General features: G+C 67.6%; 430 protein-coding genes, 10 tRNA genes, 5 pseudogenes and 1 riboswitch (1 of these 446 only partly in view). Of the genes and pseudogenes, 187 read left to right on the top strand and 258 right to left on the bottom strand.

Going from position 1 to position 447,143, the window contains the following annotated elements; all coding sequences use genetic code 11:
- The first annotated feature begins 108 nt into the window (after positions 1–108).
- On the top strand, positions 109–1,089 hold the full coding sequence (gene lipA, locus ACZ5PO_RS29115; protein ID WP_464185717.1) for a lipoyl synthase: 981 nt from the start codon (positions 109–111) through the stop codon (positions 1,087–1,089).
- A 37-nt stretch (positions 1,090–1,126) separates the two neighbouring features.
- The gene (locus tag ACZ5PO_RS29110; RefSeq protein WP_464185716.1) at positions 1,127–1,600 is read left to right on the top strand and encodes a type II toxin-antitoxin system RatA family toxin; all 474 of its coding nucleotides are present in this window, start codon (positions 1,127–1,129) and stop codon (positions 1,598–1,600) included.
- Between the two features lie 25 nt (positions 1,601–1,625).
- Here ACZ5PO_RS29110 and ACZ5PO_RS29105 read toward each other — a convergent pair whose 3' ends face one another.
- Together ACZ5PO_RS29105 and ACZ5PO_RS29100 are read right to left on the bottom strand one after the other, a co-directional pair.
- Positions 1,626–2,138, bottom strand: coding sequence for a CinA family protein (locus ACZ5PO_RS29105; RefSeq protein WP_464185714.1), 513 nt, complete (start codon positions 2,136–2,138; stop codon positions 1,626–1,628).
- 1 nt (position 2,139) lies between these two features.
- Positions 2,140–3,342, bottom strand: a complete 1,203-nt coding sequence (locus tag ACZ5PO_RS29100; RefSeq protein ID WP_464185712.1) for a bifunctional 2-C-methyl-D-erythritol 4-phosphate cytidylyltransferase/2-C-methyl-D-erythritol 2,4-cyclodiphosphate synthase — start codon at positions 3,340–3,342, stop codon at positions 2,140–2,142.
- Between the two features lie 225 nt (positions 3,343–3,567).
- On the opposite strand from ACZ5PO_RS29100, the gene dusB reads away from it, so the two are divergent.
- From dusB to hflX, 8 genes are all read left to right on the top strand, one after another.
- A complete protein-coding gene (dusB, locus tag ACZ5PO_RS29095) occupies positions 3,568–4,566 on the top strand; it encodes a tRNA dihydrouridine synthase DusB (RefSeq protein ID WP_464185709.1) in 999 nt (332 codons plus the stop codon).
- Entirely contained in the window at positions 4,563–5,714 is a 1,152-nt protein-coding gene (locus ACZ5PO_RS29090; protein ID WP_464185708.1) for a two-component system sensor histidine kinase NtrB, read from the top strand. Before dusB ends, ACZ5PO_RS29090 begins: the two co-directional genes overlap by 4 nt.
- A 4-nt stretch (positions 5,715–5,718) precedes the next feature.
- Complete coding sequence (ntrC, locus tag ACZ5PO_RS29085; RefSeq protein WP_464185707.1) at positions 5,719–7,161, top strand: nitrogen regulation protein NR(I); 1,443 nt, start codon at positions 5,719–5,721, stop codon at positions 7,159–7,161.
- Positions 7,162–7,507: 346 nt separating this feature from the next.
- A complete protein-coding gene (locus tag ACZ5PO_RS29080; RefSeq protein ID WP_464185705.1) occupies positions 7,508–9,754 on the top strand; it encodes a sensor histidine kinase NtrY-like in 2,247 nt (748 codons plus the stop codon).
- On the top strand, positions 9,751–11,121 hold the full coding sequence (gene ntrX, locus ACZ5PO_RS29075) for a nitrogen assimilation response regulator NtrX (protein ID WP_464185704.1): 1,371 nt from the start codon (positions 9,751–9,753) through the stop codon (positions 11,119–11,121). The genes ACZ5PO_RS29080 and ntrX overlap by 4 nt, the downstream gene beginning before the upstream one ends.
- Positions 11,118–11,999 carry a D-amino-acid transaminase gene (locus ACZ5PO_RS29070; RefSeq protein ID WP_464185703.1) on the top strand — a complete coding sequence of 294 codons (882 nt, stop codon included), beginning with the start codon at positions 11,118–11,120 and terminating at the stop codon, positions 11,997–11,999. The genes ntrX and ACZ5PO_RS29070 overlap by 4 nt, the downstream gene beginning before the upstream one ends.
- Before the next feature lie 155 nt (positions 12,000–12,154).
- A complete protein-coding gene (gene hfq, locus ACZ5PO_RS29065) occupies positions 12,155–12,406 on the top strand; it encodes an RNA chaperone Hfq (RefSeq protein WP_188608358.1) in 252 nt (83 codons plus the stop codon).
- Between the two features lie 474 nt (positions 12,407–12,880).
- On the top strand, positions 12,881–14,248 hold the full coding sequence (gene hflX / locus ACZ5PO_RS29060) for a GTPase HflX (RefSeq protein ID WP_464197096.1): 1,368 nt from the start codon (positions 12,881–12,883) through the stop codon (positions 14,246–14,248).
- Between the two features lie 82 nt (positions 14,249–14,330).
- On the opposite strand, the gene mazG is transcribed toward hflX, so the two are convergent.
- Positions 14,331–15,161, bottom strand: coding sequence for a nucleoside triphosphate pyrophosphohydrolase (mazG, locus tag ACZ5PO_RS29055; RefSeq protein ID WP_464197094.1), 831 nt, complete (start codon positions 15,159–15,161; stop codon positions 14,331–14,333).
- Between the two features lie 2 nt (positions 15,162–15,163).
- Positions 15,164–18,103, bottom strand: a complete 2,940-nt coding sequence (uvrA, locus tag ACZ5PO_RS29050) for an excinuclease ABC subunit UvrA (protein ID WP_464185702.1) — start codon at positions 18,101–18,103, stop codon at positions 15,164–15,166.
- Between the two features lie 393 nt (positions 18,104–18,496).
- Between uvrA and ssb the strand changes: the two genes are divergently transcribed.
- The 9 genes from ssb (at position 18,497) to ACZ5PO_RS29005 (ending at position 27,845) form a co-directional block, all read left to right on the top strand.
- Positions 18,497–18,994 (top strand): single-stranded DNA-binding protein, encoded by a 498-nt coding sequence (ssb, locus tag ACZ5PO_RS29045; protein WP_464185701.1) that lies wholly within the window; start codon positions 18,497–18,499, stop codon positions 18,992–18,994.
- An 82-nt stretch (positions 18,995–19,076) separates the two neighbouring features.
- A complete protein-coding gene (locus ACZ5PO_RS29040; RefSeq protein WP_464185700.1) occupies positions 19,077–20,213 on the top strand; it encodes an E22 family MetX-like putative esterase in 1,137 nt (378 codons plus the stop codon).
- Positions 20,176–20,397 carry a hypothetical protein gene (locus ACZ5PO_RS29035; RefSeq protein ID WP_464185698.1) on the top strand — a complete coding sequence of 74 codons (222 nt, stop codon included), beginning with the start codon at positions 20,176–20,178 and terminating at the stop codon, positions 20,395–20,397. The genes ACZ5PO_RS29040 and ACZ5PO_RS29035 overlap by 38 nt, the downstream gene beginning before the upstream one ends.
- 137 nt (positions 20,398–20,534) lie before the next feature.
- On the top strand, positions 20,535–23,312 hold the full coding sequence (gyrA, locus tag ACZ5PO_RS29030) for a DNA gyrase subunit A (protein WP_464185696.1): 2,778 nt from the start codon (positions 20,535–20,537) through the stop codon (positions 23,310–23,312).
- A 165-nt stretch (positions 23,313–23,477) separates the two neighbouring features.
- Positions 23,478–23,810: a preprotein translocase subunit YajC gene (gene yajC, locus ACZ5PO_RS29025; RefSeq protein ID WP_464185694.1), complete on the top strand. Its 333-nt coding sequence runs from the start codon at positions 23,478–23,480 to the stop codon at positions 23,808–23,810.
- A 116-nt stretch (positions 23,811–23,926) separates the two neighbouring features.
- The gene (gene secD, locus ACZ5PO_RS29020) at positions 23,927–25,540 is read left to right on the top strand and encodes a protein translocase subunit SecD (protein WP_464185691.1); all 1,614 of its coding nucleotides are present in this window, start codon (positions 23,927–23,929) and stop codon (positions 25,538–25,540) included.
- 74 nt (positions 25,541–25,614) lie between these two features.
- Positions 25,615–26,589, top strand: a complete 975-nt coding sequence (secF, locus tag ACZ5PO_RS29015; RefSeq protein ID WP_464185689.1) for a protein translocase subunit SecF — start codon at positions 25,615–25,617, stop codon at positions 26,587–26,589.
- Entirely contained in the window at positions 26,586–26,975 is a 390-nt protein-coding gene (locus tag ACZ5PO_RS29010; protein ID WP_464185687.1) for an Mth938-like domain-containing protein, read from the top strand. Before secF ends, ACZ5PO_RS29010 begins: the two co-directional genes overlap by 4 nt.
- 9 nt (positions 26,976–26,984) lie before the next feature.
- Entirely contained in the window at positions 26,985–27,845 is an 861-nt protein-coding gene (locus ACZ5PO_RS29005; protein WP_464185684.1) for a phytoene/squalene synthase family protein, read from the top strand.
- A gap of 141 nt (positions 27,846–27,986) precedes the next feature.
- On the opposite strand, the gene trmFO is transcribed toward ACZ5PO_RS29005, so the two are convergent.
- Both trmFO and ACZ5PO_RS28995 read right to left on the bottom strand, forming a co-directional pair.
- Positions 27,987–29,447: a methylenetetrahydrofolate--tRNA-(uracil(54)-C(5))-methyltransferase (FADH(2)-oxidizing) TrmFO gene (gene trmFO, locus ACZ5PO_RS29000; RefSeq protein ID WP_464185683.1), complete on the bottom strand. Its 1,461-nt coding sequence runs from the start codon at positions 29,445–29,447 to the stop codon at positions 27,987–27,989.
- A gap of 369 nt (positions 29,448–29,816) precedes the next feature.
- The gene (locus tag ACZ5PO_RS28995) at positions 29,817–29,972 is read right to left on the bottom strand and encodes a DUF1127 domain-containing protein (RefSeq protein WP_188608370.1); all 156 of its coding nucleotides are present in this window, start codon (positions 29,970–29,972) and stop codon (positions 29,817–29,819) included.
- A gap of 319 nt (positions 29,973–30,291) precedes the next feature.
- Here ACZ5PO_RS28995 and ACZ5PO_RS28990 point away from each other — a divergent pair, with 319 nt between their 5' ends.
- The 3 genes from ACZ5PO_RS28990 to ACZ5PO_RS28980 all read left to right on the top strand — a co-directional run bounded on the left by ACZ5PO_RS28990 (position 30,292) and on the right by ACZ5PO_RS28980 (position 31,928).
- Positions 30,292–30,672 carry a HesB/IscA family protein gene (locus ACZ5PO_RS28990; protein ID WP_464185681.1) on the top strand — a complete coding sequence of 127 codons (381 nt, stop codon included), beginning with the start codon at positions 30,292–30,294 and terminating at the stop codon, positions 30,670–30,672.
- Between the two features lie 3 nt (positions 30,673–30,675).
- On the top strand, positions 30,676–31,077 hold the full coding sequence (locus ACZ5PO_RS28985) for a TfoX/Sxy family protein (protein ID WP_464185679.1): 402 nt from the start codon (positions 30,676–30,678) through the stop codon (positions 31,075–31,077).
- A 65-nt stretch (positions 31,078–31,142) separates the two neighbouring features.
- The gene (locus ACZ5PO_RS28980) at positions 31,143–31,928 is read left to right on the top strand and encodes an NUDIX hydrolase (protein WP_464185677.1); all 786 of its coding nucleotides are present in this window, start codon (positions 31,143–31,145) and stop codon (positions 31,926–31,928) included.
- Positions 31,929–31,954: 26 nt separating this feature from the next.
- Here the strand turns inward: ACZ5PO_RS28980 and ACZ5PO_RS28975 are convergent, their stop codons facing one another.
- Positions 31,955–33,106, bottom strand: a complete 1,152-nt coding sequence (locus tag ACZ5PO_RS28975; RefSeq protein WP_464185676.1) for a zinc-dependent alcohol dehydrogenase family protein — start codon at positions 33,104–33,106, stop codon at positions 31,955–31,957.
- On the opposite strand from ACZ5PO_RS28975, the gene ACZ5PO_RS28970 reads away from it, so the two are divergent.
- Positions 33,089–34,021, top strand: a complete 933-nt coding sequence (locus tag ACZ5PO_RS28970; protein ID WP_464185675.1) for a LysR family transcriptional regulator — start codon at positions 33,089–33,091, stop codon at positions 34,019–34,021. The genes ACZ5PO_RS28975 and ACZ5PO_RS28970 overlap by 18 nt on opposite strands.
- Positions 34,022–34,026: 5 nt before the next feature.
- On the opposite strand, the gene ACZ5PO_RS28965 is transcribed toward ACZ5PO_RS28970, so the two are convergent.
- The 4 genes from ACZ5PO_RS28965 to ACZ5PO_RS28950 form a co-directional block, all read right to left on the bottom strand.
- Entirely contained in the window at positions 34,027–35,532 is a 1,506-nt protein-coding gene (locus tag ACZ5PO_RS28965) for a DEAD/DEAH box helicase (RefSeq protein WP_464185673.1), read from the bottom strand.
- A gap of 198 nt (positions 35,533–35,730) precedes the next feature.
- Positions 35,731–35,997 (bottom strand): hypothetical protein, encoded by a 267-nt coding sequence (locus tag ACZ5PO_RS28960; protein ID WP_464185672.1) that lies wholly within the window; start codon positions 35,995–35,997, stop codon positions 35,731–35,733.
- Positions 35,998–36,076: 79 nt separating this feature from the next.
- Entirely contained in the window at positions 36,077–38,131 is a 2,055-nt protein-coding gene (parE, locus tag ACZ5PO_RS28955; RefSeq protein WP_464185671.1) for a DNA topoisomerase IV subunit B, read from the bottom strand.
- A gap of 161 nt (positions 38,132–38,292) precedes the next feature.
- Complete coding sequence (locus ACZ5PO_RS28950) at positions 38,293–38,766, bottom strand: MgtC/SapB family protein (protein WP_464185669.1); 474 nt, start codon at positions 38,764–38,766, stop codon at positions 38,293–38,295.
- A 109-nt stretch (positions 38,767–38,875) separates the two neighbouring features.
- Between ACZ5PO_RS28950 and ACZ5PO_RS28945 the strand changes: the two genes are divergently transcribed.
- Positions 38,876–39,274 carry a DUF2306 domain-containing protein gene (locus ACZ5PO_RS28945; protein ID WP_464185667.1) on the top strand — a complete coding sequence of 133 codons (399 nt, stop codon included), beginning with the start codon at positions 38,876–38,878 and terminating at the stop codon, positions 39,272–39,274.
- A 68-nt stretch (positions 39,275–39,342) separates the two neighbouring features.
- Here the strand turns inward: ACZ5PO_RS28945 and glnA are convergent, their stop codons facing one another.
- Positions 39,343–40,755: a type I glutamate--ammonia ligase gene (gene glnA, locus ACZ5PO_RS28940; protein WP_464185665.1), complete on the bottom strand. Its 1,413-nt coding sequence runs from the start codon at positions 40,753–40,755 to the stop codon at positions 39,343–39,345.
- Between the two features lie 59 nt (positions 40,756–40,814).
- Positions 40,815–41,153 (bottom strand): P-II family nitrogen regulator, encoded by a 339-nt coding sequence (locus tag ACZ5PO_RS28935; protein ID WP_464185664.1) that lies wholly within the window; start codon positions 41,151–41,153, stop codon positions 40,815–40,817.
- Between the two features lie 220 nt (positions 41,154–41,373).
- Here ACZ5PO_RS28935 and ACZ5PO_RS28930 point away from each other — a divergent pair, with 220 nt between their 5' ends.
- Both ACZ5PO_RS28930 and ACZ5PO_RS28925 read left to right on the top strand, forming a co-directional pair.
- Positions 41,374–42,873, top strand: a complete 1,500-nt coding sequence (locus ACZ5PO_RS28930) for an NAD(P)H-hydrate dehydratase (protein WP_464185661.1) — start codon at positions 41,374–41,376, stop codon at positions 42,871–42,873.
- Positions 42,874–43,062: 189 nt separating this feature from the next.
- The gene (locus ACZ5PO_RS28925) at positions 43,063–43,416 is read left to right on the top strand and encodes a hypothetical protein (RefSeq protein ID WP_464185659.1); all 354 of its coding nucleotides are present in this window, start codon (positions 43,063–43,065) and stop codon (positions 43,414–43,416) included.
- Positions 43,417–43,467: 51 nt separating this feature from the next.
- Here ACZ5PO_RS28925 and ACZ5PO_RS28920 read toward each other — a convergent pair whose 3' ends face one another.
- Positions 43,468–44,967, bottom strand: coding sequence for a multicopper oxidase family protein (locus ACZ5PO_RS28920; RefSeq protein WP_464185657.1), 1,500 nt, complete (start codon positions 44,965–44,967; stop codon positions 43,468–43,470).
- Between the two features lie 241 nt (positions 44,968–45,208).
- Between ACZ5PO_RS28920 and ACZ5PO_RS28915 the strand changes: the two genes are divergently transcribed.
- The 7 genes from ACZ5PO_RS28915 (at position 45,209) to ACZ5PO_RS28885 (ending at position 52,944) form a co-directional block, all read left to right on the top strand.
- Positions 45,209–45,293: transfer RNA gene (locus ACZ5PO_RS28915), tRNA-Leu, on the top strand.
- A gap of 69 nt (positions 45,294–45,362) precedes the next feature.
- A complete protein-coding gene (gene tig, locus ACZ5PO_RS28910; RefSeq protein ID WP_464185654.1) occupies positions 45,363–46,718 on the top strand; it encodes a trigger factor in 1,356 nt (451 codons plus the stop codon).
- A gap of 345 nt (positions 46,719–47,063) precedes the next feature.
- Positions 47,064–47,687, top strand: coding sequence for an ATP-dependent Clp protease proteolytic subunit (locus ACZ5PO_RS28905; protein WP_464197092.1), 624 nt, complete (start codon positions 47,064–47,066; stop codon positions 47,685–47,687).
- Between the two features lie 304 nt (positions 47,688–47,991).
- Positions 47,992–49,254, top strand: coding sequence for an ATP-dependent Clp protease ATP-binding subunit ClpX (gene clpX, locus ACZ5PO_RS28900; RefSeq protein WP_188608383.1), 1,263 nt, complete (start codon positions 47,992–47,994; stop codon positions 49,252–49,254).
- A gap of 296 nt (positions 49,255–49,550) precedes the next feature.
- Positions 49,551–51,977: an endopeptidase La gene (gene lon / locus ACZ5PO_RS28895; protein WP_464185652.1), complete on the top strand. Its 2,427-nt coding sequence runs from the start codon at positions 49,551–49,553 to the stop codon at positions 51,975–51,977.
- Between the two features lie 287 nt (positions 51,978–52,264).
- Positions 52,265–52,540 (top strand): HU family DNA-binding protein, encoded by a 276-nt coding sequence (locus tag ACZ5PO_RS28890; RefSeq protein ID WP_464185651.1) that lies wholly within the window; start codon positions 52,265–52,267, stop codon positions 52,538–52,540.
- 328 nt (positions 52,541–52,868) lie between these two features.
- Positions 52,869–52,944 (top strand) — tRNA-Val (locus tag ACZ5PO_RS28885).
- A 36-nt stretch (positions 52,945–52,980) separates the two neighbouring features.
- Here the strand turns inward: ACZ5PO_RS28885 and ACZ5PO_RS28880 are convergent.
- Together ACZ5PO_RS28880 and ACZ5PO_RS28875 are read right to left on the bottom strand one after the other, a co-directional pair.
- Positions 52,981–54,174: a GGDEF domain-containing protein gene (locus ACZ5PO_RS28880; protein WP_464185649.1), complete on the bottom strand. Its 1,194-nt coding sequence runs from the start codon at positions 54,172–54,174 to the stop codon at positions 52,981–52,983.
- Between the two features lie 229 nt (positions 54,175–54,403).
- Positions 54,404–54,480: transfer RNA gene (locus tag ACZ5PO_RS28875), tRNA-Asp, on the bottom strand.
- A 518-nt stretch (positions 54,481–54,998) separates the two neighbouring features.
- Here ACZ5PO_RS28875 and ACZ5PO_RS28870 point away from each other — a divergent pair.
- The 29 genes and pseudogenes from ACZ5PO_RS28870 (at position 54,999) to tgt (ending at position 87,322) form a co-directional block, all read left to right on the top strand.
- Positions 54,999–55,364: an NADH-quinone oxidoreductase subunit A gene (locus ACZ5PO_RS28870; protein WP_464185647.1), complete on the top strand. Its 366-nt coding sequence runs from the start codon at positions 54,999–55,001 to the stop codon at positions 55,362–55,364.
- Positions 55,355–55,936 (top strand): NuoB/complex I 20 kDa subunit family protein, encoded by a 582-nt coding sequence (locus ACZ5PO_RS28865; protein WP_464185646.1) that lies wholly within the window; start codon positions 55,355–55,357, stop codon positions 55,934–55,936. Before ACZ5PO_RS28870 ends, ACZ5PO_RS28865 begins: the two co-directional genes overlap by 10 nt.
- A 156-nt stretch (positions 55,937–56,092) precedes the next feature.
- Positions 56,093–56,710 (top strand): NADH-quinone oxidoreductase subunit C, encoded by a 618-nt coding sequence (locus tag ACZ5PO_RS28860; protein ID WP_464185644.1) that lies wholly within the window; start codon positions 56,093–56,095, stop codon positions 56,708–56,710.
- 78 nt (positions 56,711–56,788) lie between these two features.
- Positions 56,789–57,979 (top strand): NADH-quinone oxidoreductase subunit D, encoded by a 1,191-nt coding sequence (locus tag ACZ5PO_RS28855; RefSeq protein ID WP_464185643.1) that lies wholly within the window; start codon positions 56,789–56,791, stop codon positions 57,977–57,979.
- 38 nt (positions 57,980–58,017) lie between these two features.
- Positions 58,018–58,893: pseudogene (nuoE, locus tag ACZ5PO_RS28850) on the top strand (NADH-quinone oxidoreductase subunit NuoE); the annotation flags it as partial.
- A gap of 1,334 nt (positions 58,894–60,227) precedes the next feature.
- Positions 60,228–61,529, top strand: a complete 1,302-nt coding sequence (nuoF, locus tag ACZ5PO_RS28845; protein WP_464197090.1) for an NADH-quinone oxidoreductase subunit NuoF — start codon at positions 60,228–60,230, stop codon at positions 61,527–61,529.
- A gap of 3 nt (positions 61,530–61,532) precedes the next feature.
- Complete coding sequence (locus ACZ5PO_RS28840) at positions 61,533–61,901, top strand: bleomycin resistance protein (protein ID WP_464185640.1); 369 nt, start codon at positions 61,533–61,535, stop codon at positions 61,899–61,901.
- A gap of 11 nt (positions 61,902–61,912) precedes the next feature.
- Positions 61,913–64,015, top strand: a complete 2,103-nt coding sequence (gene nuoG / locus ACZ5PO_RS28835; protein WP_464185639.1) for an NADH-quinone oxidoreductase subunit NuoG — start codon at positions 61,913–61,915, stop codon at positions 64,013–64,015.
- An 11-nt stretch (positions 64,016–64,026) separates the two neighbouring features.
- On the top strand, positions 64,027–65,079 hold the full coding sequence (nuoH, locus tag ACZ5PO_RS28830) for an NADH-quinone oxidoreductase subunit NuoH (protein ID WP_464185637.1): 1,053 nt from the start codon (positions 64,027–64,029) through the stop codon (positions 65,077–65,079).
- A complete protein-coding gene (locus ACZ5PO_RS28825; protein ID WP_464185635.1) occupies positions 65,080–65,334 on the top strand; it encodes a hypothetical protein in 255 nt (84 codons plus the stop codon).
- A gap of 13 nt (positions 65,335–65,347) precedes the next feature.
- Positions 65,348–65,836: an NADH-quinone oxidoreductase subunit NuoI gene (gene nuoI, locus ACZ5PO_RS28820; protein WP_464185634.1), complete on the top strand. Its 489-nt coding sequence runs from the start codon at positions 65,348–65,350 to the stop codon at positions 65,834–65,836.
- Between the two features lie 194 nt (positions 65,837–66,030).
- Complete coding sequence (locus ACZ5PO_RS28815; protein WP_464185633.1) at positions 66,031–66,645, top strand: NADH-quinone oxidoreductase subunit J; 615 nt, start codon at positions 66,031–66,033, stop codon at positions 66,643–66,645.
- Between the two features lie 13 nt (positions 66,646–66,658).
- Positions 66,659–66,967: an NADH-quinone oxidoreductase subunit NuoK gene (nuoK, locus tag ACZ5PO_RS28810; RefSeq protein WP_464185631.1), complete on the top strand. Its 309-nt coding sequence runs from the start codon at positions 66,659–66,661 to the stop codon at positions 66,965–66,967.
- Positions 66,968–67,133: 166 nt separating this feature from the next.
- Positions 67,134–69,254, top strand: coding sequence for an NADH-quinone oxidoreductase subunit L (nuoL, locus tag ACZ5PO_RS28805; RefSeq protein WP_464185630.1), 2,121 nt, complete (start codon positions 67,134–67,136; stop codon positions 69,252–69,254).
- Positions 69,254–70,765 (top strand): NADH-quinone oxidoreductase subunit M, encoded by a 1,512-nt coding sequence (locus tag ACZ5PO_RS28800; RefSeq protein ID WP_464185629.1) that lies wholly within the window; start codon positions 69,254–69,256, stop codon positions 70,763–70,765. Before nuoL ends, ACZ5PO_RS28800 begins: the two co-directional genes overlap by 1 nt.
- A gap of 7 nt (positions 70,766–70,772) precedes the next feature.
- Positions 70,773–72,218: an NADH-quinone oxidoreductase subunit NuoN gene (gene nuoN / locus ACZ5PO_RS28795; RefSeq protein WP_464185627.1), complete on the top strand. Its 1,446-nt coding sequence runs from the start codon at positions 70,773–70,775 to the stop codon at positions 72,216–72,218.
- A 92-nt stretch (positions 72,219–72,310) separates the two neighbouring features.
- Positions 72,311–73,111 (top strand): biotin--[acetyl-CoA-carboxylase] ligase, encoded by an 801-nt coding sequence (locus ACZ5PO_RS28790; RefSeq protein ID WP_464185626.1) that lies wholly within the window; start codon positions 72,311–72,313, stop codon positions 73,109–73,111.
- The gene (locus ACZ5PO_RS28785) at positions 73,112–74,785 is read left to right on the top strand and encodes a ribonuclease J (RefSeq protein WP_464185624.1); all 1,674 of its coding nucleotides are present in this window, start codon (positions 73,112–73,114) and stop codon (positions 74,783–74,785) included.
- Positions 74,786–74,975: 190 nt separating this feature from the next.
- The gene (gene mce, locus ACZ5PO_RS28780) at positions 74,976–75,380 is read left to right on the top strand and encodes a methylmalonyl-CoA epimerase (protein WP_188608404.1); all 405 of its coding nucleotides are present in this window, start codon (positions 74,976–74,978) and stop codon (positions 75,378–75,380) included.
- 16 nt (positions 75,381–75,396) lie between these two features.
- On the top strand, positions 75,397–75,627 hold the full coding sequence (locus ACZ5PO_RS28775; protein ID WP_464185623.1) for a DUF1467 family protein: 231 nt from the start codon (positions 75,397–75,399) through the stop codon (positions 75,625–75,627).
- Positions 75,628–75,821: 194 nt separating this feature from the next.
- On the top strand, positions 75,822–77,144 hold the full coding sequence (gene proS / locus ACZ5PO_RS28770; RefSeq protein ID WP_464185622.1) for a proline--tRNA ligase: 1,323 nt from the start codon (positions 75,822–75,824) through the stop codon (positions 77,142–77,144).
- Positions 77,145–77,307: 163 nt separating this feature from the next.
- Positions 77,308–78,588 (top strand): lipoprotein-releasing ABC transporter permease subunit, encoded by a 1,281-nt coding sequence (locus tag ACZ5PO_RS28765; protein ID WP_464185621.1) that lies wholly within the window; start codon positions 77,308–77,310, stop codon positions 78,586–78,588.
- Between the two features lie 4 nt (positions 78,589–78,592).
- Entirely contained in the window at positions 78,593–79,285 is a 693-nt protein-coding gene (locus tag ACZ5PO_RS28760) for an ABC transporter ATP-binding protein (RefSeq protein ID WP_464185620.1), read from the top strand.
- Between the two features lie 440 nt (positions 79,286–79,725).
- Positions 79,726–83,184 (top strand): DNA polymerase III subunit alpha, encoded by a 3,459-nt coding sequence (gene dnaE, locus ACZ5PO_RS28755; protein ID WP_464185618.1) that lies wholly within the window; start codon positions 79,726–79,728, stop codon positions 83,182–83,184.
- Positions 83,185–83,301: 117 nt separating this feature from the next.
- Positions 83,302–83,802, top strand: a complete 501-nt coding sequence (gene coaD, locus ACZ5PO_RS28750; protein WP_464185617.1) for a pantetheine-phosphate adenylyltransferase — start codon at positions 83,302–83,304, stop codon at positions 83,800–83,802.
- 182 nt (positions 83,803–83,984) lie between these two features.
- Positions 83,985–84,536, top strand: coding sequence for a peptidylprolyl isomerase (locus ACZ5PO_RS28745; protein WP_464185615.1), 552 nt, complete (start codon positions 83,985–83,987; stop codon positions 84,534–84,536).
- Positions 84,537–84,630: 94 nt separating this feature from the next.
- Positions 84,631–85,098, top strand: a complete 468-nt coding sequence (locus ACZ5PO_RS28740; protein ID WP_464185614.1) for a peptidylprolyl isomerase — start codon at positions 84,631–84,633, stop codon at positions 85,096–85,098.
- Positions 85,099–85,109: 11 nt separating this feature from the next.
- The gene (queA, locus tag ACZ5PO_RS28735; RefSeq protein WP_464185613.1) at positions 85,110–86,201 is read left to right on the top strand and encodes a tRNA preQ1(34) S-adenosylmethionine ribosyltransferase-isomerase QueA; all 1,092 of its coding nucleotides are present in this window, start codon (positions 85,110–85,112) and stop codon (positions 86,199–86,201) included.
- Complete coding sequence (tgt, locus tag ACZ5PO_RS28730; protein WP_464185612.1) at positions 86,198–87,322, top strand: tRNA guanosine(34) transglycosylase Tgt; 1,125 nt, start codon at positions 86,198–86,200, stop codon at positions 87,320–87,322. Before queA ends, tgt begins: the two co-directional genes overlap by 4 nt.
- A 3-nt stretch (positions 87,323–87,325) precedes the next feature.
- On the opposite strand, the gene ACZ5PO_RS28725 is transcribed toward tgt, so the two are convergent.
- The 10 genes from ACZ5PO_RS28725 to ACZ5PO_RS28680 all read right to left on the bottom strand — a co-directional run bounded on the left by ACZ5PO_RS28725 (position 87,326) and on the right by ACZ5PO_RS28680 (position 97,734).
- Complete coding sequence (locus ACZ5PO_RS28725) at positions 87,326–87,877, bottom strand: DUF4864 domain-containing protein (RefSeq protein ID WP_464185611.1); 552 nt, start codon at positions 87,875–87,877, stop codon at positions 87,326–87,328.
- 133 nt (positions 87,878–88,010) lie between these two features.
- Positions 88,011–89,093, bottom strand: coding sequence for a hypothetical protein (locus ACZ5PO_RS28720; protein WP_464185610.1), 1,083 nt, complete (start codon positions 89,091–89,093; stop codon positions 88,011–88,013).
- Between the two features lie 70 nt (positions 89,094–89,163).
- Complete coding sequence (locus tag ACZ5PO_RS28715) at positions 89,164–89,541, bottom strand: hypothetical protein (RefSeq protein WP_464185608.1); 378 nt, start codon at positions 89,539–89,541, stop codon at positions 89,164–89,166.
- Between the two features lie 131 nt (positions 89,542–89,672).
- Positions 89,673–90,887 carry an MFS transporter gene (locus ACZ5PO_RS28710; RefSeq protein WP_464185606.1) on the bottom strand — a complete coding sequence of 405 codons (1,215 nt, stop codon included), beginning with the start codon at positions 90,885–90,887 and terminating at the stop codon, positions 89,673–89,675.
- A 240-nt stretch (positions 90,888–91,127) separates the two neighbouring features.
- Positions 91,128–91,910 carry a thioesterase family protein gene (locus ACZ5PO_RS28705; RefSeq protein ID WP_464185605.1) on the bottom strand — a complete coding sequence of 261 codons (783 nt, stop codon included), beginning with the start codon at positions 91,908–91,910 and terminating at the stop codon, positions 91,128–91,130.
- A 164-nt stretch (positions 91,911–92,074) separates the two neighbouring features.
- Entirely contained in the window at positions 92,075–93,478 is a 1,404-nt protein-coding gene (locus tag ACZ5PO_RS28700) for a serine hydrolase domain-containing protein (protein ID WP_464185603.1), read from the bottom strand.
- 124 nt (positions 93,479–93,602) lie between these two features.
- Entirely contained in the window at positions 93,603–94,643 is a 1,041-nt protein-coding gene (locus ACZ5PO_RS28695; RefSeq protein ID WP_464197088.1) for a helix-turn-helix domain-containing protein, read from the bottom strand.
- A gap of 172 nt (positions 94,644–94,815) precedes the next feature.
- The gene (locus tag ACZ5PO_RS28690; RefSeq protein WP_464185602.1) at positions 94,816–95,556 is read right to left on the bottom strand and encodes an SDR family NAD(P)-dependent oxidoreductase; all 741 of its coding nucleotides are present in this window, start codon (positions 95,554–95,556) and stop codon (positions 94,816–94,818) included.
- Between the two features lie 185 nt (positions 95,557–95,741).
- Positions 95,742–97,391 (bottom strand): hypothetical protein, encoded by a 1,650-nt coding sequence (locus ACZ5PO_RS28685; RefSeq protein ID WP_464185601.1) that lies wholly within the window; start codon positions 97,389–97,391, stop codon positions 95,742–95,744.
- 268 nt (positions 97,392–97,659) lie between these two features.
- Positions 97,660–97,734, bottom strand: a tRNA-Glu gene (locus ACZ5PO_RS28680).
- A 200-nt stretch (positions 97,735–97,934) separates the two neighbouring features.
- On the opposite strand from ACZ5PO_RS28680, the gene ACZ5PO_RS28675 reads away from it, so the two are divergent.
- The 3 genes from ACZ5PO_RS28675 (at position 97,935) to ACZ5PO_RS28665 (ending at position 99,911) form a co-directional block, all read left to right on the top strand.
- A complete protein-coding gene (locus ACZ5PO_RS28675; RefSeq protein ID WP_464197086.1) occupies positions 97,935–98,654 on the top strand; it encodes an SIR2 family NAD-dependent protein deacylase in 720 nt (239 codons plus the stop codon).
- Between the two features lie 135 nt (positions 98,655–98,789).
- On the top strand, positions 98,790–99,404 hold the full coding sequence (locus tag ACZ5PO_RS28670) for a cold-shock protein (protein WP_464185600.1): 615 nt from the start codon (positions 98,790–98,792) through the stop codon (positions 99,402–99,404).
- Positions 99,405–99,449: 45 nt separating this feature from the next.
- Positions 99,450–99,911 carry a DUF192 domain-containing protein gene (locus ACZ5PO_RS28665; RefSeq protein ID WP_464185597.1) on the top strand — a complete coding sequence of 154 codons (462 nt, stop codon included), beginning with the start codon at positions 99,450–99,452 and terminating at the stop codon, positions 99,909–99,911.
- Here ACZ5PO_RS28665 and ACZ5PO_RS28660 read toward each other — a convergent pair.
- Entirely contained in the window at positions 99,890–100,870 is a 981-nt protein-coding gene (locus tag ACZ5PO_RS28660; RefSeq protein WP_464185596.1) for a sensor histidine kinase, read from the bottom strand. The two genes, ACZ5PO_RS28665 and ACZ5PO_RS28660, sit on opposite strands and share 22 nt — an antisense overlap.
- Positions 100,871–101,166: 296 nt before the next feature.
- On the opposite strand from ACZ5PO_RS28660, the gene ACZ5PO_RS28655 reads away from it, so the two are divergent.
- Positions 101,167–102,711: an acetolactate synthase large subunit gene (locus ACZ5PO_RS28655; RefSeq protein WP_464185595.1), complete on the top strand. Its 1,545-nt coding sequence runs from the start codon at positions 101,167–101,169 to the stop codon at positions 102,709–102,711.
- A 35-nt stretch (positions 102,712–102,746) separates the two neighbouring features.
- On the opposite strand, the gene ACZ5PO_RS28650 is transcribed toward ACZ5PO_RS28655, so the two are convergent.
- Together ACZ5PO_RS28650 and ACZ5PO_RS28645 are read right to left on the bottom strand one after the other, a co-directional pair.
- Positions 102,747–104,807, bottom strand: a complete 2,061-nt coding sequence (locus ACZ5PO_RS28650) for a M3 family metallopeptidase (RefSeq protein WP_464185594.1) — start codon at positions 104,805–104,807, stop codon at positions 102,747–102,749.
- Between the two features lie 43 nt (positions 104,808–104,850).
- The gene (locus tag ACZ5PO_RS28645; protein WP_464185592.1) at positions 104,851–105,216 is read right to left on the bottom strand and encodes a hypothetical protein; all 366 of its coding nucleotides are present in this window, start codon (positions 105,214–105,216) and stop codon (positions 104,851–104,853) included.
- A 661-nt stretch (positions 105,217–105,877) separates the two neighbouring features.
- Between ACZ5PO_RS28645 and ACZ5PO_RS28640 the strand changes: the two genes are divergently transcribed.
- Positions 105,878–106,192 carry a hypothetical protein gene (locus tag ACZ5PO_RS28640; protein WP_464185591.1) on the top strand — a complete coding sequence of 105 codons (315 nt, stop codon included), beginning with the start codon at positions 105,878–105,880 and terminating at the stop codon, positions 106,190–106,192.
- Positions 106,193–106,224: 32 nt separating this feature from the next.
- Here ACZ5PO_RS28640 and ACZ5PO_RS28635 read toward each other — a convergent pair whose 3' ends face one another.
- On the bottom strand, positions 106,225–108,117 hold the full coding sequence (locus ACZ5PO_RS28635) for a COG3904 family protein (RefSeq protein WP_464185590.1): 1,893 nt from the start codon (positions 108,115–108,117) through the stop codon (positions 106,225–106,227).
- 255 nt (positions 108,118–108,372) lie between these two features.
- On the opposite strand from ACZ5PO_RS28635, the gene ACZ5PO_RS28630 reads away from it, so the two are divergent.
- Positions 108,373–108,648 (top strand): hypothetical protein, encoded by a 276-nt coding sequence (locus ACZ5PO_RS28630; RefSeq protein ID WP_464185589.1) that lies wholly within the window; start codon positions 108,373–108,375, stop codon positions 108,646–108,648.
- A gap of 23 nt (positions 108,649–108,671) precedes the next feature.
- On the opposite strand, the gene ACZ5PO_RS28625 is transcribed toward ACZ5PO_RS28630, so the two are convergent.
- Together ACZ5PO_RS28625 and ACZ5PO_RS28620 are read right to left on the bottom strand one after the other, a co-directional pair.
- Complete coding sequence (locus ACZ5PO_RS28625; protein ID WP_464185586.1) at positions 108,672–109,274, bottom strand: hypothetical protein; 603 nt, start codon at positions 109,272–109,274, stop codon at positions 108,672–108,674.
- A 338-nt stretch (positions 109,275–109,612) separates the two neighbouring features.
- The gene (locus ACZ5PO_RS28620; RefSeq protein ID WP_464185585.1) at positions 109,613–110,965 is read right to left on the bottom strand and encodes an MFS transporter; all 1,353 of its coding nucleotides are present in this window, start codon (positions 110,963–110,965) and stop codon (positions 109,613–109,615) included.
- A 334-nt stretch (positions 110,966–111,299) separates the two neighbouring features.
- On the opposite strand from ACZ5PO_RS28620, the gene ppk2 reads away from it, so the two are divergent.
- Both ppk2 and ACZ5PO_RS28610 read left to right on the top strand, forming a co-directional pair.
- Positions 111,300–112,217: a polyphosphate kinase 2 gene (gene ppk2, locus ACZ5PO_RS28615; RefSeq protein WP_464185582.1), complete on the top strand. Its 918-nt coding sequence runs from the start codon at positions 111,300–111,302 to the stop codon at positions 112,215–112,217.
- Positions 112,218–112,540: 323 nt separating this feature from the next.
- Positions 112,541–112,831, top strand: coding sequence for an antibiotic biosynthesis monooxygenase family protein (locus tag ACZ5PO_RS28610; protein WP_464185581.1), 291 nt, complete (start codon positions 112,541–112,543; stop codon positions 112,829–112,831).
- Between the two features lie 161 nt (positions 112,832–112,992).
- Here the strand turns inward: ACZ5PO_RS28610 and ACZ5PO_RS28605 are convergent, their stop codons facing one another.
- The gene (locus ACZ5PO_RS28605) at positions 112,993–113,838 is read right to left on the bottom strand and encodes a helix-turn-helix transcriptional regulator (RefSeq protein ID WP_464185580.1); all 846 of its coding nucleotides are present in this window, start codon (positions 113,836–113,838) and stop codon (positions 112,993–112,995) included.
- A 95-nt stretch (positions 113,839–113,933) separates the two neighbouring features.
- Between ACZ5PO_RS28605 and ACZ5PO_RS28600 the strand changes: the two genes are divergently transcribed.
- The gene (locus tag ACZ5PO_RS28600) at positions 113,934–114,830 is read left to right on the top strand and encodes an SDR family oxidoreductase (protein ID WP_464185579.1); all 897 of its coding nucleotides are present in this window, start codon (positions 113,934–113,936) and stop codon (positions 114,828–114,830) included.
- Positions 114,831–114,941: 111 nt separating this feature from the next.
- Here ACZ5PO_RS28600 and pdxR read toward each other — a convergent pair whose 3' ends face one another.
- The gene (gene pdxR / locus ACZ5PO_RS28595; RefSeq protein ID WP_464185578.1) at positions 114,942–116,447 is read right to left on the bottom strand and encodes a MocR-like pyridoxine biosynthesis transcription factor PdxR; all 1,506 of its coding nucleotides are present in this window, start codon (positions 116,445–116,447) and stop codon (positions 114,942–114,944) included.
- Here pdxR and ACZ5PO_RS28590 point away from each other — a divergent pair.
- The 5 genes from ACZ5PO_RS28590 to ACZ5PO_RS28570 are packed head-to-tail and all read left to right on the top strand — an operon-like array spanning position 116,446 to position 119,560.
- Positions 116,446–116,601 carry a hypothetical protein gene (locus ACZ5PO_RS28590; protein ID WP_464185577.1) on the top strand — a complete coding sequence of 52 codons (156 nt, stop codon included), beginning with the start codon at positions 116,446–116,448 and terminating at the stop codon, positions 116,599–116,601. The genes pdxR and ACZ5PO_RS28590 overlap by 2 nt on opposite strands.
- Entirely contained in the window at positions 116,601–117,134 is a 534-nt protein-coding gene (locus ACZ5PO_RS28585) for a TlpA disulfide reductase family protein (RefSeq protein ID WP_464185576.1), read from the top strand. The genes ACZ5PO_RS28590 and ACZ5PO_RS28585 overlap by 1 nt, the downstream gene beginning before the upstream one ends.
- A gap of 13 nt (positions 117,135–117,147) precedes the next feature.
- Complete coding sequence (locus ACZ5PO_RS28580) at positions 117,148–117,948, top strand: YggS family pyridoxal phosphate-dependent enzyme (RefSeq protein WP_464185575.1); 801 nt, start codon at positions 117,148–117,150, stop codon at positions 117,946–117,948.
- Positions 117,945–118,847, top strand: coding sequence for a dihydrodipicolinate synthase family protein (locus ACZ5PO_RS28575; protein WP_464185574.1), 903 nt, complete (start codon positions 117,945–117,947; stop codon positions 118,845–118,847). Before ACZ5PO_RS28580 ends, ACZ5PO_RS28575 begins: the two co-directional genes overlap by 4 nt.
- Positions 118,844–119,560 carry a glutamine amidotransferase gene (locus ACZ5PO_RS28570; protein WP_464185573.1) on the top strand — a complete coding sequence of 239 codons (717 nt, stop codon included), beginning with the start codon at positions 118,844–118,846 and terminating at the stop codon, positions 119,558–119,560. The genes ACZ5PO_RS28575 and ACZ5PO_RS28570 overlap by 4 nt, the downstream gene beginning before the upstream one ends.
- Positions 119,561–119,784: 224 nt before the next feature.
- On the opposite strand, the gene ACZ5PO_RS28565 is transcribed toward ACZ5PO_RS28570, so the two are convergent.
- The 7 genes from ACZ5PO_RS28565 to ACZ5PO_RS28535 all read right to left on the bottom strand — a co-directional run bounded on the left by ACZ5PO_RS28565 (position 119,785) and on the right by ACZ5PO_RS28535 (position 126,841).
- Positions 119,785–120,714, bottom strand: a complete 930-nt coding sequence (locus tag ACZ5PO_RS28565) for an alpha/beta fold hydrolase (RefSeq protein ID WP_464185572.1) — start codon at positions 120,712–120,714, stop codon at positions 119,785–119,787.
- 240 nt (positions 120,715–120,954) lie between these two features.
- Positions 120,955–121,218, bottom strand: coding sequence for a ribbon-helix-helix domain-containing protein (locus tag ACZ5PO_RS28560; protein WP_464185571.1), 264 nt, complete (start codon positions 121,216–121,218; stop codon positions 120,955–120,957).
- 294 nt (positions 121,219–121,512) lie between these two features.
- Positions 121,513–122,832 (bottom strand): tricarballylate/proton symporter TcuC, encoded by a 1,320-nt coding sequence (tcuC, locus tag ACZ5PO_RS28555; RefSeq protein WP_464185570.1) that lies wholly within the window; start codon positions 122,830–122,832, stop codon positions 121,513–121,515.
- 132 nt (positions 122,833–122,964) lie between these two features.
- The gene (locus ACZ5PO_RS28550; protein ID WP_464185568.1) at positions 122,965–124,200 is read right to left on the bottom strand and encodes an ABC transporter permease; all 1,236 of its coding nucleotides are present in this window, start codon (positions 124,198–124,200) and stop codon (positions 122,965–122,967) included.
- Positions 124,197–124,925: an ABC transporter ATP-binding protein gene (locus ACZ5PO_RS28545; RefSeq protein ID WP_464185567.1), complete on the bottom strand. Its 729-nt coding sequence runs from the start codon at positions 124,923–124,925 to the stop codon at positions 124,197–124,199. Before ACZ5PO_RS28545 ends, ACZ5PO_RS28550 begins: the two co-directional genes overlap by 4 nt.
- Positions 124,926–124,940: 15 nt before the next feature.
- Entirely contained in the window at positions 124,941–126,290 is a 1,350-nt protein-coding gene (locus ACZ5PO_RS28540; protein WP_464185566.1) for an efflux RND transporter periplasmic adaptor subunit, read from the bottom strand.
- Between the two features lie 197 nt (positions 126,291–126,487).
- The gene (locus ACZ5PO_RS28535) at positions 126,488–126,841 is read right to left on the bottom strand and encodes a hypothetical protein (RefSeq protein WP_464185564.1); all 354 of its coding nucleotides are present in this window, start codon (positions 126,839–126,841) and stop codon (positions 126,488–126,490) included.
- Between the two features lie 307 nt (positions 126,842–127,148).
- On the opposite strand from ACZ5PO_RS28535, the gene ACZ5PO_RS28530 reads away from it, so the two are divergent.
- Positions 127,149–127,237: transfer RNA gene (locus ACZ5PO_RS28530), tRNA-Ser, on the top strand.
- Here the strand turns inward: ACZ5PO_RS28530 and ACZ5PO_RS28525 are convergent.
- The gene (locus ACZ5PO_RS28525; protein ID WP_464185562.1) at positions 127,238–127,516 is read right to left on the bottom strand and encodes a hypothetical protein; all 279 of its coding nucleotides are present in this window, start codon (positions 127,514–127,516) and stop codon (positions 127,238–127,240) included.
- Positions 127,517–128,118: 602 nt separating this feature from the next.
- Here ACZ5PO_RS28525 and ACZ5PO_RS28520 point away from each other — a divergent pair.
- Both ACZ5PO_RS28520 and ACZ5PO_RS28515 read left to right on the top strand, forming a co-directional pair.
- The gene (locus ACZ5PO_RS28520; RefSeq protein WP_464185561.1) at positions 128,119–129,135 is read left to right on the top strand and encodes a helix-turn-helix domain-containing protein; all 1,017 of its coding nucleotides are present in this window, start codon (positions 128,119–128,121) and stop codon (positions 129,133–129,135) included.
- Positions 129,136–129,425: 290 nt separating this feature from the next.
- Positions 129,426–130,631: an alpha/beta fold hydrolase gene (locus ACZ5PO_RS28515; protein ID WP_464185560.1), complete on the top strand. Its 1,206-nt coding sequence runs from the start codon at positions 129,426–129,428 to the stop codon at positions 130,629–130,631.
- A 243-nt stretch (positions 130,632–130,874) separates the two neighbouring features.
- Here ACZ5PO_RS28515 and ACZ5PO_RS28510 read toward each other — a convergent pair whose 3' ends face one another.
- Positions 130,875–132,494, bottom strand: a complete 1,620-nt coding sequence (locus ACZ5PO_RS28510) for a DUF1254 domain-containing protein (RefSeq protein WP_464185558.1) — start codon at positions 132,492–132,494, stop codon at positions 130,875–130,877.
- 114 nt (positions 132,495–132,608) lie between these two features.
- Here ACZ5PO_RS28510 and ACZ5PO_RS28505 point away from each other — a divergent pair, with 114 nt between their 5' ends.
- Positions 132,609–133,709 (top strand): AraC family transcriptional regulator, encoded by a 1,101-nt coding sequence (locus ACZ5PO_RS28505; RefSeq protein ID WP_464185556.1) that lies wholly within the window; start codon positions 132,609–132,611, stop codon positions 133,707–133,709.
- 429 nt (positions 133,710–134,138) lie between these two features.
- On the opposite strand, the gene ACZ5PO_RS28500 is transcribed toward ACZ5PO_RS28505, so the two are convergent.
- The 8 genes from ACZ5PO_RS28500 to ACZ5PO_RS28465 form a co-directional block, all read right to left on the bottom strand.
- Entirely contained in the window at positions 134,139–135,050 is a 912-nt protein-coding gene (locus tag ACZ5PO_RS28500; RefSeq protein WP_464197084.1) for a GGDEF domain-containing protein, read from the bottom strand.
- 722 nt (positions 135,051–135,772) lie between these two features.
- Positions 135,773–136,303: a dihydrofolate reductase family protein gene (locus ACZ5PO_RS28495; RefSeq protein ID WP_464185555.1), complete on the bottom strand. Its 531-nt coding sequence runs from the start codon at positions 136,301–136,303 to the stop codon at positions 135,773–135,775.
- A gap of 274 nt (positions 136,304–136,577) precedes the next feature.
- Positions 136,578–137,180 carry a hypothetical protein gene (locus tag ACZ5PO_RS28490; RefSeq protein WP_464185554.1) on the bottom strand — a complete coding sequence of 201 codons (603 nt, stop codon included), beginning with the start codon at positions 137,178–137,180 and terminating at the stop codon, positions 136,578–136,580.
- Between the two features lie 365 nt (positions 137,181–137,545).
- Complete coding sequence (gene recQ, locus ACZ5PO_RS28485) at positions 137,546–139,384, bottom strand: DNA helicase RecQ (protein ID WP_464185553.1); 1,839 nt, start codon at positions 139,382–139,384, stop codon at positions 137,546–137,548.
- A gap of 2 nt (positions 139,385–139,386) precedes the next feature.
- A complete protein-coding gene (locus ACZ5PO_RS28480) occupies positions 139,387–140,346 on the bottom strand; it encodes a GDP-mannose 4,6-dehydratase (RefSeq protein ID WP_464185552.1) in 960 nt (319 codons plus the stop codon).
- Positions 140,347–140,350: 4 nt separating this feature from the next.
- Positions 140,351–141,331 carry a GDP-mannose 4,6-dehydratase gene (locus ACZ5PO_RS28475; protein WP_464185549.1) on the bottom strand — a complete coding sequence of 327 codons (981 nt, stop codon included), beginning with the start codon at positions 141,329–141,331 and terminating at the stop codon, positions 140,351–140,353.
- A 143-nt stretch (positions 141,332–141,474) separates the two neighbouring features.
- Positions 141,475–142,698, bottom strand: a complete 1,224-nt coding sequence (locus tag ACZ5PO_RS28470) for a glycosyltransferase family 2 protein (RefSeq protein WP_464185547.1) — start codon at positions 142,696–142,698, stop codon at positions 141,475–141,477.
- Positions 142,695–143,015, bottom strand: coding sequence for a hypothetical protein (locus ACZ5PO_RS28465; RefSeq protein WP_464185545.1), 321 nt, complete (start codon positions 143,013–143,015; stop codon positions 142,695–142,697). Before ACZ5PO_RS28465 ends, ACZ5PO_RS28470 begins: the two co-directional genes overlap by 4 nt.
- Before the next feature lie 316 nt (positions 143,016–143,331).
- Here ACZ5PO_RS28465 and ACZ5PO_RS28460 point away from each other — a divergent pair, with 316 nt between their 5' ends.
- From ACZ5PO_RS28460 to ACZ5PO_RS28400, 13 genes are all read left to right on the top strand, one after another.
- The gene (locus ACZ5PO_RS28460; RefSeq protein WP_464185543.1) at positions 143,332–144,420 is read left to right on the top strand and encodes a septal ring lytic transglycosylase RlpA family protein; all 1,089 of its coding nucleotides are present in this window, start codon (positions 143,332–143,334) and stop codon (positions 144,418–144,420) included.
- Positions 144,421–144,565: 145 nt separating this feature from the next.
- On the top strand, positions 144,566–145,735 hold the full coding sequence (locus tag ACZ5PO_RS28455) for a D-alanyl-D-alanine carboxypeptidase family protein (RefSeq protein WP_464185542.1): 1,170 nt from the start codon (positions 144,566–144,568) through the stop codon (positions 145,733–145,735).
- Entirely contained in the window at positions 145,732–146,424 is a 693-nt protein-coding gene (gene tmk / locus ACZ5PO_RS28450) for a dTMP kinase (protein ID WP_464185541.1), read from the top strand. The genes ACZ5PO_RS28455 and tmk overlap by 4 nt, the downstream gene beginning before the upstream one ends.
- Positions 146,417–147,478 (top strand): DNA polymerase III subunit delta', encoded by a 1,062-nt coding sequence (locus ACZ5PO_RS28445; RefSeq protein ID WP_464185540.1) that lies wholly within the window; start codon positions 146,417–146,419, stop codon positions 147,476–147,478. The genes tmk and ACZ5PO_RS28445 overlap by 8 nt, the downstream gene beginning before the upstream one ends.
- A 169-nt stretch (positions 147,479–147,647) precedes the next feature.
- Positions 147,648–149,207: a methionine--tRNA ligase gene (gene metG / locus ACZ5PO_RS28440; protein WP_464185539.1), complete on the top strand. Its 1,560-nt coding sequence runs from the start codon at positions 147,648–147,650 to the stop codon at positions 149,205–149,207.
- Positions 149,207–150,013 (top strand): TatD family hydrolase, encoded by an 807-nt coding sequence (locus ACZ5PO_RS28435; protein ID WP_464197082.1) that lies wholly within the window; start codon positions 149,207–149,209, stop codon positions 150,011–150,013. Before metG ends, ACZ5PO_RS28435 begins: the two co-directional genes overlap by 1 nt.
- Positions 150,010–150,813, top strand: a complete 804-nt coding sequence (locus ACZ5PO_RS28430) for an MBL fold metallo-hydrolase (RefSeq protein WP_464185537.1) — start codon at positions 150,010–150,012, stop codon at positions 150,811–150,813. The genes ACZ5PO_RS28435 and ACZ5PO_RS28430 overlap by 4 nt, the downstream gene beginning before the upstream one ends.
- A 51-nt stretch (positions 150,814–150,864) precedes the next feature.
- A complete protein-coding gene (locus tag ACZ5PO_RS28425) occupies positions 150,865–151,818 on the top strand; it encodes a hypothetical protein (protein ID WP_464185536.1) in 954 nt (317 codons plus the stop codon).
- Between the two features lie 153 nt (positions 151,819–151,971).
- Positions 151,972–152,106 carry a hypothetical protein gene (locus ACZ5PO_RS28420; RefSeq protein ID WP_464185535.1) on the top strand — a complete coding sequence of 45 codons (135 nt, stop codon included), beginning with the start codon at positions 151,972–151,974 and terminating at the stop codon, positions 152,104–152,106.
- A gap of 39 nt (positions 152,107–152,145) precedes the next feature.
- On the top strand, positions 152,146–153,372 hold the full coding sequence (locus tag ACZ5PO_RS28415) for an ABC transporter substrate-binding protein (RefSeq protein ID WP_464185534.1): 1,227 nt from the start codon (positions 152,146–152,148) through the stop codon (positions 153,370–153,372).
- Between the two features lie 158 nt (positions 153,373–153,530).
- Entirely contained in the window at positions 153,531–155,417 is a 1,887-nt protein-coding gene (locus ACZ5PO_RS28410) for an ABC transporter permease (protein ID WP_464185533.1), read from the top strand.
- Positions 155,414–156,232, top strand: coding sequence for an ABC transporter ATP-binding protein (locus ACZ5PO_RS28405; RefSeq protein WP_464185532.1), 819 nt, complete (start codon positions 155,414–155,416; stop codon positions 156,230–156,232). The genes ACZ5PO_RS28410 and ACZ5PO_RS28405 overlap by 4 nt, the downstream gene beginning before the upstream one ends.
- 69 nt (positions 156,233–156,301) lie before the next feature.
- The gene (locus ACZ5PO_RS28400; protein WP_464185530.1) at positions 156,302–157,030 is read left to right on the top strand and encodes an ABC transporter ATP-binding protein; all 729 of its coding nucleotides are present in this window, start codon (positions 156,302–156,304) and stop codon (positions 157,028–157,030) included.
- Between the two features lie 107 nt (positions 157,031–157,137).
- On the opposite strand, the gene ACZ5PO_RS28395 is transcribed toward ACZ5PO_RS28400, so the two are convergent.
- The 10 genes from ACZ5PO_RS28395 to ACZ5PO_RS28350 form a co-directional block, all read right to left on the bottom strand.
- On the bottom strand, positions 157,138–158,229 hold the full coding sequence (locus ACZ5PO_RS28395; RefSeq protein WP_464185528.1) for a Zn-dependent alcohol dehydrogenase: 1,092 nt from the start codon (positions 158,227–158,229) through the stop codon (positions 157,138–157,140).
- A 186-nt stretch (positions 158,230–158,415) separates the two neighbouring features.
- Positions 158,416–159,165: a potassium channel family protein gene (locus ACZ5PO_RS28390; RefSeq protein WP_464185527.1), complete on the bottom strand. Its 750-nt coding sequence runs from the start codon at positions 159,163–159,165 to the stop codon at positions 158,416–158,418.
- A 140-nt stretch (positions 159,166–159,305) separates the two neighbouring features.
- Positions 159,306–159,602, bottom strand: a complete 297-nt coding sequence (locus tag ACZ5PO_RS28385; protein ID WP_464185525.1) for a hypothetical protein — start codon at positions 159,600–159,602, stop codon at positions 159,306–159,308.
- Between the two features lie 87 nt (positions 159,603–159,689).
- A complete protein-coding gene (locus tag ACZ5PO_RS28380; protein ID WP_464185523.1) occupies positions 159,690–160,121 on the bottom strand; it encodes a VOC family protein in 432 nt (143 codons plus the stop codon).
- Positions 160,118–160,471 carry an SUF system Fe-S cluster assembly protein gene (locus ACZ5PO_RS28375; RefSeq protein ID WP_464197080.1) on the bottom strand — a complete coding sequence of 118 codons (354 nt, stop codon included), beginning with the start codon at positions 160,469–160,471 and terminating at the stop codon, positions 160,118–160,120. Before ACZ5PO_RS28375 ends, ACZ5PO_RS28380 begins: the two co-directional genes overlap by 4 nt.
- Positions 160,472–160,535: 64 nt before the next feature.
- A complete protein-coding gene (locus tag ACZ5PO_RS28370) occupies positions 160,536–161,780 on the bottom strand; it encodes a cysteine desulfurase (protein WP_464185521.1) in 1,245 nt (414 codons plus the stop codon).
- A gap of 41 nt (positions 161,781–161,821) precedes the next feature.
- Positions 161,822–163,138, bottom strand: coding sequence for a Fe-S cluster assembly protein SufD (sufD, locus tag ACZ5PO_RS28365; RefSeq protein WP_464185519.1), 1,317 nt, complete (start codon positions 163,136–163,138; stop codon positions 161,822–161,824).
- Entirely contained in the window at positions 163,135–163,884 is a 750-nt protein-coding gene (gene sufC / locus ACZ5PO_RS28360) for a Fe-S cluster assembly ATPase SufC (protein ID WP_464185518.1), read from the bottom strand. Before sufC ends, sufD begins: the two co-directional genes overlap by 4 nt.
- A gap of 109 nt (positions 163,885–163,993) precedes the next feature.
- Complete coding sequence (sufB, locus tag ACZ5PO_RS28355) at positions 163,994–165,463, bottom strand: Fe-S cluster assembly protein SufB (RefSeq protein WP_464185517.1); 1,470 nt, start codon at positions 165,461–165,463, stop codon at positions 163,994–163,996.
- Positions 165,464–165,547: 84 nt separating this feature from the next.
- On the bottom strand, positions 165,548–166,705 hold the full coding sequence (locus ACZ5PO_RS28350; RefSeq protein WP_464185515.1) for a cysteine desulfurase family protein: 1,158 nt from the start codon (positions 166,703–166,705) through the stop codon (positions 165,548–165,550).
- Positions 166,706–166,920: 215 nt separating this feature from the next.
- Here ACZ5PO_RS28350 and ACZ5PO_RS28345 point away from each other — a divergent pair, with 215 nt between their 5' ends.
- Complete coding sequence (locus ACZ5PO_RS28345; protein WP_464185513.1) at positions 166,921–167,583, top strand: alpha/beta hydrolase; 663 nt, start codon at positions 166,921–166,923, stop codon at positions 167,581–167,583.
- 185 nt (positions 167,584–167,768) lie between these two features.
- On the opposite strand, the gene ACZ5PO_RS28340 is transcribed toward ACZ5PO_RS28345, so the two are convergent.
- Entirely contained in the window at positions 167,769–168,872 is a 1,104-nt protein-coding gene (locus tag ACZ5PO_RS28340; protein ID WP_464185512.1) for an anhydro-N-acetylmuramic acid kinase, read from the bottom strand.
- A 74-nt stretch (positions 168,873–168,946) separates the two neighbouring features.
- Between ACZ5PO_RS28340 and tyrS the strand changes: the two genes are divergently transcribed.
- Entirely contained in the window at positions 168,947–170,200 is a 1,254-nt protein-coding gene (gene tyrS, locus ACZ5PO_RS28335; RefSeq protein ID WP_464185511.1) for a tyrosine--tRNA ligase, read from the top strand.
- Between the two features lie 71 nt (positions 170,201–170,271).
- Here tyrS and ACZ5PO_RS28330 read toward each other — a convergent pair whose 3' ends face one another.
- The gene (locus tag ACZ5PO_RS28330) at positions 170,272–173,856 is read right to left on the bottom strand and encodes a hypothetical protein (protein ID WP_464185509.1); all 3,585 of its coding nucleotides are present in this window, start codon (positions 173,854–173,856) and stop codon (positions 170,272–170,274) included.
- A 183-nt stretch (positions 173,857–174,039) separates the two neighbouring features.
- Between ACZ5PO_RS28330 and ACZ5PO_RS28325 the strand changes: the two genes are divergently transcribed.
- The gene (locus ACZ5PO_RS28325) at positions 174,040–174,504 is read left to right on the top strand and encodes a peroxiredoxin (protein ID WP_464197078.1); all 465 of its coding nucleotides are present in this window, start codon (positions 174,040–174,042) and stop codon (positions 174,502–174,504) included.
- A gap of 128 nt (positions 174,505–174,632) precedes the next feature.
- On the opposite strand, the gene prfB is transcribed toward ACZ5PO_RS28325, so the two are convergent.
- The 3 genes from prfB to ACZ5PO_RS28310 all read right to left on the bottom strand — a co-directional run bounded on the left by prfB (position 174,633) and on the right by ACZ5PO_RS28310 (position 179,772).
- Positions 174,633–175,761 (bottom strand): peptide chain release factor 2 gene (gene prfB, locus ACZ5PO_RS28320; protein WP_464185507.1). Its coding sequence is split into 2 segments (ribosomal slippage): positions 174,633–175,691 and positions 175,693–175,761, totalling 1,128 coding nucleotides; the frame shifts between segments, so codons are not numbered across the junction.
- A 167-nt stretch (positions 175,762–175,928) separates the two neighbouring features.
- Complete coding sequence (locus ACZ5PO_RS28315; protein ID WP_464185505.1) at positions 175,929–178,355, bottom strand: penicillin-binding protein 1A; 2,427 nt, start codon at positions 178,353–178,355, stop codon at positions 175,929–175,931.
- A gap of 157 nt (positions 178,356–178,512) precedes the next feature.
- Complete coding sequence (locus ACZ5PO_RS28310; RefSeq protein WP_464185503.1) at positions 178,513–179,772, bottom strand: N-acetylmuramoyl-L-alanine amidase; 1,260 nt, start codon at positions 179,770–179,772, stop codon at positions 178,513–178,515.
- Between the two features lie 622 nt (positions 179,773–180,394).
- On the opposite strand from ACZ5PO_RS28310, the gene ACZ5PO_RS28305 reads away from it, so the two are divergent.
- Complete coding sequence (locus tag ACZ5PO_RS28305) at positions 180,395–183,439, top strand: Rne/Rng family ribonuclease (protein ID WP_464185502.1); 3,045 nt, start codon at positions 180,395–180,397, stop codon at positions 183,437–183,439.
- A 151-nt stretch (positions 183,440–183,590) separates the two neighbouring features.
- Here ACZ5PO_RS28305 and ACZ5PO_RS28300 read toward each other — a convergent pair whose 3' ends face one another.
- On the bottom strand, positions 183,591–185,096 hold the full coding sequence (locus ACZ5PO_RS28300) for an MDR family MFS transporter (RefSeq protein WP_464185500.1): 1,506 nt from the start codon (positions 185,094–185,096) through the stop codon (positions 183,591–183,593).
- Positions 185,097–185,272: 176 nt separating this feature from the next.
- Positions 185,273–186,379: a pyridoxal phosphate-dependent aminotransferase gene (locus ACZ5PO_RS28295; RefSeq protein ID WP_464197076.1), complete on the bottom strand. Its 1,107-nt coding sequence runs from the start codon at positions 186,377–186,379 to the stop codon at positions 185,273–185,275.
- Between the two features lie 280 nt (positions 186,380–186,659).
- Between ACZ5PO_RS28295 and ACZ5PO_RS28290 the strand changes: the two genes are divergently transcribed.
- The 5 genes and pseudogenes from ACZ5PO_RS28290 (at position 186,660) to aat (ending at position 190,953) form a co-directional block, all read left to right on the top strand.
- On the top strand, positions 186,660–187,457 hold the full coding sequence (locus tag ACZ5PO_RS28290; RefSeq protein ID WP_464185498.1) for a DsbA family protein: 798 nt from the start codon (positions 186,660–186,662) through the stop codon (positions 187,455–187,457).
- Between the two features lie 260 nt (positions 187,458–187,717).
- Positions 187,718–188,182 carry a type II 3-dehydroquinate dehydratase gene (aroQ, locus tag ACZ5PO_RS28285; RefSeq protein ID WP_464185496.1) on the top strand — a complete coding sequence of 155 codons (465 nt, stop codon included), beginning with the start codon at positions 187,718–187,720 and terminating at the stop codon, positions 188,180–188,182.
- On the top strand, positions 188,179–188,673 hold the full coding sequence (gene accB / locus ACZ5PO_RS28280) for an acetyl-CoA carboxylase biotin carboxyl carrier protein (RefSeq protein WP_464185495.1): 495 nt from the start codon (positions 188,179–188,181) through the stop codon (positions 188,671–188,673). Before aroQ ends, accB begins: the two co-directional genes overlap by 4 nt.
- Positions 188,627–190,038, top strand: a pseudogene (accC, locus tag ACZ5PO_RS28275) (acetyl-CoA carboxylase biotin carboxylase subunit). Before accB ends, accC begins: the two are co-directional and overlap by 47 nt.
- A 225-nt stretch (positions 190,039–190,263) precedes the next feature.
- Complete coding sequence (gene aat, locus ACZ5PO_RS28270; RefSeq protein ID WP_464185494.1) at positions 190,264–190,953, top strand: leucyl/phenylalanyl-tRNA--protein transferase; 690 nt, start codon at positions 190,264–190,266, stop codon at positions 190,951–190,953.
- Between the two features lie 87 nt (positions 190,954–191,040).
- On the opposite strand, the gene ACZ5PO_RS28265 is transcribed toward aat, so the two are convergent.
- The gene (locus tag ACZ5PO_RS28265) at positions 191,041–191,637 is read right to left on the bottom strand and encodes a DUF2155 domain-containing protein (RefSeq protein WP_464197074.1); all 597 of its coding nucleotides are present in this window, start codon (positions 191,635–191,637) and stop codon (positions 191,041–191,043) included.
- 372 nt (positions 191,638–192,009) lie between these two features.
- Between ACZ5PO_RS28265 and ACZ5PO_RS28260 the strand changes: the two genes are divergently transcribed.
- The gene (locus ACZ5PO_RS28260) at positions 192,010–192,405 is read left to right on the top strand and encodes a PaaI family thioesterase (RefSeq protein WP_464185493.1); all 396 of its coding nucleotides are present in this window, start codon (positions 192,010–192,012) and stop codon (positions 192,403–192,405) included.
- Positions 192,406–192,514: 109 nt separating this feature from the next.
- On the opposite strand, the gene ACZ5PO_RS28255 is transcribed toward ACZ5PO_RS28260, so the two are convergent.
- From ACZ5PO_RS28255 to ACZ5PO_RS28240, 4 genes are all read right to left on the bottom strand, one after another.
- Positions 192,515–192,916, bottom strand: coding sequence for an NADH:ubiquinone oxidoreductase subunit NDUFA12 (locus tag ACZ5PO_RS28255; protein ID WP_464185492.1), 402 nt, complete (start codon positions 192,914–192,916; stop codon positions 192,515–192,517).
- Positions 192,917–193,048: 132 nt separating this feature from the next.
- A complete protein-coding gene (locus ACZ5PO_RS28250; RefSeq protein WP_464185490.1) occupies positions 193,049–194,629 on the bottom strand; it encodes a CYTH and CHAD domain-containing protein in 1,581 nt (526 codons plus the stop codon).
- A 103-nt stretch (positions 194,630–194,732) separates the two neighbouring features.
- A complete protein-coding gene (locus ACZ5PO_RS28245; protein ID WP_464185489.1) occupies positions 194,733–195,074 on the bottom strand; it encodes a GNAT family N-acetyltransferase in 342 nt (113 codons plus the stop codon).
- Between the two features lie 36 nt (positions 195,075–195,110).
- Positions 195,111–195,722 (bottom strand): NUDIX hydrolase, encoded by a 612-nt coding sequence (locus ACZ5PO_RS28240; RefSeq protein ID WP_464185487.1) that lies wholly within the window; start codon positions 195,720–195,722, stop codon positions 195,111–195,113.
- Between the two features lie 264 nt (positions 195,723–195,986).
- On the opposite strand from ACZ5PO_RS28240, the gene ACZ5PO_RS28235 reads away from it, so the two are divergent.
- Positions 195,987–196,178, top strand: a complete 192-nt coding sequence (locus tag ACZ5PO_RS28235; protein WP_464185486.1) for a hypothetical protein — start codon at positions 195,987–195,989, stop codon at positions 196,176–196,178.
- Positions 196,179–196,188: 10 nt separating this feature from the next.
- On the opposite strand, the gene ACZ5PO_RS28230 is transcribed toward ACZ5PO_RS28235, so the two are convergent.
- Positions 196,189–196,599 carry a hypothetical protein gene (locus ACZ5PO_RS28230; RefSeq protein WP_464185484.1) on the bottom strand — a complete coding sequence of 137 codons (411 nt, stop codon included), beginning with the start codon at positions 196,597–196,599 and terminating at the stop codon, positions 196,189–196,191.
- A gap of 440 nt (positions 196,600–197,039) precedes the next feature.
- Between ACZ5PO_RS28230 and ACZ5PO_RS28225 the strand changes: the two genes are divergently transcribed.
- Positions 197,040–197,738, top strand: coding sequence for a fumarylacetoacetate hydrolase family protein (locus tag ACZ5PO_RS28225; protein WP_464185483.1), 699 nt, complete (start codon positions 197,040–197,042; stop codon positions 197,736–197,738).
- 202 nt (positions 197,739–197,940) lie between these two features.
- Positions 197,941–199,488 carry an acyl-CoA synthetase gene (locus ACZ5PO_RS28220; RefSeq protein ID WP_464185482.1) on the top strand — a complete coding sequence of 516 codons (1,548 nt, stop codon included), beginning with the start codon at positions 197,941–197,943 and terminating at the stop codon, positions 199,486–199,488.
- 144 nt (positions 199,489–199,632) lie between these two features.
- Here the strand turns inward: ACZ5PO_RS28220 and ACZ5PO_RS28215 are convergent, their stop codons facing one another.
- Genes ACZ5PO_RS28215 through ACZ5PO_RS28200 form a run of 4 tightly spaced genes read right to left on the bottom strand, consistent with a single transcriptional unit; the run spans position 199,633 to position 203,502 of the window.
- On the bottom strand, positions 199,633–200,745 hold the full coding sequence (locus ACZ5PO_RS28215) for a CaiB/BaiF CoA transferase family protein (protein WP_464185481.1): 1,113 nt from the start codon (positions 200,743–200,745) through the stop codon (positions 199,633–199,635).
- A 43-nt stretch (positions 200,746–200,788) separates the two neighbouring features.
- Positions 200,789–201,139, bottom strand: a complete 351-nt coding sequence (locus ACZ5PO_RS28210; protein WP_464185480.1) for a DUF6285 domain-containing protein — start codon at positions 201,137–201,139, stop codon at positions 200,789–200,791.
- A gap of 2 nt (positions 201,140–201,141) precedes the next feature.
- Positions 201,142–202,173, bottom strand: coding sequence for a phosphotransferase family protein (locus tag ACZ5PO_RS28205; RefSeq protein ID WP_464185479.1), 1,032 nt, complete (start codon positions 202,171–202,173; stop codon positions 201,142–201,144).
- Positions 202,174–203,502, bottom strand: a complete 1,329-nt coding sequence (locus ACZ5PO_RS28200) for an acyl-CoA dehydrogenase family protein (RefSeq protein ID WP_464185477.1) — start codon at positions 203,500–203,502, stop codon at positions 202,174–202,176.
- A gap of 404 nt (positions 203,503–203,906) precedes the next feature.
- On the opposite strand from ACZ5PO_RS28200, the gene ACZ5PO_RS28195 reads away from it, so the two are divergent.
- The 4 genes from ACZ5PO_RS28195 (at position 203,907) to ACZ5PO_RS28180 (ending at position 207,772) form a co-directional block, all read left to right on the top strand.
- On the top strand, positions 203,907–205,079 hold the full coding sequence (locus ACZ5PO_RS28195) for an acetyl-CoA C-acetyltransferase (protein ID WP_464185476.1): 1,173 nt from the start codon (positions 203,907–203,909) through the stop codon (positions 205,077–205,079).
- A 127-nt stretch (positions 205,080–205,206) separates the two neighbouring features.
- Entirely contained in the window at positions 205,207–206,202 is a 996-nt protein-coding gene (locus ACZ5PO_RS28190; protein ID WP_464185474.1) for an NADP-dependent oxidoreductase, read from the top strand.
- A gap of 685 nt (positions 206,203–206,887) precedes the next feature.
- The gene (locus ACZ5PO_RS28185) at positions 206,888–207,250 is read left to right on the top strand and encodes an SPW repeat protein (protein ID WP_464185473.1); all 363 of its coding nucleotides are present in this window, start codon (positions 206,888–206,890) and stop codon (positions 207,248–207,250) included.
- Positions 207,251–207,319: 69 nt separating this feature from the next.
- Positions 207,320–207,772, top strand: coding sequence for a hypothetical protein (locus ACZ5PO_RS28180; RefSeq protein WP_464185472.1), 453 nt, complete (start codon positions 207,320–207,322; stop codon positions 207,770–207,772).
- A 124-nt stretch (positions 207,773–207,896) separates the two neighbouring features.
- On the opposite strand, the gene ACZ5PO_RS28175 is transcribed toward ACZ5PO_RS28180, so the two are convergent.
- Both ACZ5PO_RS28175 and ACZ5PO_RS28170 read right to left on the bottom strand, forming a co-directional pair.
- The gene (locus tag ACZ5PO_RS28175; RefSeq protein WP_464185470.1) at positions 207,897–208,553 is read right to left on the bottom strand and encodes a CoA transferase subunit B; all 657 of its coding nucleotides are present in this window, start codon (positions 208,551–208,553) and stop codon (positions 207,897–207,899) included.
- A 14-nt stretch (positions 208,554–208,567) separates the two neighbouring features.
- On the bottom strand, positions 208,568–209,269 hold the full coding sequence (locus ACZ5PO_RS28170; protein WP_464185469.1) for a CoA transferase subunit A: 702 nt from the start codon (positions 209,267–209,269) through the stop codon (positions 208,568–208,570).
- A 245-nt stretch (positions 209,270–209,514) separates the two neighbouring features.
- On the opposite strand from ACZ5PO_RS28170, the gene ACZ5PO_RS28165 reads away from it, so the two are divergent.
- Positions 209,515–211,335 carry an AsmA family protein gene (locus ACZ5PO_RS28165; RefSeq protein ID WP_464185468.1) on the top strand — a complete coding sequence of 607 codons (1,821 nt, stop codon included), beginning with the start codon at positions 209,515–209,517 and terminating at the stop codon, positions 211,333–211,335.
- Positions 211,336–212,261: 926 nt separating this feature from the next.
- Here the strand turns inward: ACZ5PO_RS28165 and ACZ5PO_RS28160 are convergent.
- The 6 genes from ACZ5PO_RS28160 to ACZ5PO_RS28135 all read right to left on the bottom strand — a co-directional run bounded on the left by ACZ5PO_RS28160 (position 212,262) and on the right by ACZ5PO_RS28135 (position 220,292).
- The gene (locus tag ACZ5PO_RS28160) at positions 212,262–213,812 is read right to left on the bottom strand and encodes a hypothetical protein (protein WP_464185467.1); all 1,551 of its coding nucleotides are present in this window, start codon (positions 213,810–213,812) and stop codon (positions 212,262–212,264) included.
- A gap of 345 nt (positions 213,813–214,157) precedes the next feature.
- A complete protein-coding gene (locus ACZ5PO_RS28155) occupies positions 214,158–215,012 on the bottom strand; it encodes an ABC transporter permease (protein WP_464185465.1) in 855 nt (284 codons plus the stop codon).
- Positions 215,012–215,950 carry an ABC transporter permease subunit gene (locus ACZ5PO_RS28150; RefSeq protein ID WP_464185463.1) on the bottom strand — a complete coding sequence of 313 codons (939 nt, stop codon included), beginning with the start codon at positions 215,948–215,950 and terminating at the stop codon, positions 215,012–215,014. Before ACZ5PO_RS28150 ends, ACZ5PO_RS28155 begins: the two co-directional genes overlap by 1 nt.
- A 7-nt stretch (positions 215,951–215,957) precedes the next feature.
- Positions 215,958–217,121 (bottom strand): ABC transporter ATP-binding protein, encoded by a 1,164-nt coding sequence (locus ACZ5PO_RS28145; RefSeq protein ID WP_464185462.1) that lies wholly within the window; start codon positions 217,119–217,121, stop codon positions 215,958–215,960.
- A gap of 92 nt (positions 217,122–217,213) precedes the next feature.
- Positions 217,214–218,803, bottom strand: coding sequence for a DHA2 family efflux MFS transporter permease subunit (locus ACZ5PO_RS28140; protein WP_464197072.1), 1,590 nt, complete (start codon positions 218,801–218,803; stop codon positions 217,214–217,216).
- A 52-nt stretch (positions 218,804–218,855) separates the two neighbouring features.
- Positions 218,856–220,292, bottom strand: coding sequence for an HlyD family secretion protein (locus ACZ5PO_RS28135; protein ID WP_464185460.1), 1,437 nt, complete (start codon positions 220,290–220,292; stop codon positions 218,856–218,858).
- 134 nt (positions 220,293–220,426) lie between these two features.
- Between ACZ5PO_RS28135 and ACZ5PO_RS28130 the strand changes: the two genes are divergently transcribed.
- Complete coding sequence (locus ACZ5PO_RS28130) at positions 220,427–221,116, top strand: TetR/AcrR family transcriptional regulator (RefSeq protein ID WP_464185459.1); 690 nt, start codon at positions 220,427–220,429, stop codon at positions 221,114–221,116.
- Between the two features lie 45 nt (positions 221,117–221,161).
- On the opposite strand, the gene ACZ5PO_RS28125 is transcribed toward ACZ5PO_RS28130, so the two are convergent.
- The 7 genes from ACZ5PO_RS28125 to ACZ5PO_RS28095 form a co-directional block, all read right to left on the bottom strand.
- Entirely contained in the window at positions 221,162–221,869 is a 708-nt protein-coding gene (locus ACZ5PO_RS28125; RefSeq protein WP_464185458.1) for a glutathione S-transferase N-terminal domain-containing protein, read from the bottom strand.
- 498 nt (positions 221,870–222,367) lie between these two features.
- Entirely contained in the window at positions 222,368–223,855 is a 1,488-nt protein-coding gene (gene gatB / locus ACZ5PO_RS28120; RefSeq protein ID WP_464185457.1) for an Asp-tRNA(Asn)/Glu-tRNA(Gln) amidotransferase subunit GatB, read from the bottom strand.
- Between the two features lie 57 nt (positions 223,856–223,912).
- The gene (locus tag ACZ5PO_RS28115; protein ID WP_464185456.1) at positions 223,913–224,281 is read right to left on the bottom strand and encodes a 6-pyruvoyl trahydropterin synthase family protein; all 369 of its coding nucleotides are present in this window, start codon (positions 224,279–224,281) and stop codon (positions 223,913–223,915) included.
- Entirely contained in the window at positions 224,281–224,913 is a 633-nt protein-coding gene (gene queE / locus ACZ5PO_RS28110; RefSeq protein WP_464185454.1) for a 7-carboxy-7-deazaguanine synthase, read from the bottom strand. Before queE ends, ACZ5PO_RS28115 begins: the two co-directional genes overlap by 1 nt.
- A gap of 19 nt (positions 224,914–224,932) precedes the next feature.
- Positions 224,933–226,414 carry an Asp-tRNA(Asn)/Glu-tRNA(Gln) amidotransferase subunit GatA gene (gatA, locus tag ACZ5PO_RS28105; protein WP_464185452.1) on the bottom strand — a complete coding sequence of 494 codons (1,482 nt, stop codon included), beginning with the start codon at positions 226,412–226,414 and terminating at the stop codon, positions 224,933–224,935.
- A 66-nt stretch (positions 226,415–226,480) separates the two neighbouring features.
- Positions 226,481–226,768 (bottom strand): Asp-tRNA(Asn)/Glu-tRNA(Gln) amidotransferase subunit GatC, encoded by a 288-nt coding sequence (gene gatC, locus ACZ5PO_RS28100; RefSeq protein ID WP_464185449.1) that lies wholly within the window; start codon positions 226,766–226,768, stop codon positions 226,481–226,483.
- A gap of 222 nt (positions 226,769–226,990) precedes the next feature.
- A complete protein-coding gene (locus ACZ5PO_RS28095) occupies positions 226,991–227,689 on the bottom strand; it encodes a metal-dependent hydrolase (RefSeq protein ID WP_464185447.1) in 699 nt (232 codons plus the stop codon).
- Positions 227,690–227,986: 297 nt separating this feature from the next.
- Here ACZ5PO_RS28095 and ruvX point away from each other — a divergent pair, with 297 nt between their 5' ends.
- Together ruvX and ACZ5PO_RS28085 are read left to right on the top strand one after the other, a co-directional pair.
- Entirely contained in the window at positions 227,987–228,499 is a 513-nt protein-coding gene (ruvX, locus tag ACZ5PO_RS28090) for a Holliday junction resolvase RuvX (RefSeq protein WP_464185445.1), read from the top strand.
- 198 nt (positions 228,500–228,697) lie between these two features.
- Complete coding sequence (locus tag ACZ5PO_RS28085; RefSeq protein ID WP_464185444.1) at positions 228,698–228,901, top strand: hypothetical protein; 204 nt, start codon at positions 228,698–228,700, stop codon at positions 228,899–228,901.
- Between the two features lie 34 nt (positions 228,902–228,935).
- On the opposite strand, the gene dprA is transcribed toward ACZ5PO_RS28085, so the two are convergent.
- The 5 genes from dprA to ACZ5PO_RS28060 form a co-directional block, all read right to left on the bottom strand.
- A complete protein-coding gene (gene dprA, locus ACZ5PO_RS28080) occupies positions 228,936–230,123 on the bottom strand; it encodes a DNA-processing protein DprA (protein ID WP_464197070.1) in 1,188 nt (395 codons plus the stop codon).
- A gap of 42 nt (positions 230,124–230,165) precedes the next feature.
- Positions 230,166–230,765, bottom strand: coding sequence for a glycerol-3-phosphate 1-O-acyltransferase PlsY (plsY, locus tag ACZ5PO_RS28075; RefSeq protein WP_464185443.1), 600 nt, complete (start codon positions 230,763–230,765; stop codon positions 230,166–230,168).
- Between the two features lie 70 nt (positions 230,766–230,835).
- A complete protein-coding gene (locus ACZ5PO_RS28070) occupies positions 230,836–232,131 on the bottom strand; it encodes a dihydroorotase (RefSeq protein WP_464185442.1) in 1,296 nt (431 codons plus the stop codon).
- Between the two features lie 8 nt (positions 232,132–232,139).
- Complete coding sequence (locus ACZ5PO_RS28065; RefSeq protein ID WP_464185441.1) at positions 232,140–233,090, bottom strand: aspartate carbamoyltransferase catalytic subunit; 951 nt, start codon at positions 233,088–233,090, stop codon at positions 232,140–232,142.
- 122 nt (positions 233,091–233,212) lie between these two features.
- Positions 233,213–234,103 (bottom strand): SDR family NAD(P)-dependent oxidoreductase, encoded by an 891-nt coding sequence (locus ACZ5PO_RS28060; protein ID WP_464185440.1) that lies wholly within the window; start codon positions 234,101–234,103, stop codon positions 233,213–233,215.
- A 253-nt stretch (positions 234,104–234,356) separates the two neighbouring features.
- Between ACZ5PO_RS28060 and ACZ5PO_RS28055 the strand changes: the two genes are divergently transcribed.
- The 9 genes from ACZ5PO_RS28055 (at position 234,357) to ACZ5PO_RS28015 (ending at position 246,091) form a co-directional block, all read left to right on the top strand.
- A complete protein-coding gene (locus ACZ5PO_RS28055; RefSeq protein WP_464185439.1) occupies positions 234,357–236,030 on the top strand; it encodes an isovaleryl-CoA dehydrogenase in 1,674 nt (557 codons plus the stop codon).
- A gap of 237 nt (positions 236,031–236,267) precedes the next feature.
- On the top strand, positions 236,268–239,024 hold the full coding sequence (topA, locus tag ACZ5PO_RS28050) for a type I DNA topoisomerase (protein WP_464185438.1): 2,757 nt from the start codon (positions 236,268–236,270) through the stop codon (positions 239,022–239,024).
- 345 nt (positions 239,025–239,369) lie between these two features.
- Positions 239,370–240,338, top strand: coding sequence for an ABC transporter substrate-binding protein (locus ACZ5PO_RS28045; RefSeq protein WP_464185436.1), 969 nt, complete (start codon positions 239,370–239,372; stop codon positions 240,336–240,338).
- A gap of 143 nt (positions 240,339–240,481) precedes the next feature.
- Positions 240,482–242,941: a ribonuclease R gene (rnr, locus tag ACZ5PO_RS28040; protein WP_464185434.1), complete on the top strand. Its 2,460-nt coding sequence runs from the start codon at positions 240,482–240,484 to the stop codon at positions 242,939–242,941.
- Entirely contained in the window at positions 242,938–243,372 is a 435-nt protein-coding gene (locus ACZ5PO_RS28035; RefSeq protein ID WP_464185432.1) for a DUF983 domain-containing protein, read from the top strand. Before rnr ends, ACZ5PO_RS28035 begins: the two co-directional genes overlap by 4 nt.
- Positions 243,373–243,456: 84 nt before the next feature.
- Positions 243,457–244,197, top strand: a complete 741-nt coding sequence (locus ACZ5PO_RS28030; protein ID WP_464185431.1) for an NUDIX hydrolase — start codon at positions 243,457–243,459, stop codon at positions 244,195–244,197.
- Between the two features lie 50 nt (positions 244,198–244,247).
- Complete coding sequence (locus ACZ5PO_RS28025; protein ID WP_464185430.1) at positions 244,248–245,417, top strand: MFS transporter; 1,170 nt, start codon at positions 244,248–244,250, stop codon at positions 245,415–245,417.
- Positions 245,418–245,563: 146 nt separating this feature from the next.
- Complete coding sequence (rpmG, locus tag ACZ5PO_RS28020) at positions 245,564–245,731, top strand: 50S ribosomal protein L33 (protein ID WP_188608529.1); 168 nt, start codon at positions 245,564–245,566, stop codon at positions 245,729–245,731.
- Between the two features lie 72 nt (positions 245,732–245,803).
- Complete coding sequence (locus ACZ5PO_RS28015) at positions 245,804–246,091, top strand: YARHG domain-containing protein (RefSeq protein WP_464185429.1); 288 nt, start codon at positions 245,804–245,806, stop codon at positions 246,089–246,091.
- A gap of 147 nt (positions 246,092–246,238) precedes the next feature.
- Here ACZ5PO_RS28015 and ACZ5PO_RS28010 read toward each other — a convergent pair whose 3' ends face one another.
- Together ACZ5PO_RS28010 and ACZ5PO_RS28005 are read right to left on the bottom strand one after the other, a co-directional pair.
- Positions 246,239–246,439: a hypothetical protein gene (locus tag ACZ5PO_RS28010; protein WP_464185426.1), complete on the bottom strand. Its 201-nt coding sequence runs from the start codon at positions 246,437–246,439 to the stop codon at positions 246,239–246,241.
- A 393-nt stretch (positions 246,440–246,832) separates the two neighbouring features.
- The gene (locus ACZ5PO_RS28005) at positions 246,833–247,204 is read right to left on the bottom strand and encodes a response regulator (RefSeq protein ID WP_464185425.1); all 372 of its coding nucleotides are present in this window, start codon (positions 247,202–247,204) and stop codon (positions 246,833–246,835) included.
- Positions 247,205–247,418: 214 nt separating this feature from the next.
- On the opposite strand from ACZ5PO_RS28005, the gene ACZ5PO_RS28000 reads away from it, so the two are divergent.
- Positions 247,419–247,724: a DUF3572 domain-containing protein gene (locus ACZ5PO_RS28000; protein WP_464185423.1), complete on the top strand. Its 306-nt coding sequence runs from the start codon at positions 247,419–247,421 to the stop codon at positions 247,722–247,724.
- Complete coding sequence (locus ACZ5PO_RS27995) at positions 247,721–249,019, top strand: DNA polymerase IV (RefSeq protein WP_464185422.1); 1,299 nt, start codon at positions 247,721–247,723, stop codon at positions 249,017–249,019. Before ACZ5PO_RS28000 ends, ACZ5PO_RS27995 begins: the two co-directional genes overlap by 4 nt.
- 12 nt (positions 249,020–249,031) lie before the next feature.
- On the opposite strand, the gene ACZ5PO_RS27990 is transcribed toward ACZ5PO_RS27995, so the two are convergent.
- Positions 249,032–249,943, bottom strand: coding sequence for a cell envelope integrity EipB family protein (locus ACZ5PO_RS27990; protein ID WP_464185421.1), 912 nt, complete (start codon positions 249,941–249,943; stop codon positions 249,032–249,034).
- 96 nt (positions 249,944–250,039) lie between these two features.
- Here ACZ5PO_RS27990 and ACZ5PO_RS27985 point away from each other — a divergent pair, with 96 nt between their 5' ends.
- From ACZ5PO_RS27985 to ACZ5PO_RS27970, 4 genes are all read left to right on the top strand, one after another.
- A complete protein-coding gene (locus tag ACZ5PO_RS27985) occupies positions 250,040–250,510 on the top strand; it encodes a RidA family protein (RefSeq protein WP_464185420.1) in 471 nt (156 codons plus the stop codon).
- 3 nt (positions 250,511–250,513) lie between these two features.
- The gene (locus ACZ5PO_RS27980; RefSeq protein WP_464185418.1) at positions 250,514–251,263 is read left to right on the top strand and encodes a glycerophosphodiester phosphodiesterase family protein; all 750 of its coding nucleotides are present in this window, start codon (positions 250,514–250,516) and stop codon (positions 251,261–251,263) included.
- A 99-nt stretch (positions 251,264–251,362) separates the two neighbouring features.
- Positions 251,363–252,607, top strand: coding sequence for a GNAT family N-acetyltransferase (locus ACZ5PO_RS27975; RefSeq protein WP_464197068.1), 1,245 nt, complete (start codon positions 251,363–251,365; stop codon positions 252,605–252,607).
- A gap of 83 nt (positions 252,608–252,690) precedes the next feature.
- Positions 252,691–253,116, top strand: a complete 426-nt coding sequence (locus tag ACZ5PO_RS27970) for an HIT family protein (RefSeq protein ID WP_464185416.1) — start codon at positions 252,691–252,693, stop codon at positions 253,114–253,116.
- A gap of 255 nt (positions 253,117–253,371) precedes the next feature.
- On the opposite strand, the gene ACZ5PO_RS27965 is transcribed toward ACZ5PO_RS27970, so the two are convergent.
- The 5 genes and pseudogenes from ACZ5PO_RS27965 to ACZ5PO_RS27945 form a co-directional block, all read right to left on the bottom strand.
- The gene (locus ACZ5PO_RS27965; protein ID WP_464185415.1) at positions 253,372–254,358 is read right to left on the bottom strand and encodes an NAD-dependent epimerase/dehydratase family protein; all 987 of its coding nucleotides are present in this window, start codon (positions 254,356–254,358) and stop codon (positions 253,372–253,374) included.
- Positions 254,359–254,412: 54 nt separating this feature from the next.
- Positions 254,413–254,622: a hypothetical protein gene (locus ACZ5PO_RS27960; protein WP_464185414.1), complete on the bottom strand. Its 210-nt coding sequence runs from the start codon at positions 254,620–254,622 to the stop codon at positions 254,413–254,415.
- A gap of 14 nt (positions 254,623–254,636) precedes the next feature.
- Positions 254,637–257,119, bottom strand: a pseudogene (clpA, locus tag ACZ5PO_RS27955) (ATP-dependent Clp protease ATP-binding subunit ClpA).
- Between the two features lie 20 nt (positions 257,120–257,139).
- Positions 257,140–257,469 carry an ATP-dependent Clp protease adapter ClpS gene (gene clpS / locus ACZ5PO_RS27950; protein WP_464197066.1) on the bottom strand — a complete coding sequence of 110 codons (330 nt, stop codon included), beginning with the start codon at positions 257,467–257,469 and terminating at the stop codon, positions 257,140–257,142.
- 376 nt (positions 257,470–257,845) lie between these two features.
- Positions 257,846–258,232 carry a phasin family protein gene (locus ACZ5PO_RS27945; protein WP_464197064.1) on the bottom strand — a complete coding sequence of 129 codons (387 nt, stop codon included), beginning with the start codon at positions 258,230–258,232 and terminating at the stop codon, positions 257,846–257,848.
- A 349-nt stretch (positions 258,233–258,581) separates the two neighbouring features.
- On the opposite strand from ACZ5PO_RS27945, the gene ACZ5PO_RS27940 reads away from it, so the two are divergent.
- Positions 258,582–260,105: an SPOR domain-containing protein gene (locus tag ACZ5PO_RS27940; protein ID WP_464185413.1), complete on the top strand. Its 1,524-nt coding sequence runs from the start codon at positions 258,582–258,584 to the stop codon at positions 260,103–260,105.
- 76 nt (positions 260,106–260,181) lie between these two features.
- Here the strand turns inward: ACZ5PO_RS27940 and ACZ5PO_RS27935 are convergent, their stop codons facing one another.
- Positions 260,182–260,880, bottom strand: coding sequence for a DnaJ domain-containing protein (locus ACZ5PO_RS27935; RefSeq protein WP_464185411.1), 699 nt, complete (start codon positions 260,878–260,880; stop codon positions 260,182–260,184).
- 267 nt (positions 260,881–261,147) lie between these two features.
- On the opposite strand from ACZ5PO_RS27935, the gene panC reads away from it, so the two are divergent.
- The gene (gene panC / locus ACZ5PO_RS27930) at positions 261,148–261,996 is read left to right on the top strand and encodes a pantoate--beta-alanine ligase (protein ID WP_464185410.1); all 849 of its coding nucleotides are present in this window, start codon (positions 261,148–261,150) and stop codon (positions 261,994–261,996) included.
- On the opposite strand, the gene ACZ5PO_RS27925 is transcribed toward panC, so the two are convergent.
- From ACZ5PO_RS27925 to ACZ5PO_RS27910, 4 genes are all read right to left on the bottom strand, one after another.
- Complete coding sequence (locus ACZ5PO_RS27925; protein ID WP_464185409.1) at positions 261,997–262,272, bottom strand: hypothetical protein; 276 nt, start codon at positions 262,270–262,272, stop codon at positions 261,997–261,999.
- Between the two features lie 74 nt (positions 262,273–262,346).
- Complete coding sequence (locus ACZ5PO_RS27920) at positions 262,347–262,781, bottom strand: DUF1489 family protein (RefSeq protein WP_464185408.1); 435 nt, start codon at positions 262,779–262,781, stop codon at positions 262,347–262,349.
- Positions 262,782–262,865: 84 nt separating this feature from the next.
- Positions 262,866–264,869: an acetyl/propionyl/methylcrotonyl-CoA carboxylase subunit alpha gene (locus tag ACZ5PO_RS27915; protein WP_464185405.1), complete on the bottom strand. Its 2,004-nt coding sequence runs from the start codon at positions 264,867–264,869 to the stop codon at positions 262,866–262,868.
- Positions 264,870–264,963: 94 nt separating this feature from the next.
- Positions 264,964–265,719: an SDR family oxidoreductase gene (locus ACZ5PO_RS27910; RefSeq protein WP_464185404.1), complete on the bottom strand. Its 756-nt coding sequence runs from the start codon at positions 265,717–265,719 to the stop codon at positions 264,964–264,966.
- Between the two features lie 230 nt (positions 265,720–265,949).
- On the opposite strand from ACZ5PO_RS27910, the gene ACZ5PO_RS27905 reads away from it, so the two are divergent.
- The gene (locus ACZ5PO_RS27905) at positions 265,950–266,216 is read left to right on the top strand and encodes an usg protein (protein ID WP_464185402.1); all 267 of its coding nucleotides are present in this window, start codon (positions 265,950–265,952) and stop codon (positions 266,214–266,216) included.
- Between the two features lie 114 nt (positions 266,217–266,330).
- On the top strand, positions 266,331–266,933 hold the full coding sequence (locus ACZ5PO_RS27900) for an exopolysaccharide biosynthesis protein (RefSeq protein WP_464185400.1): 603 nt from the start codon (positions 266,331–266,333) through the stop codon (positions 266,931–266,933).
- Between the two features lie 2 nt (positions 266,934–266,935).
- Here the strand turns inward: ACZ5PO_RS27900 and ACZ5PO_RS27895 are convergent, their stop codons facing one another.
- On the bottom strand, positions 266,936–267,424 hold the full coding sequence (locus ACZ5PO_RS27895; RefSeq protein ID WP_464185399.1) for a hypothetical protein: 489 nt from the start codon (positions 267,422–267,424) through the stop codon (positions 266,936–266,938).
- A gap of 332 nt (positions 267,425–267,756) precedes the next feature.
- Here ACZ5PO_RS27895 and ACZ5PO_RS27890 point away from each other — a divergent pair, with 332 nt between their 5' ends.
- The 4 genes from ACZ5PO_RS27890 (at position 267,757) to ACZ5PO_RS27875 (ending at position 271,711) form a co-directional block, all read left to right on the top strand.
- Entirely contained in the window at positions 267,757–268,092 is a 336-nt protein-coding gene (locus tag ACZ5PO_RS27890; protein WP_464185398.1) for a hypothetical protein, read from the top strand.
- Complete coding sequence (locus ACZ5PO_RS27885; RefSeq protein WP_464185396.1) at positions 268,089–269,069, top strand: radical SAM protein; 981 nt, start codon at positions 268,089–268,091, stop codon at positions 269,067–269,069. Before ACZ5PO_RS27890 ends, ACZ5PO_RS27885 begins: the two co-directional genes overlap by 4 nt.
- Positions 269,070–269,237: 168 nt before the next feature.
- A complete protein-coding gene (locus ACZ5PO_RS27880) occupies positions 269,238–270,503 on the top strand; it encodes a CoA transferase (RefSeq protein WP_464185395.1) in 1,266 nt (421 codons plus the stop codon).
- Positions 270,500–271,711 carry a CaiB/BaiF CoA transferase family protein gene (locus ACZ5PO_RS27875; protein ID WP_464185394.1) on the top strand — a complete coding sequence of 404 codons (1,212 nt, stop codon included), beginning with the start codon at positions 270,500–270,502 and terminating at the stop codon, positions 271,709–271,711. The genes ACZ5PO_RS27880 and ACZ5PO_RS27875 overlap by 4 nt, the downstream gene beginning before the upstream one ends.
- Before the next feature lie 37 nt (positions 271,712–271,748).
- Here ACZ5PO_RS27875 and ACZ5PO_RS27870 read toward each other — a convergent pair whose 3' ends face one another.
- The gene (locus tag ACZ5PO_RS27870) at positions 271,749–273,902 is read right to left on the bottom strand and encodes a carbamoyltransferase C-terminal domain-containing protein (RefSeq protein ID WP_464185393.1); all 2,154 of its coding nucleotides are present in this window, start codon (positions 273,900–273,902) and stop codon (positions 271,749–271,751) included.
- Between the two features lie 12 nt (positions 273,903–273,914).
- Positions 273,915–276,143 (bottom strand): family 1 glycosylhydrolase, encoded by a 2,229-nt coding sequence (locus ACZ5PO_RS27865; RefSeq protein WP_464185392.1) that lies wholly within the window; start codon positions 276,141–276,143, stop codon positions 273,915–273,917.
- 512 nt (positions 276,144–276,655) lie between these two features.
- On the opposite strand from ACZ5PO_RS27865, the pseudogene ACZ5PO_RS27860 reads away from it, so the two are divergent.
- The 6 genes and pseudogenes from ACZ5PO_RS27860 to ACZ5PO_RS27835 all read left to right on the top strand — a co-directional run.
- Positions 276,656–277,111, top strand: a pseudogene (locus ACZ5PO_RS27860) (beta-ketoacyl synthase N-terminal-like domain-containing protein); the annotation flags it as partial.
- A gap of 134 nt (positions 277,112–277,245) precedes the next feature.
- A complete protein-coding gene (locus tag ACZ5PO_RS27855; RefSeq protein WP_464185391.1) occupies positions 277,246–281,106 on the top strand; it encodes a beta-ketoacyl synthase N-terminal-like domain-containing protein in 3,861 nt (1,286 codons plus the stop codon).
- Positions 281,094–284,591, top strand: a complete 3,498-nt coding sequence (locus ACZ5PO_RS27850) for a C45 family autoproteolytic acyltransferase/hydolase (RefSeq protein ID WP_464197062.1) — start codon at positions 281,094–281,096, stop codon at positions 284,589–284,591. Before ACZ5PO_RS27855 ends, ACZ5PO_RS27850 begins: the two co-directional genes overlap by 13 nt.
- Before the next feature lie 9 nt (positions 284,592–284,600).
- On the top strand, positions 284,601–285,197 hold the full coding sequence (locus tag ACZ5PO_RS27845; RefSeq protein ID WP_464185390.1) for a 4'-phosphopantetheinyl transferase family protein: 597 nt from the start codon (positions 284,601–284,603) through the stop codon (positions 285,195–285,197).
- Positions 285,198–285,223: 26 nt separating this feature from the next.
- Positions 285,224–285,988: an SDR family oxidoreductase gene (locus ACZ5PO_RS27840; RefSeq protein ID WP_464185389.1), complete on the top strand. Its 765-nt coding sequence runs from the start codon at positions 285,224–285,226 to the stop codon at positions 285,986–285,988.
- Between the two features lie 26 nt (positions 285,989–286,014).
- On the top strand, positions 286,015–286,332 hold the full coding sequence (locus tag ACZ5PO_RS27835) for a polyhydroxyalkanoic acid system family protein (RefSeq protein ID WP_464185388.1): 318 nt from the start codon (positions 286,015–286,017) through the stop codon (positions 286,330–286,332).
- Positions 286,333–286,347: 15 nt separating this feature from the next.
- Here the strand turns inward: ACZ5PO_RS27835 and ACZ5PO_RS27830 are convergent, their stop codons facing one another.
- The 4 genes from ACZ5PO_RS27830 to ACZ5PO_RS27815 form a co-directional block, all read right to left on the bottom strand.
- Positions 286,348–287,235, bottom strand: coding sequence for an SDR family NAD(P)-dependent oxidoreductase (locus ACZ5PO_RS27830; protein WP_464185386.1), 888 nt, complete (start codon positions 287,233–287,235; stop codon positions 286,348–286,350).
- Positions 287,232–288,515 (bottom strand): glycosyltransferase, encoded by a 1,284-nt coding sequence (locus ACZ5PO_RS27825; protein WP_464185385.1) that lies wholly within the window; start codon positions 288,513–288,515, stop codon positions 287,232–287,234. The genes ACZ5PO_RS27830 and ACZ5PO_RS27825 overlap by 4 nt, the downstream gene beginning before the upstream one ends.
- Positions 288,516–288,524: 9 nt before the next feature.
- A complete protein-coding gene (locus ACZ5PO_RS27820) occupies positions 288,525–290,573 on the bottom strand; it encodes a 3-oxoacyl-[acyl-carrier-protein] synthase III C-terminal domain-containing protein (protein WP_464185383.1) in 2,049 nt (682 codons plus the stop codon).
- Between the two features lie 131 nt (positions 290,574–290,704).
- Positions 290,705–290,884 (bottom strand): hypothetical protein, encoded by a 180-nt coding sequence (locus ACZ5PO_RS27815; RefSeq protein ID WP_464185381.1) that lies wholly within the window; start codon positions 290,882–290,884, stop codon positions 290,705–290,707.
- A 106-nt stretch (positions 290,885–290,990) separates the two neighbouring features.
- Here ACZ5PO_RS27815 and ACZ5PO_RS27810 point away from each other — a divergent pair, with 106 nt between their 5' ends.
- The 3 genes from ACZ5PO_RS27810 (at position 290,991) to ACZ5PO_RS27800 (ending at position 293,465) form a co-directional block, all read left to right on the top strand.
- On the top strand, positions 290,991–291,260 hold the full coding sequence (locus ACZ5PO_RS27810; RefSeq protein ID WP_464185378.1) for a hypothetical protein: 270 nt from the start codon (positions 290,991–290,993) through the stop codon (positions 291,258–291,260).
- Positions 291,261–291,421: 161 nt separating this feature from the next.
- Positions 291,422–292,111 carry a winged helix-turn-helix domain-containing protein gene (locus tag ACZ5PO_RS27805; protein WP_464197060.1) on the top strand — a complete coding sequence of 230 codons (690 nt, stop codon included), beginning with the start codon at positions 291,422–291,424 and terminating at the stop codon, positions 292,109–292,111.
- Positions 292,112–292,142: 31 nt separating this feature from the next.
- On the top strand, positions 292,143–293,465 hold the full coding sequence (locus tag ACZ5PO_RS27800; protein ID WP_464185375.1) for a sensor histidine kinase: 1,323 nt from the start codon (positions 292,143–292,145) through the stop codon (positions 293,463–293,465).
- 72 nt (positions 293,466–293,537) lie between these two features.
- Here ACZ5PO_RS27800 and radC read toward each other — a convergent pair whose 3' ends face one another.
- Positions 293,538–294,242: a RadC family protein gene (gene radC / locus ACZ5PO_RS27795; protein ID WP_464185374.1), complete on the bottom strand. Its 705-nt coding sequence runs from the start codon at positions 294,240–294,242 to the stop codon at positions 293,538–293,540.
- Positions 294,239–295,069, bottom strand: a complete 831-nt coding sequence (gene map / locus ACZ5PO_RS27790; RefSeq protein WP_464185373.1) for a type I methionyl aminopeptidase — start codon at positions 295,067–295,069, stop codon at positions 294,239–294,241. Before map ends, radC begins: the two co-directional genes overlap by 4 nt.
- A gap of 264 nt (positions 295,070–295,333) precedes the next feature.
- On the opposite strand from map, the gene ACZ5PO_RS27785 reads away from it, so the two are divergent.
- A complete protein-coding gene (locus ACZ5PO_RS27785; RefSeq protein ID WP_464185371.1) occupies positions 295,334–296,194 on the top strand; it encodes an FkbM family methyltransferase in 861 nt (286 codons plus the stop codon).
- Here the strand turns inward: ACZ5PO_RS27785 and ACZ5PO_RS27780 are convergent.
- From ACZ5PO_RS27780 to ACZ5PO_RS27770, 3 genes are all read right to left on the bottom strand, one after another.
- Positions 296,184–297,791: a carboxyl transferase domain-containing protein gene (locus ACZ5PO_RS27780; RefSeq protein WP_464185370.1), complete on the bottom strand. Its 1,608-nt coding sequence runs from the start codon at positions 297,789–297,791 to the stop codon at positions 296,184–296,186. The genes ACZ5PO_RS27785 and ACZ5PO_RS27780 overlap by 11 nt on opposite strands.
- Before the next feature lie 199 nt (positions 297,792–297,990).
- On the bottom strand, positions 297,991–299,178 hold the full coding sequence (locus tag ACZ5PO_RS27775; RefSeq protein WP_464185369.1) for a serine hydrolase domain-containing protein: 1,188 nt from the start codon (positions 299,176–299,178) through the stop codon (positions 297,991–297,993).
- Positions 299,179–299,303: 125 nt separating this feature from the next.
- Positions 299,304–300,269 carry an arsenic resistance protein gene (locus tag ACZ5PO_RS27770; protein WP_464185368.1) on the bottom strand — a complete coding sequence of 322 codons (966 nt, stop codon included), beginning with the start codon at positions 300,267–300,269 and terminating at the stop codon, positions 299,304–299,306.
- A 32-nt stretch (positions 300,270–300,301) separates the two neighbouring features.
- Positions 300,302–300,362, top strand: a riboswitch (Fluoride riboswitch).
- A 256-nt stretch (positions 300,363–300,618) separates the two neighbouring features.
- Between ACZ5PO_RS27770 and crcB (ACZ5PO_RS27765) the strand changes: the two genes are divergently transcribed.
- The 3 genes from crcB (ACZ5PO_RS27765) to ACZ5PO_RS27755 are packed head-to-tail and all read left to right on the top strand — an operon-like array spanning position 300,619 to position 301,792.
- Positions 300,619–301,017: a fluoride efflux transporter CrcB gene (gene crcB, locus ACZ5PO_RS27765; protein WP_464185367.1), complete on the top strand. Its 399-nt coding sequence runs from the start codon at positions 300,619–300,621 to the stop codon at positions 301,015–301,017.
- Complete coding sequence (gene crcB / locus ACZ5PO_RS27760; RefSeq protein WP_464185365.1) at positions 301,017–301,430, top strand: fluoride efflux transporter CrcB; 414 nt, start codon at positions 301,017–301,019, stop codon at positions 301,428–301,430. The genes crcB (ACZ5PO_RS27765) and crcB (ACZ5PO_RS27760) overlap by 1 nt, the downstream gene beginning before the upstream one ends.
- Before the next feature lie 14 nt (positions 301,431–301,444).
- On the top strand, positions 301,445–301,792 hold the full coding sequence (locus ACZ5PO_RS27755) for a DUF190 domain-containing protein (protein WP_464185364.1): 348 nt from the start codon (positions 301,445–301,447) through the stop codon (positions 301,790–301,792).
- Here the strand turns inward: ACZ5PO_RS27755 and lipB are convergent.
- Positions 301,789–302,556, bottom strand: coding sequence for a lipoyl(octanoyl) transferase LipB (lipB, locus tag ACZ5PO_RS27750; RefSeq protein WP_464185363.1), 768 nt, complete (start codon positions 302,554–302,556; stop codon positions 301,789–301,791). The two genes, ACZ5PO_RS27755 and lipB, sit on opposite strands and share 4 nt — an antisense overlap.
- A gap of 163 nt (positions 302,557–302,719) precedes the next feature.
- Here lipB and ACZ5PO_RS27745 point away from each other — a divergent pair.
- Positions 302,720–302,803: transfer RNA gene (locus tag ACZ5PO_RS27745), tRNA-Leu, on the top strand.
- A gap of 213 nt (positions 302,804–303,016) precedes the next feature.
- Complete coding sequence (locus ACZ5PO_RS27740; protein WP_464185362.1) at positions 303,017–303,325, top strand: putative quinol monooxygenase; 309 nt, start codon at positions 303,017–303,019, stop codon at positions 303,323–303,325.
- Between the two features lie 84 nt (positions 303,326–303,409).
- Here ACZ5PO_RS27740 and ACZ5PO_RS27735 read toward each other — a convergent pair whose 3' ends face one another.
- Complete coding sequence (locus ACZ5PO_RS27735) at positions 303,410–304,360, bottom strand: dihydrodipicolinate synthase family protein (RefSeq protein ID WP_464185360.1); 951 nt, start codon at positions 304,358–304,360, stop codon at positions 303,410–303,412.
- Between the two features lie 361 nt (positions 304,361–304,721).
- Here ACZ5PO_RS27735 and ACZ5PO_RS27730 point away from each other — a divergent pair, with 361 nt between their 5' ends.
- On the top strand, positions 304,722–306,650 hold the full coding sequence (locus tag ACZ5PO_RS27730; protein WP_464185358.1) for an SDR family NAD(P)-dependent oxidoreductase: 1,929 nt from the start codon (positions 304,722–304,724) through the stop codon (positions 306,648–306,650).
- 368 nt (positions 306,651–307,018) lie between these two features.
- Here the strand turns inward: ACZ5PO_RS27730 and ACZ5PO_RS27725 are convergent, their stop codons facing one another.
- The 9 genes from ACZ5PO_RS27725 to ACZ5PO_RS27685 form a co-directional block, all read right to left on the bottom strand.
- On the bottom strand, positions 307,019–311,314 hold the full coding sequence (locus ACZ5PO_RS27725; protein ID WP_464185356.1) for a translocation/assembly module TamB domain-containing protein: 4,296 nt from the start codon (positions 311,312–311,314) through the stop codon (positions 307,019–307,021).
- Between the two features lie 17 nt (positions 311,315–311,331).
- The gene (locus ACZ5PO_RS27720; RefSeq protein WP_464185354.1) at positions 311,332–313,320 is read right to left on the bottom strand and encodes an autotransporter assembly complex protein TamA; all 1,989 of its coding nucleotides are present in this window, start codon (positions 313,318–313,320) and stop codon (positions 311,332–311,334) included.
- A gap of 375 nt (positions 313,321–313,695) precedes the next feature.
- Positions 313,696–314,523 carry an MBL fold metallo-hydrolase gene (locus ACZ5PO_RS27715; RefSeq protein WP_464185353.1) on the bottom strand — a complete coding sequence of 276 codons (828 nt, stop codon included), beginning with the start codon at positions 314,521–314,523 and terminating at the stop codon, positions 313,696–313,698.
- Between the two features lie 42 nt (positions 314,524–314,565).
- Positions 314,566–315,321 carry an SDR family NAD(P)-dependent oxidoreductase gene (locus tag ACZ5PO_RS27710; protein ID WP_464185351.1) on the bottom strand — a complete coding sequence of 252 codons (756 nt, stop codon included), beginning with the start codon at positions 315,319–315,321 and terminating at the stop codon, positions 314,566–314,568.
- 82 nt (positions 315,322–315,403) lie between these two features.
- Positions 315,404–316,555 carry an iron-containing alcohol dehydrogenase gene (locus tag ACZ5PO_RS27705; RefSeq protein ID WP_464197058.1) on the bottom strand — a complete coding sequence of 384 codons (1,152 nt, stop codon included), beginning with the start codon at positions 316,553–316,555 and terminating at the stop codon, positions 315,404–315,406.
- A gap of 5 nt (positions 316,556–316,560) precedes the next feature.
- Positions 316,561–317,355 (bottom strand): enoyl-CoA hydratase-related protein, encoded by a 795-nt coding sequence (locus ACZ5PO_RS27700; protein ID WP_464185349.1) that lies wholly within the window; start codon positions 317,353–317,355, stop codon positions 316,561–316,563.
- Between the two features lie 90 nt (positions 317,356–317,445).
- A complete protein-coding gene (locus tag ACZ5PO_RS27695; RefSeq protein WP_464185346.1) occupies positions 317,446–318,990 on the bottom strand; it encodes an acyl-CoA synthetase in 1,545 nt (514 codons plus the stop codon).
- A 178-nt stretch (positions 318,991–319,168) separates the two neighbouring features.
- On the bottom strand, positions 319,169–320,374 hold the full coding sequence (locus ACZ5PO_RS27690; protein WP_464185344.1) for an ABC transporter substrate-binding protein: 1,206 nt from the start codon (positions 320,372–320,374) through the stop codon (positions 319,169–319,171).
- 87 nt (positions 320,375–320,461) lie between these two features.
- Positions 320,462–321,667, bottom strand: coding sequence for an ABC transporter substrate-binding protein (locus tag ACZ5PO_RS27685; RefSeq protein WP_464185342.1), 1,206 nt, complete (start codon positions 321,665–321,667; stop codon positions 320,462–320,464).
- 237 nt (positions 321,668–321,904) lie between these two features.
- Here ACZ5PO_RS27685 and ACZ5PO_RS27680 point away from each other — a divergent pair, with 237 nt between their 5' ends.
- A complete protein-coding gene (locus ACZ5PO_RS27680; protein WP_464185340.1) occupies positions 321,905–322,642 on the top strand; it encodes an SDR family NAD(P)-dependent oxidoreductase in 738 nt (245 codons plus the stop codon).
- Positions 322,643–322,806: 164 nt separating this feature from the next.
- Here ACZ5PO_RS27680 and ACZ5PO_RS27675 read toward each other — a convergent pair whose 3' ends face one another.
- On the bottom strand, positions 322,807–323,532 hold the full coding sequence (locus tag ACZ5PO_RS27675) for a TetR/AcrR family transcriptional regulator (RefSeq protein ID WP_464185338.1): 726 nt from the start codon (positions 323,530–323,532) through the stop codon (positions 322,807–322,809).
- Positions 323,533–323,942: 410 nt separating this feature from the next.
- On the opposite strand from ACZ5PO_RS27675, the gene mgtE reads away from it, so the two are divergent.
- From mgtE to ACZ5PO_RS27630, 9 genes are all read left to right on the top strand, one after another.
- On the top strand, positions 323,943–325,352 hold the full coding sequence (gene mgtE / locus ACZ5PO_RS27670) for a magnesium transporter (protein ID WP_464185336.1): 1,410 nt from the start codon (positions 323,943–323,945) through the stop codon (positions 325,350–325,352).
- Positions 325,353–325,387: 35 nt separating this feature from the next.
- Positions 325,388–326,164, top strand: a complete 777-nt coding sequence (locus ACZ5PO_RS27665; RefSeq protein WP_464185335.1) for a glycoside hydrolase family 25 protein — start codon at positions 325,388–325,390, stop codon at positions 326,162–326,164.
- 109 nt (positions 326,165–326,273) lie between these two features.
- Entirely contained in the window at positions 326,274–327,443 is a 1,170-nt protein-coding gene (locus tag ACZ5PO_RS27660; RefSeq protein WP_464185333.1) for an isovaleryl-CoA dehydrogenase, read from the top strand.
- Between the two features lie 86 nt (positions 327,444–327,529).
- A complete protein-coding gene (locus tag ACZ5PO_RS27655; protein WP_464185332.1) occupies positions 327,530–327,883 on the top strand; it encodes a hypothetical protein in 354 nt (117 codons plus the stop codon).
- Positions 327,884–327,948: 65 nt separating this feature from the next.
- Complete coding sequence (locus tag ACZ5PO_RS27650) at positions 327,949–328,470, top strand: lysozyme inhibitor LprI family protein (protein ID WP_464185331.1); 522 nt, start codon at positions 327,949–327,951, stop codon at positions 328,468–328,470.
- 107 nt (positions 328,471–328,577) lie between these two features.
- Positions 328,578–329,408: an ornithine lipid ester-linked acyl 2-hydroxylase OlsC gene (gene olsC, locus ACZ5PO_RS27645; RefSeq protein ID WP_464185330.1), complete on the top strand. Its 831-nt coding sequence runs from the start codon at positions 328,578–328,580 to the stop codon at positions 329,406–329,408.
- Between the two features lie 18 nt (positions 329,409–329,426).
- Complete coding sequence (locus tag ACZ5PO_RS27640) at positions 329,427–330,278, top strand: aldo/keto reductase (protein ID WP_464185328.1); 852 nt, start codon at positions 329,427–329,429, stop codon at positions 330,276–330,278.
- Positions 330,279–330,320: 42 nt separating this feature from the next.
- A complete protein-coding gene (locus tag ACZ5PO_RS27635) occupies positions 330,321–331,169 on the top strand; it encodes a YdcF family protein (protein ID WP_464185327.1) in 849 nt (282 codons plus the stop codon).
- Between the two features lie 41 nt (positions 331,170–331,210).
- Positions 331,211–331,804 (top strand): GrpB family protein, encoded by a 594-nt coding sequence (locus ACZ5PO_RS27630; RefSeq protein ID WP_464185326.1) that lies wholly within the window; start codon positions 331,211–331,213, stop codon positions 331,802–331,804.
- Positions 331,805–331,870: 66 nt separating this feature from the next.
- On the opposite strand, the gene ACZ5PO_RS27625 is transcribed toward ACZ5PO_RS27630, so the two are convergent.
- Both ACZ5PO_RS27625 and ACZ5PO_RS27620 read right to left on the bottom strand, forming a co-directional pair.
- A complete protein-coding gene (locus ACZ5PO_RS27625; RefSeq protein WP_464185325.1) occupies positions 331,871–332,242 on the bottom strand; it encodes a DUF3253 domain-containing protein in 372 nt (123 codons plus the stop codon).
- Positions 332,239–332,961 (bottom strand): DUF599 domain-containing protein, encoded by a 723-nt coding sequence (locus ACZ5PO_RS27620; protein WP_464185324.1) that lies wholly within the window; start codon positions 332,959–332,961, stop codon positions 332,239–332,241. The genes ACZ5PO_RS27625 and ACZ5PO_RS27620 overlap by 4 nt, the downstream gene beginning before the upstream one ends.
- A 164-nt stretch (positions 332,962–333,125) precedes the next feature.
- On the opposite strand from ACZ5PO_RS27620, the gene ACZ5PO_RS27615 reads away from it, so the two are divergent.
- Complete coding sequence (locus tag ACZ5PO_RS27615; RefSeq protein WP_464185323.1) at positions 333,126–333,536, top strand: rhodanese-like domain-containing protein; 411 nt, start codon at positions 333,126–333,128, stop codon at positions 333,534–333,536.
- A 5-nt stretch (positions 333,537–333,541) separates the two neighbouring features.
- Here the strand turns inward: ACZ5PO_RS27615 and ACZ5PO_RS27610 are convergent, their stop codons facing one another.
- The 13 genes and pseudogenes from ACZ5PO_RS27610 to ACZ5PO_RS27550 form a co-directional block, all read right to left on the bottom strand.
- Positions 333,542–333,937, bottom strand: coding sequence for a type II toxin-antitoxin system death-on-curing family toxin (locus ACZ5PO_RS27610; protein ID WP_464185322.1), 396 nt, complete (start codon positions 333,935–333,937; stop codon positions 333,542–333,544).
- Position 333,938: 1 nt separating this feature from the next.
- Positions 333,939–334,241 carry a hypothetical protein gene (locus tag ACZ5PO_RS27605; RefSeq protein WP_464185321.1) on the bottom strand — a complete coding sequence of 101 codons (303 nt, stop codon included), beginning with the start codon at positions 334,239–334,241 and terminating at the stop codon, positions 333,939–333,941.
- Positions 334,242–334,299: 58 nt separating this feature from the next.
- Complete coding sequence (locus ACZ5PO_RS27600) at positions 334,300–335,043, bottom strand: acetoacetate decarboxylase (RefSeq protein ID WP_464185320.1); 744 nt, start codon at positions 335,041–335,043, stop codon at positions 334,300–334,302.
- A gap of 134 nt (positions 335,044–335,177) precedes the next feature.
- Positions 335,178–336,329 carry a patatin-like phospholipase family protein gene (locus ACZ5PO_RS27595; RefSeq protein ID WP_464185318.1) on the bottom strand — a complete coding sequence of 384 codons (1,152 nt, stop codon included), beginning with the start codon at positions 336,327–336,329 and terminating at the stop codon, positions 335,178–335,180.
- A 285-nt stretch (positions 336,330–336,614) separates the two neighbouring features.
- Positions 336,615–337,004 (bottom strand): annotated as a pseudogene (locus ACZ5PO_RS27590) (gamma-glutamylcyclotransferase family protein); the annotation flags it as partial.
- Between the two features lie 40 nt (positions 337,005–337,044).
- The gene (locus ACZ5PO_RS27585; RefSeq protein WP_464185317.1) at positions 337,045–339,054 is read right to left on the bottom strand and encodes an acetyl-CoA carboxylase biotin carboxylase subunit; all 2,010 of its coding nucleotides are present in this window, start codon (positions 339,052–339,054) and stop codon (positions 337,045–337,047) included.
- Positions 339,055–339,175: 121 nt separating this feature from the next.
- Positions 339,176–340,159 (bottom strand): malate dehydrogenase, encoded by a 984-nt coding sequence (locus ACZ5PO_RS27580; protein ID WP_464185314.1) that lies wholly within the window; start codon positions 340,157–340,159, stop codon positions 339,176–339,178.
- An 81-nt stretch (positions 340,160–340,240) separates the two neighbouring features.
- Positions 340,241–341,776: an acyl-CoA carboxylase subunit beta gene (locus ACZ5PO_RS27575; RefSeq protein WP_464185312.1), complete on the bottom strand. Its 1,536-nt coding sequence runs from the start codon at positions 341,774–341,776 to the stop codon at positions 340,241–340,243.
- A 228-nt stretch (positions 341,777–342,004) separates the two neighbouring features.
- A complete protein-coding gene (locus ACZ5PO_RS27570; protein WP_464185310.1) occupies positions 342,005–342,766 on the bottom strand; it encodes an ATP12 family chaperone protein in 762 nt (253 codons plus the stop codon).
- 74 nt (positions 342,767–342,840) lie between these two features.
- The gene (locus ACZ5PO_RS27565; protein WP_464185308.1) at positions 342,841–343,188 is read right to left on the bottom strand and encodes a type II toxin-antitoxin system RelE/ParE family toxin; all 348 of its coding nucleotides are present in this window, start codon (positions 343,186–343,188) and stop codon (positions 342,841–342,843) included.
- 4 nt (positions 343,189–343,192) lie between these two features.
- Positions 343,193–343,480, bottom strand: a complete 288-nt coding sequence (locus tag ACZ5PO_RS27560; RefSeq protein ID WP_464185306.1) for a type II toxin-antitoxin system ParD family antitoxin — start codon at positions 343,478–343,480, stop codon at positions 343,193–343,195.
- Between the two features lie 145 nt (positions 343,481–343,625).
- Complete coding sequence (locus ACZ5PO_RS27555; protein ID WP_464185305.1) at positions 343,626–344,957, bottom strand: RluA family pseudouridine synthase; 1,332 nt, start codon at positions 344,955–344,957, stop codon at positions 343,626–343,628.
- Between the two features lie 88 nt (positions 344,958–345,045).
- On the bottom strand, positions 345,046–347,052 hold the full coding sequence (locus ACZ5PO_RS27550; RefSeq protein ID WP_464185303.1) for an acetoacetate--CoA ligase: 2,007 nt from the start codon (positions 347,050–347,052) through the stop codon (positions 345,046–345,048).
- A gap of 182 nt (positions 347,053–347,234) precedes the next feature.
- Between ACZ5PO_RS27550 and ACZ5PO_RS27545 the strand changes: the two genes are divergently transcribed.
- On the top strand, positions 347,235–347,843 hold the full coding sequence (locus tag ACZ5PO_RS27545; RefSeq protein ID WP_464185302.1) for an inner membrane-spanning protein YciB: 609 nt from the start codon (positions 347,235–347,237) through the stop codon (positions 347,841–347,843).
- A 63-nt stretch (positions 347,844–347,906) separates the two neighbouring features.
- Here ACZ5PO_RS27545 and ACZ5PO_RS27540 read toward each other — a convergent pair whose 3' ends face one another.
- Entirely contained in the window at positions 347,907–349,217 is a 1,311-nt protein-coding gene (locus ACZ5PO_RS27540; protein ID WP_464185301.1) for a replication-associated recombination protein A, read from the bottom strand.
- A gap of 203 nt (positions 349,218–349,420) precedes the next feature.
- Here ACZ5PO_RS27540 and ACZ5PO_RS27535 point away from each other — a divergent pair, with 203 nt between their 5' ends.
- Both ACZ5PO_RS27535 and ACZ5PO_RS27530 read left to right on the top strand, forming a co-directional pair.
- On the top strand, positions 349,421–351,673 hold the full coding sequence (locus tag ACZ5PO_RS27535) for a protein-disulfide reductase DsbD family protein (protein ID WP_464185300.1): 2,253 nt from the start codon (positions 349,421–349,423) through the stop codon (positions 351,671–351,673).
- A 56-nt stretch (positions 351,674–351,729) separates the two neighbouring features.
- Positions 351,730–352,380 carry a redoxin domain-containing protein gene (locus ACZ5PO_RS27530; RefSeq protein ID WP_464185299.1) on the top strand — a complete coding sequence of 217 codons (651 nt, stop codon included), beginning with the start codon at positions 351,730–351,732 and terminating at the stop codon, positions 352,378–352,380.
- A gap of 13 nt (positions 352,381–352,393) precedes the next feature.
- Here ACZ5PO_RS27530 and ACZ5PO_RS27525 read toward each other — a convergent pair whose 3' ends face one another.
- The 32 genes from ACZ5PO_RS27525 to rpsL all read right to left on the bottom strand — a co-directional run bounded on the left by ACZ5PO_RS27525 (position 352,394) and on the right by rpsL (position 373,385).
- On the bottom strand, positions 352,394–353,869 hold the full coding sequence (locus ACZ5PO_RS27525) for a Do family serine endopeptidase (protein ID WP_464185297.1): 1,476 nt from the start codon (positions 353,867–353,869) through the stop codon (positions 352,394–352,396).
- Between the two features lie 212 nt (positions 353,870–354,081).
- Positions 354,082–354,486, bottom strand: a complete 405-nt coding sequence (gene rplQ / locus ACZ5PO_RS27520; protein ID WP_464185296.1) for a 50S ribosomal protein L17 — start codon at positions 354,484–354,486, stop codon at positions 354,082–354,084.
- 138 nt (positions 354,487–354,624) lie between these two features.
- Positions 354,625–355,650, bottom strand: coding sequence for a DNA-directed RNA polymerase subunit alpha (locus tag ACZ5PO_RS27515; RefSeq protein ID WP_464185295.1), 1,026 nt, complete (start codon positions 355,648–355,650; stop codon positions 354,625–354,627).
- 81 nt (positions 355,651–355,731) lie between these two features.
- The gene (rpsK, locus tag ACZ5PO_RS27510; protein ID WP_188608606.1) at positions 355,732–356,121 is read right to left on the bottom strand and encodes a 30S ribosomal protein S11; all 390 of its coding nucleotides are present in this window, start codon (positions 356,119–356,121) and stop codon (positions 355,732–355,734) included.
- A 159-nt stretch (positions 356,122–356,280) separates the two neighbouring features.
- The gene (gene rpsM, locus ACZ5PO_RS27505; protein ID WP_464185293.1) at positions 356,281–356,649 is read right to left on the bottom strand and encodes a 30S ribosomal protein S13; all 369 of its coding nucleotides are present in this window, start codon (positions 356,647–356,649) and stop codon (positions 356,281–356,283) included.
- A 195-nt stretch (positions 356,650–356,844) separates the two neighbouring features.
- On the bottom strand, positions 356,845–357,435 hold the full coding sequence (locus tag ACZ5PO_RS27500; RefSeq protein WP_464185292.1) for an adenylate kinase: 591 nt from the start codon (positions 357,433–357,435) through the stop codon (positions 356,845–356,847).
- Positions 357,432–358,769, bottom strand: coding sequence for a preprotein translocase subunit SecY (gene secY, locus ACZ5PO_RS27495; protein WP_464185291.1), 1,338 nt, complete (start codon positions 358,767–358,769; stop codon positions 357,432–357,434). Before secY ends, ACZ5PO_RS27500 begins: the two co-directional genes overlap by 4 nt.
- Before the next feature lie 367 nt (positions 358,770–359,136).
- A complete protein-coding gene (rplO, locus tag ACZ5PO_RS27490) occupies positions 359,137–359,625 on the bottom strand; it encodes a 50S ribosomal protein L15 (RefSeq protein WP_464185290.1) in 489 nt (162 codons plus the stop codon).
- Positions 359,626–359,630: 5 nt separating this feature from the next.
- A complete protein-coding gene (gene rpmD, locus ACZ5PO_RS27485) occupies positions 359,631–359,825 on the bottom strand; it encodes a 50S ribosomal protein L30 (RefSeq protein WP_464185289.1) in 195 nt (64 codons plus the stop codon).
- Between the two features lie 11 nt (positions 359,826–359,836).
- Positions 359,837–360,400: a 30S ribosomal protein S5 gene (gene rpsE / locus ACZ5PO_RS27480; RefSeq protein ID WP_464185288.1), complete on the bottom strand. Its 564-nt coding sequence runs from the start codon at positions 360,398–360,400 to the stop codon at positions 359,837–359,839.
- 172 nt (positions 360,401–360,572) lie between these two features.
- Positions 360,573–360,935: a 50S ribosomal protein L18 gene (rplR, locus tag ACZ5PO_RS27475; RefSeq protein WP_464185287.1), complete on the bottom strand. Its 363-nt coding sequence runs from the start codon at positions 360,933–360,935 to the stop codon at positions 360,573–360,575.
- A gap of 9 nt (positions 360,936–360,944) precedes the next feature.
- Positions 360,945–361,478, bottom strand: a complete 534-nt coding sequence (gene rplF / locus ACZ5PO_RS27470; RefSeq protein WP_464185285.1) for a 50S ribosomal protein L6 — start codon at positions 361,476–361,478, stop codon at positions 360,945–360,947.
- Between the two features lie 35 nt (positions 361,479–361,513).
- Positions 361,514–361,912, bottom strand: coding sequence for a 30S ribosomal protein S8 (gene rpsH / locus ACZ5PO_RS27465; protein WP_464185284.1), 399 nt, complete (start codon positions 361,910–361,912; stop codon positions 361,514–361,516).
- Positions 361,913–361,925: 13 nt separating this feature from the next.
- On the bottom strand, positions 361,926–362,231 hold the full coding sequence (gene rpsN, locus ACZ5PO_RS27460; protein ID WP_464185282.1) for a 30S ribosomal protein S14: 306 nt from the start codon (positions 362,229–362,231) through the stop codon (positions 361,926–361,928).
- Positions 362,232–362,274: 43 nt separating this feature from the next.
- Entirely contained in the window at positions 362,275–362,925 is a 651-nt protein-coding gene (gene rplE / locus ACZ5PO_RS27455; protein WP_464185280.1) for a 50S ribosomal protein L5, read from the bottom strand.
- The gene (gene rplX, locus ACZ5PO_RS27450; RefSeq protein WP_464185279.1) at positions 362,918–363,235 is read right to left on the bottom strand and encodes a 50S ribosomal protein L24; all 318 of its coding nucleotides are present in this window, start codon (positions 363,233–363,235) and stop codon (positions 362,918–362,920) included. Before rplX ends, rplE begins: the two co-directional genes overlap by 8 nt.
- A complete protein-coding gene (gene rplN, locus ACZ5PO_RS27445) occupies positions 363,235–363,603 on the bottom strand; it encodes a 50S ribosomal protein L14 (protein WP_188608619.1) in 369 nt (122 codons plus the stop codon). Before rplN ends, rplX begins: the two co-directional genes overlap by 1 nt.
- 101 nt (positions 363,604–363,704) lie before the next feature.
- Positions 363,705–363,947 carry a 30S ribosomal protein S17 gene (gene rpsQ, locus ACZ5PO_RS27440; protein ID WP_464185278.1) on the bottom strand — a complete coding sequence of 81 codons (243 nt, stop codon included), beginning with the start codon at positions 363,945–363,947 and terminating at the stop codon, positions 363,705–363,707.
- A 10-nt stretch (positions 363,948–363,957) separates the two neighbouring features.
- Positions 363,958–364,167, bottom strand: a complete 210-nt coding sequence (rpmC, locus tag ACZ5PO_RS27435) for a 50S ribosomal protein L29 (protein ID WP_464185277.1) — start codon at positions 364,165–364,167, stop codon at positions 363,958–363,960.
- 11 nt (positions 364,168–364,178) lie between these two features.
- Complete coding sequence (gene rplP / locus ACZ5PO_RS27430; protein ID WP_188608622.1) at positions 364,179–364,592, bottom strand: 50S ribosomal protein L16; 414 nt, start codon at positions 364,590–364,592, stop codon at positions 364,179–364,181.
- 26 nt (positions 364,593–364,618) lie between these two features.
- Complete coding sequence (gene rpsC, locus ACZ5PO_RS27425; protein WP_464185276.1) at positions 364,619–365,329, bottom strand: 30S ribosomal protein S3; 711 nt, start codon at positions 365,327–365,329, stop codon at positions 364,619–364,621.
- A gap of 10 nt (positions 365,330–365,339) precedes the next feature.
- Positions 365,340–365,720: a 50S ribosomal protein L22 gene (gene rplV, locus ACZ5PO_RS27420; RefSeq protein WP_464185275.1), complete on the bottom strand. Its 381-nt coding sequence runs from the start codon at positions 365,718–365,720 to the stop codon at positions 365,340–365,342.
- A gap of 2 nt (positions 365,721–365,722) precedes the next feature.
- Positions 365,723–366,001: a 30S ribosomal protein S19 gene (rpsS, locus tag ACZ5PO_RS27415; RefSeq protein WP_188608625.1), complete on the bottom strand. Its 279-nt coding sequence runs from the start codon at positions 365,999–366,001 to the stop codon at positions 365,723–365,725.
- Between the two features lie 11 nt (positions 366,002–366,012).
- Positions 366,013–366,849 (bottom strand): 50S ribosomal protein L2, encoded by an 837-nt coding sequence (gene rplB / locus ACZ5PO_RS27410; RefSeq protein WP_464185273.1) that lies wholly within the window; start codon positions 366,847–366,849, stop codon positions 366,013–366,015.
- A gap of 22 nt (positions 366,850–366,871) precedes the next feature.
- On the bottom strand, positions 366,872–367,183 hold the full coding sequence (locus ACZ5PO_RS27405) for a 50S ribosomal protein L23 (RefSeq protein ID WP_464185271.1): 312 nt from the start codon (positions 367,181–367,183) through the stop codon (positions 366,872–366,874).
- A complete protein-coding gene (gene rplD / locus ACZ5PO_RS27400; RefSeq protein WP_464185270.1) occupies positions 367,180–367,800 on the bottom strand; it encodes a 50S ribosomal protein L4 in 621 nt (206 codons plus the stop codon). Before rplD ends, ACZ5PO_RS27405 begins: the two co-directional genes overlap by 4 nt.
- Entirely contained in the window at positions 367,800–368,549 is a 750-nt protein-coding gene (gene rplC, locus ACZ5PO_RS27395) for a 50S ribosomal protein L3 (protein WP_464185268.1), read from the bottom strand. Before rplC ends, rplD begins: the two co-directional genes overlap by 1 nt.
- A 49-nt stretch (positions 368,550–368,598) precedes the next feature.
- On the bottom strand, positions 368,599–368,907 hold the full coding sequence (gene rpsJ / locus ACZ5PO_RS27390; RefSeq protein ID WP_188608688.1) for a 30S ribosomal protein S10: 309 nt from the start codon (positions 368,905–368,907) through the stop codon (positions 368,599–368,601).
- A 150-nt stretch (positions 368,908–369,057) separates the two neighbouring features.
- Complete coding sequence (gene tuf, locus ACZ5PO_RS27385; RefSeq protein WP_464185253.1) at positions 369,058–370,248, bottom strand: elongation factor Tu; 1,191 nt, start codon at positions 370,246–370,248, stop codon at positions 369,058–369,060.
- A 49-nt stretch (positions 370,249–370,297) separates the two neighbouring features.
- Positions 370,298–372,373: an elongation factor G gene (gene fusA, locus ACZ5PO_RS27380; protein WP_464185267.1), complete on the bottom strand. Its 2,076-nt coding sequence runs from the start codon at positions 372,371–372,373 to the stop codon at positions 370,298–370,300.
- A gap of 28 nt (positions 372,374–372,401) precedes the next feature.
- A complete protein-coding gene (gene rpsG / locus ACZ5PO_RS27375; RefSeq protein WP_188612894.1) occupies positions 372,402–372,872 on the bottom strand; it encodes a 30S ribosomal protein S7 in 471 nt (156 codons plus the stop codon).
- Between the two features lie 141 nt (positions 372,873–373,013).
- Positions 373,014–373,385, bottom strand: coding sequence for a 30S ribosomal protein S12 (gene rpsL / locus ACZ5PO_RS27370; protein WP_188612893.1), 372 nt, complete (start codon positions 373,383–373,385; stop codon positions 373,014–373,016).
- Between the two features lie 406 nt (positions 373,386–373,791).
- Between rpsL and ACZ5PO_RS27365 the strand changes: the two genes are divergently transcribed.
- Complete coding sequence (locus ACZ5PO_RS27365; protein ID WP_464185266.1) at positions 373,792–374,121, top strand: cupin domain-containing protein; 330 nt, start codon at positions 373,792–373,794, stop codon at positions 374,119–374,121.
- Between the two features lie 155 nt (positions 374,122–374,276).
- Here ACZ5PO_RS27365 and rpoC read toward each other — a convergent pair whose 3' ends face one another.
- The 14 genes from rpoC to ACZ5PO_RS27295 form a co-directional block, all read right to left on the bottom strand.
- Complete coding sequence (rpoC, locus tag ACZ5PO_RS27360) at positions 374,277–378,503, bottom strand: DNA-directed RNA polymerase subunit beta' (protein ID WP_464185265.1); 4,227 nt, start codon at positions 378,501–378,503, stop codon at positions 374,277–374,279.
- Between the two features lie 209 nt (positions 378,504–378,712).
- Positions 378,713–382,834, bottom strand: coding sequence for a DNA-directed RNA polymerase subunit beta (gene rpoB / locus ACZ5PO_RS27355; RefSeq protein WP_464185263.1), 4,122 nt, complete (start codon positions 382,832–382,834; stop codon positions 378,713–378,715).
- A gap of 249 nt (positions 382,835–383,083) precedes the next feature.
- Positions 383,084–383,464 (bottom strand): 50S ribosomal protein L7/L12, encoded by a 381-nt coding sequence (gene rplL / locus ACZ5PO_RS27350; RefSeq protein WP_464185261.1) that lies wholly within the window; start codon positions 383,462–383,464, stop codon positions 383,084–383,086.
- Between the two features lie 48 nt (positions 383,465–383,512).
- Positions 383,513–384,031: a 50S ribosomal protein L10 gene (gene rplJ, locus ACZ5PO_RS27345; protein WP_464185260.1), complete on the bottom strand. Its 519-nt coding sequence runs from the start codon at positions 384,029–384,031 to the stop codon at positions 383,513–383,515.
- Positions 384,032–384,592: 561 nt separating this feature from the next.
- Positions 384,593–385,291, bottom strand: coding sequence for a 50S ribosomal protein L1 (gene rplA / locus ACZ5PO_RS27340; RefSeq protein WP_464185258.1), 699 nt, complete (start codon positions 385,289–385,291; stop codon positions 384,593–384,595).
- 11 nt (positions 385,292–385,302) lie between these two features.
- On the bottom strand, positions 385,303–385,752 hold the full coding sequence (rplK, locus tag ACZ5PO_RS27335) for a 50S ribosomal protein L11 (RefSeq protein WP_464185257.1): 450 nt from the start codon (positions 385,750–385,752) through the stop codon (positions 385,303–385,305).
- Positions 385,753–385,918: 166 nt separating this feature from the next.
- Entirely contained in the window at positions 385,919–386,449 is a 531-nt protein-coding gene (gene nusG, locus ACZ5PO_RS27330) for a transcription termination/antitermination protein NusG (RefSeq protein WP_464185255.1), read from the bottom strand.
- Between the two features lie 10 nt (positions 386,450–386,459).
- On the bottom strand, positions 386,460–386,657 hold the full coding sequence (secE, locus tag ACZ5PO_RS27325; protein WP_464185254.1) for a preprotein translocase subunit SecE: 198 nt from the start codon (positions 386,655–386,657) through the stop codon (positions 386,460–386,462).
- A gap of 174 nt (positions 386,658–386,831) precedes the next feature.
- Positions 386,832–386,908, bottom strand: a tRNA-Trp gene (locus tag ACZ5PO_RS27320).
- 170 nt (positions 386,909–387,078) lie between these two features.
- Complete coding sequence (gene tuf, locus ACZ5PO_RS27315) at positions 387,079–388,269, bottom strand: elongation factor Tu (protein ID WP_464185253.1); 1,191 nt, start codon at positions 388,267–388,269, stop codon at positions 387,079–387,081.
- A gap of 106 nt (positions 388,270–388,375) precedes the next feature.
- Positions 388,376–388,969: a DUF6778 family protein gene (locus ACZ5PO_RS27310; RefSeq protein WP_464185252.1), complete on the bottom strand. Its 594-nt coding sequence runs from the start codon at positions 388,967–388,969 to the stop codon at positions 388,376–388,378.
- Between the two features lie 533 nt (positions 388,970–389,502).
- Positions 389,503–389,576: transfer RNA gene (locus tag ACZ5PO_RS27305), tRNA-Gly, on the bottom strand.
- A 43-nt stretch (positions 389,577–389,619) separates the two neighbouring features.
- Positions 389,620–389,704: transfer RNA gene (locus ACZ5PO_RS27300), tRNA-Tyr, on the bottom strand.
- Positions 389,705–389,858: 154 nt separating this feature from the next.
- The gene (locus tag ACZ5PO_RS27295) at positions 389,859–390,407 is read right to left on the bottom strand and encodes a putative glycolipid-binding domain-containing protein (protein ID WP_464185251.1); all 549 of its coding nucleotides are present in this window, start codon (positions 390,405–390,407) and stop codon (positions 389,859–389,861) included.
- A 135-nt stretch (positions 390,408–390,542) separates the two neighbouring features.
- On the opposite strand from ACZ5PO_RS27295, the gene ACZ5PO_RS27290 reads away from it, so the two are divergent.
- Both ACZ5PO_RS27290 and ACZ5PO_RS27285 read left to right on the top strand, forming a co-directional pair.
- Entirely contained in the window at positions 390,543–391,337 is a 795-nt protein-coding gene (locus tag ACZ5PO_RS27290) for a TrmH family RNA methyltransferase (protein WP_464185250.1), read from the top strand.
- A 344-nt stretch (positions 391,338–391,681) separates the two neighbouring features.
- On the top strand, positions 391,682–393,361 hold the full coding sequence (locus ACZ5PO_RS27285; RefSeq protein WP_464185248.1) for an MFS transporter: 1,680 nt from the start codon (positions 391,682–391,684) through the stop codon (positions 393,359–393,361).
- Positions 393,362–393,475: 114 nt separating this feature from the next.
- Here the strand turns inward: ACZ5PO_RS27285 and ACZ5PO_RS27280 are convergent, their stop codons facing one another.
- Together ACZ5PO_RS27280 and ACZ5PO_RS27275 are read right to left on the bottom strand one after the other, a co-directional pair.
- Positions 393,476–393,997, bottom strand: a complete 522-nt coding sequence (locus ACZ5PO_RS27280) for a hypothetical protein (RefSeq protein WP_464185247.1) — start codon at positions 393,995–393,997, stop codon at positions 393,476–393,478.
- 266 nt (positions 393,998–394,263) lie between these two features.
- The gene (locus tag ACZ5PO_RS27275) at positions 394,264–394,617 is read right to left on the bottom strand and encodes a hypothetical protein (protein ID WP_464185246.1); all 354 of its coding nucleotides are present in this window, start codon (positions 394,615–394,617) and stop codon (positions 394,264–394,266) included.
- A gap of 216 nt (positions 394,618–394,833) precedes the next feature.
- Here ACZ5PO_RS27275 and ACZ5PO_RS27270 point away from each other — a divergent pair.
- From ACZ5PO_RS27270 to ligD, 3 genes are all read left to right on the top strand, one after another.
- Positions 394,834–394,909: transfer RNA gene (locus tag ACZ5PO_RS27270), tRNA-Thr, on the top strand.
- A 177-nt stretch (positions 394,910–395,086) separates the two neighbouring features.
- Complete coding sequence (locus ACZ5PO_RS27265) at positions 395,087–395,449, top strand: hypothetical protein (protein WP_464185245.1); 363 nt, start codon at positions 395,087–395,089, stop codon at positions 395,447–395,449.
- Between the two features lie 36 nt (positions 395,450–395,485).
- The gene (gene ligD / locus ACZ5PO_RS27260) at positions 395,486–396,508 is read left to right on the top strand and encodes a non-homologous end-joining DNA ligase (protein ID WP_464185244.1); all 1,023 of its coding nucleotides are present in this window, start codon (positions 395,486–395,488) and stop codon (positions 396,506–396,508) included.
- Positions 396,509–396,516: 8 nt separating this feature from the next.
- Here ligD and ACZ5PO_RS27255 read toward each other — a convergent pair whose 3' ends face one another.
- From ACZ5PO_RS27255 to ACZ5PO_RS27245, 3 genes are read right to left on the bottom strand one after another with little or no spacing between them, the layout of a single operon-like run.
- A complete protein-coding gene (locus tag ACZ5PO_RS27255) occupies positions 396,517–396,819 on the bottom strand; it encodes a hypothetical protein (protein ID WP_464185243.1) in 303 nt (100 codons plus the stop codon).
- A complete protein-coding gene (locus tag ACZ5PO_RS27250) occupies positions 396,816–397,577 on the bottom strand; it encodes an SOS response-associated peptidase (RefSeq protein ID WP_464185242.1) in 762 nt (253 codons plus the stop codon). Before ACZ5PO_RS27250 ends, ACZ5PO_RS27255 begins: the two co-directional genes overlap by 4 nt.
- A 45-nt stretch (positions 397,578–397,622) precedes the next feature.
- Positions 397,623–398,012 carry a hypothetical protein gene (locus ACZ5PO_RS27245; RefSeq protein WP_464185241.1) on the bottom strand — a complete coding sequence of 130 codons (390 nt, stop codon included), beginning with the start codon at positions 398,010–398,012 and terminating at the stop codon, positions 397,623–397,625.
- A 171-nt stretch (positions 398,013–398,183) separates the two neighbouring features.
- On the opposite strand from ACZ5PO_RS27245, the gene ACZ5PO_RS27240 reads away from it, so the two are divergent.
- Genes ACZ5PO_RS27240 through ACZ5PO_RS27215 form a run of 6 tightly spaced genes read left to right on the top strand, consistent with a single transcriptional unit; the run spans position 398,184 to position 399,802 of the window.
- A complete protein-coding gene (locus ACZ5PO_RS27240) occupies positions 398,184–398,435 on the top strand; it encodes a hypothetical protein (RefSeq protein WP_464185240.1) in 252 nt (83 codons plus the stop codon).
- The gene (locus ACZ5PO_RS27235) at positions 398,432–398,755 is read left to right on the top strand and encodes a hypothetical protein (RefSeq protein WP_464185239.1); all 324 of its coding nucleotides are present in this window, start codon (positions 398,432–398,434) and stop codon (positions 398,753–398,755) included. The genes ACZ5PO_RS27240 and ACZ5PO_RS27235 overlap by 4 nt, the downstream gene beginning before the upstream one ends.
- 42 nt (positions 398,756–398,797) lie before the next feature.
- The gene (locus ACZ5PO_RS27230) at positions 398,798–399,094 is read left to right on the top strand and encodes a hypothetical protein (protein WP_464185238.1); all 297 of its coding nucleotides are present in this window, start codon (positions 398,798–398,800) and stop codon (positions 399,092–399,094) included.
- Between the two features lie 16 nt (positions 399,095–399,110).
- Positions 399,111–399,365: a hypothetical protein gene (locus tag ACZ5PO_RS27225; protein ID WP_464185237.1), complete on the top strand. Its 255-nt coding sequence runs from the start codon at positions 399,111–399,113 to the stop codon at positions 399,363–399,365.
- A gap of 9 nt (positions 399,366–399,374) precedes the next feature.
- Positions 399,375–399,572: a hypothetical protein gene (locus ACZ5PO_RS27220; protein ID WP_464185236.1), complete on the top strand. Its 198-nt coding sequence runs from the start codon at positions 399,375–399,377 to the stop codon at positions 399,570–399,572.
- Entirely contained in the window at positions 399,569–399,802 is a 234-nt protein-coding gene (locus ACZ5PO_RS27215; protein ID WP_464185235.1) for a hypothetical protein, read from the top strand. Before ACZ5PO_RS27220 ends, ACZ5PO_RS27215 begins: the two co-directional genes overlap by 4 nt.
- Positions 399,803–400,171: 369 nt before the next feature.
- Here the strand turns inward: ACZ5PO_RS27215 and dcd are convergent, their stop codons facing one another.
- The 7 genes from dcd to ACZ5PO_RS27180 form a co-directional block, all read right to left on the bottom strand.
- On the bottom strand, positions 400,172–400,783 hold the full coding sequence (gene dcd / locus ACZ5PO_RS27210) for a dCTP deaminase (protein WP_464185234.1): 612 nt from the start codon (positions 400,781–400,783) through the stop codon (positions 400,172–400,174).
- Complete coding sequence (locus tag ACZ5PO_RS27205) at positions 400,783–402,009, bottom strand: hypothetical protein (protein ID WP_464185233.1); 1,227 nt, start codon at positions 402,007–402,009, stop codon at positions 400,783–400,785. The genes dcd and ACZ5PO_RS27205 overlap by 1 nt, the downstream gene beginning before the upstream one ends.
- Positions 402,009–402,434 (bottom strand): hypothetical protein, encoded by a 426-nt coding sequence (locus ACZ5PO_RS27200; protein ID WP_464185232.1) that lies wholly within the window; start codon positions 402,432–402,434, stop codon positions 402,009–402,011. Before ACZ5PO_RS27200 ends, ACZ5PO_RS27205 begins: the two co-directional genes overlap by 1 nt.
- A 606-nt stretch (positions 402,435–403,040) precedes the next feature.
- Positions 403,041–403,499, bottom strand: a complete 459-nt coding sequence (locus ACZ5PO_RS27195; RefSeq protein WP_464185231.1) for a hypothetical protein — start codon at positions 403,497–403,499, stop codon at positions 403,041–403,043.
- A complete protein-coding gene (locus ACZ5PO_RS27190) occupies positions 403,483–403,923 on the bottom strand; it encodes a hypothetical protein (RefSeq protein WP_464185230.1) in 441 nt (146 codons plus the stop codon). The genes ACZ5PO_RS27195 and ACZ5PO_RS27190 overlap by 17 nt, the downstream gene beginning before the upstream one ends.
- A gap of 3 nt (positions 403,924–403,926) precedes the next feature.
- Positions 403,927–404,193, bottom strand: coding sequence for a Pam3-gp28 family putative phage holin (locus tag ACZ5PO_RS27185; protein WP_464185229.1), 267 nt, complete (start codon positions 404,191–404,193; stop codon positions 403,927–403,929).
- A gap of 25 nt (positions 404,194–404,218) precedes the next feature.
- Complete coding sequence (locus ACZ5PO_RS27180; RefSeq protein ID WP_464185228.1) at positions 404,219–404,530, bottom strand: hypothetical protein; 312 nt, start codon at positions 404,528–404,530, stop codon at positions 404,219–404,221.
- A gap of 100 nt (positions 404,531–404,630) precedes the next feature.
- Here ACZ5PO_RS27180 and ACZ5PO_RS27175 point away from each other — a divergent pair, with 100 nt between their 5' ends.
- A complete protein-coding gene (locus tag ACZ5PO_RS27175) occupies positions 404,631–404,882 on the top strand; it encodes a hypothetical protein (RefSeq protein ID WP_464185227.1) in 252 nt (83 codons plus the stop codon).
- Here ACZ5PO_RS27175 and ACZ5PO_RS27170 read toward each other — a convergent pair whose 3' ends face one another.
- The 12 genes from ACZ5PO_RS27170 to ACZ5PO_RS27115 all read right to left on the bottom strand — a co-directional run bounded on the left by ACZ5PO_RS27170 (position 404,883) and on the right by ACZ5PO_RS27115 (position 415,675).
- Complete coding sequence (locus ACZ5PO_RS27170; RefSeq protein ID WP_464185226.1) at positions 404,883–405,752, bottom strand: N-acetylmuramidase domain-containing protein; 870 nt, start codon at positions 405,750–405,752, stop codon at positions 404,883–404,885.
- A 131-nt stretch (positions 405,753–405,883) separates the two neighbouring features.
- Complete coding sequence (locus ACZ5PO_RS27165) at positions 405,884–406,774, bottom strand: hypothetical protein (RefSeq protein ID WP_464185225.1); 891 nt, start codon at positions 406,772–406,774, stop codon at positions 405,884–405,886.
- The gene (locus ACZ5PO_RS27160; protein WP_464185224.1) at positions 406,767–407,063 is read right to left on the bottom strand and encodes a hypothetical protein; all 297 of its coding nucleotides are present in this window, start codon (positions 407,061–407,063) and stop codon (positions 406,767–406,769) included. Before ACZ5PO_RS27160 ends, ACZ5PO_RS27165 begins: the two co-directional genes overlap by 8 nt.
- Before the next feature lie 11 nt (positions 407,064–407,074).
- Complete coding sequence (locus ACZ5PO_RS27155) at positions 407,075–409,162, bottom strand: hypothetical protein (protein WP_464185223.1); 2,088 nt, start codon at positions 409,160–409,162, stop codon at positions 407,075–407,077.
- A 62-nt stretch (positions 409,163–409,224) separates the two neighbouring features.
- Positions 409,225–410,514, bottom strand: a complete 1,290-nt coding sequence (locus tag ACZ5PO_RS27150; protein ID WP_464185222.1) for a hypothetical protein — start codon at positions 410,512–410,514, stop codon at positions 409,225–409,227.
- Positions 410,515–410,530: 16 nt separating this feature from the next.
- Positions 410,531–411,208 (bottom strand): YmfQ family protein, encoded by a 678-nt coding sequence (locus ACZ5PO_RS27145; RefSeq protein ID WP_464185220.1) that lies wholly within the window; start codon positions 411,206–411,208, stop codon positions 410,531–410,533.
- A 10-nt stretch (positions 411,209–411,218) separates the two neighbouring features.
- Positions 411,219–412,310: a baseplate J/gp47 family protein gene (locus tag ACZ5PO_RS27140; protein WP_464185219.1), complete on the bottom strand. Its 1,092-nt coding sequence runs from the start codon at positions 412,308–412,310 to the stop codon at positions 411,219–411,221.
- Positions 412,311–412,313: 3 nt separating this feature from the next.
- Positions 412,314–412,808, bottom strand: coding sequence for a phage GP46 family protein (locus ACZ5PO_RS27135; protein ID WP_464185217.1), 495 nt, complete (start codon positions 412,806–412,808; stop codon positions 412,314–412,316).
- Positions 412,805–413,344 carry a phage baseplate assembly protein domain-containing protein gene (locus ACZ5PO_RS27130; RefSeq protein WP_464185216.1) on the bottom strand — a complete coding sequence of 180 codons (540 nt, stop codon included), beginning with the start codon at positions 413,342–413,344 and terminating at the stop codon, positions 412,805–412,807. Before ACZ5PO_RS27130 ends, ACZ5PO_RS27135 begins: the two co-directional genes overlap by 4 nt.
- Entirely contained in the window at positions 413,344–414,522 is a 1,179-nt protein-coding gene (locus ACZ5PO_RS27125; RefSeq protein ID WP_464185215.1) for a hypothetical protein, read from the bottom strand. The genes ACZ5PO_RS27130 and ACZ5PO_RS27125 overlap by 1 nt, the downstream gene beginning before the upstream one ends.
- A 2-nt stretch (positions 414,523–414,524) precedes the next feature.
- Positions 414,525–415,196 carry a hypothetical protein gene (locus tag ACZ5PO_RS27120; protein ID WP_464185214.1) on the bottom strand — a complete coding sequence of 224 codons (672 nt, stop codon included), beginning with the start codon at positions 415,194–415,196 and terminating at the stop codon, positions 414,525–414,527.
- Positions 415,193–415,675 carry a DNA circularization N-terminal domain-containing protein gene (locus ACZ5PO_RS27115; protein WP_464185213.1) on the bottom strand — a complete coding sequence of 161 codons (483 nt, stop codon included), beginning with the start codon at positions 415,673–415,675 and terminating at the stop codon, positions 415,193–415,195. The genes ACZ5PO_RS27120 and ACZ5PO_RS27115 overlap by 4 nt, the downstream gene beginning before the upstream one ends.
- A gap of 62 nt (positions 415,676–415,737) precedes the next feature.
- Between ACZ5PO_RS27115 and ACZ5PO_RS27110 the strand changes: the two genes are divergently transcribed.
- The 4 genes from ACZ5PO_RS27110 (at position 415,738) to ACZ5PO_RS27095 (ending at position 417,042) form a co-directional block, all read left to right on the top strand.
- Complete coding sequence (locus ACZ5PO_RS27110) at positions 415,738–416,028, top strand: type II toxin-antitoxin system RelE/ParE family toxin (RefSeq protein WP_464185211.1); 291 nt, start codon at positions 415,738–415,740, stop codon at positions 416,026–416,028.
- A gap of 3 nt (positions 416,029–416,031) precedes the next feature.
- Complete coding sequence (locus ACZ5PO_RS27105; protein WP_464185210.1) at positions 416,032–416,310, top strand: addiction module antidote protein; 279 nt, start codon at positions 416,032–416,034, stop codon at positions 416,308–416,310.
- Between the two features lie 67 nt (positions 416,311–416,377).
- Positions 416,378–416,701, top strand: a complete 324-nt coding sequence (locus tag ACZ5PO_RS27100; protein ID WP_464185208.1) for a hypothetical protein — start codon at positions 416,378–416,380, stop codon at positions 416,699–416,701.
- Entirely contained in the window at positions 416,698–417,042 is a 345-nt protein-coding gene (locus tag ACZ5PO_RS27095) for a hypothetical protein (RefSeq protein ID WP_464185207.1), read from the top strand. The genes ACZ5PO_RS27100 and ACZ5PO_RS27095 overlap by 4 nt, the downstream gene beginning before the upstream one ends.
- Here ACZ5PO_RS27095 and ACZ5PO_RS27090 read toward each other — a convergent pair.
- The 34 genes from ACZ5PO_RS27090 to ACZ5PO_RS26925 all read right to left on the bottom strand — a co-directional run bounded on the left by ACZ5PO_RS27090 (position 417,039) and on the right by ACZ5PO_RS26925 (position 443,609).
- The gene (locus ACZ5PO_RS27090; protein ID WP_464185206.1) at positions 417,039–419,360 is read right to left on the bottom strand and encodes a hypothetical protein; all 2,322 of its coding nucleotides are present in this window, start codon (positions 419,358–419,360) and stop codon (positions 417,039–417,041) included. The genes ACZ5PO_RS27095 and ACZ5PO_RS27090 overlap by 4 nt on opposite strands.
- Positions 419,361–419,427: 67 nt before the next feature.
- Complete coding sequence (locus ACZ5PO_RS27085; protein ID WP_464185205.1) at positions 419,428–419,568, bottom strand: hypothetical protein; 141 nt, start codon at positions 419,566–419,568, stop codon at positions 419,428–419,430.
- Between the two features lie 20 nt (positions 419,569–419,588).
- Positions 419,589–419,882 carry a phage tail assembly protein gene (locus ACZ5PO_RS27080; RefSeq protein WP_464185204.1) on the bottom strand — a complete coding sequence of 98 codons (294 nt, stop codon included), beginning with the start codon at positions 419,880–419,882 and terminating at the stop codon, positions 419,589–419,591.
- Positions 419,872–420,228 carry a phage tail tube protein gene (locus ACZ5PO_RS27075; protein WP_464185203.1) on the bottom strand — a complete coding sequence of 119 codons (357 nt, stop codon included), beginning with the start codon at positions 420,226–420,228 and terminating at the stop codon, positions 419,872–419,874. The genes ACZ5PO_RS27080 and ACZ5PO_RS27075 overlap by 11 nt, the downstream gene beginning before the upstream one ends.
- Positions 420,229–420,252: 24 nt before the next feature.
- Positions 420,253–421,590, bottom strand: a complete 1,338-nt coding sequence (locus tag ACZ5PO_RS27070) for a phage tail sheath C-terminal domain-containing protein (RefSeq protein ID WP_464185202.1) — start codon at positions 421,588–421,590, stop codon at positions 420,253–420,255.
- A gap of 191 nt (positions 421,591–421,781) precedes the next feature.
- Positions 421,782–422,000 carry a DUF2635 domain-containing protein gene (locus tag ACZ5PO_RS27065; protein ID WP_464185201.1) on the bottom strand — a complete coding sequence of 73 codons (219 nt, stop codon included), beginning with the start codon at positions 421,998–422,000 and terminating at the stop codon, positions 421,782–421,784.
- Positions 422,001–422,010: 10 nt separating this feature from the next.
- Complete coding sequence (locus ACZ5PO_RS27060) at positions 422,011–422,562, bottom strand: hypothetical protein (protein WP_464185200.1); 552 nt, start codon at positions 422,560–422,562, stop codon at positions 422,011–422,013.
- On the bottom strand, positions 422,552–422,932 hold the full coding sequence (locus tag ACZ5PO_RS27055) for a hypothetical protein (RefSeq protein ID WP_464185199.1): 381 nt from the start codon (positions 422,930–422,932) through the stop codon (positions 422,552–422,554). Before ACZ5PO_RS27055 ends, ACZ5PO_RS27060 begins: the two co-directional genes overlap by 11 nt.
- A 16-nt stretch (positions 422,933–422,948) precedes the next feature.
- A complete protein-coding gene (locus tag ACZ5PO_RS27050; RefSeq protein WP_464185198.1) occupies positions 422,949–423,275 on the bottom strand; it encodes a DUF2190 family protein in 327 nt (108 codons plus the stop codon).
- Positions 423,276–423,363: 88 nt separating this feature from the next.
- A complete protein-coding gene (locus tag ACZ5PO_RS27045; protein ID WP_464185197.1) occupies positions 423,364–425,499 on the bottom strand; it encodes a ClpP-like prohead protease/major capsid protein fusion protein in 2,136 nt (711 codons plus the stop codon).
- 9 nt (positions 425,500–425,508) lie between these two features.
- Positions 425,509–427,050: a phage portal protein gene (locus ACZ5PO_RS27040; RefSeq protein WP_464185196.1), complete on the bottom strand. Its 1,542-nt coding sequence runs from the start codon at positions 427,048–427,050 to the stop codon at positions 425,509–425,511.
- The gene (locus tag ACZ5PO_RS27035) at positions 427,050–427,256 is read right to left on the bottom strand and encodes a phage head-tail joining protein (protein WP_464185195.1); all 207 of its coding nucleotides are present in this window, start codon (positions 427,254–427,256) and stop codon (positions 427,050–427,052) included. Before ACZ5PO_RS27035 ends, ACZ5PO_RS27040 begins: the two co-directional genes overlap by 1 nt.
- Entirely contained in the window at positions 427,256–427,717 is a 462-nt protein-coding gene (locus tag ACZ5PO_RS27030; protein ID WP_464185194.1) for a hypothetical protein, read from the bottom strand. The genes ACZ5PO_RS27035 and ACZ5PO_RS27030 overlap by 1 nt, the downstream gene beginning before the upstream one ends.
- 9 nt (positions 427,718–427,726) lie before the next feature.
- The gene (locus tag ACZ5PO_RS27025; RefSeq protein ID WP_464197055.1) at positions 427,727–429,796 is read right to left on the bottom strand and encodes a phage terminase large subunit family protein; all 2,070 of its coding nucleotides are present in this window, start codon (positions 429,794–429,796) and stop codon (positions 427,727–427,729) included.
- On the bottom strand, positions 429,714–430,376 hold the full coding sequence (locus tag ACZ5PO_RS27020) for a hypothetical protein (RefSeq protein ID WP_464185193.1): 663 nt from the start codon (positions 430,374–430,376) through the stop codon (positions 429,714–429,716). The genes ACZ5PO_RS27025 and ACZ5PO_RS27020 overlap by 83 nt, the downstream gene beginning before the upstream one ends.
- A gap of 199 nt (positions 430,377–430,575) precedes the next feature.
- The gene (locus ACZ5PO_RS27015) at positions 430,576–431,313 is read right to left on the bottom strand and encodes a hypothetical protein (RefSeq protein WP_464185192.1); all 738 of its coding nucleotides are present in this window, start codon (positions 431,311–431,313) and stop codon (positions 430,576–430,578) included.
- Between the two features lie 14 nt (positions 431,314–431,327).
- On the bottom strand, positions 431,328–431,897 hold the full coding sequence (locus ACZ5PO_RS27010; RefSeq protein ID WP_464185191.1) for a hypothetical protein: 570 nt from the start codon (positions 431,895–431,897) through the stop codon (positions 431,328–431,330).
- A gap of 2 nt (positions 431,898–431,899) precedes the next feature.
- Positions 431,900–432,034, bottom strand: a complete 135-nt coding sequence (locus ACZ5PO_RS27005; protein ID WP_464185190.1) for a hypothetical protein — start codon at positions 432,032–432,034, stop codon at positions 431,900–431,902.
- A 104-nt stretch (positions 432,035–432,138) separates the two neighbouring features.
- Positions 432,139–432,267: a hypothetical protein gene (locus tag ACZ5PO_RS27000; RefSeq protein ID WP_464185189.1), complete on the bottom strand. Its 129-nt coding sequence runs from the start codon at positions 432,265–432,267 to the stop codon at positions 432,139–432,141.
- Positions 432,268–432,344: 77 nt separating this feature from the next.
- A complete protein-coding gene (locus ACZ5PO_RS26995) occupies positions 432,345–433,058 on the bottom strand; it encodes a phage antirepressor KilAC domain-containing protein (RefSeq protein WP_464185188.1) in 714 nt (237 codons plus the stop codon).
- 317 nt (positions 433,059–433,375) lie between these two features.
- Complete coding sequence (nusG, locus tag ACZ5PO_RS26990; protein ID WP_464185187.1) at positions 433,376–434,029, bottom strand: transcription termination/antitermination protein NusG; 654 nt, start codon at positions 434,027–434,029, stop codon at positions 433,376–433,378.
- A complete protein-coding gene (locus tag ACZ5PO_RS26985) occupies positions 434,026–435,813 on the bottom strand; it encodes a replicative DNA helicase (RefSeq protein ID WP_464185186.1) in 1,788 nt (595 codons plus the stop codon). The genes nusG (ACZ5PO_RS26990) and ACZ5PO_RS26985 overlap by 4 nt, the downstream gene beginning before the upstream one ends.
- On the bottom strand, positions 435,810–436,172 hold the full coding sequence (locus ACZ5PO_RS26980) for a hypothetical protein (protein WP_464185185.1): 363 nt from the start codon (positions 436,170–436,172) through the stop codon (positions 435,810–435,812). Before ACZ5PO_RS26980 ends, ACZ5PO_RS26985 begins: the two co-directional genes overlap by 4 nt.
- Positions 436,172–436,813: a DNA methyltransferase gene (locus ACZ5PO_RS26975; RefSeq protein WP_464185184.1), complete on the bottom strand. Its 642-nt coding sequence runs from the start codon at positions 436,811–436,813 to the stop codon at positions 436,172–436,174. The genes ACZ5PO_RS26980 and ACZ5PO_RS26975 overlap by 1 nt, the downstream gene beginning before the upstream one ends.
- Positions 436,810–437,607, bottom strand: a complete 798-nt coding sequence (locus ACZ5PO_RS26970; RefSeq protein ID WP_464185183.1) for a methyltransferase — start codon at positions 437,605–437,607, stop codon at positions 436,810–436,812. The genes ACZ5PO_RS26975 and ACZ5PO_RS26970 overlap by 4 nt, the downstream gene beginning before the upstream one ends.
- A gap of 88 nt (positions 437,608–437,695) precedes the next feature.
- Positions 437,696–438,310 carry a TRM11 family methyltransferase gene (locus tag ACZ5PO_RS26965; RefSeq protein WP_464185182.1) on the bottom strand — a complete coding sequence of 205 codons (615 nt, stop codon included), beginning with the start codon at positions 438,308–438,310 and terminating at the stop codon, positions 437,696–437,698.
- Positions 438,307–439,248, bottom strand: a complete 942-nt coding sequence (locus tag ACZ5PO_RS26960) for a 5'-3' exonuclease (protein WP_464185181.1) — start codon at positions 439,246–439,248, stop codon at positions 438,307–438,309. Before ACZ5PO_RS26960 ends, ACZ5PO_RS26965 begins: the two co-directional genes overlap by 4 nt.
- A complete protein-coding gene (locus ACZ5PO_RS26955; protein ID WP_464185178.1) occupies positions 439,245–439,460 on the bottom strand; it encodes a hypothetical protein in 216 nt (71 codons plus the stop codon). The genes ACZ5PO_RS26960 and ACZ5PO_RS26955 overlap by 4 nt, the downstream gene beginning before the upstream one ends.
- The gene (locus ACZ5PO_RS26950; protein WP_464185177.1) at positions 439,460–440,023 is read right to left on the bottom strand and encodes a hypothetical protein; all 564 of its coding nucleotides are present in this window, start codon (positions 440,021–440,023) and stop codon (positions 439,460–439,462) included. The genes ACZ5PO_RS26955 and ACZ5PO_RS26950 overlap by 1 nt, the downstream gene beginning before the upstream one ends.
- Position 440,024: 1 nt before the next feature.
- Positions 440,025–440,669, bottom strand: a complete 645-nt coding sequence (locus ACZ5PO_RS26945; protein WP_464185176.1) for a hypothetical protein — start codon at positions 440,667–440,669, stop codon at positions 440,025–440,027.
- Positions 440,645–441,193: a helix-turn-helix domain-containing protein gene (locus ACZ5PO_RS26940; protein WP_464185174.1), complete on the bottom strand. Its 549-nt coding sequence runs from the start codon at positions 441,191–441,193 to the stop codon at positions 440,645–440,647. The genes ACZ5PO_RS26945 and ACZ5PO_RS26940 overlap by 25 nt, the downstream gene beginning before the upstream one ends.
- A complete protein-coding gene (locus ACZ5PO_RS26935; RefSeq protein ID WP_464185173.1) occupies positions 441,193–441,711 on the bottom strand; it encodes a GcrA family cell cycle regulator in 519 nt (172 codons plus the stop codon). The genes ACZ5PO_RS26940 and ACZ5PO_RS26935 overlap by 1 nt, the downstream gene beginning before the upstream one ends.
- Positions 441,708–442,955 (bottom strand): antA/AntB antirepressor family protein, encoded by a 1,248-nt coding sequence (locus tag ACZ5PO_RS26930; protein ID WP_464185171.1) that lies wholly within the window; start codon positions 442,953–442,955, stop codon positions 441,708–441,710. Before ACZ5PO_RS26930 ends, ACZ5PO_RS26935 begins: the two co-directional genes overlap by 4 nt.
- A 153-nt stretch (positions 442,956–443,108) precedes the next feature.
- The gene (locus ACZ5PO_RS26925; RefSeq protein ID WP_464185169.1) at positions 443,109–443,609 is read right to left on the bottom strand and encodes a hypothetical protein; all 501 of its coding nucleotides are present in this window, start codon (positions 443,607–443,609) and stop codon (positions 443,109–443,111) included.
- Positions 443,610–443,636: 27 nt separating this feature from the next.
- On the opposite strand from ACZ5PO_RS26925, the gene ACZ5PO_RS26920 reads away from it, so the two are divergent.
- Positions 443,637–443,936, top strand: a complete 300-nt coding sequence (locus tag ACZ5PO_RS26920; protein ID WP_464185167.1) for a hypothetical protein — start codon at positions 443,637–443,639, stop codon at positions 443,934–443,936.
- 207 nt (positions 443,937–444,143) lie between these two features.
- Here ACZ5PO_RS26920 and ACZ5PO_RS26915 read toward each other — a convergent pair whose 3' ends face one another.
- Positions 444,144–444,797 (bottom strand): helix-turn-helix domain-containing protein, encoded by a 654-nt coding sequence (locus ACZ5PO_RS26915; protein ID WP_464185165.1) that lies wholly within the window; start codon positions 444,795–444,797, stop codon positions 444,144–444,146.
- Entirely contained in the window at positions 444,797–445,072 is a 276-nt protein-coding gene (locus tag ACZ5PO_RS26910) for a helix-turn-helix domain-containing protein (protein WP_464185164.1), read from the bottom strand. The genes ACZ5PO_RS26915 and ACZ5PO_RS26910 overlap by 1 nt, the downstream gene beginning before the upstream one ends.
- A 55-nt stretch (positions 445,073–445,127) precedes the next feature.
- Between ACZ5PO_RS26910 and ACZ5PO_RS26905 the strand changes: the two genes are divergently transcribed.
- Positions 445,128–445,850, top strand: coding sequence for a LexA family protein (locus tag ACZ5PO_RS26905; protein WP_464185162.1), 723 nt, complete (start codon positions 445,128–445,130; stop codon positions 445,848–445,850).
- Here the strand turns inward: ACZ5PO_RS26905 and ACZ5PO_RS26900 are convergent.
- Positions 445,847–446,224, bottom strand: a complete 378-nt coding sequence (locus tag ACZ5PO_RS26900; protein WP_464185161.1) for a DUF3572 family protein — start codon at positions 446,222–446,224, stop codon at positions 445,847–445,849. The genes ACZ5PO_RS26905 and ACZ5PO_RS26900 overlap by 4 nt on opposite strands.
- A 667-nt stretch (positions 446,225–446,891) precedes the next feature.
- On the opposite strand from ACZ5PO_RS26900, the gene ACZ5PO_RS26895 reads away from it, so the two are divergent.
- Positions 446,892–447,143, top strand: the beginning of a protein-coding gene (locus ACZ5PO_RS26895; protein ID WP_464185160.1) for a hypothetical protein. It continues 312 nt past the right edge of the window; 252 of the gene's 564 nt are visible here — the first part of the coding sequence; the start codon lies at positions 446,892–446,894; its stop codon lies beyond the right edge, outside the window.

Here is a 447,143-nt window from a genome sequence, read left to right as displayed (position 1 = left end):
TTTGCGCCCCCGCGGCAAAGCACATAGATAGGAGCGGGCGCGGCCTTCGGTTTCCTCCGCGCCCCGTGAAACGAGGCGCGGCGCCGCCGCCGCGCCGGAGCCCTGTCCATGGCTGTCGTTCTCGACCTCCTGAATCGCGATCCGCGCCCGGCCGCGGCACCCGCTGCCGCGCGTCATCCGGAGAAGGCGCACAAGCCCGACCAGCCGGTGCAGCGCAAGCCGGATTGGATCCGGGTCAAGGCGCCGGGCTCGCCGGCATGGTCGGCGACCCAGAAGATCGTTCGCGACAACAAGCTCGTCACCGTCTGTGAAGAGGCCGGCTGCCCGAACATCGGCGAATGCTGGGAGAAGAAGCACGCGACGTTCATGATCATGGGCGACACGTGCACGCGCGCCTGTGCCTTCTGCAACGTCAAGACCGGCCTGCCGGCGCCGCTCGTGGCCGATGAGCCGGAGAAGGTGGCGGACGCGGTGGCCAAGCTCGGCCTGAGCCACGTGGTCATCACCTCAGTGGACCGCGACGATCTGCCGGACGGCGGGGCGAGGCACTTCGCCGCCGTCATCGCCGCCATCCGCCAGCGCTCCCCGGGCACGACCATCGAGATCCTGACCCCGGACTTCCTGCGCAAGGACGGCGCGCTGGAGGTGGTCGTGGCGGCCAAGCCCGACGTGTTCAACCACAATCTGGAAACCGTGCCGTCGAAATACCTCACCGTCCGGCCCGGGGCCCGCTATTTCCACTCCATCCGGCTGCTGCAGCACGTCAAGGAGCTCGATCCCACCATCTTCACCAAGTCCGGCATCATGGTCGGCCTGGGCGAAGAGCGGAACGAGGTCTTGCAGCTGATGGACGATCTGCGCTCGGCGTCGATCGACTTCCTGACCATCGGCCAATACCTGCAGCCGACCAGGAAGCATCACCCGGTGATCCGCTTCGTCACGCCGGACGAGTTCAAGGCCTACGAGACCACGGCCTACGCCAAGGGCTTCCTGATGGTCTCGGCGACGCCGCTGACGCGCTCGTCCCACCACGCCGGGGAGGACTTCGCCCGGCTGAAGGCGGCGCGCGAGGCGCAGCGGAGTCGCTGACCTTCGTTGGAATTCTCAGTCAATCGGACCCCGATCGATGCCGTCGTTCCAGACCACGCGTGATGTGGCGCATACGCCTGCCCAGATGTTCGATCTCGTGGCCGACGTCGAGCACTATCCGGAGTTCCTGCCGCTGTGCACCGGGCTGACGGTCCTCCGGCGGGAGACGAACGAGGACGGCACGGAGACGTTGGTGGCCCGCATGAGCGTCGGCTACAAGTCGATCAGCGAGAGCTTCACCAGCCGCGTGATGCTCGACCGGGCGCGTCTGAAGATCGTCGTCGAGTATATCGACGGCCCCTTTCGCCAGCTCACCAACCGCTGGACCTTCACGGACTCGCCCAAGGGCTGCCTGGTGACGTTCTTCATCACCTACGAGTTCAGGAGCCGCATGCTCAGCATGCTGATGGGCTCGATGTTCGACAAGGCCTTCCGCCGCTTCGCCGAAGCGTTCGAGCGACGGGCGATGACGGTCTATGGCCCGGCCGTTGCGTCGAGCGGGGCCGCCTGAGCGCCTTCGCCACCGGCTGGCTCGATCAATCGGGCTCGACCGCCTGGCTCAGCAACTCCAGCGCCTGCGCCACGGCGGCCAGGCGGATCGCGGTGCGGCCGAGGTCGTCGAAGCGGCGTTCGACGTGCAGGGTCGGATGTCCCGTCCGCGCGGCCGCGAAGTGCACCAGCCCGACAGGCTTCGCCAGGCTGCCGCCGCCAGGGCCGGCGACGCCGGTGATGGCGACGGTGGCGCCGGCGCGAGAATGGGCGAGCGCCCCCTCCGCCATGGCGCGGGCGACGGGCTCGCTCACGGCGCCGTGCCGGTCGATCAGATCCATTGGGACGCCGAGCATCTCGTGCTTGGCCTCGTTGGAGTAGGTGACGAAGCCGCGGTCGACCACGTCCGATGAGCCGGCGATCTCGGTCAGGGCACCGACGACCAGCCCTCCGGTGCACGATTCCGCCGTGGCGACCATGAGCTGGCGGGCGCGGCATAGGGTGAGCAGCGCAGCCGCCCGCGCGGCGATATCGGTTGGGATTGCACCGGCGACCGCCATTTCAGCTCTCCTCGTCCTGTTCCGGCGGCAGTCGCACGCTGGCCACGGCCTGGGCGGCGATGCCCTCACGCCGGCCGGTGAAGCCCAGGCCCTCGGAGGTCGTCGCCTTGATCGACACGGCGCCCGGCCGCAGTCCGGCGATGGCTGCGATCCGCTCGCGCATCGCGTCGCGATGCGGGCCGATCCGGGGGCGCTCACACACCACCGTGATGTCCACGTGGTCGATGATGCCGCCGCGAGCGCGGACCCGCTCGGCCGCGTAGGCCAGGAAACGGTCGGAGGAGGCGCCACGCCATTGCGGATCGCTCGGCGGAAAATGCGTCCCGATGTCGCCGTCCGCGATGGCGCCGAGCAACGCGTCGGTCAATGCATGCAGGACGACGTCGCCGTCGGAATGGGCGACGACCCCGCGGTCATGGGCGATGCGCACGCCGCCGATGACGAGGTGATCGCCGTCGCCGAACGCGTGCACGTCGTAGCCGAGGCCGACGCGGCCGATCAGGAGCGGGGCTGGATAGCCGTGGCGTGCGAAGTCCGCCGGCGTCGTCAGCTTCACGTTGCGTGCGTCGCCCGCGAACGTGAACACGGACAGCCCGGCCCATTCGGCGATGGCGGCATCGTCGGTGAAGGTGTCCGCGAAGCTGGCGGCGCGCCGGTGCGCGTCGGTGATCGCCGCAAAGCGGAAGGCCTGGGGCGTCTGCACGGCGCGCAGCGCCGACCGGTCGTAGGTCTCCTGAACCCGGCCGTCCGCGCCGACGCGCTTGATGGTGTCGGTCACCGCCATGGCCGGCACCGCGGCCCCATGCGCCGCGGCGGCGTCGACGGCACGGTCGATGAGGTCGGCCGACACGAAGGGCCGGGCGGCGTCATGAATGAGGACGACGTCGACACCGGGCGCCGGCAGGGCGGCGAGGGCCTCGAGGCCGGCCCGCACCGACGCCTGGCGGCTGTCGCCGCCGGCGACTGCCGGCCGGAGCTTGGCCGCATCGGCCGATTCGAGCAGCGCCAGGGTGCCGTCGTAGGTGGGCCGATCATCAGGATGGATGACGACGACCACGTGCGCCACGCGCGGCGCCGCGAGCAGGGTGCTCAGGGCGTGCCACAGCACAGGTCGGCCGCGCAGATCGCGGTACTGCTTGGGCTCGCCCGGGCCGGCGCGGGTGCCGCGCCCCGCCGCGACGAGAATGGCTGCGACGACGGTCATGGCGCCTCCACAAAGCATTTCCGTTCGCGGAAATGCGCCGACTTTTCGAATCCAGAGCGCATCTCTCCGCTCGGAGAGACCCGCTCTGGTGCATCGGACGGACGTCTAACCGGACCGGCGCGCAAAGGCCAACTTTGCGTGCGAGCGCGTTTTTTGGGGAGCTTCGTGTTGCATTGCGAAGCCGCGCTGGCTAACCGCGTCCGGATTGGCTAAATGATAAGCATTATGTGCGATGATCATCATCTAGGCAGGCAGGCCCTGGCTGCCCTCCGGACAGGGGGCGGCGTCCTGGCACCCATGTCGGGCGTGACCGACGTGTGCTTTCGGCGCCTGGCGGAGCGGTTCGGGGCCTCCCTCGTGGTGTCGGAAATGGTCGCTTCGCGCGCCTTCGCGCACGGCGCGGCCGAGGCCTCCATGCGGGCGGAAGGCGCCGGCATCGCCGTCCATGCGGTGCAACTGGCCGGTTGCGAGGCGCGCTGGCTGGGAGAGGCGGCACGGGTCGGCGCGGCTCATGGCGCCGCCATCATCGACATCAACATGGGCTGCCCCGCCAAGAGCGTGACCGGCGGCCTCGCCGGGTCGGCGCTGATGCGCGACCTCGATCATGCGCTGCGCCTGGTCGACGCCGTCGTCGCCGCCGTCGCCGTGCCGGTGACGCTGAAGATGCGGCTGGGCTGGGACGACCAGAGCCGCAACGCCCCCGAACTGGCCCGGCGCGCCGAGGCGGCCGGGGTCGAGCTGGTGACCGTTCACGGCCGCACCCGCCAGCAATTCTACAAGGGCGCAGCGGACTGGGGCGCCGTGGCAGCCGTTCGCGCGACGACGACCCTGCCGCTGGTGGTCAATGGCGACGTCGTGGACGTGCAGACCGCCGCCACGGCCCGCGCGGCCGCCGACGCCGACGCCGTCATGATCGGGCGCGCCGCCTTGGGGCGTCCCTGGCTCGTGGGCGAGATCGCCGCGGCGCAAGCCGGACGGCCGTGGCAGCCGCCGACGCCGGCGCAGAAGACCCAGGCCGTCTGCGAGCACTACGAGGCGATCCTCGATCTCTACGGCAGGGAGACGGGCGTGCGTCATGCGCGCAAGCACCTGTCGGCCTACGCCGCCCACGCGGGGGCGCCCGAGCCGCTGCGGCAGGCTCTCGTGTCGTCGACCGATCCAGCCGAGGTGCTGCGCCTGGCGCAGCAGCTCTTCGACCGAACCGAATTGGAGTTGGCCGCATGAGCACAGGCCGCGCCTCCGCGCGATCACCCCTCAGCCGTGTCTTGGACGCCGCGGCCGTCGACAGCGCGCAGATCCTCAACGTTCTGCCCGTGCCGATCCTGACCATCGGTCCGGGCAACGTGATCGTCCACGCCAACAGCAGTGCCGAGGATTTCTTCGAGCAGAGCCTGGCCATGTTGCGGCGGCTGCGCCTGTCGGACCTGCTGTCGTTCGGCTCGCCCGTGCTCAGCATGCTCGACGACGTGCGCGAGCGCGGTTCCAGCGTCAGCGGCTATCGGGTCGCCGTCGGGCGGCCGCGTCTGGGTGGCGACTGCATCGCCGACGTCTTCGCAGCTCCTTTGCGCGAAGATGCCGAAAACGTAGTCTTGATGCTGCAAGAACGAACAATTGCTGAAAAAATGGACAGGCAGCTCACCACCCGGGGCGCGGCGCGGTCGGTGACCGCGCTGGGCTCCATGCTCGCCCACGAGATCAAGAATCCATTGTCGGGCATCCGTGGTGCGGCGCAGCTCCTGGAGCAGTCCGCCAACGACGACGACCGGCAGCTGACGCAGCTCATCTGCGACGAGGCCGACCGCATCGTGAAGCTCGTCGAGCGCATGGAGTTCTTCGGCGACGAGCGCCCGGTGGAGCGCGAGGCGGTCAACATCCACGGCGTGCTCGATCACGTGAAGCGTCTCGCCCAGTCCGGCTTCGCCCGCCACATCCGCTTCGAGGAGATCTACGATCCCTCACTGCCGCCGGTGCTCGGCAATCGCGACCAGCTGATCCAGGTGTTCCTGAACCTCGTGAAGAACGCGGCCGAGGCGATCGGCCAGGACGCCATGGACGGGCAGATCACGTTGGCGACGGCGTTCCGTCCGGGCATGCGCATGCAGGTGCCGGGCTCGCGGGCCAAGGTGAGCCTGCCGCTGGAGTTCCGCGTCACCGACAATGGTCCCGGCGTGCCCTCCGACATCCTGCCCGATCTGTTCGACCCGTTCGTCACCACCAAGGCGCAGGGAAGTGGTCTTGGTCTTGCTTTGGTCGCCAAGGTGATCGGCGACCATGGCGGTGTGGTCGAGTGCGAATCGGGAGCGCATCGAACGACGTTTCGCGTTCTGATGCCGATGTTTACAGCCCGGGACGGGCGTGGAGCAGGGACTTGACCACATGGCGCACGGACACATCTTGGTCGCAGACGATGACGCCGCGATCAGAACCGTCCTGAACCAAGCCTTGTCGCGTGCGGGTTACGATGTGCGGTCGACAGGACAAGCGGCCACGCTGTGGCGCTGGGTGTCGCAGGGCGACGGCGACCTGGTCATCACCGACGTGGTGATGCCCGACGAGAACGCCTTCGATCTCCTGCCGCGGATCAAGAAGCTTCGGCCCGACCTGCCGATCATCGTCATGAGCGCGCAGAACACGTTCATGACCGCCATCCGCGCCTCGGAGCGCGGCGCCTATGAGTACCTCCCTAAGCCATTCGACCTGAAGGAGCTGGTGTCGATCGTCGGCCGCGCGCTGTCGCGTCCGCGCGGCCAGACCACGGCCTCGGGCGGCGGCGAGCCCGAGGACATCCCGCTCGTCGGCCGCTCGCCGGCGATGCAGGAGATCTACCGCGCGCTGGCGCGGCTGATGGCGACCGATCTCACGGTGATGATCAGCGGCGAGTCGGGGACCGGCAAGGAGCTCGTGGCGCGCGCGCTGCACGACTACGGCAAGCGCAAGGGCGGGCCGTTCGTGGCGGTCAACATGGCGGCGATCCCGCGCGACCTGATCGAGTCCGAGCTGTTCGGCCACGAAAAGGGGGCCTTCACCGGCGCCACGGCACGCAACGCAGGCCGCTTCGAGCAGGCGGAAGGCGGCACGCTGTTCCTGGACGAGATCGGCGACATGCCGATGGAGGCGCAGACGCGGCTTCTCCGCGTGCTCCAGCAGGGCGAGTACACCACCGTCGGCGGACGAACGCCGATCAAGACCAACGTCCGCATCATCGCCGCCACGAACAAGGATCTGCGCATCTCGATCCAGCAGGGGCTCTTCCGCGAGGACCTGTTCTTTCGCCTCAACGTCGTGCCGCTGCGCCTGCCGCCGTTGCGGGAGCGGGCGGAGGACGTGCCCGACCTTGTCCGCCACTTCTTTGGCATCGTCGAAAAGGAGGGGCTGCCGCGCAAGCAGATCGACACCGAGGCGATGGACCGCCTCAAGCGCTACCGCTGGCCCGGCAACGTGCGCGAGCTGGAGAACCTGGTCAGGCGGCTGGCCGCGCTCTATCCGCAGGACACCATCACCGGCCCGATCATCGACGCCGAGCTCGATCCGACGCCGCCGACCTCTCTGACCGCTTCCGCCGCGCCCGGCCCCGACACGTTGTCGTCGGCTGTGGAGCGGCACCTCGCCACCTATTTCGGCGGCTTCAAGGACAACCTGCCGCCGCCCGGCCTCTACCACCGGATCCTGCGCGAGCTGGAGGGGCCGCTGCTCGGCGCGGCACTGGCGGCGACCCGCGGCAACCAGATCAAGGCGGCCGAGCTCCTGGGCCTCAACCGCAACACGCTGCGCAAGAAGATCCGCGACCTCGACCTGCAGGTGATCCGCACCAGCCGCTGAGCCGCCGCTCCTCCGCAGGCTCGATGCTCGAGCCGGGCGGCCGGATGGCCGGCGCGCCCGCGGCGCCCGTGCGTGCCCTATCTGCCCGGTGAATCATCACGGATGTGGCGCTGTGGCCCCGCCGGCCGTCCGGCGGCGCGCCCGCTCGTCCTCTGCCGCCACGACCCCCTCGCGACGCGTTCCGTCTTGATCCGACTGGAGGAATTCCGTCGGGCCGGCCGATTTCGTTCGGCGCCGGGTCTGGAATCGTCCGGCTTGCCGCGGGATTGTCTTATTTGGACAACACTGTTGTCTTCCCGCATCACCGCGATCGAATCGCCCCGCCGCCCCCGTCACGAGGTTCTGTTTGGCCGTCGCCGCCCAGGTAGCTCCGGATGCACGCGCCGAAACGACATCCCATCGGGTGTCGGGCGTCGTCGGGGTCGTTCTCGTCATCGCTGCGCTGACGTCGGCCCTGCTCACCTTCATGGTGCTGGCGGGCATGACGCCGATCCTGCCGACGCATTTCGTCGTCGTCTGGATGCTGTTCGTCAACGCGCTGCTGGTGCTCGCCCTGCTTTCGGTGGTGCTGTGGGAGGCCGTGAGCCTGTACCGCGCCCGCCGACGCGGGGCTGCCGGCGCCGGCTTACACGTCCGCATCGTCGGTCTGTTCTGCCTGGTCGCGGCCTTCCCGGCCATTCTCGTCGCCTTCGTCGCCTCGGTGTCGCTGGAGCGCGGGCTCGATCCCTGGTTCATCAGCTCCATCAAGGCGCTGATGGGCAATACGGTCGAGATCGCCAAGGCCTACCGCGAGACCCAGTGCCGCACGGTGGTGCGCGAGGCCGGGCTGATGGCCGCCGATCTCAACCGCGCCAAGGGGCTGTTCGACGCCGATCGCAAGCTGTTCCGCGACTTCCTCGTGTCGCGATCGGACTTCCTGGGCTTTCCCATCACCATCCTGATGCGCGTCGACGGCGACGTCGTCGAGCGGGTGGACAGCGGCAAGATCGAGAACGTGCCGCTCCCCACCGGCGAGGATCTGAAGGATGTCGGCGACAGCAGCGCCGTCTGCCTCATCCCGGAACACCGCAACATCTTCGGCGCGGTGCAGCGGCTGCCGGCGCTCGACGGCATGGTGCTGTTCGTGGCGCGTCCGGTCGACCCCAAGGCCATCGAGTTCCTGCCGGTGGCCGAGGCGGGGGTCGCCTATTACCAGGCGCTGGAGGAGAAGAAGCTCGGCATTCAGATCGCCTTCGCGTCCATGTTCTCGCTGGTGGCTCTGATCGTGCTGCTGTCGGCGGTCTGGTTCGGCCTCGGCTTCGCCAACCGGATCGTGTCGCCGGTGCGTCGCCTGATTCACGCAACGGACCAGGTCGCCACGGGCAATTTCTACGTCCAGGTGCCGATCAACCGCTCCGAGGGCGACTTCGGCCATCTGAGCGAGACCTTCAACAAGATGACGGGCCAACTTCGGCGCCAGCACGACGGGCTGGTGTCGGCCACCGACGTCATGGACCGGCGCCGGCGCTTCACCGAGGCGGTGCTGTCGGGGGTCTCCGCCGGCGTCGTCGGCGTCGATGCCCGGGGCCGGGTCACCATCGTCAACCCGTCCGCCGAAGCGCTGCTCCAGACGCGGCGCGATCTGCTCGTCGGCCGGCCCATCGACGACGTTCTGCCGGAGATCACCGAGCTCAAGCAGGAGGCTCAGGAGACCCGCCGGCTGGTGCAGCGGCAGATCGCCATCGAGCGCGACGGCCGGGAGCGGACGCTGAACGTGCGGGTCACCAGCGAGCAGTCGGACCTGGCGGACGAGGGGGTCGTCGTGACCCTCGACGACATCACCGATCTGGTCCACGCCCAGCGCACCGCGGCCTGGGCCGACGTGGCGCGCCGCATCGCCCACGAGATCAAGAACCCGCTCACCCCGATTCAGCTGTCGGCGGAGCGCATCCGGCGCAAGTACGGCAAGGTCATCACCACCGACCGCGACGTCTTCGACCAGTGCACGGCGACCATCATTCGCCAGGTCGACGACATCAAGTCCATGGTCGACGAGTTCTCCTCCTTCGCCCGCATGCCTGCGCCGGTGCTGGACACGGACGACATCGGCGACACCGTCCGCCAGGTGATCTTCCTGCTGCAGGTGGCCCATCCGGACATCGACTTCGTCGGGCAGTTGCCGAAACAGCCTCTCCTCGTGCGTTTCGACCGGCGCCTCGTCTCACAGGCGGTACAGAACATCATCAAGAATGCGACGGAAGGGATACAGGCCCTGCCGGCGGCCGAGCGCGGCAAGGGCATGGTGACCGTGTCCGTCGCGGAAGAGCCCGGCGACGTCATCGCCATCGAGGTGAGCGACAACGGCAAGGGCTTTCCCAAGGAGCACCGGCAGCGTCTGCTCGAGCCCTACATGACCTCGCGCGAGGGCGGCACCGGCCTGGGGCTGCCGATCGTGCTCAAGATCTTCGAGGAGCACGGCGGCAGCATCGAGTTGCTCGATGCGCCGGCCGTCGCCGAGGGCGGCCGGGGGGCCCGGGTCAGGATGTGGTTTCTCAAGAGCGGGGGTGCGGACGCGAACCCGCCGGGCGAGAAGACAGGGGGCTTCACTGGATGAGTGCTGACATTCTTATCGTCGACGACGAGAGTGATATTCGCGATCTCGTGGCCGGCCTGCTCGAGGACGAGGGCTATCGGCCCCGCACGGCAGCCAACTCCGATGAAGCTCTGGCCTCCCTGGAGGCGCGGCGGCCCGGTCTGGTGTTCCTCGATATCTGGTTGCAGGGCAGCCGGCTCGACGGGCTGCAGCTGCTCGACATCATCAAGGACCAGCACCCCGACCTGCCGGTGGTGATGATCTCGGGCCACGGCAACATCGAGACCGCCGTCTCGGCGATCAAGCGCGGCGCGTACGACTTCATCGAGAAGCCGTTCAAGGCCGACCGCCTGATCCTGGTCGCCGACCGCGCCCTGGAGGCGTCGCGGCTGAAGCGCGAGGTCAAGGATCTGCGCACGCGCTCGGTCCAGGCCAGCCGCATCGTCGGTCGCTCGCCCGCCACCAACCAATTACGCCAGGTCATCGAGCGGGTGGCGCCGACCAACGCGCGCGTCCTCATCACCGGCGCGCCGGGGGTCGGCAAGGAGCTGACGGCGCGAACGATCCATGCGCTGTCGTCGCGCTCGTCGGGCCCGTTCGTCGTGATCAACGCCGCGACGATCACGCCGGACACCATGGAGAGCGAGCTCTTCGGCGTCGAGAGCAGCGACGGCAAGGGGCGCCGCGTCGGCGCCCTGGAGGAGGCGCACGGCGGTACGCTCTACATCGACGAGGTCGCCGACATGCCGCAGGAGACGCAGAACCGCATTCTGCGCGTTCTGGTCGATCAGAACTTCCAGCGCGTGGGCGGCGCCACCCGCGTGCACGTCGACGTGCGCATCGTGTCGTCCTCCAGCCGCGACCTGCCCAGCGCCATTGCCGCGGGCAAGTTCAGGGAGGACCTGTTTCACCGGCTGGGTGTCGTCCCGATCCGCGTTCCGGCGCTGGCGGAGCGCCGGGAGGACGTGCCGGAATTGATCGAGTTCTTCATGGACCAGATCTGCGGCACCACGGGCCTGCCCAAACGGACCATTGCCGACGACGCCCTGGCGGTGCTGCAATCGCACGACTGGCCGGGCAACGTGCGGCAGCTGCGCAACAACGTCGAGCGGCTGATGATCCTGGCCGGCGGCGATTTCGACGCGGAGATCACCGCCTCCATGCTGCCGACCGAGATCGGCACTCTGGTTCCCACCACGCCGACGGGGGCGGGGGGCGAGAAGCTGATGGGGCTCGCCCTGCGCGAGGCACGCGAGATCTTCGAGCGCGAGTACCTGACGGCCCAGATCAATCGCTTCTCCGGCAATATCTCCCGTACCGCCGAGTTCATCGGCATGGAACGCTCCGCCCTGCACCGCAAGCTCAAGTCGCTCGGGATCGGATCGTGAGCAGAATAGCCTATGTGAACGGCCGCTACTTGCCGCATGCGGCAGCCGGCCTCTCCATCGACGATCGGGCCGTGCTGTTCGCCGACAGCGTCTACGAGGTCTGTGAGGTCAAGGCTGGCCGCGTCGTCGACGTGCGGCTGCACCTCGACCGGCTATCGCGATCCCTGGCGCAAATCGGCATGGGCTGGCCGGTCGGACGGCCCGCGCTGGAGCGGATCCTGGTCGAGGTGGCAGCCAGGAACCGGGTGCGCGACGGGCTGGTCTACCTCCAGATCAGCCGCGGCGCCGCCCGGCGCGATTTCTACTTCCCGGCGCCTGACGTCGTGCCGAGCCTCGTCGTCACGGCCCGCTCCGTCGATCGCATTGCGGCGGATAGCGCGGCTGCGAACGGCATTGGCGTCTTCACCACGCCCGACAATCGCTGGGGCCGGGTCGATATCAAGACGACCGGACTGCTGCCGAACGTGCTGGCCAAGGAATCGGCCCGGGCGCGCGGCGGACGCGAGGTCTGGTTCGTCGATGCCGACGGCATGGTCACCGAGGGCGGCTCGAGCAACGCCTGGATCGTGACCCAGGTCGGCCAGGTCGTGACCCGCCCGGCCGAGCACGGCATCCTCCGCGGCGTCACCCGCACGACGCTGCTGAAGCTGATCGAAGAGGAAGGGCTGGCGCTCGAAGAACGGCCGTTCAGTGTCGATGAGGCCTACGCAGCAAAGGAGGCCTTCAACACGGCGGCGACTGCGCTGGTGATGCCGGTTGTACGAATCAACGACCGGCCTATCGGGGCGGGCAGCCCCGGTCCACTGGCCACCAGGCTGAGGCGTGACATTCACCATGTGGCAGAATTCACGGACATTCACGCCAGAGTGAGGGCCTAGATCAGCTTTTGCTTGCAGGCACTCTTGCATAATACGAAAAGTGGCAGTGTAATGGCCGATGACCGGTCATTCGTCCCTCGCACTTTGAACAGCGAGGCAAAAATAGAACCGAAGTCCGCCGGCGGCCGGTGCCGGCGCACTCGTGAGGCAAAAAAATGGCGGGCGAACGCGCGCAAAACCTTCAGGACACGTTTTTAAATCATGTCCGCAAGAATAAAATTCCATTGACGATCTTCTTGGTCAACGGGGTCAAGCTTCAGGGCGTCGTCACCTGGTTCGATAACTTCTGTGTGTTATTGCGCCGCGACGGTCATTCTCAACTCGTCTACAAACACGCCATTTCGACCATCATGCCAGGGCATCCGATCCAACTGTTCGAGCCCGCGGAAGAGGCCGAAAAGGCGTAGAGACGCACGCGTCCGCGCGAGCACATCCGGCGATTTAACGGTCCACGATTCCGATCTCCGGCGCGCGTCAATGCGCGCTGGGGTGGGTGGTCGTCGCCGGATTCGCCCGTGGATGGTGCGGTACGCCGTCGCACGCTCCTCCCCGGGGCGCGCGACGGAGCCGGCTAGGGCGCGTCCTGATCGGCTGAAACCACCCCGATCAGAGAGAAGTGTTTCTAATCCAAAGACTTGGAGCATTTCTCTTCGATCCGACGCCACCGTCTGATCGAAGCGAAATGGTCTCGGGCCGGACACCGCGTCGGCCTGAGCCCGCTTGCCCGGTTCGTGGCCGATCGCAGTTATGAGTTTGGACCGATCGGGTCCAAGATCGCCGGGCGGGATCATTGTGATCGCCGACATGCCGCCAGCAGAGGTGCAGTGAGCGAAACGAAGGGACGCAGGGAGACCGAGGGCTCGGCCGTCGGCCGCTCGCCGGTGATCGAGGCCGAGAAGGCGATCGCGGCGCGGACGCGGACGATGGTGGTCGGGCCCTATCTCACCGAACGGGCCCGCCGGTCCGGCCAGGCGGGTGCCGCGCCGCCGTTGCGCGACGCGGCGGCGCGCCTGGACGAGGCGACCGGCCTTGCCGGCGCGATCGATCTGGATGTGGTCGCGAGCCTCGCCGTTCCCTTGGCCGATGTCCGGCCAGCAACTTATCTCGGTAAAGGCAAGGTCGAGGAGCTGGCCGTCAGAGTGCGGGCGGAGGAGATCGGGCTCGTGGTCATGGACTGCGCCCTGTCGCCGGTGCAGCAGCGCAACCTGGAAAAGGAGTTCGGCGCCAAGGTCATCGACCGGACCGGGCTGATCCTGGAAATCTTCGGCCGACGGGCGCGGACCAAGGAAGGCGCGCTGCAGGTCGAGCTCGCCCATCTCGACTACCAGAAAAGCCGGCTGGTGCGGTCGTGGACGCATCTTGAGCGCCAACGCGGCGGCTTCGGCTTTCTCGGCGGCCCTGGTGAGACCCAGATCGAGGCCGATCGCCGCCTGATCCAGGAGCGGATGGCGCGGATCGAGCGTGAGCTGGAGCAGGTCAAGCGCACGCGTGGTCTGCACCGCGAGAGCCGCCGGCGCGTGCCGTATCCGACCGTGGCGCTCGTCGGCTACACCAACGCCGGCAAGTCGACGCTGTTCAACCGGCTGACCGAGGCGCGGGTGATGGCCGAGGACATGCTCTTCGCCACCCTCGACCCGACGGCACGGGTGATCACCTTGCCGCACGGGTCCAAGGCCATCCTCTCGGACACGGTGGGCTTCATCTCCGACCTGCCGACCATGCTGGTCGCAGCCTTCCGCGCCACGCTGGAGGACGTCATGGAGGCCGACGTGCTGCTGCACGTGCGCGATGTCTCACACGGCGATACCGAGGCGCAGGCGGCTGACGTCGTCTCGATCCTGAACGACCTGGGCGTGGATCCGGCCGCTGGCAGCCGCATCATCGAAGTCTGGAACAAGGCTGATCGGCTCGATCCGGCCGAGACGCTGCGCCTCGGCAACCTGGCGGCGGGTCGCGCCACCGCAGCCCGCCCGGTGCTCGTCTCGGCGCTGACGGGGCAGGGCGTCGACAGGCTGCTCGCCGAGATCGAGGAGCGTCTGGCGAAAGGCCGCCCCGTCTACCGGGTGATCATGGACGCGGCCAACGGCGCAGACATCAACTGGCTCTATGAAGAGGCCGAGGTGCTGGACCGGCGCACGGACGAGGACGGCAGGCTCGTGCTCGCCGTCCGCATCGCGCCGCAGAAGGAGCCCAGGCTGCTGCGCCGGGCCCCGGGCGCCAAGCTGATCCGGCCAGGTGCTGCGGCGTGAGCGGCCGCGCCGCCACGCGCGGAGGCCGTGGTCCGGCAAGGGGTTGGAGCGGGCACGCGGCCTCGCGGATGAGGATCTCGCCCTAAGGTTCCGCTCGCTCGCCGCGTTTGGCGGCGATCCAGTGGGCCTCCATTTCGTCGAGGTCCGCCTCGACGAGCGATTTTCCGCTGGATTCAACAGCTTGCTCGACGTGGCGGAAGCGTCGTGCGAACTTGTCGTTGGTGCCGCGCAGGGCCGTCTCCGGGTCGATGCCGGCATGCCGCGCCAGATTCACCACGGCGAACAGCAGATCGCCGATCTCGTCGCCGAGCGCCGCGGGGTCGCCGTCAGCGAGCGCTTCGCGCACCTCGTCCAGCTCCTCCGCGATCTTGTCGACCACCTGGGCGGTCTGCGGCCAGTCGAAGCCGACCGTCGCGGCCCTGGCCTGCAGCTTCTGGGCCCGGGTGAGGGCGGGCACGTTGGCCGGAACCGCCGCGAGTAGGCCGGCGTCCTCCTCGGCCAGGCCGGCCGCGGCGCGGGCTGCCCGGCGCTCGGCCTTTTCCTGCGCCTTGATGGTTGCCCACAGCCGCGTGACGTCGTCGGCCGAGAGCCCGCTCGCGTCGCCGAACACGTGCGGGTGGCGGCGGATCATCTTGGCCGAAATGGCCTCCACCACGTCGCCGAAGGCGAAGGCGCCGCGCTCTTCCGCCATGCGGGCGTGGAACACCACCTGCAGCAGGAGGTCGCCCAGCTCGTCGCGCAGGTCGACGAGGTCGCCGCGCGCGATCGCTTCGGCCACCTCGTAGGCCTCCTCGATGGTGTAGGGCGCGATCGTGGCGAAGGTCTGCGCCAGATCCCAGGCGCAGCCGCTGCCCGGCGTGCGCAGGCGCGCCATGATGGCGATCAGATCGGCGATATCCCGCGTCGCTTGCACGGTCATTCCGCCGCCTGGGCTTTGGCGGCCGCCTTGGAGGCGCGCTTCAGTGGCCGGCGCGCCAGCACTTCGGCGAGGAAGCGCCCGGTATGGCTGCCCTTGGCCCGGGCCACCTCCTCCGGCGTGCCCTCGGCGACGATGGTGCCGCCGCCGTCGCCGCCCTCCGGCCCCAGGTCGATCACCCAGTCGGCGGTCTTGATGACCTCCAGATTGTGCTCGATGACCACCACGGTGTTGCCCTGCTCGACCAGCTCGTGCAGCACCTCCAGCAGCTTGGCGACGTCGTGGAAGTGCAGCCCGGTGGTGGGCTCGTCGAGGATGTACAGGGTGCGGCCGGTTGCCCGCCGGGCCAGCTCCTTCGACAGCTTGACGCGCTGCGCCTCGCCGCCCGACAGGGTGGTCGCCTGCTGGCCCACCTTGACGTAGCCCAGGCCGACCCGCGCCAGGGTCTCCATCTTGTCGCGGATCGCCGGCACCGCCTTGAACAGCTCCCGTGCCTCGTCGACGGTCATGTCGAGCACGTCGGCGATCGATTTCTCCCGGTACTTCACCTCCAGCGTCTCGCGGTCGTAGCGCTTGCCCTTGCAGACGTCGCAGGTGACGTAGACGTCGGGCAGGAAGTGCATCTCGATCTTGATGACGCCGTCGCCCTGGCAGGCCTCGCAGCGCCCGCCCTTCACGTTGAACGAGAAGCGGCCCGGCTGGTAGCCGCGCGCCTTCGCTTCGGGAAGGCCCGCGAACCATTCGCGGATGGGCGTGAACGCCCCCGTATAGGTCGCCGGGTTCGACCGCGGGGTGCGCCCGATCGGCGACTGGTCGATGTCGATGACCTTGTCCAGGTGCTCGAGCCCCTCGATCCGCTCGAACGGCGCGGGATGCTCGATGGCGCCGTTCAGCCGCCGCGCTACCGCCTTGTAGAGCGTGTCGATGATCAGCGTCGACTTGCCGCCGCCGGAGACGCCAGTGATGGCCGTGAACGTGCCGAGCGGGATCGCCGCCGTCACCCCCTTCAGATTGTTGCCGGTGGCGCCGACCAGCTTGAGCGCGCGGCCCTTGCCGGCCTTGCGCCGCTTGGCAGGCACGGGGACGGTCTTGGTGCCGACCAGATATTCGCCGGTCAGCGACGCCGGCGACTTCATGATGTCGTCGGGGGCGCCCTGGGCCACGATGCGGCCGCCGTGGATGCCGGCGCCGGGGCCGACGTCCACCACGTGGTCGGCCTGCAGGATGGCGTCTTCGTCATGCTCGACGACGATGACGCTGTTGCCCAGGTCGCGCAGGCGCTTCAGCGTCGCCAGCAGCCGTTCGTTGTCGCGCTGGTGCAGCCCGATGGACGGCTCGTCCAGCACGTAGAGCACGCCGGTAAGCCCGGAGCCGATCTGCGAAGCCAGGCGGATGCGCTGGCTCTCGCCGCCCGAGAGCGTACCCGAGGCGCGCGACAGCGTGAGATAGTCGAGCCCGACGTCGAGCAGGAAGGTCAGCCGGTCGCGGATCTCCTTGAGGATACGCCCGGCGATCTCGTTCTGCTTGTCGGTGAGCTCGTCCGGCAGGCGCTCGTACCAGCCGCGCGCCTCGCGGACCGAGAGCTCTGCCACTTCGCCGACGTGGTGGCCTGCGATCTTGACCGCCAGTGCCTCGGGCTTGAGCCGGTAGCCGCCGCATCCGGCGCAGGGCGTCGCCGACATGAAGCGGGAGATCTCCTCGCGCGCCCAGTCGCTCTCGGTCTCCTTGTAGCGGCGCTCCAGGTTGGTGATGACGCCCTCGAACGGCTTCTTCACCTCGTAGGAGCGCGCCCCGTCGTCGTAGGCGAAGCGGATCGGCTCCGAGCCGGTGCCGAACAGGATGATCCGATGCACGTCCTCGGGGAGATCGGCCCAGCGTGCCGTCACCTTGAAGCCGAAGTGCCGGGCCAGCGCGTCGAGGGTCTGGCCGTAATAGGGGGAGGTCGACTTGGCCCAGGGCGCGATGGCGCCGCCGCGCAAGGTCAGCGTCTCGTCCGGCACGATCAGCGCCGGATCGATGCGCATTTCCGAGCCGAGACCGTCGCAGACCGGGCAGGCGCCGTAGGGATTGTTGAACGAGAACAGCCGCGGCTCGATCTCGGGGATGGTGAAGCCGGAGACCGGGCAGGCGAATTTCTGCGAGAAGACGATCCGCTTCGCTTCGCCCTTGGCGTCCGTCTGGTCGGCGTACTCGATGACCGCGATGCCGTCGGCGAGCTCCAGCGCCGTCTCGAAGCTGTCGGCGAGCCGGGCGGCGATATCGCTGCGCACGACGATGCGGTCGACGACCACGTCGATGTCGTGCTTGAGCTTCTTGTCGAGAGCCGGGGCCTCGGCGATCTCGTGGAACTCGCCGTCGATCTTGACGCGCTGGAAGCCGCGCTTGAGGAAATCGGCGAGCTCCTTGCGATACTCGCCCTTGCGGCCGCGCACCACGGGGGCGAGCAGATAGAGCCGCGTCCGCTCCGGCAGGGCGAGCACGCGGTCGACCATCTGGCTCACCGTCTGGCTTTCGATCGGCAGCCCCGTCGTGGGTGAATAGGGGATGCCGACGCGCGCCCACAGCAGACGCATGTAGTCGTAGATCTCGGTCACGGTGCCGACGGTCGAGCGCGGATTGCGGGACGTCGTCTTCTGTTCGATCGAGATCGCCGGCGACAGCCCGTCGATCTGGTCGACGTCGGGCTTCTGCATCATCTCGAGGAACTGGCGCGCGTAGGCCGAGAGGGACTCGACGTAGCGCCGCTGGCCCTCGGCGTAGATGGTGTCGAAGGCAAGCGACGATTTGCCCGAGCCGGAGAGGCCGGTGAACACGACCAGCCGATCGCGCGGGATCACCAGATCCACGTTCTTGAGGTTATGCTCGCGCGCGCCGCGGATGGCGATCACGCGCTGGTCACGGGCGGCCGAGCGGTCGAAGACATCGTCGAGGGGAGCCATGGATCGCCTCAGCGGCTGATGGGGGCGTTCGGACAGGGCCGCCTCGGCGCCGCGGTTCGTTGTTGCACGAGGTTTGCTGTGCATAAGTTTCGTTGTTGCAAATGGCGGGCCTGCTGCCGGCACAGCGCCTCGCGCCCCCTATCTAAGATGAGGACCCGGGAGGCGCCAGCCTGCGGCGCGGTGTATGATTCTGCCGGCAGGTTAGAACAAATCGGGTACATCGGATAGTGGCCTGTTGACCCAGCTCAATTCACGGGCCATGTTGGAACAAATTGAGAACATTGATCCGATGGCAGCCGGCGCTTTCCTGGGGACAACCCCGTGCGTCGGCCGTGGCGCCTTGTGGTCGCCACGGGCAGCTTGCACAAACAGCGCTGGAATATGGAGGGTCGCATGGCCGGCAGCGTCAACAAGGTCATTCTCGTCGGCAATCTCGGCCGCGATCCCGAGACGCGGCGGCTGCCGTCCGGCGAGCCCGTCGTCAATCTGCGCATCGCCACGTCCGAGACCTGGCGCGACAAGGCCAGCGGCGAGCGCAAGGAGCGCACCGAGTGGCATTCGGTCGTCATCTTCAACGAGAACCTGGCGAAGATCGCCGAGCAGTACCTGAAGAAGGGCACGAAGGTTTACATCGAAGGCCAGCTGCAGACCCGCAAGTGGACCGATCAGAGTGGCCAGGAGCGCTATTCGACCGAGGTGGTGCTGCAGCGCTTCCGCGGTGAGCTCACCATCCTCGACAGTCGCGGCGGCGGTTCGAGCGACTACGCCGACGAAGGCGGCGGCGCGCCGCGCGGCCAGGTGAGCCGGGGCGGCGACTTCGGCCGCTCGTCGCCGATGGAGCGCGGCGGCGCATCGAGCTCGCAGATCCTGGACGACGACATTCCGTTCTAGTCTCACCGTTCCAGCCCCACCGATCTGATCCCCGATTGTCAGGCCGGCTCGACCGGCGCGGTCAGCAAGAGGACACGGCACGATGGCAGGGGCGCTCGACGGCATCCGCAAGCAGGTCTTCGAGCTGCCGCGCTACGAGACCCTCGGCGGCCGTGTGCTGTCCGACGTCCGGATCGGCTGGGAGAGCTACGGCACGCTCAACGCCGAGCGATCGAACGCCATCCTGATCTGCCATTATTTTTCCGGCACCAGCCACGCCGCAGGCCGCTATGCGCCTGAGGATGCGCTGCCGGGCTATTGGGATGCCATCGTCGGTCCGGGCAAGCCGATCGACACCGACCGGTTCTTCGTCCTCTCCTCCGACACGCTGATCAATCTCAATGCCCACGATCCCAGGGTCACCACCACGGGGCCGGCGTCGATCGATCCGGCCTCGGGCAAGCCCTACGGACTCGACTTCCCCATCCTGGAGATCGGCGATTTCGTCCGCGTCCAGCGCGAACTGGTGCGCAGCCTCGGGATCGAGAGGCTGCATGCGGTCGCGGGCCCGTCCATGGGCGGCCTGCAGACGTTCGACTGGGCGGCCCGCTTTCCCGACATGGTCGGCCGCATCATGCCGGTGATCTGCGCCGGCGCCGCCGATGCCTGGCTCATCGCCTGGCTCGACGCGTGGGCTGCACCGATCACCCTCGACGCCCACTGGCGCGGCGGCGACTATTACGGCAACGGCGCGCCGACCGCCGGGCTCACCCAGGCGCTGAAGATGGTGGCCCTGCACGCCAACGATCGGCCCTGGGCGCTCTCCACCTTCGGCTCGTCGGCCATGCCCGGGGAAAACCCGCGCGTCGGTCTCTCCCAGAGCTTCGGCATCGTTGGCGGCTTGGCGCAGCTCGCGTCGCTGCGGGTGGCGCTCTGCGACGCCAACCATCTGCTCTACCTGGCGCGAGCCAACCAGCTCTACGTGGCGGGCGGCAGCGAGAGCCTGACCGAGGCGATGGCGCGCGTGCGGGCACCGGTGCTCTACATCACCACGCCCACCGACCATGTGTTCCCGCCGGCGACGGCCGCCGCGACGCTGGCCGCGCTGCGCGACGGCGGAGCCCATGTCCAGCACGTCGAAATCGGCGGCGACTTTGGACATCTGAACGGGCTGCTGACCATCGGCGAGGCGGGCGCCGCCATTGCCGCCTTCATGGACGATCGCCCCGCGGCCCGGTGATCGCAGCGGCCTGGGCGACATCGTTGTCCTGCGCGTCGGGCCGCGGACCGATGAGCCCGACGTCGACGGCGCCCACACCCACGAGGAATACGGCGTCATCCCGTCGATCGTGCCGCGCACCCGGCTGCGCGAGCGCCAGCGGCCGGCGGGCGCGGCCAACGGTCCGTCTCGCTATCGGCGGTGAAATTCCCTATATGGAGGGCTCTACCCGCCCCATGAACCACAGCTCTCAGGGCCTGCATGGATCGCCCTGCGGCCGTGAATCGGCTAGAGCTGGTAAGTCGGTACTGACTTACTCAATCAACAAGACCGGACAAGACTTTGGCAGACGATGACGAGCAGGGCCGCGGCGGCCCCGACGACCTTCCGCCGAGCGGCGACATCACACCGGTGTCCCTGACCGACGAGATGCGGCAGTCGTACCTGGCTTACGCCATGAGCGTAATCGTCAGCCGTGCACTGCCCGACGTGAGGGACGGGCTCAAGCCGGTGCACCGGCGCATCCTGTTCTCGATGCACGAGAGCAACTACACGCCCGAGCGGCCGTACAACAAGTCGGCCCGCGTGACGGGCGATACGATGGGCAAGTACCACCCGCACAGCGGCCCCGCGATCTACGACGCGCTGGTGCGCCTGGCGCAGGATTTTTCGCTTCGGCTGCCGCTGGTCGACGGCCAAGGCAATTTCGGCTCGATCGACGGCGATCCCGCGGCGGCGGAGCGTTACACCGAGGTCCGGCTGGCGCGTCCGACCATGCTGCTGCTCGACGACCTCGACAAGAACACCATCGACTTTCAGCCGAACTACGACGGGCGCGAGCAGGAGCCGACCGTCCTGCCGGCCAAGTTCCCGAACCTCCTGGTGAACGGCGCCGGCGGCATCGCCGTCGGCATGGCGACCAACATCCCGCCGCACAACCTGGGCGAGGTGATCGACGCCTGTATCGCCTACATCAAGGATCCGGCGATCTCGATCGACGAGCTGATCGAGATCATTCCGGGCCCTGACTTTCCGACCGGCGGCGCCATCCTGGGACGCGGTGGCATCCGGGCCGCCTATCACACCGGCCGCGGCTCGATCATCATGCGCGGCATCGCCAAGGTCGAGGAGATCCGCAAAGAGCGCGAGGCGATCGTCTTCACCGAGATCCCGTATCAGGTGAACAAGGCGACGCTGATCGAGCGCATTGCGGAGCTGGTCCGGGAGAAGCGCATCGAAGGCATCAGCGATCTGCGCGACGAATCCGATCGCGACGGCATGCGCATCGTCATCGAGCTCAAGCGCGAGGCGATGGCCGACGTGGTGCTCAACCAGCTCTACCGCTTCACGCCGTTGCAGACCTCTTTTGGCGCCAACATGGTGGCGTTGAACGGCGGCCGGCCGGAGACGCTGACGCTCCTCGACATGATCCGCGCCTTCGTCGACTTCCGTGAGGAGGTCGTCTCCCGGCGCACCAAGTACCTGCTCAACAAGGCGCGCGACAGCGCTCACGTGCTGGTGGGCCTCGGCATTGCGGTCGCCAACATCGACGAGGTCATCCATCTGATCCGCACGGCGCCGGACCCGGCCGCCGCGCGCGAGGCGTTGATGGTGCGGAACTGGCCGGCCAAGGACATGGCGCCGCTGATCGAGCTCATCGACGATCCGCGCCATGGGCTTGAAGACGACGGCACCTACCGGCTGTCGGAGGTGCAGGCTCGCGCGATCCTCGACCTGCGCCTGCAGCGCCTGACCGGCCTCGGCCGCGACGAGATCGCCGGCCAGTTGACGACGATCGCCGACGAGATCCGGGAGTATCTGGCGATCCTGAGCTCGAGAGAGCGGATCATGGCCATCGTCACGGAAGAGCTCGTCGAGGCGAAGACCAACTTCGCCACGGCGCGCCGTACCCGCATCGACGACTGGTCGAGTGATGTCGACGACGAGGACCTGATCCAGCGCGAGGACATGGTCGTCACCGTCTCCCACGCAGGCTACATCAAGCGGGTGCCGCTCTCGACCTACCGGGCACAGCGCCGCGGCGGCAAGGGCCGGTCCGGCATGAACACGCGCGACGAGGACTTCGTCACGCGGCTGTTCGTGGCCTCGACCCACACGCCGATCCTGTTCTTCTCCTCGCGCGGCCAGGTCTACAAGGAGAAGGTGTGGCGCCTGCCGCTCGCAGCGCCCCAGGCGCGCGGCAAGGCGCTGGTCAACATGCTGCCGCTGCAGGACGGCGAGCGCATCACGACGATCATGCCGCTGCCCGAGGACGAGGACACCTGGGACGATTTCGATGTCATGTTCGCCACGGTGAGCGGCGGCGTCCGGCGCAACAAGCTGTCCGACTTCACCAATGTGAACCGGGCCGGCAAGATCGCCATGAAGCTCGACGACGGCGACGCGATCGCCGGCGTGCAGACCTGCACCGAAAAGGATGACGTGCTGCTCACCACTGCCAAGGGGCAGTGCATCCGCTTCCGCGTCCCGGACGTGCGGGTGTTCAAGGGCCGCGACTCGACGGGCGTGCGCGGTATCGCGCTGGGCGAGAGCGACGAGGTCATCTCCATGGCCATCCTGCGCCACGTCGACGCCACCCCTGGCGAGCGCACACTCTACCTGCGCCAGGCCGGCGCCGCCCGCCGGGCTGCGAACGGCGACGCGAACGGCGATACCGAGGAGCCTGCCGTCGAGACGACCGAGGAGGAGAGCGAGGGCGATACCGAGCTCGGGACGGATCGCTACGGCTTCCTGGGCGCCGAGGAGCAATTCATCCTCACCGTGTCGGCCAACGGCTACGGCAAGCGCTCGTCGGCCTATGAGTACCGGGTCACCGGTCGCGGCGGCAAGGGCATCGTCGCCATGGCCGTCAACGAGCGCAACGGCCGCCTCGTCGCCTCCTTCCCGGTCGAGGACAACGATCAGATCATGCTCGTGACCGACGGCGGCCAGCTCATCCGGGTGCCGGTCGACGGCATCCGCATCGTCGGGCGCGGCAGCCAGGGGGTGATCGTCTTCAATACGGCGGACGGCGAGCGTGTCGTCTCGGTGGAGCGGGTCAGCGACGACGGCGAAGGGGACGAGGGCGTGAGCACGCCTCTCGACGCGGCCGACGAATAGCTGTCCGACGTCGCGGCGCCGACGAAGGAGCCGCGACAGCCTGCGCCCTCCCGGTCTCGACCGGTTCGGGCGGCGTTGCTTTCGCGGGCTTGGTCGCTATAGTCCGCGCCAATTCTCATTCATCAAGCGGGCAGACGTCCGCCAGACGTTCCGAGGAGCGCCTTCGTGTTTACGCCCGCCTACGCACAATCCGCGGCACCCGCCGGCGGCAGCGATCTTATTATCCAGCTCGTCCCTTTTCTGCTGATATTTGTCATCATGTATTTCCTGATCCTGCGGCCGCAGCAGCGGCGCGCCAGGGAGCATCAGGATATGATGAAGAGCATCCGCCGGAACGACACGGTCGTGACCGCGGGCGGCATCATCGGCAAGGTCACCAAGGTGGTCGACGAGAGCAACGAGCTGGAAGTGGAGATCGCCGACAACGTGCGCGTGCGCGTTCTGCGCTCGACCGTCAGCGAGGTGCGCACCAAGGCCGAGCCGGTCAAGGCGGCGTGACCGCGGCCCGAGCCCGATCGGCTCGCCGACCCGATGTTGAGTCCGCCGATACGGCGCGCGGTAGGCGCGGCCCCGCCCGCCACGGCTGCGCCCGGTAGGTCGAAAGACACAGACACATGCTTCGCTACTCGACCGGCAAGATCGTCGCCATTCTCGCCCTGACGTTCGCCGGGTTTCTTTACGCCGCTCCCAACCTGTTCTCGAAGGAAACGCGGGACGCGATCGCGGCCGCCACGCCCTCGTGGCTGCCGAGCTGGATCCTGCCGCACAAGGCCGTGGTCCTCGGCCTCGACCTGCAGGGCGGCTCGCACGTCCTGCTCGAGGTCGACAGCAACGATCTGATCCGCACCCAGATCGCCAGCATGCGCGACGACGTGCGCCGCATCCTGCGCGAGCAGCGCGTGACGCCGCAGGGCGGCATCACCGTGACGCCGCGCGGCGTCCAGTTCCGCGTCGCCAGCGATGCCGATCGCGACAAGGTGCTGCCGCGCCTGCGTGAGCTTGCGCAGCCGATCGGCAACGCCCTGCTCGGCCAGGCCGGCGCCCAGACGATCGAGGTGACGACCGGCGACGGTGGCCTGGTGCAGCTGAACCTGACCGAGGCCGGCATCCGCGACCGGATCAGCCGCGCTCTTGGGCAGGCGATCGAGGTGCTGCGCAAACGTGTCGATGCCGTCGGTACGACCGAGCCGAGCATCCAGCGCCAGGGAGCCGACCGCATCTTGGTGCAGGTCCCCGGCCTGCAGGACCCGCAGCGGCTCAAGGATCTGCTCGGCAAAACCGCCAAGCTGCAGTTTCGCTTCCTCGCTGAAGGCGGCGGTTCGCCCGGCGAGGTCGACATGCTGCCGTCCAAGGATGCCAACGGCCAGCCGGTGGCGGTCGAAAAGCGCGTGATCGTCGAAGGCGAGGATCTGGTCGATGCCCAGCCCGGCTTCGATCAGCGGACGTCGGAGCCGATCGTCAACTTCCGCTTCAATGTGAAGGGCGCGCAGAGATTCGGTCAGGCGACGTCGGAGAACGTCGGTCGGCCGCTCGGCATCGTTCTCGACAACGAGGTCATTTCCGCTCCCCGCATCATCAACCCGATCACCGGCGGCTCCGGCCAGATTTCTGGCCGCTTCACCGTGCAACAGGCCAACGACCTGGCGTTGCTGCTGCGGGCCGGCTCGTTGCCGGCCAAGCTCACGGTGGTCGAGGAGCGCACGGTCGGCCCGGGGCTCGGCAAGGATTCGATCGAAGCCGGCAAGACGGCGACCTATCTCGCCACGATCTTCGTGGTGCTGTTCATGTTCGCGACCTATGGCCTGTTCGGCCTGTTCGCCAACATCGCGCTCATCGTCCATGTGGTGTTCATCTTCGCGCTGATGTCGCTGGTGAGCGCGACACTGACCTTGCCCGGCATCGCCGGCATCGTGCTCACCATCGGCACGGCCGTCGATTCCAACGTGCTGATCTACGAGCGCATCCGCGAGGAGGCGAAGGCCGGGCGGTCGATCATCTCGGCCATCGACGCCGGCTTCAACCGAGCGTTCGCCACGATCTTCGACTCCAACAGCACCATGGCGATCGCCGCATTGATCCTGTTCCTGCTCGGCTCGGGGCCGGTCCGCGGCTTCGCCGTGGTCTTCCTGTTCGGCATTCTGACGACGGTGATCACCGCGGTGACCATGACACGCATGATGATCGCTCTGTGGTACCGGACGGCGCGGCCCAAGCAGCTGCCGTTCTGACATGACAATGATGCGTTCCGACCTGGCGGGCGGCTCAGTCCCCCGCCGGAGAACGCGCTGAGAGGCAAAGACCCGTGCGTCTGCTCCGTATCGTCCCCGACAACACGCGGTTCCGCTTCGTCCGCTTCCGGCGGTTCAGCTTTCCGTTCTCCGCCCTGCTGTCGCTGGCGACGGCTGTCATGCTGCTCACGGTCGGGCTGCATTTCGGCATCGATTTCACCGGCGGCACGCTGATCGAACTGCAGGCCCGTAACGGCCAGGCCAACGTCGGCCAGGTGCGTGAAATCGCTCACGGCTTCGGCGTCGGTGAGGTCGAGGTGCAGGAATACGGCAGCGAGGGCGGCGTCTCGCTGCGCGTGCCGGTGCAGCCGGGGGGCGAGCAGGCGCAGGGAGCCGTGGTGCAGAAGGCGCGCGCGGCTTTCGAGAAGGACTACGAGTTCCGCCGGGTCGAGACCGTCGGTCCCCGCGTCTCCGGCGAGCTGGTGCAATCGGGAACGCTGGGCGTCGTTCTGTCGATCCTCGCCGTCCTGACCTATCTGTGGTTCCGCTTCGAGCTGCAGTTCGCCATCGGCGCCATCATCGGCACGATGCACGACATCGTGCTCACCATCGGCTTCTTCCTGATGACGCGCACCGAGTTCAACATGACCTCGATCGCGGCGATCCTCACCATCGTTGGCTACTCGCTGAACGAGACCGTCGTCGTGTTCGACCGTACGCGCGAGCTCCTGCGCCGCTACAAGTCGATGCCGATCGAAGAGCTGCTCGACCTGTCGGTCAACTCCACCCTGTCGCGCACGGCCATGACGGCGACGACGACCGCGCTGTCGCTACTGGCGCTGGTGCTGTTCGGGGGGCAGGCGATCCGCGATTTCGCCGTGGTGATGCTGTTCGGCGTTGTCATCTGCACCTATTCCGCCGTGTTCATCTCCTCGCCATCGCTGATCTATCTGGGGGTGAAGGCTAGCAATCGGGCGCCGGCCGATGCCGACGAGAGCGCTGCGGCCAAGCCGGCGCGGCGCCCCGGGCCCGCCGGTGCGGCCCCTTGAGCCCCGACGGGCCAGAGACCGGACGCTTCCTGCCGGGCCGGCATCTGCTCGACGCCTACGGCAATCATGGCTTCCGCTTCGGCGGCATGTCGCACCGGGGCTCGATCCTGGCGCTGCCGTCGGGTATCCGCGCCTGGCCGGTCGGCGCCATGGCCGACCTTGATGCCGGCAGCCTCGTCGACATCCTGGCCGAGGCGTCCGCCATCGAGCTGATGCTGTTCGGCAGCGGTGTCGAGCTCGTGCCCCTGCCGGCACCGCTGCGGGCGATGCTGCGCGAGCATGGCATGGCCGTTGACGTGATGCCGACATCGGCCGCTGCCAGAACATACAACGTGCTGGTGGCTGAGGATCGCAAGATCGGCGCCGGCCTGATCGCGGTGGAATGACGAGGGCCCATGGCGGCGGCATCTGTGCCTGAGCGGCTGGAGGCGGCCTTCGGCCACTGTCGGACGCTGCTGCGCGAGGGCGACCGGGACCGGTATCTCGCCGTCCTGCTGGCGCCCGCCAACAAGCGCGCGCACCTCTTCGCCCTGTATGCCTTCTCGCTCGATGTGGCCCGGATTCGCGAGGTGGCGGCGCAGCCCGTCGCCGGCGAGATCCGCCTGCAATGGTGGCGCGACGCCGTGATGGGCGAGGCGAGGGGGGATGTGTCGGCTCATCCCATCGCCGCTGCCGTTCTCGCCACGATGGCCGCTTTCAGACTGCCGCCGCAGGCCTTCCTCGACCTGCTGGATGCCAGGACCTTCGACCTCTACGACGACCCGATGCCGACCGTCGCCAGCCTGGAAGGCTATTGCGGGGAGACCTCGTCGGCGCTGCTCCGCCTCGCCAGTTTCGTCCTGGCGGAGGGGCGGGACCCGGGCGGCGCCGACGCCGCCGGCCACGCCGGCGTGGCCTATGCCATCACCGGCCTGCTGCGCGCCTTCCCCTGGCACGCCCGGCGCGGCCAGGTCTATCTGCCGGCCGACGTGCTCGATCGCCACGGTGTCGGCCGCGACGAGATCGTGAGCGGCACCGACAGCGATCGGCTGCGGGCGGCGCTGGCCGACATGCGCACCCTGGCGCGTCGGCACTTCGCTCAATACGTCAAGATGCTGCCGGCCCTGCCGCCGGTGCTGCGCACGGCGCTCCTGCCGGCCACGGTGGCACCGCTGTACCTCGACCGCATGGAAGGCCCCCACTACGACCCCTTCGGCACGGTGGTCGAAGTGCCGCAATGGCTCCGCCAGTGGCGGCTGTGGCGGGCTGCGCGTTAGAGCATTTCCCGATCAGATGGACTGATCCACGCCATTTCATCTGGAGCGCTTCTCTCCGATCGGTTGATCGGGAAGCGCTCCAGAGCGGCGGACGCTCCGATGGAATCGATGTTCCGGCGCCTCGGCGCCGCTGAGATCGGCTCAGGTGGCGATTGCCGCCTGCTGAGCAGCCCATGCCTCCAGGTCGGCGCGGGCGCGATCGGTCAGCGCCCGCTTCTTGGCGAGCGTCTTGTCCCTGCCGCGCAGACGCTTGCCGTCCTCTGCGCGCGGCGCCCGGTCGAGGGGTGGGAACAGGCCGAAATTGACGTTCATGGGCTGGAACGACGGGGGCCCCTGGTCGAGCGTCTCGACGTGCCCGCCGGTGATGTGGTTGAGCAGCGCGCCGAGCGCTGTGGTCGCCGGCGGTGCCGCGAAGGGCCGCGCGAGGCGGGCCGCGGCCGCCGCCCGGCCGGCCAGCAGGCCCATGGCGGCGCTCTCCACGTAGCCTTCGCAGCCGGTGATCTGACCGGCGAACCGGAGCCGCGGCTCGGCCTTGAGGCGCAAGGTCCCGTCGAGCAGGCGCGGCGAATTCAGGTAGGTGTTGCGGTGCAGGCCGCCCAGGCGGGCGAATTCGGCCGCCTCGAGGCCCGGGATCGTGCGCAGCAGCCGCACCTGCTCGGCGTGCTTCAGCTTCGTCTGGAAGCCGACGAGGTTATAGAGCGTGCCCAGCGCATTGTCCTGGCGGAGCTGCACGACGGCGTAGGGCTTCTCCTGCGGGGCATGGGCGTTGGTGAGCCCGACCGGCTTCATCGGCCCGTACCTGAGCGTCTCGCGCCCGCGCTCGGCCATCACCTCGATCGGCAGGCAACCGTCGAAATAGGGGGTCGACGCCTCCCAGTCCTTGAAGCTCGTCTTGTCGCCGGCGAGCAAGCCGTCGACGAACGCGTCGTACTGCTGCTGCGACAGCGGACAATTGATGTAGTCGGCGCCGGAGCCGCCTGGCCCCGGCTTGTCGTAGCGCGACTGGAACCAGGCGACGGACATGTCGATGCTGTCGCGGTAGACGATCGGCGCAATGGCATCGAAGAAGGCCAGCTGATCCGTGCCGGTGAGCGTCCGCACCGCCGCCGCCAGCGGCGCCGAGGTGAGCGGCCCGGTGGCCACGATCACCTCGTCCCAATCGTCCGGCGGCAGCGCATCGACTTCGCCGCGCTCGATGGTGACCCGCGGGTGCTGGGCGAGCGCCGTCGTGATCGCGGCCGAAAAACCGTCGCGGTCGACGGCCAGCGCGCCGCCGGCCGGCACCTGGTTGGCATCCGCGGCGCGCATGATCAGCGAGCCGAGCCGCCGCATCTCCTGGTGCAGGAGCCCGACGGCGTTGAACTCCGCGTCGTCCGAACGAAAGGAGTTGGAGCAGACGAGCTCCGCCAGGCCGTCGGTCTGGTGCGCTTCGGTCGTCCTGACCGGCCGCATCTCGTGCAGAACGACGGGCACGCCGGCTTCGGCCACCTGCCAGGCGGCCTCGCTTCCCGCCAGGCCGCCGCCGATGACGTGGACCGTGCACAAATGTTCAGCAGGCGAAAGGGGCGATGGGGAGGGGCGGGCGGCGCCGGATTCGGTCATCGATCACGTGGGCAGGAGTTGCAAGGTGCGGACGCGGCGGCTTGGCTGTCGCCGCTGACGTGACGTCACCAAAGCACCGCGCGGGCAGGGTCGCAAGCCTCCGGGCGAGGCGGCAGACCTCGGTAAGTGACAGAGGTGCGACGGGTCTGACCGGCGCCGACCCAGTTGATGGTAGATTTTGGCCCTACGCCGCGCCGCCTCCCAGTCGGTCGACTATCAGCGCTGGTCCCGACGGCAAGACCCCGCAGAGCGACCACCGTGCGCGCACGGTCCGACATCACTTGAATATCACCAGAAATACCTATCCCAGAACGGCAAACGCCCGCCAATTGGCGGGCGTTACTTCCGCATAGGCGGACGGATCACAGATCAGGCGACGCTCTGCCGCTTGGCCACGAATGGGATGTCCCACCGGGCGATTCCCAGATCCTCCAATTCGCGGTCGGTCAACCGGGACAGTTCGTTCACCGTCTCCCGATACCTCCGCCAGTTCCTGATCTTTGCGACGATAAAGCCCAAAAGCATGACCTGCTCCTTTTTGCGGCGCTGGAGCGAGCCAGAGCCGGAAATATACGCACACACAAGGTTGAGACGCGTATATAAGTGATGCGGCGCGGAATATGATGTGCGCTGCAGCACATTGCGTGGGCCGGCGACGCAAGATCAGGCTTGCTGCCTACGCATAGGTCAGACGGTGCCGCCCCGGCAGCCATGCCGTAGGCGCCTTGTCTGGTGTGATTATGGTGCGTCGCACCATACGGAACGGCACTCGACCTTCTGCCTCCGGACCCTTATCTTCCATGTATCGCGCAGGGCCTTGAACCTTGCCGCGTGGAGGTACGTCATGGCCAATGCCGCCAAATTCAAGCTGATGACCCTGACCGACGCAGCAGCCGACCGCGTGCGGGAGATCATGGCCAATTCCGATCGCCCCTTCGTCGGTCTCCGGGTCGGCGTGCGCAACGGCGGATGCGCCGGCATGGCCTACACGATGGAATATGCCGAGGCCATCGAGCCGCGTGACGAGGTGATCGAGGACAAGGGCGTCAAGCTCATCATCGACCCCAAGGCGGTGCTGTTCCTGCTGGGAACCGAGATGGACTTCAAGACCGACAAGCTTGCCTCGACCTTCGTCTTCAACAACCCGAATCAGACGTCGGCCTGCGGCTGCGGCGAGTCGGTGGCCATCGCCCCGGCCAAGGCGGACGCGCTCGCCGCCCTCTGAACCATGGACGGCACCTCGATCCAGGATCTGTTCGAGGGCCTGGGGCCGATTCGCACGCGGCGCATGTTCAGCGGCTATGGCGTCTTCGTCGACGACGTCTGCTTTGCGCTGGCGCTGCGTGGAGAGCTGTACCTGAAGGTCGACGCGACCAGCGAGCCTCTCTTCCGTGCGGCCGGATCCGCGCCGTTTACCTACACCCGCCAGGGGCGGGAGGTCGCCGTTGCCTTCTGGCGCCTCCCCGACGAGGCCCTGGACGACCCCGAGGCCGCCGCCCGTTGGGGACGCATCGCCCTGGACACGGCGCGGCAAGGCAAGGCGGCGAAGGCCAGGCGCCAACGTGCGCCCCGACCGCCGAAAGCCCGCGCACGCGCCTCCACGGCAACGCCGCCGCGGCGGCGCGCCTGACAGGGGCCTGATCCGCGTCCGGGGCGGCTTGCAGCGGCGTCCACTTCGGGGCAAGACTCTGCCCCATGAACGCGCCCCCAGAAACGTTTCGACAGGCCGCCACGGTCATCCTTCTTCGCGACGCGGGGGAGGGGCCGGAGATCTTTATGGTGGTTCGTCACCATCAGATCGACTTCGCGTCCGGCGCGCTCGTGTTCCCGGGTGGCAGCATCGATCCAGGCGATCGGCTCATTGCCGAGCGGCCCGAATGGCGCGTCGACGTGGCCGGCTCCGACCTGACCGCGATGACCTTCCGCATCGCGGCGATACGCGAAGCGTTCGAGGAATGCGGCGTGCTCCTGGCCCGCCGCGCCGGTGCCGGGAACCTGCTACCGGCCGGCGAGCTCGCCGGCATCGATCAGGCCCATCGCCAGGCGCTTTGCACCGGCGCCGTCAGCTTCGCGTCGATCATCGAGCAGGAGCGGCTGGTGCTGGCGACGGAGCTGCTGGTGCCGTTCGCCCACTGGATCACGCCGGTCGGCATGCCGAAGCGCTTCGACACGCACTTCTTCCTGGCCATCGCGCCGGAGGACCAGGCGGCCCTGCACGACGGAGGCGAGGCCGTCGATTCCACTTGGATCACTGCATCGCAGGCCTTGAGCGACGCCAAGGCCGGCCGCTATACGCTGGTCTTCGCGACGGAGCGAAACCTGTTCAAGCTGGCGTCCCACGGCAGCGCGGCGGACGCCGTGGCGGCGGCGCGCGGCTCCGATATCGTCACCGTCCAGCCGGAGATGGTGCGGACCGAAACGGGCCGTCAGCTGCGCATCCCGGCCGCTGCCGGCTACGGCGGCGACGTCTTCGACATCTGAAGGTCACGCCGTTTCTCGAGCCGACGCTACCTCGAGACCCTCACGACGATCTTGCCGAACGGACCGCGCTCGAGATGATCGAACGCGGCACGGGCGTCCTCAAAGGCGTAACCCTCGTCGATCATCGGCTTGATACCGCGCTCGTCAATGGCGCGGTTCATGTCCTCGAAGGCCCGCCGATGCCCGACCGTGATGCCCTGGATGATCGCCCTCTTGAGCATCATGGGAACGGCGGGCAGCACGATCTCCGATCCCCTGAGGAAGCCGATCTGGGCGATGCGACCGCCGCTCGCCAATGCGGCGGCCGACTGTCGTAGGTTGTCGCCGCCGATCAGCTCCAGCACATGATCGATGCCACGCCCGTCGGTCAGTTCCAGCGCCGCCAGCGACCAGTCCGGGGTCGAGCTCGTGTTGATGACATCGGCCGCCCCGAGCGCCTTTGCGCGTTCCAGCTTGGCATCGCTTCGCGACGTGACGATCACGCGGGCTCCGAAGGCGCGAGCGATCTGAAGGCCAAACAGAGCAACGCCGCCGGTGCCCTGCACCAGAACTGTTTCACCGGCTTTCAGATGACCCGTCTCGATGAGGGAAAACCATGCTGTCAGTGCCGCAACCGGCAAGGTGGACGCTTCCTCGTCGGTCAGCGAGCCAGGCGCCCTGACGGCCACATCCTCATGAAGCACCAGATATTCGGCCAGCACTCCGGGAAGAGGGCCGCCTAGCGACAGGCCGTGCCGCGCCATCTCCCCAGGCGGCTGGCCATCGATCCATCGTGTCCAGAAGTTTCCGAGCGCCCGGTCGCCGACCTCGAAGCGGGACACGTCGGCACCGACCGCCACGACCTCGCCGACCATGTCGGATACCGGAACGAAGGGCATGGCCGGCTTGTCGGGAAGCAACTCGCCTTCCACCACCAGCTTGTCGCGATAATTGAGCGAAGCCGCTGCAACCCGGATGAGGAGTTCGTTCTTGCTCGGCGTCGGCACCCGCACTTCGGCCAATTCCAGGTTCTTCGATCCGAATGACGGCAACTGCCACTGCCTCATTGTCTCGCCCATGTTCGATTCTTTCGCTCGTTGCGCATCGGATCTTATTGACAGCCATATGGATCGTATTGCGATGTATTGGCCGAATACCTCCTCCATTTGGTCGCCAATTCGATGAGCCTGAACCTCCATTCCCACCTTCAAGGCATTTCAGCCTTCGTCCATGCAGTGGAGGCAGGCAGCTTCACGGCGGCGGCGACACGCATGGGCGTGTCCAAATCCGCGACCGGAAAAAGCGTGGCACGCCTGGAAGAGCGCCTCGGCATCCGGCTGCTCGATCGCACGACCCGCAGCCTGAACCTGACGGCCGAGGGACATGCCTATTACCAGAGCTGTCTCAAGGTGCTTGAAGAGCTCGTTGCAGCGGAGGCGCTGCTCGCCTCGCGAAAACGCGTCGTATCAGGGACGTTGCGGATTAACCTGCCGATATCGTTCGGCCGGTTATGTGTTGTTCCAGTACTGACGGACGTCGCGGGCAAGAACCCCGGCCTGGAGCTGGACATCTCTTTTACGGACCGCAGGGTCGATCTGGTCGAGGAGGGAATCGATCTTGCGGTGCGACTTGGCGATCCGGGCGATCATGCGAGCCTGATCGGTCGGCGTATCGGGGCTCAACGCTCGATCATCTGCGCCTCGCCCGCCTATCTGGACAGGCGCGGGCGTCCTTCCTCCGTCGATGAGCTCGGCGATCACGACTGCCTCGCCTTCGCCAAGGATGGTCGCCCGTTGCCTTGGGCAGCTTCGGGCTCTGATGGAATGGTCAGGCCCTTCACAGTCCATCCGCGCCACACGATCAGCCATGGCGATGCATTGCGGGATGCGACCGTGAGCGGTTTGGGTCTGGCCTATCTTTCGACCTGGCTGGCTGCCGACGACATCCGCAGCGGGCGGCTTGAAGTGGTTCCGATCCCCACACCAGCCGAAGACGTTCCCATCACCGCGCTCTGGCCACGGTCGCGCGATCTGGCTCCGAAGGTGCGAGCGGTTGTGGACGCGCTCGGCGCAACCTTCTTGCCCGTTCCACCTTGGGATGAAGGGGTCTTCTGATCGCTCTAGGTGAGCGTATCCTCGCTCTGCGGTGCCTCGGCCATGGCCGTCTCGGCGTCGGGCTCGGCCTTTTCGGCTATCGCCTTGGGCAGGCGCACCGGCCGCAAGAGAAACGCCGGCACGTGGTCGCCGAGGCCGACAGGCGTCCACTCGTCGTCGTGGCGCCGGCGGTCGCGTCCCGACGGACGATCACCCCGACCGTTGCGCGCCGGCGGCTCTGCAAGCGGCAGCGGGGCGGAGGCCACCGAAGCCGGAGCGTCGTCGGCTGGTCCGGCGTAGTCGCCGCCCTTGCGATCGCGCCGGCCACCCTTGCGTCCGGATTTGCGATCATCCCGGTCACGGCGGCCACGGCGCTCCTCGCGCGCGGCCGGAAACTCGGCTTCGGCGAGCGAGGGACCATCCCAGGGCGTGTCCTGGCCGATCAGCTTGGTGATCGCCTCCAGCGCGCGTTCGTCACCGGGCGCGGCGATCGTGTAGGCCCAGCCGCTGCGGCCGGCGCGGCCGGTGCGGCCGATGCGGTGAACATAATCCTCCGGATGGTGCGGCACGTCGAAGTTGAAGACATGGCTCACATCGGGGATGTCGAGACCGCGCGCGGCGACATCGCTCGCCACGAGCAGCTGCACGTCGTTGTTGCGGAAGCGGTCAAGCGCCTGCATGCGCGAGCGCTGATCCATGTCGCCGTGAAGGCCGACGACGCTGAAGCCGTGACGCTCGAGCGAGCGCTGCACGAGCGCCACGTCACGCTTGCGGTTGCAGAAGATGATGCCGTTCTTGAGGTCGACCGCCTCGCGAATGAGGCGCCGCAGGGTCTCGCGCTTCTCGTGGGCTTCGCCGCCCGATGCGACCAGGTGCTGAGTGATCGTGGCCGCGGCGCTGGCCGGCCTCGCCACCTCGATCCGGACCGGGTTGCTCAGAAAATTGTCGACGAGCTGCTGAATTTCCGGCGGCATGGTGGCCGAGAAGAACAGCGTCTGGCGCGTGAACGGCACCATGCGGCAGATGCGCTCGATATCGGGGATGAACCCCATGTCGAGCATGCGATCGGCCTCGTCGATGACGAGAACCTCGATGCCGCTGAGCAGCAGCTTGCCGCGCTCGAAATGATCCAGGAGCCGGCCCGGCGTCGCGATGAGCACATCGACGCCGCGCATCAGCTTGGCGTCCTGGTCGCCGAACGAGACACCGCCGATGATCAGGGCGAGGTTGAGGCGATGATTGACGCCGTAGCGGGCGAAGCTCTCCTCCACCTGGGCGGCGAGCTCTCGCGTCGGCTCCAGGATGAGGGTGCGCGGCATGCGCGCCCGGGCTCGTCCGGATTCCAGCAGCGTCAGCATGGGCAACGTGAACGCCGCCGTCTTGCCGGTGCCGGTCTGTGCGATGCCGAGCACGTCCCGCCGCGCGAGCACATGCGGGATCGCTTGCGCCTGAATGGGAGTCGGCTGCGTGTAACCGGAAGCTTCGACGGCCTGAAGGACTTTGTCGCTGAGGCCGAGTTCAGTAAATGCCATGGGCTCTGTCGAGGTACGTCTGCGGGCAGTCAAGGTGACCAGCACGAAATGGGCCACCGCTCGGGGAGCCCAACAGGGCGCAGCGCCGCGCCGGAATATGGGGAAAAACCGCGAGTTGTCAATGACGTGGTTCAGCAGGCCAGGATGCAGGGAAAGCGGCGGTCTAGCCTTGGCTCGCCACAACCTCGGCGCGGACGGCTACTTGACCTGTACCCACCCGCACGGATGCAGGTCCAGCGCGGCCGCCCGCCGGGCCAAGGCGCCGACCGCCGCCGGGGCTGCACGATCACTCCCGGCCCCCTCGGCGGCGAACGGAGCCTCGCTCCTGAGCCAGCGTTCGGCGTCGCCGGGCGAGAGCGTGGCGAACAGCCAGCCCACGGCCAGGAGTGACACGAACGTGATCGCCATGGCCGCCTTCGCCAGGTCACCCGCGACGCTGTGATCAGCCCGATCGAATACCCGCAACGCCCTGCTCCGAGGGAGCGCCCGTCCCACCGGCATGATGCGCGCAACAGGGTTAAGGACTTGTTCGGGCCGCCGCCGATCAGATGTCGAGCTCGTCGTCGGACGCGAAGGCGGCGCGCTCCTGGATGAAGGCGAAGCGTGCTTCCGGCTTGTTGCCCATCAGCCGCTCGATGGCGTCGGTCGTGATCGGGCGCTCCTCGTCGATCACCCGCACCCGCAGCAACGTCCGCCGCGCCGGGTCCATGGTGGTCTCCTTGAGCTGTGCCGCCATCATCTCGCCGAGGCCCTTGAACCGGCCCACCTCCACCTTGCGGCCCTTGAAGTCGGTGGCGATCAGACGATCGCGATCGGCCTCGTCGCGCGCATACAGCGTCTTGTTGCCGCTGGTGACGCGGAACAGCGGCGGCACCGCGAGGTACAGGTGGCCGTTGTCGATCAGCTTCGGCATCTGTCGATAGAAGAAGGTGATCAACAGGGAGGCGATATGGGCGCCGTCGACGTCGGCGTCCGTCATGATGACCACCTTCTCGTAGCGAAGGTCCTCGTCGCGATACTGATTGCCGCTGCCGCAGCCGAGCGCCTGCATGAGGTCGGAGAGCTGCTGATTCTGCGCGAGTTTGTCGCGGCCGGCGGAGGCGACGTTGAGGATCTTGCCGCGCAGCGGCAGCACCGCCTGGGTCTGCCGGTTGCGCGCCTGCTTGGCGCTACCGCCGGCCGAATCGCCTTCGACGATGAAGATCTCCGAGCCGGCGGCGCCCGCCGCCGTGCAATCGGCCAGCTTGCCGGGCAGGCGCAGGCGCCGCGTCGCGGTCTTGCGGGCGACTTCCTTCTCGGCCCGCCGGCGCAGCCGCTCCTCGGCGCGCTCGATCGTCCAGTCGAGCAGGCGCAAGGCTTGCTGCGGGGCCGCGGCGAGCCAATGGTCGAAGGCGTCGCGCAGGGCCGTCTCGACGATGCGCGTCGCCTCCGCGCTGGCGAGCTTGTCCTTTGTCTGCCCCTGAAACTCGGGCTCGCGGATGAACACCGAGAGCATCGCGGCGCACGACACCATCACGTCCTCGGCGGCGATCTGTGCGGCACGCTTGCTCTGGCCGATCCGCTCGGCATGGTCGCGCAGGCCGCGCAGCAGGGCGAGGCGCAGGCCCTGCTCATGGGTGCCGCCCTCGGACGTCGGGATGGTGTTGCAGTAGGAGTGGATGAACCCATCGGCGTTGGCGAGCCAGGCAATGGCCCATTCCAGGGATCCGTGGCCACCCGGCTTCTCGATCTTGCCCGCGAAGATCTGCTCGGCGACCATGACGGTGCCTTCGATCTCGCGGGACAGATAGTCCTTCAGGCCGCCCGGAAAGCGGAAGCTCGCCTCTTCCGGCACGTTGTCGATGCCGGCGAGCAGGGCGGGCGCGCAGCGCCAGCGGATCTCGACGCCACCGAACAGATAGGCCTTCGAGCGGGCCATCTTGAACAGCCGGCGCGGGCTCAGATGCGCCGACGCGCCAAAAATCTGCGGATCCGGATGAAACCTCACCGTGGTGCCGCGGCGATTCGGCGCTCGCCCCACGGTCTCCACCGGCCCGAGCGGCAGGCCCCGGGAGTAGGCCTGGCGGTAGACGGTCTGGCCGCGGACGATCTCCACCTCCAGCCGGTCGGAGAGGGCGTTGACCACCGAGACGCCGACGCCGTGCAAGCCGCCCGACGTCTCGTACACCTTCGAATCGAACTTGCCGCCCGCGTGCAGCGTCGTGAGAATCACCTCGAGCGCGGATTTCTTGGGGAACTTCGGGTGCGGATCGATGGGAATGCCGCGGCCGTTGTCGGTCACCCGCACGAAGCCGCCAGCCTCCAGTTCGACCTCGATGAAGGTGGCGTGGCCGGCCACCGCCTCGTCCATGGCGTTGTCGATCACCTCGGCGAACAGGTGGTGCAGAGCCTTCTCGTCGGTGCCGCCGATGTACATGCCAGGCCGACGCCGTACCGGCTCGAGCCCCTCCAGCACTTCGATGGAGGCGGCCGTGTAGTTGCCTTCGCCGGCGGTCTGCGGCACGCGGGAGGGCTTCGCCTGGGGCTGCTGCGGCGCCGCCTTCGGCAGCGGCTTGCGCGCGGCTGCCCCACCGCCGAAAAGATCGTCTCTGCTGGCCATCGATACCTGTTGATCCCGATTCGTTCCGTCCAACTATGCCACGACGCGGCGCCTGCTGCGATGCACAGGCCCGCCGCGCGGACATGCAGCGGGGGATAAGCGCCGGCCGCGCTCGAACGAGGTCGGTCCGCGGGCGTCCGGCGCCGCGGCACCTGCGGCCGTCAACCGCTGGCGTCGTCGCCGGGCCCCGTCAGCCGCCGCTCGACGGCGCGCTCGAGCGGCCCGCCGAAGATGAGCAGTGTGAAGGTGATTGCCAAGCCCACCAGCACGATGCTCCACGCCGCCAGACCACACGCGATGCCGAAGGCCGCGCAGATCCAGACCGTTGCCGCCGTGGTGAGGTTCTTGACGACGAGGCGGTCGGGCTGGCGCAGCACCACGCCCGCGCCGATGAAGCCGACACCGGTGAGCACTCCCTGGACGATTCCCTGCACCACCCGGCTCAACGCGTCGGCGCTGCCCTGGATGCCGGGCAGATGCACGACCGACACACAGACCACCGCCGCCCCGAGGGAGACCAGCGACAACGTCCGCATGCCGGTCGGCTTGCCCTTGAGGTCGCGGTTGAGGCCGATCGCCATGCCGACGAACGTGGCAGCCAGCAGGCGCAGCATGACGTCTTCGACTTCGGCCATCGCCCCACCACCGGACATGCGTCGGATGTGCGATTTAGCACATACGGCCCGCGCGAAGGGAAACGAGCGTACGCTCGACGCCGTTCTCATGGCCCGCGGAGCACCCGGCATGACGCTCGCACCGCTGCTGACGGCGACCCCGGCCATACAGATTCATGGCGTAGCGGCCATGGCGGCCCTGGTTCTCGGCCTCGTCCAGTTCGGGCTGCCGAAGGGCACCGCCGGCCATCGCGCCATCGGCTGGGCCTGGGCTGCAACGATGCTGGCGGTCGCCGTCAGCTCGCTGTTCATCCACGAGATCCGGCTGCTGGGCCCATGGAGCCCCATTCACCTGCTGTCGGTGCTGACGCTGGTGATGCTGCCGCTCGGCCTGCTGTACGCGCATCGCCACAACGTGCGGGGGCATCGCTCGACGATGGTCGGGCTCTACGTGGGCGGCCTCGTCGTTGCCGGGCTCTTCACGCTGGTGCCCGGCCGCATCATGAGCAAGGTCCTGTTCGGCGGCTGACGCCTTCAAACGACAAGGCCGGGCGCTGACGCGCCCGGCCCTGCAGACTTGCCGGCAATTTCGGTGGATCAGACCGAGTAGTACATCTCGAACTCGACCGGGTGGGGCGTCATCTCGAAACGCATCACTTCGGTCATCTTCAGCTCGATGTAGCTCTCGATGAAATCGTCGGTGAAGACGCCGCCGGCCTTGAGAAAACTGTTGTCCTTCCTCAGGCTGTCGAGAGCCTCGCGCAGCGAGCCGCACACGGTGGGGATCTTCTTCAGCTCCCGCGGCGGCAGATCGTAGAGATCCTTGTCCATCGCCTGGCCCGGATCGATCTTGTTGAGAATGCCGTCGAGGCCGGCCATCAGCATTGCCGAATAGGCGAGGTAGGGGTTGGCGGTGGGGTCCGGGAAGCGGATCTCGACGCGCTTGGCCTTGGGGTTGGCGGTCCACGGAATGCGGCAGGAGGCCGAACGGTTGCGAGCCGAATAGGCGAGCAACACCGGAGCTTCATAGCCCGGCACGAGCCGCTTGTAGGAGTTCGTGGACGGGTTGGTGAAGGCGTTCAGCGCCTTGGCGTGCTTGATGATGCCGCCGATGTACCACAGGCACTCCTGGCTCAGGTCGGCATATTTGTTGCCGGCGAACAGCGGCTTGCCGCCCTTCCAGATCGACATGTGCACGTGCATGCCCGAGCCGTTGTCGCCGAACACCGGCTTCGGCATGAATGTCGCCGACTTGCCGTAGCTGTGGGCGACCTGATGGATGCAGTACTTATAGATCTGCATGCCGTCGCCCATGTGGGTGAGCGTGTCGAACTTCATGCCCAGTTCGTGCTGGGCGGACGCCACCTCGTGGTGGTGCTTTTCCACCTTGACGCCCATGGATGCCATGGCCGCGAGCATCTCGCCGCGCATGTCCTGGGCGCTGTCGAGCGGCGGCACCGGGAAATAGCCGCCCTTGGTGCCGATGCGATGGCCGAGGTTGCCGCCCTCGTAGTCCGTGTCGCCGTTGCTCGGCAATTCGGACGCGTCCAGCTTGAAGCCGGTGTTGTAGGGATCGGCCTTGAAGCGCACGTCATCGAACACGAAGAACTCGGCCTCGGGGCCGACATAAATCGTGTCGCCGATACCGGTCGACTTCAGGAAAGCCTCCGCCTTCTTGGCGCAGCCGCGGGGATCACGGCCGTAGGCCTCGCCGGTCGAAGGCTCGAGAATGTCGCAGACGATGGACAGCGTGGGGGCGGAGAAGAAGGGATCGAGGGTCGCCGTCGTCGGATCCGGCATCAGCACCATGTCCGACTCGTTGATGGCCTTCCAGCCGGCGATCGAGGAGCCGTCGAACATCGTGCCTTCGGCAAAGATGTCCTCGTCCACCAGGGAGACGTCGAACGTGACGTGCTGCCACTTGCCGCGCGGGTCGGTGAAGCGGAAGTCGACATACTTGATGTCGTCCTCCTTGATCATTTTGAGCACATCTTGAGCGCTCTTCGTCATCAGAATCCCCTGTTGCTGCTCGCTGATGAAAAAAGGCCTGCGGACGCAGTTAACGACCTTCAGATCGCATCCGTGCCGGTCTCGCCGGTGCGGATGCGGATAGCCTCCTCGACCGTCGACACGAAGATCTTCCCGTCGCCGATGCGGCCTGTTTGGGCCGCGCGGCGAATGGCGTCAACGGCGCGCTCCACCAGTTCGTCGGCCAGAACGATCTCGAGCTTCACCTTGGGCAGGAAATCGACCACATACTCGGCGCCGCGGTAGAGTTCCGTGTGGCCTTTCTGACGGCCGAAGCCCTTGGCTTCGATGACCGTTATGCCCTGCAGCCCGATGTCCTGAAGTGCCTCTTTGACCTCGTCCAGCTTGAAAGGTTTGATGATCGCTTCGATTTTCTTCATGCGTAGCGCTCCTCCACGCTCAAGCTGACGGGCAATCACTGACGCTTTATGCATCGGCTGGGGACGCGTGGAAACGGGCAACTCGACCCGGCCCCGCAGGAAATGCATAATCGACGGGCCAAGAATTGCACAAATTGGCGCCAGACGATCAATACTTAATCAGATTATGCCGCATTCGGACTAGCGACGTCCGTCGCGGCGCTGCGCGAAAGGGCTGACGATGGGCCTCGAGCTCCTGTTGAACGCCGAGATGCGGCGCGCCGACGCGCTCACGATTGCCGGCGGCACGCCCGGCCGCACCCTGATGGAGCGGGCCGGTGCGGCGGTGGCCGTGGCCGTCGAGCGGCGTTGCGCGGCCGGCGACAGGGTTCTGGTTCTGTGCGGGCCCGGCAACAATGGCGGAGATGGCTTCGTGGCGGCCCGCCTGCTGGCGGCGCGTGGCTATCGCGTGACCCTGGCGCTGCTGGGCACCCTGGCGGCGCTGCGCGGCGACGCGGCCCTGGCGGCGGCCGACTGGACGGAACCGGTGGCGACGCCCGACCGGGTGGCGATCGAGGGGGCCAGCGTCATCGTCGACGCGCTGTTTGGCACCGGCCTCGGGCGTGACCTCGATGGCGAGGCCCTGGCCCTGGTCGAGCGGGTCAACGCCAGCGGTCGGCCCGTAGTTGCCGTCGACATCCCGTCGGGCATCAACGGCGACAGCGGCGCCGTCTGCGGCGCGGCCATCAAGGCGGTGCAGACCGTCACCTTCGCGCGCCGCAAGCCGGCCCATCTGCTGCTGCCGGGCCGGGTCTACTGCGGCGCCGTCGACGTGGCCGACATCGGCATCACCGACGCCACCGTCGCCACATGCGCAAGCGGCAACTTCGCCAACGCCCCGCCGCTCTGGCATGCCCACGTGCCGGTGCCCTCGATCGAGGGCCACAAATATAAGCGTGGCCATACGCTGGTGGTGTCCGGCGGCCCCACCGCCACGGGGGCGGCTCGCCTGGCGGCGCGTGCGGCGCTGCGCGTCGGCGCGGGATTGGTCACCGTCGCCGCGCCGCCCGAGGCGGTGATGGTCAATGCCGCGCATCTGACCGCGGTCATGCTGCGGCGGATGGAGGGCGCGTCGGGCCTTGCAGGCCTGCTCGACGATAGCCGCTTCAACGCGCTGCTGATCGGACCGGCCGCGGGCGTCGGCAAGGAGACCGAGGCGCTCGTCACGGTCGCTGGCGGCCGCCAGCGCCGCCTGGTCCTCGATGCAGACGCGCTGACGAGCTTCGCCGGCCGCGTGCCGGAACTGCGGCAGGTGATCGAATCATGCCGGCCGCAGCCTGTCGTCCTCACGCCGCACGATGGCGAGTTCGCCAGCCTGTTCAAGGCCGAGGACGAGGTCGTCAAGGCCCCGACGAAGCTCGAACGGGCCCGGCGTGCAGCCGCGCGGACCGGCGCCATCGTGGTGCTCAAGGGCGCCGACACGGTCATCGCGGCGCCGGACGGGCGAGCCGCCATCAATGAGAACGCGCCGGCCTGGCTCGGCACTGCGGGCTCAGGCGACGTGCTTGCCGGTATGATCGCGGGGCTGCTGGCGCAGGGCATGGACGGCTTCGAAGCCTCGGCCGCGGCGGTCTGGATGCACGGCGATGCAGCCACTATCTACGGCCTCGGGCTGATCTCCGAGGACCTTCCCGAGGTTCTGCCCAGAGTTCTCACGCGGCTCGCTGGCATGGTACCGTAGCCATGCGGGTCGCGCGAAGCACACGGCCGCGCGCGGTCTCTATGGTCCCCGGAGCATTTCCCGATCAGATGAGCTCATCTGAAAGGGACGGAAGTGCTTCCAGTTTCTTGAACCTGGAGGGCTTCCGAGCAGGAAGCGCTCCTGCGCCGCATGCCCTCACGGGGTGCTGCGCCAGCGTGTGGAGCTACGATGATCCGCATTCTTTCGCTTCCGGCTTGCGTGGCGCTCGGTCTGCTCGCCTGCGTGGCACCGGCGGCCGCTCAAACCATGCCGTCGACGCCGGGCTGGGACGGGCCGGCCGGCGCCGCTCCCGCCGATAACGCCGGTGCGACCAAGGCCGGTCAGGGCAAGGCCGCGCGGGGCAAGGCGGCCAAGCAGCGCAGCGCCCAGCGGGAGCCTGCGCCGGCACCGGTCGGCGGCCCGATGCGCAAGATCGATCGCAACGAGATCGACATGTCCGGCACCGGCACCGAGCGCGAGGGGCCGTCCTCGTTCCGGCCGATGCTGCGCAACGGTGGCGTCGGCTTCGGCACGGCGTTCTGAGGGCAGGGTTGCCGGCCTGAGGCAGCCTGTGGATGGCGCGCGCGGCGCCCGTCAGGTGACCTCGAACCAGCACGCAAGGCCGCTGCTCAACCGTTCCAGCACGGTGGAGCCGATCATCCAGCGCCCCGGTGCTTCGGCGATGAAGGCGATGCGCGCCGTGCCTCCGGGCGGCACCGGAATGGTGTCCAGCCAATAGGGCTCCCATCCGTCGTCGAGGTTGTGCAGCAGCCGCACGTGGTGGCCGTGGACGTGCATCGCCTGGAGAAAGGGGGTCCGGTTGACCAGCCCCAGGACGACGGGGCGGCCCGCCTTCACTGAGAGCACCGGTTTCTTCGCGGCGTCCGGCCACGAGACCTTGTTGACGGTCCAGGCGCGCGCCACGTCGGGCAGGGACGGGCGGGTGCCGGGTTGCAGCGTCGCCGGATCGAGCCCCCCTTCGATCACCAGCTCGGCGCGCGCCGCCGCCTGCAGCGCAATCGCCTCGGGCAGCCGGCCTTGCGGCAAGGCGGCCGTGGGGGCGCCGGCGAGCGGCGAGGGCGCGCCGGCGGTGGTCAACGTGAGCGCGGGAACGCCCGGCCCCAACGCAACCAGCACGGTGCCGGTCTGCCCGGATTGGCCGGGCGCGCCGACGGCGAGGTCCAGCCGGGTGCCGGGCACCAGGGAGATGGCGCCGCGCGCCGGCTCGAAGACCTCCGAGGGCTGGCCGTCGACGGCGATCACGTCGACCTTCAAACCCTCGAAGCGCAGCGTCAGGGGGCGGGCATTCGCCGCGTTGAGCACGCGCAGCCGCAGCCGTGCGCCCGGCGCCACCTCGAGCCGTTGCGGCGGCTCCTTGGAGTTGACCGTCAGCCAGTTGCCGAGGCGGCCGCCGAGACCGACTTCCGCCGCGTCGCCGAAGCTGGCCCGCACCTGGTCGGAGGCGTCGAGCGCCCAGTCGTCCAGCACCAGCCCGATATCGAGATCGAACGGCTGCGGCTTGGCCTCGTCGACGATGAAGAGGCCGTAGAGCCCCCGCTCGGTCTGTTCTGCGGCCAGCGCCGGAACCAGCGGGCGGTACCAGTAGGTGCCGGCATCCGGTGTCGGAAACGCAACCTCGAAGGTCGCGTCCGTGGCGATCGCCGCCTGGGTCAGGCCGCCGACCCCGTCCATCGCGTTCGGCAGGTGGACGCCGTGCCAGTGCAGCGTCGTCGGCTGCGTCAGCCTGTTGGTGAAGGCGAGGCGCAGGCTGCCGCCCTGCTTGGTCCGCAGGATGGGGCCGGGGACGGCGCCGCCGTAACACCAGACCTCCGTCTCGCGTGCCGGCGCCGGCTTGAGCCGAAGCGTGCCGGGCGCGGCAGCGAGGGCGCCGGGGCCGGCTGCGGGAGCCGCCGGCGCCGGTGCGGGCTCCGCCTTGGCCCCGCCCTCGTCCGGCAACACCTCCCAGCCCGCTTCGACGGCCTGCTGGGCACGGGCCAAGCCGGGTGGCGCGATCACCGTCGCGGCGATCCCGAAGGCGACCTGTCGGCGAGTGATGCCGGCCGATTGCACCCTCTGCTGCCGCTGTTCGTCCATGGGGATCTCCGCTGGCGCCCCGGTCCGGCGGACCTGGCCTGATCGAGGCTGCGTTTAACGTGCTTTGCTGGCGGCGGGGAGAGGTCCACCGCCGTTTCGCGTCGTGGCCCACGGATTGTGAACGAGGTGTGTCGAACGGCGCCGTTGCGGCTGCAATCGCCGCATTTTTTTGGTGCGGCCAGGCGCGGCATGATATAGAGCCCCGTCTTCGGCCATGGGGACGGCTCGCTGCTGTCCGCCGGCGGGCGTGGCGGAATTGGTAGACGCGCTGGATTTAGGTTCCAGTGATTAACCTCGTGGGGGTTCGAGTCCCTCCGCCCGCACCACACGCCGAGACGTTCCACACGAGACGTTTCTCATCCGAATCACGAGCGGCAGGACGTTAGAGTTTCATCATGCAGGCGACCCAAACCATTTCCGAAGGGCTGAAGCGCGAATACAAGGTGGTCGTGCCGGCGGCGGAACTCGAGGACAAGCTGTCCAGCCAGCTGTCCGGATTGAAGGACAAGGTCAAGATCAACGGCTTCCGTCCGGGCAAGGTGCCGCTGTCGCACCTGCGTCGCCTCTACGGCCGCTCCGTCATGGTCGACGTGGTGCAGAACACCGTGAACGAGGCCAACCAGCAGATCGTCTCCGACAATCAGCTCCGTCTCGCCATGGAGCCCAAGGTGAGCCTGCCGGAGGCGCGCGAGGACATCGAGGCGGTCATGGACGCCAAGGCGGACCTGGCCTACACGGTGGCGCTCGAGGTGCTGCCCTCCTTCGAGCTGGCGGACCTGTCGTCGGTGGAGGTGACGCGCGAGGTGGCCGAGGTATCGGACGCCGAGCTCGACGAGGCCTTGACCCGCATGGCCAAGCAGAACCGGGCGTTCACCGCCCGGGCGGAGGGCGAGGGCGCCGAAGCCGGCGACCGCGTCACCATCGATTTCGTCGGCAAGATCGACGGCGAGCCGTTCGCCGGCGGCACCGGCCAGGACATTCCGGTGGAGATCGGCTCGGGCTCGTTCATTCCCGGCTTCGAGGATCAGCTGATCGGCGGCAAGCCGGGCGACGAGCGGGTGGTCAAGGCCACGTTCCCGGACGACTACAACACGGCGCAGCTGGCCGGCAAGGCGGCGGAGTTCGATGTCACCGTCAAGGCCGTCGAGGTGCCGGGCGAGCTCAAGATCGACGACGATCTCGGCAAGGCCTTCGGCATGGAGAACCTGGAAGCCCTGCGCAATGCCGTGCGCGACCGCGTCGGCGTGGATTTTGCCGCCCAGTCGCGGCGCAAGCTGAAGCGGCAGCTGCTTGACCAGCTCGACAAGCTCTACTCGTTCGAGCTGCCGCCCACCCTGGTGCAGCAGGAGTTCGACGGCGTCTGGCAGGGCGTTGTCGGCGAGATGACGCGCGCCGAGCGCAGCTTTGCCGACGAAGGCACCACCGAGGAGGACGCCCAGGCCGAATATCGCAGGATCTCCGAGCGGCGGGTCCGCCTCGGGCTGGTCCTTGCGGAAATCGGTGACAAGGCCGATATCAAGGTCAACGACGACGAGATCACCCGGGCCCTGGTGGAGCGGGCTCGCCAGTTTCCCGGCCAGGAGAAGATGGTCTGGGAATTCTACCAGAAGAACCCCGAGGCCCTCGCCGAGATCCGCGCTCCGCTGTTCGAGGAGAAGGTCGTCGACCACCTGCTGACCCAGGCCAAGGTCGTCGACAAGGCGGTGTCGAAGGAGGAGCTGTTCACCGATGAGGAGGAGGCGAAGGCCTGACGGATGGCAGCCATCCGCTGACCTTTAGCACCTTTTTCACTATATGCCCATTTTTTAGGCCGACCCGCCATGGGGATGTGCTTATCTGATGGGCGATATGCCTAGAGCGTGCGCCGACGGCCATCCGAGCCTCTGCAGACGTGCGCTCACCCCTCCAGCCTGGAGTGCGGTCGTACGGCTTTGAAGGGTCTCTCACCTGTCGGGCATGTCTCGAAGCGCCGGCGGCCTTGGTGCGGCCGGCGCGCGGATCACGGTCTTGGTTTCGGCGCGGCCGGAGCCACATCATCGTGATCAGGGACAACAGATCCGGGGGTATCCCCGCGGCCGACTGGAGAGCACGTGATGATGAGAGACCCGCTGGACGTCTACGCCAACACGCTGGTGCCGATGGTCATCGAGACCTCGAACCGCGGCGAGCGGGCGTTCGATATCTACTCCCGGCTGCTGCGGGAGCGCATTATCTTCCTGACCGGCCCGGTCGAGGACTACACGGCATCGCTCGTCGTGGCTCAGCTGCTGTTCCTCGAGGCCGAGAACCCGAAGAAGGAGATCTCCTTCTACATCAACTCGCCCGGCGGCGTGGTGACGTCGGGTCTGTCGATCTACGACACCATGCAGTTCATCCGCTGCCCGGTCTCGACGCTGTGCGTGGGCCAGGCGGCATCAATGGGGTCGCTGCTGCTGGCAGCCGGCGAGGCCGGCCAGCGCTTCGCGCTGCCCAACGCGCGCATCATGGTGCACCAGCCGTCCGGCGGCTATCAGGGCCAGGCGACCGACATCCTGATTCACGCGCGCGAGATCGAAGCGCTCAAGCGCCGGCTGAACGAGATCTACGTCAAGCATACCGGCAAGACCATGGACAACATCGAGCAGGCGCTCGAGCGCGACAATTTCATGACCGCCGATGCGGCCAAGGAATTCGGCCTGATCGATCAGGTGCTCGACAAGCGCCCCGAGGCGGCCGCCTGAGGGCCGCAGCGGTTGCGTCGACGATGACGGCCGGGCCGACGCCGGTCGGTCGCTGTTCCGGGATCCCCGAAGGCTCCGGTGCGGCATGCGGTGGTGCGAGCACGGGACTGCGGCAAGCCGTCCCGCTCGCATTGATCATGATATGGCCGCATGTTTGCATGAGGACTCCCGTCTGCATCCTTGGGGATGGGGGAGGGGGTCACCCCTTTTCGGGAATGGCGCCCACTAGGCCTAGTCCTTACGATGACCATATGATGACGACGGGATCCATCGGATTCGATCCCTGTCGGATTGGAGACGGACCATGAGCAAGGCGACCAGCGGCGAAAGCAAGAGCACCCTGTACTGCTCTTTCTGCGGCAAGAGCCAGCATGAAGTCCGCAAGCTCATCGCCGGTCCGACGGTGTTCATCTGCGACGAGTGCGTCGAGCTGTGCATGGACATCATCCGCGAGGAGTCCAAATCGTCGCTGGTGAAGTCCCGGGACGGGGTGCCGACGCCGCGCGAGATCCGCAAGGTGCTCGACGACTACGTCATCGGCCAGGACCACGCCAAGAAGGTGCTCGCCGTCGCCGTGCACAACCATTACAAGCGGTTGAACCACGCGACCAAGCACAACGACGTCGAGCTTGCCAAGTCCAACATCCTGCTGGTGGGGCCGACCGGCTCGGGCAAGACGCTGCTGGCACAGACGCTCGCCCGTATCCTCGACGTGCCGTTCACCATGGCCGACGCGACGACGCTGACGGAGGCCGGCTACGTCGGCGAGGATGTCGAGAACATCATCCTCAAGCTGCTCCAGGCTTCCGACTACAACGTCGAGCGGGCGCAGCGCGGCATCGTCTACATCGACGAGATCGACAAGATCTCGCGCAAGTCGGACAACCCGTCGATCACCCGCGACGTGTCCGGCGAGGGCGTGCAGCAGGCGCTGCTCAAGATCATGGAGGGCACGGTCGCCAGCGTGCCGCCCCAGGGCGGCCGCAAGCATCCGCAGCAGGAATTCCTGCAGGTCGACACCACCAACATCCTGTTCATCTGCGGCGGCGCCTTCGCCGGCCTGGAGCGCATCATCACGGCCCGCGGCAAGGGCACGTCCATAGGCTTCGCCGCGACGGTGCACGCGCCTGAGGACCGCCGGACCGGCGAGATCTTCCGCGAGGTCGAGCCGGAGGATCTGCTGAAGTTCGGGTTGATTCCGGAGTTCGTCGGCCGCCTGCCCGTCATCGCCACCTTGGAGGATCTGGACGAGTCGGCGCTGCGCCGGATCCTGCAGGAGCCCAAGAACGCACTGGTCAAGCAGTACCAGCGGCTGTTCGAGATGGAGGACGTGGAGCTCACCTTCCACGAGGACGCGCTGACGCTGATCGCTCGCAAGGCGATCGAGCGCAAGACCGGTGCGCGTGGCCTGCGCTCGATCATGGAAGGGATCCTGCTGGAGACCATGTACGAGCTCCCGGGCCTCGATGGCGTCGAGCAGATCGTCATCGGGCCCGAGGTGGTCGAGGGCAAGGCCCGGCCGCTCTTCATCTATGCCGACCGCGCCGAGACGAGCGCGTCGGCCTGATCGCCTGCGGCCCTTGTGGCTCGCAGCAGGGCCGGCCGCGCGTTGCGGCCGGCCATTCCTTGAGACGAGTCGTAGCGGTCCGTTTCCTCAGTCCGATGTCGGGGCGCCGCAGGTCCGCTTGAAACGGCTACCGTGTAGGGCCACTTCAGGTCGACGCGACGACATCGGTACGCTCATTGCGAGGTGCCGGACAGCGTGCCGGCCGCAACCGTCACAGCACGGGGAGTGCGCCCGGCAATCCGCCCACTGGCCCGCCTGAAAGGGGGCGGTGGACGCCAAAGAAAGGACGTGGGTCCATGACCACCATGAAGCCTCGCCAACCGGCTGCCCCGGGGACGGTTTCCGACTATCCGATCCTGCCGCTGCGCGACATCGTCGTGTTCCCGCACATGATCGTGCCCCTGTTCGTCGGGCGCGAGAAGTCGATCCGCGCGCTGGAGGAGGTCGTCAAGACCGACCGCCATATCCTGCTGGCGACGCAGATCAACGCGGCCGACGACGACCCGGAGACGAGCGCGATCTACGAGATCGGCACGATCGCCAGCGTGCTGCAGCTGCTCAAGCTGCCCGACGGCACCGTCAAGGTGCTGGTCGAAGGCGCCGGCCGCGCCAAGATCAAGAGCTATCTGCGCTCCGACGATTTCTATGAGGCCACCGCCCAGGTGCTCGCCGACGAGATCGGCGACCGCGTCGAGGTGGAGGCGCTCGGCCGCTCGGTGGTGACCGAGTTCGAGAGCTACGTGAAGCTCAACAAGAAGGTCTCGCCGGAGGTCGTCGCAGCGGTCGGCCAGATCGAGGAGCCGTCGAAGCTCGCCGACACGGTCGCTTCGCACCTCGCCGTCAAGATCGCCGACAAGCAGGGCCTGCTGGAGACGCAGGCCGTGTCCGAGCGGCTGGAGAAGATCCTGTCCCTGATGGAGAGCGAGATCTCCGTCCTGCAGGTGGAGAAGCGCATCCGGACCCGCGTCAAGCGGCAGATGGAGAAGACGCAGCGCGAGTACTACCTGAACGAGCAGATGAAGGCCATCCAAAAGGAGCTGGGTGACGAGGACGGCCGCGACGAGCTGGCGGAGCTGGAGGAGAAGATCGGCGCCACCAAGCTCTCCAAGGAGGCGCGCGAGAAGGCCCTCGGCGAGGTCAAGAAGCTCAGGCAGATGTCGCCGATGTCGGCGGAAGCCACCGTCGTGCGCAACTACCTCGACTGGCTGCTCGGCATCCCGTGGGGCAAGCGGTCCAAGATCAAGAAGGATCTGGGCGCCGCGCAGCATATCCTCGACGACGACCATTTCGGCCTGGACAAGGTCAAGGACCGGATCGTCGAGTACCTGGCGGTGCAGCAGCGGGCCAACAAGCTCACGGGGCCGATCCTGTGCCTGGTCGGCCCTCCGGGTGTCGGCAAGACCTCGCTCGGCAAGTCGATCGCCAAGGCGACGGGACGCGAGTTCGTTCGCATGTCGCTCGGCGGCGTGCGCGACGAGGCCGAGATCCGCGGCCACCGGCGCACCTACATCGGCTCGATGCCCGGCAAGATCATCCAGTCGATGCGCAAGGCGAAGACGGCCAACCCGCTCATCCTGCTCGACGAGATCGACAAGATGGGCATGGACTTCCGGGGCGATCCGTCGTCGGCGCTGCTCGAGGTGCTCGATCCCGAGCAGAACCACACCTTCAACGACCACTACCTGGAGGTCGACTACGATCTGTCGAACGTCATGTTCGTGACGACGGCGAACACGCTGAACATCCCGCCGGCCCTGCTGGACCGCATGGAGGTGATCCGCATCGCCGGCTACACCGAGGATGAGAAGCTCGAGATCGCACGGCGCCACCTGATCCCCGAGGTCCTGACCAAGCATGGGCTGAAGGACGGCGAATGGTCGATCGACGATGCAGCGCTGCTCATGCTGATCCGCCGCTACACGCGGGAAGCCGGTGTGCGCAACCTGGAGCGCGAGATCTCGAACCTGATCCGCAAGGCGGTGAAGGAGATCGTGCTCACCAAGGCGAAGGGCGTGGCGGTCACGGTCGACAACCTGCCCGACTTCCTCGGCGTGCCGAAGTTCCGCTACGGCGAGGTCGAGGAGGAGGATCAGGTCGGCGTCGTGACAGGCCTGGCCTGGACCGAGGTCGGTGGCGAGCTGCTGACCATCGAAGGCGTCATGATGCCCGGCAAGGGCAGGATGACGGTGACGGGCAACCTGAAGGACGTGATGAAGGAATCGATCTCCGCGGCCGCCTCCTACGTGCGGTCCCGGGCGCTCGATTTCGGCCTCGAGCCGCCGCTGTTCGACAAGCGCGACATCCACGTCCACGTCCCGGAAGGGGCGACCCCGAAGGACGGCCCGTCCGCCGGCATCGCCATGGCGACGGCCATCGTCTCGGTCATGACCGGCGTGCCGGTGCGCCGTGATATCGCCATGACCGGCGAAGTCACGCTCAGGGGCCGGGTGCTGCCCATCGGCGGCCTGAAGGAGAAGCTGCTGGCCGCGCTGCGCGGCGGCATGAAGACCGTGCTGATCCCGGAAGAGAACGCCAAGGACTTGGTGGATCTGCCGGCCAGCGTGAAGAACGGCATGGAGATCGTCCCGGTCTCGCGCATGGACCAGGTGCTGGAGCATGCGCTGACCAAGACGCTGAGCCGGATCGAGTGGGATTCAGAGGCGCAGGTGGCGGCGACGCCCGTTGCCGGCGAGGACGACAGCTCGGGCTTGCTCGCCCACTGATTCCACCGCTGTTCGAGACGAGAGGGCTCCGGCTGCCTGCCGGAGCCCTTTTTGTCGTTTTGAGGGCCAAGAACCGTTGCATTTCTTGGGGTTCAGCGCACTTCGGGGGTTGCGCTCCCTTCCGCTTCAGGTCAAACGGGCATGTCGAACCGACTGTGCGCGTCGCTGCGCGCATCGGGACGCGGGCTTGATCGGCCGGTGGCAGATCCGCGCCGGCGCGTCGGGCCTTGGTGAGACGATTGGACGAATGCTGCCCACCCGCAGCCTTCGCAGTTGGAGGACGAGGAATGAACAAAGGCGATCTTGTTGCGGCCGTGGCCGACAAGGCCGATCTCAGCCGTGCTCAAGCCGGCGAGGCTGTCGAAGCGACGTTCGCAGCGATCACCAATGCGCTCAAGCAGGGCGAGGAAGTGAAGCTGGTCGGCTTTGGCACCTTCACCGTCGCCGATCGCGCGGCCGGCACGGCGCGGAACCCGCGGACCGGTGAGACGATCAACGTGCCTGCTTCGAAGGCGCCGAAGTTCAAGGCCGGCCAGGGTCTCAAGGACGCGGTCAACGGCTGATGAGGTTGGCGGAGCGGTTTACCCGCTCCGCACCCTTCCGCTTCGGTCGGGATGAGGGGCGCGGCCTTCTGATCGCGTTCCAAATGATCGGCTGTCGGCTTTTACGGCCGAGCCGCTCCCGTCGGTGGGCGTCGCCGGGCGTCATTACCCTGACTTCAGATCTCGCCAAGCATTCGCTGCGGTCCACCTCAGGGCCTGTCCCGGCGCGCGTCTTGCGCCGATCCGTAGGCCTGCGTAAACAGGCTGTGGGCGCGGCGCGACCGCCGGCCTGCACGATTGGCCGTGGCGAGGCCTTTGCAGCTTGGGTGGAATCAAGGGCGCGCGAAACGGGCGGTTAGCTCAGTTGGTAGAGCATCTCGTTTACACCGAGAGGGTCGGCGGTTCGAGCCCGTCACCGCCCACCATCGCCCCTGGCGCTCCGGCGGCGACCCATAATTGGATCAGAAGAACATTTCCGGCTGGTCATCCTCCCCGTCGCCGCTCGGCAGCAGCGAGGCGATGAGGGCGCGGTTGCGGCCGGTCCGCTTAGCTTCGTACAGGCTGGCGTCAGCGCGGCCGATCACCTCCCACAACGGCTCGCGCGCAGCGCGCTGGGCCACGCCGAAGCTGGCCGACAGCGCGCGCCCGTGCGGGCCTCGCAGGCTGGCGGCCGCCAGCGCCTGCCGGATGCGCTCGGCGAGGGCGTGAGCCTGTTCGGCACGTGCTCCGGGAACGACGATGGCGAATTCCTCGCCGCCCATCCGGCCGAGCACGTCCGCCTTGCGCACGTTCGCCTGGAGCAGCGCTGCAAACGACCGCAATGCCTCGTCCCCGGCGGCGTGTCCCAATTGATCGTTGACGTCCTTGAAGTTGTCGATGTCGGAGACGATGACGCTGATCGGGCCGTCGTCTCGATCGAGCGCGGCCAAGGCGGCGCGCTCGAAGCCGCGGCGATTGGGCAGCTTGGTCAGCGGGTCCGTCTCGCGCTCCTTCTCCAGGGAATCGATCAGGTCGAAGGCCGTGGCTCCCAGAATCGCCAGTGCCAGCGCGACGCCGAAGAAGCTCAGCGACAGATGCAGGGCATACCAGAACGGCGTCCTGGCGAATGCCGCGGCCGTGTGGGGCAGATCGGCGCTCGCGGTCAGCACCGTGCGGGGAAAGAAGTGCACTGCAAAGGCGAAGAAGACCCAGAACAGGATTCGGTCCGGGATGCTGCCGTGCAGCAGCTTCGTCAGCCGCAAGGCGGCCAGGAGCAGAATCAGGCCGAAGCCGAGGTTCTGGACGTAGACGCGGGCCAGCAGCGCGGGCTGGACATAGGTGAAGTACCAAACGAGGCCGAGCACGGCGGCGGAGGCTAGGCCGCTGAACCACAGGCCCGTGCGCAGGCCGGAGCGGCGCAGCAGCGCCTCGATCACCATCAGCACGGCCGCCGTATAGGGAATCGTCGCGACGACGGCGTTCAAGCGACCGCGTGGCACGCCGAAGACCTGCGAGCAGACCCCTAGCGCGAACAGCAGGCACGCCCCGGCGAACAGCAGCAGGTAGGAGCGCTTCCGGTCGAACGTCCAGGCACCGACAAAGCCGATAGCCATGATGACGATGACACCCGGTCCGATCAGGACGGCCGGGTTGGACGGGAGCACAGGCTGCCACACGGCCCGGCGCCCTTACGACGGCGCGGGGCACGCGGCCGCGCCCAACAGATTCGGCCCGCGTGTGCCGGTGGGGTCCACGTGCTTACGCCCCAAGCCGCTCCGCACTTGCGAGCGCAAGGCTGAGGTCATACTTGGAGAAAGAAAGCGATCGGATTGGCGATCAGCAGCCGACGCGCGCTGTTGCATCGGCCGTATGCCGGTTTCAACACGTCGTAAATCGTCGGGAATATGGCGGGAGTGACGGGGCTCGAACCCGCGACCTCCGGCGTGACAGGCCGGCGCTCTAACCAACTGAGCTACACCCCCGAGTGGGCCGAGGCCCCGTGGGAGCCAGTGCGTTTAAGGGGGCGTTCCGTCCGTGTCAAGCGGTGTTCGACACGACGAGCAGGGGCCTCAACAAGCGGCTCGAAATTCGGCTCGGGAGCAGGGTGGGGGCACGCCCGTGGGCGCAGAATCGCCGCCCACAAGGAGGCGGCCGCGACGTGCGCCGGTCATTTTCCGCAATTGTCGAGCCTGCGGCGCTCGGTCGCTTGCCAGGCACGGCAAACGGCCGCTACGCACCGGTGCACGACGGCGGCCGGCCACGACGACAACACGGCGGCGCCTTCGATGAGGGGGGCAGCGTCGATGGTGCGGGGCGGGAAGCCGCTTCCGGGGGAGCCACTTGCGCCCTCGGGAACCCTGGGATAAGCGTGCCTTCGCAGGTGCGAACTGTTCCAAGGTGGGGACGCGCTGGCGCCGAATTTTGCGGCCGCCATCGGGTCTTCATGCGGACCGGTTATCACCGAACGGCCTGATCGCAGGCGTGTTGGAAGGGGTGACGGATGCACGATTTGCTCGCCGACTACCTACCCCTCCTGATCTTCATCGGCGTGTCCCTGGTCATCGGGCTGGCCCTGCTCATCGCGCCCTTCGTCGTGGCCTATTCGCAGCCCGACGCGGAGAAGCTCTCCGCCTACGAATGCGGGTTCAACGCGTTCGATGATGCGCGCATGAAGTTCGATATTCGGTTCTACCTCGTTGCCATTCTGTTCATCATTTTCGATCTCGAAGTCGCCTTCCTGTTCCCGTGGGCTACGGCCTTCAAGGAAGTGGGGGTGTTCGGGTTCTGGTCGATGATGGCTTTCCTGGCCGTGCTGACCGTGGGCTTCGTCTATGAGTGGCGGAAGGGAGCGCTTGAATGGGATTGATCGAGAACCGCACGCCGGTCGTCGCGCCGGCGCCGAAGGGGATCATCGATCCAGGCACCGGCAAGCCGGTCGGCGCCAATGATCCGTTCTTCACCGGCCTCAACGACGAGCTGGCCGACAAGGGCTTCCTGGTCACGGCGACGGACGACCTGATCCAATGGGCGCGCACCGGCTCGCTCATGTGGATGACGTTTGGGCTGGCCTGCTGCGCTGTCGAGATGATGCAGGTGTCGATGCCGCGCTACGACGTGGAGCGCTTCGGCTTCGCGCCGCGCGCCAGCCCGCGGCAGTCGGACGTCATGATCGTCGCCGGCACGCTGTGCAACAAGATGGCCCCGGCTCTGCGCAAGGTCTATGACCAGATGCCGGAGCCCAGGTACGTCATCTCCATGGGCTCGTGCGCCAACGGCGGCGGCTACTACCACTATTCCTATTCGGTCGTTCGCGGCTGTGACCGGGTCGTTCCGGTCGACATCTACGTCCCGGGCTGTCCGCCCACGGCCGAGGCGCTGCTCTACGGCGTGCTCCTTCTCCAGAAGAAGATTCGTCGCACCGGCACTATCGAGCGCTGAGCACGACAGCATCGGTGCGGGATCGTGGCCGAGGGCGGAGCAGTCCGCCCGACTGATGACGGGCGGCGGGACAGGTGGTCCCGCCCCGCATGGTGAGATGCCTACGAGGCACCGTCCGATCGCGGACGGCACCTCCACGGCGCGAAGGGACGGATGATGGCAGAGGCAAGTGTCGACCTGGCCGCATACGGCGAGCAGATTGTCGCCGCGTGTCCCAATCTGGTTGCCGGCAGCGAGGTCGCGTTCGATCAGCTCTCGCTCCAGGCGACGCCGTCGCAGATCGTCCCGCTCATCGCGCACCTGCGGGACGACCCGACGCACGCGTTCATCTGTCTGATCGACATCTGCGGGGTCGACTATCTCGAGCGCGAGAAGCGCTTCGACGTCGTCTATCACCTGCTGTCGCCAAAGCACAACCGGCGCGTGCGAATCAAGGTCCAGACCGACGAGGCGACACCGGTACCGTCCATTTCCGCGCTGCATCCGGCGGCCGACTGGTTCGAACGGGAGGCCTACGACCTCTACGGCATCGTGTTCTCGGGCCATCCGGACCTGCGCCGCATCCTGACCGACTACGGCTTCGAAGGCCATCCGCTGCGCAAGGATTTCCCGCTGACCGGCTTCGTCGAGGTGCGCTACGACGACGAGCAGAAGCGCGTGGTCTACGAACCCGTGGTCTTGCGGCAGGAGTTCCGCCGCTTCGACTTCTTGTCTCCCTGGGAGGGCACCGACTACGTGCTGCCGGGCGACGAGAAGGCGGCCGCCAAGAGCTAGCGGGCGCGCCATGATCGTCGACGCCGGCCTCTATTCGCCACTCGCCACTCGGCTCTCGCCGCCGCAAGGACGCAGTTGATGGCAGAACATCAGCTCCGCAACTTCTCGATCAACTTCGGCCCACAGCATCCGGCGGCGCACGGCGTGCTGCGCCTGGTGCTGGAGCTCGACGGCGAGGTGGTCGAGCGGGTCGACCCGCATATCGGCCTGCTGCACCGCGGCACCGAAAAGCTGATCGAGTACAAGACCTACGCCCAGGCCGTGCCCTACTTCGACCGGCTCGACTATGTCGCGCCGATGAATCAGGAGCACGCCTTCTCTCTGGCAGTGGAGAAGCTGCTCGGCATCGAGGTGCCCCGCCGCGGCCAGCTGATCCGCGTGCTCTACGCCGAGATCGGCCGGCTGCTGTCGCACCTGCTCAACGTCACCACCTTCGCCATGGACGTGGGCGCGCTCACCCCGCCGCTGTGGGGCTTCGAGGAGCGCGAGAAGCTGATGGTGTTCTACGAGCGCGCCTCCGGCGCGCGCATGCACGCCAATTACTTCCGGCCCGGCGGCGTGCACCAGGATCTGCCGCCCAAGCTCATCGACGACATCTGGGACTTCTGCGATCCGTTCCTCAAGGTCTGCGACGACCTCGACCGCCTGGTGACCGGCAACCGCATCTTCAAGCAGCGCACCGTCGACATCTCGACGATGACGCTGGACGAATGCTGGGCGTGGGGCTTCTCCGGCGTCATGGTGCGCGCATCGGGCGCCGCGTGGGATCTGCGCAAGGCGCAGCCCTACGAGTGCTATGAGGAGTTCGAGTTCGACATTCCGGTCGGCAAGAACGGCGACTGCTATGACCGCTACTGCGTGCGCATGGAAGAGATGCGCCAATCGGTCCGCATCATGAAGCAGTGCCTGGAGAAGCTGCGCGCGGCGGACGGGCAGGGGCCCGTCTCCACACCCGACAACAAGGTCGTGCCGCCCCATCGCAGCCAGATGAAGCGCTCGATGGAATCGCTGATCCATCACTTCAAGCTCTACACCGAAGGCTACCACGTGCCGGAAGGCGAGGTGTATGCCGCCGTCGAGGCGCCCAAGGGCGAGTTCGGCGTGTATCTCGTGTCGGATGGGACCAACTCCCCCTACCGCTGCAAGATCCGCGCACCGGGCTTCGCCCACCTGCAGGCCATGGATTACATGTGCAAGGGCCACATGCTCGCCGACGTGTCGGCGATCCTGGGCTCGCTCGACATCGTGTTCGGAGAGGTGGACCGGTGACTGCCCGTGTCCGCATGCGCAAGGGACGAGCATAGGCCATGTCGGTTCGTCGACTAGCTCCTACCGAAATTCAGCCGCCGAGCTTCGCCTTCTCGGCCGAGAACGCCGTTTGGGCCGGCAGCCAGATCGCCAAATATCCCGACGGCCGGCAGGCTTCGGCGGTGATCCCGTTGCTGTGGCGTGCCCAGCACCAGGCTGGCGGCTGGGTGCCGCAGAAGGCCATCGAGCACGTCGCCGAGGTGCTCGGCATGGCCTATATCCGCGTACTCGAGATCGCGACGTTCTACACGATGTTCAACCTGGCGCCGGTCGGGCGCCATTTCGTCCAGCTCTGCGGCACCACGCCTTGCATGCTGCGCGGCGCGCAGGAGCTGAGGAAGCAGCTGATCGCCCGCATTGGCCCGGAAAAGACCGTCTCGGCCGACGGCAACTTTTCCTGGGCCGAGGTCGAGTGCCTGGGCGCCTGCTGCAATGCGCCGATGGTGCAGATCAACGACGATTTTTACGAGGATCTCACACCCGAATCGCTGAACAAGCTGCTGGATGACCTGGCGGCGGGACGGCCGGTGAAGATCGGGCCGCAAAACGGCCGCGTATCGTCGGAGCCCGAGGGCGCGATCACCACGCTGACCGACAGCACGCTCTACGACGGCTCGGTCGTCGGCGCCTGGCGCGCCCGGTTCGAGCAGGAGGAGAAGGCCAAGGCCGACGCCGCGGCAGCTGCGGCCGCCGCTCAGGCCGATGCCGCCAAGGCGCAGTCGGCAGCGACGCCTGCGCCGGCCGCTGCCCAGCCCGCCGCCACTGCTCCGGCGGCCGCAGCTGCAGCGCAGACGCCGGAGCCGGCTAAGCCGGGAAGCACCCGTCCCGAACAGAAGGCGTCCGATTCGCCGGCGGCGCGCGTGGCCGAGGGCCGGTCGCCAACGGCGCCGGCCGCTGCGCAAGCGGCGTCGGCGGCAACCCCGCCGGACCAGCAGGAGCGCGCCCGTGCCGGCGCGCCCGGCACAAGCGGTGCCGCAGCCTCCCCGGCCGCGCCCGCGGCCGGCCAGACCGCGCCGTCCCAGAGCGGCGCAGCCGCAGGGGGCGACGGAACCGCCGGCACGGCAGCCGCTGCGCCATCCCCGACCGGCATTGCGGCCGCTCAAGCCACGCCGTCCTCGGCAGCGGCAAGCGTGAGCTCGTCGGCCGCCGCTTCGGCGGCGTCGGCACCAGTCGACTCCGCCTCGACCTCAGCGCCGCCCGCCGGCGGCACGAGCCCTTCGGCGGCGACCACCGCTGTCCCGTCCGGAGCCGCGGCCAACGCCGGCGCGTCGGGCGCCACCCCGGCACCCGCGCAAAGCGGTTCGGCAAGCGCGCAGGCCGCGCCGTCGACAGGGGCTGCGAGCGCCGCATCGGCATCCGCCGCTCCGACGTCATCATCCAGCGCCGCGGCAACGGCCGATGCCGCGGCGACGGGCGCGACGGCATCAGCCGCTGCGGCATCGCCGACGCCTGTTCAACCTTCGGCCGCCGGCACGGCCCAGCAGGCGCTGGGTGTTGCCGGCATCCCGTCGGGGCCCGCCGGCCAGCCGGGCTCCAGCCGGGCCGTGCCCGCTGCCGCGCCTGCCACCACGGCTGCGGCATCGCCGGCGCCATCATCCGGCGTGGGCGCCGCAGCCGCTCCCGCAGTAAGCCAGGTTCCGGCCGGGTCGGGCGCGGCCGAGCCTGCCAGGTCGACGGCGACGCGGGCGGTCGCCTACGTCAACTGGGAGCCCGAGTTCACCGGGCCGGCGATGCGACTGTCGTCCGCCGGCGGCGAGCACATCGCCGGTGAGGCTTTTGCGTCACCGCAGGGGACTGCGGGTCGGCCGGCGGCGGACGCATCGGCGCGGACCACGCTATGGTCGCCCGCCGGCGTGTCCCATTGGCAGCCGGCCTTCGTCGGCGGCGCCACGGCCCCGCTGCCGGGCGCGCTGGTCTCGGACGAGCACAAGCCCGAGCTGCTGGACGAGCCCCGCGGCGACGGCCCTGATGACCTCAAGCTGATCTGGGGCGTCGGACCGAAGCTCGAGGCGATGCTGCACCGGCTGGGCGTCTTCCATTTCGACCAGATCGCGGTGTGGACGGAGCCGAACCTGCACTGGGTGGACCAGCACCTGGAGGCGTTCAAGGGGCGGGCCGTGCGGGAGCAGTGGGTCGAGCAGGCGAAGAAGCTCGCCACCGGCTGGCGGCCGCAAAACGACATTGGCGACAAGCCGAAGGGGTGATGGCCATGCTTTCCGACAAGGACCGCATCTTCACCAATCTCTACGGGCTGCATTCGCCGGGCCTGACGGAGGCGCGCAAGCGTGGTGCCTGGGACGGCACCAAGTTCCTGCTCGACATGGGCCGCGACTGGATCACCGACGAGATGAAGAAGTCGGGCCTGCGCGGGCGTGGCGGCGCCGGCTTCCCGACGGGGCTCAAATGGTCGTTCATGCCCAAGAAGTCGGACGGGCGGCCGAGCTACCTGGTCATCAACGGCGACGAGTCCGAGCCGGGCACCTGCAAGGACCGCGAGATCCTGCGCCACGATCCGCATCTGCTGATCGAAGGGGCGATGCTCGCCTGCTGCGGCATGGGCGCCCACGCCGCCTACATCTACATTCGCGGCGAATTCATCGCCGAACGCGAGGCGCTGCAGGCGGCCGTCGACGAGGCCTATGCCGCGAACCTCATCGGACCTAATAACATCCACGGCTATCCGTTTGATTTCTATGTCCATCACGGGGCCGGCGCCTACATCTGCGGCGAGGAGACGGCGCTGCTCGAGAGCCTCGAGGGCAAGAAGGGCATGCCGCGGCTGAAGCCGCCGTTCCCTGCCAACATGGGCCTCTACGGCTGCCCGACGACGGTCAACAACGTCGAGTCGATCGCGGTTGCCGGCACCATCCTGCGCCGCGGCGGCGCCTGGTTTGCCGGCATCGGCACGCCCAACAACACGGGCACCAAGCTCTTCTGCGTCTCGGGCCACGTGAACAAGCCCTGCAACGTGGAAGAGGCGATGGGCATCACCTTCCGCGAGCTGATCGACCGCCATTGCGGCGGCATCCGCGGCGGCTGGGACAACCTGCTCGCCGTCATTCCCGGCGGCTCGTCGGTGCCGCTGGTGCCGGCGGCGGACATCATCGACTGCGTGATGGACTTCGACACGCTGCGCAACATGAAAAGCGGCCTGGGCACGGCAGCTGTCATCGTCATGGACAAGTCGACCGACATCGTGCGCGCCATCGCCCGGCTGTCGTACTTCTACAAGCATGAGAGCTGCGGCCAGTGCACGCCGTGCCGGGAGGGCACCGGCTGGATGTGGCGGGTCATCAGCCGCATGGCCGAGGGCCGCGCCCAGAAGCGCGAGATCGACATGCTGCTCGACGTGACCAAGCAGATCGAGGGCCACACCATCTGCGCCCTCGGCGACGCGGCGGCCTGGCCGATCCAGGGCCTGATCCGTCACTTCCGCGGCGAGATCGAGCGGCGCATCGACAATTATGCTGCGAACCCGCACAGCGATCCCGTACTGATGGCGGCGGAGTAGGCCATGGCCGAGATCTTCGCCGCCCATCCGCTGTTCGCCTCGGCCGACATCCCCGCGTCGGCCCGCTGGTACAGTGACAAGCTGCACTTCAAGGTGCAGCTCGAGCGGCCCGACTACGCCGTCCTGGCGCGCGACGGCATCGAGATTCACCTGTGGCCGTGCGCGGATCGCAAGATCGCGGAGAACACGTCCGCCTACTTCCGGACCGACGACCTCGAGGCGCTGCACGCGTCGTTCGCGGGCGCGGCCGAGGGCGGCCGGATCTCGCCCCTGGCCGACAAGGAGTGGGGCATGCGCGAATTCTATGTATGGGACCCGGACGGCAATCTGCTGCGCTTCGGTGTCCCCAGCCTGCAGCCGAACGTCGCCTGAGGTTCAGCGAGATGCCAAAGCTCATCGTCGACGGCAAAGAGATCGAGGTTCCGGCAGAGCACACGCTGCTGCAGGCGTGCGAGGCCGCCGGCGCCGAGATTCCGCGCTTCTGCTTCCACGAGCGCCTGTCGATCGCCGGCAATTGCCGCATGTGCCTGGTCGAGGTGAAGGGCGGCCCGCCCAAGCCCGTGGCCTCGTGCGCCATGGGCGTGCGGGATCTGCGCCCCGGGCCGAACGGCGAGCCGCCTGAAGTGTTCACCAAGTCGCCCATGGTCAAGAAGGCCCGCGAGGGCGTGATGGAGTTCCTGCTCATCAACCACCCGCTGGATTGCCCGATCTGCGATCAGGGCGGCGAGTGCGATCTGCAGGACCAGGCCATGGCCTACGGCGTCGACACCTCGCGCTTCCACGAGAACAAGCGGGCGGTCGAGGACAAGTACATCGGCCCGCTCGTGAAGACGTCGATGAACCGGTGCATCCACTGCACCCGCTGCGTGCGCTTCACCTCGGAAGTCGCGGGCGTCGGTGATCTGGGAGCCATCGGCCGCGGCGAGGACATGGAGATCACGACCTATCTCGAGCACGCCATGGCGTCCGAGCTGCAGGCGAACGTGATCGACCTCTGCCCCGTGGGCGCGCTCACCTCCAAGCCCTATGCCTTCAAGGCGCGGCCGTGGGAGCTCGCAAAGACCGAATCCGTCGACGTCATGGACGCGGTCGGCTCCTCGATCCGCATCGATGCGCGTGGCCGCGAGGTGATGCGCATCCTGCCGGTCATCAACGACGACGTGAACGAGGAGTGGATCTCCGACAAGACGCGCTTCGTCTGGGATGGCCTCAAGACCCAGCGTCTCGACCGGCCGTACCTGCGTGACGGCGGCCGGCTTCGGCCGGCGACCTGGGGCGAGGCGTTCGGGCGCATCGCCGCCAAGGTCAAGACCGCCGCGCCGCATCGCATCGGCGCCATCGCCGGCGACCTCGTCGCCGTCGAGGAGATGTTCGCGCTCAAGCTGCTGATGGAGGCGCTGGGCTCGCCCAACGTCGACTGCCGCCAGGACGGAACGGTGCTGCATCCCCATCTCGGGCGCGCCAGCTACCTCTTCAACCCGACGATCGTCGGCATCGAGAACGCGGATGCCATCCTGATCGTCGGCAGCAATCCGCGCCGGGAGGCGCCCGTCCTCAACGCGCGCATCCGCAAGCGCTGGCGCCTCACGGGCGGCCTGCCGGTCGCCTATGTCGGTGAGGCGATGGATCTCACCTATCGGGCCGAACGCCTCGGCGCCGGCGCGCACACGCTGCTCGACCTGGTGAACGGCGCGCACAGTTTTGCCGAGGTCCTGAGCAAGGCCGAGCGGCCGCTGATCATCGTCGGGCAGGGCGCGCTCAGCCGGCCCGACGGTGCGACGATCCTGGGCCTCGTCGCCAAGCTGGCGCAGGCGACGGGCGCCGTGAAGGACGACTGGAACGGACTGGCGATCCTGCATACGGCGGCGGCCCGGGTGGGCGGGCTCGATATCGGCCTCGTTCCCGGGGAGGGCGGGCTCGACGCCCGCGCCATGGCGGCGGCGGGCGCCCTCGACGTGCTGTTCCTGCTTGGCGCCGACGAGATCGAGGTCGCTCCGGGCGCCTTCGTCGTCTACCAGGGCACGCATGGCGATCGCGGTGCGCACCGGGCGGACGTCATCCTGCCAGGGGCCGCCTATCCCGAGAAGTCCGGCCTCTTCGTCAACACCGAGGGCCGCGTGCAGCGCGCCGACCGCGCCACCTTCCCGCCGGGCGACGCCCGCGAGGACTGGGCTATCCTGCGGGCCCTGTCGGAGCAGCTCGGCCACCGCCTGCCGTTCGACGATCTGGCGGCGCTGCGGCGCCAGCTGATCCAGGCGAAGCCGCATTTCGCCGGCCTGGACGAGATCGCCCCGGCCGAGCCGCTCGACCTCTCGGCGTTGTCGGCCCTGACCGCGCTGACGGATTACGCGGGCATCTCCGACGCCCAGCCCTTGGCCAGCTCGATCCACGATTTCTATCTGACCAACCCGATCGCCCGCGCATCGGCCATCATGGCGGAGTGCTCGGCCCTGGCACGCGGGGACCTCCCGCTGGCAGCGGAGTAGGAGGCAATCCCATGGATTTCTGGAACGGCCTTCTCAACGTCCTGCTGATTGCGCTGCAAAGCGTGGTGCTGCTGGTCGTGCTGCTGCTGCTGACCGCCTACTACCTGCTCGCCGACCGCAAGATCTGGGCGGCGGTCCAGCTCCGCCGCGGCCCCAACGTCGTCGGCGCCTTCGGCCTGCTGCAATCGTTCGCCGACCTGCTCAAGTTCGTGCTGAAGGAGCCGATCATCCCGGCCGGCGCCAACAAGACGCTGTTCCTGCTGGCGCCGCTGATCACCGGCGTGCTGGCGCTATCCGCCTGGGCCGTCATCCCCGCGGCGCACGGCTGGGCGGTGGCCGACATCAACGTCAGCACGCTTTACATCTTCGCCATCTCCTCGCTCATGGTCTACGGCACGATCATGGCCGGCTGGGCCTCCAACTCCAAGTATCCGTTCCTGGCGGCGCTCAGGTCGACCGCGCAGATGGTGAGCTACGAGGTCTCGATCGGCTTCGTCATCATCACCGTGCTGCTGTGCGCCGGCACCCTGAACCTGACCCAGGTGGTGCACGCCCAGGAGACCCGCGGGCTGGCCTCGCTGATCGGCCTGCCGTGGCTGACGTTCCTCAACTGGTACATCTGGCCGCTGCTGCCGATGTTCGTCGTCTTCGTCATTTCGGCGCTGGCCGAGACCAACCGCCCGCCGTTCGACCTGGTGGAGGCGGAGTCGGAGCTCGTCGCCGGCTTCATGGTCGAGTATTCGTCGACCCCCTACCTGCTGTTCATGCTTGGCGAGTACATCGCCATCCTGACGATGTGCGCGCTCGGCACCATCCTGTTCCTGGGCGGCTGGTCGCCGCCGATCGCGGTGCCGCCGTTCACCTGGATCCCAGGCGTCATCTGGTTCCTGCTGAAGCTGACGCTGATGTTCTTCATCATCGCCATGGCCAAGGCGATGGTGCCCCGCTACCGCTACGATCAGCTGATGCGGCTCGGCTGGAAAGTGTTCCTGCCGCTGTCGCTCGCCATGGTGGTGCTGGTCGCGGCGTTCCTGCAGCTGACCGGGTTCGCTCCGGCGCACTAGATGGACGTATTTTCGCCGGCGTCGCTCACGGGCGCCGGGATCGGGCTGGCAATGGGCGTGATCCAATACGGGGTCGCACGTGTTGTCATCGACAGGATCATCGAGGAGGCGCGCTCCGAAGAGGGGCCGGCCGAAGATGAAGCGGATTTCCGGCGGAGGCTTGAGCTGATGCGCAGGCGGCTGCTGGTGGGATCGATCGTCGTGCTGCCGGTTTCGGGCTTCGTGCTCGGCCACCTCGTCGGCGCGCATCAATGAACGGAGAGGGACCATGTCACTCCGACAGAGCATATCGTCGCTGTTCCTGATGGAATTCGCGTCGGCCTTCGTGCTGTCGATGCGATATTTCTTCCGGCCCAAGGCGACGCTCAACTATCCCTTCGAGAAGGGACCGGTTTCACCCCGTTTTCGCGGCGAGCATGCCTTGCGCCGCTATCCCAACGGCGAGGAGCGCTGCATCGCCTGCAAGCTGTGCGAGGCGATCTGCCCGGCTCAGGCGATCACCATCGAAGCGGGGCCGCGCCGCAACGACGGGACGCGGCGGACGACCCGTTACGACATCGACATGGTGAAATGCATTTATTGCGGCATGTGCCAGGAGGCGTGCCCGGTGGACGCCATCGTCGAGGGGCCGAACTACGAGTTCGCGGTCGAGACCCGCGAGGAGCTCTACTACGATAAGGAAAAGCTCCTGCGGAACGGCGACCGCTGGGAACGCGAGATCGCGCGCAACATCGCGATGGACGCGCCCTATCGCTGACGGGTATCGCCTGCCGCCCGAATCAGGTGCGGCGCAAACGCAACACGGCCGGGACTTCCGCTTGGACGGATGTTCGAGGCTGGTATAGAGGGCGCGCTTGGAACGCGGGTCCGCTTCGGCGCCGATCAGGCCCGGGCGGGCAGCCGGTTCTGGGGCACACATGCCGTCCGCTGGGCGGCCGAGGGTGAAGACGGATGACCGGCGCAGCAGTGTTCTTCTACCTCTTCTCGGCTGTCGCGATCGCCTCCGCGTTCATGGTGATCGCGTCACGCAATCCGGTTCATTCCGTCCTGTTCCTGATCCTCACCTTCGTGAACGCCGCCGCCTTGTTCATTCTCCTGGGCGCCGAGTTCCTGGCCTTCATTCTCGTCGTGGTCTACGTCGGCGCGGTCGCGGTGCTGTTCCTCTTCGTGGTGATGATGCTCGACGTGGACTTCACCGAGCTGCGCCAGGGCTTCCTGCAATACATGCCCGTCGGCGCGCTGATCGGCATCGTCTTCCTGGCGGAGCTGGTGCTGGTGATCACCACCTACCTGATCGATCCGCAGCTGACGCGAACGGTGACGGCGCCGATTCCGCCCGCCGATCAGGTGTCCAACACCGCGGCGCTCGGCCGGGTGCTCTACACCAACTATCTCTTCTATTTCCAAGGCGCAGGGCTCGTGCTGCTGGTGGCGATGATCGGCGCCATCGTGCTGACGCTGCGCCACAAGCCCAACGTGCGGCGCCAGGACATCACCCGGCAGGTGGCCCGCACGCCGGCGACCGCCATCGAAGTGCGGAAGGTTCCCTTCCGCCAGGGCATTTAGGGGAGGCGGTGCCATGACCATCGGCCTTGGCCATTACCTCGGCGTCGCTGCCGTGCTGTTCACCTTCGGCGTGTTCGGCATCTTCCTCAACCGGAAGAACGTCATCGTCATCCTGATGTCGATCGAGCTCATCCTGCTCTCGGTCAACATCAACCTGGTCGCCTTCTCCACCTTCATGGGCGACATCGTCGGCCAGGTGTTCGCGCTGCTGGTGCTGACCGTCGCAGCGGCGGAGGCGGCCATCGGCCTTGCCATCCTCGTCGTATTCTACCGCAACCGCGGCTCGATCGCGGTCGAGGACATCAACATGATGAAGGGCTGAGCGCGGCCTCGCGATCGGCGCCTTTCCGACGACCGGCCCGCCCGCGGGCCCCCGGCCAGACGCGCGCCCCGGCGTGCGGATGGCGCACACCACACCAGCCGCTTCGATCACCGTCCGTCCCGGACGCGTGATCGCCGCCCACCGTCAACATGCATGAACGGCCGCCATGTATCACGCGATCGTCTTCCTCCCGCTTGTCGGTTTCCTGATCGCAGGCCTGTTCGGCCGGCTCATCGGAGCGCGCGCCAGCGAGGTGGTGACGACCTCCCTGCTCGCGGTCTGCGCCCTGCTGTCCTGGATCGCCCTCGTCAACGTCGGCTTCGGATCGGGGACCACGCATGTGCAGGTGGCCCCCTGGATCACCTCCGGCGACTTGGTGGTGAACTGGGCCTTCCGCATCGACACGCTGACGGCGGTGATGCTGGTGGTCGTCAACACCGTGTCGTTCCTCGTGCACCTCTATTCCATCGGCTACATGCACGAGGATCCGGCGCGGCCGCGCTTCTTCGGCTATCTGTCGCTGTTCACCTTCGCCATGCTGATGCTGGTGACGGCCGACAACCTCGTGCAGATGTTCTTCGGCTGGGAAGGCGTCGGCCTGGCGAGCTATCTGCTCATCGGCTTCTGGTACGAGAAGCCGTCGGCCAACGCTGCGGCGATCAAGGCTTTCGTCGTCAACCGGGTCGGCGACTTCGGTTTCGCCCTGGGCATCTGCATGGTGTTCGCGCTGTTCGGGACGGTGGCCTTCGAGCAGATCTTCCCGCAGGCCGCGACGGTCGCCAAGCAGACGGTGCACTTCATCGGCTTCGACTGGAACGCCATGAACATCACCTGCCTGCTGCTGTTCATGGGCGCCATGGGCAAATCCGCCCAGTTCCTGCTCCACACTTGGCTGCCGGACGCCATGGAAGGCCCGACGCCGGTGTCGGCGCTGATTCACGCCGCCACCATGGTCACGGCCGGCGTGTTCATGGTGGCGCGGCTGTCGCCGCTGTTCGAGTACGCGCCCGTGGCCCTCATCGTCGTCACCGTGATCGGCGGCACGACGGCCTTCTTCGCCGCGACGATCGGCCTGGTGCAGAACGACATCAAGCGCGTCATCGCCTATTCGACCTGCTCGCAGCTGGGCTACATGTTCGTCGCGCTGGGCGTCGGCGCCTATTCGGCCGGCATTTTCCATCTGTTCACCCACGCCTTCTTCAAGGCGCTGCTGTTCCTGGGCGCCGGCTCGGTGATCCACGCCATGCACCATGAGCAGGACATGCGGCACATGGGCGGCCTCCGGAAGTACATCCCCTTCACCGCGGCGATGATGCTGGTCGGCAATCTGGCGCTGACCGGATTTCCCTTCACCGCCGGCTACTTCTCCAAGGACGCCATCATCGAGGCCGCCTATGCCTCGCACACGCCGGGGGCGGGCTTCGCCTTCATCATGACCGTGGTCGCGGCGGCGCTGACCTCGTTCTACTCGTGGCGCCTGTTCTTCATGACCTTCGAAGGCAAGGCTCTGTGGAGCGGCGCCGGGCACGGCCATGACGACGCTCATGCAACGGCCGCTCATGCCGATACCGCTCATGCCGCGGTGGCTCGTGCCACGGCCCATGCGGATGCCGCGGCGGTGACGGCCCACGGCGCGGCCGTGGCTGACGCCGCCGCGCACGGACACGAGGCCATCGCCGCCCATGGCGCCGACGATGGCCACGGCCACGGCGCGCACACGCCGCACGAGAGCCCCCTGGTGATGCTGATCCCGCTCGCCGTGCTCGCCTTCGGCGCGCTGTTCGCCGGCGCGATCTTCAAGTCCGCCTTCATCGGTGAGGGCCACGACGCCTTCTGGAAGGGGGCGCTGTTCACCGGGCCGGACAACCACATCCTGCACGCCATGCACGAGGTGCCGGGCTGGGTCGCTCTCTCCCCGTCGATCGCCATGCTGCTCGGCCTGGCCATCGCGGTGTGGTTCTACATCTCCGATCCGAGTAAGCCGCGCCAGCTCGCCGCGAGCCAGCCGCTGGCCTACAACTTCCTGCTCAACAAGTGGTACTTCGACGAGCTGTACGACTTCCTGTTCGTGCGGCCGGCGAAATGGCTCGGCCGCTTCTTCTGGAAGCGCGGCGACGGCTGGCTGATCGACGGCTTCGGACCCGACGGCATTTCGGCCCGCGTCGTCGACGTCACCAACCGCACCGTCCGGCTTCAGAGCGGATACCTTTACCACTACGCCTTCGCCATGCTGATCGGCGTCGCGGTCCTGGTCACCTGGTACCTCGTCGGGGGGGGAGCACGCTGATGTTCGGGTTCGGCATCCTCTCCGGCCTCATCCTGGTCCCGCTGGTCGGGGCGGCCTTCATCCTGACGCTGCGCGGCGACGACGCCGCGGTGCAGTCCAACGCGCGCTGGGCGGCGCTGGCGACGACGGTCGTCACCTTGCTGCTGGCGATGGTCGCCTGGTCGCGCTTCGACGCGGGCAGCGCGGCATTCCAGCTGGTCGAGACGCACCCCTGGCTGACCGACAAGATCCTGTTCAAGCTCGGCGTCGACGGCTTCTCGATGCCCTTCGTGGTGCTGACGGCATTCCTGATGCCGTTCTGCATCCTCGCCTCGTGGGTCTCGATCAGCCAGCGCGTCAAGGAGTACTTCGTCGCCTTCCTGGTGCTGGAAGCGACCATGATCGGCGTCTTCGTCTCGCTCGACCTGGTGCTGTTCTACCTGTTCTTCGAGGCCGGCCTGATCCCGATGTTCCTGATCATCGGCATCTGGGGCCACGACCGGCGCATCTACGCGAGCTTCAAGTTCTTCCTCTACACGCTGCTCGGCTCGGTGCTGATGCTGCTGGCCATCATGGCCATGTACTGGGAGGCGGGCACCACCGACATCCCGACGCTGCTGGCCCACAAGTTCCCGGCCAACATGCAGTACTACCTGTGGATCGCCTTCTTCGCGTCGTTCGCCGTGAAGATGCCGATGTGGCCGGTGCACACCTGGCTTCCCGACGCCCACGTGGAGGCGCCGACGGCGGGCTCGGTGATCCTGGCCGGCATCCTGCTGAAGATGGGCGGCTACGGCTTCATCCGCTTCTCGATCCCGATGTTTACCGAGGCGTCGGCCTACTTCGCGCCGCTCGTCTTCGCCCTGTCCGTGGTCGCGATCATCTACACTTCGCTGGTCGCCCTGATGCAGGACAACATCAAGAAGCTGATCGCCTATTCGTCGGTGGCGCACATGGGCTTCGTCACCATGGGCATCTTCTCGATGACCGAGCAGGGCATCCAGGGCGCCATGTTCCAGATGGTGTCGCACGGGCTGGTGTCGGGCGCGCTGTTCCTCGCCGTCGGCGTGGTCTACGACCGCATGCACACCCTGCGCATCGACGCCTACGGCGGCCTGGTGCAGCGCATGCCGCTCTACGCCACGGTGATGATGGTGCTCACCATGGCCAACGTCGGCCTGCCGGGCACCTCGGGCTTCGTCGGCGAGGTGCTCACCCTGATCGGGGTCTTCCGCGCCAATACCTGGGTGGCCTTCTTCGCGGCGACGGGCGTGATCCTGTCGGCGGCCTACGGCCTCTGGCTGTACCGCCGTGTGATCTTCGGCGTCATCGACAAGGACAACCTGCGCTCGATCAAGGATCTCGATGCCCGCGAGCTCGTCGTCTTCGTGCCGCTGGTGGTGCTGATCATCTGGTACGGCATCCAGCCGAACGCCATCCTCGACATCTTCGCGGCGCCGACCGCCGAGCTCCTCAAGAACACCCAAGCCGCGCTGACCGCCGTGAAGACGGCGGCGCTGGCCATCCATTGAGGTTCGTATGACCGCCGCGATGCTACCGAACCTCCACGTCATCCTGCCGGAGCTGATCCTCGCGGTGGGTGTGCTCGCGCTGATCCTGATCGGCGCGTTTCAGGGCGAGCGATCCGCGACCTTGGTGGGCGGAGCGACGCTGGTGCTGCTGGTGGCGGCCGGCATCGCCGTGGCCTTGCAGCCGGGCGATAAGACGGTCGCCTTCGGCGGCTCGTTCATCATCGACGATTTCTCGCGCTTCATGAAGATCCTGGCCCTGATCGGCGCAGGTGGCGCCCTGATCTTGGCCTCCGACGACTTCAAGCGTCGCAAGCTCACGGCCTTCGAGTACCCCGTGCTCGTCACCCTGTCGACGCTCGGCATGCTGGTGATGATCTCGGCGAACGACCTGATCTCGCTCTACATCGGGCTGGAGCTGCAATCGCTCGCCATCTACGTGATCTGCGCGTTCGACCGCGACAACACCCGGTCGACCGAGGCCGGCCTCAAGTATTTCGTCCTGGGCGCGCTGTCCTCGGGCATGCTGCTCTACGGCGCCTCGCTGATCTACGGCTTCTCCGGCACCGTGTCGTTCAGCGGCATCGCCGCCGCGATCCAGGGCCAGCACTCCACGGGCATCATCTTCGGGCTCGTCTTCCTGTCGGCGGGCCTCGCCTTCAAGATCTCGGCGGTGCCGTTCCACATGTGGACGCCGGATGTCTACGAGGGCGCGCCCACGCCGGTGACGGCCTTCCTCGCCACCGCGCCCAAGGCGGCGGCGATGGCGATGACCATTCGCGTCTTCGTCGGCGCCTTTCCCGGCATCACGCCGCAATGGCAGCAGATCGTCGTGTTCATCGCCATCGCCTCGATGGTGCTGGGCTCGTTCGCCGCCATCGGCCAGCGCAACATCAAGCGCCTGATGGCCTATTCCTCGATCGGCCACATGGGCTACGCGCTCGTCGGCCTCGCCGCCGGCACGGCGCAAGGGGTCAATGGCGTGCTGATCTACATGGCGATTTATGTCGCCATGACGCTCGGCACCTTCGCCTGCCTGCTGTCCATGCGGCGCGCCGGCGTGCTGATCGAGGAGGTCAACGATCTCGCGGGCCTGTCGCGCCACCATCCGGTGATGGCGTTCCTGTTCTCGATGCTGATGTTCTCGCTCGCCGGCATCCCGCCGCTCGCCGGCTTCTTCGCCAAGTTCTACGTGTTCGCGGCCGCAATCCAGGCCGGACTGGCGACGCTCGCCGTCATCGGCGTCGTCGCCAGCGTGGTCGGCGCCTTCTACTATCTGCGCATCGTCAAGCTGATCTACTTCGATGAGCCGACCGAGGCCTATGAGCCGATGCCCGGCACGGTGAAGTTCATCCTGGCGCTGTCGAGCATCGTCACGCTCCTGTTCTTCGTCGTGCCCGGCCCGCTCGTCGGCGCCGCCACCGCGGCGGCCAGGTCGCTCTTCCAAGCGGGATAGCTGGAGTTTCGCATCACCAGGGGGTTTGAAGTTCCCGGACGCGGATGCCATGAGAGGGATGGGAACTTCAAATCCACCAGACTCGGGTCCTGATGCATTTCTCTTTGGCGCCGCAGGCTGAAGCGGCCGGGTATTCTCTTCTCGCTTTCGACACCGTCGCCGGATCGACCAACAGCGAAGCGCTCGATCGGGCCCGGCAGGGAACGACAGGCCCGCTGTGGGTGGTGACCCCTCACCAGCGCGGCGGCCGGGGCCGTCGTGGTCGCGCCTGGGAGGGACCGCCGGGCAATCTCGCCGCCAGCCTCCTGCTCGACGTGACCTGCGATCCGGCCGTGGCGGCGACGCTCGGCTTCGTCGCCGGTCTCGCCGTCGAACAGGCGCTGCGCATCAGCGTGCCGGCGCTGGAGCACGGCAGCCGGCTCAAGCTCAAATGGCCCAACGACGTGCTGCTCGACGGCGGCAAGCTGGTCGGCATCCTGCTCGAGAGCGAGATGACGATGGGCGGCCGCCGCATTGTCGTGGTCGGCATCGGCATCAATGTCGTGGCCGCGCCCGAAGGCGGGGCCTATCGGGCGACGTCGCTGGCGGCGATCGGCGCCAACCTGACTGCGGCAAGCCTGTTCGAAACGCTGTCGGCGACCTGGCTCGCCTGCCATGCGCAATGGCGCAACGGCGAGGGGCTGCCGGAGATCCGCCGGCAGTGGCTTGCGCGCGCCGCCGGCATCGGCGAGCCCGTGGCCGTGAATTCCGGGAGCGAAACCATTCGCGGGACGTTCGAGACGATCGATGACGCAGGTCAGCTGATCGTCAGGCAGGCGGACGGATCGACGAAGACCATAACAGCAGGCGACGTGCACTTCGGTTCCGCCGCAACGGCCAGGGACCCCTCATAGATGTCAGCCCCCCACGACAGCCTGGTCTTCGTTCCGCTCGGCGGCCTCGGCGAAATCGGCATGAACGCGGCGCTCTACGGCTTTGGCCCCCGCGCCAATCGGCAGTGGATCCTGGTCGATTGCGGCGTCAGCTTCGCTCAGGAAGAGCACATGCCGGGGATCGACCTGATCTACCCGGACCTGGGGTTCCTTGAGGCGAAGCGCGCGAACCTGCTCGGCATCGTCATCACCCATGCCCACGAGGACCATATCGGGGCCCTGGTCGAGCTCTGGCCGCGCCTGCAGGCGCCGGTCTACGCCACGCCGTTCGCGCTCGGCCTGCTCGAGGCGCGGCGGCTGTCGGAACCGAATGCGCCCAAGATTCCGCTCAAGGAGGTCAGGCAGGGCGGCACGCTCACGCTCGGTCCGTTCAGCATCGAGTTCGTGGCCATGTCCCACTCGATTCCGGAGTCGAACGCCCTCGCCATCCGTACGCCGCTCGGCCTGGTCGTCCATTCCGGCGACTGGAAGCTCGACCCGACGCCGGTGGTGGGGCAGCCGACCGACGAGGCGCGGCTGCGCGCGCTCGGGGACGAAGGCGTGCTGGCGCTGATCAGCGACTCGACCAACGTGGTGCGCGACGGCGTCAGCCCGAGCGAGCAGGACGTCGGCAAGACCCTGGCCGACATCATCCGCGAATCGCCGCAGCGCGTCTGCGTGACCGCCTTCGCCTCCAACGTGGCACGCATCCGCTCCGTCGCCGAGGCGGCGGCGGCCTGCGGCCGCGAGGTCGTCGTCGTCGGCCGCGGCATGGAGCGCGTCATCGAAGTGGCCGAGGAGTGCGGCTTCCTCTCCGGCCTGCCGCCGTTCCGCTCGCCTGAGTCCTTCGGCTACCTGCCGCGCGACAAGGTGGTGGCGCTGCTGACCGGCAGTCAGGGCGAGCCGCGCGCGGCGTTGTCGCGGATCGCGACCGACGACCATCCGGCCATCGGCCTGTCGCCCGGCGACCGTGTCGTGTTCTCGTCGCGCACCATCCCCGGCAACGAGCGGGCCGTGGGGCAGATCATCAACAGCCTGGTCAAGCAGGGGATCGAGGTCATCACCGACCGCGAGCACCTGGTGCATGCCTCCGGCCATCCCCGCCGCGGCGAGATGGCGGCGCTCTACTCGTGGCTGCGGCCGCGCATCGCCATTCCGGCCCACGGCGAGGCGCTGCATCTGTCGGAGCATGCCGATTTCGCCAGCAAGTGGGGCGCGCCGCGCGTGGTGCGCGCCTACAACGGCGACATGGTGCAGATCGCCCCCGATGCAGCGACGATCGTCGAGAAGGTGCCGGCCGGCCGTTTGTTCCGCGATGGCGACATCGTCATTCCCGCCGGTGAGCCGGCCATCGCCGAACGCCGTCGCCTGGCCTTCGCCGGCATCGTGTCGATCGCCATCGCCGTCGACGATCGGGGCGCGCTGGTCGGCGAGCCGGAGATCGCCGTGGCGGGCCTGCCGTCCAAGACCCGCGACGGCGAATCGATGGTCGATGTCATCGGCGATGCGGTCGACGAGGCCATCGACAACCTGCCGCGCCCCAAGCGCCGCGATCCGACCGCCTTCGCCCGCACGGTCGAGCGCGCCGTGCGCGCCGAGGTCCGCCAAGTATGGGGCAAGAAGCCGTTCTGCCACGTCCTGATCATCAAGGACTGAGATCGGGGCCGGGCTGCGGCCCACGGTCGGACGGAAGCCCGCGCGCCGAGAAGCGCCCCGGATTCAGAGGGTTGGAACATTTCCGTGCAGTCGGGCGATTTCGTCCGATTGCGAAATGTCCAGCCGCGCGGCAAGAAAGACGACGCCTCCGGCCCATGCTGGCCGGCACTTGCTCGAGGGGAGACAACCAATGATCGGCCGGCTCAACCACGTGGCCATCGCGGTGAAGGACATCGCGTCGGCGACGAAGGTCTACCAGAACACCTTGGGCGCCAAGGTCACCGATGCGGTGCCCCAGCCCGATCACGGGGTCACGACGGTGTTCGTCGAGCTGCCCAACACCAAGATCGAGCTGCTCGAGCCGCTGGGCGCCGATTCGCCGATCGCCAAGTTCCTGGAGCGCAACGCCGACGGCGGCATCCATCACATCTGCTACGAGGTCGACGACATCATCGCGGCCCGTGACCAGCTGAAGGGGCAGGGGGCGCGCGTGCTCGGCACCGGCGAGCCGCGCATCGGCGCCCACGGCAAGCCCGTGCTGTTCCTGCATCCCAAGGACTTCTGCGGCACGCTGGTCGAGCTCGAACAGGCATGAACGGTCCGGTCCTGCGATGAGCCTAGGCCTTTCGATCGCGCTCTACATCGTCATCTGGTGGGTGGTGCTGTTCGCCGTCCTGCCGTTCGGCGTGAAGAGCCAGTCGGAGGCCGATGCGGTGGTCGGCGGCACGGAGCCGGGCGCGCCGACCGCGCCGCGGCTCTGGCTCAAGGCGTTGATCACGACGGTGATCGCCGCGGTGATCTTCGCGGCGGCCTATTGGGCCATCGTCACCATCGAGCTCTAGAGCATTTCTGCGCAATTGGATGAGGTCATCCAATTGCGCAGAAATGCTCCAGGTCTTTGTGTATGGAGCGCTTCTCAGGGATTGGGTGATTCCACCCAATCGCAAAGCGCTCCAGCCGCGCTCAGCTTGTCTTTTCGCCGCAGCCGTTGTTGGTGTGGGCGTCTCGTTTCAAACGTCTGCCGCGTCGAGGTGTCATGCGTCTCACCCGCTATTTTCTGCCGATCCTGCGCGAGACCCCAAAAGAGGCGGAGATCGTCTCTCACCGGCTGATGCTGCGTGCCGGCATGATCCGCCAGGAGGCGGCGGGCATCTATGCCTGGCTGCCGCTCGGCTTACGGGTGCTCAACAAGATCACGGCCGTCGTGCGCGAGGAGCAGAACCGGGCGGGAGCCGTCGAGCTCCTGATGCCGACGATCCAGCCGGCGGAGCTGTGGCGCGAGTCGGGCCGCTACGACGCCTACGGCAAGGAGATGCTGCGGATCTCCGACCGGCACGAGCGCGAGATGCTCTTCGGCCCCACCAACGAAGAGATGATCACCGAGATCTTCCGCGCCTACGTGCGGTCCTACAAGGATCTGCCGCTCAATCTCTATCACCTGCAGTGGAAGTTCCGCGACGAGATCCGGCCGCGCTTCGGCACCATGCGCTCGCGCGAGTTCCTGATGAAGGACGCCTATTCCTTCGATCTCGACCAGGCCGGCGCCCGCCATTCCTATAACCGGATGTTCGTCGCCTATCTGCGCACGTTCGCGCGGATGGGGCTGAAGGCGATCCCGATGAAGGCCGACACCGGGCCGATCGGCGGCGACCTCAGCCACGAGTTCATCATCCTCGCCGACACCGGCGAGAGCGAGGTGTTCTGCCACAAGGATTACCTCGGCTTCGCCGTGCCGCCGGCGGACACGGACTTCGAGGACGTGGCGGGCCTGCAAGGGCTCGTCGATCACTGGACGTCGCGCTACGCGGCCACGTCCGAGATGCACGACGCCGCGGCGTTCGAGGCCCTCGACGCCGACAGCCGGCTCTCCGCCCGCGGCATCGAGGTCGGCCACATCTTCTATTTCGGCACCAAGTACTCCGCGCCGATGGCCGCGACGGTGACCGGTCCGGACGGGCAGGAGCGGCCCGTGCACATGGGCTCCTACGGCATCGGGCCGAGCCGCCTGGCCGCCGCGCTGATCGAGGCCGGGCACGACGACAGCGGCATCATCTGGCCGGACGAGATCGCGCCGTTCCAAGTGATGCTGCTCGACCTCAAGGTCGGTGACAGCGCCACCGCGGAGGCCTGCGGCGCCCTCTACAAGGCGCTGACGCTGCGGGGCTTCGACGTGCTGTACGACGACCGCGACGAGCGCGCCGGCGCCAAGTTCGCCACCGCCGACCTGATCGGCGTGCCCTGGCAGATCCTGGTCGGACCCAAGGGCCTCGCCGCCGGCAAGGTCGAGCTGAAGCGCCGCGCCACCGGCGAGCGTGAGCTGCTGTCGATCGAGGACGCCGTGGCGCGCATCGCGGGCTGAAGAGCAGGATTCGTCGGGCGGTTTCGTATTTTCGCCGTCATGTCCTAGCTTTCTCCACCGGTCCGTGCCCGCCCGCCGGAATCACGGCCGGCGTCACGGTCGAACCGACCGGCAACGATTGTCCGGCCTGCCCGTCGCTGCGTGGAGCTGAACCGAGGAGTTCATGGCGAGTCCAACCGGGGAACATGCCGCGACTCGCCCCTTCGCGCCGTTCGAATGGATGATCGCCTGGCGCTATCTGCGGGCGCGGCGCAAGGAAGGCTTCATCTCCGTCATCGCCGGCTTCTCTTTCCTCGGCATCATGCTCGGCGTGGCGACCTTGATCATCGTGCTGTCGGTGATGAACGGCTTCCGCCACGAACTGCTCGCCAAGATCATCGGCATCAACGGCCATATCTTCGTGCAGGCGCTCGACCGGCCGCTGACCGACTTCGTCCAGGTCTCAGAGGCGCTGGCCAAGGTGCCCGGCGTCAAGATGGTGGTGCCGATGGTGGAGGGGCAGGCGCTGGCCTCGTCGCCATCGGGCGCCAACGGTGTGCTGGTGCGCGGCGTGCGCGAGGCCGACCTTCACAACGTCGACTACGTCTCGGCGAACCTGCGCGAGGGGACGCTCGAAGGCTTCGACACCAAGGGTGGGGTGATCATCGGCAAGCGGCTCGCCGACAGCCTCGGCCTGCATGCCGGCGACAGCATCACGCTGGTATCGCCACGCGGCGCCGCGACGCCGTTCGGCACGGCGCCGCGCATCAAGTCCTATCCCGTCAACGGCGTCTTCGAGATCGGCATGTCGGAGTTCGACGGCACCTTCGTCTACATGCCGCTGGCGGAGGCGCAGGCCTACTTCAACCGTGCCGACGACGTGAGCGTGATCGAAGTCTACATCGCCGACGCCGATCAGGTGGACACGGTGCGCCAGGCTATCGAGCGGGGCGTCGACCGGCAGTTCATGATGACCGACTGGCGCACCCGCAACCGCACCTTCTTCGGCGTGCTCAAGGTCGAGCGCAACGTGATGTTCCTCATCCTCTTGCTGATCGTGCTGGTGGCCGCTCTCAACATCGTCTCCGGCATCATCATGCTGGTGAAGGACAAGAGCGCCGACATCGCCATCCTGCGTACGATGGGCGCTACCCGCGGCGCCATCATGCGGATCTTCCTGATCACCGGCGCCGCCATCGGCGTCGTCGGCACGTTGGCGGGGCTGGTGATCGGCCTGCTGCTCTCCTGGAACGTCGAGGCGATCCGGCAATTCCTCTCCAACATGCTGGAGACCAACCTGTTCCCGGCCGAGTTCTACTTCCTGAGCCGTCTACCGGCGGTGGTCGATCCCGGCGAGGTGATCACCGTGGTCATGACCGCCTTCGTGCTGTCGCTGCTCGCCACGCTCTATCCGAGCTGGCGCGCCGCCAAGCTCGACCCGGTAGAAGCCTTGCGCTACGGCTGATACCTTGAGCGCGCCCGATGCCCCCGCCTTGTTCCTGTCGCAGATCGAGCGGTCCTACGCCGAAGGCGAAGGCGCGCTCGAGATCCTGCGTGGCGCCGACCTCGCCATCTGGCCGGGCGAGATCGTCGCCTTGGTGGCGCCCTCGGGCACCGGCAAGTCGACGCTCCTGCATGTCGCCGGGTTGCTGGAAAAGCCCAATGGCGGTGAAGTCTACATCAGCGAGCAGCCGACCGTGGCGCTCGACGACGACGGCCGCACCCGGTTGCGGCGGACCGAGATCGGCTTCGTCTACCAGTCGCATCACCTGCTGCCGGAGTTCTCGGCGCTGGAGAACGTCGTCATCCCACAGATGATCACCGGCTTGGCGCGGAACGAGGCGGCGGCGCGCGCGAGTGAACTGTTGAGCTTCCTCGGCCTTGGGCAGCGCCTCAGCCATCGCCCGGCCGAGCTGTCGGGTGGCGAGCAGCAGCGCGTCGCCATCGCGCGCGCCGTCGCCAACGCGCCGCGGGTGCTCTTGGCCGACGAGCCGACCGGCAACCTCGATCCCACCACCGCCGAGCACGTGTTCTCGACCTTGCTGCAGCTGGTGCGCGCCACCGGGCTCGCGGCCCTGGTGGCGACGCACAATCTGTCGCTCGCGGCGCAGATGGATCGGCGCGTCACCATCCGCGACGGGCTGATCGTCTCGGCCGACTGAAGGCCGGCAGGAATTCAGGCAACCTTTTGTTAAGGGTGCCCGGAGCGTGTGGCTCATCTCGGCTTGTCTCAGGAACAAAACAAGAACATAATAAATTCATTCGCATCGGGAGGCCCTTATGACCCACCTCATCCTTCGCAGCGTCGCCGAGCTTGCCGCCTTGTCGTTGTTCGTCGCCATGATCGGCGTCTGGGCCGGCATCGCCTCGGGCTACTGAAGTCGCCTGAAATAGGTCGAATCAGGCGCCGGGACCAAATCATGAACACCGACCGCCGACGGGGCCTGCGGCCGCCGCTGCCGGCTCTGCGGCGCCAGGCGCGACACCGCAGTCCTGGCTCGTCCACAGGAGAGGCAGCGGCGCCGCTTCGGTGCCGCGCACAGATGACCGATACTCGGCCGGGAGTCTGAGGCCTGTGCAGGCCTCGCTCCGGGGAGCGAACATGGCGAAGATCCTGCGCGACGTCGGCTTTGTGCACCTGCACGTGCATTCGTCGTATTCGCTGCTCGAAGGGGCGATGACTATCGCCATGCTCCACAAGCTTGCGGCGGCGGACCGGCAGCCGGCGCTGGCGCTGACCGACACCAACAACCTGTTCGGGGCGTTGGAGTTCTCCGAGAAGCTGTCGGGCTCGGGCATCCAGCCCATCGCCGGCCTGCAGATCTCGGTGGCCTTCGAGGTGCCGGAGCCGGGTGCCCGGCAGGTGTTGGGCCAGCGCCACCCCAGCATCGTCCTGCTGGCGGCGACGCAGGAGGGCTATCGCAACCTCCTGCGCATCACCAGCCGCGCCTATCTCGACACCCAAGCAGGCGAGGCGACCCATGTGGGTGTCGCCGTGCTCGAGGCCCATAGCGAAGGCTTGATTGCGCTCACTGGCGGCCCGGCCGGGCCGCTCGACCAGGCCATGGCGACGGGCCGCGCCGACCTGGCCGCAGCCCGTCTCGACCGGCTGCAGCCGCTGTTCGACCGCCGGCTCTATGTCGAGCTGCAGCGCCACGGCCTTCCCGACGAGCGGATGGTGGAGCCGGAGCTGCTGCGCCTGGCCTACGATCGGGGGCTGCCGTTGGTCGCCACCGGCGAGCCCTATTTCGCCAAGACCGACGACCATGAGGCCCATGACGCGCTGCTCGCCATTGCCGAAGGACGCGTCGTCTCCGATGAGAACCGGCGGCGCCTCAGCGCACGCCATGCCTTCGCAACCCGGGCCGCGATGGCCGAGACCTTCAAGGATCTGCCCGAGGCCTTGGCGTCGAGCGTCGAAATCGCCATGCGCTGCGCCGTGCGGGCTCGCAAGGCGAGCCCGATCCTGCCGCGCTTCACCGAGGACCTGGACGAGGCGGTCGACCTCCGGCAGCGGGCTGAAACCGGCCTTGCGGCGCGGCTGGGGGCACACGGGCCGGCGCCGGGGCTCACCGAGACCGACTATACCGAGCGCCTGAGCTACGAGCTGTCCGTCATCGAGCGGATGAAATACCCAGGCTACTTCCTCATCGTCTCCGACTTCATCCAGTGGGCCAAGGCGGCCGGCATCCCGGTGGGGCCGGGGCGCGGCTCTGGCGCAGGCTCGCTGGTCGCCTACGCGCTGACCATCACCGACATCGACCCGCTCCGCTTCGGCCTGCTGTTCGAGCGCTTCCTCAATCCCGAGCGCGTGTCGATGCCCGACTTCGACATCGACTTCTGCCAGGACCGTCGCGACGAGGTGATCTCCTACGTGCAACGGCGCTACGGCGAGACGCGTGTCGCCCAGATCATCACCTTCGGCACCCTCCTCGCCCGCGGCGTCATGCGCGACGTGGGTCGCGTGCTCGAGATGCCGTACGGGCAGGTCGACCGGCTGACCAAGCTCGTGCCGCAGAACCCGGCCAACCCGGTCTCGCTGCAGAAGGCGATCGAGGACGAGCCCAAGCTCCAGGCGGCCGCCACCGACGAGCCGGTGGTCGGCCGGATGCTCGCCATCGCCCAGAAGCTGGAGGGGCTGCACCGGCATGCCTCGACTCACGCCGCGGGCATCGTCATCGGCGATCGGCCGCTCGAAGAGCTGGTGCCGCTCTACCGCGATCCCAAGTCCGGCATGCGCGTCACCCAGTTCAACATGAAGTGGGTGGAGCAGGCCGGCCTGGTGAAGTTCGACTTCCTCGGCCTCAAGACCCTCACGGTGCTGCGCACCGCCGTCAACCTGCTGGCGCGGCGCGGCATCGACATCGACCTCGCCGCGATCCCCCTCGACGACCGCAAGACATTCGAGCTGCTCGGGCGCGGCGAGACGGTGGGCGTGTTCCAGGTTGAAAGTCCGGGCATGCGCAAGGCGCTGGTGGAGATGCGCGCCGACCGGTTCGAGGACCTGATCGCCCTCGTCGCGCTCTACCGCCCGGGCCCCATGGCCAACATTCCCGTCTATTGCGAACGCAAGCACGGCCAGGGTGAGCCCGAAGAGCGCTGGTACCTCCACCCCAAGCTCGCCGGCATCCTGCGCGAGACCTTCGGCATCATCATCTACCAGGAGCAGGTGATGCAGGTGGCGCAGGAGCTCTCCGGCTATTCGCTGGGCGAGGCCGATCTGCTGCGCCGCGCCATGGGCAAGAAGATCAAGGCGGAGATGGACGCCCAGCGCGACCGCTTCGTCCGTGGTGCCATTGAGCGGGGGCTGGACAAGGCGCTCGCCGACGAGATCTTCGACCTGCTGGCCCGCTTCGCCGACTATGGCTTCAACAAGAGCCATGCGGCCGCCTACGCCCTGGTCGCCTACCAGACCGCCTATCTCAAGGCCAACTACCCGGTCGAGTTCATGGCGGCGCTGATGACGCTCGACATGGACAACACCGACAAGCTCGCCGAATTCCGCCGCGAGGCGGAGCGCCTCGGCACCCGCGTCGAGCCGCCCTCCATCAACCGCTCGGACGTCGTCTTCGAGCCGGACCACGGCCCCAGCGGCACGGCGATCCGCTATGCCCTGGCCGCCGTCAAGGGCGTCGGCCGGCAGGCGGTGGAGGCGATCGTCGCGGCGCGGGGCGACCGGCCCTTCACCGACCTCAGCGATTTTGCCCGGCGCATCCACCCGCGCCTGGTCAACAAGCGCACGCTGGAGGCGCTGATCGCCGCCGGCGCGCTCGACGACCTGGAGCCGGACCGCGCCCGCGCCACCGCCTCGGCCGAGGCGGCGATGGCGCTCGCCAACAGCACCCAGGCCGCCGCCGCGAAGGGGCAGGAGGGCCTGTTCGACGGTCCCGGTGGCGTGGCGCCCGAGGTGCTCCGCATCCCGCCGTTCGAGCCGTGGCTGCCGGCGGAGCGGCTGCAGAAGGAGTTCGACGCCATCGGCTTCTTCCTGACCGGGCATCCGCTCGACGAATACGGTGAGCTGCTCGATCGCATCCGGGTGCAGCGCTGGAGCGATTTCGTACGCGCGGTCAAGGCGGGCTCGGCCATGGGGCGCGTCGCGGCGACCGTGCTCGACCGGAGCGAACGGCGCACCAAGACCGGCAACAAGATGGGCATCGTCACGCTGTCGGATCAATCCGGCCACTTCGAGGCGGTCATCTTCTCCGAGGGCTTGCAGCGCTACCGCGACCTGCTCGAGCCGGGCCGGCCGCTGGTCCTGATCGTGCAGGCGGCGGTCGAGGGCGACGAGGTGAGGGCGCGCATCCAGACGGTGGAGCCGCTGGACGACGCCGTCGCCAAGCACCAGAAGGGCCTGCGCATCTTCCTCCGCGACGAGCGTCCCATCGCCAGCGTCGGGCAGCGCCTGCGCGAGCAGGGCGAGAGCGAGGTCTCGCTCATCCTGCTGCTGGAGGAGGCGGGCCGCGAGGTCGAGGTGAAGCTGCCCGGCCGCTATCTGACCTCGCCGCAGGTCGCCAGCGCGCTGCGCGCCGTGCCGGGCGTGGTGCATGTGGAAATGAGCTGAGCGTGGCTGGCCGGCGACCCGCTTTGCGCGTCCGCCGGTTGCTGCTACACCGCCCTGGCCTTTGCGCTCATCGTTCAACCGCGCGACGCTCAGCGTCTGTGCCCAATCCGAACCTGCATGACCCGAATTGCTCTCTACTCTGGATCTTTCGATCCGGTCACCAACGGTCACATCGACGTGGTGCGCGGCGCTGCCCGCCTGTTCGACAAGATCGTCATCGCCATCGGCGTTCAGGCGAGCAAGACACCGCTGTTCACGGTCGAAGAGCGGGCGGCGATGATCCGCGAGGAATGTGGGCCGCTCGCCGCCGAAACAGGCGCGACCCTCGAGGTGGTGACCTTTGCGGGCCTCGTCGTCGATGCGGCGCGCGACGCGGGCGCCGGCTGCATCGTGCGCGGCCTGCGCGACGGCACCGACCTCGACTACGAGATGCAGATGGCCGGCATGAACGGGGCCATGGCGCCCGAGGTACTCACCATGTTCCTGCCGGCCTCGCCGGCCGTTCGCCCCATCACCGCCACCTTGGTTCGCCAGATCGCGGCGATGGGCGGCGACGTGTCCTCGTTCGTCCCTGCGGGCGTGGCGGCCAAGCTCGCCGAACGGGCGCGCAAGCGCTAGAGCGCTTGGCGATTGAGTGGAACCGCCCAATCGCGAATTGCTCTAGGGCATCGGATGGACCGTCGCGCTGCGTTCATGCCCTGCATCAGCCGGGCTGAGATAAGCCGCTCGCAGGAAATCTGAATCTGCCGCAGGCGCCATGCGCCTTTCCGGTCAAATCGTGCACTCGAGGGAGTTGGAAGATGAAGCGCCTGTTGGTTCTGTTCGCGCTGCTCGCCGCGAGCATCGCGCCGCTTGCGGCGGCCTCTGCCCAGAAAGCCGACCTCAAGGATACGCTCTATCTCGACACCAAGAACGGTCGCGTCGTCATCAAGCTGCGGCCCGACCTGGCGCCCAAGCACGTCGCCCAGATCGAGGCGCTGGCCAAGCGCCAGTTCTATGACGGCATCGTCTTTCACCGGGTCATCGGCGGCTTCATGGCCCAGACCGGCGACCCGACCGGGACCGGGGCGGGTGGCTCCGACCTGCCCAACATCCCGGCGGAATTCACCGCCACCCCGTTCGACCGCGGTACCGTCGGCATGGCCCGCTCCAGCGACAAGGACTCGGCCAACTCGCAGTTCTTCATCATGTTCGGCCGCACGCCGTCGCTCGACAACAACTACACCGTCGTCGGCGAGGTCGTCTCGGGCATGGACGTGGTCGACAAGATCAAGAAGGGCGACCCCAATCAGAACGGCCTCGTCAAGAGCCCCGACAAGATCGTCAAGCTGCGCCTCGCCACCGACAAGTGACGGGCGTCGCGCCGCGCGCCCACCCATATCACTGTCTTACGTATGATATTCGGTCCCGCCGATCGAACGCGGCGCGACCCGGAAGGACCTGATCATGAGCGATCCCGAGAACACCCTCATTCTGGAAACGACCAAGGGCCGCGTGGTCATCGGGCTGCGGCCGGATCTCGCCCCGCAGCACGTGGAGCGGCTGAAGGTACTGGCGCGCCAGGGCTTTTATGACAACATCGCCTTCCATCGGGTGATCGACGGCTTCATGGCGCAGACCGGCTGCCCCAAGGGCACCGGGACCGGCGGCTCCGATCTGCCGGATCTCAAGGCCGAGTTCAGCAACGAGAGCCATCAGCGCGGCACCTGCTCGATGGCCCGCACCAGCAACCCCAACTCCGCCAATTCGCAGTTCTTCATCTGCTTCAACGACACGCCCTGGCTCGACCGTCAGTATTCGGTATGGGGCAAGGTTGAAGAGGGCATGGAGAACGTCGACCGCATCAAGCGCGGCGAGCCGGTCTCCGATCCGGATCGGATCGTTACCATGCGGGTCGCGGCCGACGTCGCCTGAACGGGCGATCCGTGAAGGTTGACCTGTTCGATTTCGACCTGCCGGAGGCGTCGATCGCGCTGCGGCCGGTCGAGCCGCGCGAAGCGGCCCGGCTGCTGGTCGTGTCCGGCGGCCCCGGATTCGACGACCGGGTGGTGAGCGAACTGCCTCAGCTGCTGAGCCCGGGCGACCTTCTCATCCTCAACGACACCAAGGTCATCCCGGCACGTCTCGCAGGCACGCGCCTGCGAGGCGGTCAGATCGCCCGGTTCGAGGCGACGCTGCACCTGCGCAAGGCGCCCGACGTCTGGCTCGCCTTTGCCCGCCCGGCCAAGCGGCTCGAGCCCGGCGACCGGTTGCAGTTCGGCGCCGCTAGCGCCAGTCCGGCCTGCCGCCTCGGCACGCTCGATGCAACCGTCGAGGAGAAGGGCGAAGGCGGCGAGGTGCGGCTGCGCTTCGATCTCTCCGGGGCCTACCTGGACGAGGCGCTGCACCAGGTCGGCGCCATGCCATTGCCGCCCTATATCGCCTCCCGCCGCCCAGTGGACGAGCGCGACTTGGCCGACTACCAGACCGTATTCGCCAGGGAGGAGGGGGCGGTCGCCGCTCCGACCGCCGGCCTGCACCTGTCGCAACCGCTGCTGGCCAAGCTGGCAGGGCATGGCATCGCGCACCGCTTCGTCACGCTGCACGTGGGCGCCGGAACCTTCCTGCCGGTCAAGGCTGACGATACCGATGCGCATCGCATGCACGCCGAATGGGGCACGCTGCCGGCCGGCACGGCGGATGCAATCAACCGGACACGCGCCGCCGGCGGCCGCATTGTCGCGGTCGGCACCACGTCCCTGCGCCTCCTCGAAAGCGCTGCCCCGCCGGATGGCTCCGCGTTGCAGGCCTGGACCGGCGAAACGGCGCTGTTCATCACGCCGGGCTACCGCTTCCGCGTCGTCGACCGGCTGATGACCAACTTTCACCTGCCGCGCTCCACCCTGTTCATGCTGGTCAGCGCCTTCAGCGGGCTGGCCACCATGCAGGCCGCCTATCGCCGTGCCATCGCGCACGGCTATCGCTTCTATTCCTACGGCGACGCGTGCCTGCTGAGCCGCGCGGAAGGGGCGTCGTGACGAAGCCATTCTCGTTCGAGGTCGCGGCGACCGACGGCCGGGCGCGCACCGGGCGCATCGCCACCGGGCGCGGCGACATCCGCACGCCCGCCTTCATGCCGGTCGGGACCGCCGCCACGGTCAAGGCCATGTATCCCGGGCAGGTGCGGGAGCTGGGCGCCGACGTGGTGCTCGGCAACGTCTACCATCTGATGTTGCGGCCGGGGGCCGAGCGGATCGCGGGACTCGGCGGCCTGCACCGCTTCATGAACTGGCCGCATCCGATCCTCACGGACTCCGGCGGCTTCCAGGTGATGTCGCTGGCCAAGCTGCGACGGCTCGACGAGCGCGGCGTCACCTTCCAGTCTCATCTCGACGGCTCCCGCTACGAGCTGACGCCGGAGCGATCGATCGAGATCCAGGGGCTGCTCGGCTCCGATATCCAGATGCAGCTCGACGAATGCGTCCGCATGCCCTGCTCACCCGAGGTGGCGGAGCGGGCCATGCGGCTCAGCCTGCGCTGGGCGGAGCGGTCGAAGGCGGCCTTCGCGGCGGTGCCGGGCCGGGCGCTGTTCGGCATCGTGCAGGGCGCCGACGTGCCCCAGCTGCGGACAGCCAGCGCCCGGGCCCTGGTCGACCTGGGCTTCGACGGCTACGCGGTCGGCGGCCTCGCCGTGGGCGAGCCGCAGGAGGTGATGATGGCGATGCTCGACGTCGTCGTGCCCGAGCTGCCGGCGGACAGGCCACGCTACCTGATGGGCGTCGGGACGCCGGACGACATCATCGGCGCCGTGAGCCGCGGCATCGACATGTTCGATTGCGTGATGCCGACCCGGGCGGGTCGGCACGGCCTCGCCTATACGCGCTACGGCAAGGTCAACCTGAAGAATGCCCGCCACGCCGACGATGTGAGGCCGCTGGACGAGACGTCGAGCTGCGAAGCGGCGCGCATCTACAGCCGCGCCTATCTCCATCACTTGGTCAAGGCAGGCGAGATCCTCGGCATGATGCTGCTGACCTGGGCCAATCTGGCCTATTATCAGGAGCTGATGGCGGGTCTGCGCGGGGCCATCGCCGAGGGGCGGCTTGAGGACTTCATTGCCGCGACGCGCGGCGACTGGGCGCGCGGCGAGGAGACGTGAGGCCTACACCTCTACCGTGGGAATCTTGATCATCACCACGTTGGCGATGCGCCACTGGCCTCGCTTGCCCTCGTCGACGAGGAAGAAGGCCATCCACGGCTGCCCCGCGCTGTCGGAGATCTCGACCAGCTGGGTCAGCCCGAACGAGGTCTTCTTCAAGTCGCCGAAGGCGACGATCCTGGCATCGGCAATGGCCGGGAACTGCCGGTTGACCACCTTCAGATAGGCGGTATCCGTCGCGAACTGCTTCCTGAGCTTCGGCGACACCGCCGAGAACGCTGCCTTGGCGTCGGCCTGGCGCACAGCCTCGATCTGCCGGGAGATGACCTTCTGGACGGCGAGGGCGGCGGCGGGCTGAGGCTTGATCTGGGGGCCGGGGCGGCCAGGTTCTCGGCCTGGAAGGCCAGGGAAATACGGTCGGTCGCGAAAGCGGGACTGACCATCAGCGCAGCAGCGGCAAACACCAGAGCGAACGGACGCATCGGACCGAACTCCATAGATCGGGGCGCATACGCACAGCTCGAGAATCACCTGGCGGTCTTCGGTCTCGTTCACCTTCCCCGGGTCGTGCTGATCGCCACGATCTGGGAGGCTGACGCCGGGAGCGGTGACGCTACGTGCCCTCGGTGCATTGCTTCGGGCCAGTCCGCTAGGCAGGCCCCGCCGAATTAGGTCTTGTCTTCCTACGCTATTGCTCGCGCTGTGACATATAAGTCAACACGCGAGAGAAACTGTCAACTCCGCCGGAAGTTCCACTTGCTATCGGCGAAAGACTGTGCATCAGGCGCTGCGCAATCGGCACGCGGTAGTGCAGCGGATCCCAGAAGTTCGCGTCATCCGTGGTGACCGGCGAGCGCAGCCGAAAATCCACCGCCGCCGCTCCTCGCTTCGCCGCGATCTCCGCGACGGCGGCCTTGCAGGCCTGTTCGTGCGCCTCGGCGCGCGAGCCGGGGCGCGGCTGCACCGCGATATGGGCGGGCGGAAAGACGAGCACGACCTTGGTGGTGGGCGGCAGCTGGGCCAGCAGCGCGTCGAGCCAGCCGAGCGCCGGGAAGCGCCACGCGGCCCGTTCGGCGGCCGATACCACGGCGGCTGGCACGACGGGCGTGACGTCGGGGTTGCCGGCCCAGATATGGGTCTTGGCGCGGGTGAGATCGTAGGATGCCTCCGGCGGGGTGAAGACCTCGTAGCCGTCGCCGCGAATGCGGTCACGCGCCAGGCCGAGGCGCCGTGCGGCGACCCGGGTCGCGATCTCGAGGCTCTTGAGGTCGAACTCGTGGCCGACGTCGGCAAGGCTTGCCTCGTCGTAGAGCCACGGCGGAAAGCTGCGGAACGTCAGACGGTTGCTGTCGGCGTCGGCTGTGCACCAGCTGGGATCCAGCCCGAAGATCAGGTACTTGGGCTCCTTGACCGTGCGGACGAAGAGCGATGCCAGCTGCATCTGCTCCCAGGGCGTCGCCGCGTTCATGCCCAGATTGGCGAAGCGGGCGCCGAGCAGCGAGCCGAACGCCGCCGGATCGACCAGCCGCATGCTCGATGTGCCGAAGATGGCGGCGTCGTAGCGCCCGCTGCGGACGATCTGCGGGTACATGAACCGCTGATTGAGGTCCATGATCGGCGACGGCGCCCGTCGGGGCGAGGCGAAGATCCCGTAGGGATCGAGCGCGACGACGAAGCCGAACAGCGCAACCAGCGCCATCGCCCCTGCGGCACCGAACCAGCGCAGGAAAGCGGTCCAGGAGGGGGCGGCGAGGCGGGCGAAGGACGTCATGACGCAGGGTTCGCCGCCCGCCGGGCGGACACCGGGGCTGCTGAGGAAACGATGATCGGGCGCAGGATGATCAGTACTTGATGATCTTCTTGTGGCGCGCCGGGCCCTTGCCGCACCGATAGGCGACGCCCGTCACCGACGACCAGTCGTGGCCGTTCTTGCGCAGATAGAGATCGGTACCGCCGAGCACGAGCGTGCGGCCGATCATCGCGTCCAGCGCCTGGCCGAACGCCGCGTCGGTGTAGATCGGTTCGCTGACCACCCTGATCCGCTTGCAGTGCATGATGTCGTAGGAATTGTCCCACACCGGGATCGCCGGTCCCGGGTGACCCCACGGCAGCCACGGCTCCCAGAACGGCAGCAGCGGCCTTGGCGACGTCGGCGAAAAGGCCGCCAGGCCTACGAGCATGCCGAGCGCGCCCAGCACCTTGACCGCTTTCAACGCCATCGCCACCGGCTCCGCTGCTGCTCCAATCCGAACTCCGGATTCGCCATGCTCATCTGCGTATCGTCCGGGTGCAAGCAAGTCGAGTGTCAGGATGTGACACCCATGCGGTTTCGCATCAGCGGGGTTTCCTTTCAGTCACTTGCCGGTCGCGGCGGGCCCGGCAGCAGCGCGAAGGCGGCGGCGCCGACGACGGCGATGGCGGCCAGCGAGAGGTAGGCCGCGACAACGGGATCGGCTCCGTGGGTCGATGCCACCGCCGCCGCCAGGCCGGACAGCCATTGGACGATGGCGACGCCTGCGAACATCGACATGGTCAGCGCCGACAGGGCGCGCCCCTGTGACTGGGGCGGATAGGCGGTGCGCGTGTCCGCGTATTGCAGGATGGTGAAGCCGCCGTGCAGCGCCATCGCCACCGCCAGAACGACGGCAGCGAGCGGCGTGGCCGCCGGGCAGAGCCCCAACGCCGCGATCAGCGCCGCCAGCACCAACGTGCAGACGAGGATGACCTTGCGCCGAGACGCAGGGCCCGGATCCAGCCGCCCGAACAGGGCCGGGCCGAACATCATGGCGACGGACATCAGCAGCACGACGTTGCCCGCGCCGACCAGGCTGAAGTCGTAGCGTCCCGTGAATAGAGGCACGAGCCAGAGGCTGCGGATCGCCATGACGACCGCGTAGGTGATGCCGCCGAGAATCAGAATCGCCGGCGCCTGCCGCATGGTGACGACGGCGAACAGCATGCGGAACGAGGCGCCCAGGCTCTCGCCCGCATCCGCGCCCCGCTCCGGGTCGCGTTCGACCAGCAGCGCGCAGGCAAGCACCGACAGGGCCGACAGGGCTGCCAGGACGAGAAAGCCGGCCCGCCAGGACCACATCTCGACCAGCCAGGCGAGCGGCGTGGCCGTCATCAGCGTGCCGATGCCGCCGACCGACATCACCAGCCCCGACACGGCGGACAGGCGGTCGGCACCGACATGGCGGCCGATGAAGACCAGGCTGGCCAGGAGCGCCGGCGCGCAGCCGAAGCCGATCAGCGCCTGGCCCAACACGAGTACGGTGTAGGTGGGCGCCAGCGCCGAGAGCAGAGCACCGACGACGGTGAGCGAGAACACCCAGCACGCAGTCCGCTTGGCGCCGTACCGATCGAGTGACACGCCGACGCCGATCTGCATCACCGCGAAGGCGAGGTGGAAGGCGGCGGCAAACTCGGTGACCTGCTGCTGGCTGAGGCTGAACTCGGCCGCGATGGCGCCGGCGGTGACGCCGGGCACCGTGCGATAGGCCTGGCTCAGCGTGAAGCACGAGACCAGTGCCGCGAGCATGAGCGGGAAGGAGCGGCCGCGCATCGGCGTTCGCTGCACACCGGAACCTGCGTTCGCCTGGAACATTCCCCCCCGACGCCACTCTCTTCTGCTCGTTCGCTGTGCAGACTTATGTCGCGGGCGGCGGCGCGCGCCAACCGATGCTCGCGCAGTCCCTGCATGCGCAGGCTGGGGAGAGCGGCAGCACGGGATTGGAAGCGCTCCACATGAAAGACCTGGAGCATGTCCACCCGATCAAATGAGTCCATCTGATCGGGACATGCTCTAGCCCCGTTGCTCGACGACGAGGCTCTGGACAGCGCGGCCGAAATAGCCCGTCACGTCCGCCAGGCGGGCAGAGGCAATGCCGGCGCCGGTTGGCCCGAGCCAGGTTTCCGCATTGAGCAGGATCCAGTCGCCGACAGGCTCGCGCGCCAGGCTGACCGTGAGGTCGCCGTTGATGAAGGTCCAGCGACGGAAATCGAGCACCGAGGATACGCCGTTGGAGAAGTCACCGGCGATGGCCGCGCGCATGGCCTGCGAGACGGCGCTGCCCTCGACGATGGTGCGGTCGACGCGGAACCAGACCGCTCCGGGCCCGGGCTGCCGGAAGCCACCCTTGGCGGCGCGGGCCGAGAGGCCGGTGATGAACGGGTTGCCGATGCCGCTCTCCGGATCCATGGGTGGACAGGCGTCCGGCAACGGCATGTCGAGCGGCGAGACGTCGGCGGCTTCCGCGGGCAGGGCCAAATCGTCCTTGCGGATCTTCAGCACCGAGGCACGCACGACCTCGACGCCCTTGGCCAGCAGCCGCACACCGCAGAGCTGGATCTTGCGGCCGGCGCGCAGCACCTCGGTCTTGAGCTCGAGCTCGCCGATCGGCACCGGACGCATGAGATCGACCGTCAGCCGCGCCACCTGCATCGGTGCCGCCGTCTCCATGCGCTCCGCCGCCCAGATCGCCAGCGAGGAGGGCGCCCCGCCGTGCTGCATGGAGAGATCCCACGGCCCGGCCGCAAGGGGGCTCGCCAGCACACGATCGCCGTCGACGCGGAATACCGTATCCATGACTATGCTGTCTCCTCGGCCGTCTGCGGGGCGCGAAGCCGCCGGGAGTCAGGCGCTCGGCAGCAACGCGCTGCGTCGCAATAGGGCGCATCGGCCCGATCCGCAATCGTCGCCGGCACGAGGCGCGGAGGCGGAGCCTTAGGCCCCGCCAGGCGCTGGCACGCTTAGTTGATCCGTTCGTGCGTCGCGGCAACGACGTCGCCGACCAGACGCGAGGTGCCTGCCGGATCGCCGCCGCCACCGGAGATGCCGAGGCGGACGATGACCAGGCGCTCGGACGGGATGACGACCAGGTACTGGCCGAACTGGCCACGGGCATGGAAAGCGTCCCGCGGCATCCCCCAGGCGATGCGGCTGCGGGCGCCGTCGCTATCGTCCAGGTTGGTCCAGAAGCCGGCGCCGTAGCCGACCCAGGCGCCCGGCGTCGGCTGCGTGGAATAGGCGCGCCATCCCTCGGGCAGGATGCGCTGCGGCCCGACCGCCCCGTCGTTCAGATAGAGCTGCCCGAATCGGGCCCAGGCGCGGGCAGAAGCCAGCATCTGGCTGGCACCTTCCGGCGTTCCGCTGACGTCGAACTCGAGTGTGACGTGCTCCATGCCGAGCGGGCCGAACAACTCGCGCTGGGCGAAGGCCATGACGTCGGCTGCGTGGCCTCCGACCGCATCGCGGATGAGTCGCGACAGGATCAGGTAGTTGCCGTCGCTGTACGCCCACGTGGTTCCGGGCGCCGCTGCCAGCCCCGCGCGCTCGGCAAACGCCGCCATGTCGGGTTCGATATACTTCATGCGGTTGACCGGGTCGGCGGCGCTGGCCAGGTCGGCGGCCAGCGAGCTCCCCAGCGCCAGGCCGCTGGTGTGGCGCAGCAGCTCATCGACGGTGATCCGTCCCCGCGGATCGCCTGGCGCTTTCCAAGCGGCGACGGGCGCCGGCGCGTCGATGGCGAGGCGCCCCTGGCGAACGAGAACACCAATCAGCGCATTGGTCACCGACTTGGTCATGGACCAGCCGGGAAGCGGTGTGGCGATGCCGTAACCTGCCGCGTAGCGCTCGGCGATGATGCGGCCGTCCTTCAACACGACCACCGCCTTGGTCTGCCGGATCGGTTCACCCGGCTCGGCGAAGGCGCGATCGAGCGCCGCTGCGAGGGCCGGGGTCTGCGGCGCTACGACGCCGTCGCCCGCGATGTCCGCCAACAGGGCCGCCTGAACCGGGGCCGTCGACGCCGGCCGCACCGGCGGCAGGCTGCCGTTGGCGATGGCGCATCCCATGCCGTCGCGGAATACGGCCTTGCTGTCCGCCAGACCGAGCATCCGCGTGGTCACTTCACGGCGGTCACGGTCGACCACGGACGACAGGGTCCAGCTGATGAGGCCGACACCGGGCATCACCCGGCGCGTTTCCTCGTAGACCCGGTAGGGGTCGAGCCCGGACACGAAGGCGGCCGAGCACATGATGTGCGATACGAAGCCGGTTGCAACGGCCGGCGCGTCGATCATCGACGCTTGCGTGGGCCGGGCGCAGGTCAAGCCGGCGGCCAGGACGAGGCCGGCGGTCCCCCAGTGTCTCATCACATTCGTCTCCGTACCCCTGGCGGGGCGATGGAGACGGCGGATACGAGCCGCGGCGCGTGCCGGCTCGCCGATTCCCGCGTTCGGCCGGCCGAAACCGGAACAGGGCTCGCCGAAATTGAATTCAGCTCACGACATCAAGAACTTGATCTGATGCCGCAGCGCCATTGCCAGACCCGGCCGCCGCCCGGCGATAGTCCGTCGGCGTGACGCCGGTGGCCGCCTTGAAGGCGCGGTTGAACGGGCCGAGCGACTGGAAACCCGCGTCGAGCGCGATGGTGGTGACCGGAACGGCGGCCTGGGCCGGGTCGGCGAGCGCCGCCTTGGCCTCCGCGATGCGGTAGCCGTTCACGAAGGCGTTGAAGTTGCGGTAGCCGAGGTGCTGATTGATGACCTTGCGCAGGCGGTAGTCGGGCACGCCGAGCCTGAGCGCCAGCTGACCGATGGTCAGGCCCTCCTGGCGATAGATGCGGTCGTGCATCATCAGCCGGTCGAGCGCCGCCGTGAGCTTGCGGTCCGCCGCATCCGGCCGCGATTCGATCGGGGCGGCCGGCGCCGGCACGGCGGGCACAGGCGCCGCATGGGCGAAGATGCCGTCGCTGTCCCCGGCCCGGACGAGAACGATAAACACGACCACGACGACGGCGAGCAGCACCGCGGCTGAAACGGTCGCGGAGGCCTGAGCCGGCGCCACCAGCTGCAGCACGGCGTAGGCGCCGCCGCAGAGCGCGGCAGCGCCGACGATGAAGAGGCGCAGCCGGCGTCGCCCCTCCACCAGGTCGACGCTCCAGCTCGACACGGTCTGCGCGAGGGCGAGGCCGATGATGACGAGCGACACCACGTTGAGGATGAGCCCGAGCGGCACAGGGCGGAGCGCCTCCGGGGCCGCGCATTGCACGGTGCCGGCAAGCGCAAGCGTGGCCCAGACGACGCCATGCACCGGCCGCAGCCGGAACGCATCGTCGAAGAGGGCGCGCGCAAAAAGCCAGAGGACGACGACGTTGCCCGTGGCAAGTGCCGACAGCGGCGCACGCCAGAGCACCGGCCAGGCGACGAAATCCGCCGCCGACGTGAGCGCGAAGGCGGCGGACCCGAACGCGAACAGTGTGGCCAGACGCCCCGGGGCCGTGCCGCGAACGTCCCGCGCCAGGAGCCCAGCCAGCATCAGCAGCAGGGCGGCCGCGATCCAATGCAAGAGCAGGTCGGGCGCAAGGAGCAAGTCGGGCCTCGATCGAACGCGCCGCGCTCCGGCTCGAGCGAACGGCGGCGGCGCGCCCCGCACGTTAATCCTCGGCGGACCGGCCCGCCAGGGCCGGTCCTGGCCGGCGGCGATCGGGTCAGCCCATGCCGCCGTCGCAGCGCACGATAGCTCCGGTGGTAAAGCTCGAGGCGGGGCTCGCCAGGTAGAGCGCGGTGGTGACGATCTCCTCCGGCCGCCCCGGCCGCTGCAGCGAATTGTCCGACGTGGTGCGCTTGTCCTCGGTCCAGGCCTTGGAGATGTCAGTCAGGAACGGCCCGGCCGAAATGGCGTTGACGCGGACCTTGGGGCCATATTCGCGCGCCAGCGACACGGTCATGGCGTTGAGCGCAGCCTTGGCGCCCGAATAGGGAATCACGGTCGGCAGCGGCACCAGCGCGCCGCTCGACGAGATGTTGATGATGGAGCCGCCGTCGCCGTCCGCCATGCGCTTGGCCACCAGCGACGCCAGCCGGAACGGCCCCTTGAAGTTCAGCGACACGATCTTGTCGAACATCGCCTCGGTCATCTCATGGGAGGGGATGGCGGGCGACATCCCGGCGTTGTTGACGAGGATGTCGATACGGCCGAAGCGGTCGTAGCTGGCATCGGCAAGACGGTCCATGTCGTCCCAGCGGCTGGCGTTGATGGACAGCGCCAGCGACCGGCGGCCGAGCTGCTCGACCTCCTTCGCCGCGGCTTCGCAGGCATCGAGCTTGCGACTGGCGATGACCACGTCGGCGCCGTGCCGGGCAAAGGCGCGGACCATCTCCAGGCCCAGGCCCCGCGAGCCCCCGGTAACGACGGCGACCTTTCCCTCGAGGCTGAACAGATCGTCCATGCGGCATTCCTCCATACGTTATGCGTTGTCGTAGCATTCGATCCTTAGCCCATGGCGATGCAGGTCGGCCACCGTTCCACCGTGGATAACCGCCGGGATCTGCGGACGCAGACCCGGCAGGGCGTCGGCTGACAGCCGCCGACGTCGCGGCGGCCGCTGCGAAGGATACGCCGAAGGGCAGGGTCTCAACCGGTCGCCAGTCCCTGGAGCAGGAAATCGGTGACCTCGTCGGAGAACCGTTTGCGGTGCCCGTCGATGACCACGCCGTCCGATCCGTCAGGGTGGGGGCTTGCCATGGGCATGCCGTGGGCGACGAGGGCCTCGGCGCAGCCGAGCCAGTCGCCGCCGTCGACGGGCACGTTGCACGAGGCCCAGGAGAGCGTGCCGCAGACATTGTCGCCGAAGCCGTGCTGTTCGCGCCAGCTCGCGCCGTGATCGAGCAGGAACCGCGTAAGCGCCGCGTCGCCGCGGAACACCGCATGGTTGAGCGCCGACGCATTCCAGTCGCCGCCCCGTGTCGCGATCGGCCAGCCGAGTGCCACCATCAGCCGGACAGCCTGCCCGCAGCCTTGCGCGGCCACTTCCGGCAGCACGCGGCGCCCGGCTTCGGACAGCTCGGGCACGAGGCTGCTTCGCTGATCCAGGAGCCGTCGGGCGCCGTCCTCATCGCCCCGCGTACAGGCTGCGATGAACTGGTCCTCGATCGGAAGCGGGCCGTCGCCGCCGTCGCGGGCCAGCAGCTCCGCGACATCCGGCAACCCAAACCGAAGGGCCAGTACATACGCGCTCGTGCCATCCGGCGTGCGGACGGACGCATCGGCTCCCGCCTCCAGGAGCGCGGCGACATGGTCGCGGGACCGCCGGCGCCGGATGGCCCACAGCAGTGGCGAGCCCCAGTCGGCCGTCGGCGATCCCGGCGGCGGCTCATTGGGGTCGGCGCCATGCGCCAGCAGGAGCCGAAGCGCCTCGATGCTGTCGAGGTCGAGCACCCGATAGAAGGCGTTCGTCCCGACGATGCGCGCGCCGGCTTCCAGCAGGTGCCGCGCGCAGGCGAGGCTCTCCAGCGAATGATACAGGGACTCGCCGTCGTTCGGGTCCGCGCCGGCGTCCAGCAGGAGCTTGGTCAGCTCGGCATCGTGGCTCTGGCCGGCGGCGCCGTAGAGTGCCGACAGTGGGAATCGGTCGGACGGCTCGCTCAGCGAGGCCGGTGGCCAGCGGCTGCCAACCGACTGATCGGGGTCGGCCCCCGCCTCGAGCAGGAGCCGGGCGCAGGTGTGCAGACGGTCGCGATACGCCGGTAGCCGCAGGAGGCCGGAGTGCGTCACGGCGACGAGCGGGGGCAGGTTGAGCGGGCCCCCGGCCCGGTCGACCCAGCCTGGATCATCGCTTGTCGCGCGGCGCAGCACGGCCTCGTTGCCCACGGCGCAGGCGAGATAGGGGTCGTCGCCGACGAGAGCGGGGTCTTCCTCCAGCATCATGGCTGCCGCGCGCGGGCGGGCGCGGTTCGTGCCACCCGCGATATCGGCCGCGTAGACGAGCTGAAGCCAGCCGGACGGGCCCCTGGCATGGCCGAGTCTCTGGGCGGCGCGTGCCTCGACGATGCTCTTCAGGTCCGTCCAGGAGGGGAAGCCGTATTCGCGGGCGATGCAGGACTGCGCATCGTGAAGCCTTAGGCCGAGGCGCGCGACCGCGCCGTCGTCCTGGCCCGACGCGGACGGCAAGGCGTCGCGGATGCGGGCCATGGCGGCCGGATCGCCGCTCCTCCAGAGCGTCAGCAGGTTCTTCGCCTGCTTTCTCAAATGGTCGAGATTCGGCTTGTCGGCGAGCCGCTTCATGACAACCTCCGTGCATGAACTGCCGACGACCCGCAAATCCGGCTGCACAAAGGCTTGATGGCCAGCTCAGTGATGCAAGTGGGTTCTACCCTTCCCGCGGGTCCGGGTGCGGCTTGCTCCGCTGTGCCGCAGGCTAGGGTAGGGCCGCCGGGCGGTCAACGCGGCGGTGCTGCCTGTCCGAAGCGGCGGAGGCGCGCCGCCGCGGCCGGCGAGCGTCTGCGCCGGTTCGACCGACTCGCGTTGGCTGAGACTCACCTTGATCCAGATTTGGCGCGCCCAAGGGGAGTCGAACCCCTCTCTCCAGCGTGAAAGGCTGGCGTCCTAACCGATAGACGATGGGCGCGGTCAAGGAGGAAGCGGACGTATAGGGGCGTCGCGCGTGATCTGCAATATGGCCATGCCAAATTGCGGGCGGCTGCAGCCCCGGCGCCGTTGCGCCTCGTCGATCCGGGCCTATCTTAACGAGACCATTGGGACGTTGCCGTGACTGACCGCCCGACCGAGCTCGACGCCGTGACGACCGATGTTCTTGCGCTGCAGCGAATGCTCGCCGAGGCCGAGGCCATCGTCGCTTTTACCGGCGCCGGCATTTCGACGGAGTGCGGCGTGCCGGACTTCCGCTCGCCTGGAAGCCCCTGGCTCAAGAACCAGCCGATCGAGTTCAGCGAATTTCTGGCCAGTCCGACGGCGCGCATGGAGGCGTGGCGACGCAAGTTCGCGATGGACGACATCTATGGCGGCGCGCAGCCGGGTCGCGGCCATCAGGCGCTCGCCCGATTGGTCGCCCAAGGCCGGATGCCCGGGATCATCACGCAGAACATCGATGGGCTGCACCAGGCCTCAGGGGTGCCGGGCGAACAGATCGTCGAGCTGCACGGCAACGGCACCTACGCCGCTTGTCTCGACTGCGGTCTTCGGCATGAACTGGCGGACGTGCGCCGACGCTTCGAAGGCAGCAACCAGCCCCCGAGCTGCGTCAGCTGCGACGGCGTCGTCAAATCGGCGACGATCTCGTTCGGCCAGGCGATGCCGGAGCGGGCCATGCTGAAGGCGCAGGCGCTGACGCTCGCCTGCGACCTGTTTCTCGTCATCGGCTCGTCGCTCGTGGTCCAGCCGGCCGCCTCGTTTCCGGTGCTGGCGCGGCGCAACGGAGCCAAGCTGGTCATCATCAATCGCGACGAGACGCCGCTCGACGCGATCGCCCATCTCGTCGTCAACGACGACATCGGTAACGTCCTGGCGCGGGCGGCGCTGCCCGGATGATGAAAAAGCCACCGTCCGTCAAACCGATGTTGTGATCAAACGCTATATTTGGTGCCGACCTTTCGGGCTTTCCGCCCGACGTCCTGATGGTATCCTGAGTGCGTGAATCGCTGCGCGATTCGACGGTGGTCGTGAATGTCGGACGATTTCGGGGCGGGCGGCTCCAGGCGGCGGCCCTCCACTGTACCTGGCGCGGATGCGGACATCGACCGCGCGGTCGATGCGGACGGGCGACCGCTTGAGCTGATCGAGGTGTCCGGCCGGATCAAGTGGTTCGACGTTGCCAAAGGGTTCGGGTTCATCACCGCCGATGACGGCCCCGACGTGCTTCTCCACGTCACCTGCCTGCGCCGGGAAGGATATCAAACGGCCAAGGAAGGCGCGCGTATCGTCTGCGAGGCCATCCGGCGTGCGCGTGGCTTGCAGGCGTTCCGCATCATCTCCATGGACGAGGACGGCGCGGTTCATCCCTACGAGCTGGCGGAACCGCGCACTCATGTCACCGTCGTGCCGACGAGCGGGCTCGAACGGGCCGTCGTCAAATGGTTCAACCGGTTGCGGGGCTTCGGCTTCGTGTCGCGCGGGGACGAGACGCCGGACATCTTCGTCCATATGGAAACGCTGCGCCGCTACGGCCTGATGGAGCTGAAGCCCGGCCAGATCGTCTTCGTCCGCTTCGGCGACGGGCCCAAGGGGCTCATGGCATCCGAGATCCATCCCGTCGACCGCGTGGCGCCGACGTCCCATTGACGGCGCGCCAATTCCGCCCCGATTGCCTGCTCCAAGCTCCCCGCCATGAAGACGATTCCTTTGCGCCCGGCACTTGCGCTCCTTGTCGCTCTGAGCCTGGTCACGTTCGCTGGATACGCCCGTGCGGCGGCGCTCGAGCCATTGACGGTCGCCACCGCGACGGGCCGTCATAGTTTCTCGGTCGAGGTCATGCGCAGCGAGGATGAGCGGGAGCGGGGTCTCATGTTCCGCCGCTATCTGCCTGCCGACCGTGGCATGCTGTTCGACTTCAAGACCGTCGAGCCGGTGTCCATGTGGATGAAGAACACCTTTATTCCGCTTGACATGCTGTTCATCCGCAAGGACGGCACCATCGCCCGCATCGTCGAGAACACCGAACCGGAATCGACGCGGATCATCTCCTCGGGCGAGGATGTGCTCAGCGTCCTCGAGGTGAATGCGGGGACGGCAGCGCGGATCGGAGCTCGGCCGGGAGACCGGGTCGTTCATGCGTTGTTCGGCAGGTGAGAGGCGACGATCGCGTCGGGCTTGAGGCGGATCGTCGCACGCACGCCGTCCGCCTCGAAGACGAGGCTGGCCTCGCCCAGGCGCTGAGGCAGCGCGTTCTGCAGCAGGCGTGAGCCGAAACCGACGGCGGCGGGGGCGGCGACGGCCGGTCCTCCGCTTTCCTTCCATTCGATGGTGGCGCCCCGGCCGGCTTTCTCCCAATACAGGCTGACCCGTCCGCGCTGAGATCCCAGGGCGCCGTGCTTGATCGCGTTGGTGGCGAGCTCGTGCAGGATCAGCGCCAGCGGTGTCGCCGCCTGGCGATCCACGTGCAGTGGAGGACCGGCGAGCTTGAACCGATCGTCCGTCTCGAAGCATGCGACGACGCGCGCCAACAGCTGCGGCAGCGGCACGTTGCCGGCCGATCGTTCGGCGATGAGGGTCTGCGCCTCGAACAAGGCGCCCAGGCGGGCCGTGAAGGCGGCCTCGAAGGCCGCCACGGTCTCGGCCCTGCGCGCCGTCTGAACCGCCAATGCCTGCACCACGGCCAGGAGATTCTTGCTGCGATGCTGCATTTCGGCGATCAGAATCTGCGCCTGCTCATGGGCGGCCTCCAGATCGATGAGCGTGCGCCGAAACAGGCTGCCGATCGCCACGAGCACCCCCCCGAAAATCCAGAACAGGCTGATCGGGCCCCACCAGACGAAGCTCCAGTCCGGTGCAGCCAACTGGCGGTAGAGGACGACAGCCGCCACCGTGCTGGCCAGAATCACCGCCAGCCCGGCTGGGGCGCCGCCCCAGATCGCCGCGACGAGGATGGCGGGAAAGAAGGTCACGAACGGCCCGCTGTTGATCAGGGCCGGCTGGAAAAGTACGCGGATCAGCATGCCGCCTACGACGCAGCCGAGCACGGCGAGGCCGATCTGCCACCACCGCGGCCGCTCCCGCGAAATGAAGTCGATCCAGCCGCTGCTTTTCAAGTCCGGCTCCGAGCGGTCGGCGGCGAACTTGAAAAGCCGCGGGAATGAGCCATGGCAGATAACCTCCCGATCGGCGGCAAATCTACGCACCTCGACGTGCGATGATCCTCGACCGCGACGGTTCATCGCCTCCAAGTTGTCAGCGGTAGTATTTCCGCAGCGGCGGAGCGCGCTGCGATCGCGGTCAAGCCTCGTGGCCGCCTCTGCAAATTCAGCAGGGGACAGCTCCCGCGGCGCCCGTTATGTACGCGAGGCCCGACAAAACGACAGCAGCTCGAACGTCTTAGGAGAGAGCGATGAACGGAGCCGAGAGCCTCGCCAGAACGCTTGTGGCGGGCGACGTAGAGGTCTGCTTCACCAATCCCGGCACGTCCGAGATGCATTTCGTCGCCGCCCTCGACCGTGTCGACGGCATCCGCTGCGTGCTGTGCCTGTTCGAAGGCGTGGCCACGGGGGCCGCTGACGGCTATGCGCGCATGGCGGACAAGCCCGCGTCGACATTGCTGCACCTGGGGCCAGGCCTCTCGAACGGCCTCGCCAACCTGCACAATGCGCGCCGCGCGCGCAGCCCCGTCGTCAACATCGTCGGCGAGCACGCCACCTATCACCGGCGGTTCGACGCGCCGCTGACCTCCGACATCGAGAGCTTGGCACGTCCGGTGTCGGGCTGGGTCCGCACGTCGGTCGATTCGCGCGCCGTCGCCGGCGACGGGGCCGCGGCCATCGCCGCCGCCCGAAGCGCGCCCGGGCAGGTGGCGACGCTGATCCTGCCCGCCGATACGGCTTGGAACGAAGGTTCGGGCATCGCTCGAACCCCTGCCGCGGCGCCGCCGCGGCAGGTCGCCGCAACGACGGTCGAGGCGGTGGCCGCAGTGCTCCGCGGCGGCAGCCGCAGCATGCTGCTGCTGGGCGACAAGGCGCTGCGCGAGGCGCCGCTGGGGCTGGCACGGCGCATCGCCGACGCGACCGGCGCCGGGCTGCTGGCCGAGACATCGAATGCGCGCATGGCGCGCGGCGCGGGCAGGGTGCCGATCGACCGTCTGCCCTATGTCGTGGACGCGGCCGTGAAGACGCTCGAAGCGGTCGAGACGCTGGTACTGGTGGGTGCCCGGGCGCCGGTCGGCTTCTTCGCCTATCCGAACAAGCCGAGCGTGCTCACGCCGGCCGGGTGCCGGATCATCACCCTGGCCGACGTCGACGAAGACCAGCACGATGCGCTGGAGCAGCTGGCGGACGGGCTTGGCGTACGCGCGGCGGCGCTCGATCTGCCGTCAGGGGCGCCGGCACCGCTGCCGACGGGGGCGCTCGATGCTCGCGCGCTGGCCCAGGTCATTGGTGCGTTGCTGCCGGAACAGGCGATCGTCTGCGACGAGTCGGTCACCACCGGCCGCGGCTTCTTTCCGGCGACGGCGGTGGCGCCGCCGCACGACTGGCTGCAGCTCACCGGCGGCGCCATCGGGCTCGGCATCCCCATGGCGGTCGGCGCGGCCGTCGCCTGCCCGGACCGCAAGGTGGTGTCGCTGCAGGCCGACGGCAGCGGCATGTACACGGTCCAGGGCTTGTGGACCCAGGCGCGCGAGAACCTCGACGTCCTCACGGTGATCTGGTCCAACCGCTCCTATGCCATCCTGCGCGGCGAGCTTGCGGGCGTCGGCGCCGACAATCCGGGGCCGAAGGCACTGGACATGCTGAGCCTCGGCAATCCCGATCTGGACTGGGTCAGCCTCGCCAAGGGCCTCGGCGTCGACGGGCAGCGGGTGAACACGGCCGAGGGCTTCGCCCGCGCCTTCCAGGCCGGCGTCGCTCACCGCGGCCCCTATCTCATCGAGGTCGAACTGTAGCGGGCACCGTCGGCCAAATGCGTCGGCCGTTTTAGCTACGCGGCGCCGGCGAGGTCGTCGCCCACGGCGAGGCCCCGCTTCGCCAGCAGGGCGGCAGGGTCGGCGGCGCGACCGCGAAAGGCCCGGTAGGCGGCATCGGCAGGCCTGCGGTTGCCGGCACCATAGACGTCACGGCGCAGGCGCGCGGCCAAATCGGGGTCGAAGACGTCACCGCTCTCCGTGAAAGCGGCGAAGCCGTCGGCGTCGAGAACCTCCGACCAGAGATAGCTGTAGTAGGCCGACGAATAGCCGTCGCCGCTAAACACGTGCAGGAAGTGCGGCAGGCGGTGGCGCATGACCATCGCCTCCGGCATGCCGATCTCGGCCAGCAGATCGCGCTCGAAGGCATCGGCGTCGAAGGGCCCGTGCACTGGCCGCCGATGCATTTGCAGGTCGGCCAGGGCCGAGGCCACGTACTCGACGGTGGCAAAGCCTTGACCGTAGGTGCGCGTCGCCAGCAGCCGCCCGAGGAGCTCTTTCGGCATCGGTTCGCCGCTCAGGTAATGGGTGGCGAAACGCTCCAGGATCTCGGGCTGCTCGAGCCAGTGCTCGTAGAGCTGGGACGGGAACTCGACGAAGTCGCGCGCCACGTTGGTGCCGGAGATCATCGGGTAGGTGACGTCCGACAGCAGCCCGTGCAGGGCGTGGCCGAACTCGTGGAACAGCGTGTGGGCTTCGTCGAACGACAGCAGCGCGGGCTCGCCGGGGGCGGCTTTGGCGAAATTCATCACGTTGACCACGATCGGCCGGACATCTCCGCGCAGCCGCTCCTGGATGCGGAAGGAGCTCATCCAGGCGCCGCTGCGCTTGGAGGGCCGCGCAAAATAATCGCCGAGGAAGAGGCCGATGTGGCGGCCGTCGCCGTCGCACACCTCGAACGCCCGCACGTCCGGATGGTAGCTTGGAAGGTCGAACCGCTCGGTGAAGCTCAGCCCGAACAGGCGCGACGCGGTATGGAACGCCGCCGCAATGATCCGGTCGAGCTGGAGGTACGGCTTCAGCTCGCCCTCGTCCAAGTCGAGCACGGCTTTGCGCCGCCGCTCGGCGTAGTGGCGCCAGTCCCACGGCGCGATGGTGAAGTTGTCGCCATCGGCGTTGATCAGTTCCTGCAGCGCCGCCTGCTCGCGCAGCGCCTGGTCTCGGGCCGGCATCCAGACGGACGTCAGCAGGTTCATGGCCGCATCCGGCGTCTTCGCCATGGAGTCCGACAGGCGGAAATCGGCGAAGCTGGCATAGCCGAGCAGAGCCGCCTTCTCGGCCCGCAGGGCCACGAGCTCGGCCAAAATGGCGCGGTTGTCGGTCTCCCCACCGGTCTGGCCGCGCGCGATCCAAGCCTTGAACGCGTGCTCGCGCAGGTCCCGGCGGGTCGAGAACTGCAGAAACGGCTCGATCGACGAGCGCGCCAGCGTGATGAGGTAGCGGCCGTCGAGCCCCCGCTCGGTGGCGGCCTGGGCTGCGGCTACCCGGGCGACGGCAGGCAGACCTGCCAGATCCTCCTCGTCGAGGACGAGCGTCCACGACGCTTCGTCGGCGAGCACGTTCTGGCCGAATTGGGTGCCGAGGGCGGCGCTGCGTTCGGCAATCGCCGCCATGCGGGCCTTGGCGTCGGCGGCGAGGCCGGCGCCCGCACGCTCGAACGCCAGCACGTAGCGCTCCAGCACGCGGGACTGCTCGTCCGTCAGGCCGAGAGCAGCCGACCGCCGGCCGAGCTCGGCAACGCGGGCGTAGAGCGCCTCGCTCAGGAAGATCGCGCTGCGATGGCGGGCGAGCAGAGGCGCGACGTCGCGCTCGATCGCCTGGAGCGCCGGGCTGGTGTTCGCCCCCGTCAGGTTGAAGAAGACGTTGGAGACGCGCAGCAGCGTTGCGCCGGAGCGTTCGAGAGCGGCGATGGTATTCTCGAAGTCCGGTGCCGCAGGATCAGCCGCGATCGCCGCCACCTCGGCCAGATGCTCGTCCATGCCGCTCTGAAAGGCCGGCTGAAAATGCTCGGCCTCAATGTCGGCGAACGGCGGCACGCCGAGCGGGCTCGTCCAGGGACGCAGCAGAGGGTTTGACATGGCGGTGGATTGGCTGGACGTGGGAAGGCTGCCGAGGCGAACCTCAGGGACGGACGCGGCTCGGCGCGCGGGGCCACGGATCGATGCCGAACCGCCGCATGATGATTCGACGCCCAATCAGAGCGCCAATCCAGATCACGCCCATGGTCACCAACGCCAGCGGGATCGCCACGGCGAGGATCGCAAGGGCGACCGCGGCCAGCAGCAGCCGCTTGCCCAGACGGGCAGCGCCCGGGCCCCAGAGCGGCTCCTGCGGCTGACCGTCGCGGATCATCACCTGCTCGCCGACGACCTCGGCCTCCAGAATGACCGGTCGGTCAGCGCGCTCCGCCTTGTTACGCTCCCACCGAGAGTTCGTCGTCATCGTTACGTGAATCCCTGTTGGCGCCTCACCCGCGGGCTTGCGCACGCAAGCCCGTCGTAACCCGCCATGCGTCTGCATATGGCAACACAACAGCGGCAAATATAAGGATTTATTCGGCGCTGACCATGGTCGTAGCCGGATTCGCGGGGTCGGAAGCGGCCCGGCGGCCGAGGCGCGCTAGAACGCAAACACGAAGACGGCGAAGGCGATGGCCGCAACCACGCCGCCCACCGCCAGTCCGACGAGGATGCGGTCGTACAGGGCGATTCGCGCCTTCAACTCGGGATCCTCGCGCCAATCGAAGCCGAGGGGGGAACCATCGCAGTCTCCGTTCTCAGACCCCCGACGCGTGCAGGGTTGCCAGCACGACGATGGCGATCGTCAGCACCGCCCAGCCGATCGGCGTTGCGAACAGGATGGACAAGGCGGAACGAACCGCGGTCATCGAGAGGCTCCTTGCCAGCGCCCAGTGGGCTCGCACTGCAGGCTGCAAGGCTGCGGCCAACGGCCGCCGACGCCGGGGGCAAGAGAAACATCAGCAGATTCAATGGAACGATATCGGAGAGCGGGCTCCGCTTTTGCAATTTGCAATGCGGGGAACGCGGACGGCGTCGCGTTTTGCGACGTTGACCGGCCGCCCGGCAGCCTCGAAACCGCCCATAAGGACTGGTTGAGGGGCCTCATCGATTTCGCAGGAGAGCGCAGCATGCGCACGTACGCCTTCCACCTTGCGCTCGTGGCCGCCGCAGTGGCGGGCGCGTCATCGCCGCTGCTTGCTGCGCCGGCGCCGGTCTGGCTCGCGCGCCCCTCGTCACCGCCGCTTCCGCTCGAACGTGCCGGCATGGTCTGCGATGCCAATGGCTGCCGCATGGGATCGGCCGACACGGCGAACCGCGACCCCTACTACGGCCGTTCGTACCTCGGCACCAACGACGAGGTGAAGCGCGCCCTGGCCGAGCGCGACCGCATCCGCCGCGAGCGCCAGCAGCGCGAGACCGCCGAGCCCGGCCAGGGCCGGTAACGCGTGAGCGAATCCGCTCGGCCGTCAGCCTGTCACTCGTCGGCAACCATCATGCGGTAGAGAGCCGCTCCATCCTTCTCGCCCTGCTGGGAGATCTGGCGGTACAGCATCCGTATCGCGGCGCAATAGTCGGCGAACTTGGCCGGCGGAATCTCCTTGTCTTCCCGCAGGAGCTCGACCTTATCGGGACCGAGACGGCGTGCAATTTCGGCATCGATCCTGGCCCGGAGCGCCGCGAGCGCGGCGCGATCGAGATCGGGCCGGCCCGACGCGGTTCGAATCGCCTGTGCGCCGAGGGCCATTTCGCGCTGAATAAGCGCCTCCGGCAAGAGCCCCGCCAGCTCCCGCCATCGCAGGGTGCCGCTCGCGAAAGAATAGCAAACGGCCGGGCTCACGGCACCGACAGCGTCGAGCTGGTCTGCGATCAGTGTCGCCAGGGCCAACAACGTCGCATCGTCTGCCATGGGAATGGCGGTGCCGTATATTTGCCTGGATCGCTTGTCTACTACATCGAAGGCTTCGGCCTCCGTCCGACCAGCTTGCAAATTCCTTTGGAATTCGTCGACGATGCTGTCGAGCTTCGCCGGCATGCGATCCCGTGCGGCGGCTAGAATCGGACTGAACTTGGCCAGGATGCCCGCCACTTTGTCACGATCGAACCCGACGATCGCCCCGGAGAGCGCAAACTGACTACCGTCCGAGATCGCTGTGACGATTCGCGCCTTGAGCAGTTCGTCAGCCGACGGCTTCCATAGCTCGGAGCTCGGCGTCGCCAGGGCGCGATCGATGAACGCGCCATCGACGCCAGCGCGCAGCAGGGCCGACCGCTGCGGATCCGGGTAGCCCGCCAGCTGTGCCGCGCTCAGCCCCGGGAACCAGCTGCGATGGAAGCCAAGCTGCGCGCGCTGTGCCAGCCAACGCTCACGTCCTGCGGCGAACGCAAGTGTGCACGCAGAGTGGCACGCGTCAGGGACGTAGGTCTTCATCCCGTGCTCGCGAATGAACGCATTCAGCTTCTCGGCTTCGCCGAGACGGCCGCCGATGCTGGTGAGATGGACTACGCCGATGCGCGGTGAGGCCTTGACGATGCGGGCAAAGTCGTCGGTGAGGCCGAACTTGAAGCCGCCGCTGATCTCGGCCTCGGTGCCGTCGCGCATCACGCGGATCGAGAAATCCGGCAGGTCCGGATCTCCGAGGAAAGCCATGCGGTATGTCTCACGCAGTTGCGGAAGACCCTCGCCGACGAAATCCGCCGCAAATCTGAGGACCGCCAATACGAAGGCGGCCTTCGCCAGATAGGCCCAGGCCGGGCTCCGACCAATCGCACGCTTCGCTCGGGCGTAACGTGTCGCCGATCGCCAGACGCCGCCCACCTGAAACACGGTGATCAGCGCGCCGGCCCCCCACGCCGCCGCCAGCGACCAGAAGATCGGCGTGGGATCGTACGCGGTTCGTGCCGGAAACAGCACCACGATGGCCCCCGTGACCATCGCCATCAGAACGTTCAAGCCCAAGCCGAACAGCCAGTAGGAGACTGGAAGCGACAGCTCCCCCCTCCAGAAGCGGACGAGAAGATGACCGCGGGCGGACGGCTCGCGCGGCGCCGTCGGGAGCTCGCTCGACTCCGCAGGGGCGGCGTGGTCGGGAGCTCGCCGCCGCTGCAAGCGCACCAAGCCGACGATGAGCCAAATCAGCTGCGGCACCAGGAAGAGGCCAAATGCCAAGACGAAACGGATCGCCCCGAGCTGGGCGTCGATGATGCTGGCCAGGGCCGTCAGCAGGAGCAGAGACAGGCCGTTGGCGACCAGGATACGGGTGCGCGGCGGGCCGTCCTTCGGCAGCAGCCAAGCAAAAAGAGTCGTAACGAGGGCCGCAGCACCGGTCAGCATGGCGACGTAGACCACGGCACCAATCGCAATGGACAAGCTGCTGCTCAACATCACGCGGGGCCCCGTAAGGAGATCAGGCTCGCCATCGGCGCGGCAAGCATAACCTCAACAGGAACGCGCGTAAAACGTGCATGAATGAGTTGCTCGCGCGCACCGTCGCACGGGTGGCTCGACGCGCAACCGTGGCATCGCCACAATGCCATGCGACGCAGGCGCCGCACATCGGAGCCGCTGGCTGCCGATCAGGCCGCGAGGCGAGGGCCCACGTTCGATTGATTCATGGAGGGGGCGATGTTTCATGTCGGGCAGAAGATCGTCTGTGTCGATGACCGGCCGGCGAACGACGGCTTTCCGCTGCCGATCGTGCGCGGCTCGATCTACACGGTCGCGCGCTTCGAGCAGTCGCTGTGCCTGGATGGCCACCAGAGCGTGGAGCTGGTCGAGACGTCACCTCCGGCACGGCCGCATTTCACCCGCACCTTCAGAGCGACCCGTTTCCGACCGCTGAACGAGCGGCGGACCGACATCTCGATGCTGGAAGCGCTGCTCGAGCCGCTCGACGCCTGACGCGCCGCGCTGATGCCGCGTCGTTAGGTCTGCGCGATCGGACCGCTTCTGTTCGGTCGCGTCGCAGCCGCACGCTCCCGGTAGGCGGCAAGGGCATGGGCGGCGTCGCCGTAGGCGGGCTCGTTGACGTTCAAGTCGTAGCGCCGGCGGAGCCTGGCTGCCAGATCCCAGGCATCCACACCTAGCCGCGAGGCCTGTTCCTCGACGACGTCCTGGATCTTGTCTTCCTCGAATTCGATCGCCGTGTCGATCGCGGCCTGCCCGCCGTCGATCCTGTTGCGGAGCCCGAGGGCCCGATTGGCCAGGCCGATGTCGAGGGCGCGCCACCCGTCGGCTTCGTCCGGGTATTGCGGCATCGGCGGCAACTCGGAATCCCAGTCGGGAAACTCGTAGTCCTGCGTCGTTTCAGCATTCTGGTTGTCGATGATCAGCTTCCAGCAGGAATACGTATAGCCTTCCAGGGCGATGGCCAGCCTCATCGCCGTATAACTCGCAAGCGCTTTCCGCTTCTGGCGGTCTTGATAAAGCGACATCCCACCGGTTACAATAAATGTACCAATACTTGCTCCTACAAGAGCGCTTAAAATAGGCATCGACCCGCCAAGGTATTCCGTCCAGCAACTCATTCGACCGCCCCCAGTCAAATCCCCACAGTTTGCTTATCACGGGGCAAATTTGCTTTCTATCCAACCGCGCGGTGCAGCGCTGAATTTCGTGCAATCGAGAATGGCGGCCAAACAACGAGGCCCCTCCGGCTCGCGCTATGGCCGGGCAGGATCGAGCCGGCAGAGCGAGCTTTGCTCGCCGGAACAATGGGTTCCCACGGAAGCCACGCCCGGCAACGACGCGCGCGGACGACGATGCGGCCGGCGCGCCGATGGCCGGCGCGGGGTGAACGACACGGCCGAACGCCCATCCGGCTCGACGCGGGCCATCGCGGCCGGACGAGCCGACGACGAACCGCTCAGCTGTCGATGTCCACGTCCTTGGTCTCCGGGCCCGCCAGCAGGGCGATGAGGGTCAGCACCGCCATGGCCGACAGATATACGCCGACCCAGAAGGGACTGCCGTGGCCGGCGCTCCACAAGGCGACGGCGATGAAGGGGGCGACCGCCGCGCCCAGGATCGAGGAGACGTTGTAGGAGATGCCCGAGCCCGTATAGCGGACGTTGGCCGGAAACAGCTCCGGCAGCAGAGCGCCCATGGGCCCGAACGTCATGCCCATGAGCGCAAAGCCCACGATCAACCAGGTCATCACGCCGACCGGGCCGCCGGCGAGCAACGGAACCCAGCTGAAGCCGAAGACGATGATGGCGAGGGTGACGCAGATCAGCGTCTTGCGGCGCCCCCAGCGGTCGGCCCACGGCCCGGACAGGAGCGTGAAAACGCCAAAGAACACGACGCCGACGATCATCATGAGCACGAAAGTCCGGTAGTCGTAGCCGAGGCCCGGCGTCGCGGCGCTCGTGGCGGCGCGTCCGTAGCTCAGCGAGAAAGTCGTCATCAGGTAGAAGAGGACGTAGGTCGCGAGCATGTAGAACGTGCCCAGCACCAGGGCCTTCCAGTGGCTCCTGACCACCGACGCGAGTGGCATCTTCTGGACCGCCCCGGTCTTGACCGTGTTCTCGAAGGCCTTGCTTTCCACCAGATTGAGACGAACCCAAAGCCCGATGACGACCATCACGGCGGAAAACAGGAACGGGATGCGCCAGCCCCATTGCAGGAAGGCCGTCGACGGCCGCGACGGATCATCGGAGGGCAGGGCGGCGGCGATGATCAGGAACAGGCCGTTGGCGATGATGAATCCGATGGGCGCGCCGAGCTGCGGGAAGGTGCCGAAGATGGCGCGCTTGCCCTTGGGCGCGTTCTCGGTCGCGACGAGGGCCGCACCGCTCCATTCGCCGCCGAGGGCGAAGCCCTGAGCCAGGCGCAGCAGCACGAGCAGGGTGGGCGCCGCCCAGCCGACGCTTGGGAATGTCGGCAGCAGGCCGATGAGGAAGGTGGCTATGCCCATGGTCAGCAGCGCCCCGACGAGAGTGATCTTGCGGCCGCGCCGGTCACCCAGATGACCGAAGAAGATCGCGCCCAGCGGCCGCGCCACCATGGCCGCGCCAAAAACGGCGAAGGAGGCCAGCAATGCTGCCGTGTCGTTGCCGGCCGGAAAGAACAGATGCGGGAAGACCAGGACCGCCGCCGTCGCGTAGACGTAGAAATCGTAAAATTCGATCGTCGTTCCGACCAGGCTCGCCAGGACGACCCTGGTTCGGGAGTTGGCCGGCGCGGCGTCGAAAGTCGCCGTCGAGGCTGCGTATGACATAGAGGAACTCCAGCGAGGTAGATAACTCCGCGTGCGGGCGCGAGATGCGCGAGGCGTCGTCCCCGCTACGTGCCGTTCGGGCCTGATCCGCCATCAAAACGGGCGTCCATTTGCGGGGATCACGCTCTCGGCGCCTGGCCGGGGAGGGCTCGTCGCATGGACCCATCGCCCGGACAATTCAAGGCTAATCTTCGGGCGCGGCCCGCGGCATCGCGCATTCGGCCGGGGACCGGCCGTGGTCCGCCACGCGGTCGGACGGACGGGACGCATGGCCTGTCACCAGATCGCATCAGTTTGCGAGTACCCCCCGAAGGTCTGCAGGAGGATTTGACAGATGCAGAATGCCACGAACGACGAGGCCCGGCCCTGGTTGGAGCTGGAGCTTCAGGACGACATGGACGAGGAACTCGAGCAGGAGATCGATGACGCGCGCGTCCCGCCCGAGCTGCGGTCGCTGCTGGACAAGCGGCAGAAGAGCACGATCGACCGCCAGCTCTATTTCAGCGAGCTGCTGCGCCTCCAGGGCGAGCTGGTGAAGCTGCAGGACTGGGTGCAGTACAAGAAGCTGAAGCTCGTCGTGCTGTTCGAAGGTCGCGACAGCGCCGGCAAGGGCGGCGTGATCAAGCGCATCATGCAGCGGGTCAACCCGCGCACCTGCCGCACGGTGGCGCTGCCCGCGCCGTCCGACCGCGAAAAGACGCAGTGGTACTTCCAGCGCTACGTATCGCACCTGCCCGCGGCCGGTGAGATCGTGCTGTTCGATCGGAGCTGGTACAACCGCGCCGGCGTCGAGCGCGTGATGGGCTTCGCGACGGACGAGCAGGTCGAGGACTTCCTGCGCGACGTGCCGGAGTTCGAGCGGGCGCTGGTCCGGTCCGGCATCGTCCTGGTGAAGTACTGGTTCTCCATCACCGACGAGGAGCAGCAGCTCCGCTTCCTTATGCGCATCCACGATCCCCTCAAGCAGTGGAAGCTCTCGCCGATGGACCTGCAATCCCGCGTTCGCTGGGAGCAGTATACCGCGGCGAAAGAGGACATGTTCGACCGCACGAGCATCCCCGAGGCGCCCTGGCACATCGTGGAAGGCAACGACAAGAAGCGCGCACGCCTGAATTGCATTTCGCATCTGCTCTCGCTCGTTCCTTACGGGGAGGTGCCGCACGAGCCGATCGACCTGCCAGATCGCGTGTTCGACCCGAACTATGAGCGCCACACGCTTCCGCCGGAGCTCTACGTCCCCCAAAAATATTGAGCGCGTCGAACGCTGGCCTCGGCCGGCGTCGACCCAAGCTCAGGAGCGCGCCGGCCGTTCGCCGGCGCGCGTGCTTTAGGCCGAAAGGCGAAGGCGCCGGTCCGTCTGCAGGCAAGCCACGCTCGCCGCGCGTTGACCCGCGCACATGCGGATGGCCCAGCCGTTGGACCGTGGCATGCCTCGAAAGCGCCGCGTCAGATCATCGTCACCCTCGTCGGCGACCGCGCCACCGATTGACAGGTTGCCTCGTCGTGCGTGATCCCCACGCGTGCCATCCTGCGGCGGAGGCCAGGCGCCCCCGCAGCCAGCCGAAAGAGAGAGCCATGGTCTGGGAAATCGCCGAACTTACCATCAAGCCGGGACAAGAGGCCGCCTTCGAGGCTGGCGTCGCCCAGGCAAAGCCGTTGTTCGAGCGCGCGAAGGGCTGCAGCGGCATGCAGCTTCAGCGGTCCATCGAGCGACCGAACGTCTATCGCCTCGTCGTCGAATGGGCGACCGTCGAAGACCATACGGTCCATTTCCGCGGCTCGCAGGACTTCCAGGAATGGCGCAGCCTGGTCGGCTCCTACTTCGAGAGCGCTCCGGCGGTGGAGCATACGCAGAGGGTGCTCTGAGAGACTAGAGCGCTTCGCGATTGGGTGGAATCACCCAATCGCAAGGGAAGCGCTCCAGATTCAAAAGGTTATGAGCATTTCTCTGTCATTGGATGATCTCAGCCAATGACGAAATGCTCTAGCCACCACGCCTGCACGTGTCGGTCCCAGTTCGGGCGACATCAGGCCGGCGCCGGCTTTCCGCCTCCGAGGAGGGCCCTGATCCTCTCGAGGTCGGTCGGCCTGACCGGGTTGTAGACCACCATGCAGAGGTCGGGGCGGCCATCGACCGCAAAGGCCGAATATTCGAATGCGAGCGGGCCGAGGGCAGGGTGCTTGATGTGCTTGACGCCCTCGCCATGGCCGCGGACATCGTGGTCGGCCCACATCGCCTTGAATTCGGGGCTCAGCCGGCTGAGCTCGGCGACGAGCGGCTCGGTGGCCGCTGCCGCTCCCGCGCGGGCGGCGTCGATCCTGAAGGCGCCCACGATGAAACGCGCGACGCTGTCCCAATCATATTGCGCCGTGCGGGCGCGGGGATCGAGAAACATGAAGCGCAGGATATTGCGCTGCTTGGGCGGTAGCGCGCCGTAGTCCGTCTGCATCACGGCCGCCGCGCGGTTCCATGCCACGACGTCCCACGCGGCTGTCCTGATGAGGGCCGGGCTCGGCTCCAAGGCATCGAGCACGCGCTGCAGGCGGGGGGTGACGCTTTCATCCGCCCGGTAACGCACCTCGGGCGGACGGCCGAGAGCGAGCAGGAAGAGGTGCTCGCGTTCGACATCCGTGAGCATGAGCGCACGCGCGATCCGGTCGAGCACGTCGGCGGAGGGCGCCCCGCCGCGTCCTTGCTCGAGCCACGTGTACCAGGTGGCGCTGATGTGGGCGCGCTGCGCCACCTCCTCGCGGCGCAAGCCCGGGGTCCGGCGGCGCTCCGGCGGAAAGCCGAATGCCGCCGGATCGAGCTTGGCCCGGCGGTCTTTCAGGTAGGCGCCGAGCGGATTGGCGTGGCCGGAGCGGTCGCTCATGCTGGTAACCACCATACCATGATAATCTCACTACTTTACCAGGATAGCCGAGGCGCTCACATCCGTCTCCCGTTGCAACCGCGGAGACTTCGCTCATGCGCGTATTCGTCACCGGCGCGACCGGCTTCATCGGCTCAGCCATCGTCAGGGACCTGATCGCAGCGGGCCATCACGTGCTTGGCCTGGCGCGTTCGGAGGAAGGGGCGGCGGCGCTCGCCGCTGCCGGAGCCGCCGTCCATCGCGGCTCGCTCGAGGACCTGGAGGGCCTCAGGAGCGGCGCCAGCCAGTCGGAGGGGGTGATCCATACGGCCTTCAACCACGACTTCTCGACCTACGCGGCGAATTGCGAGGACGACCGGCGCGTCATCGAAGCTCTCGGCGGCGCCCTTGCCGGCTCGCAGCGGCCGCTCATCGTGACCTCCGGAACCGGGATGGCCAACACCGCGCCGGGCCAACCTGCCACGGAGGATACACCGCCCGCCACGTCGGCCCTGGTCCCCCGAGCGGCCTCGGAGGAGGCTGCGGCCTCGATCGCAGAGCAGGGCGGCAACGTGTCGGTGGTGCGGTTGCCGCAGGTTCACGACACGGTCAAGCAGGGGCTCATCACCTATGCGGTCGCCCTGGCCCGCGAGACGGGGGTGTCTGCCTATGTGGGCGACGGGCGCCAGCGCTGGCCCGCCGTGCACGTGCTCGACGTCGCCCCCCTCTACCGCCTGGCGCTGGAGAAGGCGGAGCGAGGCGCGCGCTATCACGCCGTCGCCGAAGAGGGCCTGCCGCTGCGGGAGATCGCCGAGGTGATCGGCCGGCGCCTGGACGTGCCGGTCGTCTCCCTCGCCGCGGAAGCTGCGGCCTCCCATTTCGGCTGGCTCGCGCCGTTCGCGGGCTTCGACGCCCCGGCGTCGAGCGAGCTGACGCGCAAACGGCTCGGGTGGAACCCGACCGGGCCCGGGTTGATCGCCGATCTTGAGCGGATGCCCAAACCCGGCGCCTGAGCCAGGCGAAGGCAGGCGCGAGCGCACCTCGGCGCATGCGCTCGCGCCATGCAGCTCATGAGAGCGAGAGCATCTCCCGCGGACAAGGAGCGCTCGGGCCGCGCCTGCCTGCTACGAGGCTCTCACCTGCTCGACAGCCTCCGCGAGCAGATGGACACCCCTCTCGATCTGCCTCGTATCCAGCGCGGCATAGCCCATGACCAGCCCGGCCTGATCGGCTCGGACATGGCTCGACCCCCGATCATAGAGCGGGGATATGGAGTAAACGCCCACGCCCGCACGGCCTGCTCGTTCGATGAGCGCAGTCTCCCGTGATCGCGGCAGATCCCTGAACCACACGACGATGTGCAGCCCGGCGTCGGCGCCCTCGATGGTGATCCGGTCGGCAAAGCTGCGGCGCAGCGCATCGAGCAACGTTTCCCGTCGCTCACCATTGAGCCGGCGCACGCGACGCACATGGCTTTCATAGGCGCCACTTTCGATAAGGGAGGCCAGTGCGTCCTGCTCGGTCACGGGGGAGTGCCGATCCGTCAGCTGCTTGGCCGTCGCGAACACCTCCTGCAGCTCGAGCGGAACCACGAGATAGCCGATCCGCAGCGCCGGCGAGAGCGTCTTGGAAATCGTCCCGAGATAGATGACGCGGCCGGAGTCCTCCAAAACTTGGAGTGGAGGGACCGGATTGATGTCGTAGCGGTACTCGCTGTCGTAATCGTCCTCGATCACATAGGCATCATGCAGGCGCGCCCATTCGAGCAACTTATGGCGACGTGAGATCGGCATCACGCTGCCAAGCGGAAACTGGTGCGACGGCGTGATATAGGCCAGCCGCGCCTCGATTCCCGTGAGCAGCTCCGTGTTCAAGCCGTCGCCATCGACTGCGACGGGGATGGGGGAGGCGCCCGTGCCGGCGAAGGTCTGCCGGGCCATGGCGTAGCAGGGATCTTCGATGACGAAGCGGTCGGCGGAATCCAGGAACAGCCTTGCGCACAGGTCCAGCCCCTGTTGCGAGCCGTTGACGATGACGATCTGCTCCAGCTCGCAACGCACCGTCCGGGCCCGCCAGAGGTAGCCCTGCAAGGCCAGGCGCAGGCGTCGCGATCCCCGCGGATCGTCGTAGGCCAGCCGTTCGGGCCGCGGCGCCATGGCCGCGTTCACGGCGCGTTTCCAGATCGCAGCGGGAAAATCCGACGGCGCGAGATCGCCGTAACGAAAGTCGGCGATCAGCCTGCCCGGCGCGTCGTCGGGCCACGGCGGAATGGCCCGCATGCGTTCGCCGTAGGCGGAGAGGCGGACCGGCCGGGTGCGTTTCGACGATCTGCTGCGCGGGCCCTGATCGACCACGGCGGGGGCGACGCGCGGCCGCGCCCCCTGGCGGACCTCGACGAAGCCTTCGGCCAGCAACTGCTCGTAGGCGACCGTCGCCGTCGTCCGTGAGACGCCCAGCTCGAGCGCCAGGGCGCGGGACGAAGGCAACTGGCCGTCGGGCCCGAACACGCCCCCCAGGATCTGGTCCCGGAGCGCTTCATAGATCTGTCGCGCGCCCATGCCCTGGGCGCGCTCAACGCCGCGTTTTTCCAACTGGACCACTTCGATTGCGAGCAACTGGACGTTCTGCATGAACCAGTTTGACGGTAGTGGAAGGAAAATCCAAGAGGGCTCCGACACGTCGATGACCCGCACCATCGAACAGCCCGAGGCCGGCGCCGGGTCGGCCCGGACGATATCGAAAACCCTCATCGCCGATTTCCGACAGGCTCTGGAGGTGCTGTGATGTCCTCTGACCAACGGGCGCTCGAGTGGCGCACCACGGAATGGTTCAACGCCCCGCAACCGCTCACGCTCGCCGCTCTCCGCGGTCGGGTCGTGATGGTCTGCGCCTTCCAGATGCTATGTCCGGGCTGCGTCAGCCAAGGCCTTCCGCAGGCGCAGCGGGTCGCAAGCTTGTTTCCGCCGTCGGACGTCGCCGTGATCGGGCTCCATAGCGTGTTCGAGCACCACGATGCGATGGGGCCGAACGCGCTTCGCGCCTTCCTGCACGAGTATCGAATCCATTTCCCCGTCGGGGTCGACGAACCCGATGGCGTGTCGCTGCCGCACACCATGCGCGCCTACGGATTTGAAGGCACCCCGACCACCCTGCTGATCGACCGGGCAGGACGCCTGCGCCGCCGGACCCTCGGCCATATCCCGGACCTTCTGCTCGGCGCCGAGATCATGGCGCTGATCGGCGAGCGATCAGCGCCAGCTCCAGACGAGGATGCAGCCGTCTCGGCAGGGGTCTGCACCGCGGACGGCTGCGCGTAGCGGCAAGGACCCCATGACGATGATCCACACCAACGACATGCCGCTTTCGGCCGAGGACGTCGCGCGCTTCGGCCCCGATCCGCGCACGGCTTTCCGTGCCAATCTGGCGTCGGTCGACGATCGCATCGCACGCGCCTGCGCGCGCAGCGGGCGGGACCGCGCCGCCGTGCGGCTCCTTCCCATCACCAAGACGGTGCCGGCCCACATCCTGCGGCTCGCCTTCGACGCCGGCATCCGCGCCTTCGGCGAGAACAAGGTCCAGGAGGCGACCGCAAAGCACGAGGCGCTGGGCGATCTCGCCATCGACTGGAGCATCGTCGGGCATCTCCAGACCAACAAGGTCAAGTATCTGACGCGGTTCGCCCGCGAGTTCCACGCCCTCGACAGCCTGCGGCTCGCCGACCTCCTCAACGCGCGACTGGAGCGCGACGACCGCTTCCTCGACGTCTACATTCAGGTCAACACCTCCGGCGAGGAGAGCAAGTTCGGCCTGCACCCCGACGCGCTGCTGCCCTTTGTTGGCGCCCTGGCCCAGTTCCCGCGGCTGAAGCCACGCGGGCTGATGACGCTTGCGCTCTTCAGCTCCGACATGGCGAAAGTGCGGCCCTGCTTCGCGCTGCTGCGCCGCCTGCGGGACGAAGCCGTCCGACGCAACGCCGCGCTGACCGAGCTGTCGATGGGCATGTCCGGCGACTTCGAGGAGGCGATCGCGGACGGCGCGACCGTCGTCCGCGTCGGCCAGGCCATCTTCGGCAGGCGTCCCACCCCTGACGGTCACTACTGGCCGGGCTTTGCCACGCGAGTTTCACCATGACCTTTCCGAGCGGCTTGTGCGCCTTTCCGATCACGCCGGCCGACCCCGCCGGCCGCGTCGACACCGCAGCGCTGCGCGGGCTGGTTGCCCGCCTCGCGGATGCGCACGTCGATTCCATCGGTCTGCTGGGCAGCACCGGCATCTACATGTACCTGACGCGCGAGGAGCGTCGTCGGTCGCTCGAGGCGGTGCAGGACGAGATCAGTGGCCGCACGCCCGTCGTCGTCGGCATCGGAGCGCTCAGGACCGACGAGGCGGTCGCGCTCGCGCAGGATGCCCGTGCCATCGGCGCCGCAGCCGGGCTGCTGTCGGCCGCATCGTACACGCCGCTCACCGATGCCGAGGTGTTCGAGCATGTCTCGACGGTAGCGCGCGAAAGCGGTCTGCCGATCGTCATCTATGACAATCCGGCCGCGACACATTTCCGGTTCACGCCGGAGCTCGTCGGCCGTCTCGCCAGGGTGCCGGGCATTGTCGCGATCAAGAATCCCGGCGTCGGTCACGAGGAGGCGGCTCGCCATCTCGCCGCGCAGCGCGCCACCGTCCCGGACCGCTTTTCGATCGGCTACAGCGCCGACTGGACGACCACCGAGTCGGTAATCGCCGGCGCTGATGCCTGGTACAGCGTGCTCGGCGGCCTTTTTCCTGGCGTTTGCCTGAAGATCGTCAGGGCGGCTCGACAAGGCGATGCCGACGAGGCGCGCCGGCTGGATGCCGCCCTTGCGCCGATCTGGGATTTGTTCAGGCAGTTCTCCAGCCTGCGCGTGGTCTATGCGCTGGCCGACCTGCTCGACATCTGCCGTACCGACCCGCCGCGGCCGATCCTGCCGCTTCCCGATCCCGCGAAGCGACAGGTCGCCGACACCCTGGCGCGCCTGCCGGCCCACATCACGCAATGACCCGGCCCGTCACGACGACACGGACCGCGCTCGCCGTCCGCCATGTCCATTTCGAGACGCTCGGCACGTTCGAGCACGAGCTGGACAGGATCGGCTATGCGCTGAGCTATGTCGACGTCACCACCCAGGACATCGCCGCGGTCGACCCGCTGGGGCCCGATCTTCTCGTCGTTCTCGGCGGGCCGATCGGCGTTTACGAAACCCAGAGCTATCCCTTCCTCGAACGGGAGCTCACCCTGATCAAGGCTCGGCTCGCTGCGCGCCGGCCGATCCTCGGCATCTGCCTCGGCGCGCAACTGATCGCCGCGGCGCTTGGCGCCGATGTGGCCTCGACCGGCGTCAAAGAGATCGGCTTCGCCCCGATCGAGCTCACCGAGGCCGGCGAACGCGGCCCGCTCCGCCACCTTGCGGGCGTGCCGGTGCTCCACTGGCACGGCGATGGGTTCGATCTGCCGGCGGGCGCCACGCTGCTGGCGACCACCGCGGTCGCCAACCAGGCCTTCTCGATCGGCGGCCACGTGCTCGGGCTGCAATTCCACCCGGAGGCCGACACCAGCCATGGCCTCGAAGCCTGGCTGGTCGGACACGCCGCCGAGCTCGCCGGCGCCGGCATCGACCCGAGGCGCATCCGCGCCGATGCACGCGAGCACGGAGCTGCATTACGCGACGCCGGCCAGGCGGCCTTCGCGGAGTGGCTCGCCCAGCTCGCGTGATCGTCCACCGCGACAAGGCGTTCGCGAATTTTGCCGACTATCAAGATGGCGCCTCAGCGGCAGCGCCCGTCCGTCTGCATGGATCCAAGAGGTGAGTTGACGCGTACAAATCTCCGGGCCCGCCGGGGCCATAATCGATATTTTGCCGGCATCATAAAATAAGCGCTCCAGCCGGCGCCGCTACAACGATCCGCCCATTGGGGAGCTGCCGACGCTGACGGCCCTCAAGGATGGGCCATGTGGGCTCGGCCGTTCACGGCGTCCCTCTGGCGACGCGCCATCCGGTCAAACGCGCCGACGACCGTTGGATGTAGCGCGGATGGCAGATCGTGCCCCATGCCGTCGATCAGCAAGAGCTCGGCTCCCTGGATCGAGGAGGCGGTATCCTCGCCGCATGCGGGCGGGATGAGCGGATCGTCCGCCCCATGGATGACGAGCGCCGGAACCTTGACGGTTGCCAGGCGCGAACGGCGGTCGCCGGCCACGGCCATCGCCGCGAGTTGCCGCGCGACCCCGCCGGGATCATAGGCGCGCCGGACCTCTTCCAGAACGATCCGCCGATGGCCTTCCTCGTCGAACGGATGGCCGGTGCCTGCGATGCGGCGCGCAAAGGCCAGACTGTGCTCCAGGAAGCCGGCCTCGTCCGCAAAGGGGTCGGGCGCAGGGCGCGTCATCATCGCCATGACGTCCGGCGCAGCCTGGGGGAGGGCGCGATTGCCCGTACCCGACATGATGGAGGTGAGCGAGAGAACCCGCTCGGGATGCTCGCTCGCTACGATCTGCGCGATCATGCCGCCCATCGACCGACCCATGATATGCGCCCGGTGGATCGAGAGAGCGTCCAGCAGACCGATCGCGTCAGCGGCCATGTCGCTGAGGTGATAGGGCACATCCGGCCGCTGCCCGGCCGTCAGCATGGCCGCCAACGCGTTGAAATCCGGCGCGCCGCGGGGGCTGAAATGCGTCGAACACCCGGCATCCCGGTTGTCGAAGCGGATCACACGGTAGCCCCGGGACGCCAAGGCCTGGCAGAACGGAACCGTCCATCGGATCATCTGAGTGCCGAGCCCGGCGATCAGAAGGATCGCCTCGGCATTCGGATCGCCGAAGCTGTCGAACGCCAGCTCGACGCCATTGGCTCGCAGAAGCTCCATCTCGGTACTCCATCTGGATCAAGCCCGGAGAGAAAGCTCGCTCGGGGGACGCGACCTGCGGACGCTCCCGCCGGCGGAGATTGCGCGCAAGTTTATATCCGGGTTAAATGCGTTCCGCAATATTACCCGGGTAATATCGACGAGCGATCGAGCCGATGCAGGCAGGGAAGCGCCTACCGCTTCCCACCAGAGGCCTCGTCGATCTCAAGGACAGCGCCTCGCGGGTTTGATCGCGGGCAACTACATCCCGTTCATGGCGGCCATCACGGCAGCCCTGTACGTCTCGTATGCGTGCGCAAGTGCAAAGATGCGGATCGCGGCCGACAATGTGGTGGCTCCACGCGACCGATCGATCTCCGTAAACACGGCTTGGAGCGACACCGATCGCTCCTCTGCGATCTGCTTGATGGCCAGCCAGATGGGCGTCTCGATCGACGCGGACGTGCGCCGTCCGGCAATGCTCAGGGATCGTTTCCGCGGACGAACGGCCCGGGCAGCCTCCATGCCTGACTCCACGCTGTCACCGCAACCATGAGGTTGTGTTTAAGCGCAACCGCGGGTGCGGTCCATTACCCAATCTGGGAAGATGCCGCGGAACGGTTCCGCGCGGCGGCAGCGGCCGTCTGCACGTGGTCCCCTGGTGCCGATTGGAGCGACCGGATCGCCGGCGCGCTCACCGGCTCACCCGCCGGCCGATCGCGCCGCGTGGACCGGCCGTCGACGACCCACCAGCCGCCGTCTGGCGGCCCTCAGAGATGAGCGTCCACCCGGCTGCATCCGCTGCCACAGCGCGCGGACTCATGCGGGACTGACCCTGTCGGCCGCCACGGGCGAGGGCGCCGCTGCCCAGCGATGCTGGCCGCCGCGATAGACCGTGAGCGTCGCAATCAGTCCGCAGGCGCCCGCAAACGCCATCCAGAAGCCGGGCGCCGCCTTGTTGCCGGTATGCTCGATCAGCCATGTGGAGACGAAGGGCGTGAAACCGCCGAAGAGCGCCGTCGCCAGACTATAGGCGAGGGAGAATCCGGCGGTGCGCACCTCGACCGGGATGATTTCGGTCAGGGCCACCACCATGGCGCCGTTGTAGCTGGCGTAGAGAAACGACAGCCAGAGCTCGACGGTGAGCATCTTCTCGAACGTCGGCTGCACGACGAGCCACGACAGGGCCGGATAGGCGGTCAGGATCGTCAACACCGTGAACGTGAGGAGGATCGGCCGGCGGCCGATCCGATCCGAGAGCGCGCCCATCACCGGCAGCCAGATGAAGTTCGATACGCCGACGCACAGCGTGACAACGAGGCTGTCGATCTCGGAGAGCTTCAGCACGCTCTTGCCGAAGGTCGGGGTGTAGACGGTGATGAGATAGAACGAGACCGTCGTCATGACGACGAGCAGCATGCCGGCCAGGACGATACGCCAGTTCGCGGCCATGGAACTGAAGATCTCTGCCGTGGTGGGGTGGTGGCGCCGCGCCAGGAATGCCTCCGTCTCCATCAGCGAGCGGCGGATGACGAAGATGAACGGCACGATCAGGCAGCCGACGAAGAACGGGATGCGCCAGCCCCAGGCGGTGATCTCGGCCGGCATGAGCAGCTTGTTGAGCATGTAGCCGAGAAGGGCGGCGACGATGATCGCCACCTGCTGGCTCGCCGACTGCCAGCTCACATAGAAGCCCTTGTGGCCCGGCGTCGCCATCTCCGAGAGGTAGACGGAGACGCCGCCCAGCTCGACGCCGGCCGAGAAGCCCTGGAGCAGGCGACCGATCAGCACGAGGACCGGCGCCAGCGCGCCGATGGTCGCGTAGCTCGGCACGAAGGCGATGAGGACGGTGCCCATCGCCATGATCAGCAGCGTCGTGATCAGGCCTTTGCGGCGGCCGATGCGGTCGATGTAGGGCCCGAGCACCAGTGCGCCCAGGGGGCGCATGAGGAAGCCGGCCCCGAAGGTCGCGAACGTCAGCATCAGCGAGGCGAACTCGCTGTCGGCCGGAAAGAACGCCTTGGCGATGTGCGAGGCGTAGAAGCCGAAGAGGAAGAAGTCGAACATTTCGAGGAAGTTTCCGCTGGTGACGCGGAAAACCGTTCCGACCTTGCTCGGCTGCGACGGACTGGCGGCCATGGGCGTGTTCCTCCCGATGTTCCGATGGTTTTATTCCCGCGCGGGCAACGAGGCCATTGCGCCTTGGTATCAGGCAGAGGCGAGAGCTTTCGCGCGGCGTGCGCCGCCATCACCGACGTTCGACGTCAACTCCTATTCGGAGCGCAAGGCCGCGATCGGATCCATCCGCGCGGCGCGCTGCGCCGGATAAAGGCCGAAGACGGTTCCGATCAATCCGGCAAATCCGCAGCCCCCGAGGATCGACCAAGGGCTGATGACCACCGGCCATCCCGCGTTCCATGCGATGGCCATGGCCGCTGCGGAACCCAGCAGCGCGCCGACCAACCCGCCGGCGATCGCCAGGACCAACGCTTCGATCAGGAACTGCATTCTGATGTCGCGACGGCTGGCCCCGACCGCCATGCGCAACCCGATCTCGCGGGTGCGCTCGGTGACGGACACCAGCATGATGTTCATCACACTGACGCCGCCCACAACCAGGGACACCGAGGCCACCGCGATCAGGAGCGCGCCGAGGGTCCGCGCGGTGGCCCAACGTGCAGCCAGAACGTCGGCGGGATTCTCGATGCGAAAATCATCGGGGCTATCCCGGCGGATTCGGTGGCGCTGTCTGAGGAGCGTCGCAATTCCGTTTGTCGCGTCCGCGACGGCTGTCGCGTCGCCGATCTTGACCGCGATCAGATCCAAAGCGCTGCGGTTGACGCCGCGGACCGCGCCAAGGACGTGGCTCTGCGCCGTCGCGAGTGGGATGAAGACGACATCGTCCTGGCTGAGGCCCGCCGTGCCCAACCCCTTCTTGTCGAGCACGCCGACCACCGTGAAGGGGACGGCGCCGATCCGCAACGTCCCTCCGAGCGCCGTTCGGCCGTCGAACAATTCGTCGACGATGACGGAGCCGATAATGGCGACCTTGGAAGCGCTTTCCGATTCTCCGAGCGTGAACGACCGCCCCGTCGCCACGCGCCATTCGCGCGCCACCATATAGTCGCTGTTGATACCCGCGACGACCGACGTCCAGTTTCTGTCGCCTGCCACCAGCGGCATGGGGTGCGACAGGAGCGGCGCGCTGACCTGCACCTCGGCGATGTCCCGGCGAATGGCGTCGGCGTCCGCTTCGGTCAGTGTCGGCCGCGTTCCGGACGCGAGCCTCGCGCCGCCGGACGTCTGGGCGCCGGGGATGACCAGGAGGAGGTTGGCGCCGAGCGTGCGGATCTTTTCCGAAACATCGGCCTCGGCGCCCGCGCCGATCGCCGCCGTGCACACCACCGCGCCGACGCCCACGACGAAGCCAAGAGCCGTCAGGGCGCTGCGCAAGGTATTGGCGCGCAAGGCCCTTGCGGCGATCCGGACACTCTCCAGCCAGTTCACGGCGGCGCGCCCGCGAAAGGCCCGGATGGCCTCCCCGCGACGACCGCGGACTCGTCGTCGACGATCAGTCCGTCGTGCAGGGTGATCCGCCGCTGGGCGCGACCGGCGACGTCGGAGGCATGCGTGACGACGACCAGGGTCCGTCCATCCCGGTGAAGGTCCTCGAACAGCGACAGGATCCGCTCGCTCGTCTCACTGTCGAGGGCGCCGGTGGGCTCATCGGCGAGCAGGAGCGCCGGGTCGCCGACGATGGCGCGGGCGATCGCGATGCGTTGCTGTTCGCCGCCGGAGAGCTGGCTCGGCCAATGGCGGGCGCGGTGAGACATCTCCACCCGGTCGAGCGCCGCCGCCGCCCGACGGCACCGTTCGACACGGCCCGCGCCGGCATAGACGAGGGGAAGCTCGACATTCTCCTGCGCCGTGGCGCGCGGCAGCAGCGACGGCAATTGAAAGACGAAGCCGACGTGCCGGTTTCTGATCCTGGCGCAAGAGGCTTCGGGCAGCCGCGCCACGGCCCGCCCGCCGAGGGCATAGGCCCCCCGATCCGGTCGCTCCAGGAGGCCGAGAAGGCTCAGCAGGGTCGACTTCCCGGAGCCGGAGCGGCCGCGAATGGCGACGAACTCGCCGCTCTCGATCGTGATCGAAACATCCGTCACCGCCCGCACGACGGTGCCGCCGGACGGATAGTCCTTGCCGAGGCCTTCGGTCTGGACCAGTGGCGCCATATCGGAACACCCGGGTCAGAACCCCATGCGCAGCCCGAAATGGCCGCGGTCATTGCGTGGCCCGACCGTTCCAACGATCACCCGCTGGCCCTCGTGCAGCGGGCCGCCGAGCAGCGCCGCGCCCGCGTCGTCGCTCGCGCCCAGCGTCGCCATGACGGCGTGGGGCGCTCCATCGGCGCCGACAACCCAGAGCGTGGCGCGCGAGCCTGAATGCGCGTCCCCCGCGGCCGGGCCGGCGGCAGCGCCAGGGTCAGGCTTCGGCTGAAACCGCAAGGCCTGCGCGGGAATTTTGAGAACCTCGCCGGTGTCGCTCACTGCGATGCGCAGCTGAGCGGTCATGCCCGGCAGCAAGAGAAGATCCGGGTTGGGAGCGGAGATGATCACCGTATAGGTGACGACGTTCTGAACGATTTCGGGCGCCTTGCGGATCTGCAGGACCTGGCCGTCGAAGGTTCGGTTCGGGTAAGCGTCGACGGTGAAACTGGCGGTTTGACCGACCTTCACCTGCCCGACGTCCGCCTCGTCGATCTTGCCGTCGACCTCCATCTGCCGCAGGTCGTGCGCAAGCGTGAACAAGGTCCTGGCTTCGAGGCTCACCGCGACCGTCTGGCCAGGGTTGACGTCTCGCCTGATGACGGTTCCGGCGATCGGCGCCCGAAGCACCGTGCGATCATAATTGGCCTTCGCCTGGGCGAGCGCGGCCTCCCTTTGCTCGACGACGGCCTGCGCGTTGACGAGATCGGCTTCCGCCATGTGCGCTTCGGCTTGCGCGATGGAAATCGCCTCCGCCTTCACTTGAATTTGCGCCAGCGCGGCGCGCAGATCGGCCGCACCGCTGTTTCGCAGCGCCTGGGCCTGTTCCAGTTCCCGCTCCGAACCACTGCCGGATCGCGCCAGCAGAGCCTTCCTTTGAAATTCCTTTTCGGCCTGGTCCTGCCTGGCCTTGAGTGCCTCGGCCTGCTCCTCGGCCAGTCCTTTCGTCGACTGCGCCATGGTGACCGCCGCCTTGGCCCGCTCGACCGCTGCGCTTTGCAACAGCATCGCCGCGCGCGCGACACGCAAGACCGCGTTCGCTTCCTTGACCTCCGCGACGAAAATCTCCTGATCGAGCTGAGCGATGGGCTGGCCGGCCTTGACCTGATCGTTGAAGTCCACGAACACCTCGGAGACGCGTCCCGAAAGCTGTGAGCTGATGTCGACGGTCTCGACCGCCGCAACGGCGCCGCTCGCCTTGATGAAGGTCGCGATCCTGCCGCGTTCGATGGGCGCCGTGATGTAACTCACAGCCGCGTCGTTCGGATCGTAGGCATAACCGAGCGCTGCCACGATCACGCCGAGTGACAGGGCGATCTTGCCCCACTGCATGACCTCACGCCTCCGGCCCGGCTGCGGCTCGATGCGCACAATCGGATCCGCGCGCGAGCGCGCCGGTCGCGCCCGCAACAGTTGCTCCGACGAGGATGCCTTGCGTCAGACAACGTCATGCCGCGCACGGGCTATCTCGACCGGCAGCGGCCGTCGGTCGCCCTGCCGGCAACACCGTCCCCGTCGAATGCCCTTTGCTACGGCGCCTGCGAGTGCAGGGCGGCCTGTGCGCACGCATTGTCGTATTGGGAGACCGCCTTCGGATTCGTCGCCGGATTGCCCGGGTTTCCGGCGTATTTCTTCGTTGCGTCCGGATTGAACGGCGATCCGACCCCGGTGCTGGTCTTGGCGTCCGCGCCGATGGAGAAGAAGCTCGTCGCGCCGCAGCTGGCGAGGACATTCGACCCCGTCTGACCTGGTGCGGCTGTCGCCGCGCCGGGGTTCAGGTTGGGGTTGGGCACCAGATTATGGAGGTCATCGGCGAGCGCCGCTCCCGCCCAGAGCGCCAGTGCGCAGGAGGTGATGGCAATGGAACCTCTGAGACTCCTCATGGTCCGCCTCCTCAAGGTGCAGTCAGCCGCTGTTCACGCGAGCGCAACACCCTAGGCAACCAGCTAGCTGACATGAGCGCTAATCAACGCCCGGTGCCCCCAATGGTTCCCAGCGTGAGGCTCGCGCTCGGGGCGCGCCCTACCGCTCCGCCTCTGCCGCTTCGCCCTCCGATTCTTCTCCAACAGACGGCGTGGATAAGCGTAGATGTTCTTGCGCCTCAGGCTAAGGCTTTCTCGACCGCACGCTGTTCTGCTACAAGCGCCGGATCGGGCGCGGCACGCCGATCAGGCGCGCCGCACAGGCCTGGGATGGGTGGCCGAGTGGTTGAAGGCAGCGGTCTTGAAAACCGCCGTGCGGTCTCCGTACCGTGGGTTCGAATCCCACCCCATCCGCCATTATTTCCATTTATGACCTTGATAATTCTGCTGTTTTTTGACCAGATTGCAGATCTGGCCTAACGGCTGGCGGATCGTTGCCGTGCTGGCGCTTCGCGTGAGCCCGACTTGCGTTCGGCTGGCATCAAAGCTGAGACACTCCACCGCGCTGATCGTCGCCACCGCCATGGCCATCTGCCCGCCGGCTCTCGCGGACGACGGCCCGATCGTCGGCCACGCGAGCGTCATCGACGGCAGCACGATCGAGATCCACGGTGCGCGAATCAGGATCAGCGGCATCAACGTGCGCGAGAGACCAGGTCTCCGTCGTCGCCGGTCGGGATGAGCCTGCGGTCGGCGCGCCGCCTTATTCCTCTCGGATCTCATCGGCCGCAGCACCGTCTATTGGCCGCGACCGCTACGGACGCACGCTGGCGCCCTGCGAGGTCAACGTGCAGGACATCCGCGCCGCCATGGTGCGCGCCGGCCCGGCGCTGGCGTTCGTGCGCTACAGCCGAGAACATCTCCCCGCAGAAGGCCGAGGCTAGCCTGTGGGCGACCGACTTCCTGCCGCCCTTGGGCGAGTGGCGAAAACTGTCACGGCGCCGAGGCGCATGGAGTGCGAGATAAACGGGCCCTCTGGCGGCTTCGCCCCCTCATGGTCGAGCGGCGGGGGCTGACAGACGGACGCGCTCGGTGCCGCAGCACCCGGCCCCGCGCTCCCCCGACATCATCTCGATTACCGACGGCCTGGGTGTGTCGGTGCAGGGTCCAATTGGACGGGAATCGCCGCGCCGACGCAGCTGCTGCGCACCAAGCCAGTGCGGCTGTGTTATCGTGGCAACGGGGATCGAGCGGGATTGTCTGGCATCCAGAGGCACCCGCGAGTGGGGGATGATGGGGTGCAGAGCGAGCTTCTGCTGACGACGGATCTGGTCGAGCCGCGCCTGCGCAACGAGGTGTGGCGTGAGTTTACCCGCCCTTTTTTCGAGATCCTACTCGATCCCGACGACCAGGGCGCGGCGCTCCGAGGCTTGGTCCGGGCATGTCCGATCGGGGCGCTGCTGACCGGCCCGATTAGCTTCAACGGACAGCGCCATCGCCGCGACTATCGCGTGATCGCGCAGGGCGGCCTGGACCACTATATGGTGAACTTGGTCGTCGAAGGCTCGCAGGCTGGCGACTACGATGGTCAGACGGTGGTGGCAGAGCCCGGCGACATATTCATTGTAGATCTTGCCCGGACCTACGCCAGCGCCTCGAGCCCCGGCTCACGCTTGTCCGTCGTTCTGCCGCGCCAGCGCGTCGACAAGGTGGCCGGCGGACGCAGCCTGCACGGGGTCGTGCTCAAGGTCGGCGCCCCCGTCACGCGGCTGCTCTCCGACTTCATCATCAGCCTGTCCAGCGTGGCGGCGGAGCTCGATCGCGCCGACGCCCTTGCCATCGAAGAGGCGGCCATCGAGCTTCTGGCGTCCGGCCTTGCCCGGCGCAGCGCCGACGGCTTGGCCTGCGACCCGGTATTGGCGCCGGTTCTGCGGCGGCACGTGCTGGCCTACATCGACGCCCATCTCGGCGATTCGGCGCTTGGCCCGGCGTTGCTGGTGCGCCGCTTCCGCATCTCCCGCGCCCATTTATATCGGATATTTTCCGCTGACGGCGGCGTGGCGACGGTTGTGCGCGAGCGGCGGCTCGATGCGGCCTATCGCGAGCTCTTGCGCGGGCAACGGTCGATCACCAGCATCGGCCTTGGTTTCGGATTTTCCAGCAGCAGTGAGTTTTCGCGCGCGTTTCGAGGGCGTTTTGGCATGACGCCGAGCGAGGTTCGTCGCGAGGTGCATGCCCGGAACCTGGCCGATGCGCCGCTCTCCGACCTGCAAGGGTATTTTTCCGCCTTTGCCCAGCGGTTGCGCGCCACCTGAGCGATCAGGCCGCGTCAAGCACGTGATTGGGCGGGGATCAACATCCCTCTCCGTAATAGCAGCAATCAGCTCAAGCTGGCCCGAGGCGCTGATGCCGGCCCGCCAGCGTGAGACAGTTCGCATGAAATAATGAGACAATTCGACGATGAAAGGTCGATGAAGCCATATATATCCTGACGGTCTCCGTAGCGGGGTTGGCTTCGCCTGGGCGGTATTCTGTCATCACTCGGCCCAAGCTGAACACCAAAGCCCGATCAAAAGCCAACGTTCAATCTCGGGGGACCAAAGACATGACGATTCAAAAGGCTGCCCTTCTTGCGGTCGCCATTGCGTATTCGTGGCAGAGCTCCGCCTATGCAGAGAACCTGGAAGGTTTTGACCTTTCACTCGCGCAGAAGCCGCCATTTACCGTTACGGCATTTTACGACAGCCCGGACAACGTCTCGTCCCTGCCGGTCGGCAGCATCATTCGCAGTGAGCCGATTGACGCGCCGGCCGGCGCGTCCGCATGGCGCGTGCTCTATGTCTCGGAACGGTGGAACGGAGAGCACGTTCCGGCAAGTGGCATGGTGGTTGCGCCAAAGCAGACGGGAGACAAAATCCTCCGCCCAGTCGTGTCGTGGCAGCACGGCACGACGGGCGCGGCCCGTGGGTGTGCACCGTCACTTGCTCCAAACCCTGTCAGGGAGCTCGCACAACGCGGCGAATTTGTCATCGACATCGGCATCCCCTTCCTGGCCGATTGGCTCGCGAAGGGATACGCGGTTGTTGCCCCTGACTATGCGGGACTGGGCTCGAATGCCGTTCACCACTACGTCGTTGGCGAAGATGCCGGGCGTGACGTTCTCAATTTGTTGCGCGCGGCCCGAACCATCAGCGAAGCGAGCATTGGCAACGATGTTTCGCTATTCGGCTGGTCCCAAGGTGGGCAGGCTACGTTGTTTGCGGGCGAAATTGCGCCTGGCTATGCACCCGAAAACAAGATCCGCTCGATCGTAGCTCTAGCTCCTGCTTCCACTATTCTGAAGCCGGATGCGGAAATAAACGCATTCTTCAAAGCGAAAGTGCCATATCCGCTGATCCTCGGCCAGAGCTACCTGGACGCTTACAAGCTCGATAAAAATCTGTTTACGGCCGAAGGGCAAAAGCTTCTGGAGGCCGCCCGGAAGACGTGTGTGGTGGGAGTGTTCGGTGAGGTCGCGAACGCCAAGGAGCCTGCCGTAACCGCAAACCTTACGGATTTCAAAGATTGGACGGCGGCTTTGGGCCGCAACAATGCCGGCTTCAAACAGTCCGCACCTGTCTTCGTCGTCCAAGGACTTGACGACAAGATCGTTCCGGCCGTGGACACGAGAGGCTATGCCGAGCGCGCTGCGACCGCGGGAACGGCCGTCACGGTCAGATGGGTCGGGCATGCTGGTCATCGTGACCTCTTTGACCGCGCGAAGGATGACATCATCGATAGGGTCGCGGCTGGCTTTCGAAAGGCAGAATAATCCCGGGGCCATCCGGAGCTAATCCCGTCGCCGCCCACGGCCTAGGGCGATAGCCCTAGGCCGCATTGTTACGTCCCCAAGCCGGCCTGAAACGCCTCTGCGAGTGATAGCGAATGGAAGGCTGGCCGCTCAAATCGCATTGCCACGGTGCACACCACCTCGGCGGATGGCGCGTATACGGTGGGTTGACGACAAGTCCACCAGCCCACCTTGGTATACCGACCGCCGTCTCGGCGTATCAGTTCACCTCACCGGCTCGACTTGCTCAATCTCGCTCGGACGCCAGCTCTTGTCGAAGAATGACGGAAGGGGGCTGTAGAGGCGCAAGAGCGTGAACCAGCCCTTCTCCGGATCGGTCTGAATCCAGTTGCCGCGAGCGACGCCCTTCGGCTGGGTGGGACCGAAAAAAATCGTCGTGACACCGTCGGTCGCCGCCTCGGCGGCAGGCGAAGGATAGTTTTGGCTGCCGGCACGCGGATATTTCTGCGGTGTCTGCAACATCGAGCGTGTCTGGTTGTCATACAGCGTGAAGGACCAGAACGCCTCAGCTGGAATGCCCTTAGGCAGGGCCACCTTGTAGGTCTTCGCGCCGTCGAACGGCTTGCCGTCGGCGTCGAGGAAACCCATCAGATATTGCGAGCCGACGCCGGGGATGCGCATGATCATGCCCGGCGAGTCCAGCGTGTAGCCGTAGTAGAAGGCCGTGCGGGAATCCAGGGTGCGGGCGCCGGTCGGCGGCAGGGGCTTGAACATGCCCTTCTCGAACAGCGGCGGCGGCGTCTCGAAGGAAGCGCCGCCTTCCCACAGCATGTTGCCCCAATGCGAGCCTTCATAGTAGGCCCACTCTGGATGCTTCATCGCAAAGCGCCAGTTGAGCGCCCGGCCCGTCGCCTGTCCGACCGCGGCTGCATCGGACAGAATCTTCTTCATGCGATCGTCCGGCTTGAATGGTTTGCCGTGCACGATCCCGATCGCGGCGAGCTGGCCGGCCAGTTCCACGTCGTAGCTGGTGGCGGGCTCGTTCTGAACGTTCTCGTTGATCAGCTCGAAAAAGCGAAAGTCGCTGGGCGGGATCGTGTTGAACGAGCGGCCGGACGCCTCGATGAACTTCGTCTCGGGAATTTTCGGCTCGCCAGCAATCCGCACGGTCCCGTCGAGGGCCTGGGCGATGCTGGTGCCGAAGGCACCAGGCTGGTAGGGATAGACCTTCATGTTGCGCTTGATGTTCTCGACGGCCGGCTTCGGGTCGTTACCGACCAGATTCGCACGCGAGGCATACAGTGCGAAATTCGTCTTCGCACGAGCGATGAAGTAGCCGCCTTCGGGCAGCGGCCCGTTATAATCAGGGCCGACGATAAGGTACTTCCCGCCGAGGCCGCGATCGGGCCCGGGCGCCCCGATGTCGATGACCCAGGAGAACCACATGTCGTTGATCGTGCCGATGCCGCGCGACGGCTGCTCGATCACCATTGGGCCTTTGCTCAGGTCGAGCCCGGTAAAATAGTAGACCGTGTCGGCATTCGCGGTCAGAAACAGCGAACTGGAGTCCATCAAGTCGGAGAAGATGACGACATCGCCGGGCTTGGCGCCGATGTCTTGAACACCCTTGACGATGGCGAGAGCTGACGCACCCCGGAAGCTGTTGTTGTAGACATTGAGCGCACGGGTGAAGTCCAGCGTGTCGTAGATCTTCTGCGCCGCTTCCGTTGTCGGTACCCCATCGCGAAACTCGAGCTTTCCTGCACGGGTGTCGATCGCGCTTGGCGCTGACAGCGATTTGACGGTTTCGGTGGAAACGTCAGCAAGGGTAGGACTGGCCGCGAGAATGAAGGCAACGCCGCTGACCAAAGCTCGGTGGATCATCGTTCGATCCCTTTCATAATTTCGTGGTGATTTGGGTGCATTCGACAACCCTTAGGCGTGCGTGTTGGTTAGGCGGCAGTTCCCCATCGCCCCACACAGATATCCGAGACTCTTATGAATTCGGCTTCTCAGCTCGCCACCCATTTTGCGCCAACGGTCGGGATATTGGCATCAGGTACCGAGGGCAACGCACCGCCGGTGATCTCGGTCATGGCGATGGCCGGTGTATCCGCCTTTGTGCGCGAGGCGTTCGGAGACAGGGTTCTGCGACGGGTCAACCAGGCGACGATGCTCGACATCGAATCGATTGAGCACCTCGACTGCTTCATTCCACAAGCCACGACGACGACCTTTCTCGACGCCGTCGAACGGGGTGCGGGCGAACCGAACCTCGGACTGCTGTTCGTGCCGGAGGTGTCGATGTCCAACCTCGGCCTCTGGGGCGAGTACGTCCTCGCAGCCGATACGCTGCACGCCGCCATCGTCCGCGCTGCATCCACGCTGGACCATCATTGTAGCGGCGACCGGATCGAGCTCTCGGTCGCCAGCGGGGTGGCGCGGGTTTGCTATGTCAGCGCCGTGCGCGGCCGGCCGGGCTACACCCATCTCGCCAGCGGCATCGCGGCCTCGCTGCTCAGCCTGCTCCGTTCCTTCCTCTCGCCCGTCTGGCGACCCCGGATGATCGAACTGGACATTCCGCGCCCGCGCTCCTTGACGCCTTTCGAGGACGCCTTCTGTTGCCCGGTCGCATTCGACGCTGCCGGCGTTTCGATCCATTTCGACGCGCACCTTCTCGGTCGACCTGCGGTGCGGCATGCCAACGCGCGCCTGATCACGCTCGAAGATATCGCCCGCGGCCGACTTGCGCCGGCGAATCTCGACAACTTCCTCGACGTGGTCGTCGCGCAGATATGGGCGCAGGTCCTTGCCGGTGTGGCGTCGGTCGAGAGCGCAGCACGGGCGCTCGACACCAGCGTCCGGTCGCTACAGCGCGCGCTCAACCGGGAAGGTGCCGATTTCCGCACGCTGACGAACGTGATCCGCGTTCAGCGCGCCCGCGAGCTGCTGGAAGGAACCCGGGCTTCGATCACCGAGATTTCCGCCGCGCTCGGCTATTCGGCCCCGGCCCACTTTGCTCGCACATTTCGGAAGGCGACGGGGGTGGCGCCACAGGAATTCCGACGGCACGTCTGGTCGGCTGGCGCAGCCACATGAGGACGAGGGGCGCGAGGCCGCCAGGACAAAGCAGGACAAGCCTTATCCCTCACAATCACGCGTCGGTACCGCGCACGCACTCGCTCGCTCCAACCGGCGATCACGGGAGGGCTACAGCGCAGGAGTATTGCCCGGCTTCATCGTTCAAGGTCCGCCATTTCAGTCCTTGATTGGGCACGCCAATGGTCGCCGATGTCCGCCCTCAGGCAGCAACGAACGTCCTCAGTAGGTGTGGCGCGCAAGATCGGATGCTAGCGTGTGCCGCCCCGGCGAGATAAGCTCGATAGCCGCGTCCATGGTCGTGCTCGCCGCCCCAATAGGGCAGGTCGAGGAAGAACAGGGTGTGCCGCCGATCCCAGCGCTCGATGAAGGCCTGCCAGTCGAGGCGCTCGATCCATACCGCCGGTCAACTCGACCGGAAGATCGAGCCTATCCAACCTGTCGGATGCAATCGCGCCCTTCGCTTTTCGCCTGGTAAAGCGCGCGGTCGGCACGATCCATCAACGCTGGAAGGCCTTCGTCATCGCGTGCAACTGTGATCCCGAAGCTCGCCGTCGGCGTGAATTCGTCCGAAACGATACCGGGCGCCACCTCCTTGAATGCGGACCGAGCTGCTTCGGCTAGGAGGCGCGCAGCGATGGCCTGTCCCTGCGGAAGCAGTACCGCGAATTCCTCGCCGCCGAGGCGGGCGATGATCGCATCACGAGGAGCCTTGTCCTTGAGAATTTTTGCGAAGGTTCGGATGATTCTGTCGCCGCTGATATGTCCGAAGCGGTCGTTGATCGACTTGAAGTGATCGAGGTCGCTCAGGATCATCGCGACCTGTGCGTCGGTCGTTCGCCGCGCCAGTGAAGCGCGCGCGCGCGCTTCAAACCCGCGTCGATTGAACAATCCAGACAACACATCAGTCTGCGCTTCCGACTTGATGCCGTCCATGACATCGACGGCGATGATCGCGAAAATCGCTACCGCCAGCGTCGAGCAAATGAGAGCATCCGAGATCGAGACGATCAGCCAATAAGCTCCTTCGATCTGGTCGGTGGCGATGCCGGGAACCTGGAAAATCAGGGGACGAAGAAGGAAACCCAGACATGCAATGGCGATAAGGCCGAAAAGCAGTTGCTCGACCGGGGTCCGATCAGGAAGTCTTGCAACGTCGACCAGCATCAGGAGGCAGACTGCGGCGAGCCCCAAATTGAGGATGGCAGCCCGTGCCGCCAGGCTTGGTTCTACGAACTGATAGACATAGAGAGCCACCAGCGAAATCGCGCCAATGGTGAACAGGATGCCATACCGAGGCCGCTGTCCGAGCCGGTTGGACAGCGCAACGGACAACAGCATCGTGGCCAACAGGATGAGCGAGTTAGCCAGCAGCCGCAGCGCCGGAGCTTCCCGAGAAAAGGCGAAATAGAGGATGCCAAAGCGCGAGCAAGGATACGCAAAATATTGCCGACATCGCAGGATTCAGCAGTCCGACGACGGTCTCATAGCTCATAACTGATCGATCAGGGCGACCAACTCGCTGCTCCCGCCTCCTCCAACGAGGATCGAGATTGCAGGAAAGCCAGTAAATCCCAGGTGAATTTCGCCCATGCGGACTATGGTCGGGGCGCAAAGCCCCAAAGCCGCATCGGCGAAGTCGGCATCGCATCGTCAGCAGGCCGTGCGTGCCCCGGACATGACCGCCTCAAAGTCATAGTTAGGAGGGGATTGGAGGACTGACCGCGGCGTCGCGGGCGCTCCAGGGTAAATTCCGCCTAGCTTGCACGAGCATGAGGCGCGGGACACGCCTCCGCATGCTGGCGCTGGCCGCCGCTGAGACTGACGCCCGATCATCGGCCAAGCGGCAGGGTCGCCCACCGGCGCCGCGCCCCGGCTGGTCCCCCGCAGTTGGCGGAGAGCCTCTGCCAGGCTTTGTAGACGTAATTGCCGTCGATCACCGCATTCCACCAAGCGGGTATAGCGAACCGCCTGTTCTACGCTGTCTCGGAGACCAGTTCAGCGCAATCACGCAGCTTACGACCCCAAGCGGACCTGACGCGTCGGTGCAGTCCGTCGGGCGGCTAAGCAGGAACGTATGTCAGCCTAACCGTGTCCTCGCCGATTAGGTCGCTGGCCACGAGGCGAAGCGCCGGCCGGGGGCCGGCAAAGAATGGCTTGCCGCGACCAAGCACGACGGGGTGGAAGTAGAGTCGATACTCATCGATAAGACCAAGGTCGGTTAGGCTTCCGGCCAGGTCCGGGCCGGAAACTGCAATCTCTCCGACAAGCCGAGCCTTCAGGCCACGTATCACCGCCTCGATGTCATCCGCGACAAGTGTGGCATTGGGGCCGACCGACTTCAACGAACGCGACACGACCCACTTCGGTTGGCGTCGCCACGCCGCCGCGAATTCGTGATGCTCCGCACTCCATTCAGGACGGTCTTCGTCCCAATAGCGCATGGTCTCGTACATGCGGCGCCCGTACACGCTGCCGGTCAGGTCGCGCACGTGCTCTATCCAGTGACGAAAGAGCACGGGACTGGGCGCAAATTCCTGGTGATCGACATAACCGTCCAAGGACTGGTTCATTCCGAAGACGATCTTTGCCATGCTGCCAAATCTCCGTCCCAAGAGCTTCACGATATTATGAACAGAGTGATCCAGACAGTGGAGTTGGCCGCAAGCTCCGTGCCGCGTTGTCGGTTTGACGAAGAACGAGATGCCTGTCTACTGTCCCTAGGGCGACCAGGTGTGCGTCGTCGCCGGCCGGAGTCTGCCGACCGCGGCGAGGACGGCCACGACCGCTATGGCCAGACCCTCGCGGCAGGCGCGCATCTGGCCGCCGGCTAGCTGGAACCGGTAGCGCTCCAGCTGCGGTCCGCTGTCACGGCTTGGCGCCGATCTTGATATGGATGGCGTTGGCGCTTTCATCCCGATCCGGGACGGGTTTCGCGATGGCGGTCAATCCCTCGTTCCGCAACGTGTCCAAAAGGACGGCGGCTGGCTTGCCAGCGGCTCCCCAGTCCGACTGCCGCGAGGCGGCGATCTGCACTTCGACCCCCTTGAGCACGACGATGCCGGCCACCGGCTTTCCTGGCGGGACATAGCCATGGCCGTGTGCAACCGGCAGTCTCTTCCAGCCAGCCGTATCGAGCGCTTTTCCGATGTCTTCCGTCAAGGCGACAGCTTCGGGGTCGAGCTCGACCGAGAAGTCGAACGGAGTGCCATGAAATTCCTTCAGGGTCTCCGCGATCCGCTGTTGAGATGCAGGGCCGATGCTCCTCGGGCTATCGGCCCACCATTCCAGGCCACAGCCGATCAGGACGAGCACCGCAAATGTGATCCCCAGTCCTCGCTCCCAAGCCCCCTTCGTAATTCCGAGAACCAAAAGAGCGACTTCGCCGCTCAACCCTATCAGAAGCAATATTTCCCCGATTTGTCTCATGGAGCTGAAGAGAATAAGGGAAAAAGCGGCTGTATTTAACAATCAAACGTCTCCAGATCGCAGAGGTCGCACCGCTCGTAGCCGTGGCAAGAGATGCCCGCAACAGGCGCGGGAGCAACGGAACAACCGACCTTCTGCCTACCTGTCATCGGGATGACAAGAGATCAATTTGAAGCGTTACGGTCTGGCCTGCAGTCAGCGTCTGCCGGGCTCGGGCGAATCGAGAGCGCCCCCCGGCGAAAGGCCCGGACACGAGTTGAAGCCGGAGGGTATCGTCGACCGGCTTCGGGCGGCGCGCACCCGCGCATTTGATTCCCGTTTGATAGTCTTCGAAGCAGCTCTTCGCGGCGCGACGCTCGTCGACTGGACGGCCGATCTTGACGATGCCCCCTTCCGCGGGCGGCCCGTCAGGCCGAAGCGCCGGCTTGGTGCCGGACAATCGCATCGAGAAACAGCGCGCCGAACTCCTTGAGCTTGGCACCGCCGACGCCGTTGACCGCGGCGAAGGCGTCCAGGTCGCGCGGCTGGCGCTGGGCCATGTCGATGAGGCTGCGATCGGAGAAGATCACATAGGCCGGCACCTGGCGCTCGCGGGCGAGCTGCAGCCGCAGCGCCTTGAGCGCGGCCAGCAGCCCAGGGTCGACATCCTCGGCGCCGGCACCCGGTGCGGACGCGGGGCGCGTCTTGCCCCGTTCGCCGCGGCGCGGCGCGTCGATCCGATACTGGAACGCTCCCTCGCCGCGGCCGAGTCCATGGCCCTTCTCGGTGATGGCGAGGCCACCATAGCCCTCCAGGTCGAGCCGCAGGAAGCCTGCGGCGACGAGCTGGCGGATCAGCGACTGCCACACGTCCTTCTTGTGCGCCGCTCCGGTTCCGAAGGCGGCGAGCCGCTCATGGCCTCTGTCCAGCACCTTCTGCGTCTGGTGGCCGAGCAGCACGTCGACGACGTGGGCGGTACCGAAGCGCTGGCCGGTTTGCGCAACGGCGGCCAGGATGAGGCGGGCCTCTGCCGCGCCGTCGGCGTGGGAGGCCTGGTCGAGGCAGTTGTCACAGTTGCCGCAGGGCGATGCGTGCTCACCGAAGTAACTGAGCAGGGCCTGGCGGCGGCACTGCGCCGTCTCGCAAAAGCCGATCAGCGTGTCGAGGCGGCCGTGGGCGCGCCGCTTGTGCTCGGGGGAGGTGTCCTCGCTTTCGATGAACTGCCGGCGCATGCGGATGTCGTCGAGCCCGTACAGCATGTGCGCCTCGACCGGCCGGCCGTCCCGCCCGGCGCGGCCGATCTCCTGATAGTACGCCTCCAGGCTGCCCGGCAGATCGGTATGGAAGACATAGGCGACGTCCGGCTTGTCGATGCCCATGCCGAAGGCAATGGTCGCCACCATCACCACGCCCGCCTCGCTCATGAAGCGGTTCTGGTTGGTGTCGCGCGCCTCCTTGTCCATGCCGGCGTGGTAGGGCAGGGCGCGCACGCCGTGCTCGACGAGGAAGGCTGCCGTCTCCTCCGTCTTCTTGCGCGACAGGCAGTAGACGATGCCGCTGCGGCCGGCCTGACCCTCGACAAAGCGCAACAATTGGCGCCGGCCCTCCCGCCGCGGCTCGACGATGAGCTTGATGTTGGGCCGGTCGAAACCCAGCACCAGGGTCTCGACGCGGTCGGCGAACAGCCGGGCGGCGATGTCGGCGCGGGTGGCTTCGTCGGCCGTGGCCGTCAGCGCGATGATCGGCACCCGCGGGAACAGATCGCGCAGCCGCGCCAGGTCCTCGTACTCGGGCCGGAACGCCGGGCCCCATTGCGAGATGCAGTGGGCCTCGTCGATGGCGATGAGGCGGACGTCGAGCCTGGCGAGGGCCGCCAGCATCCGCTCGGTCATCAGCCGCTCGGGCGCCAGGTAGAGCAGGCGCGTCTGGCCGGACGCCACACGCCGCCACGCGGCCACGTTGGTCTCGCGGTCGAGCGAAGAGTTGATCGTGTCGGCGGCGACGCCCGCGAGCCGCAGCGCGGCGACCTGGTCCTGCATCAGGGCGACGAGCGGCGACACCACGAGGGCGAGCCCGCCCAGCACCAGCGCCGGCACCTGGTAGCAGAGCGACTTGCCGGCGCCGGTCGGCATCACCGTGAGCACGTGGCGCCCGGCCAGCAGCGCCTCCATGGCAGCGGCCTGCCCGGGACGGAAATCGTCGAAGCCGAACACGTCCTTCAGGACGCGCCGCTTGGGATCCTGCACGTCCGCGGAGGCCTCGGCCACGATCACGCTCCCACCGCCAGCCGCCGTGTCCAGTCGTCCAGGATCGACCTGACGGTATCGTGCCAGTCGATCTCCGGCCGCCAGCCAAGGGCCGCACGCAGGGCGCCGCCGTCTCCGGCCATGCGGGGGATTTCGCTCGGCCGCTGGCGCTGCGGATCCGGCTGTACCTCGAACGCGCATCCCGCCACGTCCCGCAGGTCGTCCAGGATCGACCCGATCGGGCGCGGCAGGCCGGACGCCACGTTGAAGGTGGCGGCCGCCGGCAGCGCGTCGCTGCGCAGGATGATCTCGCCGTAGGCGCGCGCGACGTCGCGCACGTCGAGGAAGTCCCGCTCCGCCGACAGGTTGCCCACATGCAGCACCGGCGGGGCAAGCCCCAGCTTGATGCGCGCCACCTGGGCGGCGAAGGCGGGAACGACGAAGCGCTCGTCCTGGCCCGGGCCCGTGTGGTTGAACGGCCGCACCACCACCAGGCGGCCGCGGTCGGCCAGGATGTCGCGGGCCGCCGTCTCGGCTGCCGCCTTGGTGTGGGCGTAGACCGTCGCCGGATCGAGTGGCGCACCCTCGTCCAAAGGAAGGCCGGCGAGAAAAGATCGGCCGTAGACCTCGGCGGTGGAGACGGACAAGAGCATGCCGCCCGCCGCTTCCGTGGCGACGGCCTCGGCCACGTTGATCGTGCCGGACACGTTGGCCTGCCAGGCGGAGCCCGGCCGGCGCGCCGCGTCGGGTGGCGAGGCCAGGCCCGCCAAATGCACCGTATGGGTGGGCCTGAGCGCACGCACCGACGCCCGGACGGCGGCCGCGTCGGTCACGTCGAGCAGCCCGCACGGCATATCCGGCGGCAGGGTCGGAAACGTGGTGGTGAATACCTCGTCGCCGGCCGGCAGCACGGCCCTCAGCGTGCCCGCCAGATGACGGCCGACGAAGCCCGCGCCGCCGGTGATGAGGACTCGCCGCGCCATGGTCCTACGCTGCCGCCTTGAGGCGGACGAGATCGGCGTCGACCATCTCGGTGATCATCGCCTCGAGTGTCGTCGTCGCCGTCCAGCCGAGCTTTTCCTTCGCCTTGGCCGGGTCGCCGAGCAGGACGTCGACCTCCGCTGGCCGGAACAGCGCCGGATCGATCACCAGGTGCGCGGCCATGTCGAGGCCGACGTGCTCGAACGCGATCCGGCACATGTCGCGCACGGTCACGCTGCGGCCGGTCGCGACAACGTAGGTGTCGGGCTCGTCCTGCTGCAGCATCAGCCACATGGCTTCCACATAGTCGCGTGCGTGGCCCCAGTCGCGCTTGGCGTCGATATTGCCGAGCCGCAGCTCGCTGGCCAGTCCGAGCTTGATGCGGGCGACGCCGTCGGTGACCTTGCGGGTGACGAACTCGATGCCGCGCAGGGGCGATTCATGATTGAAGAGGATGCCGCAGGAGGCATGCACGCCGAAGCTCTCGCGGTAGTTGATCGTCATCCAATGGGCATAGAGCTTGGCCACCGCATAGGGGGAGCGTGGATAGAACGGCGTCGTCTCGCGCTGCACCGCCTCCTGGATGCGACCGAACATTTCCGATGACGACGCCTGGTAGAAACGCGCGTCCGGCCGCACCAGGCGAGCCGCCTCGAGCACGTTCACGGCGCCGAGTCCCGTGATCTCGCCGGTCAGCAGCGGCTGCTGCCAGGACGTCGCGACGAAGGATTGCGCGGCCAGATTATAAATCTCGTCCGCGGCGCTCTCCTGCACCGCCCGTGCGATGCTCGACAGGTCGAGCAGATTGCCGTCGATGATGCGCACGGCCTTGGCGATGCCGAGCCAGCGCAGGCGGTGGTCGTCGACACCCGCGTGGCTCGATCGCCGCACCAGGCCGTACACGTCGTAGCCCTTGCCCAGCAGCAGTTGGGCGAGATAGGCACCGTCCTGCCCGGTGACGCCGGTGATGAGGGCGCGTTTGGGCATTCACGGAATCCTTCTGATCTGCCGGGGAGTCGGTCCAGGCACGTGTGGCGCGGGGCGTCCGGCGCCGCGATGCCCCTTGCGCCGGCGGCCGTCGAGACGGCGCGGCAAAGCCGATGGAGCGCGTGGCCAGACCAACGCCGCCATCATAGAACTGACGTCGCGCGCTGCACATGGTCGAGCAGGCGCCGCATGTCCGCCGACTGCGGCCCCGAGGCAGCCTCGACGGAGAGCCCGCCGCCCGGCCGGGCCGCCAGCACCAGTTCGGTATCGCCTGGATAGCGGCTTCCGGCGCCGGCCCGCTCCACCGAGAAGGCGTTCAGCTGCGCTCCGGCCCGTTGCGCCAGGGTGAGGATCCTGCATCGGCTGCACGCCTCGTCTGCGACCAGGATGACGTGACCCTGCCGGCTGACCTCTCCCGCCAGGCGGATGATCGTCAGCCATTCCGCCGTGTCCGCAACGAGGCCCGGGCCGCGCAGGGCCACCCGGGGCCGATCGTCGCGTGCAGGCGGCTCGGCCGTCCAGCGCACCGGCTCGATGGCCGGCATGGCGACATCGTCGAAAAGCCGGCGGCCGACGTAGGAGCCCCACCTCGACACGAACTTGTCGTGGTTGCGGCCGATCAGCGCCATCAGCCGCTCCTCGTCCCAGACCGAGCGCGAGGTCGAATTCTCGTCGTGGATGACGATCACGTCGGCGCACAGGTAGGTGTAATAGCCGAGCGCGCGGATGCGGAAGAGCAGATCGACATCTTCGTAATAGGCCGGGTCGAACATCGGATCGAAGCCGCCGGCGGCGAGAAACAGGTCGCGACGGAGCAGCAGGCAGGCGGCCGAGCAATAGTCGACGATATGAGCGCCATGGGCCGAGATCCGGTCGACCGCAAAGCCGGTCTTGCCATGCTGGATCGTCCACCCCTCCGGGTCGACGTAGCCTCCCGCCTCCTGCAGGCGCCCGCCGGGATAGACGAACTTGGGGCCGACGGCGCCGGCGGCGTAGGCCCCGTCGAGCAGGCGCAGCAGCGGTTCCAGGTAGCCGGGCGTCAGCTCGATATCGTTGTTGATCAGGATGATGCGATCACCCCGCGCGGCCTCGACGCCGACGTTGTTGGCCTCGCCGAAGAACAGGTTGGCGTTGAGCTCGATAAGCCGCACGCCGTCGCGGGCGACGATGTCCCTCAGGGCCGAGATCTGGTCCGGTGAGCTGCCGTTGTCGACGACGACGATCTCGAATTGGACCCCGCGCGTGTGCGTCGCAATCGAATCAAGGCACTGCCGCGTGAGGTCCGAGCCGTTCCAGTTCACCACGATGAATGAGATCTGCACCGGGACCGGATCGCGGTCGCCGACCGACTGCGAGGCGTCGTTCATGGGGTATCCCGGGCGGCCGATGCACGGCGCGTGGCGGCATCCCGTCCGGAGCCGCCGGCTGGCACCACGGGCAGGCGAAGGCGCGCCGCGAGACCACGCATCTGGTCGACGACGCCGCGAAGCCACGCGACGGCCTGCTCGCAACGTGACAGCCTCTTGGGCGCAGCCGCCCGCTGTTGCGCAACGAGCGCAATGGCCAAGTTGGCCAGCGCTTCGGCACGCGCCAGCCGCTCCCTGGGATCGTCGGCCGCTGCCGCCGGACGGAGTGGCGCCGCCCTTGCAGCCGCCGCGGCCTGCGTGCCGCCGCTCACTTGCACGGCAACCTCCTCATGGTCGAAGGCTCCCGCCTCTACCTCCGAGACTAGAATGGTTCAACCCCAAATCGGGCGGTCCGTGGCCGACGTCGGCGGGCCACAAACCGGCCCATGCCGCAAATCCGCCACAAAAGGGCCTTGCGTTGCACCCCGAGCGCGAGCGGTACGGGCCCTGTGTCGAACGGTCCGGCCATTCCACGGCGCCAAGTGCGCCAGCGATGTGCCGAAACGGGGGCAGAGCGAACCGATGCGATCGAACCGGCCTGCGTCCCGACGAAAGCGATCGATCCGAGCCGGCTCTTCCAACCCATCATCGGCCTTGGCGAAACTGCTGGGGGTCACGGCCATCGGCCTGCTGACCGCCAACTGCGCCAGCCAGCTCGAGCGTCAGGTCCAGCTTCAGGCCGAGCGCAACCAGGCCAAGTACGGTGTGGCGCCCGGCTATCGCGGCACCGGCTTGGCCAAGGGCGGCGGTCGCTCGATGGTCGGCAACAGCTATCGCGTCGCCGGCAGGACCTACACGCCGGCGGTCGACCCGGACTACACCGCCGTCGGCCTTGCCTCCTGGTACGGTCCGGGGTTCCACGGCCGGCGCACCGCCAACGGCGAGATCTTCGATCGGCATTCGTTTGCCGCCGCCCATCCGACCTTGCCGCTGCCGAGCTACGTGCGGGTGACCAATCTGGCCAACAACCGCTCGATGGTGGTGCGGGTGAACGACCGCGGCCCGTTCCATGGCAGGCGCATCATCGACGTCTCCCAACGCACCGCCGAGGCGCTCGAGTTCCGCCACGTTGGAACCGCGCGGGTGAAGGTCGAGTACGTCGCCCCGGCCGAGGTCGACGGCAGCGACGACGACAAGCTGCTGGCCACCCTCGACGCCGGCAATGCCCCCGGATCCGGCAACGGCGCGTCGTCTGCTCCCGTCATGGTGGCGAGCGCCGCGGCCGAGCCGGCCACCACCGCGCGGACGCCAGGCGAAGCCCAGGCCGCGCCTGCCAGCGAGGCGGACGGACCGCCGCCAACGGCTGCCAGGCCGGTTCTCCTGGCCAGCACTGCATCGCCGGCGCGGGGCGAGGGGGCCGCGGCATCGCTCGTTCCGCTGGCCGCGGCGGCCGACGCCGATGCTGCCGGGACGAGCGCCGCAGGCGAGGATGAAGCCGGGCAAGCTGCCGCTCTGCCGCGTCGCAATGCGCCTTTGCCCCCCGAGCGGCCGGGAGACGCATCCGCCGCCGCAGGTGATGACGATTCAGGCGGCAGCTCGGTCGCAAGGACCGGCTCGCTCGCGCCGGTTGGGGCCGCGGCCGGCATCGCCGCTGCTGCGCCGGCTGCCGACGATCGCAACGCGTTTGCGGCTTTGCTCAAGAGAGTCGCCGCCAGTCCGTCCACCGCCGCGCAACGGCGCTGAGCCGACTTGTTGCCATCTCGTCGCGTCAACCACACATTGGCGCCATGACGGGAGTTCGGGCGCCATGACGGGAGCTCGCATATCCGGACCGGCCGCCGGGCCGTGGCGGCGCGTTGCGGCGGCAACTGCGCTCGTGCGGTTGTGTGTGGTTGCACTGGCTCTCGCCGTCGCGCCCGCGATGCCGCTCGCCGTCGCGCAGCCGTCCAAGGAAGCCAGCTTCCAGTCCGCCGCGCAATACGCCTTGCTGGTGGACGATGCGACGGGCGCCGTCCTCTACGAGAAGGCTGCTGACGAGCCGTTCGCGCCCGCCAGCATGACCAAGATCATGACTGCCGCGGTGGTGTTCGAGGAGCTGCGCGCCGGGCGGCTTCGGCCCGACACGGAGTTCCGCGTGTCCGAGAATGCCTGGCGCAAGGGCGGCGCGCCGTCGGGCGGCTCGGCCATGTTCGCGGCGCTCGGTAGCCGCATCCGGGTCGACGACCTGCTGCGCGGCCTGTTGGTGCAGGCCGGCAACGACGCCGCCATCGTGCTCGCCGAGGGGATTGCCGGCAGCGAGGCGAATTTCGCCGGCTTGATGAACAAGCGGGCGCAGGAGCTCGGCCTGACCAAGTCGTTCTTCGTCAATGCGACCGGCCTGCCGGATCCCAAGCAGCGCATGTCGGCCCGCGATCTGGTGCGGCTGGCGAAGTTCGTCATCGCCGAGCACCCCCAGGAATACGCCTATTTCGCCGAGCGGGAGTTCACCTGGAGCAAGATCCGGCAGCTCAATCGCAATCCGCTCATCACCATGGACGTGGGCGCCGATGGCCTGTCGACGGGCTACACGGAGGAGGGGGGCTACGGCCTCACCGGCTCGGCGGTGCAAAACGGCCAGCGGCTGATCGTCGTCGTCGGCGGCCTCAAATCGGTGAAGGACCGGTCTAACGAGAGCCGCAAGCTGCTCGACTGGGGCTTCCGCTTCTTCGAGGCCAGGGAGCTGTTCGCGGCGGCCGCGCCCGTCGGCGAGGCGGAGGTGTTCGGCGGCGCCAGCGGCGGCGTGCCCCTGACCGCCAAGACGCCGGTGACGCTGCTGACGCCGCGGGGCAGCACCGACAAGATCGTCGTGCGAATCGTCTATAAAGGTCCGCTGGTGGCGCCGGTCGAGGCGAACAAGGAGGTCGCGCGCTTGGTCGTCATGCGGGGCGATATCCAGGCCTTGGAGCTGCCGCTGTACACCCAGGCCGCCGTTCCCCAGGGGAGTCTGCCGGCCCGTGCCGTGGACGCGGCAGTCGAACTCAGCACCGGCTTCATCCGGCGGGCGTTCAAGAAGATATGAGCAGGTCAGGCCGAGGCCGATTCATCACGTTCGAAGGCGGCGAGGGCGCCGGCAAGTCGACACAGCTGCGTCGGCTGGCGGACGACCTGCGCGCCATGGACGTCGACGTGGTGCTGACGCGGGAGCCCGGCGGCTCGCCTCGTGCCGAGGAGATTCGCGCCTACCTGCTGGCCGGCCATGCTCGCGATCTCGGCCCCGCCGCCGAAGCGGTGCTGTTTTCCGCCGCGCGCCTCGACCATATCGACCGCCTGATCCGGCCGGCGCTCGATCGCGGCGCATGGGTGCTGTGCGACCGCTTCGCCGATTCCACCCGCGCCTACCAGGGCGCCCTCGGCGATCTCGACGAAGGCTTGATCGACGCACTTGAACGCGTCGTCGTCGGCGGCATGCAGCCCGACCTCACCATCATCCTCGACATTGCGGCCCAGGTGGGCCTCGCACGCGCCGCCGCGCGCCGCGGCGGCGACGCCGTGCCGGACCGATTCGAGGCCGAGGGCATCAGCTTCCATACCAGGCTGCGGACGGCTTTCCGGGTCATCGCGGAGCGGCATGCCGACCGCTGCGTCGTGGTCGACGCGGACCAGGACGAGGACGAGGTCGCGAGGGAGATCGCCGAGGTCGTCCGGCAGCGGTTCGAAGAGCTGCTCGCGCCCGCCGATGCTTCGATCGGGCTGCGCCGCAATGGCTGACGTCGACGGCGCCCCGCCGGATCAGGTCGCCGGAGCGCCGCATCCGCGCGAGCAGGCTTCGCTGTTCGGACATGCCCAGGCCGAAGCGGATTTTCTGCGGGCCTACCGCGCGGGACAGCTGCACCATGCCTGGCTGATCGGCGGGCCGGGCGGCGTCGGCAAGGCCACCTTCGCCTACCGGGCAGCGCGCTTCCTGCTGGCGCATCCGGACCCGGCCGCAGCCACGGCGGCCGTCGACCTCGGCGTGGCGCCCACCCATGTCGTCGCCCGGCAGGTGGCGGCGCTGTCCCATCCCGACCTCGCGGTGGTCCGGCGCGGGCCGCGCAAGGACGGCAAGGGCTTCTCCGCCGAGATCGCCGTCGCCGACGTGCGGCGTGCGCTCGACCTCTTCGGCAGCACGGCGGCCGGCTACCGCATCTGCATCGTCGATGCCGCCGACGACCTGAACGCCTCCAGCGCCAACGCGCTGCTCAAGGCCGTCGAGGAGCCGCCGCCGCGCTCGGTCATCTTCATCGTCGCCCACGCCCCGGCCCGCGTGCTGCCGACCCTGCGGTCGCGCTGCCGCCGTCTTCTGCTGCGACCGCTCGGAGCCAACGACGTCTCGCTGGCCGTCCGCAGCCTGGGCGAGCCGTGGACCGCCACGGCCGATGCGGTGGTGAGCCAGGCGGCGGCGCTATCGGGCGGCTCCGTCGGGCGAGCTCTTTCACTGCTCGACGCCGACCGCATCGCGCTGATCCACCGCGTGCAGGGACTGCTCCAGCGCTTGCCGGACCTGGAGCTGGAGACGCTCTATCGCCTCGCGGACGAGGTCTCGCGGCGCGACAGCACGCCCGAGTTCGAGGCCTTGCGCGAGACGCTGGCGGACTGGCTCGCCGAGCGGATCCGTGCGCAAGCCGGCCAAGGGGCCCGTCGCCTTGCCCCTCTGGTGGAGGCTTGGGAGAAGAACGCCCGCGCAGCACGTGAGGCCGAGGCCCTCAACCTCGATCGCAGGCCTCTCGTGATCTCGTTGTTCGGCGATCTCGCTGACGCCATGCGGCAGGCGACGGCGGTCTGAGGGCGCCGAATGCCTCCCAAACGTCCGGCGCAGGCGCCGGCAGGGGGATCCGCAGTGCGATCAAGCCGCTATACTGCGCGGTCAAGGAGCTATAACGGTACGTCCGGCGACGCCCAAGCCGCGCCGTCTCGGCCCGTCGTCCCCCCATCGTCTCAGCGTTGAACCACCCATGGCCGCCCGTCCGACCTTCTACCTTACCACCGCGATCTCCTATCCGAACGGCGCGCCGCATATCGGCCACGCGTACGAGGCTGTGGCAGCCGACGCGATCGCCAGGTTCAAGCGCCTCGACGGCTACGACGTCTTCTTCATGACCGGCGTCGACGAGCATGGGCTCAAGATGACGCAGACGGCCGCCAAGCTCGGCGTGACGCCCAAGGAGCTGTCGGACCGCAATACGGAGCTGTTCGCCGCCATGTGCGACAGCCTCGCCGTCTCGTACGACCGCTTCATCCGCACCACCGAGCCGGCGCATTTTGCGTCGACCCAGGAGCTCTGGCGGCGGATGGAGGCGGCCGGCGACATCTACCTCGACACCTATGCCGGCTGGTACTCGGTGCGCGACGAGGCGTTCTACGACGAGAGCGAGACGACGCTCGCCGACGGCGGCCAGCGGCTCGGGCCGCAGGGCACGCCGGTCGAGTGGACGGAGGAGAACACCTACTTCTTCCGCCTCGCCAAGTACCAGGATCGGCTGCTCGAGCTCTACGAGCGCGTACCGGACTTCATCGGCCCGGACTCGCGCCGCAACGAAGTGATCAGCTTCGTCCGCGGCGGCCTGCAGGACCTGTCCATCTCGCGCACCACGCTCACCTGGGGCATTCCGGTGCCGCAGGCGCCGGGCCACGTCATGTACGTGTGGGTGGACGCGCTGACCAACTACATCACCGGCGTGGGCTTTCCCGACGAAAGCGCGCCGAACTGGCGCTACTGGCCGGCCGATGTGCACATCATCGGCAAGGACATCACGCGTTTTCATGCCGTGTACTGGCCGGCGTTCCTGATGTCGGCCGGCATCGAGGTCCCCAAGCGGGTGTTCGGCCACGGCTTTCTGCTCTCGCGCGGCGAGAAGATGTCCAAGTCGGCGGGCAACGTCGTGGGACCGCAGGATCTGGTGGCGGCCTACGGCACCGACCAGCTGCGCTACTTTTTCCTGCGTGAAGTCCCCTTCGGTCAGGACGGCAACTACAGCCACGAGGCGATCGTCGGGCGCATCAATGCCGATCTCGCCAACGACCTGGGCAACCTGGCGCAACGCTCGCTGTCCATGGTCGCCCGCAACTGCGGCGGCCGGGTGCCGGCGCACGGCGTCGAGGGCGATGCCGAACGGGCGCTGCTGGAGGCGGCCGACGGCCTCTTGCAGAAGGCGAGGGCCGCGATCCAAAGCTTTGCAGTTCATACGATCCTTGCCGACATCTGGGCGGTCGTGGCGGACACCAACCGCTATTTCGCGGCGCAGGAGCCGTGGACGCTACGCAAGACCGACCCGGCACGGATGGAGACCGTGCTCTACGTGACCGCCGAGGTGCTGCGCAACGTCGCCATCCTGGCGCAGCCGGTGACCCCGGAGGCCGCCGGCAAGCTCCTCGACCTGCTGGCCGTGCCCGCCGGCGCCCGCGATTTCGCGCACCTGGGCGAGGCCGGCCGCCTCACCTCGGGGACCGAGCTGCCGCAGCCGCAGCCGATCTTCCCGCGCTATGTGGAATCTGAGGCGGGAAGCGCGCCGTGATGCTCGTCGACAGCCACTGCCACCTCGACTATTTCACCAACGATCTCGCCGAGGTGCTTGCACGCGCTGAGCATTCCGGCATTGGCCGGATGGTGTCGATCTCGACCCACGTGCGCAAGGCCGCGACCTACCGGGCCCTGGCCGAGGGCAACCCGCGGATCTTCTTCACGGTGGGCACCCATCCCCACCACGCGGGGGAAGAGGCTGACGTCACCACCGCGGAGATCGTCGCCCTGTCGGAGCACCCGCGCTGCGTCGGCATCGGCGAGGCCGGCCTCGACTACTTTTACGATCGCAGCCCCCGCGACGTGCAGGCTCAGGTGTTCCGCACCAACATCGCCGCCGCCCGCCAGACGGGGCTGCCCCTGGTCATCCACGCCCGCGACGCCGACGCCGACATGATCGCCATCCTCCAGGAGGAAATGGAGAAGGGCGCCTTCAAGGCGCTGCTGCACTGCTTCTCGTCCGGCGCGGCGCTCGCGGAAGCGGGTGTCGCCCTCGGGCTCTACGTCTCGTTCTCGGGTATCCTGACGTTCAAGCGCTCGGGCGAGATCCGCCGCATCGCCGCCCAGGTGCCGCTCGACCGCCTGCTGGTGGAGACCGATGCGCCGTACCTGGCGCCGGAGCCGTACCGCGGCAAACGCAACGAGCCGGCCCACACGGCGCTGACGGCGAAGGTTCTCGCCGCCGTTCGCGGCGTCGACGAGGAGGACATCGCGCAGGTGACGACGGCGAACTTCTATCGGCTGTTCAGCAAGGCGGCCGAAGCGGATCGGGCCGCTGGCATGGAGCGGCCGGCGGCATGAGCCTGACGGTCACCATACTGGGCTGCGGCTCCTCCGCCGGCGTGCCGCGGGTGGGGCAGGGCTGGGGCGCCTGCGACCCCGACAACCCCAAGAACCGGCGGCGGCGCTGCTCGATCCTGCTCGAGCGCGCCAGCGCGGCGGGGCGCACCACGGTGCTCGTCGACATGTCCCCGGACCTGCGCGAGCAGCTGCTGGGCGAGCGTGTCGCCCGCATCGACGGCGTGCTGGTCACCCATGAGCACGCCGACCACATCCACGGCATCGACGATCTCAGGCCGCTCGCGCTGGTGATGCGCCGCAAGCTCGACGTCTGGGCCGACGACAAGACCGCGGGCTACCTGCTCGACCGCTTCGGCTATTGCTTCGAGACGCCGCCCGGCAGCTCCTATCCGCCGATCCTGACGCGGCGTCGTCTGGAGGTCGGCGTTCCCGTCAGCATCGATGGCGCCGGTGGCCCGATCGCAGCGCTGCCGTTCGACATGTTGCACGGCGATACCACGGCGCTCGGCTTCCGCATCGGCGATCTGGCCTACGCCAGCGACGTGCATGCCATGCCGCGGGAGAGCGTCGCCGTCCTGCACGGCCTGGACATGCTGATCATCGACGCGCTGCGCTACACGCGCCATCCCACGCATTTCAACCTCGACCAGGCGCTGGAGCTGATCGCCGAGGTCAAGCCCCGACGCGCCGTGCTGACCAATCTGCACACCGATCTCGACTACGACGTCCTAGCCGCGGAGATCCCCAACCACGTCGTCCCGGCCTACGACGGCCTGCGCATCGAGGTGGCCTATCCCTGAGGGGGATCTCTCTTCTAGCCGCCGCACATAAATAGAACCTGGGAGGAGAGCATGAGCCGCGCATTCACCACGGAGATCGTCGAGGTCGGCGACGCGATCGCGGGCCCGCTCAGGGGGCCGCGGCAGATGCTGGCGGCCCAGGAATACGACGATCACGCGTCGATCCATGACGATGCGACGGCGCAAAAGCTCGGCTTCAAGGGCGGCACGATCGAGGGCCCGACACACTTCAGCCAGTTCGCGCCGCTGGGCGAGGCCCTGTGGGGCCGGCGCTGGTTCGAGGAAGGGTGTCTGTCGGCGCACTATCGCAACCCCTGCTTCGAGGGGGAACGCGTACGGGCGTTCATGCGCAAGCCCGCCGCGGGCGCCACCCACACCTCCGTCTGGATGGAGAAGGAGGACGGCACCGAGGTGCTGCGCGGCTCGGCCTCCGTCGGCGGCGCCAATCCCCCGACGGCACTGGACGAGCGCCTGAAGACGCTGGCGGCTCCCGATCTGCTGGTCATCCTGCGGGACGTGAAGGTGGGCTGGACCAGCGGCCGCATCCCGCTGACGATGGGCCCGACCCAGAACATGGGAGCGCTCTACCCCTTCACCCTGGCCGACAAGCTCAAGGTGATCACCGAGCCGTCGTCCTGGTACGCGGCAGCGGCGGACTCGCCTTGGCAGCGAGCGATCATTCCGATCGAGATGATCAGCGTGCTGCTCGCCGCACCGCTCGAGGGGCGCATCCCCGCCCGCGGGCCGGCGGTCGGATTGTTCGCCGACCAGGAGATCCGGCTGATCAAGGGGCCGCTGTTCGTGGGCGAGCGCTACGAGATGGAGCGCGAGGTGGTCGCGCTCAGCGGCAGCCGCCGCACCGAAAGCGCCTGGCTGATCACCCGCCTCTACCAGCCGGGCGGCAGCGACGTGATCGCCACGATGCTGCTCAACACCGCCACGCTGAAGGACTCGTACGCCAACTACGACGTCGAGCGGCAGGAGCTCGAACGGGCCGGGGCATAGCGCCCCGGACGGGCTTCAACGGACCGCGCCGTGCATCGGCGGCGCTCCTCAAGGCATATCGAACATCGAACGGCGAGCACAAAGCGGCTTCGCCGGGGGCTGGCAGCGGCCCGTCTATCCGCCGGCCGGCACGGCTGCGCGGGAGGACGAGCCGTGCCCGATTTTGTCGCGCCCGATTTTTGCACGGATGCCGGCGGACAGGCGCTTGGTCGATTTGATGATTATAAAAATGAATTGATAGTATTAAAATTCAGGCTAGCTTTTTTCCACGTTCACGCCATGCTGTAGGAAACGATCGCCTTCCAGACAGATTGTGGGACCCAGCCAATGCCAACGCGCCGAACGGTTCTCTCCCTCGCATTGTCGTGCTGCGCGCTCGCGGCCACACCATACGTGTCAGGCGCCCGGGCCCAGGCCCAACCCACGATCAAGATCGGCGAGCTGAACAGCTACAAGTCTCAGCCGGCCTTCCTGGAGCCCTACAAGAAGGGCATGGATCTCGCCGTCGACGAGATCAACGCCGCCGGCGGCGTGGCCGGCCGCAAGCTGGAGCTGATCGTGCGCGACGACGGCGCCAATCCGGGCGACGCGGTCCGCGTCGCGGAAGAGCTCGTCACCCGCGAAAAGGTCGACCTGCTCGCGGGCACGTTCCTCTCCCACATCGGCCTGGCCGTCACGGAGTTTGCTGGAAAGCGGAAGGTCTTCTTCCTCGCCGCCGAGCCGCTGACCGACAAGATCACCTGGCAGAACGGCAACGCTTATACGTATCGCCTGCGCTCCTCGACCTACATGCAGGTCGCCATGCTGATGCCAGCGGCGATCGCCGCCAAGAAGAAGCGCTGGGCTCTGGTTTACCCGAACTTCGAGTACGGCCAGGCGGCCGCCTCCATCTTCAAGGAGCAGCTGAAAGCAGCCCAGCCGGACGTGGAGTTCGTGACCGAGCAGGCTCCGACGCTGGGTCGCATCGATGCCGGCGCGGTGGCGCAGGCCATCGACGATGCCAAGCCGGACGCGATCTTCAACGTCCTGTTCGCCGCCGATCTGGCCAAGTTCGCCAGGGAGGGCAACACCCGCGGCATCTTCAAGGATCGCTTGACCGTCAGCCTTCTGTCGGGAGAGCCCGAATACCTCGATCCGCTGCGCGACGAAGTGCCGGTCGGCTGGATTGCGACCGGCTATCCCTGGTACGCCATCGACACGCCCGAGCATAAGGCGTTCATCGAAGCCTACCGGCGCAAGTTCAACGACTATCCGCGTCTCGGCTCGATCGTCGGCTATTCGACGATCAAGTCGATCGCCGCGGGTGTCGCCAAGGCCGGATCGGCGGACACGGAGAAGCTGGTCAAGGCGTTCGAGAACCTGAAGGTGGATAGCCCCCTGGGGCCGTTCGAATACCGGTCCTGCGATCACCAGGCGACGATGGGCATCTACGTGGGCGAGCTGGCCTTGCGGGACGGCAAGGGCGTGATGGTCAACGCCAAGTTCGTCGACGGAAACACCGTGCTGCCATCCTGCGCCGAGGTGGCGAGCCGCCATCTGCGCCCGCAGAACTGAGCCCGTGCCGACGACAGGGGCGGGGGCTCTCGCGTCCGCGCCGACTGCCTTTACCGTGCCGCCAGCGCGGCTGCCGGCTCGCGCTTGGCCGCCCCTCGTCGACCGGCCGTTCCTGCACATGCCCGCCGATCTCGGCCCCTAGTGGATAACACCCCGCGATGGACGCCTTCCTCTTTCAAGCGCTCAACGGTTTTGCGTCGGCGTCTGGTCTGTTCTTCGTCGGGGCAGGGCTGTCGCTCATCTTCGGCGTCTCACGGATCATCAACAACGCCCACGGCTCGTTCTACATGCTGGGGCTGTATATCGCCTGGTCGCTCTCCCACCATCTGGGCGGCGTGCTCGGATTCTGGGGCGGCATCGTGCTCGCCGCCGCCGCCGTGGCTGTTTTGGGCGCGCTGATCGAGATCGGGCTGCTGCGGCGCATCTACCATGTGCCCGAGCTGTTTCAGCTGCTCGCCACGTTCGGCCTCATGCTGGTCATCAACGATGTCGCCCTGTGGACCTGGGGCTCCGAGGACCTACTCGGCCCGCGCGCCCCGGGCCTGTCGGGCTTCGTCACCATCCTCGGCCGCCGCCTGCCGCAGTACGACCTCTTTCTCATCGCCATGGGCCCTGTCGTGCTCGCCGGGCTCTACCTCCTGCTGGCGCGCTCGCGCTTCGGCAGGCTGATCCGCGCGGCGACGCAGGATCGCGAGATGGTCGGAGCCCTCGGCGTCAATCAGGCGCTCCTGTTCACCACGGTGTTCGCGCTGGGCAGCTTTCTGGCCGGGCTCGGCGGCGCCATGCAGCTCGCCAGGGAGCCGGCGAACCTCTCCCTCGATCTCGCGGTCATCAGCGAGGCCTTCGTGGTGGTCGTCATCGGCGGCATGGGCTCGATCACCGGGGCGTTCGTGGCCGCCGTCATCATCGCCCAGATCAAGGCGCTGTGCATCGCCATCGGCGTCGCGCACATCGGCGACCTCGTCATCAACTTCTCCAAGCTGACACTCGTCGCGGAGTTCGTCGTCATGGCCGCGGTGCTCGTCGTTCGCCCCTACGGCCTGTTCGGCCGGCCGCAGGCAGCGGTCCGCAGCGGCAGCGAAGCGGCCGACGCGCCGCTGCGGCCGGCGACACGGCCCCTCATGATCGCCGCGGCGGCGCTGGTGCTCGCCTTGCTGTCCCTGCCGCTGTTCGAGAGCCGGCTTCCCTATGCCCTGATCCTCGGCACGGACGTCCTGATCGCGATCGTCTTCGCCACGTCGCTGCACTTCATCATGGGTCCCGGCGGCATGCACTCGTTCGGCCACGCCGCCTATTTCGGCCTGGGCGCCTATGGTGCGGCGCTCGCCGTCAAATGGTTCGCCCTGCCCATGGGGATGGCCCTGCTCTGCGCGCCCCTCGCGGCGCTGGCGGGGGCGCTGCTGTTCGGCTGGTTCGCCGTCCGCCTGTCCGGCATCTACCTGGCCATGCTGACACTGGCCTTCGCCCAGATCGTCTGGTCGATCGCCTTCCAGTGGGAAGACGTGACCGGCGGCTCCAACGGGCTGCTCGGCATCTGGCCGTCCTCGCCATTCGACAACCGCGTCGCCTTCTATCTGCTGACCCTTGCGGTCGCGATCGTCGCCGTCGTCTTCCTGCGTCGGGTTCTGTTCGCGCCGTTCGGCTACGCCATGCGCGCCGGGCGCGACTCGCCCCTGCGCGCCGGTGCCATCGGCATCGACGTCAAGCGCATGCAATGGCTCGGCTTCGCCCTGAGCGGCCTCGTCTGCGGCGTGGCCGGCGGCCTGTTCGCCTTTGCCAAGGGCTCGATCTCGCCCGAGACCATCGGCGTCGGACGGTCCATCGACGGCATGGTGATGGTGCTGCTCGGCGGCATTCAATCGCTGCTCGGGCCGATCGTCGGGGCAGGGGTGTACAGTCTGCTGCAGGACATGGTCATGCGCCAAACCGAGTATTGGCGCGCCCTGCTCGGCGGCCTGATCCTGCTCATCGTTCTGCTGTTCCCCGGCGGCATCGCCGGCGCGGCGGCCCGATGGATGCGCATGCCGGCGGGAGCGAGCCGATGACCGTGCTCGACATTCAGCATCTGACCAAGGCGTTCGGCGGTGTGCGCGCGGTCGACGACGTCAGCTTTTCGGTCGGGGCCGGTGAGTTTCTGGCTCTGATCGGACCCAACGGGGCAGGGAAGTCGACCTGCTTCAACATGATCAACGGGCAGCTCACCCCGAACTCCGGCGACATCAGGCTCATCGGAAACTCGATCGTCGGGCTTCCCCCTCGCGCCATCTTCCGCATGGGGGTCGGCCGGACGTTTCAGATCGCGGCGACGTTTGCGTCGATGACCGTGGTCGAGAACGTCCAGATGGGATTGATGTCCCATGCGTCCGAACTGTTCGGGCTATGGCGCCCGGCCCGCGCGATGCACCGCGAGCGGGCGCTGGAGCTGCTGGACCAGGTCGGCATGGCCGATGCGGCCGACCGCGCCTGCCGGGAACTCGCCTACGGCGACGTCAAGCGCGTCGAGCTCGCGATCGCGCTCGCCAACCAGCCGCGCCTGCTGCTGATGGACGAGCCGACCGCCGGCATGGCACCGCGCGAGCGCAATGACCTCATCGCCCTGGTCAAGCGCCTGGTGGTCGAGCGCCATATGGCGGTGCTGTTCACCGAGCACTCCATGGACGTCGTCTTTGCCCATGCCGACCGCGCCATCGTGCTGGCCCGGGGCAAGCTGATCGCCGACGGCGACATCGCCGCGATTCGCAACGATCCCCAGGTCCAGGAGGTCTATTTCGGGACCGGGAAGACGTTCACCCCTCGTGCCGTGAGCATGTCCGGCTCGGACGAGGTCGTCCGCTCCGATCGACATGCCCCGACGCCCTGAAGCCGGAGCGTAGTCCGGTCGGGTGATGCCGTCCGGGACGCGCCGATCGCCATCGAGCCATGAACGCCCATGCCCGCACCGATCCTCTCCGTCTCCGCTTTGAACGCCTGGTATGGGGGCGCGCGCATCCTGTACGACCTGGATTTCCATATCGGCCGCGGCGAGGTGGTGGCGCTCATGGGGCGCAACGGCGCCGGCAAATCGACGACGATGAAGGCGGTCATGGGTATGGTGCCGAAGAGGTCCGGCTCGGTCGTCTTCTGCGACCGGGAGGTGTCGAGGCTCGCCCCCTACGAGATCGCCCGCCTCGGCCTCGGCTTCGTGCCCGAGGATCGCCGCATCTTCACCGACCTGACCGTGCTGGAGAACCTCGACATCGGCCGTCAGCCGGTGCGAGCGGCCGCCGATGGGCAGCCGATGCAGGAATGGACGGCAGAGCGCCTGTTCCGCCTGTTTCCCAACCTCGGCGCCATGCCGAACCGTCCGGGTGGCCGCATGTCGGGCGGCGAGCAGCAAATGCTGACGGTGGCGCGCACGCTGATGGGCAACCCGCTGCTGGTGCTGCTGGACGAGCCGTCGGAGGGCATTGCCCCGGTGATCGTCGAGCAGATGGCGGACACCATCCTCGAGCTCAAGACGCAGGGCTTGTCGATCCTGCTGTCGGAGCAGAACCTCCATTTCGCCGAGCTGGTCTCGGACCGGGTCTATGTGCTCGAGAAGGGCCAGATCCGCTGGAACGGCACCATCGCCGAGCTCGCCGCCGACCGTGACGTGCAGCGGACCTATCTCACGCTCTAACGGCGCGGCGGTCCGGAGCCACCGTGGGGAGGGCAGGGCGAGCGGGGCTCCGCCCCGCCGCACGGGGCGTGAGCGGCCTGGAGCCCCCTCACCCGGAGCACGCAAAGTCAGGCGTCGAACATGATCACCGACCGCAGCACCTTGCCGGACTTCATATCGGCGAAGCCTTCGTTGATGTCGGCGAGCTTGATGCGGGCCGAGATCCACTGGTCGAGATGCAGGCGCCCCTTGAGGTAGTGGTCGATCAGGCGTGGCATATCGGTGCGGAACCGGTTGGAGCCCATGGCGGAGCCTTGAATCCGCTTCTCGCCGCGCAGGAACTCGAAGCCGTGCAGCTCGATGTTGGTGCCGAACGGGATCATGCCGATGATCGTCGCCGTGCCGGCCGGGCCCAGCATCTGGAACGACTGCTCGGCCGTCCGCTTGGACCCGACCGCCTCGAACGCGTGATGGACCTGTCCCTTGGTCAGCTCCTTCACCTGGGCGACCGGATCACCGTCGGTGGCGTTGACGGCATCGGTTGCGCCGAGGCTCTGCGCCAGCGACAGCTTCTGCGGATTGGTGTCGACGGCGATGATGCGGCCGGCCCCCGCAATCGCCGCTCCGTTAATGGCGGCCATGCCGATCCCGCCGCAACCGATCACGACGACCGTTTCGCCGGGCGCCACCCGCGCCGTGTTGAACACCGCCCCGGTGCCCGTGATGACGCCGCAGCCGATCAGCGCGGCCCGATCCAGCGGCATGTCCTCGCGGATCTTCACCACCGCGTTCTCGTGCACGAGCATCTGCTCGGCGAAGGAGGACATGTTGAGGAACTGGTGAACCGGGCCGCTTCGACCCCAGGTCAGGCGCTTGGACACGCCCGGCGGCAGCCTGACATCGGTGCCGGTGCAGATGGCGGGGCGGCCGGACGTGCATTGCTCGCAAGTGCCGCAGAAGACCGAGAGGCAGGTGATGACGTGGTCACCCTTGCGGACGTAGGTCACATCGGAGCCGACGTCCTCGACGATGCCGGCCGACTCGTGTCCCAGCACGGCCGGCAGCGGATGCGGATAGAGGCCCTCCATGAAGTGGAGGTCGGAGTGGCACAGGCCGGCGCATGACGTCCGGATCAGCACCTCGCGGGGGCCCGGCTTCTGCACCTGCACGTCTTCGATGACGAGCGGCCGATTGACCTCGTGCAGCACGGCTGCCTTCATGCTCGGATCCTCCCCAAAATATTGTCGTGCCTGCGCTGCGCGGCAGGCCGTCTTGCCTTGGTGAGCCTAGGCCGCGCTCCGGCAGCGCACAAGCCATTGGCTTAGCTCACTGTTTTAGGTTCCATAATATATATTATGCGAATTACGCCAGTGGGCTCCCCTGCCGCTGCAAGGCAAGGCGCCACGTCAGTTGATGGGCTCGTCGCTGCGCACTGGACGCACAGGGCTGGGCTTGACCGGCCGGCTGTCGCGGGCGGAGCCGATCAGTGCGTCAGGATCGTCGCTCGGTTCGCGGCCATAGAGCGCCACCAGCCGTGCGATGACGACGGCGTTGTAGAACATGCCGGTGACGGCCTCGAAGACGGCGATCATGCGCGTCAGCGGATGCACGGGCAGCACGTCGCCATAGCCAACCGTGGCCAGCGTTGCGAAGCTGAAATAGATGAGCACGCCCACGTCATCCTGGCTTATGTCCGGATGCAAGGCGCCGGTCCCCAGGATCGACAGGCAGAGACCGTAGAGTTGCGACCAGAATATGCCGAGCATGAGGAAGCCGCTGAGCGCGCTCGCCAGGGTCGCGAGGTCGGCAGCTCGTGCCCGCAGCAGGTCGTTCGCCAGCCGGATGAAGATGCCGCCGGTCAGGATTGCGAAGACCAGTTGGGACGCCGCAGCTCCGATGTAGGAGCCGAGCTCCAGGAGGCGCAGCAGAAACCAGAGCCCGGCGACGGCGACGATGGCCAGGAACCGCCATCCCGACAACGACAGGCTCATCGACGCCGCGACGACGGCAACGGCGAGCAACAGGATCTCGGCCATCGCGACGCTTTCGCGACGGACGGCGAAGGGCGACAGCAGGATCAGGACCGTGCTCGCGCCGAGAAAGGCGAATGCGTGGTTACGGCGCAGCCAGTGGGCAAAGGAGATTGCAATCGACACGGGGCGGCCTCCCCGGCGACCGGCACGGCAGCTGGCGCCGATCGCAAAGCGCTTCAGATGCAGAGAGTTCGAGCATGTCCAGCCGATCAGATGTGGGCATCTGATCGGGACATGCTCTTAGCGGCCAAGCTTGTTGCGGGTCAGCCGCGCGAGCCGCTGAACGGCCAGCTGCCGACGAAGCCGGCGGAGACCGTGCCGGCGATCGCATCACCGTCCACGTTGCCCTTGAACTCGAGCGTCAGCGGCATCGGGTTGACGATCTTGATCTTCCAGCTCGCCTCGTCGCCGGCAACCTCGCCGTCGAAGATCTCGGTCGAGTCGCCCTCGGCCGATTGGCTGCCGGAGAGCGCGCCGCCCTGGCTCGTCAGCGTGACCGACGAGGTGCGCTCCCCCATGGGGGTCTGCATGGTGATGTTCCAGGTTCCGTCCACAGCCATCGAAAGCTCCCTTGGATCTGGCCGGTTCCGACCCGGCGCTCCCTAGGTAAAGCTTCTCGGTGAGAATGGAAACGGAGCGGGCACCGATCAGCCGCCCGGAATGTTCCAGAGTCCAGGCGTCGCCAGCTCCAGCAGATGGCCGTCCGGGTCGCGGAAATAGATGCTGCGGCCGCCGCGCGGCCAGTCGGTGCGGCCTTCGATCTCGACGCCGTGGCCCGCGAGCACCCTCTCCCATTCCGCCAGATCGCCGGCCGCGATCGAGAAGGCTACATGCAGCGGCCCGTGGCCGTCATGGGGCGGAATGGTGCCGCCCGGCAGATGCACGGTCTCCAGCGTGGCGCCGCGATGGAACAGCAGCAGCACGGTGGCATCGCCGACCGCGTAGGCGCGAAAGCGCTGGTCGGCCACCAGCCGCCTCAGGCCAAGCACATCCTCATAGAACCGCTCGGCCCGTTCGAGGTCGTCGACGTAGAGGGCGGTTTCCAGGACGTGGCGAAGCGGCGGCGGCACGACGCTCACCACATATCAAGGGCGACGCGGGCTTCCTCCGACATGCGGCTCTGGTCCCACGGCGGGTCGAAGACCATGTTGACCTTGACCCCGGACGTGCCCGGCACGGCACCGACCGCGTTCTCGACCCAGATCGGCATCTCGCCCGCCACGGGGCAGGCCGGCGCGGTGAGGGTCATGTCGATGGTCACGTGCCGGTCGTCGCCGATCTCGACGCGGTAGATCAGGCCGAGCTCGTAGATGTCGGCCGGGATCTCCGGATCGTAGACGGTCTTGAGCGCAGCGACGATATCGTCCGTCAGCCGGTCGATCTCCTCGGGCGCCAGGGGCGACGACACGTCGGGCGCGTTCGGCTGCAGACTGCCGGCCGGTGCATGGTTGTTCACGGACTCTCTCCTCGGGGCGCCGGACCGTTGCGAAGCTTCAGGCAAACATCTGCTCCGCCTTGATCAGCGCCTCCGCCAATTTATCCACTTCCTCGATGGTGTTGTAGAGGCCGAACGAGGCACGGCAGGTCGACGTGGTGCCGAAGCGCTCCAGCAGCGGCATGGCGCAGTGGGTGCCGGCACGGACGGCGACACCGGCACGGTCGATGATCGTCGCCACGTCGTGGGCGTGGGCTCCCTTCATCTCGAAGGAGAGGATGGCGCCCTTGCCCTTGGCCCGGCCGATGATGCGGATCGAGTTCATGGCACCGAGCCGGGCGTGGGCGTACGCCGACAGTTGCTCCTCATGCGCCCGGATCGCCTCGCGGCCGAGGCTGTCCATGTAGCGCAGCGCAGCACCCAGCCCGACCGCTTGCACGATCGGCGGCGTGCCGGCCTCGAACCGGTGCGGCGGCGCGTTGTAGGTGACCCGATCCGTCGTCACCGTCTCGATCATCTCGCCGCCGCCGTTGAAGGGCGGCATGACCTCGAGCCAGCGCTTCTTGCCGTAGAGCACGCCGATTCCCGTCGGCCCGTACACCTTGTGCCCGGTGAAGACGTAGAAGTCGGCGTCGATGTCCTGCACGTCGGGCGCCAGGTGCACGGCGCCCTGGCTGCCGTCGACCAGCACCGGAATGCCGCGGGCGTGTGCGATGCGCACGATCTCCTTGACCGGCGAGACCGTGCCCAGCACGTTCGACATGTGCGAGATCGCCACGATCTTGGTGCGCTCGGTCAGCAGCGCCTCGAACGCGTCGATCAGCAGGTTGCCTTCGTCGTCCACCGGGATCCACTTCAGCACCGCGCCCTTGCGCTCGCGATGGAAGTGCCACGGCACGATGTTGGAGTGGTGCTCCATGATCGAGACGACGATCTCATCGCCCTCGCCGATCGCCATGCGCCCGAACGAGTCGGCCACCAGATTGATGGCCTCGGTGGCATTGCGCGTGAAGATGATCTCGTCGGTGGAGGCGGCGTTGAGGAAGGCGCGCACGGCCTCGCGGCCGTCCTCGTAGGCCTCGGTCGCGGCATTGGCCATGTAGTGCAGGCCGCGATGGACGTTGGAGTAGCCGGTCTCCATCGTCCGCACCATGGCATCGATGACGGCGCGCGGTTTCTGCGCCGACGCGGCGTTGTCAAGGTAGACGAGGGGCTTGCCGTAGACGGTCTGCGCCAGGATGGGGAAATCGCGGCGCACGGCCTCGACGTCGTAGGTAGGCGGTATGCGGCTCAATTCATTCATGGCTCAATGGAGCGGCTCGCGCCGCCCTCCCTGAGATCGGTTCAGTTGCGCTGCCGCAACCACGCCCCGGCGATGGCCGCCAGCGCCTCACGCACATCGTCGCGCACCACGAGCTCCAGCGGCTCGCCCAGGAACGCTTCGACCATCAGCGCTTCCGCCTCCGGGCGCGGCAGGCCGCGCGCCATCAGGTAGAAGAGCAGGTCGTCGTCGAGCGCGCCGCAGGTGGCGCCATGGGCGCATTGAACGTCGTCGGCAAAGATTTCCAGCTCGGGCTTGTTGTTCATGGTGCCGCCCTCGGAGAGCAGCAGCGCCGCCGACATCATGCGCCCGTCGGACTTCTGAGCATGCGGCCGCACGATGATCTTGCCCTGAAAGACGCCGACCGCCTCATCGTCGATGACGGTCTTGAACAACTCACGGCTGTTGCAGCGCGGCACCGCATGGTCGAGCAGCAGGGTGGTGTCGGCGTGCTGGCGGCCGCGGATCATGGTGGCGCCGCCGAGCCCGATGGTGGTGTCCTCGCCGGCGCAGCCGAGGAAGATCTGGTGCCGCGCCACGCTCGCTCCCTTGGTCAGTGCGAACGACTTGAAATCCGCGCCGGCACCGAGCGCCACGGTCAGGGTCGAGACGGCGAGCGCCCCCTGCCCTTCGTCGTTGACGCGCACGTGCGAGACGCGCGCCGCGTCACCGGCCACCATCTCGACCACGCTGTTGACCTGGTAATTGAGCCCATCCGGCCCTTCGTGCGTTTCGACGAGGTCCAGCTCGGCCCCGTCGTCCACGACGACGAGCAGGCGCGGCGAGGTGGCGAACGGTTGCGCGGCGCCGTTGAGGAAGCGCAGATGCAGGCAGGCGGCGCCTGCATCCCGCCGCACATGGATGATGGCGCCGTCGGCCATGAACGCCGTGTTGAGCGCCAACGCCGTGTTGCCGCGGGCGATCTCCAGGCCTGCCATCCGGGCCGTCAGTGGATGGCCGCTGGCCAGCGCCTCCGCCAGCGGCGCGATCTCGACGCCGGGCAGATCGGGTGCCGCGACGAGATGGCCGTTGAGGAAGGTCAGATGCGGGATGGCGAGCTCGCCGAGGAGCGGTGCACGCTCGAGCAGGCGCGTTGCCGCCTCCCCCTCGGGCTTCAGCGCCAACGGCAGCGCGTCGCGCATGAAGGCGCGCAGGTCGGTGTACTTCCACTCCTCGACGCGCCGGTGCGGCAACCCCGTAGCGGTAAAGAGGGCGAAAGCCTCGTCGCGAAGCCGGTCCACGGCGCCGGCGCCCGGCAGCACCGGGCGCACGTGCGAGAACCGCTCGATCAGCTCCGTTTCGGCTGCGGTTCGGATGATGCTGAGCTCGGCGGTCATCATGCGGCCTGCTGACGGTAGTCGGCGTAGCCGTTCGCCTCGAGCTCGAGCGCGAGCTCCTTGCCGCCGGAGCGCACCACGCGGCCGTTCGCCATCACGTGCACGGTGTCGGGCACGATGTAGTCGAGCAGGCGCTGGTAGTGCGTGATCACCAGCGACGAGCGGTCCGGCGAGCGCAGCGCGTTGACGCCGTCGGCGACGATCTTGAGCGCATCGATGTCGAGGCCGGAATCGGTCTCGTCGAGGATGCACAGGCTGGGCTCCAGCAGCGCCATCTGCAGGATCTCCATGCGCTTTTTCTCGCCGCCCGAGAAGCCGACGTTGAGCGGCCGCTTCAGCATCTCGGGATCGATGGCGAGCTTCTGCGCCGCCGCCTTGACCCGGCGCATCAGGTCGGGCGTCGTGAGCTCGCCCTCGCCCCTGGCCTTGCGTTGGGCATTGAGCGCGGCCTTGAGGAAGGTCATGGTGCCGACCCCCGGGATCTCCAGGGGATACTGGAAGGCAAGGAACACGCCCTTGGCCGCCCGTTCGAACGGCTCCAGCTCCAGGATGCTCTCGCCGTTGAGCAGGATCTCGCCGTCGACGACCGTGTAGTCGGCCTTGCCGGCGATCACGTAGGACAGCGTCGATTTTCCCGAGCCGTTGGGGCCCATGATGGCGGCCACCTCGCCGGTGTTCACCGTGAGGTCGAGGCCGTTGAGGATGCGCTTGTCCTCGATGTCGACGACGAGGTTTCTGATTTCGAGCATGATCGGATCCGGTTGTTCGCCATCCCGCTCTCGGCGCATCGGGCTGCTGCCGCGGGACGGTTTGTCGTTGTGATGGCGCGGTGGCAGGCGGCGCACGGCCGCCGATGGCTCAGCCGACGCTGCCTTCGAGCGAGATCGAGATCAGTTTCTGCGCCTCGACCGCGAACTCCATAGGCAGCTGCTGCAGCACGTCCTTGACGAAGCCGTTGACGATCAGTGCCACCGCCTCCTCGGAGGAGAGCCCACGCTGCAGGCAGTAGAACATCTGGTCGTCGGAGATCTTCGACGTCGTCGCCTCGTGCTCGAAGACCGCCGAGGCGTTCTTCGATTCGATGTAGGGAACCGTGTGGGCCCCGCAGCCATCGCCGATGAGCAGGGAGTCGCAATTGGTGAAGTTGCGTGCGCCCGACGCCTTGCGGTGGGCCGAGACCAGGCCGCGGTAGGTGTTGTCCGAGCGGCCGGCGGCGATGCCCTTGGAGATGATGCGGCTCGACGTGTTCTTGCCGAGATGGATCATCTTGGTGCCGCTGTCGACCTGCTGGCGGCCGTTGGAGATGGCGATCGAGTAGAACTCGCCGCTGCTGCCGTCGCCGCGCAGGATGCAGGACGGGTATTTCCAGGTGATGGCCGAGCCGGTTTCCACCTGCGTCCAGGAGATCTTCGCGCGCGCGCCGCGGCAGTCGCCGCGCTTGGTGACGAAGTTGTAGATGCCGCCCCTGCCCTCGGCGTCGCCCGGGTACCAGTTCTGGACGGTCGAGTATTTGATCTCGGCGTCCTCGAGCGCGATCAGCTCGACCACGGCCGCATGCAGCTGGTTCTCGTCCCGCTGGGGCGCCGTGCAGCCTTCCAGGTAGCTGACGTAGGAGCCCTTGTCGGCGATGATCAGGGTGCGCTCGAACTGGCCGGTGTTGCGCTCGTTGATGCGGAAATAGGTGGACAGCTCCATCGGGCAGCGCACGCCCGGCGGCACGTAGACGAACGAGCCGTCGGTGAACACCGCCGAGTTCAGGGTGGCGAAGAAATTGTCGCTGACCGGAACGACCGACCCCAGGTACTTCTTCACCAGCTCCGGATGCTCGCGGATCGCCTCGGAGATCGGGCAGAAGATGACGCCGGCCTTGGCCAGCTCCGCCTTGAACGTGGTCGCCACGGAGACCGAATCGAACACGGCGTCGACGGCGACGCGCGACGTCTTGACGCCCGCCAGGATCTCCTGCTCGCGCAGCGGAATGCCGAGCTTCTCGTAGGTCTTGAGGATCTCCGGATCGACATCGTCGATGGTCTCGGGCCCGGCGAGCCGCTTGGGCGCCGCATAGTAATAGGCGTCCTGATAGTCGATCGCGGGATAGTCGACCCGCGCCCATTTGGGCTCGCGCATGGTCAGCCAGCGCCGATAGGCGTCGAGGCGCCAGTCGGTCATCCAGGCAGGCTCGCCCTTCTTGCCGGAAATGAAGCGGACGATCTCTTCCGACAGGCCCTTGGGAGCCTTGTCCGTCTCGATGATCGTCTCGAAACCGTACTTGTACTGATCGACGTCGATCGCTTTGACGCGCTCGACCGTTTCCTGCACAGCAGGCATTCGTCCCTCCTCTCACGGCTTCAAGGGCCGTGGATCGGTATCGGTAGGCGACGGTCCACTGAGCCCGCCGCCGAACGCACGGGCTCAGGCGGCGCGACGCACCCCTGCCCGTCTATGTAAGGTTTCCAACGCCTTTTCGAAGACCTGGCCGAAGCGTACGACGTCCGCCGCGCTCGACTGCCAGCCCAGGCTCGCCCTGAGCGCCCCTCCCGCAAGCTCCTTGCCGATGCCCATTGCCTCGAGCACGTGGGAGCGCTTGATCTTGCCGGACGAGCACGCCGATCCGGAGGACAGAGCGATACCCGCTCTGTCGAAGTGCATCAACAGCGTTTCCGCCGTCAGGCCAGGCACCGCGAAGGCGCTGGTGTTGGCCACGCGGTCCGCCCGCTCGCCGAAGATCACGGCGTCAGGCGCGACGCGCCTGACCTCGTCCTCGAGCTGGCCACGCAGAGCGGCGAGCCGTGGCTGCTCGGCTGCGAGCTCCGCCGCGGCGGCGGTTGCGGCGACGCCTAAGCCCACGATACCCGGCACGTTCTGAGTGCCGCCCCGATGGCCGCGCTCCTGGCCGCCGCCGCGCAGCAGGCCGTGCGCCAGCCGCACGTGGTCGCCGGCGAGCACGATGGCGCCCACGCCCTGGGGACCGCCGAGCTTGTGAGCCGACAGGAACAGCGCGTCGGCGCCCAATTCGGCCATGGCGAGCCCGACCTTGCCGGCGCCCTGCACCGCATCGGTGACGACGAGGCCGCCGCGGGCATGCACGAACTCGGCCGCGGCCTTGATCGGCTGCATCACGCCGGTCTCGTTGTTGACCACCTGCAGCGCGACGAGAGCCGGCCCTTCGTTCGCCAGCGCGGCATCGAGCCATGCCAGATCGGCGAGCCCGTCGGCGTCCACCGGGATATGTCGCGCAGCCGGCCCGAAGCCGTGCCCTTCGCGCACGCAGGCATGCTCGCTGGCGAGCAGCAACAAGCGATCCAGCTCGGGGCCGAACGCGCCGGGCGCGAGCAGGGTGTTGGCCGCCTCGGTGCCGCCGCTGGTGAAGATCACATCCTGGGGCCGTGCGCCGACCAGGGCCGCCACCGCCTCGCGTGCCGTCTCGATCAGTGCGCGGGCGGCGCGGCCTTCGCTGTGCACGGACGATGGGTTGCCGCCCCGGGCCAGGGCCTCCGCCATCGCCGTGATGACCGCCGGGCGCACGACGGATGTCGCGTTGTAGTCCAGATATGTGCGCTCGTCCGCCATAGGCGCTGTCAACCTGCTCGCACGCAAACCTTGCAATTGCCCCCTCTGGCCGTGCTAAACAGCATGCGACTTGCGGGCCAAGAGCCCGTCAACCCTACGATTTAATGCGCTTAGAACGGTTCTAAGCCCTATTTGACGTCCGAACAGGACCCGAGTCAAGGCACCCTCGAGGCCGGCCCGGGTCCGTGGGCGCGTCGCACCAGCAAGGCTCCAGGATGCCCGAAGTCATTTTCACCGGTCCCGCAGGACGTATCGAGGGACGCTACCATCCGTCCAAACGCAAGGGTGCACCCATCGCGGTCATCCTTCATCCGCACCCGCAGTTCGGCGGGACGATGAACAACCAGATCGTCTATAACCTCTATTACGCCTACGTGAACCGCGGCTTTTCGGTGCTGCGCTTCAATTTCCGCGGCGTCGGGCGCAGCCAGGGCGCCTTCGACCACGGCGTCGGCGAACTGTCCGATGCCGCAGCCGCGCTCGATTGGGTGCAGTCGGTCAATCCCGAGGCGCGCACCTGCTGGATCGCAGGCATTTCGTTCGGCGCCTGGATCGGCATGCAGCTGTTGATGCGGCGGCCGGAGATCGAGGGCTTCGTCTCGATCGCCGCCATGGCGAATCGCTACGACTTCTCGTTCCTGGCGCCCTGCCCCTCGTCCGGCCTGTTCGTGCACGGCTCGGAAGACCGCGTCGCGCCGGTGAAGGACGTCGTCGCCGTCATCGAGAAGGTCAAGACCCAGAAGGGCATCCAGATCGAGCACGCAGTCGTCGAGGGCGCCAACCACTTCTTCGACGGTAAGGTCGACGACCTGATGGCGACGGTGAACGTCTACCTCGACCGGCGTCTCGGCCCGGTGGCGGCGGAGAGCGCGGCCTAAGCAGAAATTCGGGGCCCGCCCGTTGGGCGGGCTCGGAAATTCTGCTTAGAGCGCTTCGCGATCGGGTGGACTCACCCAATCGCAAAAGAAGCGCTCCTGATTTAAAAGTTATGAGCATTTCTGCTCCATGGGATGATTCCATCCAATGGCGAAATGCTCCAGGCCGCGCTCCCGGGCGGCGCGCGTCAAGGCCTCGCCAGCACGCCGCCCAGCGTCGGCTCCTTCACGCCGGTCGTGGTGGGAAACGTCAGCGGCAGCCCCTCCAGGCACCGCACCGCCAGGAAGCCGAAGGCCTGCGCCTCCAGGAAGGCTGCCGACCAGCCGAGCCCGTCGGCGGTGATCATGTCGGCGCGCAGGTGATAGCTCAGCAGGCGCAACAGCTCGCCGTTCTTGGTGCCGCCCCCGGCCACGACCCAGCGCAGCGGCGTCTCTGGCGCGAAGTCGAGCGCCCGCGCAACCGAGCGCGCGGTGAACGCCGTCAGCGTCGCAGCACCGTTCTCGACCGACAGGTGTCCCACCATGCGATGCGAGAACCAGTTGCGATCGAGCGACTTGGGCGGCAGACGCTGGAAGAACGGATGAACCAGCAGCCAGGCGAGCAGCGGCTCGTCCGGCCGCCCGCGGGCCGCGGTGCGGCCTCCGTCGTCGAGCGGATGGCCGGTACGGTCGCGCATCCAATCGTCGATCAGCGCGTTGCCCGGCCCGGTGTCGAAGGCGAGCAGCGATCCGTCGGCCCCGATGAAGGTGACGTTGGCGACGCCGCCCAGGTTCAGGATGGCGATGGGCAGCTCGAGCCCGGCGTGCAGGGCAAGCGCGCCGTGGAACGGCGGCACCATGGGCGCGCCCTGCCCGCCGGCGTCCATGTCGGCGCCGCGCATGTCGTAGACCACCGGGATCCCCAGCCGACGCGCCAGGGCGTTGCCGTCGCCGAGCTGCACCGTGATGCGCAGCTCGGGCCGGTGCAGCACCGTCTGGCCGTGGAAGCCGACGACGTCGATGCTGTCGCGGGAGAGGCCGTGGTCGGTCAGGAACGCCTCCACCGCCTCCGCATGGGTCGCAGTGATCAGGGCTTCCGCCTGGGACAGGTTGCCCGGCCGCTCGGTGCGCGTCGCGAGCTGGGCCGCATCGACGATCGCCTGGCGGAGGACGTCGCGCTCCTCGTCACCGTAGGCCCGGTAGCCGGTCGGCCCGAGCGAGGTGATGGTGCGGCCGTCGGTTTCGATCAGGGCGACGTCGATACCGTCGAGCGACGTGCCGCTCATGAGACCGATAGCCCGCTTCACGCCCATTGTGAATCCTCCGTGATCTGACCGGTCAAAGCTGTTACACGGCGTCGATTAAGAGCAAGTACAACGAGCGATCCATGCATGCGCCCCAATCCGACTTTCTCCGCGTTCTGACCGAGCGCGGCTTCATCCACCAGTGCTCCGACGTCGCGGGGCTCGACGCCCAGGCACGCGCTGGCCAGCTCACCGCCTACGTGGGGTATGATTGCACCGGTCCGTCGCTGCACGTCGGCCATCTCATGTCGATCATGATGCTGTACTGGCTCCAGCAGACCGGACATCGCCCGATCACGCTGATGGGCGGCGGCACCACGCGCGTCGGTGATCCCTCCGGCAAGGACGAGAGCCGCAAAATGCTCTCGCTCGCCCAGATCGAGGACAACAAGCAGAGCCTGCGCACGGTGTTCTCGCGCCTTGTCGACTACGGCGCGCCGAAGGGGGCTGCCGTCATGGCCGACAACGCGGAGTGGTTGGCACCGCTCAACTACATCGAGTTCCTGCGTGATGTGGGCCGGCACTTCTCGGTCAATCGCATGCTCAGCTTCGACAGCGTCAAGACGCGACTCGAGCGGGAGCACGAGCTGTCGTTCCTCGAGTTCAATTACATGATCCTGCAGGCCTACGACTTCGTCGAGCTGCACAAGCGCTACGGCTGCGTGCTGCAGATGGGCGGCTCGGACCAGTGGGGCAACATCATCAACGGCATCGATCTGGGCCGCCGCATGGGCACCCCGCAGCTCTACGCGCTCACCTGCCCCCTGATCACCACCGCGTCGGGGGCGAAGATGGGCAAGACCGCGGCGGGCGCCGTCTGGCTCAAGGACGAGATGCTGAGTCCCTACGAATACTGGCAGTTCTGGCGCAACACCGAAGACGACGACGTCGAGCGCTTTCTCAAGCTCTTCACCACCCTGCCGCTGCCCGAGATCGCCCGCCTCGCCGCCCTCGCCGGCAGCGAGCTCAACGAGGCCAAGAAGGTGCTGGCCACGGAAGCGACCACCCTGCTGCACGGGCGCGAGATGGCCGCCGAAGCGGCCGAGACCGCACGCCGTACCTTCGAGGAAGGAGCACTGGCCGAGAACCTGCCGACCGTGTCGCTGCCCGTCCGCGATCTGGAGAACGGTCTGGGGGTGCTCATCGCCACCCGCGCGGTCGGGCTCGTCGCCTCCAACAGCGAGGCGCGCCGGCTGATCAAGGGCGGTGGGCTGAAGGTCAACGATATCACCGTGACCGACGAGCGGGCCGTGCTCGGCACCAAGGACAGGACGGTGGAGGGCGTGATCAAGCTGTCGCTCGGCCGCAAGAAGCACGTCCTGCTCAAGTTCAAGTAGCACCCGCGGCGACCGCGTTGTCCGATCGGGTGGCAGCGCCCGATCGGACGAGGGCGGCTCTCGGGCTTGTCTCAGCGGTCGCCCAAGCTCTGCGCCGGAGGGCTCTGTTGCCGGATCGAGCCGTCCGGCGTGAACACCTCCAGGAACTTTCTGAAGATTCCCGGCGCGACGGCCGTGAGCGGGTTGACGGTGAGCGTCGGGCCGCTCGCCGGGCCGGTGATGCGGAAGCTCACGGCGAACACGCCCTCGTTGCTGCCGCCGCCCAGGATCGGCCCGACCAACGGTATGCGCGAGAACACGTTGTTCAGCGCATAGGCAGGAATGAATGTGCCGATCAGATCGGCCCTGTCGCGGCCGAAGTCGACCGACCCATCCAGCTTGATGCCGACCTGCGGGCCCCAGATGATGCCGTCGCGCAGATCGATCAGCGCCGCCGTCCGCGTGAAGCTCGCGCGCAGGCCAGTGAACGCCACGTCGTCGGCATCGATCCGCGCCGCGTCGCTGGGCTGCGCCGATACGATGCGGCGGAGCGCCGGCTCGTTGCGCAGCGCGAAATCACCGATGGCGACCGTGCCGCTCTGGCGACCGTCGCCGAGCGCCACCTGCAGGCTCAGCGTGCCGCCGGTCATGCGCTTGTAGAGATCGGCATAGCGCAGCAAGGCGCCGGCATCCCGGGTCTGCACCACCAGCGCGCCGGTGCCTTTGTCGCGGGGCGCCAACTGCACCGAGGCCGGGGATTTTCCAAAGCGCCCGTTCAGGTTGAGCTGCCGCACATCATGCCCGCGCTTGGAGAGCTTTAGGGTCGCGTTGGTGAGCGACTCGCCGTTGAAGCCCGCCAAGATGGGTGAGCTCAGGTCCAGCTCGATGTCCTCGCTGCCCTTGCTGTCCCTGGCTGTGGCTCGCGCGGCATTCCCGGCGCCCGTCTCACCGCCGAAGAGCTGCTTGAGGAAGGGCCGCGCATCGATCACGGTGCCGCGAACCGTCACCTTGAGGACTTGACCCGAGCGATCCACGTCGACGCGCATGTCATCCGCAGGCGACAGCTTGAACGAGGACAGCTTGGCCCGCTCAACGCCGTTGTCGCGGTTGATCTCGATCGAACCTCTGGCGCTGACGCCGCCGGCGTCGAAGGTGAAGTCGTCCAGAATGTGCGAATCGCCTGGTCCGTCCTCGAGCTGGAACGTCACCCGGCCGGGCTTGCCGACGGGCTTCGACCAGCCCGGCAGCATATTGTCGAGCTTCACCTTGGTGAAGTCGAGATCGACGCGCGCGCCGCGGCCTTCCGTTCGGGTCAGCGGCGCGACGACCTTGGCGCCGATCGGGCCGGTGATCTGCCGCCCCATGGACAGACCGAGCTTGGTCCGCGCCGCTTCGTCCAGGGTGGTCGTAATGGTCGCTTCACCCACGACGCCCTGCTGCAGCGGCTGGCGGACGTCGATGTCGACCGGCAGCCCTGCGAGCTGGCCATCGCCGCGCATCGCGAAGGCGCTCCGGTCGAGCACGACGGTGAAGTTGCCTCCCTCCAGCCTGTCCTTGCCGATCACCCGCTCCACGGTGAGGCCGGTGACCGTCCCCGTCGCCGTGGCCTGGACCTGCTGGAGCGGGATGACCTTGGCCACGGGGACCGTCAGGGCGACCTTGATGTCGGCGCTGCCGCGGATCGTGCTGGGATCGACCTGCACCTGGGCCATGCCGGATTCGGTGCACAGGCCGATGATCGCATCGAGGCTGCCGGTCAACCTGACGCTGGCGTTGGCGAGCGGCATCGGCTTGGCCGTATCGGCGATCGTTATGGTGCCTGAGGGCAGCGCAACCGGGCGGCCGCGCGCCGGCACCAGCTCCGCATTGCGGATGTCGACCTTGGCGGTGCGGGCGGTAACCGTCGCGCTCGCCGCCCCGCGAATCATCGGCAGCTTGTCGCCGAGGCTGTATTCGGCGGCCGACAGGACGATTTCCGTCTGCACCGCTCGCTCCGGCAAGGGCCGTCGGGCGCGCGCTTCGATGATATCGGTGTCGGTCATGTCGACGGCGACGCTGAACCGGTCCACCATTGCGGCACGCAGGTTGTCGGTCATGAAATCGCGGACCGGGCGCGCCGCGAACGCCGGCCAGATGGCGAAGGCCGCCCTGATGTCGGTGTGCTCGCCGGAGATGGCCACGCGCACGCCACGGCTGGCGGCCTCGGTCCCCAGTTCGCCGGAGATGAGCGCATGGCCCCTCTCCGCCAACACCTCGCCCTTCTCCAGCAGCACCCCGCCCCCGGGGGCGCCCGAGGCCTGAAGCGTCACTTTCTGCAGCTTGACCGGCTCATCGCGCGGCGTCGGCGCCGCGGCGAACGCATCGGTCGATTCTAGCCTGAGCCGCCAGGGCACAGGAGCCTCGGCCGACTCCAGCCGGCCGGACGCCTCGACGTGGGAGCCGTCCCAAGTTGCGTAGAGACGATTGATGAGGATCGCCGAGGTCGCCGGATCGTAGGACGTAGCAAGCCTGACCTCGTCCATGGTGAACTCGGGCATGTCGGGGTCGTCGGTGTGGATGACGGCGCGGCTGCCGTTCATCGTCACGTCGAAGGCGGCGAGCAGGCCCGCCGTATCGACGGCCGCCCGTACGGTGCCGGTCAGCGGCATGTCGGTGGTAACCGCCTTCTTCTCGGCGCCCAGCACCAGCAGGTCCGACACGGGGACGTTGCTGAAGGTGAGCGAGGCGATACGGGCCGCCCCGGCGCGGCCGGCGACGGTGCCGTCCAGCAGCCAGCGGCCCGAGCTGCCGGTCAGTCCGAACTTGAAATTGCGCAGGCTGTCCTTGGGCTTGTCGAAGCTGAGCGACGCTTCGCCGAACTGGTAGCGGACCCGGCCGTCCGGACCGAGCAGCGTGAGGCGGGCGTCCTCGATGCTGGCCCGGTCGAGGCCGCCGAAGACGCCCTCGCTTGCGGTCAGGAGATCGACCGCGGATGCGGCAGCCCGCGCGATCGCCCGGGTGAGCCCGACGGGGGCGGCCGGCACGCCGGCTTCCCCGCTCGGGACCTCCGTCCCGGCGCTGTCCGGCGGCGCTTGCAGCGTGTCGCTGTCGGCACCGACCCGGAATGCCAAGGTGCCGTCGGCCGTCATCGCCAGCCGCAGGTCCAGTCCGATGAAGGACACCGAGCGGGGCACGAACCGTCCGAACACCAGCCCCCAGGGGTCGACCGACACGGTGGCGCTCGGCGCCTTGAGCGCGCGGTGGCCCTCCGGGTTGCGGATCTCGACGTTCTCGACCCGCAGCGCCGGATTGAGACCGGCGTGCTCGATCGCCGCCGTTCCCACCGTGACCTTCCACGACGGTCCGAGCCGCTGCGCCATGGCCTCCGCGACGCGGCCTGACAGGCCCTCCAGGACGACGGGGCCCATCAACATGCGAATCGCCAAGCCGCTGACCAGCAGCAGCGCGATGCCGACGACGGCCGCCGCGAAGTACGTCGCCGCCCGCAGCCTCCGCCGCCGCCGGTGGCGCCGCACAGGCCCGGTCGACAGATGGTGCGGACTGCCCTCGGCGACCTCGTGGCCGCCGACGTGCGCGTCGGCCGGCTCGCCGTGGCACAGGGGCCCGCCACCGCCGTGCACCGAGGCCACGGCAGCATGAAGGGGCGCATAGACGCCCTTGAAGACCTTGCGGCGCAACCGCAGGCGCGCCCGAGGCAGGCGAGTGGCGACCATTTACCCAGTTATGCGGCGTGCGGGATGCACGCTAATCAAAACGTGCCTTTTCCCGCCGAGCATCTTGCTGCTTGCTGGCGTGCAGATGCGACAAGCTGTGAGATGGCGGCGTTTGAGCACGGACAATCCGACGAAAGGAAGGCGACCATGTCGCTGACGGCTGGCCAGCAGGCTCCCGATTTCGACCTTCCGACCGATGGCGGTGGCACGATCAGGCTGTCAGGCCTGAAGGGCCGCAAGGTCGCAGTCTACTTCTATCCAAAGGACGACACCAGCGGCTGCACCCAAGAAGCGATGGCTTTCAATCGTTTGCGAGCTGATTTCGAGAAAGCCGAGACGGTCATCGTCGGCGTGTCGCCCGACAGCGCCCGCAGCCACGACAAGTTCAAGGCCAAGTACGAGCTCGGCTTCGCGCTGGGCGCCGACGAGACCAAGGACGTCGTCACGGCCTATGGCGTGTGGGTCGAGAAGAGCATGTACGGCCGCAAGTTCATGGGCGTGGAGCGATCGACGTTCCTGATCGATCGCGACGGCAAGATCGCTCGCGTCTGGCGCAAGGTGAAGGTGCCGGGCCACGCCGAGGATGTGCTCGCAGCGGCCGAAGGCCTTTGACGGCCGCCGTCGCGGCGAAAGCACCCCGCGATCGGGCGACTTCACCCAATCGCGAAGGATGTGCTTCAACTCTTTGAATCTAGAGCGCTTCTTTCCGACCGGGTGGTTCCACCCGGTCGGATAGCGCTCTAGTCGATGTCCTCCACCTCGACATCGCCGCCGTAGACCCGATGGGCCAAGGCCGCCTCGAGGAACGGATCGAGGTCGCCGTCCAGCACGTCCTGCGGGCTTGTCGACTGCACGCCGGTGCGCAGGTCCTTCACCAGCTGGTAGGGCTGCAGCACGTAGGAGCGGAGCTGGTGGCCCCAGCCGATATCGGTCTTCGAGGCCGCCTCCGCGTTGGCCTTCTCCTCCCGCTTCTGCAGCTCGAGCTCGTAGAGGCGGGCGCGCAGCATGTTCCAGGCGGTGGCCCGGTTCTTGTGCTGTGACCGCTCCTGCTGACAGGCGACCACGATTCCGGTCGGCAGGTGCGTGATGCGTACCGCCGAATCGGTGGTGTTGACGTGCTGGCCGCCTGCCCCGGACGACCGGAAGGTGTCGATCCGGCAATCGGACTCCTTCACGTCGATCTGGATCCGGTCATCGACGACCGGGTAGACCCAGGCCGACGCAAAGCTCGTGTGACGTCGCGCATTGGAATCGAACGGCGAGATCCGCACCAGACGGTGCACGCCCGATTCCGTCTTGAGCCAGCCGTAGGCGTTGTGGCCCTTGATCAGCAGCGTGGCGCCCTTAATCCCCGCCTCTTCGCCCGCCGAATACTCCATCACCTCGACCTTGAAGCCCTTGCGCTCCGCCCAGCGCGTGTACATGCGCATAAGCATCTGGGCCCAGTCCTGGCTCTCGGTGCCGCCGGCCCCCGAATGGACTTCGAGATAGGTGTCGTTCTGGTCCGCCTCGCCCGAGAGCAGCGTCTCGACCTGGCGACGGCCGGCCTCCGTGTTGATCGCGCGGATCGCCTCCTCGCCCTCGGCCACCACCCCTGCGTCACCCTCGGCCTCGCCGAGTTCGATCAGGTCGACGGAGTCGGTGAGATCCTGCTCCATGCGCCGGATGGCACCGACACGCTCCTCCAGGTCAGTGCGCTCGCGCATGACCTTCTGCGCCTCGTCCGCATTGTTCCAGAGGTCGGGGTTTTCGGAGAGAGCATTGAGCTCGGCGAGACGTTTCGTGGCAACGTCCCAGTCAAAGATGCCTCCTCAGCAGTCCAATGGACTGCTTGGCGGATTCGGCCAACGTATCGATCTCGGCGCGCATGGTCTGTTACGTTCTGACGTCCCTGGGTTGGTGGGGATAAGATGAGCGCTCGCGTACGATCTTTCCACGTGGGCGTGGGCTCGACCAGAACCGCAGGCCCACGCACAAGGAAAGGGGTCACGCTCGGAGGGGTGAACGGCCGCTCCGCCCCTGGCGACGGAGCAGCGCTAATATAGGCCGCCGGGCCCCGTCGCCTCGCGGCCGCGGGAGGCGCCGCCCGACGAGCGGCCCGCCTCGCTGCTGGCGACATACTCCGGCGGCGCCGTGCCCGGCTTGAAGGCCTCAAGGATGATCCCGCCGCCCGGAGCGCCGCTGCCGCCGGCGCGCAAGCCGGTCGAGGCAACGACTCGCACCAGCTTGATGCCCGGCGGCACCCGGAACGGGGTCGCCGGCTTGTCCTTCAGCGCCATCTTGAGGAAGTCGCGGACCACCGGTGCCGCCAGATGGCCGGCGGTCACCTGGCTGCCGAGCGACTTGGGCTGGTCGTAGCCGATGTAGATGCCCACGGCCAGGTCCGGGGTAAAGCCCACGAACCAGACGTCCTTGGCGTCGTTGGTGGTGCCGGTCTTGCCGGCGACGGGCTTGCCCACTTCCTTGAGCACGGTCGCCGTGCCGCGCTGCACCACGCCCTCCAGGATCGACACGACCTGGTAGGCGGTCAGCGGGTCGAGCACCTGCTCGCGATTGTCGATCAGCTTGGGCTCCTTCTGGTCGGCCCAACGCTCCGCGTCGCAGCCTTCGCAGACGCGCTCGTCATGCTTGTAGATGGTCTTGCCCCAGCGATCCTGGATCCTGTCGATCAGGGTCGGCTTGATGCGCTTGCCGCCGTTGACGAACATCGAGTAGGCGGCGGTCATGCGCATGACCGTGGTCTCGCCGGCGCCCAGCGCCATCGGCAGATACATCTGCAAATCGTCGTAGACGCCGAAGCGCTTGGCATACTCGACAATGAGCGGCATGCCGATGTCACGCGCCAGCCGCACGGTCATGACGTTCTTGGACCGTTCGACGCCGTAGCGCAGCGTGTGCGCGCCGGTGAACTTGCCGTCGTAGTTCTCCGGCCGCCATGGCGGCAGCCCCGGCCCCTGCTCGATCTCGATCGGCGAGTCGTACACCGTGCTGGAGGGCGTATAGCCGTTGTCGAGCGCGGTGCCGTAGACGATCGGCTTGAACGACGAGCCGGGCTGACGCTGGGCCTGGGTGGCGCGGTTGAACTCGCTCTGATCGAAGGAGAAGCCGCCGACCATGGCGAAGACGCGACCGGTGTTGGGGTCCATCACCACCATGGCGCCGGAGATCTCAGGGATCTGGCGGAGGCGGTAGTTGCCAGGCTTGCTGTCGATCGGCTCGGCATAGACCACGTCACCGGGCGACAGGACACGGATGCCTCTGCGCGTCCAGCGCACGCCATCGGCGTCGATGATACCGGTCTCGCGCTCGCGTGGCACCTGGCCGTAGCCGTCGCGGCGCGGTTGCAGGCCGATGCGGGCCGAGCGGTCGTTGGCCTCCAGCACGACGGCCAGCCGCCACGGCTGCACGTCCGTGTAAGACGGCAGGTCGGCCAGCGCCTTGCCCCAGTCGCGGCTCGCCAGCAGGTCCATCTTCTGCACGGTGCCGTGCCAGCCCCGCGCCTCGTCGTAGCGCACCAGGCCGTCGACGATCGCCTTGCGGGCCATCGCCTGCATCTTCGGATCGAGCGTCGTGCGCACCGACAGACCGCCGTCATAGAGCTTCTTCTCGCCGTAGCGCTCGGCGATCTCGCGCCGCACGTCCTCGGCGAAATAGCCGGCGGCAAAGGTGTTCGGCGACAGCGACCGCGGCGACACGCCGAGCGGCTGCTTCTTGGCCGTCTCGCCATCGGCACGCGTGATGTAGGCGTTCTCGACCATGCGGTCGATGACCCAATTGCGGCGGTCGGTGGCCGCCTCGCGGTGCCGGAAGGCGTTGTAGTTGTTCGGCGCCTTGGGCAGCGCGGCGAGGTAGGCGACCTCCGGGATGGTCAGCTCGTGCACCGACTTGCCGAAGTAGTTCAGGGCGGCGGCGGCGATGCCGTAATTGCCGGACCCGAGGTAGATCTCGTTCAGGTAGAGCTCGAGGATCTTGTCCTTGCTGAACGCCTTTTCGATGCGGAAGGCCGTCAGCGCCTCACGGATCTTGCGCTCGTAGCTGCGCTCGTTGCCGACGAGGAAGTTCTTCGCCACCTGCTGCGTGATGGTCGAGGCGCCCTGCTCGCGCTGACCGGAGCTCTTGCGGCCGAAGTTCTGGATGATCGCCCGCAGCGTGCCGAACGGGTCGACGCCGACGTGGGAATAGAAGTTCTTGTCTTCGGCCGACAGAAAAGCCGCAATCGCAAGCTTGGGCACGGCCTGAATCGGCAGGAACAGACGCCGCTCGCGCGCATATTCCGCGATCAGCGTGCCGTCGGCGGCATGCACGCGCGTCATCACCGGCGGTTCGTAATTCTGAAGCTGCGTATAGTCAGGCAAGTCCTTGGAGGCGTGCCAGACGAAATAGCCGAGCGCGAGCGAAGCAACGACCACAAGGCCGACCCCTGTCGCGAACACAAAGCCGAAAAACCGGAGAATCAACCGCATGCGACCAGAGCCCGCTCTCTTGCGATGAGATTACAGCGCGCAACAGTGCGCACGCGCGCCGCCCGAGCCTCAACGCATCGATCGGGCCCCAATAACACGGAACAGGGGGGCTCGACCAGTCGCAGGGACGCTAGGCGGATCAGCTTATGCCCGCGCTCTATGGAGAAACTGCGGCGCGGATCGGCGTGCTGCCACGGGCCGCGAAATACTGACCGACGGCGGCGGTCAGGGCCTTGGTGGTGTGGTCCCGCCACGCATCGGAGTTCATCAGATCGGCATCCTTGCTGCTCGACAGATAGCCGATCTCGATCAGCACCGATGGGATGTCCGGCGCCTTCAGCACCCGGAAGCCGGCGGAACGGTGCGGGTTGCGGTTGAGCTCGACGGTCGACCCGAGCTCGGTGACGAGGCGCTTGGCGAACTGTCCCGAGAACGCGCGGGTCTCGCGCATGGTCAGATCCTGGAGAATGTCGGCTACCGCCTCCGGCTCGTCGGGCGCGTCCACGCCGGCGATCTTGTCGGCTTCGTTCTCCTTGTCGGCGAGCTGGGCCGATTCCTCGTCCGTCGCGAACTTCGAGCCGGTGTAGACCGTGGCGCCCCTGACGTTCGGCCGCCTGTTCAGGATGTCGGCGTGGATCGAGATGAACAGCGCGGCCTTCTGCTCGCGCGCGATGTGGACGCGGTCCGGCAAGCTGACGAAGACGTCCTTGTCCCGCGTCAGGCCGACGCGGAAGCGGCCGGTGCCTTCCAGATGTTCCTTCAGCTTCAGGGCGAACGCGAAGACGATGTTCTTCTCGACGAGGCCGGCCGCGTTGACGGCGCCCGTGTCGACGCCGCCGTGTCCCGGGTCGATGATGATGAGCGGCTTCTGCGTGTCCGCCGGGGCGACCGGTTTCGGCGCCGCCGCGGCGGCCGCTGGAGGAAGGCCGTCGCCGATGTCGATCATCGGCTTCAGGGCCGCCTGGCGGTAGCGGGCTCGGTCGGTGCGGGCGAGTTCGACCTCGAGCTTGGTGAGCTCGCCCGGCCTGGAGACGCTCTGCGCGGAGACGACGAGCGCCGGCTCGCTCAGGTCGACGACAATGCGCGAGCGCCCGGGCGCGAACAGGCCGTAGCGGAACGACGTGACGATCCCCTCGCCTCGCCGGCCGGCTCCCTGCGGCAGCTGGAAGTTCACTTCGGGCAGGTCGATAATGACCCGATCCGGCCGCTCCAGCAGGAAAGCCTTGGCCTTGACCTCTCGCGAGAGGGTGAAGCTGAGCTTGGCGCCGCGCCCGTCGGCCGCCAGATCCACCGCTCCGGCCACCGCCGGGGCGACCCGCTGCGGGTCGGCGGCTGGGTCGCCCGGCTGCGCGTGCGCCGCCGGCACCCCGCATATCGCCGTGAGCCAAAGCGCGATGCACGGGGCGAGCCGTTTCATGGACGATCCGGGTCTGCGGAGGTGCACCATGGCCATCGTATAGGACATAGCGCCCACACGGTTAATGTCACATTAGGATCGTGCCTTTGTCGCCGCGGCCCGGCGTTGCCCTGACGCAACATTCGGCTTGCCAACCACGGCGCTGGCTATGTAATGAACACAGACCCGTTTCGACGTGGCGTGCGTCTGCCAGATCGGCGGACGGCGCCACCTTCCCGGAACGACGAGCGGGCAAGCACGGCATGTGCTTCTTTACGCTCGCCCGGTTGTTCGACGGCAGCGACGACGGATGTCGGCACGTCGGTGCGGGGTTGCGAGCTGCCGCTTTGCAGCACCTATCGTCCGCGCACGCCCCTGGCGGTGTCTCGGAATTCGCGAGGAACCCATTGGATGGGCGTTTACGCTGATCCGGCCCAGTTCGCCCCACACGCCGCTGACCGCGGTGCGACGGGTGCGAGCCGTGTCGACACTGCGCCCGTCCGGATGTCCCACTCCCCTAATCACCTGATGAGCGGCCCCGGAACCAACGGGTGCCTTCGTGGCGCAGCCAGACGTAATCCGCCGTCCGCCTCCGGCCGACGGCGCGTCCGCTGGACGTACGCCACGGACATGGAAGTTCAATATGCCCAACAAGATGCTTATCGACGCGTCCCACCCGGAAGAAACCCGGGTTGTCGTGGTACGCGGACAGAAGGTCGAGGAATTCGACTTCGAGTCGGCTAGTCGCCGCCAGCTTCGCGGCAACATCTATCTGGCCAAGGTCACGCGGGTCGAGCCTTCGCTGCAGGCCGCCTTCGTCGAGTACGGAGGCAACCGCCACGGTTTTCTGGCGTTCAGCGAAATTCACCCTGACTATTACCAGATCCCGATCGCCGATCGCCAGGCGCTGCTCGCCGAGCACGCCGAAGCGGCCGAACGCGAGGCGGAGCGGGATGACGAGCGCCCGTCGCGTCGCAAGCCGCGGCGCGAACGTGGCATGCGGGCACGGACGAGCGAATCGATCAGCGCCGATGCCCCGGTGGTGGTCGACGACGTTGCCCCGTCTGCCGAGGCCGAGGGGCCTGCCGACGCCCAAGGGCCTACCGACACCGAAGAGAATGTCGCCGTCGCCGTAGAGGGCGAGAGCGGAGAGCCCGTCGGCCATGCATCGCCCGCGTCGGCCCATGACGTGGAGGCGGAGCAGGGTTTGCCGACCGCCGTAGCCGAGGGCGAAGCCGAGCCGACCCACGAGCACACGGCGGAGCCGCACGGTATCGCCGATCAGATGGTCGCCGTCGCCGAGGAGACGGTGGCCGAGGAGACGGCCGCCAAGAGCCACGCTGCCGACGTCGTGGAGGCCGTGACCGAGACTGCGCCCGATTCGGTTGCGCCCGACGACACGACCGAGCCCGAGGCGGACGAGGCTGCGCCGACCGCTGTTGCGGCTGTCGGCGACGAAGCCGTGGAGACGGCAGACGAGGCGGCCACCCCGGTCGAGGCGCGGAGCGGCGGTGAGGACGACGAAGACGAGGACGACGACGAGGAGGAAGAGGAAGAGGAAGAGGTCGTCGAGCACGTCGGCGGCACCGACGCCATGGAGGAGGTGCCGGAGCGGCGCTTCCGTCCGAGCCGTCGCCAGTACAAGATCCAGGAGGTCATCAAGCGCCGGCAGATCCTGCTCGTCCAGGTGGTGAAGGAAGAGCGCGGCAACAAGGGCGCGGCGCTCACCACCTATCTGTCGCTCGCCGGCCGCTATTCCGTCCTGATGCCGAATACGGCGCGCGGCGGCGGCATCTCACGCAAGATCACCAACTCGGGCGACCGCAAGCGGCTCAAGGAGATCGCTCAGGAGCTGGAGGTGCCCGAAGGCATGGGCATCATCCTGCGGACGGCAGGCGCGGCGCGCACCAAGCCCGAGGTGAAGCGCGACTTCGAGTATCTGCTGCGGCTTTGGGAGAGCGTGCGGGAGCTCACCCTCAAGTCCACGGCGCCTGCGCTCGTCTACGAAGAGGGCTCGCTGATCAAGCGCGCCATCCGCGACCTCTACAACAAGGACATCGACGAGGTTCAGGTTTCCGGCGAGGACGCGTACCGCGAAGCCAAGAACTTCATGCGCATGCTCATGCCGAGCCATGCCAAGGTGGTGCAGCCCTATCGCGGCACCCAGCCGCTGTTCGCCCAGTACGGGGTCGAGCCGCAGCTTGACGCCATGTTCTCCAACCAGGTGACGCTGCGTTCGGGCGGCTACATCGTCATCAATCCGACGGAGGCCCTCGTCTCCATCGACGTGAACTCCGGGCGCTCCACCCGCGAGCACTCCATCGAAGACACGGCGCTGCGCACCAACCTCGAGGCGGCGGACGAAATCGCCCGTCAGCTTCGCTTGCGCGATCTCGCCGGCCTCATCGTGATCGACTTCATCGACATGGAGGAGAGCCGCAACAACCGCGCCGTCGAAAAGCGGATGAAGGAGTGCCTGAAGAACGATCGGGCGCGCATCCAGGTGGGCCGCATCTCGCCGTTCGGCCTGATGGAGATGTCGCGCCAGCGCATTCGCACCGGCGTCCTGGAGAGCTCGTCGGTCCCCTGCCCGCACTGCGGCGGCATCGGCTCCGTGCGCGCCGTTCCGTCGATCGCGCTGCATGTGCTGCGGCTGCTTGAGGACACGCTGATCCGCAGCAGCACCCATAATCTCGTCGTCCGCACACGCACCGAGGTGGCGCTCTACATCCTCAACCAGAAGCGCACGCATCTGCGCGACCTGGAGAACCGCTTCGGCGTCGAGGTCATGGTGCAGGCCGACGATCAGCTGACAGGCACCAGCCATTGCCAGCTGGAGCGCGGCGAGCCGGCGACCGGGGTCGTGCGGGCGCCGACGACCGGCATCCGGATCGACGCGCTGATGCCGCCGGAGGATTTCGTCGAGGACGCCGACCTCGATGCCGACGCCGAGGCCGAGGCCGAAGAGGAGGTCGAAGCCGAGAGCACGGACGAAAGCCGCCGCGAGGGTGACGAGAGCGAGGCCGAATCGTCCCGCCGCCGCCGTCGTCGCCGCCGTCGCCGGTCGACCCGCGGCGACGACGTCGCGGCGGACGATGCCGACGGCGAGGAGAGCAGCGCCCCCAGCGCCGAAGATGCGGAGACGGCTGAAACGCCCGAGACGGTCGAGGCTGAAGACGCGGCCGAAGACGGCGGCGACGAGCAGGCCCGCGACGAGGATGGCGAGGCGCGGGCCGGGCGCCGCCGCCGCCGCGGACGGCGCGGTGGCCGCCGCGAGCGAGAGAGCGAGACGGACGCCGAGGCCGAGACGCTCGTTGCCGAGAGCGAGACGCTTGTCGCCGAGGGTGAGACGCGTGTCGTCGAGGGCGAGCCGGCGGCTGCGGCCGTTGCCGAACCGGCGCTCGAAGACGTGCCAGCGCCGGATGTCGCCGGTGCGAGCCCAGCGGGCGATGAGGCCTCTGCCTACAATGGTTCGGCGGCGGCGCCGGAGCCGGTGCTGGAAGAGGCCGAGCCCGTCGCGGCTCACGCGGATACGGACACGCCGGCCGAGAGCGAGGGCGCCGCTGCCCCGCTCACCCCGCGTGCTCCCGAGCCGGAAACGATCGTGATCGAACAGCAGATCGATCCCAATCGGCCCCGGCGGAGCGGCTGGTGGTCGCGCGCCAAGACGGCGATCACCGGCGGCTGAGGCCGCACGCCTCACGGCCGGGGCTGGAGCATGTGCCGATCGGGTGCGATCATCCGATCGGAGATGCAGGAGTTCCTTGGATAGGGAGCGCCGTTCTCCGGCCGGGTGAGATTGCTCCCGCCCCCGGCTGGCTGCCGGTGGAAAGAACCGCTCAGGCGGCCTTGGGCGTCACCGGATCGGTGATGCTGGTGCGCAGCGGCCGCTCTTCCATGAACATCAGGAACGTCAGCGCGAGGGCCAGCCCCAGCGCGGCTGCGGCGAAGATCCAGCGGAAAACCGGAGCGAGGTCGCCGGCCGACGCGGCGCTCGAAAACGTTTCGAGCGAGGCGACCGGCAGCCCGACCAAGGCGCTGCCGCCCAACAGAATGGCGCCGAAGACGGCGACGATGACGGCGGCGCCCAACTGTCGGAAGAAGTTCATGGTCGCCGTCGCGGTGCCGAGCTGATGCACCTTGACGGCGTTCTGGATCGAGATCGTCGAGACAGGCAGCAACGTGCCGAGGCCGATGCTGCTCGCGGCGAGCAGCACCTCGACCTGCCAGAACGGCAAGCCGCTCGGCCACACCGCCAGGGCGAGCTGGGCGACGATGCCGACGCTGAGCCCGATCAGGGCCACACGCTTGTAATGGCGCACGTACATCATGAACCGTCCGGAGATCGTCGCGCCGGTCACGGTGCCGATCATCAGCGGGATGAGCGCCACGCCGGAATCGCTCGCCGAGAGATGCGTCACGAGCTCGAAATAGAGCGGCGCGTAGATGCTGAGCCCGACGAAGGTGCCCATGCCGAAGCAGGCGGCGAGCGTGCCGAACATGACGACGCGGTTCGCCAGCACCTCGGTGGGAATCAGCGGCTCCGCCGCCCAGCGTTGACGCAAGGCGAACAGGCCCCAGAACGCCGCCGAGATGGCAACGGTGCCGAGCACCTCCGGCGAGATCCAGGCGTAGCGCGCACCGCCCCAGGACAGCGCCAGCAGCAGCGACACGGTCGCTGCGACCAGAAGGCCGGCGCCGGCGAAATCGAGCTTATGGGGCCGTTCGTGGCGCGGCAGCCGGCGCAACAGCGAGTTCGCCAGCCAGAACGCGAGGGCCCCCAGCGGCAGGTTGATCCAGAAGATCACCGACCAATGCAGGTGCTGGGCGATCGCCCCGCCGAGCACCGGGCCGACGAGGCTCGACAGAGCGAAGACGCTGGCGACGTGCGCCTGATAGCGCGAGCGTTCGCGCGGCGGCAGAATATCGCCCAGGATCGTCTGCGCCAGCGAGATCAGTCCGCCGCCGCCGAGCCCCTGGACGGCGCGGGCGGCGATCAGCGCGTAGATCGAGGGCGCCAGCGCGCAGGCGATCGAGCCGACGATGAAGGTGGCGATCGCCACCAGCATGGCGAGGCGCCGTCCCCAGATGTCGCTCGCCTTGCCGTAGAGGGGCGTCACGACGGTGGACGACAGAAGATAGATGGTCACCACCCAGGGCAGGTGCTCCACATCGCCCAGATCCTTCCCGATCGTCGCCAGCGCGGTCGCAACGATGGTCTGATCCAGGGCCGCCAGCAGCATCGCCAGGATGGCGCCGAACAGGATCGAGTGAATCTCGCGGGGCGTCAGTTGCGCAGGCGGCGGCAGCTGCACGGCGGCGGGACTCGGCAGAGGAGCGTTCATCATAGGCCTCGGGCAGGCGCCCGCCACGACCCCGCGCCTGTCCCGACGAGATGAGCTCATCCGATCGGCAAGCACTCCGGGCTCGCCGGCGGAGACCGGCGTTCAAAGGCGCAGCACAGCGCCGGCGGACACCCTCAGTGGATTGCCCGACATTTGGTCTATTCGAGCCCCGCGCGCTAGCGGCGCTGCAGCCAGCCGCGAAGCCGCCGCATGCATTCTCGGCATGTCTCGTGGGAACCAGCGAAGGACAAGCGCATGAATTGCGCGCCTCTCTCGGGGTCGAAATCGAGCCCCGGAGTTACGGCGACCCCGATCTCGGCCAGCATTTGCTGGCAGAGTGCATGCGAGTCGTCGGTCCAGCGTGAGACGTCGACGTATGCGTAGAATGCACCGTCGACCGGCGCAGCCGCGAGACCCATCCGCGACAATTCGTCGAGCAGCAGTGTGCGGTTGGCCGCATAGACCGCGCGGACCGCCTCCAGCTCGGCGGTGGCGTCGAATGCCGCCTCGGCAGCCACCTGACTGAGGTAGGGCGGCGAGATGTAGAGGTTCTGGGCCAGGCGCTCGATCGGGCGGACCAACCGTTCGGGCACGACCAGCCAACCGACGCGCCAGCCGGTCATGCAGTAGTACTTGGAGAACGAGTTGACGACGATGGCGTCCGCGTCGAAGGCGAGCGCCGTGTCGGCCGGCGCCTCGTAGGTCAGGCCGTGGTAGATCTCGTCGGAGATGAACCAGAGTCCGCGCTGGCGGCAGAACGCGGCGAGCGCCGCAAGCTCCGCGGCGGGGATCATGGTGCCCGTCGGGTTGGCCGGGCTCATGGTCAGCAGGCCGGAAAGGCGCCGCTGCGGATCGGCGCGCTCGAGACCGCGCGCACGGAGCACCCAGCCGTCCGCCGACACGTCGACCGCCACCGCCTCGATGTCGAGCGCCGCGAAGATGTTGCGGTAGGCAGGATAGCCGGGCTGCGCCAGGGCGACGCGAGCGCCGGGCTCGAACAGGGCCAGGAACGCCAGGACGAAGCCGCCCGACGAGCCGGTCGTCACCACGATGCGCTCGGGGCTCACGTCCACGCCGTAGGCGTCCCGATAGTGGCGGGCGATTCGCTGGCGCAGCGACGGCAGCCCCAGCGCCTCGGTGTAGCCGATCTGGCCGCCCGCGAGCGCCGCCCGTGCCGCCTCCAGGACGCGCGCGGGTGACGGTGCCGACGGCTGTCCGACCTCCATGTGGACGATATCGGCGCCCTGCCTTTCTTTCGCCTTGGCGGCGGACAAGACATCCATGGCGAGGAACGGAGCGACCCGCGCGACTCGCGCGGCGATCTGCGCCCCGCCCGAGGCTGCCGCGCCGGCGGCATCGTCGACGGTGGCCGCACCTCGGGAGGTGTCGTGACGGGCGACTGTCGTGGGCAAGCGGCACTCCAACGCGTTGTTAAGGCGCGCACGATACGTCACACCTAGACGGCTCGTCATCCTCGCTGCGGCTCGGCGGCGGGGGCGGGCTCAACCGCATCCGCGCCGTCGGGGCCCAGCCTGCGGCGCGCACATGACGATGGGAATCCCGATGACCCTACGCGCTCGGCTCTTTCGTCCCTGGCTCACCGGCGTGCTCGCTCGTGCCGGGCTGACGCTCGCACTCGCGGCCGGGACACTGCATCCGGTTCTGGCCGCCGACATCACACCCGAACAGAAGACGGCAATCGAGGCGATCGTCCGCGAATATATCGTCAGCCACCCGGAGGTGCTGCAGGAGGCGATGGTCGAGCTGGAGAAGCGCCAGCAGCAGACTCAGCAGGCCGCACAGCGCGAGGCGCTGGCCACGGAAAAGGCGACGCTGTTCGACAGCCCTCATGCGGCTGTGGTGGGCAACCCCAAGGGCGACGTCACCCTCGTCGAGTTCTTCGATTACAACTGCCCCTACTGCAAGCGCGCGCTGAACGACGTGGCCGAGCTCGCCAAGGCCGACCCCAATCTGCGCATCGTCGTCCGCGACTTCCCCATGCTCGGGCCGGAATCGGTCGAGGCGTCGAAGGTCGCGCTCGCGGTCAAGCAGCAGCTCGTGGGTGACAAATTCTTCGAGTTCCACACCAAGCTCATCGGTACCAAGGGCCGGGTCGGCAAGGACCGGGCGCTCGCCATCGCCAAGGAGATGGGCGTCGACATGACGAAGCTCGCCAAGGACGAGGCCTCGCCGGACATTCAGGCTGCGATCGACGAGAGCCTTCGTCTGGGCGACAAGCTCGGCCTGACCGGGACCCCCTCCTTCATCGTCGGCGACGAAGTCATCTCGGGCGCCGTCGGCGTCGAGCCGCTCAAGCAGGCCGTCGCCGCCGTCCGCAAGTGCGGCAAGGCCGCTTGCTGAGAGGGCCGTGGCGGTCGACGGTCCAGCGGCTCCGGCATCCGCTATGCACGACAGGCACGGGCCACAAGCCGTGCTTGGCAGGCTGCCGGAGTTCGCGCTAAGACGCAGCGCCGCCTAGGCGGACATTTGCGGACCGGGACACGATACCGGCCCGCAAATTTCGGCTGAGAACTATTCAGATTTTGCAGGGATGTCTGAGCCCGCCCGCTGGGCGGGCTCAGACATCCCTGCCTGGAGCCAGGGGTTCCGAGCTCAAAGCGATGGTTGCGCCACACGTCCACGTCATCAACGGACCAAATCTGAACCTGCTCGGCCGCCGCGAGCCGGACACCTACGGCTCCGCGACACTCGCCGACCTGGAGGCACGGCTTCGCGCCCGCGCCGATCGGCTGAGCGTCGACCTCAGCTTCCGCCAGAGCAATCACGAGGGCGAGCTGATCGATTTCGTCCAGGCAGCCGGTCGCAGCGGCGACGGCATCATCTTGAACCCAGGCGCCTATACGCACACGTCGATCGCGCTCAGGGACGCGATCACGGGCACCAACGCCGTGGTGATCGAGGTGCATCTCTCCAACATCCATGCCCGCGAACGCTTTCGCCACACGTCGTACATCTCGCCGGTCGCCGCGGGCGTGATCTGCGGCCTGGGCGCATTGGGCTACGAACTCGCACTCGAGGCTCTCGTGCCGCTCCTTGCGGCACGCACCGGACATCAACCAACATGAACGACATTTCCTCCAAACCCGCCGTCGAACAGGACCTCGTGCGCGAGCTCGCCCGCCTCATGACGGAGACGGACCTGACCGAGATCGAGGTCGAAAAGGGCGATCTGCGCATCCGCGTGGCGCGCACGCCGCCGGCGCAGTTGGCTCTGCCGGCCGCGCCCGCGTACGCTGCGCCAGCCTACGCGGCGCCCGCGGCAGCTGCCGTCCCTGCTGCGATCGCTGCGGCGGCGCCGGCCCCGGCGCGGCCGGCGGACCACCCGGGCGCCATCACCTCGCCCATGGTCGGCACCGCCTACCGGCGCCCCTCGCCCGAATCGAAGCCGTTCATCGAGGTCGGCTCCAAGGTCGACACCGGCGACAAGCTGCTCCTCGTGGAAGCGATGAAGACCTTCAACGACATCGTCGCGCCGCGCGCCGGCACGGTGACGGCGATCTTCTTCGAGGATGGCCAGCCCGTCGAGTACGGCGAGCCGCTGCTCATCATCGAGTAGGGCCATGTTCGACAAGATCCTGATCGCCAACCGCGGCGAGATCGCGCTGCGCATCCTGCGGGCAGCCAAGGAGCTCGGCATCGCCACCGTTGCCGTGCATTCGACGGCTGACGCCGACGCCATGCACGTGCGGCTGGCCGACGAGAGCGTCTGCATCGGCCCCCGCCGGCGCGCGACAGCTACCTCAACGTGCCGTCGCTGATCGCGGCGTGCGAGATCACCGGTGCCGATGCGGTTCATCCCGGCTATGGCTTCCTGTCGGAGAACCCGCACTTCGCCGATGTGCTGAGCGAGCACAACATCACCTTCATCGGGCCCAAGGCCGAGCACATCCGCACCATGGGCGACAAGATCGAGGCCAAGCGCACCGCTGCGCGCCTCGGTATCCCCTGCGTGCCCGGCTCCGACGGCGGCATCACCGATGACGCCGAGGCGCTGCGCGTGGCGGCCGATATCGGCTATCCCGTGCTGGTCAAGGCCGCGGCCGGTGGCGGTGGCCGCGGCATGAAGGTGGCACGCAGCAAGGATGATCTCTCCGAGGCGCTGGCTGTCGCCCGCCGCGAGGCGAAGGCCGCCTTCGGCGACGATTCCGTCTACCTCGAGAAGTACCTGGAAAAGCCGCGCCACATCGAGATCCAGGTCATGGGTGACGGCCGCGGCCGTGCCGTCCATCTGGGCGAGCGCGACTGCTCGTTGCAGCGCCGACACCAGAAGGTGTGGGAGGAGGGCCCCTCGCCTGCCCTCAACGCCGACGCCCGCGACGCCATCGGCGAAACCGTCGCCAAGGCGATGCGGGACATCCAGTACCTGGGCGCCGGCACGGTCGAGTTCCTCTACGAGGACGGGCAGTTCTACTTCATCGAGATGAACACCCGCATCCAGGTCGAGCATCCGGTGACCGAAATGATCACCGGCATCGACCTGGTCAACGAGCAGATCCGCGTGGCCGCCGGCGCGCCGCTGTCGTTCACGCAGGCCGACGTGAAGCTCGAGGGCCACGCCATCGAGTGCCGCATCAACGCCGAGAACCCGGTGACCTTCCGGCCGTCGCCCGGCAACATCTCCTACTTCCATCCGCCCGGGGGCCTGGGTGTCCGCCTCGACTCGGCCATCTATCAGGGCTACCGCATCCCGCCCAACTACGACTCACTGCTCGGCAAGCTGATCGTGCACGGGCGGACGCGAACGGAATGCCTGATGCGGCTGCGCCGGGCCCTCGACGAAGTCGTCGTCGACGGCGTCGAGACCACGCTGCCGCTGTTCCGCACGCTGGTGCGCAACCAGGATATCCAGAACGGCGACTACGATATCCACTGGCTCGAGCATTTCCTCGCCGAGGGCGGGATGAGCGGCGAAGCGTCCTGAGCCTGTCGCCCGCCGCCGGACCACGGCGGCAGCCTCGAGCATTTCGCCATTGGATGGATCCAATGGCAGAGAAATGCTCATAGTCTTTTGAATGTGAAGCGCTTCTCTTGCGATGAGGTGAGTCCACCCCATCGCGAAGCGCTTTTGTGCCAGCATTTTGCAAGGGGCCGGCGTTGTCCTAAAGCCGGTATGTCCCTCGGCACGCGATGGTCTAGACTCCGAACCATGCGCTATCGCGATCCCATCGAGATCACGCCCGAGATCCTGCTCAAGGCCTATGCCTGCGGGGTCTTTCCCATGGCGGAGAGCGCCGACGACCCCAATTTGTTCTGGGTCGAGCCGAAGAAGCGCGGGGTGATGCCGCTCGACGGCTTCCACGTGCCGCGCCGCCTGCGCCGCACGGTGGCGGCCGACCCTTTCGAGATCCGCGTCGACTACGCCTTCGAGGCCGTGATCGAACATTGCGCCGCGCCCCAGCCGGACCGCGACAAGACGTGGATCAACCGGCGCATTCGCCGACTCTATGGTGAGCTGTTCGACCTCGGCCACTGTCACACGGTCGAGGCCTGGCAGGACGGCCGGCTCGTCGGCGGCCTCTACGGCGTGCGGCTTGGAGCGGCGTTCTTCGGCGAAAGCATGTTCCACCTGGTCCGCGACGCATCCAAGATCGCGCTGGTCCACCTGGCTGCCCGTCTGATCGCTGGCGGTTTCAAGCTGCTCGACGCGCAATTCGTCACCGAGCATCTCGCCACGTTCGGGGCCGTCGAGGTCTCTCAGCGCGCCTATCAGGCGCAGCTCAGGAGCGCCGTCGCCAAGGACGCCGATTGGCGCGCCTTCGGCCGCGATGGCCGCGCCAGCGGCCGGGACGCGCTGGCCGTGATCCTCGGCCGCGACGAATCGCCCGACCAAGCTTAGGGCGCGCCGCGATCGGGTGAGTCCGCCTCCATCACGAAGCGCTCCAGCCCTGCCTGCCAAGCGAGCCGCGCTCGCCCTCGCCGGCTTCTATTCGCGATTGGGATTGAGCTCCATCGGCGGCGGCTGCACGTCGGGCGAGCCTTCGCGCATCTCCGGCGGCACCTCCGGCTCGATGCGTCGAGGCCGGGGCTGGTTGGCCGGCGGTGCGCGCCGGGTGTTGCGGGGCTGCGGCTGAGCGTTGGGCGGCGGCGGCGAATCGCGGCGGAGCGCTTCCTCGGCCGGCGTCAGCTCGCGCGGCTCGGTGATGACTTCCTTGCCGCCCTTACAATCGATCAGCCAGACGTCGTAGACCGGATGCTCGATGCCGTGCAGGCCGGGGCTCGACGCGAACATCCAGCCCTCGAAAATCCGCTTGTGCTCGTTCTGGAAGGTCACCTCGTCCACCTCGACGAAGGCGGTCGTGTTCGGCGTCTCGGTTTCCGGACGGGTGTAGCAGACGCGCGGCGTGAGCTGCAGGGCGCCGAACTGCACCGTTTCGCTGACGGCGACCTCGAACGAGATGATGCGGCCGGTGATCTTGTCCAGGCCCGAGAAGACGGCCGTCGGATTCTTGATTCGGTCCGCCTTCGCCGACTCGCCTCCGGCGCCGAGCGCCACCAGCAAAGCCAGGACGAATGCGCCGATCCGGCCACGCGCACGGAACTCGGCGACAGGGGGGTAACGTCTGAATGGTACTGTCACTCGACCGCTCTCGTTCGCCGCCGCCCCCCCTAACATGCTCTGAGCGATGGCAAAAGGCCTGAAAGCGCATGACCTAGCCATCGGCCGGTCGGAAGGCCGCGACCAAGCCGCGGCCGCCGGCAGGCGCAGGGCGGGCGGCCATTACGTTCAAGGTAATTGATTGCGCTCCGGGCCGCCGTAAGCTCGGCGGAACATCGTTAGAGCGGCGGCAGCTCCGATGGCTGCGGAGCCGCCGTTCTCGTTCTTTGTCTTAGCATCGGATTGCCCCGAGAACGGCGTCCACGTTTGGATCCGATGCGCCAGGGAGGACACCGAATGGATCTCGTCGCCACCATCCGCGAACGCATGCCGCCTTTCAGCAGCCACATCGGCGTCGAGATCGTCTCGGCCGAGCCGGACCGTGTCATCGGCGAGATCGAAGTCAAGCCGGAGCTGTGCACGACGCCGGCGATCATGCACGGCGGTGCCATCATGGCGTTCGCCGACACGTTGGGCGCCGTCGCCACGATCATCAATTTGCGGGAAGGTCAGGGCACGACGACGCTGGAGAGCAAGACCAACTTCATCTCCGGCGCGCCCGCGGGAACGCGCGTGCGCGGTGAAACCACCCCGATTCACCGGGGTCGACGCACCCAGGTGTGGCAGACGAGAATCACCGGCGCCGACGGCAAGCTGGTCGCCATCGTCACCCAGACCCAGATGGTGTTGTAGCGCGTCCGCTCCGGCGGGGGGCGAGCAGCGGGCGCCTCGCAGCGGCCGGTCAGCCGCTGCGGCGACCCCCAAGCCTATCGCGCCCCCAAGCCGATCGCGGGCTCCAAACCTATTGCGGGTTCCAGGCCTGGTAGTCGCCGGTCGCCGGCGGCCGTTCGCCGGTGGCGAGCAGCGACCCCTTCGGCCGGTAGGCGCGCGGCGTGCCGGTCATGTTGGGCTCATGCGGCAGCTGCCATTCGCGCGGCTTGTAGGTCTCGTCCGTGGGCGCCACGTCGACGGTGTGGTTGAGCCAGCCCTTCCAGCCCGGCGGCACCGCCGAGCCTTCGGCGATCCCGGCGTAGATCACCCAGCGCCGTTCGAAGCCCAGCGTCGGGTCGACGCCGCTGCCGCGGTAGTAGCGGTTGCCGAATTCATCCTCACCGACAAAGGTGCCATAGCGCCGCGTGGTCCATAGCGTGCCAGCGGTCGCGCCGTTCCACCACGTGAAGATGAGCAGCAGTAGGTTCTTCAAGGCGTTACCCCTCTCGAAGCGGCGGGACTATGGCGTCACGCCGCCGCCCTGTCCAGCGTGGCGACAGCACAATCCTCTCCGCCTTGCTGCGGCATAAGCGTGGGCGCCGCCGGCTCGCTTGCACCAGCCGCATCACTTGTCCCAGAAGGGCTCGACCTTACGGAACCGGCCGTAGTCCTTGACTGCGGTGCGCAGCAAGGGCTCGGCCTTGGTGAACTGGTGGCCCGCCAGCATCCCGGCGGCATAGGCGCGACGACGGGCGACCGCGGCCCCACCCCGCCCCTCGACTCGCGTGAGCTGCACCTCGGCCTGGTGATTGACCGCCATGTCGTTCAGCTCGCCGAGGCTGTCCTGAAGTCCCGCAAGCAGTTGCTGGAGCCGCTTGCGCCGCTTGCCGGCCTTGCGGCCGCTGTAGAGGGTGGCAAAGAACTCCGCCGCGTAGCGAACCTTCTTGATGTCGATGCGCAGCTTGTGGCGGGCGTCCGCGGGCAGCGATTTCAGCTGCTGGCCCTTGCGCGAGATCTTGCGCCACCGGCGCGACAGTTCCGCCGCCGCGAGCTTGCGCACGGGGCGCAGCAGTTCGTGCCGATGCTCCTCGTCCACCTCGTTCGACCAGTCGCCGGCTTCGATCCAGGCAACGGTGTCGATGATGGCCGCGCCGAAGCGCTCGCCGCACGCGATCGACAACACCTTGTCGTAGGCCGCCCCGCGCTGTGTGCGGAAATAATCCAGCAACTCCGCCATGCCCGGCTCGCCGGGGTGGGTCTCGAGCATCGGCTCGATCACGTCGGCGATGAAGACGTCGAGATTGCGCGCCTCGCCGAATTGCCGGCCGATCCACCTGAGCTCGGTCTTGACGTGCTCGGTCTGCGGGTCGCGCAGCACGGAGCGGAACAGCGACATCGCCGCCCGCAACCGCCGAATGGCGACCCGCATCTGATGAACGGCCTCGACCTCGCGGCGCTCCAGCAGGGCCGGCATATTGGCCGTCAGGTGGCGAACGCACTCACGCGCCAGGGCACGGAACGCATCGCGCACCGACATGTCGGGATCCAGGCCGACGCCTTCGGCTTTCCAGATCTGCGCCTCGCGCGCGTCCAGCAGCATGTAGCCGCGCCCGCACTTGGTCGTCAGGCCGAGCCGCAGCGGCACGCTGCTATTGAGCTCGCGCGCCACGTCGAACAGCACCGCCGGCTCGCCGCGCTTGAGCTCCAGCTCGAGCTCGATGAACGACGCCTGCTTCGCAGGCTCGGCGTCCGTCTGCGCATGCGCCTCGATGCGGCCGTGGTCGATGCAGAGCTCGACGTGCGCCCCGCCCCGGCGGATCGCGTGCACGGAGCGCTCGACGCGCGAGGCGAACAGCGGCAGCAACTCGGCGTCGGCCAAAGCCTCGAGCGCCGTCCCCTTGAACTGGGACCGGTCGGGCTCGCTGCCAGCCAGCTCACACTCCCACTCGGCCCGCTCGAACAGGCTGCCGTCGGTCTCGGCCTTGATCGTCTGGATCTGGCGCCGGCCCTGGCGGCGCACGCGCAGCGAGACGCCGAGCTTCTGCAGGTCCCGGCCCGGCGTATCGAAATACGTCGACACCAGGAGCTGCGGCTTGCCCGCAGGCGCGGATTGGATGAGGGGCGTGGCGCGGAGGCGCTCGGCCGCGTCGGCGTCGAGCTCGAATTTCAATTCGGTTTCGCGGGGCACCGGCACAACAGTTTCCAAGCGACGTCGCTCCTTTTCGACCAACTGGACCAAGCGTTCCAGACGCAGCGCGATCTGTAAAGCTCGCGCTCCGGACGCCGTTCGATCGGCGCGGTCAAGGTCTTCACAGGGCCTCGGCCACCAGCTCATCGTATTCGGGATGGCGGCGAACGTAGGCGGCTACGTATCCACAGCGCGGAACCATCCGCAGCCCGCGGCGGCGGACGTCGTCCAGGACCGCTTTAACGAACGGGCCGGCTATGCCCGTTCCTCGCAACGATGCGGGTACTTCCGCGTGATTCAGGCTGATCACGTCGCCGCGCAAGCGATAGCTGACGAAGGCGAGGCCGGCCGCGGTCGCCATCTCGTAGCGCTCCGCCGCCTGATTATCCCAAATGGACGGTGGCCGGAGGGCCGCCGCTTCGTCGGTCGCCGGCGCCGGCTCATGGTCCGGATCGAATGTCATCGTCGCTTACCTACCACCGCTCCCCATACGAGACTCTTAGGTCGGTCCGATCTTGTGCGTGGTCAACCCGGGTCCCCTGAAGAGCCGCCGGGCCGGGCTCCAGCGCTCGACGAAGCGGCGCAGGGCCCTGGCCGCCAGGCGGTGCACGTTGACGAGAAGATAGCGGCGATCGTCGCGGCTGATCCGCACGCGTCCGTGCCGCGCGAGCTCGGGCGCCGCCCGGTCGGCCTGGACGAAGGCGTCGACCAGGTCGGCCAGCGCCTTGTCGCCGATCGCCTTCACCGCGTCCGGCCCGGCGAACCAGCGGACCTGACGCTGGCCCTTCTCGGGCCATTCATCGTGCTGCTCGCGCACTTCGAGGGGGTAGATCACGACCTCGCAGACAGCGGTCCGCCCGCCCTTCAGCCGCTTCGTGTACTCATAGGAGCCGAGAGGCTCGCTGCCGACCTCACCGACCAGTCCGCCTTCCTCGTACGCTTCGCGCGCGGCTGCCCACGGCGGCGTGCGCCCCTTCATGGGCCAGCCCTTGGGAATGATCCACCGCTGCCGTTCGCGCGAGGTGATCAGAAACACCTCGGTCCGCCCATCCGCGGTCGTCCGGAACGGCAGCACGCCGTATTGGGTCTTCTTCTTCAGATATTTCTTCAATTCCGTCGCACCTCGCTGGCAATCCCGTATTGCCCAAGAGTGACACCATCAAGTCGAACCGGCTATTCGCGCCCCACGCGTGAAGACGAGGCAGGCAACGCCCGAAATTTCGACGGCTAAATTATTAGCCCGGCCTTCGCCGAGGGCAAAAGCAGGCTACGCAAGCCACGCATTGCGCCGGTGAGTCAACTTGGGAAGGTTGACTTATCTGGCCGGGGCCGTGCGCGTTGACGCTCATCGACCCGGGCCGTCGAGCTTTTAAACATGGTGCGAAGCGCGGGCGAGACAATGCCGGGACGGATCACGGAGCTGCTGGCGGTCGCGTTGGCGCTCGCCACCCTGGCCGCGGCCGCGCACCAGACGCCGCGGTCGGGCACCTGTGTGCGTACGGCAATCGAGGGGCCGCGTCTGACGGTCACGGCGCGCGATGTGGAGGAGGTCCTGCGCAACGAGTGAGGCTCGCGCCCTACTCCGGCGGCGTCGGGTCGCTTCGAACCGAATCGGTCACGCGCCGCAATGCCTCTTCGGCGTCCGACGCCTGCTGCTGGCGCACCCGAGCGAGTTCCGGATCCTCCAAGGGACCGATCGCCTCACGGAACGGCTCGACGTTGCGGCGCATCCGACGTGCGTAGAAGGCGTCGAGGTATTCCGGTCCGTACACCTGGACGAGATGGGCCAGCGCGTCCTCGAGCGCTGCGCCGAGCACGAGCGCTTCGATGGCAGCCTTGGTCTCCCGCTGAAGGGAGGCCTGGGCTGCCGGCACATCGATGACGGGCCTGGGCCGCCGCAACCGGCGCCAGAGCAAGGCCACGGCGAGCCCGATCAGTGCCGCGGCGATACCCAGCACGACGACCGTGGTCGATTGCATCCAGTCCATGCGCCCCCTCGTGCGGACGCACCGTCTTGCGCGGTGGATCCGACGTTCCGCATCTTCCCATGGCATCCCTGCTTGGGAAGTTCAAATATGAAAACGACACTCGATTCAGCCGTTTGCTCAGGCGGTTTCAAATTGGGGCTGCGCCGACGCGGCAAATGCAACCCCTGGCTTCGGCCGACGTGGGACGCCCGGGGAGCGGAACGTGCCGGCCATGTCGAGACGGCTGCTGAACGGCTGAAAAGCTGTCCCGCCCGGCCGGAGCGCTTCTCTCCAGATGGGTCCGTCCGATCGGGACGATCTTCACGGGCGTGCCGACCGGCAGAGCGCGCGCCTGCATTCGTTTCACGCGCTATGAAAATGACGGGCGACGGCGTAGAGCCAGATAGGCACGGCGCGTGCGCTACCTGATCGCGCTGTCGGCCCAAGCTCCTGGAGGCCTCATGCAGACGTTCGTCATACCTCCACCGCCCGTGGCCAGCGTCGCCGTCGACGGCGAGGAGGCTCGGTTCCCGGTCCGCCGCATATTCTGCGTCGGCCGCAACTACGCCGCCCATGCCCGCGAGATGGGCAGCAATCCGGACCGAGAGCCGCCGTTTTTCTTCACCAAGCCGGCCGACGCGGTCGTCGACGACGGCGCTCGCATCCCCTACCCGCCTGAAACCAAGGACCTGCACCACGAGATCGAGCTCGTCGCGGCCATCGGGGCGCCGGGAACGAACGTCGCTCCAGCCGAAGCCTTGGGCCTGGTCTACGGCTATGGCGTGGGCATCGACCTGACGCGCCGGGATCTGCAAGGTCAGGCGAAGGAGACCGGCCGCCCTTGGGACTGGGGCAAGGCCTTCGATCACTCGGCCCCATGCGCCGCCTTGCGCCCGGTGTCCGCCGTGGGGCACCCGGCGCGCGGCCGCATCTGGCTGTCGGTCAATCAGAGCATCAGGCAAGAAGGCGATCTGGCCGAGCTGATCTGGCCGGTCGCCGACGTGGTCGTCGCCATCTCCCGGTCGATGGCACTGAGGCCGGGCGACCTGATCTTCACGGGAACGCCGTCGGGTGTCGGGCCGCTGGTCCCGGGTGACCGCGTCCACGGCGGTGTCGAGGGCGTCGGCACCATCGAGGTCACCATCACCGATCGAGACTGAGGCTAGAGCGCTTCCCGATCGAGTGGAACCACTCGATCGATGAGAAGCGCTCCAGATTCAAAGACTTGGAGCATGTCTATTCGATCAGATGATTCCATCTGATCGAGACATGCTCTAGAGGCGCCGGCCGCCGCTGACGGAGCAAGCCGGCGCAAGCCCGCACCGGCGTCCAAACAACCAACAAGCCAGCAGGAGGATCATCGTGCCTGTCGACAACAGCGTCGGAAGCAGAGCCCGCCGCAACACCATCTCGGACGCATTCCGCCGGTCGGCCATCCGCAACGGCGCCAAGCCGGCGCTGAGCTTCGCGGATCGCGCCTGGAGCTACGGCGAGCTCGACCGAGCTGTGGACCGCGTCGCGCGCAAGCTGCTGAGCCTCGGCCTGGTCTCGGGCGACCGCGTCGGCGGCTACGGACGCAATTCGGATGCGTACTTCATCTTGTGGCTCGCCTGCACCCGCGCCGGCCTCACCCACGTACCGATCAACTACGCACTGACCGAGAGCGAGCTCGGCTACATCGTCGCCCAGTCGGGCGCCAGCGTTCTCGTCTACGACAAGGCGCTCGAAGCCGTGGCCGGCCAGATGCGCGGCCGCGCCGAGCTCAAGTTCCTCGGCACCTTCGCCGACGGCGGCGATATCGACGTGCTGGCGACGGCGACGGGCTGCGACGGCGATCCCGTCGAGGTGGAGCAGAGCGACGAGGACCTGGTGCAGATCACCTACACCTCCGGCACCACGGCCATGCCCAAGGGCGCGATGATGACGCACCGGGCGCAGCTCGCCGAGTACGCCAGCTGCATCGTCGATCTGGAGCTGACGCGGGAGGATCGCTGGCTCGCCGCCCTCCCGCTGTACCACACCGCCCAGACCCACTGCTTCACCATGCCGGCCATGCTGCTCGGCGCGTCGACCGTCCTCATCGAGCAGCCGGCGCCCGACGTCGTGCTCAAGCTGATCGAAGAGCACAAGGTGACGTCGTTCTTCGCCCCGCCGACGGTGTGGATCAGCCTGTTGCGTCATCCCGATTTCGACAGCCGCGACCTGTCGACCGTCCGCAACCTCTACTACGGGGCCTCGATCATGCCGGTCCCGGTGCTGCAGGAGCTGCGCCAGCGGCTGCCCGGCGTGCGCGTGTTCAACTGCTACGGCCAGAGCGAGATCGGCCCGTTGGCGACGGTGCTCCGCCCCGAGGAGCACGATGCGCGTCCGTCGTCGGCAGGCCGCCCGGTGCTCAACGTCGAGACACGCGTCGTCGACGAGGACATGAACGACGTCGCGCCCGGCGAGCAGGGCGAAATCGTCCACCGCTCGCCGCAGCTGCTGCTCGGCTATTGGGACAAGCCCGAGGACACCAATGAGGCCTTTGCCGGCGGCTGGTTCCATTCCGGCGACATCGGCGTGCGCGACGAGGAGGGCTACCTCTACGTCGTCGACCGGGTGAAGGACATCATCAAGACCGGCGGCAGCATGGTTGCCAGCCGCGAGGTGGAGGAAGTGCTGTTCACCCACCCGAGCGTCTCGGAGGTGGCGGTCATCGCCCTCCCCGATCCCAAATGGATCGAGGCGGTGACTGCGGTGGTGGTACTGCGCGGCGGCCATACGGGCGACGAGGCCGCGCTGATCCAGCACGCGCGCCAGAGCCTGGCGCCCTTCAAGGTGCCCAAACGGGTCATCTTCGTCGACAATCTGCCACGCAACACGGCCGGCAAGCTGCTCAAGCGCGAGCTGAGGGCCACGTACGCGGCGTGAACGGACACGTCCGGCGAGTATCGCCGCGCCGCGCTGGTGGCCCCGGTCGGGCTCGTCCTGCGTCAGGACGCCACCGGCCGGGCTCCGCCGGGATGAGGAGGGATGGCCGCCACCCCTCCCCGTCGCGTCCTGCCGCGCCTGCGCTTATTCGGCAGCGGTCTTGGTGTGCGTCCACTCGCCCACCACGTCGGCAAGCGCCGCCGTCTCGACCGGCCGGATCGACGAGGGGGTGCGCGAGAAGCGCGGCGCCGGCGCCGGCTGCGTGACGCCGTTCACCTCGACGAACGTACCGCGCTCGGTCAGGTGCGGGTACTTCATCGCCTCGCTCATGGTGAGCACCGGGCCGAAGCAGACGTCGGTGCCTTCCATCAGCTTGCACCACTCGTCGCGGGTCTTGGTTTTGAACACCTTGGCGATCTTGTCGCGCAGCGCCGGCCACTTCGACTGGTCGAGCTGGGCGTCGAACTCGGCGTCGTCCAGCCCCGCGATCTGCCGGAGCAGCGCGTAGAACTGCGGCTCGATGGAGCCGATCGAGACGAACTGGCCGTCGGCGCATTCGAAGGCGCCGTAGAAGTGCGCGCCGCCGTCCAGCAGGTTGGACTCACGCTGCTCCTTCCAGCGGCCGACGGACGACATCTCGTAGAACATCTGCATCAGCGAGACGGCGCCGTCGCACATGGCGGCGTCGACCACCTGTCCCTTGCCGGTGCGCTGCGCCTCGACGATGCCGGCGAGCACGCCGACGACCAGATAGAGCGCGCCGCCGCCGAAATCACCGACCAGGTTGAGGGGCGGCATGGGACGCCCCTCGGCCGGGCCCATGGCGGCGAGCGCGCCGGTGATGGCGATGTAGTTGATGTCGTGGCCGGCGGCCAACGCGAGCGGGCCTTCCTGGCCCCAGCCGGTCATGCGGCCGTAGACCAGACGCGGATTGCGGGCCAGCACCACGTCCGGGCCGAGGCCCAGGCGCTCCATCACGCCGGGGCGGAAGCCTTCGATCAGCGCGTCGGCGTTGGCGAGCAGATCGAGGACGGTGTCGATGCTGCCCTTGTCCTTGAGATCGACGTCCACGACCCGGCGGCCCCGGCCGGCGAACTTCTGGGCGGTGAAGGTCGATCCCTTGCGGTCCAGACGGATGACATCGGCGCCCATGTCGCCGAGCATGCCGGCGGCGAACGGGCCGGGCCCGATGCCGGCGAACTCGATGACGCGAATACCCTTCAGCGGCCCCGTCGCCGCACCACTTGCTCCTGCCATTGTCGATCTCCCTTTGTTTGTCGTCGTGTCACAGATCCGGCGCTCAGCCGATCCATTTCGGATTGTTGACCGCCAGCGCCTCGGCGCAGGTCTGGCGCAGATGCTCGGCCAGCCCGTCGCTCTGCCAGTCGAGCCGGCCCGAGCGGATGGCGTCGGACAGGGCGACCAGGCGCTCCTCGCGGCCGTCGCCGTCCACGAACTGTCGCAAGCGCTCGTCCTCGGCGGCGTCGAGCGCCGCCCCCTGGCGCAGCTCGCGCTCGACCATCGCCAGCAGGTTGGTCGCCACCTTGACGTTGAACCACATGGCATCCTTGGCGTCGGGCAGGATGTCGCGCTCCATGAACTCGCGCACGATGGCAACGAGATCCGGCGCCGGCGGCAGGCTGGACGGCATGCTCAGGCTCTCCCCGTGAGGATATCGTAGAAGTCGTAGAGGGGCTCTTCCATGCGGCGGCCGATGGCAAAGGCCTCGACGGTGCGCTCCTCGGGCTCTCGCTTGTGCGCCTGGCCCTTGAGCAGACACATCACCGCCCACTTCACCGAGCCCCAGGCCTCCCAGAAGGCCAGGTGGTCGCGATCAACGATACGGCCGCTGGCCCGCTCGTAGCCGGCGATCAGGTCCTCGCGCGAGCCGACGCCACCCACCGGATGGGGGCCGCCGAAGCGCCAGGTCTTGGTGCACAGCCAGCCCAGGTCGGCGATCGGGTCGCCCAGGCAGGCGAGCTCCCAGTCGAGCACGGCGCGGATGCCGTCGGGGCCGCAGATGATGTTGCCCATGCGGAAGTCGCCATGCACGACCGACGGCTCGACTCCCCGCGGCAAATGGGCTTCCGCCCAGCTGAACGCGGCATCGAGCGCCGGAATGGGCACGCCGTAGCCGCGATAGATCTGCTTGTACTTGGCGATCTGCGGCTCGGCTTCGAACCGCACCAGGAACGGCAGGCCCTTGGGGTCGATCGCGTGCAGGCGGCCCACGGCCTCGCCGCACTGGTCGGCAAAACGCTGCCGCAGCTGCACATACTCGGGCTCGCGCAGGATCTTGCGGGCGATGGTCTCGCCCTGGACGAAGTCGGTGATGTGGCCGGAGCCGAGGCCGTCGTCGTCGCCGAGCACCACGCGCACCGGCGGCGTCGGCACGCCGGCCGCCATGCCGGCCTGCATCATCAAGGTTTCGTCGGCCCCCGATACCCGCGGCATGCCGGCGCGCGGATCGTCGGCCGCGTGCGCCGGGGCCGCGCGGGTGAGCTGGAGGATGAAGGCGCGCTCGGCGCCCTCGATCTCACTGGTGAACGCCCAGGTTTCCTTGGTCGCGCCGCCGGTGAGGCGGCGCAGGCTGAGGATCTCGCCGCGTCCGCCGATATGGCGGGCGACGATGCGCTGAAGCTTGCCCGCCAGCGCCGGCTGCGGGCCCGGTGCCTGGTCCGTCATCTATTCGGCTGCCGTACGGCTGGCGCCCGACGCCCGCTCGAGAGCCTCGAACTCGGCCTTGCGCGGCCCCATGAAGCCGAACAGGTGGCCGGCGATCTTGCGCATCTGGATCTCCTCCGAGCCCTCGGTGATGCGGTAGCGGCGGTGGTGGCGATAGATGTGCTCGAACGGCTTATGGCGCGAATAGCCGATGCCGCCGTGCACCTGCATGGCCCGGTCGGCCGCCTCGCAGCACAGCCGGTTAGCCCAGTAGTTGCACATCGACACCTTGTCGGAGAGGCGCTTGGCGACCTCGGGCTTGGACATCTGATCCATTTCCCAGGCGGTCTTGCGGATCAGCTGCCGCAGCATCTCGGCCTGGGTGGCGAGCTCGACCAGCGGAAACTGGATGGCCTGGTTGACGGCGAGAGCCTCGCCGAACGGCTTGCGCTGGCGAGCGTATTTGACACTCTCGTTGATGCAGTAGACCGCAGCACCGAGCGAGGACGCCGCCTGGCGGATGCGGTTCTCGTGCACGAAGTGCTGCGCCAGCGCGAGGCCCCCATTGAGCGGGCCGAGGATGGCGCTGTCGGGCACCCAGACGTTGGTGATGCTGAGCCGAGGATGGTCGGTCGGCATGTTGAACGTCCACATATACTCTTCGATGACGATGCCAGGATCGTCGGCGGGCACCAGGAAGGCGGTGATGCCGCTGGCATCGCCATCCTTGCCGCTGCTGCGGGCGAAGCACATGCAGTGCGTGGCCACGTGCATACCGGTGATCCACATCTTGCGGCCGTCGATGCGCCAGCCCGCCACGCCGCCGCGGGTCTCGGCTACCGCGCGCGTCTCCATGTGCGTGGCGTCGGAGCCGTGGTCAGGCTCGGTCAGGCCGAAGGTGATGCGGGCGCGGCCGTCGAGCAGCTTGGGGATGAGGTCCTGCTTCTGCTCGGGCGTTCCGAAGTCGCGCAGAATCAGCACGATGGGCTGGTTGCCCACGATCGAGTGCTCGTTCTGGAGGTCGTTGTGCAGGCCGAGCCCCTTGCTTGCGAGGTGCTCGCGGATGATCGCCATGCCCAGGTTCGAGCCGTCCTGGCCGCCGAACTCCTTGGGCAACGCGTAGCGGAAGTGGCCGGCCTTGTCGGCCAGGCGCTTGGCCTGCTTCAGCAGCTCCTCCCACTCGTGGCGCGGCAGGCCGCCGTTGTCGAAATCGGTCCGCGCCCATTCGCGACGGTGGTCGAAGAAGCGCTCGTTGTCGTCCGCGCTCTGCAGCGGCTTGATCTCGTCCTCGATGAACTTGTCGAGGACGCCCAGATAGGCTTGCAGCTCGGGCGGAATGTTGAAATCCATTGTCGTTTCCTCCTGCCGGTCGGGCTCCCGCGGATCATGTCCATGGACGCGTCGACCTGGCGCTTCGTAACCCGTCGGATCCGCCGTGAAAACCGCCCGTCCACCTGTCCGGCGGTAGCCGGACGGGCTCATCTTTTCGGCTCCCGGGCCTCGCTTGACAACATTGACCAAACGATCGTTAGAATTTCAAGTGCGCGCGGTGGACAGATGTTGATCGTGGAGCTACACGCGTCGTCAGGGGCCGGCCGAAGCCCGTCGATGCGCATGGGGTTTTGGGGCGACACGCCCGGCCGCGACGATTGGCGCGACCGGTTGATGCAGGCGCCGCAAGCCCGGGCGGCTCAGCGCCGCATCGGATCCAGCACCATCCATTGAGGGCGACAAGGCCCGTTGGGAGTGAAGATATGGCTGAAGCTTACATCGTCGCCGCCGCCCGTACTGCGGGAGGCCGTAAGGGCGGGCGCCTCAAGGACTGGCACCCCACCGACCTCGGCGCCGTCGCCATCGACGCGCTGCTCGACCGCACCGGCATCGATCCGGCCCGCATCGACGACGTGATCTTCGGCTGCGTGTCGCAGGCCGGCGAGCAGTCGGTGAACGTCGCCCGCAACGTCGTCTCGTCCTCGCGTCTGCCGGAGAGCGTGCCGGCGACGTCGGTCGACCGCCAGTGCGGCTCGGCCCAGCAGGCGCTGCACTTCGCCGCCCAGGCGGTGATGTCGGGCACCATGGACGTGGTCGTCGCCGGCGGCGTCGAGAGCATGTCGCGGGTGCCCATGGGCCTGCCGTCGCTGCTGCCGGAGAAGAGCGGCTTCGGCAACTACAAGGGCCTGAGGATGGAGGCTCGTTACCCGGGCATCCAGTTCAGCCAGTTCGCCGGCGCCGAGATGATCGTCAAGAAGCACGGCCTGACCAAGGACCAGCTGGACGAGTTCGGCTACAACTCCCACCAGAAGGCGATCCGCGCCACCCAGGCCGGTGTCTTCAAGGATGAGATCGTGCCGGTCGAGATCACCACGGCGGACGGCACCAAGGAGCAGCACACCGTCGACGAGGGCATTCGCTTCGATGCCAGTCTCGAGGCGATCAAGGGCGTCAAGCTGCTCCAGGAGGGCGGCGCCATCACCGCGGCGACGTCCAGCCAGATCTGCGACGGCTCGGCCGCCATCCTCGTCGTCAACGAGCAGGGCCTCAAGTCGCTCGGGCTGACGCCGATGGCGCGCATCCACCATCTCACCGTCATCGGCGGCGACCCGGTCATCATGCTGGAAACGCCGATCCCGGCGACCCAGCTGGCCTTGAAGAAGGCCGGCATGAAGATCGACGACATCGATCTGTTCGAGGTGAACGAGGCCTTCGCCTCGGTGCCGGTCGCGTGGCTCAAGGAAACCGGCGCCGATCCCGAGCGGCTCAACGTCAACGGCGGCGCCATCGCACTCGGCCATCCGCTCGGCTGCTCCGGCGCCAAACTGATGACTACGCTCCTGCATGCGCTCAAGGCCCGCAACAAGCGCTACGGCCTGCAGACGATGTGCGAAGGCGGCGGCCTTGCCAACGTGACGATCGTCGAGCGGCTTTGAGCCCGCCGTCAACATTCGTCGACAAGCGCTTGTAGTCGCTTGGTGAACTGGCGGCAGCGCTTGGCGCTGCCGTTTTCATTTGTACCGCAGCCGTCGAAGCTGGGGCCGCTACACCGGAGGAAACGCCATGGTCGCCAATCGTCAGATCCAGCTCGTCGAGACGCCCAAGGGCAAGCTCGGCGCCGAGCATTTCCGTCTCGCCGAGGCAGCCGTCCCCGCACCCAAGGATGGCGAGGTGCTGCTGAAAGTCCTGTACGTCGGCCTCGACGCCGCCAATCGCGCCTGGATGCAAGGGGCGACCTATCGCTCCGCAGTGGAGGCCGGCACCGTGATGGCCGGCGGCGCACTGGCCGAGGTGGTCGAGACCAAGGCGCCCGGGTTCGCCGTGGGCGACATCGTCTTCGCCGACACCGGCTGGCAGGAGTATGCCGCGCTTCCTGTCAGCGCGGTGACCCGGCTCGAGCGCGTCGAGCCGCTGACGCATCTGCTCAGCCTCTACGCCATCGCCGGGCCTACGGCCTATTTCGGGCTGCTCAAGGTCGGCCGTCCGGTCGCTGGAGAGACCGTGGTGGTCTCAGCCGCAGCTGGATCGGTCGGTTCGCTCGTGGGCCAGATCGCCAAGATCAAGGGCTGCCACGTGGTCGGCATCGCCGGAGGTGCGGAGAAATGCCGCTGGCTTGTGGACGAACTCGGCTTCGACGGCGCCGTCGACTACAAGGCCGGCGATTTCCACAAGGCGCTCAAGGCGGCGACGCCCAAGGGCATCGACGTCTACTTCGACAACGTGGGCGGCGACGTGCTGGAGGCGGTGCTGTTCCGCATGAACATGCAGGGCCGCATCGCCTGCTGCGGCGCGGTCTCCCAGTACGACACGGGGACGCCCCGCGGCGTGCGCGGTGTTCCCGGCCTCCTCGTCGTCAAGCGCCTGCGCATGGAAGGCTTCGTCGTCATGGATTTCCAGGCTGACGCCGCAGTCGCGGCGGCGGACCTCAAGTCCTGGGTCGCCGCCGGCAAGCTGAAGGTCCAGGAGGATGTGATCGACGGCCTGGAGCACCTGCCGCAGGCGTTGATCGGCCTGCTCGCGGGCGAGAACCGCGGCAAGCGAATGGTCAAGGTGGCCTGACGAGCCGCCCGCCCGCGGGCACTTCCAGCACCGGCATTCCGGCGTCAATCGTGACCATTTCCGAGCCGATCGGGTGATCCCATCCGATCGGCGGACGCGCTGGCGCGCCCGTTTCCGGCCCCGACGGCGACGCCATGCGGGTCCGCAAAGGAGCATATCCCTTCGTCCGCAGTAAAATAGCTGTGACGATGGAACTCGCAGCCCCCCATCCCCGTTGGTGCGTGGGGCGCTTTGAGCCGCGCGTTTTTACGGGCTAGCGCCAGAAGCGGTGATCCATTCCGCCGCACCGCGCAGCGCAGGCGTGTGAGGAGCCCATCGGCCCCGGCCTGTCGCGGCGAGTGCGCAGGGCGTTCACCATGGGAATAGCCAGCGTTCGAGACATCGCCGAATTCTGGAGCCCGGCCGGCGGCGAAGGCCGGCGGGCCGGTGCCTCGGCGCGCGTGACGTCCTGTCCGAGCCCGCGGCGGAGACAAAGCACTGAAGCGAGCGGGTGCGGCCCGCGTCCATCCTGCCAAGACATGGCGCGGACCGACGCGCGTGCACCGAGCGGACGCCGCAATCGCCCATCCATGAAGCCAGCAAGAATGCTCGGCCGGCCGGACGGCCACGATCGTCGTGGGGTCTGGCGGCCGCATGAAGCCCGACGGCCGGGCGGCGTGCCCGATGCCGTCGAGAGGAGGACGCCATGAGCGAATGGACAAATGCCAAGATGTGCGACGTCGCCAATCTGATCCTGGGCGCCGTGCTGTTCTGCTCGCCCTGGGTGTTCACGTTCCCGGCGGGAGTTCCCTCGCAGAACGCCTACATCGCAGGCATCGTGATCGCCGCGCTCTCGGTGGCCGCGCTCGCTGCCTATGCCGTGTGGGAAGAGTGGCTCAACTTGCTCGTGGGCTTGTGGGTGCTCGTCTCCCCCTGGGTCCTGGGCTTCCAGGGTCAGGCCATGACGGTTCACGTCGTGATCGGTGCCTTGGTCACGATCCTCGCCGCGGCGGAAATCTGGATGATGTACCAGCGCCAGCATCCGCCTCATCAGACCGCAGCCCGATGACGACCTAAACGGTTCAGAGGCCCGTACGGATGTCCTGCGACGGGCCTTTGTGTCGCCGAGGAGAGAAAGATGAAGCACACATCACTGGACGAGATCAGGGACGATGTGAATATTGTCGCGTTCAAGCTGGAGACGCAGAAATCCCCATGGGCGATACGGCGGGAGCGCCTGGAACGCTTCGCCGCGGTGCTGGAGGGATACGAAGGCCCTATCAGGCTGCTGTCTCGCGTCGAGTTTGTCCCGCACCAGGAGCGCCTGCGGATGCGGACGGACGATTCACCGCTGACGGTAGCTTATGCCGACCCCGATCTGCGCCGCCGTGGACTGGCGGGTGATCGCTTCGGCGACGCGATCACGTTCTTCAAGCTCAATCCTGGGGAAGCGCACCATCTGCTGTGCGATTGCCACTATTTCGGCAGCGTGACCTCGCAGGTGATCGCCGAGCGCGCCCGCTCGATGGCGCACCGGACGAGCATCGGCGAACTGTGGGCCAAGGCGCGCGCACTCCTGGGCTTCAAGTGAAGTCCCCCTCGGCGGGCCGCGGCGTCTGACGACATCCGCAGCCCGCCGAGCCATCTGCTAAACTCCTCCGCCACCATCGGTCATCCGCCGGGGAAGGGGCAGCCAGCAAGGCTGCGGCAAGCCCCTAGGCGTTCGACAGCGCGACCTGGTAGTCGGCTTCGGTGTTGGCGCGGACGTCGGCCTCGCTGACGCCGTCCGCAAGCTCGATGAGCCGCAGGCCGTCCGGCGCCACGTCGAACACCGCCAGGTCGGTGATGACCATGTCGACGACGCCGGCGCCGGTCAGCGGCAGCGTGCAGGCCTTGAGCAGCTTGGCCTCGGTCGAGCCGTCCTTGGCCTTGGCGGTGTGTTCCATCACCACCACGACCTTCTTGACGCCGGCGACCAGATCCATGGCGCCGCCCATGCCCTTCACCATCTTGCCGGGGATCATCCAATTGGCGAGATCGCCGTTCTGGGCGACCTGCATGGCGCCGAGGATCGACAGGTCGATATGGCCGCCGCGGATCATGGCGAAGCTGTCGGCGCTCGAGAAATAGCTGGTGGTCGGCAGCTCGGTGATCGTCTGCTTGCCCGCGTTGATCAGATCCGGATCCTCCTCGCCCTCGTAGGGAAAGGGGCCCATGCCGAGCATGCCGTTCTCGCTCTGCAGCTGAACGTGCACGCCGTCTGGAATGTAGTTGGACACCAGGGTCGGAATGCCGATGCCGAGATTGACGTAGAAGCCGTCACGCAGCTCTTTGGCGGCGCGGGCGGCCATTTGTTCACGGGTCCAGGGCATGATGCCTCCTCAGGTCACGGGCGAGGACGGGTGGTGCGCTGCTCGATGCGCTTGTCGGGGTTGGGCACGTGCACGATGCGCTGCACGTAGATGCCGGGCGTGACGATGCTGTCCGCCTCGATCTCGCCGGGCTCGACCAGATGCTCGACCTCGGCCACGGTGACGCGACCGGCCGTCGCCATCATCGGATTGAAGTTGCGGGCCGTTTTCCGGTAGATCAGGTTGCCTTCCCTATCGGCCTTCCAGGCATGAACGAGGGACAGGTCGGCCACCAGTCCGCGCTCCATCACATAGGTCTCGCCGTCGAACTCGCGAACATCCTTGCCCTCGGCGATGAGCGTGCCGACACCGGTCTTGGTGTAGAAGGCCGGAATGCCGGCGCCGCCGGCGCGGATGCGCTCCGCCAGGGTACCCTGCGGATTGAACTCCAGCTCCAGCTCGCCGGCCAGATACTGCTGGGCGAACAGCTTGTTCTCGCCCACGTACGAGGAAATCATCTTGCGGATCTGGCGTGTGGCCAGCAGCACGCCGAGCCCGGCCCCGTCGACGCCGGCGTTATTGGAGATGATGGTCAGTCCCTTGACGTCCGAAGCCCTGACGGCGTCGATCAACGTATCGGGTATGCCGCACAGGCCGAACCCGCCGGACATGATCACCATGTCGTCCCTGAGAAGGCCGGCGAGGGCTTCGACTGCGTCCCGATATACCTTCCGCATCAGATTCTCCCATGAATGGAGCGCTCGGCACGATCGCTCATTTTTGCCGCGAACGCCATGACGCAGCGGAGCCCGTGCCGCCATGTTGCGCCGCACAGGAAATGTCGTCATAGCTGGTGCTTGGCCCGGGATAAAGCGGGCCTGACACAGTTCTGACGTTTTGCGCCGCTTGATGCCAGAAGGTGGACGGGCGCCGGCGACGTGATTCGCCCGTGCCTCACGACGCCCCCAACACGCAAGGTCAAATGCGAAGACGCAGTGTTCTATTGATTGCCTTCGCCTGCCTCGCTCTCCTGGGCGTCGGAATGGCGCCTTGGACCCTTGCGAACGATTACGCCAGCCAACGCATCGGCAAGCACGTCAAAGCGCTCACGGGCCTCGACCTGGAGGTCGATGGTCGCACCACCCTCGCCTTCCTGCCGGCGCCGCGCATCAAGATGGAAGAGGTGGCGCTGCACTCCGAGGACGGCCGGGTCCGCCTGCGGACGACCCAGTTCCGCGGAGAAGTGAAGCTGTTGCCGCTGCTGCGCGGCGAGCTCGAGCTGTCCGACGTGACGCTGTTCGAGCCGACCCTGCGCGTGGCGACCGAGTCGCAGCCGTTCGAGGCGTGGGAAGAGTGGCTCAAGCGCCTGACGCGCACCGCCGGAGCCGGCATCGTCGGCCGCTACCCGCATGTGCCGCGGCTCGTCGTCGTCGGCGGGACAGTCCAATTCGAGCGGCCGAACGGTGTCGAGGACCGCCTGAAGGACCTCAACGTCGTCGTCGCCTGGCCGGATCCGGCGAGGGCCATCGGCCTGGCCGGTCAATTCTCCTATGGGGGCCGCTCCGTCGACGTGCTGCTCGCCGGCCTCAACCCCACCGAGCTGAGCGCCAGCCGGGACAGCGACATCAGCCTGAGGGTGAAGGCCGACCGGTTCTCGCTGCTCGGCCGGGGAACGCTCTCCCAAGGCGGCACCCGCTTCGACGGCCAGGTCACGTGCGGCACCGACTCCCTGGCGGATGTCGATCGCTGGATTGGCGTAGGCCTGCCGTTCGCCCAGCTGATCGACGGCTTCTCGGTCTCCGGGGCGGCCACGCTGTCGCCGCGCGGGCTGGCGATCTCGACGGCCACCGTGGCCGTCGGCGACGATCAGATGGAGGGCGCGGTGTCGGCCCGGATCGAGGGCGGACGCATCGCCCTCTCCGGCACGCTGGCCGCCGATGCGCTCGACCTGTCGCGCTTCGCCCGCCCGCTGAAGCCGCGCCTCGACAGCGATGGAGCATGGACGCGCGATCAGATCGAGCGGAGCACCATTCTCGGCGGCGACCTGGATCTGCGGGTCTCCGCGTCTCGCGCGACGCTCGGTCGCTTCACCATGGCAGATCTGGCGACCAGCATCATGCTCCGGAGCGGCCGCTTCGAGATCGCGCTCAGCCGCGCCTCAGCCTATCGTGGCAACGTCAAGGGCCGCTTGATCCTGCAGCCGTCGGAGAACGGCATCGACGCCCGCCTGCAAGGCGTGATGGAGCGCGTCGATCTGGCCTCCGCGCTGGCCGACGGGTTCGACGTACGGCGGATCGCCGGCACGGGCTCGATGCAAATCCTGGCGGATGCCAACGGCGGCTCCATCATGGACTTGGCGCGGTCCCTCAGCGGACGCGGCACCATCACCGTCCGGCAAGGCGAGATCGTCGGCATCGACTTCAGCGAGCTGTTGCGCCGCGCCGAACGGCGGCCGCTGTCGGCGGCCTCCGAGTGGCGCGGGGGCCGAACGCCGTTCGAGCAGGCCGGACTGTCGCTGGCGATCTCCGGCGGCGTCGTCGAGCTGACCGACGCGACCGTGTCGACGGCCAGCATGAAGGCAACGCTCTCGGGCCAGATGTCGGTCGCCGATCGCACCCTCGCCGTGAACGGTACGGTCGCGCCCCAGCCGAACGGCCTCAAGTCCGCCTCGGCCGAGCTGCCCTTCGAATTCTTCGGCAGCTGGGATGATCCGCGCGTCGGCCCGGACGTGAAGGCGCTCATCCGCCGCTCTGGCGCCGCCGCGCCGCTCCTTGCGCCAGCCAGCCAGCAAAAGACGCCGTAGCGCGGGCCGCGGAGCGGCTCCTTGAGGCATGCCCCCGCGCCGCCGCGGCCGAGCTCGGGGTTGTTGCCGCCCATATGGGGTCCTGGATCGAGGCATCCGCACGTCTCGCCGTCACCGGCGAGGACGCGACCTCGCTTTACGTGCCGCCGACGAGGAACGCATTGCCGAGCCTCGCCCGGATTGGCGCGAGGCTTACAGCGATCTCTACCGGCGATCCCGTAGCTCCCGTCGATCCTGGAGCTCGCACCAGATGGCCTGCTCGGGAACGACGCCCGGACAAAGTCGAGGCCAGTAAGCAAGATGATCAGCCGGTATATCCGCCGGCACTATAGTCAAATCAGCTCAGTTATGTAGAGCTTACCCGGCTTCTCGTCCTGAATAACGTATATTTCTTGATCTCCCTCCCCTTTGAAAAAATAAACCGTTCGTTCCGTGAGATAAAATCGCCGTTGAGGCTCCTCGACGAATTTGGCCGTCACGAAGCACGGCTGTGTCGCAAACAGCCGAAAAACTTCCGTCAGCTTATTAAAGGGCTGTTCGTTCCGGCTATCTTCTTGGCAGAATGAGATCGTATGACCTCGAAGAACGCTCAGATATCGAATAAGCTTCTTGTCTCGCTCAGATGAGACCGGGATCATTTCGTCACCGGAACAGCATGCAACGGCAATCGGAAAATGATCCGCTGGCTCCCATCCCCTTATAGCCGGCTTTCGGCCCTGGTCTACCCGCAGTTGCCGGCGGCTTATCCCCACCGCGCTGCGCGCCCGTGTCGCAAGCTGACGTCGACGGACAGAGGCTCGGAGCCGCCTTTGCCACGGGTGAGGCGACGCAGGGACGCGAGCGGCGCCGTCTAGCCGAGGCCCGCGTCTGCACGGCTGCTAACGGCGCCGCGGGGCTCTCGTCCCGGTCCGAGGGGCCGAGCGGCCTTATTCGGCAGCGGTGTTGACCGGCCCCGTGATCGTCTTCGGCGCAGCCAGCTCGTCCTTCTCGGCCGGCGCTTCGTCCGGCACCGACACCGCGGCGGCGTCGTCCGCCGGCACGACGGAGAGGCTGGTCCCGCCCCTCAGGCTGCGGGCGTGGAACAGGTCGCGCCGCAGGTCCTCGATGTTCTGACGCGAGACTTCCAGCGACTTCTCCGCCAGCCGCCGGGCGATGCGCTCCTGCTCGAGCTGGAAGGTCAGCTCGACGACGCGCGAGTCGAAACGCTGCTCGTTGTTGCGGATCTGCGCCCGTGCGTTGGTGAGCTCCTGCGAGACGTCGTTGAGGCGCTGCTGGATGGTGTCGTACTGGCGCTCCTTGGAGTTGAAGTTGGCGACCAGCATGTGGCTGCGCTCGGCGAGCTTGTTGTTGATGTCGTTCGTCTCCTGCCAGCGCGCCTCGGTCTTGTCGCGCTCCTTGCTGAGGTCGGCGACGCGCTTGTCCAGGCCATTGCGCTCGAGCGTAACCTTGAGGAGCTGCCGCTCGGCGGCCGCCAGCGCGTCGATCTTCTGCTTCAGCTCGTCACGGACCTGGCCCAGCAGCTGCTCGGCCACTTGGGCGCGTGAGCCGGTGGCGGCCAGCTTGGCCTCGAGCGACGACGCCTGCGACTGGTAGAATTCGAGCTTCTCGCCGACGTCCCTCACATGGTTCTTGTGGGCCGTATCAACCTGGGCGGCGCTGTTCTCCAGCTCCGCGATGCGCGCAATGGCGGCCTTGTGGGCGTTGTCGGAGTCCGACAGCTCGCGCTCCCGCTTGGCCAGCCTGCGGCCGCCGTCGTCAAGCGCAGCCTTCAGGTTCTCCAGCTCCTCGCTCAGCAACGAGACCTGCTGCGTCTCCTTGCGCAGGTCGGTCTCCATCTGCGCAAGGGCGTTCTGGCTGGCCTCGAAGCGATCGCGGTACGACGCCACCTCATCGGCCAGCTGCTCCTTTGCCGAGTGCTCCTGGGCCAGCTGCAGCTCAAGATCCGCCAGCTTGGCCTCACGCAACGTCGCGGACTCGTTGGCACCCGACAGGTCGGATTCCAACGTCCGCACATTCAGCTGATGGCGCTCGACGGTGTCTTCCAAGTGCAGCCGGTGCTGGTGGGCCGTCTGGAGGTCTTCCTGCGCCTTGGCGACGTCGCGCAGGAGGTCGGCGCGATGGGTGCGCTCGGCCTTGAGCTCCTTGCTGATCGCGGCATGCTCGATGCGCGTCCGCTCGAAATCGTCGAGGATGGAGCCGATCGCCTGCTGCAGCTCCGACGCCGAGCCCTTGAGTTGCGTGAGAAAGCCCAGGCTCTGCGAGAAGTCGGCCAGCTGCGAGCGGACTGCCTCGTGGGTGGCGTCGGGCGGCGGCGGCGCGGGACGGACGGCTTCGACTTCGGTTTCGGCCTGGGTTTCGACCTGCACCTCGCTGCCGGGCTCACGCTGCTGCGGAAGCCGCAACCGCTCCTTCGGCGGGGTGGTCACCGTTTGCTGCGGAAAGGTCCGCTTGTTCAGGAGCTGTCCAATGCCGATCATCGCTCGCCTACCCTCAGCAGCAGCAAAATGACTATTTTGAAGGCTATTTGTCCTAGTTGCGAACTTTAATCGTACGCCGCCCGAACATTCAACCCCGGCCGGGACGTTCAGCCGGCTCTCCGCCACGCGGCGGGATAGATGCCGACGCCATTTTTTCCTAACCCGGCGCAGGTCGAATGCACGCCGCCGTTGCCGGGCCCGGATGTTTCGCACTGTCGCGAGGCACTTGTGCCGGGCGCCCGTCGCCAAAGTCGCCGTTAACCTTACAGCAAGGTTTATATCATCGTCGCGCGCAAGCTCCGAGTCGGGCCAGGGGCGCGAGCCGTCCCGTCCGGCGTGTCTCGGTCAGGGTGTTTCGCGCACGGTTCGTCGCGCCCCGTGGCGTGCGGGCGCCTGCGTCTCGCTCCCGTCGTCCGCGCCGCTTCTGGCCGCGCGCCGCGTCAAGGCGAACGAAAGACCCAGGCCGACGGCGACGAACGCGATGAGGATGGTGCAGGCGGCGTTGATCTCGGGCGTCACGCCCAGCCGCACCTGGCTGTAGATGCGCATCGGCAGCGTCGTTGCGCCGGGTCCGGTGGTGAAGCTCGCGATGACCAGGTCGTCGAGCGACAGCGTGAAGGCGAGCAGGAAGGCCGCAGCCACGGCCGGTGCGATCAGCGGCAGCGTGACGGTGAAGAACGTCTTGGCCGGCGGACAGCCGAGATCCATCGCGGCCTCCTCCAGCGACCGGTCGAAGCTCGCCAGCCGCGCCTGGATGATCACGGTGGCGAAGCACAGGGTCAGCGTCGTATGGGCGATGACCACGGTCCAGAGGCCGCGGTCCACGCCCACCGACACGAACAGCAGCAGCAGGGCCAGCCCGACGATGACCTCGGGCATGACCAGGGGCGCGTAGATCAGCCCGGTGAAGAGCGACCGGCCACCGAAGCGGCCATGCCGGACCAGCGCCAGGGCGGCCAACGTGCCGAGCACCGTCGCCATCGTCGCCGACAAGGCGGCGATCTTGAGGCTGGTCCAGGCGGCCTCCATCAACGGTGCGTTGGCAAGCAGCGCCGCGTACCACTTGACCGAGAAACCGCCCCAGACCGTCACCAGGCGCGAGGCGTTGAACGAATAGATCACCAGCACCACGATGGGCAGGTAGAGAAAGCCCAGGCCGAGGATCAGCACCGTGCTGCGAAAGGCGCTGCCGCGGCGCATCAGCGGCCTCCCGTGAGCCCGCCCGCCCCCGATGCGGACCGGCGCGCCTCCAGCTCACGGAAGACGACGATCGGTCCGACCAGGAGCACGAGCAGCACCACCGCAACCGCCGAGGCCAGCGGCCAGTCGCGGTTGCCGAAGAACTCGCTCCACAGCGTCCGGCCGATCATCAGCGTCTCGGACCCGCCGAGCAGATCGGGAATGACGAATTCGCCGACCATCGGGATGAAGCAGAGCAGCGCCCCGGCAACGATGCCGGGCCACGATAGCGGCACGGTGATGGCCCAGAACGCCTTCGTCGGCGCCGCGCCCAGATCCTGGGCTGCCTCGAGCAGGGTTCCGTCGAGCTTCTCCAGCGTGGCGTAGAGCGGCAGCACCATGAACGGCAGGTATGAATAGACCAGCCCGATCAGGATCGCCCTCTCGGTGTTGAGGATCTCGAGCGGCGCATCGATGATGCCGACCTTCATCAGGCCCGCGTTGAGAAGGCCCTCGGGCTTCAGGATGCCGATCCATGCGTAGACGCGGATGAGGAAGCTCGTCCAGAACGGCAGCACGACGAGCATGACGACGATCTCGCGCCAGCGCTTCGCCAGGCGCGCGGCGGCGTACGCCATGGGATAGCCGAGCACGAGCAGGATGAGCGTGGCCGTGGCCGCCAGCCGCACCGACGACAGCGCCGACTGCCAGTAGAGGCTGTCGTCGAGCAGCATGCGGAAGTTGTCGAAGCTCAGCGCCCGTGCCGCCGTCAGGACGCCGTCGAGCCCCGCCGACCAGTCGATCACGGGCCGGTAGGGCGGCTGCGCCGTCGCCACCTCCGAGAGGCTGATGCGCAGCACCAGGAGGCACGGCAGCGCGAAGAACACGATCAGCCAGGCAAACGGCCAGAAGCGTACCAGCGCCCGCCCGGACCAACGTGTGCCCTGCTTCGCCACCATCGCGGCGCTACCGGCTCAGGATCACGGCTGCGTCGGGCGCGAAGACCGCATGGACCGTCTCCTCCCAGGTCAGCGGCTGCTCGACGAAGCGCGCGACATTGGCTTGCGAGGCGCGCAGGAGGTGGCCGCTGGCGAGCTTGATCACGTAGGTCGTCCAATCGCCGAGGTAGCCGATGTCCCACACCTCGCCGGTGATCGCATTGGACGTGCCGGGCGGAGGCCGGCCCCGGCCGAGCCGCATCTTCTCGGGGCGGATCGCGACCGCCACAGCCTGCCCACGCGTCATGGCCTCGGTCGAGACGACGCTCAGGGACGCGTCGGCTGCCGGGCAGGATACGGTGCAGAGGTCGCCCCGGCGGTCCGTGACTTTCCCCTCGAGCAGGTTCACGTCACCGATGAACTGGGCGACGTAGCGGCTGGCGGGCTGTTCGTAGATGACGTTGGGCGGGTCGAGCTGCGCGATCCGGCCGTGCTCCATCACGGCGATGCGGTCGGCCATGGCCATGGCCTCCTCCTGATCGTGCGTCACCACCAGGAAGGTGGTGCCGAGCGTCATCTGGATGTCCATCAGCTCGAACTGCGTGGCCTCGCGCAGCTTCTTGTCGAGAGCGGCCAACGGCTCGTCAAGCAGCAGCACCCTGGGACGCTTGGCCAGCGCCCGCGCCAGAGCGACGCGCTGGCGCTGCCCGCCCGAGAGCTGGTCGGGACGCCGTTTAGCGAGCCCGGTGAGCTGCACCAGGCGCAGCATGTCGTCGACGCGCGCCCGGATCTCGTCCCGGGGCAGCCTCTCCTGGCGCAGTCCGAAGCCGATGTTGCCTTCCACGCTCATGTGCGGGAACAGGGCATAGGACTGGAACATCATGTTCACCGGCCGCAGATGCGGCGGTGTCGCCGCCTGATCGACGCCGGCGAGCAGGATGCGGCCCTCGTCCGGGGTCTCGAACCCCGCCAGCAGACGCATCAGGGTGGTCTTGCCGCAGCCGGACGGGCCGAGCAGGCAGAAGAACTCGCGCTCGTAGATCGACAGCGAAAGCGCATCGACGGCGGTGGTGGCGCCATAGCGCTTGGTGACGCCGTCGAACCGGATCAACGGTTGGGCGTTGGGGTCCGACCACGGCGCGAAGTTGCGGCGCACCGCCCCCACGGCCACGTGTTCGTTCCTCGTCGCCATCGCCTACCCCCGGACGGGGGCACACCTACAGCACGTTCGCGCGGTCAGGAAAGCGGTTTCATGAGGGGTGCGACCGCAGTTCCGCCTTTGTCTCAGTGCGCGTCGGCGGGGCCTGCACCGGGCTGAGGGCGGCGCATGATCGGCGAGAAGAGGACGAGCGACGCGAAGAGGAAGGTGAGCACGAAGAAGACGTCGGCGAAGGCCATCACCGTTGCCTGCTGGCGGACCATCAGCGCCACCTGCTTGAGCGCCGCATTGTCCGCGTCGCTGCCCAGGGTCCCCATGGCCTGCGCCAGCGTGTCGAGGGTTTCGACGACGACATTGCGGTCCCAGCTGGCCCGCTCGATCAGGCGGCTGAGGTGCAGATCGAGGCGGGCATTGAGCAGCGTGTTGATGAGGGCCAAGCCGACGGCGCCGCCGAGGTTGCGGGTGAGATTGAACAGCCCCGAGGCGTTCTTGAGCTGCTGCGGGGGCAACGTGCCGAGCGCGATGTTGTTGATCGGGATCATGCAGGTCATCAGCGACACCCCGCGCAGGACCTGCGGCACGAACAGCTCCCAGAAGTCCCAGTCCTTGGTGATCCACGTGACCTGCCAAGTCCCCAGCGCGAAGCCGGCAAAGCCGACCGCCAGCATCAGGCGGGGATCGACCTTGGCGGACAGCCGCCCGGCGATGGGCGCCGTGATGAACATGAAGGCGCCGGTGACGAACATGGTCTCGCCGATCTGCAAGGCCGAGTAGCCGCGGATGCGGGCGAGATAGACCGGATAGAGATAGGTCAGCCCGTAGAGGCCGATGCCCATGACGAAGCTGAAGGCGCAGCCGGCCGCGAAGTTGCGGTTGGTGAAGGCCTTGAGATCGACGACCGGCTCCGCCCGGTTGAGCGCGCGCCAGAAGAAGGCGACAGCCGCCACCACGCTCACGACGGCGAAGATGGCGATGTACTCGTCGTCGAACCAGTCCTTGGTCGGCCCCTCCTCCAGCACGAATTCGAGACTGCCCAGGAAGGCCGCCATGGCGGCGAGGCCCAGCCAGTCGAAGCGCTTGAGCAGGGCGAAATGCGGTTCGTCGAAATCGACCAGCGTGACCGTGGCGATGGTCACGAAGATGCCGGGCACGATGTTGACGAGGAACAGCCAGTGCCAGGAGAACAGATCGGTCAGGTAGCCGCCGACGGTCGGGCCGATGGTGGGCGCGAGCGTCGCCACCAGCCCGATGATGGGCGACACGACCGGCCGCTTCTCCGGAGGGAAGACGAGGTAGGCGGAGGCGAACACCGTCGGGATCATGCCGCCGCCGATGAAGCCCTGCAGGGCCCGGTAGACGATCATCTGCTCGATCGAGGTGGCCGTCGCGCACATGAAGCTCATGATCGTGAAGCCGGCCGCGGAGATCGAGAAGATCACGCGCGTCGACAGCGCCCGGGAGAGGAAGCCCGAGAGCGGGATCATGATCACTTCGGCAATGAGATAGCTGGTCTGGACCCAGGAGATCTCGTCGGCGCTGGCGGCGAGCCCAGCCTGAATTTCGGCCAGCGACGCCGACACGATCTGGATGTCCAGGATGGCCATGAACATCCCGAACACCATGCACAGGAACGCGAAGAACTTGCGCCCGTCGAGCTTGGTGTTCGCCGGCGACGCGCCGGCCGGCGGCAGCGCCCGGGCGCCGGCCGTCGCCACCGCACTCATGCGCGGCCTCGGAGCGCCGTCGACGGGGTGGCGCGGCGGCGGCTCATCGTGAAGCCACCGGCGCCTTCTTCCGCTCGGGCGCCGGCGGCGCCACCGACGGCTGCGGGCGCTCGGGTGCCGCGGCGTGGTCCCGTCCGGAAGGCTTGAGCTGATCCCTGGGCTCGTTTTTGGCCGGCTCGCTTTTGGCCAGCCGGTTCGCGGGCGCGGTGTCGCCGTCCTTGATCGACACCGTCGCCACCACCGACATGCCCGGCCGCAGCACATGCTCGGCCGTCACCTCCGGACTGAGCCGGAGCCGCACCGGCACGCGCTGCACGATCTTGGTGAAGTTGCCCGTGGCGTTGTCGGGCGGCAGCAGGCTGAACAGGGCACCCGACGCCGGCGACACGCTCTCGACCACCGCGGCGAACCGACGGCCGGGGAAGGCGTCGATGGTGATGTCCACGGGCTGGCCGGCCTTGAGCCGGGCGAGCTGCGTCTCCTTGAAATTGGCGTCGACGTAGACGTCGTCGAGCGGCACCAGCGCCGCGAGCCGCGCTCCGGGTTGCACGAACTGGCCCACCTGCACGGCCTTGTTGCCGATGGTCCCGTCGATCGGCGCCCTGACCTCGGTGAAGGACAGGTCCCGCTCCGCCTTGGCCACCGCCGTCTTCAGCTCGGCCAGGAGGCGCTCGGCCTCCACGCGTTGCGCGTTGAGGACGGCGACGTTGGCCTTCGCCGCAGCCAGACCGGCCTGCGCGCCCTTCACGGCCGCATCGGCGCGCGCCCGGTCGGCCCGCGCCGTCTCGAGCTTCTGCTGGCTGGCATAGTCGCGCTGCGCCAGCTGGTTCTGCCGGTCGAGCTCGGCCGTGGTCCGCACCAGATCGGCCTGATTGGCCGGGATCTGCGCCTGGGCCTGGTCGACGCTCGCCTGGGCTGCCTTGGTCTGCTCGGCGATGCGGGCCACCGTGGCCTGCTGGGTCGCCACCTTGTCGCGCGTGGACTGCACGGCCAGCGCATAGTCGCCGTCGTCGATCTTGGCGATCAGGTCGCCCGCCTTGACGCCCTGGTTGTTGTCGACTGGGACGGCGGTGACGTAGCCGGAGACCTTCGACGCCAGGATCGTCATGTCGGCGCGCACGTAGGCGTCGTCCGTGGAGACCAGGAAGCGTCCGACGGTCCACCATTGGTAGCCGAAATACCCACCGGCGCTCAGCAGCACCAGCATCACGCCGAGGAAGATGAAGCGCTTGCGGCCGCGCTTGCGTGCCGGAGCCGGCGCATCGGGGGTCGCGGGCGGAGCGGAGCGCGGCGTGTCCACCGGGCTCGGTGGGATCCGCGCCGGCGCGGCCGGCGCCGGCCCTCGCGCAGCGGGATCCGGGACGGGCACCAGGACGGCGGCGCGGGGCAAGCTCATCGCGGCCGCGGATGCACCCAGTTCGTCGCCGGGCCCCGCCGCGGCGCCGCCCGGCTCCGCTTCGACGCTCTCTCGCCTATCCATGCGCACTCACCCCGGCACTGCTCTGCTGCTCGCTCACGTCTAGATTGACCGAACCGTTCAGTCAATATATAGGCCATGCGAGCTTGACATGGGCGCGTGCGCAAGCGTGAGTACGGTGCCTGTAGTCATAACCGATGATGGATCGCTGCGTGGACGTGGAAACGACGAACAGCAAGCCGGCCCGTGGGGCGGCGGCCGTCGAGGCGGACGAGGCGCCGCAGGTATCCAAGCGCCTGCAGATCCTGGCGGGCGCGCGGCGGATCTTCCGGTCCCGCGGCTTCGACGGCGCCAGCATGGGCGACATCGCCAAGGCGGCAGGCGTGTCCAAGGGAACGCTGTACGTCTATTTCGCCAGCAAGGAGGATCTGTTCCGGGATCTCGTGCTGGAAGACCGGCGGCAGGCGGCCGAGCAGATCGTGTCGCTGGTGATCGACGATCCGGACGTGCGCGGCGTGCTGCGCAGCTACGGACGCAGCATCGTCAACATGCTGGTGCAGCCCGACCACATTTCGATGGTGCGCATGGTCATGGCCGCCGCCGAGAAGTTTCCACAGGTCGGCCGCGTCTTCTACGAGGCGGGGCCCGGTTACGGCGTCAACCGGTTGGCGGCGTACATCACGGCCCAGGCAGGAGCGGGCCGCCTGCGGACGCCGGACCCAGTACTGGCTGCCTACCATTTCCTGGAGTTGTGCCAGGGCAGCATTCTCAAGCCGCTGTTCTTCGGCCTCACGGCCCAACCGACACCGCAGGCGATCGACTACACGGTCGACGCGGCGGTCGATGTGTTCCTGGCCGCATATGGGCCTGCGGGTGATGTCCTCTGATACGCTTCGTCAGGCTGGGGGCCGTCCGCGCCAGCCGCTGCGCGTTCAGCGAGCGCCCTGCCCGAACAGCACCTTGCGGGCTTCCTGATCCTTCATGATGTCGAGCTTCTGCCGGTCCTCGGCATTGACGGCCAGCCCGCGCTGCACTGCCGGCCGCGCCTTGATCGCCTCGAGCCAGCGTCGCATGTGCGGGAAATCGTTGATGTCCTGGCCCTGCCGCTCCCACAGCTTGGCCCAGCCGAAGGTGGCCATGTCGGCGATGGAGTAGTCGTCGGCGAGGAATTCGTGATCGGCCAGGCGCCTGTCCAGCACGCTGTAGAGCCGGTGCACCTCGTTGGTATAGCGCTCGACGGCGTAGGGGATCCGCTCCGGCGCATAGATGCGGAAGTGGTGGGCCTGGCCCGCCATGGGGCCGAGGCCGCCGACCTGCCAGAACAGCCATTCGTCGACGGCGACGCGACGGCGCTCGTCGGTCGGGTAGAACTGGCCCGTCTTGCGGCCGAGATACTGCAGGATGGCGCCGGACTCGAACACCGAGATCGGCCGCCCGTCGGGCCCTTCCGGGTCGACGATGGCCGGCATGCGGTTGTTGGGCGAGATGGCCAGGAACTCGGGCTTGAACTGGTCACCCTTGCCGATGTTCACCGGGTGGACCACATAGGGGAGCTCGCACTCCTCAAGCATGATCGATACCTTCCACCCATTGGGTGTAGGCCAGTAATAGAGCTCGATCGGCTTGCCTTGTTTGACCATTGTTGTCTCCTGCCGGCGTTTCCGCGCGGATCGTAGGTAGCGGTTTTCGCCGGGCAAAGTGCGTTAGCGCACATGAGCGTACCACTGAGCGGAGCGCATGCTCCGCTCGTTGCGCGCGAGCCGCCTATGCTTGAGAGATCGTCGTCGGACCGCGTCCGCCGGCACATGCGCAAGTCATGCCAGACATGCACGCTTGCGTCTGGACCGCGTGCGCGGGTTCCTCGGTCGGTCCGGCCCGGCGCCGCGGCTCCATGGCGGCGGGTAACAGGCTTCTCGAACGCCCATCGCATATGGGGAGGCGGTCGCCAGCCTGCACGTGCTCTGGCACACGCCGGCCCGGAGCGCCTCCCGACGGGCGCCCCCGCCGGTCCGGACAAGACCACCGAATTCAAGAGCTTGGAGCTGCGTGTTGCCTCTCCGACGAGCGCGCTCCATCGGCGTATGCCTTCGCGAACCGCGAATCCACTCCGCGCGCCAGCCATGGAACGGCCATCCGGATCAGATCCCGAGCTTGGCCTTCAGGATTTCGTTGACGGCCTGCGGATTGGCCTTGCCGCCGCTCGCCTTCATCACCTGCCCCACGAACCAGCCGATCAGGGTCGGCTTGGCCTTGGCCTGCTCCACCTTGTCCGGATTGGCCGCGATGATCTCGTCGACGACCTTTTCGATGGCGCCGGTGTCAGTGACCTGCTTCAGCCCACGCGCCTCGACAATGGCCCGCGGATCGCCCGACTTCTCCTCGGCGACGATGATGGCGAGCACGTCCTTGGCGATCTTGCCGGAGATGATGCCCTCGCCGATGAGGTCGACGATGCTTGCGATCTGGGCCGGCGTGACGTGCGTTTGGGCGACCGGCAGCCCCACCGAATTGGCGTAGGCCGAGACATCGCCCATGATCCAGTTGGCGACGGCCTTGGCGTCGCGCGGCGTGTTGCCGTGGCCGGCGGTCGCCTCGAAGAAATCGGCAGTGTCCTTGTCCGCGACCAGCAGGCCGGCATCGTACGCCGCCAGCCCGTACTGGGCCATGAAACGGGCCTTCTTCTCATCGGGCAGCTCCGGCAGGTGCCGGGCCAGATCGTCGACGAGGGCCTGCTCGAGGACCAGTGGCAGCAGGTCGGGGTCGGGGAAGTAGCGGTAGTCGTGCGCCTCTTCCTTGGAGCGCATCGACCGCGTCTCGCCTTTGCCGGCGTCGAACAAGCGCGTCTCCTGGGCGATCGCGCCGCCGTCCTCCAGGATGCCGATCTGCCGGCGCGCTTCGTAGTCGATCGCCTGGCCGATGAAGCGGATCGAATTGACGTTCTTGATCTCGCAGCGGGTGCCCAGCGGGTCCCCCGGCTTGCGCACGGAGACGTTGACGTCGGCGCGCAGCGAGCCCTTCTCCATGTCGCCGTCGCAGGTGCCGAGGTAGCGCAGGATGGTGCGCAGCTTGCTGACATAGGCGCGCGCCTCGTCCGACGAGCGCAGGTCCGGCTTGGAGACGATCTCCATCAGCGCCACGCCCGAGCGGTTGATGTCGACGAAGCTCATGGTCGCGTGCTGATCGTGCAGCATCTTGCCGGCATCCTGCTCCAGGTGGAGCCGCTCGATGCCGACGGTGACCTGCGCGCCCTCGGCCAGGTCGACGACGACCTGCCCCTCGCCGACGATCGGATGCTTGTACTGGCTGATCTGATAGCCCTGCGGCAGGTCGGGATAGAAGTAGTTCTTGCGGTCGAACACCGAGGCGAGGTTGATCTGCGCCTTGAGGCCGAGGCCGGTGCGGATCGCCTGCTTGACGCACTCGTCGTTGATCACCGGCAGCATGCCCGGCATCGCCGCGTCGACCAGCGAGACGTGGTCGTTCGGGTCGCCGCCGAACTCGGTCGAGGCGCCGGAGAACAGCTTCGACTGCGAGGTGACCTGGGCATGGATCTCCATGCCGATCACCACCTCCCAGTCGCCGGTGGCGCCCTTGATCAGCTTGGCGGAGCGCATGGGTGCATTCATCGTCGCGGTCCTCGTCGGCTTCGCCCGGAAGCCGCATCTCTCATGGGTCGGCGCAGCTTACGCCCGTTCGCCGAAATAGGTGCACTTCTCGCCGTTGGAATCCCGGAACACGGTGACGTGCGCCAGGCCGGGGCAGACCGGCTCCACCTTGCGCCAGATCCACAGGGCCAGGTTTTCCATGGTGGCCGGCCCCAGGTCCGGCACCTCGTCGAGAAAATGGTGATCGAGCCCGTCGCGCGCCGCCGCCAGCGCCCGCTCGAACAGCCCGAGGTCGATCAGCATGCCGGTCACCGGATCGGGGACGCCGCGCACGGTCACCTCGGCCCGGTAGGAATGGCCATGGATGCGCCGGCTCCCTTCGGCGTCCACCTCGCGCCGGAGCGTATGCGCCGCCTCGAAGCGGAACTGCTTGGAGAGCTCGAACATCAAGGAATACCGATCACCTTGTGGGTCTGGACGCTCAGCCGCCAGCGCGGATTGGCCAGGCAATAGGCTATCGCCGCGGCCGTGTTGGCGGCCTTTTCCGCTCCATCCATCGGTTGCAGATAGAAGTGAGCGAAATCAAGTCCGGCCACGGTCTCGGGCGGCAGCTCCGGCTGCGGATAGACGAGCTTGAGCTCGTCGCCGCGGCGCACCACCAGCGGCGCGCCGGCCTTGGGGCTGACGCAGATCCAGTCGAGGCCGGCCGGCGGCTCGACCGTGCCATTGGTCTCCACGGCGCAGGTGAAGCCGCGTTCGTGCACGGCGTCGAGCAATCGCTCGTCCAGCTGGAGCAGCGGCTCGCCGCCGGTGAAGACGATGAAGCGGCGCTCCAGGCCGCCGTCCCAGGCGGTCTCGATGGCGTCGGCGAGATCGTCGGCGGATGCGAAGCGACCGCCACCCTCCCCGTCCAAGCCCACGAAATCGGTATCGCAGAACTGGCAGACGGCCTTGCCGCGATCCTCCTCGCGGCCGCTCCACAGGTTGCAGCCGGCGAAGCGGCAGAACACCGCGGCCCGGCCGGTCTGGGCGCCCTCGCCCTGCAAGGTCTTGAAGATCTCCTTCACCGCATAGGCCATGACAGCCTCCCGGATGGCGTCAACGCCACCACTGCGACGGCGGAGCGAACAGGCCTGCGGCGTCCTCGATCACCTGCCCGGCGGCGAACAGGGTCTCCTCGTCGAAAGGCTTGCCGATCAGCTGCAGGCCGAGCGGCAGGTCCTGGCCGTCGCGCCCGGCCGGCACGGCGATGCCGGGAAGCCCCGCCATGTTCACGGTAACCGTGAAGATGTCGTTCAGGTACATCTCCACGGGATCGGCTGCCCCCTTCTCGCCGAGCGCGAAGGCGGCCGACGGCGTCGCCGGCGTCAGGATGGCATCGACGCCCTGCGCATAGACCGCGTCGAAATCGCGCTTGATCAGCGAGCGCAGCTTCTGCGCCCTCAGATAATAGGCGTCGTAGTAGCCGGCGGACAGCACGTAGGTGCCGATCATGATGCGGCGCTTGACCTCACGGCCGAAGCCGGCGGCACGTGTGTTCTCGTACATCTCGACGATGTCGCGCCCGGGCACGCGCAGGCCGTAGCGCACGCCGTCGTAGCGCGCCAGGTTCGACGACGCCTCCGCCGGGGCGACGATGTAATAGGCCGGCAGCGCGTACTTGGTATGCGGCAGCGAGACCTCGACGATGTTGGCGCCGGCCGCCTTGAGCCAGCCCGCTCCGCGCTGCCAGAGGTCTTCGATCTCCGCCGACATGCCGGGGACGCGGTACTCCTGCGGGATGCCGATGGTGAGCCCGGCCACGCCCCGGCCGACGGCCGCCTCGAAATTCGGCACCGGCAGGTCGACGGAGGTCGTGTCCTTGCGATCGAGCCCGGCCATGGACGACAGCAGGATGGCGCTGTCGCGCACGGTGCGGGCGATCGGCCCGGCCTGGTCCAGCGACGAGGCGAAGGCGACGATGCCCCAGCGCGAGCAGCGGCCGTAGGTGGGCTTGATGCCGACCGTGCCGGTGAACGCCGCCGGCTGGCGAATGGAGCCGCCGGTGTCGGTCGCCGTGGCGCCCAGGCAGAGGCGCGCGGCCACGGCTGCGGCGGAGCCGCCCGAGGAGCCGCCGGGCACCAGCGGTGCATCCGAGCCGTCGCGGCGCCACGGCGAGATCACCGGCCCGAAGGCCGAGGTCTCGTTCGACGAGCCCATGGCGAACTCGTCGTTGTTGAGCTTGCCGAGCATGACCGCACCGTCCGCCCAGAGCTGGCTGGTGACGGTCGATTCGTAGGCCGGCACGAAATCGGCCAGGATTCGGCTACACGCCGTGGTGCGGACACCTTCGGTGCAGAACAGATCCTTGACGCCCAGCGGGATGCCTTCGAGCGGCCGCGCCCCGCCCTTCGCCAGCCGGGCGTCAGCCGCCTCGGCCATGGCCAAGGCCCGCTCCGGCGTCTCCAGCACATAGGCGTTGAGCCCCCGCGCCTGCTCCATCGCCTCCAGGTACGCCCTGGTCAGCTCGACGGAGGAAAAACGCCTGGCGCGAAGCCCTTCGCGCGCCTGCGCCAAGGTGAGATCAGTCAGCTCGGACATCGATGTCTTTCGTCGCACGTCACGGTTGCGGGCCCGGTGTCCGCCGCGCGGCGGACAGTCGATGGCCTATTCGACCACCTTGGGCACGAGGAAGAAGCCGTCCTCGCTGATCGGCGCGTTGGCCACCACCTTCTCGGGGTAGCCTCCGTCCGTCACTTCGTCGGCGCGCCGACGCATGACCATCGGCGACACCGACGTCATCGGCGCGACGGAGGCGACGTCCACCTGGCCCAACTGCTCGACGAAGGCGAGGATGGCATTGATCTCACCGGCCAGATGAGGGACGTCGTCCTCGGTCACGGCAATGCGCGCCAGATGCGCGATACGTCGAACGGTGGTCGCATCGACGGACATGCCGCCTCCGGTGCTAGGGCCTGTAGCCTGTCGGGATTTGGGGTGGGCGCCTCATAGCACCCGCCCCTTCCACACCGCAAGCAAGTGGTGCGCGTGGCACAGTCCCGGAGCGCTTCGCCATCGGTTGGAGCCACCCGATCGCAGAAAGCGCTCCGGATTCAAAAGGCACGAGCATGTCCGTGCAATCGGATGACCTCATCCAATTGCGACATGCTCCGGCCTTCAGGGCGCGAACGCCTCGTTCTTCTGCGGCACGATGACCTTGGAGCTGGCACCCTGCAAGGCGGCCGTGAACTTGGTCGCGTCCGGATCGATGATCGGGAACGTGCCATAGTGGCAGGGCACCACGGTCTTGACCGGCAGGAACTTCCTGATGGCGTAGGCCGCGCTCTCAGCCCCCATGGTGAAGCGGTCGCCGATCGGGACGAAGGCGACGTCGGGCTTGTAGAGCTCGTTGATGAGCGCCATGTCGCTGAACACGTCTGTGTCGCCCATGGCATAGACCGTGGGCTCGCCGTCCGCCCGCACCACGATGCCGTTGGGGCTGCCGAGCGGGAAGTTCACGCCCACCTCGATCAGGCCGGCCGAATGGTCGGCCCGCACCAGCGTCACGCGGAAGCCGCCGGCGTCGATGGTGCCGCCGGTGTTCATCGGATTGAAGTTCTTGAGCCCCTGCGACGCAAGGTACATGCACAGGTCGTAGTTGGTGATGACGGTCGCGCCCGTCTTGTCGGCGATGTCGACGGCGTCGCCGATATGATCTCCGTGGCCGTGGGTGATGAGGACATGGGAAATCCCGTCGATGGCTTCGTCCTTGTTGCCATCGAAAGCCGGATTGCCCGTGAAGAACGGGTCGACCAGCACCGAACGTCCCGCAAAATCCAGCCGGAAAGCGGAATGACCGTACCACGTGATCTGCATCGAGTTCTCCCAGAAAACCCCGCTCTCGCGGCCGCGGCAGCGGAGGGGTTGACGAAACCCGGGCGAGCTTTACGGCAAGGCGTCCCCACGGTCACCCCCCGCCGCCGCCGTCCTGGCGAGCGCTGAACGTGGGCGACCCGCTCGACAGGAAGCCGTCCGGGCCGCCGCCTGCCGAGCGGCGCCTCGCGCAACCGCAGCCTTGAGTATTGGTGGTCGCCGAAAGCAGATCCAGGGCACGGGCAATCGAGCCTTCGACGAAAATACATTCTAACCTTGTGAATAGGCGGCGACGATCCCATGAACACAGCACAAAAGCCCACTTTCCATGTGCCCCTGGGCAATTTTCTTGATCTTCCGGCGAATGTGAGGTTGCTTGGACTCGACCTCGGCACTAAGACGATCGGCCTGGCGCTGTCCGATGTGACGCTGCGGGTCGCTTCACCGCTGGAGACCATCCGGCGCACGAAGTTCTCCGCGGATGCGGCGTTGCTGCTCGGCATCGTTCAAAAGCAGGGGGTCGGCGGGCTCATCGTCGGCTGGCCGCTGAACATGGACGGCTCCGAAGGCCCCCGCACACAGGCGACCGGCGCCTTCGTCCGCAATCTCTCGAGGCTCACCGACGTGCCGATTGCCCTATGGGATGAACGCCTCAGCACCGTCGCGGTCACGCGGATGCTCATCGACGCGGACGCGTCCCGCGCGCGGCGCGGCGAGCTCGTCGATAAGATCGCCGCGTCCTACATCCTGCAGGGCGCTCTCGACCGGCTGGAGGGGCTGCGGCGCGAGCTGCTCCCGCCGGAGATCGAATGACGGGTTCGGGTGGTCGGCGGCGTGCATCCAAACGGCGCTCGCAAGCGTATCGGAATCCAGAGTCGCCCCGAACCTCGAGCATGATCCCAAGACGTACACGCCGGACTTTGGAGAAGGGCATGCTCCAAGACAACAACAAGCGGAGCGACGTTCGACGAGACATCACCCCGCTCTAAGGGACGAGGCTGGCTGACCACGATGACGACAAAGACACCCCCGCCGGGGCCCCGGATGCGCCGCGCGCAGCCGGCACTGACCCCGCGGGACATCGCGCGCCACATCGAGCGGATGACCTTGGAGCTCTACCACCTGGCGCAGGCTGGCGACCTGCACCTCCTGGCTCACTTTCTCAGCATGGCCCACGTGGAGGCCGGCGACCGCGGCCGGTCGAGAGACGGGTAAAGCCGTCCGCCGGCGACGCAGGCGTCCTGACGGATCATGTCGATGGACCGGGAACGAGCGAAACGGCCTGCCCGCCGTGGCGCTCGATGCGGCCGTTCAGCTCCAGATCGAGCAGCGCCACCTGGACCTCCCGCGCCGTGAGCCCCGAGGCGCGCACAAGGTCGTCCACCGACACTGGCGTGCTGCCGAGCAGCGCCAGTATGATCTCGTGCGGCTCGGCCACCGCAGGCGCGGCGGCCGGGGCAGCTCCCTCCGCCGTGTCCGGCTGCGCATCCTGCCGGGGCCTGACCGCGCCAGCGAAATCCAGCTCGTCCCACAACGGCTCGCTGGCCGGTCCGCGGTCCTCCAGGCGCATCGGCGACGCCTCACGCAAAGGCGCCAGCACCGACAGCACGTGGTCGGGATCGGCGCACAACGTCGCGCCCTGACGGATCAGGTCGTTGGTGCCTTCCGCGCGCGGATCGAGCGGCGATCCGGGGACGGCGAAGATCTCGCGCCCCTGCTCCAGCGCGAAACGCGCGGTGATCAGCGAGCCGGAGCGCATCGCCGCTTCCACCACGACGACGCCGAGCGACAGACCCGAGACGAGCCGGTTGCGGCGGGGGAAATCCCGCCCGCGCGGCACCCAGCCCATGGGCATCTCGCTGACGGCAGCGCCTTGCTCCAGCAGCGCCGCCAGCAGCTTGTCGTGCTCGGGCGGGTAGATCCGGTCATGCCCGCCGGCCAGCACGGCGATCGTTCCGGTCGGCAGGCTCGCCCGGTGGGCGCGGGCGTCGATGCCGCGAGCCAGACCGGATACGACGGCGTAGCCAGCCTGGCCGAGCGCCTGCGCCAGGCGCTCGGCAAACTTCAACCCGGCGGCCGACGCATTGCGGGAGCCGACGATGGCGGCCTTGGGCATGGCGAGCGCATCTGTCCGCCCGCGGACGGCGATCAGCGGCGGCGCCGAATCGATCACCCGCAGGGCGAGCGGATAGTCGGCCTCGCCCAGGGCGACGAAGCGGGCGCCCAAGCGCTCCGCGGCCTCGATCTCGCGGTCGACGTCGGCGGCATCCGCCATCTTGATCGGCCGGCCGGTCCTGCGGGCGAGCTCGGGCAGCGCCGCGAGCGCGGCGGCGGCGCTGCCGTGTCGCTCGAGCAGCACACGAAAATTGCGCGGACCGATGCCCTCCGAGCGCGACAGCCGCAGCCAGTCCCGGCGCTGGCTATCGTCGAGCGGCAGCGGCAGCGCCGTCATGCGCGTGCGGCTGGTTGGCGCGGCCGGCTATTTGGCACCGATGCGGCTCTCCTCCCCGGCCAGCAGCCGGCGGATGTTGTCCCGATGCTTCCACCACAGCAGGGCGGCCAGCAGCGCGAACAGGGCGCCGGACCACGGGCTGCCCATAGCGATCAGCGTCACCGGGGCGAGAGCGCTGGCGACCAGCGCCGCCAGCGACGAAAACCGGGTGATGAAGGCGAACAGCAGCCAGACGACGGCGAAGACCACTGCTGCGAGAAATTCCACGGCAATCAGGCAGCCGAGGAAGGTGGCGACGCCCTTGCCGCCGCGAAAGTTGAGCCAGACGGGAAAGAGGTGGCCGAGGAAAGCGCCGAGGGCGGCTGCGAGGGCCGCTCCCGTGCCCCAACGGGCACAGATGAGCACGGCGACCGTTCCCTTGAGGGCGTCCCCCAGCAAGGTCGCCGCCGCGAGGCCCTTGTGGCCGGTGCGCAGCACGTTGGTGGCGCCGATATTGCCCGAGCCGATGCGGCGCAGATCCCCCACGCCGGCCAGCCGCGTCAGCACGACGCCGAACGGAATCGATCCGAGCGCATAGCCGATGACCAGCGCGGCAGCCAGATACGGCCAACCATTTCCGCCTAGCATTCACTCCCCCGACGCGTCCCCGAGGCCGGAACCCGATATCCGCCTCGTTTCGCGCGATCGCCAACCCCATTCAGGCCGAAGCGTATTGATAGACCAGCCGCCCGGCAACGTAGGTGGCGAGCACCCGGCCCTCCAGGCGGGCGGCTTCGAACGGCGTATTCTTGCAGCGCGACCACAACGACGCCCGGTCCAGGATGTAGGCGACGTCGGGGTCGACGACGATGAGATCGGCGGGCGCTCCCGCCGCCAGCCGTCCGGCCGGCAGCCCGAGCAGCTCGGCCGGCCGCACGGTCAGCGCGTGAAGGAGCCGCTCGAGGCGCACTCCGCCGCCGTGCACCAGCCGCAAGCCGCCGGCCAGCAGCGTTTCCAGCCCGATGGCGCCGTCGGCGGCCTCCGCGAACGGCAGGCGCTTGGTCTCCACGTCCTGCGGATTGTGGTCGGACACGACGACGTCGATGATGCCGGCGTCGAGCGCGTCCACCAGGGCCAGGCGATCCTCCTCGTGCCGCAGCGGCGGCGACAGCTTGAAGAAGGTCCGGTACTCGCCGATGTCGTTCTCGTTCAGCACGAGGTGGTTGATCGAGGCGCCGCAGGTGACGGGCAGCCCGTCGGCCTTGGCGCGCTGGATCAGCTCGATCGACTGGGGGTGGGTGATCAGGGCGGCGTGATAGCGGCCGCCGGTCATGCGTACGAGGCGCAGGTCGCGCTCGAGCACGATGGTCTCGGCCTCGCGCGGAATGCCGATCAGGCCGAGCCGGCTGGACAGCTCGCCCTCGTTCATGACGCCGTCGCCGACGAGGTCGGGGTCTTCCGTGTGATGGATGACCAGGGCGTTGAAATCGCGCGCATAGGTCAGCGCACGGCGCATGACGCGGGCGTTGCGGACCGACTTCACACCGTCGGAGAAAGCAAGCGCGCCGGCCTCGCTGAGCAGGCCGATCTCGGTCATCTCCTCGCCCGCGATCCCCTTGGTCAGCGCCGCGGCCGGATGCACGTTGACGATCGCCGTGTCACGCGCGCGCCGCTTGACGAAGTCGACGATCGCCGGATCGTCGATGGGCGGGTTGGTGTTGGGCATGCAGAGCAGCGTGGTGACGCCGCCGGCCGCAGCCGCACGGCTTGCCGTGCGCAGGGTTTCGCGGTGTTCAGCGCCCGGCTCGCCGACGAAGGCGCGCATGTCGATGAGCCCGGGCAGCAGCCAGTGACCGGCGCAATCGACGGTCTCGGCCCCCTCGGGCGCTGCAGGCGATGCGGTGCCCCAGACGATGTCGGCGATGGTGCCGGCCCGGATCAGAACGGCACCGCGCTCCCGGCGGCCGCTGGCGGGATCGATCAGCTCGGCGTTGGCGAGGAGCTGCGGACGCACGGCTGGCCTCACGAGTTGGGCAGGTGGCGCGCCAGCGCTTCGAGCACCGCCATGCGCACGGCGACGCCCATCTCCACCTGCTCGCGGATCAGCGACTGGGCACCGTCGGCGACGTCGGAGGCGATCTCGACGCCGCGGTTCATCGGCCCCGGATGCATGACGAGGGCGTCGGGCTTGGCGTAGGACAGCTTCTCCTCGTCGAGGCCGAAGAAGCGGAAGTACTCCTTCACCGACGGCACGAAGGAGCCGTTCATGCGCTCGCGCTGCAGGCGCAGCATCATGATGATGTCGGCGCCGGCCAGCCCCTCGCGCATGGTGGTGAAGACCTCGACGCCGAGGCCGGCGATACCGGCCGGCAGCAGCGTCGAGGGGCCGATGCAGCGCACCCGGGCGCCGAGCGCCTGCAGCAGGATGATGTTCGACCGCGCCACGCGCGAATGCAGGATGTCGCCGCAGATGGCGACGACCAGCCCCTCGATGCCACCCTTGTTGCGGCGGATCGTCAGCGCGTCGAGCAGGGCCTGGGTCGGATGTTCGTGGGCGCCGTCGCCGGCATTGACCACGGAGCATTCCACCTTCTGCGCCAGCAGGTTGACTGCGCCGGCCTGGTGATGGCGGACGATGATGATGTCCGGCCGCATGGCGTTGAGCGTGATCGCCGTGTCGATCAGGGTCTCACCCTTCTTCACCGACGAGGATGCGACCGACATGTTCATGACGTCGGCGCCGAGACGCTTGCCGGCGATCTCGAACGATGACTGCGTCCGCGTCGACGGCTCGAAGAACAGGTTCACCTGGGTGCGGCCACGCAGCGTCGTCTTCTTCTTCTCGACCTGGCGGCTCACTTCGACGGCTTCGTCCGCCATGTCGAGCAGCAGCAGCATGTCGAGACGCGACAAGCCCTCGATCCCGAGCAAATGCCGATGCGGGAAGGCCGGAAGTGGTTGCGGAGCGCTCATGCTGAAGCGAGGGCTATAGGCGCAATGCCCGGCCTCGGCAAGCGCGGCCGGCCCCCGTCCACAGCTCAGGCGGCCGCCCTCGCCGATCGGATAACCTCATCCGATCGGGGGACGCTCCGCGATCACCGCGGCGGCTGGCGGATGAACGCCTCGAACGCGTCCTTGTAGTCCGGGCGCCAGCGCGACAGCGGCGGCCGGTTGTCGATGATGTCGTCGGCCGTCCATTGCAGGCGGCGCTCGTCGAGCGCCCGCGGCACGTCATTGTCGGGACAAAGGATATAGAAGTCGCCGCGGCCGAGGCTCGTCAGCATGAAGTCGACGACCTGCTCCGCCGTCCATGCCGACGGCGGCTTCTCGGTGACCGGCTTGCCGGCGGCCCTGGTCATGCCGGTGTAGGTATAGCCGGGAATGAGCAGGTGGGCGGTGAGCTGGCAATCGGGGATGCGGCCGAATTCGTAGGATATGGCCTCGGTGAACGTCCGCACGCCCGCCTTGGCCAGGTTGTAGGCGTAGGCGCCGGGCGGATTGGTCAGGCCCTGCTTGGAGCCGGTGTTGATGACGACACCCGGCGCCCCCTTGGCCAGCATGGCGGGCACGAAGGCCTGCACGCCGTTGATGACGCCCCACAGGTTGATGTCGATGAGCCGCCGCCAGCGGTCGAGGCCCGCCCATGGCTCACCGTTGAAGCCGCCGACGGCGGCGTTGTTCATCAGCACGGCGACGTCCGCGTCGGCGAAGACGAGGTCCCTCAGGCGCTCCAGATCCGCCGCGACGCTGACGTCGCATGGCACGATGCGGACGCCGACGGCGCCGCCGCACGCCGCCCGCACGTCCTCCTCGGCGCGCTCCAACGCTGTGCCGTCCACGTCGGCCAGCACCAGATGGAGGCCCTTGGCGGCAAAGCGCTTGGCGGCCGCAAGCCCGATCCCGCTCGCACCGCCGGTGATGACGGCCGTGCGTCCGGCGGCAATGGCGGGGTGGTCGGCGGTCGAAGCTGAAGGCGTGTCGGACATGGGGGGACCTTGTGGCAACGATGGTCGGTATCGGCTTCTCCGGTCTGTCACCGAAGCGCGGGCGGCTCCTAAGCATTTCGAATCTGGAGCGCTTTCTCGCGATTGGGTGAGTCCACCCAATCGCAATGCGTTCCAGAAGCCGCGGCTGTCTCTTACACCGGAGCGCGGTCACAGGCACGGAGCGGATCGCCGCTTGCGCCGACAACCGGCCGACGTATGGTTCAGTCATGAACCATTGCCAGGAAACGCCCCGATGACCGCTGTGACCAAGTCCGTCGCGCCGACCGCCTACGACACGCATCAGGTGTTCAACCAGGCGCCGCCCTTCGTCGACGTCAATCTCGTCACGCTCGACCGGCCGCTGCTCGACAATCTCGTCGCCAACGGCGTCGACCCGGTCGAGGACGGGCTGCTGTCGTTCGGCGAGGCCTGGGGCACGGCCGAGCGGCTCGATCTGGGCCGGCTCGCCAACGAGAACCCACCCAAGCTGAAGACGTACACCGCCCGCGGCGAGCGCGCCGACCAGGTGGAGTTCCATCCCGCCTACCACACGCTGATGGCGGCGAGCATGGAGGCGGGGCTCCATTCGTCGACATGGGACGCGGTGGAGGGCAGCAACACAGGGCCCCAGGGACATGTGGCCCGGTCCGCGCGGCTGATGGTGATCTCGGGCGTGGAGGCGGGCCACGTCTGCCCGCTCACCATGACGCACGCGTCGCTCGCCAGCCTCGCCAACGCGCCGGAGCGCATGCGCGAATGGCTGCCGCTGGTCCGCTCGCGCAGCTACGACCCGCGCTTTCTGCCGTTCTGGGAGAAGCGCTCGGTCAATATCGGCATGGGTATGACGGAGAAGCAGGGCGGAACCGACGTCCGGGCGAACACGACGACGGCCGCTCCGGTGACCGGCGACGAATACGAGATCACCGGCCACAAGTGGTTCATGTCGGCGCCCATGTGCGACGCCTTTCTGGTGCTGGCCCAGGCGCCGGGCGGCCTGACCTGTTTCCTGGTGCCACGCTTCCGGCCCGACGGCGCGGTCAACGCCCTGCGCTTCCAGCGGCTCAAGGAAAAGCTCGGCAACCGCTCGAACGCATCGTCTGAAGTGGAGTTCACCGGCGCCTTCGGCTGGCGCGTCGGCGACGAGGGACGCGGCGTGCGCACCATCATCGAGATGGTGCAGTTCACGCGGCTCGATTGCGTCAGCGGCTCGAACGGGCTGATGCGCATGGCGCTGGCGCTCGCCATCCACCACACCCGTCACCGCATGGCCTTCGGCCGGATGCTGGTGGACCAGCCGGCGATGACGCTCGTGCTGGCCGACCTCGCGCTCGAGCTCGAAGCGGTCACCGCGCTGACGCTCAGGTTGGCGCGCAGCTTCGACGGCACGCTCGCCGACGAGCGTGAAGCCGCCTTCGCCCGCGTGGTGACGCCGGCGGCCAAGTTCATGACCTGCAAGGCGGCCCCCGGGTTCATCTACGAAGCCCTGGAATGCCTGGGCGGCAACGGCTACGTCGACGAGGGCCCGATGGCCCGCCTCTACAAGGAGGCGCCGCTCAACGCCATCTGGGAAGGCTCCGGCAACGTCATGGCGCTCGACGTGCTGCGCGCCGCCGGCCGTGAGCCGCAGGCGGCAGCCGAGGTGGTCGCCGCCCTGGCTGAGGAGACGCGCGGCCTGCCTGGCGCCGCCGAGGCGGTCGCCGAGATCGCTTCGGCCGTGCGCAGCGCCGATCCCGAATGGCAGGCCCGCCTTGCCACCGATCGCCTGGCGACGCTGGCCGCCGCAGCCGCCCTGCGCAGGGCCGCGCTGCCCGAGATCGCCGACGCCTATGCGCGCACACGGCTGGCCGCCCCCCGGCGCATCTGGGGCGCCAACGGCCTTGGCGACCTGGCGCCCCGCCTGCTCGAGCGGGCCTTGCCGCTCGTCTAAGGCGCAAGACCCAGATGCGGACACCCTCGCGAGCCCGGATATCGACGCCAGATCAAGGCGATAGACCCTACGCGGCGAGGTTGTTCCGATGATCGGCAACCGAACGGCGCCACACAGCCCCTTGCGGATCGGTGCTCTGACGCTATTTGACAGCGCCCGGGCTTTGACCCATTCATCCCGCCCCGAACGCCCCGGCGCGGCCGCCCCGTCGCCCCCTGACCGAGCAGATCCCAGCCCATGAAAGTCGTTGTCGTCGAGTCCCCGGCGAAGGCGAAAACCATCAATAAGTACCTGGGGAAGGACTATGAGGTCCTGGCCTCCTTCGGGCACGTGCGCGATCTGCCGGCCAAGGATGGCTCGGTCGATCCCGAGCACGACTTCGCCATGGTCTGGGAGCTGGAGGACCGGGGCGCCAAGCGCGTCGCCGACATCGCCCGGGCGGTGAAGGGCGCCGACAAGCTGATCCTGGCCACCGACCCGGACCGCGAAGGTGAGGCGATCTCCTGGCACGTGGTCGAGGCGCTGAACCAGCGTCGCCTGCTCAAGGGCATGCCGATCGAGCGGGTCACCTTCAACGCCATCACCAAGGACGCGGTGGAGGCGGCGATGGCCGCGCCGCGTGCTATCGACCAGGCCCTTGTCGATGCCTACCTCGCGCGCCGGGCGCTCGACTATCTGGTCGGCTTCACCCTGTCCCCGGTGCTCTGGCGCAAGCTGCCCGGCGCGCGGTCGGCCGGACGTGTTCAATCGGTGGCGCTGCGCCTCGTCTGCGACCGGGAGCGCGAGATCGAGACGTTCGTCGCGCGCGAATACTGGTCGATCATCGCCAAGCTGGCGACCAAGGTGGGCGCCGAGTTCGAGGCCCGCCTCGTCGGCGCCGACGGCAAGAAGATCACCCGTCTCGACGTCGGCACGGCGGCCGAGGCCGAGACCTTCCGGCGCGATCTCGACAACGCGAGCTTCACCGTCGCCAACGTCGAAGCCAAGCCGGCCAAGCGCCACCCCTATCCGCCGTTCACCACCTCGACGCTGCAGCAGGAGGCGTCGCGCAAGCTCGGCATGGCGCCGGCGGTGACCATGCGCCACGCCCAGCGCCTCTACGAGGGCGTGGAGATCGGCGGCGAGACCGTCGGCCTCATCACCTACATGCGGACCGACGGTGTCGACATGGCGCCGGAAGCCATCGCTGCAACGCGGCGCGTCATCGGCGAGATGTACGGCGCTCCCTACGTGCCCCCCGGGCCGCGGAAGTACACGGCCAAGGCCAAGAACGCCCAGGAGGCGCACGAGGCGATCCGCCCCACCGACCTCGCGCGCAAGCCCGCCGACGTCGCCCGGGTCGTCGACGCGGAGCAAGCGAAGCTCTACCAGCTGATCTGGATGCGCACGGTGGCGAGCCAGATGGAATCGGCCCTGCTCGAGCGCACGACCGTCGATATCGCCGCCAAGGCCGGCGCCCGCGACCTGGAGCTGCGCGCCACCGGACAGGTGGTCAAGTTCGACGGCTTCCTCAAGCTCTACCAGGAAAGCCGCGACGACGGCGACGACGATGAGGAGAGCCGGCGTTTGCCACCGATGGAGGTCGGCGAGCGGCTGACCAAGAAATCCATCGCCGCGACCCAGCACTTCACCGAGCCGCCGCCGCGCTATTCCGAGGCGAGCCTGGTCAAGCGGATGGAAGAGCTCGGCATCGGCCGGCCCTCGACCTATGCCTCCGTGCTGCAGGTGCTCAAGGACCGGGACTACGTCCGCCTCGAGAAGACGCGGCTGATGCCGGAGGACAAGGGCCGCATCGTCACCGCGTTCCTGGAGAATTTCTTCCTCCGCTATGTGGAGTACGACTTCACCGCGGATCTGGAGGAGCAACTCGACCGCGTCTCCAACAACGAGATCGACTGGAAGGCGGTGCTGCGCGATTTCTGGCGCGATTTCATCGCCGCCGTCGACGACACCAAGGGGCTGCGCACGACCCAGGTGCTCGATGCGCTCAACGCCTATCTCGGGCCGCACATCTTTCCGGCCAAAGCGGACGGCAGCGATCCGCGGGGCTGTCCGGTCTGCGGCACGGGTCAGCTTTCGCTCAAGCTCGGAAAATTCGGCGCCTTCATCGGCTGCTCGAACTATCCGGAATGCCGCTACACGCGCCAGCTCGCCCAGAGCAACGACGCGGAGAATGGCGGCGACGGGGCACGACCCGGCGTGCGCAGCCTCGGCACCGACCCGGACGGCGGTCTGGAGGTGACGATCCGCGACGGTCGCTTCGGCGCCTACGCCCAGCTCGGCGAGGGGGAGAAGCCCAAGCGGCAATCCATCCCGCGCGGCACCGACCCGCAGACCGTCGATCTTGCGATGGCGCTGGCCTTGCTCTCGCTGCCGCGCGAGGTGGCGAAGCACCCGACCTCGGGCCAGCCTATCCTGGCCGGCATCGGCCGCTTCGGCCCTTACGTGCAGCACGAGAAGACGTTCGCCAACCTGGGCAAGACCGAGGACGCGCTGACCATCGGCGCCAACCGTGCCATCGACCTGATCGTCGCCAAGGAGCAGGGCGGCGGCCGCCGGTTCGGTGCTGCGGCCGAACCCGGCCGCGAGCTCGGCACCGACCCGACGACCGGCCAGACGATCACGGTCAAGGCCGGTCGCTATGGGCCCTACGTCACCGACGGAACGACCAACGCCACGTTGCCCAAGGACGTGGCGCAGGACGCCGTGACCGAAGAGCAGGCGGTCGCCCTGCTTGCCGCCCGCCGCGCCGCCGGGCCGGCCAAGAAGCCCGCCCGGCGGGCCGCGGCCAAGAGTGGCGCGAGCAAGAGCGGCACGGCCAAGGCGACCTCAAAGACGGCCTCCGCCGGCAAGACCGATGCCGCCAAGACCAACGCCGCCAAGACCGGAGCGAAGAAGGCGCCGGCAAAGCGCGCGCCGTCGGCCAAGACAGCCGCGGCCAAGACAGCCGCGGCCAAGCCCAAGGCGCAGGTGAAGGAGTCGACGGAGGGCTGATGCGGTCGGCCGAGACCCATCGTCGCGCGCGACGTCGCGGCGATGCATCGGTTCCGGACCCGCACCACGACCGGCTCCGAAGCCGGCCGTCGCCCGGCGGCAAACAAACATCTCCGACGACAGCCGCCAACACCCCTTCCATGCTCGCCCGACGCGGTCTGGGGAGATGAAATTTTCATATTGTTTCGAGTAGCTTGACGTAGCCTAGCGAACCCCGGACGGTCGCCGCCACGACCCGATCCGCTGCACCACCGGGGCTTCCATGGCAATCGACCGCGCGCCGCTCACGACCGATCGAAGGCTCGGCGTCGAGAGCTTCATCATCCACGGCGAGGAGCCGGCGCGATGAGCGGGCTGATGACACGCCGGGCAGCGCTCGATCTCGGCCTCGCGGCCCTCGGCGGGCTCGGCGCGGCCGCCCTGCCGCTGGGCGGCAGCTACGCGCTGGCCGACAAGGGCCTGCGCGTCGGCAACCAGAAAGGTGGGCTGCGGTCGCTCCTGGAGGTCTCGGGCCAAGCCTCCGATCTGCCGTTCGAGCTGCGCTGGAGCGAGTTCCAGAGCGCAGCGCCCATCCTGGAAGCCATGAACGCCGGCGCCCTCGATGTCGGCTACACCGGCGACTTCTCGTTCCTCACCGTGTTCGCCGCGGGGGCGCCGATCCGTGCCATCGGCGGCACGCGCTCGGGGCCGACGACCCAGGCCATCGTCGTGCCCAAGGACTCGCCGGTCAGGACGGTGGCCGACCTGCGGGGAAAGACGATCGCCGGCACGCGCGGCGGCTGGGGGCAATTCCTGATCCTGGCGGCCCTCAAGCAGGCCGGCGTCGATGCCGACGCGGTGAAGATCCGCTATCTGGCACCGCCCGAGGCGCTTCCCGCCTTCACCAGCGGCAACATCGACGCCTGGGCCATCTGGGAGCCGTTCGTGTCCCAGGTCATCCTGCGCGCCGGCGCCCGCGTCCTCGTGCAAGGTGGTGGCCTGACGCCCTCGGTGACCTTCCTCGTCGCCACGCTGGACGCGATCCGCGAGCGGCCGGCCGAGCTCGCCAAGCTGCGCGAGCGCATCAACAAGGGCTTCGTCTGGGTGGACGACAACAGGGCCGCCTACGCGGCCTACAATTCCAAGCTGACGGGCATGCCCGAGGACATCGTGCTGCGCGCGTTCGACAACACGCGGGCCGCACCGATCGTCATCGACCAGGCCCTGACGACGGAGATCCAGGCCGCTGCCGATCTCGCCGTCAGTTTCGGCGTGCTGCCCCGACCGGTCGATGTCGCGAAGGCGCTCGACACGTCGCTCCCGGCGGCGGGCTGACGCGGGTCGCCGCTCCGCGGGTAGGTTGCGGCAACGCCGCAGGAGGATGACTTTGGCGACGATTAGGCCCATGTAGGGGCATCGGCCAACGAATGCCCGGGCGATGGTGCACGGGACCACGCCCCGGCTGCCCTGGATCCGTTTTGACGAGCCGCCCGCGCAAGACCGCCTCTTCCGTCCCCACTCATGATGACGAGGCCGCCTCCCGGGCGGCCGCGCGGCGCGCACACGCCGGCTCGCCGACGCCCAGCCGCGACGACGTTCTCGCCTTCATTGCAGCCGCCAAGGGCAAGGTGGGCAAGCGCGAGATCGCCCGCGCCTTCGGCATCGGCGGCGGCCAGCGCATCTGGCTGAAGCGGATGCTGCGGGAGCTGCAGGACGACGGCCATCTGGCGCGCCGCGGCCGTGTCCTGCACCGGGCGGCGGAGCTGCCGCCGGTCGTGCTGGCTGATATCACCGGGCGGGATGCGGACGGCGAGCTCGTGGCCAAGCCGGCGGAATGGGACGCCGACGAGCAGGGCGACGCTCCGATCATCGTCATTGCCATGCCGCGGCGGCCGCGACCCGGCCAGCCCGTCCCCGGCGTCGGCGACCGTGCCCTGCTGCGGGTCGAGCGCAACGATACGGACGACGGCGCGGCCTATACGGGCCGCGTCATCAAGCTCCTGGGCAAAGCGAAATCCCAGGTGCTGGGCGTGTTTCGCGCCCTGCCCGATGGCGGCGGCCGGCTGGAGCCGATCGACAAGAAGAGCCTGGGCCGGGAGATCGCCATCCGGCCAGGCGACACCGGCGACGCCCGCGAGGGCGACCTGGTGGCGGTCGCCGTGTCGCGCCAGGGGCGCATGGGCCCGGCTTCGGCGCGGGTGCGCGAACGCCTGGGCTCGCTGGCCTCCGAGAAGGCGGTCAGCCTGCTCGCCATCCACGCCCATGGCATTCCGCACGTGTTTCCGTCGGCGCTGCTGGCCGAGGCCGAACGGGCCGAGCCCCTCGGCCTGGAGGGGCGCGAGGATTGGCGGCAGCTGCCGCTGGTGACCATCGATCCGGTCGACGCCAAGGACCATGACGACGCCGTCCATGCCGTCGCCGATGACGACGACGGCAACCAGGACGGCTTCGTGCTGACGGTCGCCATCGCCGACGTGGCGGCCTACGTGCGGCCCGGCTCGGCCCTCGACCGCGAGGCGGTGGAGCGCGGCAATTCCGTCTACTTTCCGGATCGCGTCGTGCCGATGCTGCCGGAGCGCATCTCCAACGATCTCTGCTCGCTGCGTCCGCGCGAGGACCGGCCGGCGCTCGCCGTGCGCATCGTCATCGACGCCCACGGCCGCAAGCTGCACCATTCGTTCCACCGCGTGATGATGCGGTCGGCCGCCAAGCTCTCCTACCAGCAGGCCCAGGCGGCGATCGACGGCATGCCCGACGACGTCACCGGTCCGCTCGTCGAACCGGTCCTCAAGCCGCTGTGGGCGGCCTACGGGGCACTCGCCCGGGCGCGCGACCAGCGTGGCCCGCTGGCGCTCGACCTGCCCGAGCGCAAGCTCGTGCTCGACGGGGACGGCCGCCTCGAGCGCGTCATCATCCCGCCGCGCCTCGACGCCCACCGGCTGATCGAGGAATTCATGATCCTCGCCAACGTCTGCGCGGCCGAGACATTGGAGCGGACGAAGCAGCCGCTGCTCTACCGGGTGCACGACGAGCCCTCGATCGAGAAGATGCGAGCCCTGGGCGAGGTGATGGCGTCGATCGCCATCCGCCTGCCCAAGGCGGGCGCGCTCAAGCCGGAGCTGTTCAACCGCATCCTCGCCCAGGTCTCCGGCAGCGAGCACCAGACGTTCGTCAACGAGGTGGTGCTGCGCTCGCAGGCCCAGGCGGAGTATGCGGCCGAGAACTACGGCCACTTCGGCCTCAACCTGCGCCGCTACGCGCATTTCACCTCGCCGATCCGCCGCTACGCCGACCTGATCGTGCATCGGGCGCTGATTCGGGCCTTGAAGCTCGGGCGCGACGGCTTACCCGAATCGACCACCACCGAGGGCCTGGCCGAGGTCGCCGCGCGCATCTCGGCGGCGGAGCGACGGGCCATGGCAGCCGAGCGCGAGACCATCGACCGGCTGATCGCCCACCATCTGGCCGACCAGATCGGGGCGAGCTTCGACGGCCAGATCTCCGGCGTGACCCGCGCCGGCCTGTTCGTGAAGCTGGCGGAAACCGGCGCCGACGGCTTCATCCCCGCCTCCACCATCGGCGACGAGTTCTTTCGCTACGAGGAGGGGCTGCACGCGCTGGTCGGCAACCGCAGCGGCGAGATGCATCGCCTGGGCGACCCGGTGCGTGTCCGGCTGGTGGAAGCGGCACCCGTGGCCGGCGCCCTGCGCTTCGAGCTCGAGTCTGCCGGCCGCCGCGCCGCCAAGCAGGTGCGGCGCCGGCCCGGCGGAGCGGCCGAACGCGCTACTCGGCCGACCCGCCGACCGGCAAAAGGCAGCCGGGCGAAACACCGCGACGGCAAGGCCGCCGCGGAGCCGGCGACCGGCGCCAGAGCGGCGGCACGCCCCAAGCAGGCGCCGGGCCGCAGTCCCCGGCGTGGACCATCGGACGAACCATGACCCTCCATATGACGTCGCATGGCCCCCGAAGCGTGTGGAGCGCCATCAAGCGCGGCTTTGCCTGCCGTTGCCCCGCGTGCGGCGAAGGCCGCCTGTTCGGACGCTTCCTGAAGGTGAACGATCACTGCCCAGCCTGCGGCGAGGCCTTTCACCATCACCGCGCCGACGACCTGCCGCCCTATCTGGTCATCGTCATCGTCGGCCACATCGTCGGCTCCGGCATTCTCGCAGCGGAAACCTATTCCGACTGGCCGGCATGGCTGCACATGGCCCTCTGGCCTACGGTGACGGTGGTACTGTCGCTCCTGCTCCTCCAACCGGTGAAGGGTGCCGTCGTCGGCCTGCAATGGGCCAATGGCATGCACGGCTTCGGCGGCGTCGACGAGGAGGCGCACATGGCCGATCGCGACCGCACGGGCAAGGCGGGCTGACACATCTAGGCCCGGCGCGGACATAATGAACGGTACCCGGACCGGCGGCAGCACGCGTCGGCACCGGGCGGGAGGAACGGGGCTTTGACGGAACACACGGTTGCGCTCACCAACAGCGAGAAGGACGAACCGCGCTGGCCGACGATCAGGCCGCGCAATGCCGCGACGCTGATCATCATCGACAGATCCGGGCGTGAGCCCAAGGTGCTGATGGGCCGACGCCACGCCGGGCACAAGTTCATGCCCGGCAAGTTCGTCTTCCCGGGCGGCCGCATCGAGACCAACGACCGCTTCATGGCCGCCAGCAATCCGCTGCACCCGACGGTGGGCGAGAAGCTGCTCGCCCGCACCGTCAAGCCGTCGCTGACGCGGGGCCGGGCCTTGGCGCTCGCGGCGATCCGCGAAACCTTCGAAGAGACCGGGCTGCTGCTGGGCCGGCGCGTCGACGGCGACAGGCCGGCGCGCGTTCCGGACGGCCCGTGGAGCGAGTTCATCGCGCACGGCGTCGTGCCGGACCTGGAGCCGCTGCGCTTCGTCGCGAGGGCCATCACGCCACCGGGGCGGCCCAAGCGCTTCGATACGCGCTTCTTCGCCGTCGATGCCAATGCGATCGCGCACCGGATCGACGGCATCGTCACGCCGGACAGCGAGCTGACCGAGCTGGTCTGGGTGGAGCTGGAGCAGGCCCTCGAGCTGGAGCTGCCGTCCATCACCACGGTCGTGCTGAAGGAGCTCGACAAGCGCACCGAGGCCGGTTTCGGCCACGCCTTGCCGGTGCCGTTCTATTATGCCCGCGGCGGCGCCTTCCAGCGCGAGGAGCTGTGAGCCAGGCCGAGAATCGAGCGAGCGCCGCGCCAGTCGTCCACGATCCGAGCGTGCGGCCCGCGGCAGCCGCGGGTGAGTCGGCGCTCAACATCCGCGCCATCTCGACGGCGATCGTCATGGTGTCGATCGTCGGCGTGGGCTTGAGCCTGTCGATCCCGCTGCTGTCGCTCGAAATGGAGCGCATGGGCGTCTCCAGCGTGATGATCGGCGTGAACACGGCGACGGCCGGCCTCGCCGCCATCGTGACGTTGCCGTTCGTGCCGCGGCTCGCCGCCCGCCTCGGCGTCGGCCGGCTGATCGCGGCCGCGATCGCGCTGTCGGCGCTTTCCTTGCTCGCCTTCAAGGCGGTGCCTTGGCTGCCGGCGTGGTTCCTGTTCCGCTTCGCCTTTTCAGCCGCCCTCGGCGCCCTGTTCGTGCTCTCGGAGTTCTGGATCAACGCGGCTGCGCCGCCGTCGCGCCGCGGCTTCGTCATGGGCCTCTACGCCACGGTGCTGTCGCTGGGCTTCGCCGCCGGCCCAGCCGTGCTGGCCGTGGTGGGCACCGGCGGTTGGGCGCCCTACGTCGTCGGCGCCCTGCTCTTCGGCGTCGCCGGCATCCCGCTCGCCCGCGCGCGCGACGACACGCCGACGCTCGAGACGCACTCAAAGCACGGCACGCTGTTCTTCGTGCTCGCCGCGCCCGCCGCCACCGTCGCCGTGCTGGTTTTCGGCGCCGTCGAGACCGGCGGCTTCAGCCTGCTGCCGATCTATGGCCTGCGGCTGGGCTACGGCCCGGCGGACGCCGCCTTCCTCGTCAGCCTGGTGGCGCTGGGCAGCGTGCTGCTGCAGCTGCCGATCGGACTGGTGTCGGACCGCATGAACCGCCGCGTGCTGCTGCTCGTCGTCGGTGTCGTGGGCGCGCTCGCCACCGGCCTGCTGCCCTGGGCAGCGGGCACGCCGCTGCTGTTCGAGGCGCTGCTGGTGATCTGGGGCGGCATCGGCACCGCGTTGTACACCGTGGGGCTGGCGCACCTGGGCGAGCGCTTTTCCGCCCCCGAAGACCTGGCCGGCGCCAATGCCGCGTTCCTCGTGCTCTATAACGTGGGGCTGATGGTGGGCCCTCCCCTCGTCGGCGTCGGCATGGACCTGATGATGCCGCACGGGTTTGCCGTCACGTTGGCGCTGCTGTTCGCGCTTTACGTCGTGGTCGCGGGTCTGCGCCTCGGCACCGCCTCCCGATGACCGGCGCCGCCGGCCCTTGACACGCGCGGCGCGATACGGCATGTCCGTGCCATCTTTCGGGCCGGTTCGCCGGCCCTTTTGCGTAGCGCGCGTGACACGGCCGTGGCAGGCCCGGCTAGCGCGCCGGCTCCTCCAGAGGTTCGATCATGGCCAAGGCCGTCACCATCAAGATCAAGCTCGTGTCGACCGCCGACACCGGCTATTTCTACGTCACCAAGAAGAACACCCGCACGATGACCGACAAGCTGAGCGTCAAGAAGTACGACCCGGTCGCGCGCAAGCACGTCGAGTTCAAGGAAACCAAGATCAAGTGAGTCGGCCTACCCCGCTCGCGTCGCGTTGAAACCGCCCTAAGGGGCGGTTTTGTCGTTCAGGAGGGCGTTCATATGGTCAAGCTTGTCTCGCTGCCCCGCTCACGCGCCGCAGCGCTTGCCGCCGCCTTCGTCGTCGCCGCGACGACCGCGGCGTCGGCCGATGTCTGCGACGACCTCTGGTATCAGCGCAACGCCATCTTCAAGGCGGCGGGCTACTGCTTCAAGACCAGCCGGGGCATCCGCGCCTTCGGCAACGCCGGCTGCGCCTACGACGACGAGGCGGACGTGCCTTTGTCCGCCCGCCAGAGCGCCAGCGTGCGGCAGATCAGGGCCGAGGAGCGGGCGCTCGGCTGCCGCTGACGGCCGGTCCGCACCCGATCGCAAGCGAAGCGCTCCGGATTCGAAGAGTTGAGAGCACGTCCCGATCGGGACGTGCTCAAGGATCGTTCGATCGAGCATTTCGCCATTGGACGGCGCCATCCAACGGCGAAATTCCACCCAAGCGTTCTAGCGGACGGCCGCCTCGTAGGCCCGCTCCAGCATCAGCCGGCAGGCGTTGGCCTGCTCGCGCGCGGTCGCAGCCGGGCATTGGCGCGCGATGTCGCGCAGGTCGCGAATGGCGACGTCGACCGCGGTGATGAGGTCGACTTCGGGGATATCGTCGTGATCGGGGGAAGGCCGCAGCTGAAATTGTACAACGTTGCCCATGCTACTCGTCCGGGTGCCGCGAATCGAAGCGATCGCAAGGGCATTCGACACGGGCGAGGTTAACCGGGACTTAGCGCTGCGACGCTCCGTCGGGGCATAGCGTGCGAGCGAAGAACGGGAGGCATAAGGTGGCCGGCCGGAGGCGGCGCCTGGAGTTCAGGCACACGCCTCCGGACCGGCCTAACCCCACGAAGCCAGGAGATGCGGCGGACCTAGCATCCGTAGGGCTGGGGCGTGGCATACGGGTCCACGGACCCGTTGCGTCGCGACCAACCTAGCGGGCCGTGCGGCGAAAGCAATCACCCGCCGGCGCCGCCCACAGGCAATCTGGCCTATGGTTAAGAGGCCGTTACCGTGACGCCCGGAGCGGCGGACGTTCCAACGGAAACGGATCTAGGCGGGCCCGACATAGTTGCGGACCGTCTCGAGAAACTTGCTGACCGAGATCGGCTTCGAGAGGTAGCCCTCGCAACCGCCCTCGCGGATGCGCTCTTCGTCGCCCTTCATGGCAAAGGCGGTCACGGCGATGACCGGGATGGCCTTGAGGTCAGGATCCTGCTTGAGCCAGCGCGTCACCTCCAGGCCGGACACCTCCGGCAGCTGGATGTCCATGAGAATCAGATCGGGTCGATCCGACCGGGCCAGTTCCATGGCATCGATGCCGTGGGCGGTCTTCAGCGTCCGATAGCCGTGCGCCTCCAGCAAGTCGCTGAAGAGCTTCATGTTGAGCTCGTTGTCCTCGACGATGAGGATGGTCTTGGCCATGGGACGATCCTTGGCGCCTGGGCCGAGCGGACGGGACTCATCCGGCCGGCATGGGCTCCGTCTCCGAACGGGGCGCCTCTCGCCGACCGGTGGCGTCACGCGGTCGGGAAGCGCTCCGGCCGGCGAGCACGACGTGGTCGCCGCGACTCGCCGCTTGCCTTGCGGCATCTTCAGTTGAACATCTAGAGTTCAGACGTCAACGAAACGCAAACCGATGCACATCGAACGCAAACGTCTTCCTCCAACCAGGGGGTGGGCCGAGAACCTGGCCGTCTCCGCCCTCACCTTCCTGGCCCAGGAGCCCGACCGAATCGGCCGCTTCCTGGCGCTGACCGGGATCGCCCCGCACGACATCCGCGCCGCCGCCGGCCAGCCGGGCTTTCTCGCCGCCGTCCTGACGCATCTGCTCGAGGACGAGAGCCTGCTGCTCGCCTTCGCGGCCGACGCGCAGGTTCGTCCCGAAGCGGTCGCGCAGGCGCACGGCCTCCTCGCCGGCGCCGGACAGGCTCACGGCCCGTGAGCGAGCCCGGGCGCGCGCTATGCCGCGATTGCCTGGCCGATGCCGCCCCCGCGCGTCATGGCCGGTGCGCGGCCTGCGGTAGCCCTCGCCTGGTCCTGCATGCCGAGCGCGCCGAGCTCGCCATCGCCCATATCGATTGCGACGCCTTCTATGCGGCCATCGAGAAGCGCGACAACCCTTCGCTCGCCGACAAGCCCGTCATCGTCGGCGGCGGACGCCGGGGGGTGGTCTCGACGGCGTGCTATGTGGCGCGCACGTACGGCGTCCACTCGGCCATGCCCATGTTCAAGGCCTTGAAGGCCTGCCCGGATGCGGTGGTGATCGGCCCCAACATGGCGAAATACGCCGACGTCGGGCGCCAGGTACGCACCATGATGCGGGCGCTGACGCCGCTGGTCGAGCCGATCTCGATCGACGAGGCCTTCCTCGACCTGTCGGGAACGGAGCGGCTCCATCACGCGCCGCCCGCAGCCACGCTGATGCGTCTTGCCCGGGACGTCGAGCGCGACATCGGCATCACCGTCTCCGTCGGCCTGTCCTACAACAAGTTCCTCGCCAAGGTCGCGTCGGATCTGGACAAGCCGCGCGGCTTCTCGGTGATCGGGCGCGCCGACGCGGTCGACTTTCTGGGCCCGCGGTCCGTCACCCTGATCCCCGGCATCGGCAAGGCGGCGCAACGGCGGCTGGCCGAGCGGGGGCTGCACACCATCGCCGATCTGCGAGCACAGTCGCCGGCGTCGCTCATGGCGCTCCTCGGCAACGAGGGAGCGCGCCTGTCGCGCCTGGCGCGCGGCATCGACGAGCGCCGGGTGATACCGGAACGCGAGGCGAAGTCGGTCTCGGCCGAGACCACCTTCGAGGACGACATCCGCTCGCGCGAGCAGCTCGAAGCGGTCCTGTGGCGCCTGTGCGAACGGGTCTCCACGAGGCTCAAGGCGTCCGGCTACTCCGGGTCGAGCATTACGCTCAAACTCAAGACCGCGAGCTTCCAGTTGCGCACCCGGTCGCGCTCGGGCCTGCCGCCAACCCAGCTGGCGCGGCGGCTGTTCGACGTCGGCCGCGAGCTCCTCGGCCAGGAATGCGACGGGACGGCCTTTCGTCTGATCGGCATCGGCGCGGGCGACCTCGGCCCCGGGGAATTCGCCGACCAGGGCGATCTCGCCGACACCACCTCGCAGCGGGACGCCAGGACGGAACGCGCCATCGACGCGCTCCGCGGCCGCTTCGGCGCCGAAGCGGTGATCCGCGGTATCGTGCTCAAGGATCGGGGTGCGCTGAAGCCGAAGCCCGAATAGCTCGCCGCGTGATCAGCGCTGGCAGGTTTTCGACGCCGCCTTGAGGTCGAGGGTCTTCATGTCCCCCTTCACGACGAAATCGCCGTAGTCGAGCTTGAGCGCGCCGCTGATGCCGTTCTCGAACATATCGAACGAGATCGCATAGATCGGCGTGCGCTCGCCCTCGCCCGGCGTGAAATAGGTGATCGTCACCGGCCACCGGGCGATCTTGTCGAGGCCGGCCTTGAGCGCCGCGGGCTCGAGGCCGTCGGCGCGCCCCGGCTCGATGCGCTTGCCGATGATGGAGAGGGTGTCGAACACCTTGCGCCCGTCGTCCGATCCGTCGAACACCTTGACGGCGACGGTGCTCTGGCCGCCCTTGGCCGCCTCGATCAGGCGCTTCATGTGCTGGGAGGGAAACAGCACCTCACCCTCGACGGTCTGGCGGTCACGCTTGGGCTTCGACAGCTCGATCACCGTGTGGTCGCCATCGGCACGCTCCGCGTGCCCGTCGACGAGGCTGGCCGTGCTGGCACCCGCCTGCGTCTCCTGCCGGAACTTGAAGCCTGAGCCGTCGCCCTCCTCGAAGGTCGTGCTGCGCAGGTCGGACAGTCGCGATTCGCCTTCGCTCGGCTCCACCACGCTCACCTGCCGGAAGGACAGAGGATAGCCTTCGCAGGCGTCGCCGCCGAAATCATAGGCGATGCGGCCCCGCACGGAGATCACCGAGCGCGCCCCTTTGCTCGACGCCAGCGACAGATCGTAGACGGCCATGTGGCCGGCGAGCACGATGGGGGGTACGGGAGCGGCGGCCGGCTGCGGCGCCGTCTCGGCCCGCGCCGACCCCATGGCCAGGCCGACCGCCGCGCATGCCAGCCCAGCAATGCGCACCAGGGGCGTGGCCGGAACGACCCCACCCAGCACTCGACGCGATCCGGTCGTCATGCAATCTCCTCAGTTGCGGCGAAGGTAGAGGCCGCTTCGGCGGCTTGCAACGGGCGCGCGACAGCTTGTCCGGCCGACACATCACAGGGAGCACAAATGGGTCAAATCGAGGCGAACCTGGCCGAGCTCGGCATCCGGCTGCCGACACCGGCCGCGCCGCTTGCCAACTACGTCCCGTGCGTGCGCACCGGCGCGCTGCTCGTCGTCTCCGGTCAGCTCTGCACCGGCTTCGACGGCGCGCTCGCCGACACGCACCGCGGCAAGCTCGGGGCTGAGGTGTCATTGGAGGACGGCCAGGCGGCGGCGCGGCTTTGCGCGATCAACGTGCTGGCCCAGGTCAAGGCGTCGATCGGCGATCTCGACCAGATCGCCCGGTGCGTGCGGCTCGGCGGCTTCATCAACGCCCTGCCCAATTTCGCCGCGCTCGCCGCCGTCATGAACGGCGCCTCGGATCTGATGGTCACCGCGCTCGGTGACCGCGGCCGGCACGCCCGCTCCACCGTCGGGGTCGCCGAGCTGCCGCTCGATGCGGCCGTCGAGGTCGAAGCCATGTTCGAGATCGCCTGAGCCATGGCCGGCTGGCCGGACTGGCTCACGGCGAGGCCCGTCGCGCACCGCGGCCTGCACGGACGGCCGAGCGGCTGCGTCGAGAACACCGCCGCGGCAGCGACCGCCGCCATGGCGGGCGGCTATGGCATCGAATGCGATGTGCAGCTGACCCGGGACGGCGAGGCCGTCGTCTTCCACGACGACACGCTGGACCGCCTGTGCGATGCGCACGGCGCGGTTCGCGACCGCACCGTCGCCGAGCTCGGGCGCGTCGCCTACACGGATGCCCCGGGCGAGACCATCCCGACACTCGCGTCGTTTCTCGACACCATCGGCGGGCGGGTGCCGCTGCTGGTCGAAATCAAGAGCCGTTTCGACGGCGACCTGGCGCTGGCCCGCCGGGTTGCCGGCATCGTTGCTGCGGCCCCCGCCAACGTTGCGCTGATGTCGTTCGACGACGAGGTCGTGGCGGCCCTGCGCGAGCTGGCGCCGACGCGGCTGCGCGGCATCGTCGCGCAAGCCCATTACGGCGAGGACGAGTGGCAAGGGCTCGGCGCCGCGCGCCGGGCCTCGCTGTCCGGGCTGTCGCATCTGGAGCGGTCGCGCCCGGATTTCATCGCCTGGCGCGTCGGCGATCTGCCGTCACCCGTGACGAATGTCGCCCGTCATCTCGGCATGGCGGTTCTCACCTGGACGGTTCGGACGACCGCCGATCGCGAACGGGCCGCGCTCGGCGCCGATCAGATGATCTTCGAAGGGTTCAGGCCTTGATCCGGCCCCGCCACCCCGTGCGCCAAGACCTCGCATTGACGGAGGGCGAGCGAGGCGATGGACTATGCCCATGCAGCAGCTCACCGGACGATCCGCCTGATGGCCCTTGATGCGCCGGGGGCGGCGCCGTTCACGCCGACGGTCAAGGTGGCCACCGCGATCGAGTCGGTGCCGGCCGCGGCCTGGGACGCCTGCGCCATGCGCCCCGATGCCGCGATAGCACCACCTGCGGGATGCTCTGTCGATCTCTTAGAAGATCCGCGCAATCCATTTATATCGCACGCGTTTCTTCACGCGCTCGAAGCCTCCGGCTCGGCCACGGGCCGGACCGGCTGGGCGCCGGTCCACGTGACCGTGGAGGATGGCGCCGGCACCATCGTGGCCGCGGCCCCATGCTATCTCAAGTCCCACTCACGCGGCGAGTACGTCTTCGATCAGGGCTGGGCCGACGCCTATGAGCGGGCGGGCGGACGCTATTATCCCAAGCTCCAGGTCAGCGTGCCGTTCACGCCGGCGACCGGGCACCGCCTGCTGGTCAAGCCGGGCCCGCAGGCGGCGCCGGCGCGGACGGCACTGATCAAGGGGCTGCGGGCCCTCATGCAACAGACCGGGGCCTCGTCGACGCACGTGACCTTCCTGCCCAAGGAGGAATGGGAGGAGCTCGGCGCCGCGGGCTTCCTGCGGCGGCAGGACCAGCAATTCCATTGGCTCAACGAAGGCTACGCGAGCTTCGACGCCTTCCTGGACGCGCTGGCCTCCCGCAAGCGCAAAGCCATCCGCCGGGAGCGCCGCGACGCGGTGGCGGCCGGCATCGAGATCGAGCAGCTGACCGGCGCGGCGCTCACCGAGGCCCATTGGGATGCCTTCTTCTCGTTCTACGAGGACACCGGCTCGCGCAAATGGGGCCGGCCCTACCTGACGCGCTCGTTCTTTTCGCTGATCGGCGCCAGCATGGCGGACCAGGTGCTGCTGGTCATGGCCAAGCGCGGCGGCCGCTACATCGCCGGCGCCATCAACTTCATCGGCGCCAACGTGCTGTACGGCCGGCACTGGGGCTGCATCGAGCAGCACCCGTTCCTCCACTTCGAAGTCTGCTACTATCAGGCGATCGACTTCGCCATCACCCGCGGCCTTGCGCGGGTCGAGGCCGGAGCGCAAGGCGAGCACAAGCTGGCGCGCGGCTATCGCCCGGTGATGACCTATTCCGCCCACGACATCGCCGATCCATCGCTCAAGCGCGCCATCGCCGACTACCTGAAGCGCGAGACGAACTATGTGAACGCCGTGCACGGAGAGCTGGAGGGCATGACGCCGTTCAAGCAGGTGGACGTGGAGGAGGAGTAGCGCCCGCCATCAGGGTTGACCTGTTGCCCCGGCCTTGCAAAACCGTCAGCAATCGTGCCCACTCGGGGTGATGGGGATGCCGGATGTCAACCTACGATCCAAAGAACGTGTTTGCAGCCATCCTCAAGGGGCAGCTGCCGTGCCACCGGGTGTATGAGGACGAGCTGACGCTCGCCTTCATGGACATCATGCCGCGATCGGACGGCCATGTGCTCGTCATTCCCAAGGCGCCGTCACGCAATCTGCTGGACATCGAGCTGGAAGACCTGGCCGCCGTGGCGCGGACCGTCAAGAAGGTCGCACTCGCGGCCAAGGACACCATGAAGGCCGACGGCATCACCATCGTGCAAGCCAACGAGACGGCCGGCGGACAGGTGGTGTTCCACACGCACTTCCACGTCCTGCCGCGCTGGAACGGCGTCGAGTTGAGGCCGCCGGCCCAGGAAATGGCCAAGCCCGAGGTGCTCGCCGCGCAGGCAGAGGAATTGCGCAAGGTGCTGCAGGGCTGATCCAGGCCAATCGGGCCCAAGAGCGAACGCCGGCGGAGCCAGACGCCGGCGGCGCCGCACCGGTCCGGGTGCAATTCGGTGCTAAGACAAAGAGCTAGCGCAGCAGCTCCGATGCCCTCGAAGCCTCCGCCGCTCTAGGAGCGCTTCTTTTGCGCTTGGGTGGGGGACTCACCCAATCGCAAAAGAAACGCACCAGATTCAAAAAGTTAGGAGCATTTCTTGCCATTGGATGATCCCATCCGATGGCAAAATACTCTAGCGGTCGACCGGGTAACGGCCGCTGTCGAAGCGCTGGGCGTGATAGCCCTTGGCGCCAATGGTGCGAGCGAGCGCACTCCAATGGGAGCCGCCGCCGCGCAACTGCCCGACGATGCCGGCGAAGTCGTGTCGCGGCCGCCACCCCAGCAGGTGCCGCGCCCGTGCGTTGACGTAGACGCGGTCGATGGAGGGAAACATCTGCCATCCGCGGCCGGCATAGACCGCCTCGTAGCCTGGGACGAGCCGGCGGACGACCGACGGCGCATCGTGGCGCACCGCGGCCAGATCGCCCGGCGCGAACGGCGTGGTGGCACTGACGATGAGCCGGACGAAGCCGATGGTCCGGGCGCGCTCGATCGCCAACAGGTGAGCGCTCACCACGTCCTCCAGATCGACGCGGCGGTGGAGATACTCATTCACCTTGGCGTTGTCGGCCTCGTATCGCGCCCGCACGGCCTCGCTGTCGTCGTCCTCCGGGAAGAAGCGCGACACGCGCAAGACGAGGCAGGCCAGCCCATGCTCATGGTGGAACAGCTGGCAGAGATCCTCCGCCGCCGCCTTGGTCACGCCGTAGATGTTCTTGGGAACGGGGACGACGTCCTCGGTAATCCACGCCGCTGGCTGATCCTGGGCCGGTGTCAGCGCCCGGCCGAACACACTGGTGGTGCTGGTAAAGACGAAAGCACCGACGCAGGCCGCAACCGCCTCTTCGAGCAGGTTGAGGGTGCCGGTCAAGTTGGTGTCGATGAAGTCCTGCGCGCTGTGGGTCGCCACGTGCGGCTTGTGCAGGGTGGCTGCATGCAGCACAGCCTCGCAGCCCGCCAGCGCCCTGCGGACGAAACGGCGATCGGTGATCGAGCCGACGGCATCGGTGAAAGGCGTTGCCAGCCGGTCAAGGCCGACGACCGTGTGGTTCGCCGCGCGCAGCGACCGCACGAGCGCCTCGCCGAGGTGGCCGGCGCTGCCTGTAACGAGGACCTTCATGCGCTCCGGCGCCGGCTGGCATCAAGACCGGTGAAACCGGCCTTGACTGCGGGCTCAGGGCTCGCGGCTGTTCAAGCCCTTGGCCTGAATGGCCTTGGCCGCCGTGATCACGGCCATCGCCGGCTCCTTGAACGTATCATAGACGTAGGTGCCGCCCCACCAGAGGCCGACGAGCATAGGCGGCACCACGAGCCAGCCGACGATCTCCTCCATCCGCCGCCGCCGGCGCCGACGAAGGCGGCGCTGCTCGGTCCACGTGGTCATGCCCGAACTCCAGTTTACCCTTTGTTAAGGGGAACTTTTGGCACAGTCCGGACCGGCAATCCATCGTTGGCGCGGCCGCTTTCGCTATTTTTCGGCTTGGGCTTGGCGATCGGCTTGGGCCCTGCCGCGGCCATGACGCGCGGGCGCCGCTTGATCCGCTTCTTGGCGGCGTCGACGACGACCTTCTCGGGCTTGGGCTGGACCGGCCCTTCCGGGAATTCGAAGCCGAGCGACTCCTTGCCCGCCTCGTCCCTGGAGACGACGACCTTGACCGCGCCGCCACCCTTGAGCTTGCCGAACAACACCTCGTCGGCGAGCGGGGTCTTGATGGTGGACTGGATCAGCCGCGCCATCGGCCTGGCGCCCATGGTCTCGTCGTAGCCGTTCTCGACGAGCCATTCGCGCGCTTCGTCCGACAGCTCGATGGTCACGTTGCGGTCGGCCAGCTGCGCCTCGAGCTGGAGGACGAACTTGTCGACCACCTTCGATACCACCTCCTTCGGCAGATGGCCGAACGAGATGACAGCATCGAGCCGGTTGCGGAATTCCGGCGCGAACAGACGATTGATCGCATCGTGATCGTCGCCTTCGCGCTTCGACCGCGTGAAGCCAAAGGCCGACTTGGCGAGGTCGGCGGCCCCCGCATTGGTGGTCATGATGATGATCACGTTGCGGAAATCGACCTGCTTGCCGTTGTGGTCGGTGAGCTTGCCGTGGTCCATGACCTGCAACAGGATGTTGAACAGGTCAGGGTGCGCCTTCTCGATCTCGTCGAGGAGCAGCACGCAATGCGGGTGCTGGTCGACCCCGTCCGTCAGCAGGCCGCCCTGGTCGAAGCCGACGTAGCCCGGGGGGGCGCCGATCAGCCGCGAGACGGTGTGACGCTCCATATACTCGGACATGTCGAAGCGGATCAGCTCGACCCCCAGCGAGGCGGCGAGCTGGCGCGCCACCTCGGTCTTGCCGACGCCGGTCGGACCGGCGAACAGATAGGAGCCGATCGGCTTCTCGGCGTCACGCAGGCCGGCGCGCGCCAGCTTGATCGCCGACGACAGCGCCCGGATCGCCGTGTCCTGACCGTAGACGACGCGTTCGAGCGTCGTCTCGATGTTCTGCAGCACCTCGGCGTCGTTCTTGGAGACCGTCTTGGGGGAATGCGCGCCATCTGGGCGATGGTGGTTTCGATCTCCTTGGTGCCGATCACCTTCTTGCGACGGCTTTCCGGCACCAGCATCTGCGACGCGCCGGTCTCGTCGATCACGTCGATGGCCTTGTCCGGCAGCTTGCGGTCGTGAATGTAGCGCGACGACAGCTCCACCGCCGCCTTGATGGCGTCGTTGGTGTAGCGCAGGCGATGGAACTCCTCGAAGTAGGGCTTCAGGCCCTTGAGGATCTCGATCGAGTCCGGGATCGACGGCTCGGCGACGTCGATCTTCTGGAACCGGCGCACCAGGGCGCGGTCCTTCTCGAAGTACTGGCGATACTCCTTGTAGGTGGTCGAGCCGATGCAGCGCAGCGTGCCGGAGGCGAGCGCCGGCTTGAGCAGGTTCGAGGCATCCATGGCCCCGCCGGAGGTGGCGCCGGCACCGATGACCGTGTGGATCTCGTCGATGAACATGATCGCCTTGGGATGCGCTTCGATCTCCTTCATCACCTGCTTGAGGCGTTCCTCGAAATCGCCCCGGTAGCGGGTGCCGGCGAGCAGCGTGCCCATGTCGAGCGAGAACACGGTGGCGCCGCGCAGCACCTCCGGCACTTCGTTCGTCACGATCTTGCGGGCGAGCCCTTCGGCAATCGCCGTCTTGCCGACGCCGGGGTCGCCGACGAGCAAGGGATTGTTCTTCTGCCGCCGGCAGAGAACCTGGATCGTCCGCTGGACCTCGCTCTCGCGTCCAATCAGCGGATCGATGCGGCCTTCTTTCGCCTTTTTGTTCAAGTTGACGCAGTAAGCGTCTAGGGCGTCGCCCTTTTTCTTGCGAGGGCCGTCGCTTTCTTCGTTTTGTCCCCTGATCTCGGCCTCCTCCTCGCCGCGCGGCGAGCGCTGCTCCGACAGGCCAGGACGCTTGGCGATGCCATGGCTGATGTAGTTGACCGCATCATAGCGCGTCATGTCCTGCTCTTGCAGGAAGTACGCGGCATGGCTCTCGCGCTCCGCGAAAATCGCGACGAGCACGTTGGCGCCGGTCACCTCTTCGCGTCCCGACGATTGCACATGGATCACGGCGCGCTGGATCACGCGCTGGAAGCCGGCCGTCGGTTTCGAGTCCTCCCGGCCGTCGCTGACCAGGTTCATGAGCTCGGTATCGACGTATTCGGACAGGTTGCGCCGCAGCGAATCCATGTCGACGTTGCAGGCGCGCATGACGGCCGAGGCATCCTGATCGTCGATCAAGGCGAGCAGGAGATGCTCGAGCGTGGCGTACTCGTGCCGCCGCTCGTTGGCGAAGCCGAGCGCTCGGTGCAGGGCTTGTTCGAGGCTCCGGGAGAATGTGGGCAAAGGCTTCCCCTATCCGCGGTTTACTTCTTCTCCATCACGCATTGCAGCGGGTGCTGATGCTTTCTGGCGAAGTCCATGACCTGAGTGACCTTGGTTTCGGCCACCTCGTAAGTGAAGATGCCGCACTCGCCGACGCCGTTCTGATGAACGTGATACATAATACGCGTTGCGTCTTCGCGCGACTTGTTGAAAAACTGCTCGAGAACCTGAATGACGAATTCCATCGGCGTGTAATCGTCGTTCAGCAGCAGCACGCGATACATGCTCGGCCGCTTCGTACGCGTGCGTGTGCGCGTCAGCAGTGCCGTACCCGAGCCGTCGCCGGCGCCACTCTTGCGACGTTCCGCCATCAGTGTCGCTGGAACGCCACCCACAAGCTCTTCCGGTGATGATGTCGTCCACATCGGCGATCGTCGTCTCAACCTTCCGGGGTTAGCGCGGGTGCACACCCACGCACGAGGATCTTACACGCTAATTTAATGCCAGCGAGCATCCTTCGCCAGTGTGGCGATATGGCTATTCCGGCCGCCCATGCCAGACCCGACATCGCCGATGATCGCGTCGAGCAGGTTCGCCGCGGCACGACCAACGGTTACGCGCTGGCGTCCGCCAGGGCCGCGCCGCCGCGCCACGCGGCGACCATTCGCCGCCGAGGACGACAAAAAACCCGGCGCGAGGCCGGGTTTTCCGTCAGATCGAAAAAGCGTGTCGGTGCCGCGCCGGCAATCAGGCCGCGGCCTTGGCGACCTGGGCATTGACCGCCGCGATGTTGGCCTCGGTCACGGCCTTGGCATTGGCGAACACGCCCTCGTAGGGCTTGAAAGCCTCCTTGGCGAGGTCGGAATAGAGCTCGCTCAGCTTGGTCGACTCGGCCACCAGCGCCTCGTACGAGGTCTTGACGTACTCGGACTGGATCTCGATCGCCTTCTCGACCGAGCGGGCGCCGACGAGCTTCTCCAGCGCGGCCGTGCCTTGCTCGAAGCTGCGCTTGGAATAGTCCGCCAGCTCGGTGGCGATGGCCTGAGCTCCCTTCGACACGGAGCCGAACGACTTCAGCGCCGCATCCATCTGATCTTTGCCCAGCTTTTGGGCGGTCTCGAACTGCTGCTGCATCATGATGATCTCCTCTCGGCGCGCGAGAAGCTCATCCCCGGCGCACAAACTGGGAATCCGGGCAACGGCGCCGTCCCGGCCCGTCCGCCACGCGGTCAATTTGTGCACTGCAACATAAGTTGTCAAGTGCGGCGGCGCCAAAACAGTCAAGCGACTGCCTCGTCGGCAGGCGGGCTATCGCCGATCGCGCTTAACGCATCCGTAACTCCCCCTCCCGTAGCGTCTCAAAAGCAGCTGGACAGGTCCGCACCGCCGGCTGGTCGGCCCGAGCGATCGAGAAAGGCTGGGACTGAGGAACATGGCTTCAAGTGGTGGCGTATCGATCCATCGGCGAATTTCGGGAGCGCTGATGGTCACGCTCGGGCTGGTCGCGACGATCGCATTCACCACCCCGGCCGAAGCCCGCAAACACAAGCGCCATTACCACGGCAGGTCGCACCACCAGGTGCGCGAGGCCTATCGTCCGGCCTTCGCCGCCTACGTCGTCGACGTCAAGACCGGCCGGGCGCTCTACGCCAAGAGCGAGGACGAGATCCGCCATCCGGCTTCGATCACCAAGGTGATGACCCTCTACCTGCTGTTCGAGCAGCTGGAGAGAGGCCGCCTGGCGCTCGACAGCGACTTGCGCGTGTCGGCGAATGCCGCCTCGCAGGCGCCCTCCAAGCTCGGTGTCAGGCCGGGCGCCACGATCGACGTCGAGGACGCTATCAAGGCGGTCGTCACCCGCTCCGCCAACGACATCGCCGTCGCCATCGGCGAGAACATCGCCGGCTCGGAAGAGGCCTTCGCCCGCATGATGACCGCCAAGGCCCGGGCGCTCGGCATGGGCAGCACGGTCTACGTCAACGCCTCGGGGCTGCCGGACGAACGCCAGGTCACCACCGCGCGCGACCTGAGCATCCTCGCCCGGGCGATCCAGGATCGCTTCCCGCGCTACTACGGCTATTTCTCCACCCCCTCCTTCCGCTACGGCGGCCGCACCATCGGCAACCACAACCGCCTGATCGGCCGCATCGAAGGCGTGGATGGCATCAAGACCGGCTACACGCGGATGTCCGGCTTCAACCTGATGACCTCGGCGAAGGCCAACGGCCGGCACGTCGTCGGCATCGTGCTGGGCGGCCGCACCGGCGCCGTACGCGACCGCATCATGGCATCGCTGATCGAGGACAACATGCCGCGGGCCTACGCCGGCGCCAGGCAGACGCCGATGATCGGCGAGGGTGCCGCCCCGCCCGTGGCGATGGCCGCCGCGGCGAGCGACGCGGAGCCGGACGTGGCCGCCAAGGAGGTGGTCCGGGAGGCCCCTAAGCCAGCCCGCACCCTCGCCCCGCCGCCGCGCCGCGCCGACAACGTTCGACCGGTGGTCGCCTCGGCGAGCTCGCTGGCGACGACTACGCCGTCGGCCTTCCGCTGGGTTGCCCCGCGCCAGGAGCGTGTCGCCGAGTCCCAGGCGCTCGCCCGCCTCGCCTACGCGCCTGACACCAGGACGAAGTCCGACGCGCGCGGCGTGGGACAGCTGATCAAGGCGACGGACGACAAGTCCGCCTCGGGCCAGTCGAGCGTGGCCAAAGCCGCACCCAAGGCGGCCGAGCGGAGCGCCGAGGACGACAAGCCGCGCCGGTCGGCCGGCGGCGGCTGGGTGATCCAGCTGGGTGCGACCGAGGACCAGGGGGAAGCCGAAAAGCTGCTCGCCAGCGCCAAGGGCGCTTCGGCAGCCCTGAAGGGCGCTTCTCCCTTCACCGAGAAAGTCGTGCGCGGCAGCGCCACCCTGTACCGCGCCCGCTTCTCCGGCTTCGACCCGGACGCCGCGCAGGCCGCCTGCAAGAGCCTGAAGCGGAGCGGCTTTGCCTGCTTCGCCATCAAGAGCTGACGGTGGTGACGATGACCGCCGAAGCTGCCGACCGAGAGCATGAGCCCGTCCCTTCCCGGAACCTGCGTGTGGAGTGTTAGCGATGCCGGGCCAACAGAACATCCTTGGCTTGATTGACGCGGGCAGCGAGATAGGTCGTACCGCCGAGATCTGGATGGAGCCGCTTTATCAGCGCGCGGTGAGCGGCAGCGATCTCGTCGGCGGACGCTCCCGGAGCAAGGCCCAGGACCTCGTAGGCCTCCTGTTCCGTCATCGCGCCCGGGGGCGACTGAGCGGTCCGCGCGTCCGCGTCACCCTGAGCGTCTTTACGCCATCCGGGCGCTCGGCGGTCGAGATAAGCCTCTAGCAGCCGCGCCCCGTCGCCGTCGCTCGCCCGGCACTGCCGCAGCAGGGCGAGCAGCCCTGCCCGGTCCAGGGCATCGAGCTCCGTGCCGGCCTGCGGCCCCGCCAGCACCCGCCCGCGCAGGGCGCCGGTCGCGGCGTCGAGGTCCATCTCGATCATCGCCGAGCGCACCTTGGCAACCCGGGCCGGACCGCGCTGGAAGGGATTGGGAAGCCCGAACGGCATGCCGCCGTAGAGCCAGGCGCCGGCGCCGGCCAGCAGCGCCGCCATATCGATGCGCCCACGGAGCAGCAGCAGGCCGGCGAAGCCGAAGGCCGTCGCGCCCGCCACCTTGCGCACGGTTGCGGCCAGGACCTTGGGGTCCGACTTGGTGTAGTTCGACAGCAGCCACCAGAGCAGCGCGGCGGCGACGACGCCTGCAAGCAGCGCCATCAGCGTGCCGTCCCCGTGCCGGATGGCCGGCGGCCCACGCCCTGTCCCTGATCCTCCGCCGTCAGCTTCGCCACGATCACCTCCCCTGCGCCGCCCCGTACATGGGAGTGCCGGCCCGCCGATGGCAAGGCAGGTTTGTCGGCTCCAGCCTGGTCTGGTAGAGCGCTGCCGTACGATCGCACACGAGAATTCGGAGCGCTTCTCCGGGCGGGTGATGGCCACCCCACCAGGACGCGCTCGAGCGACGCCAATCGTCAGGAGGAGCCCATGGTCGACATCGCGCGGGTCACGACGGTCGAAGCCCTGCGCCAGGCCGTGGCAGCCTGGCGCGGCGCCGGCCAGCGGATCGCCTTGGTCCCCACCATGGGGGCTCTGCACGAGGGCCATTTGTCGCTGGTCGAGCTGGCCCGCACGCGGGCCGACCGCGTCATCGTCTCGATCTTCGTCAATCCGACGCAGTTCGCACCGAACGAGGACTTCAGCCGCTATCCGCGCGTGCTCGAACAGGATGTTGCCCAGCTTGCGGGCGCCCACGCCGACCTCGTTTACGCGCCGGCGGTCGAGGTGATGTATCCGGAGGGCTTCGCGACCACCGTCTCACTGTCCGGCCCGGCGACGGCCGGGCTGGACGACGTGGTGCGCCCGACGCACTTCGCCGGGGTCGCCACCGTCGTGTCCAAGCTCTTTATCCAGGCTGCACCCGACGTCGCCGTGTTCGGCGAAAAGGACTACCAGCAGCTCAAGGTCATCACCCGCATGGTCCGCGATCTCGACCTGCCGGTCGAGATCCTGCCGGCGCCGACTCTGCGTGAGAGCGACGGCCTCGCCCTCTCTTCGCGCAACCGCTACCTCAGCGCCGAGGAGCGGACGGTAGCGCCGGCGATCTCGCGCGTGCTGATCGAGAGCGCGCGGCGGCTGCGCGCCGGCGAAGCGGTCGCGACGGTGATCGCCGAAGGGCGGCAGACGCTGGCGGCCGAAGGCTTCGAGGTCGACTATCTGGAGGCGCGTAACGCCGACACGCTGGCACCGGCGGCAGCCCTCGCCGATGGGCCGCTGCGGCTGCTCGCGGCGGCCCGGCTCGGCCGCACGCGCCTGATCGACAACATGGCCGTCTGATCAGCGGGCATAGCCGGCGCTGAAGCTCGCCCGCCCGCCGATGCGCACCTCGGTATCGCCGAAGCGCATGGTACCCGTATCGCGTCCGGCACCGAGCCGTGGATCCAGCCGGTCGCTGGGCAACGTCGGCGGCGGGCAGTTCTTGAGAGGCTTGCCGCGCTCCGGCTTGGTCCCGGGCACCTTGCACGGCTCGGTCGCAGCCACCGGCGTCGCCGCAATGCCCAGCAGCAGGCTTCCCACTAGCAGCATGCCGCTCGCCGCGCGTACGTTCGCCATGGACACCGCTCCCTGTCGATGAGCTGCGATCGTAGCGGCTTGGCGCAGGACGCTCAAATCTGGCGCAGGCAGGCTCAAATCAAGCCGAGAGCCGCCAGATCGCGACGCATGTCCTCGGGCATGGCCTCGAGGCCGGCGCCGCGGGTGGCCAGGTCCGGCGGCGCGTCCGCTCCGGCCAGATAGCGCCAGCCCTGGAACGGCCGGCTCGGCCGCGGCTCGACCGGCACCACCACCTGCTCGAGCACCAGGTGACAGCGTCCGATGCCGTCGCCGTCAGTGAACGGCCGGACGGCGATCAGGCGCTGTCGGCAGGCGATCTGGCCGCGGATCACCCAGTAGAGCGAGCCGCCGTCGAGATCCGCACCGCGCTTGGGCACCATGCGCGTCGTGTGGACGTGCTCGTAGGCTTGGCCCTTGCGCCGGGCGAGCGCCGCCCGCTCGTCGATCCATTGCTCGAGCTCGCCGATCGAGTCGCAGCCCACGCAGAGTTTGACCAGATTGAGCGCCATGCCCGCTTGTAGCGCCGCTCGCCCGGGCGGCCAAGGCGAGCGCCCGGGGTCGTCCCCAGCTTGCAGCGCCGGGGCACGCCCCGCTTACGGCTGCTCCTCCACCACCACGATCGGCGCGCCTTCCGCCACCTGCTGCCCGGCCGCGGCACGCACATCCGACACGGTCCCTGCGCGCGACGCGACGAGCGCATGCTCCATCTTCATCGCCTCGACCACCGCCAGGCGCTGGCCCTTGACCACGGCGTCGCCGGGCGCGACCAGGATCGCCACGACCTTGCCATGCATCGGCGACTTGACGATGCCGCCGGCGTCGCCGATGTGCTCCAGGTCGACGGCGAACGGATCGTAGGGCGCGACCGTGACCTGGCGGCCCTCCTTGAGGGCGATCAGCGCCCGTCCGGCCGCGACGACGATAGTGCCGTCACCGAATGCGGCGGGGATATCCTCGATCTCCGAGAGGAGATCCTCCTCGGTCACCTCGGCGCCCTTGTAGCTGACGGCGACGCGGCCGTCGGGAAACGTCTCGGCGGCCGTGTCGCGCTCGCCGTCGACCAGCAGCGGGATCTCCGCCCGCCGTTCGCCCAGCAGCTGGAAGCCGCGCTCGCTGCCCCACGGATCGGCGAACGCCGTCACGCCCGGGCCGGCCGAAGCCGCCCGCGGTTCCAGGCGCCGCAGCATCAGGGCCGCCGCGGCCACCGACTGGCCGAAGGGCGGCTGCTCGACGGCGCCAAGCTCGTCCAGGCGCGCATCGATGTAGCCGGTATCGAAGCGACCGGCCCGGAAATCATGGGATTCGGCGATGCGCTTGAGGAAGGCGAGGTTGGTCTTGGGGCCTGCCACCAGCGTATCGCCCAGGCTTGCCGCGAGCCGGTCGAGCGCCTCGCCTCGGGTCGGCGCATGGGCGATGACCTTGGCGATCATGGGATCGTAAAACGGGCTGACGCGCCCGCCGGTCTCCACGCCGCTATCGATGCGGACGCCTTCGACCTCCGGGAAATCGAGCAGCCAGATCTGCCCGGTGGACGGCAGAAAGCCCTTCTCCGGATCCTCGGCGTAGAGCCTGGCCTCGACCGCGTGGCCGGTGAGGCGGACCTCGTCCTGGCTGAACGGCAGCACTTCGCCCGCCGCGACCCGGAACTGCAGCTCGACGAGATCGAGCCCGGTGATCGCCTCGGTCACCGGATGCTCCACCTGCAGGCGGGTGTTCATCTCCATGAAATAGAATCGGTCGGGCTTGAGGCCCTCGCGTCCGTCGGCGATGAACTCGATGGTACCGGCGCCGACGTAGCCGACCGCCCGCGCCGCCTCGACGGCAGCCTTGCCCATCGCGTCGCGCACCTCCGCCGTCATGCCGGGCGCCGGCGCCTCCTCGACCACCTTCTGGTGCCGGCGCTGCAGCGAACAGTCGCGCTCGAACAGGTGGACCACGTTGCCGTGGGTATCGGCGAAGACCTGAATCTCCACGTGCCGCGGTGCCAGGATGTACTTCTCGACGAGCACGCGCGCGTCGCCGAAGGCGTTCTGCGCCTCCCGTTGCGCGCTCTCGAGCGCCGCATCGAAGTCCGAAACCTTGTCGACGCGGCGCATGCCCTTGCCGCCGCCGCCGGCGACCGCCTTGATCAGCACCGGATAGCCGATCTCGTAGGCCTTCTGCCGCAGGAACTCGGCGTCCTGCTTCTGCCCGTGGTAGCCGGGCACCACCGGCACGCCCGCCCGCTCGGCCAAGGCCTTGGCTGCGTCCTTCAATCCCATGGCCCGCATCGCCGCCGCCGGCGGCCCGACGAGGGTGATGCCGGCCGCGGCGCAGGCGTCGGCGAACTCGGCGCGCTCCGACAGGAAGCCGTAGCCGGGATGGATGCACTGGGCGCCCGAGGCCTTGGCCGCCTCGATGATGCGGTCGATGACGAGGTAGCTTTCCGCCGCCGGCGCAGGCCCGATCAGCACCGCCTCGTCCGCCTGGCGCACGAACAGGGCATCGCTATCGGCCTCCGAATGGACGGCGATGGTGCGCATGCCGAGCTCGCGGGCGGTGCGGATGATGCGGCAGGCAATCTCGCCGCGATTGGCGATCAAAACGCTCTCGAACACGCTGGCCCTCCCGCGGCACTTTCCATTCAGCTTGCCATTCAGCTTGCAGCGCCACTCAAATCATAGCGCGGCAAAGGACGCCAGCCGTATGCGGTCAGCCCCGCCCCACGAACGGCATGTTGGTCGCCATCACCGTCATGAACAGCACGTTGGCGTCGAGCGGCAGGCGTGCCATGGCGAGAACCGCGTCGGCCACGTGCGCGACGTCCATGAGCGGCTCGCTGCGCACCGAGCCGTCGGCCTGCGGGACGCCGGAGGCCATGCGGCCGGTCATCTCGGTCGCCGCATTGCCGATGTCGATCTGGCCGCAGGCGATGTCGAAGGCGCGCCCGTCGAGGGCGGCGGACCGGGTCAGGCCGGTGATGGCGTGCTTGGTCGCCGTGTAAGGCGCCGAATTCGGGCGCGGCGCATGGGCCGATATCGAGCCGTTGTTGATGATGCGACCGCCACGCGGCTGCTGCTGCTTCATCAGGCGAAAGGCCTCGCGGGTGCACAGAAACGGGCCGGTCAGGTTGGTGTCGACGACGGCCTGCCACTGCGCCACGCTCAGCTCGTCGATGGGCACCGGCGGCGCCCCCGTGCCGGCGTTGTTGAACAGCACGTCGAGCCGGCCGAAGCGGTTGCGCGTCGCCTCGAACAGGGCGTGCACGGACTGAGCGTCGCCGACGTCGGTCGGCACGCACAGGGCGCGGTCGTCGGCCGCACCGGCCTGACGGGCGGTGTCGTCGAGGGCCTGCGCGCGGCGCCCGGCGAGCACCGTCCGATAGCCGTCGGCCAAGAAGGCCAGGGCCACGGCCCGGCCGATGCCGGAGCCCGCCCCGGTTACCAGGGCCACCTTGTGGTCCGTCATGCATTCCTCCCGTTCCGGCCGCCCAGGCGCGGCTGCCACCATAGCCGATGGCACCCCGCAGCCAACACGGCCGAAACGCTCACGCCACCGGGCAGCGACGCCACGACGCTGTCAGCAATCTCTCATATATGCTGCTAATGCCTTGAAATTACACGCATTTGATCAATATAGGGCTTGCTGGACGAAGCCATCCCTCGCCATCATCGGCAGTCCTTGATCGGAGGAGCACGATGACGCCGGAGTTTCAGAAACAGCTTCAGGGCTATGGGTTGACCACTGCGACGATCCTGTATCGGCTGCCCGACCATCCGGGCCTGCTGCAGACGTTCATCTGGCAGGAGTACGATGTCGCCCCGCGCTTTCCCGTGCTGAACAAGTTCCTCGCGTTCTGGCAAGCCTCGCTGGAAGGCCCGCTGCATTCGGTCACCGTCGCCCATTCCAGGCTGATCAAGCCGGCCGAGTACCACGCCGTCGACGGCGTCTTCGCGATTCACTGAACGGGGGCGGCCAAGTACGATGATCCTGCGCCGGTCGCCGCCGCCCCTTGGCCCTGGGCGTGGCGTAAGTTAAGGAGAGCGGATCGAGCGTTCCGCTCTCCTGGCCCCGATCGTTTGTCAGATACTCCGCGCACGTCCGACGTCCTGATCGCGCTCGCCGCAGGCGACGACGATCGGGTGAGCGTCGGTGAGATCGTCAGCAGGCTGCATCACCAGGCCTTCGCCCTGCTGGTCGTCGTCCTCGCCCTGCCCAATTGCCTGCCGATGCCGCCGCCGATCCCGCTGATCAGCGGCTTCCTGCTCGGCTTCGTCGCCATCCAGATCATCCTCGGCCTGCACACGCCCTGGCTGCCGCCGCGGCTGCTGGCGAAAACCGTCGCGCGGGCCGACGTCGCCAAGGCCGTGGAGCGGGCGCTGCCGGCGGTGCGCCGGCTGGAGGACGTCTCGCGCACGCGGCTCGCGGTCTTCAACACGCCGCTCGGCATGCGCGCCACCGGCGTGATCCTGCTGGTCATCGCGCTGGGCCTGCTCGTCTCACCGCCGTTCGTCGGCCAGATCCCCCTCGGCTTTGCCGCGTGCCTGGTCGGGCTGGGCCTGGTGGAGCGCGATGGTGCTATCGCCGGTGTCGGCATCGCCTTCGGCGCCCTGGGCGTGGCGCTGAGCTTCAGCTTCGTGTTCGCGATCGTCTCAGGGATCGAGGCCTTGGCGCGGTCGTAGCCCTACCGCGGTTGCGGCAAGCTCGCCCAGGCCTGCACCAGCGGTCGGGACGGCGGCCGGATGCCCGAAATCTGAGCTTCACAATGGGGTGGAGCGGTTTCGCCCCTGGCGGCGCAGAAGCGCGACAGGCGCCGCCCGCCCCCATAGAGCGCGCCCGTATACTGGTCGCCGGCGATCACACCGTCGAACATGAAGTTCATGCCGTCCTGGCGCAGGACCATCCGCTCGCCCTCGCGCGTCCAATGGCCTGACAGCGTCGGCTGGACCGGCTTGCCGGTCTGGGCCCGACGGCCATCCTCCTTATAGGTCCCGTCGGGCATGAGGCGCCACGTGTAGACGTTGCGCGGAAACCCCTCGGGGATGACGGCGGTCCACACCACCGCCGGCCGCTCGGACTGGGGGCCGACGTCGTCGGCGCGAGCCGTTCCGCCCGAGATGGCGACGGCCAGCGCAACCGATACGGCAATGCCGCGGACGATGTGGCACGTCATCACGTTGCTCCGAAACAGCAGAACGCCCCGCCGGGCATCTCGATCAGCGGCAATCGCCCGATCGCGAGGAGCTGCCGGCATCGGTGCCTCTTCGCGGGACGGCCCACCCGGCCGAAAGACGCCGTCTACGCTATGGGCCTTGACGCGCGTACGACAAGCCCTCCCCGCGACGGACGTCCCCACGGCGCAGGACGAGCGCACCGCCTGCGCCCGCTACACGGCGCGATGAAAATTGACAGTGATCCGATAGTTGCTAGGCTGAAACTGCGTCCGTTAAGAATTTCGCCAGGCAAATATAGGCTTCGTTCAACAGGCGATCGTGGGAGGCCGTCATGACCGGTTCTATTGACATCAAGAATTCGGACTTGGAAGTCGATGCCGACGGAGTTGCCATCAAGAACGCCGACTTTGCGACCGCACTCATTCGCGATCCCAACGGGGCGATCAACGAGCTGAAATCCGTCGCGCCGGATATCACCACGGATCAGATCCACGTCGATGCGGCCGGACGTGTCGTGATCAAGAACGGCGCCCTCAGCGCGCGCCTGGTCGGCAGGATCAACCCCGCGACCCTGGCGGACAACGGCATCTGCGGCTTCAAGTGTGGCGCCAAGCCCCTGGAGATCGGCGGCGGCATTGTCGAGCGGATCCGCCGGATCGACAGATGATCTGCGACCTCACGAACAGGCGCCTTCACCTCATCATCATGCCGACGGAAGCCTGCAACTTCCGCTGCACCTACTGCTACGAAGACTTCGCCATCGGCAAGATGCCGGATGCCGTGGTCGACGGCATCGAGCGCCTGATCGCACGACGGATGCCCGAGCTGGACCGGCTCGACCTGAGCTGGTTCGGCGGAGAGCCGCTGGCACAGCGCGACACCGTCTACCGTGTGAACGGCTTTGCGCACGATCTGGCACACCGGCACGGCGTCGCCTTCACCTCCAATATGACGACCAACGGCTACCTGCTCACCGCCGAGGTCTTCGATCAGTGCGTGGCGAGCGGCATCGATCAGTTTCACATCTCTCTCGACGGCACGCCCGACGTCCATGACGGATCGCGCAGGCTCGCCAACGGGCACGGCACGTTCGCCAGGATCTGGTCCAACCTGGCCAACGCCCTCGCTTCGGACAGGACATTCAAGCTGCTGTTGCGGCTCCACTACACCCGCAGCACCGAGAACGCGGTCGGGGCGTTGGCCCGCATGCTTGTCGACGCCTACGGCAGCGATCCCCGGCTCTCGTTCTATTTCAAGGACATCAGCCGCCTCGGCGGGCCTCACGATGAGGCGATCGAGCCGCTGTCGGAGGACGAGAAGGCGGAGATCCAGGGGCGGCTGTCGGCCCTGGTGGGCGGCCGCAACGATCCGGCCGCCGACGACGAGGCGGTCTGTTACGCCGCCCAGCCCAACTCCCTGGTGGTTCGCGCCGACGGCCGCCTGAACAAGTGCACGGTGGCCCTGAGCTCGGACTTCAATCAGGTCGGCCGCATTACGCCGGAGGGCGACGTGCTGATCGACCAGCAGCGCTGGCTCGACTGGGTGCGCCCGCTGTTGGAGGGCAACATGGCGGAAGCCGCCTGTCCCCTCCACCACCTCGCCGACCGTGCCGCAGCAGCACGGCCCGCCGCGCCGTCGGGCTAGCCGCCGCGTCGACGCCCTCCAAGCAAGGACCGGCGACCGGGCACCCTCTCCGATCGCGCAGGGCGTGCTCCGGATCGGGTTGAAGCCTACCCGTCGTCCCCGGGCGAGCCCGCCCGAACAATCCACACACGCCGGCCGCTCACGGCCGCAATGCCCCCGGGAGGACACATGAGCGGCTGGCTCGACGCCTATCGTGCCGTCGACCTAACCGATGAACGTGGGCTGTTGGCCGGCCAGATGCTGGCCAAGCTCGGCATGGACGTAATCCAGGTCGAGCCGCCGCAGGGCTCGAGCGCGCGGCAGGTCGCGCCGCTCGACGAGGCGGGACACTCGTTCTACTGGTCGGCCTTCGCTGCCGGCAAACGGGGCGTGACGCTGGACATCGAGCAGCCCGACGGCCGCGACCTGCTGCTGCGCCTCATCGACCGGGCGGACTTCCTGTTCGAGTCGGACCGCCCTGGGCGGCTCGCCGAGCTCGGCCTCTCGTGCGACGTCCTGCGGGCACGCAATCCAAGGCTGGTCCACGTCTCGATCACGCCGTTCGGATCCGACGGGCCGAAGCGCGACTATGCCGACGCAGAGCTCATCCTGTGGGCCGCCGGCGGCCCCCTCGTACCGAACCGCGACGCCGACGGGCAGCCGCTGCGGATCAGCGTGCCACAGGCCTACCTGCACGGCGCCGCGGACGCAGCCGCGGGAGCCATGATTGCGCACTTCGCCCGGCTGCAGACCGGTCGCGGCCAGCATGTCGACATCTCCGTTCAGCAGAGCGTCACGCAAGCGACGCTCGCCAGTCATCTGGCCGCCGCCGTCGGCCACCCCGACTTTTCCTTCACGCCGGCGCTGCGCCCGGCCAACGGCTCCAAGTCGCTCGATCTGTCGGGCAGCGGTTCGCGCACGCGGCGCTCGAAGTGGATCGTGCGCGATGGCCTCGTCGAGATGCACCTGGGCCTCGGCCCGGCGGCCGGCGGCAAGGCGAACAACTTCTTTGCCTGGATGAAGGAGGAAGGCGCCCTGCCCGCGGCGCTGCACGACTGGGACTGGGTGACGGCGCCGCAGCGGATCATGGCGGGCGAGGCCAGCGAGGACGACCTCGAGCTCGCTCGCAGCGCCGTCGCCGAGTTCCTCGCCCACCGCAGCAAGGCGGAACTGCTGGCCGAGGCGATGAAGCGCAGGGTGCTGCTGGCGCCGATCAACGACATCGGCGACCTGCTCGCCAGCGAGCAGTTCAAGGCACGCGGCCTGTTCGTCGACGTCGACGAGGGCGGAGAGTCGCGAACCCTGCCGGGCGCCTTCGCCTTCGGCGCCGCCGACATGTTCGCGCCGGCCAAGGGGGCGCCGACCCTCGGCCAGGACAACGCAGCCGTCTTCAGCGACCTGCTCGGCGTCGACAGCGCCACGCTCGCCGGGCTCCGTCAGCGAGGCGTGCTATGACCGACGTGAAACCTCTCGGCGATCTCAAGGTGCTCGACCTCGCCTGGGTCGTCGCCGGGCCGGCCATCGGCCGGTCGCTGGCCGACTACGGCGCCACGGTGGTGCGCGTGGAATCCTCGGTGCGGATCGAGACGGCACGGCTGATGGGGCCTTACCCCGGCGGCCAGAGCGATCCGCAGCGCTGCGCCCTCTACGACACCTACAACACGGGCAAGCTCGGTCTCGCCCTCGACCTCAACCAGGCCGCCGGGCGCGAGGTGGTGCGCGATCTGGCCCGCTGGGCGGACGTGCTGGTAGAGAGCTTTGCGCCCGGCCGGATGGCCCGCTGGGGCCTGAGCCCCGAGTCTCTGCGTGGCGATAATCCGCGCCTGATCGGGGTCAGCACGTCGCTGCTCGGCCAGACCGGGCCGCTCAGGGATTTTGCCGGCTTCGGCAACATGGGCGCGGCCATGGCGGGATACCAGCTTCTGGTCGGCCGCGAGGGCGCCCTGCCCGTCGGCCCCTTCGGCCCGTATACGGACTTCGTCGGCCCCCGGTTCGGCCTTGTCGCCCTGCTCGCCGCCCTGGAGCACCGCCGCCGCACCGGCGAAGGCTGCTGGCTCGACATTGCCCAGGCCGAGGCCGGCATCCAGTTCCTGGCGCCGCAGGTCGCGCACGGTGCGGCAACCGGCCACTTTCCCACCGCCGCCGGTAATCGCGATCCGCAGTTTGCGCCGCACGGCGTGTTCCGCTGCGCGGGCGAGGACGAATGGGTGGCCATCGCCGTCCGGACCGACGCGGAGTGGTCCCGCCTGGCCGCACTCATCGGCGGCGACGCCCTGGACACCTCCTTCGCCACGCTCGACGGCCGCAAGGCGGACGAGCCGCGGCTGGAGGGCATCGTCGGCGCATGGGCCCGGTATCGCCGGGCGCCCGACATCGAACGGGAGCTGCAGGCCGCGGGGGTGCCGGCACACCAGGCGAGCACCTCCGCCGACATGATCGCCGACCCGCAGCTCGTCGCACGGGAGCACTTCGTGCGCCTGCCGCATGATCTGGGCGGCGAGAGCGTCGTCGACGCGAGCCGCTACCGGCTGTCGGACACGCCCGCGGCCTACGACAGGGCGGCGCCGCACTTCGGACGCGACGCCGGCCACGTGCTCGGCGATATCCTCGGCTACGATGCGGCGCGCATCGCGGCGCTCGAGGCGGCCGGAGTCCTCAGATAAGGGCGAGGCTGCGGCGGGGCGACCGAGCGGCTGCTGCTCAAGCCTGGCGTCGCGCCTGCAGGGCCGCGCGCGCGCCCAGCCAATCCCGATGCCACGCGGCAAACCGGCTCGGCCGCTCGGCGCGTGTGCTCCAGGCGGCGAACACCGGTCCTTCGTCGGCAAACAGCAATACGGCATCCAGGCCGCCGGCCCGCTGTAGCGTCGCCAGCGCCTGATCGACGGTCTGCACGATCGGGCCAGCGACGTTGAAGGAGGTGTTCACCGCAACCTCCGCGTCCAATCTGCGGCCGAGGTTGCGCAGATAGGCATGCAACAGCGGATCCGTGTCCGCCTTGACGATCTGGAGCCGCGCGGTGCCGTCGACGTGGACGACGGCCGGAAGGCGCTGGCGCGCGTCGGCTTTCGCCCGCGCCGTCAGCACCATGTAGGTGTAGGCGTCGTAGACGTCGGCCGATGCCCCCGGCTCGAGCTCGAACCAGCGCAGCGCCGCCTCCAGCGTCATCATCGGGGCGAGCGGCCGCAACGCCTCGCGGAACTTGACGCGCAGGTTCAAGATGTCGCGGGTCGCCGCATTGGTCGCGTTGGCGATGATGGAACGGTGGCCGAGGGCCCGCGGCCCGGTTTCCGCCTTGCCGCGCACGAGCGCCAGAACGCCGTCCTGGGCGGTGACGTAGGCCATCATGTCGGCCACGTCCGCCAGCCCGCCCGTGCCCCCCACGACCTGCCATTCGATGTCGCTCGCCTGCGCCAGGGCGTTGCGGACGTCGTCTTCCCTGAGCCCGAAGCCGCAATGAAAGGCATCCCGCAGCGGCGGCCCTGCCGGTGCCCCGGCGAGGCGCGCGAACGCGAAGGCGGCGCCGGCGGGCGCACCGGCGTCCCCCGGCATGGGCGGAACCCAGACCTGCAGCCGCGCCGTGCGGCCGTGGTAGCGCTCGAAATAGGGCTCGCCGAAGGATTCGAGCAGCCGCATGTTCGCCAGGGCATTCAGCGCCGTCCCGCCGGTCGGGACGATGCGCTCGCAGCCGGTCATGCCGATCGCCGTGCCCACCACATGGAACAGGGCGTCCTCGAAGACCAGCTGGAGCGCGGCGGCCTTGTCGAGCCGAGCCTGCGAGGCGTCGTCGGTCGCGGAACCTTCGGCGCGCAGCACGGCGTCCGGGTTCCACATGCGGTCGAGCGGGATCGCCGGCCCCAGCATGTCGACCAGTTGCGGCGTGTAGGGCGCCTCGAACAGGCGCGACGGCCACTGCGCCAGACTGCGGTTCAAGCGCACGGTGCCACCCGGCTCCAGGCTGAACAGGCCGCGGATCATGCCGTAGAACGGGTTCGTGAGGCGGTCCCGGTTGCCGTAGGCGGCCGCGCCCATGTAGCGGCCTTCGCTGCTCAGGATCGTCCAGCCGCCCTGGGTCGAGCTGATGAAGCTGTAGGTCAGGCCAAGCGAGTCGAAGACGCTCTCGTTGTGGAACAGCAGCCTCAGCTCGTTGCCGCACGCGAGGTAGACGGAGATCGCCCCGCGATCCCCGGTGCCGTCGATGACCGGCACGATGACCGGCCCGCCGTCGCGGGCGAACGGCGAGGCGCAGTACGAGAACCAGGCGTGGCATTCGTGATGCGGCATGGCGATGATCGGCACGCGGCGCGGCAGCGCCATCGCTTCGGCCAGCTCCGCCGGGGCGCGGCTCGCGGCAAACAGGTGCGTGATGTTGAGCGGCGGGAAGGCTTTGGGCCGCAGCAGCGCCAGGCTGCCCGGGAGCTCCTCCAGCACGGTCCGCAGCAGGGTGGCCGATAACACCGGATAGTCCCACGTGGCGAGCCACGCGGCGACATCGGTGGGCGCAAGCCCGTGCTCGTCCAGCGACCGCCTCAGCGCTCGCAACGCATGCAGCGGGAACTCGGCACTGTGCTTCTCGCCCGAGAAGCGCTCCTCTTCGTGATTGCAGAGCAGCTGGACCCCGTCCCGAACCGAGGCGCTGACCAGCGCCGCGCCGGAATTGTGCCCGGCCGCGCCCAGCCCCACGAGGTACACGGTGTCGCCCCGTTCGAGCCTGGCACGCGTCGCCAGCAAGGTCTCGCGCGCCGGCGCCGAGCCCGAACGGACCAGATCCTTACGCCGGAACAGCGGCTCCAAGGCGGCCAGCGCAATCCGCTGGCCGACGGCGCCGAGTCCTGGATGGCGGGGGCGCGTGCGCATGCCACCACGCGCTCACGCGGCCTTGCCGTCGCCTGCTCCGACCGGGTGCGCCTGGCGCGTGCGGATCACCTCCGCGTAGGCCGCGCCGGCGACGGTCGGGTGGCGCACCAGCTCGGGATCGTTGTCGAGATCGACGCGGAACAGCCCGAAATCCGTCGACGGCGAGAGACGATGCCCGAGCTCCCGGTTCGTGGTGATGCTCCAGCCCACGTAGGCGTGGACGTTGACGCCCTCTGCAACCGCCTGCTGCACCTGCGCCAGATGCTGCCGCAGGTAGGTCGCCCTATCGATGCCGTCCGCCTCGGTGACGCAGCCGTTCTCGACGATGATCAGAGGATGGTTCGGGAACTTGCGGCCGAGCTCCTTGAGCCAATGATAGAGCGCCCGAGGCCAGACCGGCGCCTCTTCCATCCGGCCTGCCGCCAGCGCGCTGAACAGGCCGACGAGGCGCTTGATGCTGAGCATGCCAAGGCCCCAATAATAGTCGAAGGCGATGTAGTCGCAGGCGCCGACGCACTTCTTCGGGCAGATGTAGTCCGGCAGCTCGCCGGCCATGCCAAGATTCCACCAGCTCGTCGTGCAGGTCGTCGCCAGAATGCCCCAGATCTTCAGGAGTGGGTCGAAGAGGCGGGCGAGCGAGCGCAAGGCCCCGATGCGCTCCGACGTCTTGACCGGGTAGAGCTCCAGACGCCCCTCCGGGCCGAGGACCTCGTCTGCGATGGCGCGCGCGATATCGACCTCGAGCCCGCTCCACGTCCCGTCCTCGCTCCGCACGCCGAAGCCGGGCGCGGCGGCCGGGACGCCGATCCGGATGACGCCACGCTGGCGCACCCGCTCCAGCAGATCCCCGTCCGCCCTGCGCGGACCGTGAGGCTCGGCGGCCACCTGCCGTCCGCTCATGTCCGCCAGCGTCGCCAGCGTCGGCAGCCGGGGCGGCTCGACGCCGGTGAGCCCGAGATGGCGCTGGACGCTCTCGGCCCAGCGCCCGGACTGGATAAAGCCGAGCACGGCCCGGTTGACCGCATCGAGGAACTGCGGATTTCCCTTGGCGACCGCCGGCCCGTAAGGCTCCGACGTCAGCCGGTCGGCGAGCATCCGGAAACGCCCCGGCTCACCTTGCACGGCGCTCGTCAGCAGGGTCTCGTCGGCCAGGAAGGCGTCCGCGGCCGCGGCCGTCAGGGCGGCGATGGCCTCGTCGCGATCCTCGACGACGAGCGCCAGCGAGCCCTTCATCTCCCGGCGCAACGTCTCGGCGGCGGTCGAGCCGCGCGTCACCGCGATTCGCCGGCCGACCAGGTCCGCGGTGGATTGGACGGGACTGCCGGCGAGCACCAGGATGCGCTGCGCCGACATGAAGTACACCTCGCCGAAATCGAGCTGCGACGCCCGGTCGTCGGTCTTGGTGAGCATGGCGGTGATCACGTCGAGCCGGCCATTCTCCTGTAGCTTGCGCTCGGCGAAGGCCTGTCCCTGCCAGCTTCGGGCGGAGGGGCGCTTGATGACGTTGCCGTCCATCCACCGCTGCAGCCACACCGGCAGCCCGAGGAGCGCCGGATTGGCGCCGAGCAGAGCGTCGGGGTTCAGCGCCTTGATGGCTTCACGGGCGTCGGTATGCGCCACGAAGAGGTTGCGCATCAGCTTGTTGAGCGCGTCGATCTGATCGGCGGCGGTCGCCTCGGGCGGCAACCCGGGCGGCGCGAAATAGGCGCGCTCCCACCACGGCTTGATGAAGCCGAAGGCCAGGATGTTGGGCTCGTTGAACGACGACCAGTAGCGCACGCGCGACCCCAGGCGCTGGGCCACCCGCGTGGCGTAACGCGTGAAGTCGGCGGGAAAGCCGTCCGCGATGACACCGCCGCGGCTCTCCAGGTGGAGCGGCCAGACGAAATGGCAGAGGGTTACATACGGCTCCATGCCGGCCGCGATGACCGCGTCGACGACCTCCGAGTAGTGGTCGAGCGCCTCCTCGTTGAAGACCCCGGGCTCGGGCTCGACCCGGGCCCAGGCGATCGAAAAGCGGAACAGCTGGCAACCGAGGCTGCGCGCCAGCGCAATATCCTCAGGGTAGCGCTCCCAGAAATCGGTGGCCCGCCCCCGCTCCTGCAGGCGGCGTCTCGCATACCAGACGTCCCGGATATCCGGGTAGCGCGGATCGTAGGCCTCGCACTGGCTGTCGGAATTACCGGCGCCGAACAGGACCGAAGGGGGGAATGGAGGGAGCGGCTTTCGCCCTGGGAACATGCTCTTTCGGAGAGTTTGAAAAGTGAACGCCACCACAAACCCCCATCCAAGCTCGATCGCCTTCGTGCGAAGGCCCCCAGTGACCAGTATATCAGGGTAGCAAACGACGGTTTACGAAAAAGCCGAATGGGTTCGCCACGTCGAGACTGAGATAGTTCTGAATAGGCGGCGCGCCGATCCGACAGATGTGACGTTTACGCAGTACCTAGTCATTCTAGCGTGTGTCTGTCGGCATGCAAGGCGTTGATAGACCCGTCGGCACATTCGGCGCGTGTCGGTGCGCCTGTCGACGACGCATCGCCATGTCCCCACGCCGAACAGTTGTAGACCAAGGCTGCGACGCTCAAACCTGTGCGAGATTGACTTTCGGCGGGGCCGGGAGCGCTTGTCACCTTCAGCAATGACGCTTTATGGTGTGAATCGTCTGTTGATGGGGGGCATCCGCGAAACAGTTCTTTGAAGATGGAGCATGGAACGCATCCTTGAACCTGCGTGCAACGGAGTGATCTGGCGTGGACATAGCCATATTGGGCGTTGGTTGCAGGCTTCCAGGCTGCAAGGATGCTTCCCAGTTCTGGGATTTGTTGATGCGCGGCGCAAGCGCAATAGACGAAATTCCAGAAACCAGAGTCGACCATGAGCTTCTGTATTCGCCTGAACGCGGAACCATTGGGCGGACCTATACCCGGATCGGCGGAATTATTCCGGATGTGCCGTTCGACCGCGAGGCGTGCCCCGTCGATCAGCGGCTGATCGACCAGGCCGACCCGTCCCATCTCATCATTCTGGATATCGCTGCGGCCGCATTTCGCGATGCTGGTTATGACGGCGCCCGCCTCGCCGGCCGCAATGTCGGCGTCTACGTCGGGCAGTCGCGCGGCAGCACGCTGGTCGCCGATCTCATCTGCGCGACTCGCGCCGAGGACCTCTCCGCCATCGTCCAGGGCATCGGCGAGTTCGGCTCGTGGAGCGCCGGACGGCGCGCGAGTGTCGCCCCCGCCCTGGCGGAGCGCCTGCGCGCAGGCCTCCCAAGCCGCTCGGCGGCCTTCAATCCGAACCTGACCGCCCAGGCCGCCCCCAGCTCATCGCCAAGGCGTTCGGCTTGCGCGGGCCGGCCCTGGCGCTCGACGCGGCGTGTGCGTCGGGCCTCTATACGGTCGCGGCAGCGGTCGCGGCGCTGCGCGCCGGCCGGATCGAGATGGCGCTGGCGGGCGCTGCATCGTTCAACAGCTGGATGAGCCTGGTGCTGTTTTCCCAGGCCCAGGCCCTAACGGCCAACGGATCATTTCCGTTCGATGAGCGCGCCGACGGCTTCGTCAGCTCCGACGGATACGGCGCGTTGGTGCTGAAGCCCGCCGACCGGGCGCGGGCCGACGGCGATCAGATCCTGGCCGTCATCCGGGGCATCGGCCTGGCCACCGACGGGCATGGACGCAGCCTGTGGGCGCCGCGGCAGGAGGGCCAGATCGCCGCCATGCAGCGGGCCTACGCGGACCCGGGGCTGATGGAGCGCGTGCAGTACATCGAGGCGCACGGCACCTCGACGCAGCTGGGAGACGCCACGGAGATCGCGTCCGTGACCCAGGTGTTCGGCGACCGGGACGCCGACCGCCGCATACCGCTCGCCAGCGTGAAGGGGAACATCGGGCACACGTGCGAGACGGCCGGCATCGCCGGCCTGATCAAGACCGTGCTGGCCCTGCGTCACGGCATCATCCCGCCCGCGGTGAATTTCGCTCAGCCCAGCCGGCAGATCGACTGGGACAAGGCGCCCATCCGCATTCCCACCGCGGCGGAGACGTGGGCCGGCGGCGGAGACGAGCCGCGCCTGGCGGCCGTCAACTCGTTCGGGATCGGCGGGCTCAACGCGCACGTCGTCATCGAGGAGCCGACCGAGGGCGCCTCGCCGCGCCCGTCATCGCGCCCGCGCCCGACCGCGCCGGCCGACACATCGGGCAAGCTCGCCATCATCGGCATGGGCGCCGTCTTTCCCGGCGCCTTCACCGTGGACGCGTTCGCACGGGCGATCCGGGACGGCGAGGCGCAGACAGCGGCCATTCCCCGGGAACGGTGGGACCTCAACCGCTACCTCGGAACAGGCCCCTTCCGCAGTCCGACGGCCGTCGCAGGAGCGCTCCAGGGGTATGCCTACGACTGGCGGAGGCACAAGGTGCCGCCACGGCAGATCGAGACCGGCGACCCTCTGCGCTTCATGCTGCTCGATGCGGCCGACCAGGCCTTGGTGGCGGCCGGCCTCAGGAGCCCGACCTTCGATCGCACCCGCACGGCGGTCATCGTCGGGACGATGCTGGCCAGCGATTTCTACAGCGACCTGAGCTTTGCGCTGCGCCTGCCCGAATTCGAACGCGAGCTGCGCAAGCTCATGGCGGAGATGGGCTGCGACGACAGCGACATCGAGGACGTCGTCGCCGAGTTCCACGCCGCTTTCGTCGCCCGGAACCAGACGCTACGCGACGAGAGCGGTGGCTTCAGCAGCAGCACGCTCGCCTCCGCCATCGCCAAGACGTTCGACCTGATGGGAGGCGCGGTCACGGTGGACGGGGCCGAGGCGTCCTCGCTGGCTGCCCTCACGGTGGCGCGCGACCTGCTGGCCGACGGGGCGTGCGACGCCGTCCTGTGTGCCGGTGCCCAGCGCTACCTGGGCATCGACAGTCACGAGTGGTACGGCCTGCGGGGAGTGCTGGCCCACGAAAAGGCGTCGACGGAGGGGCTGCACCTGGGCGAAGGCGTGGGCGCCGTCGTCCTCAAGCGTCTCGACGACGCACGCCGGGCCGGGGACCCGATTCTCGCCGTCATCGACGATATCGCTTGCGGAGCATCGCCGGCGGGCCCGGCCGAGGCCATCCGCGACGCCGTCGGCCGATCGCTCGCGGGCCGATCCGACGGCGATCCCCCTGTGCGGCTGCAGCCCGTCGCGGCCGGTGCGGCGACGCTCGACGCAGCGGAGCGCAGCGCCTTCGAAGGCTCCCGGTCCGCGGTAACCGCGATAGAGGACGCCGCGCAGCCGCTGCCCCCGGCTCGCCAGTTCGGCTTTGCCCTCGGCGCATCCGGCATGGCCTCTTTGATCACCGGCGCGCTGGAGCTGAAGACCACCAGCTCGACCGGCGTGCTGTCCTACGCCTTCGACGGGCCAGCCTACCACGCCGTCCTGAGCCACCCGCAGCCGACCAGACCAGCGGCGCAGGACGCCCCGGCCAGCGCCTTCCGCATCTACCGCCTGTCCGGCGGCAGTCCGGCGGAACTGGCGGAGCAGGCGCTGGCGCTGGGACAGTCGGGCCAAGCCGAAGCGAGGCTGCGTGACAGCTCGTACGGTGGTGAGCACGCATGGCGGTTGGCCATCGTGGCCGACAGCGGCCTCGCCTTGACCGAAAAGCTCCTGCTGGCGGCGCGGGCGCTGGATCAGCATGGAGCCGGCGGCGTCATCGAGGAGCAGGGCATCTATGTCGGCCGGGCCGGCGGGCGGCCGCGCGTCGCCTTCGCGTTCGCCGGGCAAGGCTCGCAGTATCACGGCATGCTGTCCGCATTGGTGGCGGAAAGCCCGGCCGCCGCCAAGCGCATGGACGAGTTCGACGCGGTCCTCGTGCAGCTCGGCCATCCACCCCTGCGCCAGGTCTTCGACTTGTCGGACGATGTGCTCGCCTCCGATGTCTGGGCGACGCAGATGTCGCTGCTGGGCGCCGAAGTGATCCTGCACGCCGCGATCACCGACGTGGGCATTCGGGCCGACGTTGTCTGCGGCCACAGCTTCGGCGAATACGCGGCGTTGACCGCCGCCGGCGCCTGGACGCTCGAGCAGGCCATACGGATCACGGACGCACGCGCGCGATTCATCCTGGCCGATCCAGGGCAAGGCGGCGTCTTCCTGGCGACCAATGCCGAGCCTCGCCATATCGAGCCGCTGCTTCCGCAGCTCTCCGGCTTCGCCTGCGTCGCGATCCGCAACACGCCCGACCGCACCGTCGTCGGCGGCGAGGCGGCAGCGATCGCGGAGCTTCGCCAACAGCTCGAGACAGCCGGGTTCTCCAGCAGCATGCTGCCGGTGCCGCGCGCCTTCCACACGCCCCTCATGGCTGCCGTCAGCGAGCCGATGCGGGCGTTCCTGCAGGCGGAGCCCATACATCCGCCGGCCATTCCGCTGGTGAGCAGCGTCACCGCGAGATTCGTCGCCGATCCGGAGGACATCCGCGACAACCTGGTGCGCCAGCTGACGCAGCCCATGGTGTATTTCGACCTCGTCGAACGGCTGGTCGCGGACCGGGTCACCGCCGTCGTCGAGATCGGCCCGCGCCAGGTGCTCACCGGGCTGCATCGGCGGCTGCTGCCGGCCGACGGCAGCACGCTCGCGATCGCCACCGACAACGTCAAGCGGCCCGGGCTGCAGCAGCTCCTGCGCGTGCGCGCCCGGCTCGAGTGCGCCGGGCTCGATGCGCCCGAGCGCGCGGTCCGCGAGGGGCGACCCGCGTCGGCGGAGAGCTCGCCGGAGGCGACCGCTGCGGTCACACGCCACCCGATCCGGCGCTTCGACGCGACCGAGCGCCGCCGCCGCAGAAGCACCGAGGACGCCAGGGCGCCGGAGGCGCCCCGCGCCGCCGAGGACGAGGGAGCCGATCCCTGGCGTGACTTCCTCGTCACCTTCATCTGCGACAACACGGGCTATCCCCGCGACCTCGTCGACATCGACGCCGACCTGGAAGCCGATCTCGGCATCGACAGCCTGAAGAAGGCGCAGCTGTTCGGCGAGCTGCAGGAGCAGTTCGGCCTGGCCCTGCCAACCGGCGGCAAGCTCTCGCTCAACGACTACCCCACGCTGCGGCACGTTCTGACGCTGCTGCGTGAGAGCCAGCCGGAACCGGGGCCAAGGCAGACGGCCGTCGCGGCAGCCCCCCCTCCCCTCGCCCCGCGGCCGTCCCTGCCCCGCCCGGCCCCGATCTGCCGATCCTGATCGTAGCGGGATCGCCGCGCGACATCGGGCGCTCGCACGGACGGCAGCATGCCGATCTCCTGACGCCGCTGCTCGACAACGTGGGCGTGCTGTCCGCTCGCGATCTCCCGTCGAATACCGACCCCGAGGCCTATTTCACGGCGGACGGCATCGAGGAACTGGCCGGCATGGCGGAGGCCCTGAATCGCCCCGTCGACGATCTCATCGCGCTCAACCTCGCCATCGTCCGCTACAACGTCCGCGCCGCGGGCGCCGAGCGGCTGGAGCCGGTGGCCTGTGCGCAGCTGGCCATCGCGGCCAGCCGCAACGGCGGCGCCCCCCTGCTGCATGCGGCCAACGAAGACTGGCCGATGGCGATGCAGTTCAACAACAGCCTGACCCGGATCGTTCAGGTGCGCCGCCAGACCGGCACGGTGCCGCATCTGCTCTTCGGCATTCCCGGCCAGCTCGGCGGCGTCAACGGCCTCAACGCCGAGGGCCTCGCCATCACCAGCGCGAGCTTGCTCAACGGCACCGCCGACGGAGCCATCGACGCGCCCGGCATTTTCCATCCGCAGCTGGTGATGAGAATGCTCGCGCAGGCCACCGATCCGCGCGAGGCCGTCGACATCCTCAGAACGCACGACCGCATGGGGGCCTGGAGCGTCTGCATCAGTCACGGGCGATCCGACACCATCCTGCACGTCGAATACAACGAGCAGGCGATCGAAGTCGTCGAGCAGAACCTGGTCCGCACCACCAACCACGCCAGCCTGCTCGAGGCCAACGGCAACGCGCCGGAGCATTCGCGCCTCCGCTTCGCCCGGCTCGTGGAGCTGCTCGGCGGGGACGAGCCGATCGCCTGGTCGATGGAGCAGATCCGCAAAGCCTTGCGCGACACCTACGACCTGGGGCGCGAACGTTACGTGCGCCATCCGACGCTGAATACCATCAAGCGCCAGGACAATCAGACCAGCATCGTCATCGAGCCGGGCCGCTTGCAGGTGTGGGCGACGCCAGGCCCGCGCACGAGCGATCCGGACGCCTTCATCCAGATCGACGCCGCCAAGCTGCTTCGGGACGACGCGACGCCCACCGCACCGCCGGACGGGCGGACGATGGCCAGGTGGGTGTTACGGCCGCGCCCTGCTCCTCTCGCCGACGCCGCTGGGCGTCAACCCTCGTGGCATGGCGCGGTGCTGGTTCACGGCCGCGGCGCCATGGCGGACGCCCTGAGACGGCGGATTGCGGAGGCCGGCGGCCATGTGGTCGAGCTGGCGGACGACCTTCCCGATGCATCGCTCGGCGATGCGCTCGCGGCGCTCCATGCCACGACGCCCATCGCCCACATGTTTCTCGTGGCCACGGGCGAGCCCGGCGCGGACGGAGGCGATTGGGCGTCCGCGCGCCGCAGGGCCACACTGCGCCCCTATCTGCTCTGCCAGCGCTGGTTCGGCCTCGTGCAGGCCGCCGGGCAGGAGGCGCAGACCACGCTGCTCGCACTGACCACGCTCGGCGGCGATTTCGGCCTGGCGGGCAGCTCTGCGCACGTGGTGGGCGGCGCCATGGCCGGGCTGCTGAAGAGCGTCCGCCGCGAGGCGCCCGCCATGCGCGTCAAGCTGGTGGACCTCGCCGTCGACGAAAGCCCCGATACCGGCGCACGTCTGGCGCTGGACGAGCTCGCTGCGGCGACGGCTCAGCTCGAGGTCGGCTATCTGCGCGGGCAGCGGCGGATCATGAAGGCGGTGCCACGCCGTGCGCCGGTCGCCGCCGGCGTCGACATCGAGCCCGGCGGCGTCTGGGTGGTGTCCGGCGGCGCCCGCGGCATCACGTCCCTGGTGGCGAAGGAGCTCGGGCTCCGCTACGGCCTCAAGCTTCACCTGCTCGGCCGCACCAGCCTGGACGCTGCGCGGGCTGCCTCCCCGGCCGACGAAGGGGTCGGCGGGAAGCGGTCGGATCGCGCGGCGGAGGTGCGAGGGTTCCTCGACGAGCTCGCCTCCCTCGGCGTGAGCGCCACCTATCACTGCTGTGACGTCGCCGATCGCTCCGCCTGTGCCGAGGCACTGCGCCGGGTGCGTGAGCAGTCCGGGCCGATCGACGGCGTCATCCATGGCGCGGGCATCGAACAGGCGGCGAGCTTCGGCAGAAAGAGGCTCGAGAGCGTGGAGGCCACGCTGGCGGCAAAGAACGACGGCGCGGCGAACCTGATGGCGCTGACCGAGCCGGACCCTCTGCGCTGGTTCATCGCTTTCGGCAGTATCAGCGGCCGCTTCGGCGGCCTGGGCCAGACCGACTACGGCATGGCCAGCGACATGCTGGCCAAGCAGGTTCTTCGCTATCGCGCGGAGCGTCCGGCGTGCCGCAGCGTGGTGATCGATTGGCCGGCCTGGGATGAGACCGGCATGTCGGTGCGTCCCGAGACCCGCGTCGCGCTGAACGCCGTGGGCTTCGCCTTCATGAGCAGCAGCGAGGGCGTCGATCACCTCGTCGACGAGATCCGGTCCGGCGCCGCCGACGGCGAAGTGATGATCCTCGACGAGGCGCGAGGCATCGATCTCGACGGCAGCATGTGGGATGCGGTGCAACGCGGCGCCGCAGCGGCGATGGCGGCGGACGTGACCGCGTCACCGCTGGTCGAGGGCCTCGGCGACGTCGACGTGGCACGTCGGGCGCTGGTGGCCGAGGTGCGCTTCGACCCGGCGTCGGATCCTTTCCTGACCGACCACCGGTTCGAGGGCGAGCCGCTGATGCCGGCCGTGGTCGGCATGGAGGCGCTGGCGGAGGCCGCGCGCCTCCAGCTCGCGTCGACGGCGCCGGTCGAGCTGAGCGACGTCGAGATCCTGGCGCCGCTGCGGCCGCACGCGTCCGCGGCGGTTGCCGCTCGTGTGGCTCCGTCCGGCGATCCCGGATCGCTGTCCTGCGAGCTCGAGGGAGAGTTCCGGAATCGGCGCGGCAAGCTGATGCAGTGCGATCGCGTGTTCATGCGCGCGCGTTGCGCGACGTTGTCGACGGCGCCGGACATGGATGACATCTGGCGCCACGAGCCGCCCGACGATGGCCCATGGCTCGCCTGGACCTATCCCGATGCCGAGACCGCGCTCCAGCGCCGGGTCGTCGCCCATGGCCCGGCTTTGCAAGGGCTGAGGTCGCTGTACATCGGGGAGAGCGGCGGTTGGGCGAAGATCGTCGCGCCGTCCCCAGCGGCGGTCGGCGGAGCACGAACCGGCACGTGGGCGCTCCCGGCCGCCGTCCTCGACGCATGCCTTGTCGCCTGTGCCGTGCACGCGAAAGCGCAGGCCGATCGCGACCAACTGCCGGTCGGATTCGGCAAGGTGCGCTGCTGGGCGCTGCCGGCCGCGGAGGAAACCTGCACGCTGGCTTTCCGCCTGGTGCAGATCACCCCCCACACGACGAGCTACGATTTTGCGCTCAAGGCCAGCGACGGCAGGACACTGCTGGAGGTCCGGGACCACCGGGCTGCCGTCGTTGCGGCACCGGCGACCTGAGCCGCGGCGATGGACTATTGCTATCTCAGCAGCCGCGGCGACGAGGGTGATCCGGCTCCGGCCGGAAGCAGCGACCATGCCTTGGCGCGACTCGCGTGCGTGCGGCTCATGGCGCGCCGGCTCGGCGTGCCCGCCGATGTGGCCCGCTTCCACATCGTGTCGATGGACGGGTTGGGGCGCGGCATCCGTCCGCTGCCGTTCTACCTCGGCCGCTCTCTGCCGTTCGATGTCTCGATCTCGCACGTCCCGGGGGCGGCCATCGCTACTCTCGCCATGCGTGCGGGGGACCGCGTCGGCGTCGACCTCACGCCCATCGGCGACGTCGGCCGCGGCACGCTGTTGCCCTGGCTGACCGCGGCCGAACGCCGCCTGCTGGGCGAGGAATCCGCGAACCGCCGCGGCTTGCTGGCTGCGCTGTGGGCGGGAAAGGAAGCCAGCTACAAGGCGCTGCAGCGCGGCGAGCCATTCGACCCGGCGAGGACCGAAGTCGTGCGCCTGGACGATGGCGGCTGGCAGGGGCGCTTCGCCGGCAGGCGCTGCGCCCTGCGCTTTCTGGAGCTGGATGCGCACATCCTGGGCTTTGCCGAATGGCACCGCGAGCAGTGAGGTAGAGCAGTGAGGCCTTGGCTGCCATGACCCAGTTCAGAAACAGCACGGTTCTGATCACCGGCAGCTCCCGCGGCATCGGCCGGGCCTGCGCCCTTCGCTTCGCCGAAGCCGGCGCGAACGTGATCATCAACTACGTGGTCTCGCAGGCGGCCGCCGAAGAGGTCGCCGAAGCGGTTCAGGCGCTCGGGCGCCGGGCCGCCATCGTCAAGGCCGACATCTCGTTCCAAGACGACATCGTGTCGATGATGGATTTCGTGCGCGACGAGTTCGGCCAGCTCGACGTGCTGGTGAGCAACGCGGCCTCCGGCGGCTTCCGGCCGCTGGTCGCGACCAGTGCCTCCAATTTCGAGGCGGCCATGAACCTGAACGTCCGCGCCCTGCTGTTCCTCGTGCAGGCGGCCCTGCCGCTGATGGAACGCCCGGATCGTCGCGCCAAGGTCGTCTCGCTGTCGAGTCATGGCTCGATCCGCGCGCTGCCCATGTACGGCATGATCGGCAGCACCAAGGCGGCCCTGGAATCGCTCGTCCGCCACTTCGCGCTCGAGCTGGGCGGTCGCGGCATCAACCTGAACATCGTCCTGGCCGGCCTGCTCGACACCGATTCCTCGCGTGCCATCCCAGGGTTCGATGAGCTCATGGGGGTATGGCGCAGCCGCACCCTGGTGGGCGACCGCGCCCTGGCGCCGCGGGACGTGGCCGACGCCGTGCTGTTCCTCGCGAGCCGCGAGGCGGACCTCATCCAGGGGCAAACGGTGATCGTCGACGGGGGAGCGTCGATCCTCGCCTGACCCCCCACCCTGCGGAGGAAGCTCAGATGGCCATTCTCCTCGACGTCCGCGTGCCGCACACGCTGGGCGGCGCCGCCGCCAAGACCCTGATCGACACCCGCATGTCCGACATCGAGAAGGCCTTGCCGCCGTTCGTCCGCGACGCCCACGGCGAGTGGCACCAGGACGTGTTCGCCTTCGGCATGACGGCATTCCGGCAGCAGATTACCGGCACGATCTCGATCCTGGAGAACGCCATCAGGGTCGAAGCCACGCTGCCGGCGCTCGCCACGCCGTTTCAACGAACCATCACCGACGCCGTCCGCTCCAACCTGGAATCGCTGATCTCACCCAGGAGGCGCTGAGCCTGACAGCGCCAGCTATTCGGCCGCCGGCGGCCGCGGCTCTGCCTGCCCCTCCTGCACGCGGGCGTGGTGCTTGGGCAGCACCCGCCGCATGTAGAGAGCGGACACATAGTCGACCAGCAGCGGCGCATTGATCTCGGCCCAGGCGAACAGCCGGTAATAGGCCGGATAGATGAACTCCCTGCGGCTGCGCCCGATGGCCCGCACGATCACCTTGGCCACCTGCTCGGGCCTGCCCATGGGCACCCCGAGCCCCGCGAGGATGCGCTGAACCTCCTTGGTGAGCTCGGTATCGATGAAGCCCGGGGAGATGATCGACACGCGAATCCCGGCGTCGGCGACCTCCCGCCGGAGCGAGCCGGCGAAACCCCGCAGCCCGAACTTGGTGGCGCTGTAGAGGGCGGCCGACGGTATGGCGACGTGGCCGCCGACTGAATCGACGAAGCCGATGAAGCCGCTGCCGCGCGCGAGCATGTGGGGTAGGATCAGGCGCGTGAGGGTGATCGGCGCCATCAGGTTGGTTTCGACCATCTCGGCGACCTGCGCATCCGACAATTGCGACACCACGACCCCCGGGTGCACGACGCCGGCGTTGTTCAGCAGCACGTCGATCTGGCCGAAGCGGTCCAGGGCTTCACGGGCCAGCGCCTGCAGCGCCGCTGGGCTGCGGACATCCGTCGGCACCACGTGGCAGGTGGCGTCCGCCGCGCGCAGCTCTGCCGCCAACGCCTCCAGCGCGTCGGCCGAGCGGGCCGCCAGCACCAGCGCATAGCCTTGCTTCGCAAGGATGCGGGCCGTTTCGGCGCCGATGCCGCGCGACGCGCCGGTAATCAGCGCGACGCGCCGCGAACCACCCGCGTCAGGCCGCACCCGAGGCGCCGTCCGGCTGTTCGCATCGCTCATGAAGCCCTCATGTCTTGCAGAATCGCCGCCGTGGCAGCGACGCCGTCCTCTCGCGCCAAGCGATCTTGCAGATCCGATGCGGCACGTTCGATGCCCGGGTCCGCTGCCGCCAGATCGATCGCGCGCGCCAGCCGGTCCACCGTGAGCGAGGCGCGCGGCAGGGGATCGGTCCCGGCTCCCAGATCCCGAATGCGGCGCGCCCAAAAGAACTGGTCGCCGAAGAAGGGAACGGGCACGGACGGACGGCCGGCGCGCAGGGCCGCCGCCGTCGTCCCCGCCCCTGCATGATGCACGACCGCGGCCATCCGCGGGAACAGCCAGTCGTGCGGCGCCTCGGCGGCGGTGAAGACATCCTGCCCCTGCAGCCTGGCCCGGCCGATCGCCTCGCCCAACCCGGCCCAGCCGCCGAGCAGAACGACCCGATGCTTGCTGCGCTGCGCGGCAGCCAAAGCCAGGGCCGCGAGATCGCGGGCATGGGCGTCGGTCATACTGCCGAAGCCGATGCAAACCGGCGGCGTCCCGCTCTCGACGAAGGCGCGCAGTGGCGGCGAAATCGCGTCGTCCGGCGTCCGCGGCATGAACCAGTACCCGGTCATGTGCCGCCCCTCTGAATCGCCCGCAGGCATGGGAACGACGGCGGCGCTGAAGCCATACAGGGTGAGCGCGGGGCCGCGATGCCCGGGAAACGGCGATCGCGCCGGCAGTGGCGGCAGGTGCAGGACGCTCCGCCGCACGCGATTGATCATCGGCCGGAACAGCACCCAGGTTCCGTGCCAGAACAGCTCGTGGGACAGGCGGTTGGCGATGCCGTTGCCGCCGATCAGCGCAACGAACGGGTTTCGATGGTGCGGGTTGGTGTTGGTCGGATGCAGGAGCGCCGGCACGACGGGGATGCCGAGCTTCTCCCCGATGCTCGCGGCGACGTACATGGCGAGGTCGGAGGCGAGGATCAGCTGCGCGTCCGCCATGGCCGGCAGGCTCGCGGTCAGGAACGCTTCGATGGTTTCATCCAGCAGCTGACGCATCGCCAGGCCCAGGGCGAGCGGATTGGCGCCGGTATGAAGCAGCGGGTGCGCCGCCCCCTCCTGCAGCAGAGACAGTGGGTCGACGCCCACGGGAACGCAGACGAGGCCGTATCGTTCAGCCAGGGACGAGAAGCGGGCGTGCGTCACCAGAACGGGCTGGAACCCGGCTGCGCGCAATCCGATGGCAAGAGCGACGAAGGGCACGACGTCGCCGGTCGAGCCGGCGGCGAGAAGGACGACTTTCCCGGCTGCCATGGCCGGGGATCAAAACCGATAGGTCGCGCACGCAACCTGGATCCCGGCCGCGAATTCGATCATCAGCCCGACGGCGCCAGGCTTGGCCACCTCCCGCGCCTTGCAAAGCGCTGCCGGCAGCGACGACGTGTAGAGGTTGCCGCGCTCCGACGTGTTGTCCAGCACCGGCGCGATCGACCCCAGCCGGTGCTCGAGGCGCTGGAGAAACGCGCCTGAAATCTGCGGCGCCAGCACGACATCGGGGGTCGTACCCGTCGCGCCCAGGTAGGCCTCGGCGGCGTCGGCCAGGCAGCGCAGCGCTTGCCCCTCGTAGTCGTCCGACGTCTTGAGCATCAGACGGCCCCCTGCCTTGGTCAGATCGCAGTAGGTTTCGAAGCAATCGATCAGCTCGGGAAACGATCTGAAGACGACCTCCGAAAGACCGGGCCCCTCAGCATCCGCATGCGTCAGGATGACGGCGGACGCGGTGCGCTCCAGCCCGAGGCTCATGCCCTCGCCCGGCCGGTTGTTGTCGACCTCGGACGCCACCAGCAGCGCGTGGCGCATCTCGCCATGGGCCAGCATCTTGGCCGCGACATCGCAGGCGGTCAGGAAGCCGGCCGAACCGTTGAGGATATCGAAGCACAAGGTGCGCCTCGCGGCGGAGGTCTGGTGGTTCATACCGACGAGCCCGGCGATGAGCGCCGCCAAGGCCGGTTCGGTGAGGTACTGCGTACGGTAGACGCCGGCGTGGATCAGCAGGTCGATGTCCGCCCGATCGAGCCGCGACCGTTCCAGGCAGGTCTCCACCGCGATCGCGGCGAGATCGAGCGTCTCCATGCCGGCGGGCTGGTGTGGCTCGAGCAGCGTCACGCTGTCCAGGTCGATGCTGACGCGCGGCGCCGCAGCCTTACCCCGCGCCGCCTGGGCGGATGGCTCTCCGACGGCCGCGTCTTGTGCCGGCGCCGCACCGCCGCGCAGCCGTTCCGGCAGATCGTCGCATTTGTAGACGGCCGTTCCGATGGTCAGCCCGGAGCCGTTGACGCTGAACAGAACGTTGTCGTCGTTGTTGATCTTGCCTGCCAGCACGTCGTCGTGGAAGGCGACGAAGTGGCTGGTGGTGGCGGTGTTGCCCCGCCGGCCGACGCTCGAGACCACGTTCCAATCGGCCGAGACCGGGCGTCCATAGATGCGGTCCACGTGCGTCGCGGCCTCTTGTATCGTCCGCTCCGACGTCTGGTGCATGATCAGGTGGTCGAGCAGCTCGGGCGGCCAGCCGGCGCGCTGCTGAACGGCGACGGCGTGTTGCGTCGCTTCGGTAACGGCCGCTGACGACAGCTTGACCACGTCCGTGAGCATGATCGCGCCGCCGGCGGGCTTGTCGCTCGCCTGCGCGATGCACGCACGACTGTACTCCCCGAGCGTATAGAGCTCGATCTCATGGAAGCCGGCAACGCGGTTCGGCCCCTCCTCCAGCAGCAGCGCCGCACCCGCGTCGCCGAGCGTCAGACAGGCGAGCCGCTCGTCCATGAAGCCGCTGATCTCGCGCTGGGCCGTGGTCGTCAGATGCGTGATCAATTCGCCGCTCACCACCAGCGCCAGGCGTGACGAACCTGTGCGCAGGTAGGCGTCGGCGATGGCGATGCCCGTGAACAGCCCGGCGCAGGCATTGGAAATGTCCATGGCACGGGCGGACGTCAGCCCGAAGCGCTGGGCGAGCCGGACGGCGGTCCCCGGCTCGCACTGGAACTGGTCCTGGCCGTCCCAGCGCGAGATGTTGCAGCAGATGAGGAGGTCGATCGACGCCGGGTCGCGGTGGGAGAGCGCGAGGCAGCGGCTGACCGCCTCGGCGGCCAGGTCGATCGCGTACTCGCCGTCGCCGGCCACATGGCGCGTCCTGATGCCGGTGGTCTGCTGCAGCGGAAACCGGATCGGCCTGCGGCAGCCCTTCAGGATGTCCTCGGTATCGACGGTGCGTTGCGGCAGATAGACGCCGAGGCTCTCGATGACGGTGTTGTTGCCGCTCGATCGGGCATGGATCCGCGGCATCGAGGAGGACGCAAGAGCCTCTGAACGCATCGCCGCCCCTTCGAGTCCGCGCCCGGCGCGCGTCCGGCCGAATCGGAAATTCGGCACGCGCCCCAACCCCTTGAGTCGGGGAAGACAGGGACGCTACCGGCCGCGAAACACGGGTGCAAGCACCGGCGGCCTCACGCCTCCAGCAGGCGCAGGCGCGCATGGCGGTCGCGGCCGACGACGACGTGATCGTGGAGCGCGATCCCGAGGGAGTTGGCGATCGCCGCTGGACCAGCTTCAGGCCCGCTCAATAGGAGCTGTCGCAGGCCCAGATTTGGCGCCAGCCCCATGGCGTCGGCCGCCAAAGCCAGCACGAGTCGTAGCTTGCGCCCACGCCGTAGCCTGCGCCCACGACGAACGGCACGGCCGCGAAGGGAAGCGGTGCCTTGCGACGAAGCGGTGCCTTGGGAAGAAGCCGTGATGAACGGCAAATCGCGGCGCGAAGCCGGAGCGGACTGCGACAGGCCGAGGCCCGACGAAGCCGCCGTGGAAGCCACCCATGCCGCCGTGGAAGCCGCCCATGCCGCCGTGGAAGCCGCCCATGCCGCCGTGGAAGCCGCCCATGCCGCCGTGGAAGCCGCCCATGCCGCCGCCCATTCGGGCATCCGCCGTTGGCGACATCGCCGGCACCCCCATGAGAGCTGCGGCGGCAAGCGCGATCATGATCTTGCGCATGACGCATCCTCCTGATGATCACCAAGCTCAAGCGAGCTTCTGCGCGCCTCCGTTAGAACAGACAAATAATCAAGACTCAAATGACGAATGAGTCAGTTTGTGACAGAGAAGTCATGTTTGCGATGCGCGTCGGTGTGATAGACTCCGTCGCTTGCCTCAGCGTTGGACGGAAGCTTATGCCAGGCCGGCGCAGCATTCTCGTCGTCGAAGATGATCCGGAGACAGCCGGACAACTCGTGGATGCCCTCGCGACGAACGGCTATCAGGTGGATTTGGCTGTCAACGGTAACGATGCACTTTGCCGCGGGCGTTCCGCCGACTACGCCGTGATCACGATCGATCGCATGCTTCCCGACATGGACGGCATCGCGGTGATCCAGCGTCTCAGAAGCGAAGGGAACGACACACCTGCTCTGATCGTCAGTGCGCTCGGCGAGATAGATGACCGCGTGCGCGGTTTGCGCGCCGGCGGCGATGACTACCTCGTCAAGCCCTTCGCCTTCGCCGAGCTGGTGGCTCGTATCGAGGCGCTTGCCCGTCGCAGCGATACGGTCGTCAAAGAAACGGTCCTGCGCGTTGGTGATCTCGAGGTCGACCTCGTGTCGCGAACGGCGAGCCGCTCAGGCCGGCAGATTCAGCTGCTGCCACGGGAGTTCCAGCTTCTCGAGTACCTCGTTCGGAACCAAGGCCAGGTCGTTCCGCGGGCGATGTTGTTGCAACATGTATGGGATCTTCATTTCGATCCCACGACCAACATTATCGATGTCTACGTGGGACGTGTTCGTCGTAAGATCGACGATCAGCAAGCCTATCCCCTCATACATACTGTACGCGGCGTCGGGTATTGCCTCCGTGCTCCTTGCTAAGACCTTACGGTCGACCACGTTCAGGCTGGCGTTGATCTGGATCGGGCTTTTCGGCGCTGTGGTCGTCGCACTGTTCGGCTACGTCTATTGGTCGACGACGTCCTACGTGCGCAGCCGATCGGATCGCGCGCTCGTGACGGAGCTCGCAATCCTGCGAGCGTCCTACGCCAGCGGCGGGCGCAGCGCGCTCATGGCCGCGATCAGGCAACGCATCGCCGCCGGCGGCTTCTACGGAAGCGTCTACTTGCTCGTCGACCCCTCGTTCGCGCCGCTTGCCGGCAATTTCGAAGGGTGGCCGTCGGCTCTGAAGGGCACAAACGGATGGGGCAACTTCAGAGCAGATGAGCTGAAGACCGAAGCGACGCATCAACCGCCGCTGCGAGCGCTGTTCGCCACTCTGCCGGATGGCAGCCACCTGCTGGTCGGGAAAGACGTCGACGACCTCAATGAGTTCGTGTCAAGGATCACAACCGCCCTCGCGTTGGCCGCGTTGCTGATTTTGGCGATTGCCGGAGCGGCCAGCGTATCGGTCACGCGCCGCACGGTCGGGCGGATCGAAGCGATCAACTCGACGAGCCGCACCATTATGCAAAGTGGTCTGGGCCAGCGAATACCCCTGCGCGGCACGCGCGACGAATGGGATGAGCTGGCCGGAAATCTCAATTCGATGCTCGACCGTATCGAAGGACTGATGGCGGAGGTGAAGCAGTTCACCGACAACGTCGCGCACGATCTGCGCACGCCGCTCACCCGCATGCGCGGGAGGTTGGAAAAGGCCTACAATCACGGACAAGACGGCAACGGACCGCAAATCGCGATCGGCGACGCGATCGCAGACCTGGATGACATCCTGCGCATGTTCTCTTCGCTCACGCGCATTTCGCAAATCGAAGCAAGTGACCGAACAGCTGCGTTTCATCCCGTCGACTTGACAGAGATCGCGCGACAAGTGGTGGAGCTGTTCGATGCCGCGGCGGAAGAAAAGGGCGGGCATCTCGATTTGGTCGCAGATCAGCGCGTCCTGGTCACCGGCGATCGAGATCTCCTGTTCGACGCGGTCGCCAACCTCGTGGACAACGCCGTCAAGCACGGCCGCGAGGAGGGGAGTGTGACGGTGGAGGTCACGGAAAGCCGGCTCGGCGCCGGCATTGCGGTCGCCGATGACGGCCCGGGAATCCCCTTCGACGAGCGCCGGCACGTCTTCAAGCGCTTCTACCGACTGGAACGAAGCCGCCGTACCCCTGGCAACGGTTTAGGCCTGAGCCTTGTGGCTGCCGTTGCCCGCCTGCATGGCGCGCGCATCGAGACACTGGACAATGCACCGGGTCTCAAAGTCCAGCTTTGGTTTTCTTAAGCACGACGCGATCTGCACGGCCGGGAACCTGCGGGCGTTGAGCGCGGCCGCGAACGGCCGGCGGAGACGGACTCACGCCTCCAGCAGGCGCAGGCCCCGCAGGCTCGCGTGGCCGTCCTTGCCGACCACGATGTGATCGTGGAGCGCGATCCCGAGGGACTTCGCGATCGTCGCGATCTCCTTGGTCATGCGCACGTCGACCGAGGACGGCGTCGGGTCACCCGACGGGTGGTTGTGGACGAGGATGATGGCGCTCGCCGACAGCTCGAGCGCGCGCTTGACGACCTCGCGCGGGTAGACCGGCGTGTGGTCGACGGTGCCGCGCTGCTGCTCCTCGTCGGCGATCAGCGCATTGCGCTTGTCGAGGAAGAGCACCCGAAAATGCTCGCGCTCAGCAAAGGCCATGGCGGTGCGGCAATACTCGATCACCTGGCTCCAGGAGGAGAGCACCGGCCGCTTGCCGATGGAGCCGCGCGACAGCCGTCGCGCGGCCGCCTCGACGATTTTCAGGTCCGTCGCGATGGTGTCGCCCACCCCGTCGACCTCGCGCAGCCGCGCCGCCGGCGCCGCAAGTACCTCGGCAAAGGAGCCGAACCGCTTGATCAGCGCCTTGGCCAGGGGCTTCACGTCGCGGCGCGGCACGGAGCGGAACAGCAGCAGCTCCAGCAGCTCGTAGTCGGGCAGCGCCTCGCCGCCGGCGTCGCGAAAGCGGGCACGCAACCGATCCCGATGGCCGACATGATGCGGCGTTTCGGGCTCGGGCTGCGTCTCGCTCATGCGCCGGCGGTATGCGGCGGCTTGTCGAGCCCCTTTGGCGACAGGGTGAAGATCTCGACACCGGTATCTGTGACGCCGACCGTATGCTCGAACTGCGCCGACAGGGAGCGATCCCGCGTGACGGCGGTCCACCCGTCGGAGAGCACCTTCACGGGCGGCCGGCCGAGGTTGATCATCGGCTCGACGGTGAAGAACATGCCGGGCTTCAGCACCGGGCCTTCGCCCCGGCGGCCGAAGTGCAAAATGGCGGGCGCGTCGTGGAAGACGCGGCCAAGGCCGTGGCCGCAGAAGTCCCGCACCACCGAGCACCGCTCGGCTTCGGCGTATTCCTGAATGGCGGCGCCGATATCGCCCGTGGTCGCCCCGGGCTTGATGACGGCGAGGCCGCGCAGCAGGCATTCGTAGGTGACGTCGATGAGCCGGGCGGCGCGGCGCGGGATCTCGCCCACCGCGTACATGCGGCTCGCGTCGCCGTGCCATTCGTCGACGATGAAGGTGACGTCGACGTTGACGACGTCTCCTTCCCGGAGCGGCTTGTCGTTGGGCATGCCGTGGCAGACGACGTGATTGACCGACGTGCAGGACGAAAAGCCGTAGCCGCGGTAGTTCAGCTGCGCCGGATAGGCGCCCTGCGCCAGCCCGAAGGCCAGCACCCACTGGTCGATCTGCTCGGTCGTGGTGCCCGGCCCGATGCGTCCCACCAGCATGTCGAGGCACTCGGCCGCCACCCGGCCGGCCCGCCGCATGCCTTCGAAATCCTTCGGCTCGTGCAGCTTGATGTGTTCCGTACGCCGTCTCTCGGCGATCGTCGTCCCGCCGTCCGTCATGCCGTGACCCTGTTCCCGCGTCGCCCGCCGCCCTGGATCGGCTACGGCGGATTCCGACGCAGGTAAGCGTCGAGCCGGGCCGATGCAATCGGGCTATCTGCCCCATCCTGCCAGAAAACAGCGCCGGCTTCCATTGGCGGCCCGCCTCTTACGAGCGACGGCGCCGTCGCCGCCGGCCACGACCAGGGGCTGGACGACGTCCTCGATTTTGCGTCCGGCAGCGCTCGGTGTATGGACGCGGCCTCCACTTTCATTGCTTGGACCATGGCTCAGACGTCCGCACCGGATCGAGATACCTTCGGCGCCTTCGCGCCCACGCCGCTGATACGGGCGGCCATCGCCGTCACCCGGACCCTGCCCGAGACGTGGTTCGGCCGCCGGGTGGCGCTGGCGCTGCGTCAGCTCGCCATCCGCAGCCTCGACGGCTCGCCCGTCGACATCGAGGTGCTGGGCGCGCGCATGCGGCTGTTCCCCTACAAGAACATCTGCGAGAAGAAGGTGCTGTTCACGCCCCAGTTCTTCGACGCGGAGGAGCTGGAGCTGCTCGCCAAGCGCGTCGAGGCGGCGCGCGCCCGCGATGCGGGCTTCACCTTCCTCGACGTCGGCGCCAACGTCGGCGCCTATTCGGTGTTCGTGGCGGCGAAGGCCGGACCGCGGGCGCGCATCCTGTCGATCGAGCCGCAGCCGGACGTGTTCGAGCGGCTGGTGTTCAACATCCGCCAGAACCAATGGCCGACGGTGAAGGCCATCGCCTGCGCCGTGGCGGACAAGTCGGGCGAGCTCACGCTGTTCCTCGACCCGGACAACAGCGGCGAATCGAGCCTCAAGATCCTGGGCTCGAGCGACGCGACGCCGATCCGGGTGCCGGCCAAGACCCTGCACCAGCTGGCCTACGAAGAGCGCTTCGAGCACATCGATGCGGCCAAGCTCGACGTGGAGGGGGCGGAAGACCTCATCCTGGAGCCGTTCTTCCGCACGGCGCCCCGCTCGCTCTATCCCAAGCTCATCATCCTGGAGGACGGCTCTGGGCGCTGGCAGATCGACCTGCCCAAGCTCATCGAGGACACCGGCTACAAGCTGCTGGTGCGCACCCGGCTGAACTTCGTCTTCGAGCTCACATCCTGAAGACGCCGAAGGTCGTGGGCTCGACCGGTGCGTTGAGACAGGCCGAGAAGGCGAGCCCCAGCACGTCACGGGTCTCCGACGGCATGATGATGCCGTCGTCCCAGAGCCGGGCGCTGGCGAAGTAGGGATTGCCCTCCACCTCGTATTGCGCACGGATCGGCGCCTTGAAGTCCGCCTCCTCCTCCGCTGGCCACGTGCGCCCGTCGGCCTCGATGTTGTCGCGGCGCACGGTGGCCAGCACGCTCGCCGCCTGCTCGCCGCCCATCACCGAGATACGGCTCGACGGCCAGGTGAACAGGAAGCGCGGCGAGTAGGCGCGCCCGCACATGCCGTAGTTGCCGGCGCCGAACGAGCCGCCGACCAGCACCGTGATCTTGGGCACCCGGGCGGAGGCGACGGCGGTCACCAGCTTGGCGCCGTCCTTGGCGATGCCGCCGGCCTCGTACTGGCGGCCGACCATGAAGCCCGAGATGTTCTGGAGGAACAGCAGCGGAATCCGGCGCTGGCAGCAGAGCTCGATGAAGTGGGCGCCCTTGACCGCGCTCTCCGAGAACAGGATGCCGTTGTTGCCCAGGATGCCGACGGGGATGCCGTGGATGCGGGCGAAGCCGGTGACCAGCGTGGTGCCGTAGAGGCGCTTGAACTCGTCGAACTCGGAGCCGTCGACCAGGCGCGCGATCACCTCGCGGATATCGTACTGCTTCTTGAGGTCGGTCGGCACCAGGCCTTCCAGCTCGGCCGGATCGAGGCGCGGCGGCACCGCCGCGGCAAGGTCGATGTTGGCGGTCTTGACGCTGTTCAGCGTGCCGACGATGCGCCGGGCGATGGCGAGCGCATGCACGTCGTCGGTCGCGTAATGATCGGCGACGCCCGACAGTCGCGCGTGCACGTCGGCGCCGCCCAGATCCTCGGCGGAGACGACCTCGCCCGTCGCCGCCTTCACCAGGGGCGGTCCGCCGAGGAAGATGGTGCCCTGGCGGCGCACGATGACGGTCTCGTCGGACATGGCCGGCACATAGGCGCCGCCGGCCGTGCACGAGCCCATCACCACGGCGATCTGCGGGATGTCCCGCGCCGACAGGTTGGCCTGGTTGTAGAAGATGCGGCCGAAATGCTCGCGGTCCGGAAAGACCTCGGTCTGGTGCGGCAGGTTGGCACCGCCCGAATCGACCAGATAGATGCACGGCAGCCGATTCTCGGCGGCGATCTCCTGGGCGCGCAGGTGCTTCTTCACCGTCATCGGGTAGTAGGTGCCGCCCTTGATGGTCGAATCGTTGCAGACGATCATGACCTCGCGGCCGGCGACACGGCCGATGCCGGTGATGACCCCGGCCCCGTGGATATCCTCTCCGTACATGCCGAAGGCGGCGAGCGCCCCGACCTCCAGGAACGGCGCGCCGGGATCGAGCAGACGCGTGACCCGGTCACGCGGCAGCAGCTTGCCGCGGGCCACGTGGCGCTCGCGTGCCTTGGCCGGGCCACCCGCGAAGACCGCCTTGCGGCGCGTGGCGAGCTCGGTGCCCAGCTCGCTCCAGGCCGCCGCATTGGCGCGGAACTCATCCGAACGTGGATCGACGGCGGTCTCGATGATCGGCAAGTTGGCCCCTCCCCGTGGCGCGACGCGCGCCGGTCGAACGGCCGGACTATACAAGCCGCCGTGCGCCGGTCGAGGGGGAAGCGCTCGCCTCTGGAGCGCGTCGCGGCTGCCTTGCCCGGCAAGACGCGCTCCAGATTCTCCATGTCGACGCGTTGAAGCTTAGCCGCCGATCGGACTCGGACCACCGATCGCGAACGCGCTAAGCCGCGTGCTTGACGTGATCCATCCCCGCGTAGATCCCGCTCTCGAAAGCCGAGAAGGCGTCCAGGCACGCCTTGTCGGCGAAGGGCAGCACCTGCATCAGGATGACGCCGGTCACGTTACGCACCGGGTCGATCCAGTAATAGGTGTTGGCGAGGCCGGCCCAGGCGAGGCTGCCGGGGCTGCGGCCCTCGGGCGTCTGAGCCGTGTTGATCATGAAGCTCAGGCCCCACTTCTTCACGATGCCCGGGAAGAGCTCGACGTCGTTGGTGGCGAAGGCGACGGCGGAGGTCATCTTGGTCATGGCGAGGTCGCCGATGTGGTTCTGCGCCATGGTCGCGACGGTTTCAGGCCGCAGCAGCTGCCGGCCGTCGTGGCGCCCGCCGTTCAGGATCATCCGAGTGAAGCTCAGGTAGTCCCGGGCGGTGCCGTAGAGGCCACCGCCGCCCATGTGGAACTCTGGACTTTGCTCGATCTCGAACGGGATGGGTGCCAGCGAGCTATCCTCGCCGCGCGCGTGCATGGCGACCAGGCGGGCGCGCTGCGCGGCGCCGATCCTGAAGCCCGTATCGATCATGCCGAGCGGGGCGAACAGATGATCGCGGAGGTAAGCGTCAAGCCGCTGGCCGCTCGCCGCCTCCACCGCCTTGCCGACGAAGTCGAGGCTGGTGCCGTACTCCCACCGGCTGCCCGGATCGGACATGATCGGTGTCTTGAGCGCCGCGTGCTGGCAGCTGATGATGCCCGGCGTGCCGGTCTTCGCCAGGTACTTCACCATATCGTCGTTCCACATGTCGTAGCAGAAGCCGGATGTATGGGTCAGCAGCTGGCGGAGCGTGATGTCGCCCTTGGCGGGCCGCAGGATCGGTTCGCCTGCGGCGTCGAAGCCCTCGAGCACCTGGGGCGCCGCGAGGTCGGGCAGCACTGTGCCGATCGGCCCGTCGAGGGACAGCTTGCCTTGCTCGACCAGCTGCATGGCCGCCGCCGCGGTGATCGCCTTGGTCATCGAGGCGATCCAGAACACGCTGTCGAGCGTCATCGGCGTGTCGTTGGACAGGTCGCGCTTGCCGAACGCCCCCTGGTAGATCACCTCGCTGCCGGTCGCCGCCATGGCCACCACGCCAGGGATCTCCTTGGCATCGGCCCGCCGACGCAACGCGTCGTCGATCTGAGACAGGCTCAGCATGGTATTCCTCCCACGTGTTTTTCACGCCGGCATCTTGAGCGGCCGGCAGCGCAGCCTGACTCGCTTCGGCGAGCCCCGCAACGAATCAGTCGCTGGCCGTGACCGGCGGGCGGCGTGCCGTCCACCTAAGGAGCACGCGGCTCTTCGCCCAGTCTCGGCATGAGGCGCACGTAGACGAGCTCGCTCAGAAGCTCGACAAGCGTCTGGGTGACGATGACCGCCGGCAGAACCGGCACGGCGCCGGGAACGGCGAGACCCAGCGGCAGGACGACGAGCGAGTTCCGCGTCGCGGCGCTGAAGGCGACGGCTCGCGAACCCGCCGCGGGCAACCGGAGCAACCGTCCGACGGCAAAGCCGACAAGGGGCGCCATGGCCGCAAAGGCGACGTAGATCGGCAGCGCCCGGACGGCGCTGGCCCGCGCGGCATCGAACTGGGGCACGACCGAGGCGACGACGACGAACAGCACCAGCGCAGTCGCGGGCACGGGGAGCAGACCGAGACGACCGCTGACTCGGGCCCCTGTCGTGCTTCGGCGTGCCCACGCCTGTACCAGGCCGGCGAGCAAAAGCGGCACTGCGATCAGCCAGACGAAGGCGTGGACGAAGGGCTCGATGCGGATCAGGCTGCGGCCGGCTTCGCCCAGGATGAGCCCGAGATAGACGGGCAGGAGCAGCATCTGCGCACCGAGCAGCAGCGGAGTCGCCGCGAGCAGGGCGCGGGCGTCGGCCCGGCCGAGGTGCGCGAAGGTGACGACATAGTCGATGCACGGCGCCAGCAGGACGATCGGCACGCCCAGGCGGACGAGCGGATCGGCCGGCAGCAGCGGCGTCAAGGCTGCGACCAGAATGGGAATGGCAACGAAGTTGGCGCCGAGGAGTGCGAGCATGAAGCGGACTTGCCGCAGTGACCTGCCCAGTTCCGTCAGCGGCACCTGGAGAAAGGTCGCAAACAGCATCACCGCCAGGGCCGGATTGATGGCCGGCGCCAGGGCGCCGACCGCGGGTGCCGCCAACGCTCCCGCCGCAGCAGCAGCCACTGCGCCGAAGTAGATCGCGACCTGATGGCGATCGAGAGCGTCACGCAGGCTCATTGACTATGGTCCAGCAAGCCCCGTACCTTTGTTCGCAAGAAGGGGATGGGGTCCCCCGAAACCGCCGCAGAGGCTGATGACTCCTACCAGGCGTATTCCAGCGCGGTAGGATCCTTTTGTCTTCCATTCGCTTCCATCGGTCGAGTGACGCCCGCGTCGCGGTCCCTTCGCGAGGATCGCCGGCCGCCGCGGCCATCCAATCCTGCGCGCCTGCGATCCGACAGCGTCTCCCCCGCGGAGGCGCGATCGGAGCCGGCGCGTCGACTATCTGCCTTTGTCCTTGCATTGGAATCGCTTCAGCATCGGGCTCTGTTGGTACCGTTGCCGCGGCCGCGAAGGTGGATGGCGCATGAACTTCGAAGCCTGCCTCCTCGTGATGGTCGGGGGCTTTCTCGGCGGCGTCAGCCGCTTCTTCGTGTCCGGCTTCGTCGGGCGCCGGATCGGCGAGACCTTCCCCTGGGGCACGTTGGTCGTGAACGTCTCCGGCGCGCTGGGGATCGGCGCGTTCGCCGGGGCGGCGCGCGTCGCCGGCGGACCCTTCGCTGACGAGATGCTGCGCGTCTTTATCGTCGTCGGCGTTTTCGGCGGCTACACGACGGTGTCCTCCTTCTGCTTGCAGACGTTGAACCTGGCGATCGGCGGCGAACGGCCCCAGGCGATCTTCAACGTCGCAGCGTCGGCGTGCCTGTGCGTCCTGGCGGTCGCCGCCGGCTTCTGGTCCGTCGTCGGGCTGGTCGGTGAACCGTGATGCACATGGGCGACAAGCGGGCCGCTCTGCGGCTCTATCTGGCGGTGGGATGCGGGGCGGCGATCGGGTCCCTGCTCCGCTTCCTCTCGGGCGTGGTGTTCATATCGATGCTGGGGCAGAGCGCGCTGCTGGCCACGGCATTCGTCAACGTCCTCGGATCATTCGTGATCATGCTCTTCGCCACGGTCACCGGGCCGACCGGGCGGCTCCTCGTGGGGCCGGTCGGGCGGCAGTTCGTCACCGGCGGGATCTGCGGCGGCTTCACCACCTTCTCGGCGATGAGCCTCGACACGTTCATCCTGCTCCTCGGCGGCGATTTGACACTTGCGGCGAGCTACCTCGTGACCGTGGTCGTGCTGTCGCTGGCGGCGGCCTGGCTCGGCCACGGCGTGGCGATCCGAATCAACAGATGAAGGAGGACAAGCGGATGAAGCTTCCCAAGGACTGCGTCCTCCTGCGCGTCTTCTTCGGCGAGGAGGACAGGGCCGCCGATGGACGCCCCCTCTACGAGGCGATCGTCGTCACCGCGCGCGAAGCGGGGATGGCCGGCGCCACGGTCCTGCGCGGACCGCTCGGCTTCGGCCGCTCCAGCGTGCTCCACACGGCGAAGATTCTGCGCCTGTCGCAGGATCTGCCGATCGTCGTCGAGATCGTCGATGCGCCCGAGAAGATCGACGCCTTGATCCCGCGGATCATGGATTTGACGAACAGCTGCCTGATCACGACAGAAAAGGTTCAGGTCATCCGCTACGGCGACGGAGATCCGTCGGCTTAGACGCGCACCGTCGGGCCGAACACCGCTTCGAAGCTGTCGCGCAGCACCGAATCCACTTCGGGCATGGTCACGGGAATGCCGAGATCGACCAGGCTGGTGACGCCGTGCTCGCGGATGCCGCAAGGGACGATGCCGGCAAAGTGCGCGAGATCCGGCTCCACATTGAGGCTGACGCCGTGGAACGTCACCCAGCGCCGCACGCGGATGCCGAGCGCGGCGATCTTGTCCTCGGCTGATTCGCCGGAGGCCAGGGACGGCTTGTCCGGCCGGCGCACCCACACGCCGATCCGGTCGGCACGCCGTTCGCCCCTGACGTTGAAGGCCGCCAGCGTGCCGATCAGCCAGTCCTCCAGCGCGCCGACGAAGGCGCGCACGTCCTGCTGGCGGCGCTTCAGGTCGAGCATGACGTAGGCCACGCGCTGGCCCGGCCCATGATAGGTGAACTGCCCGCCCCGGCCCGTCCGAATGACGGGAAAGCGGCCGGCGTCGACGAGGTCACCGTCCTTGGCGGAGGTGCCGGCGGTGTAGAGCGGCGGGTGCTCGAGCAGCCACACGCGCTCACGGGCCGCCCCCTCCGCGATGGCCGCGGCACGGGCTTCCATGGCGGCGAGCGCAGTACCGTAATCGACGAGGCCGTCGGCGATCGCCCATTCGACGGGCGGCGAGCCTGCCGCTGCCGGAAATGGGTGCGCTGGCCAATGGCCCGCCGGTACGGCGCCGCGGCTTGCGGTGGGCGCTGCGGATGCTTCGGCTTCGATCTTCATCGCTCATGATGTCGCCCCGCATCGGCATCGGCGCAAGATCACGGCGTGCACACGGAGCGTGGATTGGCCGGCGAGGTGGCCTTGTGGAACCCCGAGCCATCTGCTACATCGCGCCGCTCTGACGGGGCTTGCCCCGGAGGCATCCCCTTCAAGGGGACCACGAGCGGTCGTGGCGGAACGGTAGACGCGCTAGCTTGAGGTGCTAGTTGGGAGACCAGTGGAGGTTCGAGTCCTCTCGACCGCACCACCCCCTCTGTGGGTGGGCAACGCTTCTGACGCATGGCGTCTCCTCATGTGGGGGAGACCAGGGCAGTTGGGGGCAGCCGGCGCCGCCGCGCGCGAATCGGCGATCCGAGCACCGAGACATGGCCGTCCGGGCTTGACCCCGGGAATTGGCGCCTAGGTGCTACGGTACGCTGCGGCCGGCTCAACATGACAGGCCGCGCGAGCGGAGTGTGCCATGTCCAAGTTCGCTCTTTATGTGCCGCTGAAGGCCAAGCCCGGCAAAGAGCAGGAGGTCGCGGATTTCCTCCGCGCCGCTCTGCCCCTGGTGAACGCAGAAGCCGGCACCGTCTCCTGGTATGCGATCCAGGAAGGCCCGTCGTCGTTTGCCATCTTCGACACCTTCGATGACGAAGCAGCGCGCGAGGCGCATCTGAACGGCAAAGTCGCCGCGGCCTTGATGGAGAAGGCCAAGAGCGGCGATCTGCTCGCCGAGCCGCCGCAAATCTACAAGCTCGACGTCATCGCCGACAAGCTGCCGAAGTAGGCAGGCTTGCTCGGCGGGGTCGCAACCGAGCGCCCGACCGCGGCCCTCCTGGTCCGGGCTCCGCGATCCACCACACGGCCAACCTCAGGCGGCGCTCGCCGTCGCGAGGCGCGCTCGCGCGTCATGCCGCGCGAGACGCCCGAGCAGCAGCTCGATCTCGGCTTTCGCCGTCGCCGACAGGCCGGCCGCCGGCTTGCGCTGGGCGTCCGAGGCCAGGATGCCTCGGCGCATGAGCACGTATTTGCGCACGGCAAGGCCGATTCCCTGCTGCTGCTCGTAGCGCAGCAGCGGCAGATGCGCGTCGAAGAGGTCGTGCGCGGCTTCGCGCTCGCCGCGCCGGGAGCGGGCCACCACGTCGACGAGCATGTCCGGGAAGGCGTAGCCGGTCATGGCGCCATCGGCGCCACGCTCCATCTCGAAGTCGAGAAAAAGGCCGCCGTTACCGCACAGGATCGAGATCGGCCGCAGCTGCCCCTCCTTCTGCAGGGCGCGCAGTGCCGAAATCTTCTCCAGCCCGGGCCAGTCCTCGTGCTTGAGCATCACGCAGGACGGATTGTCGCCGATGATCCGGCTGATGACGCCCGGCGTCATGATCACGTTGAGGGTCAGCGGGTAGTCCTGCAAGACCCAAGGCACGTCGTCGCCGATCGCCTCGGCCGCCTGCCTGAAATAGCCGACGATCTGCTCGTCCGTTCTGAGGCTTGGCGGCGGGGCGATCATGACGCCCGCCGCCCCCGCATCCATGACGCCGCTGGTGAGGCTGCGCATCGCGGCAAAGCCCGGCGCAGACACGCCGACGACGATCGGCAGCACGGACCGCCGGATGACGCGGCGGGCGACATCCAGGGCTTCCGTCGCGTCGAGCTTGGGCGCTTCGCCCATGATGCCGAGGACGGTGATCCCGGTGCAGCCCACCTCGGCGTAGAAGTCGGTCAGCCGATCGAGGGAGACATCGTCGAGCCGCCCGTCCTGATGAAACGGCGTCGGCGCGATGGCGTAGACGCCATCCGCCTGTTCTGTCAGCTTCCGTGGCACGTCTGGTCTCCGAAGTGTCGTGAGACCTTATAGGAAGGCGGCGCAGCCGTCGCCAACGCCGTCGGCCGCAACCAGCTGGGCCGCTCCCGTGCCGTCGCCCGCCGATGGGACCATCGCTTGTATGTGGTGGCGTTTGGCCCTATTCCTCCCGCCGCCCCGTTCGAGCACGTTCCGCCGGAATGGTGACCGGTTCCTGAAGCGCGGACTTGCTCTCGCGTTCCGAGCTGGGACGCCACCGTCGTGTTCGGATGGGTCCACTTGGCCGGACCTCGCCTCACGAGATGACGACAGATGTGCGCGGGTTCGTGGTGTTGGACCGGGCCGTCCATCATCATCGTGACAAGGCGCCCCGAGGAGCATGATGGCATCGCGACGCGCGATCAGGACAATACTGGTCAACCTCATCGCCGATCTTGCGGCCACCTCATGCGCCGTCGTCCTGTCGTTCTACCTCCGCTTCCAGGACGAGCGTCTGGCTGCGTATCTGCATGAGCTGCCGCTCAGCCTTGCGATCCTCCTGCCGGCGGCGGCGGTGGTCTTCCTCGCCGCGCGGCTGCCCGAATCCAAGTGGCGATTCGTCTCGCTGCCGGACGTCATCAAGATCGTCCGGACGGCGCTGACGCTGGCGCTCATCATTCTCGTCTTCGACACCGTCGTCTCCCACCCGGCGCTGCTCGGCCGCAACTATTTCGGCCGGGCCTGGATCCTGCTGTTCCTGCTGCTCGAGATCCTGTTTCTGACGGCCCCCCGTGTGGCCTATCGGGCCCTCAAGCAGCGGCAGATGGCGGCGCAGGTGCCACGCGAGGCGCGGGAGGCGGCGCTGATCGTCGGCACCGGCCTCGAGCTCGAGGCGCTGCTGCGCGCCGTGGAATTCGGCCCGCTGTCACGGCTGCGGCCGATCGGCCTGCTGACCCGACGCACCGCCGACATCGGCCAGGCGATCCGCGGCGTCATGGTGCGCGGCGGCATCGGCGACCTGGCCTCCGTGCTGCAAGACCTGGCGTCGCGGGGAACGCCGCCCTCGGTCGTCGTCGTGGCACCGTCGGCCATGGCTCCCGAGGCCAATCCGGGGATGATCCTCACCGTGGCCCGGCGCTTCGGCGTGCAGGTGATGCGCACGAACGCGCTCGACGCCGACGAGATCGACGGCGGTTCGGCCCAGCTGGCGCCGCTGTCGATGGAGGACCTGCTGCTGCGCCCGACCGTCACCGTCGACGAAGCCACGCTGACCGCGCTCGCCAGGCATCGACGCATCGCCATCACCGGCGGCGGCGGCTCGATCGGCGGCGAATTGGCGCGCCGGCTGGCGCGCTACGGCGCCGGCGACATCCTGATCCTGGAGAACTCGGAGCCGGCGCTGCACGCGATCCTGGAGGATCTGTCGCGGGTGCCCACCTGCCGCGGCACCGGCCGGCTGTGCGATGTGCGCGACCGCGACCGGCTGTTCGCGATCCTCGCCGAGTTCAAGCCGCAGGTGGTCTACCATGCGGCTGCGCTGAAGCATGTGCACTACCTGGAGAAGGACTGGGGCGAAGGCATCCGCACCAACGTCTTCGGCGCCATGAACGCCGCCGACGCGGCGATCGCCTGCGGTGCTGCGGCCTTCGTCATGATCTCCACTGACAAGGCGGTGAAGCCGGTTTCCATCCTCGGCGCCACCAAGCGGCTGGCGGAGATGTACGTGCAGGCCAAGGATGCCGCGCTCACCCGTCAGCCCGGCGGTCCGGCCGCCACCCGCCTCGTCGTCGTCCGCTTCGGCAACGTGCTGGGCTCGAACGGCTCGGTGGTGCCCAAGTTCCGCGAGCAGATCGACAAGGGCGGCCCGGTCACGGTCACGCACCCGGACATGGTCCGCTACTTCATGACCATCCCCGAGGCGTGCGACCTGGTCGCCGTCGCGTCCTTCCACGCCATCGACGATCCGGCCAAAGCCACCTCGATCTACGTGCTGAACATGGGCCGGCCGGTGAAGATCCTCGATCTCGCCACGCGCATGATCGAGCTCGCCGGGCTGAAGCCGGGCGAGGATATCCGCATCGAGTTCAGCGGCATGCGGCCGGGCGAGCGGCTGGAGGAGATCGTGCTGGACGACAGCGAGGCGACGCATCAGGTCAACCTGCCGGGCATCATCGCGGCCGACCCGAGCTTTCCCGATGTCGCCGTGCTCGGGCGCTGGCTCGACGCGCTGGGCGTCGCCCTGGCGAGCGGCGACCAGCTGAAGGTCTACGGCGTGATCAATGCCGCCCTGCCCACCTTCCCCACCACCCCGAAGGACATGAACGCCGCGTGACCTCGACGGGCGTCACGGGCTGGACCGTGGGGCGGCGCCCACCGCCCCGGCCGATGGCGGTCGGGCAGCGGGCGAGGCTCGGTAGCCGGGCGCGCCTGTGCCGCGATCGGACCGCTCGGCGTTGGTGATCGGTTTGCCGTTGACGAGGCGCTCGCCGGCCCCGTCCCCGCGCCCGCAGGTCGTCGGCTCCTGGCTGTTGAAGGCACGGCGCCAGCGGCACCGGCGCGGCTTGCGCGAAACAAGCATTCGCCGGGCCTTCGAAGGCGCCCGAGCGAGATGATCTATCCTCGAATCAACATCCCGCTCTAAGTCTTTGTTTTGAGCGTGATCTCGTCCAAGAACCGGTGTCCGCTTCTTGGGGGCACGCTCTAATATTCCCACTCGGCGCCGACGCCGACCGAGGTGTTGCCGGTCGCGCCGACCAGACCCTGCACACGGATATGGCGCGACACGTCCACGTCGACGGCGAGCCCCGTCGTTTCCGGGCTCGTGCCCGGCCGTACGTTGACGCGCACGCGGTTACCGAGCGCGCGGCTCAGATTGCCGAGCGGGCCACGGTCACCGCTGCCCGACACGTCGGCGCCGCTGAGGCCCAAGGATTGCCGCAACCGGTCGAAGGCCCCATCGCCGTTGCCGGCAAACTGGCTGGCGATCTGCGCCAGCTGGATCGCCTGGAATGCCGACAGCTGGCCGGCGGGCAGGCCGAACAGGATGCGCGAGATCACCTCCTCCTGCGGCAGATCCGGGCTGGAGGAGAAGGTGAAGACCGGCTCGGCGGCCGGGCCCGAGATGGCGATCCGGGCCGTCACCCCCACCGACTGGTTTTCCGCAACGAAGTCGAGCTCGGGGCTGAGGGTGCCGCTGAAGATGACGCGGCCTCTGGTGAAGTTGAGCGTCTGCGAGCCCAGGTCGAAGCGGCCCCGCCGCAGCTCGAAGGCGCCGTTCGGCGTCGGCGCCGACACCAGGCCGGTGACCGTGAGCTGCCCGCCGAGATCGGCGTTGATGCCGCGGCCGTGCACGTAGATCCGGCCAGGCGCCGAGACGTTGATGTTCAGCACCGCATCGAACGGCGGGGCCGCCCGGCCGCGTCCCTTGGCCCTGGCGGCGGCGGCCAGGCGTGCCTTGGCCTGGGGCGAGGGGTTGATCTGGCGGGTGCCGGGAATGGGCTTCAGCGAGCTCGGCAACTGCTCGGGCACGCTGATGTCCAGCGCCTGGATCGCGACGCCGCCGCCGATCGTCGGCTTCTGCGCCAGCGGCCCGGTGACCGACAGGTCCAGATTGGCCTCGGCGCGGACGGTGCCGTCGTTGATCAGCTGCGCGTTGCGGCCGGTGATCTTGAGCGAACCGGGAAAGCCCGCCGCCGGGTCGAGCCGCACGGTGCCGGCCAGGGCGAGCGTGCCGCCGTTGGCGGTGGCACCGGTCAGCCGCTCCACGACCGCCTCCTGGCCGCGGGCCGCGATGCGACCCTGGATCCGGTCGACGCGTACACCGAGATTGGCGTCGGAATAGGCGCCGCCCGCGATAGTCACGCCGCCGTCGACCGACGGCCGGGTGAGCGTGCCGCCGACCCTGACGTCCACATTGGCGCCGCCGGACAGGCGCCGGCCGGTCGGGGCCAGGGTGACGTTGGCAAGGGCGAGGTCGAGCTTGCCGAGCGCCCGCAGATCGACCGCCCCGGTCGGGTCGAGCGGCACGCTGCCGTTGGCCGAGAGGCTCAGCACGCGGCCGGCGTTGGCCTTGGCGTCGAGCGAGCTACGGCCGGCGGCCATTCGGCCGCTGGCCGTCGCATCGATGGGCGGCAGGCCGGAGCTCTTGAGCTGCGGCGCCATCAGCCGGGCGACTCTCAGCTGCCAGTCGCCCGCCGCCTGGGCCGCCGGCCCCTTGAGGCGCGCCTCGCCGTCGACTGTGCCGGCAAGCCCCAGGCCCGGCATGAAGATGTCCGCCGCCGACAGCGGCACCGCGCGCGCAGTGACGGTGACGTCGAGCTCCGAGCCGACGAGCCCCTCTGCCGAGATGCGGCCGCCGTCGACGGCAACGACGACGTTGCGGATGTCGGCGCCGCCCGCCTTCATGGTCACCGTCGCCGGCCCGGCGAGCGCCAGCTGCCGATTGCCGCGCCGGGCCGTGAGCGAGGCGATCTCGATGCGCGTCGCCTCGCCCGGCACCACGCGGCCGCGACCATTCAGGTCGAAGCCGACCGCCTGCGCCTGTAGCGTGACGTCGCTGGCCGCGGGCGTGCCCTTGGCCTCGAAGCGGATCTGCGACAGCTGCTGTCCCGCCACCTCGGCGCGCTCGACGCTCGCCGTGCCGTCGATCACGGGACGGCGGTAGACGTCGCTCGCTGCCACTCGCGCAGCCACTCGCTCGGCCCGCACCTCGCCGAAGCGCAGGTGATTGCCGGTGGCGTCGAGCCGGACGCCCTGCCCGCCGCCTTCGGCGCTCAACACCAAGGCGGCGTTGAGATCGCCGGAGAGGTGCGTGAGCACCAGCGCCGAGATGTCGTCCAGATTGCCGGCCGCGACACTAACGCGGCCGTCGGCCAGATTGGCACCGTCGAGCGTGACGCCGCCGTCGACCTTGACCGAGCCGACGGCCAGATCGAGCCGGTCGAGCAGCCAGCCGCCCTCCTTGCGCTTGGCGAGATGGAGCTGCCCGTTGGCCGGCGCGCCGCCGACGCGGCCGCCCAGGGTCGCCTGCAGATCGAGCTGGCCGAGCAGGTCCTTCGCCGCGACGTCGAGGGCGAGCTCGGGTATCGGCCGGTCGAGCGCCGTCGCATTGCTCAGCGCCACACGCGCCGTGGCCGCCAACCCATCGAGCGGGCCGCTCAGCCGCACCGTCGCCTCGCCCCTCCCCGTCAGCCGCTTGTCCGCCCGGCTCAAGTCCGCGACGGTGACGCGCGCGTCGACCGCTGTCCCTTCGGGCCTGGCTTCGCCGTTGACCGTCGCGCCGGCGTAGGCTCCGGTGAGCGCCAGGTTGTCGAAGCCGTAGCCGCCCCGCGGCAGGGTGCGGATCGTGCCGGCGAGCGTGAGCTTGCCGCCGGCCAGGTTGTCGACCGCGGCGATGCCGGTGCCGAACGCTGCCGCACGGCCGTCGACCACGGCCTTGACCTGGTTGAAGCGCGGCGCCCCGCTGAGGTCCGCCCCCACGTTCATTGCGCCTTTCAGATCGAGCCCGGTCAGCGCCTTCAGGCGTGCCAGATCAGGAATCTTGAGCGCCACCCGGCCCGCCAGCTCACGGGCTCCCGCCTTGCCCGTATAGTCGGCGCTGAGCGTCGGGCTCTGCAGGCGCAGCACGGTGAAATCGGCGACGCCGCTGCGGTCGAGCGTTCCGTGCAGGGACGCCTCGAGGCGATCGCCGACGGCCTCGCCATAGCCTGGATTGGCGAGCTTCATGCCGGTGACGGCGGCGTCCCCGGACAAGGTGATCTTGGCGTTACGGTCGTTGAGCGCCGTCGTCGACACGGCGGTGAAGTTCGCCTTGGCGCTGTCGATGCGGCCCGACGGCAGCCGGGCGTTGCTCACGTCGAGCGTGGCATTGACCGTTGGGCTCACCGCCGGTCCGACGATCGAGGCGTCGAAGGCCAGCTTGTCGATCTCGGCCGCGCCGGCGTGGGTGCGGCTGCCGTCATTGGGCAGCGCCGCCGCTTGGACGCGGACATCGAGCCCCCAATCCTTGGACACGGAGCCGTTCACCGCCAACCGCGCCGTCTGCGACGTGACGGCCACGTCCTCCAGCCGCGTCGTGCCGTCGTCGCCGAACACGACATTGCCCCCGAGCCGCGTGGTGCCGGCGAACACCGGCGCCACCACCGCCGGAAACAGTCCCTGGATGCGCGCGTCGAGATTGAGCGCCAGCGTGCGAACCGCACCATTGCGCTGCAGCTGGGCCCCCCCTCTCGCGCCGATGTCCGGGCCCGCATCGAAATTGAGGCTCGCGCCAAAGGCCTGCAAAGTGCCATTGCCGTTGAGATCGAGCTTGACCGGCGGCAGATCCGGGATGGACGCGGCGCGCGCCAGGATGCCCCCGGCCGGCTCGTCGAAGTTCAGAGCCAACGTCAGCGCCTGGGTCTGCGGCACCAGCTCCAGACGCGCATTGAACGTACCGGGCGCGTCGAGCCGTCGGGCGTCGAGCTTCAGGTTGAGCCCCTGGGACGGATCCCCGAGCCGCAGATCGCCGCTGGCCGTCAGGCGAGCGGCGGTGCCGATGACCGGCTCGCCGAGCGCCAGCTCCTGGAGCTTGAAGTCGCGCACCACGACTTCGACGGGCAGCTCCGGCAGCAGCGGCTCGTCGGCGCCGGCCACCGGCGCCTCCGCGGGCAGCGGCCGGCGCAGCAGCTCGAGCTGGCCGATCTCCAGGCGATCGATGTCGAGACGGCCTGACAGCAACGCGAGGCGGCGCCAGACCAGCCTGGCGCTGTCGAGCCTGAACCACACGCCGTCGCGATCGGCGATGGTGATGTTGCGGACGGTCGCATCCGACGACAGCGCACCTTCGACCGAGCCGATCGACACCTGGGTCGTCGGCGTCGACAGCGCCCGCGAGATCAGGTTGCCGAGGACGGTGCGCTCGTTGTCGTCGCTGCGGCCGACGAGCGGGTTGACCAGCCAGGCCGCGATCAGCAGCGCCAGGCCGAACGGCAGCGCCAGCAGTCGGGGCCAGATCATGCGTCGGCGCGCGTTCATCAGAAGGCCTGCCCTATGCTGATGTAGAGGCTTGCCGGCGTGTCGCCGGGGCGGCGGTCGAGCGGAAAGGCCACATCCGCACGGATCGGCCCGATCGGCGTGTAGTAGCGTAGCCCAATACCCGCCGATTTGTAGAGCTTGTCCTTGAAGTTCGGAAAGCTCGACTCGAAAGCGTTGCCCGCGTCGAAGAACGGCACGATGCCGATCGTGTCGGTGATCTTGATGCGCGCCTCGAAGCTCGCCTCCAGCAGGCTGCGGCCGCCGACGACGAAGCCGAACGGGCCGGTGGGGCCGAGACTCTGGTTCCGATAACCGCGCACCGACGCCGCGCCGCCAGCATAGAAGCGGTGGTTGGCGGGAATCTCGTCCAGCCCCGGACCGCCGAGCGAGCCGATGGTGCCGCGGCCGGCCAGCACGATGCGGGCGTCGTCGTCGAGCGCGAGGTAAGTCGATGCTTGCAGGCGCGCCTCGGTGAAGCCGACCGTTGAGCCGAGGAACGTCGGATAGGGCGTCGCCGAGGCGACGATCTTCACGCCGCGTGTGGGGTCGAGGGGATTGTCGGTCGAGTCGTAGGTGACCGAAACCGGCAGGCCGACGATGAAATAGTCGATATTGCTGATGACGTCGCTGGTCTGGCCTCGTTCGGCGCGGATCCCGCCCTGCACATAGAAGGTATCGCTGATGCGGTGGCGGATGGAGATCGCGCCCTGCACGTCGCGGACCGTGTAGCCGCCGAAGCGATCGCCGCCGGTCCGGTCCCGTTCGGCGAGGGCCTCGGCGATCAGATCGTTGCGCGTGCCGCCGAGCGCGGGCTTGACGAAGGTGGCGCGGAAGCGGCCGCCGACGTCGGACGGCAGGACGTCCTTGAAGCTCTGGAGCCGCGTGCCGTCGTTGCGCGGAGCGACGAACAGGCTGCCCTCCAGGCGCAGTTGCTCGGCGCCGCCGAACAGGTTGCGATGTTCCCAGTAGGTTCGCACCGAGGGTCCGTCGACGGTCGAGAAGCCGGCGGAGAAGCCGATGACGCGCGGCAGCCGCTCGCTGACCGCCACGAAGACCGGGATGCGGCCCTCCGCGTCGAGCTCATCGGCCTGCGTCACCCGCACCGAACCGATCGCTGGAATCGACGCCACGGACTTGCGCGTACGGGCAAGGGCCTTGGGCGAGTAGGGATCGCCCGGCTCCAGATAGATGAACGAGCGCACCACGGCCGGGTCGACACGCTCGGTGCCGCTGACGCTGACCTCGCCGATCGGTGCGACGGGCCCGGGGGCGACGACGAACACCACGTCCATGCTCAAGGTCGAGTGGTCGACCGTCGGCTGGATGTCGACACCCTTGGCGAGCGGATGCGACTGGTCGCGGAAATAGTCGACGATCCGGGCCTGCGCGCCCCGCAGCAGCGCAGCCCGCGCCGGATCGCCGGCCGCGAGCTTCAGGGTCTTGCGTGGCAGCTCCGTTTCGGAAAAGGCTGCCCCGGAGGCGTCGACCACCTCGATCGTATTGATCTTGTAGCGTTCGCCGAGCGTGGCCGTCACCCGGACCGGCACCACGCGGACGCCCTTGTCGGCGTTGGCCGCGCGCGCCGCGGCAGCCAGGGAAGCCTCCGTGACCGGCAGCTGGAGCGGCGCTCCGCCCACGTCGATGGTCACGGCGGCGTCGTAATAGCCTTCCGCCCAGAGCGCATCCACCATCGGCGCCAGGTCGATGGAGGCACGCTGCGCCAGCGCCGCGCCGTCGGGCGGCGCATCCTTGCGCAGGCGGTAGAGGTTGGAGACGCCTCGCAAGGCAGAGACCGCGGCCCTGTCGTCGGCCGCCTCGAACGTCACTTCGTAGGAGACGGCGTCGGACGTGGGAGCCGGCGGCTCCTCGCTGCCGAAGAGACCGAAGAAATCGAATGCGCGAGCATCTCCCGCGACCGAGACGAGAGCGAAGCACGACAGCAGTCCGATGAGTGCCGGGCCGAGGCGACCTCGGGGCACCAAACCCATACGCTTCTCCAGACTCCGGCGGCACGACGCGGGGCGAGACGGGCCCTTTGTGCCGTTGCCGGCCTGATCAGTCCACCCGCGGCGCCACAAATTTGCCAATCGTTGGACTGCGGCAACGCAGCCGAGACCATCGCCGGAAACTGGTTAAATCGGTCTTTTCATACCGTTTGCGCCGCAACCTCGGCCGTAGCGATCACAATGACGCGCGCAGACAGTGTGTCTTTTTTCCGATCAGATCGTCACATCCGGTCGGATCGTTGCATCCGATCGGGATGACACGCCCGCCGCTTGCGAGGGCAGACGGGTCCTGGACCCGGCGATTCCGTTCGGTCGGCGAGCGCCCGATGGGCCTCGCCGGGCCTGGAACGCGCGGCCTCAGACGATCTCCAGGCGAAAGCCGCCGCCGTCGGGCTTGATCCGGCCACGCGCGGCTCCGGTGAAGTGCCCGCCGAGCAACGGCGTGCCGGCGGCGGCAAGCCGCTCGAACAGGGCGCGCCGCGTCTCGGCCGACTGCCGCTTGTCGTAGTCGGCCGAGGAGGACCATTCCGGCCGCGCGATCTGGCAGGGATGGTGCATGACGTCGCCGCCCAGCAGCAGCTCCTCGCCCTTGGACCGGATCAGCACGCTGAGATGGCCGATGCTGTGGCCGGGGGTGGCGACGAGCGAGATGCCCGGCGCGATCTCGTCCTCCGGCTCGACCAGATCGACGAGGCCCGCCGCGTGCACCGGGCGCACGGAATCCTCGAATACGGCGCGATGCTCGGTGTCCTCCTGCTGATCGCGCCAGTAGTCGAACTCGACCCTGCCCATGACATGGCGCGCCTTGCCGAACGTCGGCACCCACGCGTCGCCCTGCCGGGTCGTGTTCCAGCCGACGTGGTCGACGTGGAGATGCGTGTTGACCACCAGATCGACGTCCCCGGCAGGCGCCCCGGCCTCGGCCAGTTGCTCCAGGAACGGCTCGGTCCGGTCGTTCCAGTGGGGCACCTTGCGGCCGCTCTTACCGTTGCCGAGGCCGGTGTCGACCAGCATCAGCAGGTCCGGCGTTCTGACGACGAACGTCTGCACGGCGATCCTGAGCCGGCCACGCTCGTCGGCGAAGTGCGGCTCCAGCCAGCCGATCTTCTGCACCTCCTCGGGCGTCGCATCGGGCAGGATGAACTTGCTGCCCCCGGTCGCCTCGAGCTCGACGACCCGGGTCACGGTTGCGTCTCCGACCTTGAACTGCATCGGACCAGCCCTTTCCTATGTGCGCAGCGTCAGCCCGCCGTCGGCGATGAGGCCATGGCCGGTGATGAAGTCCGCCTCGTCGCTGGCGAGCAGGAACACCGAGCGCGCCATGTCGATCGGCTGGCCCAGGCGACGGAGTGCCGCTTTCTTGGCCCAGACCTCGGCAATGTGAGGATCGGCGAACGAGGCCTGCGTCATGCCGGTCTGGATCGCCCCCGGCAACAGGTAGTTCGCCGTGATCTTGAACTTGCCCAGCTCGAGCGCGAGCGTCTTGGTGAGCCCCGCCACCGCGTGCTTCGACGAGGTGTAGGCGGCCAGGCCGATGTCGGTGTCGAAGGCCATCACCGAGGCGGTGTTGATGATGCGCGCCCGGCCCTTCTGCTCGGCGCGCTCGCGCAGCGCGGGGATGGCGGCGCGGCAGATGCGGAACGGCGCCCGCACGTTGACGGCGAACAGCCGGTCCCAATCGGCATCCGCCGTTTCCGCGGCGAGGCTGCGATGGCTGACGCCGGCATTATTGAACAGGATGTCGATGCCGCCGAAGGCCTTGAGCGCGGCACCGACGATGGCGTCCGGCGCGTCGTCGTCGGCCACGCTCTTGGCCAGCGCGGTCACGCCGGCGATGCCGGCATGGGCCTCCTCGATGCCGCTGCCGGGGCGGTCGACCGCAAGGATCTCGGCGCCCTCCCCGGCGAACAGGCGCACGGTCGCATGGCCGATGCCCGAGCCTGCGCCGGTGATGATGGCCACTTTTCCTGCAAATCGCTTCACGCCGACGCACTCCTCTGCCTGCCGCTGTCGTTCGATGGATGGGGACGGCGCCGCTCCTCCCCGCGCCGTCCGACGGAGCCGCTCACCACGCCTGTTCGAGGATCGCCAGCACGTCGCTCGGGCCGTTCACCTTGCGCGGATTGGTCGGCGTCCACGGGTCCCCCATCGTGAGCTCGGCCACGCGCGGCAGATCCTCGCGCTTGATGCCCATCGCCGCCAGCGTATGCGGCAGGCCGAGGCCGACGATGAGATCGGCCACCGCGTCGCCGGCATCGTCGCCCGGGCGGCCGAGCGCCGCGGCGATCAGGGCCTGCCGGTCGGCGTTGACCGGCTTGTTCCAGCGCAGCACGTGGGGCAGCGTGATGCACGAGGTGATGCCGTGCGGGACGCCGAAGCTGCCGCCTAGCACGTGGCCGATGGCATGGCTGACGCCCTTCTCCACCCCGCCCTGGGTGCCGACCATGGACAGCCAGACGCCGATCATGGCGTCGAGGCGCGCGTCGAGATCCGCCGGCTCCGCCCGGGTGCGCGGCAGCGCGCGAGCCAGCAGCTGCAGCGCCTGGGTCGAGGCGGCATCGGCGAGAGGCTGGCTGTTGATCGAGCAGATGTCCTCGACGGCGTGGTCGACCGCGCGGATGCCGGTGGAAAGCCATAGCTCGGCCGGCGTATCGACAGTCATGCGTGGATCGAGCACCACCACCTGCGGCGTCATCTGCTCATGGTAATACATCTGCTTGAGGTGACGGGCCGTGTCCGACACGCCGGCGAAGGACGTGAACTCGGCGCCGGACAAGGTGCTCGGCACGGCGATGACACGGATCGGCAAGGCCGCGTCGTGCACCGGCTTGTCCCGCCCCTGGAGGGCATCGAAGGCGTCAGCCGTGAAGGCGCCGGCGGCGAGGCAAAGCTGCGCCACCTTGGCCGCGTCGATCACCGAGCCGCCGCCGATCGCCAGCAGCAGGTCGGCCTCGAGGTGGCGCGCCTTGACGGCAGCCGCGGCGACATCCTCGCGCGGCGAGTGCGCCCGGATGCCGGACGCCAGGCCGACGAAGCGATTGCCGAGCACGCGCCGAAGGCTCGCTTCGACCGGTTGCGCCGCCGCCAGCGAGCCGCTGGCGATGACGAAGACCCGGTGCTTGCCGAGCCGCTGCACGTGCGTGGCGACAGCATCCGCCCATGGTCTCCCGAAGACGATGCCATCCGCCTTCGGGAACATGTAGCTGCCGACGAGCATCGCGCTCACCGGCCTTTCCAGACCGGCGCCCGCTTCTCCACGAAGGCCAGCGGCCCTTCCCGGAAATCCTCGGTCTTGGAATTGCGCTCGGCCGCTTCCTCGCTCAGGCGGCGCAATTCCGCGTCGGAGAGGTCGAAGGCGCGCCGCGCCACCGTCAGGCTTTCGCGCACCGCCACGGGCGCGTTGGTGCAGATGGCGTTGGCCAGGGCGATGGCCTCCGGCTTCAGCTTTTCGTGCGGCACGACGCGATTGACCAGGCCGTAGGCTGCGGCGCGCTCGGCATCGAGGCGGCCGGCCGTGGCGATCAGCTCGAGCGCGATCGCCTTCGGCAGCGCCCGCGGCAGCCGATAGATGCCGCCGGCGGAGGCCACCAGCCCGCGCGAGACCTCCGGCAGGCCGAAGTGGGCACGCTCGGAGGCGACGATCATGTCGCAGGCGAGCGAGATCTCCAGCCCGCCGGCAAGCGCAAAGCCGTTCACGGCCGCGATCCACACCTTGGTCCGCGGCATGTGCACGAAGCCGCCGAAGCCGCCGGCCTCGGTGGCGATGCCGGCGCGCTGGCCGGAGGACACCGCCTTGAGATCGGCGCCGGCGCAGAAGGCCTGCTCGCCGGCACCGGTGAGGATCACCACCCAGACGTCGGGATCCGCCTCGGTCTCACGCACGGCCTTTTCCAGGCCCTGGGCCACGGCCGCGTTGACCGCGTTGCGCGCCTCGGGCCGGTTGATGGTCACGAGCGCGATGTGATCGGCAGCGCGCTCGACGAGGACGGCGCTTGGCGCGGAGGCTTCAGCTGTCACGATGGTCTCCTTGTTGTTGCTCTTTGAATCTGGAGCGCTTTCTTGCGATCGGGCAATGCCCCGGCCGCAAGGCAGCTCTCCACTTTCGGGTCAGATGCGCCGGTCGAGGCCTTCCCAATACGGCTCACGCAGCTTGCGCTTGAAGATCTTGCCCGAATCCTCCCGCGGCAGCTCGGCAAGGAACTCCACCTTCTTGGGCACCTTGTAGCCGGCAACATGCTCACGCAAATAGCCCCGCACGGCCGCCTCGGTGAGGTCCGCGCCGGGCTGCGGCTGGACCACGGCGAGCAACGCCTCGCCGTACTCCTCGTCGGGGATGCCGAACACCGCACAGTCGGCGACGCCGGGCATCTTGTGCAGCTCGGCCTCGATCTCGGCCGGATAGATGTTCACGCCGCCCGAGATGACCATGTCCTTGGCCCGGTCGCACAGATAGAGGAAGCCGTCGGCGTCGAGGTAGCCGACGTCGCCGGGAGCGAACAGGCCGTCTCGATCCGACGCCTGCCGCTTGGTGTCGTCGCCGTGGTAGGTGAAATCCGCAATGATGTGGGCCTTCGCCGCCACTTCGCCGACCTCGCCTTGCGGCAGCTCCTTGCCGTCGGGGCTCAGCACCTTTACCGTCGAGAAGTCCAGCGCCTTGCCGACCGTGCCGGGATGGGCGAGCCATTCCTCGGAGTTGCACAGCGTCACGATGCCGGTTTCGGTCGAGCCGTAGTATTCGTTGATGATCGGCCCCCACCACGCGATCATCTGCCGCTTGATCGGTGGCGACACCGGCGCGGCCGCGTGGATGACGAACTTGAGCGACGACAGGTCGTACCTGGCCCTGACCTCGTCGGGCAGCTTCACCAGCCGATTGAACATGATCGGCACCATGTGCAGGTGCGTCACCTTGCGCGTCTCGATCAGTTTGAGCAGGTCTTCGCTGTCATAGCGCGGCTGCAGGATGACGTTGCCGCCGAGCCGCGCCGCGATGGTGCCGTAGGCGTTCGGCGCCGAATGATACATCGGGCCCGTCACCACGGTGACGATGCGGTTCGGGTCGGCCAAGTCGTCGGCGAAGCCGAAGCCCTGGGCGAGCACCTTGATGAAGCCTTGCGCCTGTTCCGGCGTCGGCGGGTCGCGCCGCACGCCCTTCGGATGGCCCGTCGTACCCGACGTGTAGATCATCGTGCTCGGCGGCTCGGTCGGCGTCGGCGGCAGGGGATCGTGCGACGCCACCCACCGGCTCCAGTCCGTCTCGCCGGCGGGAACGCGGCAGCGCTCGGGCGCGATGCCGTAGGCTGCGGCGATCTCGGGCGGTGTCTCGACGACGAGCACGGCCACACCTTCGGGGATCGCCGCGCGAACAGGCCCCAGCAGGTCGGCGTGGATGACGACCGCCTTGGCCTCGCAGTTCTCCAGCAGGTAGCGCGCCTCCGCTTCCGTGTAGTGCCAGTTCACCGGAACCGGGTAGGCGCCGAGCAGTCCCGCAGCGAAGCTCGCCTCGAAGAAGGCGAGGTCGTTGCGAAGATAGATGGCGACTGTGCCGCCGGGCCCGATGCCGAGCTGCTTGAACCCGGCGGCTGCGCGCGCCGCGCGCGCCTGCAGCTGCTCCGTGGAGAGCCGACGTTCACCGCTGATGATTTCGCCCATTCTTTCCTCCCTCGACGGCACCGTGTAGACGCCCGGTGGCGCGCCGTGCGTCCCGCCCTAGAGCGCTTCGCGATTGGGTGGAACACCCAATCGCAAGAGAAGCGCTCCAGATTCAAAAGGTTATGAGCATTTTCCTGTCATTGGATGATTTCATCCAACGACAAAATGCTCTAGCCGCCTATTCCGTCACCGGTTCGCCGAAGAGCTCCCAGCTTTCGCCCGCGAACCTTTGCAGGCGCAGGGTGCGGAAGGCGCTGAAGTTGTCCGGCGTGGTTCTGACGCCGATCCCCGGCAGCAGCATCGGCAGCGTTGCCTCGTCGATGCTCCCGACCTGCTTCATGAGGTTCTCGCGCGTCAGGTCATTGCCGCAGCGCTGCAAGAGCTTCACCATGAGGTGGGCGGACATGTAGCCCAGCACGGCGCTCGACTCGATCGTGCGACCCTCGAGGCCATTGCGCTTCATGAAGGCGACGTACTCCTGCATGACCGGATCGTCCTTCCAGAGCGGATCGAGCGGCACCTTGGAATAGGCGACGGTGACGATGCCCTGCGCCTTCTCGAAGCCGGCGGGCTTGATGACGCCGCCGACCGAATTGGCGACGGAGACCAGCATGTGCAGGGGCTTCCAATCGATCTCGTGGACCTTGCGGATCGCCTGCGCGGCAAACTTGGGCGTCGACATGTTGAACAGAACGTCGGCACCGGATGCCTTGAGCTTCAGGATCTGCGAATCCACCGTCGGATCGCTGACCTCATAGGTGGCCTCCGAGACGATCATGGCCTTGGCCTTGTCGCCGAGGCCCTCCTTGAAACCCCTGACGTAGTCGCGGCCAGAATCGTCGTTCTGGGAGAGGATGGCGATCTTGCCGTTGGGCCTGGTGTTCAAGACGTGGCGGGCATGGATGGCGCCTTCCGCATCATAAAGCGGATAGAACGCCATGGTCCAAGGATAGGCCGCCGGGTCGTTCCACTTGACGGCGCCGGTCGACAGCATGATGTGCGGGACCTTCTTGCCGTTGACATATTTATGAACGGCACTGCTCGGCGCGGTGCCGAGCGAGCCGTAGATGGCGAAAACCTCCTCCTGCTCCACCAGCCGGCGGGTCTGCTCCAGGGACTTGGGCGGACTATAGGCATCGTCGAGGCTGATGAAGTCGATCCTGCGCCCGTTGACGCCGCCCTTGTCGTTCACCTCCTTGAAGAAGGCGGCTTCGACCATCCCGGTCACGCCATAGGTCGAGGCCGGACCGCTGTACGGCATGGTCTGCCCCAGCTTGATCTCGGCATCGGAGACGCCCGGGCCGTACTGCTTCGTCGCAGCGGTCGCCGGGCCAGCCGCCAGGGCAAGGGCACCGACGGCGGCCAACACTGTGCGAATTGTCATCTGCCCTCCTTCCCGACCGCGCATGTCGGCCCCTAGTGAATGGTCGCCGGTTGAGCGCGGGCCGCCGGGCGGCCCGCCTCACCCTCGTCAGTCGGTGATCGGGTCGCCGAACAGGACGTAACCCTTGCCCTCGAAACGCTGCAGGCGGAGCGTGTGAAAGGCGCTGAAGTCGTCCGCCGAGGTCTTGACCCCGATGCCGGGCAGCAGCATCGGCAGGGTCGCCTCATCGATGCTCGCCACCTTCTTCATCAGGTTCTCGCGCGTGAGGTCGTCGCCGCAGGCTTGCAGCAGCTTGTGCATCATGATGGCCGAGATGTAGCCGGTGACCGCGCCGGCGTCGGTCAGCTTGCTCTCCAGGCCGATCTCTTTCATGAAGGCGACGAAATCCTTCATGGCCTGATCGTCCTTCCACAGCGGATCGCCGACGGTCTTGGCCGAAACGGCGGTGATCACGCCCTGCGATGCCTCCAGGCCCGCCGGCTCCAGCACACCGCCGATCGAGCTGGCGACGCTGACGAGCAGGGTCGTCGGCTTCCAGCCGAGCTCGTGCACCTTCTTGATGGCCTGCGCGCCGAACTTGGGCGTCGACATGTTGAACATGGTGTCGGCGCCAGAGGCCTTGAGCTTGATGATCTGTGAATCGACGGTCGGATCGGTGACCTCATAGGTCGCCTCGGCGACGACCATGGTCTTCGCCTTGTCGCCGAGCCCCTCCTTGAAGCCCCTGACGTAGTCGCGCCCGGAATCGTCGTTCTGGGACAGGATGGCGATCTTGGCATTCGGCTTGTTCTGGAGGATATACTTGCCGTAAATGCGCCCCTCCATCGTGTATGATGGATAAAGCGCCATAGTCCAAGGATAGTTCTTCGGATCGTTCCACTTGTCGGCACCGGTGGAGATCAGGATCTGCGGCACCTTCTTGCTGTTGAGGTACTTGTAGGTGGCCGAATTCGTCGGCGTGCCGATGGTGCCGTAGATGGCCAGCACGCCTTCATCCTCGACCAGCTTGCGCGTCTGCTCTACCGTCTTGGGCGGGCTGTAGCCGTCGTCGAGGGAAATCAGGTTGACCTTGCGCCCGTTGATGCCGCCCTTCTCGTTCAGCCGCTTGAAATAGGCCAGCTCGACCGTGCCGAGCACGCCATACGCCGACGCCGGACCGCTGTAAGGCATGGTCTGGCCGAGCTTGATCTCCGTGTCGGTGACGCCGGGACCATACTTCTTCTCGGCAGCGAAGGCCGCGCCTGCGGCGCATACGAGGGCGCAGACGCCCAGCGTGAAGGGACGAATCATCATTCTCTGGAGCCCTCGTCGTTTCCTCGGTGAGCGCGCCGGACGCGGATCCGTCACGCGCTCTTATTGTTTGGCGCGGGCATGCTTAACCGAAACAAGCGTTAGGTCAAATCCGTCCCGCCGGTCACAGATGGACCCCACGGGCGGCTCGGCGCGGCAACGAAAAGTGTGGTTCACTTTTGCGCGGCATCATCTAGAGCGTCGTCGGGAGCCGCCTGGCCCGGACAAGGGAGAGAAGCCATGACCGAACTCGACTACTCCGGAAAGAACGTCCTCGTCGTCGGCGGCTCGAGCGGCATCGGCAACGGCATCGCCCAAGCCTTCCGGGCCAAGGGCGCTTCGGTCTTCGTCTGGGGCACGCGGGCGAGCGCCGCCGACTACGCCGCCGAGGACGGCTCGGATCTGACCGGGCTGACCTACGCCCAGGTCGATGTCTCCGACTTCGGTGGCATAGAGGCGCATCAGCCGCCGTTCTCGACGCTCGACGTGCTGGTGCTGTCCCAGGGGCAGGTGATCTACAAGCGCGGGGAGTTCACCACCGAGGGCTTCCGCAAGGTCGTCGACGTCAACCTGAACAGCCTGATGGTGTGCAGCGCCAAGTTCCACGACATGCTGGCGGCGGCGAAGGGCTCGCTCATCATCGTGAGCTCGACGGCCGCATTCCATTCGACCAAGGGCAATCCTGCCTACAACGCCTCCAAGACGGGCGCCCTCGGCCTGACCCGCACCCTGGGGGAAGCGTGGGCGGGCGACGGCATTCGCGTCAACGGCATTGCGCCGGGTCTCGTCGACACCAAGATGACGCGGATAACGACGGCCAACCCGCAGCGGCTCGCAGGGGCCCTCACGGGCATTCCGCTCGGTCGGCTCGGCACGCCGCAGGACATGGCCGGCGTCGCCCTGTTCCTGGCCTCGCCCCTCGCCGCCTACGTCGTCGGTCAGACCATCCCGGTGGACGGAGGGCTCATCCTTGCCTGATCGGCGCGATGATTTGAACGCCGTCTACAAGACTTAAGGAAGTTAAAAATCCAAACGTCGCGGTTTTGCATCGCGACTTCAGTCCGATTTAACGATTTGAAGTCCTTTAATCCTGCCGATGGCGGCAAGGACTTCCAAGTTCGCAGCGCGCCGCCTCGGTGCGCTCACAGGCTGTCTGCGTTGAACAGCAGGGGATTGATCGGCGCCTGGTCGGATAGGCCGCCGGAGCCGCCCTGCTCGCGCTGCGCCGCCTCGGCCAAGGTCGCGGCGGACGGCGGACTGCTCAACAGGGCGATGGCGGTGTCGAGCAGGTTGTCGATCGCCGTCCGTGAGCCCCACCATTTGTTGCCGCGCTTGCGCTGATCGAGGTTGGCCTCCCGCTCGGCAATCACGGCGCCCAGGTAGAGGCTGAGGAATGTCAGCCGCTGCTTGAGCAACGGCTCGGGGATGTCGGGCAGCAGCCGCTTGAGGTGCGCGTGACAGCGGCGGAAGCCGACCATCCAGCGGTTCTCCAGCGCTTCCACGAACAGCTTGCGGTGGCTCATCTGCAGCACGGTGATGAAGCGGACGTAGCTATGGTCGTCCTCGTCGCCGTCCACGGCGATCGTGCTCATCACGAGAACCTGCAGGACGTCGCGCAATTCGACCGGCTTACCGCTCTGTTCGAGCTCGCTGAGCGCTTGAATGCGCCGCTCGTCCACCAGCTTGGCGCCATCGGCGACCAGTTCGCGAACCAGCGCCTCTTTCGAGCCAAAGTAATAGTGAACCGATCCGTTGTTGCGCGCGCCCGCGGCCGATACGATATCGCGCACCGAGACACCATCAATCCCACGCTGCGCAAATAGTCGCCGCGAGACACGCTTGATGCGGTCGGCCGTGTCATCCAGCATCCGTACTGTTCCTTTGCGTCACTCAGTCCTGCGCAACGGCCGATCGAGAAGGACCGTATTACTAAAGCAGGAGAAAAAAGAAAATCACCTTCCTTGGAGGTACAAACTCTTAGGTCTAACGGCTTAGGGTTGGCCGCGGTGCTGGTGTAACCCGTAAGCATAAAGGATATGACATCATTCTTGCAAAGGGGAAACTTCGACGCTATCGGCGCCATTTGCGCCCCTGCCCGCGGCAGCAACCACAAAATCCTGCCGTTTTCACCGCTTTTCTGACGCTACAGATAGTATAGCGTGCGTCGCACCTGCACACAAATTTTGGTTGCATTCGCGTGCAGCGGCGTGCACGCGCGGAATTGTCATGGCTGCCGGCGGTCCCTAAAAGGTCGCGACCTCGCGCACCGGGACTGGCCATGACGGACGCTGACACCGCCTCTTCCGCTCGTCCACCCGCTCCGCCCGTCCGTCTCCAATCGGAGACCCTGAACCCCGCCTTCGTCGAGGCCGTCGGCACCGCCATCGCGCGCCGCGACGGCGATGGGTTGGCGGGGCTGATCCATGACCTGCATGAGGCCGACGTCGGCGCCCTCATCGAAGCGCTCGAGCCCGACGTCCGCCCCCGATTCATTCTCCTGCTCGGACCGCGCTTCGACTTCACTGCCTTGACGGAGGTGGATGACGCGATCCGCGAAACGGTTCTGGCGGCCCTGCCGCAGGATACGATCGTGGAAGGTGTGGCCGAGCTGCCCATAGATGATGCCGTCTACATTCTCGAAGATCTGGACGCCGATGAAAAGGAGGAAATTCTCGATCGCTTGCCGGCGCCCGAACGCGTCGCCCTGCAGCGGTCGCTGGATTACCCGGAGGAATCCGCCGGCCGACGCATGCAGACGGACTTCGTCGCCGTCCCTCCCTTCTGGGGTGTCGATCAGACGCAGCGCTATCTGCGCGAAACAGCCGATCTGCCCGACGCGTTCTCGGAGCTCTTCGTCGTGGATCCGAGCTATCGCCTCGTCGGTTCGGTGCCGCTCGACCGGCTCCTGCGCGCCTCCCGAAACACCCGGATCGGCGAGCTCGCCAGTGAGGATCGCCACCGGGTTCGCGCCACGGACGACCAGGAGGACGTCGCCCGGCTCCTGCAACGCTACAACATGCTTTCCGTTCCCGTTGTCGACGACGGCGATCGGCTGGTCGGCGTGATGACCGTCGACGACGTCGTTGACGTGATCCAGGACGAGGCGGACGAGGACTTGAAGGCCCTCGGCGGCGTCCGCGGCGAGGAGGAGCTCTCCGACTCGGTCTGGTACATTACGCGGAGCCGCTTTAGCTGGCTTTTTGTCAATCTCGTGACAGCCTTCGTCGCCGCCAGCGTTCTAGACGTGTTTAAGGGCCAACTGCAACAGATGGTCGCGCTCGCGGTGCTTGCGCCGATCGTCGCAAGCCAGGGCGGCAACGCCGCCACTCAGACCATGACAGTCGCCGTACGCGCACTCGCCACCCGAGAGCTGACCCGCTCCAACGCGCTGCGGGTCGTCTGGCGCGAAGTGCGCGTGGGCATGCTGAACGGCTTCGGCTTCGCCGTCCTCACCGGTGCGATTGCAAGCCTTTGGTTCGACAGTATCGGCCTCGGCCTGGTGATCGGCTTCGCCATGGTGATCAACTTGCTGGCCGGCGCCTTGGGCGGCATCCTGATCCCGCTGGTGCTCGACCGCTACCGGGCCGATCCGGCGGTCTCATCCGGCGTCTTCGTGACCACGGTCACCGATGTTGTGGGCTTCTTCGCTTTCCTCGGCATTGCGACCTTGTGGTTCGGCCTTTCGTAATCAAACATCAATCATTCCAGCCGAAACGTCGAGGCATGACCCGCCGCCGCGCTCCCGCTCGCTTCCGCGCCATCGCGACCTCGCTGATCTGCCTCGCGCTTGCGGCCTGCGCCGCCGAGCGGCCGATGGTCTACGGCAAGATGAGCGACGCCAAACCGCATCCGGGCGTCGGCGCCGCCATGAAGCTGCCGATCCACGGTATCGACGTGTCCAAATGGCAGGGCCCCATCGACTGGGACGCCGCCCGCGACGCCGGCACCCAGTTCGTCTTTATCAAGGTCACCGAAGGCGGTGACGTGTTCGACGACCGCTTCCTGGTCAACTGGGCCGGCGCCAAGGCCGCCGGCATCCCCCGCGGCGGCTATCACTTCGTCTATTGGTGCCGCCCCGCCCTGGAACAGGTCGCCTGGTTCGAGAAGCATCTGCCGGCCGATCCGGACGCGCTGCCGCCGGTGCTCGACGTGGAGTGGAACGGCCACTCCAAGACCTGCCCCAGGAGGGTGCCGCGGGAGGAGGCCCTGGAGATGATGCGCGTCATGCTCACCGCGCTCGCCCAGCACTCCGGCAAGCGGCCGATCATCTACACCGACATCAATTTCTTCAAGGACGTGCTCCAGGAGGGCGGCTTCGAGGAGTATCCGCTGTGGATCCGCAGCACCGCCGCCGAGCCGCAGCAGCGCTACGACCGCCACTGGTATTTCTGGCAGTACACGACCACCGGTCGCGTCCCCGGCATCAAGGGCAATGTCGACCGCAACGTCTTCTTCGGCACCGCCGACATGTGGACGAAATTCATGAACGGCGATCTCTGAGCGTCATCGACCGCCTTGCCTGCCGCCCGGTTTTCATGCCCCATCCGCGCGACCGGGACGCCGATCGACGAGCGGCGTCCCAGCCCCACGATCCGGAGAGGAGACCGCCATGCTCGCCAACGCACCGCCCTTCAATTTCGACCTTGGCGAGACCGCCGATCAGATCCGTGACACCGTCGCGGCCTTCGCCCAGGCCGAAATCGCGCCGCGCGCCGACGCGATCGACAAGACCAACACGTTTCCGCGCGACTTGTGGCCGAAGCTCGGTGAGCTCGGGCTCCTTGGCGTCACGGTGGAGGAGGATTACGGCGGCGCGGGATTGGGCTATCTGGAACATTGCCTGGCGATGGAGGAGATCTCCCGCGCCTCGGCCTCGGTCGGCCTGAGCTACGGCGCCCACTCCAACCTGTGCGTCAACCAGATCCGCCGCAACGGCACCGATACCCAGAAGCGCAAGTACCTGCCCAAGCTGATCTCCGGCGAGCATGTCGGAGCGCTCGCCATGTCGGAGTCCGGAGCCGGATCGGACGTGGTGTCGCTGAAGCTCAGGGCCGAACGCAAGGGCGACCGTTTCGTGCTGAACGGAACGAAGTTCTGGATCACCAACGGGCCGGTTGCCGAAACGCTGGTCGTCTACGGACGGACAGACCCCGACGCCGGACCGCGCGGCATCACCGCCTTTCTGATCGAGCGGGGCATGAAGGGCTTTTCCACTGCCCAGAAGCTCGACAAGCTCGGCATGCGCGGCTCCGACACGGGCGAGCTCGTGTTCGAGGACTGCGAGGTGCCCGAGGAGAATGTGCTCGGCGCCGTCGGCCGCGGCGTCGAGGTGCTGATGTCGGGGCTCGACTACGAGCGCGCCGTGCTGGCGGCGGGGCCGCTCGGCATCATGCAGGCCTGCCTCGATGTGGTGCTGCCTTACGTGCACGAGCGCAAGCAGTTCGGCCAGCCGATCGGCTCCTTCCAGCTCGTCCAGGGCAAGGTCGCCGACATGTACGTGGCGATGAACGCCTGCCGCGCCTACGTCTACGCCGTGGCCAAGGCCTGCGACCGGGGCGAGACCACCCGGGAGGATGCGGCCGGCGCCATCCTGTACGCGGCCGAAAAGGCGACCCAGTGCGCTTTGGACGCCATCCAGCTGCTCGGCGGCAACGGCTACATCAACGACTATCCGACCGGGCGCCTGCTGCGCGACGCCAAGCTCTACGAGATCGGCGCCGGCACGAGCGAGATCCGCCGCATGCTCATCGGTCGCGAACTGTTCGCCAAGACCGCTTGAGACCGCCCGAGGCCGCCGCGCCGACGGGAACCTGCGGTTTCGCCCGTCGGTTGTTCGTCCGTCATGATCGTTCCAGGAGCCTTCGCATGAAGTTTGGCATTCTCGTCGCCGCGGCCTTCGCGGCCCTTGTCGTGCTGCCCATCGCCGGTCAGGCGCAGGGCATCGTGCGCGGTGCCGAAGAGGGCGCCAGGGCCGGCAATCGCGTCGGCGGGCCCGTCGGCGGAGCCGTGGGCGGCGCCGTCGGCGGCGTGGCCGGCGGTGTCGCAGGTGGCGTCAAGGGCGTGCTCGGCGTCCCCCAGCGGACCCACGTCCACCACAGGGGTCAAGTCCACCACAGAGGCCACGTGCGCCACCGGGGCCACAACGGCCACAGGACCTACCATGGCCGTCGGTCCCATCACCACGGCAAGGTGTATCACCATCGGCGCGTCGACCGCTGAGACTCACCCCACGCGGGCGTGGGGATCGCCGCGCGCTCGCTCACCTGCGGCGTAGCGAGATTCCCATGAGCCTGCTTCTGTTTCGCATGGGCCCAGCCTGCGCGCTTCTGCTCGCCGCTCTGCCGGCATCAGCCGGGAGCGCGGCCACGCCCGCCGACAGGGCGGTCATCGACGCCTGCGTCAGGGCTGCGGCGCCTGGCCACGCCCCGGCCTGCATCGGCCGGGTGGCGGAGCCCTGCATGGAGGCTCCGGGCGGCCAGAGCACCGCCGGCATCAACGGCTGCCTCAGCCGCGAGATCTCCGTCTGGGACGAGCGCCTCAACACCCACTACACGGCCTTGCTCAACAGCGAACTCGCCCGCGAGGCGGCCAGCCGGATGACGCCGGACGGCGCAGTGCGTACGACGACGGGCGCCGACCTGATCCGCGCCGCCCAGCGCGCCTGGATCGCCTTTCGCGACGCCAAGTGCTCCGCCGCGCAACTGCCCATGGAAGGTGGCAGCGGCATGGGCCAGCTCGGCGGCGACTGCCTGCTGCAGGAGACGGCGCGGCAGGATCTCTGGCTCGCGACGTTTGCCCGGCCGTGAGCGTTCCCGTGCCTGCCGCGTAGGCGAGAGGACGCCCATTGCTTGCCACAAAGGCACGGCGTAGCTAGGCGCACCCCGAGTCAAGCCAGGGAGCATGTAGGTCGAAAGTGGCCCGACAAACGACAACACCCCCGCCTGCGCAGCCCGAGCCCGTGCAGAATTTCGGCACCACGGGCATCGCCGCCATGCAGCGTCCGAGCATCGTTGCGCGCGCCCTGATGGCCGTCGTGGCCCGCGTCGAGCGGCTCAACCTGAGTTTCTCGAAAGTCGGCAATCCGCCTGTCTACGACAAGGTGACCTTTCCGTGGGTAGCCGAGATCGAAGCGGAGTGGCAGCTGATTCGGGCCGAGCTCGACAAGGTCATGGTTCGCCAGAGCGAGCTGCCGACGTTCCAGGACATCTCGACCGACGTGAAGTCCATCAGCCACGACAAGGGCTGGAAGACGTTCTTTCTGGCCGGCTACGGCCTCACCTCCGATCGCAACATTGCCCAGTGCCCCCAGACGTGGCGGATCCTCCAGAAGATCCCCGGCCTCAAGACGGCGATGTTCTCGATCTTCGAGCCGGGCAAGCATCTGGCGCCCCACCGCGGTCCCTATAACGGCGTGCTCCGCCTGCATCTCGGCCTGATCGTGCCGGAGCCGCGCGACAAGCTCGCCATCCGCGTGTCGGACCAGGTGTGCCACTGGGAAGAGGGCAAGGCGCTCGTCTTCGACGACGCCTACGAGCACGAGGCTTGGAACCACACGGACAAGACGCGGGTCGTGCTGTTCGTCGACTTCGTCAAGCCGTTGCGCTTCCCGGCCAATTTGATCAACTGGCTGCTGCTGAACATAGCGGTCTTCACCCCGTTCATCCGCGAGGGCGCCGACAACCACAAGGAGTGGGAAAAGCGCTTCTACGCGGAAGCGGAAGCCTTGCGCAATCGCCCCAGCTGACCCCCGGGAGCCCCCGCCATGACCGACACCGCTCTCGTCCACAACCAGCCCTACGTGCACGCCAACGGCGCTGCGATACCGTGCCTCGGCCTCGGCACCTGGCAGTCGTCGGGCGACGAGGGCGCGCGTGCGGTGGAGGCAGCGCTGCGGCGCGGCTACCGCCACGTCGACACGGCCGCCGCCTATCACAACGAGGAGCAGGTGGGCGAGGCGCTGCGCGCGTCCGGCGTGCCGCGGGGGGAGATCTTCCTCACCACCAAGGTCTGGTACGACCGGATCGGCAAGGACGACGTGCGGCGTGCCGCCGAGGCGAGCCTCAAGCGGCTCGACCTCGAATACGTCGACCTCTTGCTTATCCACTGGCCCAACGCCGATTACGCGCTCGCCGACACGATGGCCGGGCTGTCCGCGGTCCGCCGCGAAGGCCTCGCGCGGAACATCGGCGTGTCCAACTTCACCGTGGCGCTGCTGGACGAGGCCGTACGGCACGCCAGCGAGCCGCTGGCGACCAATCAGTGCGAGTACCACCCGTATCTGGACCAGACGGCGGTGATCAACGCCTGCCGTGCCTACGGGATGTCGTTCACCTCCTATGCCCCCATCGGCCGCGGCCTGCTGCTCAAGGACCCGACCATCGTCAGGATCGCCGCGCAGCATGGACGCACGCCTGCGCAGATCGTGCTGCGCTGGCACATTCAGCAGCCTGGTGTGGTGGCGGTGCCGAAATCGGTGACGCCCGCTCGCATCGCCGAGAACTTCGCCGTGTTCGACTTCGAGCTCAGCCCCGAGGAGATGGACGCGATCTTCGCCCTGCGGCGATCGGACGGCCGTACCATCAGCCCGTCGTGGGCGCCGACGTGGGACACCTGACGGGCGGCCACCGCAGCTGACGGCGCAGCGACAGGCCAACCGATGTTCTTCCCCGCCTCCAAGGTCTTCTGGTTTTTCGCCACCCCCTCGAACCTGCTCATCATCCTGGCTGTCCTGGGTCTGGTGGCGGGCTGGCTCGGCCGCCGCCGGCTGGGCGGTGGCATCATCACGGTGGCCGTGCTCGCCCTTGCGGTTCTCGGCGGCAGCCCGCTGTCGCGCCTGCTGATGCGGGGGCTGGAGGATCGCTTTCCGGTCCGCGCCGCAGAGGATCTCGGCCGCATCGACGGCATTGTCGTTCTCGGCGGCTCGGTGCATCTCGCCCGCGGCCAGCCCAAGCTCAACGATGCCGGAGCGCGGATGACGACGGCGGCGGCGCTGGCGCGGCGCTTCCCCGATGCGCGCGTCGTCTTCAGCGGCGGCAGCGGCCAGTTGCTCCGCTTCGACGACGACGAGATCGAAGCCGATGCCTCGCGGCTGCTGATGGCTTCGCTGGGCCTCGACGGCCCGCGCGTCGTCTACGAAGATCGATCGCGCAACACGCGCGAGAATGCACTCTTCAGCCAGGAACTGGTGAGGCCCAAGCCTGGCGAGCGCTGGCTGCTCGTCACCTCGGCCTTCCACATGCCGCGCTCGATCGGTATCTTCAGACGGGTCGGCTTCGACGTGATCCCCTACCCCGTCGACTTCTACACAAAGCACCGGCCATCCGACTGGTCGCCGTTTGCGACCTTCTCCAGCGGTCTGCGACTTGCCGACCTCGCCGCCAAGGAATGGATCGGGCTCCTCAGCTATCGGCTGGCGGGGTACACCGACGCTCTCTTTCCGGCCCCGGAGGCGGCGCCCGCAGCGAATGCCGACAGTCACAAGCCAGACCGCGGCGCACCGACATAGCAGCTGAGCGGGCATCGGGTACCAGAAGCGAAGAAGGCCCGATGGCACACGTATCGTCTCCGAACAGCCCGTTCGACTGCATCGATATCGTCGCCTACGATATGAACTGGCCGGCCGAGTACCGCGGGATCGCGTCCTCCCTTCGGGCCGCCTTCCCCATATCCGCCGTACTTCACCATATCGGATCGACGGCCGTACCCGGCATGGCCGCGAAGAACATCATCGATATACAGGCGACGGTCGCCTCGCTCGACGACGTCGACACGGATCAACTCTCCCGATTGGGCTATGCGGAGCGCGCCGGACTCGCGGACCACCCGCCGGCCGGGCGCGGCGTGCCCGCCAGGGAGCTCGAGAAACGATTCTTCCGAGCAACGATGCGGCCGACAAACCTGCACGTTCGGATCGCCGGTCATTTCAACCAGCGCTACCCGCTGCTGTGTCGAGATTATCTGCGCGCTCACCCGGTGACCGCAGCATCCTACCAGCGCATCAAGGAGCGGCTGGCCTGCTGGTTTCCGGATGATGCCGATCGCTACTATGACGTGAAGGATCCGCTCTTCGACGTGATCATGGATGGAGCGGAGGCCTGGGCGAAGCTGGTGGGGTGGGCCTTGCCCGAGGCGGATTCGTAAACGGCGCCGGCCGCGACATGGGCAACGGCGGCGGCTGAGCGGGGTCTCAGCATTGTCCGGTCGCCGTTACGGCGGCGCCCGGCCGATGCGATAGATGCCACGGATGTCGCCGGGATCGATAGGCTTGCCCTTGCGGTAGATGACGATCCGACCGTCCCGGGCCAATGCCGCGAGAACGCGTCGCAACGGCTGCATCAGCGGCCCCCACCCCTCCGGGTGAACGCCACCGACGGCGCGTGCGATCTCGGTCGGGTCCAGCGTCTTGCCTGGACCGCGGCGGTCGATCAACGCAAACACCGCCGCCTCGAGCTCCGCGGCCATGGAGCCGGTCGGCCCTGGCGGCCGGGAGCCGCGCGCATCGGGGGCCGGCGCATCGCCGGACGCGGTCTCGTCGCGAGCCATGGGCGGGTGATGCGCGCTCACGGCCCAATTCGTCAAGGCCTCTTCTCCGCGGCTGCGTCGTCGCCGTCGTCCGCCGGCATGGCGATCTCGAGGGCAGCACGTCCCTCGGATGAAAACTGCCGCCGCCACATGGCCCACAGCACCAGCGCCGTGGCGACGATCAGCACGTAGGCGCTCACGAACCAGCCGAGATAGGCGAGCGAGAAGAAGAATGCCCGTTGCCCCCGGTTGAAGTGGCGGCCCGCCGCCACGTTCATGGCGGCGCAGCGCCGCACATGCAGCAGGCCCTCGCGCCTCTCCTGCGGGGGCGGCATCGCGCCGATCAGAATGGCAGCGTAGTTGAACAGGCGGTACGACCAGGCGAACTTGAAGAAGGCATAGCCGAAGATGATGACCAGGCCGACGACCTTGATTTCCCATCCAAGACGGCTGGTCACCACGGCAAACGGCAGATCGGCGATGAGCCGCAGCACGTCGTCGGTCGAGCGCAGCAGCGCCAGCGAGCCGCCCATGGCGAGGAGCGAGGTCGAGGCGAAGAAGGCCGTTCCGTTCTGCAGCGCCGCCATGATGCTGGCATCGACCATGCGCTGCTCGCGCTCCCACATCCGCTCCATCCAGACGTGACGAAAGCGGTTCATCTGCATGTTGAGGCTGCGGTGGGCGCCGGACCATCGCTCCACCGCGAGCATGTAGCCGGCCCACGCCGCGACGAAGAAGGCGATGCCGATGTAATCGACGACCGAGAACGGGTTCATGAGCCAGCTCCTGCCGTCGGCTCCGCATGGTCGGCACGGCAGTAGCGCGCTTTACGATCGGGTGGAATCACCGACCGCAGAGCGCCGTGGGCGCGCCCGCCACATTGTCATTGCTGCGCGATTGATCAAATCTGCAGTCGAAACGGATGAACAGGGAGAACGCCATGGCGCAAACCATCGTTGTGAGCTCGCAGCAGCTCGTGGAGGAAGCCGAGCGGTCCATCGAGACCCTCACCGTCGCGCAGGCGATGGTGTTGCATGGCCGTGGCGACGTCACCTTCGTCGACATCCGGGATCCGCGCGAGCGGGAGCGCGAGGGCAAGATCCCGGGCGCCTTCCCGTGCACCCGCGGCATGCTGGAGTTCTGGATCGATCCGGCCAGCCGCTACTACAAGCCCGTGTTCGGCGAGGACAAGACCTTCGTCTTCTTCTGTGCCGGCGGCCTGCGCTCGGCGCTCGCGGCAGCGACCGCCAAGCAGATGGGGCTCAAGCCGGTCGCCCACATCGCCGGTGGCTTCGGCGCCTGGCGGGACGCGGGCGGGCCGGTCGAGGCACCTGAGGCGAAGGCCAGCTGAGGGACTCAGGCTCGAGCCGGGCCGGCCGAGCGGAACAGGGCGACCACGTCATCGGCTGTCGAGGCGCCGGTGACGAGGCCTTCGATGAGGATCGCGCTGGCCTCGGTATCGGGGAAGCCGACATCAACGCCGTTGGCTTCCATAAACACCAGAGCGGCAAGCGCCGCTGTTCGCTTGTTGCCCTGCTCAAAGCAATGGTTCCGGGCGATGCCCTCGAGCAGGCGGACTGCCAAGACGACGATATCCTCCACGCTTTCGTAGACGTGTAGGTTGCGCGGCCGTTCGGCTGCGCTTTCGAGCAAGGCCCGGCTGAGAACCAGATGCGGCTCGCCGGTTCGTGCCACAACACGCTGATTAAGGCTTTCTAGCTGGTCCGCCGTCAGCCAGAGCGGCTCGGACATCTCAACGCGCGAGATAGGAGATGATGGTAGGGTAGCGGTCCAGCAGGCGATCGGCACGGGCATCGTGCCGATGTCGGTCGTCGCCGGATATCTCCGCTTCCAGCTTCGCCAGATCCCGCATCAGCGCCTCGGCTTGAGCGTTGTAGGCGCTCAGCGCCTTACGGACGTTTGCCGCCTCGTCAAGCACTGGGCGCGCGGCTTGCGCCTCTGCTTGATCGACAGCAGCGTTCGCAGTCCGGACGCTGCGGGCGATCTGTTCGATCGCCGCATTAACGCTCTCGGTGATGTTTGCGGGCAGGCCCATCGTCGGTCTCCTGCCCGCAATATAGACGTTGCGATCGCCGGACCCAAGCGGGCGCGCGTCAGCGCTCGGCGAGGTAGTCGTGCACGATCTTGCCGAGCCCGAGCGTCAGGTCGCTCTGGATGTGCACGGCGGAGATCACCTCCAGCACCGGCAGCTCGGCGACCGGGGCCAGCGCGTGCGGCGTCAGCGCCAGAGCGCCGGGGCCCGTCCAGGCGCCCTTCACCGTCACCTCCTCCAGCTCGTATTCGACGATCTCGCAGATGCGCGGCGACGCGTCCGGGTTGGGGATGATCTTGAGCAGCCAGTTGGGCATGGCGAAGGAGGCTTCGACCGCCTTGATGTCGAACGGATAGTGCTTGTAGCCCATGGTCGCGGTGGCGACGCGCGTGGAACCATAGTCGAGCGTGCCGAGCAGGTGGTCGCTGTCCACCTTCAGGCAGGGCGTCGCCAGCTTCTTGGGGAAGCCCCACAGCTCGCGCCCGCCGGCGATCGGCGCCTCGTCGTTGAGAAACATGCAGTGGGTGTAATTGCCCTTGCGGCCGTTGAAGGTCACCGGGATCACCTGCCCGGTCTCGGTGTAATCACCGAACCCGGTGGAATCGGGCATGCGGATGAATTCGTACTTGACGATCGGATCGGTCACCTCGAGCGGCGCCGGCACTACGGCGCGGAGCTTATCGGGATCGGTCCGATAGGTGATGATGAGGAACTCACGATTGTGGAACCGGTACGGACCCGGCGGAAAGGCCGGATTCGTCAGCGGCATGGCGTAGGCCTTCTTGCGCACGTCCTGTTCGTTCATCGTCGGCTCCATGGTCTCGGACAAGGTCAGGGGCGGGACTCAGCGGCGGCGCGGATGCCCGCGCGCGCCGGTACAACAGGGGGCTGGAGCATGATCCCAAAAAGTGGACGCCGGTTTTTGGAAGAGATCATGCTCTAAACGAAGTCGAAGGTGGCGATGCCGTCGAGCGACGTCGGCCGCTCGTAGATCTCCGGCTGGCGAAGCGCCCGGACGGCGTCGTCGTAGCCGGAGCGCCAATGGTCTTCCATGCTCAGCCTCGAGAATTCATAATCCTTGGTGTTGCCCTCGTATTGCTTGGACCGGTAGATGATCTCGACGAGGTTGTAGACCTTGTGGCCGGCGTACTGGCGCAGCAAGTCCAGCTCCGGCCCGTGCTCGAAGTCCTTCGGCAACTTGTCGAGCACCGCCGCCAGCGCGCCGCGCAGCAGCTGCCTTTGCTTGAACCCGTCGGTGCCGGCGCGTGTCCTGCTGGAGAAGCGGATCTCCTTCTCGCGCACGTCCACCTCGATCAGGTCCTTGGGCATGTCCCCCCGCGCGCTCCACAGGTCGACCTGGAAGGCGAGCGTGTCCATGTAGGAGCCGCTCTCCTCCACCACCCACCGCAGCGGCGTGTTGGAGATCAGGCCGCCGTCCCAGTAGAACTGGCCGTCGATCTCGACCGCCGGGAACCCCGGCGGCAAGGCCCCGCTCGCCATGATATGCTCGGCGCGAATGACGTCGGTGGTGGTGTCGAAATAGGCGAAATTGCCGGTCCGCACATTCACTGCACCGACGCTGAGCCGCATCTCGCCGGCGTTGAGGCGGTCGAAGTCCACCAACTGCTCCAGTGTGCTCTTGAGCTCGCTGGTGTCGTAGTAGCTCGTCGCCCCGGTCGAGCCCGCCGGCGAGAACCACGGCGTCGGCATCCGCGGCCTGAAGAACCCTGGAGCCCCCGCGGCGAGCGCGATCGACGCGCTGGACTGGTTGAGCCAGGTCCGCATCGCCTGGCCGGACGCATATCTGTCGGTGAAATGGCTCAGCGCGTCCCAGGCCGGATGCGCCGTGATCCCCTCCCAGAACGTCCTGAGCTTGGCGAGGCGGTCCTGGGGGGCGTTGCCGGCGATGATGGCCGAGTTGATGGCGCCGATGGAGATGCCCGCCACCCAGTCCGGCTCGAGGCCAGCCTCGTGCAGGCCTTGATACACGCCACCCTGGTAGGCGCCGAGCGCCCCGCCGCCCTGCAACAGGAGCGCAATGCAGTCGAATGGAGGGCGCTGATCGAGGTGGTGGGATCTCAGCTTCTGCATCGGGGCGCTCCTGCGGGAGGTTACGAGGACGCGAAATGGCTCGAGAGCCGCGGAGACCGCCATGTTTCGGCTTGTTTCGACATTCGTCAAACGCAGGCCGCGCAAAGCGTTAGCGCGCGCACACTAAACATGGATGACGAAAGGATAAGCCTTGGGGGGCTGAGCGCCCGTAAGCCGGCCCGATGCGCTCATCCGATCGGCGCATGCGTCGGATCGTCGACGCCGGAGCGCTTTCTCTCCACCCGGGCGAACCCGCCCCGCCGCGAGGCGGCCCAGGCCGGCGCTGTAGCCGGCGGGCAAGCCGCTCAGCTGCGCTGCGGCGATCACCTGTTCCAGATAGCCCGGGCGCGGCCGTCCCGGCGTCGGCGCCGGCATGCGATAGATGAGGGCGCTGTGGCGGCCGGTTGCCGTCCACACGGCGCAGCGGCCCTTGCGATAGAGCCCGGCGGCGACATTCTCGTAGCGGTCGAGGGCGGGGACGTCGGCGTGGGCGAGCTGCCAGAGCACACCCCACACCTCGGCCCGGCGGTCGGGAACCACCGAGGCCCAGCCCTGGGCGCCGATGACGAAGCGGTGGCCGCGCAGGCGCGCCGGCCCGACCGGGCGGGACGCCGGGCAGCGGGAGGCCATGCCGGCGCGATCCATGTTGGAGCCGTAGGCGAAGTAGAGCGGCATCGTCCGGCCCCCCGGCCGTGCGGGCCGCGTCCCCGCGGCTTTAGGCGAACTCGAGGATGACCGCGTCGACGGCCAGGCTGTCACCCTCCTTGGCGTGGATCTTCGAAACGGTGCCGTCACGCTCGGCGCGCAGCACGTTCTCCATCTTCATCGCCTCAACGATGGCCAGCGGCTCGCCCGCCTTGACCTCCTGGCCGGTGACCACGGCGATGGACTTGACCAGGCCCGGCATCGGACAGAGCAGCAGCTTGCCGGTGTCGGCCGCCTGCTTCGCCGGCATCAGCCCGGCAAGCTCCGCCTCGCGCTGCGTGTAGACACGGGCGGTGGCAAAGGTACCGGCGTGCGCAATCAGGATGCCGTTGAGGATCGACCGCACCTGCATGGTGAACAGTTCGCCGCCGATCGTTCCGGTCCACACCGGATTGCCGGGCTTCCAGTCGGACTGCACCTCGACGGCCTTATCGCGGCCCTTCGGCGTCACCCGCACGGTCTCGCCGGGGCCGCCGTCGACGCTCAGGTGATGCGGCTTGTCGTCGAGCATGGCGACGCGATCGCGCTCGAAGCGGACCGGCGTCGCCGTCGCCAGCTGGCCGCTGATCGCCCGCTTGCGGCCGTTCAGCAGATGATCGATGGCCGTCGCCACCGCCGCCATGCGCTCCGCCACGACACCCTCGGGCGGCGGGTTGGAGAAGCCGTCGGGAAACTCCTCGGCAATGAAGCCGGTCGACAGCTTGCCCTCGCGCCAGCGCGGATGCTGCATCAGCGTGGCCAGGAAGGGGATGTTGTGGCGGATGCCGTCGATGGCGAAGGCGTCGAGCGCCTTCGCCTGCGCGTCGATCGCGGCGAGCCGCGTCGGTGCGTGGGTCACCAGCTTGGCGATCATCGGGTCGTAGTAGATCGAGATCTCGCCGCCCTCGTAGACGCCCGTGTCGTTGCGGACGGTGACGTCGCCGAGGGTGCCTTCGGCCGGGGGCCGGTAGGTGATCAGGCGGCCGGTCGACGGCAGGAAGTTGCGGGTCGGATCCTCGGCATAGACGCGGGACTCGACCGCCCAGCCGTCCAGCTTCACGTCGGCCTGCGTGAAGCGCAGCTTTTCGCCGGCGGCCACGCGAATCATTTCCTCGACCAGGTCGACGCCGGTGATCAGCTCGGTGACGGGGTGCTCCACCTGCAGGCGGGTGTTCATCTCCAGGAAGAAGAACGACCGGTCCTGACCTGCGACGAATTCCACCGTGCCGGCCGAATCGTAGCCGACCGCCTTGGCCAGCGCGACCGACTGCTCGCCCATGGCGCGCCGGGTCGCCTCGTCGAGCAGGGGCGACGGCGCCTCCTCGATCACCTTCTGATTGCGGCGCTGGATCGAGCACTCGCGCTCGTTCAGGTAGACGACATTGCCGTGCTTGTCGCCGATCAGCTGGATCTCGACGTGGCGCGGGTTGACGATGAACTTCTCGACGAAGACGCGGTCGTCGCCGAACGACGACTTCGCCTCGGACTTGGCGCGGTCGAAGCCCTCCTTCACCTCATCGAGCGAATGGGCGATGCGCATGCCCTTGCCGCCGCCGCCGGCGGAGGCCTTGATCATCACGGGAAAGCCGATCTCGCTGGCGATCTTGCCCGCGTGCTCCGCGTCCTCGATGACGCCGAGGTAGCCCGGCACCGTCGAGACCTTGGCGGCGTTGGCGAACTTCTTCGACTCGATCTTGTCACCCATGGCCTCGATGGCCTTGGGGTTGGGACCGATGAAGACGATCCCCGCCGCCGCGAGCGCCTCGGGGAAGGCAGCCCGCTCGGACAGGAAGCCGTAGCCGGGATGGACCGCCTCGGCGCCGGTGGCGCGGCACGCGTCGACGATCTTGTCGATCAGCAGGTAGGACTGGGCCGCCTGCGGCGGGCCGATATGCACGGCCTCGTCCGCCATCTCCACATGCAGCGCCTCGGCGTCCGCGTCGGAGAAGACGGCGACCGTCTTGATGCCCATCTTGCGCGCGGTCTTGATGACCCGGCAGGCAATTTCGCCGCGGTTGGCGATGAGGATCTTGCTGAACATGCCCCGCCCGCTTCCATTCGTGTCTTGACAATCATTGGGGCTCCAAGAGGGAGCCCCCGTCCCGCGTTTAGCGCGTTTCGAATTTTGTGCCAGCGCGGCGATGCGCCTGTCGCGCCGCCGCTCAGGCCAGCAGATGCGCGATCGCCTCGCGCTCGCCGTTCAGCTCGTCGAGGGTCACCTTGATCTTCTCCTGGGAGAAGGCATCGAACGAGAGCCCTTCGACGCGCGTGTAGGAGCCGCCGGCGCAGATCACCGGCACGCCGAAGATCACGCCCTCCGGCACCCCGTAGCTGCCATCCGACGGAATGCCCATCGACACCCACTTGCCGTTGCTGCCCAGCACCCAGTCGCGCACGTGGTCGATGGCAGCATTGGCGGCCGAGGCGGCCGAGGACTGGCCGCGCGCCTCGATGATCGCCGCGCCGCGCTTGGCCACGTCAGGGATGAACGTATCCTTGATCCAGGCCTCGTCGTTGATCAGGTCGGGGAGCTTCTTGCCGCCGACGATCGCCGCCCGATAGTCGGGGTACATGGTCGGCGAGTGGTTGCCCCACACGGCCAGCTTGTCGATGTCGGCGACCGGCACCTTGGCCTTGGCCGCCAGCATCGACAGCGCCCGGTTGTGGTCGAGCCGCAGCATGGCGCTGAAGGCGCTCGCCGGCAGGTCGGGCGCCGACTTCATGGCGATATAGGCGTTGGTGTTCGCCGGATTGCCGACCACCAGCACCTTGACGCTGCGCTTGGCGCTCTCGTTCAAGGCCTTGCCCTGGACGGTGAAGATCTCGGCGTTGGCGGTCAGCAGGTCGGCGCGCTCCATGCCCTTGCTGCGCGGCCGGGCGCCGACGAGGATGGCGATGTCCACATCCTTGAAGGCTTCCTTGGGCTGATCGGTGATGGTCACGCCGGCCAGCAGCGGAAAGGCGCAGTCGTCGAGCTCCATGACCACGCCCTTCACCGCCGGGATCGCCTGCGGCAGGTCGAGCAGGCTGAGATGCACCGGCTGGTCCTTGCCGAGCAGGTCGCCGTTGGCGATGCGGAACAGCAGGGCGTAGCCGATCTGGCCGGCTGCGCCCGTGACGGCGACGCGCATAGGGGTCTTGCTCATGGTGGCTCCTTCGACGAGGCGCGGGCCGGGCCGGCGCCCAAGAGAGACTGGATCGGCTTGCAGCGGTACGCCGGCGAACCCTCAGAGAGGGATGTTATCGTGCTTTTTCCAAGGCTGCTCAGCCTTCTTGGCCCGGAGCATGGCGAGCGCGCGCGCCACGCGCCGGCGGGTGGAATGGGGCATGATCACCTCGTCGATATAGCCGCGCTCGGCCGCGACGAACGGTGACAGGAAGCGCTCCTCGTACTCTTTGGTCCGCGCATTGATCTTGTCGGGATCGCCGATGTCGCCGCGGAAGATGATCTCGACCGCGCCCTTGGCGCCCATGACGGCGATCTGCGCGGTGGGCCACGCATAGTTCACGTCGCCGCCGATGTGCTTGGACGCCATGACGTCGTAGGCGCCACCGAAGGCCTTGCGGGTGATGATCGTGATGAGCGGCACCGTCGCCTGGCTGTAGGCGAAGAGCAGCTTGGCACCGTGCTTGATCAGGCCGCCGTACTCCTGCGCCGTGCCCGGCAGGAAGCCCGGCACGTCGACGAAGGTGACGATCGGGATCTCGAAGGAATCGCAGAAGCGCACGAAGCGCGAGGCCTTGCGCGAGGCGTCGCTGTCCAGCACGCCGGCCAGCACCATCGGCTGGTTGGCGACGATGCCCACCGTGGCGCCGTCGATGCGGCCGAAGCCGGTGATGATGTTGCGGCCGTAGGCTTCCTGCAGCTCGAAGAAGTCGCCCTCGTCGACGACCTTTCCGATCAGCTCCTTCATGTCGTAGGGCTTGTTGGGGCTGTCGGGGATGAGGGTGTCGAGCGATTTGTCGATCCGGTCGGGATCGTCGAAGCTCGGCCAGCGCGGCACGCCCTCGGTGTTGTTGGCGGGCAGGAAGTCGAGCAGCCGCCGCACCTGCAGCAGCGCCTCCACATCGTTGTCCCAGGCGCCGTCGGCGATCGACGACTTGCTCGTGTGCACCTTGGCGCCGCCGAGGTCCTCTGCCGTCACGGTCTCGTTGGTGACGGTCTTCACCACGTCCGGGCCGGTGACGAACATGTACGACGTGTCGCGGACCATGAAGATGAAGTCGGTCATGGCCGGCGAGTAGACGTCGCCGCCGGCGCACGGCCCCATGATCACCGAGATCTGGGGAATGACGCCGGAGGAGATGACGTTGCGCTTGAACACCTCGCCGTAGCCGCCGAGGGCCGCGACGCCCTCCTGGATGCGCGCGCCACCGGCATCGAAGAGGCCGATGATCGGGGCGCGCATCTTCAGCGCCATGTCCTGGATCTTGGTCATCTTCAGCGCGTGCGTCTCGGAGAGCGAGCCGCCGAACACGGTGAAGTCCTTGGCGAAGACGAAGACCGTGCGGCCATTGACCGTGCCCCATCCCACCACGACGCCATCGCCCGGGATCTTGGCCTGGTTCGCCATGCCGAAGTCGACGCAGCGGTGCTGCACGAACATGTCGAACTCCTCGAAGGAGCCCTTGTCGAGCAGGAGGTCGATTCGCTCGCGCGCGGTGAGCTTGCCGCGGCCGTGCTGCGCCTCGATGCGCTTCTCACCGCCCCCGAGCCGCGCTGCGGCCCGACGCTCCTCGAGCGCTTCGAGAATGTGCTTCATCGCTTCCCCCGCGATCGAACTGGTCCAACGAGTCGCTCGCTCCTATCACGGCATCGTGCGCGGACGGAATAGGCTTTCCTGACGGGACGGCACGCCGGTGCACAACGCGCATTACTTGGGCGCGATGCGCCACTTGATCTGCACCGTCGCGTCGAAGCGTAGCGTCGCAGGCGGAAAAATCGTGAGCCGACAATCCAGCTGCAAAAAGCCAGGCTCAAGCTTGATCGATCACGCCAGCGCGAGCAGCGCCGCCGCTGCCGCGAAGTCGGCGAAGCGCCGGCCGCGCCGCAGGGTCGCCTCCTCGTCGGCGCCCCAGCGCGCGATCTGGTGGTCCTCGTCCACATGCGCCGCAGCCCACGCGGCCTCCGGCGTCAGCCGCCCCTGCGCTACGGCGAGCGCCAGCACGACGGAGCCGGACAGGGTGGTCAGCACGTGCAGGGCGGCAAGGCCGAACGGCACGGAGACCGCCCGGACGGCGGCTTCGACCGCCTCGATCGTCCGCGGCGGCTGGGCCACATGCATCACCCCCTCCGCCAGCACGAAGCTCGCGCCGTAGCGCTCGTGCATCCACGTCAGCAGCGGATCCCAGCACTCGGTCTGCCGGTCGGCCAGGGATTGAGGCTCCGCGGCGCGATAGCAGAGGAGGTCGCTGCCGCCGTACTTGGCGATCTCGGCGACGATCGGTCGCGGGTCGACCTGGACCGTATCCAGCGCCGCGGTGGCCAGGCGCGTCATCGGCATGGTCGAGGGATCGATGAGGTCCCGCTGCGCGCGCCATTCCTTCGCCACCGCCTCCGCCGCCGCCGGCGTCGGCAGCGCCAGCGGCCGGCGCGCCGTCGTCCTGGCGCCGCGTCCGTCGAGGTGGATGGCGAACTGGCCATCCGCATCTTGGGCCACCGTGACCTCCTCATAGAAGCGCCGCGGCAGTGTCGGGCGCATCGCCTGCTGGCTGATGCGGATGGGATCGGGGTCCTGGTCGGTTGGCGCCATGGCTTGCACTCACACAGTCGCGGTCGAAGAAGGTGACGACGCCCCGAACGGGGTGGCGGGCCCGGCGGATTTATTCAGCGCCGATCATCGCCCGAAACATGGCGCGGGATGTCCATCGCCTCGTGCAGGATGCGCAAGACCTCAATGGCATCGCCGCCCCGCACACGGTAGAGCAGGATGTGTCGCCCACGACGGCCTCCGCGCGCGACATGCAGGACGCGCGCGCCAGGTGCGACGTCATCGCGCGGCCGGGAATCGTGAGCGGAGGGGCCGTCCATCAGCGCCGTGATCGCGGCTATGAGCACGTCGCGGTATCGCCGGGCCTGCGTCTCGCCGAATTCTGCCGCCGTCCAGGCCAAGATCGACTGAAAGTCCCGCTCCGCGGCCGCAGCAAGCCGAACCACCCAGATACCAGACGGCATCGAGCTAGCTGCGCGCCGGCTTGATCGCCTCTTCCGATAACGCCTCGAGGTGGCCCGTCAATGCCGCAGCCGAGTCGAACGTGCGAAATCGGCCTTCGTCGACGTCGGCGATACCTGACCGAGCCGCCTCGCGCAGCAACTCGAGCTTCAGGGCATTCTGCTCCTCACGCTCTTCGAGCAGCCTAAGGCCCTCGCGTAGCACTTCGCTCGCATTCTGATAGCGGCCTGAGCTCACCATCGCCTCGATGATCGTCTCATGGTGATCGGTCAGCACCACGTTGCGGGTCGGCATGACGACAATGCATCCAGAAGCCCTGACGGCACTCATGCTAGCGTCGCTGGCAGATAATGCCAATAGAGGCCGACGTGGCAGACGCAGGCCCAAAAAAGTAACGACGCCCCGGATGGGCAGACGTGCCGGCAGTGCGTCCTGCCGGCTACTCGTCCGGCGAATCGACGATCGGATCGTAGCGGCCGGCGTCGAAGCCCAGCAGGTTCCAGGTCTGCGCCATGTGCGGCGGCAGCGGCGCGGTCACGTCGACGGGCTCGCCGGTGCGCGGATGCGGGATGACGATGCGGCGTGCCAGAAGGTGCAGCTTCTTCTGGATGCCGCCGGGCAGCTCCCAGTTCTCGATATCGAAGTACTTGGGATCGCCGACGATCGGATGGCCCATGTGGGCGGTGTGGACGCGCAGTTGGTGGGTGCGTCCCGTCACCGGCTTCAGCGATAGCCAGGCGAGCTTCTGGGCCGAATTGTCGACGAGCGTGTAATAGGTGACGGCGTGGCTGGCGCCCTCGTCGCCGTGGCGGGCGACGCCCATGCGCGACTCGCCCTCCTCGCCGTCCTCCTTGGCCACATAGGTCGAGATCCGGCCCTGCTTGACGCGCGGTACGCCGGCGACCAGGGCCCAGTAGATCTTGCGCGCCGCGCGCGAGCGGAAGCTCTTGGCCAGCGTCGCGGCGGCGAGCCTCGTCTTGGCGATGACCAAGCAGCCGGCGGTGTCCTTGTCGAGCCGGTGCACCAGGCGCGGCTTCTGCCCATCCTTGTCGCGCAGGGCCTCCAGCATGCCGTCCACATGCCGCCGCGTGCCGGAGCCCCCCTGCACCGCGAGGCCCATGGGCTTGTTCAGCACCATGATGTCGCGATCCTCGTAGAGCACCAGCGACTTGAGGAAGGCCGCGTCGCCGTCGTCCTGGGCCGGCGTGCGACCGGTCGGCCGCGGCGCCGCGAGCTTCAGGGGCGGAATGCGGACCTTCTGGCCGGCTTCCAGCCGGTCGCTGGGCTTCACCCGGCCGCCGTCGACGCGCAGCTCGCCCTTGCGCACGATGCGCTGGATGTGGGTGAAGGCGAGTTGGGGAAAGCGCGCCACCAGGAAGCGGTCGAGCCGCATGCCCGCCTCGTCCGGCGCCACGGAGAGCGTCTGCACGCCGCTGGCCAAGGTCTCGGCCGTCTGCGCCTTCACCACCGCCCGCGGCGGAAGCGAGCTGCGCGCAGGCGCCGTGCGGCCGGACGAGCGGCCCGTGCCTGCCGTGCTCTGCGCGGCCGCAGCCACGCCACGCTCGTCCTCGCGCCGGTTGATGCCCCCGCCCCTGCGCCCCCGCGGCGGCGGCTCGGCCGCACTGGACCGGTCGCTGAGCGTGGGCCTCCCCGCCGCCGGCTTCGTCTTGCCGGCGCCAGCCCGCAACCGGCCGCTCGCAGCCTTCGGGGCTGCGCCTGGGCCGGAGGCGCGCGGCGGCCTCGAGCCGCTTCGTCCGCCCGCGCGTGTCATGAAAAGCTCCTCATCATCAGCAGTCCGCCACAGGGCAATGGGCCCGGGCAGCGATCATCGTTCATTGGACCGGGCCCGGGGGCCGGTCTCACGCCGTGGCGGCAGGTTGCGCCGCGGCGGCCCGGTCGGCCGCAAATGCGACGTACCAGTCGAGGCTCGTCGGGTTGGCCATGGCGTCGCGGTTGGCGATGCCCGATGCCGCGTGGCCCAGCAGCAGCTTCTTGATCGGCACCTCGAGCTTCTTGCCCGACAGCGTATAGGGCACGGCCGGCGCCTCGACGATCGCGTTCGGCACGTGGCGCGCCGACAGCGCCTGGCGGATGCGCGCGTTGATCGCGTCGCGCAGCCTGTCGTCGAGCGCCACACCTTCACGCAGGACGACGAACAGGTAGAGGAAGGACTCGCGGCCGAGAAACTCGAGATCGACCACCAGGCTGTCGGCGACCTCGGGAAACTCGTCGACCAGGCGGTAGAATTCGCTGGTTCCCATGCGGATGCCGTGCCGGTTGATGGTCGCATCCGAGCGGCCGTAGATGATGGCGCCGCCACGCGGCGTGATCTTGATCCAGTCGCCGTGCCGCCACACGCCCGGGAAGACGTCGAAGTAGCTCTCGCGATAGCGCCGGTCGCCCGCATCGTTCCAGAAGCGCAGCGGCATGGAGGGCACCGGCTCGGTGCAGACCAGCTCGCCCACCTCCCCGATCACCGGATGACCGCTGTCGTCGAAGGCCTCGACCTTATGGCCGAGGGCGCGGCATTGCATCTCGCCGGAATAGACCGGCAGGATCGGCGTGCCGCAGATGAAGGCGCCGGCAAAATCGGTGCCGCCGGAGATCGGCGACAGCCAGATGTCGTTGCGCACATCGCCGTAGATCCATTCGTAGGCTTCGGCCGACAGGGGCGAACCCGTGGACGACAGGGCCCGCAGGCTGCTCAGATCGGCGAGCTCGTTGGGCTTCAGGCCGGCCTTGGCGCAGCCGGCGTAATAGGCGGCGCCGGCGCCGAAGACGGTAACCCCGGCCTGCTCGATGAATGTCCAGAGCACGCCCAGATCGGGATAGCTCGGGTTGCCGTCATAGATGGCGATCGAGGCGCCGGCGGCGAGCGCCGCCACCTGCGCGTTCCACATGATCCAGCCCGAGCTCGTGTACCATTGCGCCGTATCGTCGGGCCCGAGATCGCAGTGCAGGGCCTGCATCGCCACCATTTCCAGGGTGACGCCGGCATGGCCGTGAACGATCGGCTTCGGCAGTCCCGTCGTGCCGGAGGAATAGACCACCCAGAGCGGATGGTCGGCTGCGACCGGCAGGATCGCCAGCGGCGCGCTGCCCGCCGCCATGGCGTTCCAGTCACGCGCCCCCGGAAAGAGCGCGTGGTCCACGGCCGGCTCCAGCCGCGGCAGGATGACGACCGCTTCCAGGCTCGGCAGCTCGCGGACGATGCCGGCGACCATGGCGCCGCGGGCGAAGGGCTTGCCGGCGTAGCGGTAACCGTCGGCGGCGATCAGCACCTTCGGCTCGATCTGCTTGAAGCGGTCGAGGACCGCGCTCTCGCCCATGTCGGACGAGCACAGCGACCAGATGGCGCCGAGGCTCGCCACCGCCAGAAAGCTGATGATGGTCTCCGGGATGTTGGGCATGATGGCGACCACTCGGTCGCCCGGCCCGACGCCGAGCTCGCGGAGCGACGCGGCCATGGCCGCCACTTTGGCCCGCAGCTCGCCCCAGGAGATTTCGGCCAACGGCGCGCCCTCGGAGGCGTAGACGATGGCGCGGTGGGACGGCTCGTCGGCGCGATGGCGCAGAACCTGGTCGACATAGTTGAGGCGCGCGCCCTCGAACCAGCGCGCCCCGGGCATCTCACGGCTCGACAGCACGCTGTCGTAGCGGCGCTCGGCCTTGATGTCGAAGTGATCCCAGACGCTCGCCCAGAACGTCTCCAGATTGTCGACCGACCATTCCCACAGGCTCTGGTAATCGCTGAAGGTCAGCCCCTGGTGCTCGGCCAGCCACGCCATGTAACGGGTGATCCGCGCCCGTTCGATGTAAGTCGCGGTGGGCGCCCACAGGAGCTTGCCTTCGCTCAAACCGGCCATCCAATGTCCCTCCGGGGCTGTGCGATCGTCGGCGCGAACGGGACCACCCGTTGCATTTGGCCCCGCCGCGCTCATCTCGTGTCTAGCATCCCTGCGGCCCTGGTGCAGCAGCCGCCGTCCCGGCTCATGGCGCTGCCTCAATAGGGTGCGAACGTCGGGCTTGCCGCGCGAGAGGACTGCCGATGGCGACCGCCCTTGCCGAATTGTTCGGCGATTTCCTATCGACCATCATCTTCCTGGTCGTGTTCGGTGTGAGCGGCGACATCATCCTCGCCACCACCCTGGCCATTGGCGCGGCCGTCCTCCAGTTCGCCTGGATGCGCGCCAAAGGCCGGGCGATCAACCTTATGCAATGGTTGAGCATCGGGCTGGTTCTGGCTCTGGGTGCGGCCACCTTGATCACCAAGGACAGCCGATTCGTCATGTTCAAGCCGAGCATCGGGCATTTCGCGGTCGGCGCCGTCATGCTCCGGCGCGGCTGGATGGGCCGCTACCTGCCGCCGCTGGCGCGCGACAATCTCGATCCGGCGGTGATCGACGCCTCCGGCTATGCGTGGGCGGCACTGATGTTCGCGCTGGGGCTGATCAACATCGCCATCGCGCTCACCGGCGACATGCGCCTGTGGGCCTTCTACATCACCTTCATCGCCGTCGGCGCCAAGATCCTCGCCGGGCTGGTCAATTACGTCGTGCTACGGACCTTGGCGGCTCGCTCGATACGCGCGAAGGCCCGGGCAGGCACGTCGGCCGCCGCCGCGGCCGACAAGTCGTCCGCGCCAGAGGCGCTTTGATCGAGCAGACCGCGGGCCAAGAGTGAGACAGGCGGCGGCATTGTTCGATGCGGGACCGACAAGCTAATCCTGACGGCGCTCCCGCCGCAGCTTCTCCCAGTACTCCAGGCGTTTGGCGATCTCGCGTTCGAAGCCGCGGGGCGCCGGCTCGTAGAAGTGCTGGCGGCCCAGTTGCTCCGGCCAGTAGTCCTGCCCCGAGAAGGCGTCCGGCGCATCGTGGTCGTAGGCGTAATCGGAGCCGTAGCCTTCCGCCTTCATCAGCTTGGTCGGCGCGTTGAGGATGGTCTTGGGCGGCGCCAGCGAGCCGGCCGCCTTCGCCGTCCGCATCGCCGCGCCGAAGGCCCGGTAGGCGGCGTTCGACTTCGGCGCCGTGGCGAGATAGATGGCGGCTTGCGCCAGCGCCAGCTCGCCCTCCGGCGAGCCCAGGAAATCGTAGGCGTCCTTGGCGGCATTGGCGACGACGAGGGCTTGGGGATCGGCCAGGCCGATGTCCTCCACGGCCATACGCACCAGCCGGCGCGCCACGAACAGCGGGTCTTCCCCCGCATCCAGCATGCGCGCCAGGTAATAGAGCGCTGCGTCGGGGTCGGAGCCCCGCACCGTCTTATGCAGGGCCGAGATCAGGTTGTAGTGGCCGTCCTGTGTCTTGTCGTAGATCGGTGCCCGCCGCTGAACGATCTCTTGCAGGTGCTCCACGTCGAACACCTCGCCGGGGCGCGCGGCGCGCCAGACCTCTTCCGCCAAGGTCAATGCGGCACGGCCGTCGCCGTCCGCCATGCGCACCAGCGAGGCCCTCGCCTCGGGCTCGAGCGGCAGCGCCTTTGCTTCGATTCGTTCGGCCCTTAGCAGCAGATCCTGAACCGCCTCCTCACCGAGCGGCTTGAACACCATGACGCGAGCCCGCGACAGCAAAGCGGCGTTGAGCTCGAACGACGGATTCTCGGTGGTGGCGCCGATCAGCGTGATGGTGCCGTCCTCCATCACCGGCAGGAAGGCGTCGAGCTGGGCCCGGTTGAAGCGATGAATCTCGTCGACGAAGAGCAGCGTCCCCTGACCGGTGGAGCGACGCCCGCGGGCGATCTCGAACACCTTCTTGAGGTCGGCGACGCCGGAGAAGATGGCCGAGATCTGCTCGAACTTGAGCTGCGTCTCGCCGGCGAGCAGCCGCGCGACGGTCGTCTTGCCGGTCCCTGGTGGCCCCCAGAAGATCAGCGAGCCGAGCGAGCCGGAGGCGAGCAGGCGGGTGATCGCCCCGTCCGGCCCGACCAGATGGTCCTGGCCAGCGACCTCGCCGAGCCGGGCCGGCCGCAGCCGGTCGGCGAGCGGACGCGGCGCCTCCCGCTCCAGCCCGGCGGCGGCAAAGAGATTACTCATCGTCCAATTCCCCGCGCCCATCGCCCCCGCCGGAGCGAAACGACGTGAACTTGTTTGCCTCCGGGATTATGTAACGATCGCCGGATGGATTACGAATTGTGATCGCTGCCGCACGCCGGAGGGCGGGCGCCGGCGGTGCGCCCTATTGCAGCCGCGAAGGCGCGCTTAAGCAAGACGGGGCCGTCCGAGGTGCAGGAGATCGAATGCCGGATGATCGAATGACGCGCGCCTGGCCGGTCCGGACATCCCTTGTCGCGGCACTGCTCGTCGTGCTCGGCCTGTTCGCGGCGCCCGCGCTGGCGGCCGGCAAGCGCAGCGACCTGGTCAAGGCCGATCTCCTGGCGGAGCCAGCTGCGGTTCAGGCCGGTCAGCCCTTCTGGGTGGCCCTGCGCCTGCGCATGAAGGAACACTGGCACACCTACTGGCGCAACCCTGGCGATTCCGGCCTGCCGACCGAGATCAAGTGGACGCTGCCGGCCGGCTTCACCGCGGGCGAGATCGTCTGGCCGGCGCCGGCGCGCATCCCGGTCGGCCCGCTCGTCAATTTCGGCTACGACGGCGAAGCCGTTCTGCTCACGCAGATCACGCCGCCCAAGGAGCTGGCGGCACCCGGCCCGATCGCGCTCAAGGCCGATGCCACGTGGCTCGTCTGCGAGAAGGAGTGCGTGCCGGGCGATGCGCAATTGTCGCTCGACCTGCCCGTCGCGCCAAACGCCGGTTCTGCCGCGGCGAACCCGAGCAATGCCACGCTGTTTGCGGCGGCCCGCGCCGCGCTGCCGGCGCCCGCCCCCGGCAAGGCCACCTTCGAGGCGACGGATCAGGCGATCACGCTGAAGCTCGATCGCGTCGGCGATGCTGGCGCCACCGTCGCATCGGCCTATTTCTTCCCCGCCGACGACACGCTGATCGACAACGCCGCCGAGCAGACCCTCAACCGGCAGGGCGACGGCCTGTCGCTGAGCATGACCCGCAGCACGCTGGCGAGCGCCGCGCCGACCGCGATCGCCGGCGTCCTCAGCGTGACCGACGGCACCGGGGCAAGCTACGCCTACGCCATCGATACCGGCGGCAAGGCTTCGCCCGCCATGGCGGCCGCCCCTCCCGCCAAGCTGGCGGCGGGGGACCCGCCGCCGCCGGCGACGAGGGCGCCGGGCGGCGGCGAGGCGCTCACGGTGCTGGGCGCTGCCGTGCTGGCGCTGCTGGGCGGCATCGTGCTCAACCTGATGCCCTGCGTCTTCCCGATCCTCTCCATCAAGGTGCTGGCGCTGGCCAACAGCAGCGGCGAGACGCCCGGCCACATGCGTCGGCACGGGCTCGCCTACGGTGCCGGCGTGCTGGCGGCGTTCGCCGCCCTCGCCGGCGTTCTGCTCGCCCTTCGGCAGGCGGGCACGGAGGCGGGCTGGGGCTTCCAGCTGCAATCGCCGATGGTGGTCGCCGCCCTCGCCTACATCATGCTGACCATGGGGCTTGCGCTCTCCGGCGCAATCCATGTCGGCGCGTCCTTCGCCGGCATCGGCGACGACCTGACCCGGCGGGCCGGCCTCTCCGGCTCGTTCTTCACCGGCGTGCTGGCGACGGTCGTGGCAAGCCCCTGCACGGGGCCGTTCATGGGCGCGGCCATCGGCTTCGCGCTGACCCAGTCGGCCGCCACCGCCATGGCCGTGTTCCTGGCCCTGGGTCTGGGGCTCGCCCTGCCCTTCGTGGTGCTGACGTTCTCGCCGGCGCTGCTGCGCCGGCTGCCACGGCCCGGCCTGTGGATGGACCGGCTGAAGCAGGCGCTGGCCTTCCCGCTGTATGCGACGGTTGCCTGGCTGATCTGGGTGCTCAGCCAACAGGTCGGTCCGGCCGGCCTGTTCGCCGCCCTCGGCGGGCTGGTCGTCGTCGCCGTCGCCGTCTGGCTGATCGGCATCGCCGGACTGTCCCGTGGCGGCGCGGCACTGGCGACGCGGGCCGCGGCGCTCGCCGCCATCGCGGCGCTGGCCGGCCTGATCGGAATCGTCGGCGACAACCGGCTCGGCCCGGCGGCCGCGCAGATGCTGGCTCGCGACGGCGGCACCGAGCCCTTCAGCCAGGCACGGCTCGACGAGCTCTTGTCCGAGGGGCGGCCGGTGTTCGTCAACATGACCGCGGCCTGGTGCATCACCTGCATGGTCAACGAGCGCGTGGCCCTGACGACCGAGGCCGTCCGCGGCGCCATGAAGGATCGCAACATCGCCTACCTCAAGGGCGACTGGACCAACCAGAACCCGGAGATCACCCGGGTGCTGGAGCGCTACGGCCGCGGCGGCGTGCCGCTCTATCTGCTCTACACCCGCGGTGCGGAGCCGATCGTGCTGCCACAGGTGCTGACCCCGGCAGGCGTGCTGGCCGAATTTGCGCGCGTGACGACGCGGGCCGCCGAACGGGCTCCCGACAGCCCGTCGGGGACGGCCGCGCCGCCCCGTTCCCTCTTCTGAGTTGCGTAGCGTCTGAGTTGCGTAGCGTCACACCTCACGAACCCGGGAGAATTGCCATGAAGTTTGCATTGCTACCCCGATCGCGCCGTGACCTGCTTGCTTTCTCGGCGCTCGGCCTCGCGGCGATCGGCGCCTCCGCCGCCTATGCGGCCATGCCCGCGGCTGCCGCCAAGGTGGGCCAGACAGCGCCGGCGTTCTCCGCCACCGATTCCAATGGCAAGCCCGTGTCCCTCGCCGATTTCAAGGGCAAGACGGTCGTGCTGGAGTGGTCGAACCACGAGTGCCCGTTCGTGCAGAAGCACTACACGGGCGCCATGCAGGCCTTGCAGAAGAAATGGACCAGCCAGGGCATTGTGTGGCTGACGGTGCTGTCGTCGGCCCCGGGTGAACAGGGCAGCGTCAGCCCGGCCGAGGCCAACAAGCTGACCGTCGAGCGGGGTGCAGCGCCGACCGACGTGCTGATGGACCCCAAGGGGGACCTCGGGCGGCTCTATGGCGCCCGCACCACCCCCGACATGTACGTGATCACGCCGACCGGCACGCTCGCCTATATGGGTGCCATCGACGACAAGCCGTCGACCAACAAGGACGATCTCAAGACCGCCCGCAACTACGTGGACGACGCCTTGGCCGCCGTGACGACCGGCAAGCCGGTCGCCGTGCCGGCGACCCGCTCCTACGGCTGCTCGGTCAAATACTTGTCCTGAGGACGCGGCGTACTCAACCGTTGAGGACGGCCGTGAACACCTGGCCGGCGCGGTTGATGGTGATCTCCCAGTAGCGGGCGCGTTCGCCCAGCGCCCGCTCGAGGTCCTTCGACGATTTGATGGTGTCGCCGTTCACGGCAAGGATGATGTCACCCTTGCGCAGGCCGACGCGCGCCGCGTCCGTATCCTCGGGCACCTCGCTCAGCACCACGCCTTCGCTCGCCGCTTCCAGCGACAACTCTTCCGCCACTGCCGGCGAGAGGTTGACCGCGGTCGCCCCGGCGAAGGGCGAGCGCACCGGCAGTTGCACCGGCTCGCGCGGCCGCGTCTCCGGCGCCGGGCTCAGCTTGACGTTCAGGGTGAGCTTCTGGGTGCCACGCTGCACCGTGAGCGCCGCCGTGCCACCCAGCGGCTTGGTGGCGAGCCGGTAGCCGAAGCCGTCGGGATCCTCGACGGCCTGGCCATCGACAGCGAGGATCAGGTCGCCGCGCTTCAACCCCGCGTCGGTGGCCGGGCCCTTGTCGAACACGCCGGCCACCAGGGCACCCGTCGGCCGGTCGAGCCCCATGCTCTCGGCGATGTCGGCGCTGACAACCTGCAGCTTGGCGCCGAAATACGGCCGCCTCACCGACTTGCCGCCGCTCTTGGCCGACTCCACGACGATCCGGACCATGGTGGCCGGAATAGCGAAACCGATGCCGACGCTGCCGCCGGAACGGGAATAGATGGCCGAGTTGATGCCGACCAGCCGGCCCTGCATGTCGACCAGGGCGCCGCCCGAATTGCCGGGATTGATGGCCGCATCCGTCTGGATGAAGAACTGGTAGTCGCCGATGCCGACCTGGGTGCGCGCCAGGGCCGAGACGATACCCTGCGTCACCGTCTGGCCGACGCCGAACGGATTGCCGATGGCCAGCACCAGGTCGCCGACCTCCAGCGTATCGGAATTGCCGATGGTCATGGCCGGCAGGGCTGGATGGTTGCCCTTGATGCGCAGCACCGCGAGGTCGGTGCGCGGATCGCGCAGCAGGATCTCGACGTCGAACTCGCGCTTGTCGGCGAGCGCAATCTTCACCTCCGTCATGTTCTCAATGACGTGGTGGTTGGTGACGATGATGCCGGACGGGTCGACGATCACGCCCGAGCCCAGCGAGCGCTGCACGCGCTCCTGCGGCACGCCGAAGTCGCCGCCGAAGAAGCGGCGGAAGAAGGGGTCGTCGAAGAACGGGTTCTGCTGGCGGCGCTCGACGCGGGCGCCGTAGACGTTCACCACGGTCGGCGCCACCTGCTTCACCACAGGCGAGAACGACAGCTGGATCTCGCTGCGCGACTGCGGCGCCGTGCGCTCTTGGAGCCCGCGCTCTTGGGCTCCCCGCTCTTGGGCCCCGCGCTCTTGGGCCCCGCGCTCCTGGGCGACGGCAGGCGCCGCCATGACGACGGCGAGCAGAAGGGCCGGAAGGAGCCTGGACTGGATCGTTGATACGGGCATGGGCGCGACCGTCTGATGAGGATCGACTGCATATAGGCCGATGGCGCGCCGCGACAAACCCGCAGGCCGGCATCCGCTGCCCCTTTGCCCGCGGCCCCATGTCTCGGCGTGAGGCATGTCTCGGCGTGAGGCCGGCCGCCTGCGATCCGACCGAGCACGTCCCCGATCCGACGCGCGGATCAGGGCATGCTCAGCGCTTGGATCCGGGACGCTTACGCGGCGTCCTGGGTCGGGCCCGAATCCGCGCCCTTGGCGTCCACGTCACGGTCGACGAACTCGATGACCGCCAGCGGGGCATTGTCGCCGTAGCGGAAGCCCGCCTTCATGATGCGCAGGTAGCCGCCCGGCCGTGCCTGGTAGCGCGGGCCCAGCACGTCGAAGAGCTTCTTGACCATGCCGACGTCGCGGATCTGCGCGATCGCCTGGCGACGCGCATGCAGATCGCCGCGCTTGCCGAGGGTGACCAGCTTCTCGACGACCGGACGCAGGTCCTTGGCCTTGGGCAGCGTGGTCATGATCTGCTCGTGCTTGATCAGCGCGGCCGCCATATTGGCGAACATGGCCTGGCGATGCTCGGACGAGCGGTTGAAACGCCGATGGGCGAAACCGTGACGCATGTGGCTATCTCCTGATTATGCGACCGCCGTGCCACGGTACGGCCGCTCCTTTGTTGTCGCCGGCATAACCGGCGCTTCGAACGGGACCTCCCGTTCGACCTCGTCGCGCGAGGGCGGGCCCTTTTTCGGAGCCGCGCCTCAGTAGTGCTCTTCGAAGCGCTTGGCCAGGTCCTCGATGTTCTCCGGCGGCCAGCCCTGCACTTCCATGCCCAGATGCAGGCCCAGCGTCGCCAGCACTTCCTTGATCTCGTTCAGCGACTTGCGGCCGAAGTTCGGGGTCCGCAGCATCTCGGCCTCGGACTTCTGGATGAGATCCCCGATGTAGACGATGTTGTCGTTCTTCAGGCAGTTGGCCGAGCGAACCGACAGCTCGAGCTCGTCGACCTTCTTGAGCAGCGCCGGATTGAACGGCAGCTGCGGCGCGGCCGAAACGCCCGCCTCCTCGCGCCGCGGCTCCTCGAAGTTGACGAAGATCGCCAGCTGGTCCTGCAGGATGCGCGCGGCATAGGCGACGGCATCCTCGGGCGACAGGCCGCCGTTGGTCTCCACCTCCATGGTCAGCTTGTCGTAGTCGAGGATCTGGCCCTCGCGGGTGTTCTCGACGCGATAGGAGACCTTGCGCACCGGGCTGTAGAGGCTGTCGACCGGGATCAGGCCGATGGGCGCATCCTCCGGCCGGTTGCGCTCGGCCTGGACATAGCCCTTGCCCGTGTTGACCGTGAACTCCATGCGGATCTCAGCTCCGTCATCGAGCGTGCACAGCGGCAGGTCCGGGTTGAGGATCTGAATGTCGCCGACGGCGTTGATGTCGCCGGCCGTCACCTGGCCCGGGCCCTGCTTGCGCAGGGTCATGCGCTTGGGCCCGTCGCCCTGCATCTTGATGGCGACCATCTTGATGTTGAGCACGAGGTCGGTCACGTCCTCGCGCACACCCGGGATGGACGAGAACTCGTGCAACACGCCGTCGATGTGGACCGCGGTCACGGCGGCTCCCTGCAGCGACGACAACAGCACGCGACGCAGCGCATTGCCGAGCGTGAGGCCGAACCCCCGCTCCAGCGGCTCGGCCACGAGCGTCGCGACCGATTTGCGGTGGTCGCTGGCCGTCACCTCGAGCTTGCTCGGCTTGATCAATTCCTGCCAGTTTTTCTGGATCACGAGCACACCTCTGCGGATCTCGGTAGCGCGGCGCCGATGGCGGCGCCGCGAACGACAAAGCTCCGGCCTGGCCGGAGCATCAATAGATCAGACGCGGCGGCGCTTGCGCGGCCGACAGCCGTTGTGGGGGATCGGCGTCACGTCCCGGATCGATGTCACCGTGAAGCCGGCTGCCTGCAGCGCCCTGAGCGCCGACTCGCGACCCGAACCCGGGCCCGACACCTCGACTTCCAGCGTCCGCATGCCGTGCTCGGCCGCCTTGCGCGCAGCATCCTCGGCCGCGACCTGGGCCGCATACGGCGTCGACTTGCGCGAGCCCTTGAAGCCCATCGTTCCGGCCGACGACCAGGAAATGGTGTTGCCCTGCGCGTCGGTGATGGTCACCATGGTGTTGTTGAACGAGGCGTTCACGTGCGCGACGCCGGAGACGATGTTCTTGCGCTCGCGACGGCGGACGCGGGTGGCTTCCTTGGCCATACTCGATAACTTCCTTCAAACGCGCCCGTCGTGCCAGGCGCTCGGGATTGAGACAATCTCCTCGGCGGCAGCCTGCCGCCGTAGGAACGTAATGTAGGCCGGCCGGCAGCCGACCCATGCTCGCAGCTGCGATCAGCGCCTCGGACGCTCGGCTCAGCCTTACTTCTTCTTGCCGGCGATCGGCTTGGCCTTGCCCTTGCGGGTGCGGGCATTGGTGTGGGTGCGCTGGCCGCGGACCGGCAGCTGCCGGCGGTGGCGCAGGCCGCGGTAGCAGCCCAGATCCATGAGCCGCTTGATGTTCATCGAGACTTCACGACGCAGGTCGCCCTCGACGATGTAGTCGCGGTCGATGGTCTCGCGGATCTGCAAGACCTCCTGGTCGGTCAGCTGGTTGACCCGCCGCTCGGCCGGGATACCGACCTTCTCGCAGATCTCCTCGGCCTTCTTGGGACCGATGCCGTGGATATATTGCAGCGCAATGATCGTGCGCTTGTTCGTGGGAATATTGACGCCTGCGATACGAGCCAAGTCCGTCTCCATGTGGCCGGCGGATCAGGTCCGCCGGGCTTGACCGAGCCGCCGCTCTGCGGCAGCTTGCTTTTCATCCCGCATCCGGTGGAGGCCGGCCCCGCGGGGGCTCAAAAGAAAACGTGCGGCACCGCCCTTCCGGGGAAGGCACGCGGTGTCGCATGAGTGGAAGCGGGTCCCTTAGCGGCTTTCGCTTCAGGCGTCAACCTTCTCCAGCACCCGCACGATATCGTCCGTCACCTCGTCGATGGGCTTCGACCCGTCGACCTCGGTGAGCTGCCCCCGGGTCTTGTAATAGGGCGCGACGACGGCGGTATCGCGGTTGTAGGCGGCCAGCCGTGTCTTGAACACCTCAGGATCATCGTCGGCCCGGACCTCTTCACCGCGCGCTTTTGTCTCGGCTGCGCGCGTCAGAATGCGGTCGACGAGACCCGCCTGATCGACCTTGAGCTCGATGACCGCGTCTAGCGCCAGCCCCTTGTTGTCGAGCATCCGCTCCAGCGCTTCCGCCTGTGCCACCGTACGCGGGAAACCGTCGAGAATGAAGCCGCGCTTGGCGTCCGCCTCCTCGACGCGATCGGACACGATGCCGATGACGATGTCATCCGAAACGAGCTGCCCCGCATCCATCACCGCCTTGGCCTTGAGGCCGATCGGCGTGCCGGCTGCCACCGCCGCACGCAGCATGTCGCCGGTCGATAGCTGCGGAATGTCGTAGCGTTGCATCAGCCGCTTGGACTGGGTTCCCTTCCCCGCGCCCGGCGGTCCGAGCAAGATCAATCTCATCGACGGCGTCCCCCTTTCAGTCTCGCCTTCTTCACCAGCCCCTCGTACTGGTGGGCCAGCAGATGCCCGTGTACCTGCGCAACCGTATCCATGGTCACGCTGACGACGATCAGCAGCGATGTCCCGCCGAAATAGAACGGCAGCGACGCATATGAGATCAGGACTTCGGGGATGAGGCAAATGATTGCGAGATACGCCGCCCCGATCACCGTGATCCGCGTCAGCACGTAGTCGATGTAGTCGGCGGTCCGCTCCCCCGGACGGATGCCCGGAATGAAGCCGCCGTGCTTCTTCAGATTGTCTGCCGTCTCAGTCGGATTGAACACGATCGCAGTGTAGAAAAAGGCGAAGAAGATTATCAAGGCGACATAGAGCACCATGTACGCCGGCCGGCCATGGCCGAGGTAGGTGGCCAGCAGCGACAGGAAGCCGGTGCCCCCGCTTTGCTGCGAGAAGCTGGCGATGGTGGTGGGCAGCAGCAGCAGCGACGAGGCGAAGATCGGCGGGATGACGCCGGCGGTATTGAGCTTCAGCGGCAGGAACGATGTCTGGCCTTCATACTGCCGATTGCCGACCTGACGCTTGGGGTAGTTGATCAGCAGCCGGCGCTGGGCGCGCTCGACGAAGACGATGAAGGCGATGATGACGACAGCCATCGCCAACACGCCCAGGATGATGCCCGTCGACAACGCGCCCTGACGCCCGAGCTCCAGGGTGCCGGCGATCGCCTGGGGCAGCTCCGCGACGATGCCGGCGAAGATGATCAGCGACGAGCCGTTGCCGATGCCACGCGAGGTGATCTGCTCGCCGAGCCACATCAGGAACATGGTGCCGCCGACCAGCGTGATCACCGTGGAGACGCGGAAGAACACGCCGGGCTCGAGCACGACGTTGCCGGAGCCCTCCAGGCCGGCCGCGATGCCGTAGGCCTGGAAGATCGCCAGCACCACCGTGAGATAGCGCGTGTACTGATTGATGACCTTACGGCCCTGCTCGCCCTCTTTCTTCAGCTGCTCGAGCGACGGCACGATGCTCGTCAGCAGCTGGATGATGATCGATGCCGAGATATACGGCATGATGTTGAGGGCGAAGATCGCCAGACGGCCGACGGCGCCGCCGGAGAACATGTTGAACAGGCCGAGCACGCCGCCCTGGGTCTGGCGGAAAATGTCGGCCACCGCCTCCGGATTGATGCCGGGCAGCGGGATGTAGGTGCCGAGGCGATAGACGATCAGCGCGCCGAGCGTGAACCAGATCCGCTTCTTCAGCTCCTCGGCCTTGGCCAAAGCACCGAAGTTCAGATTCTGCGCAAGCTGTTCCGCTGCCGATGCCATTCTTGTGTCCTTCGATCCCGGAACTGGCCGCCGAGGCGGTCCCCCTATATGGGGTCGACGCCGCGTTGCTTTCCAGCCGGATCAGATCTGTCGGCCCGAGGCAAGTCGCCCCAACCCCGCAGCGCCTCCCGACGGCCGGAGCCATCCGATCGAAGAGAAGCGCTCCCGTATTCAAAGAGCTGGAGCGCCTCCCGGTCCGGCGGCCCCGCCCGACCCGGAGACAGGCTCAACCCATCGGATCGGCGTCCGGCTCCGCCCGATGCGCCGGCCGACGACCCTGAGCCCAAGGGACCAAGGCCGTCGTCATGCGCAGCGCGCGAGCCATCGCGGAGCGGGAACCGGCCCGCTCCGCGGCACCCGAACGGGCTCAGGCGGCCGCCGGAGCCTCGTCCGCCTCGGCGGCCAGGATCTTAACCGAACCGCCGGCCTTCTCCACCGCCTCGACGGCGGTCTTGGAGGCCCGGGCGACCTCGAGCGTCACCTTGGCCTTGAGATCGCCGACGCCGAGGATCTTGACGCCGTCGCGCGGCTTCGAGCAGACGCCCGCCGCCACCAGCGTCTCGATGGTGATGGCGGTCCCCGCGTCGAGCTTGCCCGCGTCGATCGCCTGCTGCAGGCGGCCGAGGTTGACCTCGTTCAGATCCTTGCGGAAGGGGTTCCAGAAGCCGCGCTTGGGCAGACGGCGATGCAAGGGCATCTGACCGCCTTCGAAGCCCTTCACGCGCACGCCGCTACGGGACTTCTGACCCTTGACGCCGCGCCCGGCGGTCTTGCCCTTGCCGGAGCCGATGCCGCGCCCGACGCGCATGCGCTCCTTGGTGGCACCGGGATTGTCGTGGATGTCGGTGAGCTTCATGGTGTTCACTCCCCGTCCACGACGCGAACGAGGTGCTTCACCCGCTCGATCATGCCGCGCGTGGCAGGCGTGTCGGGCAGCGTGGAGCGCCGGCTGATCTTATTGAGACCGAGGCCGATCAGCGTCTGTCGCTGAGTGGCGACGCGACGGATCGGGCTGCCGATCTGCTCGACGGTGACGGTCTTGCCTTGCTGTGCCATGCCATCCTCCCTCAGGCCTCGGCACCCGCCGCATCGACCTCGGCGTCACGACGCCGGGACTGCAGCGTGGACACCTTGAGGCCGCGGCGGGCGGCGACCGAGCGCGGGCTGTCCTCGTGCTTCAAGGCATCGAAGGTGGCGCGCACCAGGTTGTAGGGGTTCGACGAGCCGAGCGACTTCGCCACGACGTCGTGCATGCCGAGCGTCTCGAACACGGCGCGCATGGGGCCGCCGGCGATGATGCCGGTACCCGCAGGCGCCGCCCGCAGCAGGACCTTGCCCGCGCCCCAACGGCCGGCGACGTCATGGTGCAGGGTGCGGCCTTCCCGCAGCGGCACGCGCACCAACGCGCGCTTGGCCGCGTCGGTCGCCTTGCGGATCGCCTCGGGAACCTCGCGGGCCTTGCCGTGGCCGTAGCCGACGCGCCCCTTCTGGTCGCCGACCACCACGAGCGCGGCGAAGCCGAAGCGCCGGCCGCCCTTCACCACCTTGGCGACGCGGTTGATGTGGACGAGCCGGTCCACGAACTCGCTGTCGCGTTCGCGCTCCTCGCGCGATTGCCTGTCTCTTGCCATGCCTATCTCACTTCCGCGGGATGCGGCGATCCCGCTCGCTCGATGTTTCGTATCATCCGCCGCAAATCGACGACACTTCTCCGACGGTCGGCCCTCCCGGAACCCGGAACGGCAAATCCGGCCCTACCGAGGCCGGACACCATGCCATCCGAAATCCCGGACGGAACAGCCGTCAGAAATTCAAGCCGCCTTCACGGGCGGCGTCAGCCAGCGCCTTGACGCGGCCGTGGTAGATGTACGACCCGCGGTCGAACACGACGTCCTTGACGCCGGCCGCGACAGCGCGCTCCGCCACGAGCTTGCCGATGGCCTTGGCGGCCTCGACCGTGGCGCCGGTCTTCAGGCCCCCGCGCACCTCTTTCTCCACCGTGGAGGCAGAGGCGAGCGTGTGGCCGTTGGCGTCGTCGATCACCTGCGCATAGATCTGCTTGGACGACCGAAACACCGACAGGCGCGGGCGGCCATTGGCCGCCGCCCGCAGGGAGCGCCGAACGCGCGCCTTGCGGCGATCGCTCGAACTGAGATTCCCAGCCATCTTCGCTCCTTACTTCTTCTTGCCTTCCTTGCGGAAGATGAATTCGCCGGCGTACTTGACGCCCTTGCCCTTGTAGGGCTCCGGACCGCGGAACTCGCGGATCTCGGAGGCGACCTGACCGACCTGCTGCTTGTCGATGCCGGCGACGATCACTTCGGTCGGCTTCGGCGTCGTGATGGTGATGCCGGACGGGATCGCGAAGTCGATGTCGTGGCTGTAGCCGAGCGACAGCTTCAACGTCTTGCCCGCCATCGCCGCCTTGTAGCCGACGCCGTTGATCTCGAGCTTCTTCTCGAAGCCCTTGGTCACGCCTTCGACCAGATTGGCGACGCGCGAGCGCGACATGCCCCACATGGCGCGGGCACGCTTGCTTTCGCCGCGCGGCGCCACCGAGATGGCGCCGTCCTTCAACGACACGTCGACGTCCTGCGGCACAGCAAAGGACAGCTCGCCCTTCCCGCCCTTGACCTTGACCAATTGCCCGTCGACCGTGGCCGTCACGCCGGACGGCACGGTCACCGGCTTCTTTCCGATACGAGACATCTGTTCGTCCCCCGTGGTTCGTTCAGCGCCGCCGGTCAGAAGACCTTGCAGAGCACTTCGCCGCCCACGTTGCTCTCGCGGGCCGCGTGGTCGGCCATCACGCCCTTGGGCGTCGAGAGAATGGTGATACCGAGGCCGTCAGCCACGCGCGGCATGGCGTCGACCGACGCATAGACCCGGCGGCCGGGCTTGGAGACGCGCTCGATCGAGCGGATCACCGGATGGCCGTCGAAGTACTTGAGCTCGATTTCGAACTCGGTACGGCCATTGCCGTACTCCGTTGTCGAAAAGCCGCGGATGTAGCCTTCCTGCTGCAGCACCTCGAGCACGCGGGCGCGCAGCGTGGAGCCAGGACTGGTCACCCGCCCGCGCCGGCGCATCTGCGCGTTGCGGATTCGGGTGAGCATATCGCCGAGCGGATCGTTCACTGCCATGATCGGTCCCTCCTCACCAGCTCGACTTCACGAGGCCCGGGATCAAGCCCTGCGAGCCGAGCTCGCGCAGCGCGACGCGGGACATCTTGAGCTTCCGGTAGTAGGCGCGCGGCCGGCCGGTCACCTCGCAACGATTGCGGATGCGCGTCGGGTTGGCGTTGCGGGGCAGCTGGGCCAGCTTGAGAACCGCCTCGAAGCGCTCCTCGATCGGCTTGGTCCGGTCCTCGGCGATGGCCAGGAGCCGCGTGCGTTTGCCCTCGTAGCGAGCCACCAGCTTGCGCCGGTGGTTGTTCTTCTCGACTGAACTCTTCTTTGCCATGTCTAGTGGTCTCCGGTGTCCGCGTCTGAGCAGATGGGCCTGCTCACTGCCGGAACGGGAAGTTGAAATGCTTCAGCAGCGCGCGCGCCTCGGCGTCGGTCTTGGCCGTGGTGCACACGATCACATCCATGCCCCACATGGTATCGACCTTATCGTAGTCGATCTCCGGGAACACAATGTGCTCCTTGATGCCGAGGGCGAAGTTGCCACGGCCGTCGAAGGACTTCGGGTTCAGCCCACGGAAGTCACGCACCCGGGGCAGAGCCACGTTGATCAGCCGATCGACGAACTCATACATGCGCACCTTGCGCAGTGTCACCTTGGCGCCGATCGGCATGTTCTCGCGCACCTTGAAGGAGGCGATGGCCGTGCGGGCGCGGGTGACCACGGCCTTCTGGCCGGCGATCTGGCCAAGATCGGTTGCGGCGATGGTGGCCTTCTTGGAATCGTTCACCGACTCGCCGACGCCCATGTTGAGCACGATCTTGTCGAGACGCGGCACTTCCATGGGGTTCTTGTAGCCGAACTCCTCGATGAGCTTCGGCCGCACCACCTCGTCGTAATACGCGCGCAGGCGCGGCGCGTAGCCCTCCGGCAAGCGCGGCCGCGCGCCGGTCTTCGGGGCGCCGTCGCCCTTGGCAGCCTTCGGAGCCTTCTCCTTGGCGACCTTCCTGCTGTCCTTGACGTCAGCCATCGATCAGATCTCCCGAGCGCTTGGCGAAGCGCACCTTGCGACCATCATCCAGGACCTTGAAGCCGACGCGGGTCGGCTTGCCGTCCTTGGGATCGGCCACGGCCAGGTTGGACAGGTGCAGCGACGCCTCCTTGTTGACGATGCCGCCCTCCTGGCTCTGGGTCTGGCGCTGGTGGCGCTTGACCACGTTGACACCACGGACGAGCGCACGCTCGTCCTTGGGCAGCACCTGGATGACCTCGCCGGTCTTGCCCCGGTCACGGCCGGTGAGCACGACGACCTTGTCGCCCTTCTTGATTTTCGCGGCCATCAGAGCACCTCCGGCGCGAGCGAAATGATCTTCATGTGGTTACGGGCGCGGAGCTCGCGCGGCACCGGCCCGAAGATGCGGGTGCCGATCGGCTCCTTCTGGTTGTTGATCAGGACCGCGGCATTGCGGTCGAAGCGGATGACCGAGCCGTCGGCGCGGCGGATGTCCTTGGCGGTGCGCACGACCACCGCCTTCATCACGTCGCCCTTCTTCACGCGGCCGCGCGGGATCGCCTCCTTGACGGAGACGACGATCACGTCGCCGACGCCAGCGTACTTACGCTTGGAGCCGCCCAGCACCTTGATGCACATCACCCGGCGCGCGCCGGAATTGTCCGCGACATCCAGGTTGGTCTGCATTTGGATCATGGCATAGATCCTTTCTCTGTCTCAGCCGGTTTCCGGTGTCTCACAGCCGCCGGACTACGTCTGACGGGGATCTGGCGTCCCCTCGCCGTTGGAATGATCGGTCAGGCCTCGGCTTCGCTCGCCAGCGCAACCCAGGATTTGGTCTTCGAGATCGGCTTCGATTCCTCGATGCGGACCACGTCGCCCACCTTGAACACGTTGCCCTCATCGTGGGCGTGGTAGTTCTTGGTGCGGCGCACGGTCTTCTTCAACAGCGGATGGGTGAAGCGCCGCTCCACCTTCACCACGATAGTCTTGTCGCCCTTGTCGCTGACGACGGTGCCCTGGAGAACGCGCTTCGGCATCCCCGCCTCCTCAAGCCTGCGAGGCTGCAGCGGTCCGCTGCAGCGTGCGGATGCGGGCGATGTCACGACGGACCTCGCGCACGCGGTTCGTGTTCTCGAGCTGGCCGGTGGCTCGCTGGAAGCGCAGGTTGAACTGCTCCTTCTTGAGCTTCAGCAGCTCGTCGTGGAGCTGGTCGGTCGACAGCCGCTTGAGGTCGGCCAGCCTTTGCGTCGTCTTCATGGCTCGTCCTCTCAGTCGGCGATGCGCTGAATGAAGCGCGTCTTGATCGGCAGCTTGGCGGCGCCGAGACGCAGCGCCTCGCGCGCGATCTCCTCGTTCACGCCGTCGAGCTCGAACATGATGCGGCCCGGCTTGACGCGCGCCGCCCAGTAGTCCGGCGCGCCCTTGCCCTTACCCATGCGCACCTCGGTCGGCTTGTCCGACACCGGCACGTCCGGGAAGATACGGATCCAGACGCGGCCAGCGCGCTTCATGTGGCGCGTGATGGCACGTCGGGCAGCCTCGATCTGGCGCGCAGTGACGCGCTCCGGCTCGAGCGCCTTGAGCCCGAACTCACCGAAATTGAGGTCCGTCCCGCCCTTCGCGACGCCGTGGATGCGGCCCTTGAACTGCTTACGGAACTTGGTCTTCTTGGGCGACAGCATGTGTCCTGCTCCTCACCGTCGCGTCCTCAATGGGACGCGTCGGCCCCGCGGCGACCCTGCGAACGGCCGCCGTCATCGTTCATCTTCTTGTCCTGCGCCATCGGGTCATGATCGAGGATCTCGCCCTTGAAGATCCACACCTTGATCCCGCACGTGCCGTAGGTGGTGAACGCGGTCGCGGTGCCGTAGTCGACATCGGCGCGCAGCGTGTGCAGCGGAACGCGGCCTTCGCGGTACCACTCCATGCGCGCGATCTCGGCGCCCCCGAGCCGGCCCGAACAATTGATCCGGATGCCTTCCGCGCCCAGACGCATGGCCGACTGCACGGCACGCTTCATGGCGCGCCGGAAGGCGACACGGCGCTCGAGCTGCTGGGCGATCGACTCGGCCACCAGGGTCGCGTCGACTTCCGGCTTGCGCACCTCGACGATGTTGATGGCGACGTCCGCGTCGGTCATCTTGGCCACGGTCTTGCGCAGCTTGTCGATGTCCGCGCCCTTCTTGCCGATGACGACGCCGGGGCGCGCCGAATAGATCGTGACGCGGCACTTCTTGTGCGGGCGCTCCACGACGATCTTCGACACCGCCGCCTGCTTCAGCATCTTGCGCAGCGTATCGCGGATGCGGATGTCCTCGTGCAGCAGCTGCCCGTACTCACCCTTGCGGGCGAACCACCTGGAATCCCAGGTGCGGTTGATGCCGAGACGAAGCCCGATCGGATTGACCTTCTGACCCATTGTCCCGTCCTCAGGCTGTGGCCGGCGTTTCGCGAACCACGATGGTGAGGTTCGAGAAAGGCTTTTCGATACGCGCCCCACGGCCGCGGGCGCGGGCATGGAAGCGCTTCATGACCAGCGACTTGCCGACGAACGCTTCGGCTACGACGAGGTCGTCCACGTCGAGGTCGTGGTTGTTCTCGGCGTTGGCGATGGCGCTCTCCAGCGCCTTGCGCACGTCGACGGCGATGCGCTTGCGGCTGAACTCCAGATCCGCGAGCGCCGTCGACACTTTCTTGCCGCGGATCAGCGCGGCAACGAGGTTCAGCTTCTGCGGCGAGACCCGGAGGTTGCGCGCGACGGCCTTGGCCTCGTTGTCGGCGAGCGCGCGGGGGGCGGCTGCCTTACCCATGCTTACCTCCTCTTCGCCTTCTTGTCCGCCGCATGGCCGTGGAAGGTCCGCGTCGGGGAAAACTCGCCGAACTTATGTCCGACCATCTCCTCGGTGACCATCACCGGGATGTGCTTGTGGCCGTTGTAGACGCCGAACGTCACGCCCACGAACTGCGGCAGGATCGTGGAGCGGCGGCTCCAGATCTTGACCACTTCCGAGCGCCCGGAGGCGCGCACCGCATCTGCCTTCTTGAGCAGATATCCGTCGACGAACGGACCTTTCCAAACCGAACGTGCCATCGTGCCGTTCCTTACTTCTTCCGCTTGTGGCGGCTCGAGACGATGAAGGCGTCGGTCCGCTTGTTGGAGCGAGTCTTCTTGCCCTTGGTCGGCAGGCCCCAGGGGGTCACCGGGTGACGGCCGCCCGAGGTGCGGCCTTCGCCGCCGCCGTGCGGGTGGTCGATCGGGTTCATCGTGACGCCGCGATTGTGCGGCCGACGGCCCAGCCAGCGCGTGCGGCCGGCCTTGCCCATGTTGATGTTCATGTGGTCGGGGTTCGACACCGCGCCCACCGTGCCGTAGCACTGGCCGTGCGCCAGCCGCTGCTCACCCGAGTTGAGCCGCAGGATGACGTAGCCCTGGTCGCGACCGACGATCTGGGCATAGGTGCCAGCGGATCGCGCCAGCGCGCCGCCCTTGCCGATCTTGGTCTCGATGTTGTGCACGATCGTGCCGATCGGCATGTTGCCGAGCGGCATCGCGTTGCCCGGCTTGATGTCGACCTGGTCGCCCGCGACCACCGTGTCGCCCACCGCCAGGCGCTGCGGCGCCAGGATGTAGGCGAGCTCGTCGTCGGCGTAGCGAATCAGCGCGATGAAAGCGGTGCGGTTGGGATCGTACTCGATCCGCTCCACCTTCGCGCTCACGCCCGGCTTGCCCCGCCGCTTGAAATCGACGAGCCGGTAGGTCCGCTTATGGCCGCCGCCGCGGAAGCGGACGGTGACGCGACCGTTATTGTTGCGCCCGCCCGAGCCGGACTTGCCTTCGGTCAGGGTCTTGACCGGCTTGCCCTTGTAGAGCTCCGAGCGGTCGACGAGCACCAGCTGGCGCGTGCTCGGCGTAATCGGATTAAAGGATTTCAGTGCCATAGCTGCAGCTTTCCGTGTCCGCTCAGAGGCCCGTCGTCACGTCGATGGAGAACCCGTCGACGAGGGTGACGACCGCCTTCTTCACGTCCGAGCGCTGCCCGAGCGTGTTGCGGAAGCGCTTCACCTTGCCCTTGGTGACCAGCGTGTTGACGCTCGCCACCTTGACGTCGAAGAGCGTCTCGACCGCCGCTTTGATAGCGGGTTTGGTCGCGGTCTTCGCCACGCGAAACACGACCTTGTTGTGTTCCGACAGCAGGGTCGCCTTCTCCGTGATCACCGGGCTCAGGATCACGTCGTAATGGCGGGCGTCGGTGGGACGAGATTCGCGGCTCATTTGAAGCGCGCCTCCAGCGCATCCACTGCCGCCTTGGTCAGCACGAGCTTGTCCCGGCGCAGGATGTCGTAGACGTTGATGCCGGTCACCGGCAGCACGTCCACATCGGGAATGTTGCGGGCGGCGAGGCGGAAGTTGCCGTCCACCTCGGCGCCGTCGACGATGAGCGCGCTGGCGAAGCCCAGCTTGCCGAGCTGCGCACGCAGCGCCTTGGTCTTGGCCTCGGCCAGCGCCGCGCTCTCGAGCACGACGATGGCATCGTCCTTGGCCTTGGCCGAGAGCGCATGCTTGAGCGCCAGCGCCCGCACCTTCTTGGGCAGATCGTGGCTGTGATCGCGCACCACCGGGCCGAAGGCCTTGCCGCCGCCGCGGAACTGCGGCGCCTTGGCCGAGCCGTGGCGGGCGCTGCCGGTGCCCTTCTGCTTGTACATCTTGCGCGTGGTGCGCGAGATCTCGGCGCGGCCGAGCGTCTTGTGCGTGCCGGCCTGCCGCCGGGCGAGCTGCCAGCGTACATAACGGTGGATCAGGTCGACGCGCGGCTCCAGGCCGAAGATCGCCTCGTCGAGGTCGACCTGGCCGGCGCTCGCGCCGTCGAGCGTGGTGACATCGAGCTTCATCACGTCGTCTCCTGGCCGTCGGTCGCGGGGGCCTCGGCCGGAGCCTCGGCAACAGCGTCGGGCTGGCCGTCCTCGCGCGCCCGGAACTTGCCCGGCAGCGGCGCATCCTTCGGCAGCGGCCGCTTGACGGCGTCCCGCACCATGATCCAGCCGCCGGCGACGCCCGGCACTGCGCCCTCGACGAGAATGAGGCCGCGCTCGACATCGGTCTGGACGACACGCAGGTTCTGCGTGGTCACCCGCTCGGCGCCGAGATGCCCCGGCATCTTCTTGTTCTTGAACGTCTTGCCCGGATCCTGACGACCGCCGGTGCCGCCGATGGAGCGGTGCGAGATCGACACGCCGTGGGTGGCGCGCAGGCCGCCGAAGTTCCAGCGCTTCATGCCGCCGGCGTAACCCTTGCCCGTGGTCGTGCCGGTCACGTCGACGAACTGGCCGGCGACGAAGTGGTCGGCCGTGATCTCGGCTCCGACCGGAATCAGCTGATCCGGCTCGACGCGGAATTCGGCAACCTTGCGGCGCGGCTCGACCTGAGCCACGGCGAAGTGCCCGCGCTCGGCGCGGCTCACGTTCTTGACCTTGGCCAGACCCGAGCCGACCTGCAGCGCCGTATAGCCGTTCCGCTCGATAGTGCGATGGGCGACCACCTGGCACTGGTCGAGCTTCAGCACCGTCACTGGAACGTGCTCTCCTGAATCAGTGAAGATGCGTGTCATCCCCACCTTCTGTGCAATGACGCCTGAGCGCATTTGCGAATCCTCTAGGGCGTGCTCCGACAACTGACGAGCGCGCCGCTCGTCAGAGCTTGATTTCCACATCCACACCGGCGGCGAGATCGAGCTTCATCAGCGCGTCCACCGTCTGCGGGGTCGGATCGACGATATCGAGCACGCGTTTGTGGGTGCGCATCTCGAACTGCTCACGCGACTTCTTGTCGATGTGGGGCGAGCGGTTGACGGTGAACTTCTCGATGCGCGTCGGCAGCGGGATCGGTCCCCGCACCTGCGCCCCGGTCCGCTTGGCCGTGGAAACGATCTCGCGGGTCGACGCATCGAGAATACGATGGTCGAACGCCTTGAGGCGGATGCGGATATTCTGACCGTTGATCATAAGGACCCCTCCGGCCCGACTAGCTCAAGTGAAATGGGAACACAGCGCCGAGGCGACACGCCCGGGTGCTGACGCACGCCGTCACGTTCGCGACGGCGCTGGCCGCCCTATAGGATGCGGACGGGCCGCATCCGGTTTTTGTCTCGCTTACTCGATGATGGAGGCGACGACGCCGGCGCCGACGGTGCGGCCGCCCTCGCGGATGGCGAAGCGCAGCTTCTCCTCCATGGCGATCGGCGCGATCAGCGTCACTTCCATGGCGATGTTGTCGCCCGGCATCACCATCTCGGTGCCCTCCGGCAGCGTCACCACGCCCGTCACGTCCGTCGTCCGGAAGTAGAACTGCGGCCGGTAGTTGGTGAAGAACGGCGTGTGACGGCCACCCTCCTCCTTCGTCAGGATGTACGCTTCCGCCTTGAACTTCGTGTGCGGCTTCACCGAGCCCGGCTTGCACAGCACCTGCCCGCGCTCAACGTCCTCGCGCTTCGTGCCGCGCAGCAGCGCCCCGATGTTGTCGCCAGCCTGACCCTGGTCCAGCAGCTTGCGGAACATCTCGACGCCCGTCACCGTCGTCTTCTGCGTCGGACGGATGCCGACGATCTCCACTTCCTCGCCCACCTTCACGATGCCGCGCTCGACGCGACCCGTCACCACCGTGCCGCGGCCCGAGATCGAGAACACGTCCTCGACCGGCATCAGGAACGGCATGTCGACCGGACGCTCCGGCTGCGGAATGTAGGCGTCCACCTCTTCCATCAGCTTCAGGATCGCGTCGTGGCCGATCTCCGGGCTCTTGTCCTCCAGCGCGCACAGCGCCGAGCCCTTGACGATCGGAATGTCGTCCCCCGGGAAGTCGTACTTCGACAGCAGCTCGCGGATCTCGAGCTCCACAAGCTCCAGAAGCTCCGCGTCGTCGACCATGTCGACCTTGTTCATGAACACCACCAGCGCCGGCACGCCCACCTGCCGTGCCAGCAGGATGTGCTCGCGCGTCTGCGGCATCGGCCCGTCCGCCGCCGACACAACCAGGATCGCCCCGTCCATCTGCGCCGCGCCCGTGATCATGTTCTTCACGTAGTCGGCGTGACCGGGGCAGTCCACGTGCGCGTAGTGCCGGTTCTTCGTCTCGTACTCAACGTGCGCCGTCGAGATCGTGATGCCGCGCGCCTTCTCCTCCGGCGCCTTGTCGATCTGGTCGTACGCCGTGAACGACGCCCCACCCGTCTCCGCTAGAACCTTCGTGATCGCCGCAGTCAGCGACGTCTTGCCATGGTCAACGTGTCCAATCGTGCCAATGTTGCAGTGCGGCTTCGTCCGCGAAAACTTCTCTTTGGCCATCGTCAGGCTCCTTGAAACTCTGAAAGTCTCGTCATTGAGGATGCAGAAATCAGGCGTACTTCGCCTGGACCTCCTGCGCGACCGCCTGCGGCACCTGCTCGTAGTGGTCGAACTGCATTGTATAGTTGGCCCGGCCCTGGCTGAACGAGCGGAGCTGGTTCACGTAGCCGAACATGTTGGCGAGCGGCACCATGGCGTTGATGACCACCGCGTTGCCGCGCATGTCCTGGCCCTGAATCTGGCCGCGCCGGGAATTCAGGTCGCCGATGACGGAACCAGTATAGTCCTCCGGCGTCACCACCTCGACCTTCATGATCGGCTCGAGCAGGATCGGACCGCCCTTCTGCAGACCCTCGCGCAGTGCTGCGCGCGAGGCGATCTCGAAGGCCAGCGCCGAGGAGTCCACCTCGTGGAAGGCGCCGTCGATCAGCGCCACCTTGATGTCGACCACCGGGAAGCCCGCCAGCACGCCGGAGCCCAGCACGCTGTTCAGGCCCTTCTCGACGCCCGGAATGTATTCCTTGGGCACCGCGCCGCCGACGATCTTCGACTCGAACTCGAAGCCCTTGCCGGCCTCGTTGGGCTCGATCACGAACTTGACGCGCGCGAACTGGCCGGTGCCGCCCGTCTGCTTCTTGTGGGTGTAGTCGATCTCGGCCTTGCGCGTGATGGTCTCGCGGTAGGCCACCTGCGGCGCGCCGATGTTGGCATCGACCTTGTAGGTCCGCTTCAGGATGTCGACCTTGATGTCCAGGTGCAGCTCGCCCATCCCCTTGAGGATGGTCTGGCCGGACTCCTGGTCGGTCGACACCCGGAAGGACGGGTCCTCGTTGGCGAGCTTGGCCAGCGCCAGGCCCAGCTTCTCCTGGTCGGCCTTGGACTTCGGCTCGATGGCGATGGTGATCACCGGCTCGGGGAACTCCATGCGCTCCAGGATCACCGGCTTGTTGGGATCGCACAGCGTGTCGCCGGTGCGGACCTCCTTGAGACCGGCCAGGGCGACGATGTCGCCGGCATAGGCTTCCTTGATGTCCTCGCGGTTGTTGGCGTGCATCAGCAGCATGCGGCCGACGCGCTCGCGCTTCTCGCGGGTCGAGTTCACGAGGCCTGCGCCGGATTCCACCTTGCCCGAGTAGATGCGGCAGAAGGTGATGGTGCCGACGAAGGGGTCGTCCATGATCTTGAAGGCGAGCATGGAGAAGGGATCGCTGTCGGTCGGATGCCGCTCGATCGGCTCCTCCGTCTCCGGATCGATGCCCTTGATGGCTTCGCGATCGGCAGGCGACGGCAGGAAGTCGACGACGGCGTCGAGCAGCGGCTGCACGCCCTTGTTCTTGAAGGCCGAGCCGCACAGCACCGGATGAAAGGCGCGCAGCGCCACCGCCCGGCGCACGAGCCGACGCAGGGTCTCCTCGTCCGGCTCCTGGCCTTCGAGGTAGGCACCCATGGCGTCGTCGTCGAGCTCGACGCAGGCCTCGACCAGCTTGGTGCGGTACTCCTTGGCCTGCTCGGCCAGGTCGGCCGGGATCTCGACCTCGTCGAAGCTGGCGCCGAGCGCCTCGCCCGACCAGACGATCCCCTTCATCTTGATGAGATCGACGACGCCCTGGAAGTTGCTCTCGGAGCCGATCGGCAGCTGCAGGCACACGGGCTTGCCGGCGACGCGATCGATGATGTCGGCGACGCAACGGAAGAAGTCGGCGCCGATCTTGTCCATCTTGTTGACGAACACGATGCGCGGCACGTCGTACTTGTCGGCCTGGCGCCAGACGGTCTCGGTCTGCGGCTCGACGCCCTGGTTGCCGTCGAGCACACAGACGGCGCCGTCGAGCACGCGCAGCGACCGCTCGACTTCAATGGTGAAGTCGACGTGGCCGGGCGTGTCGATGATGTTCAGGCGCTTGCCCCGCCAGAAGCACGTGGTGGCGGCCGACGTGATGGTGATGCCGCGCTCTTGCTCCTGCTCCATCCAGTCCATGGTGGCGGCGCCCTCATGGACCTCGCCGATCTTATGGCTCTTACCGGTGTAGTACAGGATGCGCTCGGTCGTCGTCGTCTTGCCGGCATCGATGTGGGCCATGATGCCGAAGTTACGATAGTCTTCGATGGCGTGGCTGCGGGGCATTGCCGTGTCTCCGAAGGCGCGTCGGTCGTTACCAGCGATAGTGCGAGAAGGCGCGGTTGGCTTCCGCCATGCGGTGCGTGTCCTCGCGCTTCTTCACCGCATTGCCGCGGTTGTTGGAAGCGTCGATGAGCTCCGCCGACAGGCGATCGACCATGGTCTTGTCGTTGCGGGCGCGGGCCGCCTGGATCAGCCAGCGGATGGCCAGCGCCTGGCGGCGATCGGTGCGAACCTCGACCGGCACCTGATAGGTGGCGCCGCCGACGCGGCGCGAGCGGACCTCGATCGCCGGCGCGACATTGTCGAGCGCCTGGCGGAACGCGGCCAGCGGGTCCGACTTGAGCTTGGCTTCGACGATATCGAGGGCACCATAGACGATCGCTTCCGCGACCGACTTCTTGCCGTCGTACATGATCGAGTTCATGAACTTGGTCACGACGACATCATGGAACTTGGCGTCCGGGATGATCTCGCGCTTCTCGGCACTGTGACGACGGGACATCGCTTCGTCCTTGCATCTGGTCCGCTCCCTGCGACGGGAGACATCTGGTCCGTTCGGTCTCCGGCGGCCCACCGCCGGAAGGTTGTCGAGCCCTGGCCATCCGCCTGGCTCGACGCATCATCTGTTCAGGTTTTCGGCGGCCTACTTCGGCCGCTTGGCGCCGTACTTGGAACGGCGCTGCTTGCGGTTCTTGACGCCCTGGGTATCGAGCACGCCGCGCAGGATGTGGTAGCGCACGCCGGGCAGATCCTTGACGCGACCGCCGCGGATCATGACGACCGAGTGCTCCTGCAGATTGTGCCCTTCGCCCGGGATGTAACCGATGACCTCATGGCCGTTCGTCAGCCTGACCTTGGCCACCTTGCGCAGGGCCGAGTTCGGCTTCTTCGGCGTCGTCGTGTAGACGCGGGTGCACACGCCGCGCTTCTGCGGACAGGCGTCCAGCGCCGGCACCTTGTTGCGGGCCTTCTGCGCAACCCGCGGCTTGCGGATGAGCTGACTGATCGTCGGCATCGCGTTCTCTCTTCCGAAACCGCCGGAGCACCACGCCCGCGACGGCCACCACGACCAATGGACAACGAGCCGCGCAGCAAGGCGGCCGAGCCATCCCGAATTGTATTGCGTGACGTTACTCGCGCCCCGCGGATCGACCGCGTACACGCAAAACGAAGCCGCGCCTTCAGCCCTTACGGACGTCCAGCGCGGTCACACGCAGAGGACCACGACGCCGAACGCCGCGATCATGCCCCATCAACGAATGTGTCGCCTGACAGAAGTCAGTGGGTGCTGAGCCGACAGCGTCTAGGGTCGATTGTCTGGGCTGGACGCCCGGACCGGCAACGCCTACTGCCTGTCGAAGTCTGGCGCTTCTACTCTACGAGTCGCTCTGCGTCAACAGGAAACGTCGGGAGTTGCAGCCGTGAACGACAATCTCATCGCGTCCGCAGCGCCCGATCCGCGGGCCGAGCAATTTGACGAGATCCTCGCCCGCCCCGGGGTGCGCATCGAGCGCATCGTGTCGACGGGACAGGCCAGCCCGCCGGGCTTCTGGTACGACCAGCCCCAGGGTGAGTGGGTGCTCCTGCTACGAGGGCACGCCGCCCTGCGCTTCGAGGACGAGGGCGCGGCCCGCGAGCTCCGCCCCGGCGATCACGTCTGGATCGAGCCGCACCGCCGTCACCGGATCGAGCAGACCTCCGCCGACCCGCCGGCGGTCTGGCTTGCGGTGCATATCGGCCCAGCCGATTAGAGACGGACGCTCTCCTCTCGAATCATTATTATTCTATAAGCCATTGTTTAATATTGATATTTTCAAAGTCAGCCGTCCCCTCCCGGCGATCATGTGCTAACGAAAAAGGGCCGCCCGAGGGCGGCCCTTCCGTAGCTTGATCGGCCTGGTGCCGGTCACTCGCCCGCCGACAGCTCCGACGGCACGGGCACCGGAACCGGCGCTGGCGCCGGCACGGGGGCCGGCGTCTGGTGCTGGGCCAGGATGAGGTCGTCGCGGTGCGTCGCGATCTCGCGCAGCGTCGTGGCGAAGGAGCCCGTGCCGGCCGGGATCAGCGAGCCGACGATGACGTTCTCCTTGAGCCCCTCGAGGTCGTCGGTCTTGCCGTTGACCGCCGCCTCGGTGAGCACCCGGGTCGTCTCCTGGAACGAGGCGGCCGAGATGAACGACCGCGTCTGCAGCGAGGCCTTGGTGATGCCGAGCAGCACCGGGTTGCCCGACGCGATCTTCTTGTTCTCGGCGATGAGCAGCTGGTTTGCCGCGTCGAGGTCGAAGCGGTCCACCTGCTCGCCGGCGAGGAACTCCGAATCGCCGGGCTCCGTGATCTCAACCTTCTGCAGCATCTGGCGAACGATCACCTCGATGTGCTTGTCGTTGATGTTCACGCCCTGCAGCCGGTAGACCTCCTGGATCTCGTTGACGAGATAGGCGGCGAGCTCCTCGACGCCCTTGATGGCCAGGATGTCGTGCGGCGCCGGGTTGCCGTCGACGATGAAATCGCCGACCTCGACCACGTCGCCGTCCTGCAGGTGGATGTGCTTGCCCTTCGGGATCAGGTACTCGACCGGCTCCGACCCGTCGTGCGGCTCCAAGGACAGGCGGCGCTTGTTCTTGTAGTCGCGGCCGAAGCGGACCGTTCCGGACTTCTCGGCGATGATCGCCGCCTCCTTGGGACGCCGCGCCTCGAACAGCTCCGCCACGCGCGGCAGACCGCCCGTGATGTCGCGCGTCTTGGCGCTGTCCATGGGAATGCGGGCCAGGACGTCGCCGGCCTTGACCGTGCCGCCCGGATCGACGGCGATGATGGCGTCCACCGGCAGCAGCGAACGGGCATCGCTGCCGCGCAGCAGCTTGGCGATCTTGCCGCCCTGCATGACGACGATCGCCGGCTTCAGGTCCGCCGTGCGTGACGACGAGCGCCAGTCGATGACCATGCGCTTGGCGATACCGGTCGCCTCGTCCACGGTCTCGGTGAGCGAGGCGCCCTCGACCAGGTCCTCGAAGCCGACGGTGCCGTCGACCTCGGTCAGCACCGGGCGGGTATAGGGGTCCCACTCGGCGATGCGCTGACCGCGCTTGACCTGGTCGCCGTCGTCCACCTTGAGCCGCGAGCCGTACTGGATGCGGTGCACCGCCCGCTCCTGCCCGTCCGGCCCGACGATGACGACCGAGATGTTGCGCGCCAGCGCCACCAGCTGGCCGTCCGAGTTGCGCGCCACGTGCCGGTTGCGCAGCTGGACAGTGCCCTCGAAATTCGTCTCGATGAACGACTGGTCGGCGATCTGCGCGGCACCGCCAATGTGGAAGGTGCGCATGGTGAGCTGCGTGCCGGGCTCGCCGATCGACTGGGCGGCGATGACGCCCACCGCCTCGCCCATGTTGACCGTCGTGCCGCGGGCCAGGTCGCGGCCGTAGCAGGTCGCGCACACGCCGTTCTTCGACTCGCAGGTCAGCACCGAGCGGATCTTCACCCCTTGCACGCCGGCCGTCGTGATCGGCTCGACGTGACGCTCCTCGATCATAGTGCCGGTGGGCACGATGACATTGCCTTCCGCGTCGAGCACGTCCTCGGCCGCCGTCCGGCCCAGGACGCGCGAGATCAGCGACGCCACCACCTGGCCGGCGTCGACGATCGCCCGCATGCTGATGCCGTTGACGGTGCCGCAATCGGTCTCGCGGATGACGGCGTCCTGCGCCACGTCGACCAGACGGCGGGTCAGGTAACCCGAGTTCGCCGTCTTGAGCGCCGTGTCGGCCAGCCCCTTACGGGCACCGTGCGTCGAGTTGAAGTACTCGAGCACGTCGAGGCCTTCCTTGAAGTTCGAGATGATGGCGCTCTCGATGATCTCGCCCGACGGCTTGGCCATCAGGCCGCGCATGGCGGCGAGCTGCTTCATCTGCGCCGGCGAGCCGCGGGCGCCCGAATGGGCCATCATGTAGATGGAGTTGACCGGCTTATCGCGGCCGTTCTCGTCCTTCTGCACGGTGGAGATACCCACCATCATCTCGGCGGCGAGCTTGTCGGAGCACTTGGCCCAGGCATCGACCACCTTGTTGTACTTCTCGCCCTGGGTGATCAGGCCGTCCTGGTACTGCTGCTCGTAATCCTTCACCAGCGCGCGCGTCTGGTCGACCACCGTCCACTTGTTGGGCGGCACCACCATGTCGTCCTTGCCGAACGAGATGCCCGCCTTGAACGCGTGGTGGAAACCGAGGCCCATGATGCGGTCGCAGAAGATGACCGATTCCTTCTGACCGCAACTGCGGTAGACGGTGTCGATCATGTTCGAGATTTCCTTCTTGGTCATGAGCTTGTTCACGACGTCGAAGGGCACCTTCGCGTGCTTGGGCAGCACGCGCGACAGGATCACGCGGCCGGGGGTGGTGTCATAGATGCGCGTCACCGGCGCGCCGTTCTCGTCGAGCCCGGACCAGCGGTACTTGATCTTCGAGTGCAGCGTGATGATCCGCTCGGCCAGCGCATGCTCGAGCTCGCCGATCTCGCCGTAGACGCCCTGCATCGGGTTGCCGGTGTTGCCCGGCTTGAACTCGCCCGGCTCGCCGTCGGAGATGATCGACAGATAATAGAGCCCGAGCACGATGTCCTGCGACGGCACGATGATCGGGGCACCGTTGGCCGGGTGCAGGATGTTGTTCGTCGACATCATCAGCACGCGCGCTTCCAGCTGCGCCTCGAGCGACAGCGGCACGTGCACAGCCATCTGGTCGCCGTCGAAGTCGGCGTTGAAGGCGGCGCAGACCAGCGGATGCAGCTGGATCGCCTTGCCCTCGATCAGCACCGGCTCGAACGCCTGGATGCCCAGGCGGTGCAGCGTCGGCGCCCGGTTCAACATCACCGGGTGCTCGCGGATGACCTCGTCGAGGATATCCCAGACTTCGGGCTTCTCCTTCTCGACCAGCTTCTTGGCCTGCTTCACGGTCGAGGCATGGCCCTTCGCGTCGAGCCGCGAATAGATGAACGGCTTGAACAGCTCGAGCGCCATCTTCTTGGGCAGGCCGCACTGGTGCAGCTTGAGCTCGGGACCGACGACGATGACCGACCGGCCCGAATAGTCGACGCGCTTGCCCAGCAGGTTCTGCCGGAAGCGGCCCTGCTTGCCCTTCAGCATGTCGGCGAGCGACTTCAGCGGACGCTTGTTGGCGCCGGTGATGACGCGGCCACGGCGGCCGTTGTCGAACAGCGCGTCGACAGCCTCCTGCAGCATGCGCTTCTCGTTGCGGATGATGATGTCCGGCGCGCGCAGCTCAATCAGCCGCTTCAGGCGGTTGTTGCGGTTGATGACGCGGCGATAGAGATCGTTGAGGTCGGACGTGGCGAAGCGCCCGCCGTCGAGCGGCACCAGCGGACGCAGGTCCGGCGGGATCACCGGCACGACCGTCAGGATCATCCACTCCGGCTTGTTGCCCGACATCTGGAACGCCTCGATGATCTTGAGGCGCTTCATCAGCTTCTTGGGCTTGAGCTCCGACGTGGTGGTGGCGATCTCCTCGCGGATGTCGATCTGGATCTTGTCGAGGTCCAGGTTGCGCAGCAAGTCGCGGATCGCTTCGGCGCCGATCTTGGCGGTGAAGCTGTCCTCGCCGTACTCGTCCTGGGCGCGCAGGTAGTCGTCCTCCGACAGGAGCTGACGATCCTTCAGCGGCGTGATGCCGGGATCGAGCACCACGTAGGACTCGAAATACAGGATGCGCTCCAGGTCCTTCAGCGTCATGTCGAGCAGGAGCCCGATGCGCGACGGCAGCGACTTCAGGAACCAGATGTGCGCCACGGGAGCCGCGAGCTCGATGTGGCCCATGCGCTCGCGCCGGACGCGCGCCAGGGTGACCTCGACGCCGCACTTCTCGCAGATGACGCCCTTGTACTTCATGCGCTTGTACTTACCGCACAAGCACTCGTAATCCTTGATCGGCCCGAAGATGCGAGCACAGAACAGGCCGTCCCGCTCGGGCTTGAACGTACGGTAGTTGATCGTTTCCGGCTTCTTGATCTCGCCGTACGACCACGACAGGATCTTCTCCGGGCTGGCGATCGAAATCTTGATCTTGTCGAACGTCACCGCCGGGGTCTGGGTGTTGAAGAGATTCATGACCTCTTGATTCATCACCGTCTCCTTGCAAACACTTGGACAGCAGAGCCGTATCCGGCTCGCCCATCCGCGAGGCTCATCGCCTCTTCATCTCGGGGGCCGGGCTCCTCCAGGAGCCCGGATCAGCCGGGGCACGCCGCATGGGCCTGGGCACGCCAACCGGCTGGATCACGCACGGCTTCGGCCAAGGGCGCCGCAGCGACGCCTTTGGCCTACGGCCGCGCTCATTCGGCGGCTTCGGACGACGGCAGCTCGGTCGCGGGCCGCTTGCTGCTGAGCAGCTCGACGTTGAGGCCGAGGGAGCGCATCTCCTTGACCAGCACGTTGAAGCTCTCGGGGATGCCGGCCTCGAAGGTGTCGTCGCCGCGCACGATGGCCTCGTAGACCTTGGTGCGGCCGGCCACGTCGTCGGACTTCACCGTCAGCATCTCCTGCAGCGTGTAGGCGGCCCCATAGGCCTCCAGCGCCCACACCTCCATCTCGCCGAAGCGCTGGCCGCCGAACTGGGCCTTGCCGCCCAGCGGCTGCTGGGTGACCAGGCTGTAGGGGCCGATCGAGCGGGCGTGGATCTTGTCGTCGACCAGGTGGTGCAGCTTGAGGATATAGATGTATCCCACCGTCACCTGACGATCGAACGGCTCGCCGGTGCGCCCGTCGTAGACCGTCGACTGGCCGGTCTTTTTCAGTCCCGCCCGCTCCAGCATCGTCTCGATGTCGGCCTCCTTGGCGCCGTCGAACACCGGGGTCGCCATGGGCACGCCGCGCCGCAGGTTGTTGCCGAGCTCGACCAGCTCCGGCTCGTTAAGTTCGTCGATGATCGGGTCGTTGTCGTAGACGGCCTTCAGCTTGTCGCGCAGCGGCGCCGCGTTCATCGAGCGCAGGTAGGAATTGACTGCGTCGCCCACCTGCCGGCCGAGGCCCGCCGCCGCCCAGCCCAGGTGCGTCTCCAGGATCTGGCCGACGTTCATGCGGCTCGGCACGCCGAGCGGATTGAGCACGACGTCCACGTGGGTGCCGTCCTCCAGGAACGGCATGTCCTCGATCGGCACGATGCGCGACACCACGCCCTTGTTGCCGTGGCGGCCGGCCATCTTGTCGCCGGGCTGGATCTTGCGCTTCACCGCGACGAAGACCTTGACCATCTTCATCACGCCGGGCGGCAGCTCGTCGCCGCGCTGCACCTTCTCGACCTTGTCGAGGAAGCGCTGCTCCAGCCGCTTCTTGGACTCGTCGTACTGCTTGCGCATGGCCTCGAGCTCGGCCATCAGCGCGTCGTCGGTGACGGCGAACTGCCACCACTGCGAGCGCGGATGGTCGTCCAGGGTAGCGCGGGTGACCTCGCTGTCCTTCTTGAAGCCCTTGGGGCCGGCGACGGCCTTCTGGCCGGTCAGGAGCTCGGCCAGGCGCGCGTAGACATTGCGATCGAGGATCGCCTGCTCGTCGTCGCGGTCCTTGGCCAGCCGCTCGATCTCCTCGCGCTCGATCGCCTGGGCGCGCTCATCCTTGTCGACGCCGTGGCGGTTGAACACGCGCACCTCGACGACCGTGCCGGAGACGCCCGGCGGCACGCGCAGCGACGTGTCGCGCACGTCCGACGCCTTCTCGCCGAAGATGGCGCGCAGGAGCTTCTCCTCCGGCGTCATCGGGCTCTCGCCCTTCGGCGTGATCTTGCCGCAGAGGATGTCGCCCGCGTGCACCTCGGCGCCGACGTAGACGATGCCGGCCTCGTCGAGGTTCTTCAGCGCCTCTTCCGAGACGTTCGGAATGTCGCGGGTGATCTCCTCCGGCCCGAGCTTGGTGTCGCGGGCCATCACCTCGAACTCCTCGATGTGGATCGAGGTGAAGACGTCGTCCTTGACGATGCGCTCGGAGAGGAGGATCGAGTCCTCGAAGTTGTAGCCGTTCCACGGCATGAACGCGACGAGCACGTTGCGGCCGAGCGCCAGCTCGCCGAGATCGGTCGAGGGACCGTCGGCGATGATGTCGCCCTTGCGCACGGCGTCACCCACCTTCACCAGCGGCCGCTGGTTGATGCAGGTGTTCTGGTTCGAGCGCTGGAACTTCATCAGCCGATAGATGTCGACGCCCGACTTGGTCGGATCCAGGTCCTCGGTGGCGCGCACGACGATACGCGTGGCGTCGACCTGGTCGACGATGCCGGTGCGCCGCGCGCCGATGGCGGCGCCGGAGTCACGGGCGACCACCGCCTCCATGCCGGTGCCGACGAACGGCGCGTCGGCCTTCACCAGCGGCACCGCCTGGCGCTGCATGTTCGAGCCCATGAGGGCGCGGTTGGCGTCGTCGTTCTCCAGGAACGGGATCAGCGCCGCAGCGACCGAGACGAGCTGCTTGGGCGACACGTCCATGTAGTCGACCTTGTCCGGCGGCATGACGACGACGTCGCCTGCGTGGCGGCAGACCACCAGATCCTCGGTCAGGCGCCCCTCGGCGTCGATGTCGGCGTTGGCCTGGGCGACGTTGTACTTCGCCTCCTCCATGGCCGACAGATAGATCACCTCGGAGGTGACCTGGCCGTTGCGCACCGCCCGGTACGGCGCCTCGATGAAGCCGTACTTGTTGACCCGGGCGAAGGTCGCCAGCGAGTTGATCAGTCCGATGTTCGGGCCTTCCGGCGTCTCGATCGGGCAGATGCGGCCGTAGTGCGTGGGGTGCACGTCGCGCACCTCGAAGCCGGCGCGCTCGCGCGTCAGGCCGCCCGGCCCGAGCGCCGAAAGGCGCCGCTTGTGGGTCACCTCGGAGAGCGGGTTGGTCTGGTCCATGAACTGCGACAGCTGCGAGGAGCCGAAGAACTCGCGCACGGCCGCGGCCGCCGGCTTGGCGTTGATCAGGTCCTGCGGCATCACGGTGTCGATGTCGATCGACGACATGCGCTCCTTGATGGCGCGCTCCATGCGCAGCAGGCCCAGCCGGTACTGGTTCTCCATCAGCTCGCCGACGGAGCGGACACGGCGGTTGCCCAAGTGGTCGATGTCGTCCACCTCGCCCTTGCCGTCGCGCAGGTCGACGAGGGCCTTGACCACCGCCAGCATGTCCTCGCGGCGCAGCGTCCGGACCGTGTCCGGGCAGTCGAGATCGAGGCGCATGTTCATCTTGACGCGGCCGACCGCCGAGAGGTCGTAGCGCTCGGAATCGAAGAACAGCGAGTGGAACATCGCCTCCGCCGTCTCCAAGGTCGGCGGCTCGCCCGGGCGCATGACCCGGTAGATGTCGAACAACGCTTCCTCGCGCGACGAATTCTTGTCCACGGCGAGCGTGTTGCGGATGTAGGGGCCGACGTTGACGTGGTCGATGTCGAGCACCGGAATCTCGTCGAAGCCGTTGTCCTCGAGCAGCTTGATCAGCTTGTCGCTGAGCTCGTCGCCGGCCTCGGCGTAGATCTCGCCGGTGACCGGATTGACGAGGTCCTCGGCCACGTACTGGCCGACCAGGTCCTCATTGACGGCGCGCAGGGCCTTGAGGCCCTTTTCGGCGAGCTGGCGGGCGGCACGGATGGTGAGCTTCTTGCCGGCTTCGACCACGATCTCGCCGGTGTCGGCATCGATCAGGTCGACGGAGGCCTTGAACCCCTTCATGCGCTCGGCGTCGAACGGCACACGCCAGCCGTTCTTGTCCTTGGTGTAGACGATACGGTTGTAGAAGGTCGACAGGATCTCCTCGCCGTCGAGCCCCAGCGCATAGAGCACCGAGGTCACCGGGATCTTGCGGCGACGGTCGATGCGGGCGTGCACGATGTCCTTGGCGTCGAACTCGATGTCGAGCCAGGAACCGCGATAGGGAATGATGCGGGCGGCGAACAGCAGCTTGCCGGACGAGTGGGTCTTGCCCTTGTCGTGATCGAAGAACACACCCGGCGACCGGTGCATCTGCGAGACGATGACGCGCTCGGTGCCGTTGACGATGAAGGTGCCGTTGTCCGTCATGAGCGGCATGTCGCCCATGTAGACGTCCTGCTCTTTGATGTCCTTGACGGAGCGGGCGCCGGTGTCCTCGTCCACGTCGAACACGATGAGGCGGAGCGTGACCTTGAGCGGCGCAGCGAAGGTCATGCCGCGCTGGCGGCACTCGTCGACGTCGTACTTGGGCGGCTCGAAGGTGTACTTGACGAACTCGAGCAGCGAGGTGCTCGAAAAATCCGAGATCGGAAACACCGAGCGGAAGACCGCCTGCAAGCCCTCGTCGGGGCGGCCGCCGTCGGGCTCATCCACCAGCAGAAACTGATCGTAGGATGCCTTCTGAACCTCGATGAGGTTCGGCATCTCTGCCACTTCCTTGATCTTGCCGAAGAACTTGCGGAGCCGCTTCCTGCTGGTGTTGGTCTGAGCCATGTGGTCCCTCGCTCCTTCGACGAAGCCGTGAGCCGCGGCCCGCGCCCATTAGAGGCGCTAGGTTGCCACCCAGACGTCGCGGCGCCCGCCGTAGCGCCTTGAATTCCACTTCGACGAGCCGTGCTCGCCGCCGTCCGGCGCCGCGCGGGGGCCCGAGACGGGTCGACGGCCCCGGCGCCAGGGGAGATCCCCGAGCGTCGAGACCGTCTCGATCATCGACAGCCGGCAGCGAATGCCGACTGCATAGCCTTAGGTGAGCTCGACCTTGGCGCCAGCCTTCTCGAGCTGGGCCTTGATCTTCTCGGCCTCGTCCTTGTTGACGCCTTCCTTGACCGGCTTGGGCGCCGCCTCGACCAGATCCTTGGCCTCCTTGAGGCCAAGGCCGGTGATCGCGCGGACCTCCTTGATGACCTCGATCTTCTTCTCGCCGGCAGCCGCCAGCACGACGTTGAACTCGGTCTTCTCCTCGACGGGCGCGGCGGCAGCGCCACCGGCACCGGGAGCAGCCGCGACCGCAACCGCGGCGGCAGCCGAAACGCCCCACTTCTCTTCAAGGAGCTTGGCGAGCTCAGCCGCCTCGAGCACGGTGAGGTTCGACAGCTCGTCGACCAGCTTCGTCAAATCAGCCATGAGTCACATTCCTAGATCGGTTCGAACGATGATGATGATGGAACGGCCTTACGCCGCTTCGTCTCGCTTGGCATAGGCCCCGAACACACGAGCCAGCTTGGCAGCCGGCGCGGTGGAGAGCTGCGCCAGCTTGGTCGCCGGGGCCTGGATCAGGCCGACGAGCTTGCCGCGCAGTTCGTCCAGGGACGGCAGTGTGGCAAGCGCCTTCACTCCGTCCACGTTCAGGGAAGTCGTACCCATCGCGCCGCCGAGCACCACGAACTTGTCGTGGGTCCTGGCGAAGTCGATGGCGACCTTCGGCGCCGCAACCGGGTCGTCGCTATAGGCTAGCAACGTCGGCCCCTTGAGGAGGGGCACGATGGATGCGGCGGCCTTGCCTTCGAGAGCGATCTTGGCGAGGCGGTTCTTGGCGACCTTCACGGTGGCGCCGGCCTGCTTCATCTCCCTGCGGAGCTTCTGCATGTCGGCGACCGTGAGGCCGGCGTAGTGGGCCACGACGACGACGCTCGTGTTCTCGAACACGTCGCCGAGCGTCGAGACGAGCTCGCGTTTTGCCGCTCTGTCCACTTGGCTCTCTCCGGTTGGCGGATTGGGAACGTCCCTCATCCGCCGGCTGCACCTGCCGTCGTCGGCGGTCGTGAGCCTTGGACCATCATCGGACCTTGGCCGCGACCGCCTCAAACGGCGTTCGCAAGCCCTGTCCCCTGTGCGAACGGCCAGCCGAAGCTTGCCGCGCCAGGTGCGAGTGGTTCGAACCGATATTGCCCACGTCGCGCCGATACGATGTACGACGGATTGACGAGGGCGATGTCCGGTTGGACCCGTCTATGCAGGCTTCGGAACGAAATTAGGCCGAACGAGGCAAGCTCGATCGGCACCTGCAGTCTCGGACAGGACATATGGCCGCACCGGGCAAAGGGTTACCCCTTGGCCCGTCGGCCACACTCCATCCCTGCGGATGGAAGCTCTGTAGACAGCCGCGGATTTGAACAACCCGCGACCATCGTTGTCTGAATTCATATCGCCTAAATAGCTGCTTGCGCCGTGTTTGCCAAGGGGCAAATCGACGATTGTCAAGTAGCGGCGAGCCGCCGGCCCCGCGACCCTGTGGACAGCGGGGCCCGCGCGTCAGGCGCCGGCGACCGTCGCCGGATCGATCTTGATGCCGGGCCCCATGGTCGACGACACGGCTATCTTCTGGATATAGGTGCCCTTGGCGCCGGTCGGCTTGGCCTTGGCCACCGAATCGACGAACGCCTTGATGTTCTCGACCAGCTTGTCCTCGGAGAAGGAGACCTTGCCCACGCCGGCATGGATGATGCCGGCCTTCTCGACGCGGAACTCGACCGCGCCGCCCTTGGCAGCCCCAACGGCCGCGGCGACGTCCATGGTCACCGTGCCGACGCGCGGGTTCGGCATCAGGCCACGCGGGCCCAGCACCTTACCGAGACGGCCGACCAGGCCCATCATGTCGGGCGTCGCGATGCAGCGGTCGAAGTCGATGTTGCCGCCGGTCACCCGCTCGACGAGGTCCTCGGCGCCGACGATATCCGCGCCGGCGGCCTTGGCCTCATCGGCCTTGGCCCCACGGGCGAAGACGGCGACGCGGACGGTCCGGCCCGAGCCGTTCGGCAGGTTGCAGACGCCGCGGACCATCTGGTCGGCGTGGCGGGGATCGACGCCCAGGTTCATGGCGACCTCCACCGTCTCGTCGAACTTGGCGGTCGAACGCTCCTTCACCAGCTTGATGGCGTCGTCGATGGCGTAGAGCTTTGCCCGGTCGATGCCCTCGCGGGAGGCGGCCACGCGCTTTGCAAGATGTGCCATGCTTCCCTCCCTCAGGCCACGACCTCGAGACCCATGGCCCTGGCGGAGCCGCGGATCATCGACACGGCCGACTCGATCGAATCGCAGTTGAGGTCGACGAGCTTCTTCTCAGCGATCTCGCGGAGCTGGGCCTCGCTGACCTTGCCGACCGTCGGACCCTTGCCCGGGGTCTTGGAGCCGGAGGCCGGCTTCTTGCCGAGCTTGAGGTTCGCCGCCTTCTTGAGGAAGTAGGAGACCGGCGGCTGCTTCATCTCGAAGGTGAAGGAGCGGTCGCCGTAAGCGGTGATGATCACCGGAATCGGCATGCCCTTCTCGAGCTGCCCGGTCTTCGCATTGAAGGCCTTGCAGAACTCCATGATGTTGAGGCCGCGCTGGCCGAGCGCCGGGCCGATCGGCGGCGACGGGTTGGCCGCGCCGGCCGGCACCTGCAGCTTGATGTAGCCTACGATTTTCTTCGCCATGAACTGCTCCAGAAAACGAAAAATCCCGGCCGCGGGGCCGGGCGGGCGCAGACCGCGGTACGGCAAGGGGATCCGGCTGGCGACCGGCTTGCCTTCCGCGGCTTTTACGGAAGCGGGCTCGCTATCTCACAAGCCCGCCCCTGTCAACGGTCCATCGCGGGACGCGTCAAACCTTCTCGACCTGGGCGTACTCCAACTCCACCGGGGTGGCGCGGCCGAAGATCGACACGGCGACCTTGAGGCGGGCGCGGCTTTCGTCGACCTCCTCGACGGTGCCGTTGAAGGAGGCGAAGGGGCCGTCGGCGACGCGCACCTGCTCGCCCACCTCGAAGCTGACCGAGGGCTTGGGCCGGTCGATGCCCTCCGCGACCTGGCCCTTGATGCGTTCGGCCTCGCGCTCGGAGATCGGCATCGGCTTCTGGTCGGCGCCGAGAAAGCCCGTCACCTTCGGGGTGTTCTTGATGAGGTGATAGACCTCGTCGGTCAGGTCACACTTCACCAGGACGTAGCCGGGGAAGAACTTGCGGTCGGTATCGACCTTGCGGCCCCGGCGCACCTCGACGACCTTCTCGGTCGGCACCAGGATCTCGTCGAACTTGTCCTCGAGGCTGCGTTGCGCCGCCTGGTCGCGAATCGACTGGGCGACCTTGTTCTCGAAGTTGGAATAGGCGTGGACGATGTACCAGCGTTTGGCCATGCCCTCCCCCTCAGCGCCCGAAGCCGAGAATGAAGCTGACGCCGAAACGCAGCGCCTGATCGACCACCACGAAGAAGATGCTCGCGATGATCACCATCACGAACACCATCGCGGTCGTGATCAGCGTCTCCTTGCGGGTGGGCCACGTGACCTTTGAGGCCTCGTTGCGCACCTGCTGGAGGAACTCGACTGGGTTGGTCTTCGCCATCGACTTGCCGGGGCCGCGCGGCGGCCCGCTCCTCACAGTTTGAAAATAGCCTACGCCGCTCAGCCTGATTCTACGCGGCGGGGAGAACGGTTGGACGTCATAGGCGCGGAGCGTAGTTGGGGACGCGTGTCCCGCCCGCCAACCCCGTCCGATCATGGTACCGCTGCTCGCCGCTGGCAGGAGTGGAGGGACTCGAACCCCCAACCCCCGGTTTTGGAGACCGGTGCTCTAGCCAGTTGAGCTACACTCCTAGCGGCGGAACCGCGCACGAACCGTCCGATGCGGTACATGCACGATGATCGTAGGCCTGACAAGGCCGGCAAAGGATCAATCCGTGGACGACAGGCTTCTCGTCTCGGAAATGCGACCGCCCGGGCTGAGCACCCGGGCGGCGCCACGGCAGGCGGAACGCCTGTCTCGCTTACTCGATGATGGAGGCGACGACGCCGGCGCCGACGGTGCGGCCGCCCTCGCGGATGGCGAAGCGCAGCTTCTCCTCCATGGCGATCGGCGCGATCAGCGTCACTTCCATGGCGATGTTGTCGCCCGGCATCACCATCTCGGTGCCCTCCGGCAGCGTCACCACGCCCGTCACGTCCGTCGTCCGGAAGTAGAACTGCGGCCGGTAGTTGGTGAAGAACGGCGTGTGACGGCCACCCTCCTCCTTCGTCAGGATGTACGCTTCCGCCTTGAACTTCGTGTGCGGCTTCACCGAGCCCGGCTTGCACAGCACCTGCCCGCGCTCAACGTCCTCGCGCTTCGTGCCGCGCAGCAGCGCCCCGATGTTGTCGCCAGCCTGACCCTGGTCCAGCAGCTTGCGGAACATCTCGACGCCCGTCACCGTCGTCTTCTGCGTCGGACGGATGCCGACGATCTCCACTTCCTCGCCCACCTTCACGATGCCGCGCTCGACGCGACCCGTCACCACCGTGCCGCGGCCCGAGATCGAGAACACGTCCTCGACCGGCATCAGGAACGGCATGTCGACCGGACGCTCCGGCTGCGGAATGTAGGCGTCCACCTCTTCCATCAGCTTCAGGATCGCGTCGTGGCCGATCTCCGGGCTCTTGTCCTCCAGCGCGCACAGCGCCGAGCCCTTGACGATCGGAATGTCGTCCCCCGGGAAGTCGTACTTCGACAGCAGCTCGCGGATCTCGAGCTCCACAAGCTCCAGAAGCTCCGCGTCGTCGACCATGTCGACCTTGTTCATGAACACCACCAGCGCCGGCACGCCCACCTGCCGTGCCAGCAGGATGTGCTCGCGCGTCTGCGGCATCGGCCCGTCCGCCGCCGACACAACCAGGATCGCCCCGTCCATCTGCGCCGCGCCCGTGATCATGTTCTTCACGTAGTCGGCGTGACCGGGGCAGTCCACGTGCGCGTAGTGCCGGTTCTTCGTCTCGTACTCAACGTGCGCCGTCGAGATCGTGATGCCGCGCGCCTTCTCCTCCGGCGCCTTGTCGATCTGGTCGTACGCCGTGAACGACGCCCCACCCGTCTCCGCTAGAACCTTCGTGATCGCCGCAGTCAGCGACGTCTTGCCATGGTCAACGTGTCCAATCGTGCCAATGTTGCAGTGCGGCTTCGTCCGCGAAAACTTCTCTTTGGCCATCTCACAGGTACCCTGTTGGCGGCGATGGGGCCGCTCCTTTTCGGATCGCAGGCCCGGTTAGAGGCTTTTCCCGCCGGGTTCAAGAGGCGAGGTGGAGCGAGGCTGGTCAGATCTTCAGCAGCCAATTCCTGTAGGTGACGGCCATGCTGTCGACGACGCGATCGATCGGCGCCGCCATCACGGCATGATCGACCATCGTGCCGACAAGGCCTTGCCCGGCCTGCACGGTCGCCCCCTGGCCCACGAACGGGATGAGCACTTCACCGGTCTTGGCGTCGACCAGATTGATATCGGCCGCGATCGCATGGCTGCCGCCGATGAGGATTCGCTGAATGGCGGACGAGATGTGCACCCCCTTCACCACCACCTGCAGCCGCACCGGCCGTTCGCCGACGAGATAGCCGCCGAGCGCCTGCTCGAAGGCCGCCGTCAGCTTGCGGGAGATGACGTCACGCACATAGGCTTGGCCCTCCGGCGTATTGGCGACGCCCTCCGCATCATGGGCGGCCACTCCCTTGGTGGCGGCGAATTCGCGCTCCCCATCGCCCCACCAGATTTTCGCATCTCCGGCGTAGACCACATCCACCCGCGTCAAGTGGTAGGACTGCACCTGCTCGCGCGTGGCCGGGTTGGTCACCGTGACGCACGCAGCCAGCGCGGCCGCCAACGCGACCGCGACCATCGATTTCAAGAACGACATGAAGCCCCCTGAACAAGCCCGGGGGGCTCCTAACCCGCAGCACCACAGCCGTGCAACTGCAGCAATCCGCAACCCTGTGGAGAAGCCGATCGGGCTCGCGCGCCGGCGATCCGGCCGCCCCATCGCGGCAGCGTGAGGCCCGCGCCGCACGCTTGCCGTCCCGGATGCGGACACCTGCGCAGCCCTGATCCTCTCCGGTGCGGCGTCCTGCCGCCGGTGCTCCGCCTCGACCTGAGACGCCTGGAGCATGTCCGAATCGGATGGGCGCGTCAGCCTTCGGCAGGCTGGTGCAGACCGACCGCGTCCCGCCTTCGAGGCCGGAAGCGACGAGATAATGAGCGACGGGACAATCGAGGAGGCCAAGGCCAGGCGGTCGATATGGGCCTGCTTCGGCAGCGAGGCCGAGCCGGCCGCCGTTCACGATGCCCTGACAGGCGGCATGATGATCAGCCGATCACGTAGTCCGTGGCCGTTCGCCGTGAACGTCGATTCCGACAACGCTTCGAATGATGCCTGGCGATCGGCTAGTTCGCTGGAGCGGGTGAAGGGAATCGAACCCTCGTCATCAGCTTGGAAGGCTGTTGCTCTACCATTGAGCTACACCCGCGCCGTCGACGTCAGGCTAAAGGCCCCGGCGCTGTCGGGGACGATGGTGGAGGGGGTTGGATTCGAACCAACGTAGGCGTAGCCAACGGATTTACAGTCCGTCCCCTTTAACCACTCGGGCACCCCTCCGGATCCATCGTTCGAGCCCCCGGCATTCACGACCGCCGCCGGAGCCTCAACGCGAAACCCCGCCGTAACGGCGGGGCAACGAGGGCTCTTATGAGGAGGCCCCGCCCGCCTGTCAACGCCTAATCGAGCGTCGTCCCCGCCGTATGGCCCAACGCTAGAGAACGCGCTGGAACAGGCCGGGGTAGCTGACCACCAGGCCATGCTCGTCCACCTCGATATCCCTGACGAAGTCGCTGTCGAGCGATTCGAAGCGGTAGTGGCGCGCATCGAGGCGGGTATAGCGCTGCGGATCGCGGCTCACCGCGAGATCGGGAAAGCTCACATAGACGGTGGCGATCTCCGCCGATTGCCCTGGCCTCAGGTCGAGCCGGCGAATCGGCAACGTGTTGGTGAACGGGGTTGCGGCGAAGTCGACGTCGATGGCGCCGTCGAATGCGGGCATGGCCGCGCCGGTGTCGTCGCACCAGCGGCCGAAGCCGTCGCCCCGCAGCTCCACGGCGCGATCGGCGCCGATCCGCGCGATCCGTAGATCACGGACCCGCCAGTCCGAATCGCACAGCACGCGGTACCAGACGGCGGCCGGCTGGGCGGCCTCGCCCATCACCACCGCTTCGGCGAAGATGTCGCTCCCCTCGTGCCGCAGCACCAGGTGCTCAACCCCGTCCCCCGATGGGGTTTGCCAACGCGCGACGATCGGCTTCATAGGGCATGCTCCGCGGGTTTGGCGAAGATGCCTGATCATGCACCACCTGGGAGACTTCGCAATTGGACGACGTGGTTCAGTCGCGAAGTCCTGCAATCCTCTTGAATTTGCCTCTTGAATTTGGAGACGACCATCATGACAGCGCGCAAGCCCGCCCGGCCCGGCCCGGCGTGGCGGCGGCCCGAGCGGGCCTCGGACGAGCCCGACCTGGTCGTGCTCTTCGGCTGGCATCCGGTCGTCGAGGCCCTCGCCAATCCCCGGCGGCGCATCCATCGCCTGCTCTTGACCGCAAACGCCGCCCAGCGCCTGGCGGAGGAACATGGGCACCCGCGCGTGACGCCGGAGATCGTGCGTCCGGACGCCATCGAGCGTCTGGTCGGGCCCGAGGCGGTGCATCAGGGCTTCTACGTGGAAGCCGCCCCCCTCCCCGCGCCCACCCTCGAGACGATGCCGCAGGACGGCCTCATCCTGGTGCTCGACCAGATCACCGACCCGCACAACGTCGGCGCCATCGTGCGGTCCGCAGCGGCCTTCGGCGTCACCGCCATCGTTACCACCGCGCGGCACAGCCCGGCCGCCACAGGCGTGCTGGCCAAGGCCGCGTCGGGCGGCCTGGAGCACGTGCCGTTCGTGATCGTGCGCAATCTCGCCGGCGCCTTGCAGACGCTGGGGGAGCGCGGCGTGCTGTGCATCGGGCTCGATTCGCAGGGGGTGGAACCGCTCGACGGCGTGGCGCTGCGCCGGCCCCTGGCGCTGGTGCTCGGCGCCGAAGGCAAGGGCCTGCGTCAGCTCACCCGCAGCCGCTGTCAGGTGCTGGCGCGGCTCGATGTCCCCGGCGCCATCAAGAGCCTGAATGTCTCCAACGCGGCGGCCGTCGCGCTCTACGCCGTAACGCGTCGGTTGGCCCAAGGAGACACCGATGCGGCATGATCGCCATCGCTTGCCGATCGGGCGTCACCACCCGGTCGCAGAGACGCTCAAATTCAAAGCGTGGACGCATTTGCCCGTGACCGGGTGATTCCGTCCGACGGTGAACTGCGCCGCGGCTCGGCGCGTCCTACCCCCCCGGCCTCAGCTCATACCAAAGTCGCCCGACCAATTGTCGAGCGACAGGCCCGGGGGGCTCTCTACCGTGCAGCCGTCGAACGTTTTTGCGCGCGCGAAGTGGGCGTGCGCCGCAGCCTCGCCCCGCCAGCTTCGGCGCTGGACGGAGGCGGCGCGGACGGCCCGACCCCATGCCGGCGATCCAGAGAGAAAAGGGCGAGGAGAGACGCATGACGATGGCTACAGCGTCCCGCGACGCGAAGACGGAGCACCGTCCCATGACGGGCGAGGAACGGAAGGTGATTGTCGCCTCGTCCCTTGGCACCGTCTTCGAGTGGTATGACTTCTACCTCGCGGGCTCGCTCGCGGCCAACATCAGCATGAACTTCGTGCCGGGCACGAACGATACCGCCAAGTTCATCTTCGTGCTGTTCGGCTTCGCCGCCGGCTTCGCCGTGCGCCCCTTCGGGGCCCTGTTCTTCGGCCGCCTGGGCGACCTCATCGGCCGCAAGTACACCTTCCTCGTCACCATGACGATCATGGGCCTGTCCACGTTCGTCGTCGGCCTGCTGCCCGGCTACACCACCATCGGCTACTTGGCACCCGTCGCCTTCATCGTCTGCCGCCTGCTGCAAGGCCTGGCGCTCGGCGGCGAGTACGGCGGCGCGGCGACCTACGTCGCGGAGCACTCGCCGCAGGGCCGGCGCGGCTTCTACACGTCGTGGATCCAGACCACCGCGACCGTCGGCCTGTTCCTGTCGCTGATGGTGATCCTGGTGCTGCGCCTCAACATGAGCACGGAGGACTTCAACGCCTGGGGCTGGCGCGTGCCGTTCCTGCTGTCGATCATCCTGCTCGGCTTCTCCATCTGGATCCGCCTGCAGCTCAGCGAATCGCCGGCCTTCCAGCGGATGAAGGAGGAAGGCACACAGTCGAAGGCGCCGCTCTCCGAAGCCTTCGGCACCTGGAAGAACGCCAAGATCGCGATCATCGCCCTGCTCGGCGCCACCGCCGGCCAGGCCGTCGTCTGGTACACGGGGCAGTTTTACGCGCTGTTCTTCCTCACCCAGACGCTCAAGGTCGACGGCACGACAGCCAACCTCCTGATCACCTTCGCACTGCTGATCGGCACGCCGTTCTTCATCCTGTTCGGGTGGCTATCCGACAAGATCGGCCGCAAGCCGATCCTGCTGGCGGGCTGCCTGCTCGCCGCCGTCACCTACTTTCCCCTGTTCAACATGATCGCCAAGGCGGCCAATCCCAAGCTGATCGCCGCAACCGAGCAGGTGAAGGTGCAGCTGACGGCGGACCCCGCCACCTGCGGCAGCCTGTTCGATCCGGTCGGTGTGCGGGTGTTCACCTCGCCCTGCGACGTGGTGCGGCGGACGCTGGCCAGCGCCTCGGTGCACTATGATCTGTTGTCCGGTCCGGCCGGCTCGCCGCTCACCGCCACGGTCAACGGCGCGAGCGCGTCCGTTGCGGACGGCAAGGGGGCGGAGTTGCTCACAGCGGCCCAGGCGGCGGGTTACCCCAAGGCCGGCGATGCCAGCATCGTCAAGACCCCGTCCGTCGGCCAGGTGCTCTCCGACCCGCGGTCGCTGACGCTGATCGGGTTGCTGTTCGTCCTGGTGCTCTACGTCACCATGGTCTACGGGCCGATCGCAGCGCTACTGGTGGAGCTGTTCCCGACGCGCATCCGCTACTCGGGCATGTCGCTGCCCTACCACATCGGCAACGGCTGGTTCGGCGGCTTCCTGCCACCCACGGCCTTCGCCATCGTGGCGGCCAGCGGCAACATCTTCTCCGGCCTCTGGTACCCGATCGTCATCGCCTTGATGACCTTCGTCATCGGCCTGCTGCTGCTGCCCGAGACCAAGGACCGCGACATCTTCACCTACAGCGAGAAATGAACGGCGCCGCGCCCGCCGCTCGCGGGCGCGGAGACCTGCCGGACCGCAACAAAAAAGCCCGCCGGATGGCGGGCTTTTCCTTTTGGGCTCGCAGCGAGCGCTGCGGGGCGATCGTCAATAGGCCGGGCAGACCGTCACCGTGCGGATCACCCAGCGGCCGTTGACGACGACCCGCCTCGGCCCACGGAAGCACGCCGTGGTGTAGGCCGGCTGGGATGCCGCGGCCGCAGCAGCACCGAGCGCGAGGCCGCCGACGATCCCCGCGGCGACCGCGCCGCCATCGTAATAGCCACCGTCCCAATAGCCGCCGTACCATCCCGGGTAGTAGCCGCCGTAGTAGGGGCCACGCCAGTAGCCGCGGCCCCAATAGGGGCGACCGCCCCAGCCACCGCCCCAACCGCCGCCGCGCCAATACCCCCCACGCCAGCCGCCGCCCCAGCCGGGACGGCCGACCCACCCGCCGCGGAAGCCGCCACCATGCCAGCCGCCGCGGAAACCGCCGCCGCGCCAGCCGCCTCCTCCGTGCCAGCCGCCGCCACCCCACCGCGCTTCGGCGGGGGCGGACGACGCCACCATCGTCGCACCCAGTGCAACGGCTCCTAAAGCCGCCAGTGCGGCAGCCTTCAGACGACGCATCTTCGAACTCCCTCACGCGAACTTGTTGTCAGATGGTAAACACGTGGGGCGGAAAAAAGATGATCCCAATCAAATGGAAACCGCTTCCCCCTCACGAGACGGTGATACAATTCCACCGGCCGGCGCGGACCGACTACTCGCAGGCGACAAAACCCCGGCACGAGATCGCTCGACCTTGAGCTGCCGGTTACTGCGCGGTACCCAAAAAACAGGAAACCCCGCCCATGGGGCGGGGTTCCAGCCGGACCAGCCGAGATGACTGCGACTTATTCGCAGACGGTGACCACGCGCTGGCGCCAGCCGATGCCGTCGATCCAGACGCGGCGCGGAGCCCGGTAGCAGCCGGGGTCCACCTCTTCCTCGACGTAGACCGGCCCGGGCCCCGGTGCGACATAGACCGGCGCAGGCGGCGGGGCCGCATTGGCCGCGGCCGCGCCGGCGAGCGCCCCGACAGCCAGACCGCCGATGACGCCGGCGGCGACGGCACCGCCGTTGTTGTTGCACCCCCAACCGCGGCACCAGGCCGAGGCTTCGGTGGTGGTGACCGCAAGGGCGCCGCCGGTGGTGAGCGCCGCCAGGGCGCCGGCCATGGCCATCTTGCGCACGCGTGACTTGATCATGGTTCGTACTCCTCGATTGACGAGCGAGGGAACGTGACGCTCACCCCACCCGAACGGCAAACCTCGACGTTGCGTTATTATCCCATTCGGAGCTGAACAGGGAATGAATCGTTTGGAGGGCGCCGGTTCAGCGCGTCGAAGCCTTGCGAGGACAGCGAATTGTTGCTAGCCCCTCGCTTGGTCCCGCTGCCGGCTTGAGCCGTGCGCAGGGCGCGAGCCGGCTTAGCTCAGCTGGTAGAGCACCTGATTTGTAATCAGGGGGTCGGGGGTTCGAATCCCTCAGCCGGCACCAGTTTTCCGCAATCTTTGCAACGCATTAGACCATTCTGGCATTCGACCGGAATGGCGGCGGTTGCCAATTTGTGGGCATCGGTTGCCAAACCACTGTTCCAGGCATGTTCCGACATGACCGCCGCGACATGGTGCAGAGGGCGCGCGCGGCGGGCGTCCGCGTGGTAGAGATCGAGCCATGCTCGACCGACTCTCCCTCGTTGCAGAATGGCAGGCCGGCTTCCAAAAGCTCTCCCCCGAGCGCGCCCCCTGTCCCGGATTCTCCGACTGGCCGCTGGTGCACGGGCTCGCGAAGAGATTCCTCGCGGAGCATGCACAGACCGCCGCCGAGCTCGGCTGGACCACCTCGGAGATCTGGAGCGTCGACATCCGGGCCGGGGCAGTCCGTATGGACACAAGGGGCGCTGCCCTGATGACGGCGCCGATCACGGCTGTCACGGCTGACCGCATCGCTTACGATCACCTCGGCTGCTACAAGCGCCTGGGTGACCTCGCATGCATCCCCATCTGGGACTACCGCTGGCCGACGCGCGCCGGCTGAGTCGATCCGTTAACGGCGCCGTGCCATGCTCCAGGCATGGCCGCTCCGCCCCGCAAGCCACGCACCCAGCAGCGCGCCGCGCCGGCGGCGGAGACAGCGCGCAGCCGGTCCGTCGCGCCGCGCAAGCGCGACAAGCGGCAGCCCGAGCTGTTCGAGCAGCCTCTCCCCGCCTGGATTGAGCCGTGCCTTGCGACGCTGGTCGCGCGCCCGCCGTCGGCCGCCGGCTGGATGCACGAGATCAAATGGGACGGCTACCGGGTCGGCTGCTACCTGGAGGACGGGCACGTCGAGATCCGGACCCGCGGCGGGCACGACTGGACGGCGAGATTCCCGGGGATCGCTGCGGCGCTCACCGAGCTGCCCATCCATAGCGCCGTGATCGACGGCGAGGCCGTCGTGCTGGACGAGAGCGGCATCTCGCATTTCGGCCTGCTGCAGGAGGCTCTTGGCAGAGGCTCGCACGGCAAGGCCGCCGTCAACGCGCGTCTGGTGGCGTTCGACCTGCTGTTCCTCGACGGCCACGATCTCCGCTCGTGGACTCTCGATAACCGCCGCGACGCGCTCATCACCATCCTGCCGGCGACGACGGACTGGATCCGGCTATCGGAGGAGATCGAGGGCGACGGCGCCGCGATCATGCGCGCGGCGTGTGCAGCCGGGCTCGAGGGGATCGTCAGCAAGCGCCGGGACGCCCCGTACGAGAGCGGCCGCAGCCGGTCTTGGCTCAAGGCCAAGTGCGTCGAGAGCGGGATGTACACGGTCATCGGCTACGAGCTGACGCCGGGCTCGCGGCGGCTCGGCAGCGTGCGGCTCGCTGAGGAGCGCGATGGCCGGCTGGTGCCGGTCGGCAGCGCCGGCAGCGGGCTGACGGGCATCACGGCCGAGGAACTCAAGCGGCGGCTGGACGCCATGATCGTCGAGCGCTCCCCGATCGGGGGCCTGCGCGCCAAGGGCGTCGTTTGGGTCCGGCCCGAGATCCGCGTCGAGATCGAGCACCGTGGCCGCACGAGGGATGGGAGCCTGCGGGCGCCGGTGGTCAAGGGCGTGCGGGAGGACTGACCACGAATTCAGGATCGCGGGGGCAACGCCCCATATCTCAGGTGCTCGGGGCCCATGCCAAAACTGGCCATGGCCGCGCGCACGACAGCCTCCGCGGCCGCCGGCGGGATCATCCGGCGCTTGTTCAGGAGGACGTTGAGCCGCTCGGCGTCCCCTGGCGTCAGCTCGGCGCCCAAGGAGGAAAGCGCCATCCAGTTCGCAAGCGCGTCCTTGGTGTCCTCTTCGAGTGGCGCCGCCACGAGCCTCTGATAGGCATCGAGCGTCACCGCCTCATACTCAACGGCAAATCGTCTGATCTCGCCCTTGGTCATAGCAGAGCCTCCACATCTGGCGGCGGATCTTCCTTCGCTCCGCGCGCGACGATCCGGAGCGAGCCATCCGGCAATGGCCGCTGCAGCGTGAGCGCCTCGGGCGCCGGCGCCGTCAGCCAGATCTCGCACTCCTCCGGCGTGGTGAGGATCACCGGCATGGCCTTTGAGTGCACCGCGCCGACCTCCGCGTTGGCGTCTGTCGTCAGGAAACCATAGACCTCGCATTCCTCCCATCCGGTCCGGACCTTGCGAACGCTGCCCCAGGGCGTCCAGACGCCGGCGAAGAAGGCAAGCGGCCGCTCGTCGTTGAAGGCGAACCATACCGGCTTGAGGGAGCCGCCGACTTGGTCCGGTTCCGCAAACGAGTTGAAGGGGACGAGACAGCGGCTCCCGGGCCCGAGCCACGGCTTCCAATGCGCGCTTTTCGTGTTGCGGATGTTGGTCGTCCCCTTGTCCGGCTCCATACGTAGCAGCTCGGCGAAGTCGACATCCTTGCCCTGGGCCCTGAGCTTGTCCGCGCGCTTCGTTGCCGCATCGAGCAGGGCCTTCTTGGATGAGGGCATGCCCCATCGCGCAAGAGCTAGCTCGGCCGCCCCGTCCTGCCCCAATCGCACGATCGGCGCCGAGTAGTCCGGGAAGACGCCCGGCATCGGAGGAAGGTTCCCGCTTCGATCGAGGATCTCCTGGATCTCCCGTAGAAGCCGGATGAAGGCGATGATCGCCGCTTGCGTGCTGGTGATGCTGTAGAGGTTGCACATGCGAGGAACCTAGCCGGCGGGTCGTTTGCGCTCAACATCGCCCCCTCACCAGCCCATCATGCGCTTTCGCCTGATCTTCTCTTCAATTTCCAGTGCCAGCATCGAGGGGATGTAGGTCGGGGCGTCGGGATCCAGCCCCTCGATTCGGGCACCACATTTCACGCCATACTTCTGTGGTTTCCGGCGATTGTCATAGGGGCTGCGAGGGCATTTGCGAACGAAGCGGTAGAGGAGCTCGCCCATAGTGACGGTGATCCCGAACCGCCGGGCGCAGGCACTCACCTGGCTGACCCCGCCCCGATTGCAGTATGGGCAGCTGAACTCGATCCACGACTGCGGCCACCTGAGCAGCGTGGTGTCCAGCGTCGGGAGCGGGGCTTGGGGCGGCGGCTTCTCCATCGAGAACAAAAATAGAACAAGTCTGCCGAAGCGCAAGCCGCTCCATCCACCTCGGAGGGCGCACGTACGCACGGCGACCTTGGTTGGGCAATGGCACACGTATTCGGAGAAAAAATAGGACGCATCACTTGCGTGATACAGGAAAAACCTGTATATAATCGATCATGAGCAACGGGGCAGCGCCCCACTCGATCGGGAGACCATCCGATGACGGAAGTTACGATCACCCGCATCTTTGAGAGCCACATGGCCGACAGGATGGTTCTGGGCCTCTCAGGCGAGACACGTCGCGACACCCAACATTATGAGTTGCCGCAGGGCTATACGCTGGACGGCGCGGGCGACGTAATCCGAGATCCGCACGGCTACGAGTGCGGCATCATTGCCGATCCTCGCGGCGCCCGCTTGGTCAGCAAGGCCGGCCCGGTGGAAGCAGAGCCAGTCATGGCGCCGCTATGAAAGTCCTCCAGCAACAGGAAACCGAAGGGCCGACGATCCGCGAGCAGTTGCTCGACAAGTTCGGCATCGCATGCACGCCGATCGCACCGGCCAAGGCCATGGAAACCGGCGAGTTCAGCTTCACCAGGCCGCACTTCTCGCTGTTTTCATACGTCCGGCCGAGCAACGGTGAAACGCTCTACGTGCTCGAGGTCGAAACCTATCACCCGCCGGACGCGGTGGTATTCCGGACATGGGTGCTCGACGCGATTCCGTCGGAGCGGCAGGTCTACGATATCGTTGCCGATGACCTCAGAGTCGGCGCAGAGGTGGCAGCTTAAACTCTGACGGGGCAGCGCCCCACCTTCACGGAGGACGATCCGATGATCTGCTACAGCAATACCAGCGCAGAGCACGTTGCGGCCCAAATTATCGATGCGCTTCAAGCGCGAGGATCATCGCCAATCCGCAGTACGGTCACGCATCGCACGCCGTACAAAACCCTCATCACGTTATCGTGCCCCGATGCTGGGGAATATGCCGTCCTGGAGGTGATGCAGAGCTACGCGCCGGCCGACATTGAGGGCGGCATGCAATCTGGTCGCTTCTGGGCAGGCGAGTTGCGCCAACAAGATTGGCGCCCTGGAGAGCCGAGGCTGCGGGCATCGCTGCCGAGGTGAGGCGCGGAGAGATCCGATGACCCCCGCAGAACTCCACGCTGCCCGGGCCACCCTCGGCGAGATGTGGGGGCTGGACCGGCCCCTCTACTATGTCGAGCTGGCGCGAGCTCTACGGCTCCAGGGGCGCGATCCGGGCGCCACGGTGCGCGAATGGGAGAGGCGCAGCGGCCCGACCGGCCCGGCGTCGACAGCAATAGAGGCTTTCCTCGACGGCGTTCGGCCACGGACGCCGATGTCGCAGATCATCACCTCGCGCGACAACGGCGCTTGACGGTCCGCCATGGCGCCCGCCACGGACCGCCTCCGCCAGGCCCTGCGCGCCGAGGACGACATCATCCGCCGGGCCCAGGACATCATCGCCGAGCACATCACCTCGGACGCGCCCGACCGCGACACGCTCAACCGGCTGATCGAGGAGTTGGACGGCTACCAGGCGCACGCGGCGCGGGAGCTGGCGCGGCGGGCGCTGGGTCGATGACGTTCGCCGAGCGTCTCCGCCCCCTCATGGCCGAGCGCCTCGGGCTCACCACCGAGGTCGACTGCGTCGCCTGGCTCCGGCGCCGAGTATCGTGGCCCGGCCGCGCGTCGGTCGACGCTCGAGCCTGGTACCGCGGCGTCCGTCCCCCGCCCTACGCCGACATCATTCCGATCGCGAGCGGGCTCGACGTGTCGCACGACTGGCTGGCGACGGGGCGGGGTGAGCGGTAGGATTGAGCCGGACCTCCGGTAGATCGAAAGCACGTTGCCATGCCCAAGACAAAGGCCTGCCCGTCACCCAGTTGCCGTGCGGCGGCTCCGCCGCAACGACCCCTGAGCCCAGGCGAACTGCATAGTGCTGGCGTGCAGGATGATTGGGTAGGCGCCGCGGAGATCTGCGGATACTGCGGTTGTGTCTACACCGGCACGGGCGGGAACCGGGTTATCCGAGGGTACCTAGAAGCGAAGAAGTGGGTAGCGCTCAGCGCGCTCGGAGGCTGAATTTCCTACCCCCAGAAACGCAAAAGCCCCGCCCGCGGGTGCGGGCTGGCCGCACATTGGAGTGCGGCGGGCGGAAACGTTAGGCGCGCCGGGTGGCTGTCAGCTTGAAGTGCGTTTCAAACTCTCCAAAAGAGGATCCTTCCGGATCTGGCCGAGCCTTGGCCTGCGCTGACCGGCGTGAACGGATTCTCCAACCCCCAGGGGACCGTTGACTTCGTGGATAAACAGCTGACAGATATACATGCCGGCATGAAGCTTTACCGGCACCTCTCCGACATTAGTTATCTCAAGCGTTAAGCAACCCGAGAATCCGGGATGCACGCCAGCCGCAGTTTGTATAATGATTCCGCGACGCCCCATAGAGGACTTGCCGTCGACCACTGCTCCGTACTTCTTTGGAAGCCTGATCCACTCAAGCGTACTACCGAGAACAAATCGCCCAGGATGAACAACAAATGTTTGACCGAATGGAACAAAGTGCTTCTTTGCGAATTTATTCTCGAATGAGCCAGCTGTTGAGAACGGGTCAATATGAGTCTCGGATGTCTGTCTCAGAGTCAAGAACCATCTGCCGAGCCTTAGACTAACTGATGTCTCTCCGCTCCTCTCAATTTCATCTAGATCTGGACACGGAACGAGTCCAATTCCGTGCTGATTACCGCTGTTCCCCGCCTCTATCTCGGCCTTGAGCTTTGACGCGCTCAGCACCATTAGCCCACCCGCCGTCTATACTCGAGGACTTCCACCGATTTAAGAATCATCTCGTTCAGCCTCCCCAGGGCCGCGCCCGTCTCCTTCGCGGCCGATTCGTCCTGTTGCCATTCGAGATAGTACAACCAGCCTGCGTTGATAATGTCACCCAACGAACTAGGGTCAGATGCAGGCGTTCCAAGGTTAAAGCTACTCAAGTGCCTGTTGGCTTTGTTCGAGTGCGGTCGCTGAACGGATGCCCCGGTGAGAAGGTCTTTAACATTGTCCCACAAGCTATTAACTTGTGGGGCCACGCTCTCTTCGGCCATTCGCATGATAAATCTTGTCAAAGGAGTTCCGGTCAGCGGAGGCTCGGCAAAATTTGCCAAGACTTCAGGCGGAAGAGCCACCCCCTCCTCCTGCGCAATCCGGTAAATGATCTCCAACCGTCTGCGATGTGACGGATAATTTAGGTCAGATCGACCTCCGAATGCTGGAGCTAAAACATAGCAAAATGCATGCACATAGGATGCACCAAAGACCGCATACGCAAATAAATCGCAGAATATTTCTTCTGCATGTCTGACCGCAATGTCTACAGATTGCGCGATGCTGTCGGTTAAATCATCGGCGGCCAAGAGATCGTTAGTGTCAAAATTGGGAAAATGCCTTTTGAATTCCGGCATATTCCTACCATAAAGATCGCTGCAACGATATTGGAGAGTGGTGTGAGCAGGGCCACCAATCCCTCGGTTCCGCCAAACTGCGTGGCCAATTTCATGGCCCGCGAGGGGCATCAAAAGAGCATTGGCGCTTTCCGATGCCGGCATGCCGATGAACACGAAGCTCTTCAAATCGTCGAGCGACTGAGGATAGGCAAACGGCACATAATCCCATTCTGATGATAGTATAAGCTTAGGACGTCCCTGAAGAACTGATGAGGCCAGCGAACTCAGAGGCTCTATAAACTCGAATGCGTTCCGCACATTCGTAGATCTCAGGATAATCCCCAAAATAGGAAGGACACGCAGAACCTTGAGATTAAGATTCTCGGCCTGCTGCTTGAGGTCCGACTCGTTGCTAAGTCGGTTCGATCGAACGATTTTCTCCTCAATCTCTGAGAAGCTCTTCTTTAATATCTCAAGCGCGCTTCGACCCGACGAAACAGGAAAGTCAGCATCCAGAAGACCATCAATAGTCTTCTGGATGTTATATATCTTTTCCTTACTATCGAAGAATATCGTCATCAGCTTATGTAACGCGAGTCGCTGCGCTCGCGTCGCGCATAGATGGCTGACATCTCCTTATTGACAAGATTCGAGTTAAGAGCCATGCAAAACCGCTTGGCTTCCTCGATCCGTTCCTGGTCCCCTTTTGCGACGCCCTGTTCTAGGCCATCGAGATAGACCTTTACCGCCGCCGAGAAATCGGCCATGTCGAGGCGTGGCCTTGTTGCATCCGCTTTCGACCACGAGTTTCTTATGACCTTATAGGCGCGCACGTCAGCGAGCATGCTTACCGTCTCACCCCCACCAAACGCTGGCGCCGGCGTCCGAAGAACGTCAAACAGCTGCTTCAGGGCCGGAGCGTCCTCGCGAAATCCCCTGCGCAATTCGGCGAGTTCCAGCGCAGCTTCTGCGCTCAAATCGAGCGGATTAGACAGGTCTTCCATAACGTCCGAGCCTCCCTCTGAGTCGGGCATCGATAGGTGTTGCACAAACGCAACATTCTGTATAGCGCTTTCGGACAACACCCTTAGCAAGGTGCCCCCTTGCTCTGCAACTTGGGGGGGGCGGCGTAGGGGTTCGTTCGGGATCGGATTGGCACCAAAGGCACAAATGGCCCCGGTCACCTCGCGGTGCCGGGGCCAGTCTGGGCGCCGAGGCGCGAACCAGGTGTGGCTGGACTCGAAAGCGACGTTGACCGCCCCCATATCATCGCCATCGCCGGCAGGGTTATCTCAGGCGTCGACGGCAGAGAGACCAAGCGCGCTCCCGCCTAAATGTAGGGGAGCGGTGCAGTGCCGAATGTCGAACAGCTACTCGCTAAGGTCGAGGCGGGTATCGTCGCTCAGGATGCCCAGATCGAACGTCAGCGCGAGCTCATCGCGGAACTCATTCTGCGCCATGAGAGTCCTGCCTCTGCTTCTGGAATCCTACAGGAGTATGAGGCCATTCGTGCGAGGCTTATGGGGCTCCGGGATAGACTCGCGGCCCAAACCGAGATGCGTCGAGTAGCGCAGGTTCGGGATCTCCTCTCCGCCAGCGGTTGAGCACGATCAACCCTTCCGCGCCGCCGAGAGCTGCCCCTCGAGCGAGCGGATGTAGCGCTCCTCCTGTTTCTCGATCCACCGCTCGGCCATCTCGCGCATCTGATCGTGAGCCTTGGCCACGGCCTCCTGAGCATCGGCGGCGCGCTCCATGTGCGCGATCGCGTTGCCCATGTTGGCGGAGACCTCCTCCAGGGCGCGCGCCTGGCGCTCGGCCGCCACCGCCATGCGTTGGTTCTTCTCGGCCAGCGACAGCACTGCCGCGGCGAGCTCGCGGATCGGCTTGGTGTCGGCAATCGCGGCGCCGGCGAGCACGATGTTGTCGGCCTCGACGGGCTTTGGCCTCTTCGCCTCTTCGCTCTTCAGCTTGCCCCAGAGTGCGGCGATGACCGCGGCCACGAAGGTGAAAATCGCCGCCGCGACTTGCCCCCACGAAAGGCTGTCGCCCGGATCAGGTACCGCTGCCATAGGTGCTCCCGTCACGCATCGACCGATACACATTCCAGATGTCGAGCACGGCGAGCACGGGGTAGACGGCCAGTCCCGTCGCGGGCGCATGCGCGTCGCCCGCTGATAGGCCGAGAGCGATTGCCGTCCAGAGGCCGACGCACAGGAACGCCGTGCCGGCGCGGATGAGCGGCGACCTGCGATAGGTGCCGTTGATGAACAAGGCCATGAGGCGGATGAGGCCGATCGTCAGCGCAGCGAGGCCCCAGGTCGATTCATTGGCCAGCACCGCCATGAAGCTGTAGCTGGCCGACGTGCCGAACGTTTCGCCGGGCCAGAGCAGAGCGACGCCGTACCCGGCGGCCATGCCGGCGAGGGCCCACTCGGACGCCCGCACAGCGAAGTGCCGGCCAAGGTCAACGACCATGCGGCGGACGACGATCATGGTCTAGCGCGTGACCACGTTGGGGACGTCGACCTTGGCGACTGTCGCCGGATCGGCGATGACCGTCTGCACCTGCGGCAGCGCAGCCGTCTTGGCGATCAACGCCGCCGGCCGCTGCGCCCACAGCCCCCAGATGATCGGGCCCAAGGTCATGACACCGCCGACGATCCACTGCACCGTGGCGTCGTCGAGCCAGCCCTGAGTGGTGAGCACCGAGCCGATGCCGATCAGGACATAGCGCACGACCTGCATGATGATGTTGATGTCCATGGTGATCTCCGGTTGAGGATGAGGGTCAGCGCCGGCCGCTCGCCGGCACGTACAGGCCCTTGGCCTGAGCGATGGCGTCGACCTGCTGGCGCGCCTGGCGGACCGCGGTGACGGCAGAGGGGTTGGTGGTGGTTGGCGCCGAGCAGACGCCGTAGAGGATCGTGCGGGCGCCGGTGAGCAGCGCGCTGTCAACGAACAGGTCGACCGCGGCAAGGCCGGCCTGGAGCTGCTGGCACTCGCCCGCGAGCTGGCCGACGGTCTGGGCGACCTGCGAGGTCTGGCACGCGCCGAGCGAGAGCGCGCAGACGGCCGCGGCCGCCGCGAGGGGCAGTTTCATAGGGGCAGCTCCAAATGGGGTGTGGCGATTTGAGTGCGAGAACCGCCCGCCGCGGTTGTGCTACGTCCCGGCGATCCTCCAGCAAGCGAATGGGGTCCGCATGCAGGACGACGATCAGGGGAAGGACGAGCTCGGCGTTTGGCTCGTGACGGGCGGTGATTGTGCCGCGGCCGGTGGACTGGCCGCCCTACGGCTGAGGCTGGCTACGCCTGGTGAGCATGAGGATCCGTCCGCGCTCGCGGACAAGCCGTCGATCGCGCTGTTCCTGACAGCAGAGACGGCAACCGAGATCGCCCATCATCTTCTCGCTGCGGCGGCGACTCTGCCGTCAGATCGGCGCAAGCCGCATTGATCAGGCCGCCGCGGCGGACGCCGGCGCAGTGCTCATCAGCGCGCGCCATGTGGCCGGGCCGACGACGCCGTCGATCGGTGACAAGCGGGCCTTCGTCTGGAAGCTCCGGACTGCCGTATCGGTCTTGAGCTGGAAGTCGCCATCCACCTTGAGGCCATAGCCAAGGCGGTTGAGCTCGGTCTGGAGTTGCCGGACGGTGGCCGCGTCCTTGGAGCCGCGGCGCAAGGTCGCCGGCACGGCGTCGTTCGCCGGCGGCAGCGCGTCCGGCTTCCATGGCGTGTCGGGGATCCGCCGCCACTTGGCAAAGGCCGCCGCCAGCTTGGTGTGGTAGCCGTTCGCCGCATAGCCGGGCCCGTTGTAGCCGCGGGCGAATGCGGCCCAGTTGTGGCTGCGCAGTTCGTCGTCGAGCTTGTTGTGCTCGATGAACCGGACCATCGCCGCCAGGTGCTCAGCCTCGCCCCCGTCCACCATGGCGCGCACCATCTCCTGCGGGCTGTCGTAGCCGGCAGCGACGAAGTTCTCGCCGAGGATCTGGCCGAGGCCCCAGCTGCACGATTTGAGCGCCGCCGTCTCATCGATCTCCATTGCCCTCAGCAGCGAGGGATAGCTGTCGGCCGGGTATGGCTTCGCGCCCCAGGTCTTGTAGGCGAGGCCCTGGGCGACAGCCGCATCGCGCTTCGAGCCGGACAGGTTGCGGTAGAAGACGTGTGGCTCCCGCAACATGACCGGTCGCTTCTTGGTGTCGAAGCCGTAGCCGCGACTCTCGACGTCGAGCACGGCATGGATCTCGTCCTCTCCCACACCGATGAGCGAGCCCAGGCGCGGGAGATCGATGTCGGCGAGCTTCGTCGCCGAGCCAACGAATTGCATGTGATGCTCCATGGCAAAGCGCCCGCCGAGAGGGCGGGGCGTGGTGGTGCGGGGATGGGTGGGCTGAGGAGCTGCGCCTACGGCAGCGTGGTCAGGGGTGGCGTGCGCTGCGCTACGGCAGCAGCTAGCTCTCAAGCATCGTAGTGCTGGTTCGCCATCCACGCGTCCACCTTGGCGACCTGGGCCGCGCGGCTCGGGTCATCCAGATCGGCGCTGAAGAACATGTGCTCGCCGATCCACATGCCCTTCGCCACGTTGGAATTGCCGGTGCCATCGAAGCCGGTCCCGCCGAAGCGGATCTGGAACGAATTGTTCGGCACCGACGTGACGTTGGTGTTCGAGCTGACCACGACGCCGTTGACCCGCAGCGTGGCGAGCTTGGCGGCTAAGTTGAAGTTGTAGCGGTAGCGGAAGGCCTTCGTGGCGCTTCCCACGACGGCGGCGAGGTTGTCCGTGCCGCGCAGCAGGAAGCCGCCGGCGTCGGTCGCCTGGTTGTGGCAGACGTTCAGCCTGCCCTGGCTGTCGATGTAGATGGCGAAATAGTCGGCCGCCTCCGAGTTGGCGACGATGGCGCCGATGCCGGTGTTGTCGTGACCGGCGCCGAGGGCGACGTTGTCGAGCTTCGCCGCGCCGACGATCGTGAATTCCGCCGCGTTGATCAGGGGGCACGTGGCATCCGGCACATACCTGTCCTGGGTGGCCTTCGAGACGACGATCAGGCCGCCGTTGGAGCCCATCGCCGCGCCGGTGAAGCCGAAGCCGAGCGCAGGCTTGTCGTTGTTCGCGCCGATCGTCACCGACGGCGGCCGGCCCGAGGTGAAGCCCTTGGCGAACAATCCGCGGCGCTTGCCGCGCATCAGGAACGACACGCCGGAATTGCCGCGCAGGTACTGGCTCGACGGGTCGAACCACTCCTGCAGGGACGGGATCTGGGCAATGGCCTCGGCCGCCGCGTTGCGCGCGATGGTGATGTAGCCCGAGCCCGGAACCGCCGGACTGTCGATGGTGATCAGATCAGGCATTGGCAGCCCCGTGGTTGAGCGTGCTCGCGGTCGTATGGGCATCGGCTGCGGCCTGATGCGCCGATGCGGTGCCCTGAGCAGCCGCATCGAGCGTTGCCCGGCATGCGGCCTCAGCTGCGGCGTCGGCGGCCGCCGAGCCGAGCACCTGCCGGCTGAGACCGTCGCAGGCAGCGGCCGCGCGCGCTGCCCACTCGGCAGCCTCCTCCGGATTGTCCGCCGCCTCCCGGTGCATGCCGGCGATCTCGTCATGCACATTGGCGGCGGCGATGAGCTCTTCCCGCATCGACATGGTGGCCTCAGTCAGCTCGTCACGACGTTGGTGTAGAAGGGCGCTGCGTTGCCGAGCGCCACGATGTCGGCCTCGTTGATGGTGCCGACGAGGATCTCATTGCTCTGGACGCCGCTGTTGACCCCGCCGCGGCCGCAGTCGTAGCTGTAGAAGATGTCGCCGCGGTAGATGCCGTCGGCCGGAATGAAGAAGTCCCCGTTGGGGTAGGTGACATAGGGCTTCTCGGTGCCACGTCCGTCGATGCGGCAGGAATACGGAAAGACCAGCGCAGTCTCGCCGGGCTCCGACAACGCGACGGTCATGAATCGCCGCACGCCGCTCGATGCGTTGTAGATCAGCACCAGGCGGCCGCTGGGCGAGCGGCCGAGCCAGATCTTCGCCGACGTCGTGACGAAGCCGGTCCCGATCACGCCGTTGACCGGCGTGGACGGGAACGCTGCATCCGGACCCCACCTGATCTGGCCGTCGTCGTCGATGTAGCCGGTCTGCACGTGCTGGCTGTCGGTCGTCCTGAACCAGTGCATGAGCTGGTTCGGGCCGGTCCGGACGATGCTGAACTCGCGATAGCTCTCCAGCGAGATGTCGCCCATGTAGGGCAGCGTGCAGATGGTTTCGCAGGTCAGGTCATCGCCGTAGGTGATCAGGCGCTTCCATCGGCTGGCCTGATAGTCGGCATAGGGTGGCGTGACGCCGCGGACCGGATCGGAGGCGCCGAAGCGGATCTCCGAGCCCCACATATGCGGCGCACCGATGAAGCCGAAACCCAGGAAGCAATCGTTGCCCAGCAGGGCCGTCCCCGGCGTCGTCACCCCGAGCGGGTTGTTGACCGTAAAGCCGCGGATCGTGCGCGGATGAGCCGAGTTGTTGTCCTCGATCGTGTAGAGGACGACCAGGCGCCCGTCCTCGATCTGGGCGAGCATGTTGTCGGTCACGCCCACATTCGAGGCATTGTTGACGACGAACAGGTTCGGCTGCCAGGCAACGCCGGCCGGATTGGCCTTCCACGCCGCGAGGTCGACGTCGACATAGCTCAACCGCATGTGGATCGGCGGCAGCTCCGGATTGGTGCCGGGCGCCAGCAGGTTGCCCATGTTGGCGCGCCAGAGCCGCTGGCCGGTGAATTTGATGGCCGGGATCAGCTGATTGCCGAAGGTGCCGTAGGTGGCAACGTCGGTGCTCTTGATGCCGGCCGGCATCACGTAGCTGGTGGGCGGCGCCGGAAACGCGCCGGCCTTGAACTGCTCGCGCAGCATGATCTCGCGCTGGATCGCGCCGCGCGCCATCTGGGCATGCAGGACGTCCACCGGCTGGCCGAGCGGGGTCAGGCTGTCGGGGATCGTATAGGCGCCGTTGAACTTGCCGTTCCAGGCGTAGTCGACCGATGATGCGTCGACGTAGCCGAGGAGCGCGTAGGTGCCGTCGGCCTCCGGCTTCTCGCGAAACTTGTAGCGGCTCCAGCCGAAGCCGAGATAGTCGATGCAGACCGGACCGCGCGGCGCCGCCTCGGCGTGGATCCCATTTGCGGCGAAGCGGTTCTCATCGGCACCGTTCGACCCGAAGTAGAGCTCCGACGTGCCGTCAGTGCCCGGCGCCGAGGCTATGCCGCGCCAGTCGTCGGCGCCCCAGCCCGCGAAGAGGGAGGTCGCCTGCGGCCTGGTGATGTCCTGGCCTTCGACGCTCGCCACGCGGCCCGTCGTGAGCGTGATACGTTGGGACAGGCCGGGCATGGTGTCGTCGGAGGTCTTCGTCCAGCTGCCCGTCCCGCTGGCGCCGACCTTCTCATAGCTGCCGTTGCCGGCCGTCGATGAGACCGGCCCGGGATCGTGGATCACCTGCGCCTGGATGCCCTGGCCATGGTTCAGGTCGGCATCCATCAGCGCCTTGGTATCGAACCTCAGCAGCCCGTCGACGACGCTGTTCTTGGCGTCCTGCGCCTTCTGGTCGGCGGCCGCGACGTCGACCTGCAGCGTGCTGATCGCCGGATCATGCTCGTTGACCTTCGCGATCGCCGCATTCGTCTTCTTGAAGCTGCGACGGATGTCATCGCCAGTCCCATCGTTGGGAAACGAGCCGATGTCGATCGTCTGCAAATCAACCATGCGCATGCGCGCGCCGACGCGCGCCCTCTGGAGCGTGGGTGTTCATGGGGCGGAGCCGTGGCTCAGTAGTAGAAGCCGGTAGTGGCGTCGCCGGCGGTCGAGCCCGGGTAGAAGCTGGCGCCAGCGCCGCTGCTGGAAACGATGCCGCCCTCAGCCGCCAGGTAGCGTTTGCCGGAGACCACAGCGCCGCCGGCGAACGTGGCGCCGTTGAGCCTCACAATCCCGGCGAGGAAGGCGGATACGAACGCCACCGACACGGACAGCGTGGCCGCCGTGATGTTGATGGTCGGCGGGTCGCTCTCATCCCAGACCACAGACGACACCGAGTCGGCGGAGATGACCGCCTGCCTGCTTGCCGCCGAGCTGATCTCGATGCTGCCGGCCAGCGTGATCGTCGACGACTGCTGCGCCAGGATGTTCGCGGTGGGCGCTGCGGCGAAGTTGATGCTCTTGATGCGCGCCAAGGCATTGCGCGAGGCCACCAGGCCATACGAGCTGGGTGCGGTAGAGGTGATCGCAACACCCTGCATGAACACGTCGGTGCCGCGCAGGATCTCAACGCAGCCGCGCCGGCCGGCCGGCAACGAACTGATGCTGAACGTCGTACCGACGGCTCCGATGATATCGAGGCCGATCTGCAAGCTGTCGGCGACCCACCCCGGATAGGTGCCGGCGGCGACGATCACGTTGAGGCGGTTGGCGCCGACGAAGCGCCGCGCGAAGGCGGTGACCCCGTCCATCGTCGCGAAGGCGTGGTCCGGCGTGTTGGCCTGGCCGTCGTTGGCGTCGTTGCCGTCCGGCCTCACATAGACCGTCGCGCCGAGCGGCAGGAACGACGGCGTCTCAGAGTAGGTCACCGTCAGGATGACCCAGACGGAGCCGTTGAAGATGAAGCATGGCACCGAGTTCATCGGGGAATCGCCCGGCGCCGGCGGCTGGCCGCGGAACGTCCGGACAGGATGGGCGCCGAGCCCGTTGACGTCGATCGCGTCGAAAAAGAGGCTGCCGACGGTGACGTTGACCCGCAGCACCATCCCGACCATGTCGGGCACGGACGTTGGGGCGGGATCGAGCGCCACCGCCAGCGTGCTGCCGGAGACGCTCCAGCCAACGCCCGAGCCGAACGGCGGCACGAAGTTCATGCGCTGGGAGCGGCCGGCGCGAGCCAGCTGCAGCAGGTCGGCGGCCGACGGCGTGATGCCCGACTTGGCGATGTAGCCCACTTGCTCGCGCATGGGGTGCTCGATCGCCGCCGCGCGCGGGATCGAGCCCTCGACGCCAGCCGCCGGATCGGCATTGACGTAGGGCGCGTTGGTGTCGCCGCCATCATTGAAGGGCGAGACGTAATCCATTCTCAGCTCTCAGCTTTCAGGGAGTGACGCCGCTCAGGTCGAGCACGAAGTCGGTGTGCGCCGGCTTGTAGCGGCGGAAGATGCAGTCGAGATCGGTGGCGAGCGCGCCGGCCGGGACCTCGAGCACGCGGGCGGTCCACACGAAGCGGATCTCCGGCGGCCCGATCTCCCAGCGCCAGTCGCCGTCGCCGTCGCGGGTGTCGCCGCAGGGGCTGACGCCGCACATGAACGGTGCGTGCTCGGTGATGTGGACGCGATAGCCGAGCGCCACCGCAATCCCGACGAAGAACCCGCGGTCCTGCCGGCCGACGAAGGTCATCTTGACCACCAGCGCCTGGCGCCGGTCGTCAGGGCTTTGCGGCTCCGCCACGCATGGGTCCGGCAGCCCGAAGGCGCGCTCCCAATCCTCGAGCATCTCGTCGGTGGAGCGGGGGTCGCTCTCGATCTGGAGCAGGTCCGCGGCGCGCCCGTCGACGATGCCCCAGGTCTGCGCCAGCCCGGCGACGAGCTGCATCAGCACCGACTCGGGATCGCGCGGCCACGCCACGCCCTGCGGCAGCAGGTTGGCCAGCGCCTCAGCATAGTCGTCGCCGGAGCGGCGCCAGAACTTGGTGCCGTCGTCCGCGTCGACGAAGTCGGCCGTCAGCTGGACCGACGAACTGAACAGCTCGCCGGCGGCGGTGATCCAGGGCATCGCGCGGCGCCTACGTCGGCCAGGTGATCGTGCCGGGCACCGCCATATGGCCGTTGCTGGGCATCACGTGGTCGGTCATGACCAGATCAAAGTTGTCGACGCCGGGCGTCGACAGGATCGCCGACGACACCCACTCGCTGCGGATCGTCACCGCCGGCTGGCTGATGCCGTTCTCGCTCGACGCTGGCCGCGCCCGCTCGCGCAGCATCGCAGCGACGTTGGCGGTGATGGCCGCTCGGATGGCCGAGGAGTCCTGCGCCAGCGACGTCAGCTCGAAGTTGATCGGCTCCGCGATCGGCGACAGCACGAACATATCCTTGACGGCGACTGGCCGCACCAGGTCGAGCTGCTCCTGCACATAGGCGATATCGTCGACCGTCGGAAAGCCGCCGCTGCCGGCCCGCAGCTCATCCATCATGAACCAGACGGTGATGGTTCCCATGCCCATCTCGAGCGGCGAGCACCAAGCGCGCGTCACGCCCGGGATGGCCAGGGCCCACTGCACGTAGTCGTGCGCCGCACCGCCCATCGGAGGCATGCGGATGCGCAGCAGGATCCTGTTGCGCATGTCCTCAACGCTCTCAGCGTCCGTGCCGCCAGTCATCGACACGACGACCGCCTGGCCGTCGATCAGCGGCGGGGGGTCGGAGAGGTTCAGCCCGTCTCCAACGTCACGGTTGCCGACCGTGCCAGCCGTCAATGCCCGCACAGGAGCTTCCGTCGGCCCAGGCCCGAGCATAATCTCGTCGAGCGTCTCGTACTCGATCGAGCCGCTCATCAACCGCGTTGCCTCAGGGACGATCGTGCCCTCGGTGCCTGTGAAGGTCACGAGGCCGCCCGAGAAGGTCGGCGACTTGGGGCCGCCAAGCCAGATCCGTGCGTGTCGCGCGAGCCACTCGTAATCGTCGGCCGTGTCCGGCAGCAGCTGGACCGAGAGCCATGCCATGTACTGAAACACCAGCGTCGCAAGACCGGCGTCAGCATCCGACAGCACCCGCAGCACCGAGTTCGGCACGGACGCATCGGCACCCGGCAGAAGGGCCGCGATGTGGTCGCGATTCAGCCGGCGGAGGACCGCCAGCTTCGGCACGTCAAATGGCATGGGTCAGGCCTGGATCCCGTTCCAGAGGTCGGCGTAGCGCAGTTGGATCGCCGGCAGCGGGCCGCGGTGCAGCGTGGCGACGACGTCGATGCGGTCGATCCCGACGCGCTCGGCGACGACATCGACCTTGCTGGCGATCTTTCGATCGACGAACGGCCTCAGCGCCTCGCGTGTGTAGGCCTCGGCCTTGGCGAACGTCGAACCCTGGCGCGCCGCGGCGCCTCGGATAGCCGTGCGCGCCAGCAGCCAGAGGCGCGATCCGATGGGCCATCCATCGTGGATGGTCTCAGCGTCGACGTCACCCCACCAGCCGCGGCGGTCATCGTCGTCGAGCCCCGGGAGTTCGTCGTCCGGCAGCGCCAGGCGGTCGGTGCCCAGTGCCACGGTGACGGCGGTCGCCAGCTCCTGCGTCGTGTCGAGCTCGCCCGCCGCCGTCAGCAGCAGATCGAGCGTCACCGCCTCGGGCGTGACGATGGTGACGAGCCGCGGATCGGTCATGCCAGCGGCTCGCCGGTGTTGCCGCTGCCGGGCTGGACGCCGTCGTGTCGGTGCGTGGCATCGATCAGGCGGCCGTTATGCTTGATGTAGCCGCCCGAAATGTCGACGCCATCCTTGCTGATCGTGAACGTCACCGGCCCGATCTGGTGCGTGATCGTCTTGCCCTCGGGCGCCGTCACGACGATGCCGCTGCGGCCGATGTGGATCTTGTGCCCCTGGTCGTCATGGAGCCCCACCTCGCCCGGCTGCGCGTCCTTCGGACGGTGCCGGCGATCGGCGACGCCGAGCACGACGGGATGGTCGGCGGCCCCGCCCAGGTTGGCGACCAGCACCTCGGCCTCTTTGTCATTGGCCGGCGGCAGGGGCACGTTGTAGAAGCCGTAAGGCTGGAAGTGCTCGACGCCGTCGATGCGCTCGCTGAAGCGGCCGCGGATCGATAGCTCCTGCATCTTGGTGGCATCGTTGGAGCGCACCAGCGTGCCGCGGAAGATGCCGCTGTAGCTGCGACCGCCGAGGTCCTCGAAGTCCGTGCGCATCAGGTCGGTGTCTCCGGCTGCGCCTGGCTGGCGCCGGGGTTGTAGCTGCTGCCCTCGTTCACCGGGGCGAATTGGAGCTTCCATGCTGCGTCGTTGACGAACTCGATGTCCGTCGTCGTGCCGCCCTCATTGCTCTGCTGGTAGGAGACCGACCAGACGCGCAGCTGCATCTCGCCGCCCTCGGTCGGAAACAGGGTCGGGGATTTCACCGCGACGCTATCGCCGAGCTCCCAGAGCCCGCTGCCGTCCGGCTTCAGCCAGCCCTGCAGCTTGATGCTGGCGCGAAAGGCCGCGGCCTGGATAGCGGCGACCTCCATGTTGACGCGGCTCTGCGTCTCCTTCTGGTTGGCTGCGCCTTCGGCTAGGACAATCCGCTTGCCGTCGACGCCGCCGGAGACCTGCGCCCGGGCCGACCGCTCCGATGGGATCTTGCCGAACAGGCTGTCGGAGCCCGGTTCCTGAGAGCGGCCGATGACCTCGTTGACGCTCGGCAACTGGATCGAACACTGGCCAGCCAGGATGTTGCGGCCCTCCTCGATCAGCGCACTACCAGACGTCTGCGGCTCGCCGGCGACGATAGTGCCGTCTGCCTCGGTGGTGAGCCAGATGCCGCGCCGGCGAGCGATGCGCGATAGGAAGCCGAAAACCGTCTCGCCGTATTGCGGGATGATGTTGCGGAATGGGTCGTTCGCGCCGGCAGGCACCTTGCCCATGCGGAAGCCGACACCGTGCTGGCCGAGCACCGACCGAGCGATCCCCTCATAGGTGGTGTTGCGGTACTGGCGAGGCTCGACCGACACGTCCATGAACGGCGCGGCCTTGCTGTAGCCGTCGACCTGCACCGCATGGCGCCCAGCATCGAAGGCGACCTGGCGGTTGAGGATGTAGCCCTCCTTGATCACCAGCTCGCCGGCGAGGGCGATATCGACGCGGTCGCCCGGCTTCAAGCGCAGGTTGGCGATGATGTTGCCCTTGCGATCGCCCGGCTCGGCGATGATCAACCGGAAATTCCGGAAGACGCTCGTCTCCATGCCGTACTGGACGACGACCACCATCCAATCCCGGTACACGTCGGACGTGGTCCGCACCTCGCACAGCAGCGGCGTTGCCGAGCCCGATGCAGGCGCAGCAGCGCTTCCGCCGGTCTTGGGCGGGTTCGGGACGGGAGCATCTGCCATGGTCAGGCCGATAGCGCCCTGCCCCGCATCGGCATGAAGGCCGGATGGATGGCGCGGTTCTCGGCGACGAGCTCGTCGGCGCGCGATCCGTCGCCGTAGAGGCGGCAGGCCAGCCACAGCGACGGGCGCGTTGCCGCGAACGAATAGGTCACGATCCGCGGCAGCGGACGGGCCCGGGTGGTGAGGTCGCGGATCACCGCCGCATGCAGGCCGACCAGCGTGCGGTAGCCCTCATGGTCACCATCGTCGGACGCCGCCAGCTCCGCCGTCTCGAAGCCGGCGTTGAGCTGGTCGCGATAGGCATCGACCTCGCTCCGGCTCTGCGGCTCCAGCGTGGCCACCAGATAGGACTGCCACACCAGCGTCAGCCGGACGAAGGACGTCAGCACGATCGCCGCCGCGGGGGAACCAGCCGAGCGCATCAGCGCCGACATCCGCACCCTCCCCCATCCGGGAAAGTCGATGCCAGCATTGAGCGCGAACACGAAGCAATCGCCCATGGCGGAGATGGCCGTCGCGTCGAGGATGCGGGCCGCGGCGTTCGTGCTGAGCGCGCCGGTCGCGCGGCGCAGATCGGCCCCCGCATCGGACGTCGGCAGCGTCGCCGCATCCACCAGCAGCGGCAGCAGGTCGCGCAGCAGCGCCACCGCTTCATTGAGCTCGGATTGCTTCATCCCACGTTCGCCCTTGCCAGCCCCGCGTCGCCGTTGCGCTTGACGGAGTCAGCGGCGCCGGTCGCCTGGTTCATCAGCAGCTGCTGCGTCGCCTCGCCGACGCGCGTCGACATGGCAGAGCCCGCTTCGACGAAGGTGCAGTCAAACGTCGCCATGCCGCCCTCGGTACGCCGCTCGGTCCGGTTCGACGCCTCGCAAACGCAGTTGAGCTCGCCCATCGTCGGATGGACCAGCTGCCCGGGTCCCTCGGTGTTGAAGGCCGCCTCGAGCGCGTCGGCCTGGTCGTTGTAGTCGTCGCCGAGCAGGTAGCAGGTGATCCCGAAGCGCTTCGCGCGGCGGCCCATGTCCTCGCTGCTCGGGTCGTCCCGCTTCGGGAACTCAAACAGCACATTGCGCCGCCCGCCGGTGCGGCCCGCGGTCTCCACGTTGAACGGCACGCCGCGGAACGACGCCGGCCGGAGGCGGTCACGCCAGGTCATGGGTCATCATTTTCTGTGTACCGCAGTTGACAGTTTCGGCGTATTTGTGTATCACAGTACACATGATCGAAGTTCGCCAAACGCTCGTGTTCAGCAAATGGATCAAGGGTTTGCGCGACATCCGTGCGGTCGCCCGCATCGATACCCGCATCCGCCGGATGGCCGACGGCAACATGGGCGACGTGAAGCCGGTGGGCGAAGGCGTCAGCGAGGCCCGCGTCGACTATGGCCCCGGCTACCGCATCTACTTCGTGACCCGCGGCCAGGAGTTGATCATCCTGCTCTGCGGCGGTGACAAGCGGACCCAGAAGGCTGACATCGATAAGGCGAAGGCCATGGCCAAGGAGACCTAAAACATGCCCCTAGAGACAATCCCCTGGGCCCCCCAGCTCGACACCGTCGAGGAACAGGTAGCCTATCTCGAAGCCGCCCTTGAGGACGGCGATCCGACCCTTATCGCGTCCGTGCTCGGCGACATCGCCAAGGCCCGCGGCGTGAGCGAGTTCGCCAAAGAGGCCGGCCTCAGCCGCGAGACCATCTACAAATCGTTCAAGCCCGGCGGCAACCCGACCTTGGAGACGCTCACCAAGGCCATGAAAGCGCTTGGCCTGCGCCTGACGGCCGTGGCCGCCTGAGGCTCAGCCGCGCCGCTCGACTCCCGATTGCGGCCGTGGTGAAATACGCCTCATTTGGGGCGCGTCTATGTTTCTGGTGCTATCGATCCTGCCGCTCGGCATCGCACTGTTCACGAACCGGTTCGGATGGATTTTCCTGACCGCCGTCTTCTGCGTGCTGGCGGTCATGACGGGGCCGTTCGGCGCCATCTTTTGGCTCGCGGCTTTCGTTCCCGCGTTCATGGGGCACTCGGCCAAGCGCAGGGATCGCCAGCACCAGGAGTTGCTCAGCGCTCTAGGCAAGCCGACAGATGCTGACCGTCGCAAGGAATCGGCGCTATATGACCCGATTGGGCGGCTTCTGCGCGGTCGCCAAGACCAAGACGGGCCGCCGTGGGATCCGAAGCGATGATGCGTGTTGCCGTAGCCGCCGCCGTAGCCATCCTCGCGACCGCCACGGCTGGGGCAGCAGAGAGGCTACCAAGCTTCCCCAAGAACACGCTCTATGACGATGCGAGAAGCAGCCTCATCGCCTTGGGTTTCAAACCGGCTGACATGACGACCGTCAAGGGGCGATGCTTGGACGAGCAAGATACCAGATGCGCCCATTATCCAGAGATAGAGATATGCTACCCGACCGGGAAAGCCCAATGTCAACTTCTCTGGACATCGCCAACCGGCAAGGTAATCGAAATTGATACCACCGAGGATTTGAAGGTTATCGGCACGAAGTGCCGCGCCAATTGTAGCTAGATCTCCTCACCCGGCACGTGCGGCTTCACCATCTGCCCCTTCCCCGCCGACATGTTCACCTTCTTGAACATGCCGTCCAGGGACGTCCGGGCCCGGTAGTTCGGGCTTGGCAGGCCGTTGAAGGTAATGTCGAGGCTCGCTGAACCTTCGACTTTCTGCGGCGACGACCCGCCGCCGAACGCCTTGGCTGACCTCTGCATCATCTCGTCGCCGGCGCGGAAGCGGTTGTCCCAAGGGAATGGGTAGTCCTCCCCACGCGGGCGTCTCGTGCCTGGTCCGTCGAAATCACGCCGGTCATCGCCGCGGCGCGGCGTCGCGCTCACCTCCCGCGGTTTCACAGTACCGATTCCGGCCCAATTCGGGATGCCGGTGTTCCTGGCGCCATGCCATGGGCCCCAGCCGCCCTTACGCGCCTCGTCGAGGGCAAAATCAATCTGCTCACGCCAGGTTGACGGATCGCTCGCGTGCTTGCCTGTTTTCCGCGTGAATGCATCCCCGAGGCCCGGGTTCCGCACTCCTGGAATGTTGCTCTTGTAGTGCAACTGGAACGGTCCGAAGGACGTCCCGAAGTCGCCTCCGCGATCGACCTTCATCTTGTCGGGGTCGTACCCGCGCAACCCCTCACTGTTGGCAACGGCGATCGCAATATCAGGATCAATGCCGCGCCTCAGCGCCGCAGCCCGAATATAGGCGACGACGTCTGGGTTGGTCCCACGCGAGATGGCACCGCGCCCGCCACGTCCACGTGGCGGCGGAACCACCGGCGGCTGCATTTGCGACTGCTGCCGCCGCCTGAACTCCTCCAGATTCCCCACGGTCCGCGGCACTGCCGCGTCGACACGCGGCGCGGCCTCGTTCACCCCGCCGATCGGCGATGGCGGGGCAATGGATCGGCGATCCCCCGGTAGGGGCGCCGTCTGCCCGCGCTGGCCGCGGCGGCCGAAGCGAAGGTTCGGCTCCTTCTGCTTCGGCGGAACCGCGCCTGAGCCACCTCCGCCTTCATCCTCGCCGCCACCGGCCGCCGCCGCGCCGCCCGCACCGAAACGCCGGCGCATCGCCGCCACCGCGCCCATGCGTTCGGCCAGCGAACCCTGCATCCGCAGGTCCGCCATAGGTCCGCCGCCAAATCCGCCGGAGCCAAACGCGGCCGTCTGGATCATCGCTCCGCCGCCACCGAAGCCACCGCCGTTCCAGCTCTGCTGCTGGATGGTGGCGCCCTGCTGGCGCAGCTTCACCAGCTCCTCGGTGAGCTTGCGGATCTCCTCGCTCAGCCGGTCGCGCTGGCCGATGGCGTTCTCCCGTGCGCCGCCCGTGATCCTGCCGCTCTCGATCGCACCGTTGAGCTTGTCGAACTGCTTTGTCAGGCCATCGAGTCGCTCGCGCGCTGCCTTCTCGGCCTCGCCCTGGGCGCCTGGCAGGGGCTGCATGGGCGGGGCTAGGCCGAAGCCGAGGGCGTTGAAGCCTTCACCCACCTTGCCGCTGGAGAACGCCTCATAGGCCTTATTCAGGTCCTGGATCGCCTGGAGCAACGTCTTGACCGTGCCCACGATCTCGGCGCCGCCCCACTTGATGGGCTGCTCCAGCGCCGTGATCAGGTTGTTCACTTCGGGCAATAGCGGCCCGATGGCATTGACCCGCAGCCCCTCGAGGTTCTCGCGAATCTTGGCCATGTTCTCGACGAACTCGTTGGCCGCCTTCTCCGATCCGGCCGGCAGCTTCGAGATGCGGTCGTCGATCTCCTTCAGCACCTTGTCGATGTTGGACCCGAGCGAGCCGGCGATCGTCGACCAGAACTCATCGCCGAACAGCAGCTTGGCGATCTCCTGGCGCCGATGAGGATCGGCAATGCGCGCCAGCCCCTTGAAGGCCCGCTCGACGGCCTGGTTCACGTCCTTGGCCGACAGGATGTCGTTGGCCAGAGCATCGGCGCCCCGGGCGCGCAGCTCCATCTGGATGCCGCTGACGTTCCTCTTGATCTTGTCGAAATTCTCGGAGAACGACCGCAGCGAGCCCTGCATCTGGCTGGGATCGATCTCGAAGCGCTCGCCGAGCGATTGGAGCACGCGCAGCCGCTGTGCCGCGATGCCCGTCTCCTGCGAGAAGAGCTGAACGTTGCGCGTGCCCAGCGCGAAATTGCGCACGCCGAGCGCCACGGCCGTGATGGCGCCCGCGACACCGAACGATGCCGCACCCAGCCCGGTCATGGCCGGCGTCAGGTTCGTCGCGACCTCGCGTGTGACGCCGACGACCTGGGACTGGACCGCTCCCCAGTCCTTGCGGAGCTGCTGGAGGCCGGGAGAGCGCGCGACGGCCTGCATGTCGTTGCGCAGCTTGGCAAGCGGCGATGGGCTGTACTCGATGACGACCGGCAGCCTGAGCGTATTGTCAGCCATCGTCGCCCTCGTCTGGTCTCATGCGCGCCAGCAGCGCGTTGGTCCGTAGCACGATCATCTCGCGCAGGTCAGGGCTCAGCCTGTCCGGCGGCACCGATAGGGGCCAGCAGCGATAGGCCAGCCCGATCTGCAAGACCTCGTCGAGGCCCTCGTCTATCGGGCCGCGGTCGAGAAAAAACGGGAGAGCACCGCCGACAGCCGCATGCCTTCTACCCCCGGCAGAGCCTGGATCTTGGGCGGCGGCCAGTCGGACAGATCGGCGATGAGACCGATCATCTGCTCAGCGTTCATGGTGCCGTCGAGGACCCCATGCTGCAGCAGGTCCTTGACCGTCGGCTCGCGCAGCGTGATCGACGTCTCGCGATCCTTCAGGACCTCGACCGGGCGGCCGAAGGTGTGGACGTAGGGCCAGGTGATCTCGGCCGGCTTATCACCCTCAGAACTCATCGATGCTCGCTCCTTCCCAGCGCACCTGTACCTGGCCCTCGGCGGCGTTCAGCTCGCGCGTGCCGGAGGTGAAGGCGTTGCGCAGCACGTAGGTCTTGCCATTGGCGAGCTCGGCGGTGACCGTCTCGTCGGTCATTGCCGCGAGCGCCTCGATCGACACCTCCGGCAGCAAGGAGATGTCGCCCTGGATGTAGGGCACGCGTGGGTTCTCGCTGTGCCCGTGAAAGCCGTCCTGCCCGGCGATGCCCGTGCGCTCGAACATCGTCGTGCCGATCGTGAAATTGCCGCGGAGCGGATACTGCGCCCCGCTGACTTTGACGTAGGCGACGCCTGCGAAGCGAGCCATGATCTATACCTCCTTCGCTGACGATCAGGCCGCGGCCGCGTCGTCGATGGTCGAGTACTGGAGCCGGAACTGCGCGAGCACCGCGAGGTGGCGCAGCTGGTTGATCAGGTCCGGCGGATAGAGCACGTTCACCCGGTTCGGGTTGTCGTTGGCGCGCTCGACGATCAGCGCCGCCTTGAAGGCATCCGCGTTCTCGACCAGACCGTCGAATTCCATGCGGCGGTACTCGGCGATCAGCTCGGCCTTGATGATCTTGGGCGTCACGATCGCCTGCCCCGGGCCGAAGCGCGTGCCGTCGTTGGCCAGCTTGTGCCTGGGGTAACGGTTGGTGATGGCCTGCTGGAGCCGACGGAAGATGGCCGCGAGCGTGTGCAAGGTCGTCACCAGTTCATACGCGTTGTCCGGCTGACCGAGGCTGTTGCGCTGATAAAGGGTCTGCTCGCGCATGATCGCCGGAACACCGTCGGCGTTGGTGGCCTGAATGGCGATGCCGGCTTGCGCCAGCCCGTTCATTTCAGTCTTGGAGCGCCGCGCGCCCTTCGGCGTCGGCAGTACGCCGGTGAGCGCAAGCGTTTGGAGCGGCCTGGCCGGATCGGCCGACAGCGCCGTTGCAGCGCGCGCCGTATAAGCCGCCGTCCACTCCCAGATCGGAGTCGGGTTCTTCACCTCGACGTCGAGTACCGAGATCACGGGATGGTTCAGTGCCTGGCCCCAGCTCACCTGGGCCGCATAGGTGTCGCGACGGCCTGAGAACACCGAACCGTAGGTCTGGCGGACCCAGCTCCACCTGCCCGATGGGCTGAATCCGTACTCGGTCGCCCAGGCGCCGAGCGTTCCCGTGTCGGTATGGCCTAGCGACGTGAAGTCGTAGGCATCATCGGCGAGCGCCGCGATAGCCCCTGTCCAATCCGGCACGCCGGTCCCGCCCGACAGCACGTTGTTCGCCGGGTGCGTCAGCGCCAGCCCCGGCGGCAGGACCTCGCCGCCGTTTGCCCCGAGGATGCTGTCTTCGACACGGACGTCGTTGCCGTTGATGCCCTTCCATTTCATCGTCAACGTGACGGTGGACGTGGAGACACTCGACGTGACCGGCAGCGTCGTCACCGCATTGATGGCGGCATTGATCTTCGTGGCCACCTGGGTTGTCGTGTCGCTTGCCCCGATGCCGACGGCCACTCGCTGACCGGCGATGTAGAGGTATGCCGTTCCGGCCGCTGACGGCGCATTCGCCACGACGATCGTGCCCGTGGCCGCAACGCCCGCGCCGGGCTCAGCCACCGGCAGGCAGAAGATCGGCACGCTCTTGTTGATCTTGAACGCGGCCTCGAACGCTCGGGCCAACGGCGAGCCGTCGCCGAACATAGCCTTCGCCGCGTTCACGTTGCCCGGCGAGACAGGCACGTTGGCCGGCGCGGTGCCGGCGGCGATCTTGTATTCGGGGATGAGCATGAACTTCGGAAAGGTCGGCGTTCCCGCCTGGCTCGGATCGACCTCGATCGTGAGCAGCGGCACCTTCCAGTCCGGAGGCGTGTCGGTGAAGGACACCATGTCGGTCAGCTCCTCTTGGGCGCCGGGCCGGCCGGCTTGGAATCGTCAGCGATGGCCACGTTCGCCGGCTGGTCGTCGGGGGCCTCGACGATGTCGCCGTCGCCGATGCGCCGGAACGTGAACTGGTCGGCGGGCCAGCTGCCGCCCTCGTCGGGCAGCACGCCAGCCACAGGGTGGCGAAGGCCCATGCCCTGCCGGGCCGGCCTGACGCGGATATCGGACATGGCGGAATCCTCAGTCGTCGTCGGGCTGGACCTGGTCCAGCGTGACCTTGATCTCGGGGGTGTTGGCGTCGTGCCCGAGCGGGCGGACGGTCATGTCGGTGCCCAGGTAGTCATCGGGCACGACGGGCTCCCAACGCGTCGAGAACTGCACCTGCATCTCGATGCTGCCCTGCGCAAACCACGTCTCGCCGTCGCGAGGGATCGAGACCGAGCTCGAGTAGCCCGTCACGCCTTCGATGTTGGCGAGCCACGCCGGCGAGGTCAGCAGCTTGTTCAGAACCCAGCGCATGCGCTTGTAGAGCGGCGCCGGCGTAGCCTCGCGGGCGTTCGCCTTGACCTTGAAAGCGAAGACAAGCGTGAGGTCGTGGACGAAGTGCGGCTCGCCGGAAAAGGCGTCACCGTCGGCCTTGGCCTGCTCGCGCCAGGCCATCACCATCACCGACGGAAGCTGGTCGTCAGGTTCGACGTCGACCGGGTTGATCGACACCAGCTTGAAGAGGCCGCCGTTGTCGTCCAGCAGCGTCTTGGCGGCGTCGCGGATCGCGATGGCCTCAGGGGTCATCGTCGGTCTCCGGCGGTGTCAGGTCGTCTTCCTTCAGCACCCAGAGCTGGTGCCCATAGCCATCGTCGTCGCCGGTGTCCTCGATGAGGAACGTGCGGCCTGCCAAGAACAGCAGGTCGATGTTGCTCACCTGGTCGCCGCGCGCCACGGCCGGGTTGCCGAACTCCGACACGCGGACGCCGAAGGTGTAGCCGTCGGCGCGCTGGGAGCCGCCGAACTCGTCCATGATGTCCTGCGGCGTCAGCGTGTAGACGCCGCGGATGGGGATCGCCGGCGCACCCGGTGCAGAGACACGCTGCAGCAGGAGCGCTCCCACGGCAAACGCGTTCATGCACGGGCCCAGCACCAGGGTGTCGAAGTCGACGGCCACCGCAGCGCGCCCGCGATCAGCCGATGCGAACGCGGCCGACAGCCGACGGGTTCGCCGCGGTCTCGGTGTTGTAGCCGATCAGCGTGTTGCCGCTCGAAGTCGTGGTCGTGTTGCCTGCCACGCTGTCCCAGTAGATCGGCAGGCCGACGGTCGCCCAGGCCTGCGCGCTCACCTTGGGCAGCTCGAACACGCCCTTGGTCTTGACCGCCACCGGAATGCCGACGGCCGCCGTCGAGCCAGCCACACCGATGAGCGAGCCGATGATGACGAGCGCGCCGCTCACGACGCCGCCGCTGGGCGCGGCGACGGTCAGCGTGTCGCCGTCCTCGATGAAGTTCTTCATCGCAGTTCTCCAGAATTTTGAGAGGATCAGAGCGGCGCGCCGCCGCCATCGACACCATCGAGATAGGTCACCTCGATGGTGTCAGCGCTTACGCGCCGGCGTTCTTGTAGAGGCCGCGCCAGTGCAAGGCCTTCACGCCGGCGTCCATGCGGACCTTGAACTCGGTTCCGTCGACGCTCCAGCCATCGCGCTGGTCCATGAACGGCTCCTGCACACCATCGAGATAGGTCACCTCGATGGTGTCGGTCTGCACCGGATCGGCCGCCAGATACCAAGCGGTGCCACTGAGGCGGGAGTCGCTGACCACCGTCGCGACGCCGCGGACCGGGTTATTGATCTGCGCTGCGTCGCCGGGGATGCGCTCGGCGCTCATCACCGTGTTGGCTCCCATCTCCAGCGCCGGCGGCACCAGCAGATGGCGCGGCTTCACCCCGGCCGAAGTGCCGATTCCGGCCTCATCCTTCTGGATCGCCATCGCCGCCTGCGCGGCGCCGAACGACGCCACCGAGATCGCAGCGGCGCTGCCGGCCAGATTGCCATGGCTGGAGTGGAACAGCGCGACGCCATCCTGCATGGTCGGGTTGCCGTTGATGATGGCGTACACGAGGTTGCCGATCGTGCGCTTGGCGGCGCGGCCCATACGCCGCGGCACACGGTCGAAGAAGCCGAGGTCATCGTTGATGATCGCCTGGCGCGTGATCGCGAACAGCTTGCCATAGCTCGCGATCTGCACCGTGGTGCCGGTATCCGCGATGGTGCCGTAGCGATATTCGGCGCCCTCCTCGACCTTGTCGAGGTTGGGGAAAAGACCGAGGTCGACGCGGGCGATCGGCCGGAAATCCGAGGCGCTTCCGGTTCCGGTCCAGAGCGGGAAGCTCTCGTCGACCTCCTCGTAGCCCCGCATCATGGCGCGGTAGGCGACGTTCTGGATGACGTTGCCGAAATCGCTCGACGAGTGGTAGCCCGGCCCGGCGTTCATCGTCGTGAACGCCATGCCGACCATGCTCATGCGATCGCGCATGTGACCGTTCTGGACGCCACGCATGTTGAGTGCCGAGCGCGCCAGTTCCGCCAGCGTCAGGCCGACGAACTCGTTGCCGCGATCCTCATCCTCCGGACGCACCAGGCCGGCGCGGATCAGCAGGCCGCGCTGAGCGCCCTGGATCCAGCGATCGACGCCATCGGCGTTGACCGTGATGCCCGACGGCCTGGGATCACCCGGAGGATTGTCGGAACGGTCCTCCTGCCGACGCGACCACTCGTCCATGATATCCGTGCGGGCGTCGACGAGCGCGCGGTCGCCGTTCAGCAGATTGACGACGAACGGGTCGTCGGCCGGGATCCGGGCCGAGCGCGCCTGCGCCAGGATGCCGGTGGTACGCTCGCGCTCGAACCGAATGGCCTCGGCGCGGACGGCCGCGGTGTCGACCGGCGGCGCCGCCGGAGCAGGCGGAGTGGCCGGGGCCGAAGCGACGGGAGGAGCAGCCGGAGTTCCGCCGCCCGGTACGGGATCGACCATGTTGGTCTCCTTGGGTTGTGCGGACGGCGCCGCGGGACTCGGGCGCTCGGCCCGAAGCTTGATCGGCGCGACCAGCAGGCGCGCCAGTTGATCTTGGGAGAGAGCCGCGCAGGCCGCGATCCTCAGCGGCTCGGCCACAGCGGTCGCGAAGCCGCGCTCGACGGCCTCGGTGGCGGACAGGTACGTCTCGGCCGTCATCATGGCGCTGATCTCTTCAGCGCTGAGTCCGGTCTTCGCCGCATAGATGTTGATCAGGATCGCCTTCTGGCGGTCGATCTCGTCCGCCATGGAGCGCATGTCGTCGGCATTGCCGACCGCCACCGCCCACGGGTCGTGGATCATCATGGTCGCGTTCTCCGCCATGATGATCTCGTCGCCGGCCATGGCGATGATCGAGGCGATGGACGCGGCCATGGCGTCGACCTGAACCCGGATCGGCTTTCCCCATGCTTTCAGCGCGTTGTAGATCGCCAGCCCCTCGATGACCGAGCCGCCAGGCGAGTTGATGCGCACGACGATCGTGTCCTGCGCGGCGAGCTCGGTCAGCGACGCCATGACATCGATGGCACGAACGGAGGTGTCGAACTCGTCCCAGAGGTATGGGTCGACGACGCCGTAGATGAGCAGCTCGCCGTTCAGCACGAGCGAGCGCGTGTCGGTGCGCTCGCTGCGCGTCTGCGCGGCGGCCCCGGGCTTCGTGGTCATGAACTGTCCCTATCTGCCGGTGTCGGCCGGATCCGGCGCGTTCGGATCGGCGTTCTTCTGCGCGACGCCGCGGTTGGTGACGCGCCGCGGGTCGACGTCGAGGATGACCTCGTTGTCGTCGAGCCACTGTTTGTCATCGAGAATGCCCGCTCGAACGTCCTCCGGGTCGTAGCCGGCGATGCGCTGTTCCTCGCTGAGCCAGCTGAGGCCGGAGCGAATGGCATCCTTCGCCGCGGCGATTTCCTCCGCCGGGTTCAGCATCTCCCAGCGCGGCGGCGTCCAGCCGAGGCGAAAGGGCTCCGTCGATCCGGTCGCCACCGTCGCGGCCTCAAGCGTCCAAGCCGCGAGCGGATCGAGCATCTGGGGGATCAGCATATTCCAGCGCCAGGAGTCGACGTTGGATCGAAAATTGATGCGGCCCAGCCTGCCCGAGATGAAGCTGACCTCGCCAAGGTTGCCGGTCAGCGTCTCGAAAGGGATGCCGAGACCAGCCGCCACCTCGTGTAGCGTCGCCGAAGCATATGGCCCAAAGTCCTGCGTCGTCGGCGGCGTCGCGAACGAAACCTGCTCACCGGTCCGCAGCCGCTCGACCATGCCAGGCTCGAAGCTCTCGACAGGATAGGTGCCCTGCGGATCAGCCTGCTGGATGGTGCCGTCGGCGTTAGGGACAGCGTAATCTCCGTCCTCATCGGTGGTTATGAAGGCCGCGAAGCAGGCGGCGATCTTCTGCCGGATCAGCTGCGCGTCGGTGTAGTCGGCAAAATCCCGCATCCGCAAGATGACGGGAGCAAACCAGCTGACGCCCCTCACCTGCCCGGGTCGGTCGACCCGATAGACGTGCGCCACGAAGTCTGCCGAGACACGCTGGCCCCGCGTGGCCATCCTGCGGCCAAGCATCAGCGAGCCAGGGTGCTGGTCGAACAAGTAATAGGCGACACGCCGACCGATCGCATTGAACTCGATGCCCTGGATGGCGTAGTTACCGTTCGGCTGCGGCCCTTCGATGGTCGTGTCCAGATAGTCCGGCTCGAGTATCTGGATCTGAAATGGCAGCGCGTAGCCGTCGGACGGACGGCGGATGCGCTTGCGGATCAGAACTTCGCCGGCCTCGACCACCGTGCCGAGCGCGAGCCCCTGGAGGCCGTACAGGTTCAGCCGGCCGTCGGCATCGATATCGGTCGTATCGAAGTGCCTGGTCAGCAGCTCTTTGATCTGGCTGGCCCGATCTGGCCGAGCGGCAATCACCCGCGGCAGCAAGCCGGCGCCGACGGCGTTGTTCATGATGACGATCTTGGCGGACGCCGCGTGAGCGTTGTTGCGCACCATGTCGCGAGCCACATCGCGCAGGCGGCCGCCGGCGGTGCGCGTCTCGACGTTCGCGTCGGTGCCAACGGCTCGCCAGCCCTGCGTCCGGCGGCCGATGCTCGCTGCTTCGTAGACGTTCCGCGTCAGCGTGGCTCGCTGCACGCGGGCCCGCGCCTCCGCTCGACGCTCCGCCGTCCGCGGCGAGACGTAGCTGATAGCCCGGTCGAGCCAGTTGGCCTGCGCCATCAGAACCCCGACCTGTAACCGGCAACCGTCCGGCGGGTCCGCACCGGCATACCCAACTCGCGCTTCAGCGCGTCCCGGATCGACCGCAGCTCGGCCAGGCTCGCGTACTCGACGCTCTTGCCGTTGTAGCTCACCCGCGTCGTGCCCGACGCAATGGCGAGCTCGATTGCCTCGAGGCGAGCCTGGATCTGCTGCGGCGTCGGCATCAGGCCGCCGGCTTGGTCTTGCTCGGGCCGGCCGGCGCCAGAGCGGCGGGCGCAGCGCCCATCGCGGCCGCGAAGCTGCGCTCCACCTCGTCGGCCACGTCGGCGACCGAAGCCGCCACAATCGCTCCGGCATCGTGCGTCGGCCGCGAATTCGGCGGCAGCTCAGTGCCGGCCTCGGCCGTGCCGGCCTGGGCGGTGGTGAGCACGACGGCATCGTCGTCACCCTTCATCCGCACCGACAGCAGCTCACCGCCGACCGTCCGCGTCACGCCGACCAGATCCCCAGCCATCAGCAGTTCCTGCACCTCGGCGTCGCTCACATATTCGAGCGGGAGCCGAAGGTTCGTGCCGCTGGGATCGATGGCGCAGCCCGGATAGGTCCAGACGGCGCCGACACGCGTCAGGACACCGTCGCCCTTCTTCGCCAGCGACGCCGCGCCGTTCTGCTTCTTCTCAGCCATGTGAAGCTCCTATCGTGGTGACAGCCAGCCCCGCCGGCGCCCTAAAAATCCCTGCCGGCGCCCCCGCGGGGAGGCCTGCACGGCTTCGGCCTGGGCGGCGATCGGAACCTCTTCCAACGGCTCGACCTCTTCCGCCGCGGCTGGCCGCGGTTGCTCCGGTCGAACCGGTCTCGGCTGCGCGAACTCCAGGCTGCGCGTGATTCGCCGCGGCAGCGACCGGCGCACGGCCAGGGCGCCGACGAAGGTATCCAGCGCCTCGTTGCGCTTGCCCTCTGGCTTTTCCCAAACCCTTACCGTCTGGCCCATCCGTTTCTTGGCGATGCGGCGCTCTACGGTCAGCTGCGCGAAGTAATCCTGGCTGAACGCATCATCCTCAGGGAAGTGGATGAAGCCGGGCCGGCGCTCGCCATCGGCAGGCGGCTCGATCTTGAGCCGCCCATAGATTGCGTCCTTCGCGCCATCCACACCGACGATCCAAAGCTTTTCTTTCGACTTCGACCTGGTGAACGTCAGGGGCCAGATCGGCCGCTGCCCGCCGACGCCCTTGGTCGGATAGACGCGCAGGCCGCGCCGGGTCCGGCAGAACGAATAGACCTGCTCGCCATGGTGACCGCCGGTATCGATGCCGGATGCCGCCACCCGCAGGATGCGGCCGTCCCTGGTCGTGAACTTCTGACGCAGAAGCTGATCCAGCCGCCGCCACGCCTCCGGCTGCGCCGGATCCTCGTGCGTCACCTCGTAGAGAAATGGCCACGACTCCTCGTCGGCACCCCACCCTATAAACTGCGTCTCCAGGCGATCGCCCTGCACGTCGGTGAAGGCGGTGATCACCAGCACTTCGTTGGGCAGATCGTCAGGACCATACGGCTCGCGGCGATCGATCAGGCCCGAGCCGTCCAGCTTCTCCGTGTTCGGCGAGACCCATAGCTCGGCGAAGGCCGTGTTCGTGACCTTCTTCAACAGCTCTGGATCGCCCTCGGCGTCCAGGAAGCTTTTCACCACGGTCGCCAGGCGGTGCCGCTTCGACAGCCACTTCGGGATATGGAAGCTCGCGTGCCCGTCGAAGCGCGAGAGCGCGCCGCAGTGCCGGCACATCGACCGGCCCTTGTCGTTCCAGCGCTCCGGCGTCTGTCGCTCGTCGCAGCACACGAACGGCTTCGTCTGGCGCCACCCGTGATCAGGCTCGTGCTCGAGCGCGGCGAGCGCCGCGAACCTTTCCTTCTCGTTCCAGACCGCACCGCAAGCGCCGCACGAGATGCCCGCGGTCTCCGGCAGGTGCTCGCCAGCGGCGTTCCGGCTCCAGACCACGTTGGCCCAGGTCAGGGCCTGCGCTTCTCCGCAGTGTGGGCATCGCACGAAGCACTTGCGCTGGTCGCCGACCTTGTATTCGCGGCCGATACGCGACGTTTCCTCGTTGGTCGGAGAGCAGACCCGAATGAACTTGGCCCGGCCCACCGCGTGGTAGGTGGATGCGCGCTCCTCGGCGAGCGCCAGAGGGTCGCCTTCGTCGCCGGCGCTCGCCGGATACTTGTCGATCTCGTCGCAGATGATGATCCGCTTCGGCCTGGACGACAGATCCGTCGGAGAGTTCGACCCGACAAAGTCGATGCTGCCGCCCGGGAACGCCTTCGAGACGATCGTGTTCTCGCTGTCCCGCTTGCGCGATGATGGGAGTAGCGTGCGCAGGACCGGGCTGACATTGACCGATGTGGTGAAGCGCTCCTTCGAGAACGCCGCGGCTGCGCCCTGCGAGGGCTGCACGAACAGGATGGGGCTCGGATCTTGGTGGATGAAGTAGAACGCTGCGTTCAGCGCGAGCTCGCTCTTCACCACCTGCGTCGCCGCCATCACGGTGACGGTGTGCACCTCCGGATCCGTGACCGCACGCATCGGCCCGAAGGCGCATGGCTGCGATGACGTCTTCCACTTGCCGGGCGTGGCCGAGTTCTTCGAGGCGATATGGCGGTACTCGTCCGCCCATTCGACAAGATCTAGGTCAGGCGGGGGCTTCAGCGCCGCTCGGGCTGTCCGGAGTCTGTCCGCCAGAGCCTGCGCTCCCCGCGAGTCCGGCGGGGTCATGAAGTTCATCCAGCGCCTCGACTATCTCGCGACGAAGAGCCGTCTCGATCGTCGCCTGGTTCGCGCCGTCCAATTCCGGCGCCAGTTTCCCAGGGATCGTCAGCAGCCGTTCGCGGATGGTCGCATAGTCGTGCTCGACCAGCTTCGCGACATCCTCAACCCTGACCCACTCCCGCCGCTCGACCTCGAGCTCGTGCTTTCGCAGGAGCCCAAGATAGTTCTCCTTGCGGCGGACCGCTTCGGCGTGCGTCAGGTTCTCCGGGTCGAGCTCGCCACCGTCCCCGTCGGTGTCGGCCGGCTCGTCGGCAGCGGTCGCCCGCTTGGCCTCCGGGCGCCGCGGCGGTTCCGCCTTGCCTCGCTCGCCGCCGTTACCAGGTGCCGCGCGCACGGGGCGATGGGTAACACCGCCACGATAGTTCGCCGGCCGCTGATCGAGGTTCCACTCCGACGCCTCGACGTCGACCATCCCATCGTCACGAAAGGCAAGCAGGCCCTTCTGTTTCCAGCCGGTGACCGCCTTCCGTGAAACGCCACGGCGCCGCGCGAACTCGGCCTGTGAAACAAAAAGCGGCTCGGCCATTCCGCCGTTACCTCGTTACCGTTACCGGGTTTTGCAGCCCTGTGCGTGTCGATATGTCGGGGTGCGAATTACCCTCACCGCCCCCGGCTTCGGGAAGGACCCGTGAAACACCCCATGAAACGGGGTGTCTTCGTGAAACAGGGTCCCCTTTGTGAAACGACAGGCATGAAACGGCCTCGCTCGTGAAACACGGCGTCGGTCACGCCTTCCTGAGGTCATCAACGATGAAACGTTGGAAGCCCGCGATGAAGTGCCGGTGGAAGGCCGGGCCGATCACGCGCCGCCCCGTCTCGTAATAGGGGAAGCGCTTGGTGTAGGACGGCGACTTGACGAAGAGCAGAACGGGCACGGCCCACTTGGGCTTGCGGAGGTAGATGCCGTCGGGCGCGCCGCCGTTGTGACCGCGGAACACGACGTAGTCCATGTTCCGCTTCGGGTTGCGCCTCTTCGACTTCGCAGTGGTGTTCTGCATCCGATCGGACTGGGCACCGAGCGCTGATAGGATGCGGGTGAGCAGCGATCCGGGGATGTTGCCGAAGGCGTCGAGCTGAAGGCGCTTGCTCGGGACGACGAACTCGTTGGCCTGCAGGATGCCCTTGCCCTGCAAAAGCCGCTCGAATCGCTTATGGCGGCGAGGGCCTCCCTCGACCTCGGGGCCGAGGTATTTCCAAGCCGGGACGCTGCCGAAGCCTTCCTTGAAGTAGAGCTCGCCGTTGAAGGGGTTGGCCTTGGTGGCTGGCCGCACCGCCAGCGCGTTGAGGGTGAACCGCGTCGGCCGGTCGAAGACCGACTGCATCACCTTCACTTCTTCCTCGCGGGTCTCCTTCAGCGCGTTGTTCAGCGCATAGGAGGCGACGAAGCGGATGTTCTTCTCGGTCTTGCCTAGGGCGGCAGCCTTGCGCTCGAACTCGCGGAAGTCGAACTTGACGTCGATCACGCGCCGTCGTCGTCCTACTGAAGGGGCTTGATCGGGCCCGAACGCAGCTTGGCCCCGACGAACAGGCCATCGAGGTTCACGCGCACGGGTGCCATGGGAGCCTTCAACCGCGCATTCTCCGCCTCCAGCTCGGCGATGATCCTCTGTGCCGCGAACAGCTTGGTCAGGATGCGGTCATTCTCGTCCATCAGGGACTTGTTGGCCTTTGCGGCGACGCAGAGGTTGCCCCTCAGTTCGACAATGACGCGGTCAAGGTTGAAGATGTGGTCATGCCGTTCGGCGATGCGCTGCTTGGCCTCGGCGAGTTCGGCCTGCAACTCCACAACATGGCGCTCGGAGTAGTCGAGCTTGCTCTCGATCATCTTGTCGATGCGTGCCGCGACACGAAACGGCTCGGCGAGAGGGTCGCGGCCAGCACCAGGCACTTCGAAGATGCCAGCTTCCTTGACGCGGCGGATGGCGTCCCTACGGACAGCACGCGTCGCGGCGTCGACGAATGGCACGACAGCCCCACTCGCCGCCCTCGCAGCATCAACATGCTCGGCCGGGCGGAAGGTGCTGGCGTGGTCGGATAGGTCGCGCATGGTCACCTCACAATGGCGCAGCGGATCAACGACGATAGCGAGATCAGCGCGCCGGCGAGCGACAGCGCCACCACGGCCAAAGCCCTCCAGCCGCCGGACTGAAACGCGCGCGGAGCCAGGTCCGAATAGTCGAGCATGATGGGCTCCGACGCGGGCTCAGAGCCAGCGCTCATCGATGTCGTCGCCGTTGCGGGCGGCGACAGGCTGGGCGTCGTCGCCCTCGGCGAAGATGACGATGTCCTCATTGGTCGATATCGCGCCTGGCGCGCTGGTCCCACCGGCGGTGGATGAAGCCGGGGCGGCCCCAAATGCGGACGGCCGCCCAGTAACGGTCATCGCGGAAGCCGACGAAGTGGACTGCCCTGGTCATGATCGCACCCGACGCGCCCGGCGCCGTCGCCAGCTGTCCACGGTATGGCGGGGTCACCGAGCGCGTCGAGCTCTGGATCAGTGCGTGCCGAAATGCTGGGCGAGCGCTGTCAGCCCCTTCGGAGTGATCCGAGGCTGCGTAACCGTCTTCTCCGTCCCGTCGGGGCGAATGACGATCGTCGTCTTGTGCACGACAAGCCCGGCCTGGAGCTTGTCCTGATATGCGATCTCGGAGCCGCCGGCCCGCGAATAGAACCACTTGGCCGGCCCGCGCAGATAGGCGAACAGATCCTTCGGCCGGATCTGGAGCGTCTTGGCCGCGTCGGTCGGGCAGAACGAGCCGTCACTCTCGGCGATCCGCTCCAGGGCCTGCACCTTCGGCTTCGCCTCGTTGATCTGGCCTTCCAGCTCCAGCACCTTCTCCGTGTAGGTCAGGAGGAGCCCGCGCATCGCAGCAGGGTCATTCAGCACCTGCATCGGATCGACCGACGCGCGTGCCTCCAGCTCCTGCCAGCGATCCACCAGCTTGGCAGTGAACTCCGGCGAGAGCTGCGCCACGATCACGTAGCTGTCGCGCTTGCCGACCCGGTACTCCTCGACCGTCTGGCCAAGGTGGTTCTTAACTTCCGCCAATGGCGGGAGTTCGATGGCGCCTCGCTTTGCGAGCCGTTCGATGGAGCGCTTCACGTCATCGTGGCGATTGCCGAGCAGGTCAGCGATTTCCCGGCTCGACATGGTGGGCTGGCCGCCGTTGAAGCCGGCGCCGGCAAATGTGATATCGTTGTTCGTCATCTACGGTTCTCCAATCAACCGTGGTTGGCATGGCCGCCGCGCGCCAACGCGGCAGGTTCGAACGACGGCGGGGCCTGGACGCCAATCTCAGCAGTCCCGCCGTCGCGCCTCTGGGTGGCCCCAGGCGTTCCTTCAGCAGCCAACAGCGCAACAGCGGCCCATTTGGGTCGCGATGGCATCGCGCGTCGCACCAATATGTCTGCAAAGCTTCGCCAGCGCGGCGATCGGTGGACCCGTCGCCTGGGTTCGGGGAGCGGGGGTGTCGCAACATCCCGAGTGGCCAGCGAGCGAATCAATAACATGTGCCTATTTATTTTTCAAGATTCGTCCGCGCTTTCATAAACGTCGGCTATGGATAGCTCGGCTTTCAGCTCATGCCCGCCCATGCGAAGCAGGACACGGAGCCGCTCGCCGGCGGGAGCCTCGAGCACTTCGGCCCACATGTCGCAGAACGGGCCGTCGACCACCTTGACCATCGTGCCCGGCTGGTACGGCGAGGCAGCCTGACGCTCTTCCCGGGTTCCGTCCGGCTTCCGCGTCTCGTCGAACACGCCGATGATCTGGGCATGCTGCATTCGGGCTATAACCAGCGGCCCAATCCGCAGCGGGCCACCAGCGGCGCCGATGAACCCCACGACTCCCTTGACGCCGGCGACGGAGCCGAAGTCTGGGTCGGCCGCCGGCAGAGCCACGAACATGTAGCGGGGAAAGAGCGGGTGCTCGATCCGCGCGCGCCGGGCGCGCCAAGCGGATGCCTTCTCGCCGCGCCGGATCCTCGACCACTTCGTGACGACCGGACGAAAGGCCACGACGCCCTTCTCCTCGATGTCCTCAACAATGTCGGTTTCGCTCCGGCCCGACACATGGATCACGAACCAGGCGTGGACGATCGTGCGATCGAATGCTGGCTTCTCCTTGGCCGGCGCCGGCGGCAGGACCTGGCCGATGTGGAAGGTCTCGGGCGTGATCATGGCTCGACCATCTCCTTCAGCCAGACGTACGGCTCGTCCTTCGTTCCGCTCCAGAACGCCAAGTCGTTGGCTCGTAGGGACTTCATCGCCTCGCGGAATTTCTTCTCGATTTCAGCCTGTTCGGCCTCGGGCCCGAGCGCCTCGCGACCGAACACCTCGCGGGCCTTGGCCACCGGGATGAGCCGGACGCCCTTCGGCAGGTTTCGGTCGGCGCCGAGCAGCAGCGGCGTCAGCGCGATCGAGTGCGTGAGGGACAGGTTCCGGAGCACGCCGTTGCAGATGCTCGCCTCCTTGGGAAGGGAGATCTTGCGCTTGCGCTCGCGGCGCTCCTCGGCCTCCTGCGGCCGCTCCGGCGGGTTGTTGTGGAAACGGGTCAGCGCGGCGTCGAAGCCGACGCGGATCGTCGTCTCCGGCCCGTGACGGTTCTTGCCGATGATCAGCTCGCCGACGCCCTCGGCGCGCGCCAGAGCCGCTTGCCATTCGACATGGCGCTCGCTGCCCGGCTGAGGCTCCTGCTTCCGGAGGTAGTATTCCTCGCGGTAGACGAACACGACGACGTCAGCGTCCTGCTCGATGGAGCCGGATTCGCGCAGGTCGGCGAGCATCGGGCGCTTGTCGTCGCGGTTCTCGACCTGCCGGGAGAGCTGCGACAGGGCAATGATCGGAACGTCGAGCTCCTTCGCGAGCGCCTTCAGGCCGGCGCTGATCGCGGTCACCTCCTGGACGCGATTGTCGACGCGGCGGCCGAGCGTCAGCAGCTGGAGATAGTCGATCACCAGCAGCGCGAGGCCGTATCGCTTCTTGATTTCCCTGGCTCGCATGGCCAGCCGCGGCAGTTCGATTGCGCCGGTTTGGTCGATCCTCAGGGGCAGATCCCGCATCCGGGCCGCGGCCTCCACGAAGGCCGTCACCTCCTGCTCATCCGCCGCGGCGCGCCGCAGCTTCCATGTCGGCACCATTGACATCTCGGATGCCGAGCGCTGCGCCAGCTGCTCGGCCGACATCTCGAGCGAGTTGAAGGCGACGATGCCAGTCTTCTCACCGCGGGCGCGGGCCTCGCGCAGCGCCATCGCGACCGAATTCGCAATGTTCGTGGCAAGGGAGGTCTTACCGCTGCCAGGCCGCCCGGCGACGATGATCAGGTCAGAGCGCTGTAGGCCGCCTGTCACATCGTCGAGGCCGCCCAGGCCGGTGGAGAGGCCGAGCAGCGAGACGCCATCCCGATATGCCCGGCTTGCCGCCTCTGCCGCGCGCGCCGCGGCGGCGCCGACATCCTCATAACCCGTCGACTTCGACGAGATGGCGGGCCGGAGCTCCGACAACTCGGTCTCGAAGCCATCCATCAGCGCGACGGCCGAGTCATCGACACGCGCGTCATACGCCCGTGCCCGGAACGCCTCGCAGACTTCGATCAGCCGACGGCGCACCGCCAAGTCGCGCACGATGACGGCGTAATCCGGCGCATTCATCGGCGGCGGGGCGTCGGCAGCGAGCCGCGCCATGTACTGCGCCGGCGTGAGGCCGCCGAGGTCGGCATCGCCGAGATAGGTTTTCATCGTGATCGGCGACGCCAGCTTGCCATCCTGGACCAGCCCGATCGCGGTCTCGAAGATCGTCCGGTGAACCTGCTCGAAGAAGTCGTCCGGGGTGACCAGGTCGGCGATCCGGCTGTAGCAGCGATTGTCCAGCAGAAGCGCGCCGAGCAGCCCTTGCTCGGCCTCAACGTTGGACGGGAGATCCCTCGGCGTCTCTCCGGAGTGGACCAATCGCAGCGGAGCGCTCATGACGCCCCTCCCCGCTCGAGCAGCGCGTCGACGACGGTGCCGATGGGGCTCAGCGGCTCCATCTGCTCGCCGCGGCTGAGCGCGCCTGACATCAGCCTCAGCGGAACGCCGAACTGCAGGGCGATGCTCAGCAGCACCGCGGCGTCGTGCAGCGTCTCGGCGATGCCGGTACCGCTCTTGGCCGCGTCGATGAACACCTCGGCGACGTCGCCGCCTCCCCAGCCGGGCCGATCGGCCGCGATAAGGTCATGGCTGCTGAAGGTCACCGTGAGCGGCCGCGGCGAACCGCTGGCGTCCATGTGCGAGACCGTGAACGTCTCGCTCTGGCGGCGGTGATGAAGGAGGCGGCGGGCTGCCATCACTCTGCGGCCTCCGCGAACAAGGGGGCGTCGTCGCGGACGCGCCGGCGGGCGATGTCGGCGTATGCCGGGTCGAGCTCGATACCGATGCCGTGGCGCTGCATGCGGTCGGCTGCGAGCGGGATGGTGCCAGAGCCGCAGAACGGGTCGAGCACGGTCTCGCCGGGCTCCGACCACCAGTCCACCAGCCATTCCATGTGGCTCATGGTCCGCGAGCATGGATGGCCGTTGGCGCGCCGCTCGCCCGGCTGTGCCTTCGGGGCCCACATCGGCAGGAGGCGGCGCCCGTCGCGCGCCGGGACGGGCTCGCCGAAGCAGTAGGCGATCTCGGTGCCGCCCAGGACGCGGCCGACGAACATCGGCACGGCGTATGGCAGCGCGTGCATGCATACGAACGGCCAGCGCGGCGGCACCGCCTGCAGGAAGCGTGGATCGCTGTCGCTGCGCAGGATGATCACCAGCCGCCGGACGGACGCCGGCAGGAGCGCGAGCACCTCGCCCAGCAGCTCGGCCGGCCGGTCCCAGCCCGCGATCAGCCCGGGCGGGCAGTTTGGCCAAACCGGGTCGGTGATGACGACGTCGGCGTGCTCGATGTCAGGCAGCAGCTCGCGCGCGTCGCCGGTGAGGATGGAGACGGTCACTCTGCGGCCTCCAGGAACAGCGGAAGGTCATCGGCCGGATGTGGGGCGCGCGGCGGCGGCGGCGGCGCTCGACGGGCGCGCGCCTCATCGAAGTCGGCGAGGACGATCTCCACGCTCGGCGAGGTCCCGTGCCACTGGTCACGGTAGATCGATGTGTCGACGCCGAGGCCCGGATCCAGACGGATTCCGGTTTGTGCCAGGAACTGCGCCGTCTTTTGATTCTCGCTGCGCTCAAAACAGGGAGCACCCGAGTAGCGGAACGACGCGGACATCTGAGGCAGGATAAACACGCCGCGCGCGCCCAGATCCGATGCGATGTCGATCACGTGGAATTCGAACTCTTTGCCGCGGTATCGCGGCGCGGCTCCGGAGCGCTTGATCGCGCCAAACGGCGGGTTGGAAATGACGACGTCGAACATCCCAAGATCTGGCAGGTCGAAGACGTCGGCCTCGATCCAGCGCGCCTCTGGGACCATCTTGCGCCCGACGACCACGTAATCATGGTTGGTCTCCACGCAGGTGATTTCGGACCGGTCCGGCCGCAGCATGAACGACAGCGTGCCGATGCCAGCGCAGAGGTCGAGCACACGTAGCGGGTCGCCCACCTCGAGCGCGAAGTCTCTCGCGAGATAGGGCGGCGTGAAGAAGGCACCCGCCATCCCGTTGATATGCCGCGCCGACTCCTGCCAGTGCTCCAGCACGAACCAGCGGTCGTCCTCGCTGAGGATGTCCTGCTGCAGGAGCGCGCAGGCCTCCTCGTGTTTCTTGGCGAGCGCCTTCGAGAGCCGGCTCATTCGGGCCGCCTCCGATCGCCCATGAGCGCGCGGACGAGGCCGACGGCGAGCACAACGAAGACCACGATGAGGACGAAGTGCGGATAGGTCATGCCGGCGCTCCGTCGCGGTGCAGCCAACCGAAGGCCGTCGCTTGGCGAGGATCCGTCAGGTCCCAGACGAGCCAGCACCAATCGGACGAGCCGTTGCCGGGCTTGTTGCCGGCAGCGAGGTAGGAGCCCGGCGGGCAGGAGACGCGCGGCGTGACGACCCAGACGCGCGACGGCGGATGCTCGGCGAACAGGCCGGCCGCTCGCTCGCCGCCGGCGAGGAAGCGGATATCAACGAACGCCGCCACCTTGCCCTTGGCCAGCGCCAAGGCACGCCGGATGAACGCCTCTGCGCCCTTCGCGCGGAAGAACGGCGGGTTCATCACCACGTTATCAGCGACGACGTCGTACCCTTCTGCCAGGAAGTCCCGGCCACCGAGGAACCATGGCGTGCCCTCGTCGACCCGGCGGACGATGTCGGTGCCGCATGCGTTAATGCCGGCCCGGCGCAGCGTGTTGACGATGTTCCCCTGCCCGCAGGCCGGGTCGATGACGCCGCCGCGGAACCGCTCCACGGTCAACAGCGCCTCGGTCGCCGCCTCGGGCTCGACGTACCAGTCGTGGGCGTCGCGCTCCCAGACGTGGGAGGATCTGGCCTTGAGGGCGCCGCTCATGCCGCCCTCCAGAGCATCATCTCGTCAGCGACCGCGGCGATGGCCGGATCGACCTCGACGGCGAGGCCATCCAGCTCCAGCGTCCATGCCAGCCGCTCGGCAAATGCGCTGATCTCCAACACCTTGAGCGCGCCGAGCAGCCGGCACCCGTCGACCGGGTCGAGGCGGAGGTCATCGACCGGCAGCCGAACGGGCACATCGGCGTCGAGCGCCACCAGCCGGCGGCTGAGCACCGCCTGCTCCGCATAGTCGATGAGCGCTTGCCGACGCTTCGGCTGGCGGATCTCGTGCGCGCCGGCAAGCACCGCCTCAAGCGAGCCACACCGGTTGACGAGCTCGGCCGCCGTCTTCAACCCGATGCCCGGCACGCCCGGCACATTGTCGGTCGCATCGCCGGCGAGCGCCTGGACGTCCACGACCAGGTGCGGCGGCACGCCGAACTTGGTCTCGACGTCGATATCGCCGAGCAGCTTGTTCGACCTGATGTCGAAGATCGACACGCCGGGCCGGACCAGCTGCATCAGGTCCTTGTCCTGGGTGACGACGATCGTTGCCATGTTCTCGGCCTCGGCCAGCCTGGCATAGGTCGCGATCAGGTCGTCGGCCTCGTAGCCGGCTCGGTCGATCGAACGGAGCCCGAAGAGCGGCACGAGCTCGCGAATGATGCGGAACTGGCAAACGAGGTCGTCGTGCGGCCGCTCGCGGTTCGCCTTGTAGGCGCTCCAGACCCGATGGCGCCAATTCGGCCCATGCGGGTCGAAGATGACCGCGCCGTGTGTCGGCAGGTACGCGGCTAGCTGCCGGCGGAGCAGGTCGAACAGGTGGCCGCAGAAGCCCGACACCGCGCCCGTCGGGAGCCCGTCGGAGCGCGCCGCGGGGCCGCCGCTGTAATAGGCCAGATAGGCCATGGCGTTGCCGTCGATGAGGATGAGCGTCACGGCGTCGCCTCCGCAGGTCGCTTGAGATCCGCGGGCGCGCAGCCCGCGCAGTACCAGGTGCCGAGCCTCCCCTCGAGCAGACGCACGTCTTCGCCGAAGATGCCGTCGGCGCCGCACTCGCAGCATTCGTGCTCAAGTGGAGCCGACGGCGGCGGCGCGGCGGCGGGGCGCGCGGGTTGGTCGAGGTGCTGGAAGAAGTTGATCTTCGCCATCAAGCGTGCTCCCCGAAGAAGTGGAGCTCGCGCGGCGCGACCTTTCCGAAGCGGGCAGAGCCGAAGTCCCAGACCGCCAGCGCATCGCAGACGTTGTCGTCACTGAAGGCGGCGGGGACATAGCCCAGCACGCGGCAGCGGTTGATCACGGCGGCCTTGGAGGCCTCTGGACTGCCGAAGTGCGCCCGGCCGCAGAAGTGCTTCCGGATCGTGCCGGCGTGGAAGCCGTAGCACTTGATGCCATAGCAAGCGGCCAAGCCGCGCACCGCGCCGATGGCCTGCTGCGGCAGCGTGATCGACGCGACCGAGCGCACGATCTTCCGCTGGCGCTCGTCCTGCCCGTTGTTCTGGTAGGGCGGGATCGGCGCCTCGTAGACGATGATGTCGGGCCGCGTGTCTGCGATGAAGCAGAGGTCGCGGATGTTCCGCCCCATCTGCTCGGCGGCAACCTCGACGTCTTCGTCCGGCTTCTTGAGGCGCCACAGGCCGTGCCGCGGCGGCTCGCCGGGCCGGCCGTAGGCGAAGCCGCACTTCGTCGCGATGTCGAGGCCGAGGATCAGCATGTCAGTGGAAGGCGTCCGGGCCCAGGCCGGTGACCGGCTGGCGCTCTTTGTCGAGCTCGACGACGTTGCTGCTGCGCGACGGCTTCTTCTCGTTGGCGGCTTTGAACCCGGCGAGCGCTTCCTCATTGGAGAGGCCGGGCGTCGGGGCCTTCGGCGCCGGGGGAGGTCCGCTGCGGCGCCGCGCCCGGCCGGGATCGTCGCCGCGCTCGGAGGCATGGCGCTCGCCAGCGCCCGAGTTGTCGAACACCGAACCATCGTCCGATTGCTTCTCGCCGACGGCGTTCTCGTCGAAGAGATCGAGCTGCGCGTCGAGGCCGAAATCTTTGATGAAGAACTTGACCTGCCGGAGGACGCACTCGCGGCGGCCCTGCCGCAGTGCCATGACCGTCTGCAGGATCTGGATGGTCTTGGCATCGATGCCGAAGACCTCCTGCATGCGCTTCTTCTGGCTGCCGACAGCGCCTGCGGCCGACTGCACCTCGCTCTTGGCCTCGCTCAGCTCGTTGAAGAGCTGCCGGCGCGCCTCCGCCTCCTGCGGAAACTTGGAGAGCGCGTCCGCGGCGACGCTCTGCGCCTTCGCAGCTTCCTTCTCCTCCTTGCGCTTGGCCTTCGCTTCGGGGCTCAGCCGCGGTCGTCCACGTGCCATGGGAAAACTCCTGGGATTTCGATGGTGGGTTTGGGTTGAGGTACTGGCGACCAGTCGGCGAGCCACAGCCAAACCATGTGCTCGCTGAGCGTCGCGGCGGCAGGGTCTCGGCCGAAGTGGGCGAGCACGACGTCGACGCGGCGCTTCGCATGAAGGATCGTCGTGTGGTCTCGGGCGAACGAACGTCCGATACGAGGCAGCGAATACCGGTCCGTCGACACGGCCGCCCAAGCCGCTATCTGCCGAGCCTTGGCGTGTTGATTGTCCCGCTGCGGTCCGATCAGGTGCGCGACGGAGAATTTCGTCAGCAGCTCGGTTGCGACGAGGATGTCGTTGAGGCCGCCGGCGCCGGCTTCGACAGCCGCCATCTTGGATTCGAACAGCGCGAGATCCTCAGGCCGACCGGTCCAAGGTGGCGGCGCTTCTGGCGCGGGCTCCGGCGGTCGGACGCGCTCGATCGGCACAACCGCGAAGCGACTACGCTCGGCTCGCGGTGCCCAGATGCGTGGCAGTACGCTCGACATCACGCAGCCTCTGGCCGAGACAGGCGGGTATGGAAGCCGCAGTAGACCTGCCCGACCGGGGTCTTGTGGCCGCAGAACCGGAAGTTCCGCTCCCCGAATGGCCATCGGCAGTTCCGCTCCTTCAGCTCCGTGAGCGGCAGACCAATCGGAAACGGCTCGCCGCACACGATGCGCGGCACGAACGGCTCCGGCGCCGGAATTGGTGAGGGGGTGGGCTCGCGAATTCGGCCATTCACCCCCTCGGGAGCGCTCGACAGCGCCCCCTTTGCGGACGAGCGGCCTTTCGGCCTCGCCGGCTGGGCGGTGGGTTCATCCCGCCCGGGCCGGTGCTCGCCCGATTTCTTCGCTCGCCGCGGCGTCTCGGACGCGCCAAGGCGGCTGAGCTTCCCTATGACCGCGCACCGGCTAACAAAGCCCAGGCTCGCGGCGATCTCCGAATAGCTGTGGCCGTCGCCGCGCAGAGCGATCGCCCGATCGATGCGTTCCTGCGTCCATCCGGGATCGACGAGCACCGTCACCGGGCACCCGCCGTGTCGTCACCGGCGCCTCCCCTTGGGAAGCTGATGAGCGTCGCGCTGTCTGGCCGCAGATGGCGCGCGATCATGTTCGTCCCGGCGGCTGCCAGCCATTCGACCACGGCATCCTTCGGCCAGTAGGTGACCTCTCTGCCGCCAACCGGTGTCGAGCGCGCGGCGACGCCATGACGCTTGCAGAAGCTGTCCAGCGATCGGCTGATGTCGCCGCTCAGCTTGTTCTGCCGCGGCAGCCCTCGTGGCTCACAGCCGGCGAGCCGGTAGACGCCGCCGACCTCGATGAAATCGGCTGCGTGCAAAGCCACCGCGCTCATCGGATGCTTGATGGCGCGCCAGAGGTGCCGGTGCTCCTCGGTCTGCTGCGCGGCCTGCTGATCGAGCCGGGCCGCGAGCGGCGCCAGCGCATCGCTGACCTGCCGCTGCACGATGCCCTTGAAGCTGCCGAGCAGTCGACGAAAGTCGTCGTCGGCCAGCGACTGCGCCGGCATGGCTGGTGAGGGCGTGGCGGCCACGACCGGCAACGCCCCTTCAATCAGCCGCCGCTCACATTCGATGAAGTAGCGCCGCGCGGCCCGGCCGCGGTCGTTCCGCTCCACCATGGCGAGCTCCTTCGCCATGCCGAGGCTGATGACGTAATCCTTCCGGTTTTGTCCGCCCCATCCATCTCGCTTTCCCGTTTCGGAAAGCGACGCATTATCAATCTGTTGTGCGCCGATTGAAACGCCGTAATCGATGCCGTCTTCGAATCCATATTGGGTAATGCGATCCACGATCCACGCGGCGAACACCTTCCCGACGCCTAGGAAGGCGTGAAGATCGCGGGCATCGACCGTCGGCTGAACACGGCCACCGACTTCCCAGTCAGTGACAGGGACGGCGAAGTCCGGCGAAAGCGGCGCTTCATCCTGCTGCTCTACGGCCTCGGTCGACGCTAAAAGCGGCAACTGCGGAGCGGCCTGCGTCTCGGCCGTCTCCAACTCCCTGCGGTCGAGGGCGAGCTTCGCGGTGGCTATCTTCTGGATGTGGCGGATCGTCTTGCGCACCGTGGCGCGCCGCTGCTGCGGGCCGAGGTGCAGCACCTGCCGATGCTCCCGGCCGCCGACCTTGAAGATCAAGTGCCAGTGGTTGCCGCCGAGCTCGACGCGAAACTCGATGCCGGCATCGGACAGGATCTTGGAGATCTGCCGATACAGCGGATTGGACTGGTACCCCGTCGGCGCGCTCATCATGGACTCCTCTCCCCTGGCCACGTGCGGCGCTCAAGCGCCCATGACGCGGCAAGCAGATGATCGGCGGCCCACATCAGGCCGGCGGCAGCGGCCCGGCACGTCGAGGAGCAGGCCAGAAACGTGAAGCGCAGCAGTCCGCGCATGGGCGTCCCCTCAGAGCGCATCCAGTTGCGCCCGTATCGTTTCGAGTTGTTGCTCTAGGTCGTGCTGGCGCGCGGCGCGCGCGGCCTGGTCCAGCCATGCCGGCGGATGCAGGTAGGCCGCGGCTAGCACTGCCGGGCCGTACGCCGCAACGAGCGCAAGCAAGGCGCCAGCTCCCGGCGCTGACCCGCGGTCGAGCCACTTCTGCACCATCGTGACGCTGAGCATGGTCTCGGCGGCTACGGCTTCCGCGGTCTTGGTCGGGTGCCGCTGGCGCAGCCAAGCGACGATCCTCTCTGAGACAATTGTCCGAGAGTTTACGGACAACTGTCTGAGCTTTTCGGACGACTGTCTCACGGTTTTCTCCGATGCTTTGGGCATCGGAGGCGTGTTGATGCCGACCGCGCGCTGGGAACGCACGGGAGACATCTGACGCCGGACGAACGAGCAGGCGCTGGTAACGCCGTCGCTCGACTCGATCGCCGCTGTTGTCGATGGTGCTAGAACGCTCATTTAGATCGCGCCACCGTGGAGGATGTTGTGACTGGTTACGAAGACTTCGACAAATTCTTGGATAGAGAGTTTCAGAGAGACAAAGATCTGCGCGATGCAGATCTAGGCCGGCTGTCGTTCAAGATGGTATCGGCGCTGATATTTGCCCTTGCGAGAACTGGGAAGCTCGACAAGGATGATATCGACATGCTGTTCGGCCGTTTGCTGGAGAATTCGATTCCCGACCAAGCCATGTCTCGCCTCATTGAAAGCGTTGCAGAGCATGCGGTACAAATTTCTCCGGAGCCCGCGCCAGACGATCCTGCGTCCGAAGAAACAGGAGGCTGATCGCAGTAATTCGCCGCAGATCCCACGTCATGTCTTTCGTGGTGGGATATCCACCTGGGAAGAGCGCATCCCGGCGGCTGCGTTCTTTCCTAAATATTTCGCGCAACGACCGGTAATACACCGGGTCAAACGCGCGATATGCCTCTCTGGCTCGCTCGCGCCGACATATGTTCCGGCGCATCGTCTCGGTCATCTGCCATTTGTAGGTCATAGCTCCCCCCGACGGCGCGGAAGGAAGTCAGGCCGAGTGGATCCTTCGGGCCAATTCTCGGAGAACCATGCCATCAATCGATCGTAGGTTCTCGGAGTAAAGCCTGCGCCTTCGACCAATCGAAAGAAAAAGGTGTTATCATTCAGCGCCTTCAGGCTAGCCATCGAAGGCGCCCCACCTCCGGCCGCTTCAAACGACCTGGCGGTAGCCAGGAGAAGCGCTCGCAGCTTGCTCTCCATCGGCCCATCTGTCCGCCGGGCTTGCTGATCTTGCGGGGAGGATTCGATGCCAAGAAGGGCGCCAGGTGAAATGCCAAAAACTCTGCCGTAGACGACAGCATGATCGTCGTCGAATTCGTTCTGACCGTTCTCGTGAGCGGCATAGGTGGACGGCGTCCATCCATTCCGCATCGCGGCCTGCCGGGCCGACGGATATCCAGCGGCTATGCGCGCAGCTCGCAGCCGATCAGCCTTCGCACTCGCCACGCGCTCCGATCCAGCCGCCTCGGTCGCGCTGACCATGATATCTGCTGCGCCGGGCTCATCGCTTCGGCCGAAGGCGACCGCCATGTCGCGAAAGGACTTGAGGACGTTATCGACGACGCCCTGCTCATCAGAATTCCAGTCGAGAGTGATCGTAATGCGGGGCATCAGGCAGCCCTCCCCGCGTCAACGGGCTCCGGCGGTCGGGCGAAGAAGAGCGTGTCTCGCCACTCCAGGTTCCGCGCCAACGCCTCGGTTCGGATCTTCTGCATCTCGCCGAGATTCGGCGTTAGCTCTCCCCTCTCCCACCTGGAGACGGTCGCCTGGGTGACACCGGCGATCCGAGCGAACTCGGCCTGGGTCACGGCGAAGATGGACTTTCGGATGTGCCGGAGCGAAGTCATGAGCGCATAATATGCACGGTTGCATGCTATGGCAAGCATGAATCATGAAATCGCGCATTCGACATGATTTATGCAATCTCGTATTAAGGCGAGGATGATCCGCTCAGAGCAAATTCGCTCGTTCCTGAAACGCTTTGACATGACGCAGGGCGAGCTAGCCGATCGCGTCCACGTCACCCAGTCGACGGTCTCACGTTGGCTGCGAGGAACGCTCCCCAGTACCGAGCAACAGGCATCGCTTTCAAAGCTCTTCGTCGAAATGGGCTTTGACGATGTTGACCATCCATGGCCACCGCACGTCGCCCCACCGCAGCAGCAGGTGGGGCCGGTTGCGCCGAGCGAACTGGTGCAGGCCTTCATCGCCGGCACGGCGGCGGCGGGCACGTTCAAGGCGGTCGAGGACATCGAGGCCGACCTCAGCGACGAAGACAACTACGTCGTCACGACCCGTGACCAGGATTTCCCTCAGGCGCGGCTCATCGCCGTCCGCGTCGAGGGCGACAGCATGAACGCGCTGAAGCCGCGCCCGATCCTCGACGGCGACATGGTGGTGTGCGTCGATTTCGAGGAAAGCCGGGCCCGGCTGCGCGACGGGATGGTCGTGCTGGTGCAGCAGACGCGCGACGACGGGCAATTGCGTGAGTGGAGCGTGAAGCAGCTCGAGCTCTACGACGACCGAGTTGAATTCCACCCGCGGTCGACGAACCGGAAGCACAAGCCGATCGTCGTGAAGCGGGACCTCGAGGCCGACGATGGCCGGACGGTCGAGGTGCTCGCGATCGTCCGGCGCATCATGAACGAGGTGCCGCTCGGCTAGCGGTAGAGCCGCCGCGGCGGGAGCGGCGGCAGCTTAGGGCGCCGGCTTTGGCCGGTCGGTTCCGGCACAGGCTCGGGCCGCGGCCGCGGTGGTGCCAAGTCCCGCTGCGCGCGCTCAACTGCGGCGACGCTCACCTCGGCAAGCTCGCAGAACCAGCCAACGCGCTCGGTATCGCGCATCAGCCAGTCCAAAATGCCGAGGAAAAACAGGAGGCCGCGCGACACCTTGCGCAGCGTGTCCGGGGTGAGCCCCGTCTCCTCGAAGAACTCGGCAAGGCGTCGCTCGTCCTTGGCCAACGCATCGAGAATCTTGAGGGCCAAGCGTTCGGCGGCGAGCCGGCGATCGCGGGCGTCGAGCGGAATGATCTCGGTCATGCCGCGATCCCCCTCTCGATTTCGCTGGCATCCACGACCGTTCCGATCGTGCTCTCGCATCGCTCGCACTTGAATCGGTGGCTGTGAAGGAAAGCGCTTTCGAGCAGCTCCTCGACTGTGTACGGCGCATCCTCGATGCCGCCAGGAACCCACAGCTCATGCGGGCTGTCCCGCCGGCAATTGTGGCACCGAACCCTTACCCTGAATGCCTTTCCAACACTTCCAGACATGAGCGCGTCCCCTGCAACCGATGCGACACGCTGACTCAGGCCTTGGAACAAATCAAGAACAAATTGACAGATCGTTAACCATGTGGTCGCAGGTGATTCGCGTATCCACAGGCTATGTCCTTCAGGATGTTTGGATTCTGATCTCTGAAGGTTGGAGAGGGGTTGAGCGGTCCTGCATAGACCGCCTCCCCCGCAGGCGAACGCACGAGGGCGTTGCTACGTGGGTAAGCGGTCTATGCAGGGGGACCCTGAAGGCCGGAGCCGGGGATCGCATGCCTGCGCCGCCCGGTGCGCTCGACCGGGAAGTTGGTGGCCTATCTAGGGCGAGCGCCCCGAGCGTCGGTCTTTCCACCTTCGACTGACCTGCGGCTGGACGCTATCCGGGTAGCCGCGTTTTGGGCCACGCAGGCCCTGCCACCCCCGCGTCGCTCCCGCTGATGGCGAGAGAGATTTACGTCGCGGAATTCGTCGGCGCAATATTTTTGATGCATCGATGCATTTTTCCTGTTGCGCGTCCTCATGCAATCGCGCATATTTCATCCATCGGCGCTGTCCCAGCGACGCCGGAGGACGAGATGCTCAATCCCCTCAACGCCAAGCCCAGCACGTCGCCAGCGGTCGATCGCGAGATCTACCTGCCGCTCGTTTTCGACGCCCGGGACGGCACCCTCTACATCCCCGAGACGACC

The organism is Chelatococcus sp. KU-N122 (assembly GCF_055391085.1).
The sequence above is the reverse complement of the archived record's forward strand: the minus strand, read 5'-3'. Positions and strand labels throughout refer to the sequence as shown.

Excerpts from the sequence above, each read along its gene's own strand:
- lipA (WP_464185717.1), top strand. The coding sequence starts at position 109 with ATGGCTGTCGTTCTCGACCTCCTGAATCGCGATCCGCGCCCGGCCGCG.
- ACZ5PO_RS29110 (WP_464185716.1), top strand. The coding sequence starts at position 1,127 with ATGCCGTCGTTCCAGACCACGCGTGATGTGGCGCATACGCCTGCCCAG.
- ACZ5PO_RS29105 (WP_464185714.1), bottom strand. The coding sequence starts at position 2,138 with ATGGCGGTCGCCGGTGCAATCCCAACCGATATCGCCGCGCGGGCGGCT.
- ACZ5PO_RS29100 (WP_464185712.1), bottom strand. The coding sequence starts at position 3,342 with ATGACCGTCGTCGCAGCCATTCTCGTCGCGGCGGGGCGCGGCACCCGC.
- dusB (WP_464185709.1), top strand. The coding sequence starts at position 3,568 with ATGTGCGATGATCATCATCTAGGCAGGCAGGCCCTGGCTGCCCTCCGG.
- ACZ5PO_RS29090 (WP_464185708.1), top strand. The coding sequence starts at position 4,563 with ATGAGCACAGGCCGCGCCTCCGCGCGATCACCCCTCAGCCGTGTCTTG.
- ntrC (WP_464185707.1), top strand. The coding sequence starts at position 5,719 with ATGGCGCACGGACACATCTTGGTCGCAGACGATGACGCCGCGATCAGA.
- ntrX (WP_464185704.1), top strand. The coding sequence starts at position 9,751 with ATGAGTGCTGACATTCTTATCGTCGACGACGAGAGTGATATTCGCGAT.
- hfq (WP_188608358.1), top strand. The coding sequence starts at position 12,155 with ATGGCGGGCGAACGCGCGCAAAACCTTCAGGACACGTTTTTAAATCAT.
- uvrA (WP_464185702.1), bottom strand. The coding sequence starts at position 18,103 with ATGGCTCCCCTCGACGATGTCTTCGACCGCTCGGCCGCCCGTGACCAG.
- ssb (WP_464185701.1), top strand. The coding sequence starts at position 18,497 with ATGGCCGGCAGCGTCAACAAGGTCATTCTCGTCGGCAATCTCGGCCGC.
- ACZ5PO_RS29040 (WP_464185700.1), top strand. The coding sequence starts at position 19,077 with ATGGCAGGGGCGCTCGACGGCATCCGCAAGCAGGTCTTCGAGCTGCCG.
- secD (WP_464185691.1), top strand. The coding sequence starts at position 23,927 with ATGCTTCGCTACTCGACCGGCAAGATCGTCGCCATTCTCGCCCTGACG.
- ACZ5PO_RS29005 (WP_464185684.1), top strand. The coding sequence starts at position 26,985 with ATGGCGGCGGCATCTGTGCCTGAGCGGCTGGAGGCGGCCTTCGGCCAC.
- trmFO (WP_464185683.1), bottom strand. The coding sequence starts at position 29,447 with ATGACCGAATCCGGCGCCGCCCGCCCCTCCCCATCGCCCCTTTCGCCT.
- ACZ5PO_RS28995 (WP_188608370.1), bottom strand. The coding sequence starts at position 29,972 with ATGCTTTTGGGCTTTATCGTCGCAAAGATCAGGAACTGGCGGAGGTAT.
- ACZ5PO_RS28990 (WP_464185681.1), top strand. The coding sequence starts at position 30,292 with ATGGCCAATGCCGCCAAATTCAAGCTGATGACCCTGACCGACGCAGCA.
- ACZ5PO_RS28985 (WP_464185679.1), top strand. The coding sequence starts at position 30,676 with ATGGACGGCACCTCGATCCAGGATCTGTTCGAGGGCCTGGGGCCGATT.
- ACZ5PO_RS28980 (WP_464185677.1), top strand. The coding sequence starts at position 31,143 with ATGAACGCGCCCCCAGAAACGTTTCGACAGGCCGCCACGGTCATCCTT.
- ACZ5PO_RS28970 (WP_464185675.1), top strand. The coding sequence starts at position 33,089 with ATGAGCCTGAACCTCCATTCCCACCTTCAAGGCATTTCAGCCTTCGTC.
- ACZ5PO_RS28975 (WP_464185676.1), bottom strand. The coding sequence starts at position 33,106 with ATGGAGGTTCAGGCTCATCGAATTGGCGACCAAATGGAGGAGGTATTC.
- ACZ5PO_RS28965 (WP_464185673.1), bottom strand. The coding sequence starts at position 35,532 with ATGGCATTTACTGAACTCGGCCTCAGCGACAAAGTCCTTCAGGCCGTC.
- parE (WP_464185671.1), bottom strand. The coding sequence starts at position 38,131 with ATGGCCAGCAGAGACGATCTTTTCGGCGGTGGGGCAGCCGCGCGCAAG.
- ACZ5PO_RS28950 (WP_464185669.1), bottom strand. The coding sequence starts at position 38,766 with ATGGCCGAAGTCGAAGACGTCATGCTGCGCCTGCTGGCTGCCACGTTC.
- ACZ5PO_RS28945 (WP_464185667.1), top strand. The coding sequence starts at position 38,876 with ATGACGCTCGCACCGCTGCTGACGGCGACCCCGGCCATACAGATTCAT.
- glnA (WP_464185665.1), bottom strand. The coding sequence starts at position 40,755 with ATGACGAAGAGCGCTCAAGATGTGCTCAAAATGATCAAGGAGGACGAC.
- ACZ5PO_RS28935 (WP_464185664.1), bottom strand. The coding sequence starts at position 41,153 with ATGAAGAAAATCGAAGCGATCATCAAACCTTTCAAGCTGGACGAGGTC.
- ACZ5PO_RS28930 (WP_464185661.1), top strand. The coding sequence starts at position 41,374 with ATGGGCCTCGAGCTCCTGTTGAACGCCGAGATGCGGCGCGCCGACGCG.
- ACZ5PO_RS28925 (WP_464185659.1), top strand. The coding sequence starts at position 43,063 with ATGATCCGCATTCTTTCGCTTCCGGCTTGCGTGGCGCTCGGTCTGCTC.
- ACZ5PO_RS28920 (WP_464185657.1), bottom strand. The coding sequence starts at position 44,967 with ATGGACGAACAGCGGCAGCAGAGGGTGCAATCGGCCGGCATCACTCGC.
- tig (WP_464185654.1), top strand. The coding sequence starts at position 45,363 with ATGCAGGCGACCCAAACCATTTCCGAAGGGCTGAAGCGCGAATACAAG.
- ACZ5PO_RS28905 (WP_464197092.1), top strand. The coding sequence starts at position 47,064 with ATGAGAGACCCGCTGGACGTCTACGCCAACACGCTGGTGCCGATGGTC.
- clpX (WP_188608383.1), top strand. The coding sequence starts at position 47,992 with ATGAGCAAGGCGACCAGCGGCGAAAGCAAGAGCACCCTGTACTGCTCT.
- lon (WP_464185652.1), top strand. The coding sequence starts at position 49,551 with ATGACCACCATGAAGCCTCGCCAACCGGCTGCCCCGGGGACGGTTTCC.
- ACZ5PO_RS28890 (WP_464185651.1), top strand. The coding sequence starts at position 52,265 with ATGAACAAAGGCGATCTTGTTGCGGCCGTGGCCGACAAGGCCGATCTC.
- ACZ5PO_RS28870 (WP_464185647.1), top strand. The coding sequence starts at position 54,999 with ATGCACGATTTGCTCGCCGACTACCTACCCCTCCTGATCTTCATCGGC.
- ACZ5PO_RS28865 (WP_464185646.1), top strand. The coding sequence starts at position 55,355 with ATGGGATTGATCGAGAACCGCACGCCGGTCGTCGCGCCGGCGCCGAAG.
- ACZ5PO_RS28860 (WP_464185644.1), top strand. The coding sequence starts at position 56,093 with ATGGCAGAGGCAAGTGTCGACCTGGCCGCATACGGCGAGCAGATTGTC.
- ACZ5PO_RS28855 (WP_464185643.1), top strand. The coding sequence starts at position 56,789 with ATGGCAGAACATCAGCTCCGCAACTTCTCGATCAACTTCGGCCCACAG.
- nuoF (WP_464197090.1), top strand. The coding sequence starts at position 60,228 with ATGCTTTCCGACAAGGACCGCATCTTCACCAATCTCTACGGGCTGCAT.
- ACZ5PO_RS28840 (WP_464185640.1), top strand. The coding sequence starts at position 61,533 with ATGGCCGAGATCTTCGCCGCCCATCCGCTGTTCGCCTCGGCCGACATC.
- nuoG (WP_464185639.1), top strand. The coding sequence starts at position 61,913 with ATGCCAAAGCTCATCGTCGACGGCAAAGAGATCGAGGTTCCGGCAGAG.
- nuoH (WP_464185637.1), top strand. The coding sequence starts at position 64,027 with ATGGATTTCTGGAACGGCCTTCTCAACGTCCTGCTGATTGCGCTGCAA.
- ACZ5PO_RS28825 (WP_464185635.1), top strand. The coding sequence starts at position 65,080 with ATGGACGTATTTTCGCCGGCGTCGCTCACGGGCGCCGGGATCGGGCTG.
- nuoI (WP_464185634.1), top strand. The coding sequence starts at position 65,348 with ATGTCACTCCGACAGAGCATATCGTCGCTGTTCCTGATGGAATTCGCG.
- ACZ5PO_RS28815 (WP_464185633.1), top strand. The coding sequence starts at position 66,031 with ATGACCGGCGCAGCAGTGTTCTTCTACCTCTTCTCGGCTGTCGCGATC.
- nuoK (WP_464185631.1), top strand. The coding sequence starts at position 66,659 with ATGACCATCGGCCTTGGCCATTACCTCGGCGTCGCTGCCGTGCTGTTC.
- nuoL (WP_464185630.1), top strand. The coding sequence starts at position 67,134 with ATGTATCACGCGATCGTCTTCCTCCCGCTTGTCGGTTTCCTGATCGCA.
- ACZ5PO_RS28800 (WP_464185629.1), top strand. The coding sequence starts at position 69,254 with ATGTTCGGGTTCGGCATCCTCTCCGGCCTCATCCTGGTCCCGCTGGTC.
- nuoN (WP_464185627.1), top strand. The coding sequence starts at position 70,773 with ATGACCGCCGCGATGCTACCGAACCTCCACGTCATCCTGCCGGAGCTG.
- ACZ5PO_RS28790 (WP_464185626.1), top strand. The coding sequence starts at position 72,311 with ATGCATTTCTCTTTGGCGCCGCAGGCTGAAGCGGCCGGGTATTCTCTT.
- ACZ5PO_RS28785 (WP_464185624.1), top strand. The coding sequence starts at position 73,112 with ATGTCAGCCCCCCACGACAGCCTGGTCTTCGTTCCGCTCGGCGGCCTC.
- mce (WP_188608404.1), top strand. The coding sequence starts at position 74,976 with ATGATCGGCCGGCTCAACCACGTGGCCATCGCGGTGAAGGACATCGCG.
- ACZ5PO_RS28775 (WP_464185623.1), top strand. The coding sequence starts at position 75,397 with ATGAGCCTAGGCCTTTCGATCGCGCTCTACATCGTCATCTGGTGGGTG.
- proS (WP_464185622.1), top strand. The coding sequence starts at position 75,822 with ATGCGTCTCACCCGCTATTTTCTGCCGATCCTGCGCGAGACCCCAAAA.
- ACZ5PO_RS28765 (WP_464185621.1), top strand. The coding sequence starts at position 77,308 with ATGGCGAGTCCAACCGGGGAACATGCCGCGACTCGCCCCTTCGCGCCG.
- dnaE (WP_464185618.1), top strand. The coding sequence starts at position 79,726 with ATGGCGAAGATCCTGCGCGACGTCGGCTTTGTGCACCTGCACGTGCAT.
- coaD (WP_464185617.1), top strand. The coding sequence starts at position 83,302 with ATGACCCGAATTGCTCTCTACTCTGGATCTTTCGATCCGGTCACCAAC.
- ACZ5PO_RS28745 (WP_464185615.1), top strand. The coding sequence starts at position 83,985 with ATGAAGCGCCTGTTGGTTCTGTTCGCGCTGCTCGCCGCGAGCATCGCG.
- ACZ5PO_RS28740 (WP_464185614.1), top strand. The coding sequence starts at position 84,631 with ATGAGCGATCCCGAGAACACCCTCATTCTGGAAACGACCAAGGGCCGC.
- ACZ5PO_RS28720 (WP_464185610.1), bottom strand. The coding sequence starts at position 89,093 with ATGACGTCCTTCGCCCGCCTCGCCGCCCCCTCCTGGACCGCTTTCCTG.
- ACZ5PO_RS28715 (WP_464185608.1), bottom strand. The coding sequence starts at position 89,541 with ATGGCGTTGAAAGCGGTCAAGGTGCTGGGCGCGCTCGGCATGCTCGTA.
- ACZ5PO_RS28710 (WP_464185606.1), bottom strand. The coding sequence starts at position 90,887 with ATGCGCGGCCGCTCCTTCCCGCTCATGCTCGCGGCACTGGTCTCGTGC.
- ACZ5PO_RS28705 (WP_464185605.1), bottom strand. The coding sequence starts at position 91,910 with ATGGATACGGTATTCCGCGTCGACGGCGATCGTGTGCTGGCGAGCCCC.
- ACZ5PO_RS28700 (WP_464185603.1), bottom strand. The coding sequence starts at position 93,478 with ATGAGACACTGGGGGACCGCCGGCCTCGTCCTGGCCGCCGGCTTGACC.
- ACZ5PO_RS28695 (WP_464197088.1), bottom strand. The coding sequence starts at position 94,643 with ATGCTGGCTGGGCTCCTGGCGCGGGACGTTCGCGGCACGGCCCCGGGG.
- ACZ5PO_RS28690 (WP_464185602.1), bottom strand. The coding sequence starts at position 95,556 with ATGGACGATCTGTTCAGCCTCGAGGGAAAGGTCGCCGTCGTTACCGGG.
- ACZ5PO_RS28685 (WP_464185601.1), bottom strand. The coding sequence starts at position 97,391 with ATGAAGCGGCTCGCCGACAAGCCGAATCTCGACCATTTGAGAAAGCAG.
- ACZ5PO_RS28675 (WP_464197086.1), top strand. The coding sequence starts at position 97,935 with ATGCTCGCCGAGGCCGAGGCCATCGTCGCTTTTACCGGCGCCGGCATT.
- ACZ5PO_RS28670 (WP_464185600.1), top strand. The coding sequence starts at position 98,790 with ATGTCGGACGATTTCGGGGCGGGCGGCTCCAGGCGGCGGCCCTCCACT.
- ACZ5PO_RS28665 (WP_464185597.1), top strand. The coding sequence starts at position 99,450 with ATGAAGACGATTCCTTTGCGCCCGGCACTTGCGCTCCTTGTCGCTCTG.
- ACZ5PO_RS28655 (WP_464185595.1), top strand. The coding sequence starts at position 101,167 with ATGAACGGAGCCGAGAGCCTCGCCAGAACGCTTGTGGCGGGCGACGTA.
- ACZ5PO_RS28650 (WP_464185594.1), bottom strand. The coding sequence starts at position 104,807 with ATGTCAAACCCTCTGCTGCGTCCCTGGACGAGCCCGCTCGGCGTGCCG.
- ACZ5PO_RS28640 (WP_464185591.1), top strand. The coding sequence starts at position 105,878 with ATGCGCACGTACGCCTTCCACCTTGCGCTCGTGGCCGCCGCAGTGGCG.
- ACZ5PO_RS28630 (WP_464185589.1), top strand. The coding sequence starts at position 108,373 with ATGTTTCATGTCGGGCAGAAGATCGTCTGTGTCGATGACCGGCCGGCG.
- ACZ5PO_RS28625 (WP_464185586.1), bottom strand. The coding sequence starts at position 109,274 with ATGAGTTGCTGGACGGAATACCTTGGCGGGTCGATGCCTATTTTAAGC.
- ACZ5PO_RS28620 (WP_464185585.1), bottom strand. The coding sequence starts at position 110,965 with ATGTCATACGCAGCCTCGACGGCGACTTTCGACGCCGCGCCGGCCAAC.
- ppk2 (WP_464185582.1), top strand. The coding sequence starts at position 111,300 with ATGCAGAATGCCACGAACGACGAGGCCCGGCCCTGGTTGGAGCTGGAG.
- ACZ5PO_RS28610 (WP_464185581.1), top strand. The coding sequence starts at position 112,541 with ATGGTCTGGGAAATCGCCGAACTTACCATCAAGCCGGGACAAGAGGCC.
- ACZ5PO_RS28605 (WP_464185580.1), bottom strand. The coding sequence starts at position 113,838 with ATGAGCGACCGCTCCGGCCACGCCAATCCGCTCGGCGCCTACCTGAAA.
- ACZ5PO_RS28600 (WP_464185579.1), top strand. The coding sequence starts at position 113,934 with ATGCGCGTATTCGTCACCGGCGCGACCGGCTTCATCGGCTCAGCCATC.
- ACZ5PO_RS28590 (WP_464185577.1), top strand. The coding sequence starts at position 116,446 with ATGAACCAGTTTGACGGTAGTGGAAGGAAAATCCAAGAGGGCTCCGAC.
- pdxR (WP_464185578.1), bottom strand. The coding sequence starts at position 116,447 with ATGCAGAACGTCCAGTTGCTCGCAATCGAAGTGGTCCAGTTGGAAAAA.
- ACZ5PO_RS28585 (WP_464185576.1), top strand. The coding sequence starts at position 116,601 with ATGTCCTCTGACCAACGGGCGCTCGAGTGGCGCACCACGGAATGGTTC.
- ACZ5PO_RS28580 (WP_464185575.1), top strand. The coding sequence starts at position 117,148 with ATGACGATGATCCACACCAACGACATGCCGCTTTCGGCCGAGGACGTC.
- ACZ5PO_RS28575 (WP_464185574.1), top strand. The coding sequence starts at position 117,945 with ATGACCTTTCCGAGCGGCTTGTGCGCCTTTCCGATCACGCCGGCCGAC.
- ACZ5PO_RS28570 (WP_464185573.1), top strand. The coding sequence starts at position 118,844 with ATGACCCGGCCCGTCACGACGACACGGACCGCGCTCGCCGTCCGCCAT.
- ACZ5PO_RS28565 (WP_464185572.1), bottom strand. The coding sequence starts at position 120,714 with ATGGAGCTTCTGCGAGCCAATGGCGTCGAGCTGGCGTTCGACAGCTTC.
- ACZ5PO_RS28560 (WP_464185571.1), bottom strand. The coding sequence starts at position 121,218 with ATGGAGGCTGCCCGGGCCGTTCGTCCGCGGAAACGATCCCTGAGCATT.
- tcuC (WP_464185570.1), bottom strand. The coding sequence starts at position 122,832 with ATGGCCGCCAGTCCGTCGCAGCCGAGCAAGGTCGGAACGGTTTTCCGC.
- ACZ5PO_RS28545 (WP_464185567.1), bottom strand. The coding sequence starts at position 124,925 with ATGGCGCCACTGGTCCAGACCGAAGGCCTCGGCAAGGACTATCCGTCC.
- ACZ5PO_RS28540 (WP_464185566.1), bottom strand. The coding sequence starts at position 126,290 with ATGCAGTGGGGCAAGATCGCCCTGTCACTCGGCGTGATCGTGGCAGCG.
- ACZ5PO_RS28535 (WP_464185564.1), bottom strand. The coding sequence starts at position 126,841 with ATGAGGAGTCTCAGAGGTTCCATTGCCATCACCTCCTGCGCACTGGCG.
- ACZ5PO_RS28525 (WP_464185562.1), bottom strand. The coding sequence starts at position 127,516 with ATGCCGCTGATCCTGATTCGCGCACCGTGGATCTCGATCGTGCTGCCG.
- ACZ5PO_RS28515 (WP_464185560.1), top strand. The coding sequence starts at position 129,426 with ATGACGATTCAAAAGGCTGCCCTTCTTGCGGTCGCCATTGCGTATTCG.
- ACZ5PO_RS28510 (WP_464185558.1), bottom strand. The coding sequence starts at position 132,494 with ATGATCCACCGAGCTTTGGTCAGCGGCGTTGCCTTCATTCTCGCGGCC.
- ACZ5PO_RS28505 (WP_464185556.1), top strand. The coding sequence starts at position 132,609 with ATGAATTCGGCTTCTCAGCTCGCCACCCATTTTGCGCCAACGGTCGGG.
- ACZ5PO_RS28500 (WP_464197084.1), bottom strand. The coding sequence starts at position 135,050 with ATGCTGTTGTCCGTTGCGCTGTCCAACCGGCTCGGACAGCGGCCTCGG.
- ACZ5PO_RS28495 (WP_464185555.1), bottom strand. The coding sequence starts at position 136,303 with ATGGCAAAGATCGTCTTCGGAATGAACCAGTCCTTGGACGGTTATGTC.
- ACZ5PO_RS28480 (WP_464185552.1), bottom strand. The coding sequence starts at position 140,346 with ATGGCGCGGCGAGTCCTCATCACCGGCGGCGCGGGCTTCGTCGGCCGT.
- ACZ5PO_RS28475 (WP_464185549.1), bottom strand. The coding sequence starts at position 141,331 with ATGCCCAAACGCGCCCTCATCACCGGCGTCACCGGGCAGGACGGTGCC.
- ACZ5PO_RS28470 (WP_464185547.1), bottom strand. The coding sequence starts at position 142,698 with ATGAACGACGCCTCGCAGTCGGTCGGCGACCGCGATCCGGTCCCGGTG.
- tmk (WP_464185541.1), top strand. The coding sequence starts at position 145,732 with ATGAGCAGGTCAGGCCGAGGCCGATTCATCACGTTCGAAGGCGGCGAG.
- ACZ5PO_RS28445 (WP_464185540.1), top strand. The coding sequence starts at position 146,417 with ATGGCTGACGTCGACGGCGCCCCGCCGGATCAGGTCGCCGGAGCGCCG.
- metG (WP_464185539.1), top strand. The coding sequence starts at position 147,648 with ATGGCCGCCCGTCCGACCTTCTACCTTACCACCGCGATCTCCTATCCG.
- ACZ5PO_RS28435 (WP_464197082.1), top strand. The coding sequence starts at position 149,207 with ATGCTCGTCGACAGCCACTGCCACCTCGACTATTTCACCAACGATCTC.
- ACZ5PO_RS28430 (WP_464185537.1), top strand. The coding sequence starts at position 150,010 with ATGAGCCTGACGGTCACCATACTGGGCTGCGGCTCCTCCGCCGGCGTG.
- ACZ5PO_RS28425 (WP_464185536.1), top strand. The coding sequence starts at position 150,865 with ATGAGCCGCGCATTCACCACGGAGATCGTCGAGGTCGGCGACGCGATC.
- ACZ5PO_RS28415 (WP_464185534.1), top strand. The coding sequence starts at position 152,146 with ATGCCAACGCGCCGAACGGTTCTCTCCCTCGCATTGTCGTGCTGCGCG.
- ACZ5PO_RS28410 (WP_464185533.1), top strand. The coding sequence starts at position 153,531 with ATGGACGCCTTCCTCTTTCAAGCGCTCAACGGTTTTGCGTCGGCGTCT.
- ACZ5PO_RS28405 (WP_464185532.1), top strand. The coding sequence starts at position 155,414 with ATGACCGTGCTCGACATTCAGCATCTGACCAAGGCGTTCGGCGGTGTG.
- ACZ5PO_RS28400 (WP_464185530.1), top strand. The coding sequence starts at position 156,302 with ATGCCCGCACCGATCCTCTCCGTCTCCGCTTTGAACGCCTGGTATGGG.
- ACZ5PO_RS28395 (WP_464185528.1), bottom strand. The coding sequence starts at position 158,229 with ATGAAGGCAGCCGTGCTGCACGAGGTCAATCGGCCGCTCGTCATCGAA.
- ACZ5PO_RS28385 (WP_464185525.1), bottom strand. The coding sequence starts at position 159,602 with ATGGCTGTGGACGGAACCTGGAACATCACCATGCAGACCCCCATGGGG.
- ACZ5PO_RS28370 (WP_464185521.1), bottom strand. The coding sequence starts at position 161,780 with ATGAATGAATTGAGCCGCATACCGCCTACCTACGACGTCGAGGCCGTG.
- sufD (WP_464185519.1), bottom strand. The coding sequence starts at position 163,138 with ATGATGACCGCCGAGCTCAGCATCATCCGAACCGCAGCCGAAACGGAG.
- sufC (WP_464185518.1), bottom strand. The coding sequence starts at position 163,884 with ATGCTCGAAATCAGAAACCTCGTCGTCGACATCGAGGACAAGCGCATC.
- sufB (WP_464185517.1), bottom strand. The coding sequence starts at position 165,463 with ATGCCTGCTGTGCAGGAAACGGTCGAGCGCGTCAAAGCGATCGACGTC.
- ACZ5PO_RS28350 (WP_464185515.1), bottom strand. The coding sequence starts at position 166,705 with ATGGCGGACGAGCGCACATATCTGGACTACAACGCGACATCCGTCGTG.
- ACZ5PO_RS28345 (WP_464185513.1), top strand. The coding sequence starts at position 166,921 with ATGCCCGAAGTCATTTTCACCGGTCCCGCAGGACGTATCGAGGGACGC.
- ACZ5PO_RS28340 (WP_464185512.1), bottom strand. The coding sequence starts at position 168,872 with ATGGGCGTGAAGCGGGCTATCGGTCTCATGAGCGGCACGTCGCTCGAC.
- tyrS (WP_464185511.1), top strand. The coding sequence starts at position 168,947 with ATGCATGCGCCCCAATCCGACTTTCTCCGCGTTCTGACCGAGCGCGGC.
- ACZ5PO_RS28325 (WP_464197078.1), top strand. The coding sequence starts at position 174,040 with ATGTCGCTGACGGCTGGCCAGCAGGCTCCCGATTTCGACCTTCCGACC.
- ACZ5PO_RS28315 (WP_464185505.1), bottom strand. The coding sequence starts at position 178,355 with ATGCGGTTGATTCTCCGGTTTTTCGGCTTTGTGTTCGCGACAGGGGTC.
- ACZ5PO_RS28310 (WP_464185503.1), bottom strand. The coding sequence starts at position 179,772 with ATGAAACGGCTCGCCCCGTGCATCGCGCTTTGGCTCACGGCGATATGC.
- ACZ5PO_RS28305 (WP_464185502.1), top strand. The coding sequence starts at position 180,395 with ATGCCCAACAAGATGCTTATCGACGCGTCCCACCCGGAAGAAACCCGG.
- ACZ5PO_RS28300 (WP_464185500.1), bottom strand. The coding sequence starts at position 185,096 with ATGAACGCTCCTCTGCCGAGTCCCGCCGCCGTGCAGCTGCCGCCGCCT.
- ACZ5PO_RS28295 (WP_464197076.1), bottom strand. The coding sequence starts at position 186,379 with ATGGATGTCTTGTCCGCCGCCAAGGCGAAAGAAAGGCAGGGCGCCGAT.
- ACZ5PO_RS28290 (WP_464185498.1), top strand. The coding sequence starts at position 186,660 with ATGACCCTACGCGCTCGGCTCTTTCGTCCCTGGCTCACCGGCGTGCTC.
- aroQ (WP_464185496.1), top strand. The coding sequence starts at position 187,718 with ATGGTTGCGCCACACGTCCACGTCATCAACGGACCAAATCTGAACCTG.
- accB (WP_464185495.1), top strand. The coding sequence starts at position 188,179 with ATGAACGACATTTCCTCCAAACCCGCCGTCGAACAGGACCTCGTGCGC.
- aat (WP_464185494.1), top strand. The coding sequence starts at position 190,264 with ATGCGCTATCGCGATCCCATCGAGATCACGCCCGAGATCCTGCTCAAG.
- ACZ5PO_RS28260 (WP_464185493.1), top strand. The coding sequence starts at position 192,010 with ATGGATCTCGTCGCCACCATCCGCGAACGCATGCCGCCTTTCAGCAGC.
- ACZ5PO_RS28245 (WP_464185489.1), bottom strand. The coding sequence starts at position 195,074 with ATGACATTCGATCCGGACCATGAGCCGGCGCCGGCGACCGACGAAGCG.
- ACZ5PO_RS28235 (WP_464185486.1), top strand. The coding sequence starts at position 195,987 with ATGGTGCGAAGCGCGGGCGAGACAATGCCGGGACGGATCACGGAGCTG.
- ACZ5PO_RS28230 (WP_464185484.1), bottom strand. The coding sequence starts at position 196,599 with ATGGACTGGATGCAATCGACCACGGTCGTCGTGCTGGGTATCGCCGCG.
- ACZ5PO_RS28225 (WP_464185483.1), top strand. The coding sequence starts at position 197,040 with ATGCAGACGTTCGTCATACCTCCACCGCCCGTGGCCAGCGTCGCCGTC.
- ACZ5PO_RS28215 (WP_464185481.1), bottom strand. The coding sequence starts at position 200,745 with ATGGCAGGAGCAAGTGGTGCGGCGACGGGGCCGCTGAAGGGTATTCGC.
- ACZ5PO_RS28210 (WP_464185480.1), bottom strand. The coding sequence starts at position 201,139 with ATGCCGTCCAGCCTGCCGCCGGCGCCGGATCTCGTTGCCATCGTGCGC.
- ACZ5PO_RS28205 (WP_464185479.1), bottom strand. The coding sequence starts at position 202,173 with ATGACGGACCAGGCACCGGGCCCGCAGCCGGCGCTGGCGGGCAAGCTT.
- ACZ5PO_RS28200 (WP_464185477.1), bottom strand. The coding sequence starts at position 203,502 with ATGGATTTCAACATTCCGCCCGAGCTGCAAGCCTATCTGGGCGTCCTC.
- ACZ5PO_RS28195 (WP_464185476.1), top strand. The coding sequence starts at position 203,907 with ATGGCTGAAGCTTACATCGTCGCCGCCGCCCGTACTGCGGGAGGCCGT.
- ACZ5PO_RS28190 (WP_464185474.1), top strand. The coding sequence starts at position 205,207 with ATGGTCGCCAATCGTCAGATCCAGCTCGTCGAGACGCCCAAGGGCAAG.
- ACZ5PO_RS28185 (WP_464185473.1), top strand. The coding sequence starts at position 206,888 with ATGAGCGAATGGACAAATGCCAAGATGTGCGACGTCGCCAATCTGATC.
- ACZ5PO_RS28180 (WP_464185472.1), top strand. The coding sequence starts at position 207,320 with ATGAAGCACACATCACTGGACGAGATCAGGGACGATGTGAATATTGTC.
- ACZ5PO_RS28175 (WP_464185470.1), bottom strand. The coding sequence starts at position 208,553 with ATGCCCTGGACCCGTGAACAAATGGCCGCCCGCGCCGCCAAAGAGCTG.
- ACZ5PO_RS28170 (WP_464185469.1), bottom strand. The coding sequence starts at position 209,269 with ATGCGGAAGGTATATCGGGACGCAGTCGAAGCCCTCGCCGGCCTTCTC.
- ACZ5PO_RS28165 (WP_464185468.1), top strand. The coding sequence starts at position 209,515 with ATGCGAAGACGCAGTGTTCTATTGATTGCCTTCGCCTGCCTCGCTCTC.
- ACZ5PO_RS28160 (WP_464185467.1), bottom strand. The coding sequence starts at position 213,812 with ATGATCGGCATTGGACAGCTCCTGAACAAGCGGACCTTTCCGCAGCAA.
- ACZ5PO_RS28155 (WP_464185465.1), bottom strand. The coding sequence starts at position 215,012 with ATGCGCCGCGGCAGCGCCTTTCGCAGCACGGTGCTGATCCTCGGCCTG.
- ACZ5PO_RS28150 (WP_464185463.1), bottom strand. The coding sequence starts at position 215,950 with ATGGTGGCGAAGCAGGGCACACGTTGGTCCGGGCGGGCGCTGGTACGC.
- ACZ5PO_RS28145 (WP_464185462.1), bottom strand. The coding sequence starts at position 217,121 with ATGGCGACGAGGAACGAACACGTGGCCGTGGGGGCGGTGCGCCGCAAC.
- ACZ5PO_RS28135 (WP_464185460.1), bottom strand. The coding sequence starts at position 220,292 with ATGGATAGGCGAGAGAGCGTCGAAGCGGAGCCGGGCGGCGCCGCGGCG.
- ACZ5PO_RS28130 (WP_464185459.1), top strand. The coding sequence starts at position 220,427 with ATGATGGATCGCTGCGTGGACGTGGAAACGACGAACAGCAAGCCGGCC.
- ACZ5PO_RS28125 (WP_464185458.1), bottom strand. The coding sequence starts at position 221,869 with ATGGTCAAACAAGGCAAGCCGATCGAGCTCTATTACTGGCCTACACCC.
- gatB (WP_464185457.1), bottom strand. The coding sequence starts at position 223,855 with ATGAATGCACCCATGCGCTCCGCCAAGCTGATCAAGGGCGCCACCGGC.
- ACZ5PO_RS28115 (WP_464185456.1), bottom strand. The coding sequence starts at position 224,281 with ATGTTCGAGCTCTCCAAGCAGTTCCGCTTCGAGGCGGCGCATACGCTC.
- queE (WP_464185454.1), bottom strand. The coding sequence starts at position 224,913 with ATGGCCTATGCGGTGAAGGAGATCTTCAAGACCTTGCAGGGCGAGGGC.
- gatA (WP_464185452.1), bottom strand. The coding sequence starts at position 226,414 with ATGTCCGAGCTGACTGATCTCACCTTGGCGCAGGCGCGCGAAGGGCTT.
- gatC (WP_464185449.1), bottom strand. The coding sequence starts at position 226,768 with ATGTCCGTCGATGCGACCACCGTTCGACGTATCGCGCATCTGGCGCGC.
- ACZ5PO_RS28095 (WP_464185447.1), bottom strand. The coding sequence starts at position 227,689 with ATGCAGATCACGTGGTACGGTCATTCCGCTTTCCGGCTGGATTTTGCG.
- ruvX (WP_464185445.1), top strand. The coding sequence starts at position 227,987 with ATGAACACAGCACAAAAGCCCACTTTCCATGTGCCCCTGGGCAATTTT.
- ACZ5PO_RS28085 (WP_464185444.1), top strand. The coding sequence starts at position 228,698 with ATGACGACAAAGACACCCCCGCCGGGGCCCCGGATGCGCCGCGCGCAG.
- plsY (WP_464185443.1), bottom strand. The coding sequence starts at position 230,765 with ATGCTAGGCGGAAATGGTTGGCCGTATCTGGCTGCCGCGCTGGTCATC.
- ACZ5PO_RS28065 (WP_464185441.1), bottom strand. The coding sequence starts at position 233,090 with ATGAGCGCTCCGCAACCACTTCCGGCCTTCCCGCATCGGCATTTGCTC.
- ACZ5PO_RS28060 (WP_464185440.1), bottom strand. The coding sequence starts at position 234,103 with ATGTCCGACACGCCTTCAGCTTCGACCGCCGACCACCCCGCCATTGCC.
- ACZ5PO_RS28055 (WP_464185439.1), top strand. The coding sequence starts at position 234,357 with ATGACCGCTGTGACCAAGTCCGTCGCGCCGACCGCCTACGACACGCAT.
- topA (WP_464185438.1), top strand. The coding sequence starts at position 236,268 with ATGAAAGTCGTTGTCGTCGAGTCCCCGGCGAAGGCGAAAACCATCAAT.
- ACZ5PO_RS28045 (WP_464185436.1), top strand. The coding sequence starts at position 239,370 with ATGAGCGGGCTGATGACACGCCGGGCAGCGCTCGATCTCGGCCTCGCG.
- ACZ5PO_RS28035 (WP_464185432.1), top strand. The coding sequence starts at position 242,938 with ATGACCCTCCATATGACGTCGCATGGCCCCCGAAGCGTGTGGAGCGCC.
- rpmG (WP_188608529.1), top strand. The coding sequence starts at position 245,564 with ATGGCCAAGGCCGTCACCATCAAGATCAAGCTCGTGTCGACCGCCGAC.
- ACZ5PO_RS28015 (WP_464185429.1), top strand. The coding sequence starts at position 245,804 with ATGGTCAAGCTTGTCTCGCTGCCCCGCTCACGCGCCGCAGCGCTTGCC.
- ACZ5PO_RS28010 (WP_464185426.1), bottom strand. The coding sequence starts at position 246,439 with ATGGGCAACGTTGTACAATTTCAGCTGCGGCCTTCCCCCGATCACGAC.
- ACZ5PO_RS28005 (WP_464185425.1), bottom strand. The coding sequence starts at position 247,204 with ATGGCCAAGACCATCCTCATCGTCGAGGACAACGAGCTCAACATGAAG.
- ACZ5PO_RS28000 (WP_464185423.1), top strand. The coding sequence starts at position 247,419 with ATGCACATCGAACGCAAACGTCTTCCTCCAACCAGGGGGTGGGCCGAG.
- ACZ5PO_RS27990 (WP_464185421.1), bottom strand. The coding sequence starts at position 249,943 with ATGACGACCGGATCGCGTCGAGTGCTGGGTGGGGTCGTTCCGGCCACG.
- ACZ5PO_RS27985 (WP_464185420.1), top strand. The coding sequence starts at position 250,040 with ATGGGTCAAATCGAGGCGAACCTGGCCGAGCTCGGCATCCGGCTGCCG.
- ACZ5PO_RS27980 (WP_464185418.1), top strand. The coding sequence starts at position 250,514 with ATGGCCGGCTGGCCGGACTGGCTCACGGCGAGGCCCGTCGCGCACCGC.
- ACZ5PO_RS27975 (WP_464197068.1), top strand. The coding sequence starts at position 251,363 with ATGGCCCTTGATGCGCCGGGGGCGGCGCCGTTCACGCCGACGGTCAAG.
- ACZ5PO_RS27970 (WP_464185416.1), top strand. The coding sequence starts at position 252,691 with ATGTCAACCTACGATCCAAAGAACGTGTTTGCAGCCATCCTCAAGGGG.
- ACZ5PO_RS27965 (WP_464185415.1), bottom strand. The coding sequence starts at position 254,358 with ATGAAGGTCCTCGTTACAGGCAGCGCCGGCCACCTCGGCGAGGCGCTC.
- ACZ5PO_RS27960 (WP_464185414.1), bottom strand. The coding sequence starts at position 254,622 with ATGACCACGTGGACCGAGCAGCGCCGCCTTCGTCGGCGCCGGCGGCGG.
- clpS (WP_464197066.1), bottom strand. The coding sequence starts at position 257,469 with ATGGCGGAACGTCGCAAGAGTGGCGCCGGCGACGGCTCGGGTACGGCA.
- ACZ5PO_RS27945 (WP_464197064.1), bottom strand. The coding sequence starts at position 258,232 with ATGCAGCAGCAGTTCGAGACCGCCCAAAAGCTGGGCAAAGATCAGATG.
- ACZ5PO_RS27940 (WP_464185413.1), top strand. The coding sequence starts at position 258,582 with ATGGTCACGCTCGGGCTGGTCGCGACGATCGCATTCACCACCCCGGCC.
- ACZ5PO_RS27935 (WP_464185411.1), bottom strand. The coding sequence starts at position 260,880 with ATGGCGCTGCTTGCAGGCGTCGTCGCCGCCGCGCTGCTCTGGTGGCTG.
- panC (WP_464185410.1), top strand. The coding sequence starts at position 261,148 with ATGGTCGACATCGCGCGGGTCACGACGGTCGAAGCCCTGCGCCAGGCC.
- ACZ5PO_RS27925 (WP_464185409.1), bottom strand. The coding sequence starts at position 262,272 with ATGGCGAACGTACGCGCGGCGAGCGGCATGCTGCTAGTGGGAAGCCTG.
- ACZ5PO_RS27920 (WP_464185408.1), bottom strand. The coding sequence starts at position 262,781 with ATGGCGCTCAATCTGGTCAAACTCTGCGTGGGCTGCGACTCGATCGGC.
- ACZ5PO_RS27910 (WP_464185404.1), bottom strand. The coding sequence starts at position 265,719 with ATGACGGACCACAAGGTGGCCCTGGTAACCGGGGCGGGCTCCGGCATC.
- ACZ5PO_RS27905 (WP_464185402.1), top strand. The coding sequence starts at position 265,950 with ATGACGCCGGAGTTTCAGAAACAGCTTCAGGGCTATGGGTTGACCACT.
- ACZ5PO_RS27895 (WP_464185399.1), bottom strand. The coding sequence starts at position 267,424 with ATGACGTGCCACATCGTCCGCGGCATTGCCGTATCGGTTGCGCTGGCC.
- ACZ5PO_RS27890 (WP_464185398.1), top strand. The coding sequence starts at position 267,757 with ATGACCGGTTCTATTGACATCAAGAATTCGGACTTGGAAGTCGATGCC.
- ACZ5PO_RS27885 (WP_464185396.1), top strand. The coding sequence starts at position 268,089 with ATGATCTGCGACCTCACGAACAGGCGCCTTCACCTCATCATCATGCCG.
- ACZ5PO_RS27880 (WP_464185395.1), top strand. The coding sequence starts at position 269,238 with ATGAGCGGCTGGCTCGACGCCTATCGTGCCGTCGACCTAACCGATGAA.
- ACZ5PO_RS27875 (WP_464185394.1), top strand. The coding sequence starts at position 270,500 with ATGACCGACGTGAAACCTCTCGGCGATCTCAAGGTGCTCGACCTCGCC.
- ACZ5PO_RS27870 (WP_464185393.1), bottom strand. The coding sequence starts at position 273,902 with ATGCGCACGCGCCCCCGCCATCCAGGACTCGGCGCCGTCGGCCAGCGG.
- ACZ5PO_RS27865 (WP_464185392.1), bottom strand. The coding sequence starts at position 276,143 with ATGTTCCCAGGGCGAAAGCCGCTCCCTCCATTCCCCCCTTCGGTCCTG.
- ACZ5PO_RS27845 (WP_464185390.1), top strand. The coding sequence starts at position 284,601 with ATGGACTATTGCTATCTCAGCAGCCGCGGCGACGAGGGTGATCCGGCT.
- ACZ5PO_RS27840 (WP_464185389.1), top strand. The coding sequence starts at position 285,224 with ATGACCCAGTTCAGAAACAGCACGGTTCTGATCACCGGCAGCTCCCGC.
- ACZ5PO_RS27835 (WP_464185388.1), top strand. The coding sequence starts at position 286,015 with ATGGCCATTCTCCTCGACGTCCGCGTGCCGCACACGCTGGGCGGCGCC.
- ACZ5PO_RS27830 (WP_464185386.1), bottom strand. The coding sequence starts at position 287,235 with ATGAGCGATGCGAACAGCCGGACGGCGCCTCGGGTGCGGCCTGACGCG.
- ACZ5PO_RS27825 (WP_464185385.1), bottom strand. The coding sequence starts at position 288,515 with ATGGCAGCCGGGAAAGTCGTCCTTCTCGCCGCCGGCTCGACCGGCGAC.
- ACZ5PO_RS27820 (WP_464185383.1), bottom strand. The coding sequence starts at position 290,573 with ATGCGTTCAGAGGCTCTTGCGTCCTCCTCGATGCCGCGGATCCATGCC.
- ACZ5PO_RS27810 (WP_464185378.1), top strand. The coding sequence starts at position 290,991 with ATGAACGGCAAATCGCGGCGCGAAGCCGGAGCGGACTGCGACAGGCCG.
- ACZ5PO_RS27805 (WP_464197060.1), top strand. The coding sequence starts at position 291,422 with ATGCCAGGCCGGCGCAGCATTCTCGTCGTCGAAGATGATCCGGAGACA.
- radC (WP_464185374.1), bottom strand. The coding sequence starts at position 294,242 with ATGAGCGAGACGCAGCCCGAGCCCGAAACGCCGCATCATGTCGGCCAT.
- map (WP_464185373.1), bottom strand. The coding sequence starts at position 295,069 with ATGACGGACGGCGGGACGACGATCGCCGAGAGACGGCGTACGGAACAC.
- ACZ5PO_RS27785 (WP_464185371.1), top strand. The coding sequence starts at position 295,334 with ATGGCTCAGACGTCCGCACCGGATCGAGATACCTTCGGCGCCTTCGCG.
- ACZ5PO_RS27775 (WP_464185369.1), bottom strand. The coding sequence starts at position 299,178 with ATGCTGAGCCTGTCTCAGATCGACGACGCGTTGCGTCGGCGGGCCGAT.
- ACZ5PO_RS27770 (WP_464185368.1), bottom strand. The coding sequence starts at position 300,269 with ATGAGCCTGCGTGACGCTCTCGATCGCCATCAGGTCGCGATCTACTTC.
- crcB (WP_464185367.1), top strand. The coding sequence starts at position 300,619 with ATGAACTTCGAAGCCTGCCTCCTCGTGATGGTCGGGGGCTTTCTCGGC.
- crcB (WP_464185365.1), top strand. The coding sequence starts at position 301,017 with ATGCACATGGGCGACAAGCGGGCCGCTCTGCGGCTCTATCTGGCGGTG.
- ACZ5PO_RS27755 (WP_464185364.1), top strand. The coding sequence starts at position 301,445 with ATGAAGCTTCCCAAGGACTGCGTCCTCCTGCGCGTCTTCTTCGGCGAG.
- lipB (WP_464185363.1), bottom strand. The coding sequence starts at position 302,556 with ATGAAGATCGAAGCCGAAGCATCCGCAGCGCCCACCGCAAGCCGCGGC.
- ACZ5PO_RS27740 (WP_464185362.1), top strand. The coding sequence starts at position 303,017 with ATGTCCAAGTTCGCTCTTTATGTGCCGCTGAAGGCCAAGCCCGGCAAA.
- ACZ5PO_RS27730 (WP_464185358.1), top strand. The coding sequence starts at position 304,722 with ATGGCATCGCGACGCGCGATCAGGACAATACTGGTCAACCTCATCGCC.
- ACZ5PO_RS27725 (WP_464185356.1), bottom strand. The coding sequence starts at position 311,314 with ATGATCTGGCCCCGACTGCTGGCGCTGCCGTTCGGCCTGGCGCTGCTG.
- ACZ5PO_RS27720 (WP_464185354.1), bottom strand. The coding sequence starts at position 313,320 with ATGGGTTTGGTGCCCCGAGGTCGCCTCGGCCCGGCACTCATCGGACTG.
- ACZ5PO_RS27705 (WP_464197058.1), bottom strand. The coding sequence starts at position 316,555 with ATGCTCGTCGGCAGCTACATGTTCCCGAAGGCGGATGGCATCGTCTTC.
- ACZ5PO_RS27695 (WP_464185346.1), bottom strand. The coding sequence starts at position 318,990 with ATGGGCGAAATCATCAGCGGTGAACGTCGGCTCTCCACGGAGCAGCTG.
- ACZ5PO_RS27690 (WP_464185344.1), bottom strand. The coding sequence starts at position 320,374 with ATGACAATTCGCACAGTGTTGGCCGCCGTCGGTGCCCTTGCCCTGGCG.
- ACZ5PO_RS27685 (WP_464185342.1), bottom strand. The coding sequence starts at position 321,667 with ATGATGATTCGTCCCTTCACGCTGGGCGTCTGCGCCCTCGTATGCGCC.
- ACZ5PO_RS27680 (WP_464185340.1), top strand. The coding sequence starts at position 321,905 with ATGACCGAACTCGACTACTCCGGAAAGAACGTCCTCGTCGTCGGCGGC.
- ACZ5PO_RS27675 (WP_464185338.1), bottom strand. The coding sequence starts at position 323,532 with ATGCTGGATGACACGGCCGACCGCATCAAGCGTGTCTCGCGGCGACTA.
- mgtE (WP_464185336.1), top strand. The coding sequence starts at position 323,943 with ATGACGGACGCTGACACCGCCTCTTCCGCTCGTCCACCCGCTCCGCCC.
- ACZ5PO_RS27665 (WP_464185335.1), top strand. The coding sequence starts at position 325,388 with ATGACCCGCCGCCGCGCTCCCGCTCGCTTCCGCGCCATCGCGACCTCG.
- ACZ5PO_RS27660 (WP_464185333.1), top strand. The coding sequence starts at position 326,274 with ATGCTCGCCAACGCACCGCCCTTCAATTTCGACCTTGGCGAGACCGCC.
- ACZ5PO_RS27655 (WP_464185332.1), top strand. The coding sequence starts at position 327,530 with ATGAAGTTTGGCATTCTCGTCGCCGCGGCCTTCGCGGCCCTTGTCGTG.
- ACZ5PO_RS27650 (WP_464185331.1), top strand. The coding sequence starts at position 327,949 with ATGAGCCTGCTTCTGTTTCGCATGGGCCCAGCCTGCGCGCTTCTGCTC.
- ACZ5PO_RS27640 (WP_464185328.1), top strand. The coding sequence starts at position 329,427 with ATGACCGACACCGCTCTCGTCCACAACCAGCCCTACGTGCACGCCAAC.
- ACZ5PO_RS27635 (WP_464185327.1), top strand. The coding sequence starts at position 330,321 with ATGTTCTTCCCCGCCTCCAAGGTCTTCTGGTTTTTCGCCACCCCCTCG.
- ACZ5PO_RS27630 (WP_464185326.1), top strand. The coding sequence starts at position 331,211 with ATGGCACACGTATCGTCTCCGAACAGCCCGTTCGACTGCATCGATATC.
- ACZ5PO_RS27620 (WP_464185324.1), bottom strand. The coding sequence starts at position 332,961 with ATGAACCCGTTCTCGGTCGTCGATTACATCGGCATCGCCTTCTTCGTC.
- ACZ5PO_RS27615 (WP_464185323.1), top strand. The coding sequence starts at position 333,126 with ATGGCGCAAACCATCGTTGTGAGCTCGCAGCAGCTCGTGGAGGAAGCC.
- ACZ5PO_RS27610 (WP_464185322.1), bottom strand. The coding sequence starts at position 333,937 with ATGTCCGAGCCGCTCTGGCTGACGGCGGACCAGCTAGAAAGCCTTAAT.
- ACZ5PO_RS27605 (WP_464185321.1), bottom strand. The coding sequence starts at position 334,241 with ATGGGCCTGCCCGCAAACATCACCGAGAGCGTTAATGCGGCGATCGAA.
- ACZ5PO_RS27600 (WP_464185320.1), bottom strand. The coding sequence starts at position 335,043 with ATGAACGAACAGGACGTGCGCAAGAAGGCCTACGCCATGCCGCTGACG.
- ACZ5PO_RS27595 (WP_464185318.1), bottom strand. The coding sequence starts at position 336,329 with ATGCAGAAGCTGAGATCCCACCACCTCGATCAGCGCCCTCCATTCGAC.
- ACZ5PO_RS27585 (WP_464185317.1), bottom strand. The coding sequence starts at position 339,054 with ATGTTCAGCAAGATCCTCATCGCCAACCGCGGCGAAATTGCCTGCCGG.
- ACZ5PO_RS27580 (WP_464185314.1), bottom strand. The coding sequence starts at position 340,159 with ATGAGCAAGACCCCTATGCGCGTCGCCGTCACGGGCGCAGCCGGCCAG.
- ACZ5PO_RS27575 (WP_464185312.1), bottom strand. The coding sequence starts at position 341,776 with ATGAAGCACATTCTCGAAGCGCTCGAGGAGCGTCGGGCCGCAGCGCGG.
- ACZ5PO_RS27570 (WP_464185310.1), bottom strand. The coding sequence starts at position 342,766 with ATGGCGCCAACCGACCAGGACCCCGATCCCATCCGCATCAGCCAGCAG.
- ACZ5PO_RS27565 (WP_464185308.1), bottom strand. The coding sequence starts at position 343,188 with ATGCCGTCTGGTATCTGGGTGGTTCGGCTTGCTGCGGCCGCGGAGCGG.
- ACZ5PO_RS27560 (WP_464185306.1), bottom strand. The coding sequence starts at position 343,480 with ATGCCGACCCGCAACGTGGTGCTGACCGATCACCATGAGACGATCATC.
- ACZ5PO_RS27555 (WP_464185305.1), bottom strand. The coding sequence starts at position 344,957 with ATGACACGCGCGGGCGGACGAAGCGGCTCGAGGCCGCCGCGCGCCTCC.
- ACZ5PO_RS27550 (WP_464185303.1), bottom strand. The coding sequence starts at position 347,052 with ATGGCCGGTTTGAGCGAAGGCAAGCTCCTGTGGGCGCCCACCGCGACT.
- ACZ5PO_RS27545 (WP_464185302.1), top strand. The coding sequence starts at position 347,235 with ATGGCGACCGCCCTTGCCGAATTGTTCGGCGATTTCCTATCGACCATC.
- ACZ5PO_RS27540 (WP_464185301.1), bottom strand. The coding sequence starts at position 349,217 with ATGAGTAATCTCTTTGCCGCCGCCGGGCTGGAGCGGGAGGCGCCGCGT.
- ACZ5PO_RS27535 (WP_464185300.1), top strand. The coding sequence starts at position 349,421 with ATGCCGGATGATCGAATGACGCGCGCCTGGCCGGTCCGGACATCCCTT.
- ACZ5PO_RS27530 (WP_464185299.1), top strand. The coding sequence starts at position 351,730 with ATGAAGTTTGCATTGCTACCCCGATCGCGCCGTGACCTGCTTGCTTTC.
- ACZ5PO_RS27525 (WP_464185297.1), bottom strand. The coding sequence starts at position 353,869 with ATGCCCGTATCAACGATCCAGTCCAGGCTCCTTCCGGCCCTTCTGCTC.
- rplQ (WP_464185296.1), bottom strand. The coding sequence starts at position 354,486 with ATGCGTCACGGTTTCGCCCATCGGCGTTTCAACCGCTCGTCCGAGCAT.
- rpsK (WP_188608606.1), bottom strand. The coding sequence starts at position 356,121 with ATGGCCAAGGAAGCCACCCGCGTCCGCCGTCGCGAGCGCAAGAACATC.
- ACZ5PO_RS27500 (WP_464185292.1), bottom strand. The coding sequence starts at position 357,435 with ATGAGATTGATCTTGCTCGGACCGCCGGGCGCGGGGAAGGGAACCCAG.
- secY (WP_464185291.1), bottom strand. The coding sequence starts at position 358,769 with ATGGCATCGGCAGCGGAACAGCTTGCGCAGAATCTGAACTTCGGTGCT.
- rplO (WP_464185290.1), bottom strand. The coding sequence starts at position 359,625 with ATGAAGCTCACCGACATCCACGACAATCCCGGTGCCACCAAGGAGCGC.
- rpmD (WP_464185289.1), bottom strand. The coding sequence starts at position 359,825 with ATGGCACAGCAAGGCAAGACCGTCACCGTCGAGCAGATCGGCAGCCCG.
- rpsE (WP_464185288.1), bottom strand. The coding sequence starts at position 360,400 with ATGGCAAGAGACAGGCAATCGCGCGAGGAGCGCGAACGCGACAGCGAG.
- rplR (WP_464185287.1), bottom strand. The coding sequence starts at position 360,935 with ATGGCTGGGAATCTCAGTTCGAGCGATCGCCGCAAGGCGCGCGTTCGG.
- rplF (WP_464185285.1), bottom strand. The coding sequence starts at position 361,478 with ATGTCTCGTATCGGAAAGAAGCCGGTGACCGTGCCGTCCGGCGTGACG.
- rpsH (WP_464185284.1), bottom strand. The coding sequence starts at position 361,912 with ATGGCAGTGAACGATCCGCTCGGCGATATGCTCACCCGAATCCGCAAC.
- rpsN (WP_464185282.1), bottom strand. The coding sequence starts at position 362,231 with ATGGCAAAGAAGAGTTCAGTCGAGAAGAACAACCACCGGCGCAAGCTG.
- rplE (WP_464185280.1), bottom strand. The coding sequence starts at position 362,925 with ATGGCTGACGTCAAGGACAGCAGGAAGGTCGCCAAGGAGAAGGCTCCG.
- rplX (WP_464185279.1), bottom strand. The coding sequence starts at position 363,235 with ATGGCCGCGAAAATCAAGAAGGGCGACAAGGTCGTCGTGCTCACCGGC.
- rplN (WP_188608619.1), bottom strand. The coding sequence starts at position 363,603 with ATGATCCAAATGCAGACCAACCTGGATGTCGCGGACAATTCCGGCGCG.
- rpsQ (WP_464185278.1), bottom strand. The coding sequence starts at position 363,947 with ATGCCGAAGCGCGTTCTCCAGGGCACCGTCGTCAGCGACAAGGGCGAC.
- rpmC (WP_464185277.1), bottom strand. The coding sequence starts at position 364,167 with ATGAAGACGACGCAAAGGCTGGCCGACCTCAAGCGGCTGTCGACCGAC.
- rplP (WP_188608622.1), bottom strand. The coding sequence starts at position 364,592 with ATGCTGTCGCCCAAGAAGACCAAGTTCCGTAAGCAGTTCAAGGGCCGC.
- rpsC (WP_464185276.1), bottom strand. The coding sequence starts at position 365,329 with ATGGGTCAGAAGGTCAATCCGATCGGGCTTCGTCTCGGCATCAACCGC.
- rplV (WP_464185275.1), bottom strand. The coding sequence starts at position 365,720 with ATGGGTAAGGCAGCCGCCCCCCGCGCGCTCGCCGACAACGAGGCCAAG.
- rpsS (WP_188608625.1), bottom strand. The coding sequence starts at position 366,001 with ATGGCACGTTCGGTTTGGAAAGGTCCGTTCGTCGACGGATATCTGCTC.
- rplB (WP_464185273.1), bottom strand. The coding sequence starts at position 366,849 with ATGGCACTGAAATCCTTTAATCCGATTACGCCGAGCACGCGCCAGCTG.
- ACZ5PO_RS27405 (WP_464185271.1), bottom strand. The coding sequence starts at position 367,183 with ATGAGCCGCGAATCTCGTCCCACCGACGCCCGCCATTACGACGTGATC.
- rplD (WP_464185270.1), bottom strand. The coding sequence starts at position 367,800 with ATGAAGCTCGATGTCACCACGCTCGACGGCGCGAGCGCCGGCCAGGTC.
- rplC (WP_464185268.1), bottom strand. The coding sequence starts at position 368,549 with ATGCGCTCAGGCGTCATTGCACAGAAGGTGGGGATGACACGCATCTTC.
- tuf (WP_464185253.1), bottom strand. The coding sequence starts at position 370,248 with ATGGCCAAAGAGAAGTTTTCGCGGACGAAGCCGCACTGCAACATTGGC.
- fusA (WP_464185267.1), bottom strand. The coding sequence starts at position 372,373 with ATGCCCCGCAGCCACGCCATCGAAGACTATCGTAACTTCGGCATCATG.
- rpsG (WP_188612894.1), bottom strand. The coding sequence starts at position 372,872 with ATGTCCCGTCGTCACAGTGCCGAGAAGCGCGAGATCATCCCGGACGCC.
- rpsL (WP_188612893.1), bottom strand. The coding sequence starts at position 373,385 with ATGCCGACGATCAGTCAGCTCATCCGCAAGCCGCGGGTTGCGCAGAAG.
- rpoC (WP_464185265.1), bottom strand. The coding sequence starts at position 378,503 with ATGAATCAAGAGGTCATGAATCTCTTCAACACCCAGACCCCGGCGGTG.
- rpoB (WP_464185263.1), bottom strand. The coding sequence starts at position 382,834 with ATGGCTCAGACCAACACCAGCAGGAAGCGGCTCCGCAAGTTCTTCGGC.
- rplL (WP_464185261.1), bottom strand. The coding sequence starts at position 383,464 with ATGGCTGATTTGACGAAGCTGGTCGACGAGCTGTCGAACCTCACCGTG.
- rplA (WP_464185258.1), bottom strand. The coding sequence starts at position 385,291 with ATGGCACATCTTGCAAAGCGCGTGGCCGCCTCCCGCGAGGGCATCGAC.
- rplK (WP_464185257.1), bottom strand. The coding sequence starts at position 385,752 with ATGGCGAAGAAAATCGTAGGCTACATCAAGCTGCAGGTGCCGGCCGGC.
- nusG (WP_464185255.1), bottom strand. The coding sequence starts at position 386,449 with ATGGCCAAACGCTGGTACATCGTCCACGCCTATTCCAACTTCGAGAAC.
- secE (WP_464185254.1), bottom strand. The coding sequence starts at position 386,657 with ATGGCGAAGACCAACCCAGTCGAGTTCCTCCAGCAGGTGCGCAACGAG.
- tuf (WP_464185253.1), bottom strand. The coding sequence starts at position 388,269 with ATGGCCAAAGAGAAGTTTTCGCGGACGAAGCCGCACTGCAACATTGGC.
- ACZ5PO_RS27310 (WP_464185252.1), bottom strand. The coding sequence starts at position 388,969 with ATGTCGTTCTTGAAATCGATGGTCGCGGTCGCGTTGGCGGCCGCGCTG.
- ACZ5PO_RS27295 (WP_464185251.1), bottom strand. The coding sequence starts at position 390,407 with ATGAAGCCGATCGTCGCGCGTTGGCAAACCCCATCGGGGGACGGGGTT.
- ACZ5PO_RS27290 (WP_464185250.1), top strand. The coding sequence starts at position 390,543 with ATGACAGCGCGCAAGCCCGCCCGGCCCGGCCCGGCGTGGCGGCGGCCC.
- ACZ5PO_RS27285 (WP_464185248.1), top strand. The coding sequence starts at position 391,682 with ATGACGATGGCTACAGCGTCCCGCGACGCGAAGACGGAGCACCGTCCC.
- ACZ5PO_RS27280 (WP_464185247.1), bottom strand. The coding sequence starts at position 393,997 with ATGCGTCGTCTGAAGGCTGCCGCACTGGCGGCTTTAGGAGCCGTTGCA.
- ACZ5PO_RS27275 (WP_464185246.1), bottom strand. The coding sequence starts at position 394,617 with ATGATCAAGTCACGCGTGCGCAAGATGGCCATGGCCGGCGCCCTGGCG.
- ACZ5PO_RS27265 (WP_464185245.1), top strand. The coding sequence starts at position 395,087 with ATGCTCGACCGACTCTCCCTCGTTGCAGAATGGCAGGCCGGCTTCCAA.
- ligD (WP_464185244.1), top strand. The coding sequence starts at position 395,486 with ATGGCCGCTCCGCCCCGCAAGCCACGCACCCAGCAGCGCGCCGCGCCG.
- ACZ5PO_RS27255 (WP_464185243.1), bottom strand. The coding sequence starts at position 396,819 with ATGACCAAGGGCGAGATCAGACGATTTGCCGTTGAGTATGAGGCGGTG.
- ACZ5PO_RS27250 (WP_464185242.1), bottom strand. The coding sequence starts at position 397,577 with ATGTGCAACCTCTACAGCATCACCAGCACGCAAGCGGCGATCATCGCC.
- ACZ5PO_RS27240 (WP_464185240.1), top strand. The coding sequence starts at position 398,184 with ATGACGGAAGTTACGATCACCCGCATCTTTGAGAGCCACATGGCCGAC.
- ACZ5PO_RS27235 (WP_464185239.1), top strand. The coding sequence starts at position 398,432 with ATGAAAGTCCTCCAGCAACAGGAAACCGAAGGGCCGACGATCCGCGAG.
- ACZ5PO_RS27230 (WP_464185238.1), top strand. The coding sequence starts at position 398,798 with ATGATCTGCTACAGCAATACCAGCGCAGAGCACGTTGCGGCCCAAATT.
- ACZ5PO_RS27225 (WP_464185237.1), top strand. The coding sequence starts at position 399,111 with ATGACCCCCGCAGAACTCCACGCTGCCCGGGCCACCCTCGGCGAGATG.
- ACZ5PO_RS27220 (WP_464185236.1), top strand. The coding sequence starts at position 399,375 with ATGGCGCCCGCCACGGACCGCCTCCGCCAGGCCCTGCGCGCCGAGGAC.
- ACZ5PO_RS27215 (WP_464185235.1), top strand. The coding sequence starts at position 399,569 with ATGACGTTCGCCGAGCGTCTCCGCCCCCTCATGGCCGAGCGCCTCGGG.
- dcd (WP_464185234.1), bottom strand. The coding sequence starts at position 400,783 with ATGGTGCTGAGCGCGTCAAAGCTCAAGGCCGAGATAGAGGCGGGGAAC.
- ACZ5PO_RS27205 (WP_464185233.1), bottom strand. The coding sequence starts at position 402,009 with ATGACGATATTCTTCGATAGTAAGGAAAAGATATATAACATCCAGAAG.
- ACZ5PO_RS27200 (WP_464185232.1), bottom strand. The coding sequence starts at position 402,434 with ATGGAAGACCTGTCTAATCCGCTCGATTTGAGCGCAGAAGCTGCGCTG.
- ACZ5PO_RS27195 (WP_464185231.1), bottom strand. The coding sequence starts at position 403,499 with ATGGCAGCGGTACCTGATCCGGGCGACAGCCTTTCGTGGGGGCAAGTC.
- ACZ5PO_RS27190 (WP_464185230.1), bottom strand. The coding sequence starts at position 403,923 with ATGATCGTCGTCCGCCGCATGGTCGTTGACCTTGGCCGGCACTTCGCT.
- ACZ5PO_RS27185 (WP_464185229.1), bottom strand. The coding sequence starts at position 404,193 with ATGGACATCAACATCATCATGCAGGTCGTGCGCTATGTCCTGATCGGC.
- ACZ5PO_RS27180 (WP_464185228.1), bottom strand. The coding sequence starts at position 404,530 with ATGAAACTGCCCCTCGCGGCGGCCGCGGCCGTCTGCGCGCTCTCGCTC.
- ACZ5PO_RS27175 (WP_464185227.1), top strand. The coding sequence starts at position 404,631 with ATGCAGGACGACGATCAGGGGAAGGACGAGCTCGGCGTTTGGCTCGTG.
- ACZ5PO_RS27170 (WP_464185226.1), bottom strand. The coding sequence starts at position 405,752 with ATGCAATTCGTTGGCTCGGCGACGAAGCTCGCCGACATCGATCTCCCG.
- ACZ5PO_RS27165 (WP_464185225.1), bottom strand. The coding sequence starts at position 406,774 with ATGCCTGATCTGATCACCATCGACAGTCCGGCGGTTCCGGGCTCGGGC.
- ACZ5PO_RS27160 (WP_464185224.1), bottom strand. The coding sequence starts at position 407,063 with ATGTCGATGCGGGAAGAGCTCATCGCCGCCGCCAATGTGCATGACGAG.
- ACZ5PO_RS27155 (WP_464185223.1), bottom strand. The coding sequence starts at position 409,162 with ATGGTTGATTTGCAGACGATCGACATCGGCTCGTTTCCCAACGATGGG.
- ACZ5PO_RS27150 (WP_464185222.1), bottom strand. The coding sequence starts at position 410,514 with ATGGATTACGTCTCGCCCTTCAATGATGGCGGCGACACCAACGCGCCC.
- ACZ5PO_RS27145 (WP_464185220.1), bottom strand. The coding sequence starts at position 411,208 with ATGCCCTGGATCACCGCCGCCGGCGAGCTGTTCAGTTCGTCGGTCCAG.
- ACZ5PO_RS27140 (WP_464185219.1), bottom strand. The coding sequence starts at position 412,310 with ATGCCATTTGACGTGCCGAAGCTGGCGGTCCTCCGCCGGCTGAATCGC.
- ACZ5PO_RS27135 (WP_464185217.1), bottom strand. The coding sequence starts at position 412,808 with ATGACCGATCCGCGGCTCGTCACCATCGTCACGCCCGAGGCGGTGACG.
- ACZ5PO_RS27130 (WP_464185216.1), bottom strand. The coding sequence starts at position 413,344 with ATGCGCACGGACTTCGAGGACCTCGGCGGTCGCAGCTACAGCGGCATC.
- ACZ5PO_RS27125 (WP_464185215.1), bottom strand. The coding sequence starts at position 414,522 with ATGGCAGATGCTCCCGTCCCGAACCCGCCCAAGACCGGCGGAAGCGCT.
- ACZ5PO_RS27120 (WP_464185214.1), bottom strand. The coding sequence starts at position 415,196 with ATGAAGCAATCCGAGCTCAATGAAGCGGTGGCGCTGCTGCGCGACCTG.
- ACZ5PO_RS27115 (WP_464185213.1), bottom strand. The coding sequence starts at position 415,675 with ATGACCTGGCGTGACCGCCTCCGGCCGGCGTCGTTCCGCGGCGTGCCG.
- ACZ5PO_RS27110 (WP_464185211.1), top strand. The coding sequence starts at position 415,738 with ATGATCGAAGTTCGCCAAACGCTCGTGTTCAGCAAATGGATCAAGGGT.
- ACZ5PO_RS27105 (WP_464185210.1), top strand. The coding sequence starts at position 416,032 with ATGCCCCTAGAGACAATCCCCTGGGCCCCCCAGCTCGACACCGTCGAG.
- ACZ5PO_RS27100 (WP_464185208.1), top strand. The coding sequence starts at position 416,378 with ATGTTTCTGGTGCTATCGATCCTGCCGCTCGGCATCGCACTGTTCACG.
- ACZ5PO_RS27095 (WP_464185207.1), top strand. The coding sequence starts at position 416,698 with ATGATGCGTGTTGCCGTAGCCGCCGCCGTAGCCATCCTCGCGACCGCC.
- ACZ5PO_RS27090 (WP_464185206.1), bottom strand. The coding sequence starts at position 419,360 with ATGCAGGCCGTCGCGCGCTCTCCCGGCCTCCAGCAGCTCCGCAAGGAC.
- ACZ5PO_RS27080 (WP_464185204.1), bottom strand. The coding sequence starts at position 419,882 with ATGAGTTCTGAGGGTGATAAGCCGGCCGAGATCACCTGGCCCTACGTC.
- ACZ5PO_RS27075 (WP_464185203.1), bottom strand. The coding sequence starts at position 420,228 with ATGGCTCGCTTCGCAGGCGTCGCCTACGTCAAAGTCAGCGGGGCGCAG.
- ACZ5PO_RS27070 (WP_464185202.1), bottom strand. The coding sequence starts at position 421,590 with ATGTTCGGCGACGGCTCGCCGTTGGCCCGAGCGTTCGAGGCCGCGTTC.
- ACZ5PO_RS27065 (WP_464185201.1), bottom strand. The coding sequence starts at position 422,000 with ATGTCCGATATCCGCGTCAGGCCGGCCCGGCAGGGCATGGGCCTTCGC.
- ACZ5PO_RS27060 (WP_464185200.1), bottom strand. The coding sequence starts at position 422,562 with ATGACCCCTGAGGCCATCGCGATCCGCGACGCCGCCAAGACGCTGCTG.
- ACZ5PO_RS27050 (WP_464185198.1), bottom strand. The coding sequence starts at position 423,275 with ATGAAGAACTTCATCGAGGACGGCGACACGCTGACCGTCGCCGCGCCC.
- ACZ5PO_RS27045 (WP_464185197.1), bottom strand. The coding sequence starts at position 425,499 with ATGACCACGAAGCCCGGGGCCGCCGCGCAGACGCGCAGCGAGCGCACC.
- ACZ5PO_RS27040 (WP_464185196.1), bottom strand. The coding sequence starts at position 427,050 with ATGGCGCAGGCCAACTGGCTCGACCGGGCTATCAGCTACGTCTCGCCG.
- ACZ5PO_RS27035 (WP_464185195.1), bottom strand. The coding sequence starts at position 427,256 with ATGCCGACGCCGCAGCAGATCCAGGCTCGCCTCGAGGCAATCGAGCTC.
- ACZ5PO_RS27030 (WP_464185194.1), bottom strand. The coding sequence starts at position 427,717 with ATGGCTGAGAAGAAGCAGAACGGCGCGGCGTCGCTGGCGAAGAAGGGC.
- ACZ5PO_RS27025 (WP_464197055.1), bottom strand. The coding sequence starts at position 429,796 with ATGACCCCGCCGGACTCGCGGGGAGCGCAGGCTCTGGCGGACAGACTC.
- ACZ5PO_RS27020 (WP_464185193.1), bottom strand. The coding sequence starts at position 430,376 with ATGGCCGAGCCGCTTTTTGTTTCACAGGCCGAGTTCGCGCGGCGCCGT.
- ACZ5PO_RS27010 (WP_464185191.1), bottom strand. The coding sequence starts at position 431,897 with ATGCGCGACCTATCCGACCACGCCAGCACCTTCCGCCCGGCCGAGCAT.
- ACZ5PO_RS27005 (WP_464185190.1), bottom strand. The coding sequence starts at position 432,034 with ATGCTCGACTATTCGGACCTGGCTCCGCGCGCGTTTCAGTCCGGCGGC.
- ACZ5PO_RS27000 (WP_464185189.1), bottom strand. The coding sequence starts at position 432,267 with ATGACCAGGGCAGTCCACTTCGTCGGCTTCCGCGATGACCGTTACTGG.
- ACZ5PO_RS26995 (WP_464185188.1), bottom strand. The coding sequence starts at position 433,058 with ATGACGAACAACGATATCACATTTGCCGGCGCCGGCTTCAACGGCGGC.
- nusG (WP_464185187.1), bottom strand. The coding sequence starts at position 434,029 with ATGATCACGCCCGAGACCTTCCACATCGGCCAGGTCCTGCCGCCGGCG.
- ACZ5PO_RS26985 (WP_464185186.1), bottom strand. The coding sequence starts at position 435,813 with ATGAGCGCTCCGCTGCGATTGGTCCACTCCGGAGAGACGCCGAGGGAT.
- ACZ5PO_RS26980 (WP_464185185.1), bottom strand. The coding sequence starts at position 436,172 with ATGGCAGCCCGCCGCCTCCTTCATCACCGCCGCCAGAGCGAGACGTTC.
- ACZ5PO_RS26970 (WP_464185183.1), bottom strand. The coding sequence starts at position 437,607 with ATGAGCCGGCTCTCGAAGGCGCTCGCCAAGAAACACGAGGAGGCCTGC.
- ACZ5PO_RS26965 (WP_464185182.1), bottom strand. The coding sequence starts at position 438,310 with ATGAGCGGCGCCCTCAAGGCCAGATCCTCCCACGTCTGGGAGCGCGAC.
- ACZ5PO_RS26955 (WP_464185178.1), bottom strand. The coding sequence starts at position 439,460 with ATGGCGAAGATCAACTTCTTCCAGCACCTCGACCAACCCGCGCGCCCC.
- ACZ5PO_RS26950 (WP_464185177.1), bottom strand. The coding sequence starts at position 440,023 with ATGCTGATCCTCGGCCTCGACATCGCGACGAAGTGCGGCTTCGCCTAC.
- ACZ5PO_RS26945 (WP_464185176.1), bottom strand. The coding sequence starts at position 440,669 with ATGGCACGTGGACGACCGCGGCTGAGCCCCGAAGCGAAGGCCAAGCGC.
- ACZ5PO_RS26940 (WP_464185174.1), bottom strand. The coding sequence starts at position 441,193 with ATGTCGAGCGTACTGCCACGCATCTGGGCACCGCGAGCCGAGCGTAGT.
- ACZ5PO_RS26930 (WP_464185171.1), bottom strand. The coding sequence starts at position 442,955 with ATGATGAGCGCGCCGACGGGGTACCAGTCCAATCCGCTGTATCGGCAG.
- ACZ5PO_RS26925 (WP_464185169.1), bottom strand. The coding sequence starts at position 443,609 with ATGAGCGTTCTAGCACCATCGACAACAGCGGCGATCGAGTCGAGCGAC.
- ACZ5PO_RS26915 (WP_464185165.1), bottom strand. The coding sequence starts at position 444,797 with ATGCCCCGCATTACGATCACTCTCGACTGGAATTCTGATGAGCAGGGC.
- ACZ5PO_RS26910 (WP_464185164.1), bottom strand. The coding sequence starts at position 445,072 with ATGCTTGCCATAGCATGCAACCGTGCATATTATGCGCTCATGACTTCG.
- ACZ5PO_RS26905 (WP_464185162.1), top strand. The coding sequence starts at position 445,128 with ATGATCCGCTCAGAGCAAATTCGCTCGTTCCTGAAACGCTTTGACATG.
- ACZ5PO_RS26900 (WP_464185161.1), bottom strand. The coding sequence starts at position 446,224 with ATGACCGAGATCATTCCGCTCGACGCCCGCGATCGCCGGCTCGCCGCC.